This window comes from Herminiimonas arsenitoxidans (assembly GCF_900130075.1).
Taxonomy (GTDB): domain Bacteria; phylum Pseudomonadota; class Gammaproteobacteria; order Burkholderiales; family Burkholderiaceae_D; genus Oxalicibacterium; species Oxalicibacterium arsenitoxidans.
On record NZ_LT671418.1, the window covers coordinates 749,729 to 1,211,101 of the forward strand.

424 protein-coding genes, 12 tRNA genes, 5 pseudogenes and 1 riboswitch (2 of these 442 only partly in view) are annotated in these 461,373 nt (G+C 50.9%); of the genes and pseudogenes, 164 read left to right on the forward strand and 277 right to left on the reverse strand.

Annotated elements, in window-relative coordinates:
* From BQ6873_RS03505 to BQ6873_RS03520, 4 genes are all read left to right on the forward strand, one after another.
* Positions 1–174, forward strand: the 3' portion of a protein-coding gene (locus BQ6873_RS03505; RefSeq protein ID WP_076591414.1) for an NAD-dependent epimerase/dehydratase family protein. It extends 486 nt beyond the left edge of the window; only the last 174 of its 660 coding nucleotides appear in the window; its start codon lies off the left edge, out of view; the stop codon is at positions 172–174.
* Positions 175–264: 90 nt separating this feature from the next.
* On the forward strand, positions 265–1,191 hold the full coding sequence (locus BQ6873_RS03510; protein ID WP_076591415.1) for an ABC transporter ATP-binding protein: 927 nt from the start codon (positions 265–267) through the stop codon (positions 1,189–1,191).
* A gap of 10 nt (positions 1,192–1,201) precedes the next feature.
* The gene (locus tag BQ6873_RS03515; protein WP_076591416.1) at positions 1,202–1,963 is read left to right on the forward strand and encodes an ABC transporter permease; all 762 of its coding nucleotides are present in this window, start codon (positions 1,202–1,204) and stop codon (positions 1,961–1,963) included.
* 116 nt (positions 1,964–2,079) lie between these two features.
* Entirely contained in the window at positions 2,080–2,487 is a 408-nt protein-coding gene (locus BQ6873_RS03520) for a lysozyme inhibitor LprI family protein (protein WP_076593917.1), read from the forward strand.
* Between the two features lie 28 nt (positions 2,488–2,515).
* Here the strand turns inward: BQ6873_RS03520 and BQ6873_RS03525 are convergent, their stop codons facing one another.
* The 7 genes from BQ6873_RS03525 to BQ6873_RS03555 form a co-directional block, all read right to left on the reverse strand.
* Entirely contained in the window at positions 2,516–2,950 is a 435-nt protein-coding gene (locus tag BQ6873_RS03525; protein ID WP_076591417.1) for a YybH family protein, read from the reverse strand.
* A gap of 99 nt (positions 2,951–3,049) precedes the next feature.
* Positions 3,050–3,649, reverse strand: coding sequence for an adenylyl-sulfate kinase (gene cysC, locus BQ6873_RS03530; RefSeq protein WP_076591418.1), 600 nt, complete (start codon positions 3,647–3,649; stop codon positions 3,050–3,052).
* Complete coding sequence (locus tag BQ6873_RS03535; protein ID WP_231949217.1) at positions 3,642–5,753, reverse strand: tetratricopeptide repeat-containing sulfotransferase family protein; 2,112 nt, start codon at positions 5,751–5,753, stop codon at positions 3,642–3,644. The genes cysC and BQ6873_RS03535 overlap by 8 nt, the downstream gene beginning before the upstream one ends.
* The gene (locus tag BQ6873_RS03540) at positions 5,753–8,566 is read right to left on the reverse strand and encodes an autotransporter outer membrane beta-barrel domain-containing protein (RefSeq protein ID WP_231949221.1); all 2,814 of its coding nucleotides are present in this window, start codon (positions 8,564–8,566) and stop codon (positions 5,753–5,755) included. Before BQ6873_RS03540 ends, BQ6873_RS03535 begins: the two co-directional genes overlap by 1 nt.
* A gap of 24 nt (positions 8,567–8,590) precedes the next feature.
* Positions 8,591–12,268: an autotransporter outer membrane beta-barrel domain-containing protein gene (locus BQ6873_RS18210; RefSeq protein WP_231949244.1), complete on the reverse strand. Its 3,678-nt coding sequence runs from the start codon at positions 12,266–12,268 to the stop codon at positions 8,591–8,593.
* 75 nt (positions 12,269–12,343) lie between these two features.
* A complete protein-coding gene (locus BQ6873_RS03550) occupies positions 12,344–14,035 on the reverse strand; it encodes a ShlB/FhaC/HecB family hemolysin secretion/activation protein (protein WP_076591419.1) in 1,692 nt (563 codons plus the stop codon).
* 64 nt (positions 14,036–14,099) lie between these two features.
* Entirely contained in the window at positions 14,100–21,020 is a 6,921-nt protein-coding gene (locus BQ6873_RS03555; RefSeq protein ID WP_076591420.1) for a GLUG motif-containing protein, read from the reverse strand.
* Between the two features lie 195 nt (positions 21,021–21,215).
* On the opposite strand from BQ6873_RS03555, the gene BQ6873_RS03560 reads away from it, so the two are divergent.
* The 3 genes from BQ6873_RS03560 to BQ6873_RS03570 all read left to right on the forward strand — a co-directional run bounded on the left by BQ6873_RS03560 (position 21,216) and on the right by BQ6873_RS03570 (position 24,256).
* Complete coding sequence (locus BQ6873_RS03560) at positions 21,216–21,911, forward strand: response regulator transcription factor (RefSeq protein WP_076591421.1); 696 nt, start codon at positions 21,216–21,218, stop codon at positions 21,909–21,911.
* Between the two features lie 64 nt (positions 21,912–21,975).
* Positions 21,976–23,901, forward strand: a complete 1,926-nt coding sequence (locus BQ6873_RS03565) for a sensor histidine kinase (protein WP_076591422.1) — start codon at positions 21,976–21,978, stop codon at positions 23,899–23,901.
* A gap of 40 nt (positions 23,902–23,941) precedes the next feature.
* Positions 23,942–24,256 (forward strand): GNAT family N-acetyltransferase, encoded by a 315-nt coding sequence (locus BQ6873_RS03570; protein ID WP_076593921.1) that lies wholly within the window; start codon positions 23,942–23,944, stop codon positions 24,254–24,256.
* Positions 24,257–24,303: 47 nt separating this feature from the next.
* On the opposite strand, the gene BQ6873_RS03575 is transcribed toward BQ6873_RS03570, so the two are convergent.
* The 4 genes from BQ6873_RS03575 to BQ6873_RS03590 all read right to left on the reverse strand — a co-directional run bounded on the left by BQ6873_RS03575 (position 24,304) and on the right by BQ6873_RS03590 (position 28,042).
* Positions 24,304–25,359 (reverse strand): alkene reductase, encoded by a 1,056-nt coding sequence (locus BQ6873_RS03575; protein ID WP_076591423.1) that lies wholly within the window; start codon positions 25,357–25,359, stop codon positions 24,304–24,306.
* Between the two features lie 28 nt (positions 25,360–25,387).
* Positions 25,388–26,560, reverse strand: coding sequence for an MFS transporter (locus BQ6873_RS03580; protein WP_076591424.1), 1,173 nt, complete (start codon positions 26,558–26,560; stop codon positions 25,388–25,390).
* Between the two features lie 24 nt (positions 26,561–26,584).
* Positions 26,585–26,881 (reverse strand): ArsR/SmtB family transcription factor, encoded by a 297-nt coding sequence (locus tag BQ6873_RS03585; protein WP_076591425.1) that lies wholly within the window; start codon positions 26,879–26,881, stop codon positions 26,585–26,587.
* Positions 26,882–27,100: 219 nt separating this feature from the next.
* Positions 27,101–28,042: a LysR substrate-binding domain-containing protein gene (locus BQ6873_RS03590; protein ID WP_407928076.1), complete on the reverse strand. Its 942-nt coding sequence runs from the start codon at positions 28,040–28,042 to the stop codon at positions 27,101–27,103.
* Between the two features lie 106 nt (positions 28,043–28,148).
* Here BQ6873_RS03590 and BQ6873_RS03595 point away from each other — a divergent pair, with 106 nt between their 5' ends.
* Positions 28,149–29,468, forward strand: a complete 1,320-nt coding sequence (locus tag BQ6873_RS03595; protein ID WP_076593922.1) for a D-serine ammonia-lyase — start codon at positions 28,149–28,151, stop codon at positions 29,466–29,468.
* A gap of 51 nt (positions 29,469–29,519) precedes the next feature.
* On the opposite strand, the gene BQ6873_RS03600 is transcribed toward BQ6873_RS03595, so the two are convergent.
* On the reverse strand, positions 29,520–29,765 hold the full coding sequence (locus BQ6873_RS03600) for a hypothetical protein (protein ID WP_076591427.1): 246 nt from the start codon (positions 29,763–29,765) through the stop codon (positions 29,520–29,522).
* A gap of 56 nt (positions 29,766–29,821) precedes the next feature.
* Between BQ6873_RS03600 and BQ6873_RS03605 the strand changes: the two genes are divergently transcribed.
* The 4 genes from BQ6873_RS03605 to BQ6873_RS03620 all read left to right on the forward strand — a co-directional run bounded on the left by BQ6873_RS03605 (position 29,822) and on the right by BQ6873_RS03620 (position 33,974).
* Complete coding sequence (locus BQ6873_RS03605) at positions 29,822–32,248, forward strand: ATP-binding protein (protein ID WP_076591428.1); 2,427 nt, start codon at positions 29,822–29,824, stop codon at positions 32,246–32,248.
* A 64-nt stretch (positions 32,249–32,312) separates the two neighbouring features.
* A complete protein-coding gene (locus BQ6873_RS03610) occupies positions 32,313–33,032 on the forward strand; it encodes a methyl-accepting chemotaxis protein (protein ID WP_076591429.1) in 720 nt (239 codons plus the stop codon).
* Between the two features lie 6 nt (positions 33,033–33,038).
* Entirely contained in the window at positions 33,039–33,590 is a 552-nt protein-coding gene (locus BQ6873_RS03615) for a chemotaxis protein CheX (RefSeq protein WP_076591430.1), read from the forward strand.
* A gap of 18 nt (positions 33,591–33,608) precedes the next feature.
* Positions 33,609–33,974, forward strand: coding sequence for a response regulator (locus BQ6873_RS03620; RefSeq protein ID WP_076591431.1), 366 nt, complete (start codon positions 33,609–33,611; stop codon positions 33,972–33,974).
* A 133-nt stretch (positions 33,975–34,107) separates the two neighbouring features.
* Here the strand turns inward: BQ6873_RS03620 and gltS are convergent, their stop codons facing one another.
* Positions 34,108–35,319, reverse strand: coding sequence for a sodium/glutamate symporter (gene gltS, locus BQ6873_RS03625; protein ID WP_076591432.1), 1,212 nt, complete (start codon positions 35,317–35,319; stop codon positions 34,108–34,110).
* Positions 35,320–35,478: 159 nt separating this feature from the next.
* Positions 35,479–36,375: a LysR substrate-binding domain-containing protein gene (locus BQ6873_RS03630; RefSeq protein WP_076591433.1), complete on the reverse strand. Its 897-nt coding sequence runs from the start codon at positions 36,373–36,375 to the stop codon at positions 35,479–35,481.
* Positions 36,376–36,512: 137 nt separating this feature from the next.
* Here BQ6873_RS03630 and BQ6873_RS03635 point away from each other — a divergent pair, with 137 nt between their 5' ends.
* From BQ6873_RS03635 to BQ6873_RS03680, 10 genes are all read left to right on the forward strand, one after another.
* Complete coding sequence (locus tag BQ6873_RS03635; RefSeq protein ID WP_076591434.1) at positions 36,513–37,727, forward strand: YbfB/YjiJ family MFS transporter; 1,215 nt, start codon at positions 36,513–36,515, stop codon at positions 37,725–37,727.
* A 1-nt stretch (position 37,728) separates the two neighbouring features.
* A complete protein-coding gene (locus BQ6873_RS03640; RefSeq protein WP_076591435.1) occupies positions 37,729–38,328 on the forward strand; it encodes a glutathione S-transferase N-terminal domain-containing protein in 600 nt (199 codons plus the stop codon).
* Between the two features lie 144 nt (positions 38,329–38,472).
* Positions 38,473–38,808 carry an ArsR/SmtB family transcription factor gene (locus tag BQ6873_RS03645; RefSeq protein WP_076591436.1) on the forward strand — a complete coding sequence of 112 codons (336 nt, stop codon included), beginning with the start codon at positions 38,473–38,475 and terminating at the stop codon, positions 38,806–38,808.
* Between the two features lie 62 nt (positions 38,809–38,870).
* Positions 38,871–39,941, forward strand: coding sequence for an ACR3 family arsenite efflux transporter (gene arsB, locus BQ6873_RS03650; protein WP_076593923.1), 1,071 nt, complete (start codon positions 38,871–38,873; stop codon positions 39,939–39,941).
* Between the two features lie 42 nt (positions 39,942–39,983).
* Positions 39,984–40,415: an arsenate reductase (glutaredoxin) gene (gene arsC / locus BQ6873_RS03655; RefSeq protein ID WP_076591437.1), complete on the forward strand. Its 432-nt coding sequence runs from the start codon at positions 39,984–39,986 to the stop codon at positions 40,413–40,415.
* Entirely contained in the window at positions 40,381–41,118 is a 738-nt protein-coding gene (gene arsH / locus BQ6873_RS03660) for an arsenical resistance protein ArsH (RefSeq protein ID WP_157889112.1), read from the forward strand. The genes arsC (BQ6873_RS03655) and arsH (BQ6873_RS03660) overlap by 35 nt, the downstream gene beginning before the upstream one ends.
* A 124-nt stretch (positions 41,119–41,242) precedes the next feature.
* The gene (locus BQ6873_RS03665; RefSeq protein ID WP_157889113.1) at positions 41,243–41,953 is read left to right on the forward strand and encodes a phosphatase PAP2 family protein; all 711 of its coding nucleotides are present in this window, start codon (positions 41,243–41,245) and stop codon (positions 41,951–41,953) included.
* A 107-nt stretch (positions 41,954–42,060) separates the two neighbouring features.
* A complete protein-coding gene (locus BQ6873_RS03670) occupies positions 42,061–42,723 on the forward strand; it encodes a response regulator transcription factor (protein ID WP_076591439.1) in 663 nt (220 codons plus the stop codon).
* Positions 42,720–44,117: an ATP-binding protein gene (locus BQ6873_RS03675; RefSeq protein ID WP_076591440.1), complete on the forward strand. Its 1,398-nt coding sequence runs from the start codon at positions 42,720–42,722 to the stop codon at positions 44,115–44,117. Before BQ6873_RS03670 ends, BQ6873_RS03675 begins: the two co-directional genes overlap by 4 nt.
* On the forward strand, positions 44,095–45,570 hold the full coding sequence (locus BQ6873_RS03680) for an ArnT family glycosyltransferase (RefSeq protein WP_076591441.1): 1,476 nt from the start codon (positions 44,095–44,097) through the stop codon (positions 45,568–45,570). The genes BQ6873_RS03675 and BQ6873_RS03680 overlap by 23 nt, the downstream gene beginning before the upstream one ends.
* Positions 45,571–45,582: 12 nt before the next feature.
* On the opposite strand, the gene BQ6873_RS03685 is transcribed toward BQ6873_RS03680, so the two are convergent.
* Together BQ6873_RS03685 and BQ6873_RS03690 are read right to left on the reverse strand one after the other, a co-directional pair.
* On the reverse strand, positions 45,583–46,218 hold the full coding sequence (locus tag BQ6873_RS03685; protein WP_076591442.1) for a 2OG-Fe(II) oxygenase: 636 nt from the start codon (positions 46,216–46,218) through the stop codon (positions 45,583–45,585).
* Positions 46,219–46,298: 80 nt separating this feature from the next.
* Positions 46,299–46,961 (reverse strand): helix-turn-helix transcriptional regulator, encoded by a 663-nt coding sequence (locus BQ6873_RS03690; RefSeq protein ID WP_076591443.1) that lies wholly within the window; start codon positions 46,959–46,961, stop codon positions 46,299–46,301.
* 68 nt (positions 46,962–47,029) lie between these two features.
* Between BQ6873_RS03690 and BQ6873_RS03695 the strand changes: the two genes are divergently transcribed.
* Positions 47,030–48,454, forward strand: coding sequence for an MFS transporter (locus BQ6873_RS03695; RefSeq protein ID WP_076591444.1), 1,425 nt, complete (start codon positions 47,030–47,032; stop codon positions 48,452–48,454).
* A 55-nt stretch (positions 48,455–48,509) separates the two neighbouring features.
* Here BQ6873_RS03695 and BQ6873_RS03700 read toward each other — a convergent pair whose 3' ends face one another.
* Entirely contained in the window at positions 48,510–49,655 is a 1,146-nt protein-coding gene (locus tag BQ6873_RS03700) for an alpha-hydroxy acid oxidase (RefSeq protein WP_076591445.1), read from the reverse strand.
* A 374-nt stretch (positions 49,656–50,029) separates the two neighbouring features.
* Here BQ6873_RS03700 and BQ6873_RS03705 point away from each other — a divergent pair, with 374 nt between their 5' ends.
* A complete protein-coding gene (locus BQ6873_RS03705) occupies positions 50,030–51,211 on the forward strand; it encodes an HPP family protein (protein ID WP_076591446.1) in 1,182 nt (393 codons plus the stop codon).
* Positions 51,212–51,240: 29 nt separating this feature from the next.
* The gene (locus tag BQ6873_RS03710; RefSeq protein ID WP_076591447.1) at positions 51,241–51,711 is read left to right on the forward strand and encodes a PAS domain-containing protein; all 471 of its coding nucleotides are present in this window, start codon (positions 51,241–51,243) and stop codon (positions 51,709–51,711) included.
* A 74-nt stretch (positions 51,712–51,785) separates the two neighbouring features.
* On the opposite strand, the gene BQ6873_RS03715 is transcribed toward BQ6873_RS03710, so the two are convergent.
* The 6 genes from BQ6873_RS03715 to pcaC form a co-directional block, all read right to left on the reverse strand.
* Positions 51,786–53,525: a chloride channel protein gene (locus BQ6873_RS03715; protein ID WP_076591448.1), complete on the reverse strand. Its 1,740-nt coding sequence runs from the start codon at positions 53,523–53,525 to the stop codon at positions 51,786–51,788.
* 4 nt (positions 53,526–53,529) lie between these two features.
* Entirely contained in the window at positions 53,530–53,964 is a 435-nt protein-coding gene (locus BQ6873_RS03720; RefSeq protein ID WP_076591449.1) for a MarR family winged helix-turn-helix transcriptional regulator, read from the reverse strand.
* Positions 53,965–54,158: 194 nt separating this feature from the next.
* Positions 54,159–55,136, reverse strand: coding sequence for a tripartite tricarboxylate transporter substrate-binding protein (locus tag BQ6873_RS03725; protein ID WP_157889114.1), 978 nt, complete (start codon positions 55,134–55,136; stop codon positions 54,159–54,161).
* 30 nt (positions 55,137–55,166) lie between these two features.
* Complete coding sequence (locus BQ6873_RS03730) at positions 55,167–56,633, reverse strand: NAD-dependent succinate-semialdehyde dehydrogenase (RefSeq protein ID WP_076591451.1); 1,467 nt, start codon at positions 56,631–56,633, stop codon at positions 55,167–55,169.
* Positions 56,624–57,496, reverse strand: coding sequence for an NAD(P)-dependent oxidoreductase (locus BQ6873_RS03735; RefSeq protein WP_076591452.1), 873 nt, complete (start codon positions 57,494–57,496; stop codon positions 56,624–56,626). Before BQ6873_RS03735 ends, BQ6873_RS03730 begins: the two co-directional genes overlap by 10 nt.
* 14 nt (positions 57,497–57,510) lie before the next feature.
* Positions 57,511–57,909, reverse strand: coding sequence for a 4-carboxymuconolactone decarboxylase (pcaC, locus tag BQ6873_RS03740; protein ID WP_076591453.1), 399 nt, complete (start codon positions 57,907–57,909; stop codon positions 57,511–57,513).
* Between the two features lie 160 nt (positions 57,910–58,069).
* Here pcaC and BQ6873_RS03745 point away from each other — a divergent pair, with 160 nt between their 5' ends.
* Both BQ6873_RS03745 and BQ6873_RS03750 read left to right on the forward strand, forming a co-directional pair.
* Complete coding sequence (locus BQ6873_RS03745) at positions 58,070–58,735, forward strand: GntR family transcriptional regulator (RefSeq protein WP_076591454.1); 666 nt, start codon at positions 58,070–58,072, stop codon at positions 58,733–58,735.
* 91 nt (positions 58,736–58,826) lie between these two features.
* Positions 58,827–59,428: pseudogene (locus tag BQ6873_RS03750) on the forward strand (class I SAM-dependent methyltransferase).
* An 83-nt stretch (positions 59,429–59,511) separates the two neighbouring features.
* Here the strand turns inward: BQ6873_RS03750 and BQ6873_RS03755 are convergent.
* The 4 genes from BQ6873_RS03755 to BQ6873_RS03770 form a co-directional block, all read right to left on the reverse strand.
* Entirely contained in the window at positions 59,512–61,554 is a 2,043-nt protein-coding gene (locus BQ6873_RS03755; RefSeq protein WP_076591455.1) for a TonB-dependent receptor, read from the reverse strand.
* An 89-nt stretch (positions 61,555–61,643) separates the two neighbouring features.
* Positions 61,644–62,273, reverse strand: a complete 630-nt coding sequence (locus BQ6873_RS03760; RefSeq protein ID WP_076591456.1) for a hypothetical protein — start codon at positions 62,271–62,273, stop codon at positions 61,644–61,646.
* On the reverse strand, positions 62,215–63,039 hold the full coding sequence (locus tag BQ6873_RS03765) for a hypothetical protein (RefSeq protein WP_083664374.1): 825 nt from the start codon (positions 63,037–63,039) through the stop codon (positions 62,215–62,217). The genes BQ6873_RS03760 and BQ6873_RS03765 overlap by 59 nt, the downstream gene beginning before the upstream one ends.
* 363 nt (positions 63,040–63,402) lie before the next feature.
* Positions 63,403–63,843: a winged helix-turn-helix domain-containing protein gene (locus BQ6873_RS03770; protein WP_083664375.1), complete on the reverse strand. Its 441-nt coding sequence runs from the start codon at positions 63,841–63,843 to the stop codon at positions 63,403–63,405.
* A gap of 529 nt (positions 63,844–64,372) precedes the next feature.
* Between BQ6873_RS03770 and BQ6873_RS03775 the strand changes: the two genes are divergently transcribed.
* Complete coding sequence (locus BQ6873_RS03775; protein ID WP_083664376.1) at positions 64,373–65,542, forward strand: GGDEF domain-containing protein; 1,170 nt, start codon at positions 64,373–64,375, stop codon at positions 65,540–65,542.
* Between the two features lie 63 nt (positions 65,543–65,605).
* On the opposite strand, the gene BQ6873_RS03780 is transcribed toward BQ6873_RS03775, so the two are convergent.
* Positions 65,606–66,184: a restriction endonuclease gene (locus BQ6873_RS03780; protein WP_083664377.1), complete on the reverse strand. Its 579-nt coding sequence runs from the start codon at positions 66,182–66,184 to the stop codon at positions 65,606–65,608.
* A gap of 206 nt (positions 66,185–66,390) precedes the next feature.
* On the opposite strand from BQ6873_RS03780, the gene BQ6873_RS03785 reads away from it, so the two are divergent.
* The gene (locus tag BQ6873_RS03785) at positions 66,391–66,957 is read left to right on the forward strand and encodes a M15 family metallopeptidase (protein ID WP_076591458.1); all 567 of its coding nucleotides are present in this window, start codon (positions 66,391–66,393) and stop codon (positions 66,955–66,957) included.
* A 25-nt stretch (positions 66,958–66,982) separates the two neighbouring features.
* On the opposite strand, the gene BQ6873_RS03790 is transcribed toward BQ6873_RS03785, so the two are convergent.
* Positions 66,983–67,864 carry a LysR substrate-binding domain-containing protein gene (locus BQ6873_RS03790; RefSeq protein WP_076591459.1) on the reverse strand — a complete coding sequence of 294 codons (882 nt, stop codon included), beginning with the start codon at positions 67,862–67,864 and terminating at the stop codon, positions 66,983–66,985.
* Positions 67,865–68,026: 162 nt separating this feature from the next.
* Between BQ6873_RS03790 and BQ6873_RS03795 the strand changes: the two genes are divergently transcribed.
* Positions 68,027–68,926, forward strand: a complete 900-nt coding sequence (locus tag BQ6873_RS03795) for an NAD-dependent epimerase/dehydratase family protein (RefSeq protein WP_076591460.1) — start codon at positions 68,027–68,029, stop codon at positions 68,924–68,926.
* A 17-nt stretch (positions 68,927–68,943) separates the two neighbouring features.
* On the opposite strand, the gene BQ6873_RS03800 is transcribed toward BQ6873_RS03795, so the two are convergent.
* The gene (locus BQ6873_RS03800; protein WP_076593927.1) at positions 68,944–69,843 is read right to left on the reverse strand and encodes a LysR family transcriptional regulator; all 900 of its coding nucleotides are present in this window, start codon (positions 69,841–69,843) and stop codon (positions 68,944–68,946) included.
* Between the two features lie 129 nt (positions 69,844–69,972).
* On the opposite strand from BQ6873_RS03800, the gene BQ6873_RS03805 reads away from it, so the two are divergent.
* From BQ6873_RS03805 to BQ6873_RS03825, 5 genes are all read left to right on the forward strand, one after another.
* On the forward strand, positions 69,973–70,977 hold the full coding sequence (locus BQ6873_RS03805; RefSeq protein WP_076591461.1) for a zinc-binding alcohol dehydrogenase family protein: 1,005 nt from the start codon (positions 69,973–69,975) through the stop codon (positions 70,975–70,977).
* Positions 70,978–71,523: 546 nt separating this feature from the next.
* A complete protein-coding gene (locus BQ6873_RS03810; protein ID WP_076591462.1) occupies positions 71,524–72,126 on the forward strand; it encodes a hypothetical protein in 603 nt (200 codons plus the stop codon).
* A gap of 97 nt (positions 72,127–72,223) precedes the next feature.
* Positions 72,224–72,952 carry a histidine kinase gene (locus BQ6873_RS17980; RefSeq protein WP_076591463.1) on the forward strand — a complete coding sequence of 243 codons (729 nt, stop codon included), beginning with the start codon at positions 72,224–72,226 and terminating at the stop codon, positions 72,950–72,952.
* Positions 72,953–73,008: 56 nt separating this feature from the next.
* Positions 73,009–73,266, forward strand: coding sequence for a transposase (locus tag BQ6873_RS03820; protein WP_076591464.1), 258 nt, complete (start codon positions 73,009–73,011; stop codon positions 73,264–73,266).
* Positions 73,267–73,499: 233 nt separating this feature from the next.
* Complete coding sequence (locus tag BQ6873_RS03825; protein WP_231949248.1) at positions 73,500–74,627, forward strand: GlxA family transcriptional regulator; 1,128 nt, start codon at positions 73,500–73,502, stop codon at positions 74,625–74,627.
* A gap of 60 nt (positions 74,628–74,687) precedes the next feature.
* Here BQ6873_RS03825 and BQ6873_RS03830 read toward each other — a convergent pair whose 3' ends face one another.
* Positions 74,688–75,383 (reverse strand): DUF4197 domain-containing protein, encoded by a 696-nt coding sequence (locus BQ6873_RS03830; RefSeq protein ID WP_076591465.1) that lies wholly within the window; start codon positions 75,381–75,383, stop codon positions 74,688–74,690.
* Positions 75,384–75,428: 45 nt separating this feature from the next.
* The gene (locus tag BQ6873_RS03835; protein ID WP_407928006.1) at positions 75,429–76,304 is read right to left on the reverse strand and encodes a DNA ligase; all 876 of its coding nucleotides are present in this window, start codon (positions 76,302–76,304) and stop codon (positions 75,429–75,431) included.
* Between the two features lie 266 nt (positions 76,305–76,570).
* Here BQ6873_RS03835 and BQ6873_RS03840 point away from each other — a divergent pair, with 266 nt between their 5' ends.
* Positions 76,571–77,365 carry an SDR family NAD(P)-dependent oxidoreductase gene (locus BQ6873_RS03840; RefSeq protein WP_076591466.1) on the forward strand — a complete coding sequence of 265 codons (795 nt, stop codon included), beginning with the start codon at positions 76,571–76,573 and terminating at the stop codon, positions 77,363–77,365.
* A gap of 82 nt (positions 77,366–77,447) precedes the next feature.
* Here the strand turns inward: BQ6873_RS03840 and BQ6873_RS03845 are convergent, their stop codons facing one another.
* From BQ6873_RS03845 to BQ6873_RS03860, 4 genes are all read right to left on the reverse strand, one after another.
* Positions 77,448–78,893 carry an efflux transporter outer membrane subunit gene (locus BQ6873_RS03845; RefSeq protein WP_076593930.1) on the reverse strand — a complete coding sequence of 482 codons (1,446 nt, stop codon included), beginning with the start codon at positions 78,891–78,893 and terminating at the stop codon, positions 77,448–77,450.
* Positions 78,894–78,895: 2 nt separating this feature from the next.
* Complete coding sequence (locus BQ6873_RS03850; RefSeq protein WP_076591467.1) at positions 78,896–82,114, reverse strand: efflux RND transporter permease subunit; 3,219 nt, start codon at positions 82,112–82,114, stop codon at positions 78,896–78,898.
* Between the two features lie 55 nt (positions 82,115–82,169).
* Entirely contained in the window at positions 82,170–83,396 is a 1,227-nt protein-coding gene (locus tag BQ6873_RS03855) for an efflux RND transporter periplasmic adaptor subunit (RefSeq protein WP_076591468.1), read from the reverse strand.
* A gap of 221 nt (positions 83,397–83,617) precedes the next feature.
* Complete coding sequence (locus BQ6873_RS03860; protein ID WP_076591469.1) at positions 83,618–83,800, reverse strand: hypothetical protein; 183 nt, start codon at positions 83,798–83,800, stop codon at positions 83,618–83,620.
* Between the two features lie 294 nt (positions 83,801–84,094).
* Here BQ6873_RS03860 and BQ6873_RS03865 point away from each other — a divergent pair, with 294 nt between their 5' ends.
* Entirely contained in the window at positions 84,095–84,637 is a 543-nt protein-coding gene (locus BQ6873_RS03865; protein WP_231949261.1) for a TetR/AcrR family transcriptional regulator, read from the forward strand.
* Positions 84,638–84,684: 47 nt separating this feature from the next.
* On the opposite strand, the gene BQ6873_RS03870 is transcribed toward BQ6873_RS03865, so the two are convergent.
* Both BQ6873_RS03870 and BQ6873_RS03875 read right to left on the reverse strand, forming a co-directional pair.
* The gene (locus BQ6873_RS03870) at positions 84,685–85,290 is read right to left on the reverse strand and encodes a DUF924 family protein (RefSeq protein WP_076591470.1); all 606 of its coding nucleotides are present in this window, start codon (positions 85,288–85,290) and stop codon (positions 84,685–84,687) included.
* Between the two features lie 70 nt (positions 85,291–85,360).
* A complete protein-coding gene (locus BQ6873_RS03875; RefSeq protein ID WP_076591471.1) occupies positions 85,361–85,549 on the reverse strand; it encodes a YjfB family protein in 189 nt (62 codons plus the stop codon).
* 157 nt (positions 85,550–85,706) lie between these two features.
* Here BQ6873_RS03875 and cls point away from each other — a divergent pair, with 157 nt between their 5' ends.
* Positions 85,707–87,083, forward strand: coding sequence for a cardiolipin synthase (cls, locus tag BQ6873_RS03880; RefSeq protein ID WP_076591472.1), 1,377 nt, complete (start codon positions 85,707–85,709; stop codon positions 87,081–87,083).
* Positions 87,084–87,255: 172 nt separating this feature from the next.
* Here cls and mqo read toward each other — a convergent pair whose 3' ends face one another.
* Positions 87,256–88,890, reverse strand: a complete 1,635-nt coding sequence (gene mqo / locus BQ6873_RS03885) for a malate dehydrogenase (quinone) (RefSeq protein WP_076591473.1) — start codon at positions 88,888–88,890, stop codon at positions 87,256–87,258.
* Between the two features lie 491 nt (positions 88,891–89,381).
* On the opposite strand from mqo, the gene BQ6873_RS03890 reads away from it, so the two are divergent.
* The 3 genes and pseudogenes from BQ6873_RS03890 to BQ6873_RS17985 all read left to right on the forward strand — a co-directional run.
* Positions 89,382–90,602 carry a DUF2252 domain-containing protein gene (locus BQ6873_RS03890; RefSeq protein ID WP_076591474.1) on the forward strand — a complete coding sequence of 407 codons (1,221 nt, stop codon included), beginning with the start codon at positions 89,382–89,384 and terminating at the stop codon, positions 90,600–90,602.
* A 17-nt stretch (positions 90,603–90,619) separates the two neighbouring features.
* On the forward strand, positions 90,620–91,366 hold the full coding sequence (locus tag BQ6873_RS03895) for an MgtC/SapB family protein (protein ID WP_076591475.1): 747 nt from the start codon (positions 90,620–90,622) through the stop codon (positions 91,364–91,366).
* Positions 91,339–91,470: pseudogene (locus tag BQ6873_RS17985) on the forward strand (helix-turn-helix domain-containing protein); the annotation flags it as partial. The gene BQ6873_RS03895 and the pseudogene BQ6873_RS17985, both read left to right, overlap by 28 nt.
* 64 nt (positions 91,471–91,534) lie before the next feature.
* Here the strand turns inward: BQ6873_RS17985 and BQ6873_RS03905 are convergent.
* Together BQ6873_RS03905 and katG are read right to left on the reverse strand one after the other, a co-directional pair.
* On the reverse strand, positions 91,535–91,894 hold the full coding sequence (locus tag BQ6873_RS03905; RefSeq protein ID WP_076591477.1) for a glyoxalase superfamily protein: 360 nt from the start codon (positions 91,892–91,894) through the stop codon (positions 91,535–91,537).
* A 131-nt stretch (positions 91,895–92,025) separates the two neighbouring features.
* Complete coding sequence (gene katG / locus BQ6873_RS03910) at positions 92,026–94,200, reverse strand: catalase/peroxidase HPI (RefSeq protein WP_076591478.1); 2,175 nt, start codon at positions 94,198–94,200, stop codon at positions 92,026–92,028.
* Positions 94,201–94,801: 601 nt separating this feature from the next.
* Here katG and BQ6873_RS03915 point away from each other — a divergent pair.
* Positions 94,802–96,352 carry a sensor domain-containing diguanylate cyclase gene (locus BQ6873_RS03915; RefSeq protein WP_231949265.1) on the forward strand — a complete coding sequence of 517 codons (1,551 nt, stop codon included), beginning with the start codon at positions 94,802–94,804 and terminating at the stop codon, positions 96,350–96,352.
* Positions 96,353–96,452: 100 nt separating this feature from the next.
* On the opposite strand, the gene BQ6873_RS03920 is transcribed toward BQ6873_RS03915, so the two are convergent.
* From BQ6873_RS03920 to BQ6873_RS03940, 5 genes are all read right to left on the reverse strand, one after another.
* The gene (locus tag BQ6873_RS03920; protein WP_076591479.1) at positions 96,453–97,154 is read right to left on the reverse strand and encodes an ABC transporter ATP-binding protein; all 702 of its coding nucleotides are present in this window, start codon (positions 97,152–97,154) and stop codon (positions 96,453–96,455) included.
* A complete protein-coding gene (locus tag BQ6873_RS03925) occupies positions 97,151–97,918 on the reverse strand; it encodes an ABC transporter ATP-binding protein (protein WP_076591480.1) in 768 nt (255 codons plus the stop codon). The genes BQ6873_RS03920 and BQ6873_RS03925 overlap by 4 nt, the downstream gene beginning before the upstream one ends.
* A complete protein-coding gene (locus BQ6873_RS03930; RefSeq protein ID WP_076591481.1) occupies positions 97,915–99,189 on the reverse strand; it encodes a branched-chain amino acid ABC transporter permease in 1,275 nt (424 codons plus the stop codon). Before BQ6873_RS03930 ends, BQ6873_RS03925 begins: the two co-directional genes overlap by 4 nt.
* Entirely contained in the window at positions 99,186–100,133 is a 948-nt protein-coding gene (locus tag BQ6873_RS03935) for a branched-chain amino acid ABC transporter permease (protein ID WP_076591482.1), read from the reverse strand. The genes BQ6873_RS03930 and BQ6873_RS03935 overlap by 4 nt, the downstream gene beginning before the upstream one ends.
* A 97-nt stretch (positions 100,134–100,230) precedes the next feature.
* Positions 100,231–101,466, reverse strand: a complete 1,236-nt coding sequence (locus BQ6873_RS03940) for a branched-chain amino acid ABC transporter substrate-binding protein (protein ID WP_076591483.1) — start codon at positions 101,464–101,466, stop codon at positions 100,231–100,233.
* A gap of 230 nt (positions 101,467–101,696) precedes the next feature.
* On the opposite strand from BQ6873_RS03940, the gene BQ6873_RS03945 reads away from it, so the two are divergent.
* Genes BQ6873_RS03945 through BQ6873_RS03965 form a run of 5 tightly spaced genes read left to right on the forward strand, consistent with a single transcriptional unit; the run spans position 101,697 to position 105,354 of the window.
* Positions 101,697–103,211, forward strand: a complete 1,515-nt coding sequence (locus tag BQ6873_RS03945) for a protein adenylyltransferase SelO (RefSeq protein WP_076591484.1) — start codon at positions 101,697–101,699, stop codon at positions 103,209–103,211.
* Positions 103,208–103,615 (forward strand): peptide-methionine (R)-S-oxide reductase MsrB, encoded by a 408-nt coding sequence (gene msrB / locus BQ6873_RS03950; RefSeq protein WP_076591485.1) that lies wholly within the window; start codon positions 103,208–103,210, stop codon positions 103,613–103,615. Before BQ6873_RS03945 ends, msrB begins: the two co-directional genes overlap by 4 nt.
* 12 nt (positions 103,616–103,627) lie before the next feature.
* Complete coding sequence (locus tag BQ6873_RS03955) at positions 103,628–104,248, forward strand: septation protein A (protein WP_076591486.1); 621 nt, start codon at positions 103,628–103,630, stop codon at positions 104,246–104,248.
* Complete coding sequence (locus tag BQ6873_RS03960) at positions 104,245–104,514, forward strand: BolA family protein (protein ID WP_076591487.1); 270 nt, start codon at positions 104,245–104,247, stop codon at positions 104,512–104,514. Before BQ6873_RS03955 ends, BQ6873_RS03960 begins: the two co-directional genes overlap by 4 nt.
* Positions 104,515–104,574: 60 nt before the next feature.
* Positions 104,575–105,354: a peptidylprolyl isomerase gene (locus BQ6873_RS03965; RefSeq protein WP_076591488.1), complete on the forward strand. Its 780-nt coding sequence runs from the start codon at positions 104,575–104,577 to the stop codon at positions 105,352–105,354.
* 730 nt (positions 105,355–106,084) lie between these two features.
* Here BQ6873_RS03965 and purL read toward each other — a convergent pair.
* The 3 genes from purL to BQ6873_RS03985 all read right to left on the reverse strand — a co-directional run bounded on the left by purL (position 106,085) and on the right by BQ6873_RS03985 (position 112,004).
* Positions 106,085–110,095, reverse strand: a complete 4,011-nt coding sequence (gene purL, locus BQ6873_RS03975) for a phosphoribosylformylglycinamidine synthase (RefSeq protein WP_076591489.1) — start codon at positions 110,093–110,095, stop codon at positions 106,085–106,087.
* Between the two features lie 197 nt (positions 110,096–110,292).
* Positions 110,293–110,706: a DoxX family protein gene (locus tag BQ6873_RS03980; RefSeq protein ID WP_197685170.1), complete on the reverse strand. Its 414-nt coding sequence runs from the start codon at positions 110,704–110,706 to the stop codon at positions 110,293–110,295.
* 122 nt (positions 110,707–110,828) lie between these two features.
* Positions 110,829–112,004 (reverse strand): AI-2E family transporter, encoded by a 1,176-nt coding sequence (locus BQ6873_RS03985; protein ID WP_083664381.1) that lies wholly within the window; start codon positions 112,002–112,004, stop codon positions 110,829–110,831.
* Between the two features lie 246 nt (positions 112,005–112,250).
* On the opposite strand from BQ6873_RS03985, the gene BQ6873_RS17990 reads away from it, so the two are divergent.
* The 3 genes from BQ6873_RS17990 to BQ6873_RS03995 all read left to right on the forward strand — a co-directional run bounded on the left by BQ6873_RS17990 (position 112,251) and on the right by BQ6873_RS03995 (position 115,544).
* Positions 112,251–112,400, forward strand: a complete 150-nt coding sequence (locus BQ6873_RS17990) for a lmo0937 family membrane protein (RefSeq protein WP_112992551.1) — start codon at positions 112,251–112,253, stop codon at positions 112,398–112,400.
* Between the two features lie 287 nt (positions 112,401–112,687).
* Entirely contained in the window at positions 112,688–113,932 is a 1,245-nt protein-coding gene (locus tag BQ6873_RS03990) for a D-amino acid dehydrogenase (RefSeq protein WP_076591491.1), read from the forward strand.
* Positions 113,933–114,014: 82 nt separating this feature from the next.
* Positions 114,015–115,544 carry a bifunctional ADP-dependent NAD(P)H-hydrate dehydratase/NAD(P)H-hydrate epimerase gene (locus BQ6873_RS03995; RefSeq protein ID WP_076591492.1) on the forward strand — a complete coding sequence of 510 codons (1,530 nt, stop codon included), beginning with the start codon at positions 114,015–114,017 and terminating at the stop codon, positions 115,542–115,544.
* Here the strand turns inward: BQ6873_RS03995 and BQ6873_RS04000 are convergent.
* Positions 115,541–116,224, reverse strand: coding sequence for an ABC transporter ATP-binding protein (locus BQ6873_RS04000; RefSeq protein WP_076591493.1), 684 nt, complete (start codon positions 116,222–116,224; stop codon positions 115,541–115,543). The two genes, BQ6873_RS03995 and BQ6873_RS04000, sit on opposite strands and share 4 nt — an antisense overlap.
* On the opposite strand from BQ6873_RS04000, the gene BQ6873_RS04005 reads away from it, so the two are divergent.
* A complete protein-coding gene (locus BQ6873_RS04005; protein WP_076591494.1) occupies positions 116,223–116,873 on the forward strand; it encodes an arylesterase in 651 nt (216 codons plus the stop codon). The genes BQ6873_RS04000 and BQ6873_RS04005 overlap by 2 nt on opposite strands.
* A gap of 4 nt (positions 116,874–116,877) precedes the next feature.
* Positions 116,878–117,948 carry a tRNA 2-selenouridine(34) synthase MnmH gene (mnmH, locus tag BQ6873_RS04010; RefSeq protein WP_076591495.1) on the forward strand — a complete coding sequence of 357 codons (1,071 nt, stop codon included), beginning with the start codon at positions 116,878–116,880 and terminating at the stop codon, positions 117,946–117,948.
* Between the two features lie 84 nt (positions 117,949–118,032).
* Here mnmH and BQ6873_RS04015 read toward each other — a convergent pair whose 3' ends face one another.
* The 9 genes from BQ6873_RS04015 to BQ6873_RS04055 all read right to left on the reverse strand — a co-directional run bounded on the left by BQ6873_RS04015 (position 118,033) and on the right by BQ6873_RS04055 (position 127,026).
* Positions 118,033–119,946, reverse strand: a complete 1,914-nt coding sequence (locus tag BQ6873_RS04015) for a SurA N-terminal domain-containing protein (RefSeq protein WP_076591496.1) — start codon at positions 119,944–119,946, stop codon at positions 118,033–118,035.
* Between the two features lie 81 nt (positions 119,947–120,027).
* A tRNA-Asp gene (locus BQ6873_RS04020) sits at positions 120,028–120,104 on the reverse strand.
* A gap of 36 nt (positions 120,105–120,140) precedes the next feature.
* Positions 120,141–120,216, reverse strand: a tRNA-Val gene (locus BQ6873_RS04025).
* A gap of 86 nt (positions 120,217–120,302) precedes the next feature.
* Complete coding sequence (locus BQ6873_RS04030) at positions 120,303–120,575, reverse strand: HU family DNA-binding protein (protein ID WP_076591497.1); 273 nt, start codon at positions 120,573–120,575, stop codon at positions 120,303–120,305.
* A 248-nt stretch (positions 120,576–120,823) separates the two neighbouring features.
* Positions 120,824–123,238 (reverse strand): endopeptidase La, encoded by a 2,415-nt coding sequence (gene lon / locus BQ6873_RS04035; protein WP_076591498.1) that lies wholly within the window; start codon positions 123,236–123,238, stop codon positions 120,824–120,826.
* A gap of 236 nt (positions 123,239–123,474) precedes the next feature.
* On the reverse strand, positions 123,475–124,746 hold the full coding sequence (clpX, locus tag BQ6873_RS04040; protein WP_076591499.1) for an ATP-dependent Clp protease ATP-binding subunit ClpX: 1,272 nt from the start codon (positions 124,744–124,746) through the stop codon (positions 123,475–123,477).
* Between the two features lie 157 nt (positions 124,747–124,903).
* Positions 124,904–125,533: an ATP-dependent Clp endopeptidase proteolytic subunit ClpP gene (gene clpP / locus BQ6873_RS04045; protein WP_076591500.1), complete on the reverse strand. Its 630-nt coding sequence runs from the start codon at positions 125,531–125,533 to the stop codon at positions 124,904–124,906.
* A gap of 27 nt (positions 125,534–125,560) precedes the next feature.
* Entirely contained in the window at positions 125,561–126,910 is a 1,350-nt protein-coding gene (gene tig, locus BQ6873_RS04050; protein WP_076591501.1) for a trigger factor, read from the reverse strand.
* A gap of 29 nt (positions 126,911–126,939) precedes the next feature.
* A tRNA-Leu gene (locus tag BQ6873_RS04055) sits at positions 126,940–127,026 on the reverse strand.
* A gap of 391 nt (positions 127,027–127,417) precedes the next feature.
* Here BQ6873_RS04055 and hpnC point away from each other — a divergent pair.
* The 3 genes from hpnC (at position 127,418) to hpnE (ending at position 130,547) form a co-directional block, all read left to right on the forward strand.
* On the forward strand, positions 127,418–128,236 hold the full coding sequence (hpnC, locus tag BQ6873_RS04060) for a squalene synthase HpnC (RefSeq protein WP_076591502.1): 819 nt from the start codon (positions 127,418–127,420) through the stop codon (positions 128,234–128,236).
* A 152-nt stretch (positions 128,237–128,388) separates the two neighbouring features.
* Positions 128,389–129,222 carry a presqualene diphosphate synthase HpnD gene (gene hpnD, locus BQ6873_RS04065; protein WP_076591503.1) on the forward strand — a complete coding sequence of 278 codons (834 nt, stop codon included), beginning with the start codon at positions 128,389–128,391 and terminating at the stop codon, positions 129,220–129,222.
* A complete protein-coding gene (gene hpnE, locus BQ6873_RS04070; protein ID WP_076591504.1) occupies positions 129,222–130,547 on the forward strand; it encodes a hydroxysqualene dehydroxylase HpnE in 1,326 nt (441 codons plus the stop codon). Before hpnD ends, hpnE begins: the two co-directional genes overlap by 1 nt.
* A 20-nt stretch (positions 130,548–130,567) precedes the next feature.
* On the opposite strand, the gene radA is transcribed toward hpnE, so the two are convergent.
* Together radA and alr are read right to left on the reverse strand one after the other, a co-directional pair.
* The gene (gene radA / locus BQ6873_RS04075; RefSeq protein WP_076591505.1) at positions 130,568–131,938 is read right to left on the reverse strand and encodes a DNA repair protein RadA; all 1,371 of its coding nucleotides are present in this window, start codon (positions 131,936–131,938) and stop codon (positions 130,568–130,570) included.
* 20 nt (positions 131,939–131,958) lie between these two features.
* A complete protein-coding gene (alr, locus tag BQ6873_RS04080) occupies positions 131,959–133,038 on the reverse strand; it encodes an alanine racemase (protein WP_076591506.1) in 1,080 nt (359 codons plus the stop codon).
* A 157-nt stretch (positions 133,039–133,195) separates the two neighbouring features.
* On the opposite strand from alr, the gene lplT reads away from it, so the two are divergent.
* Complete coding sequence (gene lplT, locus BQ6873_RS04085) at positions 133,196–134,458, forward strand: lysophospholipid transporter LplT (protein WP_076591507.1); 1,263 nt, start codon at positions 133,196–133,198, stop codon at positions 134,456–134,458.
* A gap of 11 nt (positions 134,459–134,469) precedes the next feature.
* Here the strand turns inward: lplT and BQ6873_RS04090 are convergent, their stop codons facing one another.
* The 4 genes from BQ6873_RS04090 to tsaB are packed head-to-tail and all read right to left on the reverse strand — an operon-like array spanning position 134,470 to position 137,486.
* Complete coding sequence (locus BQ6873_RS04090) at positions 134,470–135,450, reverse strand: DUF1853 family protein (RefSeq protein ID WP_076591508.1); 981 nt, start codon at positions 135,448–135,450, stop codon at positions 134,470–134,472.
* On the reverse strand, positions 135,428–136,294 hold the full coding sequence (locus BQ6873_RS04095) for a uracil-DNA glycosylase (RefSeq protein ID WP_076591509.1): 867 nt from the start codon (positions 136,292–136,294) through the stop codon (positions 135,428–135,430). Before BQ6873_RS04095 ends, BQ6873_RS04090 begins: the two co-directional genes overlap by 23 nt.
* Positions 136,291–136,791 (reverse strand): ribosomal protein S18-alanine N-acetyltransferase, encoded by a 501-nt coding sequence (rimI, locus tag BQ6873_RS04100; protein ID WP_076591510.1) that lies wholly within the window; start codon positions 136,789–136,791, stop codon positions 136,291–136,293. Before rimI ends, BQ6873_RS04095 begins: the two co-directional genes overlap by 4 nt.
* The gene (tsaB, locus tag BQ6873_RS04105; RefSeq protein ID WP_076591511.1) at positions 136,788–137,486 is read right to left on the reverse strand and encodes a tRNA (adenosine(37)-N6)-threonylcarbamoyltransferase complex dimerization subunit type 1 TsaB; all 699 of its coding nucleotides are present in this window, start codon (positions 137,484–137,486) and stop codon (positions 136,788–136,790) included. The genes rimI and tsaB overlap by 4 nt, the downstream gene beginning before the upstream one ends.
* Before the next feature lie 122 nt (positions 137,487–137,608).
* On the opposite strand from tsaB, the gene BQ6873_RS04110 reads away from it, so the two are divergent.
* Positions 137,609–138,031: a thioredoxin family protein gene (locus BQ6873_RS04110; RefSeq protein ID WP_076591512.1), complete on the forward strand. Its 423-nt coding sequence runs from the start codon at positions 137,609–137,611 to the stop codon at positions 138,029–138,031.
* Positions 138,032–138,144: 113 nt separating this feature from the next.
* On the opposite strand, the gene BQ6873_RS04115 is transcribed toward BQ6873_RS04110, so the two are convergent.
* From BQ6873_RS04115 to BQ6873_RS04180, 14 genes are all read right to left on the reverse strand, one after another.
* Entirely contained in the window at positions 138,145–138,348 is a 204-nt protein-coding gene (locus BQ6873_RS04115; protein ID WP_009665193.1) for a cold-shock protein, read from the reverse strand.
* 272 nt (positions 138,349–138,620) lie between these two features.
* Positions 138,621–139,322 (reverse strand): hypothetical protein, encoded by a 702-nt coding sequence (locus BQ6873_RS04120; RefSeq protein ID WP_076591513.1) that lies wholly within the window; start codon positions 139,320–139,322, stop codon positions 138,621–138,623.
* Positions 139,323–139,362: 40 nt separating this feature from the next.
* Positions 139,363–140,460 (reverse strand): cell division protein ZapE, encoded by a 1,098-nt coding sequence (gene zapE / locus BQ6873_RS04125; RefSeq protein ID WP_076591514.1) that lies wholly within the window; start codon positions 140,458–140,460, stop codon positions 139,363–139,365.
* Positions 140,461–140,568: 108 nt separating this feature from the next.
* Positions 140,569–140,973, reverse strand: coding sequence for a hypothetical protein (locus tag BQ6873_RS04130; protein WP_076591515.1), 405 nt, complete (start codon positions 140,971–140,973; stop codon positions 140,569–140,571).
* 8 nt (positions 140,974–140,981) lie between these two features.
* Positions 140,982–142,409 (reverse strand): dihydrolipoyl dehydrogenase, encoded by a 1,428-nt coding sequence (gene lpdA, locus BQ6873_RS04135; protein WP_076591516.1) that lies wholly within the window; start codon positions 142,407–142,409, stop codon positions 140,982–140,984.
* Between the two features lie 88 nt (positions 142,410–142,497).
* Positions 142,498–143,751, reverse strand: a complete 1,254-nt coding sequence (odhB, locus tag BQ6873_RS04140) for a 2-oxoglutarate dehydrogenase complex dihydrolipoyllysine-residue succinyltransferase (RefSeq protein ID WP_076591517.1) — start codon at positions 143,749–143,751, stop codon at positions 142,498–142,500.
* A gap of 62 nt (positions 143,752–143,813) precedes the next feature.
* Entirely contained in the window at positions 143,814–146,672 is a 2,859-nt protein-coding gene (locus BQ6873_RS04145; RefSeq protein WP_076591518.1) for a 2-oxoglutarate dehydrogenase E1 component, read from the reverse strand.
* A 211-nt stretch (positions 146,673–146,883) separates the two neighbouring features.
* On the reverse strand, positions 146,884–148,194 hold the full coding sequence (gene gltA, locus BQ6873_RS04150) for a citrate synthase (RefSeq protein ID WP_076591519.1): 1,311 nt from the start codon (positions 148,192–148,194) through the stop codon (positions 146,884–146,886).
* A gap of 77 nt (positions 148,195–148,271) precedes the next feature.
* A complete protein-coding gene (locus BQ6873_RS04155; RefSeq protein ID WP_076591520.1) occupies positions 148,272–148,541 on the reverse strand; it encodes a succinate dehydrogenase assembly factor 2 in 270 nt (89 codons plus the stop codon).
* 101 nt (positions 148,542–148,642) lie between these two features.
* Complete coding sequence (locus BQ6873_RS04160; protein ID WP_076591521.1) at positions 148,643–149,353, reverse strand: succinate dehydrogenase iron-sulfur subunit; 711 nt, start codon at positions 149,351–149,353, stop codon at positions 148,643–148,645.
* An 11-nt stretch (positions 149,354–149,364) separates the two neighbouring features.
* The gene (gene sdhA / locus BQ6873_RS04165; RefSeq protein ID WP_076591522.1) at positions 149,365–151,143 is read right to left on the reverse strand and encodes a succinate dehydrogenase flavoprotein subunit; all 1,779 of its coding nucleotides are present in this window, start codon (positions 151,141–151,143) and stop codon (positions 149,365–149,367) included.
* Position 151,144: 1 nt separating this feature from the next.
* Positions 151,145–151,510 (reverse strand): succinate dehydrogenase, hydrophobic membrane anchor protein, encoded by a 366-nt coding sequence (gene sdhD, locus BQ6873_RS04170; RefSeq protein WP_076591523.1) that lies wholly within the window; start codon positions 151,508–151,510, stop codon positions 151,145–151,147.
* Positions 151,510–151,920 carry a succinate dehydrogenase, cytochrome b556 subunit gene (sdhC, locus tag BQ6873_RS04175; protein WP_076591524.1) on the reverse strand — a complete coding sequence of 137 codons (411 nt, stop codon included), beginning with the start codon at positions 151,918–151,920 and terminating at the stop codon, positions 151,510–151,512. The genes sdhD and sdhC overlap by 1 nt, the downstream gene beginning before the upstream one ends.
* Positions 151,921–152,087: 167 nt before the next feature.
* The gene (locus BQ6873_RS04180) at positions 152,088–152,876 is read right to left on the reverse strand and encodes a GntR family transcriptional regulator (protein WP_076591525.1); all 789 of its coding nucleotides are present in this window, start codon (positions 152,874–152,876) and stop codon (positions 152,088–152,090) included.
* Positions 152,877–153,159: 283 nt separating this feature from the next.
* Here BQ6873_RS04180 and BQ6873_RS04185 point away from each other — a divergent pair, with 283 nt between their 5' ends.
* The 5 genes from BQ6873_RS04185 (at position 153,160) to BQ6873_RS04205 (ending at position 160,009) form a co-directional block, all read left to right on the forward strand.
* Positions 153,160–154,149 (forward strand): malate dehydrogenase, encoded by a 990-nt coding sequence (locus BQ6873_RS04185; protein WP_076591526.1) that lies wholly within the window; start codon positions 153,160–153,162, stop codon positions 154,147–154,149.
* Between the two features lie 88 nt (positions 154,150–154,237).
* Positions 154,238–155,209: an HpcH/HpaI aldolase/citrate lyase family protein gene (locus tag BQ6873_RS04190; protein WP_076591527.1), complete on the forward strand. Its 972-nt coding sequence runs from the start codon at positions 154,238–154,240 to the stop codon at positions 155,207–155,209.
* 58 nt (positions 155,210–155,267) lie between these two features.
* On the forward strand, positions 155,268–155,762 hold the full coding sequence (locus tag BQ6873_RS04195; protein WP_076591528.1) for a hypothetical protein: 495 nt from the start codon (positions 155,268–155,270) through the stop codon (positions 155,760–155,762).
* Positions 155,763–155,851: 89 nt separating this feature from the next.
* The gene (acnA, locus tag BQ6873_RS04200; RefSeq protein ID WP_076591529.1) at positions 155,852–158,575 is read left to right on the forward strand and encodes an aconitate hydratase AcnA; all 2,724 of its coding nucleotides are present in this window, start codon (positions 155,852–155,854) and stop codon (positions 158,573–158,575) included.
* 183 nt (positions 158,576–158,758) lie between these two features.
* Positions 158,759–160,009 carry a DUF2863 family protein gene (locus BQ6873_RS04205; protein WP_076591530.1) on the forward strand — a complete coding sequence of 417 codons (1,251 nt, stop codon included), beginning with the start codon at positions 158,759–158,761 and terminating at the stop codon, positions 160,007–160,009.
* 28 nt (positions 160,010–160,037) lie between these two features.
* On the opposite strand, the gene BQ6873_RS04210 is transcribed toward BQ6873_RS04205, so the two are convergent.
* The 4 genes from BQ6873_RS04210 to modA all read right to left on the reverse strand — a co-directional run bounded on the left by BQ6873_RS04210 (position 160,038) and on the right by modA (position 163,244).
* Entirely contained in the window at positions 160,038–160,502 is a 465-nt protein-coding gene (locus BQ6873_RS04210; protein ID WP_076591531.1) for a CYTH domain-containing protein, read from the reverse strand.
* Positions 160,499–161,632, reverse strand: coding sequence for a M14 family metallopeptidase (locus BQ6873_RS04215; RefSeq protein WP_076591532.1), 1,134 nt, complete (start codon positions 161,630–161,632; stop codon positions 160,499–160,501). The genes BQ6873_RS04210 and BQ6873_RS04215 overlap by 4 nt, the downstream gene beginning before the upstream one ends.
* A gap of 325 nt (positions 161,633–161,957) precedes the next feature.
* Positions 161,958–162,422, reverse strand: coding sequence for a nitrate reductase associated protein (locus tag BQ6873_RS04220; protein WP_076591533.1), 465 nt, complete (start codon positions 162,420–162,422; stop codon positions 161,958–161,960).
* 96 nt (positions 162,423–162,518) lie between these two features.
* Positions 162,519–163,244, reverse strand: coding sequence for a molybdate ABC transporter substrate-binding protein (modA, locus tag BQ6873_RS04225; RefSeq protein WP_083664382.1), 726 nt, complete (start codon positions 163,242–163,244; stop codon positions 162,519–162,521).
* Between the two features lie 651 nt (positions 163,245–163,895).
* Between modA and BQ6873_RS04230 the strand changes: the two genes are divergently transcribed.
* Positions 163,896–165,593 carry a methyl-accepting chemotaxis protein gene (locus BQ6873_RS04230; RefSeq protein ID WP_076593934.1) on the forward strand — a complete coding sequence of 566 codons (1,698 nt, stop codon included), beginning with the start codon at positions 163,896–163,898 and terminating at the stop codon, positions 165,591–165,593.
* Positions 165,594–165,634: 41 nt separating this feature from the next.
* On the opposite strand, the gene BQ6873_RS04235 is transcribed toward BQ6873_RS04230, so the two are convergent.
* The 14 genes from BQ6873_RS04235 to BQ6873_RS04300 form a co-directional block, all read right to left on the reverse strand.
* Entirely contained in the window at positions 165,635–166,471 is an 837-nt protein-coding gene (locus tag BQ6873_RS04235) for a TlpA disulfide reductase family protein (RefSeq protein ID WP_076591535.1), read from the reverse strand.
* A 211-nt stretch (positions 166,472–166,682) separates the two neighbouring features.
* Positions 166,683–166,759, reverse strand: a tRNA-Pro gene (locus BQ6873_RS04240).
* Positions 166,760–166,836: 77 nt separating this feature from the next.
* Positions 166,837–167,223 (reverse strand): MerR family transcriptional regulator, encoded by a 387-nt coding sequence (locus tag BQ6873_RS04245; RefSeq protein WP_076591536.1) that lies wholly within the window; start codon positions 167,221–167,223, stop codon positions 166,837–166,839.
* Between the two features lie 5 nt (positions 167,224–167,228).
* The gene (locus BQ6873_RS04250; protein ID WP_456237242.1) at positions 167,229–167,582 is read right to left on the reverse strand and encodes an integration host factor subunit alpha; all 354 of its coding nucleotides are present in this window, start codon (positions 167,580–167,582) and stop codon (positions 167,229–167,231) included.
* A gap of 79 nt (positions 167,583–167,661) precedes the next feature.
* The gene (gene pheT, locus BQ6873_RS04255) at positions 167,662–170,091 is read right to left on the reverse strand and encodes a phenylalanine--tRNA ligase subunit beta (protein ID WP_076591538.1); all 2,430 of its coding nucleotides are present in this window, start codon (positions 170,089–170,091) and stop codon (positions 167,662–167,664) included.
* An 88-nt stretch (positions 170,092–170,179) separates the two neighbouring features.
* Positions 170,180–171,196, reverse strand: coding sequence for a phenylalanine--tRNA ligase subunit alpha (pheS, locus tag BQ6873_RS04260; protein WP_076591539.1), 1,017 nt, complete (start codon positions 171,194–171,196; stop codon positions 170,180–170,182).
* Between the two features lie 142 nt (positions 171,197–171,338).
* Positions 171,339–171,698 carry a 50S ribosomal protein L20 gene (gene rplT, locus BQ6873_RS04265; RefSeq protein ID WP_011871280.1) on the reverse strand — a complete coding sequence of 120 codons (360 nt, stop codon included), beginning with the start codon at positions 171,696–171,698 and terminating at the stop codon, positions 171,339–171,341.
* A gap of 26 nt (positions 171,699–171,724) precedes the next feature.
* Entirely contained in the window at positions 171,725–171,922 is a 198-nt protein-coding gene (gene rpmI / locus BQ6873_RS04270) for a 50S ribosomal protein L35 (protein ID WP_076591540.1), read from the reverse strand.
* Between the two features lie 161 nt (positions 171,923–172,083).
* A complete protein-coding gene (gene infC / locus BQ6873_RS04275) occupies positions 172,084–172,605 on the reverse strand; it encodes a translation initiation factor IF-3 (RefSeq protein ID WP_076591541.1) in 522 nt (173 codons plus the stop codon).
* 59 nt (positions 172,606–172,664) lie between these two features.
* Positions 172,665–174,572 (reverse strand): threonine--tRNA ligase, encoded by a 1,908-nt coding sequence (gene thrS / locus BQ6873_RS04280; protein ID WP_076591542.1) that lies wholly within the window; start codon positions 174,570–174,572, stop codon positions 172,665–172,667.
* Positions 174,573–174,793: 221 nt separating this feature from the next.
* Positions 174,794–174,870, reverse strand: a tRNA-Val gene (locus BQ6873_RS04285).
* A 107-nt stretch (positions 174,871–174,977) separates the two neighbouring features.
* Complete coding sequence (locus BQ6873_RS04290) at positions 174,978–177,263, reverse strand: RelA/SpoT family protein (protein ID WP_076591543.1); 2,286 nt, start codon at positions 177,261–177,263, stop codon at positions 174,978–174,980.
* 7 nt (positions 177,264–177,270) lie between these two features.
* Positions 177,271–177,621, reverse strand: coding sequence for a RidA family protein (locus BQ6873_RS04295; protein WP_076591544.1), 351 nt, complete (start codon positions 177,619–177,621; stop codon positions 177,271–177,273).
* A gap of 33 nt (positions 177,622–177,654) precedes the next feature.
* On the reverse strand, positions 177,655–178,521 hold the full coding sequence (locus tag BQ6873_RS04300; protein WP_076591545.1) for an alpha/beta fold hydrolase: 867 nt from the start codon (positions 178,519–178,521) through the stop codon (positions 177,655–177,657).
* 99 nt (positions 178,522–178,620) lie between these two features.
* On the opposite strand from BQ6873_RS04300, the gene BQ6873_RS04305 reads away from it, so the two are divergent.
* Positions 178,621–179,415 carry a 3-hydroxybutyrate dehydrogenase gene (locus BQ6873_RS04305; RefSeq protein ID WP_076591546.1) on the forward strand — a complete coding sequence of 265 codons (795 nt, stop codon included), beginning with the start codon at positions 178,621–178,623 and terminating at the stop codon, positions 179,413–179,415.
* 33 nt (positions 179,416–179,448) lie between these two features.
* On the opposite strand, the gene BQ6873_RS04310 is transcribed toward BQ6873_RS04305, so the two are convergent.
* A complete protein-coding gene (locus BQ6873_RS04310; protein ID WP_076591547.1) occupies positions 179,449–180,102 on the reverse strand; it encodes a CoA transferase subunit B in 654 nt (217 codons plus the stop codon).
* Between the two features lie 22 nt (positions 180,103–180,124).
* Positions 180,125–180,823 carry a CoA transferase subunit A gene (locus tag BQ6873_RS04315; protein WP_076591548.1) on the reverse strand — a complete coding sequence of 233 codons (699 nt, stop codon included), beginning with the start codon at positions 180,821–180,823 and terminating at the stop codon, positions 180,125–180,127.
* A 122-nt stretch (positions 180,824–180,945) separates the two neighbouring features.
* On the opposite strand from BQ6873_RS04315, the gene BQ6873_RS04320 reads away from it, so the two are divergent.
* The 3 genes from BQ6873_RS04320 (at position 180,946) to BQ6873_RS04330 (ending at position 182,414) form a co-directional block, all read left to right on the forward strand.
* A complete protein-coding gene (locus BQ6873_RS04320) occupies positions 180,946–181,512 on the forward strand; it encodes a LuxR C-terminal-related transcriptional regulator (protein ID WP_076593935.1) in 567 nt (188 codons plus the stop codon).
* Positions 181,513–181,660: 148 nt separating this feature from the next.
* Positions 181,661–181,981 carry a hypothetical protein gene (locus BQ6873_RS04325; protein WP_076591549.1) on the forward strand — a complete coding sequence of 107 codons (321 nt, stop codon included), beginning with the start codon at positions 181,661–181,663 and terminating at the stop codon, positions 181,979–181,981.
* A gap of 28 nt (positions 181,982–182,009) precedes the next feature.
* The gene (locus BQ6873_RS04330; protein ID WP_076591550.1) at positions 182,010–182,414 is read left to right on the forward strand and encodes a DUF1801 domain-containing protein; all 405 of its coding nucleotides are present in this window, start codon (positions 182,010–182,012) and stop codon (positions 182,412–182,414) included.
* 62 nt (positions 182,415–182,476) lie between these two features.
* Here BQ6873_RS04330 and BQ6873_RS04335 read toward each other — a convergent pair whose 3' ends face one another.
* Complete coding sequence (locus BQ6873_RS04335; protein WP_076591551.1) at positions 182,477–183,253, reverse strand: SDR family oxidoreductase; 777 nt, start codon at positions 183,251–183,253, stop codon at positions 182,477–182,479.
* Positions 183,254–183,413: 160 nt separating this feature from the next.
* Here BQ6873_RS04335 and BQ6873_RS04340 point away from each other — a divergent pair, with 160 nt between their 5' ends.
* On the forward strand, positions 183,414–185,102 hold the full coding sequence (locus BQ6873_RS04340) for an electron transfer flavoprotein-ubiquinone oxidoreductase (RefSeq protein WP_076591552.1): 1,689 nt from the start codon (positions 183,414–183,416) through the stop codon (positions 185,100–185,102).
* 68 nt (positions 185,103–185,170) lie between these two features.
* On the opposite strand, the gene BQ6873_RS04345 is transcribed toward BQ6873_RS04340, so the two are convergent.
* The 21 genes from BQ6873_RS04345 to rpsO form a co-directional block, all read right to left on the reverse strand.
* Positions 185,171–185,725: an NUDIX domain-containing protein gene (locus tag BQ6873_RS04345; RefSeq protein ID WP_076591553.1), complete on the reverse strand. Its 555-nt coding sequence runs from the start codon at positions 185,723–185,725 to the stop codon at positions 185,171–185,173.
* Positions 185,726–185,785: 60 nt separating this feature from the next.
* The gene (locus BQ6873_RS04350) at positions 185,786–186,091 is read right to left on the reverse strand and encodes a DUF2818 family protein (protein ID WP_076591554.1); all 306 of its coding nucleotides are present in this window, start codon (positions 186,089–186,091) and stop codon (positions 185,786–185,788) included.
* 21 nt (positions 186,092–186,112) lie between these two features.
* Positions 186,113–187,597: an NADH-quinone oxidoreductase subunit NuoN gene (nuoN, locus tag BQ6873_RS04355; RefSeq protein WP_076591555.1), complete on the reverse strand. Its 1,485-nt coding sequence runs from the start codon at positions 187,595–187,597 to the stop codon at positions 186,113–186,115.
* 45 nt (positions 187,598–187,642) lie between these two features.
* Complete coding sequence (locus BQ6873_RS04360; protein WP_076591556.1) at positions 187,643–189,133, reverse strand: NADH-quinone oxidoreductase subunit M; 1,491 nt, start codon at positions 189,131–189,133, stop codon at positions 187,643–187,645.
* Between the two features lie 27 nt (positions 189,134–189,160).
* Positions 189,161–191,269 (reverse strand): NADH-quinone oxidoreductase subunit L, encoded by a 2,109-nt coding sequence (gene nuoL, locus BQ6873_RS04365; RefSeq protein ID WP_076591557.1) that lies wholly within the window; start codon positions 191,267–191,269, stop codon positions 189,161–189,163.
* Between the two features lie 27 nt (positions 191,270–191,296).
* Positions 191,297–191,605 carry an NADH-quinone oxidoreductase subunit NuoK gene (nuoK, locus tag BQ6873_RS04370; RefSeq protein WP_076591558.1) on the reverse strand — a complete coding sequence of 103 codons (309 nt, stop codon included), beginning with the start codon at positions 191,603–191,605 and terminating at the stop codon, positions 191,297–191,299.
* Positions 191,606–191,615: 10 nt separating this feature from the next.
* Positions 191,616–192,263: an NADH-quinone oxidoreductase subunit J gene (locus tag BQ6873_RS04375; RefSeq protein ID WP_076591559.1), complete on the reverse strand. Its 648-nt coding sequence runs from the start codon at positions 192,261–192,263 to the stop codon at positions 191,616–191,618.
* A 56-nt stretch (positions 192,264–192,319) separates the two neighbouring features.
* On the reverse strand, positions 192,320–192,808 hold the full coding sequence (nuoI, locus tag BQ6873_RS04380) for an NADH-quinone oxidoreductase subunit NuoI (protein ID WP_076591560.1): 489 nt from the start codon (positions 192,806–192,808) through the stop codon (positions 192,320–192,322).
* Between the two features lie 32 nt (positions 192,809–192,840).
* Positions 192,841–193,914: an NADH-quinone oxidoreductase subunit NuoH gene (gene nuoH / locus BQ6873_RS04385; protein ID WP_076591561.1), complete on the reverse strand. Its 1,074-nt coding sequence runs from the start codon at positions 193,912–193,914 to the stop codon at positions 192,841–192,843.
* Complete coding sequence (nuoG, locus tag BQ6873_RS04390) at positions 193,914–196,253, reverse strand: NADH-quinone oxidoreductase subunit NuoG (RefSeq protein ID WP_076591562.1); 2,340 nt, start codon at positions 196,251–196,253, stop codon at positions 193,914–193,916. Before nuoG ends, nuoH begins: the two co-directional genes overlap by 1 nt.
* A 62-nt stretch (positions 196,254–196,315) precedes the next feature.
* Positions 196,316–197,611 carry an NADH-quinone oxidoreductase subunit NuoF gene (nuoF, locus tag BQ6873_RS04395; RefSeq protein ID WP_076591563.1) on the reverse strand — a complete coding sequence of 432 codons (1,296 nt, stop codon included), beginning with the start codon at positions 197,609–197,611 and terminating at the stop codon, positions 196,316–196,318.
* Complete coding sequence (gene nuoE / locus BQ6873_RS04400; protein ID WP_076591564.1) at positions 197,608–198,087, reverse strand: NADH-quinone oxidoreductase subunit NuoE; 480 nt, start codon at positions 198,085–198,087, stop codon at positions 197,608–197,610. Before nuoE ends, nuoF begins: the two co-directional genes overlap by 4 nt.
* Positions 198,088–198,114: 27 nt before the next feature.
* Entirely contained in the window at positions 198,115–199,368 is a 1,254-nt protein-coding gene (locus BQ6873_RS04405; protein WP_076591565.1) for an NADH-quinone oxidoreductase subunit D, read from the reverse strand.
* Positions 199,368–199,964, reverse strand: a complete 597-nt coding sequence (locus tag BQ6873_RS04410) for an NADH-quinone oxidoreductase subunit C (RefSeq protein WP_076591566.1) — start codon at positions 199,962–199,964, stop codon at positions 199,368–199,370. The genes BQ6873_RS04405 and BQ6873_RS04410 overlap by 1 nt, the downstream gene beginning before the upstream one ends.
* Before the next feature lie 13 nt (positions 199,965–199,977).
* Complete coding sequence (locus tag BQ6873_RS04415; protein WP_012079319.1) at positions 199,978–200,454, reverse strand: NuoB/complex I 20 kDa subunit family protein; 477 nt, start codon at positions 200,452–200,454, stop codon at positions 199,978–199,980.
* Between the two features lie 3 nt (positions 200,455–200,457).
* Entirely contained in the window at positions 200,458–200,817 is a 360-nt protein-coding gene (locus tag BQ6873_RS04420; RefSeq protein WP_076591567.1) for an NADH-quinone oxidoreductase subunit A, read from the reverse strand.
* A 117-nt stretch (positions 200,818–200,934) separates the two neighbouring features.
* Positions 200,935–201,019 (reverse strand) — tRNA-Leu (locus BQ6873_RS04425).
* Positions 201,020–201,104: 85 nt separating this feature from the next.
* Entirely contained in the window at positions 201,105–201,491 is a 387-nt protein-coding gene (secG, locus tag BQ6873_RS04430) for a preprotein translocase subunit SecG (RefSeq protein ID WP_076591568.1), read from the reverse strand.
* Between the two features lie 43 nt (positions 201,492–201,534).
* Entirely contained in the window at positions 201,535–202,287 is a 753-nt protein-coding gene (gene tpiA, locus BQ6873_RS04435) for a triose-phosphate isomerase (protein WP_076591569.1), read from the reverse strand.
* A 143-nt stretch (positions 202,288–202,430) separates the two neighbouring features.
* On the reverse strand, positions 202,431–204,563 hold the full coding sequence (gene pnp / locus BQ6873_RS04440; RefSeq protein ID WP_076591570.1) for a polyribonucleotide nucleotidyltransferase: 2,133 nt from the start codon (positions 204,561–204,563) through the stop codon (positions 202,431–202,433).
* Between the two features lie 200 nt (positions 204,564–204,763).
* Positions 204,764–205,033, reverse strand: a complete 270-nt coding sequence (gene rpsO, locus BQ6873_RS04445) for a 30S ribosomal protein S15 (protein ID WP_076591571.1) — start codon at positions 205,031–205,033, stop codon at positions 204,764–204,766.
* A gap of 151 nt (positions 205,034–205,184) precedes the next feature.
* Between rpsO and bamE the strand changes: the two genes are divergently transcribed.
* Positions 205,185–205,694: an outer membrane protein assembly factor BamE domain-containing protein gene (gene bamE / locus BQ6873_RS04450; protein WP_076591572.1), complete on the forward strand. Its 510-nt coding sequence runs from the start codon at positions 205,185–205,187 to the stop codon at positions 205,692–205,694.
* Positions 205,695–205,857: 163 nt separating this feature from the next.
* On the opposite strand, the gene oxlT is transcribed toward bamE, so the two are convergent.
* The 4 genes from oxlT to BQ6873_RS04470 all read right to left on the reverse strand — a co-directional run bounded on the left by oxlT (position 205,858) and on the right by BQ6873_RS04470 (position 209,901).
* Positions 205,858–207,171 carry an oxalate/formate MFS antiporter gene (gene oxlT / locus BQ6873_RS04455; protein ID WP_076591573.1) on the reverse strand — a complete coding sequence of 438 codons (1,314 nt, stop codon included), beginning with the start codon at positions 207,169–207,171 and terminating at the stop codon, positions 205,858–205,860.
* Positions 207,172–207,408: 237 nt separating this feature from the next.
* Positions 207,409–207,726, reverse strand: a complete 318-nt coding sequence (locus tag BQ6873_RS04460) for a hypothetical protein (RefSeq protein WP_076591574.1) — start codon at positions 207,724–207,726, stop codon at positions 207,409–207,411.
* Positions 207,727–207,990: 264 nt separating this feature from the next.
* Positions 207,991–209,334 carry an NADP-specific glutamate dehydrogenase gene (gene gdhA / locus BQ6873_RS04465; RefSeq protein ID WP_076591575.1) on the reverse strand — a complete coding sequence of 448 codons (1,344 nt, stop codon included), beginning with the start codon at positions 209,332–209,334 and terminating at the stop codon, positions 207,991–207,993.
* Between the two features lie 490 nt (positions 209,335–209,824).
* A tRNA-Arg gene (locus BQ6873_RS04470) sits at positions 209,825–209,901 on the reverse strand.
* A gap of 306 nt (positions 209,902–210,207) precedes the next feature.
* On the opposite strand from BQ6873_RS04470, the gene BQ6873_RS04475 reads away from it, so the two are divergent.
* The 22 genes from BQ6873_RS04475 to BQ6873_RS04580 all read left to right on the forward strand — a co-directional run bounded on the left by BQ6873_RS04475 (position 210,208) and on the right by BQ6873_RS04580 (position 233,907).
* The gene (locus BQ6873_RS04475) at positions 210,208–211,761 is read left to right on the forward strand and encodes a PAS domain-containing sensor histidine kinase (protein WP_231949277.1); all 1,554 of its coding nucleotides are present in this window, start codon (positions 210,208–210,210) and stop codon (positions 211,759–211,761) included.
* A gap of 106 nt (positions 211,762–211,867) precedes the next feature.
* Complete coding sequence (locus BQ6873_RS04480) at positions 211,868–212,515, forward strand: response regulator (RefSeq protein ID WP_076591576.1); 648 nt, start codon at positions 211,868–211,870, stop codon at positions 212,513–212,515.
* A gap of 225 nt (positions 212,516–212,740) precedes the next feature.
* The gene (locus BQ6873_RS04485) at positions 212,741–214,324 is read left to right on the forward strand and encodes a GGDEF domain-containing protein (RefSeq protein WP_076591577.1); all 1,584 of its coding nucleotides are present in this window, start codon (positions 212,741–212,743) and stop codon (positions 214,322–214,324) included.
* Positions 214,325–214,400: 76 nt separating this feature from the next.
* On the forward strand, positions 214,401–216,113 hold the full coding sequence (locus BQ6873_RS04490) for an O-linked N-acetylglucosamine transferase, SPINDLY family protein (RefSeq protein WP_076591578.1): 1,713 nt from the start codon (positions 214,401–214,403) through the stop codon (positions 216,111–216,113).
* A gap of 13 nt (positions 216,114–216,126) precedes the next feature.
* On the forward strand, positions 216,127–216,801 hold the full coding sequence (locus BQ6873_RS04495; protein ID WP_076591579.1) for an acetyltransferase: 675 nt from the start codon (positions 216,127–216,129) through the stop codon (positions 216,799–216,801).
* A gap of 20 nt (positions 216,802–216,821) precedes the next feature.
* The gene (locus BQ6873_RS04500) at positions 216,822–218,450 is read left to right on the forward strand and encodes a class I adenylate-forming enzyme family protein (protein WP_076591580.1); all 1,629 of its coding nucleotides are present in this window, start codon (positions 216,822–216,824) and stop codon (positions 218,448–218,450) included.
* 15 nt (positions 218,451–218,465) lie between these two features.
* Complete coding sequence (locus BQ6873_RS04505; RefSeq protein WP_076591581.1) at positions 218,466–219,662, forward strand: Gfo/Idh/MocA family protein; 1,197 nt, start codon at positions 218,466–218,468, stop codon at positions 219,660–219,662.
* Positions 219,662–219,916, forward strand: a complete 255-nt coding sequence (locus tag BQ6873_RS04510; RefSeq protein WP_076591582.1) for an acyl carrier protein — start codon at positions 219,662–219,664, stop codon at positions 219,914–219,916. The genes BQ6873_RS04505 and BQ6873_RS04510 overlap by 1 nt, the downstream gene beginning before the upstream one ends.
* A gap of 17 nt (positions 219,917–219,933) precedes the next feature.
* A complete protein-coding gene (locus BQ6873_RS04515) occupies positions 219,934–221,055 on the forward strand; it encodes an FkbM family methyltransferase (protein ID WP_076591583.1) in 1,122 nt (373 codons plus the stop codon).
* A gap of 13 nt (positions 221,056–221,068) precedes the next feature.
* Positions 221,069–221,809 (forward strand): class I SAM-dependent methyltransferase, encoded by a 741-nt coding sequence (locus tag BQ6873_RS04520; protein WP_076591584.1) that lies wholly within the window; start codon positions 221,069–221,071, stop codon positions 221,807–221,809.
* Positions 221,810–221,837: 28 nt separating this feature from the next.
* Positions 221,838–222,878: a fatty acid desaturase gene (locus BQ6873_RS04525; protein WP_076591585.1), complete on the forward strand. Its 1,041-nt coding sequence runs from the start codon at positions 221,838–221,840 to the stop codon at positions 222,876–222,878.
* A complete protein-coding gene (locus BQ6873_RS04530; RefSeq protein ID WP_076591586.1) occupies positions 222,875–223,999 on the forward strand; it encodes a class I SAM-dependent methyltransferase in 1,125 nt (374 codons plus the stop codon). The genes BQ6873_RS04525 and BQ6873_RS04530 overlap by 4 nt, the downstream gene beginning before the upstream one ends.
* Before the next feature lie 48 nt (positions 224,000–224,047).
* On the forward strand, positions 224,048–225,157 hold the full coding sequence (locus BQ6873_RS04535) for a DegT/DnrJ/EryC1/StrS family aminotransferase (protein ID WP_076591587.1): 1,110 nt from the start codon (positions 224,048–224,050) through the stop codon (positions 225,155–225,157).
* A gap of 121 nt (positions 225,158–225,278) precedes the next feature.
* Positions 225,279–226,397, forward strand: coding sequence for a tetratricopeptide repeat protein (locus tag BQ6873_RS04540; RefSeq protein ID WP_076591588.1), 1,119 nt, complete (start codon positions 225,279–225,281; stop codon positions 226,395–226,397).
* A 441-nt stretch (positions 226,398–226,838) separates the two neighbouring features.
* Complete coding sequence (locus tag BQ6873_RS04545) at positions 226,839–228,257, forward strand: flagellin N-terminal helical domain-containing protein (protein ID WP_076591589.1); 1,419 nt, start codon at positions 226,839–226,841, stop codon at positions 228,255–228,257.
* An 80-nt stretch (positions 228,258–228,337) separates the two neighbouring features.
* Positions 228,338–228,715 (forward strand): flagellar protein FlaG, encoded by a 378-nt coding sequence (locus tag BQ6873_RS04550; RefSeq protein ID WP_076591590.1) that lies wholly within the window; start codon positions 228,338–228,340, stop codon positions 228,713–228,715.
* A 96-nt stretch (positions 228,716–228,811) separates the two neighbouring features.
* A complete protein-coding gene (fliD, locus tag BQ6873_RS04555; RefSeq protein ID WP_076591591.1) occupies positions 228,812–230,833 on the forward strand; it encodes a flagellar filament capping protein FliD in 2,022 nt (673 codons plus the stop codon).
* Positions 230,834–230,850: 17 nt separating this feature from the next.
* Positions 230,851–231,339 carry a flagellar export chaperone FliS gene (fliS, locus tag BQ6873_RS04560; RefSeq protein WP_076591592.1) on the forward strand — a complete coding sequence of 163 codons (489 nt, stop codon included), beginning with the start codon at positions 230,851–230,853 and terminating at the stop codon, positions 231,337–231,339.
* 3 nt (positions 231,340–231,342) lie between these two features.
* Complete coding sequence (locus BQ6873_RS04565) at positions 231,343–231,681, forward strand: flagellar protein FliT (protein ID WP_083664385.1); 339 nt, start codon at positions 231,343–231,345, stop codon at positions 231,679–231,681.
* Positions 231,682–231,726: 45 nt separating this feature from the next.
* The gene (gene fliK, locus BQ6873_RS04570; protein ID WP_231949278.1) at positions 231,727–232,815 is read left to right on the forward strand and encodes a flagellar hook-length control protein FliK; all 1,089 of its coding nucleotides are present in this window, start codon (positions 231,727–231,729) and stop codon (positions 232,813–232,815) included.
* Entirely contained in the window at positions 232,808–233,095 is a 288-nt protein-coding gene (locus BQ6873_RS04575) for an EscU/YscU/HrcU family type III secretion system export apparatus switch protein (RefSeq protein ID WP_076591594.1), read from the forward strand. The genes fliK and BQ6873_RS04575 overlap by 8 nt, the downstream gene beginning before the upstream one ends.
* A 53-nt stretch (positions 233,096–233,148) precedes the next feature.
* The gene (locus BQ6873_RS04580) at positions 233,149–233,907 is read left to right on the forward strand and encodes a flagellar brake protein (RefSeq protein ID WP_076591595.1); all 759 of its coding nucleotides are present in this window, start codon (positions 233,149–233,151) and stop codon (positions 233,905–233,907) included.
* Between the two features lie 83 nt (positions 233,908–233,990).
* On the opposite strand, the gene fliE is transcribed toward BQ6873_RS04580, so the two are convergent.
* The gene (gene fliE / locus BQ6873_RS04585; RefSeq protein WP_076591596.1) at positions 233,991–234,344 is read right to left on the reverse strand and encodes a flagellar hook-basal body complex protein FliE; all 354 of its coding nucleotides are present in this window, start codon (positions 234,342–234,344) and stop codon (positions 233,991–233,993) included.
* Positions 234,345–234,610: 266 nt separating this feature from the next.
* On the opposite strand from fliE, the gene fliF reads away from it, so the two are divergent.
* From fliF to fliR, 13 genes are all read left to right on the forward strand, one after another.
* Complete coding sequence (gene fliF, locus BQ6873_RS04590) at positions 234,611–236,344, forward strand: flagellar basal-body MS-ring/collar protein FliF (protein WP_083664386.1); 1,734 nt, start codon at positions 234,611–234,613, stop codon at positions 236,342–236,344.
* Positions 236,337–237,332, forward strand: coding sequence for a flagellar motor switch protein FliG (gene fliG / locus BQ6873_RS04595; RefSeq protein WP_076591597.1), 996 nt, complete (start codon positions 236,337–236,339; stop codon positions 237,330–237,332). The genes fliF and fliG overlap by 8 nt, the downstream gene beginning before the upstream one ends.
* Positions 237,325–238,026, forward strand: coding sequence for a flagellar assembly protein FliH (fliH, locus tag BQ6873_RS04600; RefSeq protein WP_076591598.1), 702 nt, complete (start codon positions 237,325–237,327; stop codon positions 238,024–238,026). Before fliG ends, fliH begins: the two co-directional genes overlap by 8 nt.
* On the forward strand, positions 238,026–239,429 hold the full coding sequence (gene fliI, locus BQ6873_RS04605) for a flagellar protein export ATPase FliI (RefSeq protein WP_076591599.1): 1,404 nt from the start codon (positions 238,026–238,028) through the stop codon (positions 239,427–239,429). Before fliH ends, fliI begins: the two co-directional genes overlap by 1 nt.
* A 35-nt stretch (positions 239,430–239,464) precedes the next feature.
* Positions 239,465–239,905, forward strand: coding sequence for a flagellar export protein FliJ (gene fliJ, locus BQ6873_RS04610; RefSeq protein ID WP_076591600.1), 441 nt, complete (start codon positions 239,465–239,467; stop codon positions 239,903–239,905).
* Between the two features lie 23 nt (positions 239,906–239,928).
* Positions 239,929–241,116: a flagellar hook-length control protein FliK gene (locus BQ6873_RS04615; RefSeq protein WP_076591601.1), complete on the forward strand. Its 1,188-nt coding sequence runs from the start codon at positions 239,929–239,931 to the stop codon at positions 241,114–241,116.
* A gap of 352 nt (positions 241,117–241,468) precedes the next feature.
* Entirely contained in the window at positions 241,469–241,981 is a 513-nt protein-coding gene (gene fliL, locus BQ6873_RS04620; RefSeq protein WP_076591602.1) for a flagellar basal body-associated protein FliL, read from the forward strand.
* A 4-nt stretch (positions 241,982–241,985) separates the two neighbouring features.
* On the forward strand, positions 241,986–242,984 hold the full coding sequence (fliM, locus tag BQ6873_RS04625; RefSeq protein WP_076591603.1) for a flagellar motor switch protein FliM: 999 nt from the start codon (positions 241,986–241,988) through the stop codon (positions 242,982–242,984).
* Positions 242,977–243,396, forward strand: a complete 420-nt coding sequence (gene fliN / locus BQ6873_RS04630) for a flagellar motor switch protein FliN (protein WP_012079289.1) — start codon at positions 242,977–242,979, stop codon at positions 243,394–243,396. Before fliM ends, fliN begins: the two co-directional genes overlap by 8 nt.
* Positions 243,393–243,833, forward strand: coding sequence for a flagellar biosynthetic protein FliO (fliO, locus tag BQ6873_RS04635; RefSeq protein WP_083664387.1), 441 nt, complete (start codon positions 243,393–243,395; stop codon positions 243,831–243,833). The genes fliN and fliO overlap by 4 nt, the downstream gene beginning before the upstream one ends.
* Complete coding sequence (fliP, locus tag BQ6873_RS04640) at positions 243,823–244,575, forward strand: flagellar type III secretion system pore protein FliP (protein ID WP_076591604.1); 753 nt, start codon at positions 243,823–243,825, stop codon at positions 244,573–244,575. The genes fliO and fliP overlap by 11 nt, the downstream gene beginning before the upstream one ends.
* Before the next feature lie 7 nt (positions 244,576–244,582).
* The gene (gene fliQ / locus BQ6873_RS04645) at positions 244,583–244,852 is read left to right on the forward strand and encodes a flagellar biosynthesis protein FliQ (protein WP_076591605.1); all 270 of its coding nucleotides are present in this window, start codon (positions 244,583–244,585) and stop codon (positions 244,850–244,852) included.
* Positions 244,853–244,895: 43 nt separating this feature from the next.
* Positions 244,896–245,687: a flagellar biosynthetic protein FliR gene (fliR, locus tag BQ6873_RS04650; RefSeq protein ID WP_076591606.1), complete on the forward strand. Its 792-nt coding sequence runs from the start codon at positions 244,896–244,898 to the stop codon at positions 245,685–245,687.
* Positions 245,688–245,740: 53 nt separating this feature from the next.
* Here the strand turns inward: fliR and flgL are convergent, their stop codons facing one another.
* From flgL to flgB, 11 genes are all read right to left on the reverse strand, one after another.
* Positions 245,741–246,958, reverse strand: coding sequence for a flagellar hook-associated protein FlgL (gene flgL / locus BQ6873_RS04655; protein ID WP_076591607.1), 1,218 nt, complete (start codon positions 246,956–246,958; stop codon positions 245,741–245,743).
* 12 nt (positions 246,959–246,970) lie between these two features.
* Positions 246,971–248,911 carry a flagellar hook-associated protein FlgK gene (gene flgK, locus BQ6873_RS04660; protein ID WP_083664388.1) on the reverse strand — a complete coding sequence of 647 codons (1,941 nt, stop codon included), beginning with the start codon at positions 248,909–248,911 and terminating at the stop codon, positions 246,971–246,973.
* A 111-nt stretch (positions 248,912–249,022) separates the two neighbouring features.
* Positions 249,023–249,970, reverse strand: a complete 948-nt coding sequence (gene flgJ, locus BQ6873_RS04665) for a flagellar assembly peptidoglycan hydrolase FlgJ (protein WP_076591609.1) — start codon at positions 249,968–249,970, stop codon at positions 249,023–249,025.
* A 7-nt stretch (positions 249,971–249,977) separates the two neighbouring features.
* Entirely contained in the window at positions 249,978–251,048 is a 1,071-nt protein-coding gene (locus BQ6873_RS04670; protein WP_231949422.1) for a flagellar basal body P-ring protein FlgI, read from the reverse strand.
* Positions 251,049–251,128: 80 nt separating this feature from the next.
* A complete protein-coding gene (locus BQ6873_RS04675) occupies positions 251,129–251,800 on the reverse strand; it encodes a flagellar basal body L-ring protein FlgH (protein WP_076591610.1) in 672 nt (223 codons plus the stop codon).
* Between the two features lie 26 nt (positions 251,801–251,826).
* A complete protein-coding gene (gene flgG, locus BQ6873_RS04680) occupies positions 251,827–252,609 on the reverse strand; it encodes a flagellar basal-body rod protein FlgG (protein ID WP_076591611.1) in 783 nt (260 codons plus the stop codon).
* A 69-nt stretch (positions 252,610–252,678) separates the two neighbouring features.
* Positions 252,679–253,419, reverse strand: coding sequence for a flagellar basal-body rod protein FlgF (gene flgF / locus BQ6873_RS04685; protein WP_076591612.1), 741 nt, complete (start codon positions 253,417–253,419; stop codon positions 252,679–252,681).
* 92 nt (positions 253,420–253,511) lie between these two features.
* Complete coding sequence (gene flgE / locus BQ6873_RS04690; protein ID WP_076591613.1) at positions 253,512–254,765, reverse strand: flagellar hook protein FlgE; 1,254 nt, start codon at positions 254,763–254,765, stop codon at positions 253,512–253,514.
* A gap of 30 nt (positions 254,766–254,795) precedes the next feature.
* Complete coding sequence (gene flgD, locus BQ6873_RS04695; RefSeq protein WP_076591614.1) at positions 254,796–255,473, reverse strand: flagellar hook assembly protein FlgD; 678 nt, start codon at positions 255,471–255,473, stop codon at positions 254,796–254,798.
* Between the two features lie 18 nt (positions 255,474–255,491).
* Positions 255,492–255,899, reverse strand: coding sequence for a flagellar basal body rod protein FlgC (gene flgC / locus BQ6873_RS04700; protein ID WP_076591615.1), 408 nt, complete (start codon positions 255,897–255,899; stop codon positions 255,492–255,494).
* Between the two features lie 2 nt (positions 255,900–255,901).
* On the reverse strand, positions 255,902–256,321 hold the full coding sequence (gene flgB, locus BQ6873_RS04705) for a flagellar basal body rod protein FlgB (RefSeq protein ID WP_076591616.1): 420 nt from the start codon (positions 256,319–256,321) through the stop codon (positions 255,902–255,904).
* A 187-nt stretch (positions 256,322–256,508) separates the two neighbouring features.
* Between flgB and flgA the strand changes: the two genes are divergently transcribed.
* The 3 genes from flgA to BQ6873_RS04720 are packed head-to-tail and all read left to right on the forward strand — an operon-like array spanning position 256,509 to position 258,127.
* A complete protein-coding gene (gene flgA, locus BQ6873_RS04710; protein WP_076591617.1) occupies positions 256,509–257,225 on the forward strand; it encodes a flagellar basal body P-ring formation chaperone FlgA in 717 nt (238 codons plus the stop codon).
* 57 nt (positions 257,226–257,282) lie between these two features.
* A complete protein-coding gene (gene flgM, locus BQ6873_RS04715) occupies positions 257,283–257,642 on the forward strand; it encodes a flagellar biosynthesis anti-sigma factor FlgM (RefSeq protein WP_231949279.1) in 360 nt (119 codons plus the stop codon).
* A gap of 5 nt (positions 257,643–257,647) precedes the next feature.
* Positions 257,648–258,127: a flagella synthesis protein FlgN gene (locus BQ6873_RS04720; RefSeq protein ID WP_076591618.1), complete on the forward strand. Its 480-nt coding sequence runs from the start codon at positions 257,648–257,650 to the stop codon at positions 258,125–258,127.
* A 126-nt stretch (positions 258,128–258,253) separates the two neighbouring features.
* Here the strand turns inward: BQ6873_RS04720 and BQ6873_RS04725 are convergent, their stop codons facing one another.
* Positions 258,254–258,577, reverse strand: coding sequence for a hypothetical protein (locus BQ6873_RS04725; RefSeq protein WP_076591619.1), 324 nt, complete (start codon positions 258,575–258,577; stop codon positions 258,254–258,256).
* 170 nt (positions 258,578–258,747) lie between these two features.
* Here BQ6873_RS04725 and ompR point away from each other — a divergent pair, with 170 nt between their 5' ends.
* Together ompR and BQ6873_RS04735 are read left to right on the forward strand one after the other, a co-directional pair.
* Positions 258,748–259,515 (forward strand): osmolarity response regulator transcription factor OmpR, encoded by a 768-nt coding sequence (ompR, locus tag BQ6873_RS04730; RefSeq protein ID WP_076591620.1) that lies wholly within the window; start codon positions 258,748–258,750, stop codon positions 259,513–259,515.
* A gap of 30 nt (positions 259,516–259,545) precedes the next feature.
* Entirely contained in the window at positions 259,546–260,913 is a 1,368-nt protein-coding gene (locus BQ6873_RS04735) for a sensor histidine kinase (protein ID WP_076591621.1), read from the forward strand.
* A 107-nt stretch (positions 260,914–261,020) separates the two neighbouring features.
* Here the strand turns inward: BQ6873_RS04735 and BQ6873_RS04740 are convergent, their stop codons facing one another.
* The 3 genes from BQ6873_RS04740 to ispD all read right to left on the reverse strand — a co-directional run bounded on the left by BQ6873_RS04740 (position 261,021) and on the right by ispD (position 262,762).
* A complete protein-coding gene (locus BQ6873_RS04740; protein ID WP_076591622.1) occupies positions 261,021–261,320 on the reverse strand; it encodes a hypothetical protein in 300 nt (99 codons plus the stop codon).
* Positions 261,321–261,581: 261 nt separating this feature from the next.
* Entirely contained in the window at positions 261,582–262,070 is a 489-nt protein-coding gene (ispF, locus tag BQ6873_RS04745) for a 2-C-methyl-D-erythritol 2,4-cyclodiphosphate synthase (RefSeq protein ID WP_076591623.1), read from the reverse strand.
* Positions 262,067–262,762 (reverse strand): 2-C-methyl-D-erythritol 4-phosphate cytidylyltransferase, encoded by a 696-nt coding sequence (gene ispD / locus BQ6873_RS04750; protein WP_076591624.1) that lies wholly within the window; start codon positions 262,760–262,762, stop codon positions 262,067–262,069. The genes ispF and ispD overlap by 4 nt, the downstream gene beginning before the upstream one ends.
* A 201-nt stretch (positions 262,763–262,963) precedes the next feature.
* Between ispD and mfd the strand changes: the two genes are divergently transcribed.
* The 4 genes from mfd to BQ6873_RS04770 all read left to right on the forward strand — a co-directional run bounded on the left by mfd (position 262,964) and on the right by BQ6873_RS04770 (position 268,747).
* Positions 262,964–266,407, forward strand: coding sequence for a transcription-repair coupling factor (gene mfd, locus BQ6873_RS04755; protein ID WP_076591625.1), 3,444 nt, complete (start codon positions 262,964–262,966; stop codon positions 266,405–266,407).
* A 24-nt stretch (positions 266,408–266,431) separates the two neighbouring features.
* Positions 266,432–267,277, forward strand: coding sequence for a phosphoserine phosphatase SerB (gene serB / locus BQ6873_RS04760; RefSeq protein ID WP_076591626.1), 846 nt, complete (start codon positions 266,432–266,434; stop codon positions 267,275–267,277).
* A gap of 223 nt (positions 267,278–267,500) precedes the next feature.
* Complete coding sequence (locus tag BQ6873_RS04765) at positions 267,501–268,256, forward strand: hypothetical protein (protein WP_076591627.1); 756 nt, start codon at positions 267,501–267,503, stop codon at positions 268,254–268,256.
* Positions 268,257–268,387: 131 nt separating this feature from the next.
* Positions 268,388–268,747 (forward strand): DUF4870 family protein, encoded by a 360-nt coding sequence (locus tag BQ6873_RS04770; RefSeq protein WP_076591628.1) that lies wholly within the window; start codon positions 268,388–268,390, stop codon positions 268,745–268,747.
* Positions 268,748–268,824: 77 nt separating this feature from the next.
* Here BQ6873_RS04770 and BQ6873_RS04775 read toward each other — a convergent pair whose 3' ends face one another.
* From BQ6873_RS04775 to BQ6873_RS04820, 10 genes are all read right to left on the reverse strand, one after another.
* On the reverse strand, positions 268,825–269,823 hold the full coding sequence (locus BQ6873_RS04775) for an ABC transporter ATP-binding protein (RefSeq protein ID WP_076591629.1): 999 nt from the start codon (positions 269,821–269,823) through the stop codon (positions 268,825–268,827).
* Entirely contained in the window at positions 269,820–270,881 is a 1,062-nt protein-coding gene (locus BQ6873_RS04780; protein ID WP_076591630.1) for an ABC transporter ATP-binding protein, read from the reverse strand. The genes BQ6873_RS04775 and BQ6873_RS04780 overlap by 4 nt, the downstream gene beginning before the upstream one ends.
* Positions 270,878–271,774, reverse strand: coding sequence for an ABC transporter permease (locus BQ6873_RS04785; RefSeq protein WP_076591631.1), 897 nt, complete (start codon positions 271,772–271,774; stop codon positions 270,878–270,880). The genes BQ6873_RS04780 and BQ6873_RS04785 overlap by 4 nt, the downstream gene beginning before the upstream one ends.
* Positions 271,775–271,776: 2 nt before the next feature.
* Entirely contained in the window at positions 271,777–272,727 is a 951-nt protein-coding gene (locus tag BQ6873_RS04790) for an ABC transporter permease (protein WP_076591632.1), read from the reverse strand.
* 75 nt (positions 272,728–272,802) lie between these two features.
* Positions 272,803–274,410, reverse strand: coding sequence for an ABC transporter substrate-binding protein (locus tag BQ6873_RS04795; protein ID WP_157889204.1), 1,608 nt, complete (start codon positions 274,408–274,410; stop codon positions 272,803–272,805).
* A gap of 445 nt (positions 274,411–274,855) precedes the next feature.
* Complete coding sequence (locus BQ6873_RS04800) at positions 274,856–276,028, reverse strand: cystathionine beta-lyase (RefSeq protein WP_076591633.1); 1,173 nt, start codon at positions 276,026–276,028, stop codon at positions 274,856–274,858.
* A gap of 21 nt (positions 276,029–276,049) precedes the next feature.
* Positions 276,050–276,532: a hypothetical protein gene (locus BQ6873_RS04805; protein WP_231949280.1), complete on the reverse strand. Its 483-nt coding sequence runs from the start codon at positions 276,530–276,532 to the stop codon at positions 276,050–276,052.
* The gene (rimO, locus tag BQ6873_RS04810) at positions 276,532–277,893 is read right to left on the reverse strand and encodes a 30S ribosomal protein S12 methylthiotransferase RimO (RefSeq protein WP_076591634.1); all 1,362 of its coding nucleotides are present in this window, start codon (positions 277,891–277,893) and stop codon (positions 276,532–276,534) included. Before rimO ends, BQ6873_RS04805 begins: the two co-directional genes overlap by 1 nt.
* A 101-nt stretch (positions 277,894–277,994) precedes the next feature.
* On the reverse strand, positions 277,995–278,567 hold the full coding sequence (gene phaR / locus BQ6873_RS04815) for a polyhydroxyalkanoate synthesis repressor PhaR (protein ID WP_076591635.1): 573 nt from the start codon (positions 278,565–278,567) through the stop codon (positions 277,995–277,997).
* Between the two features lie 178 nt (positions 278,568–278,745).
* Entirely contained in the window at positions 278,746–280,374 is a 1,629-nt protein-coding gene (locus BQ6873_RS04820; RefSeq protein WP_076591636.1) for a PHA/PHB synthase family protein, read from the reverse strand.
* A 57-nt stretch (positions 280,375–280,431) separates the two neighbouring features.
* Here BQ6873_RS04820 and BQ6873_RS04825 point away from each other — a divergent pair, with 57 nt between their 5' ends.
* Positions 280,432–280,668 carry a hypothetical protein gene (locus BQ6873_RS04825; RefSeq protein WP_076591637.1) on the forward strand — a complete coding sequence of 79 codons (237 nt, stop codon included), beginning with the start codon at positions 280,432–280,434 and terminating at the stop codon, positions 280,666–280,668.
* Positions 280,669–280,690: 22 nt separating this feature from the next.
* Here BQ6873_RS04825 and pgeF read toward each other — a convergent pair whose 3' ends face one another.
* Together pgeF and BQ6873_RS04835 are read right to left on the reverse strand one after the other, a co-directional pair.
* A complete protein-coding gene (pgeF, locus tag BQ6873_RS04830) occupies positions 280,691–281,443 on the reverse strand; it encodes a peptidoglycan editing factor PgeF (protein WP_076591638.1) in 753 nt (250 codons plus the stop codon).
* A gap of 45 nt (positions 281,444–281,488) precedes the next feature.
* The gene (locus tag BQ6873_RS04835; protein ID WP_231949281.1) at positions 281,489–282,469 is read right to left on the reverse strand and encodes an RluA family pseudouridine synthase; all 981 of its coding nucleotides are present in this window, start codon (positions 282,467–282,469) and stop codon (positions 281,489–281,491) included.
* 92 nt (positions 282,470–282,561) lie between these two features.
* On the opposite strand from BQ6873_RS04835, the gene BQ6873_RS04840 reads away from it, so the two are divergent.
* Positions 282,562–283,359: an outer membrane protein assembly factor BamD gene (locus tag BQ6873_RS04840; protein ID WP_076591640.1), complete on the forward strand. Its 798-nt coding sequence runs from the start codon at positions 282,562–282,564 to the stop codon at positions 283,357–283,359.
* An 82-nt stretch (positions 283,360–283,441) separates the two neighbouring features.
* Here BQ6873_RS04840 and BQ6873_RS04845 read toward each other — a convergent pair whose 3' ends face one another.
* The 7 genes from BQ6873_RS04845 to yaaA form a co-directional block, all read right to left on the reverse strand.
* Positions 283,442–291,832, reverse strand: coding sequence for a beta strand repeat-containing protein (locus tag BQ6873_RS04845; protein ID WP_076593944.1), 8,391 nt, complete (start codon positions 291,830–291,832; stop codon positions 283,442–283,444).
* Between the two features lie 52 nt (positions 291,833–291,884).
* Positions 291,885–293,642: a peptidase domain-containing ABC transporter gene (locus BQ6873_RS04850; protein WP_076591641.1), complete on the reverse strand. Its 1,758-nt coding sequence runs from the start codon at positions 293,640–293,642 to the stop codon at positions 291,885–291,887.
* A gap of 17 nt (positions 293,643–293,659) precedes the next feature.
* A complete protein-coding gene (locus BQ6873_RS04855) occupies positions 293,660–295,324 on the reverse strand; it encodes a biopolymer transporter ExbB (protein ID WP_076591642.1) in 1,665 nt (554 codons plus the stop codon).
* A 64-nt stretch (positions 295,325–295,388) separates the two neighbouring features.
* Positions 295,389–296,762, reverse strand: a complete 1,374-nt coding sequence (locus BQ6873_RS04860) for an HlyD family type I secretion periplasmic adaptor subunit (protein ID WP_076591643.1) — start codon at positions 296,760–296,762, stop codon at positions 295,389–295,391.
* Entirely contained in the window at positions 296,759–297,538 is a 780-nt protein-coding gene (locus tag BQ6873_RS04865; RefSeq protein WP_076591644.1) for an OmpA family protein, read from the reverse strand. The genes BQ6873_RS04860 and BQ6873_RS04865 overlap by 4 nt, the downstream gene beginning before the upstream one ends.
* A gap of 21 nt (positions 297,539–297,559) precedes the next feature.
* Positions 297,560–299,215 carry a TolC family protein gene (locus tag BQ6873_RS04870; RefSeq protein ID WP_076593945.1) on the reverse strand — a complete coding sequence of 552 codons (1,656 nt, stop codon included), beginning with the start codon at positions 299,213–299,215 and terminating at the stop codon, positions 297,560–297,562.
* A 489-nt stretch (positions 299,216–299,704) separates the two neighbouring features.
* Positions 299,705–300,481: a peroxide stress protein YaaA gene (yaaA, locus tag BQ6873_RS04875; RefSeq protein ID WP_076591645.1), complete on the reverse strand. Its 777-nt coding sequence runs from the start codon at positions 300,479–300,481 to the stop codon at positions 299,705–299,707.
* A gap of 30 nt (positions 300,482–300,511) precedes the next feature.
* Between yaaA and BQ6873_RS04880 the strand changes: the two genes are divergently transcribed.
* Both BQ6873_RS04880 and BQ6873_RS04885 read left to right on the forward strand, forming a co-directional pair.
* Positions 300,512–300,973: a putative toxin-antitoxin system toxin component, PIN family gene (locus BQ6873_RS04880; RefSeq protein ID WP_076591646.1), complete on the forward strand. Its 462-nt coding sequence runs from the start codon at positions 300,512–300,514 to the stop codon at positions 300,971–300,973.
* 27 nt (positions 300,974–301,000) lie between these two features.
* Complete coding sequence (locus tag BQ6873_RS04885; RefSeq protein ID WP_076591647.1) at positions 301,001–302,197, forward strand: pyridoxal phosphate-dependent aminotransferase; 1,197 nt, start codon at positions 301,001–301,003, stop codon at positions 302,195–302,197.
* Between the two features lie 37 nt (positions 302,198–302,234).
* On the opposite strand, the gene BQ6873_RS04890 is transcribed toward BQ6873_RS04885, so the two are convergent.
* The 16 genes from BQ6873_RS04890 to BQ6873_RS04965 all read right to left on the reverse strand — a co-directional run bounded on the left by BQ6873_RS04890 (position 302,235) and on the right by BQ6873_RS04965 (position 320,071).
* A complete protein-coding gene (locus BQ6873_RS04890; protein ID WP_157889118.1) occupies positions 302,235–303,392 on the reverse strand; it encodes a tetratricopeptide repeat protein in 1,158 nt (385 codons plus the stop codon).
* Positions 303,389–304,282, reverse strand: a complete 894-nt coding sequence (locus tag BQ6873_RS04895; protein ID WP_076591649.1) for an ExeA family protein — start codon at positions 304,280–304,282, stop codon at positions 303,389–303,391. Before BQ6873_RS04895 ends, BQ6873_RS04890 begins: the two co-directional genes overlap by 4 nt.
* Positions 304,283–304,291: 9 nt before the next feature.
* Positions 304,292–306,049, reverse strand: coding sequence for a pilus (MSHA type) biogenesis protein MshL (mshL, locus tag BQ6873_RS04900; protein WP_076591650.1), 1,758 nt, complete (start codon positions 306,047–306,049; stop codon positions 304,292–304,294).
* 14 nt (positions 306,050–306,063) lie between these two features.
* On the reverse strand, positions 306,064–306,435 hold the full coding sequence (locus BQ6873_RS04905) for an MSHA biogenesis protein MshK (RefSeq protein WP_231949282.1): 372 nt from the start codon (positions 306,433–306,435) through the stop codon (positions 306,064–306,066).
* On the reverse strand, positions 306,420–307,124 hold the full coding sequence (locus tag BQ6873_RS04910; protein WP_076591652.1) for an MSHA biogenesis protein MshJ: 705 nt from the start codon (positions 307,122–307,124) through the stop codon (positions 306,420–306,422). Before BQ6873_RS04910 ends, BQ6873_RS04905 begins: the two co-directional genes overlap by 16 nt.
* The gene (locus tag BQ6873_RS04915) at positions 307,121–307,849 is read right to left on the reverse strand and encodes a PilN domain-containing protein (RefSeq protein WP_157889119.1); all 729 of its coding nucleotides are present in this window, start codon (positions 307,847–307,849) and stop codon (positions 307,121–307,123) included. Before BQ6873_RS04915 ends, BQ6873_RS04910 begins: the two co-directional genes overlap by 4 nt.
* A complete protein-coding gene (locus BQ6873_RS04920) occupies positions 307,846–308,796 on the reverse strand; it encodes a type IV pilus biogenesis protein PilM (RefSeq protein ID WP_076591653.1) in 951 nt (316 codons plus the stop codon). Before BQ6873_RS04920 ends, BQ6873_RS04915 begins: the two co-directional genes overlap by 4 nt.
* Positions 308,797–308,942: 146 nt before the next feature.
* Complete coding sequence (locus tag BQ6873_RS04925; RefSeq protein ID WP_157889120.1) at positions 308,943–313,187, reverse strand: DUF6701 domain-containing protein; 4,245 nt, start codon at positions 313,185–313,187, stop codon at positions 308,943–308,945.
* A 62-nt stretch (positions 313,188–313,249) separates the two neighbouring features.
* Positions 313,250–313,714 carry an agglutinin biogenesis protein MshP gene (locus BQ6873_RS04930; protein WP_231949283.1) on the reverse strand — a complete coding sequence of 155 codons (465 nt, stop codon included), beginning with the start codon at positions 313,712–313,714 and terminating at the stop codon, positions 313,250–313,252.
* A complete protein-coding gene (locus BQ6873_RS04935) occupies positions 313,711–314,598 on the reverse strand; it encodes a prepilin-type N-terminal cleavage/methylation domain-containing protein (RefSeq protein ID WP_076591655.1) in 888 nt (295 codons plus the stop codon). The genes BQ6873_RS04930 and BQ6873_RS04935 overlap by 4 nt, the downstream gene beginning before the upstream one ends.
* Positions 314,595–315,155, reverse strand: a complete 561-nt coding sequence (locus BQ6873_RS04940; RefSeq protein WP_076591656.1) for a PilV family protein — start codon at positions 315,153–315,155, stop codon at positions 314,595–314,597. Before BQ6873_RS04940 ends, BQ6873_RS04935 begins: the two co-directional genes overlap by 4 nt.
* Positions 315,145–315,660, reverse strand: coding sequence for a prepilin-type N-terminal cleavage/methylation domain-containing protein (locus BQ6873_RS04945; RefSeq protein ID WP_076591657.1), 516 nt, complete (start codon positions 315,658–315,660; stop codon positions 315,145–315,147). Before BQ6873_RS04945 ends, BQ6873_RS04940 begins: the two co-directional genes overlap by 11 nt.
* A 71-nt stretch (positions 315,661–315,731) precedes the next feature.
* Positions 315,732–316,178, reverse strand: a complete 447-nt coding sequence (locus tag BQ6873_RS18320) for a type II secretion system protein (protein WP_076591658.1) — start codon at positions 316,176–316,178, stop codon at positions 315,732–315,734.
* Between the two features lie 35 nt (positions 316,179–316,213).
* A complete protein-coding gene (locus BQ6873_RS04955) occupies positions 316,214–316,768 on the reverse strand; it encodes a type II secretion system protein (protein WP_076591659.1) in 555 nt (184 codons plus the stop codon).
* Complete coding sequence (locus BQ6873_RS04960) at positions 316,768–317,997, reverse strand: type II secretion system F family protein (protein ID WP_076591660.1); 1,230 nt, start codon at positions 317,995–317,997, stop codon at positions 316,768–316,770. The genes BQ6873_RS04955 and BQ6873_RS04960 overlap by 1 nt, the downstream gene beginning before the upstream one ends.
* 370 nt (positions 317,998–318,367) lie before the next feature.
* The gene (locus BQ6873_RS04965) at positions 318,368–320,071 is read right to left on the reverse strand and encodes a GspE/PulE family protein (protein WP_076591661.1); all 1,704 of its coding nucleotides are present in this window, start codon (positions 320,069–320,071) and stop codon (positions 318,368–318,370) included.
* Between the two features lie 242 nt (positions 320,072–320,313).
* Here BQ6873_RS04965 and BQ6873_RS04970 point away from each other — a divergent pair, with 242 nt between their 5' ends.
* The 3 genes from BQ6873_RS04970 (at position 320,314) to BQ6873_RS04980 (ending at position 322,627) form a co-directional block, all read left to right on the forward strand.
* Positions 320,314–321,093, forward strand: coding sequence for an oxepin-CoA hydrolase, alternative type (locus BQ6873_RS04970; RefSeq protein ID WP_076591662.1), 780 nt, complete (start codon positions 320,314–320,316; stop codon positions 321,091–321,093).
* On the forward strand, positions 321,090–321,797 hold the full coding sequence (locus tag BQ6873_RS04975; protein ID WP_076591663.1) for a histidine phosphatase family protein: 708 nt from the start codon (positions 321,090–321,092) through the stop codon (positions 321,795–321,797). The genes BQ6873_RS04970 and BQ6873_RS04975 overlap by 4 nt, the downstream gene beginning before the upstream one ends.
* Positions 321,798–321,934: 137 nt before the next feature.
* Positions 321,935–322,627, forward strand: coding sequence for a glutathione binding-like protein (locus tag BQ6873_RS04980; protein WP_076591664.1), 693 nt, complete (start codon positions 321,935–321,937; stop codon positions 322,625–322,627).
* A gap of 64 nt (positions 322,628–322,691) precedes the next feature.
* Here the strand turns inward: BQ6873_RS04980 and BQ6873_RS04985 are convergent, their stop codons facing one another.
* From BQ6873_RS04985 to BQ6873_RS05000, 4 genes are all read right to left on the reverse strand, one after another.
* A complete protein-coding gene (locus BQ6873_RS04985) occupies positions 322,692–323,147 on the reverse strand; it encodes a MaoC family dehydratase (RefSeq protein ID WP_076591665.1) in 456 nt (151 codons plus the stop codon).
* A gap of 292 nt (positions 323,148–323,439) precedes the next feature.
* A complete protein-coding gene (locus BQ6873_RS04990; protein WP_076591666.1) occupies positions 323,440–323,853 on the reverse strand; it encodes a DUF1178 family protein in 414 nt (137 codons plus the stop codon).
* Positions 323,854–323,858: 5 nt separating this feature from the next.
* Positions 323,859–323,945: transfer RNA gene (locus BQ6873_RS04995), tRNA-Leu, on the reverse strand.
* Between the two features lie 66 nt (positions 323,946–324,011).
* Positions 324,012–324,085 (reverse strand) — tRNA-Cys (locus BQ6873_RS05000).
* Between the two features lie 360 nt (positions 324,086–324,445).
* Between BQ6873_RS05000 and BQ6873_RS05005 the strand changes: the two genes are divergently transcribed.
* The 11 genes from BQ6873_RS05005 to BQ6873_RS05055 all read left to right on the forward strand — a co-directional run bounded on the left by BQ6873_RS05005 (position 324,446) and on the right by BQ6873_RS05055 (position 334,221).
* Complete coding sequence (locus BQ6873_RS05005; protein ID WP_076591667.1) at positions 324,446–325,168, forward strand: response regulator; 723 nt, start codon at positions 324,446–324,448, stop codon at positions 325,166–325,168.
* The gene (locus tag BQ6873_RS05010; protein ID WP_076591668.1) at positions 325,153–326,304 is read left to right on the forward strand and encodes an ATP-binding protein; all 1,152 of its coding nucleotides are present in this window, start codon (positions 325,153–325,155) and stop codon (positions 326,302–326,304) included. The genes BQ6873_RS05005 and BQ6873_RS05010 overlap by 16 nt, the downstream gene beginning before the upstream one ends.
* Before the next feature lie 183 nt (positions 326,305–326,487).
* Complete coding sequence (locus tag BQ6873_RS05015; RefSeq protein WP_076591669.1) at positions 326,488–327,846, forward strand: efflux transporter outer membrane subunit; 1,359 nt, start codon at positions 326,488–326,490, stop codon at positions 327,844–327,846.
* Complete coding sequence (locus tag BQ6873_RS05020) at positions 327,843–328,967, forward strand: ABC transporter permease (RefSeq protein WP_076591670.1); 1,125 nt, start codon at positions 327,843–327,845, stop codon at positions 328,965–328,967. Before BQ6873_RS05015 ends, BQ6873_RS05020 begins: the two co-directional genes overlap by 4 nt.
* A 3-nt stretch (positions 328,968–328,970) precedes the next feature.
* Positions 328,971–329,720 (forward strand): ABC transporter ATP-binding protein, encoded by a 750-nt coding sequence (locus BQ6873_RS05025; protein ID WP_076591671.1) that lies wholly within the window; start codon positions 328,971–328,973, stop codon positions 329,718–329,720.
* Positions 329,717–330,625: an HlyD family secretion protein gene (locus BQ6873_RS05030; RefSeq protein WP_076591672.1), complete on the forward strand. Its 909-nt coding sequence runs from the start codon at positions 329,717–329,719 to the stop codon at positions 330,623–330,625. The genes BQ6873_RS05025 and BQ6873_RS05030 overlap by 4 nt, the downstream gene beginning before the upstream one ends.
* Positions 330,626–330,674: 49 nt before the next feature.
* Positions 330,675–331,343 carry an MtnX-like HAD-IB family phosphatase gene (locus tag BQ6873_RS05035; RefSeq protein ID WP_076593948.1) on the forward strand — a complete coding sequence of 223 codons (669 nt, stop codon included), beginning with the start codon at positions 330,675–330,677 and terminating at the stop codon, positions 331,341–331,343.
* The gene (locus BQ6873_RS05040; RefSeq protein ID WP_076591673.1) at positions 331,340–332,212 is read left to right on the forward strand and encodes an alpha/beta hydrolase; all 873 of its coding nucleotides are present in this window, start codon (positions 331,340–331,342) and stop codon (positions 332,210–332,212) included. The genes BQ6873_RS05035 and BQ6873_RS05040 overlap by 4 nt, the downstream gene beginning before the upstream one ends.
* Positions 332,209–332,583 carry an EamA family transporter gene (locus tag BQ6873_RS05045; protein WP_157889122.1) on the forward strand — a complete coding sequence of 125 codons (375 nt, stop codon included), beginning with the start codon at positions 332,209–332,211 and terminating at the stop codon, positions 332,581–332,583. The genes BQ6873_RS05040 and BQ6873_RS05045 overlap by 4 nt, the downstream gene beginning before the upstream one ends.
* Positions 332,580–332,993, forward strand: coding sequence for a DMT family transporter (locus BQ6873_RS05050; protein WP_076591674.1), 414 nt, complete (start codon positions 332,580–332,582; stop codon positions 332,991–332,993). The genes BQ6873_RS05045 and BQ6873_RS05050 overlap by 4 nt, the downstream gene beginning before the upstream one ends.
* Positions 332,980–334,221 (forward strand): DegT/DnrJ/EryC1/StrS family aminotransferase, encoded by a 1,242-nt coding sequence (locus BQ6873_RS05055; RefSeq protein ID WP_076591675.1) that lies wholly within the window; start codon positions 332,980–332,982, stop codon positions 334,219–334,221. Before BQ6873_RS05050 ends, BQ6873_RS05055 begins: the two co-directional genes overlap by 14 nt.
* Here BQ6873_RS05055 and BQ6873_RS05060 read toward each other — a convergent pair whose 3' ends face one another.
* The 30 genes from BQ6873_RS05060 to BQ6873_RS05205 form a co-directional block, all read right to left on the reverse strand.
* Positions 334,222–335,109, reverse strand: coding sequence for an arginase family protein (locus BQ6873_RS05060; protein WP_076591676.1), 888 nt, complete (start codon positions 335,107–335,109; stop codon positions 334,222–334,224).
* The gene (locus BQ6873_RS05065) at positions 335,102–336,166 is read right to left on the reverse strand and encodes a GNAT family N-acetyltransferase (protein WP_076593950.1); all 1,065 of its coding nucleotides are present in this window, start codon (positions 336,164–336,166) and stop codon (positions 335,102–335,104) included. Before BQ6873_RS05065 ends, BQ6873_RS05060 begins: the two co-directional genes overlap by 8 nt.
* 13 nt (positions 336,167–336,179) lie before the next feature.
* Complete coding sequence (locus BQ6873_RS05070) at positions 336,180–337,547, reverse strand: aspartate aminotransferase family protein (RefSeq protein WP_076591677.1); 1,368 nt, start codon at positions 337,545–337,547, stop codon at positions 336,180–336,182.
* Between the two features lie 366 nt (positions 337,548–337,913).
* Positions 337,914–337,989, reverse strand: a tRNA-Gly gene (locus BQ6873_RS05075).
* 93 nt (positions 337,990–338,082) lie between these two features.
* Positions 338,083–338,158: transfer RNA gene (locus BQ6873_RS05080), tRNA-Gly, on the reverse strand.
* Between the two features lie 61 nt (positions 338,159–338,219).
* Entirely contained in the window at positions 338,220–338,807 is a 588-nt protein-coding gene (gene pgsA / locus BQ6873_RS05085) for a CDP-diacylglycerol--glycerol-3-phosphate 3-phosphatidyltransferase (RefSeq protein ID WP_076591678.1), read from the reverse strand.
* Between the two features lie 58 nt (positions 338,808–338,865).
* On the reverse strand, positions 338,866–340,722 hold the full coding sequence (uvrC, locus tag BQ6873_RS05090; protein ID WP_076591679.1) for an excinuclease ABC subunit UvrC: 1,857 nt from the start codon (positions 340,720–340,722) through the stop codon (positions 338,866–338,868).
* A 24-nt stretch (positions 340,723–340,746) separates the two neighbouring features.
* The gene (nagZ, locus tag BQ6873_RS05095) at positions 340,747–341,820 is read right to left on the reverse strand and encodes a beta-N-acetylhexosaminidase (RefSeq protein ID WP_076591680.1); all 1,074 of its coding nucleotides are present in this window, start codon (positions 341,818–341,820) and stop codon (positions 340,747–340,749) included.
* Complete coding sequence (acpS, locus tag BQ6873_RS05100) at positions 341,817–342,209, reverse strand: holo-ACP synthase (protein WP_076591681.1); 393 nt, start codon at positions 342,207–342,209, stop codon at positions 341,817–341,819. The genes nagZ and acpS overlap by 4 nt, the downstream gene beginning before the upstream one ends.
* Positions 342,206–342,973 (reverse strand): pyridoxine 5'-phosphate synthase, encoded by a 768-nt coding sequence (gene pdxJ, locus BQ6873_RS05105; RefSeq protein WP_076591682.1) that lies wholly within the window; start codon positions 342,971–342,973, stop codon positions 342,206–342,208. Before pdxJ ends, acpS begins: the two co-directional genes overlap by 4 nt.
* Before the next feature lie 13 nt (positions 342,974–342,986).
* Positions 342,987–343,853: a DNA repair protein RecO gene (recO, locus tag BQ6873_RS05110; protein ID WP_076591683.1), complete on the reverse strand. Its 867-nt coding sequence runs from the start codon at positions 343,851–343,853 to the stop codon at positions 342,987–342,989.
* A gap of 276 nt (positions 343,854–344,129) precedes the next feature.
* Positions 344,130–345,032, reverse strand: coding sequence for a GTPase Era (gene era / locus BQ6873_RS05115; protein ID WP_076591684.1), 903 nt, complete (start codon positions 345,030–345,032; stop codon positions 344,130–344,132).
* Positions 345,029–346,003, reverse strand: coding sequence for a ribonuclease III (rnc, locus tag BQ6873_RS05120; protein WP_076591685.1), 975 nt, complete (start codon positions 346,001–346,003; stop codon positions 345,029–345,031). The genes era and rnc overlap by 4 nt, the downstream gene beginning before the upstream one ends.
* Before the next feature lie 20 nt (positions 346,004–346,023).
* Positions 346,024–346,413, reverse strand: coding sequence for a DUF4845 domain-containing protein (locus tag BQ6873_RS05125; RefSeq protein ID WP_076591686.1), 390 nt, complete (start codon positions 346,411–346,413; stop codon positions 346,024–346,026).
* Between the two features lie 20 nt (positions 346,414–346,433).
* Positions 346,434–347,357 carry a signal peptidase I gene (lepB, locus tag BQ6873_RS05130; RefSeq protein ID WP_076591687.1) on the reverse strand — a complete coding sequence of 308 codons (924 nt, stop codon included), beginning with the start codon at positions 347,355–347,357 and terminating at the stop codon, positions 346,434–346,436.
* Positions 347,354–349,147, reverse strand: coding sequence for a translation elongation factor 4 (gene lepA / locus BQ6873_RS05135; RefSeq protein WP_076591688.1), 1,794 nt, complete (start codon positions 349,145–349,147; stop codon positions 347,354–347,356). Before lepA ends, lepB begins: the two co-directional genes overlap by 4 nt.
* Before the next feature lie 196 nt (positions 349,148–349,343).
* Positions 349,344–349,616, reverse strand: a complete 273-nt coding sequence (locus BQ6873_RS05140) for a glutaredoxin family protein (protein ID WP_331712978.1) — start codon at positions 349,614–349,616, stop codon at positions 349,344–349,346.
* A 51-nt stretch (positions 349,617–349,667) separates the two neighbouring features.
* Positions 349,668–351,155 carry a DegQ family serine endoprotease gene (locus BQ6873_RS05145; protein WP_407928079.1) on the reverse strand — a complete coding sequence of 496 codons (1,488 nt, stop codon included), beginning with the start codon at positions 351,153–351,155 and terminating at the stop codon, positions 349,668–349,670.
* A 25-nt stretch (positions 351,156–351,180) separates the two neighbouring features.
* On the reverse strand, positions 351,181–352,191 hold the full coding sequence (locus tag BQ6873_RS05150) for a MucB/RseB C-terminal domain-containing protein (protein WP_076591689.1): 1,011 nt from the start codon (positions 352,189–352,191) through the stop codon (positions 351,181–351,183).
* Positions 352,192–352,196: 5 nt separating this feature from the next.
* Positions 352,197–352,739: a sigma-E factor negative regulatory protein gene (locus BQ6873_RS05155; protein WP_076591690.1), complete on the reverse strand. Its 543-nt coding sequence runs from the start codon at positions 352,737–352,739 to the stop codon at positions 352,197–352,199.
* Positions 352,740–352,805: 66 nt separating this feature from the next.
* Positions 352,806–353,408: an RNA polymerase sigma factor RpoE gene (gene rpoE, locus BQ6873_RS05160; RefSeq protein ID WP_076591691.1), complete on the reverse strand. Its 603-nt coding sequence runs from the start codon at positions 353,406–353,408 to the stop codon at positions 352,806–352,808.
* Between the two features lie 83 nt (positions 353,409–353,491).
* Positions 353,492–353,986 (reverse strand): protein YgfX, encoded by a 495-nt coding sequence (locus BQ6873_RS05165; RefSeq protein WP_076591692.1) that lies wholly within the window; start codon positions 353,984–353,986, stop codon positions 353,492–353,494.
* A gap of 53 nt (positions 353,987–354,039) precedes the next feature.
* Positions 354,040–355,281 carry a beta-ketoacyl-ACP synthase II gene (gene fabF, locus BQ6873_RS05170; RefSeq protein WP_076591693.1) on the reverse strand — a complete coding sequence of 414 codons (1,242 nt, stop codon included), beginning with the start codon at positions 355,279–355,281 and terminating at the stop codon, positions 354,040–354,042.
* 29 nt (positions 355,282–355,310) lie between these two features.
* The gene (gene acpP, locus BQ6873_RS05175; protein ID WP_011871492.1) at positions 355,311–355,553 is read right to left on the reverse strand and encodes an acyl carrier protein; all 243 of its coding nucleotides are present in this window, start codon (positions 355,551–355,553) and stop codon (positions 355,311–355,313) included.
* Between the two features lie 126 nt (positions 355,554–355,679).
* Positions 355,680–356,423 (reverse strand): 3-oxoacyl-ACP reductase FabG, encoded by a 744-nt coding sequence (gene fabG / locus BQ6873_RS05180; RefSeq protein ID WP_076591694.1) that lies wholly within the window; start codon positions 356,421–356,423, stop codon positions 355,680–355,682.
* Entirely contained in the window at positions 356,423–357,355 is a 933-nt protein-coding gene (gene fabD, locus BQ6873_RS05185; protein WP_076591695.1) for an ACP S-malonyltransferase, read from the reverse strand. Before fabD ends, fabG begins: the two co-directional genes overlap by 1 nt.
* Positions 357,356–357,406: 51 nt before the next feature.
* Complete coding sequence (locus BQ6873_RS05190; protein WP_076591696.1) at positions 357,407–358,393, reverse strand: beta-ketoacyl-ACP synthase III; 987 nt, start codon at positions 358,391–358,393, stop codon at positions 357,407–357,409.
* Between the two features lie 13 nt (positions 358,394–358,406).
* Positions 358,407–359,483: a phosphate acyltransferase PlsX gene (gene plsX / locus BQ6873_RS05195; RefSeq protein WP_076591697.1), complete on the reverse strand. Its 1,077-nt coding sequence runs from the start codon at positions 359,481–359,483 to the stop codon at positions 358,407–358,409.
* A 147-nt stretch (positions 359,484–359,630) separates the two neighbouring features.
* Positions 359,631–359,813: a 50S ribosomal protein L32 gene (gene rpmF, locus BQ6873_RS05200; protein WP_011871497.1), complete on the reverse strand. Its 183-nt coding sequence runs from the start codon at positions 359,811–359,813 to the stop codon at positions 359,631–359,633.
* A 124-nt stretch (positions 359,814–359,937) separates the two neighbouring features.
* Positions 359,938–360,435: a YceD family protein gene (locus BQ6873_RS05205; RefSeq protein ID WP_076591698.1), complete on the reverse strand. Its 498-nt coding sequence runs from the start codon at positions 360,433–360,435 to the stop codon at positions 359,938–359,940.
* A 106-nt stretch (positions 360,436–360,541) separates the two neighbouring features.
* On the opposite strand from BQ6873_RS05205, the gene BQ6873_RS05210 reads away from it, so the two are divergent.
* Positions 360,542–361,156, forward strand: coding sequence for a Maf-like protein (locus BQ6873_RS05210; protein WP_076591699.1), 615 nt, complete (start codon positions 360,542–360,544; stop codon positions 361,154–361,156).
* 65 nt (positions 361,157–361,221) lie between these two features.
* A complete protein-coding gene (locus tag BQ6873_RS05215) occupies positions 361,222–361,977 on the forward strand; it encodes an SAM-dependent methyltransferase (protein ID WP_076591700.1) in 756 nt (251 codons plus the stop codon).
* Between the two features lie 269 nt (positions 361,978–362,246).
* Here the strand turns inward: BQ6873_RS05215 and BQ6873_RS05220 are convergent, their stop codons facing one another.
* The 4 genes from BQ6873_RS05220 to BQ6873_RS05235 form a co-directional block, all read right to left on the reverse strand.
* Positions 362,247–363,251, reverse strand: a complete 1,005-nt coding sequence (locus tag BQ6873_RS05220) for a S49 family peptidase (protein WP_076591701.1) — start codon at positions 363,249–363,251, stop codon at positions 362,247–362,249.
* Positions 363,252–363,278: 27 nt separating this feature from the next.
* On the reverse strand, positions 363,279–363,653 hold the full coding sequence (locus BQ6873_RS05225) for a Rieske (2Fe-2S) protein (protein ID WP_076591702.1): 375 nt from the start codon (positions 363,651–363,653) through the stop codon (positions 363,279–363,281).
* Between the two features lie 5 nt (positions 363,654–363,658).
* Complete coding sequence (locus tag BQ6873_RS05230; RefSeq protein ID WP_076591703.1) at positions 363,659–364,318, reverse strand: HAD-IIIA family hydrolase; 660 nt, start codon at positions 364,316–364,318, stop codon at positions 363,659–363,661.
* Between the two features lie 84 nt (positions 364,319–364,402).
* The gene (locus BQ6873_RS05235; protein WP_076591704.1) at positions 364,403–365,422 is read right to left on the reverse strand and encodes an RluA family pseudouridine synthase; all 1,020 of its coding nucleotides are present in this window, start codon (positions 365,420–365,422) and stop codon (positions 364,403–364,405) included.
* Between the two features lie 706 nt (positions 365,423–366,128).
* On the opposite strand from BQ6873_RS05235, the gene BQ6873_RS05240 reads away from it, so the two are divergent.
* Positions 366,129–369,011, forward strand: a complete 2,883-nt coding sequence (locus tag BQ6873_RS05240; RefSeq protein WP_076591705.1) for an Rne/Rng family ribonuclease — start codon at positions 366,129–366,131, stop codon at positions 369,009–369,011.
* Between the two features lie 137 nt (positions 369,012–369,148).
* Here BQ6873_RS05240 and BQ6873_RS05245 read toward each other — a convergent pair whose 3' ends face one another.
* From BQ6873_RS05245 to BQ6873_RS05260, 4 genes are all read right to left on the reverse strand, one after another.
* Complete coding sequence (locus BQ6873_RS05245; RefSeq protein ID WP_076591706.1) at positions 369,149–369,652, reverse strand: 6,7-dimethyl-8-ribityllumazine synthase; 504 nt, start codon at positions 369,650–369,652, stop codon at positions 369,149–369,151.
* A gap of 77 nt (positions 369,653–369,729) precedes the next feature.
* Positions 369,730–369,904, reverse strand: a riboswitch (FMN riboswitch).
* Positions 369,905–370,016: 112 nt separating this feature from the next.
* Entirely contained in the window at positions 370,017–371,486 is a 1,470-nt protein-coding gene (gene rmuC / locus BQ6873_RS05250; RefSeq protein WP_173830581.1) for a DNA recombination protein RmuC, read from the reverse strand.
* A gap of 56 nt (positions 371,487–371,542) precedes the next feature.
* The gene (locus BQ6873_RS05255; RefSeq protein ID WP_157889124.1) at positions 371,543–371,956 is read right to left on the reverse strand and encodes a group II truncated hemoglobin; all 414 of its coding nucleotides are present in this window, start codon (positions 371,954–371,956) and stop codon (positions 371,543–371,545) included.
* 43 nt (positions 371,957–371,999) lie between these two features.
* Positions 372,000–374,501 carry an ABC transporter permease gene (locus BQ6873_RS05260; protein ID WP_076591707.1) on the reverse strand — a complete coding sequence of 834 codons (2,502 nt, stop codon included), beginning with the start codon at positions 374,499–374,501 and terminating at the stop codon, positions 372,000–372,002.
* A gap of 298 nt (positions 374,502–374,799) precedes the next feature.
* Between BQ6873_RS05260 and BQ6873_RS05265 the strand changes: the two genes are divergently transcribed.
* Positions 374,800–375,087 carry a hypothetical protein gene (locus BQ6873_RS05265; RefSeq protein ID WP_076591708.1) on the forward strand — a complete coding sequence of 96 codons (288 nt, stop codon included), beginning with the start codon at positions 374,800–374,802 and terminating at the stop codon, positions 375,085–375,087.
* An 82-nt stretch (positions 375,088–375,169) separates the two neighbouring features.
* Here the strand turns inward: BQ6873_RS05265 and BQ6873_RS05270 are convergent, their stop codons facing one another.
* From BQ6873_RS05270 to BQ6873_RS05285, 3 genes are all read right to left on the reverse strand, one after another.
* The gene (locus BQ6873_RS05270) at positions 375,170–377,833 is read right to left on the reverse strand and encodes an autotransporter outer membrane beta-barrel domain-containing protein (protein WP_231949284.1); all 2,664 of its coding nucleotides are present in this window, start codon (positions 377,831–377,833) and stop codon (positions 375,170–375,172) included.
* A 184-nt stretch (positions 377,834–378,017) separates the two neighbouring features.
* Positions 378,018–378,704 carry an RES family NAD+ phosphorylase gene (locus tag BQ6873_RS05280; RefSeq protein WP_076591711.1) on the reverse strand — a complete coding sequence of 229 codons (687 nt, stop codon included), beginning with the start codon at positions 378,702–378,704 and terminating at the stop codon, positions 378,018–378,020.
* A complete protein-coding gene (locus BQ6873_RS05285) occupies positions 378,704–379,141 on the reverse strand; it encodes an antitoxin Xre-like helix-turn-helix domain-containing protein (protein WP_076591712.1) in 438 nt (145 codons plus the stop codon). Before BQ6873_RS05285 ends, BQ6873_RS05280 begins: the two co-directional genes overlap by 1 nt.
* Before the next feature lie 255 nt (positions 379,142–379,396).
* Here BQ6873_RS05285 and BQ6873_RS05290 point away from each other — a divergent pair, with 255 nt between their 5' ends.
* The 3 genes from BQ6873_RS05290 to BQ6873_RS05300 all read left to right on the forward strand — a co-directional run bounded on the left by BQ6873_RS05290 (position 379,397) and on the right by BQ6873_RS05300 (position 382,859).
* Positions 379,397–379,783 (forward strand): helix-turn-helix domain-containing protein, encoded by a 387-nt coding sequence (locus BQ6873_RS05290; protein ID WP_076591713.1) that lies wholly within the window; start codon positions 379,397–379,399, stop codon positions 379,781–379,783.
* Positions 379,784–380,239: 456 nt separating this feature from the next.
* A complete protein-coding gene (locus tag BQ6873_RS05295; protein WP_076591714.1) occupies positions 380,240–380,776 on the forward strand; it encodes a hypothetical protein in 537 nt (178 codons plus the stop codon).
* 397 nt (positions 380,777–381,173) lie between these two features.
* Complete coding sequence (locus BQ6873_RS05300; protein ID WP_231949285.1) at positions 381,174–382,859, forward strand: methyl-accepting chemotaxis protein; 1,686 nt, start codon at positions 381,174–381,176, stop codon at positions 382,857–382,859.
* A 137-nt stretch (positions 382,860–382,996) separates the two neighbouring features.
* On the opposite strand, the gene BQ6873_RS18460 is transcribed toward BQ6873_RS05300, so the two are convergent.
* Together BQ6873_RS18460 and BQ6873_RS18465 are read right to left on the reverse strand one after the other, a co-directional pair.
* Positions 382,997–383,506, reverse strand: a complete 510-nt coding sequence (locus BQ6873_RS18460; RefSeq protein WP_456237243.1) for a helix-turn-helix domain-containing protein — start codon at positions 383,504–383,506, stop codon at positions 382,997–382,999.
* A 12-nt stretch (positions 383,507–383,518) separates the two neighbouring features.
* A pseudogene (locus BQ6873_RS18465) lies at positions 383,519–383,848 on the reverse strand (AraC family ligand binding domain-containing protein); the annotation flags it as partial.
* Positions 383,849–383,950: 102 nt separating this feature from the next.
* Here BQ6873_RS18465 and BQ6873_RS05310 point away from each other — a divergent pair.
* Together BQ6873_RS05310 and BQ6873_RS05315 are read left to right on the forward strand one after the other, a co-directional pair.
* A complete protein-coding gene (locus tag BQ6873_RS05310; RefSeq protein ID WP_076591717.1) occupies positions 383,951–384,367 on the forward strand; it encodes a hypothetical protein in 417 nt (138 codons plus the stop codon).
* 61 nt (positions 384,368–384,428) lie between these two features.
* A complete protein-coding gene (locus BQ6873_RS05315; RefSeq protein ID WP_076591718.1) occupies positions 384,429–384,737 on the forward strand; it encodes a hypothetical protein in 309 nt (102 codons plus the stop codon).
* Between the two features lie 98 nt (positions 384,738–384,835).
* Here the strand turns inward: BQ6873_RS05315 and BQ6873_RS05320 are convergent.
* The 6 genes from BQ6873_RS05320 to BQ6873_RS05345 all read right to left on the reverse strand — a co-directional run bounded on the left by BQ6873_RS05320 (position 384,836) and on the right by BQ6873_RS05345 (position 389,739).
* Positions 384,836–384,925: transfer RNA gene (locus tag BQ6873_RS05320), tRNA-Ser, on the reverse strand.
* 150 nt (positions 384,926–385,075) lie between these two features.
* Complete coding sequence (hemW, locus tag BQ6873_RS05325) at positions 385,076–386,320, reverse strand: radical SAM family heme chaperone HemW (protein ID WP_076591719.1); 1,245 nt, start codon at positions 386,318–386,320, stop codon at positions 385,076–385,078.
* Positions 386,317–386,901 (reverse strand): RdgB/HAM1 family non-canonical purine NTP pyrophosphatase, encoded by a 585-nt coding sequence (gene rdgB / locus BQ6873_RS05330; protein WP_076591720.1) that lies wholly within the window; start codon positions 386,899–386,901, stop codon positions 386,317–386,319. The genes hemW and rdgB overlap by 4 nt, the downstream gene beginning before the upstream one ends.
* Positions 386,902–387,029: 128 nt before the next feature.
* Complete coding sequence (gene rph, locus BQ6873_RS05335) at positions 387,030–387,764, reverse strand: ribonuclease PH (protein ID WP_076591721.1); 735 nt, start codon at positions 387,762–387,764, stop codon at positions 387,030–387,032.
* 6 nt (positions 387,765–387,770) lie between these two features.
* Positions 387,771–388,700 (reverse strand): PP2C family protein-serine/threonine phosphatase, encoded by a 930-nt coding sequence (locus tag BQ6873_RS05340; RefSeq protein WP_076591722.1) that lies wholly within the window; start codon positions 388,698–388,700, stop codon positions 387,771–387,773.
* A gap of 31 nt (positions 388,701–388,731) precedes the next feature.
* Positions 388,732–389,739 carry a serine/threonine protein kinase gene (locus tag BQ6873_RS05345; protein WP_076591723.1) on the reverse strand — a complete coding sequence of 336 codons (1,008 nt, stop codon included), beginning with the start codon at positions 389,737–389,739 and terminating at the stop codon, positions 388,732–388,734.
* 178 nt (positions 389,740–389,917) lie between these two features.
* On the opposite strand from BQ6873_RS05345, the gene BQ6873_RS05350 reads away from it, so the two are divergent.
* The 4 genes from BQ6873_RS05350 to BQ6873_RS05365 all read left to right on the forward strand — a co-directional run bounded on the left by BQ6873_RS05350 (position 389,918) and on the right by BQ6873_RS05365 (position 394,087).
* Entirely contained in the window at positions 389,918–390,820 is a 903-nt protein-coding gene (locus BQ6873_RS05350) for a YicC/YloC family endoribonuclease (protein WP_076591724.1), read from the forward strand.
* 75 nt (positions 390,821–390,895) lie between these two features.
* Positions 390,896–391,540, forward strand: coding sequence for a guanylate kinase (gene gmk, locus BQ6873_RS05355; RefSeq protein WP_076591725.1), 645 nt, complete (start codon positions 390,896–390,898; stop codon positions 391,538–391,540).
* A 22-nt stretch (positions 391,541–391,562) separates the two neighbouring features.
* Positions 391,563–391,766 (forward strand): DNA-directed RNA polymerase subunit omega, encoded by a 204-nt coding sequence (rpoZ, locus tag BQ6873_RS05360; RefSeq protein WP_076591726.1) that lies wholly within the window; start codon positions 391,563–391,565, stop codon positions 391,764–391,766.
* A 44-nt stretch (positions 391,767–391,810) separates the two neighbouring features.
* Positions 391,811–394,087, forward strand: a complete 2,277-nt coding sequence (locus BQ6873_RS05365) for a RelA/SpoT family protein (RefSeq protein WP_076591727.1) — start codon at positions 391,811–391,813, stop codon at positions 394,085–394,087.
* A gap of 33 nt (positions 394,088–394,120) precedes the next feature.
* Here BQ6873_RS05365 and greB read toward each other — a convergent pair whose 3' ends face one another.
* The 4 genes from greB to metE all read right to left on the reverse strand — a co-directional run bounded on the left by greB (position 394,121) and on the right by metE (position 399,940).
* Positions 394,121–394,675 carry a transcription elongation factor GreB gene (gene greB / locus BQ6873_RS05370; protein WP_076591728.1) on the reverse strand — a complete coding sequence of 185 codons (555 nt, stop codon included), beginning with the start codon at positions 394,673–394,675 and terminating at the stop codon, positions 394,121–394,123.
* A 192-nt stretch (positions 394,676–394,867) separates the two neighbouring features.
* The gene (locus BQ6873_RS05375; RefSeq protein ID WP_076591729.1) at positions 394,868–396,145 is read right to left on the reverse strand and encodes an EAL and HDOD domain-containing protein; all 1,278 of its coding nucleotides are present in this window, start codon (positions 396,143–396,145) and stop codon (positions 394,868–394,870) included.
* Positions 396,146–396,516: 371 nt separating this feature from the next.
* Entirely contained in the window at positions 396,517–397,434 is a 918-nt protein-coding gene (locus BQ6873_RS05380; protein WP_076591730.1) for a 23S rRNA (adenine(2030)-N(6))-methyltransferase RlmJ, read from the reverse strand.
* 217 nt (positions 397,435–397,651) lie between these two features.
* Positions 397,652–399,940: a 5-methyltetrahydropteroyltriglutamate--homocysteine S-methyltransferase gene (metE, locus tag BQ6873_RS05385; protein ID WP_076591731.1), complete on the reverse strand. Its 2,289-nt coding sequence runs from the start codon at positions 399,938–399,940 to the stop codon at positions 397,652–397,654.
* Between the two features lie 100 nt (positions 399,941–400,040).
* Between metE and BQ6873_RS05390 the strand changes: the two genes are divergently transcribed.
* The 4 genes from BQ6873_RS05390 to putA all read left to right on the forward strand — a co-directional run bounded on the left by BQ6873_RS05390 (position 400,041) and on the right by putA (position 406,173).
* Positions 400,041–400,961 carry a LysR family transcriptional regulator gene (locus tag BQ6873_RS05390; protein WP_076591732.1) on the forward strand — a complete coding sequence of 307 codons (921 nt, stop codon included), beginning with the start codon at positions 400,041–400,043 and terminating at the stop codon, positions 400,959–400,961.
* A 92-nt stretch (positions 400,962–401,053) separates the two neighbouring features.
* Complete coding sequence (locus BQ6873_RS05395) at positions 401,054–401,818, forward strand: YoaK family protein (RefSeq protein ID WP_076591733.1); 765 nt, start codon at positions 401,054–401,056, stop codon at positions 401,816–401,818.
* A gap of 136 nt (positions 401,819–401,954) precedes the next feature.
* Complete coding sequence (locus BQ6873_RS05400) at positions 401,955–402,401, forward strand: SRPBCC family protein (protein ID WP_076591734.1); 447 nt, start codon at positions 401,955–401,957, stop codon at positions 402,399–402,401.
* A gap of 97 nt (positions 402,402–402,498) precedes the next feature.
* A complete protein-coding gene (gene putA / locus BQ6873_RS05405; protein WP_083664530.1) occupies positions 402,499–406,173 on the forward strand; it encodes a trifunctional transcriptional regulator/proline dehydrogenase/L-glutamate gamma-semialdehyde dehydrogenase in 3,675 nt (1,224 codons plus the stop codon).
* Between the two features lie 120 nt (positions 406,174–406,293).
* Here the strand turns inward: putA and clpB are convergent, their stop codons facing one another.
* The 8 genes from clpB to BQ6873_RS05445 all read right to left on the reverse strand — a co-directional run bounded on the left by clpB (position 406,294) and on the right by BQ6873_RS05445 (position 415,812).
* Positions 406,294–408,873, reverse strand: coding sequence for an ATP-dependent chaperone ClpB (gene clpB / locus BQ6873_RS05410; RefSeq protein WP_076591736.1), 2,580 nt, complete (start codon positions 408,871–408,873; stop codon positions 406,294–406,296).
* Between the two features lie 173 nt (positions 408,874–409,046).
* Positions 409,047–409,421 (reverse strand): fluoride efflux transporter CrcB, encoded by a 375-nt coding sequence (gene crcB / locus BQ6873_RS05415; RefSeq protein WP_076591737.1) that lies wholly within the window; start codon positions 409,419–409,421, stop codon positions 409,047–409,049.
* Complete coding sequence (moaE, locus tag BQ6873_RS05420) at positions 409,418–409,897, reverse strand: molybdopterin synthase catalytic subunit MoaE (protein WP_076591738.1); 480 nt, start codon at positions 409,895–409,897, stop codon at positions 409,418–409,420. Before moaE ends, crcB begins: the two co-directional genes overlap by 4 nt.
* A 15-nt stretch (positions 409,898–409,912) precedes the next feature.
* Positions 409,913–410,170: a molybdopterin converting factor subunit 1 gene (gene moaD, locus BQ6873_RS05425; protein WP_076591739.1), complete on the reverse strand. Its 258-nt coding sequence runs from the start codon at positions 410,168–410,170 to the stop codon at positions 409,913–409,915.
* A gap of 8 nt (positions 410,171–410,178) precedes the next feature.
* Positions 410,179–411,420 carry a molybdopterin molybdotransferase MoeA gene (locus BQ6873_RS05430; RefSeq protein WP_076591740.1) on the reverse strand — a complete coding sequence of 414 codons (1,242 nt, stop codon included), beginning with the start codon at positions 411,418–411,420 and terminating at the stop codon, positions 410,179–410,181.
* Between the two features lie 105 nt (positions 411,421–411,525).
* Positions 411,526–412,986 (reverse strand): threonine synthase, encoded by a 1,461-nt coding sequence (gene thrC / locus BQ6873_RS05435; RefSeq protein ID WP_076591741.1) that lies wholly within the window; start codon positions 412,984–412,986, stop codon positions 411,526–411,528.
* A gap of 213 nt (positions 412,987–413,199) precedes the next feature.
* Positions 413,200–414,510, reverse strand: coding sequence for a homoserine dehydrogenase (locus BQ6873_RS05440; RefSeq protein ID WP_076591742.1), 1,311 nt, complete (start codon positions 414,508–414,510; stop codon positions 413,200–413,202).
* 78 nt (positions 414,511–414,588) lie between these two features.
* The gene (locus BQ6873_RS05445) at positions 414,589–415,812 is read right to left on the reverse strand and encodes a pyridoxal phosphate-dependent aminotransferase (RefSeq protein WP_076591743.1); all 1,224 of its coding nucleotides are present in this window, start codon (positions 415,810–415,812) and stop codon (positions 414,589–414,591) included.
* Positions 415,813–415,854: 42 nt separating this feature from the next.
* Here BQ6873_RS05445 and BQ6873_RS17995 point away from each other — a divergent pair, with 42 nt between their 5' ends.
* The 4 genes from BQ6873_RS17995 (at position 415,855) to BQ6873_RS05460 (ending at position 419,091) form a co-directional block, all read left to right on the forward strand.
* Positions 415,855–416,088 carry a hypothetical protein gene (locus BQ6873_RS17995; protein WP_157889126.1) on the forward strand — a complete coding sequence of 78 codons (234 nt, stop codon included), beginning with the start codon at positions 415,855–415,857 and terminating at the stop codon, positions 416,086–416,088.
* The gene (locus BQ6873_RS05450; protein ID WP_076591744.1) at positions 416,075–416,449 is read left to right on the forward strand and encodes an Mth938-like domain-containing protein; all 375 of its coding nucleotides are present in this window, start codon (positions 416,075–416,077) and stop codon (positions 416,447–416,449) included. Before BQ6873_RS17995 ends, BQ6873_RS05450 begins: the two co-directional genes overlap by 14 nt.
* 271 nt (positions 416,450–416,720) lie before the next feature.
* On the forward strand, positions 416,721–417,215 hold the full coding sequence (locus BQ6873_RS05455) for a peroxiredoxin (protein ID WP_173830582.1): 495 nt from the start codon (positions 416,721–416,723) through the stop codon (positions 417,213–417,215).
* A 214-nt stretch (positions 417,216–417,429) separates the two neighbouring features.
* Positions 417,430–419,091, forward strand: a complete 1,662-nt coding sequence (locus BQ6873_RS05460) for a PhoH family protein (RefSeq protein ID WP_173830583.1) — start codon at positions 417,430–417,432, stop codon at positions 419,089–419,091.
* Positions 419,092–419,165: 74 nt separating this feature from the next.
* Here BQ6873_RS05460 and BQ6873_RS05465 read toward each other — a convergent pair whose 3' ends face one another.
* Positions 419,166–420,173 carry an inorganic phosphate transporter gene (locus BQ6873_RS05465; protein ID WP_076591745.1) on the reverse strand — a complete coding sequence of 336 codons (1,008 nt, stop codon included), beginning with the start codon at positions 420,171–420,173 and terminating at the stop codon, positions 419,166–419,168.
* On the opposite strand from BQ6873_RS05465, the gene BQ6873_RS18220 reads away from it, so the two are divergent.
* Positions 420,090–420,269 (forward strand): hypothetical protein, encoded by a 180-nt coding sequence (locus BQ6873_RS18220; RefSeq protein ID WP_231949460.1) that lies wholly within the window; start codon positions 420,090–420,092, stop codon positions 420,267–420,269. The genes BQ6873_RS05465 and BQ6873_RS18220 overlap by 84 nt on opposite strands.
* A gap of 32 nt (positions 420,270–420,301) precedes the next feature.
* Here BQ6873_RS18220 and BQ6873_RS05470 read toward each other — a convergent pair whose 3' ends face one another.
* The 6 genes from BQ6873_RS05470 to rpsF all read right to left on the reverse strand — a co-directional run bounded on the left by BQ6873_RS05470 (position 420,302) and on the right by rpsF (position 423,989).
* Complete coding sequence (locus BQ6873_RS05470; RefSeq protein ID WP_076591746.1) at positions 420,302–420,928, reverse strand: DUF47 domain-containing protein; 627 nt, start codon at positions 420,926–420,928, stop codon at positions 420,302–420,304.
* A 100-nt stretch (positions 420,929–421,028) separates the two neighbouring features.
* Positions 421,029–422,414 (reverse strand): replicative DNA helicase, encoded by a 1,386-nt coding sequence (locus BQ6873_RS05475; RefSeq protein WP_076591747.1) that lies wholly within the window; start codon positions 422,412–422,414, stop codon positions 421,029–421,031.
* 110 nt (positions 422,415–422,524) lie between these two features.
* The gene (gene rplI, locus BQ6873_RS05480) at positions 422,525–422,977 is read right to left on the reverse strand and encodes a 50S ribosomal protein L9 (protein WP_076591748.1); all 453 of its coding nucleotides are present in this window, start codon (positions 422,975–422,977) and stop codon (positions 422,525–422,527) included.
* Between the two features lie 25 nt (positions 422,978–423,002).
* Positions 423,003–423,287, reverse strand: a complete 285-nt coding sequence (rpsR, locus tag BQ6873_RS05485; RefSeq protein WP_076591749.1) for a 30S ribosomal protein S18 — start codon at positions 423,285–423,287, stop codon at positions 423,003–423,005.
* 15 nt (positions 423,288–423,302) lie between these two features.
* A complete protein-coding gene (gene priB, locus BQ6873_RS05490; RefSeq protein ID WP_076591750.1) occupies positions 423,303–423,596 on the reverse strand; it encodes a primosomal replication protein N in 294 nt (97 codons plus the stop codon).
* 24 nt (positions 423,597–423,620) lie between these two features.
* Positions 423,621–423,989, reverse strand: a complete 369-nt coding sequence (gene rpsF, locus BQ6873_RS05495; RefSeq protein ID WP_076591751.1) for a 30S ribosomal protein S6 — start codon at positions 423,987–423,989, stop codon at positions 423,621–423,623.
* Positions 423,990–424,262: 273 nt separating this feature from the next.
* Between rpsF and lexA the strand changes: the two genes are divergently transcribed.
* Positions 424,263–424,925: a transcriptional repressor LexA gene (lexA, locus tag BQ6873_RS05500; RefSeq protein WP_076591752.1), complete on the forward strand. Its 663-nt coding sequence runs from the start codon at positions 424,263–424,265 to the stop codon at positions 424,923–424,925.
* Between the two features lie 28 nt (positions 424,926–424,953).
* Here the strand turns inward: lexA and BQ6873_RS05505 are convergent, their stop codons facing one another.
* Entirely contained in the window at positions 424,954–425,718 is a 765-nt protein-coding gene (locus BQ6873_RS05505; protein WP_076591753.1) for an RNA methyltransferase, read from the reverse strand.
* A 131-nt stretch (positions 425,719–425,849) separates the two neighbouring features.
* On the opposite strand from BQ6873_RS05505, the gene BQ6873_RS05510 reads away from it, so the two are divergent.
* Entirely contained in the window at positions 425,850–426,644 is a 795-nt protein-coding gene (locus tag BQ6873_RS05510; RefSeq protein ID WP_076591754.1) for an inositol monophosphatase family protein, read from the forward strand.
* A gap of 81 nt (positions 426,645–426,725) precedes the next feature.
* Here the strand turns inward: BQ6873_RS05510 and BQ6873_RS05515 are convergent, their stop codons facing one another.
* Positions 426,726–427,127 (reverse strand): winged helix-turn-helix transcriptional regulator, encoded by a 402-nt coding sequence (locus tag BQ6873_RS05515; RefSeq protein ID WP_231949286.1) that lies wholly within the window; start codon positions 427,125–427,127, stop codon positions 426,726–426,728.
* A 105-nt stretch (positions 427,128–427,232) separates the two neighbouring features.
* On the opposite strand from BQ6873_RS05515, the gene BQ6873_RS05520 reads away from it, so the two are divergent.
* From BQ6873_RS05520 to BQ6873_RS05535, 4 genes are all read left to right on the forward strand, one after another.
* Positions 427,233–427,550: a DMT family transporter gene (locus BQ6873_RS05520; RefSeq protein WP_076591756.1), complete on the forward strand. Its 318-nt coding sequence runs from the start codon at positions 427,233–427,235 to the stop codon at positions 427,548–427,550.
* Positions 427,551–427,794: 244 nt separating this feature from the next.
* On the forward strand, positions 427,795–429,138 hold the full coding sequence (locus tag BQ6873_RS05525) for a DEAD/DEAH box helicase (RefSeq protein ID WP_076591757.1): 1,344 nt from the start codon (positions 427,795–427,797) through the stop codon (positions 429,136–429,138).
* Positions 429,139–429,321: 183 nt separating this feature from the next.
* The gene (gene mutS, locus BQ6873_RS05530; RefSeq protein ID WP_076591758.1) at positions 429,322–431,991 is read left to right on the forward strand and encodes a DNA mismatch repair protein MutS; all 2,670 of its coding nucleotides are present in this window, start codon (positions 429,322–429,324) and stop codon (positions 431,989–431,991) included.
* Positions 431,988–432,932 (forward strand): hypothetical protein, encoded by a 945-nt coding sequence (locus BQ6873_RS05535; RefSeq protein ID WP_076591759.1) that lies wholly within the window; start codon positions 431,988–431,990, stop codon positions 432,930–432,932. Before mutS ends, BQ6873_RS05535 begins: the two co-directional genes overlap by 4 nt.
* A gap of 142 nt (positions 432,933–433,074) precedes the next feature.
* Here the strand turns inward: BQ6873_RS05535 and BQ6873_RS05540 are convergent, their stop codons facing one another.
* A complete protein-coding gene (locus BQ6873_RS05540; RefSeq protein WP_076591760.1) occupies positions 433,075–433,620 on the reverse strand; it encodes an FKBP-type peptidyl-prolyl cis-trans isomerase in 546 nt (181 codons plus the stop codon).
* 104 nt (positions 433,621–433,724) lie between these two features.
* Between BQ6873_RS05540 and BQ6873_RS05545 the strand changes: the two genes are divergently transcribed.
* Positions 433,725–434,846 (forward strand): cupin domain-containing protein, encoded by a 1,122-nt coding sequence (locus BQ6873_RS05545; protein ID WP_076591761.1) that lies wholly within the window; start codon positions 433,725–433,727, stop codon positions 434,844–434,846.
* Positions 434,847–435,133: 287 nt separating this feature from the next.
* Complete coding sequence (locus BQ6873_RS18225; RefSeq protein WP_076591762.1) at positions 435,134–435,364, forward strand: hypothetical protein; 231 nt, start codon at positions 435,134–435,136, stop codon at positions 435,362–435,364.
* An 80-nt stretch (positions 435,365–435,444) separates the two neighbouring features.
* Here BQ6873_RS18225 and BQ6873_RS05555 read toward each other — a convergent pair whose 3' ends face one another.
* The 12 genes from BQ6873_RS05555 to BQ6873_RS05610 all read right to left on the reverse strand — a co-directional run bounded on the left by BQ6873_RS05555 (position 435,445) and on the right by BQ6873_RS05610 (position 446,098).
* The gene (locus BQ6873_RS05555) at positions 435,445–436,224 is read right to left on the reverse strand and encodes an MBL fold metallo-hydrolase (protein WP_076593957.1); all 780 of its coding nucleotides are present in this window, start codon (positions 436,222–436,224) and stop codon (positions 435,445–435,447) included.
* Between the two features lie 30 nt (positions 436,225–436,254).
* Positions 436,255–437,382 carry an outer membrane protein assembly factor BamC gene (gene bamC / locus BQ6873_RS05560; RefSeq protein ID WP_331712979.1) on the reverse strand — a complete coding sequence of 376 codons (1,128 nt, stop codon included), beginning with the start codon at positions 437,380–437,382 and terminating at the stop codon, positions 436,255–436,257.
* Between the two features lie 116 nt (positions 437,383–437,498).
* A complete protein-coding gene (dapA, locus tag BQ6873_RS05565) occupies positions 437,499–438,377 on the reverse strand; it encodes a 4-hydroxy-tetrahydrodipicolinate synthase (RefSeq protein ID WP_076591764.1) in 879 nt (292 codons plus the stop codon).
* Positions 438,378–438,463: 86 nt separating this feature from the next.
* Positions 438,464–439,048 (reverse strand): class I SAM-dependent methyltransferase, encoded by a 585-nt coding sequence (locus BQ6873_RS05570; protein WP_083664397.1) that lies wholly within the window; start codon positions 439,046–439,048, stop codon positions 438,464–438,466.
* A complete protein-coding gene (locus BQ6873_RS05575) occupies positions 439,048–440,253 on the reverse strand; it encodes a tryptophan--tRNA ligase (RefSeq protein ID WP_076591765.1) in 1,206 nt (401 codons plus the stop codon). The genes BQ6873_RS05570 and BQ6873_RS05575 overlap by 1 nt, the downstream gene beginning before the upstream one ends.
* Before the next feature lie 6 nt (positions 440,254–440,259).
* Positions 440,260–440,916, reverse strand: coding sequence for a site-2 protease family protein (locus BQ6873_RS05580; protein ID WP_076591766.1), 657 nt, complete (start codon positions 440,914–440,916; stop codon positions 440,260–440,262).
* A 142-nt stretch (positions 440,917–441,058) separates the two neighbouring features.
* On the reverse strand, positions 441,059–441,682 hold the full coding sequence (locus BQ6873_RS05585; RefSeq protein ID WP_076591767.1) for an L-threonylcarbamoyladenylate synthase: 624 nt from the start codon (positions 441,680–441,682) through the stop codon (positions 441,059–441,061).
* Between the two features lie 59 nt (positions 441,683–441,741).
* The gene (htpX, locus tag BQ6873_RS05590; RefSeq protein WP_076591768.1) at positions 441,742–442,620 is read right to left on the reverse strand and encodes a protease HtpX; all 879 of its coding nucleotides are present in this window, start codon (positions 442,618–442,620) and stop codon (positions 441,742–441,744) included.
* Between the two features lie 96 nt (positions 442,621–442,716).
* Positions 442,717–443,553, reverse strand: coding sequence for a 3',5'-nucleoside bisphosphate phosphatase (locus BQ6873_RS05595; RefSeq protein ID WP_076591769.1), 837 nt, complete (start codon positions 443,551–443,553; stop codon positions 442,717–442,719).
* Between the two features lie 93 nt (positions 443,554–443,646).
* Positions 443,647–444,519 carry an alpha/beta fold hydrolase gene (locus BQ6873_RS05600; RefSeq protein ID WP_076591770.1) on the reverse strand — a complete coding sequence of 291 codons (873 nt, stop codon included), beginning with the start codon at positions 444,517–444,519 and terminating at the stop codon, positions 443,647–443,649.
* Between the two features lie 243 nt (positions 444,520–444,762).
* On the reverse strand, positions 444,763–445,068 hold the full coding sequence (locus BQ6873_RS05605; protein WP_076591771.1) for a hypothetical protein: 306 nt from the start codon (positions 445,066–445,068) through the stop codon (positions 444,763–444,765).
* 196 nt (positions 445,069–445,264) lie between these two features.
* A complete protein-coding gene (locus BQ6873_RS05610) occupies positions 445,265–446,098 on the reverse strand; it encodes a ferritin-like domain-containing protein (protein WP_076591772.1) in 834 nt (277 codons plus the stop codon).
* Positions 446,099–446,339: 241 nt separating this feature from the next.
* On the opposite strand from BQ6873_RS05610, the gene BQ6873_RS05615 reads away from it, so the two are divergent.
* Both BQ6873_RS05615 and hslO read left to right on the forward strand, forming a co-directional pair.
* The gene (locus BQ6873_RS05615) at positions 446,340–446,864 is read left to right on the forward strand and encodes a gamma carbonic anhydrase family protein (RefSeq protein WP_076593959.1); all 525 of its coding nucleotides are present in this window, start codon (positions 446,340–446,342) and stop codon (positions 446,862–446,864) included.
* A gap of 2 nt (positions 446,865–446,866) precedes the next feature.
* Complete coding sequence (hslO, locus tag BQ6873_RS05620; protein WP_076591773.1) at positions 446,867–447,793, forward strand: Hsp33 family molecular chaperone HslO; 927 nt, start codon at positions 446,867–446,869, stop codon at positions 447,791–447,793.
* Between the two features lie 48 nt (positions 447,794–447,841).
* On the opposite strand, the gene ftsB is transcribed toward hslO, so the two are convergent.
* From ftsB to BQ6873_RS05640, 4 genes and pseudogenes are all read right to left on the reverse strand, one after another.
* Positions 447,842–448,174: a cell division protein FtsB gene (gene ftsB / locus BQ6873_RS05625; RefSeq protein WP_076591774.1), complete on the reverse strand. Its 333-nt coding sequence runs from the start codon at positions 448,172–448,174 to the stop codon at positions 447,842–447,844.
* Between the two features lie 56 nt (positions 448,175–448,230).
* Positions 448,231–449,514, reverse strand: a complete 1,284-nt coding sequence (eno, locus tag BQ6873_RS05630) for a phosphopyruvate hydratase (RefSeq protein ID WP_076591775.1) — start codon at positions 449,512–449,514, stop codon at positions 448,231–448,233.
* Between the two features lie 78 nt (positions 449,515–449,592).
* On the reverse strand, positions 449,593–451,251 hold the full coding sequence (locus BQ6873_RS05635) for a CTP synthase (RefSeq protein WP_076591776.1): 1,659 nt from the start codon (positions 451,249–451,251) through the stop codon (positions 449,593–449,595).
* 230 nt (positions 451,252–451,481) lie between these two features.
* A pseudogene (locus BQ6873_RS05640) lies at positions 451,482–453,110 on the reverse strand (DNA internalization-related competence protein ComEC/Rec2); the annotation flags it as partial.
* Positions 453,111–453,298: 188 nt separating this feature from the next.
* Between BQ6873_RS05640 and BQ6873_RS05645 the strand changes: the two are divergent.
* Positions 453,299–453,622 (forward strand): hypothetical protein, encoded by a 324-nt coding sequence (locus tag BQ6873_RS05645; protein WP_231949287.1) that lies wholly within the window; start codon positions 453,299–453,301, stop codon positions 453,620–453,622.
* Positions 453,623–453,733: 111 nt separating this feature from the next.
* Here BQ6873_RS05645 and BQ6873_RS18005 read toward each other — a convergent pair whose 3' ends face one another.
* From BQ6873_RS18005 to BQ6873_RS05685, 10 genes and pseudogenes are all read right to left on the reverse strand, one after another.
* Positions 453,734–453,859 carry a YHYH domain-containing protein gene (locus BQ6873_RS18005; protein WP_157889129.1) on the reverse strand — a complete coding sequence of 42 codons (126 nt, stop codon included), beginning with the start codon at positions 453,857–453,859 and terminating at the stop codon, positions 453,734–453,736.
* 100 nt (positions 453,860–453,959) lie between these two features.
* Positions 453,960–455,012, reverse strand: coding sequence for a DMT family transporter (locus BQ6873_RS05650; RefSeq protein WP_076593960.1), 1,053 nt, complete (start codon positions 455,010–455,012; stop codon positions 453,960–453,962).
* Positions 455,013–455,044: 32 nt separating this feature from the next.
* Positions 455,045–455,500, reverse strand: a complete 456-nt coding sequence (locus BQ6873_RS05655) for a chromate resistance protein ChrB domain-containing protein (RefSeq protein ID WP_076591779.1) — start codon at positions 455,498–455,500, stop codon at positions 455,045–455,047.
* A gap of 13 nt (positions 455,501–455,513) precedes the next feature.
* Positions 455,514–456,104 (reverse strand): superoxide dismutase, encoded by a 591-nt coding sequence (locus BQ6873_RS05660; RefSeq protein WP_076591780.1) that lies wholly within the window; start codon positions 456,102–456,104, stop codon positions 455,514–455,516.
* A gap of 31 nt (positions 456,105–456,135) precedes the next feature.
* On the reverse strand, positions 456,136–457,509 hold the full coding sequence (gene chrA, locus BQ6873_RS05665; protein ID WP_157889130.1) for a chromate efflux transporter: 1,374 nt from the start codon (positions 457,507–457,509) through the stop codon (positions 456,136–456,138).
* A complete protein-coding gene (locus BQ6873_RS05670) occupies positions 457,506–458,438 on the reverse strand; it encodes a chromate resistance protein ChrB domain-containing protein (protein WP_076591781.1) in 933 nt (310 codons plus the stop codon). The genes chrA and BQ6873_RS05670 overlap by 4 nt, the downstream gene beginning before the upstream one ends.
* Positions 458,439–458,565: 127 nt before the next feature.
* Positions 458,566–458,934, reverse strand: a pseudogene (locus BQ6873_RS18230) (IS21 family transposase); the annotation flags it as partial.
* Between the two features lie 139 nt (positions 458,935–459,073).
* Positions 459,074–459,763: an arsenical resistance protein ArsH gene (gene arsH / locus BQ6873_RS05675; protein ID WP_407928080.1), complete on the reverse strand. Its 690-nt coding sequence runs from the start codon at positions 459,761–459,763 to the stop codon at positions 459,074–459,076.
* 13 nt (positions 459,764–459,776) lie between these two features.
* Positions 459,777–460,208, reverse strand: a complete 432-nt coding sequence (arsC, locus tag BQ6873_RS05680; RefSeq protein ID WP_157889131.1) for an arsenate reductase (glutaredoxin) — start codon at positions 460,206–460,208, stop codon at positions 459,777–459,779.
* Positions 460,209–460,236: 28 nt separating this feature from the next.
* Positions 460,237–461,373: the 3' portion of an MFS transporter gene (locus BQ6873_RS05685; RefSeq protein ID WP_076591784.1), read on the reverse strand. It continues 54 nt past the right edge of the window; the window shows 1,137 of its 1,191 coding nt (coding positions 55–1,191); the start codon falls outside the window, past its right edge; the stop codon is at positions 460,237–460,239.

Sequence of the window (461,373 nt, forward strand, 5' to 3'; positions counted from 1 at the left end):
AGGTCTTATCGTCTGCTTTACGCCTTATCAGCACCACTATTCCCGATTCTTCGCGCCATATTCCCCACGCAGATCACCACTACCGAAGCCTTGGGCAAGGCCATGCTGGCTGTCGCCAGGCATGGCGCTGATAAACATGTACTGGAAAGCAAGGATATCGCTACGCTGCGATAATGCGTATCTGCAGTATTTCTGCATACTAAAAAACTGACAGTCACTCGCAAGCTACGCGAGTTGGCATCATCCATCTATTACGGAGGCAGTTTGCAATCGATTATTTCCGTCAAGGGCCTGACCAAGCAATATGCGTCAGGCTTTCAGGCGCTCAAAGGCATCGATCTCGATATCCGTCGCGGCGAAATTTTCGCCCTGCTCGGACCGAACGGTGCGGGCAAAACCACATTGATCAGCATCATCTGTGGCATCGTCAATCCGAGTGAAGGTACTGTACTGGCCGATGGTCACAATATCGTGACCGACTATCGCGCTGCACGTACCAAGATCGGGCTGGTACCACAAGAGCTATCGACCGACGCATTTGAAACGGTATGGGCCACAGTCAATTTCAGTCGCGGCATATTCGGCAAGCCGAAAGATCATGCGTACGTCGAAAAAATCTTGCGCTCTCTTTCGCTGTGGGAAAAGAAGGATTCCAAGATCTTTGCCTTGTCCGGCGGTATGAAACGACGCGTGATGATCGCCAAGGCACTCTCGCACGAGCCACAGATACTCTTCCTCGATGAACCGACTGCCGGCGTCGATGTGGAACTGCGTCGCGATATGTGGGAAATGGTGCGCGGCCTGCGTGAGAGCGGCGTGACTATCATCTTGACTACACACTATATTGAAGAAGCCGAAGAGATGGCCGACCGTATCGGCGTCATTCGCAAAGGCGAACTGATTTTGGTCGAAGACAAGGCAGCCTTGATGGCCAAGCTGGGCAAGAAGCAATTACGCCTGCATTTGCAACATCCTTTGCAAATCATCCCTGCCGAGCTTTCTCATTTACAACTCGAACTTTCAACAGATGGTAACGAGCTGACCTATACCTTCGATGCCCAAAGCGAGCAAACCGGCATCGCCGAACTCTTGAAAAAACTGAGTGAACACAATATCGACTTCAAGGATTTGCAATCGAGTCAAAGCTCACTGGAAGAGATTTTTGTCAGCCTAGTGCACAGCAAAGATTGAGAAGATAACTATGAACATATACGCAATCCGCGCTATTTATAAATTCGAACTGGCGCGTACCTGGCGCACACTGATGCAAAGCATTGCATCGCCGGTTATTTCCACCTCGCTCTACTTCGTCGTGTTTGGTGCAGCCATCGGTTCACGCATGGTCGAGGTCAACGGTGTCAGCTATGGCGCCTTCATCGTGCCCGGCTTGATCATGATGGCGTTGATGACAGAGAGTATTTCGAATGCGTCCTTCGGCATCTTCATGCCGAAATACGCCGGCACGATCTACGAGATACTCTCCGCACCGGTGTCTTATGTGGAAATCGTGATCGGCTATGTAGGTGCAGCCGCGACCAAATCCATTATTCTCGGCGTCTTGATACTGGCAACGGCACGGCTCTTCGTCACGTTTGAAATTGCACATCCGTTGTGGATGCTGACTTTTCTGATTCTGACGGCAGTCACCTTCAGCCTGTTTGGTTTCATCATCGGCATCTGGGCGACTGGCTTCGAGAAGCTGCAAATCATTCCTATGCTGATCGTGACTCCACTGGCTTTCCTTGGTGGCAGCTTTTATTCGATCAGCATGTTGCCAGCAGTATGGCAAAAGATCGCACTGGCAAATCCAGTCGTGTATCTGATCAGCGGCTTCCGCTGGAGCTTTTATGGCGTCTCTGACGTCAGCGTTCTCGTCAGTATCGTCATGACCTTGGTCTTCCTGAGCGCATGTCTGGTCGCCGTCTGGTACATCTTCAAGACTGGATATCGACTGAAAACCTAGATAGGCGTCTAGCAGACAGTTTATTGACGTTAATCAAAATATGAAGCAAGCTGCTGCCGTATGCTGCTAGTCTTGCTGAAGACGCATGTGCTTATTAATTTTTTGACAGGGATATGATGAATAAAATCACACTGGCTTTTTTGACCTTGCTTCCGATCAGCGCTTTTGCACAACAGGTTGATCTCTGTCTGTCCAAAGGGTCGCCGCAGGAAATGAATAGCTGCGCAAAAGAAGAATACAAAAAGGCGCACGACAAGCTGGATGTCACCTACAAAGCCTTGCTGAAACAAATCCCAAATCAGGATCAGGAAGGCATTCCTTACGTAGCGACTAAAAAGCAATTACGCGTCGCGCAAAAGGAATGGACTGCTTTTGTTGAACAAGATTGCAAGACCATCAGCATCTATAACAAAGGCAGCATCATGAAGGACATTGAGTTCTTCAGCTGCATGCGTTTGCATACGGAACAGCGCACGTCCGATCTGGAGCGCTTCCTCAGCCGTCGAAGCAAAGCCAAATCCTAAGCACTGCATAAGTACGAATTTGAACGAATTAACGTTCGTTCAAATTCGCGCGCATGCTGCCATACGGATCGTCGATGATGTAACGCCACGATCCATCTTCCTGCTTGCGCAATACCTCTAGCGTATCAACGCTGGCATGCACCAACTTCCCTTCCGCATCTTTCCACGACAGATTCGCCTTCATGCGATTGGTCGCAAGCGTACCGTCGCCACTGATTGTGGACTTGATGAAATCGATAGCGAACGTGGGTTTCAAGGCGATCAACGATGCATTGTTTTGACGGATCGCATCCAGTCCTGTCATCGTCCTGCCTGATTTTGAAAACAGAACCGCAGTTGGCTCATACAAAGCGACCGATATTTCTATATCGCCTGATTCCAGCGCGGCAACCAGAATGCGACTGCAATCGTCCGGTAGTCGTGCACGCTCGCTCAGTTGTATCTCGATGTCTTTACTAGCCATGATCGCTCTCGGAATAATTGTCTTCAGACATCTGAAGGAAGACTGAATGTCTATCCGAATCAATTTTGCCACGAATGATGGCGATAGACGCTATTCGAATCAAGCGTTACGTGTCAGCGGCAAGTTCGCAAGTACATAGAAGATTAGTTTTTCGGTGCTTACAGCCAACGTCTCACTGGCGCTGTTGACGACGCATTCTGCCTGTTCCGGCGCTTCATACGGCGCGCTGATGCCGGTGAATTCCTGTATCTGCCCTGCTCGTGCTTCCTTGTAGAGACCTTTGGGATCGCGCGTTTCGCAAGTAGCAAGATCAGCTGCGACATGAATTTCATGGAAAGTCTGACGACAACACGCACGGGCACGCGCACGATCTGCGCGATATGGTGAGATGAAAGCTGCGATACAAATCAGACCCGCATCAGCAAACAAGGAAGCAACTTCACCCACACGCCGGATATTTTCCGTTCTACCTTCGTGACTAAAGCCAAGGTTGGCATTCAAGCCTCTGCGTACATTGTCGCCATCAAGCACATAACAGGAATAACCGAGCTTGGTCAGCGCATGTTCAAGATTCATAGCCAGACTGGACTTGCCTGCGCCAGACAAGCCGGTCAGCCATAGCACCGCACCTGCATGACCGTAATGCGCCTGGCGGTCTGCTGCGGTAAGCGTATGCGCGACTGTCGTGAGTTTATTCACTGTGTTCTATTTTCAATGCTGCCAATAATGGCGCAAGGTGAGCGGCATTTCTTTTCCAGCGCCCCTTTGATGTTTTATAGATAGGTTGGCGCACTTGATTAACGCTGGCAGTACGAACCACACGACGGGTTTTGTGAAAGTCTAGACATGCTTCATCCCACGGCATGCCGACAAAATCAATCAAGCGCTTGGCCTCACCTTCCAGATCATCTACTACTGCTTCGTAATCCACTTCTATGAATCTATCGTCTGGCAGCACCTGACGCCAGTGATCCATCAGCGCTTGATACGCAAGATGGAATTGCCCCAATTCCGTCTGGTCGTAACTGAACAACTGTTCACCCGTGAAGTGTTTGCTGTAGCACGACAGACAAGTATCAACTGGATCACGTCGGCAATGGATAATGCGTGCACCCGGCAAGATCAGCGGGATCAAACCGGCATAAAAGAAATTGGACGGCATCTTGTCGACCAGACGCTTTTTGCCGTTTGCCAGCTGTGTAATGTGCGCCAGATAATCGTGGCCGATCTGCGCCAAAACATCTGATGACGGATTCGCGACGCTTTCCGGAAAAGTACCTGCTTTCTCAATCGCCAAACGCAAAGCACTCAACTCGCCCGCACCATGTATATGCGGATGTGAAGCAAGTATTTGCTCGACCAAAGTCGTACCAGAACGTGGCATGCCGATAATAAATACTGGCAATTCAGATGACACATCTACGCCAGTGTGCTGAGCCAGCAAATCTGCATTAAAGGTAGCCGCAATGCGCTCCATCCATAGCTTTGTGACGGCAGCGTCGTAATTGAACGTGGACCGCTTCAAACGATTGCCTGCATCCAGATGATAAAAGGCTCGCGCCGAATTGCGCGTATCGAGATATGCCTTGCCGAGCGCAAAATGCACAGCCATACGATCCATCAGGGACAGACTATCGGCTTGTACTAACGACGCTTCCATCGTTGCAATATCCGGGTCGTTGGATAGATATATTTTGGTATCGTTGCGATTGGTCATGACGCGTATTGAGCCTGGGAACGCGAGCAAGGTCTGATCGAAAGCAGCAATCGCATCTTCCACACGACCGCTTTCCATGAACAGCGAAGCACGACTAACCAATGCCTCTTCCTTAACCGAACCCGGCAACACCGCAGCCTGATCAAATGCTGCCAGTGCTTCCTCATGTAGACCCAATGCCTGCAATACCAGTCCCAATGTGTTGTGCGCATTAGCGTTATCGGGAGCCAGCGCCAATGCTTGCCGTGCACAGATCAGCGCATCCTCATTGCGCTCCATCTTTTTCAAAAGCTGTGCGCGCGCCGTTAATGCGGCTACGTGCTGCGGTGCGAATGCGATCAAGGCATCCAGCGAGCGAAATGCCTCGGCATGACGCAAACGTGTAGTTTCCACATCAGCCAGATTCAGATAGGCATCGACCAGTTGCGGGTTGATCTCTATCGCTTGGCGTGCGGCAGCAGCAGCCTGATCGAACTGTCCCTGACTATTCAGTAAAAAAGCCATATTGCTATGTGCTTCAGCATAGTTAGGCTTGAGCTCCAGTGCTTTTTTATAGTGCTCTTCGGCGCGTTCCAGACGGTTTAAGCGTCGATAGGTATTTGCCAGATTGTTGTGTGCGGTGGCTTCGTCCGGTGTCAGATTGACGACGCGCTGCAAGCATTCGAGACTGGCATCTAGCTTGCCGCTTTCCTGCAGAATGATACCCAGGTTATTCCATGCATCGACCAGATTAGGATTGAGTTTGATCGCCTGTTGTGCGGCCTGCTCCGCTTCTGCCAGCAGACCTTTTTGACGACAAATTTCGGCAAAGTTGCTGAAATAAACCGCCGGAGCAGTTTGTGCCGTGCAAGCCTGACGCAGATGGCTAACAGCCATATCCAGATGACCGTAGGCATGTGCAATCAGTCCCAGCAAATGCATGGCATCGGTCTGATAAGGCCATGCCAACAACACGTATTGGCATAGTTTTTCTGCCTCAGCAGCCTGCCCGTCATTCCAATGCGCATAGGCACGATTCAAGGCTTCTGGAATACTCAACTGCGAAGTATGAGGAAAGTTTTTCCCGAAGCCGGTCATCGAAGGCATCAAAATCTCCAGCGCGCGATCAGACTGCCCGTCTGAGAGGTATAAGCGCCGCCGGACTCCAGCGTGTAGTTGGTCGATAACGTCAAATTGTCATTGCGCAGCAGCGTCAGCCCCAAAGACAACACAGCAGTATCCGAAACTGGCTTTGCTCCTGTGGTCACGAAGGTCGTCGCACCAGAAGTATCGGCCGCGAAGTTGGCAACCGATTGCAAACGCGTGTCGCTGTATTCATGTCGCCAAACTAGTTGCACCGTCGGCTTCAGCAAACCGTATGAGGTTTTGTATGTGCGCTCCAGCTTGGCACCCAGATCACTTTTCAGCGAATGCGTATCCGTGCCATCGACACGCAAAGCCGCGCCGTTGCCACCGGTCTCCGTATAGCCATCCATGCGCAAGCTACTGTATGTGAGGCCCGCAAGCGGCGTGACGATCATATCGTTCACATTGAACGGATAACCCGCCTGTACCGCAGCGATGTACTGCATGCCCTTATAGCTGCTGTTGGCAATGCCATTGAAACCGGCAAAGTTAATCGCACGATGTGCATTTACATCGTTGCGCATCGCGCCAATAGACATGTTTAGATACCACGGCTTGCTTGTGTAACCGGCGTAAGCGGTCAAACCGTAGAAATCGACCTTGGCATAACTGCCAGTGTTATTGCCATCGTTAGATAGCGACGTGGTGGCATAACTAAACAGACCGCCAACGCGCCATTGATCGTTTAGCGCTGTGTCTACGCCGAGCAGCAAGCCGCTGTAGCTGGCGTGATAACCGGAGATGCCATCGCGTCCCTTGTCCGATGCGCGACCGCCAAAGGCTTGCCCCCAAGCCGCACTCTCGCTGCTGCCATCACCACTGGATAAACCACTGCCACCAGTTGGCGCGGATGCAGTGTTGTTCAAGTGATCGAATGCGATGGCGCTGACTTGGCGAGAAACCGTTGTAGATGAACCTGCAACGCCGGCAGCCATCGCCGACGGATCCAATTGCGAACCTGCACGATTGGCATCCTCTGGTGTATCAAGCGCCGCACCTGCATTAAACAAATTCATCAAGCCAGCATCAGTTCCGGTGTACTTGAACAAACCTTCTAGTGATGATCGTGCATTTGCATTGTTGGCTGGATTGATGACTTCACCGTCCAGCGTCAGTAGCAAACCAAGATTACTGCCATCGACAATAGTGCTGCCGGTGATATTTCCTCTGTAACCGTCTGCCTGATATTGCAATGTGCTTTCGTTGTAATTGCTACCGGCATTAGCAGCTTGAATAACCAGATAGCGCTGGCCGTTGGCGAATCGATAGCTGCCGTTCTTTTTCAAATCCACGCTTGAGCCGGCATCAATGACGGCAGCACCGGAAACAATCAGCCGCCCGTAACCGCTGTCGCTGATAGCGCCATTGGCAATCGCATTGCTGCCCACACCAATATTCAATGTTGCCGCCGCGCTTTGCTGGTAATTGCCAGTAATGTTGATCTGATTATTGAGTTGCAACACACCGGCCGAATTGATGACCTTATTGGTACCAACATTAATGTTGTCATTCAACAGCAGATTGCCCCCGCCAAATACCCAATTGGAGTGTGTATTGCTAATCAGACCGATGGCGCCATTGAGGCCGGTTAATGTACCGAAAACAGAACCCGTACCGCCGGAGATAGTTTGCGCTCGCGTTGAATTGTTGATGATGTTGCCGGCTATCGTTCCAGAATTGATGAGCGTCGTGATAGTCGCATTGCTGTCGATAACAATCGCATTGATCGCACTGATCATGCCGCTGTTATTCAAAGTCCCTATCGTTCCCTTTACATTATGGATGGCAGTGATGCCGTTCGTATAGGCACCACCATTCACACTGGTAACAGCAGTGCTTAGATCGGTGATGGTACCGGCATTGTTCAGTGTGGTGATGATGTTCTGGTTGATCAAGCCACCGCTGATCGTCCCATCGATACGATTATTCAGCGTCGTGATTTTCCCTCCATCATCGTTATATACACCAGCAACGCCACCATCGATCAAGCCGCTATTATTCAGTTCTGTGATGACCGCAGTACTCGATGCCCTATAGTTGTAGACGCCGTTGAATTGACCGTAAATGGTTCCGCCGCTATTGTTGTTGATGACATTAATCGTCCGATGATTATCGATACCATTACTATAGTAGCTGGTCGCACCCAGACTACTCGTCCCGCCACTAATAAGACCGCTATTGCTTATTGTTCCTATAGTGCGCGAGTTATAGATGGCTGCATTTAGGCTCCCGCCAGAAATGACAGCGCCGCTGTTATTGATCAGGGTATTGATGGTTCCTTCGTTATAGATGCCATTGAAGCCATTCGCGATGGTGCCTATTGTTCCACTGTTCGTCAGCGTTCTAACAAGGCTAGAACTGGAATAAATGCCGATACCATGCGTGCTGCCGTTAATGGAACCACTGCTGGTATTGTTTATTTCTTCTATCGCATTTCCATCGACATAGACACCGAACCAGCTTCCGCTGAGTTGCCCGCTATTGCTCAAGGTTCCAAGCGATGAGCCTCCGGCAATCACGCCTGTACTTCCGCCACTAATGGCAACGCCGGGATTAATCGCCAGATCACCGCCAGACCATGTGTACGTCCCCGAGATCGAACCCGTAATCGGCGCATCCGCTTGCGCTGACGGCGCTGCCATCATGGACAAGGCGGCCGTGACGGCAAGACTTAATGGTTTCAGTTTCCATACGCCGGCAAACGTACGATGTCGCGCACGTTTCTTATCTGGCAAAAATTGACTGGTGCAATCGCGGAGAATGATTTGACTCATATATAACCTTGCTGAACTCGCGCCTTAGAAACGCCAACGCGCCATCAAGCTACCTGTCTGAGAGGTGTAACCACCACCTGATTCCAACGTGTAGTTAGTCGACAGCGTCAAATTTTCATTGCGCAGCAATATCAGACCCAAAGACAACACGCCGGTATTGGCGACAGGCTTGGCTCCTGCGGTCACGAAGGTCGTCGCACCAGATGTATCTGCCGCGAAATTGGCGACCGATTGCATGCGCGTATCGCTGTATTCATGACGCCACAGCAATTGCGCTGTCGGTTTCAACAAGCCGTACGAGGTCTTGTAATTGCGTTCCAACTTGACACCCAGATCGCTTTTTACTGAGTGCGTATCGGAGCTACCTACCTGCAAAGCGGCACCGTTGCCACCGGTTTCGGTATAACCGTTTTGCTTCAGAGTGCTATAGGTCAAGCCAGCCAATGGCGTCAGCACCAGGCCAGGCAATACATGATCAAAGTTGAGTGGATAACCGGCTTGTGCTGCGGCGATGTAGTGCATGCCGTTGTAACTGCTATTGGCAATGCCATTGAAACCGCCAAAGTTCACTACACGATGTGCATTCACATCGCTGCGCATCGCGCCGACCGACATGTTGACGTACCACGGCTCGCCGGTATAACCGGCATACGCCGTCACACCATACGAATTGACGCGCGAGTAACTACCAGCGTTGTCGCCGTCGCTGGATACCGATGTGCTTGCATAGTTGAACAAGCCACCAGCACGCCATTGATTGTTCAGCTCTGTATCTGCACCAAGCAGCAAACCGCTGTAACTGGCGTGATAGCCGGAAACACCATCACGCGCATCAGCCGATGCACGACCACCAAAGGCTTGTCCCCAGAAAGCGTTATTGCTCATGCCGTCACCACCAGACAAGCCGCTGCCACCTTGTTGCGGTGCAGACGAACCACTGTCCAGACGATTGAATGCGATGGTGTTGACTTGTTGCGACACTGCCGTAGATGCACCGGCGACACCCGCTTTGCCGGAAGTTGGACTCAGTTGCGAACCGGCACGATTACCTTCTTCTGTTGAGCCGACAGCAGCAACTGCATTGAACAGATTCATCAAACCGGCATCGGTACCGGTGTAATTAAAGAGACCGTTGAGCGTCGATTGCGCATTGCTGTTGGTCGCCTGATTGACTGTCCCGCCATCCAGTGTCAACACCAGATCCAGATTGCTACCATCCACAACGCTACTGCCGCTCACTGTGCCATTGAAGCCGGTCGCTCCATAGCGCAAGGTACTTTCGTTGTAGTTGGTGCCAGCACTATCTGCCTGCACGACCAGATAGCGTTGACCATTGGCAAAACCGTAGCTGGTAACTTTTTTCAGCATCACGCTGGAACCGGCATCGATGATGGCATTGCCGGAGACAATCAGACGACCGTAACCGAGGTCACTGCTGACGCCATTTGTTACGGCTCCGCCTGCCACACCTATGTTCAGTGTTGCAGCAGCATCCTGACGATAATCGCCTGTGATGTGGATTTGATTATTGACCTGCAGTACGCCGCCTATATTGGCGACGATATTGCCGTCGACATCGATGTTGTCATTGAGAAGTTGATTGCCGGATCCGAATACGACATTCCCGTTCTGATTGTTGATCTGACCGATATCTGCCACACCTTTTCCACCGCTGGAGCCAGTCAGCAAGCCGAAGGTCGAACCGCTGCCACCGTTGATGTAAAGATCTTGTGTAGAGAAATTACTGATGGTGCCGGCTATGGTGCCGCTATTGGTGAGGATGCCCAGCGTGCTGCTGCTATCGAGATAAATTGCATCGACCGGCGATGTGATCAAACCACTATTGTTCAGCGTTCCTATATTGCCTTCGTTATATAAAGCATAGGCAGTTGTACTCGTGCTGGAGCCGGCGATCGTGCCTTTGTTGTCCAGGCTAATGATGGAACCGTTGGAATTATTGGAAATGCCATTTTGTATGACGCCGCCGATTTTATTATTCAGGGCAGAGATCAAACTACTGTTGCTGATGGCAGCTTGATTGTCGCCAATGATGGTACCGCTATTGTTCAATACCCCTATCGCCCCCCCGGACGTATTCATGATGCCGTTTGCAACGCCGTGAATCAGACCATTGTTTGTCAGTGTCGTGATCGTGCCTATATTGCCTATCCCTACCGCACCTTCCAAGGTGCCACTGCCGTTGTTGTTGATTGTAGTGATGGTGCCAGCATTGACAATGGCAGCGATATCGCTGCTGATCGTGCCGCTGTTGTTGAGCGTACCGATACTGCTGTTGAAGGCGTTACTGATACCTGCTACGTTACCGCTACTACTCGTACCCCTGATCGTGCCACTATTAGTTAAGGTCCCTATCATTCCTGTGTATGTGGTTGCAGTGGTGCCGCTTCCTATCGTACCGCCATTGCTGATTCCTGTAGCACCGTGGATATCGCCACTATTGCTCACTGTTCCAATCAGACCGGCATTAAAGATGCCATCCGCCCATGTGCTAGCAATGACGCCGCCTACCGTATTGTTCAGGGTCGTGATTTCGCTACCAGTGTTGTTGTAGATGGCAGCGCTGAACTCGCTACTGATGGTGCCACTATTGGTCAGGGTACTGATGGTGCCGTCATAGTTAGCAATGCCGGAACCTCCCGCGCCAGCGATAGTGCCGCTATTGGTCAAATTGCCGATGTGTCCGCTGCGACTGACCATGCTTGTGCCAGAGCCGACAATGCCTCCATTTATCAAGCCAATCAGACCGCTGATGGTGCCTTGATTATTCAAGGTATTGATCGTGCCAATATTAAAGACACTGTCTATCGTGCCGCTGGCTTTGTTTTCCAATACGGTAGTCGTGCCACCATTAGTCAGTGCCATTCCATAAGACGCGGAACTATTAATCACACCGCTGTTTTCCAGCTTGCTGATAGTGCCGTCGTTTATGAAATCAGTGATCGTGCCATTGTTTGCATTTTCCAGACTACTGATAATACCGCTTGATTGATTGTGGAAGCTTCCGATGACGCCTTGATTATTCAAGGTATTGATCGTCCCGATATTCAAGACACTATCTATCGTGCCACTGGCATTGTTTTCCAGTACGGTAATCGTGCCGCCATTAGTCAGTGCCATTCCAGAAGGCGTAGAACTATTGATCACACCGCTGTTTTCCAGCTTGCTGATAGTGCCGTCGTTTATGAAATCAGTGATCGTGCCATTGTTTGTATTTTCCAGGCTACTGATAGCGCCGCCTGACTCATTGAGGAAGCTTCCGATGTTGCCGTCATTGAGTATGCCGCCAGCAATACCATTGATAATGCCGTCATTGCTGAATACATTAATCGTAGCGCTAAAATTGGCAATGCCATAGTAAGTACCGCCCAGAATATTGCCATTGTTATGCAAGCGATTTATGTCGTTGGTGGTGGTGATGCCGCCATCTGCTCCATTGATCGTTCCATTATTCGTCAATATTCCCAGCACACCGCCGCCGTCACCAAACACGGCGGTATCGCCTGCATCAGAGAATAATGAAACTCCAGCATTGACAGTAAAGTCGCCATCACTCCAATGCTGTGTCGCGTTTGTATTGGTAGAAATAACAGTCTGTCCCAGCGTCACAGTCGGTGCCATTGCTGTCAGTGCTGTGGCTATCGCCAAACTGAGTGCTGTCCGTTGCGGTTGATTCATTTTCATTTTCTTATCCCTGATTTTGTGAGTAGTGCGCGTCGTCTCTCTCAATGCCGACGTCAAATAGTTTTTATATTTTTCTTAAAATCCGATGCTGGCTTGTACCCACAATGTCGGCGTATGCACAGCCGATTGCGGTATGGAAATCGGATCTTCATTACTGGTGCGCCAGGCGAGAGACGCCTTGATCTGGACATTGGAGAACAACGCATTCAAACCGATACCTGCGCCAGCCAATGCGCGCGTGTTCGGTGCTGCGGGTCCAAAAGGTGTGTGATTTATTTTTACTGAGCCGGTGTCGTAGAACAATGTGCCTTGCAAGGCCGCGTTGAAGTTATGACGAAGTTCAACAGTAGCCAACACGCCTTCATCACCTATGCCTTCACCTTGTGGATAAGCACGCACACCGGTGGCACCGCCCAATGCGAATTTTTCGGAAGAATCCAGGTTCTTGCTTGCCTCCTGGCCATACACCGTGACATACAAGGTGTTGCTATCGTTCAGTCGTTGTAGTCGTGCAAGGTTGTAAGACACGCGCGCATAACTGCCATTAGTTTTGGCCGATGCCTTATCGATGATCAGTGCGGATGGTGACTTGATATCCAATTGACCGAATACTGCTGACAAACTCATGCTGTTGATGCCGCCACCAGCGAAAGCATCTTGTCGCGTGCCGTAGAGTCCAGCCGTCATCAACTTCGCACTCTTGTCGGTTGTTGTCAGCGTCGCATCGACGCTATCGCTCAGTTTCTTTTGTTCCCAACTCAAGGTGCCGTTCAGATTCGCGAGTTGACTACGGATGAATGGGTAAGCTGCAAAGACGCTGGTGCTGCTGGCTGTGCCATGTGCATTCAATGATTTGAATTCCTTGCCGAGCTCATAGCGCGTTTCAAAATACGCTGCGCCTATACGCAAGCCGTCGCTGCCAACCGGCAACTGATAAGCGACACGTCCGTAGTTCAGCCCATCACCGCTAGTCAATACATTGGCCGTCAATACGTCACCGATCTTGAGCGGGCTGTTGACGTTGAGCGTGCCGCTCAGACGATACTCACCGACATAACGATTGCCGTAGTTATCGAAATCCACGCTACCGTTATATGCCGCGCCCTGTTCTAACTGCACGACCAGATCCGATGTGCCGACACTGGCACCCGGCTGCAAGGTTGCGCGTGCATTGCTGACGCCAGGCGTGTCGTTCAACAACAGCAAACCTCTATCGATACGATCAGAACGTATCGTTTCGCCATCGGGCACCTGATTCAGATACGCCGCCGCACGTTCATCCGAAAGTCGCGATTGGTTTTTCAGTTGATGCGCAGAGATGCGCCCTTCAACGATGGCTATCGTGACGGTGCCATTTTTGATTTCCTGTGCAGGTAAATAGGCACGTGCAACGGGATAACCCTGTTCGCGGTAATACGCCGTGATACGCGCTGTGGCAGCGTTCAAATCTTTCAAGGTGCGCGAACTACCTTCCAGATCAGCCACCAGCGACTGCAGCGTTGCGGTCGGAATCACTGTGTTGCCACTGATCAGAATCGTCTTGACGTCAAAGCTTGTTTCATCCCCGACTGCTGCACTCAATGCACGTTCTTCCACCTCGACAGAAGGACCTGCCTTGGGAGCGGTCAGTTCTGGCTGTTGCTGCAATTCACGGAGGATCTGCCCGGCATTAGGTGGTGTTTGCGCAGAACTGGTGACGCTATGCAGCAGCGTTAATGTCAGTGCACACAAGAGCGGTGATTTATTGCAACGAGCAGAGAACGTCATAAGGTCGGGCTAACTGAAAAATGAAATAAATGAGAAAGAAAAATTTCCTGGCAATCTGTGTTTACTAACAGCCCGCGCCGCTCGGCATTTGCATGCCGCAGCCAGTGAAGTTCAGACGTGGCGTAATTTGCGACGCATCAGCGGCTTGCTTGCCCTTTTCCTGCGCAGCCATCAGAGCAAGCTGCATCTCCTTGCTCTTGTCGGATTTATCGAGACCGCTGCTGACAGCATTGATCGCAGAGTTATAAGCAGATTCCAATGTGGAGCCACCTAACGCCGCGCTACTTTGACTGACAGGATTGATGACGAGCGCACCATTAACGAAAGTCATCGTGTAATTGCTACTACTCAATCCATTTGCCGTGATCGTGTAATTGCCGATGCCAGTCGCACCCTGCGCCGTGCCGCCGTAATTAAGGGAACCGAACAGATCGGCTATCGTTTCGCCATTGACGAAGCCAGCAATCGTGCTGCCGTTACCACCGCCATAAGCAATACCGTCATAGAACTTGTTGGCGGAATTGGCCGTAACGATCAGCGATGCCGGTGTGATATTTGCTGAGGTACTAGCAACATTGGAGATCAGGTTGTAGTTACCCGCATCGGTGCCACTCAGAATGATGTTGTTGACGTCGACAGTCTTGTTGTTGCCAACGTTCTTGTCGTTGAAGCTCGCATTACCAGTAAAGTTCAATACATCACCGGTAATACGATCATCGTTGTACGTGACCGATGCATTCGTCAGACCGTTATAAATCTTGTCGATGCCGTTAGCTGTGACGTTCAGATCTGCTTTATTGATCGTGCTGCTGGTGTTATCGACATAGCTGATGTTGTAGTTGCCAGTCATGTCAGCGCCACCAGCATCTTCAATGGTTACTCCACTGGCGCGTACGGTTTTGCCAGAGCCGGCATTCTTGTCGAGGAACGTCTGACTTCCGTTAGCACTCACCGAGTCACCCACGCCGGCCAGCGTATCCGCTATGCCGCTACCGCTTGCATTCAGCGTACCGTCATAGGTTTTGACTACCTGTTGCGCGGTGACGATCAGGTCAGCTTTATTGATCGTGCTGCTGGTGTTATCGACATAGCTGATGTTGTAGTTGCCAGTCATGTCAGCGCCACCAACATCTTCGATGGTTACTCCGTTGGCACGTACCGCCTTGTTGTCACCAGCGTTCTTGTCGAGGAAAGTCTGGCTGCCCGTCGAGGCGACCGTGTCGCCCAGGCCAGCCAGCGTGCCGGCAATGCCGTTGCCGGCGGCATTCAATGTGCCGTCATAGGTTTTGCTCGTCTGCTGTGCGGTAACAGTCAGGTCGGCCTTGCTGATTGTGCTAGCGACATCATCGACATACGTGATGTTGTAGTTGGCGCTGACGTTGGTACCGCCCGCGTCCTTGATCGTGACTGCTGCGGCGCTAACGGTTTTGTTGTCGCCAGCATTCTTGTCGAGATAGGATTGACTGCCACCCGTCAGAATAGATTCGCCAGCTGCAGCGCCTGCTAATGCACCAACGACGGCATTGCCTGCGCTCGTCGTGCCGTCATAGACCTTAGTAGTTTGCTGCGCAGTGACCGTCAAATCTGCTTTGCTGATCGTCAGGCTGGCATCTGCATAGCTGATGTCGTAACCCTGCTGGCCGGAATACAGTCCTGACTGTGTCAGTGTGCTGTTTGCCGTGCTGTAGCTACCGACGTTCTTCGAGTCGCTGGTATAGATCAGGCCGCCATCCAGCACCGCTCCGTTGACATCGGTGGTGTAGCCGCTTGAGGTGTTGGTCGAGCCGTCGTAGGTCTTGCCGCTTGCATCGCCAGTGACCGTGACCGCTGTGAGGAAGGAACGTAACAACGGTCCGCTCTGTCCTTCATAGATGCGCCAGATCGTGCCAGTGCCGCCAGTTGCGTCTATATCCCAACCTGCGTTGGCAAAGGTCGCTTTCTGACTCGCAAGCGTATTATTAATAGCGCTGATTCCGTTGGCACCGCTGCTTCCGCCACCGAAGTCGCCGACGGCTATCCCGTTACCAGATGTTTGAGAGTTCCACAGTGCGTTGTAAATACTCCAACCGTTATAACCGGCCACCCCACCAAGAATTCCAGCAAGACCACGCACTTTGCCAGTGGCATATACATAGCTGATCGTGCCTGCACTGTTATAACCAACGATCCCACCTGCGTAACCGTTCTGCTGCGCCGTGACGTCGCCTGTTGCATAGGCATTGGTAACAGAACCATAATCGCTGATACTACCTATCAGGCCACCCGCATTACCGCTTTGCCCGCCGATTACATCGCCCGTCGCATAGGCGTTGCTGACAACACCCAGACTGTGGTGATCACCGATCAAGCCGCCGGCATTACCGCTTGCCTGCCCCGTCACGTCGCCGATTGCGTAAACACGTTCTATCGTACCCAGCGTGTTGTAGCCGATCAAACCGCCCGCATTGTAGCCAGTCACTACACCAGTCGCATAAGCGTCGCGGATATTGCCGCTGTTTGTTCCTACAAGACCGCCAGCGTTGGTATCGCCGGTAACGACACCCTTCGCATAAACGGAATTAAGATCACCAAAGACGTTCTCCCCGATCAAGCCGCCTGCAACACGACCGGTAACGTTGCCGATCGCATTGGCATTACTGATGGTTGCCCCGTTGTTGTAACCGATCAAACCACCGGCATTACCATCTTGTGGTCCGCTCACGTTGCCGCTTGCATAGACATCATTGATCGTACCGGAGTTATAGCCGACCAAACCACCTGCATGACCGTCCGACACACCGCTGCTGTTACTGACGGTACTGCCGTTTACATCGCCAGTGGCATAGGAGCCGGAGATATTTCCCCCGGCTTCGCCGACCAGTCCGCCGACTATGTAACCTTTAACATCACCGGTAGCATAGGACGTATTGATAGATGAAAAACTTTTGCCAACCAATCCGCCCGTGTAATACCCCGTCACTGCGCCTTCGGCATGGGAACCAGTGATACTTGCAGAGCTCTGACCCACAAGGCCGCCCGCAAAGCCTTCACGCTGACCAGTCACCACACCGGTGGCGTAGGAGTTGCTGATATTTCCATCGCTCTGGCCCACCAGCCCGCCGGTATAACCGGTCTGATCCAACATCGTGTCATTACCGATTACTGTACCGGTCGCATGGGAGCCAGTAATCGTGCTGGAACTGTAGCCAACGAGGCCACCTGCGTAATATCCTGTCACGGTACCAGTACCGCTCGTATAAGAATCGGTGATTTGTCCAGAACTGCTCCCGACCAAACCGCCAGCGTAGTAACCGGTCACATTACCGGTTGCATACGAGCCCGTGATGCGTCGACTATTCTTGCCAATCAAGCCACCGGCATAGTCGTGAATATCATCGCCACCAGTGACGTTACCTTTGGCGTATGAATCTGTAATGAGACCTGAGTTATTACCGATCAAACCACCGGCATACTGCGATGCCTGTCCATTCACATCACCTGTTGCGTACGATCTTGTGATATCGCCGCCATTCAAACCGATCAGGCCGCCAACATAACCACCGAATACAACATCCTGCAACCCGGTTACGTTTCCACTTGCATGCGAGTCTGTGATGTTGGCATTGTTGCTGCCTACCAGACCGCCGGCGTAAGCACCCGCAACCCTACCCGTTGCATAGGCATTGCTGATGTCGCCCCAGTTCTCTCCGACCAGACCACCTGCGTAATAACCGTTTGCCTTTCCTGCTGCGTGGACATTGGTGAGCGTGCCTTCGTTGTAGCCAATCAGACCACCGGCTGAACCCACGTCAAAATCGGCATTGACGTCGCCGCTTGCGTAAGCGTTCTCGATCGTGCTGCCGCTGCTGTTGTAGCCGACCAGACCGCCGACATTTTGGCCGTTAAGAGTATCGGTACCCATGACATTGCCCGTTGCATAGGCATTGCTGATGTTGCCCCTGTTTTCACCGACCAGACCGCCTGCATTGCCGCTATCGCCCCGCACATTGCCCGAAGCGGACACAGTGTCGAGGACGCCACCGTTGTTGTAGCCGATCAACCCGCCGACGTCGTAGTTGCCGAGGACGGTAGCGCCCGCATGGACATTGTCTACCGTGCCGCCATTCAGACTGCCGGCCAGGCCGCCGACATAGTCGTGACCGGAGATACTGCCACCGACCAGACTGACGTCGCGAATCGCGCTGCCAATGACGGAACGAAACAAACCGACATAATCCATTGTCGGCATATTGATCGTCAGATTGCTGATGACGTGATTCTGCCCATCGAAGGAACCAGTGAACTCCCAGCCGTAAAGGTTACCGACAGGAGCGAAGCCTTGCGTACTCCACATGCCGCTCGCATTGCTGCCGTTGGTTGCACTCGCATCGATATCATTCGCCAGCGTGTAATTGGCCGTTACATTCAGTCCCATCAACTGCAACTGATGCGCGTTTTTTATCGAAGTCGAATACTCGCTATACAAAAATGGGCGTGTTGATCCTTCAAACATGACCCATGTCTGGCCACTGCTGTCAGTTGCTACCCACGCACCGCCGAATACCTGATTCCACGTGCCAAGATTGGCATAGCTGGAGCGACTGTAGGCACTGCTGCCCGAGATCATGGTGGCATTGACCGAAGAACCACTGGCAATACCACCCGCGGCGCTGGATTGAGCAGTTGTTACGCCATCCCAGTAACTGTTGACGACTGCGCCGCTGCGAGCGTTATAACCAATCAGTCCTCCAGAAAGCGTATCGCCTGTCACCTTGCCTGTCGCATAGGCATGGTCGATGACCCCTTCGTTATAACCAACCAATCCGCCGTTATACATAAAGCCTGTGACTTTTCCGGTTGAATATGCATTGGAAATACTGCTTCCAGCAGCGTTATTTCCGACCAGACCACCGACAGTGCCGTTGGAAGTGGCCGTCACATTACCTGTTGCATACACATTGCTCACCGCGCCACGGTTGCTGCCTACCAGGCCACCAACATACAGCGTCCCGGTAACGGCACCGGTGGCATAGGAATTTTTAATATTGCCCTCATTGGATCCTGCCAATCCACCTACATCGATCGAAGTATTTCCATTCGGAAGATCGCTGCCCTTCACCGCACCGGTGGCATAGGAGTTACTGATACTCACACCATTATTGAGAGAACCAACCAGTCCACCCACGCTTGAATGCCCGCTCACGAGGAGTGTCGAATACGTATTGGAGATCGTACTGTTCAACACCACGCCAACCAGCGCACCAACGGAATCCTTTCCTTTAACGCTCCCGTCGACGAGGCCTACATTACGAATGGTTGCGCCCACGGCGGAGCCAAACAAGCCGACGCTACTTTGGGTCGATTGGTTGATGGTCAGGTTACGAATGACATGCCCCAGACCGTCAAAAACACCGCCGAAAGTTCCAATCGGGTTGAAACCACCAATCCAGTCTCTGGCAATGAATGCATCAATATCGCTGCCAAGAACATAATTGCCCGTCAGATTGCCGTTGATGCCTTGCAGGTCGGTGCCGGTCCCGCTGCCAGCATTCCCTAGATCCGTGATGACCTGGTATTGGACCGTATTGCCGTCGCTACCGAGTTTTGTGCTGAAGTTGTTGCCCGCCTTCAGGTTGATCGGTGCATTGACGTTGTAGTTGGCGGTATTGCCCGCATTGACTGCGCCTTGTCCATACGCCAGCGCCAGCTTGCCGTTGGCGCTCTGCGCGGTAATGCTTTGATTGATATTGATGTTGCGTTCGGCGTTGAGCGTCAGTGTCGTTGCTGCATTCCACGTCACGGCATCGTTGACGTTGATGTCGCCGTTGCCACCCGCCGTACCCATCGTCGCAGTTTGAATTTCAAAGTCAGTGTTGTTCAACGTAGCAGACACATCGGCGCCGGTCATGTCGCCACCGCTAGCCGCAATCGTGAAGTCGTTGGGATCGATCAGCCATTTGCCGGTCTTGCCATTGGCGGCCTTCGTCGTGACCTTGGTACCTGTCGCAACCTTGACGTGAGCTGCTGATGTTTCGACAAAGCCGCCGTCGCCACCGGTCGGTGCAGACGCATCCAACGTGCCGCCGACGTTAACCGTGCCGACTTCCATATCGCCCATCAGCATGATGCGACCGTTGCGATTCTCTACCGTCTTCGCTTCGATGATGCCGGTGTTGTTCACAACGGCAGTCGTCAGATTATTCAGCGCCTTGGCCGACATCAAGACTTGTCCGCCATTCGCCTGTATCAGTTGCTTGTTCTCGGCCAGCGCATTCAATGCGCCATGATCTATGCTGTAGCCGAGCAGGCTACCGTTGTTGATATTGAGCGTGACCTTGTTACCGGCGGCCAGCAATGCAGTACCCAGACGTGCATTGATATTGCCTTCATTGCGTACCGTACCGGCGATCAGCGCGACATAGCCGCCATCTGCGGCATTGATCGTTCCTTTATTGATCACACTGCCATTGGCATTGCCGTCCAGCGCAAAGACCATGCGTCCTGCTGCCAGATCCGCATTGCTCATGCTCAGCGTAGACGCAACAAGACCACCGACATTCACCTGCGCACCGGCACCGAACAAGACGCCATTCGGATTCAGGATGAAGACTTGTCCATTTGCCGTCAGGCTGCCGAGCAAAGTACTGGGGCTGGAGCCGGTGATGCGGTTCAGTGCAATCGCAGCAGAGTTGGGTTGATTGAAGATCAGCGCTTCATTCGCAGCCGTCGATAAACCGACCCAGTCAATCGCGATGTTCTGCGTATGCTGATTGATGGTGGTGGTATTGCCGACCGTATTGACGTTACCGTTACCGAGAGTAACTGTCGCATCGGCCGCGCTGGCAGCATAGGCAAATGGTGTGAACAATGCTCCACCTGACAATACCAGTGCACTGACACTTAACTTGCGCGCGCCGATTGCCTTACCGTGTGCTTTCGCATTTTCTGCAACGGCAATCCAGGCATTGGCTAACTGGCTCCAGACTAGTCGGTAGATATGGTTCATTTTGCTATTCCCTGTCAACGGCCGGAGCATGCTTCGGCAACAAAATCCAAAGCGTTACGCCGCCCTTCCTCGCCAAGCCACGTGCGCTTTTATGGTATTTTTAAGTGCCATGACTATATGTAGAGCGGCTGTTCTTGTATGTAGAACAAATGTGCTACACGGAACGTTTACAGTCCGGCGTACAATGGCTGACCCATGAATTCCCCTACCACTACTCAGGAATCACTCCCCATCCACGTCGTCATCGTCGAGGACGACCCAAGCTTTCGTGAAGCATTAAGCAAAGTTGTGCTGTCGGCACCGGATATGCAACTGGTTGGTATGGCAGGTACCCGAGCAGAAGGATTGGCTTTGTTGCAAGGTCCGCCTGCGGATGTATTACTGGTCGATTTAGGTTTGCCGGATGGTTCGGGGATAGATGTGATTCAGGCCGCTGTAGTGCAGTGGCCGAGTTGCAGCATCATGGTCAGCACCAATTTTGGCGATGAGACGCACGTGATGCGTTCGATTGAATCTGGTGCTGCGGGCTATCTGCTAAAAGATAGCTCACAAGCCAAAATGATCGACGAGATTCGCAGCATCGCCAATGGCGGCAGCCCGATCAGTCCTATCATTGCGCGTCAGATTCTGGCGCGTTTTCGGCCCAATGCTGCAAGCAGCACAAGTAGCCCGCCACAGGCTGAGGACCTTGCGACCTTGCTGTCTGCACGCGAAAAAGAAGTCCTGGATTTCATCAGCAAAGGTTTTACGGCACAAGAAATTGCCAAGCTGATGCAGCTATCTCATTTCACAGTCCGTACGTTCGTGCGACGTATTTACAGCAAGCTCAAAGTCACCTCTAAAGCAGAAGCACTCTATGAGGCCAGGACACAGGGCTTGTTGTCGGATTAGCAGAGCCTACCGTCATGCCGTACCCATCATTGCCTCTGCTATTAGCGATAGGACAGTCTGAACAATGAACCGACGCTCGGCATTGCTCTCAGCACTTTTGCTGATATTTTCAGTGGTCTTGCTTGCGCTGGTCGGTGCATTTTCGATGGGTGGTTATGGCAAATCAGATGCCGATCTAAAGCTGCAACAAGCACAATGGCAAGTCACCGATGCTACCGGTTTCAGCCCGCTCACTCCTTCCAGTATCGATAGCCAGACTCTGCCGTCAAACTGGCAAATGGTTACCTTGCCTTTTGCGCCACCAATCGCCCTGTTGAAGCAAGCCAATGGCGCCCGTGCATCAGTCGGCAGCCGAACGACTTGGTTCAGATTGCAGCTTCCGAATATCGCGACCAATAAACAAACATTGGCCCTATATGCCAGCCGCGTGCGAACCGACGGCACCATTGCCGTGTATGTAAATGGTCATCTAGTACATAGAGCACAGCAGAACGGCCCCTTGTGGAATAGCAGCCGCACACCGCTGTGGGTGGAACTGAATCGATCTGACGACAACGTACCTCTACACGAAATTTTGATCCGACTAGAACATACGGCGCATACCCAAGTCGCCCTATCGTCGCTGTGGGTCGGTCCGACCGAATCTCTCTATGCGCGTTACCACTTGCGCTTATGGTTGCAACAGGAATTGCCGGCGATGCTCAGTACTGCATTCATGGCCGTTGGCATATTCGCGCTATTTGTCTGGATGCGGCGACGTCATGAAATCGGCTATCTGCTGTTCTTCAACCTCGCTGCTACAGGCTTTCTGCGCGGCCTGCATTTTTATACGGACCTGCCGATCGCCAACGACTGGTTCGCCTGGTTGACGGTCAACGCCCTGTTCTGGCTGGTTACTGCAGTGCATTTCTTCCTGCGCCAGTTGCATGGTCGTCCGCTCATCTGGCTGACGCGTGCGCTGGTCACTACAACCATACTGATAGGCGTACTCACGCTGCCGGTGCTAGCCGTCTTGCCTAATACGCCCAAGGTCACGCCATTGATCTATCTGGTCGCAGCGGTGATGGGAGCTACCGCTGGCCTGGTAGGCGGCATCAACGCCTGGCGTGTTTCAACTGAAGGACGGTTGGTGGCGGTTGGCATTCTCGTTTGCACCTTGTTCGGTGTGGATGACTGGCTGTTGCAAAACAATTTCATCAGTCCGGAAGGTTGGTATCTGGGTGCTTATACCAATGCGGTCTGCTTCAGCGTGTTCGGCATATTGATGTATCGACGCTATATCAATGCGATTGGTGAAGTAGAACAGGCCAATGCGAATCTGGCACAACGCCTGCAAGCCCGAGAAGCCGAACTGGAGCTGAGTCATCAGCGCTTGCGTGAAGCAGAATTCCGACGGACGATCAGCGACGAGCGCCAACGTCTGATGCAGGACATGCACGACGGTTTAGGTTCATCGCTGATCAGTGCAATTCGATCAGTTGAACAAGGTGATGTCAGCGATTTGAATATCTCGCAAATTCTCAAGGACTGTCTGGATGATTTGAAGCTGACCATAGACTCAATGGAGCCGGTCGAAGCTGACTTGCTGCTATTGCTGGCGACGTTACGCTTCCGCCTGGAGCCTCGGCTGGAAAATACCGGCATTACGTTGCAGTGGGAAGTACAAGAATTACCAACATTGACATGGCTTGATCCTACCAGCGCGCTACACATTCTTCGTATCGTGCAAGAAAGTATCGCCAACATCTTGCGTCATACCAGCGCGAATGAAATTCGGGTTGGCACTGCAATAGATGCCAACGGCGTAACGGTCAGCATAGAAGACAACGGCCAAGGCTTTGATATTGAAAAAGCGCTCCGCAGCGCCGCAGGACGTGGTTTGCATAATCAGCGACGACGCGCGAGTGCAGTTGACGGTACGGTTGCCTGGCAATCTGGCGCGAGCGGAACACGATTTGTTCTATGGCTACCGCTGGAACGTACTGCATAAACCCGAGATGCGGTCCAAGCAATTGATTTATCCTGACGCCATGAAGCACGCCTCCGAATCTGAAGAAACGCCCCTCCAACGCTACGAATGGATAGATGATGGCCGTCTGATCGGCTTCATCGACTATTACGTATTCGATCAGGTATGCATGGTCATGCACACGGAAGTAGTACCGGCGCTTGCCGGTCAGGGATTTGGCTCGCTGCTGGCGAATCAGGCTATGGAATATGTGCGCAGTCAGGGCAAACGCATCGTGCCTGTGTGCGGCTTTCTCGTGCATTACTTACGCAAGCATCCACAACACCACGAGTTGGTGACAATAGAAAGCCGACGCATTTTCGGCATCGGCTTGTAGGAAAACTGCGCATCCAACTCGCTATCAGTGGATGCGCATCAAAACAATCATGCCAGCGCTGGATAATCCGTATAGCCTTGCGCACCACCACCGTAGAAAGTTTCTGCGTTCGGTGGATTCAAATCCGCATTCTTTTGCAAGCGCGCCGGCAAATCGGGATTGGCTATAAAGACGCGACCGAATGCTGCCGCGTCAGCTTCACCTGCCTGCAGTGCCTTCTCAGCGGATTCTTTCGACAAGCCATCGTTGACGATATACACACCGTGGAACAGTTTTTTCAACTGCGGACCAAGACGATCATCACCAAGCACCTCGCGTACGCAGACGAATGCGATACCACGACGATCCAGCTCCTTCATCACATAGCCAAAAGTGGCGAGTGGATTACTGTCACTGATTGAATGCGATGCGCCACGTGGCGACAAGTGCAAGCCGACGCGATCTTTACCCCAGACGTCAACACATGCGTCTACAACTTCCAATAACAGGCGTGCACGATTCTCAATCGAACCACCATACACATCCGTACGCTTGTTCGTGCTGTCTTGCAAAAACTGATCGAGCAAGTAGCCGTTCGCACCGTGCACTTCGACACCATCAAAGCCGGCAAGTTTTGCATTCTCGGCACCCTTGCGATAGGCAGCAACTACACCAGGAATTTCTGTCAGATCCAGCGCACGCGGCACGACATATTCCTTTTTGGGACGTACCAGACTGACATGTCCTTCTGCAGCGATTGCACTTGGCGCAACCGGTAATTCACCATTCAGATAAACCGGATCAGAGATACGGCCTACATGCCAGAGTTGCAGATAAATGCGTCCACCTGCCTTGTGCACGGCGTCGGTTACCAGCTTCCAACCTTCTACCTGCCCTTCCGACCAGATGCCTGGCGAATCTGGATAGCCGACACCTTGCGGCGTGACCGAGGTGGCTTCACTAAGAATCATGCCGGCCGACGCACGCTGTGCGTAGTAATCGGCCATCAGTGCATTTGGTACACGGCCTGCGCTGGAACGCAGACGCGTCAAAGGCGCCATGATCACGCGGTTAGGAAGAGTGATGTCGCCAACTTTAATCGGGGTAAATAAATGATTCGTCATGATGTTCTTTCCAGAAAAATTGTTTAAATCAAGCGACGGCAGCGGCACATGCCGGCACTTCGTCGCGAGCAAGGCGCAGTGATACGCGCATTGCCAAAACTGCCGTCAGCGCGAGTGCTCCTGCTGCCAACGGTACTGCTTGCAATCCAAGACCGGCGCTGATGACAGAGCCGCCGACCCATGCACCAAGTGCATTACCTAAATTAAATGCGCCGATATTCAATGTCGCTGCCAGGTTAGGTGCAGCCTTGCCGAATATCATGACGTTGACCTGCAAGCCTGGAACCGCAGCGAAGGAGACCATCGCCCACAGGAAGAGATTGATTTCCACCGGAATCAAACTTGGGCTGGTCCAGCGCACGATGGAACTGACCACTGCCAACACGATGAAAATTCCCGTCAACGCAGTACCCAAGCTCCAGTCAGCCAAACGACCGCCGATGTAATTACCGACCGTCAAACCAAGGCCGATCAAAAACAAGGTCCAGGTAATGCCTTGTGGCGACAGATGTGTCACGTCTTCCAGCAAAGGAGCAACGTAAGTAAACAAGGCGAAGGTCGCGGCAGAGAACAGCATCGTAGTTGACAGCGCTGCCCACAAACCGGCATTACGCAACTGACCAATTTCTGCACGCAGATCTGTTTTTTCTTCATCGTGCCCGCTCGGCATCACACGCCACAAACCAATCAGCGACAACACGCCAAGAACAGCGACGACCCAGAATGGCATCTGCCAACCGGCGACTTGACCAAGTGCGGTACCCAGCGGCACACCAAGCACGTTCGCCAAGGTCAAACCGGTGAACATCAATGCAACTGCTGATGCTTTTTTATTCTCTGGCACCAGACTCGCAGCAACCACAGAACCGATACCAAAAAATGCGCCATGGCATAAGGCCGTGATGATGCGCGCCACCATCAGGAAGTTGTAATCAGTCGCCACTGCACACAAGACGTTGCCGACGATGAAAATTCCCATCAATAACAACAAGGCACGCTTGCGCGGCAAGGAAGCCGTTGCTACCGCCATGATCGGCGCACCTATGGCAACGCCCAGCGCATAACCGCTGATCAGCCAGCCAGCGCTCGGAATTGATACCGACAAACTGCGCGCCACATCAGGCAGCAAGCCCATGATCACGAATTCGGTGGTGCCTATGGCAAAAGCGCTTAGCGCCAATATAAGTAAAGCTAAAGGCATACAGTCTTTCTTTGAATAAGGGTTTTACAGATCGCCGTGTATCGAATCGAGAAAGGCTTGAATCGTGGCTTCGTTACGTTTGAAGAAAACCCATTGACCGATGCGTCTAGGCACGATGAGTTCCGCCGCTTGCAAAGTCGCCAAGTGAGCGGAAATAGTTGACTGCGACAAACCACTACGCTTGTCGATCATGCCGCAGCACACGCCGAAATCCAGCGGATGTTCCTGCTCGGCAAAATACTCTCCAGGCGACTTCAGCCAGTTCAGAATCTGCCTGCGTACCGGATTGGCCAGCGCCTTGTGGATCGCGTCTATGTCCATGGGGTTATCCTTTTTGTTAGCTTTTCGTCAAAAGACGAAATAAATATCGTCTTTCTTGAAATTTAATATCGTCATTATACGATATATAAAAAATGTGTGCAGGACACGTCATTTCTTGGTGTTTACAGAGGGGAAATTGAAGAGATACGCCAGTTGGCACTGGGCCATTCGAAATACAAAATTGCAGTTAATCGCCTAATTTAAATGTCAACTAAGCATTTATATCAATAACAATTGTCGACGCTCATCGCTGAACCGATGACATTCCTCTTTTAACCACAGAGAAAACACTGCTGTACGACGATCATCTGCGCGCTGGATCAACAACATATAGTGCGCCGGGGACGGTACCAAACGATCGAACACCTTCACCAGCCGGCCACTTTTGATTTCGTCGAGTACCAGCGCAGTACGCGCCATGGCGACGCCTTGGTGATTGAGTGCCGCACCTATGACCAAACTCGCCAGATTGAACTGTATTCCACCCAACTCAGCTAACCAATCAGGACGTTCCGCCTCCATCCATGTACGCCATTCAATGAACTCGGGCGCCCCACTCCATGGCGTTGCATCATGCAGCAGAGTCACGCCTTGCAGCGACTGCCCGGCGGCAAATGCCGGATGTTCCGAGAGAAATTTTGGTGTTGCTACCGGCATCAGATATTCATCAAGTATCCGCTCTGCTTGCAGATTGCCGTATTGCCCGGGATCGAAGCGTATCGCTACGTCGATATCATCGGCCTGCATCGCATGCAGATCCAGAGTCTGGAATTCTGCTTTCAGCCGCACTGCAATTGCCGGGTGCAGATGCTGAAAATCGCTTAGACGCGGCATCAACCATTGCAGTGCAAAAGACGGCAAACAGTTGACTTGCAAGGGAGCCTCCGCTGGCTCCAAACGTCTGAGCGTTTGTTCTATATCAAGAAAAATCCGGCTCGCACATTCAAACAGCGCCTGTCCCTTATCGGTAAGAATCAGACTGCGATGCCGGCGCACAAATAGCGGATAACCGAGATTTTCCTCAAGATGTCGGATCTGCTGGCTGACGGCACTCTGGGTAAGATTAAGCGCTTGTGCGGCCTTGGTGAAATTAAGCAGACGCGCTGCCACTTCAAAGCAGCGCAGGTTCGCAAGTATCGATGGATGAAGTTGCATTCGAATTAGTATAGCTAATGCTATAAGTAGGAAATATCATTTTTCAGAATAGGCTTATAGCCTTAGGATCATCACCTAACCCTATAAATCATTGCTCGTACAATTGCCTTCCATGAATTCTATACTGAAAAGTTTTCCATCCAATCTATTAGCACAGCTACAGTCACGCACACCCTTGCTGTGGCTTAATCCTGGCTTGGGCAGTTCGCTTCCCAAGGATGCTCCCGGCATTGCCGATGTGGCCGAAGCCGAAGCACGACTCGCGCGCTGTGCCGGGCTAATGGCAACACTTTTCCCGGAATTGAAGGCTAGCGCTGGCCGGATCGAATCTGAATTAATCGCCACGCCGCAATTACAGCAAACGATGAGCAGCGATCCAGAATGCGCTGGCAGCTGGTTCATCAAAGCCGACCATGCGCTACCTATCGCCGGCTCCATCAAGGCACGCGGTGGATTCCACGAAATATTGGCTTTGGCAGAATCGATTGCCATCGATCATGGCCTCCTTCTTCCTGATGGCGATCGTCTGCAACTTGCATCCGAAGCGGCACGCACTTTATTTGCTCGCTATACCGTCACGGTTGGTAGCACGGGCAATCTGGGACTGAGCATAGGCGTGATGGCAGCAGCATTGGGTTTCAAAGCTGTCGTCCACATGTCCACCGATGCCAAAGCGTGGAAAAAAGATCGTCTGCGCCTGCGTGGCGTCGAGGTTGTCGAACACGATGGCGATTACGCAGCAGCGGTAGCCGCTGGACGAGCGCAATCGCAGGCCGATCCGTATGGTTACTTTGTCGATGACGAGCATTCGTTGATGCTGTTTCTTGGTTATGCCGCTGCTGCGCGACATTTCGCTGTGCAACTGAAGGCAGCAGGACGCACTGTCGATGCGACTCACCCGCTCTTCGTCTACATACCTTGTGGTGTTGGTGGCGCGCCCGGTGGCATTACTTTCGGACTCAAAGCATTGTTCGGCGAGCATGTGCATTGCTTCTTCGCAGAGCCAGTCGCATCACCTTGCATGCTGGTGCAATTGGCATCTCAACAAAACACGCCGCTTTCGGTTTATGACATAGGCTTGGACAACATTACGGAAGCTGATGGCTTGGCTGTCGGTCAGGCATCACCTCTTGTTAGTCCTTTAATGGCTGTGCAGTTATCTGGCGTCTTCACAGTAAGTGACCGGCAGTTGTACACGCAACTGCTACAAGTACTGCGCACAGAAGATATCGCGCTTGAGCCTTCGGCTGCAGCTGGTGTGTGTGGACCTGACTGGCTCACGAACAGTGACCCTGGTCGCACCTACTTGCGTCACCATGACTTGGAACATCATCTGAACGATGCAACTCATGTCATCTGGACGACCGGCGGTTCGCTGGTTCCTCCGGAAGAACACCGTCGTTTTCTATCCATAGCTGCACAGTACGGATAACAAAACATCTATCTTCTTAAAGATACTGCTCGCGCCTTTAGTCCGTGGCCTTTAGTCCGTGTTGAGCGTTCGGATCAAGTGAACGCTCAACACCTGAAAAAGAACAACGCAGCTATCAACTTCCCCTCCTGCTCTCGCTAAAAATTCGGGCGCGCCTTCGTCCTTATCCTCATTTCCAAGCAAAGCAATTGCGTTTAAAGCATTTTCCCGACAGCTTCTTGTCATGAACTTGTCATGCTCCAGTGCAACAATTCCGTCCAGCAACTGAAAGTCCGCATCGCCTGTCGAGGTCGCCATTACCCGAGCGTGCTACCTGAGGCTCTTGCTCTTTACATCTAATGGGAATTCCTGCCATGACTATTCGCCTACGCATCACCCTCCTCGTCATCTTCACCTTCATTGCCATTTCGCTGATTGGTGGCTATGCCGTATTCCAGTCGCGCGGTAGCGCGGTGGAAGTAAGGACGGTGACCGAAGGCGTCGTACCCAGCACACTCGCGTCGTCCGATCTGGTTGCGCAACTTAAAGAAGTGCAGTTATCGGCTATGGCCATCGTGTCGGAGCCGGATGAACAAATCGCGATACAAAACAACGAAAAATTAACCGGCAAGAAAGCCATACTGGAAAAAGCACTCGATCTGCAATTGGCGCAAGTCGATAGTCCAACGCAACGCGGCCTGGTCGAACAGGCGAAGGAAAGTCTGGTCAATTACTTCGATGCCATCGACAGCACGATGAAGCTCAAGCTGGCTGGCAAGGATGAAATCGCTAAAGCTTCCCTGTTCGGTAATGTGGTGCAGTTCCAGCAAGAACTGGAACAAATCATCGACACACTCAGAATCGAAAAAAATCGCAGTAAAGACGTCGCGATTGCCGCATTGAATGAAAATCTGGCGACCACCACTACTGCAATTACTGTCGTCACCATCTTCGCCGTCATCTTCCTTACTATCATCGGCTTCCTGCTGTATCGCCAGATCACCGGCCCTATCAGCCGCATGCAAAAAATGATGAGCGAAATCGCAGCGAGTCAGGACTTTACACGCCGCGTGCCTATCGCGCGCATGGATGAAGTTGGCCATTCGATCAAAGCCTTTAACGGCATGCTGGAAAAAATTCAGGAAGCATCTGCACTGGTGCGTCAAAAAACCGCAGACATCCAGACCATGCTGCAAAACATCCCGCAAGGTATCTTGACCATCGTCGATGGCAACAAGATCCATCCGGAGTATTCGGCTTATCTGGAAACTGTCTTCGAAACCAAAGACATCGTCGGCCGAGACATCATGGACTTCGTCTTCGCCGATACCAATCTTGGCGCAGACACCTTGGCGCAGATGGAAGCAATCGGCGGTGCTTGCATAGGTGAAGACTTGATGAACTTCGAGTTCAACCAGCATTTGATGGTGGGCGAAATCGAAAAACGCATGACCGATGGCCGTGTCAAAATTCTCGATCTGAGCTGGTCACCTATCGTTGATGAAAACGACATGATCGTCCGTCTGATGCTGTGCGTACGCGATGTGACTGAACTGCGCCAACTCGCAGCAGAAGCCAACGAACAAAAACGTGAACTCGAAATCATTGGTGAAATCCTCGCCGTCAGCCAGGATAAATTCCACGAATTCATCACCAGTTCGATCAAGTTTATCGATGAAAACGAACACGTGATCCGCCACAACAACGAAGCCAGCGCCTTTGCCGTCGCCAAGCTGTTCCGCAATATGCACACCATCAAGGGCAATGGCCGCACATACGGCTTGTTGCATCTGGCCGATATCGTGCATGAAGCCGAACAGCATTACGAAGAATTGCGCGATCCGAATAGCGGCCGTGCGTGGGATCAAGCGCTGCTGCTGGATGAGCTGGCCGGCGTCCGCGCTGCAGTCGAGCGTTATGCACGCATCAATGAAGTCAGCCTGAGCCGTCAAGGTCCGGGCCGCGGTGGCAAGGTCGATAGCCATTTGATGATAGACAAGAAGCATATTCAAGAAAGCCTGCACAGACTGGAAACCGTCAATACCGCCAACCTGCATGAACTGGTCGCAGTACGCAATGCTGTGCGTCGTACTCTGCGCCTGCTTGGCACCGAGCGCATCGATGAAACGCTGGCAGGCGTCATCGAATCGATGCCGGCTCTGGCACAAGAACTGGGCAAAAAAGCACCGACAATCAGCATCAAGGATGGCGGCTACGTCATCCATAACCAGATTAGCGGTTTGCTCAAAAATGTCTTCATGCACCTGATCCGCAACGCGATGGATCACGGCCTGGAAACACCGGAAGTACGCGTTGCGCAAGGCAAGCCGGAAGCCGGCAAGATCAGCCTGCACATGCGCCAGGTAGATCAAATGCTGCAAATTTCATTGCGCGACGACGGTCGTGGCTTGGCGTTGAATCGCATACGCAAGATAGCCGCTGAAAAAGGCCTCAGCGATGTACCGGAACAATTAGACGATCTGGCTGCAGCGCGCTTGATCCTGCAAGCTGGCTTCTCCACTGCTGAAAAAATCACCGATGTTTCCGGCCGAGGTGTTGGCATGGATGCGGTGCTGGCTTTTGTCAGTCGCGAGAATGGCAACATCGATATCCGCTTTGACGACAATGCCGTGGGTGCGGATTTCCGCCAGTTCAGCATCATCGTTTCACTGCCGGCAGCGTTTGCCGTTAAAGCCGATGCAGCCGACGACGATCTGTTGCAGGAACTGTTGCAGACGCCATTGTCGGAACACGGCAGCGTACCGCCTAATTCCGGTGATACCGATAGTCAGGTTGCCTGAGCGTGCCAGCACTCGATAAAGACACATCGCATTTGAACAACTGAACAGAGAATCGATTTTCATCATGCTCAACTCCATTATTTTTTTCGCACTCGGTCTGCTGTGTTGCGGCATCGTCCAGCAATGGCGCATCAAAAAACTGAGACAGCGTCTGTCCGGCATGGTTGATATTGCACAAGCACAGGCGCTGGAACAGGATTTGCAAAACGTGATGCAGGATATGCAGCAAAAGATGGAGCAGCATCAGGAATTACTGGAGCAGGAAAAACTGTTGAATCAGGATCAGCTCTCGCAATTGCAGGAAGAACATGCGCAATTGATCCAAAGCCTGTCGGACCGCAATGCCGACAGCAATGCAGTCGCCGTAGAAAACTGCGAACGTGCCGCCGATACCATCACGCGTCTGATGGGCTTGATCAAAACCTTCGAACGCTGGCATGACGATATGGGCATGCTGATCAAGCACAACCGCGAAATGCGCGTGAAGAACGATGAGTTCGCACTGATCGTCAATCAAGTCATCATCGTCGCTCTCAACGCTTCCATTGAAGCAGCGCGCGCCGGCGAACACGGTCGCGGCTTTGCCGTGGTCGCTTCCGAAGTACGCTCACTGGCACAGCGTGCAGAGAAATTATCCAAGAGCTACCGCAGCAACCTGCATGAGAACGATTTGATCACCACCACGACATTTCAGGATCTGCAGGCTGGCGGCAAGATGATCATCAGTGCCGTCATCGGTCTGAATCTGGCCAACGACAAAACCAAAGAAGCGCTCACCACATAAAGCATCATGATCAGCACACAAGCACAAGACGGTTTTGACCATTTACTCATACGCTCGCTGAAAGCCAGCCTGCCCGGCTCGATAGAAAACTGCGACATCGGCATCACCAGCGACGTGACAGGAATCGAAGGCCAGGAATCCGTCGTTCTCACCGTTTCTTCCTATTTGTTCCGCTTGATGGTGATGATCCATTTCAAGGCAGATGCCACAACCATGGAATACATGGCACGCATGAATGGCATGCAAGTAGAAGAAATGAATCAACAATCCTTCCACGATGCACTTGCGGAATACGGCAATCTTTGCTGCGGCATTCTGAATCGTGAACTGGGTGCATTCTTCCCGCACATAGGCATGTCCACACCCAACTTCATCGATGGGCAGTGCATGAGCTACATACAAATGCTCAATTGCAGCCACGTTCAGCATTTTGTAGTTGGCGTCGATGGCGCAGCACTCTTCCACGTCAGTCTGTGCGTCAGTGCGTATGCCGATCTGGATTTTGAAGTGACAGAAGATGAAGAAAACGCCAATACCGGCGAGCTTGAATTATTTTAATTAAACGAAAAGAAAAACATGGCACAAATACTGGTAGTCGACGATTCCGCCACAGTCCGCAATGAAGTGGGCGATTTTTTGAAGAAGAACGATCTGGATGTCATCCTCGCCGTGGATGGTCGCGATGGCTTGGCCAAGCTGAAGAGTGATAGCAGCATCAAGCTCGTGATCTCCGACGTGAATATGCCGAATATGGATGGCCTCACGATGGCAGAAAAAATCCGTAGTGAACTCGGTAACTCGAGCGTCAACATCATCATGCTGACTACCGAGAATTCACCATTGATGAAAGAACGCGGCAAGGCTGCCGGCATCAAGGGTTGGATCGTTAAACCGTTCAAAGGTGATGCAGTCTTGGCGACGTTCAAGAAATTGGTCGCCTGATAGCGCCCTGCTTCCAGACACTGCAATCTCTCCTTCAGCCTGCGTCAATACCAGCATTTGACGCAGTGCTTCAAAAAAAGACGCCATTGCTGGCGTCCATGTTCAAGCTCACAACATTATTCCTACAGCACTGTCAGTTATAAATCGGCAGTGCCAGGAATAATTTAATGACGAGCGCATTCGCGATGTCGATAAAGAATGCGCTGACCATAGGCACCACCAGGAAAGCCACGTGCGACGGTCCGAAGCGCCCTGTCACCGCCTGCATGTTGGCAATCGCCGTCGGCGTTGCACCCAAGCCAAAACCACAATGCCCAGCGGCCAGCACTGCCGCATCGTAATTCGAGCCCATCACGCGGAACGTCACAAAGGCGGCATACGCTGCCATTGCCACTGCCTGTACTGTCAGGATCAGCAAGACCGGCAAAGCCAGCGTCGCCAGATCCCACAAACGCAAACTCATCAGCGCCATCGCCAGAAACAGCGACAAGCTGACGTTACCCAACACTTGAATCGCGCGCTCAAAAATCTTATATCCAACCAGCAGCGACAAACCATTACTCAGCAAGACGCCGACAAACAGTACACAAACAAAAGTCGGCAGTTCAAACGCAGTGCCGTTCAATTGATTCGCAATCGTGGTACCAGCAGAAAGACTTACTGCAATCAAGGCAAGTGCTTCTATGAAGGCCTGCGGTGTAATCAGCTGCACTGCTTTCGGTTGTTCAAAGCTCTGCTGCACCTCATCATCGCTTGCTTGTGTGTCTGCAGTTGCTTGCAACTTGAAGCGTTTTACCAAGAAACCTGCCACCGGCCCACCAACCAGCCCGCCCAACACCAGACCGAAGGTAGCGCAAGCGATGGCGATTTCGGTCGCTGCTGCCAGGCCATGTCGTTCCGCAAATACCTTGCCCCAGGCTGCTCCGGTACCGTGACCACCAGAAAGCGAAATGGATGCACCCAGCAAACCGATCAAGGGATCGAGTCCCATGATTTTTGCCATGCTGATGCCGATGATATTTTGCGCGACCAGCAATCCCAGCACCACTGCCAGGAACAAGGCTAGCGTGCGACCGCCGGCTTTCAAGCTGGCGAGATTCGCATTCAGACCAATAGTGGCAAAGAAAGCCAGCATGAGCGGCCCTTGCAAGCCGCCATCGAACTGCACTTGTACGTTTGAGAAGCCACGCAGCGCAAATAGCAGCAAGGCGACCAATAGGCCGCCGACTACCGGCTCGGGAATACTGTAGGTTTTGAGAAAGGAAGAAGACGAGACCAACTTGCGTCCCAATAACAACACCAGCGATGCAGCCACCAGCGTTTCCAGAATGTCGAAACTAATCATTTACTCCCTTTCGGTTCTTTGACCCTAGATCAGAAAATACCAGATAACAATGTCTTGGAGAAGACAAAGACTGGGCATTCAAGCGCTGATCATTAAATTGTTCAAGGGAATGCGACACTGGTGATTTTCAAAAATTGCTCATGCTGATAACGCGCACCTTCAAGCAACTGCAATTGCTCCTTCAGCCGGCATCGGCGTTACCGACAAGCGCAGCGCTTCGGAGAACGAAGTCAGCGCTGGCGTCCATGTATTCGTTTCCGCCGCGACAAAATAGGTATTCACTTCACCCAGTCTAGCCGACAATGCCAGACTGTAAATCGGGAAACGATGTTGATGCGCATCAAAGACCACCTTCGGTATAAGCGCATAACCCATCCCCGCACCAACGCAGCCAAGAATCGCATCCAGCGACCCAAAGTCCACCATGCGCGACGAGTACACGCCGCTATCTGATAACAAGACATCGACCCGCTGACGATAACTGCAACCCTGTCCAAAAACGAGAAAAGTGGATGAAGCCAATTCTTCGGCTGATGGCATGACAGTCAGCGGTGTCGCTGAAACCAGCACCAACTCTTCCTTGTAAGCCTTGAATTGATAGAGGCGTGGATTCTCCAGCTTGCCTGCGATGAACACGCAATCGAAGCGCCCTTCGTTCAAACCGGCAACCAGATCGGCCGTTGGGCCAGTTGTGAGCTTTAGATCGACTTCAGGAAAAGCAGAGTGGAAATGCGTGAGTAATGGCGGAAGTCTGAGCGCCGTCGTAGTTTCCATCGCCCCAACACGCAAACTGCCGCTGATATGTCCGCCTTTGAACAAGGCTATCGCTTCGTCATGCGCCTGAATAATCCGTTCAGCATAGGTCATCATCGTAAAGCCGGCAGAAGTCAGACGCACACGCCCACCGCGATCGATCAGTTGCACACCGACTTCATCTTCCATTTTCTTGATATGTGCCGTCACATTGGATTGCACCGTGTGATGGCGCTCGGCCGCCGCGACAAAGCTACCGGTTTCGGCAACGGCTATGAACAGGCGTAATGACTTCAAATCCATAAGAGCACCTTGATATCAACATCTCTAAATGTGATACAGCTTATCACTACTAATCGTTTGTAGTGTTCAGCATGTATCACTATGATCCTATTAACAGGATCGCTATTTCGCCTGCCCTATTACTCGATGGAACACACATGGCCACACGTACCGACCTACCCGCTATCGCCGTTGGCATGAGTGCAACTTTGGCTGCAGTCGGTTTGGCACGGCTCGCGTACACGCCACTCTTGCCGGCTGTCATCCATCACGGCTGGTTCTTGAGTTCACAAGCCGTTTACCTCGGCGCCGCCAATTTACTTGGGTATCTGCTTGGCTCGCTGATGGCGTATCGCTTATCCGAACGCTTTGAGGCACGTGGACTGTTAGGCATGGCCTTCCTTAGTGTCGTACTGAGTTTTATCTTATGCTCGCTGCCGGGCCCATTTGTCTGGTTTTTCTTCTGGCGTTTTGTGTCAGGCGCCGCCGGCGGCATCTTGATGGTGGTCGGCCCATCGCTGGCATTGATGGCCGCTTCCACTGGACGAAAAACGACTGTTGCCTCCTTCGTCTTCACCGGCATAGGCATGGGCGCAATACTCTCTGCGACGGTAGTACCACTGCTACTCAGCATCAGCTTGACGGGTGCCTGGTTGGCACTCGGCGCCATCACCCTGCTTGCGGGCCTTGCCTGCGATTGGGGCTTGCGTCGCATCCGTGTGCAGCAAGCGGAAACACCAGCACAGCAAACAGTAGATTCATCACCTGTGCAAGCAGTCAGCATCGCCGCACTCATCGTCGTGGTCGCTTACGGCTTCGACGCTGCCGGCTTCATACCGCACACCGCTTTCTGGGTTGATTTTCTGGATAGAGAAAAATCTCTGGGAACAAGCGCGGCCTCATTCCAATGGCTGTTGTTCGGAATAGGTGCAATTGCCGGTCCAATGGTTGCCGGTTTTCTTGGGAATCGTTTCGGTTGGCATCGCAGTTTGGCACTGGGATTCTTTATCAAGGCAGCAGCAATTGCCATTCCCTTACTGTCGATCTCATTCTTCTGGCGCTCGGCATCTTCACTCATCGTCGGCACCATGGTGACCGGATTGGTAGCACTGACATCCGGGCGCGTCATGGAGCTGGTCGGGCCGAAAGCATACAAACGTGTCTGGGGCATGGGCGCAGCATCCTTCTCCAGCGCGCAGGCTTTGTCTGGTTACGGCATGTCTGCCCTCTATGGCGTGCTCGGCACCTACGTACCACTCTTCGCCATCGGTAGCATCTTGCTCGCAAGCGGTGGCCTGCTCATTATGCTCACACCAAAAGCACACACTTCCCCTGCGGCAGCCGCGCTGGCTTTATCTAAAAAAGGAAATTGATATGCAACTCTTCCTCAATCGCACTTCACCTTACGCTCGCGTCGCGCGTATCGTCGCATTGGAAAAAGGACTGGAATCAAATCTGTTATTACTCTGGAGCGATCCGTGGGCAGACGAAGCAGATTTACTGCAGCGCAATCCTGTCGGACGCGTCCCAATTTTGATAACTGACCACGGTCAGAGCATTGCAGAATCATTGCTGATTGCGTTGTACCTGGACCAAGCGTCAGACATCAATAAGCTGATCCCAGAAAATGATCTGGCGCAAACACTGCATATCGTCGGACTCGGACAAGGTTTGATGGATGCATCTTTCTCGACCATGATCATGCGCAAGCATCATGGCAATGAGATTGATGCCAGCGTTCTTGGTCAACGCCGCCAGCGCGCCATTGAGCGCACGCTATTGTCATTGAATGAAACCTACAGCGCATTGCCTACGGATCGATTGACGCTGGCGGAAATCGTCGTGGCAGTCGCACTGGACTATGTCGCATTTCGATTGCCGCAAGTTGCATGGCAGCAGAAGTACGCGGCCTTAGTCGATCTGCACGAACAGATGAAAACGCGCGAGAGCTTTTCGCAAACGGTATTTGCATAAGCCAAGCTGATCGAGCAATGGCAGCAAAAATTTTCTCCACTTTGCTGCCCTCCAAATATCTAGCCAAACAATCATCAAAATACTGTTTGGTTTGTTTTTTCATTATATTTCAATTATTATTGAAATATTGAATTAAGGAGCCACATGGATACCAAAGACACCATTGCAGCACTCGCCGCACTCGCTCAGGAATCGCGTCTCGCCGTATTTCGCTTGCTGGTTCAGCTTGGCCCAGAAGGCATGGCAGCCACCAAAATTGGGGAACAGTTGGGCATTGCGCCCTCGTCCATGTCCTTTCACCTCAAGGAGCTGGTGCATGCAAACCTCATCGCGTCACGGCATGAAGGTCGCTTTGTCATTTACTCGGCCAACTTCAGCACGATGAATGCACTGATTGGCTTTCTGACGGAGAACTGCTGCGGTGGCAATGTGTGCTCGCCGGTTGTCGCTTGCTGTCCGTCTGAAGACGTGCGCTCTTGATTTAACTCCGACTATTCTCTGCCAATATCAACAATGCTTACGCTATACAAGGTGTGATGAAAATGTCTGTTCAATGTGAAGTCACCGGCAAACATGCAGCAAATGCACCTATGAGTGTTTTTGAACGCTATCTCACGCTCTGGGTGGGCTTGTGCATCATCGCCGGCATCGTTCTTGGTCAGATATTTCCAGTTGCGATACAAACCATAGGTTCACTGGAAATTGCGAAGGTCAATCTGCCTGTCGGCTTGTTGATTTGGGTAATGATCATCCCGATGCTGATCAAGATAGATTTCTCTGCATGGAATCAGATAAAGGGACACGTACGTGGCATAGGTGTGACCTTGTTTATCAACTGGGCCGTCAAACCATTCTCGATGGCCTTTCTTGCATGGCTGTTTATTCGTCACTGGTTCGCGCCGTATTTACCAGCCGATCAACTGGATTCGTATGTGGCTGGTCTTATTCTGCTGGCTGCCGCGCCATGCACGGCGATGGTTTTCGTATGGAGTCGCCTGACCGGTGGCGATCCCTACTTCACACTATCGCAAGTTGCGATGAACGATCTCATCATGGTGTTTGCATTCGCCCCCTTGGTAGCTTTGCTACTAGGCGTATCTAGCATTACCGTGCCGTGGGCCACGCTCGCCACATCCGTGCTGCTCTACATTGTTGTGCCTGTGGTGATCGCGCAAGTCTGGCGCAAGCTTTTATTAAAGCGCGGACAGGCCAGCTTCGATCAGGCGATGGAGCGCATACAACCTTGGTCTATTTCCGCCTTGCTGCTTACCTTGGTCTTATTGTTTTCCTTCCAGGGCAATACGATTATCGAACAACCGTTCGTGATCGCATTACTGGCTGTGCCTATCTTGATACAGGTATTTTTCAATTCGGCATTGGCTTATTGGCTGAATAGAGTTGTTGGTGAAAAGCACTCGATTGCCTGCCCATCCGCATTGATAGGCGCATCCAATTTCTTTGAACTGGCCGTAGCGGCAGCAATCAGCCTGTTCGGTTTTAAATCAGGTGCAGCACTTGCCACCGTTGTCGGTGTGTTGATTGAAGTGCCTGTCATGTTACTCATCGTCAGCATCGTCAATCGCAGCAAAGGCTGGTACGAAGCCAAAAGCTGAGTCACATCGATCACCTTAAAAAAACATCACGGAAGCACATATATGAACGCCACGATTTATCACAACCCTGATTGCGGCACATCACGCAATACCCTGGCGCTCATACGCCATGTCGGAATCGAACCTGAAGTCATTGAATATTTAAAACAGCCGCCATCACTGCAAACACTGAGCGCATTGATTGCAGATGCCGGCCTGTCGGTCCGCGCAGCGATCCGACAAAAAGGCACGCCTTATCTTGAACTGGGTCTGGATGATCCTGCGATCACTGACGCGCAACTGCTGGAAGCCATGATTGCCCATCCCATTTTGATTAATCGTCCATTTGTAGTGACGCCGTTAGGCACAAGATTGTGCCGACCATCCGAGTTGGTGCTGGATATCCTGCCACCATCGCCTAAAGCATCGTTCACGAAAGAAGATGGCGAGCTTGTCATCAATGCGGAGGGACAACGTGTCACTCAAAGCAACTGATTTACCAAATATCGTTCCTGAACATTTTCAGGTTCCGACCCGAGAAAGTTTTGCGTCTATCGAAAAGTCATCTCACGCACCAAGATTTTTGCTGTTATACGGCTCCTTACGCGAAACATCCTATAGTCGGATGCTGACCATGGACGCAGCCCGTCTGCTTGAAGCGATGGGCGGCGAAGTTGAAATCTTTGATCCTCGCGGTTTGCCTCTGCCAGACAGCGAACCGGAGACGCATCCAAAAGTGCAAGAGTTGAGAGATTTGGTGCAATGGGCAGAAGGCATGGTGTGGACCTCACCCGAACGACACGGTGCCATGACAGGCATCATGAAAGCACAGATAGACTGGATTCCATTAGCGATAGGAGCGGTACGTCCGACACAAGGAAAAACCCTCGCGCTGATGCAAGTATCCGGCGGCTCGCAGTCATTCAATGCACTCAATCAGATGCGCGTACTTGGCCGCTGGATGCGCATGATCACCATCCCCAACCAGTCTTCTGTCGCCAAGGCATTTCTTGAGTTTGATGAGCACGGACGCATGAAGCCATCGGCTTATTACGAACGCGTTGTCGATGTCATGGAAGAGCTTTACAAATTCACTCTGCTAACGCGCGATGTCTCATCGTATCTGGTTGATCGTTACAGTGAGCGCAAAGAAAGTGCCGACGAATTAAGTAAACGAGTTAATCAAAAAGCAATTTAGGAAGTGGCAGACCTTCGATCACATGCCTACATATATTTTCAATATTATTAATTTCTTTTAAGACATTCTTAAGTTTCATCTCCTAATATGCATCCCATAGCTGATCAAACTACGGGATGCATGCGTGAATCAAACCGATGAAATTACAGTATTAGAGCCTTACACAGACCTTCGCTCCCACGAGCGCCAACTAACGTTTTTCGGCAAAACATATCTAGCTAAAAACGTTACGATCCTGTTGGGCATTGCCTTTCCGCTCTTTCTTTTTCTTGCTCTGGCTATCGATATCAAGCATGGCGTCGCTTACGCGCTTGATACATCGTTCCTACTGACGCTGCATTCCTATGCGACGCCCTTGCTGGATCTTCTGGCACTCAAAATATCAGCGTTTGTGACCTTATTCAGCTTGCTTGTGCTGGCTTTTCTGGCGTTCCGTCGCCAGTGGCGTATAGCCTTTTTCTGGCTGCTGGCTGTCGGTGGCTCTGCCATTTTGAATTCGCTCGCCAAACACCTTTTTGAACGCGTCAGACCTGCCCTGTGGACACTGGTTGCGCCGGAAAGCACATTCAGCTTTCCCAGTGGCCATGCAATGCAGGCAATGACGATTGCTCTCACCCTCATTATTTTGCTGCGCGCCAGCCGTTACATTCGTGGCGTTGTCATTGCCAGCGCTGGATTTGTCTTGCTCGTCGGTTTATGCCGCATGTATCTGGGCTTGCATTACCCGTCGGATATCGTCGCTAGTTACCTGCTGTCAATAACATGGGTAAGTATTCTCATTACGTTTTTTAGTGAGCGCTACTACACGCCACTTGCTGGTTTATCCAAGCGTTAAACCTTACTGCCATGCAACTTAACCCGCTCTTAACGGGACCGTTAGTACCCTCCACGAATGACGGCACATCATGTGCAGGGTCAGGTGTGGACGAAAGGGAGTGCGGTATGCGCGTATTGCTTATTGAAGATGATTCAATGATCGGTGAAAGCCTGGAAGAAGGCTTGCGTAAAGAACGTTATGCAGTGGATTGGGCGCGGGATGGCAATACAGCCGACCTTGCGCTGCGCAGCCATGAATACGACATTATCCTGCTCGATCTTGGCTTACCCAAAAAAGATGGCATTACCGTGCTGGATGAATATCGCCGCAGAAAAGGTGATGCAGCGGTACTCATCATCTCCGCGCGTGATGCAACAGCAGCGCGCATACAAGGACTCGATGCTGGAGCCGATGATTACCTGATCAAGCCATTTGATTTGGATGAGTTATTTGCCCGTATGCGCGCACTTCTACGCCGTCGTTCCGGGCGCAGCAATCCTGAAATGGCTTACGGCGAATTAACCATCAATCCTGCTACACGTGAAATCACTTTCAAGGGCTTGCCCCTGCACTTGTCTTCGCGCGAATTTACCGTGCTCCTTGCCTTGCTCGATCAACCCGGCCGCATCATGTCGAGAGCGCAACTGGAAGAACGACTGTATGGCTGGAACGAGGAAATCGGCAGTAATGCAGTTGAAGTTTATGTGCATGGATTGCGCAAAAAACTTGGTCCCGACTTCATCCAAAACGTGCGCGGCATAGGATACAAGGTCGGTATCGCGGCATGATGACAATACGTCGTCAGCTTCTCATCTATCTGTTTGGCGGCATGATCTCAGCCACGCTGTTGGCAGGTTTTGCCACCTACATTCAGGTGCGATCCGAGATGGGCGAGATGTTCGATTATCAAATCAAGCAAATTGCGATTGCACTGCCAGCTGAGTTATCGAACGGTCACCAATTGCCAGATGAAAGCGATTTAGATGATGAAATCGTGATGCAGATATGGGATGGAGACGGCCAGCTCGTATTTACATCCTCACCGATGATACAGCTGCAGAAGGTCAAAGGTTTTGGCTTTAACTACACGTCCTTCAAAGACAAGAAATGGCGTATATACAGCGAACTTGACCAAGGTCGCACAATTCAGATTTCGCAACCTGTAGCCATCCGCAATCGCATGGCTGTATCAATGGCATTGCGCTCGCTAATACCGTTTGTCATTCTCATTCCTATACTGGCACTCCTTATCTGGATAGTCGTTGGACGCGGTCTTGCCCCTATGCAGCGCCTGGCAAAATCCATCAGTCAACGCTCGCCAGATGCGCTCGATCCATTACCGGATGAAAGCTATCCACCAGAGCTGCGTCCGATGTTCATCGCATTGAACGGCCTGTTAACAAGAGTGGATCAAGCCCGCTCGGCACAGCGCGCGTTTGTCTCGGATGCTGCGCACGAATTGCGTACACCTTTGGCAGCATTGAAGCTGCAATTGCAATTGGTTGAACGTGAAAACACCGATCGCACATTGGAACCAGGTTTCGCCAAATTGCATGAACGCATCAATCGGGCTACGCACTTGGTGCAACAATTATTGACACTGGCAAGACAAGAACGACAGATGCCAGAGCGCACTTACAAGCATATCGATTTGCGCGAATTGGTTGCTCGTGTTGTGTCTGATCACATGCCGCAAGCTGAACACAAAGGCGTTGATCTCGGCGTAGTCACACAGGATGACGACAATGGAAGTCCAATCACGATCGTGGGCGACGAAGACAACTTGCGCATACTGCTGGGCAATCTTGTTGACAATGCCGTGCGCTACACACCTGTCAACGGTCGTGTTGATGTCAGTGCATCCATGACTGGCGGCACCGCATTGCTGCGTGTTGCAGACAATGGTGCTGGCATTCCCGTCGAGGATCACAACCGCGTATTCGATCGCTTCTATCGTCGTGAAGGAACGGGGCAATCAGGTAGCGGACTTGGTCTTTTTATCGTAAAAACCATCGCCGCCCAACATCACGCCACAATCAAACTGGGTACCGCACAAAGCATAGGTGGCTTGCTCGTTACTGTCTGCTTCCAACCCGCACCAACAACAAATTCTCCATCTCGTGAAAGCGCTTCTGCTTCCACTCTTCTTCGAGACACCAATGAGTCACCTAGCATTTCCTGAATTAAGACCGTTTACAGCATCCGTCGGTAACAACGCGCGACCTGCAATCACGCGTACACCGCATCGTTATCTGCGGTGGTTGCTCGGCGCAGCTATCCTGTTGCTGATCTATCGCATAGGGCTCATGGCTTTACTGCCATTGGCCGACACCACTGAAGCGCGCTATGGCGAAATTGCCAGACAAGCCGTCGCCAACGGTTTTTGGCTGATGCCGCACATCGATCCGAACACGCCCTTCTTTGCCAAACCACCGCTATCGACATGGGCCAGTGCCGTCTCGATGATACTTTTCGGCGTCAATGAATTTGCCGCACGCTTGCCGGCCTTGCTGGCATCGCTGATCGCACTGTGGGTAGCAATGTCATTCGCCAAAGAACTGCAAATACGTCAACGTTGGCTGGTCGCACCGGTGCTCGCGACATCACCGTTATTCTTTCTGTGTGCCGGTGCCGTCATGACGGATGCGCTGCAGATGGTCTTGATTGTCGCTGCGCTGTATTTTGCATGGCGCGCATTGGATGCTGCTGACAAAGGTCATCCTGAACGCCACTGGCGCATCGCATTCTGGGTCATGATAGGTCTTGGCGCACTGTGCAAAGGTCTCGCAACATGGGCCTTGATCGGCTTGCCCCTGATTGCTTACGCAGTGACAGAACGACGCCCTTTGCAAATGTTCAAGCAAGTCTTCGATTGGGGCGGCGTTGCGATTGCTGCGTGCATTTTTATGCCTTGGTATATCGCGGCTGAATATTACAATCCCGGTTTCTTGAATTACTTCATCATTGGTGAGCACTTCGCGCGTTTTTTGGTACCGGGCTGGAAAGGTGATCACTACGGCATCGCACAACATCAACCTATCGGCGCTATCTGGATTTTCTGGACGCTGGGCATCTTGCCGTGGATAGGCGTGTTTGTAATGGAACTGCTACGTCTGTTTTCCAAACAACGTAAACAGACAAAACCGATAGAGCGTTTCTTGTGGTGCGCTACCTTGGCACCGCTGATTTTCTTTACTTTCAGCCGCAATATCATCTGGACCTACGGGCTAACTGCAGCATTGCCGTTTAGCGTACTCGCTGCGCGTTGGTTGGAGAAAGCTTCAGCCACGATGCAGAGACGCGCCAGCATAGGCGTCATGGCCATTGCGTGCCTCTACGTTCTAAGTGGACCATACGTACAAGAAAAAGTCGCAGCCAATTCAGATCGCGATCTTATAGCCGCCTTTAATCGCATTGCCGAACCCGGCACAGAACTAGCCTATCGCATGCATCCGGCATATTCATCCGACTACTATTCAAGAGGCAATTTGGAATACGATCCAAATGCCGCACTGGCAAATAATCCAGAGAAAGAATTGGTCGTGATTGATAGCAGCGACATCCAGAAGGATGGGATCAAAGCTGATCATGTGCTGTATGTTGGGAAATTTCACGCTTTGATACGCCCCGAATAAACAGGTAAGGCTCTATCCAGGTCTACGTCGAAACCATCCTGCAAGCGATAAGCGATCTCGCGTTGCTGGCAATACTTCATGCAGCATATCGGCCGATAGAAACAATACGAGGCGACTGCCTGAAGGCGAAATATCTTCGGTAGATTTTCCTTCCGGATGCAGACGTAGTGCGCCGCCCTCTTCCAGCAACCACTCATGGTTGAGATAAATCACGACCGAGATCGTGCGGCAGTCGTCGTCGCGAAAACGATCCAGATGTTTTAAGTAAGAAGCACCGGGTGAGTAAAAGGCGAAATGACTTTCGTACTCTTCCAATCCCAGATAGAGCGTGCGATTCAAGGCGACGCGTAGTTCTTCCATGATCTGCAAATACCGATCACACGCGATCGACTGCCCGGCTTTGAGCCAGACAATTTGATCGCCACGTATCTCTGGCCGTACTGCTTGCACATCGCCACGACCTACGCCAGCCAGTTTCAACGCGCCACTGCCCATCAATGCCTGGCACTCTGCAGCCAAAGCCAGCGTCAACTCTTCCGATAAAAAGAGATTCTGCTGCGACCAACCTTGCTCGCTTAAATCGTCACCAATATTCAGCCGCAGCGCGTCGCTGAAATGTTCGGGATGAGCGGAGAATGCTGTAAGCATCGTTTTGAGTCTTTTCTAAAAAACGTGCTTTTAAATACATCACCGCTAGTCATTACCCATGACGCAGCAATCACAAAGTACTACTCTCCGCTGGCAACGATGCGATAAACGCATCGCCCTGCATCGGCCAGCAAATGCTGCTCGCGTGTCACGGTAGCATCCTTTCCCACAACCTCTTGGAACAATTTCAGCTCGGAGCGACAAAAGCCCTGACATGTTCGCGCTGCGGCACAAATAGGACAATGATCCTCGATCAGCAGCCAATCCTTGCCATCGCGCTCAACACGCGCCATATAGCCTTCTTCCGTGCGTACTGCGGCCAATCGTTTCAATCGCTCTTGCACCGTTTTGCCGGTACAGCTTTGTATGTACACCGTGCGGGTTTCTGACTCACGCTGGGTAATCAAGCGCTCCAATCCTTCTTCACCAAACAGTTGCCGCACGCTGCCTATCAATTGCACCGTCAACTGCGCATGCGTATCGGGAAAGCGTGCATTACCTGCATCAGTCAGCACCCAGCTCTGACGTGGGCGCCCGACACCAGACGCAGCTTCCTGACGACCTGCTATCAAGCCCGCAGTCATCAGCTTCTGCACCTGCTGCCGCGCAGCTTCAGCGGTCATGTCCAATGCACGCGCCAGATCGGCAGTCGAGGTTGGCCCCTTTGTCTTGATAAAGAAGAGGATGCGATCTGCAGTTTGTGTGGAATCCATATTTTCCAAGTAATTACTTGCATAATTCATTGCGTCAGCCTATTATCCAAGACAATGATTGGATAATAGGCCGTCGTGGCCATCATGTCGAGGAAATAATGAGTAACAACCATATCCCACCTGCCACTTGGGGCGCTCTGTTGCGTGGGCAAAACGGCTTGCGCGCACTGGCACTGACGGGCGGCGTCGCACTGCATGCCATCAATGTACATATCGTCACGACCGTTTTACCCTCCGTCGTCCGAGAAATCGGTGGACTGGATTGGTATGCATGGAACACCACCCTGTTTATGGTGGCCTCCATCATAGGTGCGGCTTTTTCGGTGCGCCTGCTGGCGGCGCTCGGGCCACGTTCGTCTTATCTGTCAGCCTTGCTGATATTTACCGTTGGCTCCGCCGTCTGCGCCATGGCCAGTTCGATGCCCATGATGCTGGCTGGACGCAGCATTCAAGGTTTGGGTGGTGGCTTTTTGGCAGCGCTCAGTTATGGTTTGATACGTGTCGTGTTTGAACCACCTCTGTGGCCACGCGCGATTGCACTGGTATCCGGTATGTGGGGCATCTCCACCTTATGCGGACCGGCAGTCGGCGGTTTGTTCGCAGAAGCAGGTCATTGGCGCTGGGCGTTCTGGACTTTGCTGCCGATTGCCCTCGCCCAAGCCTCGCTTGTCGCAGTACAGTTGCGCCCGGAAAATCTGGCAACGGTGCCACGCGCTAAAACTGCACCGCCCGTACCGCTACAACAAATCGCTTTACTCACCGTGTCAGTCTTGGCTATCGCTGCGGGCAGTCTGTCGCCAGTGCTGTTATGGCAAACCGTGGGAGTGGGCATAGGCTTGCTGCTTGGTGCCGCGACGATATACTGCGAACGCCGAGCCAGCGTACACATGTTGCCGACGCGCGGCACCGAACTCAGCACGCCGCTGGGCGCGGTGTATGCCAGTGTTGCCTTGCTGCTGATAGGGATCATGACGGAAATTTTCGTCCCCTACTTCCTGCAAACCTTGCATGGTCACGCGCCATTGACTGCGGGTTACCTGACTGCTGCGATGGCTGCCGGTTGGAGCGTAGGTTCGTTGCTGTCGTCTGGGCATAACAATGCAGGCGCGGCACGCATGTTACGGACCGGACCGACCTTGTGCACGATCAGCTTGATAGCACTGGCCATCCTGATTCCATTTGATCTGGGCTTGCATGTACATCTGCGTACAACGCTGTGCGCAATTGCACTGGCTGGTGTCGGTGCCGGCGTCGGCATAGGTTGGCCGCATCTGGTGACACGCGTGTTGACACTGGCGCCGCATGGTGAAGAGTCCACTGCTTCTGCTGCAGTAACCACTGTGCAGCTTTACGGTATGGCAGTCGGTGCGGCGATTGCCGGGTTGGTGGTGAATGCTGCCGGCATAACTTCACCGGGCGGTGTCGCCGGCGCGCAGTCGGCAGCTGTATGGCTGTTTGCCAGTTTTGCTTTAGCACCAGCTTTGGCAGCATTACTTGCACGCCGTATCACTACACACAATTAATAAAGCGGTGTTGCCTGACTAGGCAACACCGCTTCAAATGCAGAACAAACAAAGATTAGTAAGTGCCTGGGATCAGGATGTTTTTGTCGACTCGCTTCACGTCCGTCAGGCCGCAAAACGCCATCGTCAAATCAAGTTCGTTTTCAATAATCTCCAGGCATCTGGTGACGCCTTCTTCGCCCATCGCACCCAAGCCGTACAAAAACGAGCGACCGATGTAGACGCCTTTCGCGCCTAAAGCGATCGCCTTGATCACGTCTTGGCCGGAACGTATGCCGCCATCCATTTGTACTTCAATTTGATCACCGACTGCATCGACAATGCTAGGCAGCGCAGCAATGCTGGACAAAGCGCCATCCAATTGACGACCACCGTGATTGGAAACTATCAGCGCATCCGCACCGCTCTCCACCGCGAGTCGCGCATCTTCTGCATCCATGATGCCTTTGATGATCAGCTTGCCGCCCCAGCGCTGCTTGATCCATTCCACGTCTTTCCATGACAGCGCCAGATCAAATTGCTGCGATGTCCATGCCGACAACGACGACATATCCGATACATCGCTGGCATGACCGACGATATTGCCAAAGCTGCGACGTTTGGTGCCCAGCATGCCCATGCACCAGCGCGGCTTGGTCATCATGTTCAGGATGTTGGCAATGGTCAGCTTCGGTGGTGCAGACAAACCATTTTTCAAATCCTTGTGGCGTTGGCCCAGTATCTGCAAATCCAGCGTCAAAACCAGCGCAGCGCAATTTGCTGCTTTCGCTCTATCGATCAAGCGTTCGATGAATGCACGATCCTTCATCACATACAGCTGAAACCAGAACGGCTTGCTGGTATGCGCTGCGATATCTTCGATAGAGCAAATACTCATCGTTGATAAAGTAAATGGAACGCCAAATTTTTCAGCGGCTTTGGCTGCCAGAATCTCACCGTCGGCATGCTGCATACCGGTCAAGCCAGTTGGAGCAATCGCAACCGGCATACGTACTTCTTGCCCGACCATCGTGGTTTTGAGCGTGCGATTTTCCATATTCACGGCAACACGCTGGCGAAACTTCATCTTCGCAAAATCGCTGCTATTGGCGCGATAAGTCGATTCCGTCCACGAGCCGGAATCGGCGTAATCGTAGAACATGCGGGGAACGCGCTTCTGCGCCAGTACGCGCAAATCTTCGATATTGGTGATGACCGCCATGAATAAGTCTCCTTTTTAAACGATCAATTCAGATTGATTCGCTGGATGTGTGCATCAGATTCGTGATTTTTCCACATGGCATTCTATTTCCTCCTTGTCTGCTTTGAGTTGAATGTTTTTAACCGATACGCCTACATTTGGCTCAAGCGGCTTTCCCATACCTGATTTTGATCCTTAAGAACATAAGAGCGCTCTTGAGAAAGCCGTCAAATATATGTTGCGTTTGATATGCAACATATTTAAACTTCTCCCCTTGAAACGCCTGTTTCGTATTAAATAGGCATGCACAATCAATTCACCGCAACTTTATAAAACAGCGCCAGCCAAGCGCCCTGTGATGTAATGCCGGATCAAGTATTTTTGCTAGGAGCAGTATGGTTCAATCGGCATGGAAGTCGCTACTTCATTTGTTCCCTACTCCAGGCACAGTCGATCGCTTTGAAAAAATGCGCGCCTGCGCTGGCGCATTGTTTGGCATCGTTCTGACCGGTCTTTGCACTTATTTCATATTGGGCAAGGACATACACGCAGCCTGGCTGATCGCGCCTATGGGCGCATCATCAGTCTTACTGTTCGCCGTTCCTGCCAGTCCTTTGGCGCAACCATGGTCCATCATGGGCGGCAATTTCTTCGCGGCCTTGATCGGCGTTACCTGTGCCAAACTGATAGACGAACCAATATTGGCCGCCGGCCTTGCCGCCTCGCTTGCAATCGCCGCCATGTTTGCCTTCCGCTGCATTCATCCGCCTAGCGGTGCGGTTGCCCTGACCGCCGTATTGGGCGGACCGGCAGTACATGCGATGGGATACAGCTTCGTACTGATGCCGGTCCTTCTTAATTCTCTGTTGCTCTTGTTGACTGCCTTGTTCTACAACAATGCAACCGGTCGCCGTTATCCGCATCGCCCCTTGCCCGACAACAGTAATAAGCACAAGACCTCGGACGTCGCTCCAACCGAACGCATAGGCATCGCACCGCAAGATCTGGATGCAGTGCTGACGCGTTACAACCAGGTGCTCGATATCAGTCGTGACGATCTCGAAGCCATCATGCTGCAGACAGAAATGCAGGCATACCGTCGACGCTTGGGTGAAACGCTCTGCTCCAGCATCATGTCGAAAGACGTCGTGACGGTTGAGTTCGGCACCGAACTTGGTGCAGCATGGACACTGCTCAAGGAACATGATCTGACCGCGCTACCTGTCATCGACAGAGGCCGACATGTCATCGGCATTATCACCAAGGCCGACTTCCTGAAGCATGCCGAGATCGAACCACATGAAGGCCTGGCTGAGCGATTAACGCATTTGATCCGTCCTTCACAACTGACGCATACCGAGAAGCATGAAGTCGTTGGCCAAATCATGACCACAGAGGTCTACACCGCCAATGCAGATCAATCCATTCTTGATTTGGTGCCTCTGATGTCCGATGCTGAATTGCATCAAATGCCCGTGATCGATGCACGTGGTCGTCTGGTTGGCATGATCTCGCAAACCGACATGATAGCTGCGCTGTACGAGCACAGCCTTGCAAGTGAATACGTAAATCGCTAATTTGATTCAGCCGTAACCAGGAGAAAAGAATGCAAACCACGAATGACGCTATCAATTTGGCCCTGTCCAAAGCCATCGTAGATCAAGCCCCGGATGCCATCATCTTCGCTGATCCTAGCGGCAAGATCATAATTTGGAATAGCGGCGCAGAAAGAATCTTCGGCCACAAGGCGGCAGACGTCATGGGCGGCCCGCTGGATATCATCATCCCGGAACAACTGTCGCAGGGTCATCACAACGGCTTTAACCATGCGATGTCTTCCGGCGAGATGAAGTATGCCGACAAGGTACTGACTACGCGCTCCATGCACAAAGATGGCACTCGCATCTACGTCGATATGAGTTTCGGTTTTGTGCGTGATGAAGCAGGAAAAATTTTAGGTGCACTTGCTATTGCCAGAGACATCACCGAACGTCAGGCCAATGACAGAGCACAGCGTCTGCGCATCGCTGAACTGGAAAAAGCACTGCAGGAAAAATCTGGAACAGATGGCAAATAAGTTTTAGCGTCATCATAAAAACGGCAACCAGGCTATCAACCTTGTTGCCGTTTTTTGTTATTCAGCAAGAGACATCAAGCCTTGAACAGACGTTCCCTCACATGTTCTTCATGGAAGGCTGTATGCGACGGTTTGAGCAAATCGCTACGACTGATAACTCCTATCAATCGCTTCGACTCCTTATCTGCCAGCACCGGCAATCTCTCGACATGCTGGATCGCCATGCGCCGTCCTACGACCTGACAAGTTTCTGTCGGCAAGGCAAATTTCAACGGTACATTTTCAAACAAGACAGCAAGTGAGTGATCCTTGCTGTGCGCAGCAACCAGCGTCAGCAGCAATTCCCTGTCGAGCATGCCCAGCAATGCGCCCTGTTCATTCACAACCGGGAAGCTGCGATGCTTCTGATCCAGGTCAAAGTATTGCTGTGCGACCTCACGCAGAGTAAGGTTTGCGGCAATGCTGATCACTTCAGTTGACATCACTTCACTGACAAAAGCACGCTCTTGCGGATCAACACTGTATTCGCGATAGATATGCAAACCTCTACGCGCGATTTTCTCTGTCATGATCGAGCGTCGCATCACCAGCACGGTGAAGCCGTATGACACACCAGTCGCCAGCAACAAAGGCAGCAAGGCATTGAAGTCACCAGTCAAACCCAAGGCAAAGATCGCTGCAGTCAGCGGTGCACCCAACACGCCAGCCAACACTGCAGCCATGCACACCAACGGCCACAAAGTCGGATCGCTGCCTGGCACCAGATTCGCAATCACTGCACCCAAGCCCGCGCCCAACATTAGCAAAGGTGCCAGCACGCCACCAGATGTACCCGAACCGAGCGCGACCACCCAGATGATCATCTTGACCAGTAACAGAGACAAAGCGACTGATAACACAATATGATTGTTTAACAGATCAGAGATCACGTCATAGCCGACACCCAGCGCACGTGGCTGAAAGTAGCCGCCTATGCCGACTACTAATCCACCTATCGCCGGCCACCACATCCAATGCACTGGTAACTTGCCGAACAAGTCTTCGACGCGATACAAAGCCAGCGACATGGTTGCGGACAACATGCCACTCAGCAAACCCGCCACGATGCAAATCCCGAATGCGGTCAAGCCAACAGGTGCTGTATGAATCGGGAACAAAGGTCCGGAATCCAACAACAAGGGACGACAGAAAGCCGCCACTGCACAGGCCAGTATCACCGGCAACAAACTACGTGGTCGCCATTCAAACAAGAGCAATTCAACCGCCAACAAAACCGCGGCAACCGGCGTGCCGAACACAGCTGTCATACCGGCTGTAGCGCCCGCCACCAGCAAGGTTTTTCTTTCAGCCGCACTGATGGAAAAGTTTTGTGCGATCAGCGAACCGATGGCACCGCCCGTCATGATGATGGGACCTTCCGCACCGAAAGGACCGCCACTGCCGATCACGATGCCTGAGGTCAAAGGCTTGAGCACTGCGACCTTGGGGGACATCTGACTTTTACGAAACAGTATCGCTTCTATCGCTTCCGGGATGCCGTGACCACGCACTTTATCGGAGCCATAGCGTGCGATCAAACCCGCAATCAAACCACCGATCACCGGCAGCGCTATCACCCACACACCCAGTGTATTTGTCGCAGGCGAGCGATCCTCGAACGAGAATGTCTGGAAGAAGAAAAGATTGGTGAAGAAGTGTATCGAGTTAAGTAATACATAAGCAGCAACCGTACTGATCGCACCGATCACAATCGCGATGGCACACAGTAAGAGAACTCGTTTATCCGGAGAAAAATCACGTTGATGAGCACGCATGATCTTAAGCTGCGCCTTCACTGTCGTTGAAAGCGGAAATGCGCGCCACCTTGAACACATTGGATAAAGAGCGCAATTCATTGCGATGCAACTCAGCCAGGTGACGCAATTGCTTCTCGCCAACAGCCGTCAGTCGCACACACACCTGTCTCCTGTCCTCCACACCTGATGAGCGCGTCACAAGACCAGCTTTTTCACAGCGCGATATCAAGGCCACCGCGCCATGATGCTGAATCTGCAAGCGCTCTGCCAACTGCCCTATCGTCGCCCAGTCTTGTCCAGGAAAACCTTTGATGTGCAGCAACACAAGGTAATGCAGCGGCGTCAGGCCCGCACTCTGCGCAGCATCTTCACTGAACTTGAGAAAGCGGCGCAATTGATAACGAAATTCAGAAAGAGCTTCGTACTCAGCTTGTTCAAGGGATGCAGAATCCGACATGAAATGCGTCCAATACCAAAAGATCGAAAACACAAATCATATCATATTGTGATGTATTTCCTAAAATGGCCCAGACACTCCTGCTCTCGTCACAACAAACCCGCCACATGAATACCAGAATGTAAAAAACCCGACTATTGAGCCGGGTTTTATTGTCCGCCGATGCTTTATGAAAATTCACATGAACATCGAACTTACTCTGCCTTCGCGCCTGCTGCCTTGATGACTGGGTCCCATCGTTTAATTTCAGCCGCCGTGTGCTGACGCAAAGCTTCAGGCTTAAGCCGATCGCCCTGAGGAATGACGATACCCATTTCAGTGAAGCGCTTGATTAAATTGGGATCATTGAACGCATCGCGTATCGCCTTGTTCAGGCGCTCAACGACGGCAGGCGGCGTACCTTTAGGCGCATAAACGCCATGCCACACCGCAAGCTCAAAACCTGGCAGTCCTGACTCGTTGAATGTAGGAACTTCCGGCATGGTCGAAATACGCTCTTTCGTCGCCATTGCATAGGCTTTCAACATGCCCGACTTGATATAGGAACCTGTAGCGATCGGCTGGTCGCAGATCAAATCCACGTTGCCAGCGATCAGATCCTGCAAGGCTGGGCCTGTGCCGCGATAAGGAACCATCGTTACCGTTGTGCTGGCGGTCTGATTGAACAGCATGGCGCAAAGATGGGACGTGGCTCCTATACCTGCATGCGAGAACTTGACCTCTCCCGGCTTGCTCTTCATGTACTTGATCAGTTCAGTCACGGTGGTGGGCGCAAAGCTCTTGTTGCGCACCAGGATCATGGGTACATCACCGACCAGCGCAATCGGCTCCAGATCCTTGTTCACATCGAAAGGCAGTTTGCTGTACAAGGCGGGAGCCGTGGCGATACCCATGTTGTGCAGCAAGACGGTATAGCCGTCATTGGGCGCGCGTACTACCTTGCCGGTTCCTATGGTGCCACCAGCACCTCCTGCGCTATCCACGATTACCGGCTGCCCGAGGCTATGTGCCATGGATGCTGCAAGTATGCGTGCCAACGCATCGGTGGACCCGCCTGCCGCGTAGGGAACAATAATAGTGATAGGTTTAGTCGGAAATGCCATTGCCGTCGAAGCGATCACCAGCGTCGCGGCAAGAATAATTTTTTTCAGATTGCGCATTGTTGTCTCCAATATGTTTTAACAGCTCATGCCTTGGCTCTTCTAGGCACTCCTTATTGAGCCAAAGCACACAAACTTCAGTTCGGTGTACTCCTCCAATCCATGATGCGACCCCTCTCGCCCCAGACCTGATTGCTTGACGCCGCCAAACGGCACGACCTCACTGGAAATCAGCCCGGTGTTCACACCTACCATTCCTGACTCGATGGCTTCTGCAACACGAAAGCAACGCGTCACGTCTTGCGAGAAAAAGTAGCTGGCCAGTCCAAATTCCGTCGAATTGGCAAGTTCTATAACTTCTTGCTCTGTATCGAATCGGACTAGCGGTGCAACGGGGCCGAAGGTCTCCTCATGCATGCACAGCATTTGCTGTGTCACGTCCAAAAGCACCGTAGGCTCCATGAAGTAGCCGGCTCCTTCGATGGACTTGCCGCCTATGGCCACATGCGCTCCCTGCTCTACTGCATCGGCGATGTGCGACAAGGCTTTGCGCCGGGCTGCTTCATTGATCAATGGACCTTGCGTGACGCCTTCCATCAGACCGTAGCCAGACTTCAGCCCCTGCACACGCGCAACCAGCTTCGCGGCAAACGCGTCATAGACACCCGCTTGTATATACAAGCGATTGGCACAAACACAGGTTTGCCCGGCATTGCGAAATTTGGAGGTCATGGCAGCTTCGACGGCAGCATCAAGATCGGCATCATCAAAAACGATGAAGGGAGCATTTCCACCCAGCTCCAATCCCAGCTTCTTGATCGTCGGAGCACATTGCGCCATCAACAATTGACCGACACGCGTGGAGCCGGTAAAGCTGAGCATGCGGACTACTGACGACTCAGTTAGCACGCCACCAATTTCAGCAGCATCTCCAACTACGACGTTCAGCACGCCAGCTGGAATACCGGCCTCGTGAGCAAGTTCCACCAGCATGAGGGCGGTTAGCGGTGTCAGTTCGGATGGCTTGATGACCATCGTGCAGCCTGCCGCCAGCGCAGGTGCGGCCTTGCGCGTGACCATCGCCGCCGGGAAGTTCCATGGCGTAATGGCAGCACACACACCGACAGCTTCCCGCGTCACCATGTTCCGCTTGTCTTGCGACGTGGAGGGTATGGTTTCGCCGTAGATGCGCTTGGCTTCTTCCGCGAAGAACTTGACGAAGCTGGCGGCGTAGCCAACTTCGCCCAATGCTTCGGCAAGAGGTTTGCCTTGTTCCAGCACCATGGTGTGAGCGATGGCCGGCGCATGCGCTTCGATCAGATCGAACCAGCGCTCCAGCAGTTTGCTGCGCTCTGCTGCCGTCCGTGCTTTCCAGGAAGGCAGTGCCACACGCGCAGCCTCAATAGCTTCGACAGTGTGTGCGGCGGAGGCCATAGGCACGCGTGCCACCAACTCTCCTGTAGCAGGATTGTTCACAGCGATGATCCGACCGTCGCTATGGGACAAGGGACTGCCATTGATGACACCCCACCCGTACTTCTCGGACAGTGAAACAAGATTCAAGCGCATGATGACTTGCCAACGAACTTGTAGAGTTCGGTGTGATCTGCCTTGGGTCCCAAGGTCTGCGAAGCGTCGGCTGTCATGGCATTTACCTTCTGCGCCAAGTCCATCGGTAGTTGCATGGACTTGCCCAGCGCTGCTGCAATACCAACGTCCTTGGATTGCAAGGCCAGCGAGAACCCCGAGTTGAAGGCGTCATTCAGCATGAACTGATGCGCCTTGTTTTCGGTGGTGTTGTTCTTGCCAGTCGAAGCGTTGATGACATCAACAATGGTGTTCGCATCGATGCCGAATGCTGCACCAACGTGAATGGCTTCAGCGGTAGCGATCAGCGCTGCTGCAGACACGTAGTTGTTGAGCGCCTTCAAAGCATGGCCGGAGCCAACCGGACCGACATAAGTAATGGCTTTGCCCATCACTTCGAGTATCGGTTTTTGCTGTTCGAAAACAGCCGGGTCGCCACCTACCATGATGGCCAGCGTGCCATTGACGGCTTTCTTCACACCGCCGGAGACGGGTGCGTCGATCAGCGCAATGCCCCGCTCTTGCAAAGAAGCTGCCAACACTCTCGTTTTGATCGGATCAGCCGAGCTCATCTCGATGATGCAGCTGCCCGCTTTTAAATGCGGTGCCAGATCGCTCACCACCGCATCGACGATGTCGGAGTTCGGCAACATGGTGATAAGCACATCGCAATCCGCGAACGATGCATTGTTGTTGGCGACCACGGTACCTGAGTGTGAGGCAGCGAAATTTACTTCGACATCGTGGTTTGCATCTTTCACCACGAGTTGGTGGCCTGCTGCGTGCAGCAGATGGGCCATGGGCGTACCCATCATCCCCAGGCCAATAATTGCAATGCGACTCATGTTCGGCCCCTTGCTCAAATGTCCATCTCTTTAAACACTTCCGATGCGACACGGAAGGAGTCGATGGCTGCCGGCACACCACAGTAGATGGCTGCTTGCAGGAATACTTCCTTCACTTCGTCCTTGGTCAAACCGTTGTTGATGGCGCCGCGTACATGCAGCTTGAGTTCATGTGGACGATTGAGTGCTGTGATCATCGCGAGATTGAGGAAAGAACGAGTCTTGCGATCCAGCCCTGGGCGGTTCCACACATCGCCCCAGCAGTATTGGGTGACCAACTCTTGCATATCGATGTTGAAATCGGTTGCGTTCTTGATCGAAGTATCGACGTACGCGGCACCCAGCACCTCACGGCGGGTAGCCAAACCTTTATCGAAAAGTTCTTGGTTCTTTGGTGCGTATGGACGTGTCATGTAAGGCTCCTTGATTGAAATATGAGAATGAATGTTCGCTGCTACGTTTTGGAATATATCAGATTGTCTGACAATAATACATAATATTATCTACAATTAATCAAACGACTATCTGTTTGTGGGATAATGTTTCCCTGTAAGAATCTAGTGGGATTGCCTAATGAATCAGATGCTGCGTGTTCCGCGCGAAGAGACTTCCCTGCGTGAGAGAGCCACACAAACCCTGCGCAAAGCCATACTTGATGGGCACTTCGCCCCTGGGCAAAAGCTCTCCGAGCGGGAGCTTTGTGAAGACTTGGATGTAAGTCGCTCGTGTGTACGCGAGGCGCTGCAACACCTTCAGGCCGAAGGCTTGATCACCATTATTCCGCACCGTGGCCCAGAGGTCACCACCATCTCCGCGCAGGAAGTACGCGACATCTACGAGGTACGTGCCAATCTCGAAAGCCTTGCGGGTCGAAATTTTGCAAACAATGCCTCACCTGAACAGATCCAGGCATTGAGGGCGAAGTTGACGGAGTTGGCGGAACCGGATGTTGCGGAAGACAGATCAACCATGTTGACTGTGAAGAATCAGTTCTACGACATTCTTATCGAGGGCTGCGGCAATCTGGTAGCAGGTCAAATGCTCCAGCAACTCAATAATCGCGTGACGGTGCTAAGACGTATTTCCATGTCGCAGCCTGGCCGCTTCGCAAACACGCTTAAAGAGCTTGATGCCATCGTCACTGCCATTGAAAATCGCGATGGCGATACGGCAGCACGTCTGTGTGCCGAACACGTACAAAAGGCCGTGGACAATGTGCTGCGTAGCATGCAGGCGTGAATTATCGAAGCGACGAAAATTTAAGCAATCGCATTTCAAATTAAGCACCGTCGATTAATGCAATGTCCGCGTTCGATCCATAAAGGACACCATGGATAGCAAGACACTGACCGCCTACGATTTAGATGCAGCGTCTTACGCAGACGACTGGCTTGCGCAACCAGCACCTGAAGATATGTATGCGTTGCTTCAGCAGTACTTCTCGCAAGGTCCTACTGCGGATATTGGTTGTGGTGCTGGGAGAGATACTTCCTGGTTGAATAAGCACGGTTATCCTGCCATCGGATATGACGCTTCTTCTGGTTTATTGAACGAAGCACGCCAACGTTATCCCGACCTTACTTTTGCTTCCGCAACCCTGCCCGGCCTGAATGAGCTGGGCACTCAACAGTATCAAAATGTACGTGCGAAACAGTCATCATGCATCTAGAGCCGCAAGATATACCGGCAGCGACAAAACGTTTGCTCGACATATTGAAAATCGGCGGCATCTTGTACCTTAGCTGGCGTGTCACTCAGGGCACTACACAACGCGACAAACACGAACGTCTGTATGCCGCTTTCGATGAAGCATTGGTGTTAGATGCATGCGAAGGCCAAGACATTTTATTCAATCGTAAAGAGACTAGCTTGTCGTCGGCAAAGACTGTACAGCGCTTAATCGTAAAGAAAATAAAGCGCTGCTCGCTTTAAATTCAAGCATGAGAGTCTGCTTCTGGCCGAAAGGAATACTCAGCTTTCGACCAAAAGCAAATTAACGATGCAAGACTATTTACTTAGAAACGCACGCGCATGCCAGCGTATGCCGAGCGTCCCGGTTGCGGGAAACCGTAGGCAGTTGCGTAGTCACGATCAAACAAATTGTCTATGCCAACGTACAATTGCGTCTTCTTGTCGATGTCATAGCTCATACGTGTGTTAACTAGGACATACGAAGGCAATTCCGCAGAGCGCAGCGTACCGGTACGTGAATAGTAAGTCTGGTCAGTTACATACAGCAAGCTACCAAACCACGACAGCTTATCAGTCAGCGGTTGCCATGCATCCAGCGTCAGGCGATGACGCGGCAGGTATTGCAATGTGCGCGACTCTGCATTCACCAGATTCTTCGCGCTCAGGTAGGTATAACCTGCGCTGATTGTGCCCTTGCCAATTGCTGTGCGCGCCAATACTTCCAGACCGGTGTTACGGAAACGATCCTGATTCTGCTGAATACTGTTGCTGTCCGGCTGGATGAAATTACGGATCGCAGAATTGAATACTGTTGCATCTACCGTGGTCTGCGTACCCGCTTTCCAGACCACACCGATTTCAGCCGTGGTCGATTCTTCCATCTTCAGATTAGGATTGCCACGCGAGCTCTCATACAACTGCGTCAGGCTCGGCGCACGCGCCTTGCGTGACAGACCACCTTTGAGACGCCAAGCCGGATCGACGTCTATATAGCCACTCAAAGCAGCAATCGGAGCCGACTGATCACTGCCACCATCGTCACGACGCTGGCTTACCCAGCCTGCGCCAGCAGTGATGCCGCTGATGTCGTTAATCTTGTAGGCGGCCTCAGCACTGAAGGTATCAACATGAGTCTGCTGACTGAAATTGAGCGCACGGATGTTGAAGGTACCGGCACCACCACCGCCACCTCCGCCGCCCCCACCACCTCCCCCGCCACCGCCGCCACCAGCGGCGACGTCACGGATGCGGCCGTTTTCGCCATAGCTGTCGCGGCGAGTATCTACAGCAGCACTCAGCGTCAGGCGATCGGTCGCCAGATGTTCGACTTGCAGGTGATAACCGAGACTGCGGCTGTCTGATGTTTTATCAAAGCCACCACTAATCCGGTTGCTTTGCAAAAGCGCATAGTTGGAACCATCGAAACGACGTTCATCCTGACGCAACTGGCTCGCATAAATCCAGCCACGCAAACGGGTGCGATCAGTAATTGCCCAATCAGCGGAAAGCTGTGCTGACAGTTGTGAAATATTGTCGTAGCGCTCGTAACGCGGCACTTGCGCAAAGGCGTCAGTGCTTGGATAGATGCCCGGTGGTTTGCCCTGGCTACCATCGCCGGCATTGATGCCCAGACCTATTTTCAAATCGCGATTGACCTGATAGCCGAAGTTACCGGTGACGGTCATGCTATCCAGATCGCTGTTGCGACGTTTGCCACGTGGCTGCTCGGCAGTACCGGCGTAATCGGTGGACAAGCGGGTATCGCCATGTTCCTGATGATCGGCGGAGATGAACCAGTCCAGCGCACCAGCCTGGCCACCAACACTGGCGCTGACTGCGCGCGATGCATTGGTGCCAAAACGTGCATCAACATTCGCCGTCGTGTGATCTGCGTTACCGCGACGCGTAATGACGTTGATCACGCCAGCAGTGCCACCTTCACCATAGAGTACGGATGAAGTCGCACTGCGCACCACGATTTCATCGATTTGCGTCACAGGTATTAATGCAGGATTGAACTGGCCATCGGCATTCGAGTTAACCGGTATGCCGTTCACCAGCAATTTAATCTGACGTGTGCGTTGTCCGCGCATGTCGATGCGTGGCGAACCTTCACCGCCGGTGCGGATATTCAAGCCAGGTATCTGTGCCAGTGCTTCGTCCAGCGTACGTGCACCGCGACGCTCGATATCCTCGGCACTGATGCGCCAGACGGTAGTGGATTTTTCAGCGACGTCAGCTTGCTGGCTACCGGCAACTTCAATCTGGCCCAGTGTGTATGCTTCGTTATCGGCAAATGCCTGCGTGCCGAAGGCGCAACTAGCTAACCCTGCTATCAACAAGGAATGGCGTGCGGGTTTCTTCATAATGACTTTCTGGTTATAGCTGGTTGAATATAACGATAAATAAATACCAGCTCTGAAAAGGCTGGTACCGGAACTACTGGAAAAACAGGTTAATGACGACGCTTGCGGCTGCTACCCAAATAAAGCAGCAATCCCAGGAAGGCACCCACAGCACCGAACAGCGCATGGGTAGAAAGCGGATAGCCGATACCGTTGATGAGTGAACCGAACGCTATCTGGCCGGCACTCATGCTGTTGAAAATATTACGTGTCAATGGCGCGATCATATGTGTCAGGGCACCAACGACAGGCAGCCAGATGAAATAAGGCAGTAAGGAGCGTATGCGTGCATCAGGACGGAAAACCAGTGCATCGACGATGCAGCCCTGCAGGAAGTAAGTCAGCATCTGCGCAGATTTTCCATCCAGCCCGATGCCACCCGCATAAATACAAGCGGTGGTTGCGGCACCAAGGCCGACCACCATGCCCGCTGCTCCGCGGTTGGAAAGCAAACGTGCCAGTATCAACAGCGTAAACCATTCCATGCCGTGATAGCCAGGCATGCGCAGTGGAATACGGAACGATTGATGCAGCACCGCCGCCAGTGCACCAACGCCCAGCAAAAGTATCAGTTCAAGTGCGAGCGGATATTTATCAGCCTGCTCGCGGGTACCCGGCCAGCTAAAAGCGCTTGACGTAGTTTTTGGAAGCTGCACGCCATCCGTTGAAATCGTTTTCATCTGCTTTCTCCACTAATAAAGTTGCTTGCCCCTGCAAGAAAACCGCGCGCGGCCATTCACCCAGATCGATGCGATCCTCTGCGGCGATCACTACCTCAGGTCCCTGCTTGCTTTGTACGGTCACACCCGTTGCCTGCTCAAGTGCACCTGCCGTCCATAGTTCGCAAGACAGACCGCGCAGTTGCTTGAGCCAGAGGAAGCGACCATCACATCCACTTGCATTCAGTCCCACCGCCGCGAGCGCACCTATCACGCCGCCATGCGTTCCAGTCAGCCCGGCCATGTCTATCTCATATCCGACGATCAGCTTGCGTGCGTCGGCTTGCTCCAGCACCTGCTCCTTGGCTGCACGTCCGAACTGCTGGACGACCTCAGGCAAATCCTTGCGCTGTACCAGCACGGTGCCGGCATCCGAACCTTCTGCGCTTTCTTCCAGCAGGTAGCGACAGGTGTAATCAAAGACCGTTTGACGATCGACTATCGATTGCAGAACCAGACAGGCCGAGCTGTTGTGCGAGGTATAAGGAATGCGCGGATCAACCAGCAACTGATGACGCGTGATGGCCTTGACCTCGGCGATGCCAGCCTCTGCCATGCGCAGGGCCAACTGCCGCGCGAGAAAACCGGTGCCGCGCGATGTCAGGTTGTCGGTGTCATCGATGGCCAGCAGCCAATCGTTCTCATGCGGCGGCGACCAGCGTTTGCCTATCGCATCCAGCGCGCGCCAATGCGCTTCATTGATCGGGTCTGCGCCGTATGCTTTCATCTTTGGTTTACCTGAAAAAGTCGATATGGTACATAACGACATATCGATTGCGCAATACCCAAACGAAAATAACGCTACGTAACTGTTGTCTATACGCAATAGCGTGCGCGGAAAATCTCTACGCAATTGGTGGTGGCGACGGACTAAAAGCGATGCTGTAGCGACTTATTGCCGCGGCCGGCCAAACTGGGAACAGCTATGCCGATCAACAGAGGGCTGAGTTTTGGAAAGACGAGTTCATCTTGAGAATCACGAGAGCGCTGAACAAAGGCAATCGTCTGTTCAGCGGATTCTGTGTTGAGTATGGTGGGATATGAGCGATACAGCTGTCAGGTGGAATAGCGCGCTTTGCACTGCGCAAAGTTAATCTTTTTCCGCTTCTGCCATCGAAGCCAGTTGCACCAATCGCGCCAGCTCTATCGATGCAGCCGTGTTAATACGCGCCTCCAAAGCTGAATAGGTAGAAAGTATGTCGTCCCCGAGTTCAGTAAGACGAGCCCCTCCCCCTCCTTTTCCGCCTTTGACTGTTGCAACGACTGGTTTGCCAAATCCCTGATTCAAGGATTCAATAACGAGCCATGCATTTTTATATTGCATACCAAGGGCACGCGCCGCTGCGGATATCGAATTCAACTCAGAGATTTTTCTAAGGAGCTCAATTTTTCCTGGGCCGATAGAAATTGAATTACCTATAAAAATACCGGGGCGAATAATCGCAACTTCGTCCCTACGCTTACGACCAGGCTTTGCATCCGATACATCAGCGATGTCTGATTTGTTTGCCTGCTTTAGCTTGGATTGCATTTTTTAATATGAGGTTTTCAGAGCGTCCATTGTATTTGCACTTGATTAGGAATGGAAATGACTATCGGCCTATGGAAACAACTTTTAACCTAGCGCTGACATCCACTTTCGACTCAAAGCGGATATTCGAAATAATTTAAGTGACCTCTTCAGATTGCAAATTTATCATCACATCTTTAATATATCCGCACTCCATAATCATGGCCCTGCTGTTGGCCGGTTGCAGATATTCCAGAGCTGTCACACACAGAAGTTACCGAAAGTCTGGTTAAGTCAAATCTGCGCTCAGCCCAAGCTTCTTCAGCACGAAAGCGCCGCGGCCAGCCACTGATGGCGAGTCATCTTCGGCGAAGCGGCGAACTAAAACGAGGACTGGAATTCCGGGCATATTCATTTCCCTGGGTAAAAATTTAAAGGTTCCCGCGAGGCTGCGGTGGAAGTGTTCGCTCCCGATGACATGCTTCCCGACTATTTATGCAAGCTGTCCAGGGGGCTGCGTTTCAGACGCTTATTTTTGAGAGTACAGCTAGTGCAAAAAATCGACGTCTTTTCCCTGTTTGTCGCCATGACACTCAACTTATCCATCATGGCAGTGGCGCTGCCTTATTTCATGGGCCGGGTGAATCGTGCCGCGCGGTACGCGCAAACCGGGGTCGTGCTGCAAACAGCTGGCTGGATTTGCCTGTTTTCGTCGAGCACCTTCGAACGAGGTGGATGGGCCGACCATCTGCTATCGACTCTCGCGATGGGCTGTGTTTCGAGTGGCATGGTGTTCAACGCCATGGCTTTTCAAATATGGTGCGGCCGCAAGGTAAGCGTGCGCGCACCGATCGCCATTGCCGTATTAATGACTGTCGGCTACAGCATCGGTTTTTCCGATTATCCGTTCCGGGTGGGGTGGGCCAACGCCCTACTGGCCTTGCAGATCGCCACGGTAGTGGTTGAGCTATGTCGGCCGCCGCAGGTGGCAGTCGGACGCTGGCGCTGGCTCTTGGCCATTTGTCTCACCATACAAATGATAGTGTTGGCCTGCCGGGCCGTGCTTGGTGCGTTTTACACCGCCGAGTTCCCGAATTTCTTTGGACCGTATCTGGTCAACCAAGTGTTTGCATTGTCGTCGAATTCGATGATGGTGATGTCGGTGGTGGCCATCCTCCTGGCTCACCGCGACGAAGCGGCCCGCGAACTGGAACGGCTGGCCATGCTGGACGGCCTGACTGGTGCATTGAATCGTCGCGCCTGGCTGCTACAGTCCGGCATCGACCTCGCTAGCAGCGTGCGTTACCGGCAGCCCATTGGCCTGTTGATGCTTGATCTCGACTATTTTAAGCAAATCAACGACACGCACGGCCATGCCGTTGGCGACCACGCACTCCAACTTTTCGTGACCGGATTACGAGCAGTCAGCCGCGCCGGTGACGTGTTCTGCCGTTATGGCGGTGAGGAATTCTGTGTCCTGCTCAAATGCGCCGACTTTGCCTCGGTGATGGCGTACGATCAACGCATGCGCCAGTGGCTGGCAGAGCACTCCCCCCAAGAGTTGGGATTCAAGCTTTCTTATAGCGCCGGCATTGCCATGCGCGTGCACGAGGGCGACACCATCGACACCATGCTACAACGAGCCGACGTAGCCCTGTACGAAGCTAAGTCGCAAGGACGTGGCTGCACGCTTGCCAGCTCGATGCGGCTCAGCGCCTAAGTCGTCCACCTGTGCTATCCCTAACAGCATAGCGAGACAGGTGATATATACCCAAAGGCGCGGTCAGCCCTTGCTCTTCTCTATCTTCATTTTGCGCAGCAGCTTGGCCAAACCTGCGCCATGCACCAGACGCATCTTGTTCTCTACCGCAAACTGCATCGCATTCTGGGTGAAATCGCCAGCAGTGATATAGAAGCAATCGTGCGCGGCCTTGGCTTCTTTCGCTTTGCACAAATCACGCAAAGGCTCGACGCCGGTACTTGCTGCCTTCCAGCGTTTGCAACTCACAAGCGCAGTACGTCCCTCGCTCGTGATGGAGAAATCAGCTTCTGGCAAATCGATGCGCTTGACGACAAAGCCATCTTTTTCCAAAGCCTTTTCGATCTCCACCGAAAAATCGCGCCATGACATCGCACGTACAGCAGTCAATATTTCTGCCACACGTGCATTACTCGGCTTACCCCACTGGCGCCACAAAGCCATCATGCTCACGATCAGGAAAGGCATACCGGCAAACACGCCATAACCCACGTACTTGGGCGGCATAATGGCCACTGCAATCAAGGCAATTGCAAGCGCTATCGCAGCACTAACCCACCACGGCGAGCGCAGCAGCAAGGCAAAGATCGAATTTTGAGCCATTTTGAATTTCACACGTCACCTCATAGTTTTCTTTGGCACGCATAATAACGCAGTTCGATTGTGCGACCGAGATTCGCTCCTTCGTTACACAAGACAATCTTGTTGATACATCATCTTCGAATCTCTCTGGCCAACTAACAGGAGCATGAACAGAAACCGGTTCCGATGTAAGCTTGAGCCTTGCTTAAGCTGATCGGTACCCTTGCATGAAAAATGACATTGCTCCCCTCACCTACAAAGACCGTATTCACCAGGAACTGGACAAACTCGGCATCTCGTTGGAATTGATTGCGCAGAAGCAATTGCCTTTTTATGCAGAAGCGGAGGAGCTGACCATCGCCGAGACAGATGCCGATGGCCGCGAATACCAGATGACGCCAGCCACCGCGCAGGCGTGGGCCGCGATGAAGCAAGCTGCTGCGCAAGATGGTGTCGTACTGGAAGTGGTTTCTGCTTTTCGCTCCATTGAACGTCAGATAGCGATCATTCAATACAAGCTGGATCGCTACATGCCAATGGAAAAAATCCTGACGCTGAGCGCGCCACCCGGCTATAGCGAACATCACACCGGCCGCGCCATTGATATCAATACACCGGGCTGTATGGCGACCGAAGAAGAGTTTCAGGATACTGAAGCATTCCGCTGGTTAAGCACCCATGCGAATCGCTTCGGCTTTACCTTGTCTTACCCACGCGATAACACGTTGGGTTTCATTTACGAACCTTGGCATTGGTGTTTTCAGCCGTCTGAAACAAATACACAAACTGAATAAATCAATTCCGCTCGCATCCATATCTCTACATCTTCTGCTGCAAAAACTCCAGGAAGCAACTGATGCGTCGTGAGAGCTGCGTATTGCGGTAGTAGACCGCGTGGATGGGACGACGATAACCGGTATAGGCGTTTTCCAGCACGCGCACCAAACGACCGGCAGCAATATCTTCTTTCGTCATGAAGTCAGACAGGCAAACGATGCCTTGTCCGGCCACAGCCAACGCACGCAAGGTCTCACCGCTGGACGCAAACATCACAGGACTGACAGTAAAAGTTTCACCGCCCTCATGTCGTAACGGCCAGGTATTACCCAGTTCGTATTGCAGGAAGCCCAAGGTTTGATGCGCAGCCAGATCTTCCGGTTTCTGTGGCACACCGTGTTGCTTAAGATAAGCAGGACTGGCCAGAATCGCCATCGCACTTGGGCGCAATGGGCGGGCATGCAACGTGGAGTCAGCTAACTCACCGACACGGATAGCAATATCGGTACGATGCTCCAATAGATCGGCGATCTGATCATTGCTCGTCAGCTCCAGCGTGATCTCCGGATACAAGGTGCGGAACTCGCCTACATGCGGCACTATCGCATGCAGAATAAATGGCGATGCCGCATCGATACGCAAACGCCCGCTCGGCCTTTGGCGACGCACGCGTATGGATTCCTCCGCCTCATCCATCGCGGCCAGGATGGTCCTCGCCTGTTTCAGCAATAGCTGACCTTCATCAGTCAGCTCCATTCGGCGCGTGGTGCGCGTCAGCAAGGTGGTCGCCAGTTTTTCTTCCAAACGTGACAAAGCACGGCTCACTGCCGACGTGGTTTGCCCCAGATGCTGAGCCGCAGCGCCCAAAGTGCCGCTGTCGATGACAGCGACAAAGGTCTTCAAATCGTCTGAATTAATGTCCATTGTTGAATTTAAAGCAAATATTATTTGATAGTACAGCTATTTTTCTCAACAATAAATGCCTGCATAGTGTGGTCATCTGCTTTCAAGCACATGTTTGAAACCGTATCGGAACATCATCAACTTGCGGTGAATGCAGCAGTCAACCAATAAAAAGGACACATCATGAAGATATTCGTTACAGGCGCAGCAGGCTATATCGGCGGTTCAGTCGCAGCACGTTTGCTGAAGGAAGGTCATACAGTGCGCGGTCTGGTACGCAAGCAGGACCAAGCAGATCGCATCAAACAACTCGGCATAGAACCAGTCATCGGCACCTTGGAAGATGCTGAACTCCTGGCGCGTGAAGCCAAGCAAGCCGATGCAGTCATCAATGCCGCCAGCTCCGATCATCGCGCCTCGGTGGAAGCGATGCTGGATGCGCTGGCCGGCTCCGGCAAAGCGTTTATTCATACCAGTGGCTCCAGCGTGGTCGGCGACGATGCACGCGGCGAATGGAAGTCAGACAAGGTCTATGCGGAAGACACACCAGTTACCGTCGTACCAGAAAAAGCAGCCCGTGCCTCGCTAGACAAACTGATCCGTGATGCAGCACAACGCGGCGTACGTTCCGTCATTCTGTGCAATACGATGATCTACGGCACCGGCCTCGGCGCCAGTGCGAACAGCGTGCAGATCCCGCCACTGGTCGCACAAGCGCAGAAGAGCGGCATCGCACGTTACGTCGGACAAGGCGTCAACGTCTGGTCCAACGTCCATATCAAGGATGTGGTCGAGCTGTATCTGCTCGCATTGAAAAACGCACCAGCCGGTTCATTCTATTTTGTAGAAAACGGCGAAGCATCGTATGCCGACATCGTCACTGCCATCGCCAAACGTTTGAATCTGGGCGCGCCGCAATCATGGCCAGTGGACGAAGCCATCAAAGAATGGGGTTTCGGTCATGCTGTGTATTCCTTCGGCTCCAACAGCCGCGTCACCGCTGATTTGGCGCGCAAGGAATTGGGTTGGAAGCCGACGCATACTTCGGTCTTCGACTGGATCACAAACGATATGAAGGTTTAAGCAAAGCAGCTTGCAGGCTAATCCTTCAATTGCTCCAAGCGCTGACGTAAAAAATCACGCAAGCTGACCACGGCAGGCGACAGCATCAGACGATGCGCGCATACCAGGTTCAGCGGAGCAAGCTCGCCCTGATAGTCGACCAACGCGGCTATCAGGCGACCTTTCTTTAAATCCTGGCTAATATCCAGTCGCGATTTATACGCCAATCCATTCCCCGCAATCGCCCAACGCCGCACCAGATCGCCATCGTCGCTGACTCTATCGCCGTGCACGGTCACTGCCTCCATCTTCTTGTTGCGATGAAAAGACCAGCGTTCATGTACCGTTTCTCCCAACACAAAACGCAAACAGTTATGCGCCTGCAGGTCAGCGAGTTTTTTCGGAGCTGCATGCTTCTTGAAATAATTCGGCGACGCACACAAGACACGACGATTGTCCGGTGCCAACGGCAAAGCCACCATGCCGGAATCTTCCGGTTCGCCATAACGTATTGCTACATCGATAGTCTGTCGGTACAGATCCGCCAAGCGATCACTGATGCGTATGCGGAATCGAATGCCGGGATGCAATGTCTGAAATTCATCCAGCCACGGCAACATCACATTGCGCCCCAGATCCGATGGGATAGATAAATTCAAATCACCACTAATCGATTGCGTATCACGCGCCACGCTAGCTGCGCCCTCTTCCAATGCCAGCAGCACCTCGCGTGCATGCACCAGATAACGTTCGCCATCTGTCGTCAGACGCAGGCTACGTGTCGAGCGCACAAACAGGCGCGCACCCAATGCCGTCTCCAAACGTTTGAGCGCAGCACTCGCAGCAGCAGGTGCCATATCCAATTCACGCGCGGCAGCAGACAAGCCGCCGCAATCGGCGGCGCGGACAAACAACATCAAATCCTCGATACGCGGTATTTTCATTTTATTTTTGAAAGTGATAGTTGATTCAACGTATTTTCAATAAAGAGAATATAGCGGAAACTGCACGCATAGTGCTGACAAGTCAGAAGTCGCCAGCCAACCATTTCAAAAAGGAAGATTCAAATGAAAGCCATCGCATACAAAAAGGCATTGCCGATCAGCGACGACAACGCACTGCTCGACGTTACGTTGCCAGATCCAATCGCAACGGGACGCGACCTGCTGATTGAAGTCAAAGCGATTTCAGTTAATCCCGTCGACGTCAAAGTACGCAGCAGCGCCAACCCACCGGACGGTGAATACAAAGTCATTGGCTGGGATGCCGCCGGTGTCGTGCGTGCAGTCGGCGATGGCGTCACCTTGTTCAAACCGGGTGATCGCGTTTTTTATGCAGGTTCGCTGACGCGTCCCGGCACCAATAGTGAATTGCATCTGGTCGATGAACGCATCGTCGGCCGCATGCCGGGATCGCACACTTTTGCAAAAGCTGCGGCATTGCCATTGACGTCCATCACTGCATGGGAATTGCTGTTCGACCGTCTTGGCATCACACCGCAATCAACGGGTGCGCTGCTCGTCATCGGTGCTGCTGGCGGCGTTGGTTCTATCCTCGTCCAACTGGCGCGCAAGTTAACCGGCCTCACCGTTATTGGGACCGCATCACGTCCGGAAACTGAACAATGGGTACGCAACCTGGGCGCGCATCACGTTATCGACCACTCCCAACCTTTATCGAAAGAGCTGAAAAAAATCGGCATCGATAACGTGCAATATGTCGCCAGCTTGAACCAGACCGATCAGCATTTTGCCGAGATCGTTGAGTCGATTGCGCCTCAAGGAAAATTTGCATTGATCGATGATCCGGCATCACTCGACGTCGTGAAGTTGAAGCGCAAGAGCATATCCTTGCATTGGGAATTCATGTTCACCCGCTCCATGTTCGCGACACCCGACATGCGAAAGCAGCACGACTTGCTGAATGAAATCGCCCGCCTGATAGACGCCGGTACAATCAAGACCACGATCGCGGAAAACTTCGGCACCATCAACGCTGCAAACTTGCGTCGTGCACATACGCTTTTGGAAAGCAATACCTCTAAAGGAAAAATCGTACTCGAAGGATTCTGAAGAAATTTTAAGAAATGAAAAAAGATCCGCATCGATCTTCGTCTTCATAAAAAGATAGAACGATCTGTCTTTTTCGAGCGATTTTAAAGTATCAAAAAAACAAGCATCCGCTAGCTACGGATGCTTTTTTTACGCCATTTACGCACGTATTTTTCGCTAAATAATTCATCAATAAAATCTAAATTTTCTTTCGAAAATTTCTTCTTTTTTTACTCTGAAAAATTCTATTTCTACTTATCGAACTGCCTATTGATATAGCAGTCTGTACACAAGAGAAATATTCGCATCATCCTCCTTTTCTTCAATAAAAAAGCTGCCAAAAACCGCCATGCATGGCTGTCTGAAGTAGACAAGGTTTTGTCGTAAAGAAAAAAGTTGCGCGACCTATTATCAATCCAATCCAAATGAAACCAGACAAGCGCTGGCGCAAATGGATTAACCCGACTGACAGATATCGGAATCACTTTTTTGATGATCTCTGTCAGCCGGGACCATACGAACGAGACATCAAGGTACTGACACCCACCATATTCAGGAGAATCAAAAATGAAACGTCACATCATTGCAGTAGCCATTACATCAATGTTCGCTGTCGCAGCATTTGCTGGTGGTAATGGCCCACCTCCTCCATCACACATGCCAACGACAACAGCTGGTGTAAGTGCCGTTTCAACTGGCGGCAATGGCGGCGGCGGCGGTAGCGCAACCTCAGGAAATGTCACTGGCGGCGCAACCAACGGGGGCAATGCCAGCGGTGGCAATGCCTTTCAAATCAACAACGGTGGTCCAGCAAACACAGGCGGCAACTTTACGGCCACAGGCAGTACCAATTCAACCGGCGGTGCAACCGCAGCCAACACCAGTAGCAACGCAAGCGGTAGCGGCGGCGGCAGTTGGGGTCATAAAGGTAGTGGCGCTAAATCGGGACCAGCAGGCACGACGCAGGGCCTCAACGGTAATTCTGTGGCCGTAGGCGGACAAACAAATGCCTCCACCGGTGATGCCAGCTCAGGCAGCAATAACGGCAACTACGCTGGCGATGGAAAATCGGTAACGATAGGTGGCGATACCAAGAGCGGTGCAGCATTCGGCGGCAATGGCGGCGCTGGCGGCAACTCTGGTGCTGCTGCATTTTCGCTTTCCCATTAGTCGTTACGCAACCGACTACTGCTAAGGCAATCCGAAAGACAGGGGGAGAGCAATCTCTCTCCCTGAATTTCAAGAAACATAATGTGATGGAGTCGCCATGAAAAGCAAAATTCTAGGTGTGCTGGCAGCCTCAATGTTCTTCGCCTTGCCAGCGTGGTCGGGAAACATGCATAACGGCTCCGGTTCCGGTTCATCTTCATCGTCCTCCGCAACAGGTGGCGCAGGTGGCGCAGGTGGTTCAGCAACCGGCGGTTCAGCCACTGGTGGCTCTGCAACAGGTGGTTCTGGCGGCGCATCGAATGTAAACGTTTCAGTGAATTCAGGTTCTGGTAGCGGCGCATCACCAGCCGCAGTCGGACCAGTAGGTGCTCCCGGCAGCAGTGCCAACAATACGATGGCTACAGTCGATTACGGTGGCAGCTATACCGTCAAAAACGTACCTAGCACGATTGCACCAGCATTGACGACCACACTTTCCGACACTTGCATGGGATCAGTATCGGCTGGTATATCAGCCGTTGGCTGGGGTCTGTCAGGTGGTACGACTATGGTTGATGAAGCGTGCGTACGTCGTCTTGATTCACGTGAATTCCGTGCGATGGGATTAAATGATGTAGCACTCGCACTGCTATGCCAAAGCCCTGCCAATCGCAAAGCTGTTGAAGCAACTGGACGCACTTGTCCAGGCACGCAACCAGCTCAAGCAAAAGCTCCGGAACAAGGTGTAACAACCTATTCAGTCAACTCGCCACAATCGTCCGATGAATATACCGATCCTATCGTTCGCAGACGTATGGGACTGCCTGATTTATCAGCAACAAAATGAGATCTACTTTTCCGACGGTGTTGATGCGATAGAGAAAAGAAAGCAAAGGTCATGCGATGAAGAAAGCAATAACCAGCGATCAAATCGCAGCAGCCTTGAAACAAGAGGAATTGGGCATGCCATTGAAAGATGTGATTCGACAAGCAGGTGTATCCGAACACACTTTTCTTGACTGGAAGAAACGTTATAGCGTCATGCCCGGCTTCCCTCATGATTTGAAATGTCTGCAAGAAGAGAACATCAAGTTGAAACAAATCGTCGCTGAACTTGCTTTGGAAAATGCGCGTTTGAGAGACAAATTAAAAGAAAAATGACCATCCGAAATAACAGTTTAATGACAGTGTCATGAAAATTTAAAGGCACTGTCATCAAGCTTTTGAAAATGCAGAAATTAAATATTTTCTTTAAGCACATTTTAAGTTTGTAGTCGCAGCATCAGTATTAGACAGCGCCGATATTTTCTTTGAAACAATATGTTTCCCTGAAGAAATGAGCGCTCGATCAGCAAGCGATGGTAATAAAAATAGCAGCTTGATTGGAGATAAAAATGGAACGGATGTCCTTCAAAATGCCGGCTCTGACCGACAACAAAAGATCCATCAAACATGTAGGCATTATTGTTTTCGAAGGGGTGATATTGGCGGACGTTATCGGCGCAGCAGATGTATTCGGCGTTGGTGACAAATTGATCTCTTCCGTCTTTGCTGGCGAGACAGGTTATGCAATCTCCTTGTTATCGCTGTACGGCGGCATCGTACGATCTTCTGCCTCTGTCGAGATCATGACCTTGCCATTAACCTCCCATGATCCACAGTCATTTGATACCTTGCTGATCGCGAGTGGAACAGGCAATTTCAATGCATATCTCGAACCAGGCTTGATCGAATGGCTGCAAAAAGCGAAAAATAAAGTTCGCCGCATAGGCGCGATATGCACAGGCGTATTTGTCATGGCAGCCGCTGGCTTGCTTGACAATCGTCGTGCCACTACACATTGGGCTCTACAGGACAAGTTGATACACGAATTCCCGCAGATCAAGGTAGAACGAGAAGCGATGATGACGGAAGACGATGGGATTTTTACCGCTAGTGATGTCGGCATGGCTTCAGACATGGCACTCAGTTTTCTCGAAAACGACCTTGGTGTCAGCGTTGCCAAACGCGTCGCAGACAGTCTGGTTGTTTGTCAGCGTCGCCGCGACAACCCAACGGCAGTTCGTCCAGTGCGCTTAACTGAAACCTGCAAGAACAATAAAATCCAGCAAGCATCACGCTGGTTTATTGATCACATGGCAGAGCCGATCAACATCATTAACGCAGCTAATTTTGTATCGATGAGCGAGCGGAATTTTCAGCGTCAGTTCAAACGAGAGACTGGATGGACGCCACATGAATTTTTGTTACACCTCAGACTAGAGGCTGTACGACAGCAATTGACCGAAACGGATTTACCAGTCGATAAAATTGCTCGGCGCTGTGGTTTTTTAAATGGCGAACACGTATCAAAATTATTCCGAAAACATCTCTCGATTTCTCCTTGCGAATACCGCAGAAACGAAAGATCTGTACAAAAACAATTACTCTCTACGACACCACCGCAAGAACATCAATATGATGTCAGCCATCATCCTTGCGAATCGCCACAGCCAACAGCATCGTGTTCAATAAGATATTGAACTGCTGCCTGCCGTGACGTTTCTGGTACTGCTCAAACTAATTGAGTAATGATAAACGCGTTATTTCAACGCGCCGAATACCTTGCCCAGAATTGCGCTACCGGAACCAACAGGATCAGCACGAATGGCTTTTTCTTCCTCGGCGATCATTGTGTACAAGCCATCCAGTGCGCGCTTGGTTACGTAACCTTCTACGGTCGTTTCATCTTTCGATACCAAGCCGCTAGAACCAGCCTTACCCATCACAGCGTTGTACTGCGCTGAGAGGCCGTTCTTATCAGTGATCTTCTTCACCACAGGCAGGAATTGCTCGTTCAATGGCGTCGCTGTTTTTTGGCGGAAGAAATCAGTAACTGCGGTATCGCCGCCAGTCAAAATATTTTTAGCATCGGTGACCGACATCGACTTGACTGCATTCAGCAATAAAGGCTTGGCCAGAGAGACTGCAGATTCTGCGGCGTGATTCATCGATACCGTCAGCTCATCCACTTTCTTACCTTGCCCTGTCATGCGCAGGATAGGCATCGCTTTTTCCATCACGCTAGGCACGCCAATTTTTACTTTTGGATTATTCAGAAAACCGTTCTCTACACCCAGTTTGGACACAGCAACTGTGGCACCTTTTTCCAGTGCCGCCTTCACGCCGCTGGATGCATCCGTGTTACTGAGATCACTCAAGGACAAGGCAAAAGCAGCGGAAGCGATCAAGCCCAACGAGACTGTTAGAGCCGTTTTAGAGAAATGATGAATAGACATGGTGCCTCCTCAATAAATAACGATGAATGGAATAATGCACTCTTTTTATTTCAACGACGTGTTGTTTACTGCATTTAAATCATCACGACTACGCACAAAGCTGGCAAAACGTGGAATGCCACTGTCATTCAAACCTCGGTAACGATACGTCACCAAACTACCAATGGGCGGTGGCGCCTCTCTTTGCGCATCGCTCAATCCGGTACCCAGTTTAAAACGTTGTCCTGTTGCTGTCTCTACCAATAATGCACCAAGCCGTCCTTGATGCTTACCTTTTCCCGGCACATAGGCAATAACTTTGGCTTCTGCATCTTCATGCAATTTAACTTTGAGTAAATCATCATTACGTTCAGCACGATACAGCGAAGAGCCACGGTGCAGCATTAATCCTTCTCCTCCCTCCTTCGTCGTCACTTTCAACAACTGCTGCAAAGCACGATGGTCGCTTACCTTGAATTGCTTGACAGCCTGCACCCATGGCAAAGCCAATTTGTTCACCGTGGATTGCAATACAGGCAAACGTTGATCGAAGCTTCCTGCATGTGCAGGTAGATCAAACACCATGAAACGCATTCTGCGCCAGGCAGCATCATCAGGCACTTGACGACGTGCGGTAGAAACCGCCTCAGAGAATTTGCCGCGCCCTGCCCACAACTCGCCGTCTAATGGCATCTTCGGCCAGCCTGCAATAAACCATGCGGGTGGATGAATAAGCTCACCACCACGCGTCAGCAATTTCTCGCCATCCCAATAAGCGCGTATGCCATCGTATTTTTCGCTCACCCAGTAATCGTTCAAATCAACGCCGGGATGATAGGCGTTCGCCAGCATGACGGGAGCGGGATTACTTTGTCCCTGCGCCGATGAGAACGAGGCAAGGAAGACGAAGGCAAGCGCACATACAGCGATGCGCAATATCACCTTCTTTATATGAAAGGAGTCATTTATAGAGTTACTGTAGGAAAAGGCCATTGTGCGTTTGGAAGAAAACATCGTTAAGAAGAGATCACTCTGCATGATCGATATTTACTTAATATTATCGCAACAATCGTTCCTTGGACATTTCGCTGGCATCTCATCCCATTTTGAAGATAGAGGTAACATGAAGCAGCCTAGGCAATAGCCACGAACACCCATCATTAATTAGCTCACAGACCTTTCATATCTTCAACGAAGGATTCAATACCATGAACATCGATCTCTCCGGAAAAACTGCCATCGTCACCGGCTCCACGGCCGGCATCGGTTACGCCATCGCCAAAGGTTTGGCGCAAGCCGGTGCTGAAGTCACCGTCAATGGTCGTACCGCAGCAGCTGTTCAACGTGCTGTCGCTCAATTGAAGGCTGAAGTACCAGAAGCAGAAATTCTGGGGATCGCGGCCGATGTCGGCACCGCAGATGGCTGCGCGATTCTGGTCGAGGCACAACCGGCTACCGATATCTTGGTCAACAATGTCGGCATCTATGGCCCACAGGATTTCTTCGATATTCCGGATGAGGAATGGTCACGTTTCTTCGAAGTGAATGTGATGTCAGGCGTGCGCCTATCCCGCGCTTATCTTCCCGGCATGGTGCAACATCAATGGGGACGTGTGATCTTCCTGTCTTCAGAATCAGCGTTGAACATTCCAGCAGACATGATTCATTATGGCTTCACCAAGACATCGAATCTATCGATCTCGCGCGGCTTGGCCAAACGCGTCGCCGGCACCGGCGTGACCGTCAACGCGATACTGCCCGGCCCTACTTTGTCGGATGGCGTGGAAGCGATGCTGAAAACAGAACAGCTTGCCAGTGGAAAAACGATGGAAGAAACCGCGGCCGCATTCGTGATGAAGCACAGACCTAGCTCCATCATCCAGCGCGCAGCAACCGTGGAAGAAGTGGCAAATCTGGTTGTCTACACCGCATCCATGCAAGCGTCCGCCACAACAGGCGCCGCACTCAGAGTTGATGGTGGCGTAGTCGATACATTGGCTTGATTTAATACTTGAACCAATAAAAATGCCACGCCGACTGGAACTATGCGTTCCAATCGGCGTGGCAACAATGCGACTTTCTGACTTACTGCTTGGCTGCTAGAGCCACACCTTCTTTAGCTGGTATCGGATCCCAACCACCGCCCAGCGCACGTATCAATCCAACCGATGCAACTGCACGCTGACCTGTGCTGCGTATCTTCGAACGTTGTGATGACAAGCTGGAACGCTGCGCATCAATCACTTCGAAATAACTGGCCGAACCATAGCGATAACGTGAGTCAGCCAGACGCGTTGCGAGCTGTGCCGATTTGACCGCTTGATCTTCAAATTGAATCTGTCTATCCAGCGTGCGCAATGCACTCAGGTTATCTTCAACATCCTGAAAACCGACCAATACTTGCTGTCTATAGTTGGCAACCAGTGCTTCGTAATTGGCATCCGCACGTTCCAGATTCGAGCGATTACGGCCACCATCGAACAGCGGCATGCTCAACATGGTGCCGACCACAGGTCCCAACATCCAGCTACGGCTGGACCATTTGAACAAATCGCGTAACTCATTCGATTCGTAACCAGCAGATCCTGTCAGCAACAGTTTCGGAAAGAATGCCGCCTTCGCTGCACCTATACGTGCACTGGATGCAGCCAGTTGACGCTGTGCCTGTGCAATATCAGGACGACGCTCCAGCAGATCGGATGGCAAGCCAGCCGGCACATTGACGATAGGTGCGGCCAATGGTGCCACTGCCAAAGTGAATTCGGCCGGAGCCTTGCCGAGCAAAATCGCCAGCGCGTGATCACGTTGCGCACGTTGACGCTTCACGCCTTCCAACTCGGCGCTGGTGGTTGCCCATTCCGTCTTGGCCTGCGCGACATCCAGCTCACTGGTATCACCGGCATCGAATCTGCGCTGCGTCAGATCCAATGCTTCCTGCCGCAAAGCGACCGTTTTCTGCAATACATCCAACTCGGAATCCAGCGAACGTATCGTGAAGTATTGCTGCGCCACGTCGGACTGCAAAGCCAGCAAGACCGAGCGATACGCCGCTTCCTGCCCTTGTGCATCCAGTCTGGCTGCACGACTCGCGTCGGACAAGCGACCAAACAGATCAACTTCATAAGAGAAGCTCAAAGGTGCGCTGTACTGCGTAGAGATCGATTGGCTGTTGCCGGTACGTGTAGGGCCGACACCAACATCCACTTGCACGCCGCGATCAGCATTAACGACGCCCGCAGCAGCACGTGCATCTTTCACACGCGCCAGAGCCATCGCCAGATTCAAGTTCGCGTTGCTGGCTTCCACAATCAGGGCACTCAAATTGTCATCGCCAAACACTACCCACCATTCGCCTCTGTCTTTGCTATCGGCCGGCATAGCCAGCTTCCATGCGCCATCCAGTGCTTCTGCCTGTTCACGATATTGCGTAGGCAAATCCAGTTTCAGTTGCTCTGGTGGTTTGGCCGTCGAGCAACCGGCCAACACCAGCGCAGCTACCAGCGTGGTCAGGGATAAATTAAATTTCGTCATCATTACACCTCGTAATTGTGCGGAGTATCCGCTACGGCTACAGGATGCGGATGGGCGACATAGGCCTCACTTTCCGCTTCCTTCTTGCGCGTAAATTTCTTTTCCAGCGTGCGCAACAGCACATAGAAGATAGGCGTCAGGAACAGACCGAATGCCGTCACACCTATCATCCCGGAGAACACTGCCACACCCATCGCATGACGCATCTCGGCACCGGCACCAGACGACATAATCAGCGGTACCACACCGGCGATAAACGCAATCGATGTCATCAGGATAGGACGCAGACGCAAGCGAGCTGCTTCTATCGCTGCTGCATAGGTTTCACGTCCTTGATGCTCCAGCTCACGCGCAAATTCGACAATCAAAATCGCGTTCTTACAGGCTAGCCCCACCAGCACAATCAAACTGATTTGCGTGAAGATGTTGTTGTCACCACCAGTCAACCAGACACCGAAGATGGCAGACAACAAGCCCATAGGTACGATCAGCAAGACCGCCAATGGCAGAGCCAAACTTTCGTATTGCGCAGCCAGCACGAAGAACACCAAGAGCATCGCCAATGGCAGGATCACGAACAGCGTATCACCGGCGATCTTGTCCTGGTAAGTGATCTCTGTCCATTCGTAGCTGATGCCGCGTGGCAGGGTTTCTGCCAGCAAACGCTCCACTACTGCCTGTGCCTGACCGGTACTGTAACCAGGAGCCGGACCGCCATTGACGTCAGCTGCCGGGAAACCGTTGTAGCGGATGAATTGATCAGGGCCATAGCTCTGCGTCATTTTCAAGACCGATGACAGCGGCACCATTTCGCCATTCTTGTTACGCGCTTTCAATAAACCGATATCTTCAGCATGCGCACGGAAAGGTGCATCTGCCTGTACTCGCACTTGGAAGGTACGACCGAATTTATTGAAGTCATTCACGTACAAGGAACCCAGGTAAATCTGCAAGGCATCGAATACCGATGGCACCGACAGGCCGAGTTGCTGCGCACGGGTACGATCAAGATTCGCATACAGTTGCGGCACATTGATCTGATAGCTGGAGAACATACCGGCCAGTTCTGGTGCTTGATAAGCTTTCGCGAGGAAGGCCTTCAATGCATCATTCAATGCTTCTTTACCCAAAGCGCCGCGATCCTGGATTTGCAGCTTGAAGCCGCCGATGGTACCCAGACCCTGCACCGGTGGTGGCGGGAACATCGCAATGTATGCACCTTTGATGCCGGACATTTGCTGGTTCAGCTTTTGTGCAATCGCCGGACCACTCAAGTCTTTGCTCTTGCGTTCTTCAAACGGTTTGAGCGTGACAAACACGATGCCTGAACTTGGGCTGTTGACGAAACCATTGATCGACAAGCCAGGGAAAGCCACTGCCGATTCAACGCCCGGTGTCTTCATACTGATCTCGGACATTTGACGGATCACTTCTTCGGTACGATCCAGCGAAGCTGCATCCGGCAATTGCGCAAAACCAACCAGATACTGCTTGTCCTGGCCCGGAATGAAGCCGGCCGGTACATGATGGAAGAGGAACATGGTCGCGCCGATCAGCACTGCGTACACTGCCAGTGCAGCCGATTTCCGTTTCAGGATGCCGGTCACGCCACCGCCGTATTTTTCCGAACCGCGATGGAATACCTTGTTGAAGCGCACGAAGAACCAGCCGAACAGGCGGTCAATCGCCAACTGGAATTTGTCTTTAGGTGCGCCATGGCTCTTCAATAACAAGGCAGCCAAAGCCGGAGACAAAGTCAGCGAGTTGAAGGCCGAGATCACGGTCGAAATCGCAATCGTCAAGGCAAACTGTTTGAAGAACTGACCAGTCAAACCGCTGACGAAAGCCAATGGCACAAACACTGCCGACAAGGTCAACGCAATCGCCACAATCGGCCCCGACACTTCACGCATCGCCTTATACGTTGCTTCACGTGCCGTCAGGCCGTCTTCAATATTCCGCTCGACGTTTTCCACCACCACGATCGCATCATCGACCACGATACCGATCGCCAGCACCAGCCCGAACAGACTGAGCGCATTGATCGAAAAACCGAGGCCCATCATCACTGCAAAAGTACCGATCACCGATACCGGCACCGCCAGCAATGGAATGATGGAAGCGCGCCAGGTTTGCAGGAAGATAATCACGACAATCACAACCAGCAGGATGGCTTCCAGCAAGGTATGCACCACCGCTTCAATCGACGCACGCACAAACTGGGTCGGATCGTAAACGATGCTGTAATCGACGCCTTCCGGCATATCCTTTTTCAGCTCGATCATGGTCTTGCGCACATTATTCGAAATATCGAGTGCGTTTGAACCAGGCGACTGGAAAATAGGAATCGCGACGGCCGACTTATTATTCAACAGTGAACGCAAGGCATATTCGCTGGCGCCGAGTTCGACACGGGCAACATCACGCAAACGCGTAACGACGCCATCCGGCGAAGTACGGATCACGATATCGCGGAATTCATCTTCGGTCGTCAGACGACCTTGTGCATTGACGGAGATTTGATAATCGACACCGGGTACCGATGGCGATGCGCCGATCACACCAGCCGCAACATTGACGTTTTGCTGGCGGATCGCATCGACTACATCATTCGCTGACAAGCCACGCTCTGCCACCTTGCGTGGATCAAGCCAGACACGCATTGAGTAATCGCCGGAACCGAACAATTGCACCGCACCGATACCAGGCAAACGAGCCAAACGATCTTTCACGTTCAACACTGCATAGTTACGCAGGTAAGCCATGTCGTATCTGTCATTAGGCGATACCAGATGGACCACCATCGTCAAGTCAGGCGAGCTCTTGGTTGTGGTTACGCCGAGTCGCTGCACGACATCCGGCAAACGCGGCAAGGCCTGGTTGACACGGTTCTGCACCAGTTGCTGCGCCTGATCCGGCGACACGCCCAGTTTGAAAGTAACGGTCAGGGTCATCAGGCCGTCGGAAGTTGCCTGCGACTGCATGTACAACATGCCTTCGACGCCGTTGATCTGTTCTTCAATCGGGGTGGAAACGGTTTCCGCGATGGTTTGCGGATTGGCACCAGGGAAGTTGGCCTTGACCACGACCGATGGCGGCACGACTTCAGGATATTCGGAAATCGGCAGGTTCAGCATCGAGATCAAACCACCGATCAGGATGATGGCCGATAAAACGCCGGCAAAGATGGGGCGATCGATAAAAAATCGAGAGATATTCATTTCAGTTTTTCTTCTTAAATGTGGGGAGCGGAGTCAGCTACTGTCGGGTTCCGATTTAGTTGACTGCGCTGGAAGCTGCCTGCCCTGCCGGCTTCACTGTATTTGCACTGGCCACACGTGCATCCATCTTCACGACTTCCGGTGTAACGGTGTCATTCGGGCGTATGCGTTGCAAGCCGTTGACGACGATGCGCTCATCCTTTTGCAAGCCGCTACGCACGATGCGCAAACCGTCAACGATAGGACCCAGGCTGACCGGACGATAGATCACCTTATTATCGGCACCGACTACCATCACGTATTTCTTGTCCTGATCGGTACCGACTGCCTTGTCGTCAATCAACAAGGCATTCTTCGCGTTTGCATCACCGGTGCGTACCCGTGCATACATGCCTGGTGTCAACGTGCCATCTTCGTTATTGAATACAGCGCGTACACGTATCGTGCCGGAACCGGTATCGAGACGGTTATCGAAAGACTTCACATTGCCGTTGCGCGGATAACCTTCTTCACTGGTCAAGCCGATGGAGACCGGAATCTTGTTGACACCACTATTACCAACCGTGCCATTACCGGCGTAACGAATATAAGTAGGTTCATCGATTTCGAAATTGACATAGACCGGCGATACAGAAACGACGGTAGTCAGCGTCGGTGCAGTCGGGCCAGTCGCAACCAGGTTGCCCACCGTAATTTCTGCACGCGAGACGCGACCAGCTACCGGTGCGGTGATTTCGGTGTATTGCAGGTTCAGGCGTGCAGTCTGTACGGCAGCATCGGCGGCTTTCAGATTGGCATCGGCTTCCTGGTAGGCGTTTTCACGCGTATCCAATTCACGCTGTGCCACCGCACGTTCTTCCAGCAAGCGTTTGGTACGATCCAATTCTGTTTTGGATAAAGCCAAACGTGCAGCGGCACCGGCACGCGCTGCTTCGGCACGCGCAAGTTCGGCTTTATAAGGACGTGGATCGATGGTGAACAGCAAAGCGCCCTTCTTCACCAATTGCCCTTCCTGAAAATGCACGACATCTATCGTGCCGGAAACCCGTGGGCGAATTTCAACACGCTCAACGGCTTCGACGCGACCGGAAAAATCATCCCACTCTGTTACTGAGCGTTCCAACACATTGGCGACTGTTACGCCAACCGCTGCAGGCGCTGCAACTGGCGGTTTTTCTGCGCGACCAGTCAGAGAAATTGTCGCCGCGCCGGCGATGATGAGGATGCCCGCGGCAATCGCGATGGTACTGCGGGAAAAACGTGGTGTAGTTGATACTTTCATTTTCATTCCCTGAAATGTGATCTGCAAAAAGATGATCTGTAAGAAATAATGCTTGCCACTAATTGGCTAATGTTTGAACCGATACATGCGTAAGCATCAACATCGCGATGCAGCTCCCCCGCGGCGAGATGTTTTCAGCGCAGTTATAAAATCGACAAAAAATGCGGATTGCCAGCCAGCATCCGCATTTAGTGGCATCATGTCGGTCTTGTGCATGACTGTTAGCGCTTTGCCGCTACCGATTGCCCAAAGTTACCAAGCGATACCGTCGCACCAGCCAGCACGCCACCACCTGTCAAGGCACTGTCGTAAATCATGTCTTGCAGCGCGTCGTTATGCATCGCAGCAGACAATGCGAAGGTACTGGCAGCAATAATGGTGATTTGATAGAGACGGTTTTTCATTTGGCACACTCGCTTTTGATTACACAGACAAAAAATATTGATAGATAGAAACTGAGACAAAAACCAAAACGGCGTTTTGCCTAAAGCAACGCAATAAAAATATTTCCGATTCATGTCACTTTTATATTTCATAGCGATCGCTATGAAAGTATGATGTGACTGTATATTGCTTGTCTTGAGCTGTCAAGGTGTTTACTATCGATCGCTATGGAAATGGAAAACAAATCCGAAAAGCCGCGCAAAAAAACCGGCCGCCCCCTCTCTTTTGATAGGGAAACGGCTCTGGAGCGCGCAATGTTGGTATTTTGGCGTTATGGCTACGAAGCCGCATCGCTGAGCGAACTGACATCTGCCATGGGCATTACACCGCCCAGCCTGTACGCTGCATTCGGCGACAAGGAACAATTGTTTCTTGAAGCGGTAGAGCGTTATTCAACGAAAAGCTGCGATGCCCTGCAATGCCTGTTTGATGAGGCGCCAACCGCACGCGACGCCATCGAGCGCTTATTGCAAAGCAGTGCCATCGACAATACCTGCCCTAGCCATCCGCCCGGCTGCCTGGTTGTCACGTCCACCACCAATTGCTCCGCCTCGGCCGAACACGTGCAAAGCGCAATGACAGAGCGCCGCGATAACGTGGAAGTCATGATCAAGACCAGAATCGAGCAAGGTATGGCTAAAGGCGAATTGCCACCCGGCACCGATGCCAGCGCCCTCGCCAGTTTTTACGCCACGGTGATACAGGGAATGTCGACGCAAGCCAGAGATACCGGCGATCGAGATAAATTGCTCGCGATTGCTTCTGCCGCAATGCGCGCCTGGCCTGTCACCAAGTAGTACAACGGACTGTTAGTCCCGTCGTTTAGAAATCCATCGAAGACGAACTAGAAAGAAGAGCCTGCCGTTTGCAAAAACGCACGCTCTTCTTCTGTCGTTTCACGTCCCAGAATCGCATTCCGATGCGGAAAGCGACCAAAACGCGCAACGATATCGCGATGCCGAATCGCAAATTGCACAAAGCCGGCAAAGGTTTTTTCTTCTGCAGTCGGTACATCACGCAGCAATTGCTCATATAAAGCTACCGAGCGTTCTTGATGCGCAATGTTCTCGGAGTGTTCGAGCGGAAGATAAAGAAAAACGCGTTCGATAGGTCGCAACGCCTGATCGAAGCCATGATCAAGTCCAATCAGGCTCCATTGCAAAGCCAGAGGATCGAATGCAAAAGAAGTCGACAAGCCGCGATACATATTGCGAGGGAATTGATCTGTCAGCAGAATCAGCGCAAGCAAACCACGTGGCGTCGCTGCCCATATATCCAACTCACCATTCGCTGCTGCCAAAGTAGATTCTTGAAAGCGATCGCTGATCGTCTGATCAACCGCCGTATCCTTGGACCACCAAAGCTTGCTTTGTTGTGCGGCCGCTTTGGCATCGTCCTGGTCCGTGCCAAACCAGAACTCAAGTATCGACGTTATCGTTTCTACCGACATACCTGCTCTCCTTGTTCCAAAAATCGTGTCGCTATAGTCGCATAGCTTCTACCGATCTGGAAGTCGGTGATCAGGCTTTGGTATTGATGTTTTGACCTATATTCGCAGGCAGATTCACTTTCGGGATCGCATCGATCAAGGTCGTTGCCATCGCACTCTGGATATCCATCGCCTTTTTGAATACTGTCAGAGACACGTCACTATTCGTGCGCTGCTGCGCCATGCTGGTCGCCAAACTTGCAATATTGCTTACGTCCATATTCGCCTCAAATCAATACGCCGGGAATGACGCTTCTCTTATTCTTATCGGCAGATATTCCGAATTCTTTACAAATATCACTTTGTCATATTTTGGCGTCATACTAGCTTGACTATATTTTCGCCTTGTCGGCTCCCATACAGAGAATGCAATAGTGATGCACATTCGATTCCTTATTCGACCAGCTCTGATCGCGCTGTGCCTCTCGCTCACGGCTTGCGCCTCGCTGCCTGATGTACGCTATTTAAAAACATCATTGACACCGCAAGACTCCATCACGATACAAACCAGCCAAGGCAATCTATCCAAACAAAAATCAGAATCCTTGCTGGCAAAACGCTTGCGTAGCGACAATGTCAAATTGCCTGAATTGGCAGCGCTGGAAGAAGCCGCGACCGGCAGTCCACTCATCGCAGGCAATAAACTCACGCTGCTGAATGACGGCCCAGAAACAATGGCAGCCATGCTTGCTGCCATCAAAAATGCTAAAAATCACATCAATCTGGAAACCTATATTTTCAATCAAGATGCCTTGGGCAAGGAGTTCGCGGAACTACTGATGCAGAAGCAGCGCGAAGGTGTACAGGTCAACATTATTTATGACAGCATAGGCTCCATCGGCACACCACCAGAATTTTTCCAGCAACTGCGCGACAGTGGAATCAACTTACTCGAATTCAATCCAGTCAATCCATTCAAGCAGCTCTTCTCCTGGCATTTGAATAATCGCGATCATCGCAAGATTCTAGTCGTCGATGGCGTGATTGCATTCACCGGCGGCATTAATATCACCAGCGATTACTCATCCAAATCACTATTTCGTTCACGTAAAAAAGACAATGTCGATCTAGGTTGGCGTGATACGCATATACAAGTAGAAGGACCCGCAGTCGCGTCGTTCCAATGGCTATTCATGCAAACATGGGTAAGTCATAAGCCAGATAATCTCGCTGAACGGAATTACTTCCCGCCGTTAAAACCCATGGGCAAAAAAATCGTGCGCGTCATCGCCAGCGTACCCGACGGTGATTACGCAGTGTACAAAGCCTATGTGCTCGCGATGCAGGAAGCAAAAGTATCCATACACGTTACCAATGCTTACTTCGTTCCGGATGTGCAATTGATACAAGCGCTTACCGATGCAGCCAAGCGTGGTGTCGATGTGAAGATGGTATTTCCCGGCATCTCTGACGCGGGACTGGTTATGCATGCGGGACGTTCGTTTTATACCGAGTTGCTTGCTAGCGGCGTACGCATATTTGAACTACAAGCATCGGTACTGCACGCAAAGACTGCCGTCATCGATGGTTATTGGTCAACCGTTGGTTCCACCAATCTCGATATGCGCAGCTTCTTGCACAATAACGAAGTCAATCTGATTACACTGGATAAGAGTTTTGGCGATGTAATGGAAAGTGCATTCAACGAAGATTTGAGTAACTCAGTAGAAATCACTGCTGAACAATGGGCGCAACGTCCGTTCTCGGATCGCATGCGCGAGTGGATGGCGCGACGTTTGGAATATTGGTTATAGAAGTGTCGTCATCAAGTTCGCTTCGACAACGTCAAATCATTCCAAGTAAGTTCACATCGATTACCTCAAAAAAAATCCTACTCATTTTCATGAGTAGGATTTTTTTATAACGATTGCTCAATCTTGAGTGCCAACTATACGACTCGAGGCTCAAGTATCGAACAAGTAAACATCACAGTGCCAGATCAGCAGGCTCATTCTTAGGTTGTCGCGCAGGTGCAGCCTGTGGAACCACCGTGCGATCAATTGCAGGAGGCGGTGTCAACTGGAGAATCTGGCTGGTATATACCCATTCCTGATAAACCTTATCAGGGCTGTCGTTGAGCTTGGTGCCGTAGCTCGGAACAATCTGGCGTATCTTGCTCTGCCAAGCAGGTGTCGCGACCTTATCCTTGAACACTTTTTCAAGCACGTTCAGCATGATAGGAGCTGCAGTCGATGCACCAGGAGAAGCACCCAGCAAACCTGCGATGCTGCCATCCTTGGAACTAACAACCTCGGTGCCCAATTTCAGCTCGCCGCCCTTTTTCTCATCGCGTTTGATGATCTGTACGCGCTGACCGGCTTGCCACAAACGCCAATCTTCTTTTTTCGCATTCGGGAAATATTCCTGCAATGCTTTCAGACGATCGTCGTCAGACAACATCAGTTGACCAGCCAGGTATTCAACCAGTGGATACTGCTCAACACCAACTCGCACCATAGGCCAAACGTTGTGCGTAGTCGCGCTCGTGAACAGATCCAGATACGAACCTTCCTTCAGGAACTTGGTAGAGAACGTTGCAAATGGTCCAAATAAAATAACGCGCTTGCCATCCAGTACACGCGTATCCAGATGCGGAACCGACATCGGAGGAGCACCGACTGATGCCTTGCCATACGCTTTGGCTAAATGGCGTTCAGCAATAGCTGGGTTATCGGTAACGAGGAAGGAGCCACCAACAGGGAATGCACCATATTCATTGGCTTCAGGAATGCCTGACTTTTGCAGCAAGTGCAAAGCACCGCCGCCAGCACCGATGAACACGAACTTGGCATCAGTTTGTGTCTTCGTGCCATCCTTCAGATTCTTGTAAGCAATACGCCATGTGCCATCCGCATTACGCGTGATGTCTTGCACTTCGCTGGAAAGCTTCAGGGAGAAATTCGGTTTCGTTTGAAGCGTGCCGACGAACTGGCGTGTGATCTCGCCAAAGTTCACGTCCGTGCCGATAGGTGTCCATGTAGCAGCGATCTTTTGATTCGCTGGACGTCCTTCCATCATGAGCGGAACCCACTTCTTGATTTGCTCAGGATCTTCAGAGTACTGCATGCCTCTGAATAAAGGGCTGGCTTGCAACGCTTCGTAGCGTTTCTTCAAATATTTGGTGTTCTCGTCACCCCACACAAAACTCATGTGCGGCGTTGAATTGATGAAGGAGCGAGGATTTTTCAAGATACCGTTCTTGACTTGCCATGCCCAGAATTGGCGTGAAATCTGGAACGCTTCGTTGATTTCGATAGCCTTGGCAATCTCGACCTTGCCGTCTTTGTTTTCCGGCGTGTAGTTCAGTTCGGCTAAAGCTGAGTGACCGGTACCTGCATTATTCCAACCGTTCGAGCTTTCCTTGGCAACACCATCAAGTCGCTCGACCATTTCCATGGACCAGGTTGGCTCCAACTCATTGAGCCAAATACCCAAGGTTGCACTCATGATGCCGCCGCCGATGAGCATGACATCTACTTTTTTGACTTCTGCTGCATGCACAGGCATGACAACCAGAGACAAAGCAAAAGCCAATAAGGCAAGGTAGTTTTTTTTAAACATTATTTAATCCACGTTCATTAAAAATGACATCCATTTTTCATGCTCGCTATGTAACGGTGTACGTGGCATAGAAAACATGAGGACATAGTCTGATCATCAGAGTACTGATGCAGCAAGTCACAGGAGCACCACGAGAGTCAAATGCGACCAAATCGTGATCAATTAGGCAATCAATTTCCGAGTGGAAACTCGTCTTAATATAGACGTGCATAATTTTACTACCACTTCAACTTTTGCTGAAGGATCAACAAAGTTTTCGCTGAAAACCGCTAGCCTGCGAACAGTCACGCCATCCGGCAATTAACATCCGCAGCCCTAAGTCCAGGTCAAACGAAGACTCATCGAAGCTTCACCTCAGGTATCGCCAAAATATTACTCAGCCCCATTTAATTGCTCTTTAGGTGAGTCAAAGTCTGATAACTTAGAGCCAAGCCGGAAAGATTTGATTTCACGTTTGATTCGTATTTTTACAATCCGATCAAGGAAGTCGCATGAAAGTCGTCAATCGCATACGCAAGGCAAATCAAGGGCGTGATCCGGAACGACTCGCGATGAAGTACGCCGCGATGCGTACTGACGCATTCGTATTTTTGCGTGGAACTTGCCACTTGTTCTATGACCGACTACCTAAGAGCGGGATGTTTAAATCGTCACCTTTGGTCTGGTGTTGCGGCGATTTGCATATCGAGAATTTAGGTAGCTACAAAGGTGATAACAGACTCGCTTATTTCGATATCAATGATTTCGATGAAGCCGTACTCGCTCCAATACCGTGGGAACTATCTCGACTGATAGTCAGCATACTCGTCGGCGTTCCCTTACTTGGTTTGTCAAATACGGATGCAAATATCCTTGCCCAAGAATTTATAACTGCCTACGTCGATGCACTCGCCACAGGCAAAGCCAGATGGGTAGAAAGAGAAACTTCTTCCGGCTTAGTTCGTGAGCTGCTAGAGCAAGTACGCCTACGCTCACGACTCGACTTCCTGAACAAGAGAACACAAAATAAAAAAGGCCAACGCCATTTTCGCGTCGATGGAAAAAAACTATTACCGATTTCAGATATAGAGCGACATCAGATCCATCGCTTTATGCAAAGCTTCGCGCGAACGCAAGATAAGCCGGAGTTTTACAAGGTCATTGATATCGCACGTCGCGTTGCTGGAACAGGGAGCCTTGGTGTTGCGCGTTATGCGATTTTGGTGGAAGGAAAAGGTTCGCCTAATCAAAACTATTTGCTCGACTTGAAGCAAGCCCTACCCTCATCTATCGCAAAGCATTTAGAGCATCTTCAGCCCAAATGGAAAAGTCATGCAGAGCGTGTCGTCACGTTACAGAAAAGAATGCAGGCAGTTTCCATCGCCTTCTTGCACGCAGTTGAAATTCAAGACCAGCCCTATGTCTTGCGCGCTTTACAGCCAACGGAAGATCGCGTCCCGCTCACAGGCCAAGAACATCACATCGATCATTTAATCGGTGTTGTCAAAGTGATGGGGGAATGCGTAGCATGGGCACAATTACGTAGTTCGGGACGTGAAGGTTCAGCGATCGCTGACACGCTCATTGATTTTTCAGGACGGAAAAAATGGCGTAATAATTTGCTTTCCATTTGCCATGAACTCGCAGATCAAGTCCAAGATGACTGGCGTACATATTGCGAAGCATACGATGCCGGCTTGTTTGGCCCTGGTGAAGATTCTTTAAAACGGTAGTGCTAACCAACTCACTTATGTCTTCATTCGATCACGCTTTTTCCGTGTACTGGTCAGGGCCCATCCTGGATGCCAGCATTCACCTTTGCTTTACGTTATTAGCGGCCTTGATACTGGGAGCATTAGTAGGCTACGAACGTTTTTATCATGGCCATGCGGCAGGTATGCGCACCTATGGTGTGGTTTGCATGGCATCAGCAGCGTTGGTTGCTGTTCTTGGGCACCCGGATGTCTGGTTTGGTGCGCGTTCTACGCTGATCGCAGCACCTGATCCTACGCATGTGATTCAGGGCATAGTGACCGGCATTGGATTCCTGGGCGCGGGCGTGATCGTACATGAGCAATATTCAACACACGGACTCACCACGGCAGCCTCCATTTGGGCATCTTCGGCAATCGGGATTTTAGTGGGACTTGAACTCTACCCTGCCGCCATCGGTCTTTCATTACTGTCTAGTGCCTGCATGGCTTACGGCAGCAAGTTTGAAAATCTATTACCTTCGCAAGAGGGAATTGCTGTTGTCTTGGAGTTCAATCATGACGAAGTTCCTGATACAGATGTGCTGTATCAATTCGCTAAATCGCACGGATATGTGATTGCCCAACAATCACTGTCTGTAATCCAAAGTGATCATAAAATTGAATGGCGTTTTATTGCCACTATGGTCAGCCACACGCGTGGAGAAGCGATTACTCAGTTGACCCAGCAACTGAAAGAAATCAAAAATCTTACGGGATTCCAGCTCACTCACGCACGAAACTAAAGCAAGTATCACTAAGGGAGATATCCAATCGACTGGGTATCTCTCGCAATACCATCAGACGCTATCTGCGTCGCTACATCATCGAACCAGCCTATCTTGATCGCTGGATCTTATATGAGTGCATTGTTCTTAATCGAACTTGAGACGAGTAGCGCTTCAAGCGTTTTCTCAAACCTGCTGACAAAAGCGTAGATGATTACCAAACGGATCGGCAATATCCATCATGCGGCCCCAAGGTAAATCTTGTACGCCAGGTTTTGCATACTTGTAATCCTTGTTTAAAAGTTCCGTGTGCAAGGTATTAATATCATCAATAGGAATGAAAATCGCGGAGCCTGGCGTTGCATCGCCATGATGTTCGCTCAGATGCAAAATCAAATCCGAGCGCTTTATTTGCAGATATAAAGGGAAGTTATCCCCAAAGTGATGTTCCCAATCAGTTGTGAAGCCGAGAAAATCGAGATAAAACTCTTTCGCTTTGGCTTCGTCAAAGATGCGAATGATGGGAATGGCGGAGGATATTTGCATGGCAGTTCATCAGGATTATACGAATGGCGATTATGGCTGATTTTTAATTGCGTACAAATTAAAAAGCGATGCACCCATGACAGATGCACCGCTTTCATTTTTTCAACTCAGTCTAACTAGTCAAGATACCGTTACGCCAAGTCGAATCTATCCGCGTTCATCACTTTGACCCAGGCTGTGATGAAGTCATTGACGAATTTTTCCTTCGCATCAGATTCGGCATACACCTCAGCCACAGAACGCAACACAGAGTTGGAACCAAAGACCAGGTCCACCCGCGTGCCCGTCCACTTGACATCGCCGCTCTTGCGATCGCGACCTTCAAACACCTCAGCATCAGTCGCCAGCGGCTTCCACTGCGTGCCCATATCGAGCAAGTTGACGAAGAAGTCGTTGTTCAACACGCCCGGCGTCTTGGTGAACACGCCATGCTTGACGCCGCCAACGTTGATGTTGATCGTGCGCAAGCCACCGATCAGCACCGTCAGTTCGGGCGCAGTTAAATTCAGCAACTGTGCCTTGTCTATCAACGATACTTCGGTCGGCACAGCATACTTCTTGCCGACGTAATTACGGAAACCGTCAACCCGTGGTTCAAGCACGTCGAAGGAATCCACATCGGTCTGATCCTGCCGCGCATCGTTACGCCCCGGTGTGAATGGCACCGTCACGCTCACGCCTGCAGCCTTGGCTGACTGCTCTACCCCGGCGCTGCCTGCCAGCACGATCAGATCGGCCAATGAAATCTTCTTGCCGCCTGCAGCCGACTTGTTGAAGTCAGCCTGTATGCCCTCAAGCGTCTTGAGTACCTTGGCCAGTTGTGCAGGTTGGTTGACTTCCCAATCCTTCATCGGTGCCAGACGAATACGCGCGCCGTTGGCACCACCACGTTTATCCGAGCCACGGAAAGTCGAGGCCGAAGCCCACGCTGTACCAACCAGCTCACTTACCGACAAACCCGAGGTCAGCAACTTGGCCTTGAGCGCAGCTACGTCAGCGGCATCCACCAGCTTGTAATCCACTGCTGGAATCGGATCTTGCCAGATCAACTCTTCCTTCGGTACCTCAGGACCAAGATAGCGTGCACGCGGACCCATATCGCGATGCGTCAACTTGAACCAGGCACGCGCAAAGGCTTCGGCAAAAGCTTGAGGGTCTTCAAAAAAGCGGCGGGAAATCTTGCCGAATTCGGGATCAAAACGCAGCGTCAAATCGGTGGTCAGCATCGTCGGCTTGTGGAACTTACCCTTGATGTGCGCGTCCGGGATAATGTCTTCGGCATCCTTGGCCACCCACTGCTTCGCACCAGCGGGCGACTTGGTAATTTCCCATTCATACTTGAACAGATTTTCAAAAAAGTTATTGCTCCACAGCGCCGGCGTCTTGGTCCAGGTCACTTCCAGACCGCTAGAAACGGTGTCCTTGCCATGTCCCTGGCCGAAGTTGCTGATCCAGCCCAGACCTTGCGCTTCTATCGATGCGCCCTCAGGCTCAGGCCCCTTGTGCGACTCGGGCGCTGCGCCGTGGGATTTACCAAAGGTGTGGCCACCAGCAATCAGGGCAACGATTTCCTCATCGTCCATCGCCATGCGGCCAAAAGTGGCACGAATGTCCTTGGCCGCAGCCATATAGTCACCACTGGCGTTCGGGCCTTCCGGGTTCACATAAATCAGACCCATATGCGTCGCAGCCAGGTTCTCATCCAGCTCGCGGTCGCCGTGGAAACGTTTGTCCGTGCCCAACCATGTGGTTTCAGCACCCCAGTTCACATCTGTATCTGGTTCCCACACATCCGCGCGCCCACCAGCAAAACCAAAAGTGCGGAAACCCATAGATTCCAGCGCCACATTGCCAGTCAGAACCAGCAAGTCAGCCCAGGAAATTTTCTGACCGTACTTTTGCTTGATCGGCCACAGCAGGCGGCGCGACTTATCGATGTTCACGTTGTCGGGCCAGGAATTGAGCGGCGCAAAGCGCTGCTGACCGCGCCCACCGCCACCGCGTCCGTCCATGGTGCGGTATGTGCCTGTTGCATGCCAGGCCATGCGTATGAACTGCGGGCCATAGTGGCCGAAGTCGGCTGGCCACCAATCCTGACTGTCCGTCATCAATTTGATCAGATCAGCCTTCAGTGCCTTGTAGTCGAGCTTCTTGAATTCTTCGGCGTAATTGAACTGTTCACCCAGTGGATTAGACTTGTTGGAATGCTGGTGCAGCAAGTCAACACGCAACTGGTTAGGCCACCAGTCTTTATTGGTCGTACCACCACCGGCGGCATGGAATGGGCACTTGGCTTCGGTTGACATGACGGAGTCTCCTTTGAGTTATCACGGTTCAAAATGAACCGCTAAGAATTGATGAAAAAAGAATGAACCGCTACAAACCACTGCTCGATATCCCGCTCAATGAGCTTGCGCCAAAGCGGCCAGGACTTCCAGCCAAAACGACGATGACGACTGAAACAGAGAACGGGACAATACAGACTCCTGAATAGTGACGACCTGCAAAGTTTATGCAAAAACTATTAGAAATAGAATTTTGTTGTTTAACTATATCTAATAGACAGTGACTATCCCAAGCTACCTGTAACTTAACCCAGAGTAAGAGTCGAGTGATGGAATTTTCGTTGTCGGCAACAGCAATACCGGATGCGCTGACAAACGGGACAACTCGGATCGCTTATCGTCCATGTCACTTCCTTCTTGGTTAAGAATCGATGAGTGCAGTGTAAGGAGAAAGACAATTAATGGAAAATTGATTGATTTTATGGAATCGATAGTTTTTATGATTCTAACGACATGTATTTGGTACTCCGCTATACACAACACATCTTGCTCCAAGAGTGAGTGGAGAAGGAGGCAAAACTCGGTACGCTATAATTCACCGGTTTTCCCTCCGGTACGCGATTTGACCAAGCAACCCTCTCCCACAAGCCCTGTAGCAAAGAAGCACTCGCTCAAACGCGCTGCGCTTGCATTTGGCATCCTGGTGACATTTTTCTTTGTCGCGTTCATGGTGTGGAATAGCTGGAATGCGCGTGTCACGGTGCTGCGGCAGGCAGAGACATCCACCACCAACATGACGCGCGCATTGGCACAGAACGCCAACGACATCATAGGCAGTGTCGATAATGTGATCGTCGGTCTGGTCGAAATTCTGGAAACAGAAAAACTGGATGCGCCTCATCTCGAACGCATACATCAATTCATGCAACAGCGCGTATCAGAAATCCCCCTCTTACACGGGCTCTTTGTCTATGACGAAACAGGGCGATGGGTGGTCAATTCGCAGCAGGAGCTGATGAAGCACTTGAATAACGCGGATCGCGAATACTTCATCTATCACCGCAACTCCAGCGATCGCGGCCCGCACATCGGCCCACCTGTACGCAGCCGTTCAACCGGCGACTGGATAGTCACCATTTCACGCAGATTAAATCACCCCGACGGCAGCTTTGCCGGCGTCATGTTGGCAACCGTCGAAATGGCTTATTTCAGATCTTTTTATGAGAGTTTTGATATTGGGAATTCAGGTGCGATCGTACTATTAAGTGACACCGGTACCTTACTCGTACGTAATCCATTCAATGAAGAAATCATCGGTAAAGACTTCTCAAAAGGCCCGCTTTATCAGGAGTATCTGTCCAACGGACAGCCTTCAGGGAGCGCGATGCTTGTAGCCAAAGTCGACAATATCGAACGTTTGTACAGCTATCGTCATCTCGACGCCTATCCCCTTATTATTTCGGCCGCCTTATCGAAAAAAGAAATTCTTGCCAACTGGCGGCATCAAACCATGCGATTGGCAGCAGGCGCCAGTTTGGTGATTGCTTTACTCTGGTTCCTGGGATTGCGTCTGGCACGTCAGATCGCCATAGAAGAACAAACCCAAACTGAACTGGGAAAAGCAAAAGAAGATCTGGAAAGAAAAAATGAAGAGCTCGCCGCATTGGCGCTACAAGATGGCTTGACTGGCCTGGCAAACCGCCGTCGATTCGACGTGGCACTAGAGGCAGAATATGCACGTGCCATGCGCAACGCAGAACCGCTTGCGCTGATCATTCTTGATGTCGATCGCTTCAAACAGTACAACGACACTTACGGCCATTTGCAAGGTGATGAATGCCTGAAAAAAATTGCGCAGGCATTGATGTCCATACCTGCACGTCCTGGCGATCTGGTTGCACGCTACGGTGGTGAAGAATTTGCAGTATTACTCCCCGCCACCAGTGCCCACGGCGCAGTCTCGGTCGCAGAACGGATACGCTGCGCAGTCCTTGATCTAGGACTCACGCATACATCTAACGCAGGCGGCATCGTCAGTATCAGTGCCGGCGCTGCAGCCATCACGCCCCTACGCAACAGTACCCCTCAGGATTTGATACGTATCGCAGACAAGGCGCTGTATGTGGCCAAGGCAGAAGGCCGCAATCGCGTGTCGTTGAGTGAGACGACATAAGCCTTTGAGCGCTTAAACCACGTTTACCGCTGCATAGAAAATTGGCCTCGTGCCTGATGGCTATCATGCAAGGGCAAGTTAGCTATGCCTTATACGCCGTTCAGACTCCCAACCATTCCTGTCTGATTGCGGCATCTGCCTGCAAGGCTTGCGGCGTTCCCTCAAACACGATTTTTCCGTGTCCCATCACATAGACGCGTTGCGAGATTTCCAGCGCAATCGCGAGCTTCTGTTCTATCAGCAAAACCGATACGCCGCGCTTCACCAGTTCTTTCAAGAATTCAGCAACCAAGGCCACCATTTGCGGTGCCAAGCCTTCGGTTGGTTCGTCAATCATGATCAAATCGGGATCACCCATCAGCGTGCGGCACAAGGCTAGCATTTGCTGCTCGCCGCCAGAGAGCACGCCAGCTTGCACATGCTGACGTTCCTTCAAGCGCGGAAACAGTTGGTACATATCGTCTGTCGTCCAGCGCGATTGCGTGCCCTTCTTTTCACCAAGCAAAAGGTTTTGCGCAACCGTCAGCGTTGGAAAGATATCGCGGCTTTCCGCCACATAGCCCAAACCCTTGTGTGCAATTTGGAAGGTTTTCAGGCCAAGGATTTTTTCACCTTTAAAGCGTATCGAGCCCGTCGCGGCTACCAAACCCATCGCCGCTTTTACCGTAGTGGAACGCCCTACGCCGTTGCGTCCCAGCAGACTGACTATCTCGCCCTGATTGATGACAAGATCAACGCCATGCAGCACATGACTCTTGTCGTAAAAGGCATTCAGATTTTTGATTTCCAGCAGCGCGCTCATAGTGCACCTGCCGTTGTGATCGTGTTGCCCAGATAGGCTTCCTGTACCAATGCGTTATTGCGAATATTGCCCGGCGTATCGCAGGCAATGATTTCACCATATACCAGCACCGCAATCTGATCTGCCAGGCCAAACACCACATCCATATCGTGCTCGACCATCAACAAGGTTTTGCCTACTGTTACCTTGTGTATCAACTCGACTGCCGCATCAGATTCAGAACGACTCATACCCGCAGTTGGTTCATCCAGCAAAATCACATTCGCCCCACCGGCGATCGTGATACCGATTTCCAGTGCGCGCTGTTCTGCATACGTTAGTAAATCAGCTTCGACATGACGACGCGCCTGCAAACCGATTTCTTCCAGCACATGCTCCGTGCGTTCGTTCGCATCTTTCAAACCATTCAGTCTTTGCCAGAATGAATAGCGATAACCAAGTGACCACAGTACAGCGCAACGCAGGTTTTCATACACACTCAGGCGATGGAAGATATTCGTGATCTGGAAGCTGCGCGACAAGCCGAGTCGATTAATTTCATAAGGCTTGCGTCTGACGATGCTTGAACCATTCAACAAGATATCGCCGCCAGTAACTGGAAAACGGCCAGAGATCAAATTGAACAAGGTCGATTTACCCGCGCCATTCGGCCCTATCAAAGCGAAGCGTTGACCTTGCGGCAACTGCAAATTGACGCCGCGTATGATTTCCGCCTTGCCAAAGCTCTTGTGTACATCTATCAGTTCAAGTGCAAAGCTGCTCATGATTGCACCTGCTGCATATTTTCAATTTCAAGATGGACTGCGCTCCACGTACTTCGCAATTTCCCACGCACACGCAACCATGCTGAGAAACCAATAACGATCAATGCAACAGCCCACAGCCAGCCGCGCATTCCTTCCGCATCGATCATCAAGCCAAAAAAATTCACCACGCTACCGTGTGCTGCGTCCATGGTCAGGTGATACAGCATCTCGACCATCAGCACGAAACCGCATGTAATCAATAACCAGACCAGCGCTGCGATCGCAAGCTGCGGCAGCAAGGGTTGAAATTGCCCATACTTCACCAAACGCACCATTTGCATGATCACGCCCGCAATTCCTCCAGGCGCAAACATCACGATCAAAACGAAGAAGACACCCAGATAAAGCTGCCATGCACTCGTGTAATTGGACAGCACTACAGTCAAAAACACGCCAACTATCGTGCCCAGAATAGGACCGAAGAAGAAACCGATACCACCGATGAAAGTGAATAGAAGAATGAGGCCGGAACGCAAAGCGCTCACATTCTCGGCACTGACGATTTCAAAATTGATCACCGTCAAACCACCAGAGATACCGGCAAAGAATGCCGACAGCATGAGCGTCATATAACGCACCCATTGCGGATCGTAACCAACAAATTCCGCACGTTCAGGATTGTCGCGTACTGCATTCATCATGCGACCCAGCGGCGTTTGCGTGTATGCAAACATCGCTACCGTACTGATAAACAACCAGAATGCGATCAGGTAATAGACCTCTATCTGCGGGCCGTAAGTGATACCGAAGAAAGGTTGACCTATCACGCGATTCGTGAAAATTCCACCCTCACCGCCGAAGAAGCCAGGAAACATCAGTGAACAGGCGAAAACCAGCTCCACGATACCCAGCGTAATCATGGCAAAGGTAGTGCCTGATTTTTTCGTCGTGACGTAACCGAACAGTGCACCAAAGAAAAGTCCGGCAATCCCGCCGACCAAAGGAATCAGCGTGATCGGAATAGACAAGCTGCCTGCCGTCGCCAGATTGATCGCATGGATAGCGCAAAACGCGCCCAATCCTGAATACACCGCATGGCCAAAGGACAGCATGCCGCCCTGCCCCAACAGCATGTTGTACGACAAGGCAAAAATAATGAAAGTGCCCATCTGGCACAACACCGATAGCGATGCGCCTTTGCTGAAGACTAAGGGTGCAATCAACAGGATGAGTGCGAAACCGCCCCAGACTATCCAACGGCTGATATTGAAAGATGTACGCACGCTCAAGATTCCCGCGTACCCAACAAGCCCTTAGGCCTGAAGATCAAAATAAGCACTAACAAGAGATACGGCAAGATAGGTGCAATCTGCGAAATCGTCAGCTTCATCACGCTATAGCCGAATGTCGTTTCATTCACGTTCACACCGAGCGGCGCCAACACATTCAGCAACGAGTAATCCAGCGCAACGGCAAACGTTTGCAACACGCCTATCAACAGTGAAGCCAACAATGCGCCGCCCAGCGAACCCATGCCACCCACGACGACGACAACGAAGATGATGCTGCCAACGGCATGTGCCATATTCGGCTCGGTCACGAAGGCATTGCCGCCTATCACACCAGCCAAACCCGCCAATGCGCAACCACCGGCAAATACCCACATAAATACACGCGGTACGTTATGACCAAGCGCCTCGACCATCTGCGGATGCGTTAATGCCGCCTGTATCACTAAGCCTATGCGGGTACGCGTCAAGGTAATGTAGATCGCCAGCAGCATCAGGATGGCAATCAGCATCATGAAGGCGCGATAAATCGGGAAGGTGGTGGTGTACAGCGTGAAGAGCGAACCTTGCAGTTCTGCCGGTATCTCGTAAGGCACGGCGACACGGCCCCAGATCAGTTGCACTACTTCGACGATCACATACGACAAACCGAAAGTGAACAGCAACTCGGGAATCTGCCCGTACTTATGGATGGTGCGCAAGCCGTAACGCTCGACCAGTGCACCGAGCAAACCAACCGCCAGCGGTGCCAGCACCAACGCCGGCCAGAAACCCGTGACCGTACTAATGCTATAGGCGAAGTACGCACCTATCATGTAGAAGCTGGCATGCGCGAAATTCAGTACGCCCATCATACTGAAGATAAGCGTCAGCCCAGATGAGAGCATGAACAACAGCAATCCGTAGCTCAAACCGTTCAGCAATGAGATCAGCGTAAATTCCACAACTCTGCTCTCTCCTGTTCGATCACGGATGGACGAGATCGATTTGTCGTTGATATTCTGGAAGGAAAGATGTCCTGCGGTGCAGACATCACGTTAATTAGCGTGGCCGTTTCATCTGACACGATGTCGGCTGTGCCGCCACATAAGCATCGATCTTTTGATCGGTGCGCCAGCCATAACCGGTATTTTCCTGATCGAACTTCACATCGGTTTTGTTCTGCTTCACCCAGGTTGCAATATACAAGGGTTGTTGCGCCTGATGATCGGATTTGCGCATCTCCACATCGCCGTTCAAGCTTTTTACTTTCATGCCTTCCATCGCCAACGCCACTTTCAATGGATCGGTCGAGCCGGCCTCCTTGAATGCCTTGCCCAGCATGGCCATCACTGTATAGGACGCCATCGCGTAATAATCATCGTTATATTTCTTCTTGAAATTCTCGATGATGTCCTTGCCCGCATAGCTCTCGTTATTCAAGTTCCAGTAAGCCACGTACTTGACGCGATCCAGTCCGGCTGCACCCATGGCAGTCGGCACACCGGTCGTCGCAGCGTAGAAGGTATAGAAATTGGCTTTCAGATCCGCATCCCGCGCAGCCTTGATCAGCAAAGCCAGATCGGCGCCCCAGTTGGCGGTAATGATCGTATCTGCGCCAGAAGCCTTCATCTTCGCCACATATGGTGAGAAATCCTTTACCTGCCCGATAGGATGCAGATCGTCACCGACAATTTGCACATCCGGTCGCTTGCGAGCCATATAAGCGCGAGTTGAACGCGAGACTTCCTGACCCAGTGCGTAATTCTGTCCGATGACGTAAATCTTCTTGATCTTCGGATCTTTGGCGATGAAGGTGGTCAGCGACTCCATCTTCATTTCCGAGTTCGCATCGAAGCGAAAATGCCAAAAGCTGCATTTACTGTTTGTCAGCGCGGGATCACCAGCCGAATGATTCAGGAACAGTACTTCCTTGCCCGGATTGCGCTCATTGTGTTTATTCACCGCATCGATCAGCGCCAGTGCGACACCAGAACCATTACCTTGCGTAATGTAGCGATAGCCCTGATCGATTGCAGACTTCAACTGAATCAGTGATTCCTGCGGACTACCCTTGTTATCGAAGCCAACCACCTCAACTGTATTACTTCCGCCCCATTGTTTTTCATTCGATAGCTCTGCCAGCATCTGGAAGCTACGCAACAGATTTTGACCGACAGGCGCAAATGGTCCTGAGAGTGGATCGATGAAAGCAATCCGAACATTTTCCGCCAGCGCGTGGGAAGCAGAAAATGAGAAGGCAGCGGTCAGGAGAAGAGAAGAAACGCGAATAGTCATTGATTACATGCCATTTGTACAAGAGTGATGGTTTTATACCATAAACATGGGATATTTGATTTGCCCAAGGGCAAGGGCTTGGCAATTTGCTCCCAGATACATCTCATTCTCTCTTCTCTGTCAAAATACGCGTTTTACGCTCGCAGCTATATGCGCAGCAGACAAGCACATACGCACTCCATGCCGATCGACAATACGCGATTGATCACGCAGATGCTCAAGGAATTTAGATGAATGCCCCAAAACCGCCGTACCCCACCGATCACATGAGCAGCATGGACAATTTACCGATAGGTAATTCATTTGCAGCCTTGCCACCGGCGCATTACACCGCATTGATGCCTACGCCTTTACCGAATCCGTATCTGGTATGCGCCAGCGCATCGACTGCGGCATTGATAGGGCTGGATTTTTCCGAAGTCGACACTGAGGCCTTTATTGAGACCTTCACTGGCAATCGGATCTTAGATAATTCAAAACCATTGTCGGCCGTCTATTCGGGCCATCAATTCGGCGTCTGGGCTGGCCAACTGGGCGATGGTCGCGCCATTTTGCTCGGCGATGTTCCTGCACCCAATGTTTATCCATCCGGCAGGCTTGAATTGCAATTGAAAGGTGCGGGATTGACGCCTTACTCGCGCATGGGCGATGGCCGCGCAGTATTGCGCTCGTCGATACGCGAATTCCTCTGTTCGGAAGCGATGGCAGCACTGGGCATCCCCACCACGCGTGCGCTCTGCGTCACCGGCTCGGATCAAATCGTCATGCGTGAACAACGTGAAACCGCTGCCGTCGCCACCCGCGTGGCACAAAGCTTCGTGCGTTTCGGCTCCTTCGAACATTGGTTCTACAACGAAAAACACGACGAATTAAAGACGCTGGCCGATTATGTCATCGATAATTTTTACCCAGAATTTCGTAGCAGCGACAATCCATACAAAGCCTTGCTGACCGAGGTAACGCTACGCACTGCACAGATGATCGCGCACTGGCAAGCCGTCGGCTTTATGCATGGCGTGATGAATACCGACAATATGTCTATCCTCGGCCTGACGCTGGATTACGGCCCGTTCGGCTTCATGGAAGCATTCAATGCCACGCACATTTGCAATCACACTGATCAACAAGGTCGTTACTCATATGCACGCCAACCGCAAATCGGCGAATGGAATTGCTACGCATTAGGCCAAGCCTTGCTGCCGTTGATAGGCGACGTGGATGAAACGCAAGCTGCCCTCAGAATTTACAAGCCGGCGTTCGCAGAAAAATTTGAAGAACTCATGCGTGCAAAACTCGGTCTGAAGACCAAGCAATCTGATGACAGAAAGCTGTTCGACGGATTATTTGGCATCTTGCAAGAAAGTCATGTCGACTTCACGACTTTCTTCCGTCAACTAGGCAATGTACAAATCGCAGACAGCGAAACGCAAGAGCCTTTACGCGATCTATTTATTGACCGCGCCGCCTACGATGCCTGGGCGCTACAATACGGCGCACGCTTGCAGCAGGAAAACAGCATAGACAGCGAGCGCAAGCTTGCAATGGATGCGGTCAACCCAAAATACATCTTGCGCAACTACCTCGCACAAGTCGCGATCGAAAAAGCGCAGAATAAAGACTTCTCTGAAGTACAAAAACTACTGCAAGTGCTGGAAAAACCGTTTGACGAACAGCCGGAAAACGAGAAATATGCCGCCTTACCGCCCGACTGGGCCAACGATCTGGAAGTGAGTTGTTCATCATGATAGACAAAGTAATCAAAACCGACGCCGAATGGCGCGCCATGCTGGATGACGAAGAATATGACGTCACACGTCATGCTGCGACCGAAGCCCCCTTCACCGGACGCTATTGGGATCATCATGAATTCGGCATCTATACCTGCGTCTGCTGCAATACGCCGCTGTTCGCATCCGACACCAAATTCGATTCCGGCTGCGGCTGGCCCAGCTATTTCAAGGCGCTGAACCCGGCCAACGTCAAAGAAAAAATTGACCGCGCCTATGGCATGATCCGCACAGAAGTCATCTGCAATGTATGCGATGCACATCTGGGTCACGTCTTCAATGACGGCCCGCCACCAACCGGCCTGCGTTACTGCATCAATTCTGCATCGTTACGCTTCGATCCAGCTCCCGATTTGAAATAAGGCTATGTTGAAATGAAATTCCTGTTCGATCTATTCCCCGTCATTCTCTTCTTCGGCGTCTTTAAATGGGGCGAAGGTAATACCGAAGCAGCGCAAGCCTTCGGCCAGCAATATCTGTCGGGCGTGGTTTCCGATGGTCTGGTGACTGCAACGCAAGCACCTATCCTGCTGGCAACTGCCATCGCCATCATTGCGACCGTCTTCCAGATCGGCTACCTGATGGCAAGAGGTAGAAAAATCGACAAGACCTTGTGGCTCTCACTCGCCATCATCGTCGTCTTCGGTAGCGCCACGATTTACTTCCACAATGAAACCTTTATCAAATGGAAGCCAACCGTTCTTTACTGGTGCTTTGCTGCGGCCCTCTTGTTCAGCCAGATTTTCCTCAAGAAAAACCTGATTCGCTCCATGATGGAGAAGCAAATGTCCTTGCCGGAAGGCATCTGGCATCGCGTTAATTTGTCCTGGGTTGCCTTTTTTATCACGATGGGCTTGATTAATCTGTATGTCGCCTTCAACTTCTCTACCGCAACTTGGGTAAATTTCAAGTTGTTCGGTGGCATGGGATTGATGATTGCTTTCATCGTTGTACAAAGCCTGCTCTTGTCTAAACACGTGAAAGAACCGCAATGAGTACAAGGATGGACACCATTCGAGCAAGGTTGATGGAAACTTTTACGCCACTGGAATGTCAACTGGAGGACGAATCCGCATTGCATGCTGGTCATGCAGGCGCGGCCTCTGGTGGTGGGCATTTCCGGCTGCGTATTATTTCCACGCAATTTGAAAAGCAGAGCCGTATAAATCGCCATCGGCTGGTGTATGATTGTCTCGATGACATGATGCACAAAGAAATACATGCATTAGCCATTACTGCTTTAGCGCCATCCGAAGTCTGACGCGCGCCAAAAATTAATAGCTGTCACTCTCTAATAAAATAACTTCCATTAGGAAAATATATGACCTTAAAACCTGCTCATTTGCTGGCCGCTTTAATCGTATCAGCAGCATTGCCTGCGATGGCACAAAACCTGGCAGTCGTGAATGGCAAACCTATCCCGTCGTCCCGTGCAGATGTCATGATCAAGCAAATGACCTCACAAGGTCAGCAAGATTCGCCTGAACTGCGCGCGATGGTCAAGGATGAACTGATCAACCGTGAAATCCTGGTGCAAGAAGCCGATAAATTGGGGTTGAACGCACAAGCCGATGTCAAAAACCAGATCGAAATCGCACGTCAATCGATCCTGATCCGCGCACTGGTGACCGACTATCTGAAAAAGAATCCAGTCAAGGATGCCGACATCAAGGCTGAATATGACCGTTTCAAAGCACAAGCTGGCGACAAGGAATACCACGCTCGTCACATTTTGGTTGAAAAAGAAGATGAAGCAAAAGCGATCATCGCTAAGCTGAAAGCCGGCGCCAAATTTGAAGATCTGGCCAAGCAATCGTCAAAAGATCCTGGTTCCGCAGCAAATGGCGGCGATCTGGATTGGGCTTCCCCAGCTTCTTTCGTGAAACCGTTCTCGGACGCGATGATTGGACTGCAAAAAGGTCAATTGCTGGAAACCCCAGTTAAAACCCAATTCGGTTACCACGTCATCAAACTCGACGATGTACGCACAGCAAAAGTACCAACATTGGAAGAAGTAAAACCGCAAATCGCTGAATCGCTGCAACAGAAAAAACTGCAAGCATTCCAGCAACAATTGCGTGCTAAAGCGAAGATTCAGTAATCTTCCTTGGGTATGAAAAAAAGCGCTCTTCGGGGCGCTTTTTTATTGCTTGATGTGTTTTAGTTTATTGGCATTGATGCTGTTCTTTCTTCGATCATACTTGCTATGCCGGGGGTAGCCCGGCGGCTACTCACTTTTCTTGCTTCGCCAAGAAAAGTAAGCAAAAGAAGGCGACCGCGAAGCCGCTGCCCCTTCGGGGTTCCCGTCTGTACAGGGCAAAAAATGGGAAGCGAACGAAACTCGCTACGCTCAGACAACGTTCACTTCTTGATCCATTTTCTGTCCTGCACAAACGGCAGCGTCAGAGCGGGTTATTTCCACCGCTTCTTTGAGTCACTTACTCAGTTTGAAGCGACAAAGCTGTTGCTGTTGTCGCTGTTTTTGAAGTTCCGCATGTGACGTTGCCAAGGCAAGCAGTCGTCAGGCGGATAAAGGGCGCAAACATGTTTGAGCGCAGCGAGTTGGTTTGCGACCCCGACTGATGATTGCTTGTCTTGGGCACCCGCTTTAGCGGGCAACGGCTTTTGCGTCGCCTTCTTTTGCTTACTTTTCTTGGCGAAGCAAGAAAAGTAAGCGGCTGCCGGGCCGCCCCCGGCAACCCAAGCATCCTCGAAGAGAGGACAACATCAGCAATAACCAAAACCCAAACAAAAAAATGCCGCCCAGTCAAAAACTGAACGGCATTTTCAAAGTATCTGCACCTCAGTGCAAACCACACAAAACTACTCTATCAACCAATCCACTTACGCGCATTACGGAACATACGCATCCATGGTGAATCCTCGCCCCAAGCCTCAGGATGCCAGCTCTGCTGCACGCTGCGGAACACACGTTCTGCATGCGGCATCAACACGGTAAAGCGGCCATCCGGCGTGGTCACCGAAGTGATGCCTTGCGGTGAACCGTTAGGATTGTATGGATAGGTTTCTGTCGCACGCCCCTTGTTGTCAACAAAGCGCATAGCTACCAACGCTTCATCGATATTGCCAGTCAGCGAGAAGTCCGCATAACCTTCACCGTGTGCAATCGCAATCGCGCTTTGTGTACCCGCCATGCCATTAAAGAAGATAGATGGGGAATCCGCCACTTCGACCATAGAGAAGCGCGCCTGGAACTGTTCAGCCTTGTTACGTGTGAACTTAGGCCATGCTTGTGCGCCAGGAATAATCGATTTCAGATTACTCATCATCTGACAGCCGTTACAGATACCTAATGCGAAAGTATCCTGACGGCTGAAGAAGGTCGCGAATTGCTCAGCCAACTGGATATTGAACAGAATCGTTTTAGCCCAGCCTTCACCCGCACCCAGCACGTCACCATAAGAGAAGCCACCGACAGCGATCACGCCTTTGAAATCGCTCAGATGTGCACGACCAGTAATCAAGTCGCTCATGTGTACGTCAACTGCGGTAAAGCCCGATTTGTGCATCACATACGCTGTTTCGATATGCGAGTTGACGCCCTGCTCACGCAGTATTGCCACTTTAGGACGCACGCCGGTCGCAATATATGGTGCTGCGATATCTTCCTGCGGATCGAAAACCAATTTAGGCGTAATGCCTGGATCGAGCTTGTCGAGAATACGATCGTATTCTGCATCAGCACAATCAGGGTTGTCGCGCAGGCGCGCGATACGCCAGCTGGTTTCGCTCCAGAAACGATGCAGATCAATACGCGACTGGCTGTAGATAGCCTTGGCGTCGCGTGTGAACTCGATCATGTCATTGCCGTTTGGCTTACCGATGATATGACTGCACGCACCCAGATTGTATTCACGCAGCACGTTCATCACGTCCGATTTCTGCTCTGCACGTACCTGAATCACAGCACCCAGCTCTTCGCTGAACAAGGCGCGCAAAGTCAGATCGTTGCGACGCTCGGCCACTTGCGTCGCCCAGTTTTTCGCATCGCCGCCATCGCTGGCGTGTTCACCTTCCAGCGTCAGGATATCCAGATTGACCGACAAACCACTGTGACCGGCAAAAGCCATTTCGCACAAGGTGGTGAACAGACCACCATCAGAACGATCATGGTAGGCCAGCAGTTTGTCTTCCTTGTTCAGGCGCTGGATCGCGTTGAAGAAACCTTTCAGATCTTCTGCGCTATCAACGTCTGGCGTCTCATTACCGATTTGCTGCATGACTTGTGCAAAGCACGATGCACCCAAACGATTCTTGCCACGTCCCAGATCGATTGCGATCAAAACGGTGTCGCCGGCATCAGTACGCAATTGCGGCGTCAACGATTTACGTACGTCATACACTGGTGAAAACGCAGACACGATCAGCGACACTGGAGAGATAACAGCTTTATCTTCGCCCTCATCTTTCCATGTGGTGCGCATAGACAGCGAATCTTTACCGACTGGAATGCTGATACCCAAGGCTGGACACAACTCCATGCCAACTGCTTTGACGGTATCGAACAAAGCAGCATCCTGTCCTGGCTGACCGCATGCGGCCATCCAGTTGGCGGAGAGTTTGATATCGGAGATATCGGCAATCGGCGCTCCCGCAATATTGGTTAGCGCTTCGCCCACGGCCATGCGACCGGACGCAGCAGCGTTGATGACAGCCAGCGGTGTACGCTCACCCATCGCCATCGCTTCACCCAGATAACCTTCAAAGCTCATCGTGGTAACAGCGCAATCGGCGACCGGTACTTGCCATGGACCGACCATTTGATCGCGCACAGTCGTGCCGCCAACAGTACGATCACCAATCGTGATCAGGAAGGATTTATCTGCAACTGTAGGCAGACGCAAAACGCGTATCGATGCTTCCAGCAAATCGATACCGGTGACATCTATCGCAGGAAAATCCTGCTGCACGTGCTGCACGTCACGATGCATTTTTGGCGGTTTGCCCAGCAATACGTCCATCGGCATATCGACTGGATTATTGCCGTTTTCAGGATCGATCACTTTCAGTTGACGCTCTTCCGTCGCTGTGCCGACCACTGCGAACAAGCAGCGCTCGCGCTCACACAGATAAGTGAACTGCGGCAGGCTTTCCGGTGCAATCGCCAAGACATAACGCTCTTGCGATTCGTTACTCCAGATTTCCTTAGGAGCCATGCCGCTCTCTTCCAGCGGGACTTTACGCAAATCGAAAATCGCGCCGCGTTTGGCGTCGTTGGTGATTTCCGGGAAGGCATTCGATAAGCCACCAGCACCTACGTCATGGATCGACAAAATCGGATTGGCGTCTTGCATAGCCCAACAAGCATTGATGACTTCTTGCGCACGACGTTCCATCTCTGGATTACCGCGTTGTACCGAATCGAAATCCAGATCAGCAGTATTGGTACCGGTCGCCATTGACGACGCAGCGCTACCGCCCATGCCGATGCGCATGCCTGGACCGCCAAGTTGAATTAGCAAACTACCGACTGGCAAATCATGTTTTTTCGTATGGTTGGCGGCGATGCTACCGATGCCGCCGGCGATCATGATCGGCTTGTGATAACCGTTGACCGAGCCCGCTACGTTTTGTTCGTAGGTACGGAAGTAACCACCGAGATTCGGACGACCGAATTCGTTATTGAAGGCTGCCGCACCGATAGGACCTTCGACCATGATTTCCAATGGCGACGCGATACGGTCTGGCTTGCCATAAGCTTGCGATGACGCAGCGCCTGCGGCCGATGTAGTTACATCGTGATCGTTTTCCCATGCCTGCACTGCATCCGGCAGCATCAGGTTGGAAACAGTGAAACCGCTCAAGCCTGCTTTAGGCTTGGCGCCGCGACCTGTTGCACCTTCGTCGCGGATTTCACCGCCCGCACCTGTCGATGCACCCGGGAATGGCGAGATGGCAGTCGGATGATTGTGCGTCTCAACTTTCATCAAGATATGCGTCAACTCTTCCGACGTTTCGTATACGTTGCCGCTTGCTGCGCCACGTGGATAGAAACGTGTAACCGTTGCGCCTTCGATGACGGACGAGTTATCGCTATACGCCACCACGGTGCCGCGCGGCGCCAGTTGATGCGTATTCTTGATCATTGCGAACAGGGATTTATCCTGCTTCACGCCGTCGATCGTCCAATCAGCATTGAAGATTTTATGACGGCAATGTTCGCTATTGGCTTGCGCGAACATCATCAATTCAACGTCAGTCGGATTACGCTTGGCAGTGGTAAACGCTGCCAACAGATAATCGATTTCATCGTCAGACAATGCCAGACCGAGCTCAGTATTGGCGTTGACCAATGCGTCTTTGCCGCCTTTGATCAAATCAATGAAGGCCAAAGGTTTTGCATCCAGCTCACCGAACAAACCAGCCGCCTCATCCGCGCTGCGCAATACCATTTCGGTCATGCGATCATGCAGCAAGGCTTGCACTGCTGCGATGCTGTCATCCGACAGTTTTTTCGCGCCGCCGAGCAAGCCTGATTTCAGGTGCACGACATAAACAATACCGCGCTCGATACGGTGAATATCGGCCATCCCGCAGTTATGTGCGATATCGGTCGCCTTGCTGGCCCAAGGTGAAATCGTGCCGAAACGTGGGATAACGACAAACTCATCGCCTTCCAGCTTCGCTGTGAACGGTTCGCCATAGGTCAGCAGAGCATCCAGACGTTTGATGTCATCCGGCGAAAGCTGCGCAGCGGAATCAACAAAATGCAGGAAACGTCCAGTGACGCCGACTATGGCGTGATCGACTTGTTGCAGTTGGGTTAAGAGGCGTTCGGTACGAAAAGCAGACAGGGCGTTGGAACCTGGCAAAATCAGCATGGCGAGAAGGTAGTTGATGCGAAAAAACGGACAGATACGGCCGCCATCCCGCGAGTTAAATCAGAAAGCATGATTATACCGCGACACGCTCCCCAGACTGCCGAAACCGAAGCCAAACATTGGGTAAAAATGCAATAAAGGGCCACATTCGCATGTAGCCCTTCATCTTGTACCAGCAATGAGCTGTTATCTATCTGTTAATTCCATCTGCCGGAACGACCACCTATGCTGAAGCGCCCTGCTCCCAGGCACACCAGTGCCAGCGCGGTAATCAGGTACATGCCTTGCAATTCCAACGCCCAGCCACCTTGGTCATTCAAGGTTAAAAACTGCTTGGTATGAACCAAAAAGATGGCAAAAACCATATTGCCAGCAATGATCAGCGCCGCCACACGCGACCAGATACCAACGATCAATAGGATAGGCGCGACCACTTCACCCAAATACACCAGATAACCAATTGCCGCTGGCAAGCCTGCACTGGTCGCCACACTGATGACAAATGCAGGTCCTGCAATAAGTTTTGAAATACCGTGCAGCAGTATCAGTCCACCCAACACCAAGCGCAAAAGTAACTTTCCAAGATCGTCAGTATTCTGCATGTTGCTCATCCTTGTTTAGGTTGATGATAGGTAGAATGATGAGACGTCTCACCATCCTGCCGGGCATATTGCTATGAATATAATACGCCTGCATTTGAGCAATGTGGCAAGTCATTCAGACAACAATGCAGCTATTCACCCAGCAATTCTGCAACCGCTTGCAAACCATCGATATGCTCGGATATCACCTTGATGATGACGATGATGGGAATGCCAAGCAACATGCCCCATACGCCCCAGAGCCACGCCCAAAACAACAGAGAAACGAATACCGCAGCAGCATTCATCTTGGCGATACGCCCTGTCATCCATGTCGTCACGAAGGTACCAACAATTGTTGCAATCGCCAGCGTCGCGCCGCCAACTGCCAGGACAGATGAAAACGTCCCAAACTGCATGAATGCTGTTACCCCAGTCGCAGCCACAATCAACAGCGGCCCGAAATAAGGAATGATGTGCAGAAAGCCTGCCGCAACCGCCCATGCACCCGCATTTTCCAGACCGATCCAGCGCAAAGCGATCCATACCAGCAAGCCGAACAAAACATTGGTCACCAACAGCATGAACATATAGTTCTGAATCGACTTATTGATCGCATCCAGAATATGCACTGTGATCTTGCGGGACGATAAGGAACGGCCACTGATTTTCACTAGCTTTCGTCGGAAGGTATCGCCTGACAGCAAAAAGAAAAACACCAGAAACACCACCATCACCGTTTGACTCAAGAATCCAACCGCGCCCATCGATCCGGCCCATAACCACTGGCTCAGATTAAAAACCGATTGCTCAGTCGCCGAACTCTTGATCACAGGCCGTACACCGGCGGCTTGATTGGTTGCCTTTTCAATTTCCGTTGCTGCTGCCTGCATTTGTTGAATTGTGCTGGTCTGCCCTTTCTGTAAATTTTTCAGTGAGCGTGACAATTTTTGCGTCGCTGTCGGCAAGCTGACCAGTATCGAATTGAACTCATCGCGCAAATTATTTGCCGTTAATAATGCACTGCACAGAATCGCAACAATCACCAGTGACGTTCCCAGCAAACGCGGGATGCGTATGCGCTCCAGCCAGACAACCAATGGGTTCAACGTATACGCAATAAAAATACCGAATAACAGCGGGATAAAAAAGGCATGCGCAACAGAAAGTGCGAAGACAAACGCCACGATCGCAATAATCGTCAGCGCCACACCGCGCGAATTAACGGGCAGATGAATGACTGTCGTCGTACCGGTCTGATTAACTGGTATGCCAGCAACGACATCAGTGCTCTGTGACGCCACCGGATCTATATTTTTATCAGTCATTTTGTGTTTGGGGGAATGGCGCAATGAATAAAGCGCGCCCTTAAAAATTGAAGAGAAGAATGAAAAAGATTGTCCCACATGCATTTCAATCACGCACCGCAATTTCTATGTATGAAGACGCATCATTGCCCTATGTACGATAACGTACGGACAACAAGTTGCTCATCGTTTACCTTACAAAGGAAGGTGAATATCTGCATGCATAAGTGCAGGCACATTTATGAACCTAATCAAAAAGGAGATCTCATGCTCTATACCATTGCTGTTGTACTCGTTATCCTGTGGCTGGTCGGTTTGGTCAGCTCCTATACGATAGGCGGTTTCATCCATATTCTGCTGGTCATCGCTATCGTGATCGTATTACTGCGCATCATCAGCGGCCGCAAGCCTTTGTGACGACTTAGGCGCCCCCTTCAGATCGTGTCACATCTATTGATCTGAGGCATTTATCCGAAAAAGCCGTGCCAGTTTGGCGCGGCTTTTTTATTGTCCGATGACATCGTCACTCTCTGTTTTTATGCAAGCAAGCGTCCGAATCCTCATATAGCTTGTGTCAAACCACAGATAAATCCCGCTTTACAACCATTTTCCAACGTTTTTTCAAAAATTTGCATTGCTACTGCTGGTGTCTATATGTATCCGCTTGGTAACATGATGGGCTAATTCTGGGAAGGATAGAAGTAATGCAAGTAGCGGTTATCGGTGCAGGTGTCATTGGGGTAAGTACCGCCTATTTTTTGGCTGAAGCAGGACACGAAGTTGTCGTCATAGAACGCCACAACAATGTGGCAGAAGAAGCCAGCTTTGGCGATTCCGGCATTCTGGCTCCCAGCAGCATCGCACCGTGGGCAGCGCCTGGTGTTCCGCGCTCCCTTCTCTCCTATCTACTGAAAGCAGAGTCGCCATTAGCGCTCAATCAGATGTGGAAGCCTTCCATGCTGCGCTGGATGCGCCGTTGGTTGAAAGAATCCAATCTGGAGCGCTATCGCATCAATCGTGAACGCATGCAACGCATCGCGTTTTACAGCCGCGACCTCATGCAGCAACTGCGTGAACAGCACCAACTGGATTACGAACAAACTCCCGGCTATCTGCAATTGTTTCGTTCTGAGCAGGATTTGCGACTTGCACAAACCGCATTCGACTTCCTCACTGAATTCAACATCCCGCACAATGCACTCACTGCGGCCAATGCACATGCGCTAGAACCTGGACTCAATCCCAATACACCGCTTGCCGGCGGTTTGTATTTGCCAGAGGACGAATCCGGTAATTGCCCGCTCTTTACGCGCCAGATTCGCGCTCTTGCGCAAGCCATGGGTGTGGAGTTTCACTTCGGCAGCAAGGTCAATACAATCCAGCAATCCGAGCGCGGCGTAGTCATGCAGATCGATGACCGCAGCTTTAGCGCAGATAGTGTCGTCCTCGCGACTGGCACAGACAGTGCAAAGCTACTCGCACCGCTAGGATTGCATCTCCCGCTTTGTGCTGTAAAAAGTTATTCCGCCACGACGACTATCCGCAATTTTGAATCCGCACCGGTCGCAGCCGTCATGGATGAAACCTACAAGGTCGCCATCACGCGCATGGGCAAGCGCATCCGTGTCGCAGGCACAGCCGAATTGGGATCATCGACACAAGAGTTGCGTCAGTCCGCATTAAACACCTTGCTGAAAGTTGGATACGACTGGTTCCCCGATGCCTGCAATTACAACACGGCGGCATTCTGGTCAGGTACCAGCCTGATGTTGCCGGATGGCCCACCAGTCATCGGTGCCACCTCGGTCAGAAACGTATTCGTCAATATCGGCCACGGCTCTACGGGCTGGGCGATGGCAGCAGGATCAGGCAAAGTGTTGGCCGATATCATCTCTGATCGCACACCCGATATCGATATCGATGGCTTAACGCCTTTACGCTATCGGTAATTAATACGGATGTAATTGGTCTAAAATCAAATGCGCCAGCGATCGCCGATGCCATCGCACTCATTTGATTGCAGATCCGAACATGACCGACATCCATACGCTTTACACCGTTGCCGACATTCGCAAGATAGAACAAGCGGCGCTCGCGACACTTCCCTCTTACACCTTGATGCAACGCGCCGGCAAAGCGGCCGCAGAATTTGCCTACACGCTGCAACAAGAGCGTGACAAGGCAGGTCGCATTCTGGTTTTGGCTGGCCCTGGCAATAATGGTGGCGATGCGCTTGAGGCTGCCAGCCAACTAGCAAATGCCGGTTTAAATGTCTCTATTTTTCTCGCAGCTAATGCCGAGAATCTCCCTGCCGATGCACAACAAGCATTGAAGCGCGCCAAAAGTGGCAAAGCAACATTTCTTGAAACCGTCGATACTGCTGCACTGAACACGACTGATTGGGCGTTGGTCATTGATGGTCTATTCGGCATCGGCCTCACACGTGCAATCACAAACGATACGCATGATTTAATCGCTGCCATCAATACTTTATCCTGCCAGATACTCGCACTGGATGTGCCTAGCGGATTAAACGCAGACACCGGTGCCATCGTCGGCGAAGATGCCGGCATCGCGATTCAAGCAACGCATACCATCACTTTTATCGGCAACAAACCTGGCTTGCACACATGCGAAGGACGCGATCATGCTGGTGAAGTCAGCGTAGTCGATCTGGATATTGCAGAGGATTTGTTCCTGCCATCGCGCATGCAATTAAGTCGTACCGAATTGTTCTGCGCAACACTCCGCCCCAGACGACACAATTCCAATAAAGGCAGTTACGGCGACGTCAGCATACTCGGCGGCGCACATGGCATGGTCGGTGCAGCCGTACTCGCCGCGCGCTCTGCCACCAAATGTGGCGCCGGACGTGTGTTTATCGCCAGCCTGGCGGAATCAATTACTTATGACAACCAGCAAGCCGAGCTGATGTGCCGCTTGGCAGGCAATATGGATTACGAGAGCACGACAACAGTCGCCGGCCCCGGATTAGGAACATCGCGACCAGCACACGATTGTCTTACCAGAGCAATCCTTGCCAATACACCTCTCGTACTGGATGCCGACGCCTTGAATCTCATCGCGGTCGAATCCGGCTTGCGACAAAAGCTACTGTTACGTCACGCATCTACAATCTTGACGCCGCATCCACTGGAAGCCGCGCGTCTGCTTGGTATCACAACGCAACAGGTACAAGCAGACCGCCTTGCTGCAGCACGCACTCTGGCTGCGACATTCCACGCGACAACAATATTAAAGGGTTCTGGCACGGTGATCGCGACACCTGATGGCGACATCGTCATCAACACCACGGGCAATCCAGCATTGGCAACGGCAGGTTCTGGCGATGTATTGGCAGGCTTATGCGGCGCTTTGCTCGCGCAGAATTATCCGGCGTGGGAAGCTGCCGTGGCCGCAGTATGGCTGCATGGCAAAGCAGCGGATGAGTTAGTGGAAAACGGAGTCGGGCCGATAGGCCTTACCGCTAGCGAGCTGATTCCTGAAATTCGCTCTATCTTGAATCGTCTGGTTTATGCAAAACCAGCGCAGATAAATTAGACCAGACGTCCGGCCGCAATCGTGATCGTTCGTTTGCACAAAGCGGCAATCGAGGGATCATGTGTCACCAACACCAGTGTCGATGCGCGCTCGCGATTCAATTCGAACATCAACTGAATCACCGACGCGCCTGTTGCAGCATCCAGACTGCCGGTAGGCTCATCGGCAAACAGTAGTGGTGGTTCGCTCACAAATGCACGCGCTAGTGCTACACGTTGCTGCTCGCCGCCGGACAGATATTTTGGATAATGCTTCAAACGGCTGGCCAGGCCAACACGTGCCAGCATGGCCTCAGCCTTTTCCTTCGCCTTGTTATCACCACGCAACTCCAGCGGCAACATGACGTTCTCTACCGCATTCAAATGTCCCAGCAATTGAAAAGATTGAAAGACAAAACCTAGCCTGGATTTACGTAATCCGGCACGACCATCCTCATCCAATGCGAAGATATCGGTGCCATCCAGTTTGACTGTCCCCTCTGAGGGCGCATCCAGTCCGGCCAGCAAACCAAGCAAAGTAGACTTGCCCGAACCGGACGCACCAACGATAGCAAGCGTGTCGCCCGCTTGCACGGTAAAATCAACAGCTTGCAGAATGGTCAGTTCGCCAGTCGCATCGGCCACACGTTTAGTCAGGTTGAGCGCTTCGATTGCAGGATACAAAGTAGAGGATTCAGACATGCCGATTGATTTCAAGTTTTCGTATCAGGTGGGAAAAGTATTGCGAGCTATTGCATTGATTGCACTCGCATCGTTCACAATGAGCGCTTATTCTGCATCAAAAACCATACTCGTGCTCGGTGACAGCTTATCCGCAGAATATGGCCTGCAACGTGGCGAAGGCTGGGTCAATCTGCTGCAGGAAAAACTGGCCGCAGAAAAAATCAGCGCATCCATTATCAATGCCAGCATCAGTGGTGAAACAACCAGTGGCGGCAAGACACGCTTGCAAACATTACTCGATAAATATCAACCTGCTATCGTCGTGATTGAGCTTGGCGCCAACGACGCATTACGCGGTTTATCGCTCATTTCGACCCAGTTGAATTTACGCGGCATGGTAACAGAGGCCAAGAATGCAAAAGCCAAAGTTCTGTTGGTCGGCATGCAGATACCGCCTAACTACGGCACCGATTACACACGACAATTCGCCGACCTGTTTCCTAAAATTGCCAAAGATACAAAATCTGCACTCGTGCCTTTCATGCTGAAAGATGTCGCCGACAAACCAGCACTCTTCCAGGCCGATCGCATGCATCCCGCAGCAGAAGCACATCCCATCATACTCAACAATATCTGGCCGCAACTGAAGCCATTGCTCACAAAGTGAATACATGAAGAAGTACCCCGCCCTGCTCCCTTTTGCTGAATTATTGCCGACGCTGGAGCAGTTCGATGCCGTCATTGATGTCCGCAGTCCCAGCGAATTCGCACTGGATCATATTCCTGGCGCGATCAATTGTCCGGTGCTGGATGATGAAGAGCGTCATCGCGTCGGTACGATGTATAGGCAAATCGGTTCTTTTGAAGCAAAGAAAATTGGTGCCGCGCTGATTGCACACAACATTGCTAGGCATATCGAAACGCAATTCAGAGACAAACCACAAGACTGGAAGCCTCTGATTTACTGCTGGCGCGGCGGCAATCGCAGCGGTGCCATGGCACTCATACTGGCACGCATTGGCTGGCCAGCAGTGCAGCTAGACGGTGGCTACAAGGAATATCGTCGTTATGTGAATACCGAATTGGCAGAACTGCCATCGCGCTTCACGTTTCAGGTTATTTGCGGCCCGACCGGTAGTGGTAAAAGTCGTTTGTTGCAAACACTAGCTCGCAACGGCGCTCAAGTGCTTGATCTGGAAAAACTGGCATCGCATCGCGGCTCCGTACTCGGCAATTTACCAAGTGAAGCACAACCATCGCAGAAGAAATTCGAAAGTGACATCTGGCAAACATTGCGCCAATTCGATCCTCAGCAAGTCATCTACATAGAATCAGAAAGCAAAAAAGTCGGCGATCTGCGCGTCCCCGATGCCTTGATAGAGAGCATGCGCAAATCCAAGTGTATTGCTCTCAACCTAAGTCACGACAATAGAATCAAGTTACTCATGCAGGATTACTCACATTTCCTCAATGATCCAACCCTGCTGAATACGCAACTTGCCTGCCTGGTACAACTCCACGGTCGTGAAAAGATCGCACTATGGCAAGCAATGGCTTCCAATCAAGAGATGGAAAAACTGGTCGGCGAATTACTACGTGATCACTATGACCCTGCATACAGTCGATCAATCGAGAGAAATTTTGTGCATGTGAAGGACGCACAGCAAATCAATCTATCGGGATTATCTGACGCCGAGTTCAATACTGCAGCAGAACAAATCAGCTTACTGGCACCAACATAATCTTCTGATCACGGGTACAACGCATAATAAAAAAGCCGCTTTTCAGCGGCTTTTTTATTGAATGCACCTCAGTGCATAAAGTCTTTATTCCACAGTATCTGTCTTGGCGACAGCTGGCTTAAGAATTTTCACTTTGGCTTTTTGTTTCAAGACATCGATATATGCCTGCATCTCTTCCTGAGCCAACGCTGCAGTGATTTGCTGCTTCTCGGCTTGACGCTTGGCATCATCGACCTTCGTCGGTTGTACCACACGCACGATGCGCAATACACCGTAACCTTGATTCGGCACTTCAACGCCAACATACGCAGGCAACTTACTGGTGTCCGCTTTCATCACTGCCAGGAACAAAGCTGGATTCACGCCTTGGCTTTTCGCACGCGATACTGTTTGCGTTGCCGAGAAACCAGTCGCATCATCCTTCGCTTTCAACTCAGCCAATTTCGTTTCGCCCGCTTTTTTAGCCAGAGCAGTAGCTTCAACCTGAATGACGCGATCACGTACTTGCGCCTTCACTTCTTCGAAAGGACGCTTGCTTGCAGGCTTGTACTCAATTACACGACCAGCGATCAGCGTATTTGGCGCAACTTCCACTGCTTCCGTATTGCGTTTATTTTTCAACGAATCTTCGGAGAACAATGCAGCCAGGAATTTCTGATTATTGAACGGTGCAGTCGGTGCAATAGCAGGATTCGGTTGGCGCGACAGATTGTTAGCTGTTTCAATTTTCAGCTTCAGTTTGTCAGCCACTGTTTTCAGGCTATCAGCTTGTTCGTAAACCGTATTGTTGAAAACATCTGCGGTTTCCGCATATTTCTTGGTGACTAATTGTTTTCTGATTTCATTGGCGATTTCGCCTTTGACTTCATCCAGAGATTTGGTCGATGCCGGTTTGATCGCCGTTACTTTGATGATGTGGAAACCGTAATCCGATGGCACCAGATCGCTCAACTCGCCCTGCTTCAATTTGAAAGCAGCATCTTCAAATGGTTTGACCATCATGCCTTTGCTAAAAAAGCCGAGATCGCCACCACGTTCTGCAGAACCTGGATCGTTCGAATTCTCTTTCGCCAGCTTGGCAAATTCAGATGGATTCTTGCGTAGTGTTTCCAGCAATTTCTCTGCTTTGGCTTTCGCTGCGGCTTTATCTGCATCAGATGCATCTTTATTCACGGCAACCAGAATATGGCTGGCACGACGCTGCTCATCCACGCCATAGTGTTTTGCGTTTTGCTCGTAGTACGACTTGATGTCCGCATCGCTCACATTGATTTGCGAAGCAAGCGCATCAGCCGTCAGCACTACGTATTCCGCCTTCACTTCTTCTGGCACGGAAAACTCATTGCTCTTGTCGTAATACGCTTTGAGCATGTCGTCCGTCACCTTGACTTGTGAAGCATAGTCAGGTGCCTTGAATGTCAGGTATTGCACTTCGCGCTCTTGCTCGCCCAGCTCAGACAAACGCTTGGCCAGTGAGTCCGGCGCAAAAGCTGTTGCTTGAATCGCCGCATTGACTTGCTGCATGGTCAAGTCATGACGCAAATTGCTTTCATACATTGTTGGCGTCATGCCTTGCGCTGCCAACAGTGTTTTGTATCGTTCTATATCAAACTTGCCATCGGCTGTGGTCAAGCCCATGCCCATAATGGTTTGTTGCAAGGTTTGATCCGAGACGGATAATTTTTCACGCTTGGCTTCGGCTGCCAACACACGTTGTGCAATCAGATTTTCCAAAACTTCTTGTTTCGCTTCTGGCGTATCGAACATCTTCGGATCGAATTGCTCGCCAAACATTTGGCGGAAACGCTCCATCTGGTCGCGTTGCGCCGCATCCCATTCTGGTTGCGTAATCGGCTGACCATCAACTTTTGCAACGGTCGTGGAAGAGTCGCCCATACTGGTGTAGCTCTCCAATCCGAACAATGCGAACGAAGGGAAAATTACCAGCAGCAGCAGAAACTGCATCAGACGTTGGTGGGTGCGAATGAAATCAAACATGGCTAACCAATCACAGACAAAGCGCGATCAATACGTCGCATATATGAAAAAAGGCGAACTCTCGTTCGCCTTTTTGGTTTTTGGCGGAGTGGACGGGACTCGAACCCGCGACCCCCGGCGTGACAGGCCGGTATTCTAACCAGCTGAACTACCACTCCTAAACTACTTGATGTTTATTTTGCGAGTTTGACTGATGGTGGGTGCTGACGGGGTCGAACCGCCGACCTACGCCTTGTAAGGGCGCCGCTCTACCAACTGAGCTAAGCACCCAAATCTTTGCTTAACCAGACAAACATACAGCGTTGTCACCACGCCGCAAAAGAAATTATTTTACAGCATGTTGAATCAATTTGCTACTAGTTAACCGCGTCTTTCAAAGCTTTGCCTGGTTTAAATTTAGGCACTTTAGCTGCTTTGATTTTGATGGCTTCGCCAGTACGTGGGTTACGACCCGTACGTGCTGCACGTTTGCCTACGGAAAATGTACCGAAACCAACCAAGGTAACAGTGCCATTTTTTTTCAATGTGGTTTTGACTGCACCGATCACAGCGTCAAGCGCGCGTGCTGCCGCAGCTTTGGAAATATCAGCGGAACCAGCAATGTGGTCAATCAATTCGGTTTTATTCACTTACGTCCCCTCACAAAGGTTTAATACCGCATCTCGTTCTTACGAAAAAGTAGTAAGACGACGATGCGGACGCAGAAAAATCTGCAGGAAGTATTAAACAAGCCGCAAAGCCTTGTGTCAAGCGCTTTGCAAAGCTTTTCCCTCTGAAAATTAACATTTTTTTCTGTTTTAGATTCTCAACATTCATGCATACGATATTTTTACGCGAAAAAAAAGCGCTCCGAAGAGCGCTTTTTAAATGCTGACAATCAATGCTTCATGACACTGGGATCAGTTGGTTCAGCAGGTTTGGCAACAGCAGTATCAACCACTGCAACTTCCTCATCCGTCAACGGTACTGGTGCGCGTTCCAATGCAATTTCAAGCACCTTGTCGATCCAGCGCACTGGAACGATTTCAAGCTTGTTCTTCACATTGTCTGGAATCTCTGCGAGATCCTTCACGTTTTGTTCAGGTATCAAAACAGTCTTGATACCACCGCGATGCGCCGCTAACAGTTTCTCTTTCAAGCCACCGATAGGCAATACTTCGCCACGCAAGGTAATCTCGCCCGTCATCGCAACATCAGCACGCACAGGAATACCTGTGAACACCGACACCATCGCCAAGGTCATCGCTACACCAGCCGATGGACCATCCTTAGGCGTTGCCCCTTCAGGTACGTGAATATGGATATCGCTCTTTTCGAAGATGTCGGCTTTGATACCAAGTTTCTTCGCGCGGCTACGCACAACTGTGCGCGCTGCTTCGATCGATTCCTTCATCACGTCGCCCAAGGTACCGGTACGAATGATGCCGCCCTTACCTGGCATCGCCATCGATTCGATCGTCAGCAAATCACCACCGACTTCGGTCCATGCCAAACCGACGACCTGACCGATTTGGTTTTCTTTTTCGGCAACGCCGAAATCGAATTGACGTACGCCAAGGAATTTATCAAGGTTCTTGGTTGAGATCGTGACTTTTTTGTCCTGTTTTTTGAGCAGCAACATTTTCACGACCTTACGGCAGATCTTCGAAATTTCTCGTTCCAGCGAACGTACACCGGCTTCACGCGTGTAGTAACGAATGATGTCGCGTATCGCGGATTCGGCCACACTGATCTCGTCTTCTTTCAGACCATTGTTCTTGATCTGCTTAGGCAACAAATAGCGTTGTGCGATGCTGGTTTTTTCATCTTCGGTGTAACCCGACAGACGAATAACTTCCATACGATCGAGCAAGGCTGGCGGAATGTTGTACGAGTTCGAAGTCGCAACAAACATCACATCCGACAAATCAAAATCGACTTCAACGTAGTGATCCGAGAACGTGTGGTTTTGCTCAGGATCGAGTACCTCGAGCAAAGCCGACGACGGATCGCCACGGAAATCCATACCAAGTTTGTCGATCTCATCCAGCAGGAACAACGGATTACGTACGCCGGTTTTCGCCAGGCTTTGCAAAATCTTGCCAGGCATAGAACCGATGTAAGTACGACGATGGCCGCGAATCTCGGCTTCATCACGTACACCACCCAAAGCCATACGTACGAACTTGCGGTTCGTTGCACGTGCAATCGATTGGCCGAGCGAGGTTTTACCCACGCCTGGAGGTCCGACGAAGCACAGGATAGGCGCTTTCAGTTTGTCGACGCGTTGTTGCACGGCGAGGTATTCCAGAATGCGTTCTTTCACCTTGTCGAGACCGTAGTGATCGTCTTCCAATACTTTTTCAGCATTGGCCAGATCGTTATTCACTTTCGATTTTTTCTTCCAAGGCAAACCAAGCAAGGTGTCAATGTAGTTGCGCACAACCGTTGCTTCAGCCGACATTGGCGACATCAGTTTGAGTTTCTTCAACTCATTCTGAGCCTTGGCCAATGCTTCCTTAGGCATTTTGGCAGCAATGATTTTCTTCTCGAGATCTTCGAGATCAGCGCCCTCTTCACCTTCGCCCAATTCTTTTTGAATCGCTTTGACCTGCTCGTTCAAATAGTATTCGCGTTGCGATTTTTCCATCTGGCGCTTCACACGACCACGGATGCGCTTCTCGACTTGCAGAATGTCGAGCTCGCCTTCCAGTTGGCCGAGCAGATGCTCATAGCGTTTCGCTACGTTGAAGATTTCGAGGATGACTTGCTTCTGCTCAAGTTTGAGCGGCAAGTGCGCAGCGATGGTGTCAGCCAAACGGCCGGCATCATCGATGCCTGCCAGCGAAGTCAGTATCTCTGGCGGGATTTTTTTGTTCAGTTTTACGTATTGATCGAACTGTTGAACGATCGCGCGACGCATCGCTTCCACTTCGGACTCATCGCCCGCTTCGGATTCAATCGGCGTGAGATCAGCAACGAAATGCGTATCCAGCTCACTGATGTGATGAATACGTGCACGTTGCGCGCCTTCGACCAACACCTTTACGGTGCCGTCTGGCAGCTTCAACATTTGCAGAATATTGGCGACGCAGCCGATTTCATAAATATCGTCGGCTGACGGCTCGTCTTTGGCAGCAGCTTTTTGCGCGGCAAGCATGATGCTCTTGCCTTGCTCCATTGCGGCTTCGAGCGCCTTGATTGATTTAGGACGACCGACGAACAGAGGAATTACCATGTGCGGGAAGACAACAACATCACGCAACGGTAACAGCGGCAGTTGGGTTTGTTCAGTGGAAATAGTAGTCGTCATGGCGAGCCTTATCTATAAACGTGTTAATGATGTTGGCGCTAACGGCCAAAACACAAGCCCGGACAGCAACAAAAATCATCCAGAAAAATAAAAAAGCCACCCGCGAAGTTGTCTTCGAAGTGGCTTTACTATGGAAGCCTGAATGATCCCTGCTGGTTTTAATTGTACTGCGTTTTAATTGAAAAACGGGCTAAAAAAGCCCGTTTTTGGTAATTTCTGCCTGTTTTTACAAAACTTTACTGTTTTGCTCCAGATACTTTAGGTTGCTCATGATAGATCAGCAATGGCTTCGCGCCATTTGTGATCGTTCCTTCATCAATGACAACCTTGGCAACATTTTGCTCATTCGGCAATTCGAACATGACGTCCAGCAATGCATGTTCGAGTATCGAACGCAAACCACGTGCACCGGTTTTGCGTGCAATTGCCTTCTTCGCAATTGCCTGCAAAGCAGCAGGACGGATTTCCAGTTCTGCGCCTTCCATTTGCAATAATTTGGAATATTGCTTGATCAGCGCATTCTTTGGTTCGAGCAAGATCTGAATTAATGCTTCTTCATCCAGTTCACGCAATGTTGCCACTACTGGCAGACGGCCGACCAATTCAGGAATCAAACCGAATTTGATCAAATCTTCAGGTTCGGTATCCAGCATGACCTGGCTGGCAGTACGTTCTTCACGGCTCTTCACGCTAGCCGAGAAACCGATACCACTCTTCTCCGAACGCTCGGAAATGATCTTCGCCAAGCCATCAAATGCACCACCGCAGATGAACATGATGTTGGTTGTATCGATTTGCACGAAATCCTGATTCGGATGCTTGCGACCACCTTGTGGCGGCACTGAAGCCATCGTACCTTCGATCAACTTCAGCAAGGCTTGCTGCACGCCTTCACCGGATACGTCACGTGTGATCGATGGATTGTCTGACTTGCGTGAGATCTTGTCGATCTCATCGATATAGACGATACCTTTTTGCGCACGTTCGACTTCGTAATTACAGTTCTGCAAAAGCTTCTGGATGATGTTTTCCACATCTTCACCAACGTAACCAGCTTCAGTCAGCGTCGTTGCATCGGCGATGACGAACGGTACGTCCAGAGTGCGTGCCAGTGTCTGCGCCAGCAAGGTCTTGCCGGAACCAGTAGGACCGACTAACAAGATATTGCTCTTGGCCAGTTCTACATCGTCCTTCTTACCGAGATGCTTCAGTCGTTTGTAGTGATTGTAGACAGCGACCGACAAAATGCGTTTGGCGGCGTTCTGCCCGATCACATATTGATCCAGCAATTCACATAACTCTTGTGGTGTTGGCAGATCCGTACGCGGACCGGCAACGCTTTCTACACTCGATGCTTCATCGCGGATGATGTCGTTACATAAATCGATACATTCATCGCAAATAAACACGGATGGCCCAGCAATGAGCTTTTTCACCTCGTGCTGGCTCTTGCCGCAGAACGAGCAGTAGAGCAATTTTTCGCCGGTTGAGGATTTTTTCTCTGACATGGTGCGCGTTATCTATGGTTGGATAGTGATTGATATTACCTGCGAATTACAAATTCGTCACGCCATGCAAAAAAGTTAGTGTGAAATGGCCTGCGCCACAAAACAAAACGCCCGAACGTTGATGCGCCCGGGCGTCACTTATTACATAGCCAACGAATCAAGCGCGCGTTGTCAAAACTTTATCGATCATGCCGTACTCAACAGCAGCATCGGCCGACATGAAATTGTCGCGATCAGTATCTTTACTGATTTCGTCTATCGTTTTGCCGGTTCTTTCAGCAAGAATACCGTTCAATCTTTCACGCAGATACAAGATTTCGCGTGCCTGGATTTCGATATCCGAAGCTTGGCCTTGCGCACCGCCCAAAGGCTGATGAATCATGATACGCGAGTTAGGCAAGGAGAAACGCTTACCTTTCTCACCAGCTGCCAACAGGAAAGCACCCATCGACGCAGCCAAGCCAGTGCACAAAGTCGAAACATTCGGCTTGATGAACTGCATCGTGTCATAAATCGCCATGCCGGCCGAAACCGAGCCGCCTGGCGAGTTAATGTACAAGGAAATATCCTTGTCCGGATTTTCGCTTTCCAGGAACAGCAACTGCGCAACAACCAGATTGGCCGATTGATCATTCACCGGGCCAACCAGGAAAATGATGCGTTCTTTCAGCAAACGCGAATAAATATCGTATGCGCGTTCACCGCGACCGCTCTGTTCGACCACCATTGGAACCATACCGAGCATATCGGTATCAAGAGCAGAAGTACGAGTCATGCTTGTGGTCATGTGCTTTCCTTATGAGCGCACAAGTGCTTAAGCTTGTGCGTTGTTACCCATCAATTCATCGAACGCAACCGGTTTCTCGGTTACTTTCGCTTTACCCAGCACGTAGTTGACGACGTTTTCTTCCAATACAAGGGCTTCAACTTCGGCCAAACGGCTACGGTCGCTGAAATAATACTTCAGAACTTGTTGTGGGTCTTCGTAGCTCTGCGCGAATTCTTCAACTTGCGCTTTAACTTGTTCTGGTTTTGCTTGCAGATCGTTCGCTTTCACGACTTCTGCCAAGATCAAACCAAGACGCACGCGACGCTCTGCTTGCTCGGTGAACAATTCAGGTGGGAATGGCAAGTCGCTGACTTTCATACCGCGCTGAGTCATATCTTGACGCGTCATTTCCATCAAACGCTCTACGTCTTGATCGATCAGAGTCTTAGGAACGTCCAACTCGCTGTTCTTGATCAGTGCATCCATGACGCTGTCTTTGGTCTTGGCCTTGATACGGCTGCTGACTTCGCGCTGCAGATTAACTTTGATATCTTCACGCATTTTTTGCAGGTCGCCGTCTGGGATGCCCAGCGATTTTGCAAATTCAGCATCGACTTCTGGCAGATGCGCCCATTCGATTTGCTTCAATGTGATCGTGAATTCAGCTGTTTTGCCAGCAACATCTTTGCCGTGGTAATCAGCTGGGAATGCCAACGGGAAGGTTTTCGATTCGCCAACTTTCAAGCCGATAGTGCCTGCTTCAAATTCAGCCAACATGCGGCCTTCGCCCAATACGAAAGCGTAGTCTTCAGCTTTACCGCCTTGGAATTCAACGCCGTCGATGGTGCCGACGAAGTCGATAGTGACGCGGTCACCGTTTTTAGCTGTCAGATCGGAACCGCCATCGCCGTGCGCGCTTTGCTCGCCTTTGACGTGGTAGTGCACGCGTTGCTTGCGCAGGATGTCGATGGTTTTATCGATTTCTGCATCGCTGACGTCAACCGTAGTTTTTTCCACTTCGGCTGCCGACAAGTCACCCACTTTAACTTCTGGGTAAACTTCAAACGTTGCATTGAAAACCATGGTGCCATCTGTAGCAGCATCGTCAGTTTTCGGTTCGATTTTTGGAAAACCGGCAACGCGCAGATTGTTTTCGCTAGCAGCTTCGTTGAATGCACGACCTACTTTGTCGTTCAATACTTCGTTTTCGACTTGATAGCCGTACTGTTGCGCGACCATTTTCATCGGCACTTTACCAGTACGGAAGCCAGGCGCCTTGACCGTACGAGCACGGACTTTCAGGCGTTTTTCAACTTCCGCTTGTACATCAGCCATAGGCACGGTGATCGTGATACGGCGTTCAAGTTTGTCCAGAGTTTCGACTGCAGTTGCCATGTGAATCGTCCAAAAAATAAAAAATTCTGTGGTGCGAGGAGGGGGACTCGAACCCCCACACCATTGCTGGCGTCAGGACCTAAACCTGGTGCGTCTACCAATTTCGCCATCCTCGCGGGAATGTGCACTAAGTGCGCAAATACAAAAGCAAAAGGCGACCACGAAGTGAAAATTAGGGTCGCCCTGCACTGCCTTTTGTATCGGCTGTTCAACTTCAACCCGGGATTTTACTGGATTTTACGAAGCCTGCGCTGATTTTTGACACTTTGCCCACTCTGGCCGATTAAACGCTTGCTCTGAGAGGGATATTTAACTCGCATTTAAGCAATAGATTGAGGCTATAGCGAGCAGCAAAGTGGCTAATCAATAAGCTAGAAACCCGCGCTGATTTAGCAGAGACGCATCTATTTTCAATTACTATGCAGGCTAACCGTCAGCATTCAGCAAAGAAACTTTTATTCTTTGCTAATTAGGCTTCATTTACCGATTACGCGTCTCAAAGCACTCATGTCTGTCGATCATTACGAAAATTTCCCTGTTGCATCCATACTCCTGCCAGCCAAGTTGCGTCCGGCAGTAGAAGTCATTTATGCGTTTGCCCGTAGCGCAGATGATCTGGCCGACGAAGGCGATGCCACGCCGGAGGAAAGATTAGCTGCGCTGGCAGAATACGAAAACGGCCTGGATCAAATCGAGGCAAGAGAAACACCCGATATGGCTCTGTTCAGAGCATTGGCTCAAGTCGTGACAGAGTATCAATTGTCTTTGCAACCATTCCGTGACCTGCTGTCTGCATTCAAGCAAGACATCGTCACCACGCGCTACGCAAATTTTGATGACCTGCTGGATTACTGCCGCCGCTCTGCCAATCCGGTCGGTACCTTGATGCTGCATTTATATAGCGCGGCCAATGCGGAAAATCTGCGTGACTCAGACGCCATCTGCTCTGCGCTTCAACTCATCAATTTTTGGCAGGATGTCGCAATCGATTGGAAGAAAGAACGTATTTATCTGCCGCTGGAAGATATGCAGACGTTCAACATTGCTGAAAAACAAATTGCCAGCCAAGACGTAGACGCTGCATGGCGCAAGCTGATGCAATTTGAAGTGGCACGTGCTCGCGCCATGCTGTTGTCTGGCGCACCACTGGCAATGCGCTTGCCCGGGCGCATAGGCTGGGAGCTACGCCTGGTTGTACAAGGAGGATTGCGCATACTGGAGCGCATAGAAGCATCAGATTACGATATGTTCCACCATCGCCCGAAACTAGGAAAAAGCGATTGGCTGGTTCTTTTGGGACGTGCAATCCGCATGAAGGCGCAATAATTCGTCAAGCCTAATTTGCAATCCCAGCGTTCAAACGTGCTTCGCCCAACAATTTATTCGAAATCGCCAGACATTATTTGTTCCGATTGCCTTAGTCGGCTAGCATAGCGGCTTCATTCAGCGTCTAGCGCCCTACTCGCATCTACCTATTTATGTCTCCCGACGAATACTGCCAACAAAAAACCGCACAAAGCGGTTCCAGCTTTTATTACAGCTTTCTGTTCCTGACGCCGGATCGCCGTCGCGCCATTACCGCGCTGTACGCGTTTTGCCGCGAAGTCGATGACACCGTTGATGAATGTACTGATGTCTCAATTGCACGCACCAAATTGATTTGGTGGCGCAAGGAAGTCGCCACGATGACATCTGGCACACCTACACATCCAGTGACTAAAGCACTGCAACCGCATCTGAGCGTATACGACCTCGAGATCGAACATCTGATTGCCATTATTGATGGAATGGAGATGGATCTCGACCAGAATCGTTATCTCGACTTTATTGGCCTGCAAAAATATTGCTGGCACGTTGCCAGTGTGGTCGGTATTTTATCCGCCAAGATTTTTGGTGTGACGAATCCGCAAACATTGCAATATGCTGAAAAGCTGGGACTGGCGTTTCAGCTAACGAACATCATCCGCGACGTCGGCGAAGATGCGCGCAAAGGCCGTATCTATCTACCAGTCAACGAGCTACAGCAATTCAATGTCACCGCGGCCGACATCCTGAACGCACGTCATAGCGACAACTTCGAAAAGCTCATGCAATTTCAAGCTGCACGCGCACAAAAATTGTATGACGAAGCCTTCGCCTTATTACCTAAAGAAGATCGACGCGCACAGCGCCCTGGTCTGATCATGGCGGCCATCTATCGCGCGGTACTGAACGAAGTCGAACGTGATGGCTTTCATGTATTGAACCAGCGTATTTCTCTCACACCTATCCGCAAGTTGTGGCTGGCGTGGATTACCTATGTACGCGGTTAATGACTGAAGCAAAAAAAATTGCTGTTATCGGCGCTGGCTGGGCAGGTTGCTCAGCGGCGGTTGAACTGGCAATTGCCGGACACGCAGTAACACTATTCGAATCATCACGTACCTTGGGCGGCCGCGCGCGCGCCGTCGAGATTCAAGGCAAGTTGCTAGACAACGGGCAGCACATCCTGCTCGGCGCTTATACCGAAACGCTGCGTCTGTTAAAAACCATAGGTGTGGCAGCAAACGACGCACTGCTACGCCTGCCACTGCAAATGCGCTATCCATCCGGCTGTGACGGCATGGACTTTGTGGCACCGCGCCTACCGGCTCCTTTTCATCTGTTTGCCGCATTGTTGCGTACTACCGGCTTGAGCGGCGCAGACAAGATGGCGCTCGCACGTTTTTCCACTACCGCACGCTGGATGGATTGGCGCTTGCATACCGATTGCAGCGTAAGCGAATTGCTGGAGCGTTTCGACCAAACCGAGCGTCTGATCAAGTTGATGTGGCAACCGCTCTGCATAGCGGCACTCAATACACCGCCGGAACGCGCGTCTGCGCAAGTATTTCTGAATGTATTGCGAGATAGCCTCGGTGCTGCGCGTACCGCGTCCGATATGCTGATCCCGCGCACAAACCTGACATCCTTGCTGCCGCAACAAGCCGCTGCTTTTATTGAGCAAAAGAAAGGTTTCGTCAAAGCAGGAGCTAGCGTACAAAAAATAACTGCCAGTGATCAACAGTGGCTGCTCACGCTGAAAAACGAAGAATCGACTAAAGAATTATTTGACGGCGTCGTCATAGCAACGCAGGCGACGACAGCAGCGGCATTATTGACTGGATCGGAAGCAGAAGTCCCAGCGTTCGACTACGAACCGATCACTACCTGCTATTTGCAATATCCGGTAGGAACGCGACTCACCGCACCTTTCTATGCATTGACGGACGATGCGACTCAAGGAGTTTGGGGGCAATTTGTATTTGATCGCGGACAACTAGATGCAAGCCAGGATGGCTTGCTTGCGGTGGTAGTCAGCGTATCAACAGCAGCGACTGAGTTGGGGCAGGAAGCATTGTCTGCAGCGATTGCAGCACAACTGGCCAGCTCGCTACAAATGCCACAATTGGCGCAGCCGCAATGGAGCAAGGTCATTTCAGAAAAACGCGCAACGTTTTCCTGTACGCCGGGCTTGCAACGTCCGGAAGAAAAAACCGTATTCCCTCATCTCGTTCTCGCCGGCGATTATCTGGCCAGCGATTATCCGGCGACGCTGGAATCTGCAGTACGCAGCGGTGTTAAAGCCGCTACCTTACTGAAACAGCATTTCGCTTGATTCTATAAATCAGCCGCAACCTATTCGTGTTCGCGCACACGGTTCAAGGCTTCATCAATGCGTTCCACACCGATGACGGTCAAGCCTTCAATTTTTTGCTTGGGCATATTCGATTTTGGAATCAATGCGAGAGAAAATCCCAGCTTGGCCGCTTCACGCAAACGCTCCTGACCACGCGGCGCAGGACGAATCTCGCCAGCCAGACCGACCTCACCAAACACCACCAAACCACGCGGCAAAGGCCGGCTACGCATCGATGAATGTATCGCCAGCAAAACTGCCAGATCGGCTGCCGGCTCTGTAATTTTTACACCGCCCACTGCATTGATGAAAACATCTTGATCAAACGCTGCGATACCTGCGTGACGATGCAGGACTGCCAGCAGCATTGCCAAACGATTTTGTTCTAGACCAACAGAAAGACGTCGCGCATTCGGCAAGTGCGAGGTATCGACCAAGGCCTGTATCTCTACCAATAATGGACGCGTACCTTCTTGCGTCACCATCACGCAAGCACCAGGCACAGGATTGTCATGTTGCGAGAGGAAAAGTGCCGAAGGGTTGGAGACACCTTTCAAGCCTTTTTCCGTCATCGCGAAAACGCCTAATTCATTAACTGCGCCAAAACGATTCTTGATCGCACGCACCAGGCGGAAGCTGGAGTGTGTATCGCCTTCAAAATACAGCACCGTATCGACAATATGTTCTAGCACGCGCGGCCCTGCCAACGCGCCCTCTTTCGTCACGTGTCCAACCATGATGATGGTCACACCTGTTTGCTTGGCGATGCGCGTCAATTGCGCAGCACATTCACGCACCTGTGCAACAGAACCCGGTGCTGAACTCAGTGCATCGGAGTACACGGTTTGAATGGAGTCGATTACCGCCACATCCGGCTTGTGCTCAGCCAGCGTGTTCAGAATTTTTTCCAGCTGGATCTCAGCCTGCAACTTCAGATCCTTGGCATCGACAGCCAGACGTTTCGCGCGCAATGCGATCTGCGCACCAGACTCTTCGCCGCTGACATATAAAACTTTCTTGATGCGTGAAAGATTGGCCAAGGCTTGCAACAGCAAGGTCGATTTACCAATGCCAGGATCGCCGCCTATCAGCACCACGCCGCCGGCGACTAATCCACCACCCAGCACGCGATCGAATTCCTCAATACCGGTACCAAAACGCGGCACGTCTATCGCTTCGATGTCCGCCAGACTCAACACCGGCGCAGTTTGCGCCAGACCTTGATGCTGCGTAGAAAAACGATTCGAGCCTGATTCAATGACGGTTTCGACCAGCGTATTCCAGGTGCCGCAGGCTGGGCATTGTCCGCCCCATTTGTTGGTAACGCCGCCACATTCGCTGCAGGTGTAATTGGTTTTGGCTTTTGCCATCTGGATGGATTTCTATTCTTTTAGTTGAGTTCAACGATTTGTACGCGTGGTGCAATCGCGCACATCAATTCATAACCGACTGTGCCTGCCGCATTCGCCACGTCATCGATAGGCAAGCCATTTCCCCACAAGGTGACCTTGCTACCGACACGTGCAGTAGCTATCGAAGTGAGATCGACGGTAATCATATCCATCGAAACACGTCCGACAAGTTGTGTCTTCACGCCATCGACAACAACCGGTGTACCTGTCGGCGCCTGTCTTGGATAACCATCGGCATAACCGCAAGCCACCACGCCTATCGTCATCGGCTTGTCTGCAACAAAAGCACTGCCATAGCCAACCGCATCGCCAGCAACGATATGCTGTATGCCGATAATTTCACTGTTCAAGGTCATGGCCGGCAGCAAACCGAAGTCCTGTGCTGTTGCGTCGCCGGGAGTTCCACCATAAAGCATGATGCCGGGACGGACCCAATCCGCAGCACATTCCGGATGCATCAAATCTGCTGCTGAATTGGACAAACATCTTTCGCCTGGCAAACCTTCCGTCGCCGCATAAAAACGTCGCAGTTGTTCGCCCAAGCTCAACCCTGCATTGTTCGGATCTTCCGCATTGGCGAAATGTGTGACGAAAGAGATATCGCGCACAGCAGGTATTGCGCGCAAGCGCTCATAAGCAGCGCGGTAGTGTTGCGGTGTAAAACCCAGGCGATTCATACCGCTGTTCATCTTGAGATAAACATCAATTTTTGTCGTTAGCTTGGCTTTTTCCAACATAACTAACTGCTCAGCACAATGCACAACCGTATCCAGCTGGTAATCAGAGATGGTTATCAGATCGGAGGGGCCAAAAAAACCTTCCAGCAACAAAATGCGTTTGCGCCAACCAAGTTGTCGCAACTTTGCCGCACCATCCAATTCGATCAAACCTAATCCATCCGCATCGGCAAAACCGCGTATGCTACGTTCCAAACCATGGCCATAAGCATTCGCCTTGACGACGGCCCATACTTTGGAACGTGGCGCACACTTTTTCGCACGTTCCAAATTGGTTCGCAAAGCGTTAATATCAATGGTGGCAACAAGCGGTCTAGGCATACGGGAATGTGAAAAAAGTTAAATCGTGACATTCGGTTAAGTCGAATGTCTTTATTTTACCGGACGTGTTGCGCTACTGATGTGCAATTCATTCGGAGGCCCATAGTTTCATGGTATAAAGTCAGCCAGAGACAATAGTAAAAATAGATTAATGCGAATGAATCGCGGTTTTTATACCATCATGGCGGCGCAGTTTTTTTCTTCGCTCGCCGACAACGCCCTCCTAATAGCGGCCATAGCCTTATTAACGGTAATGAAGTCACCCGAATGGATGACTCCATTACTAAAGCTATTCTTTGTCCTGTCTTATGTATTACTTGCCGCTTTTGTCGGCGCTTTTGCAGACGCATTGCCCAAAGGGCGCGTCATGTTCATCACCAACCTGATCAAGATCTTCGGTTGCGGCATGATGTTCTTCGATGTACATCCCCTATTCGCTTATGCTGTGGTCGGTTTTGGTGCTGCTGCTTACTCGCCAGCCAAATACGGAATTTTGACCGAGTTATTACCAGCTGAAAAACTGGTTGCAGCCAATGGCTGGATTGAAGGCCTCACCGTTTCCTCGATTATTCTGGGTACCGTGATGGGTGGCGCGTTGATCAACCCTCAGCTCGCCGCCAAATTACTTGCCTTTGACTTCCCCATCATCAATTTCGGCATCGATACACCAGCAGAAGCCGCTCTGTGCATCATTACAGTTTCTTATCTACTTGCAGCACTCTTTAATCTCCGTATCCCTGATACCGGCGCCCGCTACCCTCATCAAGAACGCAATCCGATCAAGTTAATTGGTGATTTTGCCAATTGCTTCACCACTTTGTGGAAAGACAGGCTCGGACAAATCTCGCTCGCGGTCACCACTTTGTTCTGGGGTGCTGGTGCAACATTGCAATTCATCGTGTTGAAATGGGCGGAACAATCCCTGAACATGCCTCTAGACAAGGCAGCCATTCTGCAAGGCATTGTTGCCGTTGGCGTCGCAGTCGGTGCGATTGCAGCGGCCCGTTTTGTTCCGTTAAAGAAATCGCTATCTGTCATGCCGCTCGGCGTCATCATGGGATTGGTCGTCATCGTCATGACGATGGTGCATAACGTTTGGCTGGCGTATCCGCTGCTGGTGCTGGTAGGCGCGCTATCTGGTTATTTTGTCGTGCCTATGAATGCCTTGTTGCAGCATCGCGGTCACGTGTTGATGAGTGCGGGACACTCCATCGCAGTACAGAATTTCAATGAGAATCTGTCAGTGCTGACTATGCTCTTGCTTTACGCACTGATGGTCAAACTGAATCTGAATATCAATATCGTCATCGTTCTGTTCGGCATGTCCGTCTCCGGCATCATGCTCCTGATCATGCGCAGACACGCAGCCAATCAACGTGAGCACGACTCCTTGTCGCTCATAGGCGAACCCAAACACTAATCTAGCAATTTCTAGGTAAGCGGATGAACCAGTTTTATCCGCTGCCCAGCGCGAGTGCGCCAATCGATGGGCACGATAAATCCGCGGCTTGTTTCAATCGCACTCTCGCCCTCCACCTCCAGTAGAACAACCAATACTGGCATCGTGTCATCGACAAAGTGCTTGGCCAGCAAATCCTGCAAAGCCTGTTTGTCCATTGTTTGGTTCGGTGCCAATTTTGCCGGAGCCAACCAATGCAAACGCGGCAAAACTGCATAGCGCTCCGCTTGCACGCGTTCCATCTCATTCAACGCACACCAGAATCCGCGGCAATGCTCGCTGTGAGTCCCGAATGCAATCGCATCAGCCTCATCAGCGCTGTGATAAAACAACCATCCTTTTACCAAAGCTTGTGCCTGGCTTACAGGAGTTGGAAGATGTACTTGTGCTGCCGGATGTTGCGATAGCAAGAGCTGGCGATCCAGTATCTTGTGCATTTTTGCACCCAGCGTATCTGCCAGATTAGGACCGACAAAATAATCAGCATCTTCACCAGCACCGCTGGATTCCAGCAGATAAAACTTGGTGGCAAATTCCCAATGCAAAAGTTGACCCTCTATCCGCAATAGAAAATCGAATTCACCTATCGTGCTGTTCTTCCCCGCTCTGACCTGAACTCCATGCGCCGCAAGTATGCCGCGATACTCGAAGTAGAAAGCCATCAGCTTTTCTGCATAACGCCCCAAACGCGTAAAAGCCTGTACGTCCAAGTAGCGATGCAGAGCGTCAGGCTGCTGATCAAGTGTCAGCAACCAATCAGCGATATCGTCCGGCAAGCTGCCTTCCAACGTGGCGATCTTGCCCTGCCATTGTGGTGCTAGCGGGTCGAGCAGATCAGGTGCATCCAGCAACCATGCCAGTGCGCGCACATGTATATCGTTGAGATGGCCCCAACGCTGGTGAAATTGGTGTTGGAAAGAATCGGCCAACTTAGCCGTTTTCCCTGGCGGTATAAGTTTGCATAGCCAGGCACAAATCCGCCCAGGCCTTGCTCTTGTCTTTGAGGCTACGCAATAAATAAGCCGGATGATAAGTTACGACAACAGGTATCTCGTCGTAACGATGCACTGTGCCGCGCAACTTGCTGACTGGCGTTGCCGGATCCAGCTTCAGCAAGGACAGAGCTGCCGTCTTGCCAAGCGCAACAATCACGGTTGGATTGATCAAGGCGATTTGTCGTTGCAGATATGGCATGCAAGCATCGACTTCTTCGGCTGTAGGTGGGCGATCGCGTTTGTTCGCATCGGTCGGTCGGCATTTCACGATATTGGCGATATAGGCATTCTCGCCACGCTTCAAGCCCATTGAGATGAACATATTGTCGAGCAATTTTCCGGCAGGACCGACGAAGGGCTCGCCTTGAAAATCCTCATTCCGGCCTGGGCCTTCTCCGACAAATAACCATTTTGCTTTTTGGTCACCGATGCCGAATACAGTTTGCGTACGCCCTTTGCATAGACCGCATTCCGTGCAATTGCTAACAACCTCTTTCAACTGCTCCCAACCCATATTGGCGACATCACTAGCGGGTTTCACCACTGCACTGACGGCTGCAGTCATAGGTACAGTTGCAGGCGCGGCCGGAGTCTCATCGCCCCAGGCCGATAGCGTCGGCTCGGCAGCACGTTGCTGCGGCACTGGAGCGGCAACTGGCACAGAAATTTCTACCGTCTCCGCACTTGCCATCAACAGTACAGGCTCATGCTCGAGTGTTTGCAATACAGCCGCACGTTGCGACCAAACTGGCCCCAATCCCATTTCATGCAGGAATGCCGTACGACGATCTTGATTGCTCATAGGGCTAACTTCATGACTAGCGCATCTTCACGCTGATTATTGGGCGCAGGATAATAACCCTTGCGAACGCCGATACGGGTAAACCCATAGCGTTGATAAATTTTTTCTGCGCGCGTATTCGACGGACGAACTTCCAGCAAGATCGCTTCCAGCTTTCTCTCCATCGCAACTGCTTTCGCCTTATTTAACAGCAAAAGCCCTATGCCTTTTCCATGCAGATCACGATGCACTGTAATGTTCAACAGATGCGCCTCATCGAACGAAGGCATCAATAAAAAATAGCCATTCAATGCGCCGGAACCATCGCGCAATATCCATGTTTCGTATCCACTATTAATGGAATCAAGAAAATTCCCGCGCGTCCATGGAAATGGATAAACATCGTTTTCAATCGCCAGTACATCACTGATATCAGTCGGCTGCATGCGATAAAAATAGAGCTTGAGCGCAGATGAACCAGATTCAAAATGAGGAATAGGACTTTGCACAGAACTCATGCAGCCTCCTTTGCAGCCTTTTCCAGACGTTCGCTCGTTGTCAGCGCTACCTTGTTGCGCAGATACAGCGGCTCTGCCGCGCTGGCAGATACGCCCAGTCCTTGAGCAAATGCAGCTGCACCCAATGTTGCAATCTGCACTGCATGCGGCAACATATCTTTCAAGCTATTCGCAAAAAATGAACGCGCAGCGAAATCTGCAGCATAAGCCTGCAAGCCATTACCGCATGCGATGGCCTCTCCCTGCGGCAATACATCAACTGCAGCAGACAAAGTCGGCGGAATGACGATCTGCCACTCGGCAACAAAGCGATACTGCGCCCAATACACTTCTCCCATGCGTGCGTCCAAAACAGCAAGCACATCGGATGCGCCGGTTTGTTCGCGACAAGCTTGTGCCAGTGCCAGCAATGTAACCGTCGGCAGTAATGGCTTGTCTGCGCCATACGCCAAACCTTGCGCAATACCACAAGCAGTACGCACACCGGTGAATGAACCAGGTCCTGCACCGAAAGCAATCGCATCACAATCGCTCAATGCAATGCTGGCATCCGCCAGCAAAGCCTGCACCATAGGCAAGATACTTTGCGAATGCGTAGTGACACCGGCGGCCTCTCTGCTCGTCGTTATGCCATTGCACAACAAGGCAGCCGATGCCAGCTCAGAGGATGTTTCGATAGCGAGAATAGTAGACATAGCGGTATTTTACCGTGTGCATAGCAGTAGGTGCTGAGAACAAATACAACTCTACGCAGGCATTATTCATTTCATAAAAGGACGGTCGCTCTAGTAGCGGCAGAAACCGGTAAAATACCGCCATGCCAAGCATCACACTAGAACCGGAAAACCAGCAGCAGTTAGCGCAGCGCATGAAAGACGACGTATGGGTCGTGGCATGTCTGTGCGCGGCTTGGTGCGACGTCTGCACAAACTATCGCCCAGGATTTGACGAACTGGCGTCACAACACCCTGACAAGCTCTTCGTCTGGATTGATATCGAGGATCGCGCCGACCTCGTGGGCGACTTCGATGTAGAGAACTTTCCTACGCTGTTAATTCAGCGTGGTGACGATGTCGTCTTTTATGGCACGACGATGCCCGACCATCGCATTGCGCATCGCCTCGTCACTTCTCACGCAGAGAAAAGCGCATCTGAACGCAAGACACAAACTCAAAGCAGCGCTGAATATAAAGAGTGGCAGTTGGAACGCAATCTACGACAAGCATTGACACAAGCTTGAGTGCGACTCAATTGGCTTAACCTCGCCAACGCTACAAACATTTAGCTTCAACAAATTTTTAGACAAAAAAAATCCCCAGCGAACCGGGGATTTTTTATTTCGCTAGATTCAGCTTAGATAGGCTGAATGTTCGAAGCTTGCTTGCCTTTAGGGCCAGCAGTCACTTCAAAAGAAACGCGTTGGTTCTCTTGCAGTGATTTGAAGCCGCTCGACTGAATTGCCGAGAAGTGAGCGAACAAATCTTCGCCGCCTTCGTCAGGTGTAATAAAGCCGAAGCCCTTCGAATCATTGAACCATTTTACGATACCAGTTGCCATTGCAATTCCTAATTTCAGTTAAGTTGGGCAGTTGCCCGTTAGATCGTTTCAACCAAGACAGGAATGACAGACTAATACTGCACTACTAACTCGAATCTCAACGATGCTTGATTATACCGGATAAAAGAGAAAAGAGTTGAATTTTGATAATCTCTTAATATTGCTTTGAGACATCACCCCATTCACTTCTTGTCCGTCCATTTAAACCCTGTAATTCATTTGTTCTCATGCCATTTGCACAAGCATTATGAATTACACAAACATTGCCAAATTTATTGCTTGTTCGCCTGTTCGCGTGCTTTTTCAGCTTTCTTTGCTGCAACTTCTTTTTGACGCGCTTCTGATTCCCGCACTTTTGCCTCATACCGTTCAACATTTTCGGCACGCTTCTTGGCATCGGCTTGCTCATTTTCCCGCAACAACTTTTGCCGCTCAGCATAATCGGCATTCTTTTTAGCGTAATTCTCAGCGCGTACTTTGCGTTGCGCGTCTTTCGTCAAATCATTAGCTTCCGTAGACTTGCCACTCGCAGCATCTGTCTTGTTCTGCGTGCTTGCTGTTGCCCTGCCTTCGCTTTGTGCAGCCTTTTCTGCCAAACGGCGATCACTCTCTGCAACCTTGGCATGGCGTGTATATGCGTTTGCTTCGATTTCAATTGGCTTGATCACGGCCAAATCAGCGCGTTTTTGTTCCTTAACCTTGGCCAAACAGGAATTCGTAAAAAACTCCTTGTAACATGCACGTTGACCCGCAGCAAAACGCGACTCAATAAACGAGCGCGCTTTTGTCACATCGGCTAATGCACTGCTTGCTGCCGTTGATGATTGAATCGAATTGGCAGGATAACGTTCAGTCAAGGCACTCACTGAGTACGACTGTGAGTCAGCCTCAACTGTCGTAGTTGATTGCGCAAAGACTGGCTGACTCGACAACAGAATCGAGCCGACGATGAATATGTTCAATACCTGTTTCATATACTGTGCATCCACATTAACTAAACCCTAGCTATACAACTTACAAAATTGAATTGCCCTCATGGCGACGCTCGGCTTCCATGTATTCGGATGATTGCATCTCGATCAAGCGCGAAACGGTACGTTGAAATTCAGCAATCTGAGCACCATCAGTATACAACTCCTCCATCGGCACCTCGGCCGATATCAGTAACTTAATCTTGTGGTCATACAATACGTCCACCAACCAGATAAAGCGCCGTACTGCCGAAGACATACCTGCTGACATAACCGGGACATCAGATAAAAAAAGCGTATGGAAACGGCTGGCCAGTTCAAGATAATCATTTTGCGAGCGTGGCCCACCACACAGCGTCGCGAAGTCAAACCATATTACACCGCCGGCGCGTCGCAAGGCCTGGATATCACGCCCTTCAATTCTCAGATGCGGATTTTCATCGACAGTTTCAGCGATGCGCGCAAACGCAACACGCATTGCTTCACTCGACTTTTCATTCAGCGGCCAGTAATAGGCATCAACCTGCTCCAATGCACGCTTGCGATAATCATTGCCACTATCGACATTAACGATATCGAGTTTTTCTTTCAGTAATTCGATGGTCGGCAACATGCGATCTCTATGCAATCCATCTGGGTACAAGGTGTCTGGATGAAAATTCGAGGTGATGATGAAAGACACACCGTTTTCAAACAGTGCCTTGAACAGATTGTAGAGAATCATCGCATCAGCGATATCGATGACGTGGAACTCATCGAAACAAATCAGGCGATACTTCTTGGCAATCCGCTTCGCCACCTCATCCAGCGGATTGGCTATCATCTTTAGCTCATCCAGCTCACGATGGACGCTGCGCATGAATTCATGGAAGTGCACACGCGTCTTGCGTACCAGTGGCACCACCGAATAAAAACTATCCATCAGGAAGGATTTGCCGCGGCCGACACCGCCCCACATATAGATGCCGCGTGGAATTTCCGGTGGTCGCAAAAAACGTAAAAAGGCATTGGCGCGCTGCGCCTTGTACTCTACCCATTCGTCGTATGCTTGCTGCAAACGATTGACGGCATTGAGCTGCGATTCATCGGCAATGAATCCACGTTGCGACAAAGCCTGATCATAAAATTCGCGAACATTCATTCGGTGAAAATCCAATTCATTTTTATGGTCCTGCCCAATTTTTATGGACTCTCAAGATAAAAATGGGCGAGTCATTGCTCGCCCAAGTATGTCAACAGCACTACGTGCTTACTGCGGATTCATGTTTACCACAACACGTGCCGGGTAACCACCGCCACCCGACGTAATCGGAAGACTGAGGCCCAAACCAAGTCCCACAGCACCACTACCACCGCCGAGACCAAGACCAACTCTGGAACCAGTTGGTTGCCCGCCAGACGGAGGTAATCTCAGCTCCGATGTTCTGTAGCCATATTTATTACAGATAATACGCAGTTCGCCATTACTACGTCCAACTTGCACAGAAGCCGGCGTGACCACATTCCAGCTGGATGCATTGGTCGTCACCACGCAATTAGCGCCACCGAACTCCTGCCCGTTACTTGCAGTCGTAATTAACACGCGACCATCTCCAGAACCTGTTGATGCACAGGCACTCAAGAGTAAAGGTAATAGCAAACCTGCGTACCGCATCTACACTCCTAGAAATTCAGCGCTCGACCGTCCACTGCCAGCGCTGCTTCTTTTACTGCTTCCGACAAAGAAGGATGAGCATGACAGATCCGTGCAATATCTTCAGACGATGCACGGAACTCCATTGCGACCACAGCTTCTGAAATCAGTTCCGAAGCCATAGGGCCTATGATGTGTACGCCAAGGATTTCATCGGTTTTTTCATCAGCAAGAAACTTCACGAAACCAGTCGTATCACCCAATGCGCGCGCACGACCATTTGCCAGGAACGGGAAAGAACCAGCTTTATAAGCAATGTTTTCCGCCTTGAGCTGCTGCTCTGTTTTTCCAACCCATGCGATTTCCGGTGAGGTATAAATCACCCAAGGAATGGTGTTGAAATTAACATGACCATGCTGACCGGCGATACGTTCTGCGACGGCAACGCCCTCTTCTTCAGCTTTGTGTGCCAGCATAGGACCACGTACCACATCGCCTACAGCCCATACATTTGGCAAACTTGTTTTGCAATCACCATCAACTGCGATAAAGCCACGTTCATCGAGTTTCAAACCAACGGCTTCCGCGTTCAGACCTATCGTATTCGGAATGCGGCCTATCGATATGATTAGCTTGTCGAAGACTGCTTTTTGCGCAGCGCCTTTATCATCAACATAGTTGACGGTTACATCGTTCTTGCCAGCAGTAATCGCACCGATTTTGACGCTCAGATTGATAGCAAGGCCTTGCTTAGTAAATTGCTTCAGCGCTTCTTTGGCAACTTGTCCATCGACTGCACCGAGGAAGGCTGGTAACGCTTCGAGCACCGTCACTTCAGAACCAAGGCGACGCCATACGCTGCCCATTTCCAGACCAATCACGCCCGCACCGATCACACCAAGACGCTTAGGTACATCCGTCATTGCGAGCGCACCCGTATTCGACAAGATCAGCTTTTCATCAAAGGCAGCGCCTGGCAATTGGCGTGGATTTGACCCCGTCGCGACGATGACATGCTTGGCAAAAATGTTTTCTTCTGTCGCGCCGGCGATCTTGATTTCATGACCACCATCGATCGCTTTTACAAACGAGCCACGGCCATGGAAGAAAGTCACTTTGTTCTTTTTGAGTAAGTACAGGATGCCGTCATTATTTTGTTTAACGACTGTGTCCTTGCGCGACACCATCTTTTTCAGATTCAGCGACAGACCTTTTACTTCTATCCCGTGATCAGCAAACGCATGCGCTGCATGGTCGTAGTTTTCCGACGATTGCAGCAATGCTTTCGATGGAATGCAACCAACGTTGGTGCACGTTCCACCAGGTGCAGGGCCACCTTTTTCATTTTTCCATTCGTCAATACAGGCAGCAGTAAATCCCAATTGCGCCGCGCGTATCGCTGCAACATAGCCGCCAGGGCCACCACCGATCACCACCACATCAAAATTCTTCGACATATCTTTATCCCGCTAAATTATCCACTTAGAAAAAAAGACACGCAGGCAGCAAAATGGTTGCGCCTTTGTGTCTTTTATTTACCCGGCTTTAGAGATCCAGCAACAGGCGCGCAGGATCTTCCAATGCCTCTTTCATCGCGACGAGACCCAATACAGCCTCACGTCCGTCGATGATGCGGTGATCGTAGGACATCGCCAGATAATTCATTGGACGAATCACGATTTGACCGTTCTCAACAACAGCACGTTCCTTGGTCGCATGGATGCCCAGGATCGCGGATTGTGGTGGATTGATAATCGGTGTCGACAACATCGAACCAAAGATACCGCCGTTCGAAATGGAGAAGGTACCACCGGTCAAATCATCCAGTGTCAGCTTGCCTTCTTTGGCCTTGTTACCAAATTCGCCAATTTTCTTTTCGATTTCAGCGATCGACATTTGATCGACATCACGCAGGATAGGTACAACCAAACCACGCGGCGAACCGACTGCGATACCGATATCGAAATAGCCGTGGTAGACGATATCGTTGCCATCAACCGATGCATTGATGATTGGATATTTTTTCAACGCAGCAACAGCAGCCTTAACGAAGAAGGACATGAAGCCGAGTTTGACGCCATGTTCTTTTTCAAACTTGTCTTTGTACTTGGTACGCAGATCGATCACAGGCTGCATATTGACTTCGTTGAAAGTCGTCAAGATGGCATTGCTTGCTTGTGATTGCAACAAACGTTCTGCGATACGAGCACGCAAACGGCTCATAGGCACGCGCTCTTCCGGACGATTCGCAAGCGAAGCAAGGGATGGCGCTGGCGTAGCAACTTGTTGCAACGCAGGTTTGGCGGCAGCCACTGGTGCTGGTGCTGGCTTTTTCTCCAGTTGATTGATGACATCACCTTTTGTGACGCGACCATCTTTACCCGTGCCGGCGACATCGCCTGCTGCCAGATTGTTTTCTGACAGCATTTTTGCAGCTGCCGGCATTGCAATACCGCTAGCAGCATTCGATGATGCTGGTGCACTTGCAGGTGCTGACGCGACCGATGCAGCTGGTGCTGCAGCGGCGGCTGCAGGTGCAGGAATAACCACCGCAGACAGATCCGTATCGATCAGCGCGATGACCTCGCCAGCAACGACTGTACTGTTATCGTCGCGCACGATTTGTGTAATCACACCGGCGGCAGGCGCAGGTAGTTCCAACACGACTTTATCGGTCTCGATATCGATCAGGTTTTCGTCGCGAGCGACGGTCTCACCTACTTTTTTATGCCATTGCAGCAGCGTTGCTTCTGCAACAGATTCCGACAGTTGCGGAACTTTTACTTCAAGAATTGCCATTTTTAACTCTCCGTTTCGGGTTGTTCATACGACATCCCAGCTTCTGGGATGTCGCAGGGTCTTTATTTGGTTTGTACAAAACCTTTTAATTTGGCAAATGCAGCATCAATCAGTGCCTTTTGCTGTGCGTAATGCTTGTCGTAGTAACCCACGGCAGGCGATGCGCTGGCTGGACGGCCGGCATAGGCAAGTTTCTGTCCGTCTGCCATATTTTCCAGAATATTGTGTTGGATCTGGAACCATGCACCTTGGTTCTGCGGTTCATCCTGAGTCCACACCAATTCATTGAAATTCGGGAATTTTTTGAGCTCAGCCGCAAACGCTTTATGTGGGAACGGATAAAGCTGTTCGACACGAATAATGGCAACATCGTTCTGTCCGCGTTCTTTGCGAGCAGCGACCAGATCGTAATAAACGCGACCTGAACAAGCGATGACGCGTTTCACTTTCTTCGCATCGATCTTCTCATCCACTTCACCGATCACGGTCTGGAACGAACCTTTGGCAAGTTCGCTCAACGGCGATCCGGCATCCTTGTTACGCAACAGCGATTTTGGCGTCAAAATCACCAACGGTTTGCGGAACAGACGAATCATCTGACGGCGCAACAGATGGAAGATTTGTGCCGAGGTAGTCGGTTGCACTACTTGCATATTGTTGTCTGCGCACAGTTGCAAGAAGCGTTCAGGACGTGCGGAGGAGTGCTCCGGTCCCTGACCTTCGTAACCGTGTGGCAGCATCATGACCAAACCTGATGCACGGCCCCACTTCACTTCACCGGAACTGATGAACTGATCGATAACGACTTGCGCGCCGTTGACGAAATCGCCAAATTGCGCTTCCCAGATAACCAGCGTATTCGGCTCAGCTGTGGAGTAACCGTATTCATAAGCCAATACTGCTTCTTCCGACAAAACGGAATCGATAACACGGAACCAAGCTTGCTGATCCGAAACGTTTTGCAAAGGCACATAGGTGCCTGCATCCCAACGTTCACGATTTTGATCATGCAGTACTGCATGACGATGGACGAATGTACCGCGGCCAGAATCCTGACCAGTCAGACGCACGGCATAACCGGAACTGACCAATGATGCGTAGGCTAAATGCTCGCCCATGCCCCAATCCAGATTGATTTCGCCACGGCCCATGCTTGCGCGGTCAGCCAGTACTTTTTCAACCAGTGGATGAACCTTGAAGTTTTCCGGCAAGGTGGTGATGCGTTCAGCCAAACGCTTCAACTCTGTCATCGGTACCGCAGTATCAGCGGCATCGGTCCATTTGCGATTCAGGAACGGCATCCAATCGACTGCGTATTTGCTCTTGAAATTCGAAATAACAGGATCGATCGTATGCTTACCAGCATCCATTGCATCGCGGTATTCCGCGACCATTGCATCGCCTTCATCCGCAGCGATCGTTCCCTGTGTCACCAATTTGTCGGCGTACAGTTTGCGTGTGCCTGGATGTGCTGCAATTTTCTTGTACATCAATGGCTGCGTCAGCGCTGGCGTATCTTGCTCGTTGTGACCAAGTTTGCGATAGCAAACGATGTCGACCACGATATCCTTGCGGAATTCAAGACGGTAATCCAGTGCGATCTGCGCTGCGAAAACAACGGCTTCAGGATCATCACCATTGACGTGGATCACAGGTGCTTCAATCATCTTCGAAACGTCGGTGCAATACAGCGTCGAACGCGAGTCACGTGGATCGGACGTAGTAAAACCGATTTGGTTGTTGATGATGATGTGGACGGTGCCGCCGGTGCCGTAGCCGCGAGTCTGCGCCAGATTCAGCGTTTCCATGATCACGCCTTGACCAGCAAATGCTGCATCGCCGTGGATCAGGATAGGCAAAACTTGTTGCGACGGATCGTTCTGGCCACGGCGTTCGATACGTGCGCGCACGGAGCCTTCCACCACTGGATTAACGATTTCCAGATGTGAAGGGTTAAAAGCCAGCGACAGGTGGATAGGACCGCCTGGTGTGCTGATATCGGATGAGAAACCTTGATGGTACTTAACGTCGCCGGATGGCAGATCGTCACCATGACGGCCTTCGAATTCAGCGAATAATTCCTGCGGCATTTTGCCGAGGGTGTTGACCAATACGTTCAAGCGTCCGCGATGCGCCATACCGATCACGATTTCCTGCACGCCTTTTTCGCCGCCACGTTGTATCGTTTCATCAAGCGCAGCGATGAAGCTCTCGCTCCCTTCCAGCGAAAAACGTTTTTGTCCAACGTATCTGGTATGCAGATAACGTTCCAGACCCTCAGCTGCCGTCAGGCGCTCAAGGATGTGCTTTTTCTTTTCGCTGGAAAAAGTTGGTGTCGAGCGTACCGACTCAAACCGTTCCTGCAGCCAAAGCTTTTGCGCAGGATCGCTGATGTACATAAACTCCGGTCCGATCGAACGGCAGTATGTATCGCGCAATGCGTTCAGCAAATCTCGCAGCGAGGAAGTTTCTGTACCGAAATGGGTATTACTGATGTTGAACACGATATCCATGTCCGCATCGGTAAAGCCGTAAAAACTAGGCTCCAATTGCGGGATCGATGGACGCTCTTGACGTTGCAATGGATCAAGATTGGCCCAGTTGTTACCCAACACGCGGTAAGCAGCGATCAGTTGTGTAACAGCGACGCGTTTGCGTCCCATTTCAACATCTTCGGATGCGGTAACTGTGCGTATCGGGCCATTCTTGGCGCGTTCGGCGAAAGATGCGATGACAGACGCATGCGCGACGTCAGGCTTGGTCGAACCATCGACAGCAGGCACATGCTGCATGGCGTCGAAGTACGCGCGCCAGTTGTCTGGTACGGAGCCGGGATTGTCGAGATATGCTTCGTACAGTTCTTCAACGTACGGTGCATTCCCTCCAAACAAATAAGAGTTGGATAAAGATTGTTGCATCATCTTGCTCACCTTTCTTCGCGTTTCGCGAGATTAGCGGGTTAATTTAACCTTCCGCGGCACGGCCTGACCGGTTAGCGGATTGCACATCAAGTTGTGGGGAAGGACGTTTTAATCTATAGCTGCTGAAATCTAATAATCTGAAACGAGAATAACATAAAACAAATCGGTAAAAAGTGAATCTCATGATCCACTTTTTACCTTACTAACCAATTTACGGACGCTTCGCTATATCCGAGACGTCACGCTGTTTTTCACCGATGAACAATTGACGTGGACGGCCAATTTTTTGTTCCGGATCTGAAATCATTTCGTTCCATTGAGCAACCCAACCCACGGTACGCGCCATCGCGAAGATACCGGTGAACAGGGATACAGGAATGCCTAATGCTGATTGCACAATACCCGAGTAGAAATCGACGTTCGGGTACAGCTTACGCGACACAAAGTATTCGTCTTCCAACGCCACTTTTTCCAGTGCCATAGCCAGTTTGAACAATGGATCATCATGCAGACCCAATTCTTCCAACACTTCGTGGCAAGTTTCACGCATCAGTTTGGCACGTGGATCGAAGTTTTTGTAAACGCGGTGCCCGAAGCCCATCAGCTTGACGCCGGAGTTCTTGTCTTTCACTTTTGCCAAGAATTCCGGGATGTTGTCGACTGAACCGATTTCTTTCAACATGTTCAGTGCGGCTTCGTTTGCACCACCGTGCGCAGGGCCCCAGAGACAAGCGATACCAGCAGCGATACAGGCGAATGGATTCGCACCGCTAGAGCCGGAAAGACGCACTGTCGAAGTCGATGCATTTTGCTCGTGATCTGCATGCAAGATCAGGATACGATCCAGCGCACGTACCAGCACGTCGCTGATTTTGTATTCTTCGCTTGGTGTCGAGAACATCATGTGCATGAAGTTCGCGCTATACGACAAGTCATTGCGTGGATACACGAATGGCTGGCCGACCGAATATTTGTAAGACATCGCAACCAGCGTTGGCATCTTCGCGATCAAACGAATCGCGGACACTTCACGGTGATGCGGGTCATTGATGTCCAGCGAATCATGATAGAACGAGGACAACGCACCAACCGTACCAACCAGTACCGACATAGGATGCGCATCACGACGGAAGCCGCGGAAGAAGAATTGCATTTGCTCATGCAACATCGTGTGCTTGGTCACGGTGTTGACGAAGGTTTTCTTCTGCTCTACGTTCGGCAACTCGCCTTTAAGCAACAGGTAGCAAGTTTCAAGGAAGTCGCACTTCACTGCCAATTGTTCAATCGGATAACCGCGATACAGCAATTCGCCTTTGTCGCCATCAATGTAAGTGATCGTTGAATCACACGATGCAGTCGACATAAAGCCTGGGTCATACGTGAATTTTCCGCTGGCACCGTAGAGTTTGCGAATATCGATTACGTCAGGGCCTATTGTTCCCTTGTAAATCGGCAACTCCACTGATGGCGAACCGTCAGAAAACGACAGTGTGGCTTTGATGTCAGATTGGGAGTGGGGCATGGCTCTTCCTTCTAATAACGAGGGGGTGAGTCGATTTATGAATAAATCGCAAAATAAAATCGGTATTGCAGTGCGCTTTAAATTGCACGCAATCTGCTTAACAGCGCACGAACTTGAGGTGTATCTACTTCACCATCCGGTTCATTGCGTGCCAATAGCAAATTCAGTAAATCGTTGTCTGGCAACTCCATCAATATCGAAAAGGCTTCGACCTCTTCATCCGTCAGCGTTTCCTCATGCTTATCCAGGAAGCGCGTCAGCAGCAAATCATTTTCCAGCAGACCGCGACGACCACGCCATCTCAGGCGCGCACGTTTTACTGGATCAGCTTGATGGGTTATGGACATGGACTCTTATTCAACCTGTTTAACGCTTTTCCACGTCATTGCTTCTTGCGAAAGAAACGCACAACGACAAAATCGTCATGCGTTTCGTCAATAACCCGGCACTATACAGCGCGACGGACCATCAATTCCTTGATTTTTCCGATTGCGCGTGTCGGGTTCAAACCTTTAGGACAAACGTCCACACAATTCATAATTGTATGACATCTGAACAATCTGTATGGATCTTCCAAATTATCCAGTCGATCGCTGGTCGCATGATCCCTGCTGTCGGCAATGAAACGATAGGCCTGCAACAAACCGGCCGGGCCGACAAATTTATCAGGATTCCACCAGAACGACGGGCAGGAAGTCGAGCAACAAGCACACAGGATACACTCATACAAGCCATCGAGTTCTTCGCGCTCTGCAGGGGTCTGCAAACGCTCTTTCTCAGGCGGGATTGTATCGTTAATCAGGTAAGGCTTGATCGAGTCGTACTGTTTAAAGAATTGCGTCATGTCCACGATCAGATCGCGGATCACCGGCAAGCCTGGCAATGGGCGCAAAACGATAGGCTCACTCAACTCATTCAAGTTGGTCGTACATGCCAAACCGTTCTTGCCGTTAATGTTCATCGCATCTGAGCCGCACACACCTTCGCGGCAGGAACGACGCAATGCCAGCGAGTCATCAACGTCGGCCTTGATACGCTGCAAAGCGTCCAACAGCATCTTGTCATGATCTTGCAACTCAACCGTCACGTCCTGCATGTACGGTTTTGCATCCTTGTCAGGATCATAGCGGTAAATCTGAAGTCTGAGAGTCCGTGCCATGTTCTGACCTTTTAGAAAGTACGTGGTTTAGGCTTGAAGGTGTCAACTGTCAGCGGCTTGGTCACCACTGGCTTGTAATCAAGTCGGTTGCCTTCGGAGTAAAACAGCGAATGTTTCATCCAGTTTTCATCATCGCGTTTTTCAAAATCACGATGTGCATGTGCACCGCGCGATTCTTTGCGGGCCGCAGCTGAGGTGATGGTCGCCTTGGCTGTTTCGATCAGATTGTCCAGCTCCAGTGCTTCGATACGCGCGGTATTGAAAACACGGGACTTGTCCTTGAACGACACATGCTTGCGACGCTCATCCAATTCCATGATTTTCTTGTAGCCGGTTTGCAGCAATTCGTCCGTACGGAACACGCCACAATAACGTTGCATGGTCGAGCGGATATCGTTAGCGACATCCTGCACGCGCTCGCCGCCAGTGCTGTTTTCCAGATGTGACAAACGCGACAACGCGAGGTCGGCTGCATCGGCTGGCAATGGTTTGTGTTCGCGGCCTTTCAGATTGCTCTGAACAATATGATTACCTGCTGCACGGCCAAACACCAACAGATCAAGCAATGAGTTAGTACCCAAACGATTCGCGCCGTGTACTGACACGCAGGCACACTCGCCAATCGCGTACAAGCCATTCACAACGTGATTCGGATTGCCATTCTTCGGCTCAACAACTTGACCGTGAATATTGGTTGGAATGCCGCCCATTTGGTAATGGATAGTCGGCACGACTGGAATCGGTTCGCGCGTCGCATCGACGTTCGCAAATTTGTGTGCGATTTCCAGAATCGATGGCAAACGTTTTTGTATGGTTTCTGCGCCGATGTGACGCAAATCCAGCATCACGTGATCTTTAAGAGGACCACAACCGCGGCCTTCTTTGATCTCTTGATCCATGGAGCGTGAAACGAAATCGCGTGGTGCCAGATCTTTCAGCGTAGGCGCGTAACGCTCCATGAAGCGTTCGCCCTGGCTATTCACCAAAATACCGCCCTCACCGCGCACGCCTTCTGTAATCAGCACACCCGCACCAGCTACGCCGGTCGGGTGGAACTGCCAGAATTCCATGTCTTCCAGCGGCAGGCCAGCACGTGCCGCCATGCCCATACCGTCACCGGTATTGATAAAGGCATTGGTCGATGCAGCCCAGATACGCCCTGCACCACCTGTAGCAAACAATGTGGTTTTGGCTTCCAGCATCATTACTTCGCCGGTTTCCATTTCCAGCGCAACCACACCGATCACGTCGCCTTCGGCGTCGCGCATCAAGTCGATCGCCATCCATTCCACGAAGAAGTGGGTACGGGCGCGAACGTTACGTTGGTAGAGTGTATGTAGCAAAGCATGACCGGTACGATCCGCCGCAGCGCAAGCACGTTGCACCGGCTTTTCACCGAAGTTCGCAGTGTGACCGCCGAATGGACGCTGATAAATCGTGCCGTCGGAATTACGGTCAAAAGGCATACCGAAATGTTCCAGTTCGTAGACGACTTTCGGCGCTTCGCGGCACATGAACTCGATCGCGTCCTGATCACCGAGGTAATCCGAACCTTTGACCGTATCGAACATGTGCCAATACCAATTGTCTTCCGCCATATTGCCGAGCGAAGCACCGATACCACCTTGAGCAGCAACGGTATGCGAACGCGTTGGGAATACTTTCGACAATACCGCGACGTTCAAGCCTGCTTCTGCAAGCTGTAGCGATGCGCGCATGCCGGAACCGCCGGCACCGACGATGATGGCGTCAAAATGGCGTGAGGGAATGCTGCTTTTAATTGCTGCCACGTTACGCTCTCCAGAGAATCTGCGCCGTCCATCCGGCACAAGCGACCAGCCACAAGATCGTGGCAACCTGCAATACGAGGCGTATAGAAACCGGTTTGATGTAATCCATCCAGATATCACGCATACCAACCCACGCGTGATAGAACAAGGAAAGGAAGGTCACAAACGAAAACATCTTGAACCATTGCTGAGCGAACAAGCCAGCCCAACCTTCGTAACTGAAATCAGTCGCGGTCAAGAAAGCAATCAACAGAACCAGCGTATAAGACGCCATCACAATCGCGGTAACGCGTTGTGCCAGCCAGTCTTTTAAACCGTAGTGGGCACCGACGACCAGTCTATGTGGTCCGATATTGTCATTCGCCATCAGAATGCTCCAAACAATTTAAGTGCGACGAGTGCGGTCAAAGGCAGGCTGAATGCGAAGACGATCACAGCCGATTTTTTTGCCGTGTTTTTATCCAGGCCGACATGCACATCCATCAATAAATGACGAATGCCCGCACAGAAATGGTGCAGATAAGCCCATGCCAACGCAAGGATAATCAGCTTGACGAACCAGTGAGAGGCTATGCCTTTGAAATGCTCAAAAGAGGTTTCGGACAACAAACTTTTATCGAGCAAAAGCAAAATGAATGGCAGCAACACAAACATCAAGGCGCCACTGACGCGGTGCAATATCGACAAAATCCCTGCTAAGGGCAAACGATAATGACCAAGGTCAGTAATGTTGATGTTACGAAACTGCTTCTTGCTTGTTTTGAGTGAATCAGACATGGCATGACTTTCCCAAACGAGATGAACCGCTGATTTTCACCGATTTTGGTGCACCACACCAATACATATTATTTGTCATAACGTGCACCAACATAATGTATTACTCATACGTACTGATCTACCTATTTAATAATTAACCGAATAAAAATGCATATTGCGATGCACGCTTAATTCAACTCATTGCGATAATGATAATTATTGGTCACATAAAAGGAGCGACGCACCTCTACCGGCTTATCACCATAACTAAATGAAATCCGCGTCACACTAAGTAAAGGTGTGTTAACCGGCAACTGCAATAAATCCGCAGCAACTTGATCGGCAACCACAGCCTTGATATTTTCGACCGCTCGTATCATTTGCGTACCGAATTCGGTCTCCAGCAAGGCGTACATAGGCCCTTTGTATTGCAAGACGCGCTCAACCGATAAACCTTTGAAAATCGATCCCGGCAACCAAAGCTCTTCTAAAATTGTTGGCGCACCATCGAATGTCTGCATGCGCTTGAGGAAAACAACCGAATCCCCTGCCTTGATATCAAGTTGGCGCGCAATATCCGCAGGCGCGCGCAGGCGTCTGGCATCAATAATGGTGTTGTCGGGATAAAGTGGCTCGCCAACGTCTGGCTTCAGGCGCAAGAAACGGAACTGCGCACGCGCTTCATGATGCGTTGCGACAAATGTGCCCTTCCCTTGTCGCCGCACAACGAGATTTTCCGCGGAAAGCTCATCAATGGCTTTGCGTACTGTGCCTTGGCTAACCTTGAAGCGCGTCGCCAAGTCCATTTCGCTCGGGATCAGCTCACCAGGACGCCACTCACCAGATTGCAGGCTACGCAGTATCAATGCCTTGATTTGTTGATAAAGCGGACTGAAGGTCGGAGAAGAACTCGCCGTCCCGCCAGCAGCAGGGCTGGCAGCATTTTTATTCGGCAAGGAAGTAGGTGCTGAACTCATAGTGTGGATTTCACCACAAAACCACCTTTGCCGTCTAGCAAAAGATGGAAATTAACATGTCTTATATAAGACATAAGATATATATTGACAGCCAAATCACAGAAGCCTAAACTCGCGATCAACACAGCCCAACCTCTTTTCGCCATTCGGATCGAGGTCAATTATTGACTAATGCATTTTAATAACCGCGCTGACTTCTCAGGTATACAACTGTATCATTGCGCCACGCGGAATATTTTCCAAATACCTGACCTTAACTTCATCATTACCTTGGAGATTCAACATGGCTAAAGCCCCAATGCGTGTCGCCGTTACCGGCGCCGCCGGCCAGATCGGCTATTCCCTTCTGTTCCGCATCGCTAACGGCGATTTGCTTGGTAAAGACCAGCCTGTCATTTTGCAATTGCTGGAAATCGCCGATGAAAAAGCACAAAAAGCGCTGAAAGGCGTCATCATGGAAATCGACGATTGCGCGTTTCCATTGCTGGCTGGCGTAACGGCACACAGCGATCCAATGACAGCGTTCAAGGATATCGACGTTGCATTGCTGGTAGGCGCACGTCCACGCGGCCCAGGCATGGAACGCAAAGATCTGCTGGAAGCGAATGCACAAATCTTCACGGTACAAGGCAAAGCGCTGGATGCAGTCGCATCGCGTAACGTCAAAGTACTGGTGGTCGGCAACCCAGCCAACACCAACGCATACATTGCGATGAAATCGGCACCTAACCTGCCAGCGAAAAACTTCACCGCCATGCTGCGTCTGGATCACAACCGTGCCTTGTCGCAAATCGCGGCAAAAACCGGCAAGCCAGTTACCGCAATTGAAAAATTGACTGTCTGGGGCAATCACTCGCCAACCATGTATCCGGATTATCGCTTCGCAACGATCGATGGCAAATCGGTTAAAGATGCGATCAACGACGAAGTCTGGAACAAAGACGTATTCCTGCCTACAGTCGGCAAACGCGGCGCAGCCATCATCGATGCACGCGGTGTATCTTCCGCAGCATCCGCTGCCAACGCTGCCATCGATCACGTCCGTGATTGGGTACTCGGTACCAACGGCAAATGGGTCACCATGGGTATTCCATCGGACGGCTCCTACGGCATTCCGAAAGACACCATCTTCGGCTTCCCTGTCACTGTTGAAAACGGCGAATACAAAATCGTTCAAGGCCTGGAAATCGATGCATTCTCGCAAGAGCGCATCAACCTGACCTTGAAAGAATTGATGGAAGAACGCGAAGGTGTGAAACATCTCTTAGGCTGATGTTCACAGCGATGGACAAGTGATCGCAGGATCGCTTGTCCATTTTTCTCGTAGCAAGTCTGACCATTACGTCATTAACGCACCACACATGCATCCTTCAGAAGTCCTCTTTCAAGGCAAATGTCCGCCGGTTTCTATCCCGGTATGTGATCACTATGCCGGTTCCGAAAAATTGATGCGCAAATCCCTGGCGCTACAAAAGGAACTAGGTCCAGTCTTCGACATTACATTTGATTGTGAAGATGGCGCAGCACATGGCAATGAAGCCGCCCATGCGCATTTGCTCGGCACACTCGTTGCCGGCGAAGAAAATCTATACGGCCGAATCGGTGCTCGTGTACACGACGTCACCAGCGAATTCTTCGAGCAGGATATCGAAATTATTCTGCAACACGCAGCGCAACGACTGGCCTATCTAGTCGTGCCTAAAGTCGATAGTGTTGCCGATGTAGAAAACGCGATTACGCTCATCAATCATCATGCGAAGAAACAAGGCCGCGACAACTTACCCGTCCACGTCTTGATAGAAACGCATGGCGCACTCGCCGACTCATCTGCCATTGCCGCTTTACCGCAAGTTGAGTGCTTGTCCTTCGGCGTGATGGATTTTGTTTCTGCTCACTACGGTGCCATTCCCGGTAATGCCATGCGCACTCCGGGACAATTCACGCATCCACTATTGGTGCGTGCCAAGCTGGAAATCGCAGCCGCCTGCCATGCTCATGGCAAAACACCGTCGCACAATGTCACGACCGAAATCAACGACACCTCCGTCGTTGCAAGCGACGCGCATCGCGCCGCCGCTGAATTTGGCTATACACGGATGTGGAGCATCCATCCGAACCAGATCAAACCGATTTTGAAATCATTTGCACCACGACTATCCGAAGTGAACGAGGCGGCAGAAATACTGTCGCAAGCACAAGCCGTTCAATGGGGCCCGATACAACACAATGGAAAGCTGCACGATCGCGCCAGCTACCGTTATTACTGGACGATATTGCAGCGTGCGCAGGCCAGCGGAATACCGCTGCCTGAATCCGCACACACTATTTTATGAATACAGCTTCCTCTGCAGAAAAATTACTGCAGTTGAATCAATTACTGGAGATTCCGGCATGAAAAAAATACTCTGCGCATTTCTGATGATCGGCATGTCGTCGGCAATCGCTCCGGCTTTTGCACAATCAAGCGCCGCAAGCTCAAGCACGACCACCAAAAAACCAGTTAAAAAAGCAGTCAAGAAAGCTGCTGTCGTTGCAGCACCTGCTGCTGCCGCTGTTGCCGATGATGATAATCAGGAAGATCTCGGCGAAGCCAATATCGAAGGCTCTGCCGTTACTAACTTCAGCTGCGAGCTTGGTAACAAGGTCACCATCTACACCAACGATAACGACGACAAACACATCGCCATCCGCTGGAAAGACAAAGTCCATCGTTTAGGCCGCATCGGTACCAGCACCGGTGCCAACCGTTTTGAAAATCGTAAAGCAGGTCTGGTATGGATCAACATTCCATCCAAAGCCATGCTGCTCGACTCAAAGAAAGGCCAGCAATTGGCCAATGAATGCAGAAATCCAGAACAAGCAAAAGCACAAGCTGCAAAAGGTTGAATAGTTACAGCGATGCCGCAAGCCGCCGCCGAAATCTGACGGCATCGTGCATTAAATTTCGTATCGGTTATTAGTATTAAGGAGAAATCATGTCGCGCAATACATTGAATACACTCAAGGAATTCAATATTTCAGGTTCCAAAAAAGGCGAGTTCTACTCCTTGCCTGCGCTGGGCAAAAAACTCGGCGTGAACGTTTCCCGTTTGCCGGTTTCCATCCGTATTGTGCTGGAATCAGTACTGCGCAATTGCGACGGTAAAAAAGTTACCGAAGAACACATCAAGCAATTGGCCAACTGGTCGCCAAATGCAACTCGCACCGATGAAATTCCTTTCGTCGTTGCACGCGTCGTGCTTCAGGATTTCACCGGTGTGCCATTGCTCGCCGATCTGGCTGCCATGCGCAACGTCGCCAGCAAATTGGGCAAGGATCCAAAAGGCATCGAACCGTTAGTGCCAGTAGATCTGGTCGTCGATCACTCGATTCAAATCGATCACTTCCGTCAAAAGAATGCGCTCGATCTGAACATGAAACTGGAATTCCAGCGCAACAATGAGCGCTATCAGTTCATGAAATGGGGCATGCAGGCATTTGACACCTTTGGTGTTGTGCCACCAGGCTTCGGCATCGTACATCAAGTCAATCTGGAATACTTGGCACGCGGCGTACACAAGAAAGACAACGTTTACTACCCAGACACACTGGTCGGTACTGATTCGCACACCACCATGATCAACGGCATCGGCGTAGTCGGCTGGGGCGTCGGTGGTATTGAAGCGGAAGCTGGCATGCTGGGCCAACCAGTTTATTTCCTGACACCTGACGTTGTCGGCGTGAACTTGACTGGTCAGTTGCGTGAAGGCGTGACCGCAACCGATCTGGTTCTGACCATTACCGAATTGCTGCGCAAAGAAAAAGTCGTCGGCAAATTCGTCGAATTCTTCGGCGAAGGTACAGAATCGCTGTCGTTGACCGACCGCGCTACCATCGCCAACATGGCACCGGAATACGGCGCAACCATGGGTTTCTTCCCAGTTGACGATGCAACCATTGATTACTTCAAAGGTACAGGCCGTACCAAAGCTGAAATCGACGCGTTCGAGTCCTACTTCAAAGCACAAAACCTGTACGGCGTACCAAAATCCGGCGAGATCGATTACACCCACGTCGTCGCACTGGACCTCGGTTCGGTTGCACCATCATTGGCTGGCCCTAAGCGTCCGCAAGATCGTATCGAAATCGGTCACGTCAAACAAAACTTCGCAGACTTGTTTGCCAAACCAACTTCGGAAAACGGCTTTAACAAGAAAGCCGAAGATCTGGATGCTGTCTACACCAACAGCGACGGCGTTAAAGTCAAAAACGGTGATGTGCTGATCGCAGCCATCACCTCCTGCACCAACACCTCCAACCCAAGCGTCTTGCTGACTGCTGGCTTGCTGGCGAAAAAAGCAGTCGAAGCAGGCTTGAAAGTATCGCCACACATCAAGACCTCGCTTGCGCCTGGCTCACGTGTCGTAACGGAATACCTGCAAGCTGCTGGCTTGCTGCCGTACCTGGAAAAACTCGGCTTCGGCGTCACCGCTTACGGTTGCACAACCTGTATCGGCAATGCCGGCGACCTGACACCAGCGATGAACGAAGCGATTGTGCAGCATGACATCGTGGCGTCTGCCGTATTGTCTGGTAACCGTAACTTTGAAGCGCGTATTCACCCGAACATTCGCTCCAACTTCCTCGCCTCGCCACCGTTGGTTGTCGCTTACGCGATCGCCGGCAACATGACACGTGATCTGATGACCGAACCAGTCGGCCGCGGCAAAGGTGCTGATGGCAAGATGCGTGACGTTTATCTGGGTGACATCTGGCCAACCAGTCAGGAAGTGTCGAAGCTGATGAAGTTTGCGATGAATGCGAAAGTCTTCAAAGACAATTACGCACAAGTCAAAACTGCACCAGGCAAGCTGTGGGAAGGCATCAAGGGCGTTGCAGAAGGTCAAGTCTACGACTGGCCAACATCGACCTACATCGCTGAACCACCGTTCTTCAACGACTTCACGATGGAACCAAAAGCTGCTGCAACCAGCATCACTGCTGCACGCGCACTCGGCGTATTTGGCGACTCGATCACCACCGATCACATCTCGCCTGCTGGTTCGATCAAGGACACCAGCCCAGCTGGTAAATACCTGAGCGAAAAAGGCGTGATGAAAGCCGATTTCAACTCCTACGGCTCACGTCGTGGCAATCACGAAATCATGATGCGCGGCACCTTCGCCAACGTGCGTATCAAGAACTTGATGATTCCAGTCAAACCAGACGGTTCGCGTGTTGAAGGCGGCATCACTCTGCATCAGCCTAGCGGTGAAGAAATGTCGATTTACGATGCAGCAATGCGTTACGTCAATGACGGTACGCCTACCATGGTCTTCGCTGGCGAAGAGTACGGCACAGGTTCGTCGCGTGACTGGGCAGCCAAAGGTACGCAACTGTTGGGTGTTAAAGCTGTGATCGCACGTTCATACGAACGTATCCATCGCTCCAACTTGGTCGGTATGGGCGTATTGCCATTGCAATTCCTCGGTAACGACAGCGTCACCACGCTTGGCATCACAGGCAAAGAAACCTTCGACCTGAAAGGTCTCGAAGGCAATCTGCGTCCACAGCAAGAAGTGACGCTGGTGATCCATCGCGCCAATGGCGAAGCGCAAGAAGTAAAAGTACTGTTGCGCATCGATACACCTATCGAAGTCGATTACTACAAGCACGGCGGCATTCTGCCATTCGTTCTTCGTCAGTTGCTGGCTGCATAAGTTGACTTTATTCCATGCGCTTCCTGCGCATGAAATGCAAAAAGCCGCATGAATTATTCATGCGGCTTTTTTAATGTGTGGACGATATCTACACGCATCATGCTCAAAGTCGCATGCAAGCACTTGGTGCCGGTGTAATCCACTACAATACAAGTTCATCTTCCTTCTGCAGATTATTCATTCATGCGTCGTCCGTCCAAAAATACTAGCCAGAAACTGTCTGCCGACAGCCAACGATTGGCAACGCTCGCCCAAGCCATCATTCAAGCGGCAAGCCGCCTGGAAGAACGTAACTGGGAGCGGCAATTGGATACATTGCTGCGCAAGCTGTTAAAGAATGATCATCAAGACACCATCGATGCTGCACTCGATCATTTATTCAAACAGGAATCTGCTGCCTACGATGCCTTGATGGAATGCGCGGAAGCCGCCAGCGAATCCTGTCAGATCGAACAAGATGGCGTACTTTATGATGCATTGCTGATTGCGATGCCGATATTGGCGTGGACACGCTTTTCCATTGCCTCCGGCGCGATACCGACAGACGTGACGACGACCTTGTCCGCACATTTGCACGCACACATGCTGGCAACGGAGACCAAAATGGTCATGGCATCTGCCCTATTTTCTATTGATCAATTGCCACGCAACCATGCAGAAACCTTCGCCTTCACACACCGCATGGCGCAAGCTGCATTAAAAGGTGCGGCACTGAAGCAACCTACACAAGCACCCGAAACAGCGCCCTTCCTCGCCGATACACGCTATCTGCTGGCCGTTGTCACTGCCGTCGCAGGCGAACCGCTATTCCGCTGGCAGGCATCAGCCAATCTGGCAGAACGCGATGAAGCATTGGCGCAATGGAATGCGCAAGCGATGCCGAATATCGCACGCTTGCTGCCAGGCTGCGGTATTGAATTATTACTGCCAGAAGCCTACTTCGTTGCCTGTCGCGAAGGCGACAAGCAAATCCGGCCAGCATCAATACGTGCGGCCGTGCATTACCTGACGCATACGTTGAACGTAGAGCCTAGTGCATTGCAGGCAATTATCGGCAGCTTTGGCGAAGAATCTACAGACGGCCGCGTCGATGAATATCGTATCGGCTTTACGCTGGAAAAAGATACTGATGTGGTTTACGGCATTGTATGGCCGCTGTATGGCGAGGAAGATGATGCAGAGCTGCAGTATCGCAGCGTTGAAACATCAACCGATCCGGTGATCTCTGCCGACATCGAACGCAAGTCGCCAATTGAAGAAATTCTCGCCCTACTTGAAGAATGCGGCATCGTGAATGTCAAACGCCACACCGAATGCTTTGCAATGGAGTTCTGCGACGATTGCGGCTCACCGCTCTACGCTGATATGAATGCAGAATTGGTCCATGCAGAAATGCCGGAAGGCGCACCCGCAGGATCAACCCATCTGCACTAAGATTCGCGCGCCATCTATTAAGCCAGATTTACCAAGCGGTAAATGGGTGGCGCAATAAATTGGCATTGAAATAGCGCGGGTCGTCCGTCACTTCTTCGGCGACCCAATCAGGCTTACTGAAGACCTGCCCTTCACTCTCCAGCTCGATCTCGGCCACAACCAAACCTTGGTTATCGCCAAAGAATTCATCTACTTCCCACACCAGACCATCGTGAACAATACGTGTACGCGTTTTTTCGATCAACGGTCGTTCACACAAGCCATTCAGTAACTCATCGGCCTCATTGATGGGAATCGGATATTCCCATTCGCCGCGCGTGATACCGACCATGCGCCCCTTGATCGTCAAGGTCGCCGAAGCATCTTCGATGCGCACACGTACGATACGATCGCGATCTGACGACAGATACCCTTGGCGTATTGCAACCGCCTGCCCCAATTTTTTCCAGTCCGTACCGCGCACCAGAAATTTTCGTTCTATCTCGACGCTCATCTTGCACCACGCTCAAGATGATGCAGAATCGGCGACAGCATTTCTTTACCCAGATTCGCACTGCGCGCACCATTCCAGCCGACTTTCGGCTCTGGCAAGCGTGCGTTGTCCTTGAATGGCATCTCTAGCGTCAAGGAAACGCATTTGAATGTATGGCCTATGTATTTGGAGGCCAGCTTCAACATGTCTGCACGATACTTCCCTGCGCTATATCCAACCTCGGTTTGAAAGTCTTCGCTGGCACGCAAGAATTGCTCGATGAAATTTTCCTGCTCGCTGGCTTGCTGTGGCGAAAAGCCTTCCAGCATTTCACTACCGGCCACGAAGACATAAGGTAAACCTTCATCACCGTGTATATCGAGAAACAAATCACAACCAATTTCATGAATTTTATTTTTTACGTGAAAGACTTCCGGGCTGCTTTCCAGCGTGGGCGTCATCCACTCGCGATTCAGATTGGCACCTGCTGCATTGGTGCGCAAATTTCCATGTATCGCACCGTCCGGATTCATGTTCGGAACGATATAGAACACGGCATGTTTCAATAGTTTTTGCGCAAGCGGATTAGCTTGATCCAGCAAAGCATCCACCATCCCCTCCGCAAACCATTCCGCCATGGTTTCGCCTGGATGTTGGCGCGCGATGACCCAGATTTTTTTCGATGCTGATGGATCGCCGATTACCAACACATTCATATCGCGACCTTCAACCGTACTACCCAAATCCTCCAGGTGTACCAGTGCAGACATTTGCGCGCGAGCCAGTAAATCCAGATGGCGTTCCCATGGATATGGCTCGAAGTAAGCGTAATACACGCTGTCGAATTGCGGCGTATGCGCAATCGTCATCACCTTGCCATCGAATGCCGTCGCAACACGAAACCAATTTTTACGATCGTAACTGGCAACGGCTTGATAATTTTTCCAGCCATCCGGATAAGTTGCTTCACCAGCATTCAGGAAACGCAATGTACAGCGTTCTCCACGCGCGCCTTGCAGACGGAAATAAAACCATTGCGCAATATCCGCATTGGAATCCTTCCGCAAATTAAGCTCGATAGATTGTGCCGAATCAGCGCGCAGCACATCAATTGCGCCGGCATCGAAATGGGAACTGATTTTGATAGTCATCACTTATTTCCGAATGGTTGGCTTGATCATGGCCAACAGGATATCGTAAAGCCGTTGATTGTTGCTGCGGTATTGGATTTTTTGAAGAAGTTGAGAAGCCGAATATATGACTCAACTAGGTAATGCGGAAAATTGGTGCCGGTATATTTTCGAACCGCCGGCTCCGGTAATTGCAACGAATGTTATAGCGCATAGACAGATATGGATATCGGACACGTCTGATTATCACGTAGGACAAGTGGTAGCGGAACGTTCATATCGGCAATACATGCATTGCAATAATTTTTCTCGTGAAATATAAGGACTGTATCCCGCCAAACAAACTTCAGACCAGACCAAACTCTTTCATCGCCGGCATGAGGTTGGCATTCTTGTGTCCAGAGCGCGTTAGCTTGATCAATGCGAATCGCTGCAGATCACTCAAAGAGCGCCACTGCGCTAGTGTAGGTAACGGCAGAGCAAGCTCCGTAAGGCTGACAATCACTGGCGGTGGGATCATCTGCGTATTTTTCCAGGCAGGCGATGCATCAATTTCTACAGATTCAATTGCTGCATCCGGATTATCAGCATGCGGTGCCAGCATCGCGGTCAAACACTCACGATAGACGCGCTGCTCTACTTCAGATGAACATGGCAGGGTCACCAGTAACTCGCGCTCGTCACGACTCAATGTAATCCATGCAGTGAGAGAAATTCTAATGCCACACGCATCCAGATTGAAACGCATGACCATAGGAATACGGCGCAATGGATAGCGTCCATCTTGTTCGAAGTCAAAAAGCCCCTGCATGATTAAACGATGCCGCCAATAACAAATGTCTCTGCTCGACTGACTACATCTTGAGTCGTACTGTTCTTCATTCTTTTCTTCTAAAACCGTTATGTTTCATCGCTCGTTAAAGCCATGTCTTTTCAAAATCTCCTGCCCTGCCGATGACAGAACAAAATGTACAAAGCGCTTTCCTTCTTCAGATTGCGAAGCTGCTGCAATCCCGTAAGCACTGCGCACATTCAAGTCATCCGGTATCTGCACCACATTCAGTTCCGGCAAGGTGTGCTTCGTTACAAGAGCATTGGTGCGATACATGATATAGACATCGGCTTTATCGTCTTCAAAAGCAGTAATGTAAGGCAGCTTCTCGCCAGCTACCGGCATGCTTGCGCCAGATAATTTCAAAACCTTGGCATTGAGTGTTTGATAAAACCCTGACTGCTGTTTATCTGCATTCCGAAAAAACTGCCAAGTGTAATCACCCATAGGATCACTTAACGGCGTAGAAGTCGCCACACGCACCGTCGGATTCGCCAGCAATGCCAACAGATTATCTTCACGCACATCCAACTGCGGCCGCGCAAGCACACACAAGTCGTTATGCGTAAATACCGTTGATGCCGCCAGCAGCTTTTTCTGTGCAAGCGCTTCAGTATGATCAGTCGATGCCGAAGCGAATACATCCACTTTGGCACCCGCTTCTATCTCTTGCCTCAACTTCCCCGACGGACCGTACTCCGCCGTAAAGGCAGTACCACCTTGCGCCTGATAAGCAACGATGATTTCATCCATCGCAGTGCGCAAACTACCGGCGGCTAACAGTAATGGTGGATTGATCATCAATGAGGTTTCTGCCTGCCCTATAAAGGAATGAGTTGAATCACCATGATCATTACTGTTGTGAACATTTTGGCAAATATTTTCATCAAAACAGAGAGTGCATGGCCAACTTGCCTGCCATAGTACGCATCATTTCAAACATCTCCAATATGCGTATCTTTGCATATAGGCAGCCTCGGCATCCCTGAGATAAGCGCACTGTCAGGAATCTTCGATATATCGCTAACCAGCGTCAAAAAATCCGTAACTCTTTGATTTAATTGATCTGCGTACAGGGATTCGAACACGCCACATCACCTTGCACCCGATGGATCAGAGCGTCTCAATAGAGAAAAATTTTGACTGAGTTCTAGCTTGTGAAAATTAGATGTTTCCATTTTCACACCACATCGCAGTGAATTTTAGAGTTATAAAATTCCTGTTCCTGCTTGCTTCTAATGCACTTCGGCATAAGCTCGGCGTAAGTTAGTGTGAGTAGTATCAAGTTGCATAAAACAAGAATTACACGTCTGCCACAAGAAGAAGCTAGGAATGTCGTCCTCACCTAAAAAGCCTCCGTGGCATTGAAACTTGTCGTTTTTTAAGTCCAATCTGCATCCTGCCAAGCAAAAAAATGAAGGCGAGACAGATCATTTGCGTGGAGACCGCGATATGTTCAGGAATAAAAACAAAAGTTTTCCCCGATGGCTAACACGGGCTGCGACGCTGTTAACAGCAGTCGCTGCGGGAGTCGGATTAGCGCTCGGCACCTGGCAATTAACTGACAGCACATTGGCATTACCTTGGCTGCTGTTGATAACCGCATTGGTCAGCGCCGGCTTGCTCGATGTGCTGCATCATCGCGGCGGTGGCAAGAGCCTGGACTTTGTTAACAAGGTAGGCAGCGAAATTGATCACATCATGATCGGTGCTGCCGAGACTTCTTTTTTCGTCGATTCAATCAAGAACAAAATTGCGCAAGATGTACAGGCAGCTAATGGCATCGTTGCCGGCTCAGAACAAAATGCCAGCACCACTGAACAAATTGCCGCCAATGCTGAGCGTGCATCACAAGTTGCTGCCGAAGTACGCACCGAAAGCGTCGCTGGCCGTGCTGAAGTCAATCTGGGACTAGAACAAATCAGTAAGGCGCGCGATGATGCACAAGCAGCATCAGAAATGATGCGCGTACTACAAGACAAATCGCGCCGCATTCATGGCATCACTGAAGTCATCAGCGAAATTGCTGCTCGCACCAATCTGCTGGCACTCAATGCTGCCATCGAAGCGGCTCGTGCCGGAGAACATGGCCGAGGTTTTGCCGTGGTTGCTGGCGAAGTGCGACAACTGGCGCAGCGAACCAAGGAGGCAACCGATGATATCGGCTCCATGGTAAGCGCCATCAATGTCGAGGCAGAACGAGCCACTGCCGGCATGCATGCACTCAGTAGCAAGGTGATGGAAGCTTCGCAGAACGTAGAACGGGTACATGGATTTCTTGGCAATATCGAGCGTGCCGCTAGCAGCTCCGAAGAAGAGATACAACAAATTGCACAAGCCTCGCGTGAACATGTAGAAACCACTCATAGAATTGCAGCAGCCATTCTGAAAATCCGCGACGGCATGCTGGCGACAGATACAGAATTGCCGCGCGTTGCGGCATCAGCGATGGCCTTGTCGGAACGTGCCGAAGTAGTTTACGACGCAATCGCCGAAAGCGGAGCAGCTACCCAGCACGATCAGATCCGTCTCGTTGCAAGCGAGGCAGCACGTCAAATTGGAACGATGTTTGAACAAGCCATCGCTAACGGACGTATCACTCGCGAAGCGTTGTTTGACCGTCAGTATCGGCCATTAGTGAATACGTCACCGCCCAAGCACACGACTCAATTCGACGCTTTCACAGATCGTGTTTTACCGGAGATACAAGAACCAATACTGAATGCGATGCCGCAACTGGCTTATGCCGGGGCCGTCGATGACAACGGTTACTTCCCTACCCATAACCGGAAATTTTCCAAGCCACTGACCGGCGACTACGATGTCGATCTGGTGAATAACCGCACCAAACGCATCTTCACCGATCGCACCGGCAAGCGCTGCGGCTCGAATACCAAACCGTTCTTATTGCAGACTTATAAGCGCGATACCGGCGAAGTCATGCACGATTTATCCGTGCCTATTTATGTGTATGGAAAACACTGGGGTGGCTTTCGCATCGGCTACCGTTCCAGTTCGGTAGAGCTTGCGCAGCCAGCAGCAGTTGTGACGATTGCATCACCGTCAGCAGTCAGAGCACCGTTGCGAGTTGCAGATCGTGCGGAGGTTAAGCAGCCACAAGTTGCTCGCATTTCCGCGAGAAGATCCTGATCGGGGCTAACTGATTGATTCGATCAATGCGCTATTAGAAATCATGGACTCTCCTTAGGGAGATAGGACTGGGGATTTATTTTCTGCAGCTTCTCCAGCAAGCTTGCATCGGATACTTCTCCAATGCGAGAGTCCATTAAGTTACCGCTTGCATCAAAAAAATACGTCGAAGGCATCCCTTTAACTCCAAATTCCTTTCCGGCGACACCCGATGTATCCATGAGTACATTTCGTATCATTAGATGATTTGATGCCAAGAACTGCTCCACTTGCAACTTCGACTCACCCTGATTAATAAACACAAAATTAATGCCAGGATTCTGTTGCTGTGCCTTCTCAAGAACTGGCATCTCTCTCTGACAAGGCGGACACCAAGTTGCCCAAAAATTGATGACCGTAGGCTGGCCCTTAAACTTTGCCAGATAAACCTCATCGCCAGTCATTGAATTAAGTTTCAAGTCAGGAATAGGAAGTGCATCCTTTGCCAGCATTGCCAAGGCGACAGTCCCAGCTATCCACACTAAGCTAGAACCGAACATCACGAGGAGTAGCGGCTTCCTTAAATAAACTTTCCTTTTAATCAGTAGAAGTGCATACAGCCATGCAGCTATAACACCCGCCTGTGCGTTCCAACCGCCATCTCGTATATCAAGAATATCTAATGGGCTGGAAAAATAAGCTGCTCTGTATTGAATAACAAATGCGATACGAGCCACCAATACCGCGACAACGAGAATTTTGAAAAAATGATTCTCGATAGTCTTTTCAGTGCCCTTATCCACAAGCTTCGCAATAAGGTTGCCGATGAAGACTGCTACGGCAATCAAAATAAGTGAATACGGAATCGCGAGCGGGCCGATTTGTAAAGATGATGTCATCGATTGCCATCCTGTCTAATGAACTGAGAAAAACGTTGTATCAAGCCGGAAGATGAGAACGCTACTCACGCTAGACTCGACGGATGGATGCAACACCCAGCCTTCCTGTGAGTGTTACTGTGGAGTGCGCCTAAGATCGCAGCAAGGCTTGTTAGATCCTCAAAAACAAAAAGGCCAATCAGTTGATTGGCCTTTTTGTTTTTAATTTTATTGGTCGGGACGGAGTGATTCGAACACTCGACCCCTTGCACCCCATGCAAGTACGCTACCAGGCTGCGCTACGCCCCGACAAGCGAAAAATTATACCAGAGCAGGAATGTATTTTCGTCATGCATCAGCGTGAAATTCTTGCACTAACGCAGTACTTATTTCAGCAGCGCCAAAATCTCGATCAGTTCATTGCGAATAGCTGATAACTGACCGGAGTCGACTGTTGCAGCAGGTGGAGCATCATCGTCCAAGTGCGCATCCAGAATACGGCTATCCAGCTTATTACGCGCGCCGCTGATAGTGAAACCTTGTTCGTACAGCAGTTCACGAATACGACGAATCAGCAGTACTTCATGATGCTGGTAGTAGCGGCGGTTACCGCGACGCTTCACTGGTTTCAACTGCGTAAATTCCTGCTCCCAATAACGCAGGACGTGCGGCTTCACGCCACACAATTCGCTGACTTCACCAATGGTGAAATAACGTTTTGCGGGAATCGGTGGCAATGCAACCAATTCTGGTTTCTGGATCCGTTCGTTCATTTAATTCAGGCTGTATGCGCGAGCGGTTTTTGGCTGGAATCCTCTACCATGCCTTTGAGCTTCTGGCTCGCATGAAAGGTGACGACGCGACGCGCCGTGATTGGAATTTCTTCCCCGGTCTTTGGATTACGTCCCGGACGCTGCGGTTTGTCACGCAACTGGAAATTGCCGAATCCGGACAATTTGACCGCTTCGCCACGTTCCAGTGCGTTACGAATTTCATCGAAAAACGTCTCGACCATATCTTTGGCTTCGCGCTTGTTCAAGCCAACTTGCTCAAACAGCAACTCAGCCAACTCAGCCTTGGTCAAGGTTGGCAAGTCTTTTTCAGCTTGCGAACGCACCTGCGCCTCCAACATCGCGCGGTTGAGATCGGCAGCTAATACTGATTGGAGTTCGGCTGAATTCACGTCGTTCATATTATTATTCCCTGCCTCTTTATGCACGCAATTTAGCCCCATGCTTTGTACTAGCGGCGGCAACAAATGCAGCCATTGCGGCATCGACCAAATCATCTTGCAGGGTTAATTGAGTATCTTGTAAGGTGAAGCGGAAAGCAAGGCTTTTTTCATCCGACTCCAATCCCTTTCCACGATATTCATCAAATAAAACAACCACTTGCAGAATATGACAAACTGGATTAGCTTGCTTTTCAGCAACAAAGCTATCCATCAAATCCTGCATGGAGACTGTTTGTTTGACGACCAAAGCCAGATCCCGTGTTACTGCCGGGAACTTGGAAATCTCTTTGTAAGAAGGTACGTCTACTCGCTGCAAGGCATCTGCATCAACCTCGAACAAAACAGGTGCCAGCGGCAGATCGTACTTTTGCTGCCAACGTGGATGCAATTCACCGATAAAGCCGACTACTTTGCCTTCGAGCAAAACGTTAGCAGAGCGTCCTGGATGCAATGCTGGATGCTCTACTTTGGTAAAGCTCAGCTTCTTCGGTGCAAACAATGCTTCCAGATCAGCTTTGACATCGAAGTAATCGACATTGCGTGATGCTTGTCCCCATTGCTCTTCAGCAATCGAACCATAGGCCATCGCAGCCACGCGTTTAGGCTGATCGTAACCAGCGACCGATAATGGCCCGTCTTGTTTTTCATTGTTGCGCAGATACACAGCGCCAATTTCAAACAAGCGAATACGGCTGACTTTACGATTCAGGTTGTAGCGCACATTCGCGATCAAGCTACCGATCATCGATGAACGCATAACGCTCATCTGACTAGCGATCGGATTCAACAATTTGATCGGATTGGTATTGCCGGCAAAATCGGCTTCCCACGTTTGTTCGACAAAGCTGAAGTTAACTACTTCCTGGTAATCCGCATCGGCCAACTGGCGACGGACAGTAAACAAGGAACGTGTATTCTCTGGGCGAATACGCATTGCGCTCGCAGCGACTGGTGGCAAGGCTGGAATATTCTCAAAACCATAGACGCGCGCAATCTCTTCAATCAGATCTTCTTCAATCTCGATATCGAAGCGATACGACGGTGGCGTGACAGAAAACACACCATCTTTTTGCGTGAACGACAAACCAAGTCGCGTAAAGATATCTGCAATCAGTTCATCTGTCAGCGGTACACCGATGACTTTGACGGCGCGTGCAGTACGCACACTGACAGGCTCGCGCTTAGGCAAGTTGACGATGTGATCGTCGATAGGACCAACAGCGGTTTGATCTTTCTGGCCGCAAATTTCAACGATTAATGCAGTGATGCGCTCCATGTGCTCAACCGTCGTAGCGAAATCAACGCCACGCTCAAAACGATGCGCTGCATCGGTAGAGAAGTTAAAACGACGTCCACGACCTTGAATAGCATTTGGATACCAGAATGCTGCTTCAAGGTAGATATCTTGCGTATCAAGCGATACGGCGCTTGCGTCGCCGCCCATGATGCCGGCCAGCGATTCGATTTCTTTCTCGTCAGCGATCACGCCTATCCACTCATCGACTGCAACGGTATTGCCGTTCAACAGTTTCAGCGATTCACCGGCTTTGCCCCAACGAATATCCAAACCGCCGTGGATCTTGCTCAGATCGAACACATGCGTAGGACGACCGAGTTCCAGCATCACGTAATTGGAAATATCAACCAGCGCCGAGATCGGACGTTGACCACTACGTTCCAGACGTTGCTTCATCCAGTCTGGTGTTTGTGCTTTAGCGTTCAAGCCACGAATGATACGACCGGAAAAACGACCACATAAATCAGGGGCAGAAACCGTCACTGGCAATACATCAGTAATCGTTGCAGGAACGGTCTGATAGGTCGGCGCTTTCAATGGCGTACCAGTCAACGCGGATACTTCACGCGCGACACCCAATACCGACAGACAATCTGCCTTGTTCGGGGTCAGCTTGATCGTGAACTTCAAATCGTTCAGTTGATAGTAATCACGGAAATTTTGACCGATCGGTGCATCAGCTGGCAAATCCATCAAGCCGCCCTGCTCGTCCGACAATTTCAATTCTTTTGCCGAACACAACATGCCTTGCGATTCCACACCGCGCAATGCACCGACTTTGATTTCGAACGGTTTGCCGTCTTCACCTGGCGGCAAGATTGCACCTGCCATTGCACAGACAACCTTCATGCCGACGCGCACATTCGGCGCACCACACACGATGTTGAGCATGGTGCCGGTACCAGCATTGACTTGACACACGTTCAAACGATCAGCGTTTGGATGTTTGGCGACTTCCAACACTTCTGCCACCACCACATTCGAGAATGGTGGCGCGACCGGCTCAACCTCTTCGACCTCGAGGCCAGACATCGTCAACAAGTGTGCCAATTCGTCCGAAGTCATGTTCGGATCGACCATCGTACGGAGCCAGCTTTCGGAAAATTGCATGATTAAAACCTTTTGCCACAGACGTCACAAAAATACAGAAAGAATCAGAGCAGGCGCTCAATGAGCGCGCTCCGGCTTGTCACTGCTTTTAGTTGAATTGTTTGAGAAACCGCAAATCGCCTTCGTAGAACAGGCGCAGATCGTTGATGCCATAACGCAGCATCGTCAAGCGTTCCAGACCGGAGCCGAACGCGAAGCCGATGTATTGTTCTGGATCGATACCCATATTGCGCAGCACGGTCGGATGCACTTGACCAGCGCCTGAGACTTCCAGCCAGCGACCTTTCAATGGACCGCTACCGAAAGCAATATCAATCTCGGCCGACGGTTCCGTGAACGGGAAATACGATGGGCGGAAACGCACTTGCAAATCGTCGGTTTCAAAGAAGGCTTTGACGAAATTAAGGTAGACACCTTTCAAGTCGGCGAAGCTGATGTTTTCATCGATCCACAAACCTTCGACCTGATGGAACATAGGCGAGTGCGTCGCATCGCTATCGACACGATAAGTACGACCAGGCGCTATCACACGGATCGGCGGTTTGTTCATGCGCGCATAACGCACTTGCATCGGACTGGTGTGCGTACGCAACAGCAAAGGCTTGCCTTGCGTATCGTTGCCGTCGATGTAGAAAGTGTCTTGCATCGAACGCGCTGGATGATTCTCCGGGCTGTTCAATGCGGTGAAATTAGTCCAGTCGTTTTCAATTTCCGGGCCGTCGGCAACATCAAAGCCTATCGAACCGAAAATTTCTTCGACGCGCTGCCATGTGCGCATTACTGGGTGTATGCCGCCGGTACCGCGACCGCGGCCTGGCAGTGTAATGTCGATCGCCTCTGCGTTCAGACGCGCTTCCATCTGTGCATTCGATAATGCATCACGACGTGCGGTCAGTGCAGCTTCGATTTTTTCTTTGGCGGAATTAATGACAGCGCCCTGTGCTTTGCGCTCATCCGGCGCAAGCTTGCCCAGGCTCTTCATTTGTTCGGTGATCTGTCCCGTTTTACCGAGGTACTTCGCTTTCGCGTTTTCCAGCGCGGCGGCATCATCTGCGACGGCGAAATCGGTCTGGGCTTGAATGACAAGTTGTTCTAGGGGATTCATGCGGTATGTTTTCGTCCTTAACAAGGAAGCCGAAAAAGAAGCCCAAAAGGCTGTGCAAAAATAAAAACGGGACATAGGTATAAACCCTGCCCCGCTCTCGGATATTGCTGCACTGTCCGAAGACAGTGCATACGATCACAACTTAAGCAGCGATGGTAGTTTTCACCTGATTCACGATTGCCGCGAATGCTGGCTTGTCCATCACAGCCATATCGGCCAGGACTTTACGGTCCAGTTCGATGGATGCGCGTTTCAGACCGTTCATGAACACGCTGTATGTCAGACCATGTTCACGCGATGCTGCATTGATACGGGTGATCCACAATGCGCGGAAAACACGTTTCTTGTTACGACGATCACGGTATGCATATTGACCAGCGCGCATAACTGCTTGCTTGGCAATACGGTAAACCTTGCTGCGACGACCACGATAGCCTTTAGCTTGATCGAGGACTTTTTTATGACGGGCCCGTGCTGTGACCCCACGTTTTACTCTAGGCATGATTGCTCCTGATTAATTGAGTGAGGTTAAGCGTTCGGCATCATTGCACGAACGGAATTCATGTTGGTGTCATGAACACCTACAGAGCCGCGCAATTGACGTTTGTTTTTGGTAGTTTTCTTGGTCAGAATGTGACGTTTGAAAGCTTGACCGCGTTTAACGGTTCCACCTGGACGTACACGAAAGCGCTTTTTGGCGCTGCTTTTCGTTTTCATTTTAGGCATGACACTATCTGTCCTTTGGGGACAGCTCCATTTTTAACATGATTGCAGGTGGCAGCAATTTCGCTACACTTGGATGCCTACTCTCACTTGTTATGCAGTGGAATCAAGTCCACTGCTATTTTGTGTAAGCCGTCCGTTACCAGACGACTTCCACGAAATTCTTACTTCTTCTTCTTAGGCGACAGAACCATAATCATCTGACGGCCTTCCATCTTAGGAAACTGCTCAACTTGGCCGTATGGCTCCAAGTCAGCTTTCAAGCGTTCCAACATGCGGAAGCCGATGTCCTGATGAGCCATCTCACGACCGCGGAAACGCAGTGTGATCTTGGTTTTATCGCCGTCTTCCAGGAATTTGATCAGATTGCGCAGCTTGATGTTGTAATCACCATCATCGGTACCAGGCCGGAATTTGACTTCCTTAACCAGAATGATCTTCTGCTTCAGCTTGGCTTCGTGCGCCTTCTTTTGTTCCTGGTATTTGAACTTGCCGTAATCCATCAGGCGTGCGACCGGTGGTTGCGCAGTTGGCGCAATCTCTACCAGATCGACGTTAGCCTCTTCCGCCAAACGGAAGGCTTCTGCCAGAGTAACGATACCGAGTGCCTCGTTTTCGACACCACTCAAACGCAATTCAGGCGCTGTAATTTCACCGTTGATCCGATGCGACTTGTCAGTAGCTATTGCAATTTCCTTTTAAAATCAAATAATTAAGCCGTGCTCTTGCGCTATGGGTTGCCCCGTTAGGCTTTGGCTTCAGTCTCATTATTGAGACGTTCCACCAACAAATCGACAGGCATTACACCCAGATCGACATTACCTCGCGCTCGCACGGCCACTGTACCTGCGTCCCGTTCTTTATCGCCAATAACAATGATGTACGGCAGCTTCTGAACGGAATGCTCGCGTATTTTATAGGTTATTTTCTCATTACGCAAATCAAGGTGAACTCTAAACCCTTGTTTTTTCAGGTTTTGTGCAACAGCCTGTGCATATTCAGCCTGTGCGTCAGAGATGTTCAGCACGGCAATTTGCACCGGAGCCAACCATAATGGCAACGCACCAGCGTAGTGCTCGATCAAAATACCGATGAAACGCTCAAGCGAACCAACGATGGCTCGGTGCAACATGATCGGTGTTTTACGGGTGTTATCAACAGCAACATATTCCGCACCCAGACGACCCGGCATCGATGGATCGATCTGCACCGTACCGACTTGCCATGCACGTCCGAGACTGTCTTTCAGGTGGTATTCAATTTTCGGACCGTAGAATGCACCCTCGCCCGGCAATTCGGTCCAGCTCACGCCACAGGCACGCAGCGCGGAACGCAGCGATTCCTCAGCGATATCCCAGCTTTCCTCGGTGCCGATGCGACTCTCCGGACGCAAAGCCAGCTTGACGTCGATATTTTCAAAACCAAAGGCAGCGTACACGGCCATAGCCTGCGCATGGAAAGCCGTTACTTCTTCAGCAATTTGTTCTTCTGTACAGAAAATGTGGCCGTCATCCTGCGTAAAGCCACGCACGCGCATCATGCCGTGCAAGGCGCCGGATGGCTCGTTGCGATGGCACTGGCCGAATTCGCCGTAACGCAGAGGCAAATCGCGATAACTACGCATATCGCTATTGTAAATTTGTACATGGCCTGGGCAGTTCATCGGCTTGAGCGCGTATGAACGGTTTTCCGACTCGGTCACGAACATGTTTTCGCGATAGTTATCCCAGTGGCCGGTTTTTTCCCACAAGCCGCGATCCAGGATTTGCGGTGCTTTGACTTCCTGATAATCGTTGTCTTGGTAGACCTTGCGCATGTATTGCTCGACCTGTTGCCAGATCGACCAGCCTTTTGGATGCCAAAAGATCAAGCCTGGCGCTTCTTCCTGGAAGTGGAAGAAATCCAGCTGTTTACCCAGTTTGCGGTGATCGCGCTTCTCGGCTTCTTCCAGCATGTGCAGATAAGCTTCCTGCTCTTCTTTCTTTGCCCATGCGGTACCGTAGATACGCTGCAGCATTTCATTTTTGGAATCACCACGCCAGTAGGCACCGGCCAGCTTCATCAGCTTGAATACTTTGAGCTTGCCGGTCGACGGCACATGCGGTCCGCGGCACAAGTCGGTGAACTTGCCTTCGGTGTAGAGCGAGACTTCCTGGTCTGCCGGGATCGATTCGATAATTTCAGCTTTATAAGCCTCGCCTATCGATTTGAAATAGGCGACAGCTTCGTCGCGCGGCATGACTTTACGGGTAACTGGCTCGTCTTTTTTCGCCAGTTCGGTCATTTTCTTTTCGATCGCGACTAAATCGTCCGGCGTGAACGGACGCTTGTACGAAAAATCGTAATAGAAGCCGTTGTCGATCACCGGGCCAATAGTGACTTGCGCGTCCGGGAACAACTCCTTGACTGCGTAGGCTAGCAAGTGAGCAGTCGAATGGCGGATTACATCGAGGCCGTCAGCATCTTTATCGGTAATGATAGCCAGATCACTATCCTGCTCGATCAGATACGAGGTATCCACGACATTGCCGTTGACCTTGCCGGCAAGTGCAGCTTTGGCAAGACCGGTACCGATATTGGCAGCAACTTGTGCCACGGTGACAGGCGTATCGAATTCGCGTTGCGAACCATCGGGAAGGCGGACTGTAATCATTTTGCGCTCCGTTTCAGCGGGGACCTGCATGCTGACGCTAGATTGAAATTGAACAACAAAAAATGCGGACGAAAAAAAACGCGGGCTAGCCGCGCTTTTTCAAATAGTAATGACGAAAAAGAACCCGACTTAGCGTCGCTCAGAAACCGATGTGGTTGTCGTTCGCGGTGTCATAACCGGGTTTGCCTTTCTCGCTCTTACAGGTTTTACCAATTTTTCGTTGGTAGGCACGATTGGACTCGAACCAACGACCCCTACCATGTCAAGGTAGTGCTCTAACCAGCTGAGCTACGCGCCTAAAGAAGCGAAATTATAGCGACAAATTATCTACTTAGCTAGTGCTTGTGTGAACTAACTGCAAAAAAATCAAAGCGCGACAATTCTTCGCATTGAAATTCATGCAAATCAATGCCGCTTCGCTTCCAATACACCATTGACTTCGCGGATGACAGCCAGCGCTTTCAGCAATTGTGCGGTCGAACCGATTTCTGCCGTAAAGGCCATACGCGCCTGGCCTTTGACGCTTTGCGTGCTGACGCCAATGACATTGATTTTCTCGCGCAAGAAAATATCCGAGATATCGCGCAGCAATCCCTGGCGATCACCGGCCAATACAAAAATATCTACCGGATAAACCGTCGACGATTGCGGACCGCCCCATGCCGTTTGAATCACACGTTCTGGTGCCTTGTGTCGCATCTCGACAAAGTTCTTGCAGTTGGCACGATGAATCGACACACCCTTGCCGCGCGTTATGAAACCAACAATGTCATCCGGCGGTGCTGGTTTGCAGCATTTCGCCAATTGCGTCATCAAGCCATCAGTACCAACTACCAGCACACCTGATTTGGCACCATGCACAACGCTGGATGCGCGGCTCTTGCGTGGAATGACGGTATCTTCCAGCTCAGCCAGCTTGGCAGCGCTGGCACTATCGCCATGCAATGCCTGTTCAACTGTACGCAGGCTGAATTCATCTTTACCAACGGCGAGGAATAAATCGTCGAGCTTGGAAAAGCCCAGCTTATGTGCAAGCTCTTCCAGATTAACGGCGGTTTTGCCCTCACGTTGCAAGGTTTTTTCAATCAAGGCACGGCCACTGGACAATGTCTCTTGCTGATCGATGGCATTGAACCATGCACGTACCTTGGCGCGTGTACGCGCACTCGCTGCATAACCTGGCGCCAACCAATCGCGTGAAGGACCGACTGTACCTGTAACAGTGCTGACGCCTTTGGCCGTGATGATGTCTACCGTTTGACCGTTCTTTAAAACAGTATTGAGCGGCACCAACGCACCATCGACACGCGCACCACGACAACGATGCCCAACATCGCTGTGCAAGTGATATGCAAAATCAATCGGCGTTGCACCGTTCGGCAATTCGATCACGCGCGCCTGTGGTGTCAACACATAGATACGATCATCCAGTGTCGCCGACTTGAGTTTTTCCACCCAATCACGATGTACGTCTTCTTGTCCGACGACGGTATCAACGACCTCACTTTTCCACGCCAGTAGTTGGCGCAGCCAGGCAATCTTCTCGTCATATTTTTGACCGGAGAAATTCGAGCCGCCAGCTTCTTTATAACGCCAATGTGCAGCGACGCCGTATTCAGCGAAGTCATGCATATCGTTGGTGCGTACCTGCACTTCCAGCGGACGACCATCTTCCGCGATAACGATGGTGTGCAGCGATTGGTAGCCGTTGGCTTTTGGACGTGAGATGTAATCGTCAAACTCTTCCGGAATCGGTGCCCAGATGTTGTGAATAATCCCCAGCACGGTGTAGCAGGTTTTCACATCCTCAACGATTACGCGGAATGCACGCACATCATAGAGATCCGAGAACTCAATGTCCTTGCCGCGTAACTTGCTCCAGATACTGAAGATATGTTTAGGGCGACCAAAGACTTCTGCCTTGATCCCTGCGGCGGCCATTTCTGCTTTTAAGCGTTTGATCGCGCTCTCGACGAAGGCTTCACGCTCAACGCGTTTTTCTTCCAGCTGCGATGCAATGCGTTTGTAGGCTTCCGGCTGCAGGAAGCGGAAAGACAAATCTTCCAGTTCCCACTTCAGTTGCCACACGCCGAGTCGATTCGCCAATGGCGCGTAGAGATCAAAAGTCTCACGTGCGTATTGTTGCGAGCGTTCATTCTGTAACTTGTTATCGGCAAAATAGCGCAAGGTCGTCACACGCGTACCAAGGCGCACCAGCACGACACGCATATCGGAAGCCATCGCCAGCAACATCTTGCGCACTACTTCCAATTGAGCTGCGGCTTCCTGTGCCGCATTCTTGCCACGCGCAGCCTCATGTTGCACGAAAGTCGTCTCATGCAAGCGCATCAGCTGACGCACACCAGCGACCAAATCGCACACATCCTTGCCGAATCGCTCTTCTATTTTTTCAGCGGCAACCGGATCTATCGTCGCTAGCTCGAACAACAGTGCGGCGATACGCGTATCGGCATCTGTTTCCAATTGGGAAAGAACGGTGGCAACGCCTTGTGCGAATTCAAAAGCATCTTGCCCGCTTTCAAAGGCATCCTGCCCGGCAGACACTTTCTTGCCGGAATAAAGCGGCTTCACGAAAGCGAGCGCATCCATCACGCGGGCACTATCGTGTTCTGTTAAACCAGAGCGGAGAAGTTCATGCACATCGCTCTGTGCTGATGCTATGGAAACCATGTAGAACCTAGGAAGTTGCTGCAACCACTATTATTTCAACCAAACGTTTCGGATCAGGGAACCGCACTGCCACTGTTGCACGCGGCGGCGTATGGCCTTCAGGCACCCATTCATTCCACGCATCATTCATGCCATCGAAATCTTTAACGTCAGCAATATATATCTGACAGGACAAAATACGTGTCTTATCGCTACCTGCTTCTGCCAGCAAACGATCGATATGCCCCAGCACTTCGCGCGTTTGGCCTTGGATATTCTGGGCCGTGTCTTCTGCTATCTGTCCTGCTAAGTATACAGTGCCATTGTGTATAGCCACTTCAGACAAGGTATCGCCGATATGCAAGCGTGTAATGTTCATCATGTATCCAATATAAAAACCAAGTTGAAAATATCAACCCAGCAAAAATTTCTTTGCGAGCGAAATTTGCTCTGCATGTAAAAAAGTCGGCGCATGACCGACCCCAACCAACTCAATAGAGCTCGCTTTCGGACCACGTCGTGACATCTCTTGTACAGTCTGGTTCGACAGTAAATCTGACTCTACGCCATGCACCACCAAGATTGGACAGGTAATCGCATCATAGGCAGCCCACAGACGTTGCTCATCCGATTGCACACTTTGCGGTGTTGCTGCCTTGAATGGCACAGCAATACCCGGATCGTAGCCAAACACCCATTGCCCTTCGGCATTTTGATGCATGACATCTGCGGCCAGCTTGCGCCATTGATCATCGCTATGCGGGCCGAATGATAACGAGATTGCACGCACGTAATTCCATGCTTCATCGAAAGTTGCAAAACGCACATCCTGACCGACATATTCTGCGATGCGCGCCAAGGCTTCTGCATTCATCGAAGGACCGATGTCATTGAGTATCAATTTACGTATCGGATTTCCCGGCAGCGACGCAAGTCCCATACCAATGATGCCGCCCAAAGATGTACCAAACCAGTGCACGGACTCCACATTCAAGCGCGCAATCAAGGTCACCATATCGCTCACGTACTGTGGCACTTGGTAATACATCGGATCACGCAAACGTCCTGAGCGTCCGCGTCCCACCACGTCCGGACAAATCACGCGATAGTCATTTGCAAGCTCCTTGGCCAGCACATCAAAATCATCCGATACACGCGTCAGTCCATGCACACAAATCAATGTATTCGGATTGCGACTATCGCCCCACTCCTTGTATGCCATCTGATGCAGACCTGAAGGAGAAAGACATTGCACTTCTTTGATTTGAACTTGAGTCATGAAGGTCGCCAGTAGATGATGACCACATTTTTCGTGGTCTTACGCGTAGAATCTTACCAAAGATCGCATCATCGAAACTTTCAGACTGAAAGGCATCTCATGCAGAACACGACTCTTCACGGTAAAACGGCGCTGGTAACCGGCTCAACTTCCGGCATAGGTTTAGGAATTGCACGTGCGCTGGCACAGCAAGGCGCGCAGATTGTTTTGAATGGTTTCGGCGATGCGCATGAGATCAAGGCACTGCAAGCTGCGCTGACAAAAGAATACGGCGTCAAATCCACACATCATCCTGCCGACATGTCGAAACCGGCAGAGATCGCGGCGATGATGACGTTTGCCGCAGAACAATTCGGCAGCGTCGACATTCTGGTCAATAACGCAGGCATACAACACACAGAGACGATAGAAGATTTTCCCATAGAAAAATGGGACGCCATCATTGCCATCAATCTCTCTTCCACCTTCCACACCACTCGTCTCGCGCTACCAACCATGAAGGCCAAGAATTGGGGCCGCATCATCAATATTGCATCGGTGCATGGCTTGGTTGGATCCGTACAAAAATCCGCCTACGTTGCAGCGAAACACGGTGTCGTCGGCTTGACTAAAGTGACAGCATTGGAAATGGCGCATACAGGCGTAACCTGCAATGCCATTTGTCCGGGTTGGGTATTGACACCGCTAGTGCAAAAACAAGTCGATGCACGCGCTGCAAGAGATGGTTTGTCGAATGAAGATGCGAAAAAGAACTTGGTCTCCGAGAAGCAACCGTCTGGAGAATTTGTCACGCCGGAACAACTAGGAGCGCTAGCCGTGTTTCTCTGCAGTGATGCCGCTAATCAAGTGCGCGGTGCGGCGTGGAATATGGATGGTGGGTGGACGGCACAATAATCCGTCATCCACCCGTGCCTTGTATCAATCCGATTAATGCAAGGCACTGACATCCAAGGGCACACCGGTACCTGCGCGGATTTCATCGATAGTGACGCCAGTCGCCAACTCAACCAGTTTCAATCCATTCGGTGTTATATCCATCACGCCCAAATCGGTAATGATACGGTCAACCACGGCAACACCAGTTAAAGGCAAGGTACATTGCGGCAGTATCTTGTGTGACACCGAACCATCCTTGCCGCGCGCCACATGTTCCATCAAGACCACGATGCGCTTCACACCGGCGACCAGATCCATTGCACCGCCCATGCCTTTGACCATCTTACCTGGGATCATCCAGTTCGCCAGATCGCCTTGCGCCGAAACCTGCATCGCTCCCAGCAATGCGATATCGATCTTGCCACCGCGGATCATGCCAAAGGAATCAGCCGAACTGAAATAGGACGAACCCGGCAATGAAGTAACCGTTTGCTTGCCTGCGTTAATTAAATCGGGATCAAGTTCATCCTCGGTCGGGAACGGGCCGATGCCGAGCAAGCCATTCTCCGATTGCAGCCAGACATGGATATCATCCGGTACATAATTCGCCACCAGAGTCGGCAAGCCGATGCCGAGGTTGACGTAAGCACCATCCTGCAATTCCTGTGCGGCACGCGCCGCCATTTCTTCCCGGGTCCAGGCCATGAGAGTCTCCGCTTCGGATTGATTAGTTTGCGCGCAAGGTACGTTGCTCTATCCGCTTTTGCGGATGTGCATTCAGTACGATGCGATGGATAAAAATACCGGGTGTATGTACGTGGTCCGGATCTATCTCGCCGATCTCCACCAGCTTTTCCACTTCGACCACAGTGATCTTGCCGGCCATCGCCACATTCGGATTGAAATTGCGCGCGGTGCGACGATAGACGAGGTTACCGGCCTTATCCGCCATATAGGCTTTAACGATGGAAACATCGGCAACCAGCGCGCGCTCCATCACATATTGCTCGCCGTCAAATTCACGCACATCCTTGCCTTCGGCGACCACGGTACCGACACCGGTTTTCGTGAAAAAGGCAGGGATCCCGGCACCGCCGGCGCGCAACTTTTCGGCCAGCGTGCCCTGTGGCGTAAACTCCAGCTCCAGTTCACCGGCCAGATATTGGCGCTCGAATTCCTTGTTTTCGCCTACATAGGAGGCAATCATTTTCTTGATCTGGCGTGTTTGCAGCAATTGACCGAGGCCGGCATCGTCCACCCCGGCATTATTCGAAATAGCGGTCAGGTTTTGCACGCCTGAGTCGCGCAAGGCGGCGATCAGGGCTTCCGGGATACCGCACAAGCCGAAGCCGCCGACAGCGATGGTTTGCCCGTCGCGTACGATATCTGCGAGGGCGCTGGCTGCATCAGGATAAACTTTGTTCATAGGCACCCTTCTTTGTGTAGAGTAAACCGCAACGGGACAACAAAAGTGCATCTGCCAGCATACGGCGGCACTGTCATAGTCACAATACCGTAGAACTACGAGGAATGAAGGCTGAATCCGGCATGAATGAACCCGCAGACATCGATTATGAAAGCATATTCCGGCATGCGCCTATCGGCATGTGCATATCGCAGCATCGCGTCATGCATGACTGCAATCATGCGCTGACGGCGATGTTTGGCTATGAGCTTGGTGCGCTGACAGGACTCTCATTCGCGCTGCTGTACCCCAGCTATGCTGAATTTGAACGGACCGGCGCCCGCATTGTTCCCATCATGAATACCAAGGGTTGTTACTCGGACGAACGCATCATGAAGCGCGCAGACGGGCAATTATTCTGGTGCCATGTGAGCGGACGGGCACTACACAGCAAAGACCCGCATGCAGCCGGCATCTGGACTTTTGAAGACTTGAGTGAGAAACGTCCGGTCACGGCCGAACTGACGCCCCGCGAGCGCGAAATTGCCGCACTGCTGGTAGACGGCAAAACCAGCAAACTGATCGCCAAGCAAATCGGCCTCAGCCCACGCACGGTGGAAATGCACCGGGCCAAGCTGATGCGGAAATTCACCGCAACCACATCCAGTGAATTGGTGAATCGCTTGCTCGGCGTGGCGCGTCAAATATAAAATCAAACGCTTGTAAACATCATCCTTTTGCCATTAGTCCTTGTATCCTATCCTTCTCCTCTGACCATAGACCGGAGCCGCTATGCACACGAACCCTAGCTCTTTGCACCTTGTTGTGATCTTCGCCCTCGCTTTTCCCCTCCTGGCCATGGCACAACAAAAAGCTTGCCTGATGGAAGGCAGTTTCACAGTCGCAGGCGAAAAAACAGAGATCAAGGATTGTTTGCAAAACAATGGCATCCCACATGGACAATTCGTCGAAACCTGCAATAGCCTGTCGCAGGCAACGGCAGCATTCGGCGGACCACCTGCCAAGACGACCTATATGGCAGCTTGTCCGGCCCAGGCACAAGGCGTTTGCGTGGGATTCTTTGGACAGCCTTTAAGCAGTCATTATTACAAGCGCGACCCCAAGACTTTAGCCTCTACCAAGTCGGGATGTCAGGCACAAGGCGGGAAGTGGCAATAAGCGGCTGGACCTCACTGAGCGCACCATCATGAAACCGTTCGCACATCACCAGGTCCAGGCCAAATTTGACGCATATCCGGCCAAAGCACGTCGGCGCTTGCTGGCCCTGCGTGAACTGGTTTTTCAGACGGCGGAAAATACGGACGGAGTCGGCCAACTGGAAGAGTCGCTGAAATGGGGCGAGCCGGCCTACGTCGGTAAAAACAAGGCGGGCACGACGATACGTATGGACTGGAAAGAAAAGGATCCACTGAACTACGCAATGTACTTTCATTGCCAGACCAGTTTGATTGAAATGTTCCGGACCATGTTTCCGCAGGACTTCACATTCCAGGGTAACCGTGCCCTGATCCTCAAACTGGAAGACGAGCCGCCGCAAGATGCACTGGCTATCTGTATAGCCGCAGCCCTGACCTACCATTTGAAAAAATGAAACAAGAGCTGATTCCCACCTGTAGCCAATCAGCCACCAGATGGAAATCTTCTACATGGAAGTTACTGCACGCTCATGCCATCGTCGGCAGTCATGATGGAGCCATTGATAAAGTGCGATTCCTCGGCCGCCAGTAACAGCAACAAACCATCCAGATCCTCAGGTTTTCCTATGCGTTTGCGTGGCAACATTTCCAGCACTTGCTGTCCTTGCTCACTCTGGAAATATTCGGAATTTATTTCAGTGCCGATATAGCCGGGACAGATGGCATTGACGTTAATACCGAATTTGCCCCACTCCAGCGCCATCGCCTTGGTCATGTGCACCACAGCAGCTTTGCTCATGCAGTACAGGCCCAGTTCAGGCACAACACGCAGACCAGCGACCGATCCGATGTTGATGATGCGATGCTGTTTTTTCGCATCACCCTTGTAACGCGTGATCATGCGTTTAGCCACTTCTTGTGCCACAAAAAATGCGCCGCGTTGATTGGTATCCATCATGTACGCGTAATCTTCCGGCGTCACATCCACCAGACGTTGACTGCTCGAAACACCTGAATTATTGACCAGAATATCGATCGCACCAGCTTCGGTTTCAGCATGTGCAATGGCGGATTTGATGCTCGCGTAATCGGTCACATCCAAACTGATGACATGTGCAGCACCACCTTCTGCCTCAATCTCGGCACGCAACTCCTTGAGCCTATCTACCCGGCGAGCTGCCAGAATGACTTGTGCACCAGCCATAGCGAGCACTTTTGCAAACCGCGCACCCAGCCCACTGGAAGCACCTGTGACGAGAGCCACTTTGCCCTCAAAATTGACTTCTATGCCCACAGAACTCTCCCGTTTATTAACGTACTGCAAATAAAAAGCATGGCTTACGCGTTATGATTACACGAAAGCGCAGGAATGCGCGTTTTACGCTTCGTATTGCCGCTAAAACAAGGGACAATATCAAATCTTGCGTGAAGATCATTTTGACTGCTTTAAAACAATGACCAATACCCCTACTTCCAATTCCAGCCTGCTTGAACAATACGGCCCGCGCGAAGCGATGGAATACGACGTCGTGATCGTCGGCGGTGGCCCTGCAGGCCTGTCCGCGGCGATCCGCCTCAAGCAACTCGCTGCAGAAAAAAATCAGGAAGTCTCCGTCTGTATTCTAGAAAAAGGCGGTGAACTAGGCGCGCACATCCTGTCCGGTGCCGTCATGGACCCACAAGCCATTACCGAACTATTCCCGAATTGGAAAGAACTAGGCGCACCGTTAAACACTGCCGTCAGCGAAGACCGCTTCCTGTTTCTGACCGAGAAGAAAGCTTACAAGACACCGAATTTCCTGTTACCTGGCTGTTTCCAGAATCACGGCAACTATGTCGTCTCACTGGCCAATGTCGTTCGTTGGTTGGGCCAACAAGCCGAAGCCTTAGGTGTAGAAATATTCCCCGGCTTCCCTGCGGCTGAAATCCTGTACAACGATGACGGCTCCGTCAAAGGTGTCGCAACCGGCAATATGGGCGTCGATAGAGCTGGCCAGCCAACTGCAGCATTCCAGCTAGGGATGGAATTGCACGCCAAATACACATTATTTGCCGAAGGCTCACGCGGTAATCTTGGTAAGCAATTGTTAGAGAAATTCAACCTCAACGAAGGCAAGTCGCCGCAAACCTATGCCATCGGCATCAAGGAATTGTGGGAAATCGATCCAGCCTTGCATCAACCCGGCTTGGTTATCCATACCGCCGGTTGGCCGCTGACTAGTGATACCTATGGCGGGTCCTTCCTGTATCACCTGGAAAACAATCAAGTCGCGGTTGGCTATGTTGTCGGCTTGGCCTATGACAATCCTTACCTGTCGCCATTTGAAGAATTCCAGCGTTACAAGACGCATCCTGAGATCAGCCGCTTCTTTATCGGTGGCAAGCGTATCTCCTACGGCGCTCGCGCCATTACAGCTGGCGGCTTGCAAGCCTTACCAAAGCTGGTGTTTGCCGGTGGTGCTTTGACCGGCTGCGATGCCGGCTTCCTGAATGCGAGCCGTATTAAAGGCAGCCATGCGGCCATGAAGAGCGGCATGATGGCTGCTGATGCCGCTTTCACTGCGTTGAATGAAGGCCGTCAAGCAGATGAATTGAGCGACTATCCGATTGCCTTCAAACAATCGTGGCTGCATGAAGAATTACATGTCGCCCGTAACTTCAAACCATGGATGAGCAAAGGTCTCTATACCGGCTCATTGATGGTTGGTATCGATCAAATCCTATTTCGCGGCAAGGCTCCGTGGACCTTGCGCACTACGCATGCTGATCACACGTATCTGCGACCAGCTTCCGAGTTCCAGCCTATTGTGTATCCGAAGCCGGATAACAAACTGACCTTTGATCGCTTGTCATCGGTGTTCATCTCGAATACCAATCATAGCGAAGACCAGCCTATCCATTTGACGCTCAAAGATCCCAACGTACCAGTGCAAGTCAATCTGGCCGAGTACGCAGGTCCGGAAGCGCGCTATTGCCCGGCTGGCGTCTATGAGTTCGTCAAAAGCGATGCGGGTGAAGATAAGTTGCAGATCAATGCGCAAAACTGTGTGCATTGCAAAACCTGCGATATCAAGGATCCGACACAGAATATTGTGTGGGTTACGCCTGAAGGTGGCGGTGGGCCGAATTATCCAAATATGTAGAAAACAAAAAAGCCGCTATGCGGCTTTTTTTACAATCAATTGCTTGAGCAGAAGATTCAAGCTTCCGTTCAAAGTTTCCATTCCCCGCTGATTATTTTCTCCAGCCAAAATGCGCCGATTACCGTTTTCACGTCAGTGATCTTGCCTTCCCTGATCCAGGTTGGCAATTCATCGGCAGCCACTTTAAAAGTGTCCAAGAATTCTTCATCATCCAACTTGCGTTCACCAGCAGTCAAACCGCGTGCGAGATAAAGATCCAAATGCTCATCCGCATAGGCAATTGCATTATGTATGGTGCAAACGAATTGCCAGTCTGTTGCGGTATAACCGGTTTCTTCCAATAACTCGCGTTTGGCACAAGCCAGCGGCTCTTCGCCTGCATCGATTTTACCTGCTGGGAATTCAATGAATACGCGATCAATCGGATAACGGAATTGGCGCTCCATCAGCACGGATCCATCTTCGAACAAAGGCAGGATCACTACTGCGCCTGGATGCTTGATGTATTCGCGCGTCGTGGGCTGACCATTTGGCAAACGCACCGTATCGCGCTGAACTTTCAAGAAATGGCCATCGTACGCCAGCGTACTGTCGATGCGAATTTCTTTGAGGTGATTATCCATATTCCAGCTCCGATGACCTACTTGGCAGAAATGGTAAAGCCGAATGGCCTAAAGTTTTGATCAGTGATGACGCTTGCGCATATAGCGCATGACGAATCCTGGATAGGCCAGCACGATAAACAGACAACCCGTTACCGCAAAAAATTCCCAGCCTTGTGGGAAAACACTACCGATACGCGACTCCAACGCACGTGCGATGAGCCCGACTGCAAAATACAAAAGGAATAATTCGATCAAGCGCAGCCACACCGGCTTGATCTTCAGAGACAAGGGAATAACGGCGAATAAGCGTTCATTGAAGAATGGAAGGTTGGCGCTGAACAGCGCCAACAGAATCACAAACCAACTTACCAGAGAGACATCCACTCGTCAGTAGCTAATCATCGATCAAGACGCAAGCGTCTTGACGATTGCTGCAGCACATGCGGTCATCAGTGGACCTGGTACCAGGCCCAACGCCAACAATGCACCACCGTTGATACTCAAGGCCACACTCATGTCCTTGCTGACAACGATCTTGGAATTATCCAGCGGCTCATCAAAGTACATGACTTTAACAACGCGCAGATAGTAGTAAGCACCGATCAGCGAGAACAACACGGCTACGATAGCCAGCCAGATTTGACCTGTGCTCAATACAGCTTGCAACACGGATAGTTTTGCGTAGAAGCCGACAACTGGTGGCACACCAGCCAGCGAGAACATCAACATCAAAGTAACCAGTGCAAACCATGGGCTGCGTTGATTCAAGCCTTTGAAATCGTCGATATTTTCAGCTTCGAAACCGGCACGCGACAACAACATGATGACGCCGAAGATACCGAGGGTCGTCAACACATAGGTGATCGAGTAGAACATCGCTGCGCTGTAACCATTGGTGGTCGAGCCATCGGCACCAACAACCACACCGGACAACAGACCGAGCAGGATAAAGCCCATTTGCGAAATCGTCGAATACGCCAGCATGCGCTTGATATTCGTCTGCACGATAGCAGTAATGTTACCGATAGCCATGGACAGCACAGCCAGGATAGTCAGCATTTGCTGCCAATCAACTGCCAGTGCCGGCAAGCCTTCGACCAGCAAACGAATCGTGATTGCAAACGCGGCCAGTTTAGGTGCACCGCCCAGCAACAACGTCACGGATGTTGGCGCACCTTGATAGACGTCCGGTACCCACATGTGGAATGGAACGACACCCAATTTGAACGCCAGGCCGGAGACCAAGAATACCAGACCGAAAATCAGGATAGGTTTGTTCACTGTGCCTGCTGCCGTTGCTTTTGCAACTTCGGTCAGGTCGAGCGAACCAGTCGCACCGTACAACATCGAAATACCGTACAACAGGAAACCGGAAGCCAAAGCACCCAGGATGAAATATTTCATCGCAGCTTCAGTCGATACTGCGTGATCACGACGCATAGCAACCAGTGCATACAGCGACAAGGACATCAATTCCAGACCAAGGTAAATGATCAGGAAGTTGTTGGCCGAAATCATGACCATCTGACCCAGCAAGGAGAACAGCGCGAGGATGTAGAACTCACCACCCAGACGACCATTGACCATGTCACGATCCAGGCCATATTGACGCGAGTAAACCAGTGTCAAGCCAACTGCCACATACGAGCAGATTTTCAACAAGTTCGACATCGGATCCGACACGAACATATTGTTGAAGGTATAGACCGTCGCACCTGTGCTGAAGTCGCACCAGCTCAGTACACCGCACACCAGCAATGCAATAATCGACAGCACATAAGTGATGTGGCGTTTCGCGTCCGACAGAAACAGATCAATCAGCAGAATTGCGACGATCGCAATTGCCAGGAATATTTCAGGAAGGACGGGTATCAGATTCAAATTATTCATTTTGTCGCAGTTAGTGTGCGTTCAGTTGCGCGGTCGCGGCGTTCATTAATTCAATTTCGAAATCGAAACATGCTTGAGCAAGTCGGTAACGGAAGTTTGCATCGCATCAGTGAATGGTGCTGGATACAAGCCCATCGCGAGAACAGCGATAGCAAGCAAACCAAGCATCAGGAATTCACGCTTGTTGATGTCTTTGAGTTCAGCTACATGATGATTGGCAACAGCACCAAAGATCACGCGCTTGGCCAGCCACAGCGAATAAGCTGCGCCCAGAATCAAAGCCGTTGCTGCCAGCAAGCCTATCCAGAAATTGAATTTGACTGCACCCAAAATCACCATGAACTCACCGACGAAACCAGAGGTTGCTGGCAAGCCTGCATTACCCATGGAGAACAATACGAAGAATGCAGCGAACTTAGGCATGGTGTTCACTACGCCGCCGTAGTCAGCGATGTTACGAGTATGCATACGGTCGTACAACACACCGATACACAAGAACATTGCGCCAGATACGAAGCCGTGCGAAATCATTTGCACGATACCGCCCTGCACTGCCATGTCGTTAAACATGAAGAAGCCGAGTGTAACGAAGCCCATGTGCGCAATCGATGAATACGCAACCAGCTTTTTCATATCGGTTTGTACCAGTGCAACCAGACCGATATAGATAACGGCGATCAGCGACAAGGTAATCATGAAGCCCGACAGATAGTGACTTGCATCTGGCGTGATCGGCAACGAAAAACGCAGGAAGCCGTAAGCACCAAGTTTCAACATGATCGCAGCCAGTACCACGGAACCACCAGTAGGCGCTTCAACGTGGGCATCCGGCAACCATGTATGTACAGGCCACATCGGTACCTTGACGGCAAACGCCATCAGGAACGCCAGGAAGATCAGGATCTGTGCATCCATCGGCAATGGCAATGCGTGCCAAGCCAAGATGTCGAAGCTGTGGCCGGACTTGAAGTACAAGTACAACAAGGCAACCAGCATCAACAACGAACCGAAGAATGTATAGAGGAAGAACTTGATCGATGCATAAACACGGTTTGCACCGCCCCATACACCGATGATGATGAACATCGGAATCAGTGTCGATTCAAAGAACACATAGAACAGCAAACCATCCAGTGCGCAGAACACACCAATCATCAAGCCGGACAGGATCAGGAACGCGCCCATGTACTGTGCAACGCGCTTCTCAATCACTTCCCATGCTGCGATCACAACGAAGATCGTGATGAAGGAAGTCAATATGACGAACCACATCGACAGACCATCAATACCCAGCGAGTAATTGATATTGAAAATATCGATCCACTTCAGCTTTTCGACGAACTGCATACCGTGCGCAGCATTGTCGAATTGCGACACCAATGGCAAGGTGACGAGGAAACTGGCGATCGCGCCAAACAGCGATACGACACGCACAGCGTTAGGATTCGCGTCACGGCCGAAAGCCAGAACGAAGATACCGAACGCGATTGGTAGCCAGATCGCGAGACTTAAGAGAGGAAATGTTGACTGCATCATGATTTTTATTTGCTTTACTTCGCTAACTTATTTGGCGAACGATGGGAATGGCAAGAAATAAATCAGGAAACCCAGCACGCCGAGAATCATGACAAATGCGTAGTGATAAATGTAACCGGTCTGCAAGGTACGAACGATGCGTGAAAACCATCCGACAACCTTTGCACTACCGTTCACAATCAAGCCATCAATCAGTGTCTTATCGCCGACTTTGGACAAACCGCCACCCAACAAACGTGCGCCACCTGCCCAGAAAAAGTCGTTGAACTTATCCATGTAGTACTTGTTATCCAGCAGCGTATGCAATGCATGGAAGTGTTTGAAGAACCATGCAGGTACACGTGGATTGATCATGTAGCAATAGTACGCAGACACTACACCACCCAATGCCAACCAGAACGGCAAGGTCGTCAAACCATGAATTGCCATCGCTGTTGCGCCGTGGAAGTGTTCTTTCAACTCAGCCATTGCACCGTGCGATTCGCTCACGCTAATAACGCCGTTGAAGAAATCGCCATGCAACATAGGTTGAATTGCAAAGTAACCAATCAACACGGATGGAATTGCCAACAGTATCAATGGCAGCGTCACGACCCATGGGGATTCGTGCGGTTTTTGACCTGGTGCCAGACCATGGTGTTCATCATGCCCATGATCGTCGTCTGCATGATGCGCATCGTGTGCATGATCATCATGTGCAGCAGCTTTTGCGTGAGCATCAGCATGTGCATGGTCATCATGGTGCGCATGTTCCTTGCCGAAACGTTCTTCACCGTGGAATACCAGGAAGTACATACGGAAAGAATAGAACGCCGTAACAAATACGCCTGCCAGCACTGCAAAGTTGGCAAAACCTGCGCCCGTAATGTGGGTCGCATGCACTGCTTCAATGATGCTGTCTTTTGAGTAAAAGCCGGAGAAGAACGGTGTACCGATCAACGCCAATGAACCCAGCAGAGACGTAATCCAGGTAATTTTCATGTACTTGCGCAGACCACCCATGTTGCGGATGTCTTGGTCATGATGCATACCGATAATGACCGAACCTGCTGCAAGGAATAACAATGCCTTGAAGAATGCGTGTGTCATCAAATGGAACACGGCAACCGAGTACGCAGAGGCACCGAGTGCAACCGTCATGTAACCAAGCTGCGACAGCGTCGAGTAAGCAACCACGCGCTTGATATCGTTCTGGATAATACCCAGGAAACCCATGAACAAGGCCGTAATCGAACCGATGATCAGGATGAACGACAGAGCCGTATCCGACAATTCAAACAGCGGCGACATGCGTGCCACCATGAAAATACCTGCGGTAACCATCGTTGCAGCATGGATCAGCGCGGAAATCGGTGTAGGACCTTCCATCGAATCCGGCAACCAGACGTGCAGCGGAAATTGAGCCGATTTACCCATCGCGCCGATAAACAGGCAGATACAGGCAACGGTCAACAACATCCAGTCAGTACCAGGCAAGGTCAAGGTTGCCAGTTGTTCTTTCTTGGCAAAGACTTCTGCGTAGTCCATCGAACCTGCGTAAGCCAGCAACAAGCCAATACCGAGAATAAAGCCGAAGTCACCAACACGATTCACCAGGAAGGCTTTCATGTTCGCGAAAATCGCAGTCGGTTTGGTGTACCAGAAACCAATCAACAGATACGAGACCAGGCCCACAGCTTCCCAACCGAAGAACAGTTGCAGGAAGTTATTACTCATGACGAGCATCAACATCGCAAACGTGAACAAGGAAATGTAGGAGAAGAAGCGGTTATAGCCTTCGTCTTCTTCCATGTAGCCGATCGTGTAGATGTGCACCATCAAGGAGACGAATGTCACCACGCACATCATCATCGCAGTCAAGCTATCAACCAGGAAGCCGACTTCAAGCTTGATGCCTGCGACCGTCATCCATGTATAAAGATTGCCATTGAAAGTCGCGCCATCCAGAACCAGCGATAGCGTATGCAATGACAAGATGAATGCAATCAAGACGCCAAGTATCGTCACGGTATGCGACGTCTTGCGACCGATCAAGTTACCAAAAAATTTAGTACCAAACAAACCAGCAATCATAGAACCGGCAAGTGGTGCCAGCGGTACGATTAGAAGGAGGTTAGGGTTAAGTTGCCCCGCCATGATGAACCTTATCGTTATTGATTGGGATTAGCCTTTGAGGCTGTCGAGATCTTCCACATTGATGGTATCCAGAGTACGGAACATGGAAACCAAAATGGCAAGACCAATCGCAGCTTCAGCAGCAGCCACCGTCAAGATGAAGAAAACAAAAATTTGACCGGCTGCATCACCCAGGAAATAGGAGAAAGCGACGAAATTCATATTCACCGCCAACAGCATCAATTCGATAGCCATCAACAAGATGATGATGTTTTTACGATTCAGAAAAATACCGACAATCGAAATCGCGAACAGAATCGCGCCGAGTATCAGGTAATGTACGAGCGATAACTCCACAACACTCCCCTTATTTTTGTTCTGCTGCAGGAGCAGCTGCTGGTTGACCATCGCCATTGTCGCGAGTCGAATCTGCCTTCATTTTCACGATACGCAGGCGATCGCCAGACTTAACCTTAACGGCATCGCCAGGAGCGAAATATTTCGTATCTTTACGCTTGCGCATAGTCAATGCCACTGCAGCCACAATCGCGACCAGCAACAGCAACGCTGCGATTTCAAACGCGTACAGATATTGGGTATAGATCAACTTACCGAGTTCTTTGGTATTGCCGATCATGGCCGATGCGTCCGGCACTTGTGTATGCGCTCTCCAGAAGCCGCGGAACAATACAGCGGCCATTTCCAGAACAATGACAACACCAATCGTGGCAGCTAATGGCAAGTAGCCCCAGAAGCCTTCACGCACTTTGGTGAGCTTGATATCAACCATCATCACAACAAACAGGAACAGCACCATGACCGCGCCGACATACACCAGGATCAGTACGATCGAGAGGAATTCAGCTTTGAGCAACATCCACAATGCAGCTGCAGAGCAAAACGACAGCACCAGAAACAAGGCTGCGTGAACCGGATTGGAATCGGTGATGACGCGTATGGCAGCGAGTACAAGAATCGCTGAGAACACGTAAAACAAGACAGTTGTAAATTCCATAATCAACCAAAAAGTCAGCAAAAGGTCAGCGGAATGCCGCTGCCAGTACTAATAAATCAACGATAGGCCGCGTCGGCGGTGCGTGCTGCTGCGATTTCTGGTTCGTAGCGATCGCCTACTGCCAGCAACATTTCCTTGGTGTAGTACAAGTCGCCGCGTTTTTCGCCGTGATATTCCAGAATATGTGTTTCCACAATCGAATCGACCGGGCAGGATTCTTCGCAGAAACCGCAAAAAATACATTTGGTCAGATCGATGTCGTAACGAGTAGTACGACGCGAGCCGTCTTCACGTTGATCAGACTCAATGGTGATCGCCATTGCCGGGCAAACTGCTTCGCACAGCTTGCAAGCGATACAACGCTCTTCCCCATTAGGATAACGACGCAGTGCATGCAGACCACGGAAACGTGGCGATTGCGGTGTCTTCTCTTCCGGGAACTGCACGGTAATCTTGCGTGCAAACATGTAGCGACCTGTCAACGCCAGCCCTTTGAAGAGCTCGCGCAGCATCAAGCTGCCGAAAAAATCTTTAATTGCTTCCATCTTGGCTTCCCTCTTTGCTCAGCCTTGCTGCATTAATTCCAGATATTCCACGGGGTTTTCATCCAGATCGCGACGATCAACAGATAAACCAAAGTCAGTGGGATAAACACTTTCCAGCCCAAACGCATGATTTGATCGTAGCGATAGCGTGGGAACGATGCGCGGAACCAGATAAACAGAGTCACAACGAACAATGTCTTCGCACCGAGCCAGATCCAGCCTGGCACCCATGTGAATGGAGCCATATCGATCGGTGACGACCAGCCGCCCAGGAACATCAGCGTTGCCATGATCGAGATCAACCACATGTTGGCGTACTCGGCCAGGAAGAACATCGCGAACGACATACCCGAGTATTCAACCATGTGACCGGCAACGATTTCCGATTCGCCCTCAACCACGTCAAACGGATGGCGATTCAATTCAGCCGTACCCGAGATGATGTAGATGAAGAACATAGGCAACAGTGGCAACCAGTTCCATGAGAGGAAGGTCAAGCCCATCTCTGCAAAGCGACCGGTGGTTTGTGTCATCACGATTTCGGTCAGGTTCAAGCTACCGGAAACCATCAACACCACAACCAATACGAAGCCCATCGCGATTTCATACGAAATCATTTGTGCCGATGCACGCATCGCACCGAGGAACGCATACTTCGAGTTCGATGCCCAACCAGCGATGATCACGCCGTAGACTTCGAGCGAAGTAATCGCCATCACGAACAGCAAACCTGCATTGACGTTAGCCAATACTGTTTCTGGTCCAAATGGAATCACAGCCCATGCAGCCAATGCCGGCATGATGGTCATGATCGGAGCGATCACAAACAATGCCTTGTTGGATTTCGATGGAACAACGATTTCCTTGAGCAAAAGCTTGAGGCCGTCAGCGATAGGCTGCAACAAACCTGCAGGACCAACACGGTTAGGTCCAAGGCGGATATGCATCCAGCCGATAACCTTACGTTCCCACAAAGTCAGATAAGCAACTGCACCCATCAGCGGTGCAACAACCACAACGATTTTTACTAAAGTCCAAACCAGCGGCCAATAATATCCAAGCAATGATTGACCCATCGCGTGGATGGATGCAAACAATTGATCCATTACGCTTTCTCCACGCTGATAGAACCGAACATTGCGCCCAAGCCAGCTGTGGACTGATGTCCTGCCGCTACGCGCACCACATTAACTGGCAACTTGGCATCAACCGCAGCAACCAATACTGCACTGCCCTCACCTTGCGTTACCTTGACTTGATCACCGGCAGCGACACCCAACTTGCTGGCCAGATCTGACGACAACCATGCTTTCGGTGCTGCGCCATCATTGGTTTGTTGCAGCGGCAAGGAACGACGAACGATTGCATCAGTTGCATAAATCGATACATCAGCAACACGCTCCAGTTGCAAACCAGCTGCGGCAACTTCTGCCTGTGGAGCTGCCTTGCCCAGATTGTTCAAACGCGGTTGCAGATTTGCATCAGCAGGTGCGTTGGCACCGAGGATTTCGTTGCGAATTGCTTCTGAAGTGTCGTAGTCGAAACCGCTGAGTTCCAGCAGATTACCCAGAACGCGCAATACCTTCCATGCCGGACGTGTATCGCCCAAAGGCTTGACGGTACCGTTGAAACTTTGTGCACGGCCTTCAGCATTGACGAAAGTACCGGAAGTTTCGGAAAACGGCGCGATAGGCAACAAGACATCGGCAAAATCATTACCGTGCTTGTAAGGCGACATCACGACAACCATCTCAGCTTTGTTCAATGCATTACGTGCAGCTTGTGGATTGAAGCTGTCGAGCTCTGGCTCTGCATTCAACAATACATACGCTTTACGTGGCTGCGCAAATGCTTGCGCTGCATTGGCACCGTTAGCACCAGGAACTGCATTGACCAGATAGCCGCCAACGCTGTTGGCTGCTTCAGTCAGGAAACCAAACTTGGCCTCTGTGTTTTGTGCAATCCATTGTGCGGCAGCGTGCAATTTCGCTGCTTGTGGGTGTTGCAATACTGCATTACCCAACAACACAGCTTTAGGCTCGCCAGACAACAGGCTCGCAGCAATTTGTTTTGCTTCGGCAGATGCCTGGATCGCTTCGAAACCGGCTGGTGCTGCAATACCTTTAGCTTGCGCTACGGCGGCAACAACTTCGCTCAAAGCAGCCAACCAATCCGAAGGAGCCTTGATCATCTTGTTAGCAATCGGCATCAACAGATCGTCGTCGCTTGCGTGCAAGATGCTGACGCTTGCGCCCTGCTTCACTGCCTGACGCAGACGTGCTGCCAGCAATGGGTGATCTTTACGCAGGAAAGAACCGATAACGAATGCACGTTTCAATGCGCCGAATTCTGCGATCGACATACCGAGCCATGGCGTAACGGAAGCATCCAGCGAGAAGTCCGATTGACGCAGACGGAAATCGATGTTTTCGGAACCAATGCCACGCACCAGCTTCTGCAACAGCGACAGTTCTTCCAGTGTCGAATACGGAGTTGCCAAAGCAGCGATGGAATCAGCACCATGTTCGTGCTTGATGTTACGCAGGCCGTGAGCCACGTATTCCAAGGCAGTCTGCCAATCTGTTTCTTGCCATTTACCGTCTTGCTTGATCATTGGGCTGGTCAGACGGTCTTCGCTATTCAAGCCTTCATAGGCGAAGCGATCTTTGTCTGAAATCCAGCACTCATTGACGTCGTCGTTTTCCATCGGCAGCACGCGCATGACTTTACCTGCCTTGACCTGAACAACCAGGTTTGCACCCAAGCTATCGTGCGGGCTAACCGATTTGCGGCGTGACAATTCCCAGGTACGGGCGCTGTAGCGGAATGGCTTCGATGTCAGTGCGCCAACCGGGCACAGATCGATCATGTTGCCGGACAACTCGGAGTCAACTGTCTTGCCAACGAAGGAAGTGATTTCTGCATGCTCACCACGACCCAGCATACCGAATTCCATCACGCCGGCGACTTCTTGACCAAAGCGAACACAGCGCGTGCAGTGGATGCAACGGCTCATCTCTTTCATCGAGATCAGCGGGCCGACATCTTTCGGTGCAACGACACGTTTTTCTTCTTCGTAACGCGATGTGGACTCACCGTAACCGACTGCCAGATCTTGCAATTGGCATTCGCCACCTTGATCACAGATTGGGCAATCAAGTGGGTGGTTAATCAGCAGGAATTCCATCACACCTTTTTGCGCTTTGACGGCCTTCTCACTGTTGGAGCGGACGATCATGCCTTGCGCAACTGGCGTCGCACAGGCTGGCAATGGCTTAGGTGCTTTTTCAACCTCTACCAGGCACATACGGCAGTTCGCCGCGATGGACAATTTTTTGTGGTAACAAAAGTGTGGGATGTAAGTGCCAAGCTTATTGGCAGCGTCCATCACCATGCTACCTGCTTCCACTTCGACTTTTTTACCGTCTATTTCGATTTCAACCATGGCTTTGCTTTTGTTGACTTCAGTGTTCTCACTAGGTTTATAAAACTAAACGAAGTGATCGGCTAAATGTAAGCGGGCACCAAGCAATGTTTATGCTCAATGTGATATTCAAACTCTTCACGGAACTGCTGAATCATTGCACGTACAGGCATCGCAGCTGCATCGCCGAGTGCGCAAATCGTACGGCCCTGAATGTTGTCAGCGACCGAGTTCAGCATGTCCAGATCTTCCGGACGACCTTGACCGTTCTCGATACGATGCACCATGCGATACAACCAGCCTGTGCCCTCACGGCACGGCGTACACTGACCGCAAGATTCTTCAAAATAGAAATAAGACAGTCGTAACAGTGCTTTCACCATGCAACGTGTTTCATCCATCACGATGACAGCGCCTGAGCCCAGCATCGAGCCTGCCTTGGCGACCGAATCGTAATCCATATCCGTCGCCATCATCAGATCGCCCTTGACGACCGGAACGGACGAACCACCAGGAATAACTGCTTTGAGTTTTTTGCCACCGCGTACGCCACCGGCGAGTTTCAACAACTCGGCAAATGGGGTACCCAGAGGGATTTCGTAATTGCCTGGACGTTCCACGTCACCAGACACCGAAAAAATCTTGGTGCCACCGTTATTCGGTTTACCAAGTGCGGCATACGCTTCAGCGCCCACCTGGAAGATGAACGGTACTGCAGCAAATGTTTCAGTGTTGTTGATCGTGGTTGGCTTGCCGTACAGACCATAGCTGGCTGGGAACGGCGGCTTGAAGCGCGGCTGGCCTTTTTTGCCTTCCAGCGACTCCAGCAACGCGGTTTCTTCGCCGCAGATATACGCACCAAAACCATGGAATGCATGCAACTGGAAGCTGTACTCAGTACCCAGGATGCGATCACCAAGGAAACCTGCTGCACGAGCTTGTTCCAGTGCTTCTTCGAAACGATCGTATTCGGCAAAAATCTCGCCGTGAATATAGTTATAACCAACGCTGACACCCATTGCATAGGCAGCAATGGTCATACCCTCAATGACAGCGTGCGGGTTGTAACGCAGAATGTCGCGATCCTTGAATGTGCCTGGTTCGCCCTCATCCGAATTACAAACCAGATACTTTTGGCCTGCGTAATTCTTGGGCATGAAGCTCCACTTCAAGCCGCTAGGGAAACCTGCACCACCGCGACCGCGCAATGTCGATGCTTTGACTTCAGCAATGACTTGCTCAGGCGTCATGCCTTCGCTCAGGATGCGCTTCAGCGACGCGTAACCACCACGTTTAACGTATTCTTCCAGACCCCAGTTATCACCGGTGAGGCCGGCGAAAATCAATGGCTTGATATGACGATTATGCAGACTGGTCATTTCTTCAATTCCTCTACCAGAGCGTCGATTTTTTCATCCGACATAAAGCTGCACATACGTTTGTTATTGACCAGCATGACAGGCGCATCACCGCAAGCGCCCATGCATTCGCCTTCTACCAGCGTGAACAGGTCATCGTCCGTGGTTTCACGATAATCGATACCGAGCTTTTGTTTCAGATAATGCGCAGCCTTCTCGCCGCCAGACAATTGGCATGGCAAGTTAGTACACACCGAGATCTTGAACTTGCCGACCGGCTTGGTGTTGTACATGTTGTAGAAGGTCGCAACCTCTTGCACCGCGATCGCAGGCATACCCAGATAGTCAGCAACATCTTGCATGACTTCAGGTGGCAGCCACCGTGTTTCATCCTGAGCAATCTGCAGTGCGGCCATAACCGCAGACTGCTTTTGATCTGAAGGAAACTTGGCAACCTCGCGGTCGATTCTTTTATACGTTTGCTCTGATAACAGCATGTCTATGCCTCAATTATTGATCCGCGATTAGCGGTCAATTTCACCAAACACAATATCTTGCGTGCCGATGATGGTTACTGCATCGGCAATCATGTGGCCCTTGGCCATTTCATCCAAACCTTGCAGATGCGGGAAGCCTGGTGCGCGAATCTTCATACGATATGGCTTGTTCGCGCCATCAGAAATCAGATAAACGCCGAACTCGCCTTTCGGATGTTCCACTGCTGCATACGCTTCACTTGCTGGCACGTGGAAGCCTTCAGTGAACAATTTGAAATGATGAATCAAATCTTCCATGTTCGACTTCATACCTACCCGTGATGGCGGTGCAACCTTGTGGTTGTTCGTCATGACAGGACCGGCATTATTACGCAGCCACTCAACGCATTGCTTGATGATGCGATTCGATTGACGCATTTCTTCAACGCGCACCAAATAACGATCGTAGCAATCGCCATTAGTACCAACCGGAATATCGAAGTCCATCAAGTCATACACTTCGTATGGCTGTTTCTTACGCAAATCCCACTCAATACCAGAGCCGCGCAGCATCGCACCAGTAAAGCCCATAGCCATCGCACGTTCAGGCGACACTACACCGATACCAACCAGACGTTGCTTCCAAATACGGTTATCGGTCAGCAGAGTCTCGTATTCATCGACATAAGTCGGGAAACGATTGGTGAAGTCTTCGATGAAATCAAGCAAGGAACCTTGACGATTTTCGTTCAGTTGACTGATCGCTTTTGCATTGCGGATGATCGATGCCTTGTGTTGCGGCATTGCATCCGGCAGATCGCGATAAACGCCACCTGGACGATAGTAAGCAGCATGCATACGTGCGCCTGACACTGCTTCGTAGCAGTCCATCAAGTCTTCACGTTCACGGAATGCGTACAAGAACACGCCCATTGCACCAACGTCCAACGCATGTGCGCCGAGCCACATCAGGTGATTCAGGATACGGGTAATCTCATCGAACATCACGCGGATGTACTGTGCACGCAAAGGCACTTCGATGTTTAGCATCTTTTCGATAGCCATCACATACGCGTGCTCGTTACACATCATCGAGACGTAATCGAGGCGATCCATGTAAGGCACGGATTGCAGATAGGTTTTTTGTTCAGCCAGCTTTTCTGTCGCGCGATGCAACAGACCGATATGCGGATCAGCACGCTGAATAACTTCGCCGTCGAGCTCCAGAACCAGGCGCAACACACCATGCGCCGCAGGATGCTGAGGACCAAAGTTGAGGGTGTAATTCTTAATCTCAGCCATTATTTCGCCCCGTATTGTTCTTCACGAATCACGCGCGGCACATTCTCGCGCGGCTCTATCGTTACGGGTTGATAAATCACGCGTTTTTGTTCCGGATCGTAGCGCATTTCAACATAGCCAGAGACAGGGAAATCCTTGCGGAATGGATGACCGATAAAACCATAGTCAGTCAGGATGCGGCGCAAATCGTTATGACCTTCGAACAAGATGCCAAAGAAGTCGAACGCTTCACGCTCGTACCAGTTGGCAGCAGGCCAGATATCAGTCATCGATGCAACCACTGGCATTTCGTCGTCTGCTGCGAACACACGCACACGCACACGCCAGTTATGTTTAATCGACAGCAAGTGTGAAACCACTGCGAAGCGCAGACCTTCCCACGCATCATCACCGTACGTTGAGTAATCAACGCCACACAAGTCAATCATTTCTTCAAAGCGCAGATCAGCATGATCACGCAATACACGCATTGCCGACGCATAATCATGCGACTTCACAACAATGGTAATTTCGCCCAATGCCAACGTCAGGCTTTGAAGTTGCTCACCCAGCGCGTTGCGCAGAGCGGCTTCAAGAAGTTCGAGTTTGATCGTCATTTAAAAACCAGCCTTAGCGAGCAATCGTATTGGTACGACGGATCTTGTTTTGCAACTGCATGATCCCGTACAACAGCGCTTCGGCAGTTGGAGGACAACCAGGAACATATACATCGACTGGAACGATACGATCACAGCCGCGCACAACAGAATACGAATAATGGTAATAACCGCCACCGTTGGCACAAGAACCCATCGAGATAACCCAACGTGGCTCAGCCATCTGGTCATACACCTTGCGTAACGCAGGTGCCATCTTGTTGCACAAGGTACCTGCCACGATCATCACGTCGGATTGACGTGGGGATGGGCGGAACACAACACCAAAACGATCCAGATCGTAACGCGATGCGCCAGCGTGCATCATTTCAACTGCGCAGCATGCCAAACCAAACGTCATTGGCCACATAGAGCCTGTGCGCGTCCAGTTGATCAGCTTGTCAGCTGTAGTAGTAACGAAACCTTCGTTCAATACGCCTTCAATTGCCATGACTTACTCCCAATCCAGCGCGCCTTTTTTCCATTCGAACACCAGACCGACAGTCAGCACTCCAAGGAAAATCATCATTGACCAAAATCCCAGCATCCCGACTTCGCGCATCGCCACGGCCCAAGGCACAAGGAACGCAACTTCAAGATCGAACAGGATGAACAGAATCGCGACGAGATAGTAACGCACGTCAAACTTCATGCGCGCATCTTCAAACGCCTCGAAACCACATTCATACGGGGAAAGTTTTTGTGCATCTGGCTTGTGCGGCCCTAACACACGACCCAACACCTGTGGCACAACACCAACACCGATGCCGACCAGAATAAAAAGCAAAACGGGGAAATAGTTTTCGAGGTTCACGATTAGCGCAGTATGTTGAACGATTAATTGACTTGCAAAATAATCCGTTAAATCAAACGACAGTTTTGTCGATAAAAAGCCAGCTTAGGAATCCCCCTTGCTGGCTTAGAATTTCGTTGGTGCCGACGGCGAGACTCGAACTCGCACAGCTTTCGCCACTACCCCCTCAAGATAGCGTGTCTACCAATTTCACCACGTCGGCCAAGACTCATATTCTAACCTGCTTTGACACATTTATTCAATGAGCAATTGCAATAGAACAAGAACAAAAAGCGAATAAAACGCTCTTATTTTGGAATCTGATTTGATTGCTCAGATCCGGATGGCACAACAGGTGTTACTGGAGCCGCAGTTGGTGCAACTGGAGCTGTCGCTTCTGCGCCTGGAACAGCAGAAACCGGCAGATTTTCCATCACACCAGCACTTGGAGTTGCCGGTTTATTTCCAATGAACGCCAGACCCAATGTTGCAGCAAAAAAGATGACTGCAGCAACACCAGTAAATTTAGACAAGAAGTTGGACGAACCAGTCGCACCAAACAAACTACCGGACGCGCCAGAACCGAAGGACGCACCCATATCAGCACCTTTACCGTGCTGCAATAATACGAGGCCAATAATCGTCAACGCCGACAACACTTGAACAACGACGATGATGGTATGCAAACTATTCATTTAAATTCCAGTTTTAGTAATTCGTAATAAAGCTGATTGCGACTTACGCCGCACGGATGATCGCGAGAAAATCCACTGCCTTCAATGCTGCTCCGCCAATCAAGCCGCCGTCGATATCTGACATGGCAAGCAATTCCTTGGCATTTTCCGGCTTCATACTGCCGCCGTATAAAATTCTGACTTCCTCTGCTGCAACTGCATTTTTCGCACGCAGTTGCTTGCGTAGCATCGCATGTACTTCTTGCGCCATTTCCGGCGTTGCGGTCTTGCCTGTACCAATCGCCCAAACCGGCTCGTATGCTACAACAATCTTTGCCAGATCGCTTGCAGCGATTGACGATAACACCGCATTCAGTTGCGCGCCGACGACAGCATCGGTCTGCCCTGCTTCGCGCTGCGCCAATGTTTCGCCAACGCAAACAATAGGAGTCAAACCTGCGATCAAAGCGCGCGCCGTTTTTTGCGCGACCAATTCATCCGACTCAGCAAAATATGCACGGCGCTCAGAATGACCAACAATCACATAGCGGCAAGCAAATTCCGACAACATGCCGGTTGAAACTTCCCCGGTGTACGCGCCTGCTTCATGCGTAGACACGTCCTGCGCGCCAAGCGCAACAGGCGTATTGAACAACAATGATTGGCACTGAGCGAGATACGGAGCCGGAACGCACACTGCAACATCGCATGATGCACCAGCACGACCCAGTTCGCTCTTGATCTCGGTCAGTAATTGAGTATTGGCAGCTAAGCTGCCATTCATTTTCCAATTACCTGCGACGAGTTTGCGGCGCATATAAAACCTATGATTTTAATAACCCGCTATTCTAGCTCTTTGCAGTCAACACGGTCAAACTAAGACCCCATTTCCCCAATGAAAAACCGCCCACGGCTTACGCAGTGGGCGGTTTTTATACATCCAACAAAACGGGCAGTTGATTACTCTTGCGCTGCCGGCTCTGGATTTTCTTCTGCAACAGCTGCCTTCATCGACAATTTCAAGCGGCCACGGTCGTCTGTTTCCAGAACTTTAACGCGTACTTGCTGACCTTCTGACAAGTAATCAGCAACTGCATTGACGCGCTCATTAGCGATTTGACTAATGTGCAACAAACCGTCTTTACCTGGCATCACTTGAACGATTGCACCGAAATCCAACAGTTTCAATACGGTACCTTCGTAGATCTTGCCAACTTCAACCGAAGCGGTCAGTTCTTCGATACGACGCTTAGCTTCTTGACCAGCAGCTGCATCAACGGATGCAATTGTGACCACGCCTTCGTCACTGATATCGATTTGCGTACCGGTTTCTTCGGTCAATGCACGAATAACTGCGCCGCCCTTACCGATCACGTCACGGATTTTTTCCGGATTGATCTTGATGGTGATCAAACGTGGTGCGAAGTCAGACAATTCGCCAGTCGTGCCACTTGGCACTGCTTTTTCCATTTCACCGAGGATATGGATACGGCCTTCTTTAGCTTGCGCCAAAGCGACTTGCATAATTTCCTTGGTGATACCTTGGATTTTGATGTCCATTTGCAACGCGGTAATACCGTTTGCTGTACCAGCCACTTTGAAATCCATATCGCCGAGGTGATCTTCGTCGCCGAGGATGTCGCTCAAGACTGCAAACTTGCCGCCGTCCTTGATCAAGCCCATTGCGATACCAGCCACGTGTGCTTGCATAGGAACGCCAGCATCGATCAATGCCAGGCAGCCACCGCAGACCGAAGCCATCGACGACGAACCATTGGATTCGGTGATTTCCGAAACCAGACGAACCGAGTAGCTGAAATCTTCTGGTGCTGGCAAAGCAGCAACCAATGCGCGCTTAGCCAAACGGCCGTGACCGATTTCGCGACGCTTAGGTGTACCGACACGACCGGTTTCACCAGTTGCGAACGGAGGCATGTTGTAGTGCAACATGAAGCGATCCGAGTACTCACCCATCAATGCGTCGATCTTTTGTTCGTCGCGTGCAGTACCCAGGGTTGCGATAACCAGTGCTTGCGTTTCGCCACGTGTGAACAATGCAGAACCGTGAGTGCGCGGCAATACGCCAGTACGGATTGTGATTGGACGAACGGTACGTGTATCGCGACCATCGATACGTGGCTCACCATCAAGGATTTGCGAACGAACGATTTTTGCTTCCAAATCAAACAGGATGTTGCCAACTTCGGATGAATCCGGAGCAACGCCGCCGACCGAGATAGCTTCTGCAGCGACTTCAGCATTCACTTCTGCAAACGCATCTTTCAACTTGGCAGTACGTGCCTGCTTGTCTTTGGTTTGGTAAGCAGCGCGCAATTTCGCTTCTGCAAAGTGCGCTACGCGTGCGATCAAGGCTTCGTTCTTTGCTGGAGGCGCCCATTGCACTTCTGGCTTGCCACCATCACGCACCAAGTCGTGAATCGCATCGATAACTGCTTTCATTTGATCGTGGCCGAACACAACCGCGCCCAACATCACTTCTTCGGACAATTGTTGCGCTTCCGACTCAACCATCAACACTGCAGTTTCGGTACCGGCAACAACCAGATCCATTTGCGATGTTTTCAGTTGCGATGATGTCGGATTCAATACGTATTGACCATCGATGTAACCAACGCGAGCTGCACCCAATGGGCCTGCGAATGGAATACCGGAAACCGACAATGCCGCCGATGCGCCGATCATTGCAGCGATGTCTGGATCAATCTCAGGATTAACCGACATCACGTGAATGATGATCTGCACTTCGTTCAAATAACCTTCTGGGAACAACGGACGGATCGGACGATCGATCAGACGCGATGTCAGTGTTTCTTTTTCGGAAGGACGGCCTTCACGTTTGAAAAAGCCACCTGGAATACGACCGGCAGCGTAGGTTTTTTCTACATAATCAACAGTCAATGGGAAGAAGTCTTGACCTGGCTTGGCATCTTTTTTTGCCACAACAGTAGCCAGCACAACAGTGTCTTCAATCGAGACAAGTACAGCACCGGAAGCTTGACGGGCGATTTCGCCGGTTTCAAGCGTGACCGTATGTTGGCCATACTGGAAGGTTTTAGTGACTTTATTAAACACGGTGTTCCTTTCTAATTTTACCGACAGATTTTCAGGCGCTGTCGTTCACCTCACCACAAACGATGGTTCAAAATGAACGATCGTTTTTATTGCTGACTTCTTTACAAACAAGTACAAACCACCAAAAGACAAAATGCCCGCATCAGAGAACTGACGCAGGCATTTTTATCTATGAAAGCCGGATAAAATAGCGCAACGAATTACTTGCGCAGACCGAGCTTTACAATCAGATCGCGGTAACGAGTAGCGTCTTTACCTTTGAGGTACGACAACAGGCTCTTACGACGATTAACCATCATGATCAAACCACGACGGGAATGATGATCTTTGGAGTGTGCTTTGAAATGGCCGTTGAGTTCGTTGATACGAGCTGTCAGCAATGCAACTTGCACTTCTGGGGAGCCGGTATCGTTTTGACCGCGGGCGTTATCAGCAACAATAGCTGCTTTGCTTGCTTTTTCGAGAGACATGAGACTTACCTTTCACATGCGATGCATAGAGTCTTGACCCCATACACCGTGAACAACGATTAAATAAACTGGTCGAATTAACCAGCCCCGCAGTATAGCGGAAAGACCTAGGCGATTCAAACACTTAGCGTATTTATTTGAAGGAAACAGCATGAAATATAGTCAAAAAGCAATATTAGGCGGATTACTCCTCATGCTGAGCGCCTGTGCTGTGCTGATGCCGCCGCCAATCAGCGTCGGTGAGCCTGAAGCTTCGATTGTCGCCAAACTGGGGCGACCAAGCGCACGGATTGAAGAGCGTAACGGGTATTTGCTCGAATACACACGCAACCCTTGGGGGCAAGCCACAGATATGGCTCGCTTTGATCGCAACGGAAATCTGGTTTCCTATGAGCAAGTCTTAACTGTAGAGAAATTTGCAACCATCAAACCAGGTATCGCAACCAAGGAAGATGTTCTCCGTACTGTCGGACACCCTTCCGAAACCTCTTACCTATCCCGCCTTCAGCTTGAAGTATGGAGCTATCCGTACAAGGAAGCTGGTGTTTGGAACTCCGTTATGCACGTCCATTTCGACAACAACGGCATCGTCAAAATGATGCAAAACGGCCAGGATTTGCGCTTCGAACGTGACGGCATGTTTGGCTCCGGCCGCCTGTAAGTACCAAGCAAACTCACGCTGTCGATACACCAAAGAAAAAAGGCTGATGCTTATGGCATCAGCCTTTTTATTATTCTCTATTTAAAGAGAGTAATCTTCTACAAAGCGACAACTCAAATAGTGAGTTGCCCGACATTGTCACGACATGCTTTCCGCATGCACTTTAAGCAGTAACGCGTTCGTCTGCGACTTCTGCTGCAGCGGCAACTTCTTTTGCCTGCATGCGTTTGCGCATAGGGCTCAAGATCAATTTAGCTGACAGACCCGAGAAGATCGTGATGATTGCTGCCACCACGAATACGCGGCTCCAGCCACCACCAACTGCCAACACCGATGCCAATGGCACCAGCAAAGCAGCCGTACCTTTAGCGGTGTACAAGGTACCGGAGTTACCAGCGGCATATTTGCTACCGAAGATATCTGCGCAGATTGCTGGGAAGATCGAGAAAATTTCACCCCAGAACAAGAAGATCAAGGCAGCGAAGAACATGAATGCGTACATGTTGTGGCCCCAGGTCATCAAGCCCAGCAATGCCAAGCCTTCGCCGATGAAGACGATGAACATGGTGTTTTCACGACCGATTTTATCGGAGATGAAACCGCACAGTGGACGTGTAATACCGTTTGCAACGTTGTCGATAGACAAGGTCATGGTCAGCAATGGCAAGGTGACGCCGAACAATGTCACTGGCAAGGAAGCAAGACCGTAATCAGTTGCGATCGGGCCGAGCTGTGCTGTTGCCATCAAGCCGCCGGAAGCAACCAGAACGAACATCATGTACAGAACCCAGAACACAGGCGATTTGAGCATTTGCTTGGTGGTGTAATCAACCTTGGTTGCGGAACCAGCTTTTGCCAATGCAGCTTTAGGAGCAACTGGTTTGATCAGCAACAGCGACAAGATGAAAATACTGACGCCTTGGATGATGCCGAAGGTGAAGAATGTTTGTTGGTAGCCCGAAGTTTGGATCATGTTCGCAATTGGAATCACGGTGATCGCAGCGCCTGCACCGAAACCAGCTGCAGTCAAACCAGCAGCCAAACCACGACGATCCGGGAACAGTTTCAAAGCATTACCAACACAGGTACCATAAACGCAACCGGCACCAACGCCGGAAACAACTGCAGCGAAATACAGCATAGGCAGAGTATCAGCGTAGCTGTTGAGTACCCAACCCAGGCCGGCACAAACAGCACCGACAGCAACGACAGGACGTGGGCCGAATTTATCAACCAGATAACCCTCGATAGGAACCAACCAAGTTTCTGTCACGATGAAAATCGAAAACGCGAGTTGAATCGCTGCTTTACCCCAGTGATGCGCATTGTCGATAGGCGTGACGAACAGTGTCCAGCCATATTGCAAGTTAGCCATAAAAGCCATACACGCAATACCAATGATCAGTTGCATCCAGCGGTTTTTGTAACCTTTTGCGCCCTGCAAATTAGACGCGCTTATTGTTTGATTGTTGCTCATTAACTACCTCTCAAGAAGTCATAAACGTTGAAACAGAGTCGATTAGCCACTACGGGCCGACTAGCTTGTTTCGAAATTGATTGTTTGACTGCAGGCATCCGAATAGGGAAACGTAAGGTTTCCGATGTAGGTCAAGACCATCCGACGATCTATGACTTATTCGCGTGATTGATGACGTTGACCAACATGGCCAGATGTGTGCAGATGACAAGCACACGCCATTACGTCAAATGCCTGCTAAACGAGAGGTGGTGCGCGGGAGCGGTATGGTAGCGAGGCTACCGAGAGGAATTGCTCGAAGGTGACTTCAAGCTGTGCCACGACCAACTGCGGCACATACGGCGTGATGGATAACGACGAAGCGCCGTCATCAAATTCATCTAATGCGAGATGCTTGGAAAGGTTGCCATCAGCAGAATCGCCCTCTTCCAGCGTGCACTGATGATCGAAAGCCGTCTGTTGTACAAATGTCAGCGCACCGGCAAACGCAACGTGCTGCGAAAAGAGCAGCAAGAAGGCAAACCAGATATAGACAATTGAAGAACGGGATTTCATTTGTAGCAATGATCCTGACGGTTGCACTTGAACAAACAGCGCACGGGATCAATTGAGATAATTTGTTGCATCAGTGCACTGATTATAAATCCAATTAGAATTTCTCGTCCGGCAGTTATTCAATCGCCGACTGACAGATATTCCAAAGACAGATAATGGCACAATTTTGAGTACCCTTTTAGCCTTCCTTGATAAGGGATAATACGTACGAAAAAAAAACGCTCCCAGTGAGGGAGCGTTCAGAATAGTGCTTTATAGAAACTATTAGTACACGCCTTGCGCCAGCATCGCGTCAGCCAACTTAACGAAACCGGCGATGTTTGCGCCGTCGACATAGTTGACCGATCCATCAGCACGCTTACCGTAGTGCGCACAATTGAGATGGATCTCTTTCATGATGCTATGCAAGCGCTCATCCACTTCTGCGTGATGCCATGACAAACGCAAAGCATTCTGCGACATTTCCAGACCTGAGGTCGCGACACCACCTGCATTACTCGCTTTGCCCGGTGCGTAGAGTGTTCCCGCCTTCAGGAAAACATCAACCGCGTCCAGCGTGGATGGCATGTTGGCGCCTTCCGCAACGCAGATAACACCGTTTTTAACCAGCGTCTCTGCATCCTTGCCATCCAATTCATTTTGCGTTGCGCAAGGCAATGCAATCTGTACCGGGATATGCCACGGTCTTTTGCCCGGCTCATATTGCAGTTTGAATTCCTTGGCGAAGTCCTCTATGCGACCACGCTGGACATTCTTCAAGTTCATCAGTGCTGCCAGTTTCTCTTCGTTGAAACCGTCTTTGTCATACACAGTACCGTTGGAGTCGGACATCGCCACAACTTTGGCATTCAGCTCCATCGCTTTTTCAACTGCGTATTGCGCTACGTTGCCGGAACCGGAAACAGAGACTGTCATGCCATCGAAGGATTTGCCGTTACGACGCAACATTTCTTCCGCGAAGTAAACCGTACCGTAACCAGTCGCTTCAGGGCGCATCAAACTACCGCCATAGGCCAAGCTTTTACCAGTGAAAACAGCCGACGTATCGTTCGACAACTTCTTCATCATGCCAGCCATATAGCCAACCTCGCGCGCACCGACACCGATGTCGCCGGCAGGGATATCTGTATCCGAACCCAGATGACGGTACAGCTCAAACATCAAAGCCTGGCAGAAGCGCATCACTTCACCATCGCTTTTGCCTTTAGGATCGAAGTCGGAACCGCCTTTGCCGCCGCCCATAGGCAAAGTCGTTAATGCATTTTTGAACGTTTGTTCGAAGGCGAGGAATTTCAAAATCGACAGATTGACTGACGGATGGAAACGCATACCTCCTTTAAATGGGCCTATCGACGAGCTGTGCTGAATACGGAAAGCGCGATTGATTTGCACTTGACCGCGATCATCTACCCAGGACACACGAAATTGAATGACGCGTTCAGCTTCTACCAAGCGTTCCAACAAACCTTCTTTTGCATACTTCGGATTGTTTTGAATAAAGGGCCACAAGCTAAGCATGACTTCTTTAACTGCTTGCTGGAATTCTGGTTGATGCGGGTCGCGCTTGGCGACCATGGCAAGGAAGCCATCCACATTGGCGTGAGTCAAAATTTCTCCTAATAAAATGGGGGCGTACGCCTTCGATCTGATTTCACTATCGAATCACAATCTGTGTTTAGCGTTATTTACTGCTTGAAGGGACGAGCTGAATCTGCGCTTTTTGCACAGAGCGCACTATTTTAGTGCAATTTGACAAGTTTCGTCGACAAAAAATGAGGTGCGACACACATAAATACATGAAAAATATCAATGCTAGGCCACTGGCATTTTCAACGGCATCTTGTTTCTTGATGAACAGATTAGTGAAAGTGCTTTCTTTAAGCAGCTCGGCCTCGAACTCAAACACATTATGTGAATGCAACGATCAACACACAAAGAACAAAAAATGTTGAGTACAGACGTTTTGAATAAAACGAATGTTTGGCTTTGCGTGATGACGATAAGAAGAGGGATAACAAAAAAGACCTGATGCGATTTTCTGTAAAACAGAAAAGCAGAATAGAAAAAAGGGCCCATCTTGCGATGGACCCTTTATATCTGGTGCGGCTGGCAGGAATCGAACCCACGACCCCTTGGTTCGTAGCCAAGTACTCTATCCAGCTGAGCTACAGCCGCGAAAGAAAAAATTATAGCATGAGTAGAATTCATTTTGGAAGCCTCTCGTGAAGATTTTTATCAACTTTCTTTCAACGATCAGAATGTTCTGCAAATTTCGGCAGCAAGAAATCACGAAAACGATGCGAGATACACATCCTTCATCAACAAGTTCTTATATATAAAGCACGCATCGTTTCACACATCGTCGCACTCAAGACAAACTTGCAGCCCTCTTATTACTTGCAAGCATGTTGGCGAAAAAACTTATGCTAAAGTCGGCAAAGTGATTTTTATCGCCAAATACAGTAGCTTGCCGGAGCCAATATGGTCGCCAATCGCCAATACCAAGCCCGTCGTCCCAAAAGCGAAAAAAACATTGAAGAAAAAGGAAACATCATTAACACGATGCACGCCGAGTGGTTACCAACGATCCTGCAAGGGTCGTTCAGCGAAATCTACGTATTGAACTGTAATACCTTACGCTTTGAATATGCCAATCCCACCGCTTTAAACAATCTGCAATACAGTCAGGATGAATTGGCGCAAATGTCGCCGACCTGCGTCGCCAAGAACGTGACGCCAGCGGTCTACTCGCAATTTATCCAAGGCTTGCAAGATGGTAGCAAAACCTCTGTTGCGATCAACACGCTGCATACGCGCAAGGACGGCACGCACTATCCGATTGAATTCCAGCTGTTCTATTTAGCATCCGATACCGCACCGACCATCATTGCCATCGGCAACGATGTCAGCTCGCGCGACAAATCGGATAAGGCTTTACGCGCAAGTGAATCTCGTCTCAGTGCGATGGTATCCAATACCCCGGGACTAGTTTATCAATTCCTGTTGTGTGACGATGGAAAGTTTTCCTTCCCCTATGTAAGCGATGGTTGCGAAGCGCTATTGGGAATTACATCGGAAGAATTACATGAGTCGCCATCTCTATTCGTTGATCTGATTCTTCCTGAAGACAGATCCTCTTATCGCGAGACGATGCGTATCTCTACCTCAGAAATGAGCAACTGGAACTGGGAAGGCCGTATCTGGGTAGAAAAATGGAAAGACATCAAGTGGATCAATCTTCGCGCGACACCACGCGCACTCGATGAGCATAACGTGCAGTGGGAAGGCATCATGACCAACATCACTGCCAGCAAACTGGAACAGGAAGAAATCATCCGTTCACGCGCGCAATTGGCAGAGTTGTCAGCCCACGTCGATACCGTCAAGGAAAAAGAGCGCACGCGCATCGCACGCGAAATCCATGACGACTTGGGCGGCAATCTGACTGCCATCAAAATGGCACTTGCTCTATTAACACGCCGCCTGCCCGTCAAAACACCAGAACTCACAGAGAAAGCTGCCTACGTTGAGTCGCTGGTCGATCGCACTATAGAAACCGTACACCGCATCGCCGGCGATCTGCGCCCAGGGATTCTCGATTTCGGTTTGGTAGCTGCGCTTGAATGGCAAGCCGGTGAGTTCGAGAAGCAATTGGGCATTCCCTGTGAATTTCTGTCCAACAAAGCTGAAATCGATTTGAGCCTGGATCAGGCGACAGCCCTATTCCGTATTTTTCAGGAAGCACTGACCAATATTGCAAAACACGCAAAAGCAAGTCAGGTCAATGTACAACTGGTGCACACACATCTTTACGTCAGATTAGAGATTACAGATAACGGACGTGGCATCAAGGTCGCAGATCGTACAAAACCAAAGTCATTTGGCATCCGCGGCATGGTAGAACGATCCGTCGCCATGGGTGGCAGTTTGTCTGTCAGCACAGCACCTAAAGGTGGCACAGTCGTTGCTATCAATGTCCCGTTGCCCCATACCTTGCCGTCTGACCGCATTCAGACGAATAATATTGGACATTAAACGACATAATTTGGTCATATAGCGCTATGCTCGTCCAAAATTTGTCACATTCGGACGAATCGCCAACCAATATCTGGCGACACGCAGATTCTATAAAAACAGAACAATGACAACGAAGAACGTAATCAAAGTCCTTATTGCTGATGATCATGCGATCGTACGCGAAGGGCTGAAGCAAATTCTGGCAGACACCAAAGACATCATCGTGGCCGGTCACGCTGAAAACGGGATAGAAGCAATCAAGTTATCGCGCGAAGGCGCATGCAACGTACTGCTACTGGATATTTCGATGCCAGACCGCAGTGGCATCGAGGTGCTGAAGCAGGTCAAGAAAGAGTCTCCGAAGATCGCCGTTCTCATGCTGTCCATGCATCGTGAAGATCAATACGCCATCCGCTCGCTCAAAGCTGGCGCCTCCGGTTATCTAAATAAGCAAAGTGCACCGGCTGAACTGGTCAACGCCATTCGTCAGGTTGCCACCGGACGCAAGTACATCAGTGCAGCCTTGGCGCAAGAACTGGCCAACCAAATCAGCGACGATCACGAAACGCCGCTGCACGAAACCCTGTCCGATCGCGAATACCAAACCCTGACCATGATTGCTTCCGGCAAAACTGTCAGCGACATCGCTAACGAATTGGTCTTGTCCGTCAAAACGATCAGCATGTATCGCTCGCGCTTATTGCAAAAAATGAAACTACGCCATAACGCCGAACTGACCCATTACGCGATCAAAAATCATCTGGTCGAATAAACATCAAAGCTTCGGCCTTGGAGCTTCACCTGCAACAATGTCTTATCTAATCAACAAGATATCAACTCCTCGGCAGCTTCTCTTTTTAGCGCAGGTCTAGATAAAGCGGCAAAGTGACAATCATTTGCCCGCCTAATCCCATCATCAAACTTGTCTGCATAGTTATATTATTCAGAGATAAGCCGACTTCCGGCCGATCAACGATAAAGAAACGTGCGTGCCTTCATGCAAGACAAGCGAGACAACCCGTCACAAAACCCTGCAGAGATCGCACGCGAAGCTTTCCGTCAACTAGCCGTCCGCAGAATTGCCCCAACGCCCGATGCCTACCGTGCGATCTATGATGAGATCGCCGGCTACGCCATGGAGCCAACCGCAGAAGAAGTTCTCGCCGAGTTTGCCACCACCTTGCTCAATGCACCGGATGGTGTCGCCATCATCGGCAAGACCTTGCAGGAAGCAGCGACCACACCTTACTGGCCGGATTACAGCAAAGGCCTGACCCAATTGGTCAAGCATTACCAAACCCAGCTATCCGCGCAAAGCAGCACCAATACCAGCACAGCACCGACTGTCGTCAACACGACGATGTCATTGATAGACGATCCGCAACCGCTCATGTTGCGCGACTTGCTGACGCGCACACTCTCGCTCGCAGTTGCCTCCTTGCTACAAGGTGCACCTGCGCTAGCGGAAGAAGCCGAAGCCTTGGGCCGGTCGATCAAGGATGCTCAAACAGAATCCGCACTCAACGAGGTTTCAGCGCGCCTGAAACAACTGTGCTTCAAGATTGAATTGCAAAGCGGTGACATGGCAGAACAGCAGGAACTGTTGCTCCGTGTATTTAGATTGCTACTGGAAAATATCAGCAATCTGCTCGAACAAGACTCATGGATGCAAGGACAAATCGAAGCCGTCCGCAATCTGATTTCAGCACCTATTAATGACGTTGCACTCAACGAAGTCATGCGCAGTCTGAAAGAAGTGATCTACAAACAAGGGACTCTTAAACACAGTCTCGTCGATGCAAAAACTTCCGTCAAAAATATGGTCAATACATTTATCGATCGCCTTGCAGACATCGCCAATACCACTGGCAACTACCATCAGCAGATTGACCGTTACTCAAAAGAGATTACGCAGACTGCCGATATCACCAAGCTCAACAAGATACTCGACGAAGTGAAGCGCGAGACGCGCATCGCACAAACCGAGGCGCTACGTTCGCGCGACATCATCATCGCCGCACGCAAAGATGTCGAAGACGCCGAAGCACGCATCCATAATCTGGAGCTGCAACTGGAACAAATGAGTGAGCTGGTACGCGAAGATCAACTGACCGGCAGCCTCAATCGTCGTGGTCTGGATGATGTGCTTGAACGCGAAATGGCACGCGCCGATAGACGCGCATCGCCACTTTGCATCGCCATGCTCGATCTGGACGATTTCAAGAAAATCAATGACAAGTACGGCCACACTGCTGGCGATGAAGCATTAATCCACTTGGTGCGTGTTATCAAGGAGACACTGCGCTCCATGGATATGATTGCCCGCTTTGGCGGCGAAGAGTTCTTGATCGTGCTGCCAGATACATCAATGGAAGAAGCCATTCAAACCATCACACGCCTGCAGAGAGAGCTCACCAAGCAGATATTCATGCACAACCACACGCGTCTGCTCATGACATTCAGCGCCGGCGTCGCCTTGCGCAACGAAAAAGAAGATCAGCCATCGATGATCAAACGTGCGGATGCCGCTTTGTATAAAGCGAAAAAAGCTGGGAAAAACCGGGTCATCGCAGCAAATTGATGCGACTTTCTTGTTGCACAACGACAGAACTTAATGATATGTACACGTAATTCATCGTTTTTTGAGATGGAACATTATGCAAGAATCAGAACAATTGAAAGAGCAAGCTTCGGATATCGAGCTTGACTTACAAGCTGCGATCAACTTCCATCAAAATGGCAATCTTGAAAAGGCTAGCATTCGCTATCGACAAATACTAAAGCAAGAGCCAAACCATGTAACAGCGTCGCATCTCCTCGGCGTTCTTGCCTATCAAATTGGCAAACACGAACTCGCGATCAATTTGATTAGCAAGGCGATTACACTCAAACCGGACAATCCCGATTTTTACTGCAATCTGGGTACTGCCTATCAAGGATTGCAGCAGACTGAAGATGCCATAGCCTGCTATCGCAATGCTTTGCTGATTAATCCCGCCTATGCGCTCGCACACAACAATCTTGGTTCTGCGTTAAAAGAGCAAGGTCGAATTGATGAAGCAATCGTATGCTTTCAACAAGCACTTTCGCTACAACCTGATTTTGTCCTGGCGCAAAACAACTTATCGACAGCACAAGGAAACGACAACCAGAATGTACGTCCACCACTATCGGGGCCAGAACAGTTTTATGCAGAAGCCTTGCGATTTGCAGCACAGTTCGAAGTGCCCCTGAAAGCCTATTGGCCAGCGCACACCAACACACCAGATCCTAAAAAACGGATCAAGCTAGGCTATGTATCCGGCGATTTTCGCAATCATGCGGTAGCCTATTTCATCCAGCCTATTTTTGTTAACCACGATCACGCCCATTTTGAAGTTTTTTGCTACTCGAATTCTCACATCCACGATGACATCACTGAACAACTCAAGAAATCGGCCGATCACTGGATAGTCTGCAAAGATCTATCGGAAGATCAACTTGCTGCGCAAATCCTGCAAGACGGGATCGACGTACTAGTCGACCTGTCTGGCCACACTGCACATAATCGCCTGTTAACATTCGCACGCAAACCTGCGCCGGTACAAGTAACATCCGTCGGCATTCCTGCATCCACCGGCTTACAAGCCATCGATTATCGCCTCACCGACATTGACATGGATCCGCCCGGCATGACCGAGGCCTGGCATACCGAAACGCTAGTACGTTTGTCGACCGCAGCAACTTATCAGCCGCCGACTGACAGTCCAGAAGTATCACCATTACCGGCCTTGAGCTCCCCCGTCTTTACCCTAGCCTGCTTAAATAACCTTGCCAAAATCAGTAAGAGAACAATTCGGCTCTGGTCTCGTATCCTACATGCGCTCCCCTCTGCACGCCTGATACTTGGCAATGCCCGCAACGAACAAACACGTCAACAATTATTCGATCAATTTTCTCAGCAGGGGATTGCCGCCGAACGCATCATACTGAAACCCAACATGCCGCTGCGCGATTATCTGGCACTGCACGGTGAAATCGATCTTGCACTCGACCCCTTCCCTTACAATGGTGGCACAACGTCCAACCATTCATTATGGATGGGTGTCCCAGTCATTACACTTGCGGGTAATTCGTCAATTTCGCGCGTCGGTGTTGCGATCATGTCGCGCATCGGACTCACAGAATGCATCGCTACAGATGAGGAGGATTACCTACGGCTAGTTGTAGAGTACGCCAACGATCTGCCACGTCTTTCTGCATTACGCTCAATCTGCCGTACGATGGTTGCAACAGGATCTGGTTCTGGTCCGAAGGAGTTCACATTGGCAGTTGAAAACGCCTATCGAACAATGTGGCGTACATGGTGCGCATCTCAAGAATCAGCGTAATGAGCGAAAAGACATGAAGACCATCATTTATGGAAATGGCGCGATGGCCAAGGTACTGTATTCCTACGCGCGCCACAGCATGGATATCTGCGGTTTTACCGTTGACGACATCTGTATTGCCGAAGGAACGAACAATTTCCTCGGATTGCCATTGGTACCGTTCAGTCTGGTAGAAAAAAAATGGAATACCTCATCGCATAATATGATCCTCGCGATCGGTTACACAGATTTGAATGCACTACGCGAACGAAAATATATCGAAGCACAACAAAAGGGATACAGTTTTACGCGCTTTATCCATTCATCGGTCATTCAACACGATGGAGTGACAATAGGTGAAAACTGCATTTTGCTGGACCACGTCTCTGTGCATCCGGGTTGCCGAATTGATGTCGGCACGTTTATCTCAAGCAACGTCAATATTGGTCACGACTGCATTATCGAAAATAACAACTGGATCAATTCCGGTGTAGCCATTGCTGGTGGCTGCACAATCGGTGCCGGCAGTTTTTTCGGCGTCAATGCATCTGTTGGACATAACGTAAAAGTCGGGGCACGCAACTTCATTGCAGCCAACACCTTAATCAATCGTTCAACCAAAGATGAGCAGGTTTACTTATCTGAGCCAGGCCTGTTGTTCAAACTAAAAAGCAAGGCCTTTCTTAAGTTCAGTCAGTTGATGAAATAGCGAAAGAAATAACAAAAATAATGAAACTCGCAAATCATACTCCGAGCATCCCTCAAGCAAACTATACGCTCGCCACACTTTTCCTCGCCTGCTCGCAACGCGAGGCAGAAAAAATTGCGGTCATCTGCCAAGATAAAAAAATAACGTACCACGCGCTCGCATCATTGGTCTGCCGCTGGTCGCAGGCAATGTCTCAAAGAGGCGTCAACCGTGGTGATCATATAGGCGTATTACTGCCGAACAGCATCGAGTTCGTTGCACTGATACTGGTTGCCGCAGACCTCGGTGCCGTTCTGGTACCACTAAATACATCGCTGACTGCTGCTGCCATACGCAAAGCGTTCAATGCCACGGACGTCAAACATGTCGTCTCGACTACTACTTTGCTGGAAGAGTTGTCGCGCGACGACTTCCCAGAAGTAAGCGGATTATGGCTGGCGATTGATGAGGCAGTGGACGATATTGCATTACCCAACATTGAATATCTCTCAACGTTACTGAGCACAGCCCATCATGAGGCGGCATTGCTTAACTGGGGACAAACCGATGATGCCCTCATCTTGACGATGACATCTGGCTCTACCGGCGACCCAAAACCCATCATCCTCACACAACGTACCAAGTTGAATCGCGTAGCTGCGGCAATAGCGCTGTACAACATCCACGCGACCGATATCACTCTTGCAGCCACCCCCCTCTACCATTCGTTAGCAGAAAGACTTGTGCTTATTCCACTACTGACCGGCGGCACGTCAGTATTAATGGACAAATTCTCTGCAACAGAATGGATAAAACACATCGAGGCACAAACCGTTACTTTCACAATCGCTGTTTCATCTCAACTCAAACAAATCGTTGATTACCTGCCAAACGTTGCGCCGACTGCCATGCGCAGCCTGCGTTGCGTCGTTTCGTCTTCTGCGCTATTGGAGTCAGAATTAAAAGAAAAGCTGCTTGCCAAATTAGATTGCGATTTTCACGAATGCTACGGCACGTCCGAAATCGCCATCGCATCTAATCTGGACGGCAGCGCTGCACGAACCAAATTAAATTCCGTAGGCATCAGCGCACCTGGCGTGGACATTATGATCATCGATGCCCATGACCATGTCGTAGCAGCCGGCCAGCCAGGTGAAATTGTATGTAAAACGACGATGCTGTTCGGCGGTTATTACAAGCGGCAGGAACTAACTCAGGCAGCAATGTGGGGGGAGTATTTTCGCACCGGCGACATCGGCACACTGGATGCAGACGGTTTTCTGCATTTTCTCGGCCGAAAAAAAGACATCATCGTGACTGGTGGTATCAACGTCTATCCTGCCGATATCGAGGCGGCACTTACCGAGCATCCTGCGGTACTGGAAGCGGCTGCATTCGCCTATCCAGATGCCAATCTTGGAGAAGTTGTTGCCGTTGCCATTGTTCCGAAAGATGCCATCCGCTTCGATACCGATGGCGAATTGCGAAAACTCCGATTTCATTGCGCCGCACAGTTGGCAGATTTCCAGCAACCTCGAAAATTTTTCATTATCGAGACATTACCGCGCAACAGTATGGGGAAACTGATGAAGTTTCAGTTGACAAACAGATTTAGCAACACAGCAAGCGATGTCGCAATTCACATCGAAACAAAGGCAACAACCTCCTGATCGACCTGAACAACTATGCAGACTCAAATACAAACCAAGCTACCACTACAACTCGGTTTCATAGGCGGATCACTCAATGCAGCGGTCGGCTATTCGCATTTTATCTCCAGCACGATGGATGGCAAATGGCAACTTGTCGCAGGCTGCTTCAGCAAGAGTCCAGAATCAAACACGAAGACGGCGGAAGTCTACGGCGTAAGTACTGACCGTGTTTATAGTAGTCTGGCCGATATGCTACTGCATGAAAAAGACCGTCTGGATGCTATCGTTGTCTTGACCCCTACACCAGACCATTTTGACAACGTCAGCGCCTGTCTAACCGCTGGTATTCCCGTGATCTGCGAAAAATCGCTATCCGTCTGCAGCGATGATGCACAAAAGCTGATTGCGCTACGAGACAAGGTCAAAGGCTTTCTTGCCGTCACCTACAACTACTCCGGCTATCCAATGCTGCGCGAACTGGCACTACGGATTCGCAAGGGGAAGCTTGGCAAGATCCTACACTTCCAAGCCGAAATGCCGCAGGAAGGTTTCATCCGACTGGACGCACACGGCAACAGGCCTCAGCCTCAACCGTGGCGATTGTCCGACGGTGACATCCCAACGCTTTATCTTGACCTCGCAGTCCATCTCCACCAAATCATGCATTACCTCACCGACGAAAAACCGATCGAATTGGTAGCTGACCAGAATAGCTACGGCTGGTTTTTCGGCGTAATTGATAACGCCAATTGTCTTGTACGCTATAGCAACGAGATACAGGGCCAACTCTGGTTCAGCAAATCTGCGTTAGGCCACCGCAACGGCTTGCGTATCCGTATCTATGGTGATCGCGGTTCAGCCGAGTGGTATCAGGCCAATCCCGAAGAACTAGTGCTATCGCATATCGATGGCCGTCGGGAAATTCTGGATCGCTCTGGCCAGGTCGAAATAAGTAACCAGTCACGCTACAACCGTTTCAAGGCTGGTCATCCGGCCGGCTTCATCGAGGCATTCGCTAATTTATACAGTGATATCGCGGTGAGCTTACGGCATTTCCAACAGAACGGTGAATGGAAGTCGGACGAAGTATTTAGTGCGGAACTAGCACTGGAAGGCATGTTCTTTTTAGAAGCCATGGTGACGTCGTCGCACAGCCGGAGTTGGCAGACCGTCCAGTCTGCCAAGCTGCAGAATGACGACACAGAACATACATTTTTGAGGGCGATTTGATGCAAAACGACATACAGCTCTATGTTCTGGCACTACTGCAAAAGAAATCCCGGCTACCGAAGGATTTTGACGATGCCAGCGATTTCATCTCAACTGGGATCATCGATTCAATCGCTATCATCAAATTCATATTGGCACTGGAAGAAAAGTTCGATATAGAGATTACCGACAGCGATCTTGAGTCCGAACAATTTCGTTCAGTACAAGGATTAGCCATGATGATCAGCAAAAAAACCGGAACTACTCACTCATGATTACTCATTCAATAAGCATGATCGAGAGCACTGCATTCGGCCCCCTTCTCGGCAACCTTGCGTCCGCAAGCGACATGCTCAACGAAGCCGAACTCTTCCTGTCACCAGCCTATCGTGGCCCACGTTTTCTGCTTGGTCGAAATGAACATAGCGCTGCATTGCTTCACACCGCCGGCATCGACTCCCTGATTGATGGCATCGTCGACGATCATGCCGACGGCACCACTTGGCAAGGAAAACCTGTGCTTGCCGGTGAAAACGTCCCAACCGATGCGATGATCGTTAATTGTTCAATGTCGATCGCGCCGGTATCGGCTTCACGCCGATTGCGCGCATTGCGCTTCAAGAGCAGTCTTAATTATGCGGATCTGATGGCGGCCCGGCCAGACCTGATACCGGCCCCTGCATTCGTCACGGAAATGCGGGCAAATCTAGTCGAGCATACATCTCGCTGGAACGCTCTATATGCTCAATTGAAAGACGAAGAGTCTAAAACCATCTTCACCGATGTGCTACGCTTTCGCTTGACCGCCGATCCGCTATATATGGCGTCATATTCCATACGTTTTTCCGATCAATACTTTGAAGATTTTCTGCCTCTACAGAATGCTATATTCGTCGATGCTGGCGGCTTCAATGGTGATACAACAGAGGAATTCTGCAAACGATATCCAGATTATCGCGAAGTCATCTTGTTTGAGCCATCCGCCACCAACATGGCAGATGCCAAACTCAGATTGGCCGAACACCGCGATATACGATTCATCGAACAAGGTATTTCCGATGCCCCCGGCACACTATGGTTCAACTCGGATGCCGGCTCCGCGAGCGCGGTGAGTACCGAGGGTGCATGTCGTATCGACGTCACCACACTCGACATCGCACTCAGTGATGCCGTCACGTTCATCAAAATGGATCTCGAAGGTTGGGAAATGAAAGCACTGGCTGGTGCAGAACAACATATTCGCAACGATTATCCGACGCTGGCGATTTCGGTTTACCACAGCACCTCTGACTTCTGGCGTATCCCTGAATATATCGCCAGCATTCGGCAAGACTATGACATTTACCTGCGTCATTACACGGAAGGCTGGTCAGAAACCGTGATGTTCTTTATCCCCAAAACCACAGCCGATTGACTCGAAAGTTCCCATGACCGAATTCACACAACAACACGGCGTACGCGAAATTCGCCCCAAGATATTGTTTCAACAGATCGAAGAACGAAATCCAGATCGCAATGTAATGTTCAACGTCAGCATTCCGAGTAGCGCCATCGGCGGCATGACCTTGCTGGAGAGTTCGATTCTGGTTAGCTTGGCATCACTGACATCCGCCAGTATTTTTTTTGAATTCGGCACTTACATGGGGGCAACTAGCGTCCTGCTGGCAGCCAATTCGGCACCACACGCCAGGATCACGACGGTCGATCTCCCCCCGGCCAGTATCGACACTGCCAAACCAGACAGCGACGAAGTTACATTAATTCTGCAAAATGATATCGAAAACGATAACTACCTGCGTCGCACATTTGCTGAAAAGGGCGCGTTTTACATCGACCGCGCCGACGCAGAAACGCAGAACAAGATTAAGCGTATTTACCACGACAGTCGCAGCCTCGATCCACAGGCACAAGACTTGGCAGGTCGCTTCGATTTCATTTTTATCGATGGTGGCCACGACTACGACACGGTCGCCATCGATACCACGAATGCGCTAAAAATGGCAAAACCGGATGCAGTCATCATCTGGCACGATTACCGCTCAAAAATCCATGGAGACGTGACCCGTTTTGTCGATCACTTCAGTCAGGAAATCCCACTGATTCATGTGCAAAACACCATGCTGGCTTTCATGCTCAAAGGAAAATTCCGCAACCTGCTGCCGAATTGAACAACAGGCCACAAGAACGACCACGCATATGGAAATTTCCACAGAAAATCTGGAACCACAACGCATCGACTGGTATCGCACGCCAATCGACGCACAAGCACTCGGCCTCCTGACCAAGCGCAGCGACCGACAAGGCTGGCTGCATATAGGCGGCCATCTCCTGCTGCTCACCTGCACGGGCACCATAGCCTACCTTACCTATCTGCATCAGCTTTACTTGACTGCATTGGTAATGCTACTGATCCATGGCACCTGCTATTCATTCTTGGGATGGGCCGGTGCCGGTCATGAACTGGTGCACCGTACTGTATTCAAGAACAAGGCATGCAATGAATTTTTTCTATTTCTGTTTGCCTTTTTGAGCTGGAATAATCCGATCTATTTTCGTGCCAGTCACATTCGCCACCATCAAAAAACTGTATTCACTGCTCACGATAGCGAAGTAAGATTGCCGCAGACACTCCGTTATACAGACTGGATCTGGTCACTAACCTTTGATGTGCCAGCAGCGTACCGTGCGTTGCGCATCGTCATCGAAAACAGTATGGGAATCATCAAGGGGCAATGGAGCTCGCGCCTGTTTACGGAAACTATGGGTGCAGAACGACGTCAGATCGCCATCTGGGCGCGTGCCGTGCTGCTCGGACATATAGCTTTAGCCGCAGCTTTTGTTCTGAGCGGACATTGGCCACTTCTGCTAATCATCACATTTGCCCCCTTCATCGCCGATTGGTTAAACAAGGTGCTAGCCTTGGCTCAGCATTTCGGCATGCAACCGAACGTTTGCGATTACCGCGACAACAGTCGTACTGTGCTGCTGCACCCTGCACTGGCATTTTTATACTGGCAAATGAACTATCACATAGAACATCACATGTATCCGGGCGTGCCGTTCTTTCAACTGAAAAATTTACGGCGCCAGTTGGAGTACGATCTGCCGATTGCCTCTAACGGGATTCTGCCATTGCTAGTGGAAATGGCATTGATCAAAAAGCGGCAAGCGCAGTCAGATGCTCTTACCCAGTCTACTGCCCAAACCGATAACCTTATCCAAAAAGGAAGGCCATGAATCAGCTACAAACCGGCCCTACAGGTAAACCAATCCTGATCTTCCCCGCCAGCATGCCGCGCTCGCTCGACTATCTCGAAAAATGTAAACGTGATGGCCAAGCAGTAATCGGCTCATCATCGCTAGCCTACGATGTCTCAAAAGAAAAGTATCCGGCATGGGCTTACCTACCATACGTCAATGACCCGACCTTTAACGACGCGCTGCAAACCTTGATTGCAGAACGCAACATCGGTGGAATCTATACCCCAAATCCAGTAGTCTGGAATTATTTGAACAAGGTATTGAAAAAAATTAGTCTCGATATCCGACTGGTCAACACATGGCCAATGAATGACGAGTTGAGCGGCTATCGCACCGCAATTTCCCGTGCTGCTTATGTGCTCGATAACCCGCTGTCATTAGCGTCCATGCATACGCCCAAACCTGCGCTGAGCAAGCTGCAAATTGCCTCTCTGTTCCGTCACGGCAATGTCATTCCAGGGATGTGCGACGATGCAAAAATCAATGCCTTGTACGAGATCGCCCGCAATAGTTGCAGCGGCGACGTTGTCGAAATCGGCAGCGCCTTCGGCAAATCCGCATTCATACTAGCGCGCCTGTCACAATGTTACGGTATCGGCAAGGTCTTATGTATCGATCCCTGGAAAAGTGATTTCGTGATACAGAACGACAATGGAGGCTTAGTCGATAATTGCATCGACCAATATGATTATGATGAAGCGCTGCGAGTGTTCGAAATGAATCTGTTGCCATACAGTGTCAACGACATCAATTATTTGCGCATGCCATCAAGCGAAGCGGCGCAGTATTACAAGTCGCAACGCAACGTGCAAAGCGAGTCGTTCGGCAACACCGAATATACGGGCCGGATCGCACTGCTACACATCGACGGCAACCACAGTTATGAAGCTGCCCAAGCCGACGTGGAAGCTTGGTGCACGCACGTATTACGCGGCGGCTGGATCATCATTGACGATTACATCTGGCCGTACGGCGATGGACCACAACGCGTAGGCGATGAATTTCTCCGGCAGCATCAAGCAAAAATTGTCGTATCCTTCGTAATGGGCAGTGCGCTATTCATTCAGCTGTCGGCACCACTACAGATAACAGAGTAATAGATCGCCAAAAAACATTTCAATCGTAGTCCTTTCCAAGTGCGCCCGATGAACAAAAAAAAATTACATGTCACCGAACCTTATCTGCCGCCACTGGAAGAATTTATTCCCTATCTGGAACAAATCTGGGAGAGCAAATGGTTGACCAATAATGGTCAATTTCATCAGGAGCTGGAACAGGCCTTATGCGATTACCTCGGCGTCAAACATCTCGCCCTTTTTTCCAACGGCACGCTGGCCTTGGTTACGGCACTACAGGCATTGCGCATAGGCGGCGAAGTCATCACAACGCCTTACAGTTTTGTGGCTACCACACACGCACTAAATTGGAACGGCATTAAACCGGTATTCGTCGATATTGATCCACTCACTTTCAACATAGATCCCAGTAAAATTGAAGCAGCCATAACACCTCAGACCACCGCGATCCTACCGGTACACGTCTATGGCAACCCATGTGCAACCGACGAAATTCAGGTAATCGCCGACAAATATGGATTGAAAGTCATCTATGACGCTGCGCATGCGTTTGGCACCCGCCATGAAGGCCAGTCGATACTTGGTGCTGGTGATCTATCCGTATTGAGTTTTCACGCGACAAAAGTTTTTAACACGTTTGAAGGTGGCGCCATCATTTGTCCAGATGCCAAAACCAAGCAACGCATCGATCACTTGAAAAATTTCGGCTTTGCCGATGAAGTCACGGTAGTTGCACCCGGCATTAATGCGAAGATGAATGAAATGCAAGCTGCGTTCGGATTGCTACAGCTAAAGCATATGGATAAAGTCTTTACCGAACGCCGGCGCATCGACCAAACATACCGCAGCACACTGCAAGGAATAAAGGGCTTGCATCTGCCACAAATTCCACCGCAAGTTGATCGTAACTATGCATACTTCCCCGTGCTAATCGACAACGATTTCCCGTTCGGACGTGATGCGCTGTACGACAAACTGCGTGCCCAAAATATCTTTGCGCGACGTTATTTTTATCCACTAATCAGCGAATTTCAGCCTTATCGCAACCTACCGTCAGCCTGCAAAGACAATCTGCCGGTTGCAACGCAACTGGCGCAACAAGTCCTGTGCCTGCCAATTTACCCAAATTTAAGCCACGCTGAGCAGATGTCTATCATTAACGCGCTTAAATCAGCCTGAGACTGGCTCCCGAAGAAATAACGTCTTTATACCCTCCTCCTCGCTCTACCGGACGAGAGCGAGATTCCTTATTCTGTGAAATCAATAAGCATCTCCGTGCTCACTTGCACCAGAAACGGCAATGAAAAAACATAGATCAAAAGACTTATCGTCTTCCACCACGCACAACACCATCAGCGATTTGATGAAATTAGCGCTCAAGCAACAGCAATCCACTCGCCTCGCTGATTCGGAAAAAAATTATAGGAAAATACTGGCATTGTCGCCGACCCATGCAGGCGCACTACGTCAACTCGGAATCCTCTTGCGCGCATCCGGTAGATCGCTGGAAGCATTGGAACCACTAAGCACTGCACAGGCAATACAACCCGACGACTCGCAGACTCATCTAGCATTGGGCAATGCCTTCCACGATCTGGGGCGCTTGCAAGAAGCCGCCGCCTGCTACACCAAGGCTATTGAGATCAATCCGCAGTTCGCAGAAGCACATCACAATCTCGGCCACACCCTCAACCTGCAAGGATTGCAGCAAGATGCGGCAATTTGTTATCGCCAAGCGCTGGCACTCAATGTCGATTACGTCGATGCTTATCTCAATCTAGGCGGCATCTACAAAGAGCTAGAACAATTTACTGAAGCAGAAGACTGTTATCGCCAAATATTAAAACGTCAACCAAAGTCGGCCGAAGCGCATTACAACTTGGGCTGTACGTTTCAAGCACAAAATCATTTCGACCCGGCCATTACAGAATATCGACAAGCGATTAATCTGAAAAACGACCATCTCGATGCGCGCCTCAATCTCGGCACGACGCTATTTGCGCAGGGACACTACGATAATGCGATTGATTGTTATCGTGCATTATTGGCAATTGCCCCATCACATGCATCGGCATATTCCAATATGGGCTTGGCTCTCCAGGCACAAACCAAGCTCGGCGAAGCAGAATCCTGTTATCGCACAGCACTCAAGCTGGATCCGGCACGGGCAGATGTTTTTTGCAACCTTGGAGTGGTGCTAAATCTGATGGATCGTACAGCGGATGCATTACTCTGCTACCAAGAAGCAATTCAGCTACGAGATGATTACGCGCTGGCTTACAACAACATGGGGCTTACACTGATCAACCAAGGGCAACCAGAAGCGGCAATTGCCAGTTATCGGCGCGCGCTCGAGATCACCCCTGACTACGCCGAAGCGCACAGCAACCTGCTAATGACTTTGTTATATATGGAGTAAAGCTACGCCTAGCATAGTTGAGCGTTTATTTTTAGATAACAATCTATTCCACCGCAGTTGCACCTCCTCTGGATGCCACTTGTTTACTTATCGCATGTGGCTTAAGACATTTATTTATATCGCTCTCGAACATTTATTTAAAAAAATCTTCCATCAAAATTCGTAAAATTGCATGCATAACTGAGGAGCACATACACTTTCAAAAAACTTGAGGGTTAATTAAAAAAATATTTCCTTAAAGAATTTTCTAGTTAAGTCGAAGAACAAGTTGTCTGGCGCATGTTGAGACGGGACCGGAAAAAATTAAGTTATTTATTAAACTTTTTCCAGTAGCGTCCGATAAAGGTAGTAACAACGACGGAAATACCTCCATAAAAAGGGATTCAGCCGAAGTTGCAGCACTTACGTCAGAATTCATCGACCTTTAACTGGAGAAATAATATGGCAGCAGTAATCAACACCAATGTCTCGTCGCTGAATGCGCAACGCAATCTGACGACATCCCAATCCTCCCTGGCAACTTCGCTGCAACGTTTGTCGTCTGGTCTGCGTATCAATAGCGCAAAAGACGATGCTGCAGGCTTGGCAATTTCCGATCGTATGACCAGCCAGATCAATGGTTTGAACCAGGCTGCACGTAACGCCAACGACGGCATTTCGCTGGCACAAACGGCTGAAGGTGCACTCGGTCAGGCAACGGATTTGCTGCAACGTATCCGCACATTGGCAGTACAGTCTGCAAATGCTTCCAACAGCGCAAGTGATCGCGGCGCATTGCAAAATGAAGTAACACAATTGGTTGGCGAATATGACCGTCTTGCTACACAAACCCAGTTCAATGGCCAAAACGTGCTGGATGGCTCGTTTGCTAATGCAAATTTCCAAATCGGCGCCAATGCCAACCAAACCATCGGCGTACAAATCGGTGACTCGCGCTCCAGCGCAGTCGGCAACAAAACAGCTGCTGCAAGTATATTTGCCCCTACCACCGTGGCTAGTACGGGCCTGACAATCAATGGTCAAAGTGTCGCCACTACTGGCACAACATCTAAAGCAAAAGTTGATGCAATCAATGCACAATCAGGAATAACTGGCGTCACCGCATCGCAATCTGGCAACTTTAGCATCGGCGCGGCCATCACTGGCACCACAGCAATTGCAGCTGGCGACATCACCATCAATGGTGTCCAGCTTGGTGCGGTTAGTGGCGGAGCAAATGCATCAGCACAAGCGACTAATGTTGCAGCTGCCATCAATGCAAAAACTGGCTCGACCGGCGTCACTGCTACTATTGGCGATGGCTCAAACGGCGGCGCGGCTAACGCTATCATCCTCAGCAATACTACGGGTGCGGCAATTTCGGTCGGTCTTGGTAGCACAGCAACTGCCGCTGCCGCTGGCCTGACTGCTGGCACCACTGCTGCAGGCGAGAACGGCAAAATCACTCTGTCGACTGACTTGAACGGTAGTATCGCTATCGGTGGGACCGCTGCGGCAGCTGGAAGTATAGGTTTCGCGACGGGCACGATCACCACCGACACAAATCTGTTGAGCTCGATCTCGATCTCCACTGATACTGGTGCACAAAATGCATTGCTGGTAGTCGATGCAGCCCTGTCGGCCGTCAGCAGCACTCGTGCGCAACTTGGTGCAGTACAAAATCGCTTTACCTCAGTAGTAGCATCGCTAGGCACCACCAGCGAAAATTTGAACGCAGCTCGCAGCCGTATTCTGGATGCTGACTTCGCTTCGGAAACAGCTAACCTGACACGCGGTCAGATCTTGCAACAAGCTGGTACAGCCATGCTGGCACAAGCGAACTCACTGCCTAACGGTGTGCTCGCCCTGCTCCGCGGCTAATCAAAAGCAGCTAGCGTAGTAAAAAATGAATCCCCGGCTGCATTTCAGTAGCCGGGGATTCGTTACAACAGGAGTGAATCATGGATATCGGGCAAATCGGTAGCACTGCGAAAGCAAGCATACGAATCGATAATCAATCAGCGCCGATCGCTGGCTCAGTGACCGCCCCGGTCAAAGCTACATCAGCACCAGTACTTACATCCAGCGCCGTACAACAGCCAGATGCCGCCCTCGCAGAAAGCCAGGTTGGACCAGCACTAGAAAGCATCAACAAAGCACTACAAGCCTTATCTTCCAATCTGGAATTTACCGTTGACTCCGACAGTAATCGGACCGTCGTCAAAGTTGTAGATCAACAGACGAAAGAAGTCATACGTCAGATGCCGTCGCTGGAAGCACTCGAGATTTCCAAGGCATTAGATAAATTGCAAGGTTTGTTGGTTAAGCAAAAAGCATAAATTGCATCAAACAGACGGGTAAATTGCCCTCTAACCTCGGGCTTACCCTAGTCTGCCTTCCTTTATATTATGGTTTTTCTCTAGCAGGAGAAGCAAATGGCCGTCTCATCTATCGGCGTTGGCTCCGGTCTACCCCTCGACACTTTATTGACCAATATCATGACGGCTGAAAGTCAGCCTCTGACATTGATGGCGCAAAAAGAAGCAAGCTATCAAGCCAAGTTATCGGCTTATGGCATCCTCAATAGCGCACTCAGCGCTTTTCAGACGGCTATGGCCAATCTGGGGAAAAGTTCAACCTTCGAAAATTTGCAGACCTCGATCGCAGACAAAACGATTTTCAATGCGACTGCAGGCAGCAAAGCCGCATCCGGCACCTATCAAGTCAATGTCACTCAACTGGCCCAGGCGCAAAGTATTTCCACTGCAGGACAGACCAGCAAAACTGCTCTGATTGGCGGCGGTGGCACTACTACTTTGACTTTCCAGTTCGGCACCATCGCTGGTGGCACACTAACCGATGGTAAGTATACCGGCTCCACTTTTACGCAAGATGCGAATCAAGCAACCGGCACTGTCACTCTCAAAGATGGTGACAATTCTTTGCAAGGGATACGCGATGCGGTCAATGCTGCCAACATTGGCATTACTGCAACACTCGTTTCCGACGGTAGCTCCACACCTGATCATCTGATATTTACATCCAATAAGACTGGTGAAGCTTCGAGTATGAAAATCGAGGTAGATGGTGATCCTGCTCTACAAAATTTACTGGCTTACGATCCGGCCGGCACACAAACACTGAAACAAACCAGTGCGGCACAGAATGCACAATTGACGGTGAACGGTTTCCTCGTCAATAGCGCAACCAATGAAGTCAAGGAAGCGATTCAAGGTGTTACCTTGAACGTCGCCAAGATAGGCAGCAGTTCGATGACTATCGCAAAAGATACGGCAGCAGTAGAAAGCAGCGTCAGCAATTTTGTTAAAACGTATAACGATTTGAATGCGACCTTGAAAAGACTGACCGGCTATGACCCGACTACGAAAACAGGCGGATTGCTAGTAGGTGACTCCACCGCGCGTACTATTCAAGATCAAATCCGCAACACGTTATCAGCCTCATTGGACGGATTAAGTAATAGCAGTATGTCGCTAGCACAAATCGGTGTCACCTTTCAAAGAGATGGTACGCTCGCAGTCGACTCAGCAAAACTGAGTAAAGCGATGAGCACCAACTACGATGATATTGCTGGCTTGTTTGCGACCGTAGGCAAGGCAACCGATAGTTTGATCAATTTCAGCAGTTCCACATCGACTACCAAAGCAGGTAGCTACGACATAACAGTCAGCAAACTGGCTACTCGCGCCAATCTAACAGGCGACGTTAACCTCAACGCAAGCAGCACCGTCATCGCACCAAACACAAAATTGAGTGTCAAGATCGACGGCGTCGAGTCCAAGATCAATTTGACAGAGGGAACGTACACGGCGAAAGAACTCGCTGCAATGGTGCAATCTGCTATCAACGGTGCCTCCGAGATATCTAAAGCTGGTGCCAAAGTGACTGCAACCATCGACAGTAACGGATTTCTTAATTTACAGTCCGAGCGCTACGGCTCCGCCTCCAACATCCTTATTACTTCGGACTCGGGAACGCCAGCGTCGACTTTGTTGGGTACGGTATTAACTGGTACCGACGGCGAAGACGTCGAAGGCACCATCGGCGGTATTGCCGCGACTGGCTCCGGCCAAATATTAAGTGCCGGCAAGGATTCAGACGCTTATGGACTCAAGTTGGAAATCGTGGGCGGCACCTTAGGTAGTCGTGGCAGGATTGATTTCTCGCAAGGTTATGCCGATCGCTTGAACAAGCTGACTGATAACTTTATCGGCACCAATGGATTGATTACAGGAAATACCGCCAGCCTTAACAGCAGTATCAAACGCGTTACAGATGATGCAGATGCGTTCAAAATTCGATTAACTGCCATTGAGGCACGCTATCGCAAGGAGTTCTCAGCATTGGATGCTCTCGTTGCAAGTATGCAGGCAACTCAGACCTACCTAACTCAGCAACTTGCATCAATTGCTGCAAATAACTACACCGGCAAATAAAATTCCAGGAGATACGGATGTTTGGATCAATGCAAAACGGAGCGAGTGCCTATGCCAAAGTTGGCATGGAAACCGGCGTGATAGCAGCCAATCCGCACAAGCTCATCATCATGTTGTTTGAAGGCGCACAAATCGCGCTCAACAACGCGCTACAGCAAATGCAGGCAGGGAATATTGCAGGAAAAGGCCAGGCCATTTCCAAGGCAATCATGATTATTGAAAACGGTCTGCGTGCCAGTCTGGACAAATCCGTCGGTGGCGAAATCGCGATCAATCTCGATGCGCTTTACGAATACATGAGCAGCCGTTTATTACTGGCAAACCGGAATAATCAGCCTGAGATCATTCAAGAAGTACAAACCCTTCTGAATGACATCAAAAGCGCATGGGAAGCTATTGCACCAAATTCCGCAACATCAACACCTGTAACAGAGTTAGCTGGGCAAATACAATCGTCTTCGTACGATGCTCTCGCACCTAACATGCCTCGCTTAATGAAAGCCTGATCGATGATGAACGAACAAGAAATCATTTGTCTTTACGAAAACGTTGCAACGATTACCGATCAGATGCTGGCAGCTGCACGCCTTGGCGATTGGGAAGAATTGACTGCACTGGAACAGCGTTGTGCGGCACAAGTCAGTATCCTGAAAGCTGGCGAACCGCCAGTGCCGTTAACAGGTGCAGAGCGTGAGCGCAAAGTTGCGATCATCAAAAAAATTCTGGCTGATGATAAAGAAATCCGCAACATCACAGAACCGTGGATGGCCAAGCTTTCGATGCTCATCAATAGTACCGGGACTGAACGTAAGCTCAGTCACGCCTATGGTGCCAATCACTCGAGATAATAGATGCTGCCACGGGCCGACATAACAGGAACCCGGCCCGTAATCTTGATCGAGGCAACCACGCCGTCAACGGCGTTGGGACAAGCCAAACAGGAAACACTAGACCGGCTCATCCAGCTCACGCTTGGTAAAGAATACCAGGCGCAAGTTTTGTCGCGTCTGGCAGATGGTACCTTCCTGGTTAAAGTGGACAATGCGCCAGCCAATATGGCGCTGCCTCCCGGCACCAAGCCGGGCGACATCCTGGATCTCACCTTGCTGGCGATTCAGCCACGTCCTACTTTTTTGCTGGGCAAACCAGACGCTAGTGCTACAACATCTCTCAGCAATGCCGGCCGCTTGATCGGTAATATGCTGCAACTGGCTGAACAAGGTGCGATGCCGACTGCTGTCGTTGGCAAAACACCGCTCGTCGCCACACCCGGCGCAACTCCACAACAGATCGCTACCGCCTTGCATAGCGCCATTGCCTTCAGCGGACTTTTTTACGAATCGCATGTTGCACAGTGGGCCGTCGGCGCGCGTCCAATAGCCGATTTATTGCGTGAGCCACAAGCCAAACGCGTCAGTAATACACCAGCAGGAACTGCGCAGCCAGCACCGGCAGACGCAGAAATTGGCAAAAACGACTTGAATCGTTTGATGAGCAACATACGCGAATGGGTCGGTGCAGAACGTCTACCGGATAAATTGCAGGCAACGCAAGCGCGCAATCCTGCTCTGCAGGACAGTGCCGATCCCATCGTCGGCAAACAACAAGAATTGTCCGGAATAGAAAGCGTCAAGCTCATCAGCCTGCAGCTCGACACACTGGAACAACGCCGCGTGATGTGGCAAGGCGAGCTTTTTCCTGGTCAGCCGCTGGAATGGGAAATTGAGGAAGACGCGCCAGAAAAAAACAAAGATCAAGCCGAGACAGAACCAGTCTGGAACAGCACAGTACGCTTTTCCCTGCCTACGCTGGGTTCAGTATCGGCGACCATCCGCCTGATCGGCGATCGCGTTCAGGTACAGGTCAATACCGCTAATCCGGACACAGCAACAGCATTACGTACACACGGCGATTCACTAGCCGAGGCATTGGGTGCCGCTGGCTCAACGCTGGAATCCTTGTTGGTAAAACAGGATGGATAAAGCCACGCCACCAGCCAAAGCCGTTGCAATCGCCTATCAGAGTGGCGATTCAGCACCGCGCGTCGTCGCCAAAGGGCGAGGCGCCATTGCAGAACAGATTATCGAGCGCGCCAAAGAACATGGCGTAGCAATTCATGAATCGAAAGAGTTGGTGGCACTATTATTGCAAGTTGAGCTGGATGATCACATCCCGCCTGCCCTGTACCGAGCGGTAGCTGAACTTCTGGCGTGGTTATATCGCGTCGAAGCCGCCCAACAGAGCGGCGGCAATGTATCATAGCCAGCTGTAATTTTTGCTACCAATGAATTACACCCAGTTTTGAAGAAATAATAATGACACTTGTTAGCGATCACGATAATGATGCATTGAACCCTTATCGGGTTAATTCCCGTCGGGAAGTAATCGCTTTGCTGCGCAGCATAGGTGAACGCAATCAGCTCGTCAGAATGGTCATTAATCACGGCGTGGATACGATTGTGACATCCATCCTCAAGATTGATGAAGCCAACAACACCGTTTTGCTTGACTGTGCCCCAACGGCCATCATGAATCAGCGCGTTCTCGATAGCAAAAAGTTATCGTTCGAAACCGTGTTGGAAAACATCCGCATTCTTTTCACCTCGCCCGCAGCCGAAAGCTGCATATACGAGAACCTGCCCGCCTTCATTATTCCCTTGCCGGAAAGTGTCATTCGCCTGCAACGGCGGGAGTTCTATCGCGTCCCGACTCCGCTCACGACGCCGGTATCGTGCACCATTCCAGTCACAGTGGATGGAGTCACTACCGAGGTTGTCACCACACTGCACAATATCAGCGGTGGCGGCATATCGATCGTCGATGAAAAGAAGTTGCTCGATGCGACTCAAGGCCTCACCTACAAGAATTGCAAGATCGATTTGCCCGGCAGCGGCATTATCACCGTCACTCTGCAAGTACGTAATTTGCTGGAATTGACTCTGACCAACGGCAAGAGCATCAATCGGATTGGATGCGAATTCACCAATCCATCCAACGGCACGCTAGCGGTCGTACAAAAGTACATTACCAAGATTGAAAGAGAACAGAACGCGAAGGCAACCGGACTCGGTTGATATAAAGCGGAAGTAGATCGAAGGTAAAACGAGGAAGTTACGATGCCGCGCAAGGCGGCATGTATATGGGCACTACAACGGTGTCACACCTGCATGTTCATGATTTCCTGATACGACGATACCAGCTTGTTACGCACCTGTACCGTTGCCTGAAATGAAATACTCGCCTTCTGCATCGATATCATCACGTCCGACAGATTGACACTGTCATCACCTGTAGAAAATTTCTGCCCCAGCTTGTCTGCACTGTTTTGTGCACTGGCGACGTTATCCAGCGACGCCTTCAGCGCTTGCGAAAAATCGACACGCGTCGCCGATTTTTCCGTCTGCGCCACCCCAGCCAAGGGATTAACGTCAGGCTGAGCGCGCGCTGCGGCAGCTTTAAGCTGCTTAACCATAGCGTCTATCGCGCTTGAATCAATTCCACCAACTTTCATCATTCTCTCCATCTAGTTGCTTGCGGGCACTATACTTGCCTAAACTGAGTGACTCGGGTGCCTCGCACAGGTGTGTTCAAACTACCTCGACAAGTTATCACGCTGTCTAATTTGAATCGCTCTGATAAGCCATAGAAACATTGCTCTATTCCAAAGATTGAAATTTCGAGCAAGCCCGACAATTCAAGCTACGGAAAAGCTTCGATAGCGAGAACAGCAATGAACAACACACTCACATTTGACGATAGCCAAGCAGGAGCACAATCATGGCAGTAGTCGTAGCAGGCGAAGGCGGCCTTCCTCAAAACGTCCCCGCGGACGGCGCTACCAATATGTCCAGCAACTTCCTCAATTTGGCGAAGTCGCCAAATGGGCGCAAAGTCATATTGATGCTGGGTGCAGCCGCAGTCATTGCGGTCATGATTGCCTTGGTACTCTGGAGCCAGAAGCCGGAATATCGTGTGCTGTTCTCCAACTTCTCCGACCGTGACGGCGGTGCCATCATGGCTTCGCTGCAAGCGGCCAATGTGCCGTACAAATTCGCAGAAGGCGGCGGCGCGATTCTGGTGCCGGCCGATAAAGTGCATGAAATTCGCCTGAAACTGGCCGCCGAAGGTTTGCCTAAAGGTGGCGGTGTCGGCTTCGAGTTGATGGAAAATCAAAAACTCGGCGTTTCTCAATTCCTCGAACAAGTGAATTTCCAGCGTGCGCTGGAAGGCGAGCTGGCTCGCTCCATTCAATCCGTAGGCGCAGTGCAGGCTGCACGTGTGCATCTCGCTTTACCTAAGGCATCCGTCTTCGTACGCGATCAGCAAAAACCAACTGCATCCGTCTTGCTGAATCTGCGCCAAGGCCGTGCACTCGATCAGCAACAAGTCAGCGCCATCGTGCATCTGGTTGCCAGCAGCGTTCCCGAGCTGTCGCCGAAGAATGTCACCATCGTCGATCAGTCAGGCAATCTGCTGTCCGAAAACAACAAACCGGCCGGTGCCAACACACTGGACCCATCGCAGCTCAAATATGTACAAGAGCTGCAACAAAGCATTACCAAGCGCATCGAATCCATCATCACGCCTATCGTTGGCCAAAACAATATTCGTGCTGAAGCAACTGCCGATGTCGACTTCTCGACTAGCGAACAAGCTGCCGAAATTTACAAGCCGAACCAAGTAGCGAACAGCGCAACCGTACGCAGTTTGCAAACAAGCGAATCGAGCAATGGCGGTGCCAATGCAACAGGTGTTCCAGGTGCATTGACTAACCAACCTGCACCAGCCGCTACCGCGCCACTAGATACAACGCCGCCACCTGCTGCGCCAGGCACACCTGCAGCAGTAGCTGGTGCACCAGGAGCGCCAGGCGCAGCGGCTGCCACTGCGGCCGCAGCTGCAGCGACACCAACGCAAAAAGACACGACCACCAATTTCGAAGTGGATAAAACTGTCCGCTACGTTCAACAACCTATGGGCGGTCTTAAACGCTTGTCCGTTGCGGTCGTCGTCAACTACAAACGCGTTGTAGCAAAAGATGGCAAAGTTACCGTACAGCCTTTGACAGAAATCGAAAAAACACAGATCACCGATCTGGTGAAAGAAGCCATGGGCTACAACAAGGATCGTGGTGACACGCTCAACGTTGTCAACAGCCCATTTGCCGGTGTAGACAAGGAAGAAATTGCCAAACCGCCACTCTGGGAACGTCCAGAAGTCATCGATATGGCACTACAGGCTGCCAAGTATCTGGCTATCGGCATTGCACTCCTGATTCTCTACTTCAAAATGTTGAAGCCTATGCTCAACAAGTTGAATCCACCACCGCCACTGGCGTTGATGGATGAGAGCGGCGAGCCAATACAAAAGATTCACCTTGAAGAGCCAGAAGTTGGACCGATGGGTGTGCAGAATACGTATCAACAAAATCTGGAAGCCGCCAAAGAGCTCGCCAGAAAAGATCCTAAAGTCGTCGCAAACATAGTTAAAGCGTGGGTGGGAAATGATTGATAACGGCATACACAAAGGCGCCATTCTGATGCTCGCACTCGGTGCAGATGAAGCGGCCGAAGTCATGAAGTATCTAGGCCCAAGAGAAGTGCAAAAGCTCGGAGCAGCCATGTCCACGATGAAAGCAATCCAGAGCGAAGAACTGGTTGCCGTACTCAGTGAATTCAGAGGCGAGACGGAGAAAAATACTTCGCTCGGACTGGATTCCGATGACTATATCCGTGACGTATTGACCAAGGCACTGGGCGACGACAAAGCTGCTTCCCTGCTCAACCGGATTCTCGGTGCACGTGACGCCAGCGGTATTGAAAGTCTGAAATGGATGGACGGCCAATCGGTCGCCGATCTGATTCGCAATGAACATCCACAAATCATTGCCACCATCCTGGTCCATCTCGAACGCGATCAAGCTTGCGAAGTACTGGAACGTTTTACCGAACGTCTGCGCAACGATGTTGTGTTGCGTATCGCCACGCTGGACGGCGTACAACCAGCCGCCTTGCGCGAACTCAATGAAGTGCTGACCAAACTCCTCACAGGTAACGAAAATCTGAAGAAAAAACCAATGGGCGGCATACGCGCAGCGGCAGAGATACTCAACTTCTTCAGCGGCGAAAACGAAATATCAGTCATGGCCAATCTGAAAAGCTACGACAACGATATGGCACAGAAGATCATGGACGAAATGTTCGTCTTCGATAACATCATGGATATCGAAGATCGCGGTATTCAATTACTGTTGCGTGAAGTTCAGTCCGAAGCGCTCATCATTGCGCTCAAAGGTGCAACGCCAGATTTGCGCGAAAAATTCTTCAAGAATATGTCGCAGCGTGCCGGCGAGATGATGCGCGAAGATCTCGAATCGAAAGGCCCTGTACGCCTGTCCGAGGTCGAAGCAAATCAAAAAGAAATTCTGCAAATCGTCCGTCGTCTGGCCGACGAAGGTCAACTGACTCTGGGCGGCAAAGCGGAAGATGCCTATGTCTAATGTCATTCCAAAAGAACGTCAATCAGCGTATCAGCGCTGGGAAATGACGTCTTTCAACGAAGAACCGGCCAGCACAAGCACTGCTGCCACACCTGTGATCGATAGTGCCAGCATCGCGGCTGCCAATGCAGCAGCGGCAGCGCACACGGCCAACATTGCGGCGATGGAAGAACAAATCGCCAGCATCCGTGCGGAAGCGCATACCGAAGGCTATGCAGCCGGCATGGAAGAAGGTCGTGCCGCAGGTTTGGCTGAAGGACGTGCACAGGCCGAGCAAGAAAGACTCAGCCTGCTGCAGATTGCCGATACCTTCGGTACCGAAATAGCACAAGCCAATGAATTGATCGCCAGCGATATGCTGGATCTGTCACTCGATCTGGCCAAGGCTATGCTGAAAACAGCATTGAACGTACGTCCCGAACTGATCATCCCACTGGTACGCGAAGCGATACATTACTTACCGACTTTGCAGCAGCCGGCCCTACTCCATCTGCATCCGGACGATGCGGCGATCGTCGCCACCCATCTGGGTGATGAATTGAGTACAGCCAGCTGGCGCGTAGTCGAAGATCCACACATGGATAGAGGCAGCTGCCGCGTAGAAACCGTCACCAACCAGATTGACGCCACCACGTCGACCCGCTGGCAGCGCATCGCCGCTGCGCTCGGCAAAGAATCCGACTGGCTGAACTAATGAGTCCTGACCATCCCAACAGCGGTCGCTGGCAAGCCTATTTGCGCGACTGTCGCATGCTGCTGGATATCGCCGAACCCATGCAGGTATCAGGCCGCATTACACGTGTCGCCGGCTTGGTCATGGAAGCGGTTGGCTTGAAACTCGCGGTCGGCAGCGCTTGTACAGTGCCGCTGGCCAACGGAGCGCGTATCGAAGCGGAAGTCGTCGGTTTTGAAAACGACCGCCTGTTCCTGATGCCGCAGAGCGATGTCGAAGGCATCGTGCCCGGCACACGCGTGTTCCCAGTTGAAGTTGTGCAATCCTTGCCGCGTCCTGGTGCTGTCACGCATCCGCGTCGTCGCCCTAGCGATCGCGGCCGCCATTTGCCAGTTGGGATAGAACTGCTCGGTCGCGTACTGGACGGCGCAGGTCGCCCGCTCGACAATCTAGGCCCACTCAATGCCGTCCACGCCGCACCGCTGAACGTACGTGCGGCCAACCCTTTATCACGCGCACCGATTACCGATGTACTCGATGTCGGCGTACGCGCCATCAACAGCATGCTGACCGTCGGCCGCGGCCAACGTATGGGCTTGTTCGCCGGCTCCGGCGTCGGTAAGAGCGTCTTGCTCGGCATGATGGCGCGCTACACTACCGCTGATGTGATCGTGGTGGGACTGATCGGCGAACGGGGTCGCGAAGTCAAGGAATTCATCGAACAGATTCTTGGTGCCGAAGGTCTGGGGCGCTCTGTCGTCGTCGCTGCGCCTGCCGATACGCCACCCTTGATGCGCTTGCAAGGTGCTGCTTATGCCACCGCTATCGCCGAACATTTCCGCGATGAAGGCAAAGACGTACTACTGATTATGGATTCGCTCACCCGCTATGCTATGGCACAACGTGAAATCGCGCTGGCTATCGGTGAGCCACCTGCGACCAAAGGTTATCCACCATCGGTCTTCGCCAAACTGCCAGCTTTGGTAGAGCGTGCCGGTAACGGTAAAGAAGGTGGCGGCTCGATCACGGCTTTTTACACCGTGCTGACCGAGGGCGACGATCAACAAGATCCTATCGCTGATGCAGCACGTGCGATTCTGGACGGTCATATCGTGCTGAATCGCTCCTTGGCAGAAGCCGGCCACTATCCGGCTATCGATATCGAACAATCGATCAGCCGTGCGATGCACAACATCACCACGCCAGAACATCAGAAGCAAACGCGCAAGTTGAAACAGCTCACTTCACGCTATCAACGCAATCGTGACTTGATCAGCGTAGGCGCTTATAGTGCAGGTTCCGACCCTGTGCTGGATGAAGCAATCGCCTTGAACACAAGAATGGAGTCATTTTTGCAACAGGATATTACCGAACGCTGCGGCATAAACGAGAGCTTGGGGCAACTTGCCTCTCTATTCGACTGATGGGCACTTCGTTCTCAAAAATATAATCAAGAAAAATGGCTACATCTTCTGCATTAGACACACTGATCGAATTGGCGACCAAGGAAACCGACGAGGCCGCCAAACGTCTTGGGAAATGCATGAAGGCCGCCGAAGAAACCGAACAAAAACTGGCTTTGCTGCAGCAATATCGCGACGATTACGCAGCGCGTTTTCAGCAAAACCTGACCACCGGTTTGACGGCGATGGGTTATCGCAATTACCAGCTTTTTCTGGACAAGCTGGAACAGGCGATCACCAGTCAGCAATTAGTGGTCCGCGACGCACATATTCGTGTTGATCGCGAACGAGCAGCCTGGCAAGCCAGTGAACGCAAGCGCATGTCCTACGGCACGCTAGCCAATCGGGCTTTGAAAGCGAAGCAGTTGCAAGAAAATAAACGCGACCAAAAACAGACAGATGAACACGCTGCAAGAGCTTTGCAGTACAAAAGATAAACGATCAAGAAGGCGGCACAACGATGAACACCTCAGCAGTCAACAGCCCTCTCAGCGTATTGCAGGCACCAGCTCCCGGCAATAAACAAGACGCCAGCTCAACCTCTGATGCGGGCACGTTCAATCAAATGCTGTCGCGTGAAATCGCAGGTCGCAACAATTCCGGCAACAGCGCCAACGAAGCCAGCAAGAACGCGCCTAAAGATAGTGCCAATAACGGCGACAAAACCAAGACCAAGAGCGACGCCAATACCGCAGCAACGCCTACCGAAGCAGCCAAAACAACGGACGCTGACAAAGCCGCGCCCGTAGCCGATGGCAAAACGGATGAAACCGATACCGAGCCAACCACCGTTTCGGCTGAATTGCTCGCCTTTGTCGCAGCCCTGACACAAGCCAATACCGCAACTGCCGTCACACCAGCAGCGACTGCTGAGACCGATGCCTCAGTCAAACTCGGCAAAGGTACTGGCCTTACAACTGACACTGTCGCCGACATCACGCTAGGCGCTGCTACAACAGGAGCAGCCAGTACCAGCGAAAAAGATGCAATAGGCAAAAAATCTGATTTCGTTTCTGCACTCGATAAAGCGACTAATGCAGCCAGCGATGGCAAACCTGCGCCAGCAGCAACTAAAACCGATCTTGAAGTAGCCGCTGCCGTTGTACAAACCGCTAAGGCCATCGAACCAGCCACCGTATCCAATCCGCAAAATGTCGCTGCACTCACAACTGCAGCATTGCAGCAGATGAACGAAGCACAAGGCCCACAATCCAACAAACTCGCGCCACAAGTCGGCACGCCGGACTGGAATCAGGCCTTGGGTCAAAAAGTAGTGTGGATGGTGCAAGGCGTGCAGCAAAGCGCAACGCTGACATTGAATCCGCCTGATCTGGGACCGATGCAAGTCACGTTACATGTCTCCAACAACCAGGCCACTGCCAACTTCACCGCACATCAGCCTGAAGTCCGCCATGCGCTGGAAGCCGCCATGCCGCGTCTGCGCGAGATGTTGAACGACGCTGGTATTCAATTGGGTCAATCCAACGTCAGCGCCGGTTCGCCTAATCAGCAAGGCGCTTTCAGTGAACAGCGCCAAGGCGGTCCGCGTCAGTCGAATCAAGCCGACAATGCCGTAGATCCGGCACTGCATGTCAGCCACATCCCCGTCTCCACCGCTGGTACCGGGATCGTCGATACATTTGCCTGAAGAAGGACGGATGGCAGTTGCAACAGAAAATTGCCATCCTGTTACTTGCCATCCAGCCTGATCACGTCTCTGAACGGCAACGTATGTGCCGCCTTCATTAAAATTCGCATTGTTTTCGCACACTGCAGATGTTTGCTGCAATTAATAATGGTTTAATACGCCTTGAGCATCGCTTTCGTCTCTGCCAAATGGCAGAACGGAACCCCGCTAGAAGATTCGACCTCAGGCCTTGATGGCGCGAATACGTCGATATGCGTCGTGTTCCCCTCTCTTTTCAATGCATCCTGTGTGTCGTTTTTTTTTAATAATGGCATGTAAGTAAAAGAACTCATGTCGTACTTGAGGAAAACAGATGGCAACAGCAGCACCAAAGGCAGGCGCAAAAGGTAGCGCCGATACAGCAACTGGGAAACCGAAATCCCGCCTATTGATCATTTTGATTGTGCTTGTGCTCGCACTGGGTGCTGGTGGCGCAGGTGCATGGTACTTCCTTGGTCACAAAGCGGAGTCGCATGCGCCGAAAGCGGCTGATGCCGTCGATCTGAGCAAGCCACCAGTATTTTTGCCGATGGAAGCATTCACGGTGAACTTGCAAGGCGAGAACGGTGAGCAATTCCTGCAAACCAGCTTCACGCTACAAGTGCCAAATCAGGCACAACTGGATTTGATCAAGCTTTACATGCCGCACGTACGCAGCCGCTTGCTGCTTTTGTTGTCGGGCAAAAAAGCTTCCGAGATTCTGAGCGTCGAAGGCAAGAACAAGCTTTCTGAAGAAATCATTGCTGTCTTTAAACAGCCATTTACGCCACAAGGCCAAACAGTGAACGTTACCAACGTTTTATTTACCTCATTCGTCGTTCAATAAGATCATGGCCGATAATTTCCTCTCTCAAGAAGAAGTTGATGCCCTGCTCAAGGGCGTCAATGGCGATCAGGATGAGACCGGTAAGCCGGAAGATGCGACGGGCGTACGCCCCTACAATCTGGCAACGCAAGAGCGTATCGTCCGTGGTCGGATGCCTACGCTGGAAATTATCAATGAACGCTTTTCGCGTCTGTTGCGCATAGGTCTGTTCAACTTCCTGCACCGTAGTGCGGAAGTATCGATCGGTCCGGTACGCGTCTCCAAGTACAGCGAATTCATCCGCAATCTGGTGGTGCCAACCAATCTGAATCTGATCCACATGAAGCCGCTGCGCGGTACCGGCCTGATCGTGCTCGATCCGAATCTGGTATTCCTGCTGGTCGATAATCTGTTCGGTGGCGATGGCCGCTTCCACACTCGTGTAGAAGGTCGCGACTTTACGCAGACAGAACAACGCATCATTCAACGCATACTCGGTATTATTTTCGAAACCTACGCCAAATCGTGGGAACCGGTTTATCCGGTCGAATTCGAATACATCCGTTCCGAGATGAATACCCAGTTCGCCAATATTGCGACGCCAAATGAAGTCGTCGTGGCAACTACGTTCACGATCGAACTCGGTCCGGTCAGCGGCGATATGCACTTCTGCACACCATACGCGATGATCGAACCGATCCGCGATCTGCTGACCAGCAGCATGCAGGGTGAAACGCTGGAAATGGATAAGCGCTGGATACGTTTGATGACACAACAAATCCAGACCGCAGAAGTAGAAATTCTGGCGAATATGGGCTCGGCCAAAGTCACGCTGGGCGATATCTTGAATATGCAAAAAGGCGACATCATCCCTATCGCCGTGCCAGACACAATTACCGCTGAAGTTGATAGCGTGCCGGTGATGGAATGCTCGTATGGGAAGCTGAACGGACAATACGCATTGCGCGTAGAAAAACTGATCTATAGCGCAAACGATTCAACGCAAGGAGAAGATCATGGCTGATGAAAACGAACCGCAAACCACAGTAGAGGACGATTGGGGTGCAGCGATGGCGGAACAAGAGCAGACCGAAGCGGCTGCGATAGACGCCAAACCTGCATCGGCTACCGTATTCAAGGATTTCGCCGGTGGCGACTTGAAGACAGGTACGCACAACGATATCGACTTCATTCTCGATATTCCAGTGCAATTGACGGTTGAACTTGGTCGCACCAAGATCGCCATCAAGAATCTGCTGCAATTGGCACAAGGCTCGGTCGTCGAACTCGACGGTTTAGCTGGTGAGCCTATGGATGTATTGGTCAATGGCTGTCTGATCGCACAAGGTGAAGTTGTCGTCGTCAATGACAAATTCGGTATTCGCCTGACCGACATCATCACACCTGCGGAACGTATTCGAAAACTGAACAGATGATTTGCATTCGTCCTGCCTTACTCGCATCAGGGCTGCTCGCTTCGAGCTTGCTCACGGCCAGCGTCCACGCAGCCACCGCTTCCGCCAAGACCGCTGTTCCGTCGACTGCCGGCAATCTATTGCAGGTATCGCTAGGGCTGGTCGTTGTACTAGGCTTGATGGCAGCCGCAGCATGGTTGTTGCGTCGCCTTAACGCAGGCAAAGGCGTCAACAACGCCAACATCAAGATTATCGGTGGCGTCAGCGTCGGCAGTCGTGAACGCGTCATCGTGGTTGAAGTAGCAGACCAATGGATAGTCGTCGGCGTCGCGCCAGGTCGCGTCAATTCTCTGGCAACCATGCCTAAGCAAGAAACCACGATCGCAACTGAAGCACCGCCTTCGAGAAACTTCTCGACCTGGCTTGCGCAAACAATTGAAAAACGCAATGGCCAATAAATTTTATCCATTAGTACGCCGCGGCTTGCCGCTGCTATTGCTGGCCTTACCTATCGCCGCGATGGCGCAAGGTCTGCCTGCATTCACCAGCACACCGGCAGCCGGTGGCGGCCAGAACTATTCACTCAGCCTGCAAACCTTACTGCTGCTGACTGGACTCTCTTTCCTACCGGCAGCATTACTGATGATGACCAGCTTCACGCGCATCATCATCGTGCTGTCGTTGTTGCGTCAGGCACTCGGTACGCAAAGCTCACCGCCAAATCAAGTCATCATCGGCCTCTCTCTTTTCTTGACTCTGTTTGTCATGAGCCCGGTGCTCGACAAGATTTACGTCGACGCATATCAGCCCTTCTCGCAAAACAAGATTCAAATGACGGAAGCCTTGGACAAGGCTGTTGCGCCGCTGAAAACTTTCATGCTCAAGCAAACACGTGAATCCGATCTGGCACTGTACGTCAAATTATCCAAAGGCCCTGACTTGCAGGGACCGGAAGATATTCCATTGCGTATATTGGTACCGGCCTTCGTGACCAGCGAATTAAAAACTGCATTCCAGATCAGCTTTGCGATTTTCATTCCCTTCCTGATTATCGACATGGTGGTCGCCAGCGTCTTGATGTCGATGGGGATGATGATGGTATCGCCCGCCATTGTGGCGTTGCCATTCAAGTTGATGCTGTTTGTTCTAGTCGATGGCTGGCAATTGCTGATCGGCTCGCTCGCGCAAAGTTTCTACTGAGGACGCTATGACTCCCGAAACCGTCATGACCATGGGCCGTCACGCAATTGAAGTCACGTTGATGGTGGCCGCGCCAATGTTGCTGGTCGCACTCGGCATCGGTCTGGTCGTCAGTATCTTCCAGGCCGCCACACAAATTAATGAAACCACCCTCTCCTTCATCCCGAAACTGGTCGGCATTTTTGTCGCACTCGTCGTAGCAGGGCCATGGATGCTGACAGTACTACTCGACTACATGCGCGAAATGTTTACCAACATTCCTTTGTTCGTCAGCTAGTGTCACACGCAAGCACCTCTGCCTATACCTCCAGCAGATCGGCATGATCAATCTCACCAGCGCAGAACTGAACACCTGGATTGCCGCCTTCCTGTGGCCGCTCACGCGGATCATGGGCTTGGTTACGGTCGCGCCTCTGTTCGGTAATGTGAGTGTGCCGGCACGCGTCAAAATCGGGCTGGGCATCATGCTTGCCATCATCATTGCACCCACAGTGCCAGCCATGCCGGCGATGGACCCATTCTCGCCAACCGGATTGTTGATACTGATGCAGCAATTGATCATCGGCCTGGCGATGGGCTTTGCCATGCGTATTGCTTTTGCCGGTGTTGAAATGGCTGGTGAAATTACCGGCATGACCATGGGCCTGGGCTTCGCCAGTTTTTTCGATCCGCAAACACGTGCGCGCTCATCAGCGATCAGTCAATTTCTCGCTTTGCTGACACTCATGATTTATCTTGCGACCAATTTGCATTTGGTCTTGCTGAGTACATTGGCACAGAGTTTTGAGTTACTGCCTATTACCAGCAGCTTTATATCGCCTGGAGGCATGCTGCAAGTAGTCCACTGGGGCGGCCGTATCTTCAGCGCGGGGGTGCAACTGTCCTTGCCTATCGTCGCAGCCTTGCTGATTACGAATATCGCGCTCGGCATCTTGACGCGTGCAGCGCCTCAATTGAATATTTTTGGTATCGGCTTCCCGATCACGATCGGCGTCGGCTTCATCATGATAGGCATAGTGCTGCCTTATCTGATGAATCCGATTATCAATTTACTGCAGGAAGGAATTGATGCGATGGGGAGAATTACTGTGGCGCTAACACCGCTTAACTAAGCAGTGAAGATAGAGTCGGCTTGTCTTTGCAATTGCGCAGACAAGCCTGCTTATCAATTCATCATATTGAACAAAGACAGACCAGCAATTTTCATGAATGTTTGACGTGCTGCTTCCAGCGTAAATTGCTGTTGCGTAAATTGTGAGTAGGCCTCAACCGGATCTACACCTACCAAGTCGTTCAAAGTCTTCGTGTACTGAATTTTTAAGTCAGAGCCTGCACTATCAAGATTGTCGATTTCTTTTAAGCGCGTGCCAATTGTAGTGCGCACGGTGGAAATATTCTCACGCGCATTTTCGATATTGGTATTCGCTGTCGCCAAACCATTCGCCAATTTAGTCTGCCCAGCGGGGCCAACCGCAGATGTAGACAGTACTCCGATCAAATCTGTGATCGTAGTAAAAACACTTTGAGTCGTACTTGGTTTCACGCTAAACGTGTCGCCATCAGCCGGACTACCCTTGATATCGAACTGCATGCCGCCGAATGTAATTGCCTGGCCGCTCACATAAGGTTGCGGTGTCGCAGGTATGGCAGGTGGTGGTGTTTCAGTTACCAGATAAGTCGTTGCACCTGTTGTTGCATCAACAGCAAACGTGACGCCATAGTTATGACCAGTCAACTGAGCAAGATCAGTAACCGATCCGGTGCTGACAATACCGGTCCCGGTATTGCTTGTACTCGCAGCGGTAACGAAACGTCCATTACCCGTAACACCGCCCTCAAAAACTGCAGAACCAGAGTCGCCCGATGACAATTGACGCGCAGTACCAACCTGCAACATGCGCTGTCCCTGATCGCCATTATAGTTAGCGCCTGTAGCTGACTGAGTAAAAGGTTGGGTCGAGGTTTGATAGCCAGCAAAAATATAATTGCCGTTACTATCACGTGTATTCGCCAAGCCCATCAGTTCGTCAAAATTACTACGTAATTGAGTAAGGTACGTTTGACGATCTTGATCAGTCAATGCACCACTACCTGCAGAAACAACTACATCTTTGACTGATTGCAATAAGGAGTTAATGCTTTGCAGAACACTTTCCTCTTCTGACAAAGCACTTTTCGCATTTGAACGATTAACGGCGAGCTGATCGTTCATTGCCATGGCTTGATTCACGCCCAATGCCGCTGCAGCTGCAACAGGATCATCGGATGGTGTCAGAACACGACGGTTGGTCGAGATCTGCTGCTGCGTCTTGAGCATGGCAGCCTGCATGTCACCGATCTTGCCCGAGCCCATTTCAAAAATTGTATTCGTGCTAATGCGCATGATCTGTAATCCTTATCGGCCTAATGAAATCAACACATTGAACATATCGCTGACTGCCTGCATCACTTTACCGGACGCCTGATAAGCCTGTTGATAGCGCAACAAATTGGTTGCCTCTTCATCGAGATTGACGCCCGACTCCGATTGCTGCGCCGTCTGCATCTGCTTAAGCAATGCACCTTCGGCAGCACTATTGGTTTCCAGTTCGCGTGTTTTATTGCCGACCAAACTTACGAGCTGACTGTAAGCGGTGTTGTAATTGGCGGTGCCGCCCTGCAAGACATTCTTGGTCTGGAGCTGCCCCAATGCCAGCATATTGCGGTTATCACCATCGCCGTTTGAATTGCTGCTGATAGTGAAAGTATCGCCATTGGCTGGTGCGCCGGTCATCGTGATCTCAGCGCCACCGAACGAGATGCTGGAACCTGCTGTGTAAGTGACTGGCGTACCAGCAGGGAATGTCGTTGGAACACCATTTGTCGTTACTGTCACAGGCATACCGGCCGGGAAACCACTCAAGGTTCCAGTCGCAGCATCAAACGTCAAGGTCACTGCCGGCGTAACCGTCGCTCCGGTAAAACTTGAATTGATCGTGCCTGCGCTGATCGCGCCAGTGCCTGTATTCGTCGTTGGTGCGTTAGTACGAATCGGCGTCGCTGCGGCAATTTCTTTCACATCCTTGATCAATACACTCAGACCAGATGCACCATTGATCGTCGGTCTGATAACGAACTCATCACCGGCAGCCATTGCGCCAGCGCCTTGTGCGAAAGTCACGCCATCAATTGCCGTTGTAGGAAAAGCCGCATTCGAATACATCGATGCGTTATCCGACAGACGCGTCACGTTATAGTTGGTGCCATCGTAGGTCAAACGATAATCACTCGTCGTCAGAGCACCTACGTCGCTGATACTGGCACTAATATTCGCATTACCGGTATTTTTGTTACTGGCATTCACAACAGGCGGAGCCATGCTGAAAAAATCGCCGCCCAAATTGCCGTTTTGATCTTGTCCCAGCTTATGTTGCGCATTGAAGGTTGCCGCCAATCCAAGCGCAATACGTCCCAGTGAATTCTGTATCACATCCAAGGTCTTGCTGCGATATTCAAACAAGCCACCCAGATTACCGCCGACTAATGCACTTTCCGGCAAGATCACCGTCTTACCGTTTGTGACATAACCAACTTCGGTACGGCCAGGATCGGTCGGCGATGTAACGGCAGTCAGTTCATACGCGGATGTCCCCACCACGATAGGTTGACCATTACCGATGAAGACGTTGTAACTGCCATCTTGTTTAACCACCGACACCTTGCTTTGCTTCGCCAATTCACCGACCAAAAGATCACGTTGATCGAGCAAATCATTTGGTGGTTGACCGGTGCCGTTCTGTGCCTTGGCGATCGCGTCATTTAATTGCGCAATCTGCTTGGCGTAAGCATTGATATCGGTGATGGCACCGCTGATTGAATCATTCACGCCATCACGCATACCGCGGAATTGCGCATCCATACTTTGAAAGCGTGCAGTCAGTGCTTCCGCTCCCGACAACATGGCCTGACGTGATGACGCAGTACCTGGATTGGCAACCAGATCCGCAACACCCTTGAAGAAATCTGCAATGACCGGTGTCAATCCGACATCCGAATCGGCCATCATATTGTTGACCTTGCTGATCTGCGCGTAATACGTATCCAGCTGGCTTTTGCTGGATTGCGCGCCGATTATTTGCGCGCCGAGGAAATCGTTATAGATGCGTTTAACGGTTTCTACGTTGGTACCGTTGCCGATATAACCGCCACCGATATTCTGACCGCCCAGCGATGCCTGAATTACCAACTGCCGGCTATAGCCTGGCGTCGCCTGGTTGGCAATATTGTGTCCTGTCGTAGCAATTCCAGCCTGGGCTGCGGCAAGTCCACTTTGAGCAATGCTGAGAAGATTAGACATAATTTATTTATTAACTCTATGTTGGTATGTACGGCACATCGGTGAAAAACTTGAGCCGAAGATCATGTTGTTAATGCAAGAAAGTTATATTTCTTGCAAATATAAGACTGATTAAGCGGACAAATTACGATTGATCAGGTTTGTCAGTTTAGTGGCGTAATTCGGGTCAGTTGCATAACCTGCACGCTGCAAACCTTGCGCAAAGCCATTCACGTCACTAGCGTTCGCCAATACTTTTTCGTAACGCGGATTACTGCGTAACAGCTTCGCGTAATCGCGGAATGAATCAGCGTAGGAATCATAAGCACGGAATTTCTCAACACGTTTTTGCGCGACGCCATCTACATACTCGGTGGTCACCGCATCCACAGTTTTGCCTTTCCAGTTGGCGCCTGCCTTGATACCAAACAGATTGTTGCTGCTACTGCCATCGGCAGTCTTGATAACGCGTTTGCCCCAACCGCTTTCCAACGCGGCCTGTCCCAGCATGAATTTGGCTGGAATGCCTGTAGTAAGACTGGCCTCTTCCGCGTGTGCGCTCAATTTGTCCTGGAAGGCCTGTACGTGAGCAGGTTTGGCAGAAGCTGAAGTAACGCTACCGCCTGATTGCAAAGCGTGAGCGGCATTCGAACGCTGTGCGGCAAGCGCATTGCGCTCCGCCATCGAACGCATGATTTCCGTTCTCAAACTTGCCGATGGGTCAGCTAGATCCTTCGCCGCATCGGCACCATCAGGTGCGACTGCGGAATTCATCTGATTGCTAGACAATTGACGGATCAACACATCTGCCAGGCCAATGCCGCGGCTGGCCAGATTCTGGCTCAATTGCTGATCCAGCATCGACGTGTACATCTTGGTTTGCTGATTGTCCAGAATACCGTCTTGCGGTGTCGCTTCGCGCATGCTCTTCATGATCATGTTCATGAAGAGTGCTTCGAATTGCTTGGCAGCCGCCTTCAGTGAATCAGGCGAATTCTGCCGCGCAGATTGCTTCAGTGATTCGAGGCCCTTGGCATCGATCGCGAGGCTGCTGTTCGAATTGTCGGCAGGCGTAATCATAGTGAGCTTAAATAATTTCCAGTTCTGCGCGCAGTGAACCTGCTGCTTTCATCGCTTGCAAAATCGCCAGCAAATCTTGCGGCGTTGCACCTATCGAATTCAATGCCTTGACCACATCAGCCAAGGACGCTGAATTTTTCAAAAGTATGACTTTGCCCGGATCTTTGTTGATCTCGATTTGCGATTGCTGCGCAACTACAGTTTGTCCACCGGAGAATGGTGCAGGCTGACTGATAATCGGCTGTGTATTGATTGTGACGGACAGATTGCCGTGCGATACCGCACAGGTATCCAGTGTCACAGCTTGATTCATCACGACGGAACCTGTACGTGCATTCAAAATTACTTTTGCGCTTACTTGTGCCGGTGTGACATTGATGCTTTCCAATGCACCCAGAAAGGACACGCGTTCGTCATTGCTCATTGGTGCACGCACACGAATGACGCGGCCATCTTGTGCTGCGGCTGTTTCCGGACCAAAACGCTTGTTCACTGCATCAACCACGCGGCTGGCAGTAGAAAAATCGCTATCCTTCAACTCCAGAAAAATCAGATCGCCCTGCCCCAACGACGTTACCACTGCACGCTCAACTGTAGCGCCGGCAGAAATACGACCAACGCTCAAATGGTTGATCTGTGCCTTGCTACCGTTAGCAGCCGCACCTGCGCCACCAACGACGACGTTACCTTGCGCCATACCGTAGATCTGACCATCAGCACCTTTGAGCGGCGTCATCAGCAAGGTACCGCCGCGCAAGCTTTTGGCATTACCCATGGAAGACACGGTGATATCCAGCGTTTGTCCAGGTTGTGCGAATGCAGGCAGCGATGTCGTCACCATTACGGCAGCGACGTTTTTCAACTGCATATTGATACCTTGCGGCAGGTTGACACCCATCTGCTGCATCATGCTGATGATGCTTTGAATCGTAAACGGCGTTTGCGTCGTTTGATCGCCGCTACCATCCAGACCGACAACCAAACCGTAACCGATCAATTGATTCTGACGAACGCCTTGCACGCTGGCGAGATCCTTCAGACGTTCAGCCTGCGATGCAAACGGCATCAACAGACACATTGAACATGCAATGATTTGCAGCGATTTTTTCAGCGATATAACAGATACGGTATTCATGGAAAGTCCTATCAGCATCGGCATTAAAAAGGCACGACACTCAAGAAAAAGCGGGCCATCATGGACATCACTTCGGCACCGTCAATACGACTATTGGTACGATATTCGATGCGCGCATCGGCAACTCTAGTCGACGAAACAATATTGCCGGAACCCACGAAAATAGGGTCAACCACACCAGAGAAACGAATAAATTCAGCTCCCTTATCCAGCGAGACTTGCTTCTCACCAGCGACCACCAGATTGCCATTCGACAGTACATCGATGACGGTAACGGTGATGGTACTCACAAAATTATTACTGGAAGTAACGGCACCCTTCTCTGCAAATTGCGCAGCCGACGATGCACTCGCGTTCAGATTCTGAGTCACACCACCAAACAAACCAAACAGGCTGGGTGCCGCTGCATTCACGCTACCGGATTTGCTGCCGGAGCTACCCGCAAGTTTGCCTGCAGAGCTATTTTCGTTAATCGTGATCGTAATCGTGTCGCCTATCAGACGCGCACGCTTATCTTCAAAAATTGGGCGGTAGGAAGCCGATTGAAAAATTGCACCGTTTGCCGCTGGCTTAATGGCGCTGGCAGACTGTGGTCGCGCCGACAATGGTGTCTGCACTATTGTTTCTGGCATGCCGCCGCAACCGCCGAGAAAGACGATAGCGACCAGCATCAGATTAAGTAACTTGCTCTTCATTACAACTCCTCTACGCTCCAGACTGCTTAGATCTGTGTCAAGCGTTGCAGCATTTGATCCGACGTCGTAATCGCCTTGCTGTTGATCTCGTAAGCACGTTGTGTCTGGATCATATTGACCATTTCTTCAACAACGTTCACGTTCGATGTTTCTACATAATTCTGTTGCACGAAACCGGCGCCATTGGTGCCTGGATTGTTCGTAGTTGGATTGCCGGATGCGGTGGTTTCCACATATAGGTTTTCGCCCTTGCTCTCCAGACCAGCCGAATTGATGAAGGTCGCCAGTTGCAGCGTACCGACCTGAGTCTGCGCTGTGGTACCTGGCACAGTGACGCTCACGATACCGTCGCGGCTGACTGAAATCGCAGTGGCATTCGCAGGAATGATGATCGCAGGCTGAATCGGGAAACCGCTGGACGTCACCATCTGTCCCTGGTTATCACTCTGGAAGGAGCCATCACGCGTATAAGCGGTGGTGCCATCCGGCATCATCACCTGGAAGAAACCATCGCCCAGAATCGCCAGATCCTTGCTATTGCTGGTCAGTTGCAAATTGCCTTGCGTATGAATGCGCTCAGTTGCAACAGGACGCACACCGGTACCGATTTGCAAACCGGATGGCAGTTGTGTCTGCTGCGACGATGCCGCACCTGGTTGACGCAAGTTTTGATACAACAAGTCCTCGAATACAGCGCGCGTGCGCTTGAAGCCTGTAGTACTGACGTTGGCCAAGTTATTGGAGATAACGTCCATCTGCGTTTGTTGCGCATCCAGACCTGTTTTGGCTATCCATAGTGAACGTATCATTTTCTTCTCCAGTATTTCGGCAAACTACTTACGGACTCAGCATCCATCTTCATTTTGCCTGTACTCGCATTAACTCAAAGCGAGAAATTCAGTGGCTTTGGCAGCGTTACTCTCCGCATGCTTCAGCATATTCATGTTTAATTCAAACTGTCGCGCCAGGCTGATCATGTTGACCATGGCATCCACCACGTTGACATTGCTGCCTTCAACCGCACCGCTGATCACACCTACAGTGGCATCGACATCTGCCGGCTGGCCATCTTTGGTCACGAACAAGCCATCCGTACCGCGCACGAGATTGGCCTCGTCCGGATTAACCAATTTGAGACGAGCAATTTCAATCGTTGCACCCGGCGTCGTGCCGGAGTCAACGGAAGAAATCGTGCCATCCTTGGCAAATGAAATTTTCACGTTAGGTGGAATCGTGATCGGTCCACCATCCGCCAACACATTCAATCCGCCTTCAGTCTGCAAGACGCCGTTTTCATTCAGCTTCAAGCTGCCGCCGCGCGTATAACCTTCGGTACCGTCAGCGCGCTCAACAGCAAGCCAGCCTTTTCCCTGCACAGCAAGATCCAGCGTGCGGCCCGTCTGTTGAATCGGACCAGCACGGAAATCCGTGCCTACCGTAGAGTCAACGACAAAGGTGCGTGTCGGCAAACCATTGCTCACAACAGGCACGGCACGGAAAGTGTCGAGCTGGGCGCGGAAACCTGCTGTCGAGACGTTAGCCAGATTGTGTGAAGTCGTGGCCTGCTGCTCCAGAATCTGCTTGGCACCCGACATCGCGGTATAAATCAGCCTATCCATTTCATTCCTCCTGTGATCGTGCGTGTTCGTATGACAAGAAGACAAACACGCCGATCATTGGTCACCTTCATTAATGCAAATCGCTTAATGCATTAACGCAAATTCACCAAAGTCTGCATGATCTGATCCTGCGTCTTGATGGTTTGTGCATTGGCCTGGTAATAGCGCTGTGCAGTAATCATGTTGACCAGCTCTGCTGTCAAATCGACGTTCGATTCTTCAATTCGCGCCGATTGCACCGCACCCAGACCGCTACTACCAGGAGTACTGGTCAATGGCACACCGGATTCAGCTGTTTCCACCCATTGATTGTCGCCAATGTTTTGCAAGCCATTTGGATTGGCAAAACTGGACAGAATGACTTGACCCAACACGTTTACCTGGCCATTGGTGTAACGCCCGACGATGGAGCCGTCATTGGCAACATCAAAGCCGGTTAAGGTGCCTGCCGGATAACCATCTGGAAGCTGCTTATTAATGCCAAAGGTTTGAGCAAATTGCTGTGTACCTTTGTAATCGATAGCGATCTGGAAAGGCGTCGCTGCACCTGTAGTCACAGCCATGTCTGCAACTAATGGACTTGGCGTAGTGCCTACCAAGACGCCACCTGTACCGAAATCCATAGTTCCCAGTGGTATTGGTGGATTGGTTGCATCGGTCGGCAAGTTGTAGCCGATAGGTACGCCGTCATTGGTTGCAAATACGCTCCATTCGCCACCAGCGGTCTTGACATAGAAGGTACGTAGCACATGCGCGTTACCCAAACTGTCATACACAGATGCCGAAGTGGAATCGCTGAAGGTAGCCGGATCATCTGGATTAAAATTGAGCGGGTCCAATGCATCCTTGCGCGAATCCAGCGTCAGCTTGAGTTCGTACTTGGTCGTTGCTTTCGGAGCCAGATCAGCCTTGTTGATGATCAATTCAGTCGGTGCACCCGATTGAATCACACCGTTTGCATCGGCCATATAACCGGTCAGGCGCGCACCGGATGCGCTCTGGATATAACCTTCCTTCGTCAATTCAAACTGGCCGTTACGTGCATAGCTAATCGTGCCGCCGCTGCTCATACGGAAAAAACCGTCGCCATTGATAGCCATATCCAGCGGATTGTTCGACGCAGTGATATTGCCTTGGCTGAATAATTGCGCCACGCGTGCGATCTGGGTGCCGATACCGATCTGCGCTGCACCGGAACCAGACAATGTGCTGGCGTAGATGTCTGAAAACTGAACTTGCGATTGCTTGAAACCTACGGTGCCGGAGTTGGCAACGTTATTACCGATAGCTTCAAGACTTTTGCTTGCGGCATTCAATCCGCTCAAACCTTGTTGGAAACTACTCATTCTATTTCTCCTGGTTGATGTGCCGCTGCATTAAAGAATTTGACGTATATCTGAGAGATTCAATGCACCCAAACCAGGTACATTGATCTGCACACCGGTGGACGAAGTCGAGACAGTCGTGACTATGCCGAATTGCAGTGGATTGACCTTCACAGCCGTACCACCAAGGCTGGCAGTGACTTCAAATGTGTAATTGCCGTCTGGCGCTTTAGTGCCATCGGCCATACTGCCGTCCCACAACAGCGGCACCGTGCCGGCTGTTTGCTTGCCGAGATCGATAGTCTGGACGACCTTGCCTGTAGAGTCCTTGACTGTCACTGTTGCCGTATCCACAGCTTGCGGGAATTCAACACCCATCAAACCTTTGCTTTCTGTCAGGCTAATAGCCGATCCCGGAGCGAGCACACCGTGACCAATCATGTTCGCTGCTTGCAACGATTGGCTGGTCTGGTAACTACCCATCAAAGATTCCAACGTGCCATTCAACTTATCGATACCGGTGACGGTCGACAATTGCGCCAACTGGCTGGTGACTTGTGCGTTATCCAGTGGATTCAGCGGATCCTGATTTTTCATCTGCGTTACCAACAAGGTCAGAAAGCGATCCTGCGCTTCTTCTGCCGTACTTTTTTTGCTGGCGCTGGCACCATTCATCTGGTCCAGCAATGCTTGCGGCAGAACGGTGGTATTACTGTTGACTGCGGTCATGATGAGTCCTTATTGTTTTTACTGACCGAGCGTCAGCGTTTTAAGTAGCATCGTCTTCGCCGTGTTCATGGTTTCGACGTTGGTCTGATAGGAGCGTGAAGCGGAGATCATATTGACCATCTCTTCCACCACGTTGACGTTCGGCATCGCGACGTGGCCGGTTTCATCCGCATTCGGATGTTTCGGATCGAAGACCATCTTTAATGGAGAAGCATCTTCGACCACACGATTGACTTTGACGCCAGTTGAAGTAGCACCACCCTTCATTGGCAGCGATTGAAACTCCACCTGTTTCGCGCGATACGTCTTGCCGTTTGCACTGGTCGTGCTTTCCGCATTGGCGATATTGCTCGATACCACATTGAGGCGCTGACTTTGCGCACTCATGGCCGAACCGGCGACGTTGAAAATATTAAATAGCGACATGGTTATTGTCCTTGGATGGCGGTAAGCATTCCCTTGATCTTCGACGAGACAAGTGTCAGGCCGACCTCGTAGCGCATGGCGTTATCAGTAAACTGATTACGCTGCACATCCATATCCACGGTATTGCCGTCGACATTGCCCTGCTGCGTATTGCTGTACAGTAGCGGCGCACCACCCAAGGTTGGCAACACCTTAGATGACAAATGCGTCGTCGATGTTTTAGCCAATTCATTCGGCGATGCCGCCGCGCCAGTACTGCGTGCTAGCGCGCCTTGCAAGGCCTTGTTAAAATCGATGTCACGCGCCTTGAAGTTAGGCGTGTCCGCATTCGCAATATTCGATGCCAGCAATTGTTGGCGTTGCGCACGCAAACTCAGTGCCGTCTCCTGAAAGCGCATCAAGTCATCAAGTTTTCCGATCATTACGACCTCCGAAGTGTGCATTCAAGGATTGGCTACCTTGCACTGATAATGGATTTGTATAGCGTCGATCATACGGAGCACCCCTACGCTTCGATCAAACGATAAGAAGACAAAAATCCATGCTATTCCCGGCTTTACCTGCGCTCGAAATCAGTACCATGATCGAGCAATCACTACATTGGCCGCCATGAAACACTCTTTCCACATCGCTATCGCCGCTCTCTCCGCCTTGCTTTCATTGCCTACGCAACTAGCATTGGCACAGACCGCCGCTGAGCCGCGTCAGGATCTGGCTGTGCTGAAACAGACGGCTGAACAGTTCTTACGTACACAGGCAACCGGATTGCCTGGCGAAGTACAGGTAACGGTCGGGGCGATCGATCCCCGCATGAAGTTGCCGGCTTGCACTGTGCCGGAAGGATTTTTGCCGCCAGCCAGCAAGGCTTGGGGGAAAACGACGGTAGGCATACGTTGTAACGCGCCATCGGCGTGGACTATTTACGTTTCAGCGCAGGTGCGGGTACATGGTGAATACATCGCCGCCGCCGCACCATTAGCGCAAGGACAAACCATCACCCAGGGCGATATCGCCAAGGTCAAGGGCGACCTGACTAATTTGCCGTCCGGCGTCATTACTGACGCATCGCTGGCAATCGGCCGTACCGCAGCCACCACCATTTCATTAGGCTCACCGTTGCGCCAGGACGCTTTACGCAATCAGCAGGCGATACAGCAAGGTCAGGCAGTACGCGTCGTTTTTAATGGTGACGGCTTCAGCGTATCCAGCGAAGCACGCGCCTTGAACAATGCAAACGAAGGGCAATTGACACAAGTACGCACACCGGCAGGCCAGGTTGTGAGCGGAATTGCGAAGTTGGGCGGGATAGTAGAGTTAACGTATTAGCAACATAAATTAATACACAATGTTTTACGTTTCACCTATTTAGGACTAAAGTTTGCCGTGATTACGCCGATAGACCAAGCAGAGATAGGCGTTTTGCCGCAAACCAAACGGGGTGATGTCGTGAAAATTAATGACGCAAGTAAGAAAATCGCAGGAGTAGGCGTTGCAGCAACGCAAACTCGTGCTGGGAAGGCGCCGGAGAAAGCTGATACTGGCGCGGCCTCTTCCAATGTAACGTTGTCGACACAGGTGCAGGCACTGACAAGTCAAGTTTCCAGTGCCAGCGTATTTGATGCTAAAAAAGTTGATGAGATCAAGGCAGCGATTGCCGGTGGTCAATTCCAGGTGAATGCAGAACGCGTTGCCGACGGATTGATGGATACGGTAAAAGACCTGATCTCCGCACGTAAAGGTTAATAAACATGGATTCGTTCGGTACCAGCCCTGCAGATAGTTTGAGTGAAGAACACAAAGCCGTTCGTGCTCTGACGCAATTATTGAAGCTGGAACAAGAGCACCTGATTGCCGCTGATATCGATGGCATCTCTGCTCTGACCGAAGCGAAAGCCAAAGCAGCCGCGCACATGACTGAGCTGGCAACAGGTCGCCACAAAGCCTTGGCTGCAGCAGGTTTCGAAGCAAAAGAATCCAGCATGAAGACTTGGTTGGAAAGCTCCGGCGCCTCGGCAACCACGAGCAAATCCTGGCATGAACTCATAGAGTTGGCTGAAGAGGCCAAAGAACTCAATCGCGTCAACGGGACGCTGATCAACAAACAAATGGTGCGCAATCAAAACGTACTCAACATTTTGCAGCACGGCAACGTGCAAGGCAGCAGCGTCTACGGCCCTAACGGCCAAACCGCAAACAAAACCGTCAGCCGCCATATCGTAACTGGTTAAAGCGCACACTCGCTCGCAGGTCTATCTCTAGAAAAGCGCGCCAGAAGTTTTAAAAGAAAAAGCCACCAAACATCTTGGTGGCTTTTTCTTTTTGCGGAATCAGAATCCCGTACAGGCAAATACTACCTATCGACGCGGCGCATAAATATCGCGTCCGGCTTCATCGATCTGGCGACGCAAGGCACGTCGCTCATCTGCAGACAAACGTCCATCCCGGCGCGACTGGTCCTGCTGTCTTTCCATATTGCGGTTGTTATCGTAATTGCGCTCGGCTTGCTGACGACGTCCATCATCGCCACCGCGATTCTGCTCGCCTCTATTGCGATCGTTTTGCACGTAGGAACCGAATGTATTGCTTTGAAAACGCGACTGTGCAAAAACCGCCGTCGTACCAGCAAACGTACTGACCAGCAGCAATACCAATCCCATTCTTTTCAATGTTATATTCATCATCATCTTCCGCAGCACTTTTGGATGCCTGGCAAATATTTATTAACCATGCACAAAGTTTATGCTGCTTTGCCTCAAGCCCTAAGTTCATTTCCGTAAAGGTTGTAACACTTTGTAATGCCTACACTCCTCGCTATGTCGAGAAGTCTTTCTGACGTTACCATAGCAAAATGAATACGACAAATCCACCCAGCAAGGACACGGCCCACTCCACCAATTCTCACCAGACAAAAATTCTGGTAGTAGATGACGATCTGCGTTTGCGCGATCTGCTGCGCCGCTATCTCGCCGAGCAGGGATTCAATGTAGTCACCGCAGAGAATGCGCAAGCCATGAATAAGCTCTGGCTGCGTGAACGCTACGATTTACTGGTACTCGACCTGATGTTACCGGGAGAAGACGGCCTGTCGATCTGCCGACGTCTGCGAGGTGCCGGCGACAAAACACCTATCATCATGCTCACAGCCAAAGGCGAAGATGTCGATCGCATCGTCGGCCTGGAAATGGGCGCCGACGATTATCTCGCCAAACCTTTTAATCCACGCGAATTAGTTGCGCGCATCAGCGCCGTCTTGCGCCGTGTCGCCCCAGACGAAATCCCTGGCGCACCATCCGAGACACCGCAATCCTTTACCTTCGGCGAGTTCGTGCTCGATCTAGGCACACGCACGCTGAAGAAAAATGATGAAACCATACCGCTGACTACCGGCGAATTTTCTGTGTTGAAAGTCTTTGCACGTCATGCACGTCAACCTCTTTCTCGTGAAAAATTGATGGAACTGGCGCGTGGCCGCGAATATGAAGTATTCGATCGTAGCCTGGATGTGCAAATTTCGCGCCTGCGCAAACTGATAGAACCTGACCCTTCCACGCCGCTGTATATTCAAACCGTGTGGGGTCTCGGCTATGTCTTCATTCCAGAAGGCAAGCCGCGCTAAGGTAGCGCTGGCCGACTGAAAACGCAAAGGATGCCCACCACATCAAATCGCCTGAACTGGATTAAAAGCGGCCTGTTCTGGCGCACTTTTTTCCTGCTCGCTTTTGTGATCGCAGCCAGTATGGCTGCGTGGGTTGCCAGCTATCGCGTCGTTGAACAAACCCCACGCGCCAATCAAATTGCAGCACAAGTGATCTCTGTCGTCACCATCACGCGCGCTGCGCTGACTCACTCCGCACCTGATTTACGCCGCGAACTCCTGTTCGATCTATCAAGCAACGAAGGCATCCGCGTGTATCCGCTGGAGGATACCGATCGCGTCGAGCCACCTACCAATAACAGTTTGATGCGCACCATCCAGGAACATGTGCGTGCCGGTCTGGGGCAAGACACGCGTTTTGCACGTACAGTCAACGATGTTGCCGGATTCTGGGTCAGCTTCACGATCTCCGATGACGAATACTGGCTGATGCTGGATCGTGATCGAATCGAAGGCAGCTCCGGCGCGCAATGGGTCGGCTGGGGTGCAGCAACGCTATTGTTATCGTTGATCGGCGCGATGATTATTTCTGGCTTGATCAATCAACCGCTGGCACGCCTGACCGCCGCCACACGTGCCATCGCCAATGGACAGCGTCCACCGCCATTACCGGAACGCGGCCCGACAGAAATTCGCGAAGCCAATCACAGCTTCAATCAAATGGTGGACGATCTCAACCGCGTGGAATCTGATCGCACCGTTGTACTCGCCGGCATCTCGCATGATCTGCGTACGCCACTCGCACGCATGCAACTGGAAGTAGAATTGGCGCGATTGCCAGATGCGGCACGCGAAGGCATGCAGTCCGATCTGGAGCAGATGGATGCCATCATCGGCCAGTTCCTCGACTATGCAAAGCCGGCCGACAGCACACATTTCCAACCCGTTGATATGACAGCGCTGATCACCAGCACTGCGCATGAAGCAGCGCGTTTGACTGACGTACGTATCACCAGCAAGATCGACGACAACATCACCGTGCTCGGCAATGCCATTGACATCAAACGTGTCGTTAGCAATCTGATTGAGAATGCGCGGCGCTATGGCAAAGCGGATGGCACTGATTTTGTAGAAATCGATCTATCCTGCCATGTGGAAGGCGACAAAGTCATTGTTGAAGTTGCCGATCATGGCGCTGGTGTACCGGAAGCGGAAATCGACAGATTGCTGCGTCCCTTCACACGGATGGATAGCGCACGCGGACAAGCAAATGGTGCAGGACTGGGCTTGGCGATCGTCGATCGTATCGTCAAGAGACACGGTGGAAAATTACAACTCTCGAATCGGAATGGCGGTGGTCTGGCCATACAAATCGTGCTGCACAATGCGAAAAAACGATACGGTCATTTCGCTACATAGAAGCATCACACTATCGCAGCAGGCAAAATAAAACGCACATGCTCTTCAAGAGGATGTGCGTTTTATTTTAGATTCACGTTCCTGCAATCAGAACGCTGAATTTAAATTCAGACTCTTTCGTCTTTTACTTCGGTAATCACACCTTCGATGATGATGTCATTGCGCGATTGCTGATAAGCGCGCTCAGCGGTAAAGCGAGCCTTCGCTGCTTTACGTTTTTTGAACAGCAAAACTGGAATCAGCAACCAGCTCAGCAACAAGACCGTTACGACGACAAGCAATCCTGCCGCCAGGACTAAGCCCAACACCAGCCACGCGATCAGACGCGAGAAAAATCCGCCAGATTGATGACGGCGGAATAGTTGTTGCCAGTTTTGAGCCTGTTGGCTGAAAAAGAAAGATGCCATAGTTGTAATCACTCCTGTCTCTTTAGTATACGCCAAATAGGCGCAACCGATTGTTTCCCGACTTATCCTGCTATGCCCATGCTGGGCATGCCTGCATACAGTCCGTTTTCAAGTAGATAGCGATTCTTCTTGAAAATTCAATACATAATCACTTTTATTCGAGAAATTCGCTGCAAGAAGGTCAAAAATACAGCGAATGCTGAAAAAATTATCCTTTTTGCATGACCTGGATGCGCTACGCGCGCAACAGACATAACATTTTTATACGGTTCGATAAATCAAGGCGACAGCTTCGGCAGCGATACCTTCTTCGCGCCCCAGATAGCCGAGTTTCTCATTCGTCTTCGCTTTGATATTGACTTGATTAATCGCCACACCCAAGTCTTCTGCGATATTCGCCACCATGCCTGGAATATGCGGCGCCATTTTCGGCTTTTGCGCAATGATGGTCGCATCCACATTACCGATGCTGAAACCAGCCGCTGCCACGCGCTTGACCGCTTCACGCAACAAGACGCGTGAATCTGCGCCAGCAAACTCAACCGCCGTATCCGGAAAATGTCGTCCGATATCACCCAATGCTGCTGCGCCAAACAGGGCGTCAGTAATCGCATGCAGCAACACATCCGCATCCGAATGCCCCAGCAAACCCGTCGTATGCGGAATCGTCACGCCACCTATGATCAGCTTGCGACCTTCAACCAGTGCGTGGCAGTCGTAACCTTGTCCGACGCGAAATGGAACACTCATACAAATCCTTTTAAATAAAGTTCGGCAAGCGCCACATCATGCGGCAGCGTCACCTTGAAATTACGTGCATCGCCTTCGACCAGCTTGGGCTGCAAACCCAGTGCCTCGATTGCGCTTGCTTCATCCGTCACTGCCACCGCCTGCTCCAGCGCGCGACGTAGCAAGCCGTAGCGAAACATTTGCGGCGTCTGCGCTGCCCACAGGCGATCACGCGCGACTGTTTGATCGACACGCCCTTTTTCGCCAGCGCGCTTCAACGTATCGACCACAGGCACGGCCAACAAACCGCCTACTTCGTCGTCTCGCAGGATATTGATCAGTTTATCGATCAGCGTGATGCTCAGTCCAGGACGAGCCGCATCATGCACCAGCACCCAATCTTCATCATCAACCATCTCGCGCATCGCATGTAAGCCGTTCAATACCGACTGATGCCGTGTTGCACCGCCAACGCGCAATACCGTGACGTAGGAACTGTCGTGCAAGGCCGCCATCGTCGCATCGATATAACCATCCTCGGCACTTGCCACGACAAAGGTATGCGCAATCGAATCTGCACTGGAAAACGTATCCAGCACATGCCGCAGCATAGGTTTGCCGGCAATCGGCACATATTGTTTTGGAATCTTTTCGCCCATGCGTGCGCCAACACCGGCGGCAGGGATCAAGGCGAAATAGCGAGGTAAATTCATGTTGTCGTGGTGGGAAAATGCGTAGCTGCGTGCATGGGTGCGCTCTATTGTAGGGAAATTGTTATCCGAATACGCACGCGCCCGACGTAAAGAAGGGCTTGGTTTATAATCGCATCATAATTTTTCACTGTCAAATGAAGTGCGTATAGGCAAGTTGCAGGCACTTTGTGACCACCCTGACATTTTCAATGTCGCTATTTGATGTCATTCGACCTAAAAAAATCTCTCCCCAAGCCCGGTTCGCGTTTCGTTCTGCCTCCTGTTCATGGTTCAGCGGATGCTTATGTGCTGGCGCAAGCCGCCGCAGAACTGAAATCGCAAAAGCGTATGTTGACGGTCGTCGTGGCGAACGCCAGTGATGCACAACGCCTGCTAGCTGAAATCCCCTGGTTCGGTAAAGAACAGAACAATCTACGCTGTCACCTGCTACCGGATTGGGAGACGTTGCCCTACGATGCCTTCTCACCGCATCAAGATCTCGTCTCCGAGCGTCTGGCGACCTTGTACGAGGTTTTAAACGGGCAATGCGATGTCTTGATCGTGCCGGCCACCACTGCGTTGGTGCGCATGGCACCGCCCGCCTTCCTCGCGTCCTACACCTTCTTCTTCAAACAAGGCGAAACGCTGGATGAAGCGAAGCTGAAAGCGCAGTTGCAGCTCGCCGGCTACAGCCCAGTCAAGCAAGTGATGTCGCCTGGCGAATATTCGGTGCGCGGCGGCTTGATCGATATCTTCCCTATGGGCTCCGTCTTGCCGTATCGCATCGATTTGTTTGGCGACACGATAGATACGATACGCACTTTCGACGCGGACTCGCAACGCTCGCTGTATCCAGTCAAGGAAGTACGCCTGCTGCCGGCACGCGAATTTCCTATGGACGAAGAAGCGCGCACCGCATTTCGCGGTCGTTGGCGCGAGCTGTTCGAAGGCGATCCTAGCCGCTCGGTGATTTACAAAGACATAGGCAGCGGCATCGCATCCGCCGGTATTGAATACTATCTGCCGCTGTTCTTTGAAGAAACCAACACGCTATTTGACTATCTGCCAACAGATACGACCTTCGCACTCATAGGCGATATAGAAGCAGCGATCAAACGTTTCTGGGACGATACGCAATCTCGTTATCGTTTCCTCAAATCGGATCGCGAGCGCCCTATCCTCGCGCCGGAACAAATTTTCCTCAGCGACGAAAATTTCTTCACGCTGGCAAAACCTTACGGTCGCTGGATACTGCAAAACGAAGACGTCGCCTCCGAACTATCTGCGCCGCTACCGAATATCGCCGTCAATCGTCGTGCCGACGATCCATTGGTCAATCTACGCTCGTATCTGCTGCAAACTGATAAGCGTGTATTGATCTGTGCAGAAACCAACGGTAGACGCGAAACGCTGCAGCAATATTTCAACGAATACGATCTGTCGCTCGCACCTGCAGAGAGCTTTGCCGATTTCAGTACCGCATCCGCCAAGCTGATGCTCGGCGTTGCTCCTATGCATGCCGGTTTCGAACTTGGCCATGCATTGGGTGGCTTCGCCTTTATTACTGAAACCGAGTTGTACGCCGGCTCTGGCCGTCGCGTCGGCAGCAAAAAGCAGGAAGGCGCGACCCAAGTCGAGTCGATGGTGCGCGATCTGTCCGAACTCAAAATCGGCGATCCTGTGGTGCACGTCAATCACGGTATAGGCCGCTACATGGGCCTTATCAGCATGGATCTCGGTGAAGGCGAAACCGAATTCCTACATCTAGAATACGCCAAGGACACCAAGCTCTACGTGCCTGTATCGCAGTTGCACGTGATCTCACGTTATTCCGGCGCATCACCGGAAGATGCGCCCTTGCATGCACTCGGTTCTGGCCAGTGGGAAAAAGCCAAGCGCCGTGCCGCTGAAAAAATCCGCGACACTGCTGCCGAACTTTTGAATCTGTACGCCCGCCGCGCACTGCGCGAAGGCCACAGCTTTGAATATTCGGCACACGATTACGAAGCCTTTGCAGAAAGCTTTGGCTTCGAAGAAACCGCCGATCAAGCCGCTGCGATCAATGCCGTCATCAAGGACATGACCAGCGGCAAGCCTATGGACAGACTGATCTGCGGCGACGTCGGCTTCGGCAAAACAGAAGTCGCCTTGCGCGCCGCATTCGTTGCTGTACTCGGTGGCAAACAGGTTGCGATTCTGGCGCCAACAACTCTGCTCGCAGAACAGCATGCGCAAACCTTTGCCGATCGCTTCGCCGACTGGCCGGTACGTATCGCAGAACTGTCTCGCTTCCGCACTGCGAAGGAAGTCACGCAAGCAATCAAGGGCATGGCCGACGGCACACTGGATATCGTCATCGGCACGCATAAACTGCTGTCAGCCGATATCAAGTTCTCGCGACTCGGCCTCGTCATCATTGATGAAGAACATCGTTTTGGCGTACGACAAAAAGAAGCGCTGAAAGCATTGCGCGCCGAGGTCGATGTACTGACGCTCACTGCGACACCTATCCCACGCACATTGGGCATGGCACTGGAAGGCTTGCGCGATTTTTCCATCATCGCCACCGCGCCGCAGAAACGTCTAGCCATCAAGACTTTCGTCCGCAGTGAAAACGATTCCGTCATACGCGAAGCCTGCCTGCGTGAATTGAAGCGCGGCGGACAGGTTTACTTCTTGCACAATGAAGTGGAAACCATCCAGAACCGCAAAGCGATGCTGGAAGAGTTGATGCCGGAAGCACGCATAGGCGTGGCGCACGGCCAGTTGCACGAGCGCGATCTGGAGCGTGTCATGCGCGACTTTGTGGCGCAACGCTTCAACATCCTGCTGTGTACGACGATTATCGAAACCGGCATTGACGTCCCGACAGCCAACACCATCATCATGCACAGAGCCGACAAATTCGGTCTGGCACAATTGCATCAATTACGTGGTCGCGTCGGTCGTTCGCATCATCAGGCTTACGCTTATTTGCTGGTACACGATGTACAAGGTTTGACCAAACTGGCGCAACGTCGACTCGATGCGATTCAGCAGATGGAAGAACTGGGCAGTGGCTTCTACCTCGCGATGCACGATCTGGAAATCCGTGGTGCCGGCGAAGTGTTGGGTGACAATCAATCCGGCGAAATGAGCGAGATCGGCTTCCAGCTTTATTCAGATATGTTGAATGAAGCAGTGCGCTCGCTGAAAAGCGGCAAGGAACCTGACCTCGCAGCACCGCTCTCGACCACAACCGAAATCAATCTGCACGTGCCCGCCTTGTTGCCTAGCACCTATTGCGGCGATGTACATGAGCGCCTGTCTATCTATAAGCGTCTGGCCAATTGCAAAACGCAGGAAGCCGTCACTGATCTGCAGGAAGAATTAATCGATCGTTTTGGGAAATTGCCTGATCCAGCACAAGCGCTGGTGGAAACGCATAGATTGCGGGTAGCTGCTGTGCCGGTTGGCATCATCAAGATTGACGCGCACGCAGAATCTGCCACACTGCAATTTGAGCCGAATCCACCGATCGATGCGATGCGCATCATTGAGCTGATTCAAAAGAATCGTCATATCAAATTGAACGGCCAGGATAAATTACGCATCACGGCCAATATGCCTGATCTGGCGGCACGCGTGCTGCAGATCAAGAACACGATACGCGCACTACTCGCATAAGAACTTAACTGAATTGATAAACTCATGAATCTGATCTTGCAAGGACTTAACACCCAACGCCATATCGTCGAACAAATCGCCGGTCTTGCCCGTCCACGCTCGATTATCGCCATCAATGAGCATGCCTACCGCTGCACCGATATCAGTTACAACGATGAAGTGAAGTCGCAAATCGATATCGCCGCCTGGGCTGCCAAACTGGACTACGCGTTCATCGAACGCAGCCGCACATTGTCGGACTTCAAGCTGGTCGCGATGGATATGGATTCGACGCTGATCACGATTGAATGCATAGATGAAATCGCCGACATGCAAGGCTTGAAGCCGCAAGTTGCAGAAATCACGGAAGCCGCCATGCGCGGCGAACTGGAATTCAAGGAAAGCCTGACCCGTCGTGTCGCCCTGCTCAAAGGTCTCGATGCCAGCGCGCTACAACGTGTCTACGATGAACGTCTGGGGCTGTCACCAGGCGCAGAAAGAATGCTGACGGCAATACAGGCTGCAGGTATGAAAACCTTGCTGGTATCCGGCGGCTTTACCTTCTTTACAGACATGATGAAACAGCGCCTCAACCTCGACTACACCCATTCCAACCAGTTGGAAATCATTGACGGCAAACTGACCGGCCGCGTCATCGGCGACATCGTTGACGGCGAGGAAAAGAAGCTGACTGTGGAGCGCGTCTGCAAAGAACTAGGAATCTCACCAAAACAAGCGATAGTCATGGGTGATGGTGCCAATGATTTGCGGATGATGAGTATTGCCGGATTGTCCGTCGCATTCCGTGCCAAACCAGTGGTGCGAGCACAAGCGGATATCGCCTTGAATTTTGTCGGTCTGGATGGCGTGTTGAATCTGTTGCCTAACTAATTAGGCATTAGCGGCTGACGGCAGGACATGTAGCTCGTTTGCCCAACGTGCGCCTAAAACCTGCTTACTGATAAAAAATACTCGCCCGGTGCCGAGTTTATTGCTTTCCCTGCCAAATTTCCTTTATGCTCTAAACAATCTTAAGTAAAAAAGATCATCGTAGTTCAGGTTATTGATGTTTTTGAGAAGTCCCTCTCATTGAAAATCATTTGCTTCGACCATCATGATGAATACCTTTGGACCTCGGCAGGTTGAAACATCCAGCTGGCAGCGCTGGATCAAGGAAGCCGTACATTTTTCCGGCAAGCATCTGGCACTCAATGTGTGTCTAGTGCTTGCGACGATAGGCTTGTTCGGATCGTTCCCGCCCTTGGTTCTGATCATCGTTTCGCCGGTTCTGGTCGGTGTCTTCGTACTGGTCGCATACAGCGCCGACACCAAGCAACCCGTTCTGCAAATTCTAAAATCCTCACCCGCTGGACTTCTACGTATTCTGCTGTGCTCGGCCGCTACGGTTCTGATCATGGCGCTCGTCATTTCCGCCACTGTACTTCTCATCAAAGGATCTGTCGTTGCGCCGGAATCCACCGTTCCCTATATCGCGCAATCCTATGACGTCAGTGACTTCATGGGTGGCTCCAAGGCATTGTTCACTATCGGAATCTGGCTGCTTGCGATCCTGCCGTGGTTCGCAATCCCACTTTTCGTGTGCACCAGTCTGTCTTTGAGGATGTGCCTGGATAATACCTTCGTCGCATTTAATCAAAACAAATTCGTCGTGGTCGTCGTATTTCTATGTGTGCTCGTTCTGATGGGCGGTGCACTATTCCACGGTCTGACCGTTGTGCCGCTCTACCCTGTCTTGGGTGGACTCTTGTACGCATCTTATCGCCACATTTTTCTCGGTCTGCCGCCAGCTGAACCGCAAAAAGAAAAAATCAAGGTGCCACTGTTTGCTCGCTTCATGCAATCAAAGTGAAACCTTGTATGCTCTTCTGATACGATCATCACCATCTGATTGTGCATTGAAGCAGCAAGGGAAAATCATGCTGCAAGGAACTCTGCCGGACAATTGATATCCTAATTACATACTCACAAGAAAATATCATCATGGACCAGCAACTCGTTTTAGACACCTCAACACAATCCGCCAAGAACCTCGCATGGTGGCTATACATCGCGCATGCAGCCAGCTTGCTGTTTTCGCTGGGTGCGTTTTCTTTCATTCCACTGATACTCAACTACGTCAAACGCGAAGATTCTGCCAATACCTTCGTCTACAGCCATCACGGCTGGCAGATTCGTTCGTTCTGGTGGTATCTGGTGTGGATGACGCTGGGCGGCGTATTGTTTCTGACCTTTGTCGGCATTCCTGCCGCATTTTTGATCTGGGGCATCGCTTGGCTGTGGAAGCTGTATCGTCTGATCAAGGGCATCGTCGATTTGAACGATAACAAACCCATGCCTTAGGCTTGTTCAGCTTGACCTCATAAAAAAAGCATCCGTATGGATGCTTTTTTCTTTGTGCGACACAACCTTCCTACTGCTTAAGCAGACGCTAACGCCGCCTCTTCCACTACCAATGGAATCACAGGATTCCAGCAAGCCAGACGCTCGCCGCCCAGGGTAATCACCGCTGGTCGTTCACTCAAGCACCGCTCTTGCACATTGCTGCAACGAGGGGCGAAACTACAACCCGGTGGCAAGGCCGATAAATCCGGTGGCGAACCCGGCACGGCCAGCAAAGGCTTGCCGCGATTCTCGGTGCCTACAGTCGAAGCGAGCAAACCGGCAGTGTATGGATGACGTGGCGTGTGCACGATGCCGCTGACGGTATTTTCTTCCACGATGCGTCCGCCATACATGACAGCAATACGATCCGCTACTTCAACTGCTGCGCCAATATCATGAGTGACGAAGATGACCGACATGCCCGTTTCTTTTTGCAGCTCACGCAGCAAGAGCAAAATCTGAATCTGCACCGTCGCATCCAGCGCCGTCGTCGGTTCATCCGCCAGCAATAGTTTAGGTTTGCATGCCAGTGCCAAAGCGATCATCGCGCGCTGACGCATACCACCTGATAGCTCATGTGGATACGCATCGTAACGACGTCGCGCCTGTGGAATTTGCACGCGCTCCAGCATTTGCAGCGCACGTTGCATCGCAGTCTTGTGATCGACTGCTTCATGCGCACGTATTGCTTCGGTAATTTGCTGACCGATGGTGTAGACAGGATCAAAAGCCAACCCCGGCTCCTGAAACACCATAGACGTCGTGCCACCACGATATGCCTCCAGATCGCGCCCTTTTAATGCCAGCACATCTGCGCCATCCACTTCTATGCTGCCGCTGATGCGCGTGGTGCGTTGTGGATGCAGACGCAGCAAAGTGCGCAAGGTGACGCTCTTGCCGGAACCGGATTCGCCCAACAAACCCAGGACTTCTCCAGCCTGCAATTCAAAGCTGACTTTATCCAGCGCATTCGCACGACGATTGCCATGGAATTCCACACTCAGATCACGTACCGAGACCAAAGGCTTGCTCATGCCGCCACCTCCATCAAGGTTTGCGTATGGCCAGATTGCGGATCATTCATGTGGCAGGCAACGGTATGTCCGACATTGCCTTCAGCCGCCATCAATGCCGGCACCTGCGCTGCACATACGGCTTCCGCATGCGGACAACGCTCACGAAAACGACAGCCGCTCGGTGGATTGATAGGATTCGGCGGATCGCCGCTGAGTGGCGAATGCTGGGTACGATTGGCTGGATCCATGGACGGCACTGCGGACAACAAGGCGCGTGTGTATGGATGTCTGGAATTGCCGTAAATATTTTCTACCGGTCCCATCTCCACCACCTGCCCCATATACATCACCATTACTTCATCACTGATGTAATGCACTACATGCAGATCGTGCGAAATGAAAAGATAGGTCAGATCATGCTCAGCCTTGAGTTCCTGCAACAAGTTCAAGACTTGCGCCTGCACCGACTTATCCAGCGCTGCAACAGCTTCATCGAGTATCACCAAGCGCGGCTCGAAAGCCAATGCACGTGCAATATTGACGCGCTGACGTTGGCCGCCCGACAGTTCATGCGGATAGCGTGTCGCAAATTGCTCAGGCTTTAAGCCAACTCGCGCCAACAGTGCATGTGCACGCGCCATTGCATCCGCTTTCGATACGCCATGTGCCTGCGGACCGTAAGCTACTGTTTCGCTAATCGTCAGACGCGGATTGAGTGAAGCAAATGAATCCTGAAATACCATCTGCAAATTACGGCGGAATTCCTTGAATTCGATACCACCGAATTCAGCTACGCCTTCGCCATCAAAAATCATGCTGCCGCTATCCGGCGTTACCAGACGTGCGATCAAACGCGCAGTCGTCGACTTGCCGCAACCGGATTCACCGACTATGCCCAGCGTCTTGCCCTTGGCGACCGAGAAGCTGACGCCATCGACGGCATGCACAAATTTGCGTTCGCGCTGGAACATGTCACCACGCACGGGGAAATATTTCTTGAGATCCTTGATCATCAACAAAGGCTGTGCAGGACCGCCTTTATCTGTTGAAGCCAGGTTTACAGTTTCTTGTTTCATCGGCGGATATCCATAGCAGAGCGCACACCATCGGCGAGTAAGTTAAAGCCGATAGACGTGATGAAAATCAGCAAGCCGGGCAAAGCCGCGACCCACGGATTGCGAAAGATGGCCGAACGCAAGGTGTTGAGCATCAAACCCCATTCAGGCTCTGGCGGCTTGACACCCAGGCCGAGGAAGGACAAACCGGCTGCGAGAATCATGCTGACGCTGAGCAAGCCGGTCGCGTAGACGAATACTGGTCCGAGCACATTGCCGAGCACATGCACACGGATAATGGAAAATGCGCTGGCACCACTCATGCGCGCTGCTTCGATGTAATCCAGCTTGCGCACTTGCGTGGTCACGCTTTCGGCCACACGCACCACTTGCGGCACGAAGACCAACGTCAAGGCCAAAATACTGTTCGTCATGCCAGGACCCAACGCGCCCGAGATCGCCACCGCCAACAACACTGATGGGAAGGCATAGAACACATCCAGCACGCGCATGATGATCATATTCAAACGACCACCAACATAACCAGCCAGCAAACCGATAGAAGTACCAATACCAAAAGCGGCCAGCACCGGTGTCACGCCCATCAACAAGGACAAGCGTCCGCCGTACATCAGGCGACTCAGCATGTCGCGACCAAGCTCATCGGTACCCAGCCAATAACCCTCACTACCGATAGGTAGCAAACGTTTGATCATGCTGCCCTTGTACGGGTCCATCGGCGCCAGCCAAGGTGCGAATACCGCCGCACAAACAATCAGCAAGACCACCAATGCAGCAGTCATGGCAACCGGATCGCGCATCAACTGACGCAATACGACCGTCCAGTAACCACGCGCCGGTGCCGGCATTACCGACACTGCAGCTTGCGTTCCAAATTTTAAAGATAAGGCCATAGTCAACGTCCCATACGTGGATCAAGCAACGGTTGCAGGATATCGACGATCAAATTCAAGCCAACGAAGAACATGCACAGCACGAGTATCGTGCCTTGCAGCAGCGGCATATCGCGCTGAAAGATCGCAGTGTTGAGTAGGAAGCCGGTGCCAGGCCATGCGAATACGGTTTCCACCAGTATCGAGCCACCCATCAGATAACCAATCTGCAAACCTGCAACGGCCAGCACGGTTGGTGCAGTGTTCTTCGCGATATGGCGGAAGATGGCGCGATTGTTCAAGCCACGTGCACGCAAGGCAATCACGAACTCCTGCTCCAGCATGTCAGCCACCAAGGCACGCACAGTGCGCGTAATGATGCCCATAGGGATCACTGCCAGCGTAATCGCAGGAAGTATCAAATGACGTATATGTGCGTAATCCCACAGCCATTCGGATGAGCCGCCCGGCCCGGCACCCATCGCCGGAAACCAACCCAGCCAGATGGAGAAAATAATAGTGAGCACCAAGCCCAGCCAGTAGTGCGGCACACTCACGCCTATGACGGACAAAAAGGTAGCGATGCGATCGATCCAGCCGCCATGCCAGTAACCGGCCAGCGCACCCAGCACACAACCGAACAGCACGCCGATAAAACCAGCCACGCCAGCCAGCAACAAGGTATTACTCACGGCGCTCATGACTTCAGTCACGACTTCACGACCGGAAGCAATCGAGGTCCCTAGATCGCCTTGCACTGCGCGCAGCAGCCACATGCCGTATTGCACCGGCACAGGTTTATCCAGACCGTAAGCACTCTTCAGTGCAGCGATGACATCGGCAGGTGCATCGGCAGGCGCAATTGCATTCAGCGGATCGCCAGGTGCCAGATACACCAGCATGAAAGACAGTAGCGTGACGCTCAACGCAATCGGTATTGCATACAGCAGACGCTTCAGAATGTAGGAAAACATGGACAACTTTCAGTAGTACAGAAGATGGGCGTATGAAGGGCGAAGCGCAGACCGCGCCTCGCCCCGAACGCTGTGTTACATACGGATCGTGGTCAGATCCTGGAACCAGTGTTGAGCCTGGATAAAGCCCTTCACTTTTGGCGAAATCATGTGTGGATTGACGTCATGTACGACCCACAACATCAAGGCGTCATCGACCATCGCTTGATGCACTTGTGCCAGCAATTTGTCCTGCACTTTGGTATCGAAAGTTGTACGGATCTGATCCAGTTCTGCATCCACTTTTGGATTCGACCAACCACCCCAGTTCACACCATTCGGTGCGACATAACGACTATCGGCAAAGCGGGTCAATGCATAGAAAGGATCGGCAGTCACATAACCAAGGTTGATGGCAGTGATGCCTTTGCTTGCATTGATATCGCCCTTGGCGCCACTACGCCAGTGCAGGTAGAGAGTTTCCAGTTCCACGACTTCAAACTGAACCTGGATACCGATTTCCGCCAGACTTTGCTGTATGTATTCATTCATAGGCAGCGACAACATCTGACCGGTACCACCTTGTGCGATCACGATCTTCGCTTTCAAAGGTTTGCTTGGGCTGTAACCGGCTTGCGCCATCAATGCACGTGCAGCGGCAAGGTCGTACTTGATTTTGAAAGTCGGTTTACCGAACCATGGGCTGGTCGGATCAAGCTGACCGTAGGCTGGAACTGCCAGACCATTCATCAAGGCCACGATACCGCTGCGATCAACCGCCAGATTGGCTGCTTTACGTACGCGGATATCAGTCCATGGCGAACCAGGCTGGGTGCTGAAGTGGTAAGGCCAAACGTGCGGTGTGACGTTGGTGACCAGCTTGAAGCCCGAGCTTTTCAATTGCGGCAAAACGTCAGGTGGTGGCGTTTCGATGATATCGACCTGACCGTTCATCAAGGCATTCGCACGAGTCAATGCATCAGGGATAGGCAACAAGATGATGCGATCGGTTTGCGCCAGACGCGATTTATCCCAGTAGTTCGGATTTTTCACGAGTTCAGCACGTTCACGCGGCACCAACTTATCCAGCTTGAATGGACCTGTACCGGATGCTTGCGAAGCAAACTTGTTCCAGTCCTTGCCGACTTTTTCCCACTGTGCAGGGCTGGAAATCAGGAACCATGGCAATTGATAAGGGAACAGTGCATCGACATCTTTGGTTGTGATTTCAACCGCGTAATCGTTGACCTTGCGATACGACACGATGGAAGGAATACGCGGACGTACTTGCGCACTTTGCTTGGCATCGAACTGTGGCGATTTGTCGTTCAATACCTTGTCCAGATTCCACACTACGGCATCAGCCTTGAAGTCGGAACCGTCATGGAATTTCACGCCTTTACGCAGCGTGAACATCCATTTCTTTTGATCCTTGGGATCAACCTTCCATTCAGTTGCAAGACCCGGAATCAACTTGCCCGGACGCGTGCCGATATTCGCTTCCCACGCGATCAACGGATCGTAAATCGTGTGACCTGTAAATTGATAAGCACCAGCACCACGATCCGGCTGGCCTGTAGTCAGCGGAATATCCGCCATCGAGATCCCGTAGCGTGCTACTGTTTCGGCATGTACCTCCGAATGCAGTGCCAGCGCGACAGGTACCACCATCAACCATCGTGCAATCCATTTATCCAACGACATAACAATCTCCCAGTAAATAAGCCACCAAAACAATGTGACATGCCAGAGATAAGCACGTGGCATGCCAACCCTTGCATTCATGGAAGATTCCTCTCTGACAAGAGGCGTGTATCTCTTACTTCACTTAGCAATTTCCGTACGCGGCACTTCCCTCTTCTGAGCCCAAGTTCGCGCAATCATGATGCGCATATTCACGTGAGCACTGTTTTGGGACAGGCTTTTTGCCCAATCTTGGGTAACTAGGTGATGTAGCAGAATATGTGTTCAAACATGCAAAAACAGCATGTGAAACTGAGGGAGCATTGATGATTTGAATAAGGATGGGAAAACGAACTCAGAAATAAAAAAGCACCCTGTCCAAGGGTGCCGTCTTTTCATTTGATATTTATTTAATCAGAAAGCACATCATTTCCGGGCCAGCCGGAATCCAGTGCATTCCTGTGTTTTATGCCTTCAGCGCACCAAAAGCTTGTTCTATATCCGCCATCAAATCCTGTGGATCTTCCAGACCGATATTCAAGCGCACCAACTGCCCCTGATGCGGCCAGTTCTTGCGCATGTGCTGCATGCGATACGGCACAGCAAGGCTATGCACACCGCCCCAGCTAAAACCGATCTTGAACAATTTCAAACTATCGACAAAGCGATCTGTCTGCGCTTCCGTATATTGCGGATCGAACAAGACGGAAAACAATCCGCCTGCACCGCTGAAGTCGCGCTGCCAGAGTTCGTGTCCAGGACATTCCGGCAAGGCTGGATGCAGCACAGTCGCGATCTCTGGCCGTGTCTGCAACCATGCAGCGACCTTGCGTGCGGCAGCATCATGCGCATCGAAACGCAACTTCATCGTCGGCAAGCTGCGCAACACCAGATACACATCATCCGCTGCAACACCAAAACCCAGACGCATATGCGCATTCTCCAAGCGCTGATTCAAGGCCTTGTCTTGTGTAATCACTGCGCCCATGAGAACGTCAGAACCACCGGACTGATATTTGGTTAAGGCTTGCATCACGATATCAACACCGAGATCGAAGGCACGCAGTGCGATGCCGGCCGACCAGGTATTGTCGAGCGCAACCAGCACGCCTTGGGCATGCGCTGCCTTGCAGATCGCAGGCAGATCAGGCACTTCCATCGATACCGAACCTGGTGCTTCGGTCCAGATCAATTTGGTATTCGGCTGTATCAGATCGGCGATACCACTGCCTATCAATGGATCGTAATAACGCGCAGTAATACCAAAATCGCTCGTAAGCCAATTGGCCAAATCACGATTCGGGTTGTAGACATTATCGGGAATCAGTACATCGTCACCGCTTTTAAGAAAAGCGAAATCGACCAATGCAATAGCAGCCAGACCACTAGGCGCAAGCACGCAGTGTTTACCGTCTTCGATGGCAGCTAAACGTGCTTCCAGCGTGAAGGTAGTCGGCGTACCGTGCAAGCCGTAGGTATAAGCATTCTTGTCCTGCCAGTTGCGTGAGCGCATGCTGGCCACGTCCTTGAACAAGACAGTCGAAGCGTGATGAATTGCTTGAGGGAGTGCGGAGAAACCATCGGGAGCACGATAGTCATTGTGGATCAATGCCGTTTGTAACGATGTGCGATCAGTCACGCGCGCTCTCCAATGAAATGATTACTTGCTGTTGGTGCTCGTCGCCACTTTTTTAACAGCACGTGCTGGTGCCGCCGATTGCTTAAGCGCAATCGCTTTTAATGAAAATGGCTTGGTAATCGAACCGTCGGCAGATGTCCACAGACCAGCTACGGCATCACCGTCAATCTTGCCATCCCATTGACCGGAAATATTGGTGCCGTTTTCCGACTCTTCCAGCAACAACTGATCGCCTTCGACTTCACCAGCCAGCAAAATTTTATTCGAATTACCGAAGATGAAATATTCGCCTTCTATGCCTTCTTCAATATCAGCTTTAGGACGAAGATTCACTTGTACCTGCACATCACCCACGACACCACGAAAAGAAACCGGTTTGAGGAACAGTGTTGAAGTAGGTGCGCTGACGACAGGTGCTGGCGTCAATGGCTCTATTTCCGCAAATGCGTTAGTAGCCGCGCATCCAAACAATGCAATCAAAGACGTGATCAATATTTTTTTCATTATGCTTCCGCCCATAAATCATGTGCATCGGCTGCCGTGATTTTTACATCGACGAACTCACCGACCTTCAATTTCAAATGCGGCTCATACGGTGGTTTAACGTAGACCACGCCGTCGATTTCTGGTGCGTCGGCACCGGAACGGGCAACACCGCCATTGCGATTGACTTCATCCAGCAACACGCGCATGGTTTTGCCGACTTTTGCCTGCAAACGTTTTTTCGAGATTTCTTCCTGCAGCAACATGACGCGGCCACGACGTTCTTCGCGCACTTCTTCCGGCACTGCGTTCGGCAAATCATTAGCCGTTGCACCTTCGACTGGCGAATAGGCAAAGCAACCAAGGCGGTCGATTTGCGCTTCTTTCAGGAAGTCGAGCAGGTATTCAAATTCAGCATCGGTCTCGCCAGGGAAACCGGCGATAAAGGTCGAGCGTATCGTCAAGTCTGGGCACATCTCGCGCCAAGCCTGTATGCGTTCGATATTCTTTTCACCACTGGCTGGACGCTTCATGCGCTTCAATACATCTGGATGCGCGTGCTGCAGCGGCACGTCCAGATACGGCAGGATTTTTCCTTCAGCCATCATAGGAATGATCGCGTCTACGTGCGGATATGGATAAACGTAATGCAGACGTACCCACGCACCGTATTGCTTGGCCAAATCGCCCAAGGCATCAACCAGTTGCGTCATGTGCGTCTTGACCGGCTTGCCGTTCCAGAAACCCATGCGGAATTTAACATCGACGCCATAAGCGCTGGTGTCTTGTGAAATCACCAATAATTCTTTGACGCCAGCCTTGAACAGATTTTCCGCCTCCATCATCACATCTGCGATCGGGCGCGATACCAGATCGCCGCGCATCGATGGAATGATGCAGAAACTGCAACGATGGTTACAGCCTTCAGAAATTTTCAGATAGGCAAAATGCTTAGGTGTCAGCTTGATACCTTGCGCCGGCACCAGATCGATGAACGGTGCGTGCGGCTTAGGCATGTGCTTATGCACGGCATCCATCACCTCGCCCAGCGCATGCGGGCCAGTGACGGCCAACACTTTCGGGTGGACTTTTAGAATGATGTCATCGCCATCAGCGTCTTTTTTCGCGCCCAGGCAACCGGTCACGATGACCTTGCCGTTTTCATTCAATGCTTCGCCTATCGCATCCAGCGACTCTTGCACGGCGGCATCAATGAAGCCGCACGTGTTGACGATGACCAGATCGGCGCCATCGTAAGACTTGGCAGTGTCATAACCCTCAGCGCGCAGCTGAGTAAGGATTTGTTCTGAATCGACCAGAGCTTTCGGGCATCCGAGGGAAACGAAGCCGATTTTGGGTGTTGCTTGAAGAGCGTTGGTCATGGCTGAGGCGGGCAAAAAGCTGGCTGTGTAAACGAAGCCGCTATTGTACCCTTTTGGCTGGCACGCTCGCCACTTGACGTAGCGCGTGCAGCCAGATGCGCTTACTTGTTGTTTTTATCGCTAGGTGGTGGGGCTGGTGGAGCGAAAGGGAAAGCGCCGAACATGTTTTTCGACTGCGTCTGCATTTGCTCTTGCATTTGCACAAACAAACTTTTGCTCTGCTCGATGTAATTGCTCATCATGCCTTGCATGATCGGGCCTTGCACGTTCATGAATTGCGCCCACATTTCAGGGCTAAACGGCTTGCCTTCGTATAGATCTTTCGAGTTTTCCGTCAATTTATTCTGGATATCGATGAAAGCCTGGATATTCTTTTCCAGGTAAGAACCCATCATGCCCTGCATCGCGTGACCGTAATAACGAATGATTTGCGACAAGGCAGCGCTGGAAAACATAGGCGAACCATTCGCTTCTTCTTCCAGAATGATTTGCAACAAAATACTGCGCGTCAAATCTTCATCGGTCTTGGCATCGAGCACGGAAAACTGCTCGCTATCCAGCACCAACTGTTTGACATCGGCAAGCGTGATGTACGAACTTGTTTGCGTGTCGTACAGACGGCGGTTCGGATACTTCTTGATCAAACGCTCGGAGATTTTTTTTGTACTCGTCATCTGTCATCCCAACTTGTTGCGTTACAACGCATTTATATTCAATCGGCTAAAAAGCAAACGAAGTCACCCTCGTGAAACCATTATAGTGCGAAAAAACAAAGGTTTACGCAACATTACGCCAGACCTTGACCCACCTCAAGATGAGGCCAAACTGCTGCCCCGCCTCTGCGACGACGATTTACGTCGCTTTTGCCTTCACGTAGCGACCGGGAGCAGGTTCGATTGGTTTGAATTTCGTATTGCCTAATTTACGTGGTGCCTTCACACGTTCGCCAGAATGAGTGGCCAAAAAATCTGACCATGCTGGCCACCAGCTACCTGCAACTTCTCTCGCACTGGCTAACCAGGAGAGCGGGTCAAGTACTTGCTGATCATCGTTGATCCAGTATTGGCGTCTGCTTTTCGTCGGTGGATTGATAACCCCAGCAATATGCCCAGCGGCTCCCAGTATGAAACGATTCTGCTGAGGTTTTTTGCGATTAAGTATCTTGGTCGATTCATACGCACTGGTCCACGGCACGATGTGATCATCACGCGATCCATAGATAAAGCTGGGCGCATCGATTTTTCCAAAATCTATTTTTTTACCGGCCAGCATGAATTCGCCGAATTTCTTCAAATTGTTTTCCAGATAGGTATTGCGCAAATACCAGCAATACATGGGACCCGGCAGATTGGTACTATCGGCATTCCAGTACAGCATGTCGAACGGCGCAGGGTTCTCACCCTTCAGATAATTCGATGCGACATAATTCCAAATCAGTTCATTCGAACGCAAGCTGGCGAAGGCGGCATTGAAGTCCAGTCCTTTCATCAAGCCGCCATGCCCGATCGACTCTTCGGTTTCCTTGACCTTGGCCTCATCGATAAACACATCAATGATGCCGGTGTCGGAAAAATCCAGGAAAGTCGTCAGCAAGGTCAAGCTGGCTGCCGGTTTTTCGCCGCGCGCGCATGACAAGGCAAGCGCGTTCGTCAGCAGAGTACCGCCGACGCAAAAGCCCAGCACATTGATTTTTTCCTGATTGGAAATGGCTTTGGTGACATTCATCGCCTGAATCACACCATTCTCGACGTAGTCATTCCACGTTGCATGCGCTATCGACGCATCGGCATTGCGCCACGACACCAGAAAAACGGTATGTCCTTGTTCAACCGCATAGCGCACGAAGGAATTATGCGGCTGCAGATCAAGAATGTAATATTTGTTGATGCAAGGCGGCACCACCAGCAGCGGCCGCTCGTACACGGTAGCCGTCAGCGGTTTGTATTGCAGCAACTGAAACAATTCGTTTTCAAAGACGACTGCACCTTCAGTAATCGCCACATTACGACCAACTTCAAAAGCGGTTTCATCGCTCTGTGAAATCCGCCCTTTTTGCATATCGGCAAAAAGATGCTTCAAGCCATTGGTCAGACTTTCGCCTTTAGTCTCAACAATCTTTTGCTGCGCTTCCGGATTGGAAAATAGAAAATTGGCCGGCGACATCGCATTCACCATTTGCTCTACAGCAAAGCGAATTTTCTGCTTGGCTTTCGGCGGCACTTCCATCGCATCCGCCATCGCCGTCAAGAATTTGGCATTCAGCAAATATGCAGCAGCATTAAACGCATGCAAGGTGCTCGACTGCCAAGCCGCATTGGAAAAACGCTTGTCAGCAACAGGCGGCACTTGCGCCGTCAACATCTGCTGCCACAAAGTGGTCAGCTGTTGCGTATAGTCGCGCTGCATTTCTGCAGCAAGTGCGGGATCTATGCCCATGCTTTGCGCGTGCGCGGAGGACTGAGACGATTCGGACTTATTCATGCTTGCAGTTCTCTTTTCGAGTATCTTTGCGGTTTGAATTTCACTTCAGGCATTTTTATGTACATTGTTGCCATCGCGTGGATCTACGTCGTATTCATGATGGCGATCACCGAAGTATCGGTAGTCGCGGGCATCATGACCTTCCTTTTATACGGCGTATTGCCTGTCTCGATTATTGTATACGTGATGGGGACAGGACAACGCAAGCGTAAGCGCCAAGCGCAAGAAATACTGCACCGTGCAGAAATGCAAAAAAGTGAGAGTTCAGCGTCAGAGCACAAACCAGAAGCTTGATCGACTGGCGATTATAGAGTCGTTATCGCAACCAGATCAGCGCGGCCATGCGGCCAGTCACGCCGTCGCGGCGATAAGAGTAAAAACGGTGCGGATCGCTGACTGTGCAGAAGTTGCCGCCAGACGTTTTCGTGACGCCAACATTCGCCAGCGTCTGCCGCGCCAGCATATAGATATCGGCAAGATATTTACCAGGACGGCCGTCAATCGCTACAAATGCCTGGCGGGCAGCGGGATCTTTCGCCACAAACGTTTCCAGCACTTCCTCACCTACTTCAAACTGTGTCGGGCCAATCGCCGGGCCTAACCATGCATATAGAGTTTCTGCGCCGGCTGCACGCATCTGCGCAACGGTATTTTGCAGAATTCCGCCGGCTAAACCACGCCAACCCGCATGTGCTGCACCGACAACCCGACCGGCTGTATCCGCGAACAGAACCGGCAGACAATCTGCCGTCATGATTGCGCAAACCAAACCAGCTTGCGTAGTAAAACTGGCATCGGCTTCCGGTGCGCCGGAGACCTGAGCAGCATCAACAACGTTAGTGCCGTGCACCTGCGTCAACCACACTGGCTCCGCCGGCAACTGACGGCGAATCTGTGCACGATTGTGTTGCACGTTATCGATAGCATCGCCGACGTGCACGCCCAAATTCAAACCGCCACCACCACACCCATCGTCATACGGTGCAGGACTGATACCGCAAGGACGCGTGGTCGCCAAGGCACCGACTGCCGGCAATGAAATGCCCCATTGGGGAAGAATCAATTCCATGATCAGTACATTGTTGAATGTGAACAGGAAAACATCAAAACCAGCTTAATAGGTCTTGATGCCAGCGCGCGTAATGAGATCAGCAAAATCCTGCGGCGCTTCCGCCGACCATTCCGCAGCTTCACCGGAGACTGGATGTATCAAGCCCAAACGACGTGCATGCAAAGCTTGACGTGGAAATACTGGCACCAGATGCTGCTTGCCATACAAGCCATCGCCAACCAGTGCAAAACCGATAGATTGCATGTGCACACGGATTTGATGCGTGCGGCCTGTTTCCAATTTGCATAACATCAAACTGACTGGGCGGCCCTCCAGCATACCGGTTGCCAAACGTTCGAAATGCGTCACGGCAGGCTTCGCCGTTAGATTTTCAGAAACAGCCATCTTGATGCGATCACGCGCATGACGGCCGATAGAAGCATCTATGCGCCCGGAAGCATTCGGCGTGCCCCATACCATGGCCAGATATTCACGCTTGACCGTGCGCGCCTGCAGTTGGCGAACTAAATCAGTATGCGCAATCAGCGTTTTAGCCACGACCATCAAGCCACTGGTGTCTTTATCCAGCCTGTGCACGATACCAGCGCGTGGCACACCGGCAATTGATGGCAAATAATGCAACAAACCATTCAACAAGGTGCCAGACCAGTTACCAGCGGCAGGATGCACGACCAGACCAGATGGTTTATTAAGAACCAGAATCTCTGCATCTTCGTGCACAATGGCCAAATCCATTGCTTCCGGCTTGAAAGCTTCATCTTCAGGTGCTGGCTGAGGGAGAATGATGACTTTTTCATCACCGTAGACCGTCATTTTCGCGCGGGCAACTTCGCCATCCACGCTGACATGGCCGGCATCTATCCATTGTTGCAAACGACTACGGGAATATTGTGGAACCAGCGTGGAAAGGACCTTGTCCAAACGGACGCCACAGACTTCAGGGCTTAAATTCAGTTCAATCGGAGGCATATCCAGCGACAGGTCGTCGCCATCATCCACACCCTCCAAATGACTGTCGGGCATGGTTTTATTCAAAATCGGTGTTTCGGTTGGTATCACTACAAGTCCCATCGGCTATAATCATTCATTGTCTAGCGGCATCCTCGCGAAATCTCATGCAAAAACAAATGCTAAAAATTACCATCGTCGCTCTCGCCTTCCTACTCTCGGCATGTAGCCTCACACCTGAGAAATTCGACGAGACCAAAAACTGGTCTCCGTCCAAATTATACTCGGAGGCACGTGAAGAGATGAATGTAGGTGACTACACCAAAGCCATCTCCCATTTCGAGAAACTCGAATCACGCTATCCGTTCGGCACCTACGCCCAGCAAGCGCAGATGGAAATCGCCTACGCTTACTACCGTCAGAGTGATCAACCACAAGCACTGGCTGCCGTTGAACGCTTTATCAAACTGCATCCTGATCACCCAAATGTAGACTACATGTACTACTTGCGTGGTCTGATCAACTTCAACGACAAAGTCAGCATCTTTGATTTCGTGTCACGCCAGGATGCAACTGAACGCGATCCGAAAGCGGCACGCGAAGCATTTGACTCATTCAAGAAATTAGTTGAGCGCTTCCCTGACAGCAAGTACGCACCTGATGCAACAGCGCGTCTGGCATATCTGGTTAACTCAATGGCGCAATACGATGTACACGTTGCGAATTACTACTACCGTCGCGGTGCATACATCGCCGCAGCCAATCGTGCACAAGCAGCCGTCAAGAATTACCCAGGTGCACCTGCAGTTGAAGGCGCCTTGTACGTGATGATTAAATCGTACGATGCCTTGAACCTGCCGCAATTACGCGACGATACCGAACGTGTAATGAAGACCAACTTCCCGAACAGCGTCTACTTCAGCGGTGGACCGAAGAATGACTCGCCTTGGTGGAAACTCTGGTAATCAGTCAAGCCCATTAAAAAAGCCTCGCATTGCGAGGCTTTTTTAATGGTAGTCACAAAAGAAATTAATCCTAACTAGCAGCCTAAACGTATTGCAAATGCAAACGTGCAATTTCACCGCCGGTTTGATTCACATCACCCACAGCATAAAAAGATGTGTAATCAACGCCATTCCTGACATTCTCACCAGCGAATGAAACCGTTTCACCTGCTGACAATTTAATCGTGAGCAAGTGATAACCATTAGTGAGGCCTGTGATTTCGGCAATCACAGCACCAGTGACCGTCAAATTGGTATTGATACCCGTAGTTAAATCCAAGGTTTCTATACTTGTCACTTTATTAGAAAGACTGGACAGGTTAAGCGATGAGCCTAATCCTGTAATCTTCAATGTGTCATTGCCTGCACCACCAGCAATACTATCGATATTACTGTTTATACTGACACCATTGGCCTGCACGATAAAGGTATCGTTGCCATTGCCACCTATAAGTGTATTGTGACCGCCAGCAATACCATCTAGCGTATCGTCGCCGTCACCGCCGTCCAGTAAATTGGTCGTAGCTGCTCCCAGTGCGGTCAAAGTATTATTGAAAGCATTTCCATACAAGTTACTCGTAACACCAGAAGTTGCGCTACCAACTAAATTATCAATTCGGGTATAGGTGTCACCTGCAGCAAAACCTGTGTTCGCACCAGCCGTCAAAAGATTTGCAGTCAAATTTGTTGTTGCAAATTGATAGCTGACGGTATCGTAACCGTGATTCGTGTTAACGTCAGCAGTCCCTCCGCCATGAAAAAGACTCGCGAGATTACCTGCAAAAAACGTGTCGTTGCCTGTAGTACCAGTCACGTTCCTAATATTTGCATAGGTGTCCCCTTGAGCATATCCATCTGTCCCAGTCATATGAAAAAGATCGACAGTAACCGCTACCCCATTGCCAGCGTAGCTAACTGTGTTATTTCCTGCACCGCCATCAAAATGATTGGCAGCAGAACTCGATATGAAAGTATCATTCCCTCCACCACCCGTCACATCTTGAATATTGATGTAGGCGTCAAGATTTGCATCACTGCCACTACCTTTTCCTGCCTCAACACTGCCCACCGTCGTATCAGACAAGTTAATAATCAAATCACCAGTGACGTTTGTATAAATCACTTTATTGTGGGAACTTGCGTTTGAGGCACCTCCATCAAATCGATTGATTTGGGAGTTGGCATAGAAGGTATCGTCGAAACTACTACCAACAAGATTCTGGATGCCCGACAACACGTCACCTTCTGCGTCACCACCGCGGCCTTTACCCGCTGCCAGGCTACCCAAAGGGTTCAATGCATCAACCGTCACAGACGACAAATTAATAATCACGCCTGCGGTGGAATCAACATAGTTGGCTGTGTTCGATGTAGCGGCTGCGGTAGTCGCATCCGTACCGACGTAACCTAACCCGATTAGTTGATCGGCACCTGCACCGCCGATCAGAACGGAACCACCTACAGCTAAACCAGTTAATTTGTCGGCAAAAGCTGTCCCGGTAAGATTTTGAATATTGATGAAGGTATCACCAGTAGCATCACCCGTTGAACCAACTGCCGTGTTCAGATCCGCGACCACTCCAGCAGTTGAGCCTGCATAGCTGACTGTATTATTTCCGGCACCACCATTGAAAATATTGGTATCAGCACTGGCTACGAACAAATCATTGCCGTTGCCGCCGGTGACGTTTTGAATGCCGGTATAAGTATCGCCCTCAGCATCGCCGCCCTTGCCGCTGCGTGCCGCGACACCACCGACAGATGCTCCGGACAGATTGACTGTCACCGCTGCCGTTGCACCCGCGTAGCTCGCGGTATTGTTCAAGCCGTAACCGGTCAGGGCATCGGCACCTGCACCACCGGTCAGTATCGAATTACCACCTGCCGCACCGCCCAGTGTATCGTTGCCTGCCGTACCAATCAGATTCTGGATGTTGTAGAAGAGGTAGCCATTCTGGAACGCGCTGCTACCGGCCATATTCTTGATATCAATGTTAACCGGACCGGCCAGCGATTGATAACTGACGGTATTGACACCGCTACCACCATCAAACCTATTAGTAATTGCACTGGCATTGAAGGTATCATTGCCGGAACCGCCTGCCACGTCCTGGATATTGGCATAGGTATCGCCTGCTGCACCACCTGCACCACTGCCGGCCGTAACACTCGTACCGTTCAGCGTCGCTGTAGCACTGGCGAGATTGATTAATACATCCGCAGTTACAGCTTCGTAGCTGACGCGGTTATGCGAACCCGCATCGATCACGCCACCATCAAATTTATTGGCAGCAGCCCCGGTCGCTGCACTCGCATAGAAAATATCGTCAAAGCTACTACCAACCACATTCTGTATATTGGTATAGGTATCACCGATAGCATAACTACCCGCCGCACCACCGCCTGCCATGGTCGCCAGGCCGCCACGTGTATCGCCGGCAAAATTGATGACGACGCCCACTACTGATGCCGCGTAATTCACTGTATTACTGCCTGTTCTGCCATCAAAGGAATTCGCCTCGACACCGGCGATGAAAGTATCGTTACCGGCACCTCCCGTCGCATCGTGTATTCCGATATACGTGTCCAGCCCGCTCTTGCCTACACTACCTTTACCACCCGCGACGGTGACTGCAGCGACAGTCACCGATGTTTGCGAGAGGTTAATAATGAGATTGGTAGCCGCACTAAATCCGCTATAACTGACACGATCATGTGTACCGCCATTACCATCAAAGGTGCCCACCAAGGTATTGTGCGCAAAGAACTCATCACCACCAAAGGTGCTGCCCGTAACGTTGCTGATGCTGGTATAAGTATCACCCTGTGCATCACCGCCCCGCCCAGTACCTTTGGCCAAAGAACCGCCACCGGCTGTCGGCGTCACTGCTGCAGTCGAAAGATTAACCGTGACCGCAGTACCCGATGACGCATAGCTAACCGTATCGCTACCAGCACTGCCACCATTAAATACATTTACTGCAGTACCACCGATAAAAATATCGTTGTATGCACTACCCGTGACATTCTGAATCGCAGCATAGGTATCGCCCGCTGCATGACTTGCACTTACCGTCGCGTTAGCACCCGTCATGCTGGCAACTGTGGTGCTGCCTATCGTGACACTAGCACCTGACAAGTTAACGATGACACCGGCACCGGAGCCACCGTAATGCACGGTGTTATTTATGCCACCACCACCATTAATGTTATTGGCTGCAGCGCTGGCAACTATGATGTCTGCACCGCTACCACCTGTGATGTCCTGGATATTGGCATAGGTATCACCCAATGCACCACCGTCACCGCTATTCGCAGCGATGGAAGTACTATTGACCGTTACCGCGGTGTCCGCAAGGTTGACGATAATCGCCGTGGTCGCAGCTTCATAGCTGACGCGGTTATGGGAATTCGCATCACTCACGCCACCGTCAAATTTATTAGCAGCAGCCCCGGTCGCTGCACTCGCATAAAACAGATCATCAAAATTACTACCGACCACATTTTGTATGTTGGTATAAGTGTCGCCGATAGCATAACTACCGGCTGCACCGCCACCTGTCATACTCGTCAGACTACCGCGCGTATCGCCGGCAAAATTAACGACAACACCGACATCCGAAGCCGCATAATTTACAGCGTTAATGCCAGCGCCTCCATCGAAGGCATTCGCAGCGCTGCCTGCGATAAAGGTATCGTTACCCGAACCACCAGTCGCATCATGAATACCGATATAAGTATCCAGATTAGCCTTGCCGACGCTCCCCTTACCGACAGCCACTCCAGCTATCGATTTATCAGATAAATTAATAGTCAGCGCCGACGTGAATCCGCTGTAATTGACCCGGTCATGCAAACCGCCGTTACCGTCGAAGGTACCTATCAAGGTGCCATTCGCAAAGAATTCGTCGCCACCTAATGCACTACCGATAGCGTTGCTGATACCGGTGTAAGTATCCCCTTGTGCATCACCGCCCCGGCCAGTTCCTGCTGCCAGCGATCCGCCACCAGCTGTCGGCGTCACCGCAGCGTTCGAGAGGTTGATGCTGACGACAGTAGTGGACGATGCATAGCTAACCGTATCACTACCGCCATTGCCTACGAAGGCATTCGCTGCAGCACCGCCGATGAAGGTGTCGTTGAACGCGCTACCGGTGACATTCTGGATCAAGGTGTAGGTATCACCTTCGGCATAACTGCCGATGCCACCACCAGTATTCGCCGCTAGGCCATTGACTGCCAGTGCTGACAGGTTGACGATCACTCCGCTGTTCGATGATGCATAGCTGACAGTATTCGTACCGGCACCGCCATTAAAATTATTCGCTGCCAGGCTCGCAATGAAAAGATCGTTGCCGTTACCGCCAGTCGCATCCTGAATGTTGACGTAGGTATCGCCCTGCGCATAACCGCCAGAGCCGGTCCCGGCCAATACACCTGAGGCCGGTTTGTCGGACAAATTGATGATCAGGTCGGCCGTGTCGCTCGCGTAACTGACACGGTTATGCAAGCCGCCACCACCATCGAAATTATTCACCGCGGCACTGGCGATGAAAGTGTCATTGCCCGCACCACCGGTGAGGTCTTGAATATTGGTATAGGTATCGCCTTGCGCATTTCCACCAAGACCTATCGCGCCCGCAGTCAACAGGTCTATCGTCAGGTCATCCGCATCAGCCGCATAGCTGACACGATTGTGCGTACCTCCACCACCATCGAAAGCATTCGCTGCTGCACTGGCGATGAAAGTATCATTGCCGGAACCACCTGTAATGTCCTGAATATTGGTATAGGTATCGCCTTGAGCATTGCCACCCAAGCCAATCGCACCAACGCTCAACAGATCAATCGTCAAGTTCGCTGTATCTGTCGCATAGCTGACCCGATTGTGCGATGTAGGCATACTGGCGCCGCCATCAAAATGATTAACAGCCCCATTGGCGATAAAAATATCATCGCTACTGCTGCCAATAACATTTTGAATCGATATGTATTGATCGCCTTGCGCATACCCTCTGCTACCGGTGCCGTTTATCAGATCGACCGTTACACCACTAGTAGAAGCCGCGTAACTGACCGTATTCACTCCCAGACCACCATTGAATACATTGACCGAATTACTGGCAACAAAGGTGTCGTCATAACTCGTACCGATCACATTCTGAATACCTTGGTAGCGATCACCCTCTGCATAACCACCAGTACCTATACGCGTATCAAGATTAACGGTAACGCCGCGGCCGTCGGTCGCTTTGGCATAACTGACAGTATCTATACCGCCATTACCTGCAAACGAATTCGCAGCACTGTTGGCAATGAATAAGTCATCTTTCGTACTACCGATGACATTTTGAATATTTGTATACGTATCGCCAACAGCGTATCCACCTGTCCCCGCAGCGGCAACCAAATCAACTGTCACACCAACATCCGACAACGCATAGCTAACCGTATTGATACCAAGCCCACCATCAAATGAATTAGCTACCGCATTGGCAATGAAAGTATCGTCGCCGCTACCGCCCGTTGCATCCTGGATATTGATCAATCTATCGCCGGCCGCCAGGCTACCTACACCTGAGCCCAGCCCATTAACCAAATCAACCGTCACGCCTACCGTATCGTTGGCATAGCTGACACGATTGTGCGTACCGCCACCGCCATCAAAGGTATTGGCATCTGCACTGGCGACAAAGGTATCGTCGAACGTACTGCCTATAACGTTTTGAATATTGATGAATTTGTCGCCCTGCGCAAAACCACCGCTAGTGCCCACGCCGTTTGCATGGAACAGATCGACTGTCACCGCACCGGTAGTCGACGCGCTGTAATCCACTGTGTTGGAACCGGCACCACCGTCAAATACATTCGCAGAATCATTCGCGACAAAGGTATCGTTGCCGCTACCGCCGATGACGTTTTCGATATTCGCCAGTCGGTCGCCATCAGCCAAGCTGCCGACACCAGAACCAAGTCCGGTTACCAGATTGACAGTTACACCGACGGTATCCGCTGCATAGCTGACAGTGTCTACACCGCCCAAACCATCAAAATTATCAGCACGATTGCTGGCGATAAATGTATCGGCATAAGCGGTACCTACGAATTTTTCTATATTGGTATAGCTATTGGAGTAAGTCGGCAGACCACCCGGATTCTGCGGACTTGCAGGCGCAGTTTCGATGCCACCTACATTACGCGATGCATCAACGATGACGCCTGACAGATAACGTTCATAACTAACCGTATCGTTACCGCCCGCACCGCCATCAAAGCTCAAGCTATCGGTATCAGCAACAAACTTATCGTCCTGAGAACTACCGATTACGTTCTGGATATTTTTATAAGTGTCGCCTGCGGCATTACCACCCGCACCCTGTCCTTTGTAAAAATCGACTTCAACACCGGCAGCTGAACCCGCATAGCTGACTGTGTTAATACCACCCATACCATCGAAATTATTGGCCTCTTGATTCGCAATGAACGTATCGTTGTAAGCACTGCCAATCACGTTCTGGATATTGATGTACTTATCACCCGTTGCATCATTACCGCTGCCCACACCGTTCAGCAAATCAACGGTTACACCTGACGTCGAGCTCGATGGTGAATTCGCATACGACACCGTATTCGAGCCACCTGCGCCACCATCAAAAATATTCGCAACGCTGCTAGCGATGAAAGTATCGCTATAGCTGCTGCCGACTACATTCTCAATATTGCTGAACGTCACGTTCTGCGCATAACCACCAGTGCCAGTGCCGGTATTCAGGTTGACGTTAACCGCCGCGTTCGACGCTGAAAAATCAATCGTATCGCTACCAGATAAACCGCCATCAACTCCCTTGGTTGTAGCGCCGACGACGAAGGTATCGTCATATTTGCTACCGATCACCTTCTGGATGTTACTCAAGGTATCCTGCCCGCCAAAACCATCCAGCGCATGGCCAGTATTCAAATCGACAAACACACCTGCAGTTGAGCTTGTATAACCAACAGTATTGATGACCGTATTGACGACTGTGTTGACATTAATAGTAACGAGATTCACGCCACCAACCAAAGTATCGTTGCCGGCACCGCCTTCGAAATAGGTATTGCCCTTGCCACCATATATCGTATCGTTACCGGTACCGCCGTAAAGGAAGTCATTGGCATTGCTGCCATATATCGTTGTTCCGGCATTGTCACCGGCATGCACAATGTGCGACAAACCTTGTGCTGGCAATACAAAGACACTTTCACCCGTCACAGGATTGGCATAAGACAGATCATTTGCCGTAGTCGCATCCTTGACCACAACTTGCTTGACGCTAGTCAGCGATTGCACACCATCGGCAGTAACAACCGATAACGAAAATGTCAGTTTGAAATCTTGATGAATCGGTGCGCCAGCATCTGGCGGTACAGTGTTGTACTGCAGCTCCAGCCCATAATTCTTGGTGTCTGGCGATATGGCAATTTGATACACACCGCCACCCAACGATGTCGCTCCCACAATGCTCATACCTGATGGCACACCCGATACCGTCAGCGACTGCACTTTGCCATCACCCGTAATTTGAACATCCAAAACTTTACTGAAGGTATCGGCCGGTATATTGCTGCCTGCCGCTGGTGCGATACCTGTCGCGTAAATCGTACGGACGTCATTACCTGCATTGATAATCTGCGGAGCGATCTGTGCAGCGTTGGATGTATTGGTTCCTGACAGCAAGCCACTACTGCCACCGCTACCGTACAGCACATCACCTATCTGCGTAGTACCAACCGTATTAACCAGATGAATAGCAATCGCCGGCTCATTTGGTCCGATCACAAACTCTTGCGGCGCCTTCCCCGGACGTTCCGGCAGAATTTCCGCAACTTGTTTGACCAAAGGCTGCTGCTGCGCAGCTTGTCCATCAAAATTGGATTTGAAGTTATTGACTGGTGTCGTGTTGGCTTGGACCACATTGGCCAATTGCACCATGGCCTTACTGATGGCGGACAACGCAGCATTGGCTGCCTGTGCTTGACTCGCTAAATCCTGCGCACCTTCGGTCTGACGATAAGCAGCATCCTCGGCGCCATTCCCTCGACCATCCGAGTTCACCGGTTCAGTACTGAGCACCAAAGGTTGATCGAGTTTTTGCAGTGGAATCTTGCCGACTTGATCCAGCATGTGGCTGGCACTATCTCGGCCGCTGCTGAAATCCACCATGACAGTTGCATCCATCGCACCGATGGCACCGCCTGCCAGCACCAACTTGGTGCCATCATTCAAATAAAGCACCATATCGACGTCGACGATATGGATTTTCGCGACATCGCTCTGCGAAATTTTCAGTTGAAAATTACCACTTTGATCCGGCGTGACGACTCTGATCGGCGCACCGTTCTTGTCCACGGTGGACTGATTCGTACCCGACTTGGAAGCAGGAGCAGTTGCCATCTGAATTTCCTTCATTGTGAAACCGGCATACTCTCCCGGCCCATCAAAGTAATTACTGCAATATTTGAGCCCGTGGCCCGTCAGCCACGATCTTGCCGTCATTAATGACGATAATGCGATCCATCTGGCGCAACAGCACTGGACTGTGTGTCGCCACAACCAATGTGCGATTCGCGGCAAACGCGACCAATCTTTCGATAATCTTGTTTTCTGTCACTTGATCGATACCGGTTGTCGGCTCATCCAGTAACAAGACGCTAGGCATGCCAGCTACCGCACGCGCCAGCGCAACCATTTGCCGCTGGCCGCCAGACAGATTGCCCGGCGCAGTGATCATCTGATCCAGACGTAACTGCCCGCCGCCCAACAAATCGTCCAGACAAGACACATGCAATACGGTCTGATAAATTCCCGTACTGATGGTGTTATCAACAAAGATATTGGAAGCCAACGTGCCATCGAATAAAAACGGATCCTGCGGCTTGTAGGCAATCGAACGCATGCGCACCGCTTCCGGATAAGCATTGACAGAAATACCATCCATCAATACCTGTCCATCATCAGCATGATGGACGCCTGCCAGGCAACGCAGCAATGTCGATTTGCCGGAACCTGAACGTCCGACCAAACCAACTTTTTCACCCGGATTGATCACGAATGAAATCTGCTTCAGCATCGCCGGCTCAGAAGGTTTGATACTGAAGCTCAGATTGGAAACTTGAATTTTTCCTTGTATCTGCTGGCGATCTACTTCATTCGTTGTCTTGGCGTTCGGTCCTTCGACAAACAACTCTTCAAAGGATGCCCTAGCCTGCTTGAACGCATCAATACGTCCCACTACCAACGCAACCGAAGACAACATCGATGCCGCGCGGCCAGCCAGCATTGATGATGCAATCAAGGCACCGACTGTCAGCGAATTAGCTTCCACCAGATACACGCCGACAACCATCGTTCCTATCGTGATCAAGGTATAACCGCTGGATGAAATCGTATAACCCACGGTCGACCAGAATCGACTTTTTGCCTGCGTCACGGCCGATTGCTCCGCATCTTTTGCAAATAAATCAATCACGCGTTTTTGCAGTGCTGATGTTTTAAGCGTTTCAATACCAAATACCAAACCGGCAAGCTTGTCGGTCTTGGCTGCGCCCACACCCATGCCTATACGTGCATAGTCATTTGCTGGAATCTTGCACAGCAACTGCGCGCCCACCAGCAATAGCCCACCAACCAGCACGACCCAAACAATAGAACCGCCGATCAAACCGATCGCCAGCAAATACAAAAGAAGAAATGGAAAATCGATAATGATCAGCATGTAATTCGATGACAGCAGATCACGCGCACCGGTGATATCACGATACTTGGCCAGCACGACACCAACCGGCCACGACACACGCGCTGCCAGCAATTTCTTGACGACCGCCTGGTCAAACTCGATATCGAACTTGCCTGCGAGCTGCTCAATATAAAACGTGCGGATCACGCGCAAAACGAATTCCAGCACGATGAACAACAACATACCCAGCGTCAACGCCCACAAGGTATCTGGAATGTGGTTACCAATCACCTTGTCGTACACAAGACGCGAATAAAGCGGCAACAACAAACCGAATATATTGATCAGAAATCCGGCAACCACGATCTCCACCAGTCGTTTGCCGTATGCACGCAGCAGCGTCACATACATCGGATCGCGGGTAATTCCTTCGAAAGTGTCGTGCAAAACACCGACGCCGACAGCGGCGGGAGCACCGGTGTCGGCTGACTGCGCGGCGGCAGTTGGAAGGTCGGGTATCTTGCTCATGACTGGATATTTCCTGCTTATTTGTTATCTGTACGCGTAGCGAGTTCGCGCATTGCTTCGCGCAGTTCGAGACGTAAATCCTTGATCATTGTTTGACGTCCATTACGCATCTCTTCGATGATGGTTTGCGACATCACGTTTTGGCGTACCAATGCTTCACTAATATTTGCCAGTGCTTGCGGGATCGCATCGAGACCTTTGATACGTTCGTTCTGCGTGGCCATGTGTTTGGCCAAATCAATCTGTAGCTGGCGCGCAGCCAAGGCATCACGCGTAATGTTGCTGGAGTTCTCACCAATGACCGTGCCAAGCTGACCGAGACGTGTCGCCACCGTCGAATGAATTTCTGCCTGATGCTGAATCGCATTCAACTCGTCGCCCATACGGATGGAAACCTGTGACAGCAAACCAGGCAATTGCGCAATGTGCTGTGCGGACTTCTCATGCACGCTGGCCAGATCGGCTTGTTGACTTTGCAGCGAAGACAAAGCTGATGACAGTGCAGTCTGCCCGCTTTGCATGGTGCCGACGATTTGCGGCAACACATCGAAGCTGCGCAGCGCGATATCGCCATTGACGCTTAAACGTTCGCTCAACAGTGACAAGCTTTGCGTAATGTCCTCTGTCGATGCCAGCTTCTGATTGATCATCTGACCAAGGTTGCGGATTTCTTCCAGCGTCTGCTGGCCGACTTCATGCATGCGTGGTCCGAATGAAACCAACTGCCGCATGTTCTTCGATTCATCGATGCTGTCCTGAAACAGTCGCGCCACCGTCGCAAGACGTTCATTCATTGCTTCCAGTTTCACACCTGCTTGCAAGGAAGCGTCTGAACTGTTGCGCGAAGTCAGTACCGATTCACGCTGCAAGACCATCAAGTCATGCAGGAATTCCGTGAGGAAAGATTCGGAAATACCTTGGCGTTGCGATGCGCCCGGGCCGGACATTTCATGCACAACGTGCTGCACCATATCGCTGATGCATTGACGCGCAGCAACCACCAGACGTTTACCCGCACCGCGCAAACAAACCAGCGTCAAGCCCAGTGTCAACGATCCGATCAAGCCGAACATCGATGCACTAAACGCCGTCCCCATACTGGCCAATGGCTTATTCAAATCGGCCACCAGATGCGCAAACGATGCATCCATGTCGCTACCTTGGCTGGCCTTGCCGAATCCATTAATCAGGTCTGCAGTACTGACCAAGGTTTCCAACAGACCGATAAACGTACCCAACAAACCCAGCGCAATCATGAAGCCAGTCAGATATTGCGGGAACTCCATCCGTGCCTCCAGATGGGTATGCAATTCGGCCAGCGAACGTTCGATAGTTTCCTGCTCGATACGCGTAGTCAAGCGCCCTTTGGTATTGGCCACACTGACCAGCACCTTGGCAATCTCCGTACCTTCGAATGTCGGATCCAATACCAAATCTTCCAGCGATTCACCAGCAGATGCGCGCGCATAGAATAATTTCAGCTTGTTGTATTCCCAATTGACCTTGTAGATGTCGTAAATGATCAGGGCAACACCAAATACCGCCACCCCGATGATGAACAAATTCAATACAGGATTGATATGAATCGCGTGAAGAACGAAGTCCTTGAAAAGGATGCCGCCCGCCAGCAAAACGAGGGAAGGAATCATCGCAAGAAGGTAGTATTTGCGTAGCGTTTTCATGGTGCGGAATATTCCGATCGGGTAATTGAAATTAACATTGCTGCTATCAGGATAATTTTCGTTCTCATCGTGGCTCGCGCAGAGCAGTCTGCGTGAAACGATTCAACGGTGACATCAGGTATTGCCATACTGTGCGACGGCCAACGACGATATCGGCAGTTGCCGTCATACCAGGCATGAGCGGTGTGCCGTTGTCAGCATTTTTAAGATGTTCCATGTCGCGGGTGACTTCGATCTTGACGCGATAGTGACGCTCGCCACGCTCTTCCGGCACCGTATCGGCGCTGATCTCGGTGACCACGCCTTGCATCGAACCGTAGACGCCATAGTCATACGCTGTCACTTTGACGCGCGCCGGTTTACCTATCGCCAATTCAGCACGGTCAGTTGGATTGACGTTGGCTTCAACCACAACCTTGTCATCGATCGGTGTCATTTCCAGTATCGGATCGCCCGGCTTGACGACACCACCTACCGTATTAACGAAGATGCGATTGACTACGCCATCCATAGGCGCTTTGACTTCCGAACGCAGTACACGATCATTGCGTGACTTCATCTCTTCCGACAAACGCGCAAGTTCAGTTTCTGCAGTCGTTAAATCGGCACGCGCTTCCGCACGAAAGCGCGACACACCATCCGCCACCTTGGCCTGCGCTTCAGAGATCGCAGCACGCAGACGCGGAATCATCGCGCTAGTCGCATTCAAGCGGCTGCGTACATCCTGTGCTTTCGACTGCGCCTGAATGTCTTCCAGTTGAGATGCCGCACTTTTGACATACATCGCATGCACCAATTGATATTGCTGTTGCGCGAGGTTGTATTCATCAGTCAAACTTTTTTGACGGCTAGTCGTTTCACTTAACTCAGCCTGACGTTGCGTGCTTTGTTCACGCAAGATATTCAATTCACCATTCAACTTCGACTGACGCGCTATGAACGCAGCCTGCTCACTTTGTACCGCTGCTGCATCCAGCGGTATATCGGCAGGCAAGCTTAACTGCGTTGCGCCATTCGCTTCCGCTGTCAGTCGCGCGACACGTGTACGCAAACCAAGTAGCTTGACTCTGCCTTCGCCTTGATCCGAGCTGGCGCGCACGTCTTTGATCGTGATCAGTATTTGATCCTTCCGTACCGCTGCGCCTTCGCGCACAGCTATCGTCGAGACAATGCCACCTTCCAGATGTTGAATGATTTGATTATGGTCAGAAGGAACAATGCGTCCCTGCCCACGCACAACCATATCGATAGGTGCGAAGTAGGCCCAAATCACCAACAAGAACAAAATAAGCAGCAGCCATAGCACGAACAGTTTTGGCCCTGGCATCTCGCGATGCATTTCCAAACCTCTATCCAGCAAAGGCACGGCCTTGCGCGTCGCAGTTTCTGCGCGCTGAAGGCTGGTCTTGATAAAGCTGGCTAGTCGAGGAAATTTCATTTTGCGGATGCGGAATATTGAATCACTACGGTGGAGTCGCTTTCCGCACTTTCATTGCCTGGCACAACACGACTGACGACACTGGTAGGCGCAACACCAAGATCGATCAGGTAATTGCGAACTGCGATCGTGCGGTAATAAGCACGACGACGGCCTTCGGTATAGGCAAGTGAACCAACTACACCGGTAATGACCAACTTGCCTTGGCGTGATTTGATCTTGTCAGTCCAGCCTTTGATATTGGCATCCAGCGTTTTGGTAGCGTCGTTGTTTAGCTCGACGCCATCTTTATCGAAACGCAATGTAATCGCATCGGTACGACCATCGATCTTGATCCCGGCCAAGGTATCGACTGCAGTCGAGGTGCGCGTCTTCTCAATCTGGATGGCATTCGTCGGCGCACCTTCGTCGCTACGCAAACTGCCGGCGGCTGATGTGCTTGTACTGTTCAGCTTCGCTTGTAGCAAAGCTACCTGCCCTTTTAATGCGGCGATTTCTTTTATCTGCTCCTGACTCTCCAGCTTAAAGCGCGCAACATCAGGATTTTTACCGTCATCGAGACGACTGATATTCGGTTGGTTCTTCGATGGCGTAGCAACCTGCTCCTGCAATTCCTTCTTTTCCATGAACTTCACGGCTTTGAATTGCGCAAGCTTCTGCGAGTAGTAGAACAGTGTCACCACAAAAACGACGACGACGAAAATCATCACCAACACGACATTGGATAACGCATCGACGAATCCGGGCCAGAAATTCTGTTCCTTTCCACCTTCCATCTTTCCCCCAAGGTTACGGCATTAAGGCTGCTGCATGCCTTCCACGAAGGAAGAGGCACGACCGGTATTACGCAAAATTTGATAGCTGATATCTGCCTGCAAAAACAGCAACTGCGCCAGATCAACACGCGATAGATACGCTTGTTGATACGCATCAAGTACGTCAAGCAATTGCTTGTTACCCGTCGTCAGCTGCTCGAGAAATACGTCAGCGACACCGGCATTGGTTTGATACGCCTGACGTGCAATGACTATTCGTTTTCTAACCGCATCGAGCGTGCGGTAATTGATCTCTATCTGTTCCTTGAGCTTGCGCTCGATATCGGATGCGGTATTCGACTTCTCGACAAACTTGCTGCCGATTTGCTTTTGATAGTAGTAGTCCGAACCGCCATTCAACAGATTCATGTTCATGACCAACATGTAGCGTCTGTCCGTGGTCAGTATGCCGCCACCGCCAGCGTTATCCGTTCTGGCTTGCGTAACTTCAACTGACAGGTTGGGTGAGAAACGTGAACGTGCCGATTTCAATTCCTCGTTCGCTGCTGCTGCGTCTTGCCGAGCAGCTCGCACTGCTGGATTGTTTTCATAGATAAGCGACAGAGCCTGCTTGGACGTCACCGGAACAATCGGCATCATCTTTGATGGAATGCCAAGTTGCTGTGAACGTACACCAGTCAATTGCACGAGCGTGATCATTGCGCTCTCCAGCACACCTTGCGCCTCGATCATGGCCGACTGTGCCGTCAACGCACGACCACGTACACGTTCGAAATCAACCTTGCTCGCACCACCGCCCTGCAGCCGCTTGTTCATGTAATCCTGCAAGGTATCCATGCGTTCGGCGTAACTGCGTGCGAACGTCAGCGCTACATAGCTACGCAGCAAATCGTAGTAGGCCTTGATCGTCTGGTAGTACAAGGCTTCACGCGCATCTTCTTTGCGGAAGTCTGCAGCATCGGCTAACGTCGCCTGCTTGCGATATTCAAAATAGGAACCCGGATTGAAAATCGGTTGGCGGATGATGACGCTGTTGTCCCAACGAATATGTGTATCGCTGGCCACTGCTCTACCAGTACTCAAATCTGTGTACGCACCAGGCGCTGAATACTCGCGACCACGCTGTCCACGTAAATCAATCGTCGGCCCCATTTGTCCCAACGCCGCTTTTTTGCCATACACCGCGCCCTCAGCTTGCGCACTCGCCGCGGCGTAGCTGTAACTGTTCTGCAATGTGCGCGCCAGAGCCTCTTCAAGCGACAGCATGTTTTGCAAACGCCCATCTCCTGCCCCCACAATATCTTCCGGCAAGGCGACTGATGCACTCGCAAATGCCTTGTCGGATTGACGCAGCAATTGAATGATTTCATCATCCTTCGCCAAATCCGTCGCCTGATTCTCTGAAGCTTTTGCAGCATTACCGTTATTACGCGACTTCACTGGCTTCGGCTCATCGGAAGGCAGTCGCAATGCAGGAGGTGCCGGCGCTACATCAGCGCTCGGTGTCGGAGTAAGGCGTTGTACGTCTTGAGAAAATGGTTGCTCGCGCGATGGGGAGCGGAATAGATTTGCATCATTCAACGCGGTTGAAAGTTGCAGCGGCTCTGCAAATACCAGTTGCGAACTAATGAAAAGTTGAAGACCGGTGAGCAATCTAAATTTGAATGTACTTGTCATCTCTAACAACTGGCCGATCAATTCCGCCAACCGGCGATTGTGCTGCAAAAAGGTGCATCCAATGCAATCTCATGCATGTTGCTCTAAATAAGTTCCAAATGTGACAAAAGGTAAAATCACTTCCTGCTCTTACAAGTAAGCATTATATGGGAACATGCCTGAGAGAATGCTTGCCGTACGATAAAGAAGTTGTAGGCGAACAACGATAAATTGCTCAGATTTGCTTAGATAAGCTATTGATTTAACAATTAAATTTGCAATACGTGATATATCGACAACTCGAATTTACAATTCAATATCACCAGCAAATCAAGTTAGCCTTGCAATGCAGCAAATAGAGAAGATAAAGCAGTCGCAGAACGCGAAGAAGGATTTAACAATTGCACGATTCAAAGAAATATTTGATGCAATTGCGCAATTTGCAGCCTTTTATTTCCTTGTAGAAATATTAATTTCCACAAGGAAATTTAATCAGCCTTTTTCTGAAAATCAGGCCGTTATTTTTCGTCTAAACATCCAGGTTTTTTCATCCGACAAGGCATGATCGAAGGCATAACCATCAACATTGAACGACTTTAGTGCATCAGGATTAACGATACCTTCTGTTGCCGCATAACGTGCCATCAAACCGCGCGCCCGTTTGGCATAGAAAGAAATCACCTTGTATTGCCCATTCTTCCAATCCTGAAAAACAGGCGTGATCACCGGCGCATTCAACAATTTGGGCTTCACAACCTTGAAGTACTCTTCCGATGCCAGATTGATCAAGGCCTCCGATTGATGTTCGGCCATACGCTGATTCAAGGTATGCGTGACGACATCGCCCCAGAATGCATATAAATCCTTGCCGACGGGATTAGCCAGTCGGGTCCCCATCTCCAGGCGATACGGCTGCATCAAATCAAGCGGTCGCAATACACCGTACAAGCCGGATAAAATGCGGATGTGCGATTGGGCATAAGCGAGATGTTGCGCGTTCAAGCTCGCAGCATCCAAGCCTTCATACACATCGCCATTAAATGCCAGCATCGCCTGCTTGGAATTTTTCAGCGTAAATTTAGGCGACCATTCCGCAAAACGATTAGCATTCAGGGTCGCGAGAGGATCGGATATGCGCATCAAACTGGCAATCTGATCCGGCGACGACTGTCGCAAGATGGCGATCAATTCTGCGGATCGCTTGATGAAATCAGGTTTACTGCTGATATCCGTATGGGCGGGCGTGTCGTAATCAAGGGTTTTGGCAGGCGATAAAACAATAAGCATTTCTACATCCGGGCAAGAATAATTTTGACAATGATACCGAAGCGCATCGTACTCGACACAAACGTCTGTCTGGATCTGTTTGTATTTCGTGATCCACGCTGGACGCTGCTGCATGACGCGCTGAGAAGCGGACAAGTGCAAGCCATCACACGTGACGATTGTCGCATGGAGTGGAGCATCGTTTTAAGCTATCCACATTTGAAGTTAGACGAAGCAGACCGCATGCGCGTCTCGGCAGAATTTGATACCTTGATACATTGCTATCCCATAGCTGAAGTCAATGCAGAGGCAGCCAAACTGCCTGTGTGCAAAGACAAGGATGACCAAAAATTCCTTGAACTATCCCGTGATGAAAAAGCGGATGTGCTGATCACAAAAGACAAGGCACTTCTGAAATGCGCCAGAAAAACGCGTCGTGACGGCTTGTTCGCTATCATGACACCGGAAGCATGGATGCTTGAAATGTCGGCAACACCTCAAGCAGTTGAATAACTTGTACCTTCACACAATCGACACCGCATGCCTACTCTCAACAATCCTGCAAACGATGTGTCCTTATTCGATACGCCATCGATAGCAAGCAAACTGCCGCAAGTAGGCACGACTATTTTTACTTTAATGTCAGCGCTCGCCGCAGAGAAGAAGGCTGTCAATCTAGGCCAAGGATTTCCGGATTTCGACTGCGATCCGGCATTGCTCGACGCAGTAACGCTTGCGATGAAAAACGGTTTCAATCAGTATCCACCCATGACGGGCGTACCAGCTCTGCGTGAAGCCATTGCACTGAAAATAGAATCGATCTACGGACATCGTTACAACCCGCAAAGCGAGATCACGATTACCGCAGGTGCCACACAAGCATTACTGACCAGCATCCTTTGCTGCGTCCGTACCGGCGATGAAGTCATCGTGATCGAACCCGCTTTCGACAGCTACTTGCCGGCCATCGCACTCGCTGGCGGCAAAGCCGTTTGCGTACAAATGGAAGTTGATGAAAGCGGCTATGCAGTGCCATGGGACAAAGTCGCAGCAGCCATCACTAACAAAACACGCCTGATTCTGATCAACTCGCCGCACAATCCTACCGGTTCCATATTGCGTGCAAGCGATTTGCAGAAGCTGGCAGATATCGTCCGCGGCACTGACATTTTATTGTTGTCAGATGAAGTTTACGAACACATGGTGTACGACGGCATGCAACATGAATCCGTATGCCGACACCCTGAACTGGCCGCACGCACCTTCGTCGTATCCAGCTTCGGAAAAACCTATCACGTCACAGGATGGAAAATCGGCTATGTCGCAGCGCCTGCTGAATTGATGAAAGAGTTCCACAAAGTTCATCAATTCAGTCTCTTCTCGGTCAATACGCCTATGCAGCACGCAATTGCAGCTTACATGGCAAATCCGCAGCCTTACCTGACCTTGCCGACGTTCTACCAACGCAAGCGTGATCTGTTCCGCGATGGTCTGGCAAACACGCGTTTCAAATTATTGCCGGCAGACGGCACCTATTTTCAATGTGTCGATTACCGCGCGATTTCAGATTTACCAGAGAATGATTTTGCACAATGGCTGACTGCCGAAATCGGCGTAGCAGCCATACCCGTATCTGCCTTCTATAACGAGCCTAAGAATTCCGGCATCGTACGTTTTTGTTTTGCGAAGAAGGAAGAAACACTGAAGACAGCACTAGAACGGCTGTCCAAAATATGAAGATGCACCTGCCTAACAACTAGGCAGGCACATAGAATCAGCGTGGCAGCTGTTTCAATTTCTGATCAACGAAGGCTTGCAACTCTGCGGATAAGGTTCCCGTTTCTCGCGCACGGGTAAATGCTTCTCTCGCTTCCGGCGTACGATTATCTGCCTGCAGTGAAATACCCAACCCCATCCACCACAAACCGTTTTGTGGCGCTCTGCGAACAGCAGATAGATATTGCTCAACGGCCTCCTTATGCCGCCCTTCACGCTGTAATACCGCTGCTAAAAATGCCAAGTACTCAGGACGATCGCCTGCGTAGGGCAAAGTACGTTGCAAGGTAGTGATCGCGAGTTGTTGATCACCTTTTTCCACCTGCAAGCGAGCAAGTATCATTGCAAAGCCGGCCTGTTTCGAATCGAGATTCAAGCCTTCTTGCGCACGTCTTGCCGCCTCGTCTTGCCGCTTATTACTTAATAACAAAGCAATCAATGTCTGGCGTGCTCCAGCATTTTGCGCATCGGCTTGCAAGGCCTGCTCCAATAGAACAATCGCTTCTGATACACGACCTTGCTGCACCAAACCGGTCGCCTTGCGGTAATCGTTTTCTGCACGTTGTTGTGGCGTCAGTTCCTTGACATGCTTGTCTAAAGTGAGCGGCGTTTCGGGCAATGCTGCTTTATTGGATGTAGACAATGAAGGGCTATCTGCTACAGATACATTTGAGCGTATATTTTCATCCGTTTGTTTTTTTGCCAGATTTGGCTTGACCGTAACTGGAGAAGCAATAACAGGTTTAACGCTCACCTTTTGGTCATCGTTCTTCTCGATCGATACATCAGCAGCTGCTTTATCCGTAACAACAGGAGCAATCGTGACCGGAACCACATCAATAACTGCAGGCACCGTAGGAGTTAGCGTCACAATGGCTTCTGGCATCGCTATAGGTGTTGACGATGTTGTCAAACCTGGAGCGATCTTCAATGACAATTGCGGCGCCATAACAGGCTTTACAAGCGATGCAGGCCACAACCACAAGCATATAAGCAAACCGATCAACAACACCGCCAATATCGCAGCTAGCAGCCAGGCTATATGCACTTTCTTTTCCTGTGGAGCCGCCCTAACCTGGCCCGACATACCACCAATCGCCACGCCATCGGCATGCCGCTGCTCCAAATCCTGCAACATCTGATTAATAATACTCATTGCAAATAAGCCCAAACCACACCCACCAGGGCGATCAAAAGTCCGCCAGCAAGCAAGAGTATCCATGGCCGCAAACTACTACGCGCGGCTTCCGTATCTTTTGCTGCGGCACGAATATGGGGTACATGCACTTGTTGTCGACCCTCACCAAAAGCCAGCATCAATGCTTTGTGCGCCAGAATATTTACTAAACGGGGAATACCGCTACTGGCTGTATGCAAGACACGAATCGCATCCTTCGTCAGCAAACGACTACCAGAAAAACCGGCGATCTTCAGACGATGCATGACATAAAAATCTACATCGTCTCTGGACAAAGGACTGAGGCGATAATGGAAAGTAATCCTTTGCGCCAACTGCCTAATCTCATCCTGCTGCAATTTGGCATCTAACTCAGGCTGACCGAACAAGACAATTTGCAGTAATTTGCGTTTTTCCGTTTCGAGATTGGTCAACAAGCGTAACGCCTCAAGACTTTCCAATGGCATCGCTTGTGCCTCGTCAAGACATAAAATCACACGTTTTCCATCGCGCGCCAACACGAGCAAACGGTAATTGATTGCCTTCAATAATTGATGCTGATCGACTTCTTTATCAAGCTCGATTTCCAACTCATCTGCCAACGCTAGCATCAAGCTACGCGGTTCAAGATAAGGATTCGGAATATAGGCAGTAACAAAACTATCGTCCAAGGTCGCCAAAAATTTACGACACAAGAGTGTTTTACCAGTGCCTACTTCGCCGGTAATTTTAATGAAACCTTCACCGTTTTTTGCTGCGATCAACAAGGTGTTCAACGCTTGCTGATAATTTGGGCAAGCGAAAAAATAACTTGTATCGGGTGTGATACCAAAAGGCAATTCACGCAAACCAAAATGATGCTTGTACATTGCGTGCCGTTACTCTTGCGCTCTGCCGCGTGGTGCCATTGTTTGAATACGATCTTGCGCATCCAGAATATCTCGCGACCAGCTACTTTCATTATGAATAATCGTTGGTTTCAACAAGATAACCAGCTCACGTTTTTGTGTCGCCTGATTTGTATTACGAAACAGATTACCCAACACTGGCACATCACCGGCACCTGGCAATTGGGAACGATCGGATGAGGTTCCTTGTCGCATCAAGCCACCCAGTGCAATGATGTTACCGTCTTGCGCACGAACCACACTATCAGTTTCTGATGTACTGCTTTTCGCCAGAGGCAAAGTCAATACGCCGCCACTGGTACCCAGATTGATGACTTTTTCCGACGTTTGCACATCACTGACTGACGGATGGATGTGTAAGATAATATTTCCTTGATCATCAATCTGCGGTGTCACATCAAGTACGACTCCTGAGAAAAATGGTTGCAAAGTCACGTTTGGTGTCGAGGTTGTTCCTGTTACGGATGTATTGATATTGCTACTGACGTTCGTCACGAAAAACTCATCCGTACCGACCTTGAGAACTGCCTTTTGATTATTCAATGTTGCAATGCGTGGGCTGGACAACACATGTACATTTCCTTGTGTTTCCAGGAATGAAATCAACCCTGCAAAATTTTTAGTCTGCAATGCGAGACCGAACATGCTACCCAGATTCGATACACCTGAGACCAAATCTTGTCCTGGTACGGCCTGCAATGCCCCTCCTGAATAGGTTCTTCCCGCCGAATCAATGCTGGATACGCCTGTGGCAAGCGAACCGTTAGTTTGCAATACCGTACCAGGGGTAACCGAACCACCAGAGATACGAGTGCTTCCCGTTCTGAAAACAGACCAGTTCACACCAGTTTGAAAACCATCATTCAATTCAACTTCAAGAATCTTTGCTTCCAGAATCACCTGACGATCAACTGACAACTGTGTCGCTTTGAGATACGCAGCAACGCTGCGCAATTCATCCGGCATCGCCTTGATCACAACGACCCCCGATTGCGGACTAATGACAACGCTGCGCCCATCTTTGCCACTGTCAACGATGGCATCCAGTGCAAGTTTCAACTCCGCCCAGAAATCGCTGGTAGAAGTTGTACTAATTCTGCTGCTTTCCAGTGCAGCGAGGTTAGTACCTGAATTATTGGCAGGCGCATTATTTTGCTGATTCGAGTTGTTCAGGTTGTTATTGTTATTATTGTTTTGTCCATTACCTTGCACACTGACCGAACCAGAAATCACACGTGTAGATGATGTACCTTTACGATTCCCAGTCAGATAGTTGACTTGAAAAACACTTGTTTGCATCGTCAGCGGTTTAATGATGATGCGAGATCCTTCAACCTTATAGTCGTAACCGTATAGTTCACGAATCGCATCCAGCGCCTCGAATAAGGTTACATCTTTCAGGTTGGCAGAGATCGTCCCGCTTACATTCGGATGAACCAACATGTTATAGCGCGTTCCAATCACGATCGAATTGAAGAACTGACTGGCCTGTACATTATTGAAGGCCAGGCTGAAACGCTCTTCAAGTGGCTGCCGTGCTTTCGGCATTTCGATATTAATTGGTGGCAAAAGTGCAGCGGAAACCGCATCTTGTTTTGCCGGCTGCACGCTTGCCTGAGCTGCTTTGCTCATTTCGGCATTCATCAGATCGTAGGTCTCCCGTTTGGATGTCGGTGCTGCACATCCAGCGACAGAAATAACCAATATTACTAATAGAAATTTACGCACGCTTACCTACCTCTTCACTTCCGGTTATCGGGATTTTTACGATTATGACCAGGCGTTAAGCGTTTCCCTATATTAGGGAATAGCTTTAACGTTTGAAATTCGCTGCCATTGCGCAACATCACTTCACTTTCAGTAATTTTTACCAAGGTCGCACCATTAAATTTCTCACCTAATTTAACGGTATGATCACTAATGATCGCAACCTTATGGGTTGGTGAAATGAATACCGACTGCAAAACAGGCCCACTACCAGCACCGGCCAACGCATCAGGCTGTGTCAAATTACTGGGCGGTCGCGTCGGATCTTGCAACTGTTGTGCCAAAGCAGGCAAACATACAAGGGCACCAAACAATACAATCAATGGCCGTTTCATAGATTGAGCCATTTCTTATCCAAGCTTAATGTGAATAACGTCAAGGTCAGCGTCGCACTCGGATACTCATCCACCACTAACTCTGCACTACCCCAGAATATTTGCCACGGCATACTTTCCAGAGACTTCATATAGTTCAGCATGTCCATGTAGTTGCCTTGGACTTTTAGTTCGACCGTATGCTTGTAGACCGTCTTCACGGCATCGGACTCTTCATCTACAGGCAATATCGATGCAATTTCAGTCGCTTTCTTTTCTTCCGCCTCGGCGACTTCATTCAACTTTTTTACGGGCAATGTTTTCAAAGACAGTAACAACAGCTTGTCATTTTTTTTCAGTACGCTTTCGAGCAAATCAGCCATCCGGTTCGGCGAAACCAGACCTTTTTGCATATCGCCCAAAGCATCGTTCATTTGCTGTGCACGCTGCTGCAATTCCTGCATACGCTCGCGGATGTCGCGATTTGGATCGTTTTCCTGCGCCTTTACTCTTTGTTGAATCTGATTTTGGATATCAGCGATCTGAGCCTGTTGCTCTTTGATTTGCTGCGACAACTTGCTCTGTTTTGCATACTGCGGATCAAGCAAAGCCGCATTAATCAATAGGACGAAAATCAGCACCGCGATTGCAAAAATGATTGCACGCTCGCGCAAGGTTAAGGCATCAATCCTCAATGCCAGTTTTTGCCATGATTGCTTCATTTTCCGCCCCCTGCAGCCTTACGCAATTGCTCCTGCAAGCTAAAAGCAGGCAAGGCTGTATTCGTCGCCTCCTCAACTGAATCTTTTTTCACCTTTACATTGGAAGAATGCAGATTGAAATTGATATAGGCAGCTGATATTGGCTGTTTCCCGCTTGAGTCCACCGATTTTTCGACTCTCGGCAACTCCATCTCCAGTGAGGAAAAAGATGCCCCTTGCATCACCGGCTCTGACTTCAGACGAGTTAAATAAATTGGTACTAGCTCAGGGCGCAAAGTACTGCCCTCTAGAGAAATTGCACTGCCCGCTCCATGGATTGTAAAACTGGTCAGCCATACACCATCGATAATCTGTCGTGCAAAAGCACGTAAATATTCTGCATAGCCATCGGTATTACCCAACTCCCCTTTTCGTAAAACATCCGACACTTGCTGTAAAGATCTCACCTGTGCTTCTGCTCGTTGCAATCGCGCCTCTAGACGCATGTCTTTTTCTTTTGGCACATAATCTGCCGTCACTTTCGCCAATTGGTTCTGCGCCAGTTGCAACTGCGCTGTTACCGATTTCTGTTCCGCCTGCAAGGACGATAATTGATAGGCCGTATAAACTGTCAATAAAATAGCCGCCAGCAAGATGGCACCCAATGCCTGCACCATCGTCAACGCAGAAAAATGCTTTTCCTGCTTAAGGAAAATTGGATTGAAGAGATTAATCTGTTGACTCATAGTGCAACCGTTTCATGCCGTAATGCTGCACCCAGCACCATGAAATAGCGTTGCTGCATTTCAAGCGCTCTCAACTCGGAGGCACTTCTAAAATCGAGTATGGCTTCAAGATTCAAGGTTTCAATCGGGATATACAAATTTTCAGCCAAGTACGGGACCAAACCTGACGCTTTTTCAGCCAATGGAGCCAGCATCATTTTGGACAAAGTTATAAAGTGATACTGCCGTTCGAAATGATCCAGCGAACGCTGTAGTTCCAGCGTTACACGCTCATAACAAGATTGTTTTTGCTCATCATCTTCTTGCATCAATTGCTCAGACGTGACATCGATACGTCTCGACAAATAAAGCTCACCTGCATAAGTCACTGTTAACAAGCCGCCTTCTGCATTAAACGACAATAATGCCAAGCCACGTCCCTCAGTCTCCAGCAAGGCAGCTATGTTGCGCTGTGCCATTTCTGGAATATCAATAATGCGCAACGACATTTTTGCATCGCTAAAGAGCGTCTGCCTTTGTTCTATTAATTGGTTACGCGCAGCAACCGCATACATTAGATGACTGCGATTTCCCGCGTTTTTATCCAGCGGTACATCAAGTACATCGATCGTTGCATCATCAATATGAAAATCCAGCATATCCTTCAAACGCCAGCGAATAGCCGTCTTCAACTCATCAGCAGGAACGTTGGGCGCCTCAACTGACAGTAGTTGATACTCGTTAGCCGCCATCAGATTGATACAGTGAAAACGCTCAGCGCGTAACTCCTTGCCCAACTTTTCCAACACGAGTGGAATCGTCGATCCAGCCAACGCAAAAAATGCCGCAAATTCCACCAAAGGCTTGGTAGAAGGCGAACGTTTTATGTGAGATACACTAATGCCATCTGGCTGTATACATACAACCATCCAGTCAGTGATTTTCCTTTTTTTGCCGAACCAATTCATACTGAAATTCTCGTCTAAAACCTGCGTGAACTTAGGGGATTAACCCATTGATGTCAATCAGTTTTCCGGTTCTTTACACCATAAAACAAAAGCCAAAACGATTAACAACGTATTTGTGAACTTTAGTTACTTATTTAGTTAAATCATCAGTAAATCTCGCGCAAGTAAACAACCGGGCCACTTTTAAACACGCCAAAGGTTGCTCGCGCACTTGGATCGTCGTCATACACAGTACCGCTCCATTTTCCCTGCAACCACGGCATGGTAGTCGGTGTCGCCGTACACAGCTCCGGATTGTCGATGCCAAGATCGACACAAAGATCTACGCTACCTTTGGCTGTTGGAGTCGTGATCGGCTTTTTCACGACAATAACTGATTGACCTCCAGCGAATGAAAGAGGTGAAACGATAAAATTATTGGACGGCATATTGCTCGTGTTAAGGCCGCCTTGAGGGTTTTGTACTTTGATGCTAGAGCTATCTACAACGGTGCAATTGTCATCCGTATTAGTCACAAAACCAACACCGTTTTTCCAGTACTCCACGCTCGCCTGCACCGACATACTCATCAATTCGGATCCATTGACGTTTGCCAGCCTAAGACGCCCAAAACGAATCGCAGTGGTATTCGACAGCCCACTATTCGCCACTACAGGTGTACCGTTGATAGAAGTGATCTTTACGCCATCCGAATCCGTGATAGTCGTTCTCAACGCAAAATTTTCATATGAACCATCAGTTCCTGCTGCTAAACGGTCAAAACTAAAAATTCCGCTCACTGCATAACCACCAGCAAGCCATTTATATTGATTTGATGGATTCGCTGCAGTTGCCCCCGTTGAAGCGGGAAAATCAGGTGTAAGTCTGTCGTTTAACGAAGCTATTACCGCACCCGAGTTGTCACCAGTAATTGAAAAAATCGAAATAGGAAGATAACCATCGGTATAACGTACTAGTTGGACGCCATTGGCACTCATAGCCTGAAGACCGATTTGTGCGCCTAGAGCCGGTTGTCCCATATATGTAAATTTATTGCTGCATGCGGCAGTCAATGTCGCCGTAACATCATAATGATCTGGCCTGAAACGTCCCTTGGGACCCATTTGCTGACTTGTAATCACACATCCATAACGGCCACTGCTCAATGTATTGCTATTGCTCCCCATCACACAATCCTGTGTTGTGCCGTGATCTACACCATTCACCACGCCGGTAACCTGATCAACACTGGTAAAAGCAGAATCAGTTACCGCCTTTTCATTAAATGTCAGTGATCCCACATCTTCATATTGAAAGGTTCCAATCGAGGTAGAACCAGTCGCAGCAGGAAAATCGCCATTCAATGGAACATCTGTAGAAGTCGGATTAGAGACAACGAGTGACTTATCCAGAAGCGGCGTCCCGGTATAACCCACAGTCACCCCAGGATCGGCATTAATCGCAAAATCACCGCCTGCAGCAAAATTGTCGACAGGGAAATTAAGTGCTGGCGTTGTCGATAATGCAAACTGCAAAGGTCGTATCGCAAAATTATCGCTGGAACAGGTAGATACGCCTGCAGCTGTTACACGCACTTTCGCATTTTTAGCGGCATACGGATAATTGAATGTCAGTGGTCTGCGCCCTCTGGTCGCCGCTGGTGTCGAAGAAAATGTGATATTTCCCAAACTCATCAGACCGGCATTCGTATCACTACAATTACCACTAGCTGCCGTCGGATCAACCAAGGAAACCGCTACTGTTCCGGTATAAGCAGTATTGATTGTCCCAGAGCTGACTGCCAGCACATCAAGAGAAACACTCGTTCCCGCCAATTTGGTATAGATCGGAGTGGCCAGTGCGGCACCAGTCTCCACTGTATCAAAACAAGCAGCAACAAAATTCACTACACAAGTCTCTGCTGTATCACTGAAACAGCGCGTTGCATTCGACGTAGTCGGTGTGGTCGATGTAGCGCCGATAGTGACATTGACAGTGCCACTTCTGGTTAATGTCGCTGTTGTTTGCCCACCTGTAAAAGTAAGCGAATTAGAAGACCAACTACCACTTGTAGTACTTAAGTTAACGCTGACCGTCCCTGCATATAAGGCTGTGCAATCTGCATCTGCGCACGCCTTGATCACGACAGCTCCTGAGCCACACGCTCTGCCCGGATGTTCAAGCCGAATATGATGCAGCGTTAATACTTTTTGCGTGATCGAGCATACTTGCAACGAATCGATCTCATGGATATTGGCATTACTGCCCGTTGCCCCTGTGTAAGAAAGACTCCAGTTGACAGGAACCGCGGCCTGACCAGGTTCAGCCTTGGCATCAAATACCGGCACGACAAAACCATAGCTGTTACCAGAACCTGTCGTATCCCGCTCAACCGAAGTCCACGCATGTACACCATCGCTATGGTCTACGATGATGCGGTACTTATGCCCTGGTGCCGCTGCTGCTGATCCTGCGTTATCAACCCCCACCGGCAAAGTACCTGTTCCTCGCAAATAGGAGTAACCCGTAAAACCGCTGCCCGAACCCCGAATAGCGACAGAATCCGGCATGAATCCTGGCGCATTTCCTCCTGATCGCCCTTCACTATTGCTTGAGTAATTACCGAATTCATCCAATGCAATACCGAGCCACCCGCCAGAAAAACCTTCATGCGTTACATCCCCACCTTGAGCGATCTGCTTAGGTGCATAACCAAGTGAGCCACCAAATGCGCCAGCAATAGGGGGTTGCGCAGCATCCGACAACACAATTCCCATGCCATCCGCACCGGAGCCACCATACGAATACTGCAGAAACTCGACAATAATCTTGTTACCCGCGCCAGGGAACAACCTTTGCAAGGTGGCATAAGTTGATACTTTTGTAGAGGCATTCGTCAACCTTAACCTGTTATTTGTAATCGCTGGATTACCGAATGTTCCACCTTCGTTACCAACAAACCAGTTATTGCCGGGCACTCCATTAGCTCGATCAAAAGTATCAACAAAACAAGATAAGCCACCTAGAGGTGTAATCGCCAACGATTGCACCGCCCCCAGATCCGCATTGGCATTCGCCGTAGCTTGCCGCGTGCCGGTAGCACCGACAACTGGTCGTAACTCATAATTCATCTCCATAGAGATGCCGGCATCATTCGATACTGGTTGCGAGGCGATATCTACCATCTCAGTCATGCTCGCAGGTGGTGACCATGTGCCAGCGCTAGTATACTCATGCACAGTCACCAACATGCTGTTCGCCTTGCTGGTTGTAACACTAGGGGCAACATGCGTTAATGCACTGATTGTTGCAGCTCCAGCCTCATCTGCAATTGGCGCCACGATATCTACGCCGCTAAATGAAGCAATACCGCCAACCACACCCACATGCGTACCGCCCGACAAAGTCCATGCGTAATTCGTTGGTTCGCTGGCAGTCGCAATTCGATAGTAGGTTCGTAATACGCTCGAACTAGTCCCGCTTCGCACTACCTCTCGCACCAATATCCATCCGCTTGGCGGGGTAGTAACAATCGCACTCGATCGCACAGCGATTGAGGCAATCATAATGTCGTCAAGCAAGGTTCCTGCAGGCTTGGGAATCGTCAAGACATTACCTCCAGCTGGACGCAGCGCCAGCAATGCCCCAGTACTTTCCGCGTTTGTATTCATCGTGGCAACGACAGGACCGATTGCTTGCGGTGTCAACGGTCCCGTATCGAACAGTCCGATGCCTGAATCATTGCTATTGGTAGTAGTCGAAAAAATACGACGGATCCACGTGATACCACCGCTAGTTGTCATGTTTAACGCACTTGGATCGTCAGCCATATGATTAGCAAACAATACCCATGCGCCATTAGTCATTGTAGTAAGCGCACCTGACTCAATAGTGAAGTCACTAGCTGAATTGGCAACAGCAACAGGAACGTCAAATGGCGTTAGTTGATCCACACCTCTATAAGAAGCACAGCGCCCAATAATGCTATTGCCTCCGGAATGAGTAATGGTCGGATCATTCAATGATGTATTCGCTGCAATCCGCCAAAACAAAGATGCCCTATGTCCGTTGCCACTCGAAGATGAGTAGAGCGTATTCCATCCACTTGAAATCGCGTGTGCGACATTGTCATGCGACTCAACCACACACAACAATAAATCACCAGTTTGATAACTAGGCAAGGATGGATTTATATTGCCAGACCCCGCATTGTCTGTTCCTCCTTGGCCTACATAGCTGATACCAGCACTCCCGACTTGCAGACCAGCGGAACTAGCAGCACGAAACACGACTTGTGCAGAAACCTCTGGAGCAAACCCCATCAGGAATATGACACAGCATACAAGCGAGAAGAAGCAACAAAGCAAATCTTTGCCGCAATTTATCTGCCCCTGTTTTTTATCGTATTTCATCACTTTTATTTTTTTAATAGCTAGATAAAATCTTCAGAAACACCCATCCCTATCAAGCGCAATCACAATCGCACCTGCACTACTCTTTGCACGTAATCGCTACTATTTGGTGCTGCATTGGGACATGTCCCACCCGCCGGTATATTGCATGCTGTCGCTTCAATGACAGCGCTATTGATATTGAGTCCCAAACCGTTATCCGGCGTACATACAACCGTTACAGTAAAACCGTTCAAGGATGTTCCTGCGGGCAGCGCGATATTATTGGCAACAGCAGCACCGCAATAAGCTGGTACTTGCATTCTTTGATATATCCCCCACTCGGCACCTGCACGCGCGGCTTGATAAGCACGCGTTCCTTGCACGTCCAGTCCAGAACTTTGATGCTGCACCGTAGAAATCGTGACCATTGCAACGCCCAATGCAGCCAACACAACCAAGAGAAAGATGGCGCTGACCAGACTGAATCCGCCGGCCTTGCACATACGAACACCACGTATGTCATATCCAGATCGTTGAAAAATCATGGCGTGTTATCCACATGAAGTTGATGAAACAAGGTGATGTTTCCGCTGCCCGCGCGTTGCGTAGTCAGCGTAATACCAACCAGCGCACTTCTTACATTGGCCAACGTCGTGTAATTAAATGCACAGGCCGTAATGCCGCTGGCCAGCAAACCTCTCGCAGCGCCAGCCACAGGTTCTGTATTCGGCTGATTTGCCTGAATGATGTAATTGGAATAACGCGTCAAGGTGCCAACAGCCGGATTGCAGGCGTAGGTTACTGGCGTACTGACTACCTGAAAACGATGGCCTGGCGAACGCATAATGACCGGCACCTGTTGCGCGAATGGATTCGCTGCCAATGTAATCGTACGTGTAGCTAGGTTGACGGCCGTAATCGCAGCCCGGTTATTACATGAACCGCCATTGCAGTAGGCATCGGCCGGTGCCTGTCCAAGGTTATAAATCACGATCTGATCACCAGCTTGAATCTGTTGCGATGCAGCTACCGGCAAAGGGCCTACCGTTCTGAAAGACGTATCTGCAGGATTCGAGAAATCGAGAATATCCCCGCCTGCCACCTCATCTTCTTCATCCAGATAACGACCACCGGTACGCGTCAACAATAATTCAAGGAAGGTCGTGCCACCTACCGTCGTCGTACGTATGCTATTCGGCAATGCCAAGCGCAAATCACGCGACATACGTCGCACCGCAGTATCCGCCTCATCCGCCAGTTCGGCGCGCGCAACCATATCGACATAACCTTGCACTGGACTGCGAAGGAAGACTGCAACCACTGCACCGACAATGCCAGTGATGACAATCACAATGACCATCTCTACCAGCGTAAATCCATCTTGCTTTCCGCAAGATGGCGATGAGAAATAGAAAGGTAGTTTTCTCATGGCATCAGATTCGGTGCATAACGAGTGCGATAGCCATCCAGCGTGATGGTCTCCGCACCGTAAGCCACACTCACCGTAATCAACAGCGAATCTGTGGCTGGGATGCCATTGAATGCCTGTTGTACGATCTTGATCGTCGCGGCATAGTTGGCAAGATTAGGAATGCCAATGGCATTTACATCCGCAATGGCAATGGGTTGCGCCACACCATACGCTGCAACATAATCATTCACGTTATCAAACGGACGCACATTCCCATTTTCCGGACCGACACCTTCCGGTACTGCACAGGCCGCTGCATTAGCTGCCGTTTCTGCATTCGGATCAGCAGGATCACAAAAAGTAAAACGCGCCAGCGACACTTCTTCTAGCAAAGCCTCAGCAATCGACAAGGCCTGCTTACGCAACTGTGGGTCTGCGCTATTTTTTGTTGTTACGTTCATGACTTGCAATATGCCTATCACGGCAATACTGACAATGACAATGAACATCACCAGTTCTATCAATGTGAAGCCCGAGCGTACCGCTCTGGAATGGAAACCGTTCTTAATGAACATAGCCGGTTTCCGGTTCTATCGTGATCGTGCTGTTCATGCCACCACCAGTCAGAGTGATGGTCAGCAATGCAAATGTGGAGGTAGGTTCCACATTGCCAATATTGAATGGGCGTCCCAATGCATTGAAAAAGAAACGCGGACTCGCCGGATTGGTCACAACATTAGCGGGCAAAGCCTCACACATCCATGTTGTACTGTTTGCACAAACGGCATTGGCTTTTTTAGTGGAAGGTGAATTGACAGGACTGGTACAGGCAGCATCGAAACAAAGTGCAATGCGGCCACTACTGAAATCGACAAAAACGGGGCGATTCTGTGCAATCGCAATTTTTTGTGCGTAACGCACAGTTGCTCGTGCTTTGTCACCAAAGGCACGCGTATCGAATGTGTCTTTATTAAAGAAACGCGGCAAAACATAGAGTGAAAGAATACCAATCAAAATCAAAACCAAAATAAGTTCGATCAGGGTAAAACCGGCATCGAACGAACAGGGTTCATCTCTCACAGCATCTCCGCGTCTACATAAAATAAATCCGCACCTGCTGTCAGGTACGGATTCAGTTCAAACATCAACGATTAGCAACCAGTTGTGACGCTACTAATCGTTGGAGAACCATTCAAGGCAGCAGGCTGTGCATAAGTTACCGCGCAGCTAGCCGGAGTAGGTGCACCGGTCAATGTAAATGATCCAGCAGTTCCACCAAATCCAGTCGATGTCAGTGCTAAACGAATGCCCGTCGCAGTGCTTGGATAGCCGTTAACCAAATCAACCGTCTGGCCTTCCATCGTAATGGTGCCAGTCGCAGCGTTCTGATTACTCACCAACGCCTGAGCATGTGCGATCGACGATGCAGATTGAACCGTGCCCAACATACCGTTAACAGCGGCAATCCTTGCATCCTTCGACATATCAGTAAAACGTGGAATTGCAGTTACAGCCAAGATACCCAGAATCACAATCACGACGACCAATTCGATCAGCGTGAAACCAGCTTGTTGTTTGGAAAAAGACTTCACTTTCATTTTGAAACTCCTTGAATAAAAAACTGCAAATTTGCTCAATCCCACGCATATGGAATGATCTGTTCCAGCACCACACCTTCAACTATTTTTCCAGAAACCGATCGCTCAGCCACTGGATAATTTTCTACTGCCAACACCAAACTCGTCTTGAAACGTAATTGAGGTAACACTGCATCTGCACTTTTTGAAGCCGCGCGATTATGCACGAAATACACCAAGCTACGTTCCTTCAAATCGAAATACCATTGCCCCGACACATCTCCATCCGGCACTTGATCAAAATATTCACCTGCATAATTGGCGGGCTTTTGCGCCAACCACTGCATAGGATTTTGTTTTACAAGCCCTTCTACTTCACCAAGCCGATTACTCGCGATCAACGAAGTAAAACGCAACTGCAAAGCACTTTGCAATATCCCTACCGTTTGCTCCGTGGCTGTTTTTTCCGCCATTCGCTGATAAAAAAGCACACGATTAAGCAGCACCGCCCCCAACACCGCAATAATGCAAGCAACAACCATCAACTCCAGCAAAGTAAAACCTGATTGCCCACCTTTATTTTTTTGCCTGAAGCCCAACGTATTCCGCATCAATGCCCCATCGCCGCTTTGCCCAAATCCCAGACTGGTAAGAACACACCCAAGGCCAGAACCAGCGTCATAATTCCCAAGCCCACAATCAAAATCGGTTCAATCTGTGCAGATAATGTTTTAAGCTCATAGTCAACTTCACGCTCATACATTTCTGCAATTTCATCCATTAAACTGTCCAATTCGCCAGACTCTTCGCCGACCGCAATCATTTGTACAACTACCGGCGTAAACACACCTGTAGTGACTGCTGTACGCAAAATACTTTCACCGCGTTCCACACCGTCACGCATTTGTTCGATGCGGCTGGAGATATAACTGTTATCCACCGTCTGAGCCATAACGTTCAAGCCCTGGACGATCGGCACACCGCTTTTGCTCGACAGTGCAAAGCTGCGTGCAAAACGTGCAAGCGTTCCCTTCAAGATGATTTTTCCAGCGATTGGAATACGCAGCTTCGTTTTATCCCATTGATACTTACCGCCCGGTGTAGCGGTATACATCTTGAAACTGATTACAACGCCCACGAGTATCGCCAATAGCAACGGCCAATACTGCACAGAAAAATTAGAAGTGCCGATCAAAATTTTCGTCATGAATGGCAGCTCTACCTTGAATCCGGCATAGACCTTGGCAAAGGTCGGAATAACGAACAGATTAATCACAACCATCGCTACCACCAATGCCGTCACCACGAAGGTCGGATAACGCAGTGCTGTCTTGATGCGTTGACGCATATCCCGATCGAACTCAAGATAATCAAACAAACGCAGAAACACTTCATCCAAACGACCAGTCATTTCCCCGACACGCACCATACTGGTATAAAAAGAAGTGAATACCTTGGGATGGCGACGCATTGCAGCGGATAGCTCACGCCCTGCGTCCAGCGATTCGCGTAAATCTTTAATCACAGATGCAAACGATTTGTTGATTGCTGATTCCTGCAAGCCAGCCAGACCACGCATGATAGGCACACCAGCCTTCAACAAGGTATATAGCTGTCTACTAAACAATTGCACATCCATCGGGCGTATTTTTGGCTCAAACAGCTTGCTCCACCAATTGTTCGCATCATTGCCACCAGGTTTTTCCGTTACAACGATTTCGATCGGTGTAATGCCAGTGCTAAAAAGTTGGTCGGCGATTCCTCCGCTATCCGGTCCCTCCAAAACACCTTGCAGCAACTCTCCACGAGCATTACGAGCTTTATATGCAAAAAATGGCACGCTATATTCCTTGAATGCAACTAGGCGCGAGAGTAAGGGAAAGCGATCTTTTCAACTAGAAAAAAAATTCCATTTAACAAAAATTAACAATAATTAGTGGAATGTGTTGGAACTTTGTGCACGTAAATTTCCACATGGAAACATGCCGTGTTTTTTATATGATTTTTAAACAAAATCACTACGCAGTTTTTTCGAGAAAATCGCAATAGTATCCAACTCAAGTGCTGCTTAACGCACTTAAATTGGAAGCCCAAATGGGGGCTGATAAAAGTAAAAGAAGGCCTGACAACACTTTTAATACTAGGTCGCCACAGAAAAAATTTCCATAAGGAAACTTTATAATGAAGGAACCGAAATTGCGTATTTAGTTTCAATCCTCAAACTGATTGGTAATCCTCATTGCTTCACTTACAGTCGTCTTGCCCGTGATAATCAACTCAACTGCATGATGTCGCAAAGTTCTTCCCGCCATTTGCTCTTGGGCAACTTTAATGAAGTGATTGGGGTCATGACTGTTGGCAGCATGCGCGACAGCACTGGTCATTTCCAGCATTTCATAAACACCGGTACGCCCGCGATAACCAGTGCCATTGCAATGCGAACAGCCACGTCCATGTTTGTAACTATGCGTATGGACAGCATCGCCCAACTCCGTTTGCAGCCATTCGCGCTCAGCCGGCAACAATACATAATCCGTCACACAGCTTTCACAAATAACACGCACAAGACGCTGCGCAATAACGACCTGCAATGAGGTCGCAACCATATACCTTGGCACACCCATATCAAGAAGACGAATCGGCGTAGTGATTGCATCATTCGTATGCAAAGTCGATAGCACCAAGTGGCCAGTAAGTGCTGCACGCATACCAATCTGTGCTGTTTCTTGATCGCGCATTTCACCGACGAGAACTACGTCCGGATCCTGCCGTAATGCGGAGCGCAGAACACGTGAGAAACTTAATTCAATTTTTTCATTGACCTGTACTTGATTCACACCCGGCAAACGATACTCAACCGGATCTTCCACCGTAATCAATTTACGCTCCGAAGTATTCAGCTCAGTTAAAGCCCCATACAGAGTCGTCGTTTTACCACTACCAGTAGGGCCGGTTACCAGCACTAAACCATTCGGGCGGCGGATGATCTTGCGCAAACGCGTCATCATTTCAACCGGCATACCGATTGAATCCAGCATCAGCGAGCCGCCACTCTGATTGAGCAAACGCATGACAACCGATTCGCCATATTGCGTTGGCATGGTTGAGATACGCACGTCGATATTCTGGTTGCGAACCTTGATAGCAAAACGCCCATCTTGCGGCAAACGTTTTTCCGAAATATCAAGCTCGGACATCAATTTCAGACGCAGTGCCAGTGAGGCGGCAATTTTAATATCTGCTTCGGTTTGCAAATGTAATACGCCATCGATACGGAAGCGTATCTGCAAACGCCCTTCCTGTGGTTCGATATGAATATCGGATGCGCGTACCTGTGTCGCATCATCGAACACCGATTGCAATAACTTGACAATAGGAGCTTCTTCCAGACCCGGCGTCATTCCTATCGCACCGAAATCAACGTGGCCTTCGCCCAAATCCTGCTCTAGCTCCCGTGCGAAATCGGTGATTTCTTCAGTGCGGCGGTAAATACGGTCAATCGCATGAAGTAACTCGCTCTCGTTAATGACAGCGAGTTCGATATCTCTTTTTACCGCACGGGAAATCTCATCGTAGGCAAATAGATCCGTAGGATCGGCCATGCCTATCAACAACGTCTTACGCCTATCTTCCAACACCATCGCACGGAAACGCCGCGCTTGCGTCTCTGGCAAGAGACGTACCGTCTCTGGAAGTACGTTGAAAAACTTGATATTGATGTAAGGAATATCCAACTGTTTGGCCAGCGCAGTCGATATCTGCTCTTCTGTCACCAAACCGTTTTCGACAAAAACGCGACCGAGCTTTCTCCCTGTACGCTTTTGTTCAGCGAGAGAAAATTGAAGCTGTTCCTCAGAAATCAGTTTCTGCTGAACCAGGATTTCACCTAAGCGAACCTTTTCGGGCCGTGCCATATCATCCTTTAAATTGAAAAATACGTGCGTATTCTATTCTGGAACAACACGTTTATTGTTTGATTTATCGTGAATTAACAAATTGATCGGCGTTAATGAAACACTTTATGACTTACCACTCAAGTTCATGCGTACGCGATACAGCACAAGGTGGGCTTAGCTCCTTTCGACTGTATGCACCTGTCAAATATAAAAGCTTGCTGTATATTCTTAGACAATTCCACCTACCCTAACGGCCCACCATGTCTGCAGAAATCCAAGCATCCCGCCACGAAGCGACCTTGATCTTGACTCTCTCCAATCCTGGTGCGAAGAATGCACTGCACCCGGATATGTTCGCCGCCGCTGTGGAAGCGCTGTCGACGGCGGAGCGCGATGATTCCATCCGCGCAGTGATTCTGACTGGCGCAGACAACTTCTTCTGTGCCGGCGGCAATCTCAATCATCTGCTGGAACATCGTGCCATGAGCAAGGTCGACCAAGGTGATGCAGTCGATAGCTTGCGTAGCTGGATAGATGCGATACGCGATTGTCCTAAACCTGTGATTGCTGCCATCGAAGGTGCCGCTGCCGGCGCGGGATTCTCTCTGGCTTTGGCTTGCGATTTGATCGTTGCCGGTAACTATGCAAAATTTGCCATGTCTTACGTCAGAGTGGGTTTAACTCCTGATGGCGGCGCATCCTGGTTCTTGACGCAGAGCCTGCCGCGCCAATTGGCGACCGAGATATTGATTGAAGGCAAAGCGATTCCGGCTCAACGTTTGTACGATCTGGGTCTGATCAACAAGATGGTTCCCGATGGCACGACACTGGATGTAGCACTGAAGTGGGCCGATGAATTGGCTGAGTTATCAAGCAATGCCGTCGAGCGTACCAAGTCATTGATACGCGATGCCAAAGATCATTCACTCTCCCAGCATTTCGAGCTGGAGAAATTCAACTTTGTTGAAAGCCTCAATCATCGTGATGCGCAAGAAGGTATCCACGCATTCCTGGAAAAAAGAAAACCACATTACAAATGACATTAGCGAAAAGAAGACGCGTCTATCTGATGCGTCACGGCAGCGTGACTTACTTCGATGACGAAGGGAAACCATACGCGCATGATGAAGTACCGCTGAACGAAAAAGGCCGCATGCAAACCAGCGAAGCAGGCAAAATCTTCGCGCAACAAGGCATACAATTCGACCGCGTCATCACTTCCAATCTACCGCGCACGGTGGAATCCGCTACACGTGTACTGGTAGAAACCGGCCAGCAAATCACGCTGGAACAATGGCAGGACTTGCAGGAAGTACGTGGTTGCCACTCACTGGAAGATATTGCCGACGACCATCTTGAGCATGCCTTTACCAGTGCCTTTACGTGCATGGCAGCGGAAGATAAAAAATTTCTGGAAGGCGAAAGCGTCGGTCAATTAATGGATCGCATCCACACAGCAATTGATCGCCTGCGCGCAGATCCTTCCTGGGATACTGTGTTGCTCGTCTTGCACGGCGGCGTCAATCGCGCCGTCTTGTCTTATGCGATTACCAATCAACGCCTGTTCCTCGGCAATATCGAACAGGCGCCTGGCTGCATCAATATTTTGGATGTGGGCGATCGCGCAGATGATTGGGTCATCCAAGCCATCAACTACGCACCACCACTGCCGCTACATACAGCATCACGCCTCACCACGATGGAAGAAGTATTGCTGCATTACCGCAGATCGCGTGGCCTGTAAGTAAGGCTACCGCAACCCTCCGCCATTTCTCGCGTGTAGAGCAAGGAATCCTGAATTTCTGCATAATCTCGCCCAAGATTCGGATTTATGCGCTCTGTCGCAAGTGCTTTGCAGCACGATTACTCACAGGAGAAAAAATGATAGACCTTTATTCCACCGCCACGCCCAACGGCCACAAAGTCCACATCATGCTGGAAGAATGCGGCCTGGCTTACAACATGCATCACATTGATATCGGCGCGGGCGATCAATTCACACCCGATTTCCTCGCCATCTCGCCGAACAACAAGATTCCGGCAATTATCGATAGCGACGGCCCTGACGGCAAACCTATGTCCTTGTTCGAGTCCGGTGCCATTCTGGTTTATCTCGCCAGCAAGGTTGGCAAATTTCTCGGTACTACTGATCGTGAAAAATTCACGACCTTGCAATGGCTGATGTTTCAAATGGGCGGCGTCGGTCCTATGCTCGGCCAAGCGCATCACTTCCGCATGTACGCACCGGAAAAAATCGACTACGCAGTCAATCGCTACACCAATGAAGCAAAGCGTTTGTACGGCGTCATCGAAAAGCGTCTAGCTGAAAGTAAATACCTCGCCGGCGATAACTACACCGTGGCCGATATCGCGACTTTCCCTTGGCTGCGCTCGTGGGAAAAACAGGGAATTGAATTGTCCGACTACCCTCACCTGCAAAACTGGTTCAACGAAATCAGCGCACGCCCGGCAGTAAAGAAAGGCGTCACGCTGTTTGCCGATTTGCGCAAACCTATCGCGGATGAAAAATCGAAGGAAATATTGTTTGGCGCAACGCAGTACGCGAAGCACTAATCAGAGAGTGAACCAGCGATTATTCCTGCAGCAATGTGAGGAATAGTCGCTCGTGTATTGAGATTTAGATGTAATGCCGCAGTATCAATTCGGCGACACAGACGGGCTTGTCACTGCCCTCGCATTCAACCGTCACTTGCCACACCATCTGCATTCCGCCTGTGACTTCTTCGACTGACTGCAACAGCATACGACCACGTACGCGATGATCAACCGGCACCGGAGCCGGAAAACGCACTCGATTCAAACCGTAATTCACCGCCAGTTTGCACGGCGGGAATGCAATTGATGCCTGCAACATAGTCGGCAATAAAGAGAGTGTCAGAAATCCGTGTGCAATCGGCGTACCGTAGGGCGACTCTTTGCGGCAACGTTCTGGATCGACGTGTATCCATTGGTGATCGCCACTAGCTTGCGCAAACAGATTGATGCGCTCCTGCTTGATCTCCAGCCAATCGGATACGGCCACTTCTTGTCCAACCAACTCTTTTAATTCAGCCAGCGATACAATTTGACGCATATCGTTTCCGATCGATTTATTGAAGTTAGAACTCATTTCACAAATAGCCGCGAGTGCGAACGCGGCTATTGGGGAGGTAATGCAAGACGTGTCGCGCAGCCAAGGGTGGTTCCCTTGGTAAGCGGCGCAACGCAGCAGTACGCCCCAATAGCCCGTTCCCTTCGGGTTCTTGTCAGAAACGGCGCTGGCCGCGTTGCGCTCCTTGCGCATAGCTCGCTATGCGACGCGTCGCACGCCTTGCCAGCACCGTTTCTGACAAGAACGCATCTCACGGATATTTGTGAAATGAGTTCTAATGTTTCAATACATCGGGAATAGGCAAAGTCATGACATCGACTCCCTCTTCTGCCAACGCAGAACGTTCGTCAGCCGTCGCAGTACCACGTATGCCGTGTTCCGGTACTTCCTTGTAATGAATGCGACGTGCTTCTTCGGCAAATTGATTGCCGACGTCTTCCGTATTGGCAATCACCTTGCGCGCAAAATCCATTAACTGATCTTGCTTACGTGCGCTGTCGTCGTTCACACGCGCAGTGGCACCGGACAAATTTAAACGAGGGGATGATGGTAAACGTTTGATCTCTTGATTGCCGCATAAAGGGCATTCAATCAAATGTTGGGAGGATTGTGTGAGGAAGTCATCTTCGGAGGAAAACCATCCCTCAAAGCGATGATCGTGTTCACAACAAAGGTTATAGACTTTCATGAGTTTGGTGCCCGGGGCCGGACTTGAACCGGCACGCCTATTAGAGCGAGGGATTTTAAGTCCCTTGTGTCTACCGATTTCACCACCCGGGCATAATCACGATTTTAAACCACGATTCTAGGACAAAATAAAAGCGCTCGCGGCGCTTTCAGAAAAATTGGAGGCGGGGGTCGGGATCGAACCGGCGTAAACGGCTTTGCAGGCCGCTGCATAACCACTTTGCTACCCCGCCATGGGGCCGTATTGTACCGCGCATACTATGTTGCCGCATGTGCATAACAAAACGAAAACGAAATCTCAAACCTTCAGCGAATAAAAAAGGAAGCTGACGAACGAGCTCCCTTTTGGAAATCCGAATCGGAAAGATTTTCCGGTAGCGCGTATTATGCCCTAGTATGCTGCAGCTTTGCAAGATGTACTGGCACGCAAATGCCTAGTAACGTTCCATGCACGGCATTAACGCGCCTGTCTCCGCAGTTACCATCCCCTGCTGATACAAAATCTGAGCGTCGGGAGCTACGCTGGTCATGTGATGACTCTTTGCATAGAATGCTGTTTTTTATCATCGCGACAGAATCGGAATTGTTTATCCATGAATAGAACGAATACGGCGACTACCCCGCTCGTACTGGTCGTCGAAGACGAAACCGAACTGTCCGACATCCTGCTGGCCTACCTGCAACGCGACAACTTGCGTACCTTGCATGCAGCGACCGGCCCAGATGCCTTGCGACTCTTCCGCGAACATCAACCTTCTATCGTACTGCTCGATATCCGCCTGCCTGGCAAAGATGGCGTAGATGTCTTGAAGGAAATTCGTCAGGAAAGTGATACGCCTGTCATCATGACAACAGCATTGGCAGACGATCTGGACAAAATGCTCAGTCTGCGATTGGGTGCCGACGACTATGTTGTCAAACCCTACAATCCGGCCGAAATCATAGAACGCGTGCGCGCCGTGCTACGTCGCACATTCCGTGCGCCAGAGCCGCGCAACGATGCTCCTCTGCGCATCGGCCAACTCGAAATCGACCAACAGGCTTACACCGCGCGCGCTTTCGATGAGCAGGAACGTCCTGTTGTGCTGCCACTGACACTGACTGAATTCCGCATTCTGGTCTGTCTTGCAAAACGCCCCAAGCGTTGCTTCTCACGCGCAGAACTGATCGAGGCATGCTTGCCGGAAAGCGATGCACTCGATCGCGTGATCGATTCCCATCTGAGCAAATTGCGGAAAAAATTGCAGGACGCAGGTTGCAACGATTTGATTGAAACCGTACGTGGCATCGGATACCGACTATGGCGCGATACCTAGACCGCATCTGGGTCCGCTTCGGACTCGGCATCGCGGCAACAGTGCTGGTCACCATGGTCGTCATGGGCGCGACCAGCTATGTGTATGGACAAGTGGAATTCGAGCGTTTTCGCGAAAGCCTTCCCGAACAAGTGCGAGTGGAATTCGATCTGCTCAATGCACGTGATCTGGATGACAGCCCGCGCGCGATGGAAATCTACCAGCAGTACTGGCTAGGTAATCGCTGGGATACAGATACCTTCGCGATTATCATCGATCTGCTGGTATGCCTACCATTTGGCTTGGTCGCCGGCTTATGGACTTCACGTATGGTCACGCAACCGGTGCAATCGATAGCCGAGGCTGCACGCCGGGTCGCTGTGGGTGATTTCAGTGTGCGCGCGCATGCCCGTAGTCAGGGTGGAGAAATGACCAGCCTGGTCAACGATTTCAATCACATGACCGATGCGCTGGAAACGCTGGAGCGCGAGCGCAAATCGACGATGGCAGCGATTTCGCACGAATTACGTACACCGTTGGCAGTGCTACAGGCCAGACTGCATGCGATATATGACGGCGTGATCCCGGCCGATCCGAAAGAGTTTTCGCGGCTGCTGGAACAAGTGCGTCATCTGACACGCCTGGTGAGCGATTTGCATACTCTTTCCGTGGCAGATGCGGGACGCTTGTCTTTGCATCGCAAAGAGCTTGATCTGGTCGCATTGGTACGTGATGTTCTCGCCAAATACGCCAGCCGCCTTGAAGCGCACGGCATGCAGGCCGAATTGACGATACAGGGCAAGATTCCGCTGATACAGGCGGACGAAGATCGCTTGCATCAGATGTTGAACAACCTGATTGAAAATGCACTGCAATACGCCCAGAGCGGTGGCTGGCTGGGTATCGATCTGCAATCCAAGGATAGCGATGTTGTCATTTCAGTCAGCGATGCGGGCGAAGGACTTTCGGCAGATATGCATGAACAGGTATTCCAGCGCTTTCACCGTCTGGATCCGTCGCGCAATCGCGCCACTGGCGGTAGCGGATTAGGTCTGTCGATAGTGCGTACATTAGTAGAATTGCAAGGTGGCCATGTTTCCATCGACAAGGCTGAACGTGGTGGCGTGCGTTTTGTCATTCAGTTGCCACGTAGCTAACTCGCGCCGCCCTCCCTATCTCCATCATTTCTCCACAATATCTGCATGGCGGCGCAATCTTGCGCGGCCAGAATCGGGTTTTCGGCAATAACGGGCTATTTCGCCTCTTGCCGCCCCTTTCAAGCGGATACCCATTTGCTGCGATTTCCTCTCTCCAGATTTGCTGTTTCATGCGTATCGCTCATGCTGGTGTCGGGCTGCGCGCAAGTGGACATGCCCAAGCTGCCCAACCTCCTGCCGTCACACTGGACGCAGACACCGGCCGTATCTGCTCCCAATAAAAATATCCCGCCTGTTGATCTGACTGGCTGGTGGAAGCGTTTCGGTGATGCCGAGTTAGATGCGCTGGTCGAACGTGCCTTGAGCTCGAATATGTCACTGCTGCAAGCCAAGCTCAGACTGCAAGCTGCACGTGCATTGGCAGGCAATGTCAGCAAAAGCTATTTGCCGCGCTTGGACTTTAGCTCGTATGGAACAGAAGATGCATCGGCAGTGGACTCTTATTATCAATTGAGTCTGGGCGCAGTCTGGAAACTAGGCTTGTTCGGCGCGCAAGAAGGTGCTGAGCGACAAGCTGGTGCCAGCGTAGAACGTGCTGCAGCGGCCGAGCAAGAAGCAAGAGTGGCATTGGTAGCTGAAGTCGTGCGCAATTATCTGGAACTACGTGCCGCACAACAACAAATCGCTACCGCAGAAGAACTGGTCACGTTAGACAAACGCACTCTGGAATTGACAGAAGTACGCATCACCAACCGCCTTGCCGGCCCCGAGCAACGCTTGCAGTTGCAAGCACGACTGGCGCGCACGCAAGCAGCACTCAGCCAGCCTAAACAGGCCGAAGCGCGCGCGTTATACGCATTGGCAGCATTGGTAGGACAAACCCAGCCGGACAGCAATTGGTCCCAGCCTCATCCATTACCGGCTTTACAGACAGTAGCCATTACACAAGTTCCAAGTGACCTGTTACGTAGTCGTCCCGACATGCGCATCGCTGAGGCAGAAGTATTGCAAGCGGTTGGCGAACTTGGCATTGCCAAATCCGCGCTGTATCCGCGTATCGCAATTGGTGCGTCCTATCTGTATTCCTACAATGTGACCCAGAACAGAAGAGTGACTGAGAGTGGCGTACCGACCATAGGACCGCTGATCGATCTCCCGTTATTTGACTGGGGACAACGTCAAACCATCGCAGCAGCACGCAAGCATGAAGTAGATGCGTCACTTGCAGGTTACCGACAAGTATTGCTGGACAGCGTTGCGCAGGTAGAAACCGGCATTGCATTGCTGACGCAAGCACAACAACGCGTGCAATATCTGCGCGATGCGCTTGCAGCAACGCAAACCATGGCAGATAAAGACCGCTCCTTGACGCGACTGGGATTATCCAGCGAATGGAACGGCCTCGAATACAAACAGAATGTGCTGCAGGCGAAGCAATCGCTGACTGCGGCTGAAACTGATTACGGCATTGCCTACGCCACCTTGTTCCGCGCTCTCGGTGGCGCGCCTATGCCACCAGCTGATAACGAGCCGCAATCATGATTCCACTGGCTCGCAAAACACTGCTGTACGAATGGTTCCGCTTCATGCCGGCCGTGATGGCCGTCGGCTTTGCCGGTGTTCTGCTCGCCGTACAGGCAGCGCTGGTGATGGGTATTTTCGGTAGCGCTGCGGTGTATGTCACCGCTTCTTCCGCTGATTTATGGGCTGGCTATCCAGGCACGCAAAGTGTCAATTTCGGCCGTCCGATAGGACAGGATGTAGAAATGCGCTTGCGTATGGATCCAGACGTGACCGCGGTAGAGCCATACATTTGGGTTGATGGCGACTGGCGCGGTAGTGCCGGTGCCAGCGGCGTCTCGGTTTATGTATCCGGTATAGACACACAGGGCAGCATGATGTTTTCGCGCATACTCTCGCCCGGTATGCGCCAGCTATTGCAAGAACCGGGCGCCGTCATCATCGATCGTGCCGAGCGTGATCAATTACGCGCTGGAGCTGATGACACTGCCTGGATCAATGGCCAGCGTGTCCATATTGTTGCAGCTCTCAATGGCTTGCGTGGCCTCGGTGGCGTCAACGTGATCACATCGTTGGATACCGCACGCATGCTGCAAACAGATGGCGCGCAAGGTCCTAGCTATTACGTCGCAAAGCTGCGCCGTGACGCGAAACCAGCAACGGTTGCAGCGCGCTTCGAACCTGATCCACGCTTTGGCCCGTTCTCGGTATGGACCGCACGCTCCTTTGCCAAACGTTCCCAACTGTACTGGCTGCTCGATACCGGTGCCGGTGTAGCAGTCCTGTTCATGGCCGCAATTGTGTTGCTGGTAGGTGCAGTCATCACCAGTCAGTCGCTACTCGGTGTGGTCGCATCTTCAGCACGTGAATACGCCATGCTGAATGCGCTCGGCGTCAGTCACCGTTCGCTCAGTCGTGTCGTCATCTCGCAATCCGGCTGGATAGGTGGAGCCGGATTGATCATCGCGACACTGGCTTCTGCTGCACTGCTGATGATCGCTGCCGCGTATGGCGTGCCCATCAACATGAGCATATCGGTCGCGCTCATTTGCATGGCCTTGGTTTTAATACTGGCGCTCGTTTCCGGCCTGTTTGCATTGCGCGGATTGATGCGTGCAGACCCTACCCTGTTGTTAAGGTAAATCATGCCGCTCGACATTAACAACTCTCCACCTAGTCTGGCCGCCGAGCGCGTCAGCAAGTCTTTTCTTTCCGGCTTGGTACGCATCCACGTTCTGCAACGGCTGTCCGTATCGATTTATCCAGGCGAGCTGACATTAATCTCCGGACCATCTGGTTGCGGCAAAAGCACTCTGCTATCGCTGCTCAGTGGACTGCAGGCACCAGATGAAGGCAGTGTGACAGCACTGGACGAAGAGCTGAGCAATATTAATCGGCATCAACTGGAACGCTTCCGTCTCAAGCACACAGGATTCGTGTTTCAAGGTTTCAATCTTTTCCCCGCTCTCACTGCTTGCGAACAGGTGCAATTGCCGCTTGGTTATATGGGCATGAACGACAACGACTCGCGCAAAAGTGCGATGGCGGCATTGGAAGAAGTCGGCATGTCGCATCGCGCCGATGAACGTCCGGCAAAACTGTCCGGCGGCGAACGTCAACGCGTTGCGATTGCACGCGCTATCGCCAAGCAACCGCAACTGTTATTTGCAGATGAACCGACCAGTTCTCTCGATGCCGACAATGGTCAGAACGTGATCGACATACTGCATCGCATCGCCCACACGCACCAAGCCACAGTGCTGTGCGTCAGCCATGATCCACGCCTGATCCGGCACGCTGACCGCGTACTGGAAATGGAAGATGGCGTAATTCGCAATGATTGGCGCCCTGAACGTAACCGGCCCACGTCACTTTATAAAGAAGGACAACAATGATGAATGCCCACCGGCATATTTGCAGCCTGCTGACACTGAGCGCCTGCATCGGCCTGACTGCCTGCTCCGATGACAAACCGGCCGCAGCACCCAAAGCTGCTGGAAACGATCATGCCTACGTTGCCATCGCACGCGGCAAGATTGAAGCACAAGGCGGCCTGGTTGCTATCCAACCTGCGCAAGATGGTCGTGTCGTACGTTTGCCAGTCAGCGAGGGACAACAAGTTGCGTCCGGTGCTGTGCTCGCAGAACTCGACAGTCGCAATGAACAAATCGAATTGAGTGAATCCGAAGCACGTCTGCGTCAGGCACAAGCACAGGCGCAAGCAGCGAACTTGCCATTGTCCGGTGCACGCGATCTGGCACAACGACTGCATCAGGCTGCCGAAGCCGGTGCCAGCGACGTACAACGTGCGGATGAAGCCAATCAACGCGTGCAACAGCTGCAAGCTGCTGCCACGATCTCCGGTAACGATGTCGCGATTGCACGTGAACGAGTAGAAGCTGCCAAGCAACGTCTTGCTGCACGCACTTTGCATGCGCCACAAGCTGGCACCATCATCATGCTCGACGCCACCATAGGCACACAAACTCTGGCACAAGGTGGCAAGCCGCTGATGACCTTGTTGCCAGCGCGCCCACCGCAAATCCGCGCCGAGTTGAATGAGAGTTTTGTATCGCAAGTCAAACCCGGCATGCATGCCGACATCAGCATCGAAGCCGACCCGCAACGCAAACCTTTGCGCGCACGTGTAGTACGCATCGGGCAGGTATTCGCTAATAGCCGTCTCAGCGACGATGGCAATCCACGCAGCAATTTACGTGTGGTCGATTGTGTACTGGCCTTCGACGAAGTGCCGGATGTACGTATCGGACAAAATGTGAGAGTGAGCTTCCATGAATAAGAACCTGAACTTCCGTCCTGTCACGGCATCCAGACAGACACCGTCCGAAATGTCGGAATGGGCAATTCAATGTGATTTCGACGGCACGATCAGTACCGTTGACGTAACTGATTCTCTGCTTAATCGCTTTGCCCGTGACGGCTACGAAGAATTGGAAGAAGCGTGGGTACGTGGTGAAATCGGCTCGCGTGTGTGTATGCAAAAACAAATCGCCTTGCTCGATATGAGCATGGACGACTTGCACGCGCATCTGGATCTGATTGAAATCGACCCAGCTTTCCCAGCCTTCGTACAAGCCGCATCGGCACGCGGACTGCCGCTGCAAATCGTCAGTGATGGCATGGACTATGTCATCACCTATGTATTAAAACGCCATGGCCTCGGCCATCTGCCGGTCCTGGCCAATCACTTGGTACAAACCGGACCACGTAGCTGGCAATTGCAATCACCACACGCCAGTGCAGCTTGCGGCCGTAACAGTGGCACCTGCAAATGCGCTCTACTGGAAACACAACGCGCCAAGCATCCGCGCGTACTTTTCATCGGCGATGGCACATCCGATTTCTGCGTATCTGGTCAAGCCGATTTCGTATTGGCCACCAGCCGCTTGCTCGAACATTGCCGCAAACACGATTACTCGCACGCCGCTTTCGCCGACTTTGATGAAGCTATTACTCTGCTGTCGCAGGTAGTCGCAAGAGAGGAAATGCAGGCATGACCGAACATGAATTTCTGTTCGAAGGTGGACGTACTGGTGTGCTGCTGATACACGGACTGACCGGCACACCAAATGAAATGCGCCTGCTCGGTAAAGGTCTGCATCGCGCTGGCCATACCGTGTATGGCATGCAACTAGCTGGCCATTGCGGTACTGCTGATGATTTAATTGCCACGAGCTGGCAGGATTGGTACGACAGCGTATGCGTTGCTGCCGATCATTTGCGCACACGCATGGGTGTGGATCGCATCTTCGTCATGGGTTTATCGATGGGTGCACTGCTGTCCTTGAAGCTCGCTGCCGATCAGCCAGAAAAAGTAGCTGGCGTAGGCGCATTGGCCACCATGTTCCAACATGATGGCTGGAGCATGCCGCGTTACACGCGCCTTAGTTTTCTGCTGCGTATTTTCAAAGCATTGCGCATAGGCCGTAATAGCAGCTTTACCGAACAACCACCGTATGGCATCAAGGATGCTGCCCTGCGCAAACGTATCGTGGCGCAGATGAATTCCGGCGATAGTGCGGAAGCCGGCTTGCCTGGCAATCCATGGTGGTCGGTAGCGGAACTGTATGGTTTAGCTGCGGAAGTACGCCGTCAACTGCCTGCAATCACCGCTCCCTGCCTGCTGGTTCACGCCACCGAGGACGATGTCGCGAGTTTGCAAAAGAACGCCCTACTGGTACAGAACAGCGTCCAAGGTCCAGTACAAACACTGTGGCTACAAGACAGCTATCACATGATTACCATCGACCGCGAACGTCGTTTAGTGATCGAAAAGGCCTGCGACTTCATCGCACAGACCTTGGGCGTGAACTCCTCGACAAACAAGCACGTCAACTCCACGTCATCCCATCTGGCCGCAGCATGATAGGTGAAACACTGCCGTGGCTGGCAATAGTCCTATGGGCAGCCAATGTAATAGTGGATAGTGCCGGCCAACTCGCATTCAAAGCGGCTGCCATCAATGATGCAGATGCAGAAGGTTTGGCACGCTGGTATCGGATGGCGCAGCAACCGTGGTTGTGGTTGGGCATAGGCTGCTACGTACTGGAATTCGTACTGTGGTTGGCTTTTCTGTCGCTGGTACCACTATCGCAAGGCGTGCTGATGGGATCGATCAATATCGTCGCCATTATGCTGGCTGGTCGCTGGCTGTTCCGTGAAAAGCTCACACGCTTACGCGTGATCGGTATTCTGCTGGTGTCCTTGGGCGTCGCGATTGTGGGATTGCCAGCATGAAGAAAAGTTTCTACATCATCGGCTTCATGGCCTTGCTCGCCTTCGACACCTTGGCGCAGCTAAGCTTCAAATACGCAGCCATTCACGCGCTACCATTGCAAGCCAATACAGAGTGGCTATTACGGGTATTCAGCATGCCGTGGATCTATGGTGCCTTTATCGGTTACATAGGCGCATTTTTTAGCTGGATGACGCTGCTGAAACACGCGCCTATCGGTCCGGCTTTTGCAGCCTCGCATCTGGAAATTCTCTCCGTCATGTTGCTGTCAGTCTGGCTATTTGACGAAAAAATCGGATGGCCGCAGATACTCGCTGCTATTCTGATCGTTGCCGGTGTCATCTGCCTCGCCTTCAGTGAAAACGAACTCCATCCCGAAGCCGCCAGCGGTGAGGAACATGCAGTTCGCTGAAAGTAAAAATAGCAGGTACGAGGTACCGCCGACCGCCGGCCTACCCTTGTACCTAAGCGATCTGCGGCCTGGCAGCGCCGATCTGGCAGCCGCCATCGCACAGTTCCTGAACGTAGAATATGCGCAACTGGAAAGCTCAGGCACTGCTGCACTGGTCATTGCTTTGCATGCACTGCACGACCTCGCGCCAACACGTCATGTCGTCATTGTCCCCGCCTACACTTGCCCACTAGTTGCATTGGCCGTCGCACAATGCGGCTTGAACTTACGCATTTGCGATCTACTGCCTGACAGCCTGAGCATGGACCCGATCATGTTGGCAAGCCTGTGCGATAAAAACACACTCGCCATCCTGCCCACGCATTTATGCGGAAGAATCAGCGTAGTCGCGCCCATACAAGCATGCGCACGCGCCTGTGGTGCATGGGTGATAGAAGATGCCGCGCAAGCACTGGGGGCGCATGTGAATGGCCACAGTGTTGGCACCGATAGTGACATCACCATTTTCAGTATGGCGGTCGGTAAGGGTTTAACTATCTACGAAGGCGGCATTCTGATCGCACGTGATGCGACAGCGCGCGCTGCCTGTGCCAAGGCCAGTGCACGTCTTGCGCCAGTGCGTCCTCTGGTCGAATGCCAGCGTTCAATGGAGCTGGCGGCCTATGCAGCGCTGTATCGTCCTTCACTGTTGCCACTGGCCTATGGCAAACCATTACGTCGTGCGCTACAAGTCAACGATTGGCTGGATGCCGCAGGCGATCGCTTCCCTGCTCGTACCGTATTGCATCGTCCTGGCAAATGGCGGCAGGCCGTGGGCGTACGTGCGCTAAAAAGATTAGCCGCATTTCAAACAAGCATCCGTGAACAAGCATTACGTCGTCTCCCGCAATTGCGTGCCATCGAGGGAGTCATGCCGTTTGAAGATGAAGAAGGCAGCGGCACATGGCCGGTGCTCAGCTTGCTCATGCCGGATCGCGCGCGTCGCGATGCGGTATTGCAGGCTTTATGGGGAATGGGATGCGGTGTGAGCCTGCCTTTTGTGCATGCTCTACCCGACTACACGAATTTGAATGAAGTAATACCGGCAGCCGCGCAAGAACAACATGCTTTGCCAAATGCACGCATGCTGGCTACACGCGTACTAACGATCAGCAATAGCCCATGGTTGGATGACGCAACATTTGCATCTATCTGCAGCACGCTGGCCCGTATCTGCAAACAAGCATAATTAATCCGTGCTCATCGCCTGCTGCAAACGCGTCACCAAACGCTGATTCAAAGCTTGTTGATCAAGCTGCCAAGCTTGTAGCGTAGCAGGAGGAATCGCCAAAGTTTGTTCATCACCCGCACTCAACCAACGCTTCCACGCACTGGCATGACGATATTCTGAAACGTCACCAGTGATATCGCTGGCGATCATTTGACCATCGAGCGTAGCGATCATGCGCATCAACTGCTCTTCCAGCAATTGCCCTTGATCCCAGTTGGTACGTACCACGTCCGGACTGAACGCATCTTTGTCGATGGATAGATACGTATCTTCTTTGTTCTCAGCCAGCATTGCACACACTGCATCTGTCAGCGTTGCTGCATTATCGAAGTTGTGAAAAGCACGGTTCAACCGCAAGAAACGCGACCAACTCGTATCTACACCAACGCTCCAATAACTGAGCTTGCCTGCCAGCAGCGGCGTCAGATAATTTTCCCACGCATGACCACTACCGATATCGGATGAAGTAATTCCAACTACATGCACATGACTGACTTGCGGCAGCATCGCCACACGTCGTACCCACGAGCCGCAATGCACACCAAACAGATAACGCATATTGTCTGGATGATTGTCGATCACCACCAAGCGTAGCGGACGTTGCCGCTTTTCTGCCAAGCGTTTTACCAAAGGCAAGCTGAGATGATGGAAATCGCCACTGCCCATCAACACAGGCCCATATTCCGCTGGCAACTGCGTATCCAAATAACGATCAAATGCATCCAATACGCTACGACGGCAACCAAAGCGCAAACGCTCCTGCCAATCCTGTAGCGGCACATGCAATGCGCCATCCGGCACACCGGTAGAACCATCGAGGTCCAGCACTATCGGCTGTTTATGCATGATGCTGCTCGCTCCATTGTCTATCGCTTTCAAAGCTGCCTACGAACCGTCGCGCCAATGCACGCAACACTCGATTACGCACATACACCGCATGCCGCGTATAGGTGAAAGACGCACCCAAGTCAGCCTTGACCTGCGGATCGGTCCAACCCGCTACGTAGTGCGTCAGCCCACGCTCCAAGGCGTACTCAAGATTCACGAACCAGCTAATGAAATACAAATTATTCTCGCGCGCTTGCGGATAACGCAAACCGATATATTTATCGATCAAGCGTCCATCGTGCTCAAAGCAAAGGTTGTAGCCTATCAGCTCGCCTGCGTGTCTATATTCGAAACTGATGCCGCCATTATTGCCATCGCGCAGCATAGCCGCAAAGAAATCGCGCGTGAGTAAATCAAAGTGTATTTCACTCTGCTTATACACATCCAGATACAAGGCGTAATAGATATCGACGACAGCATTGTCGTCAAAAAGTGGATTGCCTGTATGTACGCGATCTATCTGCAAACCATCACGCTTGCGTAATTTTCGGCGCAGGTTCTTGCGACGGCTGTTGGAGAGTCGTTCAAGATAAGCATCGATATTATCGAAATCGATCGTCACATAAGCCAGTGCCTGTCCCTCGACCAACACGAATCCCTGCTCCGCACACGCGAGCGAAAATTGTTCTGCACGTGTATTGGCATGCGCATCAAGTAAAGGAGATTGTTGCGGAATGTCTTTTACGATGACGAGACGATAATCGCGCCCCGGCACACGGCGCAAGCTGTCAGCGAAGCTCGCAGGCTCGGTATCCGGCAGCAAGGTGTATTCAGTGACGGTAGTACCGACAAACGCGGTACGCACGCGTAACCACGGCAGCCAGCGGCTGGCCCAAGGTAAGGCATGCACACGTCGCCGCAACGCATCGTCCGCTGTCGTCAATAAATCAAAAGACGCGACGAAGCCAAGTGTGCCGTGCAACAGTGAAAGAGGCGCAAACCCTTGCGGAGGATGCGCCTCAAACAGTGTGACCAGCGCATCCGGCTCGAGCTGATTCAGGCGTGTCGCCGACACGCCATCCTGCACATCAGGCACGCTTGGCGCGTGTCAGCAGTTGATCCAGCAAGACCATCGCTTCATCGATCTCGTCACGACTGATCATCAACGACGGTGCGAAGGTGATCACGTTTTTGTAGTAACCACCTACGTCCAGCACCAAGCCACGTTTCTGACCTTTGTACTCGAGTGTACCTTCCAGACCCATGTCGACCATCTTGTCGAGCAAGGCACGGTTAGGTGTAAAGCCGTCGTCCGTGCAAATCTCTGCGCGCAAAGCCAGACCCAAACCATCGACATCGCCGATTTCCTTGTGACGTTTTTGCAGATCACGCAAACCTTCGAGGAAGTACGCGCCGCTATCGCAGACTTGTTTTCCAAAGTCCACTTCGTGCGTCATCTTCAACACTTCCAGACCGATGGCAGTGCCCAGCGGATTGGATGCGAAAGTCGAGTGTGTCGAACCTGGAGGGAAGATCGTAGGATTGATCAACTCTTCGCGCGCCCACAGACCGCTCAGTGCATTCAAACCATTCGTCAACGCTTTGGCAAAAACCAATACGTCAGGTTGCACGCCAAAGTTTTCGATCGACCAGAGCTTACCGGTACGCCAGAAGCCCATCTGGATTTCATCGACCACCAGCAGCACGCCGTGATCGTCCAATACCTTCTTCATACCTTTGAAGTAGTTCGGTGGTGGGATAACGTAACCACCCGTGCCTTGAATCGGCTCAATGTAGAAAGCAGCGTATTCGCATTGATTAGCCTTTGGATCCCACACTGCGTGATATTCGTTTTCGAACTTGCGCGCAAATTCCTTGACCAGCGACTCACCGTATTCTTCAGCCGTCATGCCTTTAGGACGACGGAATGGATAAGGGAAAGGCAGGAAATGCGCACGGTCGCCGAAATGACCGTAGCGACGACGATAGCGGTAGCTGGAAGTAATGCTCGATGCGCCCAAGGTACGGCCGTGATAACCACCTTCGAAAGCGAACATCAGGCTCTTGCCATTGCTGGCATTACGCACAATTTTCAATGAGTCTTCAATCGCCTGCGCGCCACCGACGTTGAAATGTACGCGACCTTCACGGCCCCATTTTTTTTCTGCATCCTGAGCGATCCATTTTGCCAATTCAATCTTGGTTGGATGCAAGTACTGGCTGGCAATCTGTGGCAACACGTCGAGCTGCTTCTTCATCGCATCTTCAAGACGCTTGTTCTTGTAACCGAAGTTAACGGCCGAATACCACATCTGTAAATCAAGGTAACGCGTATCCTCAGCGTCGATCATATAGCTGCCTTCGCAGCCGGCGAAAATCTTAGGCGGGTTAACGTAATGGACGGTATCGCCGAAGGAACAGTATTTCGCTTCGTCAGCCAACAGGTTTGCGCTCATGCATACTCCAGATTGTGCGTTGAAAAGTCATTGCTAGCCCTTAGGCGCAAAGACGACTGGCGTCATTCTGGAATGGCAATCTTTCGCAACTGTCGAGGAATTGTGTGGAATTTGTGGAGGGAAAAGCTGGAAGACCAGAACATCTCACAAACATCATGACGATGACAGAATTGAAAGCTCATAAACAGCCCGCTGATGACAAAACGAAAATGCAACAGCATCCCATTTTGCATAGGCAAGACTGCATAACAGCGTATGCGTCATGCAAATAACAGCGGAAGAATATGAAAGTGAAGCGGAAATGAAAAAAGGAGCTATAAGCTCCTTTTTTAACACCTGATGTCTGCAAATTATTGCAGTTAAATCTGGAGCGGGAGAAGAGTCTCGAACTCTCGACCTCAACCTTGGCAAGGTTGCGCTCTACCAACTGAGCTACTCCCGCATGTACTTCTTACTACATCAAACCGTTTTGAATGATCATGTCGCACATCATTCAATAAAAAAGGAAGCTTGTTCAGCTCCCCTTTAAAATATTTGGAGCGGGAGAAGAGTCTCGAACTCTCGACCTCAACCTTGGCAAGGTTGCGCTCTACCAACTGAGCTACTCCCGCATCGACAGGTGCACATTATAGAGGAATGACTTTGCTTGTCAAGCACTCCACACAGCAAAACTTACAATAAATGCCCTGCACTTTCTTTAATCAGTGGCCATGCCTTGCGTAAATAATAAAACATTGACCACACCGTCAATACTGCTGCGACCCACAACAGAATATCGCCCCAGAATTTAAGGTTGATGCCCCAAATAGTGTCGTAATAAAGCAGCATCGGAATCGCTACCATTTGTGCAATCGTCTTGATCTTGCCGAGTGAACTAACAGCAACCGATTTCGATGCACCGATCTGCGCCATCCATTCGCGCAAAGCGGAAATCGTAATCTCGCGACCGATAATGATGAAGGCGATCACCGCATTCACCCGCTCAAGCTCGATCAACACAAGCAAGGCACCAGCGACCATCAGTTTGTCAGCTACCGGATCAAGGAAGGCACCGAAGGCAGAAGTCTGATTCCAGCGGCGTGCGAGAAAACCGTCTATCCAGTCTGTCAGCGCCGCGACGATGAAAATCAGCGTGGCCGCAAGACCCTGCGTTTTATTGAAGGAACCCAGCCATGCATCCGGGATATACAACACGCCGACCATCAATGGAATCAGCGCGACTCGTAGCCATGTAAGAAGAATAGGAATATTGAAGGGCATATCAAACTTTACGTTTCCATGAAGGGCGCAGGACAAGCATTGCCTGCGCACCCGTAATCTAATGCAATTGCTTGTAAATGTCTTCTGCCAATTGCCGAGAAATGCCTTCCACCGACGATAAATCCTCGATACTGGCATCCACCACACCACGCAAGCCACCAAAACGTGCCAATAGCTTCTGTCTACGCTTGGCACCTATACCTTCAATTTCCTCCAAACGCGAGGTCTGGCGTGCCTTGGCACGCTTGGCACGCATGCCGGTAATGGCAAAACGATGCGCTTCATCGCGTATCTGTGCAATCAGCATCAAAGCGCCCGATTCCTTGCCCAGTTCCTGCGCGGCACGACCATCGACGAAAACTAATGTTTCCAAGCCAACTTTACGGCCCTCGCCTTTAGATACGCCAACGATCAGACTGATATCCAGTCCAAGTTCGACAAATACCTGACGCGCTACTTCAACCTGCCCTTTGCCACCGTCGATCAAAACGACATCCGGCATCACGCCATCGCCATTGGCAACCTTCTCATAGCGACGCAACAAGACCTGACGCATCGCAGCGTAATCATCGCCCGGCGTGATGTCGTTGATATTGTAGCGACGGTATTCGCCATTCTGCATAGCATGATGATGGAACACGACGCACGATGCCTGCGTTGCTTCACCTTGTGTATGACTGATGTCGAAACACTCCACACGAAATGCTTCGATATCGGCTACGTCTATGCCCAAAGCATCAACCAGCATGCGAGTACGTGTTTGTTGCGAACCTTGCTCCGACAAAAGACGCGCGAGCGAAATTTCTGCGCCCTTGTGCGCCATCTCCAGCCACTGACGACGCTGCCCTTGTGGCTGGAACACCAGATTGATGCGATGACCGCATTGCTCCATCAACGCCAGCATCAATTCAGGCTCATCAAATTCCGTATTCAAAATCAGCGTGCTCGGAATGAATTTATCGATGTAATGCTGCGCAAGGAAAGCCTTCATCACTTCAGCCGCGATCGACTCTTCTGCATTCGTCAGCGCATTATCGACATGTGTTGGGAAGTAGGCGCGATCACCCAGATGCCTGCCGCCGCGCACCATCGCCAGGTTGACGCAGGCGCGACCACCCTGCACGATCACCGCGATGATGTCGATATCGGCATCGCCACCGGTTTCCATGCTTTGCTGATGTAGTACGCGCGACAAGGCATTGATCTGATTGCGTACAACTGCGGCTTGCTCGAACTTCAACTCTTCCGCATAGGCCAGCATTTTCGCCTGCAATACTTCCAACACTTCGCTCTGGCGACCACGCAAAAATTTGGCTGCATTCTCTACATCCAGCGCGTAGTCTTCCTTGCTAATGTAATTGACGCAAGGTCCGCTGCAACGATGAATCTGATGCAACAAACAAGGTCGCGTACGATTGGCAAAAACTGAATCTTCACAGGTACGCAGCAGGAAGACCTTTTGCAAAATCTGCATCGATTCCTTCACTGCCCAGCCGCTGGGGAAAGGACCGAAATACTGATTCTTCTTATCCACCGCGCCGCGGTAGTAAGCCATACGCGGGAATTCTTGCCCGGTAATTTTCAGGTAAGGATACGACTTGTCATCGCGAAACAAAATGTTGTATCGCGGCTGCAAAGTCTTGATCAGATTGTTTTCAAGCAGCAGCGCTTCTGCTTCGCTACGCGTAACCGTAGTCTCCAGGCGCGCGATGCGCTCTACCATCATCGCAGTGCGCGGGCTGGCCAGATTCTTCAGAAAGTAACTGGAGACGCGCTTCTTCAGATCACGTGCCTTGCCAACGTACAAGAGCTTGTCATCGGCATCGAAATAGCGATACACGCCAGGCAAATGCGGCAACTTCGCAACCGTTTCCAGCACGATTGCACGCGGATCTGGAGGCTCTATTTCAGACATTACACGCTCATCTAAATGTCAGGTTCAAGCAGCAGCGAGAGCTTGCGCAGCTTTCTTCGCAGCGATATAACGTGCGTCCTTCTGCAAGGCATCCCATGTCAATGCAGGTGATTGCGGCGTCAATGCGGCGATACGCGCAGCGGATTCTTGCATCGCCTTGTTATCTTTGACCTTCAAGTCATTCAATAACTGATCCGCCTTGTCTGGCGAATTGCAAATCAGCACCATGTCGCAACCTGCATTCAATGCAGCATGCGCACCATCAATCACCGTACCTGCAACGCTGGCGCCTTCCATGCTCAGATCGTCACTGAAGATCAAACCTTCAAAACCAAAATCCTTGCGCAACATGGTCAGCCACTTACGCGAAAAACCTGCAGGATGCTTATCCACTTTAGGATAAATCACATGCGCAGGCATCACACCGGCAAGACTTAAACCGAGCCAGTCATACGGCGCAGCATCTTCTGCCAGTATTTGCTCCAGCTCGCGCTCATCGACTGGAATCTCCAGATGCGAATCCGCTTTGACAAAACCGTGCCCTGGGAAGTGCTTGCCACAGTTCAACATACCCGCCAGCATCAAGCCATGATTCAAGCTCTTGGCCAGCATCGTCACAACGCGTGCGTCGCGATGGAAAGCACGATCGCCGATCACACCCGATTCGCCGTAATCCAAATCGAGTACAGGTGTGAATGACAAATCAACGCCACAGGCACGCAATTCTGCTGCGAGCACGTAACCAACATCGGTCGCTGCTTTAGTCGCAGCCAACACATCTTTATCCCACAAGGCACCTAACTTGCGCATTGCTGGCAGATGCGTAAAACCATCTGTCTTAAAACGTTGTACACGTCCGCCCTCATGATCAACTGCGATTACTATGCCTGGTCGTGCAGCATGGATGGCAGCCGTCAAAGCTGTCAATTGCGCGCGATCTGTGTAATTGCGCGCGAACAGAATCACACCACCGGTCAGTGGATGTTGGATGCGACGAATATCCTCTGCACTTAAAGTTGTACCCACTACGTCCAACATGACCGGGCCAAATTTTTCTGCCGAATTTGAAGCTGCTGAATTTAAAACTACTGCGCTCATTTTTTCTCCACAATTACAAAAGCGACCGCATACTCGACTTCATCCGTAATCGAAACCTGTGCGGTCAGTCCGTTTTCCTGCATGAATTCTTCCAGCTTGCCGCTAGTGACAACGATAGGTTTGCCACTAGGCGCATTCAATATCTGCGCAGCACGCCATGTCATCGGCATGTGTATGCCCAAACCTATCGCTTTGGAAAATGCTTCCTTCGCCGCAAAGCGCGTCGCTAGAAAACGCAAGCCGCGCGCCTCTACCTTGGCTTTGCGTCTATGGTATTTTTCCAGCTCTTCCTTGCCCAATATACGTTCGGCAAAACGATCACCATGCCGGCCCAGCGCCGCAGCTATGCGATCTATCTTGATAATATCGGTGCCTACGCCGTATATCATTTCTTCATTCCAGCCAGACGCGCAGCGATCATGATCGCCTTCATTTCGCGCACGGCATTTTGCCAACCGACAAATACGGCGTGCGCAACGATGGCATGGCCGATATTGAGTTCAGCGATATCCGGGATCGCGGCAATCGCCTGCACGTTGGTGTAATGCAAACCGTGACCGGCATTGACTTTTAAACCGCGCGCCATGCCTTCTGCTACACCACGCTGAACGCGCTGTAATTCAGCTTGCTGTTGCGTAGCATCGTGTGCGTCGGCATAACGTCCTGTATGCAATTCAATCACTGGTGCACCGGCTTCAGCTGCAGCTTGAATTTGCGCAGCATCGGCATCGATGAACAAACTTACGCGTATACCTTCAGCCTGTAATTGTTTGACCGCTGCGGAGACCACGTCAAAGTATTTAACGACATCCAGCCCACCTTCGGTCGTCACTTCTTCACGACGCTCAGGCACCAGACAAACATCTTGTGGCTTGATGCGGCAGGCGAAATCGACCATCTCGTTCGTCACCGCAGATTCCAGATTCATGCGCGTCAACAACTTCGGGCGTATCAACTCAACGTCAGCATCCTTGATGTGACGACGGTCTTCGCGCAAATGCAGCGTGATCGCATCAGCACCAGCCTCTTCTGCCAACAAGGCAGCTTGCAGCGGATCGGGATACACAGTACCGCGCGCATTACGCAAGGTCGCGACGTGATCGATGTTGATACCGAGGTCGATGATGGTTGAACTAGGTTGAAGAAAGCTCATGAATGTTATTCCGTTAAAGCTGCAGCAAATCGATCAATATTTGACGGGTATTCAGCGGTGCTCCGCTGAGATGATGCGCCAGCAAGAAGCGCATCAGGAATTTACTTTGCGTTTGCGTCAGCGCATCTGCGTAATCTTCGTTCTCCATATCCAGCAAAGTCTTGCCGGATACGCGCGGCCATACATCTGCAGGACGGGCCGGACGCGGCCCACGCTCAGGATCGACTACATAGATTTGTTCGAGGATGATGGCATTGCGAGTCATGGTGCAAGTACGCCAATCACTGGCAACACCCGTCTCCTTCAGCAAGGCACGCTCGAATTTGCGCAGCACGATAGGTGCCGGCTCGTCATGCGCCAGTTGATTCAGGGCGCTGACGTAATGATCAAACAAGGCTGGATGAGGATCATCACGCGCCAGTAATTTAACCAGTAATTCATTCAGGTAGAAACCGCACAGCAAGGCCGATTTTTCCAAAGGCAGCAAACCACCGACCCACTCCGCCGCAGTCAGCGTACGCACTTCAGCCTTGCCGCTCCAACCCACGGACAAAGGCTGAAAAGTCTGCAAGACACCGCGCAGTTTGGAATGTGGACGCTTGGCGCCTTTGGCAACCAGCGCAATACGGCCGTGATCGCGCGAGAATACATCGACGATCAGACTGGTTTCTTTATAGGGATAGCTGTGCAGCACAAAGCCGGGCTGATCGGCGATGCGTGTGTCTTTTTCGGGAGAGCGTACGCGGCGTGGCGCCGCTTTGGCTGTTGTTACAGGCTTGACAGGCAGTGATACGGAACCGACATCTTCTCCACGCACCGCCGTTTTTTCCTCGGAGGAAGAAGTTGTTTGTGTATTGATGTCGGCGATGAGTACGGCCATCTTTTAGAACTCATTTCATGAATATTCGCGAGTGCGAACGCGACTATTTGGGAGGTAGTGCAAGACGTGTCGCGCAGCCAAGGGTGGTCCCTTGGCAAGCGGCGCAACGCAGCAATACGCCCAAATAGTCCGTTCCCTCCGGGTTCTTAGCAAAAGAGGCGCTGGCCGCGTTGCGCTCCTTGCGCATAGTTCACTATGCGACGCGTCGCACGCCTTGCCAGCACCTCTTTTGCTAAGAACGCATCTCACGGATATTCATGAAATGAGTTCTAGATATTATTCGTATCCGTATGCGCGCAGGCCAGCTTCGTTATCGGCCCAGCCTGATTTGACCTTGACCCAGACTTCCAGATACACCGGGCCGCCGAACAGGCGTTCCATATCGAGTCGTGCTTGTGTGGAGATATCTTTCAGACGTTCGCCCTTGTTACCGATGACCATGGATTTGTGCGTATCACGCTCAACCAGAATCGCGGCAAAAACGCGGCGCAGATTACCCTCCACTTCAAATTTCTCGATCAACACGGTGCTGGTGTAAGGCAATTCGTCACCGACGAAACGGAATAATTTTTCGCGCACGATTTCTGCGGCAAGAAATTTTTCGCTGCGATCCGTAATGTCGTCTTCACCGAAAACCGGTGGGTTCTCCGGCAGATATTTTTTGATCTCGCCTTGCAGACCGTCGAGCTGAAAACGCAATTTAGCCGATACCGGCACGACTGCAGCGAAGTCATGCTTGGCAGCGATTTGCTGCGCAAACGGCAGCAACACTGCCTTGTCCTTGACGCGATCCGACTTGTTGATCACGAGTATGCAAGGCACGTTTTTCGGTATCAAATCCAACACTTGCTGATCTGCCTGACCGAAAGTACCTGCCTCGATCACGTAAAGAATCACGTCTGCCGCTGTGAGCGTATTCGTCACAGTACGGTTCAGCGTTTTATTCAGCGCATTCGAATGACGCGTCTGGAAACCAGGCGTGTCGACATACACAAACTGTGCGTCTTCAACAGTTTGTATGCCAGTGATGCGATGGCGCGTGGTTTGCGCCTTGCGCGATGTAATGCTGACCTTGGCGCCGATCAATTCATTCATCAACGTCGATTTTCCGACGTTAGGGCGACCGACGATCGCGATATAACCGCATCGAAAGTGAGACAGTGCGGTAGATTCAGTCATGCAATTTTGGAATGGGAAGTGGTAGAAGGTTTTGTTGCTACATCATCGGATGCGACATCAGCAGTTTTCACCGCATCATGCTCGGCGATCAGACTCTTTTGTCCATCAGGTATTTCGTTTTGTTCGGTGACCGCTTCAGTCGATGCTTGCGCGTCAGCCTTGGCAGTTTTTAATTCCGCTTTAGTAGGTGCTTTGGCAGCGGGTTTATCCGCTTCATCCAATTGCACTGTTGCGATACCAGCCAGTTTCAATTGTGCAGTACGCGGTTTGGCTTTACGGCTAGCGCCCGGCGTTTTCACGAAGGCAGCCAGCGCAGCTTCCAATGCCAGTTTGGCGGCAGCTTGTTCACCAGCGCGACGGCTACCGCCGGTGCCAAATACCTGGATATCCAGCTTAGGTACCAGGCATTCAATTTCAAATTCTTGATTGTGAGCTGCACCATGCGTAGCCACTACGTTGTACTGCGGCAGTGCAATCTTTTTGCCTTGCAGGTATTCCTGCAACAAGGTCTTGGCATCCTTGCCCAGGGTCTTCGGATCGACGCTATCCAGAATCGGAATGTAAAGCGCACGAATCACATCGCGTGCAGCATTAAAACCAGCATCGAGGAAGATGGCGCCAAACAAGGCTTCCAGCGTATCAGCCAAAATCGAAGGACGACGAAAACCGCCCGACTTCAACTCGCCCTCACCCAGACGCAAAAAATGCGACAGTTCAAGGCGCTGCGCAATTTCATACAAGGATTGCTGCTTGACCAGATTGGCGCGCAGACGCGACAAATCGCCTTCATCTATCTTGCTGTAACGATCGAACAGCAGCGAGGCGACTACGCAATTCAAAATGGAATCGCCAAGAAACTCTAGACGTTCGTTATGCACGCTGCCGTGGCTACGATGTGTCAAGGCCTGCTGCAATAAGACAGCATCCTTGAAAGTGTGGCCCAGCCGATTTTGCAATAACGTCACATCCATTTTTCTATCGCTTTATCACCTTAAGGTGCTGCTTTTTTCTGTACACGGTTACTGGTCGAGCCTGCGTAATCGATCAACAAACTGACCGGGCCAACCAGCGGAATCGTCTTTTGATATGCAAAGCTGATTTCTGCATCATCGCCATTCTTGGTGATGTCCAAATCCGTACCGCTGATCGCATCGATATAGCCGACTTCGGCTTGTCGATTAAACGCCGCACGCATCTCCGGGATCGAGCCGCCGCTTGTCTTCACGCTGGCTATGGCCTTCTTGATCGAAAAATACTCGGTAACAGTCGGCGTCACCTTGAGCGCCAATACGGCAATCGCACCAATCACAGCCAAAACCAGAATCAGGCTCACCAGCGTGATGCCCTGTTGATGACGACTACTATGCAACCGGTATGCCATGTATTCGCTCCCGACGAGAATTATTGAAAATTACCGATACGACCAAGGTTACTCGGGAAATTGTTCAAGTTCAGCCAAATAAAGAATGCTTTTCCGACAATGTTTTTATCTGGCACAAAACCCCAGTAACGACTATCCAGACTGTTATCTCGATTATCGCCCATCATGAAGTATTGTCCAGCCGGGACTTTACAAGTAAATCCTTCTACGTCGTAAGTACACAAATCCCGATTCGGGAAATCGTGCGGATTCGATACATAGGACGGCGCGCGCGGATTAGTCAAGATTTGGTGCGCTACACCATTCAGATCTTCACTCAGATGCTTGGAGTAACTTAGTGTCTCCTCATCCAGATAATCAGGCAATGGTTTGTAGGAAACTTCCTTGCCATTAATAATCAAACGCTTGTTCTTGTAGGTCACCGTATCGCCTGGAACGCCCACCACACGCTTGATGTAGTCCAGTGCCATGTTTTCCGGATATTTGAAAACCATGACATCGCCACGTTGCGGATTGCCAACTTCAATGATCTTTTTGTTAATAATTGGCAAACGAACACCATATTGGTATTTATTTACCAAGATCAAATCGCCGACTTGCAGGGTAGGCACCATCGAGGTCGATGGAATCTTGAATGGTTCGTACAGGAAAGAACGCAGCACAAATACCAGCAAGATCACCGGGAAAAAGCTGCCCGAATATTCAATCCAGGCCGGTTGACGCAACATGCTGGCTTCCAGCTCGGCGCGACCAGTATTGTCCGGTTTGATGCCATCGCCAGCCAATTTGGCATTGCGCGCATCAAATTCAGCCAAGACCGCATTCGCTTTGGCGCGACGCTGCTTTTTCAAATAAAACACGTCGAGGAACCAGACCACGCCGGTTCCTATCGTCAAGATGAAAAGAATCAGCGAAAAATTACCTAAGATGTCTTGCAGTGTCATTTATCGTCCACTTGTAGAATTGCCAGGAACGCTTCCTGTGGAATCTCAACCGAGCCCACTTGTTTCATGCGTTTTTTACCGGCTTTTTGTTTTTCCAGCAGCTTTTTCTTACGGCTGATATCGCCGCCATAACACTTTGCCAGCACGTTCTTGCGCAGTGCCTTGACGTTTTCACGCGAGATAATGTTGGCACCAATAGTGGCTTGGATAGCGACGTCGAACATTTGACGCGGAATCAATTCACGCATCTTGGACGCCACTTGACGGCCGCGATACTGACTGTTCGAGCGATGCACGATGATGGCGAGCGCATCGACTTTTTCGCTATTGATCAGCATGTCGACTTTGACCACATCAGAGGCACGATATTCCTTGAACTCGTAATCCATCGATGCGTAACCGCGCGAGGTCGATTTCAATTTATCAAAGAAGTCGAGCACGATTTCAGCCATCGGCATTTCGTACACCAGTTTTACCTGACGACCGTGATAGCTCATGTCCATCTGCACACCGCGCTTGGCGATACACAGCGTAATGACAGAACCGACATATTCCTGCGGCATGTACAGATTGACGGTGACGATAGGCTCGCGTATTTCTTCAATCTTCGAAGGCTCAGGCATCTTGGATGGGTTATCAACCTTGATCAGACTGCCATCGCCCATGATGACTTCATATACAACGGTCGGTGCCGTCGTGATGAGGTCCATGTCGAATTCGCGCTCAAGACGTTCCTGCACGATTTCCATGTGCAGCAAACCAAGAAAGCCGCAGCGGAAGCCGAAGCCCAGCGCTTGCGAGACTTCAGGCTCGTACATCAGCGCAGCATCATTGAGCTTCAATTTTTCCAGCGAGTCGCGCAGAGCGTCGTACTGATTCGCCTCGACCGGGAACAGGCCGGCGAACACTTGCGGTTGTACTTCCTTGAAGCCAGGCAAAGCTGCGGCGGCAGGACGACTGGCCAGCGTGACAGTATCGCCAACCTTGGCAGCCTTCAGCTCCTTGATACCAGCGATGATAAAGCCCACTTGTCCGGCAGACAGTGTCGGCAGCGATACCGAGCGCGGCGCAAAGACGCCGATGTTTTCGACCAGATTGACCGAACCGCTCGCCATCAGCAGAATTTTTTCTTTTGGTTTCAAAGTGCCGTTGATCACACGCACCAACATCACCACGCCGACGTAGTTATCGAACCATGAATCGACGATCAGCGCTTGCAGCGGCGCATCAGGATCACCTTTTGGCGGCGGCACTTTGGCAATCAGTGACTCAAGCACATCAGCCACACCAAAACCGGTTTTTGCCGAGCAATGCACAGCATCACCCGCATCAATTCCGATGACGTCTTCGATCTCGGCAATAGCGGCTGGCGGATCAGCATTCGGCAAGTCGATCTTGTTGAGTACAGGAACAACCTCAACACCCAAGTCCAGCGCCATATAGCAGTTAGCTACTGTCTGCGCTTCCACGCCCTGAGACGCATCGACTACTAGCAGCGCACCTTCGCAGGCGGACAGCGAGCGGCTGACTTCATAGCTGAAATCGACGTGACCCGGCGTATCGATCAGGTTCAGGTTGTACACCTTGCCGTCGCGCGCTTTGTACGACAGTGCTGCGGTCTGGGCTTTGATCGTGATGCCGCGCTCGCGCTCTAGATCCATAGAATCAAGAACTTGCGCCTCCATTTCGCGATCGGACAAGCCGCCGCACAATTGAATGATGCGATCGGCGAGCGTCGACTTACCGTGATCGATATGGGCGATGATGGAGAAATTGCGAATGTTGTTCATTAACCAAGTGACAATTACAAAAAAAGCGCTCAACGCTGGGATGTTTTCCCTAGGCGAGCGCCTTGTTACAGAGGGATGACGGCACCGGCATTTTACCGGATTTCAGAGGGGAAATCCCGGAAATTCCCCTAGCCTGCATTTGTAGCCAAAATATTAAGTGAAATAGCATTTCCCGGCCTGCACAACGGACTAGCGTTTAGGAGCCGGCAATAAATGCCCGCACAGCCGCCTCGTCCAAAAAATAGTGGCAAAGTCGCTGCGCAGCCGCGCCATCCTTGCTGGCCAGCAGCACCGGCACCAACTCATCATATTGCGCCACCAAAGCCTCATCAGCGTCCACATCAAGTACCGTGATAGCAAACTCATCAGAGATCGCCAGCGCCTGCAATGCAGTCAGCATGTCGTCGCACAAATGACAATAAGTACGCGAATAAAGAGTGAACTGAATCAAGATAACCTTCGCTGACAAAAGAAAAGGCTGCGCGCTTTTCAGCAGGCAGCCTTGTTCTGCGTTGTGACTTTATTGGGCCAGTGGTTTGACTATCACGAATTGTGAAGAGTCGCCGCGTCGCACCAACAACAATACTATTTTCTTCGTATCGAGCTTGGCGACCAAGCCATTGAATTGACGCGCATCTTTGATGTCGGTGTTATTCAATCGCAAAATGATGTCACCGGCACGCAAACCAGCGCGTGCAGAAGCACCGTCTGTTGATTCAACCAAGATCCCGCCATCAATTTTCAAATCCTTGACTTGTGCTGGCGTGAGATCACTAACAACCAAGCCTAGTGCATTCGGTGCTTGCTCAGCTTTTGGTTTCTTCTCATCTTTTTTCGCGACTTTCTCTGGTTCCAGCTCCGTGACCATCATGCTCAGATCACGCGTCGCGCCTTTGCGCCATACCGTCACGGTAGAACGCGTACCTGGTTTGGTACCACCAACCAAACGCGGCAAATCACTGGTGCGCTCAATGCCGACTCCGTTGAATTTCAGAATCACGTCCCCTGCTTCCACGCCGGCTTTTTCTGCAGGGCCGCCTGGCTCAACTCGTTGCACCAATGCACCTTGTGCGCGCGCAAGACCCAAGGATTCAGCAACGTCTTTTGTTACTTCACCGATCTGTACGCCGATACGACCACGCGTTACTTTACCGCTCGCACGCAATTGATCCGAAACACGCATAGCTTCATCGATAGGCACCGCAAATGAAATGCCCATATAGCCGCCGGAACGGCTGTAAATCTGTGAGTTGATACCGACAACTTCACCACGCATATTGATCAGTGGACCGCCGGAATTACCAGGATTAACCGCAACGTCGGTTTGAATCAAAGGCAAGTAATCACCAGTATCACGCGCCTTGGCCGAAACGATCCCGGCAGTTACCGAGTTCTCTAGTCCGAATGGTGATCCAATTGCAATCACCCACTCGCCGACGCGTATTTTGTTCGAATCACCCATGGCCAGACGCGGTAAATTATTACCTTCAATCTTGACCACAGCGACATCAGTACGCTTATCCGCGCCGATGATTTTCGCTTTGAATTCACGCTTGTCGGTCAAGGTGACATAGACCTCATCTGCGCCATCAACCACATGCGCATTCGTCATCACATAACCGTCAGGAGAAATAATGAAACCTGAGCCAACGCCACGCGGCACTTCTTCTTCCGCATCAGGAGCGGCCTTGCCACGTCCACGCGGTGCTGGTTGCTGCTGACGCGGAGGAACAGGTGCACCGAAGAAGCGGCGGAAAAATTCCTGCATCTCTTCATCGTCGGTAGCAGCATTACCTTGCTGACTCACTTTGGCTTTTTCAGTCGTACGAATATTCACGACTGCCGGACCGGTTTTTTCAACCAGATCGGCAAAGTCCGGCAAGTTCACGATGGCCGCTGTAGGTGCAGCCATCGCCGCTGGCGCCATTCCTGTCGCAATCGGAATGAAAAACACGCTCGCTACAGAGAGCAAGACAGTCGACAGTTTTTTCTGAGCAGGCATGATCATTTTCATAAGCGCACCGATATTTTAATTATTTAGGTTTGAACTCAATGGAATTCGAGACTTGCTTGATCGCAGTCGCCGGAACTTCCCCAACAACTGTCAACCAGTAATCGCCCTGACGCTTGCCGACGATATTCATCGCGCCTTGCTGCATAGAACCTTCTGTCCGGCTTTGTGTGCCTGACTCTATGAATACGGAGATCGCGGCCAGCCCATCAGAATAAACAATTTGCGACACTTCACGCTGCGTTGGCGCTGCATTATCCGTAGCAGGCGCAGTATCTGTAATCAAGCGCTTCATTTCACGTATTTTTTTGAAACCTGCCGGTATCTCTTTAACCGACCAGCCGGAGAGATTTGCATCACTCATCACAGCATTTTCTACGCGCCAACCATGCGTATTAGGGAAGCTAGGTTTTACACGACTAGGATCGATATGACCGATGGACAGTTGCGTAAAAGCGATCTGTTCAACGACTTCATTCTTTTCGTTCAGCGTTTGCGCTTTCAACAACAACCCGGTCGACTTCTCCGCCCATAGCTTGTAGCCATAGCGAAGATTGTCTTTAGGTTCCAGGATAATTGCCTGACAGTCGAAACCAGCGACACGGCCAGTCTCACCTTTTTTCAGGTTGTAGTGCTCAGCCAAATCGGTTGGATTCGCGCCCAAAATGGCTGGGAACACATCCTTCGTAATGCGTTTTTCTACACGTATCGATTTGTTTTCCGGCACATAGCAAGCAATCTCTTCATTGTTGCGTATGTATTCGCGCGGTTTACCGTCGAGGATTTCAAGTTTTTCCAGCTCGTTTTTGCCATTGAAAATATGCGTGATACGAGAAGTACGCACCTGGCTGCCTTGCTGATAAACAAAGGTGCCTGAGTAATTCAGCTTTTGAGCAGATGACTGAATTTTCTTCAGCAAAACTTGCGTATCGTGCTGTCCACTATTTGTGCCAACGTTTTCTGCATGGGCTGTAAACGCAATGACGCTAGAAAAAAGAACAACGAATCTGAGAAATCCTAATGTTTGCCGCATATCAGTTATTTGTCCGAATCAACAGCAAACGTAGCTGCGCGCGCATATTGTGCGCTGCTGTACACAGAAGGTGAAAAACGTTGATGTGCCAACAGATAGTCGTCGATGCGCGGATCGCGCAATACATCGCCGTCCTTGCTTGCAACCATAATTGTTTCTGGCGCAGCCGCTGCTGTGACAGCCGGAGCATTCGGCGTCATCATCTGTGGCACAGTCAGGAATGCGGCAACCGCGACCGCAGCCGCCATGCCAGGCATCGCGAAGCGTCTAATCGACACTTCCTTTGCCACGCTCACGCGCTTGTCTGCCGGCACCATGATGGTTGCTTCCGCATCCAAACGGGCAAACATCCGCGCAGTAAAATCAGCACTGAGTTGCGTATTCAAATCGTCGGAACGCAAAGCGTCGCCGATTTGATGATACAGATTCCACGTATCACGCCCATCTTGCTGACGCAGCGCAGCCAAAGCGATATCTGCATGTCCATCAGACAATTCGTTATCGGCAAAAGCAGATATTTGTTCTCGCGTCATATTCGTCGTATTCATCACTACCTCGAAAAAATTAAGGCTACCCCTATAACTTGCAGCAAAAAGCGCTTCTTTATTTATTTTTCACCAACGTTTATCGAGTGCCGTATCCAGCAACGGCCTTAATTTTTCAGAGATGGCTTCGCGCGCCCGGAATATCCGGCTGCGCACCGTGCCGATAGGGCAACCCATCGACTCAGCTATCTCGTCGTAACTCAATCCTTCGATCTCTCGCAACGTAATCGCCATACGTAACTCTTCAGGCAACTCTTCCATCGCAACATTCAAAGTCTGCGCGATTTGCTTTGTTGCCAACAACGATTCCGGTGTGTTGATATCTCTTAGGTGGTCTCCGTCGTCAAAAGTTTCTGCTTCTTCGACATCTGCTTCAGTTGATGTCGGCGCACGACGGCCTTGGGTGACCAAATAATTTTTTGCGGTGTTGATACCGATGCGATATAGCCAGGTATAAAACGCAGAATCGCCGCGAAACTGCGGCAAGGCACGATACGCTTTGATAAATGCTTCCTGTACAACATCTTCAGCCTCAGCCTGGTCGCGGACAAGCCGCGAGACCAGTCGCATCAGTTTCCGTTGGTACTTGATCACTAGCAGCTCGAAAGCTTTTTTGTCACCGCGTTGTACACGCTCGACAAGTAGCTGATCAATATCGCGTTCTGTCGTCAATCCATTCCCTTGTTATTTTGCAACACGCACGCGGTTCGCATTATTGACTAAGCGAAACTTGGTTTGGTTCAAAATTTTCAAAATTAATTCTCGTCGATATACCGATTATCGACATCTGCATGACGCATGACTATCCAGCGACACGCTACCAATAATGCCCTGAAACTTTCTTTTGTTACTGAGTCCGGCAAAATCACCACCGAGTGAATTTGCTGTTTTTCGTTTTGTAGACGTAAGAGTAACAAACTTGACCACAATGTGGAGTCTGCCAGCAAATACACTAGCTCGCCCTGCCCTACACCAACCGGATCATTCTTCTGCAAAACAACAAGCCGAATCTGCCCAGTGCCAGATATGTGCACCTCATATGCGCCTCTGCTCTTCAAGGTGCGCAAGAATACATAAGCCCCAACCACCACGCATACAGAGGCGACAACAGCTCTTGCTGCGCTAGAGATATCCCCAACGCCACCCAAAAGCACAATACCGGCAATAACGAATAAAGCGACACACATGCCACCTATCAGCCAAGATAATAATCTGGACTGATTGATAACGGTAGAAACCGCAATAGACATCTGGGGGAATAAGTAAAAAATCCGATTACCCTTACGGGATAATCGGATTTTGATCAGACTTTAGCAAAAATCAAGGTACCGTTCGTACCGCCAAAACCGAAGTTATTTTTCATGGCGTACTGAATCGGAATCTCGCGCGCCGTATTGGCACAGTAATCGAGATCGCATTCCGGATCCTGATTGATGATGTTAATCGTCGGCGGAGAAATCTGGTGATGTATAGCGAGAACGGTGAATACCGACTCAAGTCCACCAGCACCTCCAAGCAAATGCCCTGTCATCGATTTGGTCGAGTTGACAGTCAATTTCTTCGCATGCGCACCAAATGCAGCTTTCACTGCCTCTGTTTCGTTTTTATCGCCTAATGGCGTCGATGTGCCGTGTGCATTCAGATATTGCACTTGATCAGGAGCGATTTCCGCGCTCTTCAATGCGTTAGCCATACTGCGACGTGGACCGTCCATGTTTGGCGCAGTGATATGGTAGGCATCGCCACTCATACCAAAACCGACCAACTCAGCATAGATTTTCGCACCGCGTGCTTTCGCATGCTCGTACTCTTCCAGCACCATCACGCCAGCGCCTTCACCCAAGACAAAGCCATCGCGGTCTTTATCCCAAGGACGTGAAGCCGTTGCCGGATCATCGTTACGGGAAGACAACGCGCGCGCCGAGGCGAAACCGCCCAAGCCCAATGGCGAAATCGTGGACTCTGCACCACCGGCAATCATGACGTCTGCATCACCGTATTCGATCATGCGACCGGCAGCGCCGATCGAATGCAAACCAGTGGTACATGCCGTTACGATCGCCAAGTTCGGACCCTTCAGACCATAAATGATCGAAAGATGGCCGGAAATCATATTGATAATCGACGCAGGTACAAAGAATGGGCTGATACGACGCGGGCCGCGGTTAACCAGTTCGGCGTGTGTATCTTCGATCAGCGGCAAGCCACCGATACCCGAACCGACGATCACACCGATACGCTCAGCATTTTCTTCGGTCACAACCAAACCACTGTCGCGCATTGCCTGCATGCCAGCTGCCACGCCGTAATGGATAAAGGTATCCATGTGACGGGCTTCTTTACCGGGGATGTAATCCTCGATATTGAAGTTTTTTACTTCTCCAGCAAAATGCGTGCTGAAGGGCGTCGCATCAAACTTAGTGATGGTCGCAATTCCGGATTGCCCTGCAAGTACGGCACTCCATGCGTCCGCAACAGAGTTGCCAACGGGGGAAATACAACCAAGACCAGTGACGACGACACGACGTTTACTCGAGCGGCTCAAGCAATTCTCCTAGAGTCGTTCAAAACAACTTACGCTGCTTTTACGTGTGCCTTGGCGTAATCAATCGCCTGCTGCACTGTTGTGATTTTTTCTGCTTGTTCGTCAGGGATTTCCATTTCGAATTCGTCTTCGAGTGCCATCACCAATTCGACTGTGTCGAGGGAATCAGCACCCAGATCGTCAACGAACGACGATTCGATTTTGATGTCTGCTTCGGCGACGCCCAATTGTTCAGCGACGATTTTCTTAACGCGTTGTTCGATATCCGACATGTTTTAACTCCAATGGGTGGTTACAGAAAGTGCGCGCATTTTAGCAGGTTTGCGCACTGAAAATTCATTTTTAGCTTTTGTCATCAAGAAAGCTGAAACTTCGGCTAAAAGTGACTAATTACAAACTTAGTTCATGTACATACCGCCGTTGACATGCAACGTGGTACCAGTAATGTAACTCGCTTGAGGCGAAGCAAGGAAGCTAACCGCCGAAGCGATGTCTTCCGGCAAGCCCAAACGTCCTAACGGAACTTGTTGCAGCAAGGCAGCAATTTGCTGCTCGCTCAAGGTTTTGGTCATATCTGTATCAATAAAACCGGGAGCCACGCAATTAACAGTAATGTTGCGACTACCGATCTCACGAGCAAGAGCACGACTCATGCCAGCGACGCCCGCTTTTGCTGCAGCATAATTCATTTGACCTGCATTGCCGGACGAACCGACAACCGATGTAATGTTGATAATACGACCGGTTTTAGCCTTCATCATGCCGCGCAATACCGCACGGGACAAGCGCGCAACTGAAGTCAGATTCGTCGCAATGACGCTATCCCACTCCTCGTCCTTCATGCGCATCGCCAGTTGATCCTGGGTAATACCGGCATTATTGACGAGAATGCTGACTGCGCCAAATTCCTTCTGGATTTCATCGATCAGTGCAACCGAGCGTGCTGCGTCATTGACGTCCAGCACTACACCTTTGCCACCGCTACCCAAGTACTCGGAAATCGCACTGGCGCCGGATTCCGACGTCGCAGTGCCGATGACCTTGGCACCCAGCTTTGCCAGTTCTTGTGCAATTGCACGACCGATACCGCGCGAGGCGCCGGTTACCAGAGCTATTTGGCCTGTCAAATCAACTGTAGTCATTATTTCAAGAGCTCCAAAACAGCGTCCAACGACGCTTGATCAACAATCGCGTGACCGGTCAATTCACCGTTAATACGCTTGGTCAAACCTGCCAGCACTTTACCAGGGCCGCACTCCACGACATCCGTGACACCTTCTGCTGCCATTTTTTGCACAGATTCAACCCAGCGCACCGGATTGGCGGCCTGACGTACCAGCGCATCTTTGATGCCATTCACATCGCTGACAATCGCGACATCAACGTTATTGATCAATGGAATCTGCGGCGTATTGAAAGCAAGTGTTGCCATGTGTTCACGCAAACGATCCGATGCCGGCTTCAACAATGAAGAATGGAACGGCGCAGAAACAGGCAAGATCAAGGCACGTTTAGCACCTTTGGCTTTCGCTATTTCACAAGCACGCTCAATCGCAGCTTTATGGCCGGCAATCACGACTTGCGCTGGCGCATTGAAGTTAACTGCTTCGACGATATCGCCCTGAGCCGCTTCTACGCATACTGCGAGCACGTCTGCATCAGACAAGCCCAGAATAGCCGCCATACCGCCCTGACCGACAGGAACCGCTTCCTGCATGGCTTTGGCGCGAAAACGCACCAGCGGCACAGCGTCCTTGAATGGAATCACGCCTGCAGCAACCAACGCCGAATATTCACCCAGGCTATGACCTGCAACGAGTGCAGGAATCTTGCCGCCTGCAGCTATCCATGCGCGATACATCGCGACGGCGGCAGTCAGCATGACAGGTTGAGTATTGGTAGTCAGGTCCAGCTCTTCCTTCGGGCCTTCGGAAATTAATTTGGCGAGATCGAACTGCAATGCGTCTGATGCTTCAGCCAACGTTTGCTGCACAACTGCGTTGTCAGCGAAACCGTTGAGCATGCCGATCGCTTGCGACCCTTGCCCTGGAAAAACGAATGCGAATTTGCTCATGCTTGTTTTCTAGTTTTAATTAAAAAATGATTTGCATCCCTGTCTCGGGGATTACATCCGTGCCAGCACCGCGCCCCAAGTGAAGCCGCCGCCAACACCTTCCATCATGACATTCTGGCCTGGCTTGATACGACCATCGCGCACACCGACATCCAGCGCCAATGGAATCGATGCAGCAGATGTATTGCCATGCTGATCAACCGTCACAATCATCTTGTCCATGCTGAGACCGAGTTTTTTGGCCGTCCCCTGCATGATGCGGATATTGGCTTGGTGCGGCACGATCCAATCCACTTCGGATGCATCCATTTTCGCCAGTTGTAAGGCTTCGTTGGCAACTCTGTCCAGCAATCCGATCGCCAGCTTGAATACCGCCTGACCATCCATATACATAAAGGCGCTGCCTTCCAGCACGCCATTACTGATTCTTCCAGGTCCGCAGAGAATATCGCCATAGCTGCCGTTTGCATGCAAGCTGGTCGCCAGCACGCCAGGCTCCTCGGATGCACTCAAGACGACCGCACCGGAACCGTCGCCGAACAAGACGCAAGTCGTTCTATCCTTGAAATCGATGATGCGCGAAAATACCTCAGCACCGATCACCAGCACTTTTTTATGTGAGCCAGACTTGATGAACTTGTCAGCAGTCGACAACGCGTAGACAAAACCGCTGCACACCGCTTGCACATCGACAGCAGCACATTCATTCGTGATGCCCAACTTGCGTTGCACCACGCATGCAGTACTCGGAAAACCACCAAAAAAGTCAGGCGTCGAAGTCGCCAAAATAATCAGGTCGATATCATTCGGTGCCAATTGCGCCATATCCAGCGCACGTTTTGCCGCTTCAACCGCCAGGTCACTCGACTGCATATCCGCATCGGCGTAATGACGTGCAGCAATCCCGCTGCGAGAAACGATCCATTCGTCGGATGTTTCTATGCCATCACGAGCAAGACGCTCTATTAAATCCTGATTGGTGACACGTTGTGGCGGCAGATAACTGCCGGTACCGATAATTTTGCTATAGAGAGTCATGCGATTTTCTATTCTATTGTTCTGTTGTGGCACTAACCGAGTCTTCAGAAGACGAGGCCAAAGTTGATTGCGGCATGAGATCGGCAATTTTTGTCGAAATACGCGTCAGCACATCATATTTGGCAGCATCGAATGCGCGTTTTATGGCCCACTGATAACCGTAGGCATCAGCACCGCCATGGCTTTTGAATACCAAGCCGCGCAGACCCAGCAAACTGCCGCCATTGTAGCGAGAAGGATTCATTCGTTGTGAAATTGCTTTCAATGCACCGCGTGCAATCAAAGCACCCAACATGGTCAAAGGAGTACGCTTGAATTCGGTCGTCAGCACGCTTTTGACAAAGCGACCCAAGCCTTCCGATGCCTTCAAGGTGACATTGCCGACAAAGCCATCGCACACGACGATATCCGTCGTACCTTTAAAGATATCGTTGCCTTCGACATTGCCGTAGAAATTCAACGTCCCTTTTTCATGATCAGCACGCAGCAAGACAGCTGTCTGCTTGACGACGTCATTACCTTTGATATCTTCTTCGCCGACATTGAGCAAACCGACCGTTGGTCTTGGCTTGCCTTCCATCGCCGATACCAGCGCAGAACCCATCAATGCAAATTGATGCAAATGCTGCGGCTCGCAATCGACGTTGGCGCCGAGATCGAGCATATAGGTAGGACCGTCTTTTTGATTGGGGAGTATGCTGCAAATGGCCGGACGATTAACACCAGGGATCGTCTTGAGCACGTAACGCGAGATCGCCATCAAGGCACCCGTGTTACCGGCAGAGACGCATGCGTCCGCCTGCCCTTGCTTGACCAGATTGATGGCGACACGCATAGAAGAATCCTTCTTGCGGCGCAATGCAACTTCCAGAGGATCGTCCATAGTCACGACTTCGGTCGCGTTCACGATCGATAGACGTGGATGCCCACTTGCCTTGTGTTTTTTCAGTTCGGCCAAAAGCTGATCTTCCAGCCCGACTAAAATCAGCTCGGCATCTGGCTCGCTTTTGACAAACGAAATAGCAGCAGGAATGGTGACTGAGGGGCCGTGATCGCCACCCATACAGTCGATAGATATTTTAATTGTCATTGGATTGACTCAGGGCCTCACTCTAACCGCATTATGGGCCAGATTCAGCTTGATTCAAAATGACGGAATGTGCTGGATTAGCATATTAAAAAACGGCGCAAAGTCATGAACTTACCGCGCCGCTTTCTGTGCCTGAAAGACGAATGATTATTCGTCGTTTTTGGTTTTCAGGACTTTACGACCACGATAAAAGCCGTTAGGGCTGATATGGTGACGCATGTGTGTTTCACCGGTGGTTTGCTCAACGCTCAGTTGCGGAGCAACCAGGAAGTCGTGCGAACGGTGCATACCGCGTTTCGACGGTGTCTTTTTGTTTTGTTGAACAGCCATGATAACTCCTAAACCTTAAGTTCTAAAATTCTAACACATCCGTTTTGCAAACTCACGGCAAAACCGATAATCCTTACTACAAAATCTCAATATGCCCGCTTAAGGCCTCACAGCTGCAGCGAATCTATTGCTTCATACCTTTCAGCACATCAAAAGGCGATGGTTTTCTTGCATTCATCGCACTCTCAACTGCTGCATTGTCTGGACACACATCGTGCTTAGGCGCCAGAGGAATCGCTAACAAAGCCTCATCCTCAATCAGATCACTGACATTTAAAGTCTTTGAACCAACAATCACGTCTATGGTGTCGTCTGCCAGCAACGCGTCAATTTCATCAGCGTGCTCATCGTTTTTTGCAAGAATCAGCACTGATTCCGATGCAATATCGAGTTTCAGTGGCGTCATGCAACGCTGACACATCAAATGAATTGAGCCGGATACCGACATAATCAATTGCGGATGACCAAGTCCATCTGAACCACCCAACAAAGACCAATGCAGCGATGCAGGCATATTTACGGATTCTGCAGCAAGCCGCGGCAAATCAGCGATAGCAACGTCGCCTTCACGCTGCTCTCTAAGCCGACTGAACTCGAAGGCATCAATTACAAAAGCATTCATAGGCTAAGCCGAACCCGGAAAACCTGCGATAATAACAGGCTTTTCCTTTATTCGTCAAAGTGTTAGCGCACTTTTATTGAGCGGTCATTCAAATAAACATCAAATAATGCCTTCTCCATCCATCCAAGCACGATTAATACTGGGTTCAAGCTCGGTTTACCGCAAAGAATTGCTATCTCGACTACACCTGCCCTTCGAAGTCATGGTGCCGAATATCGATGAAACCGCTCTTCCTCACGAATCACCCGACACAACGGCATTACGACTGGCACAGCAAAAAGCAGCTGCCATCGCCACCCAAGCACCGAATTCTTTGATTATTGGGTCAGATCAAGTCGCCACGCTGGACGACGAGCAGATAGGCAAGCCAGGTACGCATGAAAATGCATTGAAACAACTGCAAAAAATGCGCGGTCGCAAAGTAGTCTTCCATACAGCACTCTGCCTGTTCGATGGCCGCGCCGGTATTTCATCACCACGCATTCAGCTGGAAAACATCCAAACCTTCGTCACCTTCCGTGATTTGCCGGATGCTGACCTCGATGCATATTTACGTATAGAGCAGCCATACGATTGCGCAGGCAGTGCAAAAAATGAAGGTTTAGGCATCACCATTATCGAAAAAATAGAAAGTAACGATCCGACTGCGCTCACTGGCTTACCGCTCATCGCTCTAACGACCATGCTGCGCCGTGCCAATATCGGCTTTTTCGGCAACTAGACAACTAATATAAGCAGCGTGCTTGATTAATCGCGCGCAACACATACCCTACTCAATACTCCAACATGCCCGGCATTCTCTATCTCATCCCCAATACATTAGGTCAGGCAGAAGTTAGTGCCACCGATCCGCTCGCACACATCATCCCGTTGGAAGTACAAACGACGACAGCCAAGCTCGATTACTTCATTGCGGAAAATGCCAAAACGACGCGCGCCTTTCTCAAGTTAATAGGTACGCACAACACACTGGCAAAGCCGATACAGGAAATACGCATTGCCGAGCTCAACGTCAACACCGACGCCAAAGCATTACCTGCGTTATTAGAGCCGCTGTTGTCTGGGCAAGATGCCGGCTTGATTTCAGAAGCCGGTGTACCGGCTGTAGCTGATCCTGGCGCAAATTTGGTGCGACTGGCACATGCGCACGGCATTCAGGTCAAACCTTTGGTTGGCCCGTCTTCACTACTGCTCGCTGTTATGGCCAGTGGCTTGAGTGGGCAAAATTTCGCCTTCAACGGTTACTTGCCTATCGATGCTGCAGCACGAGCGAAACGCATCAAGCAATTGGAAGATCGCTCCCGCGCTGAAAAACAAACGCAGTTTTTTATCGAGACGCCTTACCGCAATGCTGGACTGCTGGAAACATTAGCAACGACTTGCAATCCCAACACGCTTATTTGCATTGCGACCGATCTCACGCTGCCGTCCGAAGCGATCAAAACACAAACAGCCGCAAAATGGAAAGCGGATATTGCATCCGGGAAAACACCCGACTTCCACAAGAAGCCGACTGTATTTTTACTCTTGGCTGACGGCTGAATGTAAACGCAAAACGGCGATGTTTCATCGCCGTTTTGCCTGCCTCATAACGAGGCATTTGGAGAGGTCGGAGACCTTCAATTTTCCATCGTAGACGCGTCACCAAAATGCGAGCGGATGCTCCTTAGCAGTTGCAGACGTTGTTGCATTCACATCTTCAGATGCCGATAACGCACTTCCACTATAGCCAAGCACAAACGGATTACAAGCTCGGTTACATTCCTGCTCCGGAATTTTTTTCACATCGCTGACAATGTAGATGAAAAAAATTATTTCAAACTTGGAGCAAGCTGTTCCGTCATTGATTTGATTGCAGAAGCACCTGCTGCTGCGCCAAACTTCCGCAGTACACGATCGGATAAACCTTCGCGTTGCGTGTAATCAACGATGTTGGTGGACTTGAATTCTTCACGCGCCACACTCTCGACAGTACCGATACCATCTGCCAAGCCGAGCTCCACCGATTTTTCACCAGTCCAAACCAGACCAGAAAAGGTGTCCGGTGTTTCTTTCAAGCGCTTGCCGCGGCCTTTACGCACAACGTCGATGAATTGCTGATGGATTTCATTGAGCATGTCTTGCGCGTAGTGCTTTTGCGTTTCGGTTTGTGGGCTGAATGGATCCATGAATCCTTTGTTCACACCGGCAGTCAACAAGCGTCGCTCAACGCCCAATTTTTCCATCGTGCCAGTGAAACCAAAGCCATCCATCAACACGCCGATCGAACCAACGATACTCGCCTTGTTCACGTAAATACGATCAGCAGCAGCGGCGATGTAATAACCACCGGATGCGCAAATTTCAGTCACCACGACGTACAAAGGTTTTTGCGGATACTTCTTGCGCAGGCGCGTGATCTCATCGTTGATCATGCCAGCTTGCACTGGACTACCACCCGGACTATTGATTTGCAAAATCAGGCCGACAGAACCAGGATCTGCATACGCTTTAGTCAGCGCAGAAATAACCGTGTCGGCATCGCCGGCACCTTTTGCCTCTATCGTGCCGTCTATCTTGATCAAGGCGGTATGTGGCCCGACATTTTCCATGTCGCCAACGGCAGGACCAAAACTCATCCACAAGGCAAATCCAACCAAGGCCACTGTGACGAATTTGAAGAAAATACCCCAACGTCGACGCGCGCGCTGTTCCTTGAGCGTTGCGAATGCGAGTTTTTCCAGAACTTCGCGCTCCCAGCCATCTTTTTTAGGCGCAGGTGCTGCCGATGCTTGCCATGATTGAGGCTGATTCAATTCGTCGTTGTCGTTGCTCATGTTGTCGTGTGTTTTGTTCCGCGTTGCTTATGCGCGCGCGGGTCTTACGTATTCATCTGCCTGCCAGAATACCTGATTATCTTTTTCGATGATGACAATTGTACGCAAGCGGCGGCCACGGCATGGGCCGCCCTCGCAACGACCTGTTTCCGGCGCATAAATCGCACCATGTGTGGCGCAGATCAAATACCGCCCATCAGACTCGAAAAACTCGCCTTCATTCCAATCCAGTTCCATCGGAATATGCGCGCAACGATTCAGGTAACCGTAAGCAACACCGTTGTAGCGAATCACAAAACCGTTTGCATCCTCACCGCCTGCCGTCAGAGGAAAACGTATCCCCTTGCCGCTTTCTTCAAGAGCGGCAGAATCACAGACAGGAATCAGAATGGCATCAGTCAATGTGCTTATCCGTTTTCGTTCAGCCAGGTATGCAGCTCAGCTACAGACGTTGCTGCGTACAGGGGATTGAGCGCCTGCAATTCAGCAGGTGTATGCGCGCCATAGTGTACGGCGACGCCAGCCGCACCTGCGTTCTGCGCCAGCAACAAATCGTGCGTGGTATCACCCACCATCACGGTACGTTTCATGTCCTGCCCCAATTCACGCGTCAGTTCCTGCAACATCGCCGGATGCGGCTTGGAGAAGGTTTCATCGGCGCAACGCGTTGCATCAAATAATGACAACAACTTGGACACATCCAGCGCACGGTTCAGGCCGACACGGCTTTTACCAGTTGCAACCGCGAGGAAATAGCCTTGCTGCGACAAGTCTTCCAGCATCTCGCGCACACCCTTGAACAGCGTCAAGCCGCCATCCTGATTCAAATAATGGTAGCGGTAACGTTCCACCATGCGTGGATAGTATTTAGGATCAACACCGGGCAACGCAGCTTCCATTGCCTTTTGTAGACTCAGGCCAATGACATACGAAGCGGCTTTTTCATCCGGTATCGGTAAGCCGAGGTCTTTGGCTGCTGCTTGTATACAGTTGACGATAACTGCAGTGCTATCCATCAAGGTGCCATCCCAATCGAAAACGATGAGATCAAATTGCTTTCTTGCCATGTAACCTGACAGCGCGCTGCCAGCTCCTTTAACTATATAAATAGGTTATTGCTCAAATTCCACTTAGGGGCAATGAGCAATAAATCAATTAGGGGTCTTTTTCAAACTCTTGAGGAAGCGCTCGCATTCCGGCGGAAGCGGCGCATTCAATGTCACTGGCTTGCCAGTCTCAGGATGGATAAATGTAATTTGATGCGCATGCAGGAACATGCGTTTCAATGCGACACGCTCACCATCTGCTTTCTGCAAATCACGATTCAATGCGAAATCGCCATACTTGTCATCGCCCGCAATCGCAAAACCGCTAGATGCCAGATGCACGCGTATCTGATGGGTACGCCCGGTTTTTAGTTCCGCTTCCAATAAGGCGAACGGGCCGTAACGCTGGATCAGGTTGAAAATCGTATGTGACTCCATCCCATCCGCCTGCACGCGTACACGTCGCTCACCTTCCGGCGTGGAATACTTATGTAATGGCAATCTAATATGTTGGCGCGCATTCTTCCAATCGCCATGCACTAATACTAGATAACGCTTATCCGGCTCGCCGCCACGAATTTGTTCATGCAAATTTGTCAATGCCGAACGTTTCTTGGCCAAAACCAGAACGCCAGAGGTGTCACGATCAAGCCTGTGCACTAACTCAAGGAACTTTGCATCCGGTCTGGCCGCACGCAATTGTTCGATCACGCCATAACTGACGCCGGAACCACCATGCACTGCAACGCCGGCCGGCTTGTCGATGACAAGCAAGTGATTATCTTCAAGCAATATTTTGAATTCTGCACCAGGTGCCGTCGATGGCGCTTTTTCCGCAATGCGTATGGGTGGAATACGGACGATATCACCTTCGACTAAACGATAGGTTTGATCAATCCGCCCTTTATTAACGCGCACCTCTCCGGAGCGCAGCACACGGTAGATATGGCTTTTCGGTACGCCTTTACAAATACGTATCAAAAAATTATCAATCCGCTGCCCGGCTTCCTCATCAGTAATCGTGACAAGCTGCACTTGTGCCGGAACTTGAGAAGAGACCTGTGACGATCGGGAGGGTGATAGGGTTTGAGCCTCTTTCCCAGAAAATATCGCTAAGTCCTTCATTTTGAATATATAATCAATTCGCAATGGTTACCAAACCATTGCTGGTGTAAGAATAAAAAACACATTCTACACAGGGGCGTCTCCATCGGCCTCGCCAATTTGCAAATTCGATGGAAAAGATGTGTATGCACCGCCCCTGTGCGAGTCAAGGTTGCACCGTTGTTGTAATCGGATAACGCGCAAGGGTGTTGGTCAAGAATGTTTGGATTGTTAGGATAAGTCCGGCAAGCTCACTATATTTAATAGCAAGCTTGCTGGTTGATAAAGTTGAAACTGTTTGCCGATTCTGCCCATGCTTTGTATGGCTCAACCAATTTGCTCACCACTCGCGATTGTGTTCGTTGCGCTCGATCTATTCGATGCGCACGATGCGGATCAAGTGCGCATTCGGCAACCGCTTCACTTTATCCGCGCCCCGTTGTGACTACAGCGCGTTTGCGCTAAGTACCACACACCAAGGCAATTCCCTCCCCAAACGTTCCTGCCCCGCGTACATCCCTGTACTGTTGCTGTAGATGGCGCATGTCGCCATTGATGTCACATAGAAACACGCTGTTGACCACAGATTGCTGCGAATTTCCCCGATAGCCACGCTATCGCCGCTATTCGCTTCACGCAGGTCAACCGGCCGATTCGCTTGTGCATCAATGCTGATATGTAGCGCTACTGCATTAAAAAAACGGCCCTAGAGCCACGGAGCACTTACATGAAACGCATGTTATTTAACGCAACGCAGCAAGAAGAATTGCGTGTTGCCATTGTCAATGGGCAAAAACTCATAGACATCGATATCGAAACAACCGGACGCGAACAACGCAAGTCCAACATATATAAAGGCGTCATCACCCGTATCGAGCCTTCGCTCGAAGCTTGCTTTGTCAGCTACGGTGAAGATCGTCACGGTTTCCTGCCATTCAAGGAAGTCGCCCGCACCTACTTCAAGGAAGGCGTCGATGTCCGTAGCGCCTCCATTAAAGATGCGTTGCGCGAAGGCCAGGAAATCATGGTCCAGGTCGAAAAGGAAGAGCGCGGCAATAAAGGCGCTGCGCTGACATCCTTCATTTCGCTGGCTGGCCGCTATCTGGTCTTGATGCCTAACAACCCACGCGGTGGCGGTGTATCGCGTCGTGTCGAAGGTGAAGATCGCCAAGAACTGCGCGAAACGATGGACAAACTGGACTTGCCGCAAGGCATGTCGGTGATCGCTCGTACCGCTGGTATCGGCCGTAACGTTGACGAACTGCAATGGGATTTGAACTACCTGATGCAATTGTGGCGTGCGATCGAAGGCGCAGGCCAATCCGGCGGCGGCGCATTCCTGATTTATCAAGAATCCTCACTCGTCATCCGTGCCATCCGTGATTACTTCCAACCGGATATCGGCGAGATCCTGATCGACACCGACGACATCTACGAACAAGCTCAGCAATTCATGAGCCACGTGATGCCGGACATGGTCCATCGCGTCAAACGTTATAACGACGACGTACCGCTGTTTTCGCGCTTCCAGATCGAACATCAGATCGAAACCGCGTACTCACGTACCGTACCGTTGCCATCCGGCGGCGCGATCGTTATCGATCACACCGAAGCCTTGGTTTCCGTCGACGTCAACTCGGCACGCGCTACCCGCGGCAGCGATATCGAAACAACCGCATTCCATACCAACTGTGAAGCTGCTGAAGAAGTCGCTCGCCAATTGCGCTTGCGCGATTTGGGCGGCCTGATCGTCATCGATTTCATCGATATGGAAAACGCGAAGAACCAGCGCGAAGTCGAAACCCGTCTGAAAGACGCGTTGCACTTTGACCGCGCTCGCGTACAAATGGGCAAGATTTCACGCTTCGGCCTGATGGAATTGTCGCGTCAACGCCTGCGTCCATCCTTGTCCGAAGGCAGCCATGTAACCTGCCCACGTTGTAACGGCACCGGCCACATCCGCGATACAGAATCGTCCGCATTGCAAGTCCTGCGCATCATCCAGGAAGAAGCAATGAAGGAAAATTCAGCTTCTATCCACGTTCAAGCACCAGTCGACGTCGCAGCCTTCCTGCTGAACGAAAAACGCGGCGAAATCCTGAAGATCGAAACGCGTCATCGCGTCTCTGTCATCCTGATCCCAAACAAGCATCTGGAAACACCTCATTACAAACTGGAACGTATCAAACACGACGATCCACGTTTGGAAGAAACACAAGCCAGCTATGCAATGACTGAAGAAGCAGATACCGACATCAGCTACGGCAAGCGTCAGAAAGAAGAAAGCAAGCCACGTCAGGAAGCCATGGTCAAAGGCATTACGCCAGATCAACCTGCTCCTATCGTGGAACGCAAACCAGTTGAAGCAGCAAAAGTAGCGCCAGCTGAAGCAAAAGGTTTCTTCCAGAAACTCTTCGCCTTCCTGAGCGGTACGCCTGAACAGCCAAAAGTTGCTGCTCAACCTACAGCAGAAGAGAAACAGCAACGTAACCGCGAACGCGGCGAGCGCAATTCTGGTGGTCGTAACCAACGCAACCGCAGCCGCGGTGGTCGTGGTCGTGATCGTGAAGAACGCGACGAAACAGCCAAGCCAGCGCAAGCACCAGCAGCCGAAGCACAACAAACAGCGCGCCCTCCTCGCCCACCTCGTGAGCCGCGTGAACCACGTGAAGGCAATGAAGCTCGCCGTGAACGTCAGCCACGTGCTCCACGCGAAGAACGCAAGGAAGTCGTTGCAGAAGATCCTGTCTTGTTGCAAGGCGCAGCAATCGCTGCCAGCGTCGCTCCAACCCGTAATGCGGCTCCGGCCAGCGAAGCAGGCGAAGCGGTTGTGGTATTGGATGCAAACGGTATTCCAGTTCCAGCTGTAGAAGGCGAAGAACAACCGCGTCGTCGTCGTCGTCGTGGTGGTCGCAACCGTAATCGTCGTGATCGTGACAATACCGAAGCCGGTACTGAAAACGAAGGCAATGAAGATGGTGTAGACGCTTCGCAGGAACAATCCCTGCAAGATGAAGCGGATCAAACTTCACATACTCCGCATGTCAGCGCAACTGAAATGGCATCAAGCGTTGTTCACGCACCAGCACCAGTTGTTGCACAAGTGATCGAAACGCCAACTGCATTTGAAGCATCTGTGAGCGCATTGACTGCAGCCATTGCTGCACCATCCGTGCCGCAAGAAGTTAGCCGCCAACCTGAGCCTGTCGTTGCAGCTCCTGCACCGATTGCTGTTGCTGTACCGGAACCTGTTGCAGCACCTGTGGAAGCTGCACCAGCAGCAGTCATTGAAGCGGCACCGTCGATTCAAGAAACTGCTCCAGTGGTAGTAGCGACGCCGGAACCTGTTGCACAGCAAGCTCCTGTCGTCGTCGTTCCTGTCGTTGTAGCACCAGTCGTTGCTCCTGCAGCAGCGCCAGTTGCAAGCAAAGACTTGAACGAAGTTCTGCAAGCTGCCGGTTTGGTATTGGCTTCCACCAATCCAGAAAAACTGCGCGCAGCACAGGAAGAAGCTGCCAAGTTTGTAGCGCCAGCGCGTGTACCGCGTGAACGCAAACCACTGCCACCGCAATCGACGGAGCCATTGGTACAAATGGAAACAAAACGCTAAGACGCAAGCACATCCTGCATTGAAAAATCAGGATGTACAGTCGTTAAAAAAGGGAGCCTAGGCTCCCTTTTTTCTTTCCGTGCTGCGCACAATGCCGTTACTAGGTTGGCAAATGTGCACCGCAGAGATACAACGATTTATGCAGCAATACGTTCCTGCGTCAGTGCTTCAATTTTCTGCAAGCGAGCGATCGTGTCGGCGCAAGCATGTGCTGCTTCCTTGCCCTTGACCAGAAAGTGCTGATAAAAGAAGTTTTGATGCTCATCATGCGAATGGAAATGATGCGGCGTCAGCACGGCAGAAATCACAGGCACTTCTGTTTCCAGTTGTACTTGCATCAAGCCGCTGATGACTGCCTGCGACACGAACTCATGACGGTAGACACCACCATCAACTACCAAGCCGGTGCCAACTACGGCTGCATAACGACCACTCTTGGCCAGTAATTTGGCATGCAGTGGAATTTCGAATGCACCAGCAACTTCGAAGAAATCGATCACATCTTCGGAATAGCCACGCTCGGCCATTTCCGCGATGAATGCAATGCGGCATTGATCAACGATTTCTTTATGCCAGCTAGCTTGGATAAAGGCGATACGACGTACTGCTGATTTTGTTTTGATATCTATTGGGTGTTGCATGTGAAGCTCCTGTTTGCAAATTGAAAAACAGGGCGTACAGGAATGGCAAAGCGCACGTTACCGTGCGTGAAAAGTCATTCCGCTCTCTATCATCCGGACTATGACCGTCGGCCTCGGGATCACACCGAGTCTGCTGACCTTGTCGAAGACATCTGCAGAAAGCAGATGGAGAACTTCATCAAGCGCTCGCGGGCTATACGCCTAAACGTAATTACCGCCGGTGGGGAATCGCACCCCGCCCCGAGAACGTAAAGCTGATGAAATAAATGACTGAAAAACTTCAGCAATTCATTTCATCAGTAGTCGTGAATTTATCATGATTTAAAAAAAGCTGCTGACGACGGCCGAATTTGCTATTCCCTTGTTATTCTTTATCGTCCAACAGATCACCCAAAGGCAAATCAACGCCCAGGAGCTGCTGCGCGGCTTCGCTAGGCAGTGCCTCTACAGATTTCAATTTGCGCGTCATCTGGCGGCTTCTGGTCTCTGCCTGTTCGATATTCTTGGCTGCACGCTCCAGTGTCGCTTTGGTTGCAGCAAGTACATCACCGAATTTGCCGAATTCGGTTTTCACTGCGCCCAGCACTTGCCAGACTTCCGATGAGCGTTTTTCCAGTGCCAATGTACGGAAGCCCATTTGCAAGCTGTTCAACAATGCCGACAAAGTCGATGGTCCGGCAATGCTGACGCGATGTGTACGCTGCAGATCGTCCGCCAAACCAGGACGACGCATGACTTCCGCATACAAGCCTTCAGTCGGCAAGAACAGGATCGCAAAATCTGTTGTCAGTGGTGGCGACAAATATTTCTCTGCGATTTTTTTCGCTTCGAAACGTACTACCCGTTCCAATTCACGACCAGCCAAGGCCACGCCATCCGCATCGGCCTTATCGGCTGCTTCCGCCAGACGCTCGTATTGTTCTTTCGGAAATTTGGCATCGATAGGCATCCAGATCGGCGTCTGACCATCGTCGGTGCCCGGCAGCTTGATCGCAAATTCAACTCGCTCGCCAGTACCCGGAACTGTCTCGACATTCTTCGCATATTGATCTGGCGTTAACACTTGTTCCAGCAGCATCTCAAGCTGTACTTCGCCCCATGTGCCGCGTGTCTTGACGTTGGTCAGCACGCGTTTGAGGTCGCCGACACCGATGGCCAACTGCTGCATCTCACCCAGACCTTGGTGCACTTTCTCCAAGCGGTCAGAAACCAACTTGAACGATTCACCCAGTCTTTGTTCCAGCGTCGCATGCAATTTCTCATCGACGGTCTTGCGCATCTCTTCCAGACGCGCGCCATTATCGGTTTGCAGATCCTTGATCTTGGCTTCCAGCGTCGCGCGCACTTCAGCCATGCGCTGCGCATTGGATTCCGTCAGCGCAGTCAACGTCTGATTCAATGTATCGCCAAAATGCTTGAGCGCAGTCGCCTGCTCTTCACGTCCGGTTTGCGCTTGCAAAGTGATCGCCTGACGCATGGCCTCCAACTGCTGTGCATTCGCTTCATTCAACTTTGCCAGCTGCTGCGCAAACGAATCAATTTGATTATTCTGCATCGTTGCAACGCTGGTCAATTGCGTTGCCAAGGCCTGCTGAAACTGCGTAAAGTTGCTACCTAATTCCTGTCGTGTTGCTTGCGCAGTCGATTGCACCTGCTCGCGCAATTCGCGCTCAATACGTTCACTACCTTGCTGCTGATGACGTTGCAAGTCATTCTGCAGCTGCATCAATTGCGGCGCGATATCCGTACCGCGTGCGCGCAACAAGGCCACCACCTGCAAAATGATGATGACTGCGGCAACCAGCAGCAGAATAATGAAATGCAGTTGTGTCATGAATGAAGCCTTGTTCGAACAGAGTAATGAGTGAGAAACCGCAACAGCAGAAAAACTTAATCGCGGGTATTACGCATCCAGTCTGCAGTGTCGTAAAACGCCTGTTGCAAACGTGTTTGCAATGATGCGTCGATGCCGACATCTTCCATGGCTGCTTGCATGCAGCGCAACCATTGATCGCGCTCACTCGTTGCGATGGCATACGGCAAATGGCGCGCGCGCAAGCGCGGATGGCCGAAGCGTTCGACAAACATATCCGGACCGCCGGTCCAGCCAGAGAGAAACCAGTACAGCTTGTCGCGTGAGCCATCCAGCGTAGTCGGATGCATCGCGCGTATGCCGGCAAAGTCTGGTTCCAGATCCATCAAGTCATAAAATCGATCGACCAGCTCACGCACTTTGGCATCGCCGCCGATCAATTCATAAATGCTTGCTTGTTGAGTTTCTTGTTCAGTAGTCATAGCCTGCATGATACCGCATCGCTATACGGCACGGCAGGCCAGACAAGCAAAATCAAGCCTCGCGCAAGGTCTGTAATGGCGGCTGATTAAGTACATGACGCAACCCTACCCAACCGCCAATAAATGCGCATGCAGCACCGATGCCAAAACCTGCCAACCAGACAACAGGGCTGAATATCCATTCAAAGTCGAAGACAAAATGCGCCAGTCCCCAACCGACCGCCGTCGCACCTGTTGCCGCCAGCAAACCTGCCAAGCCACCAACCAGCGTGAACTCTATCCATTGCGATTGCGACAATTGCTTGCGCGTTGCACCCAAGGCTCGCAACAAGCCCGCCTCACGCGTACGCTCATCCTGCGAGCTGGCCAGCGCCGCATACAGAACCAGCATGCCGGATGCCAGCGTGAACATGAACAGGAATTCAACTGCTGTTACCACTTGATCAACCACATCCTGAATCTGCTTCACGACGCTGCCGATATCAACCACCGTCAAATTCGGGAAGTCGCGCGTCAGTTGATTTTCCAGACCTGTATTTGTTACCGGCAAATGGAAAGCCGTGATCCAGGTTTGTGGCATGTCCTTCATCGCAGCTGGATTGATGATCACGAAGAAATTCACTCGCATTGAGCCCCACTCCAGCTTGCGCAAACTGGTGATAGGCACATCGACGGTTTCACCAGCGATATCGAATTTCAAATGATCGCCCAGCTTCAAGTTCAGCGTCTTGGCGAGACCTTCTTCCACCGATGCTTCCGGCTTGCTGTTGTCATACCAGCGGCCAGCAGTAATTTCATTCTGCTCAGGAATATCCTTCATTGTCGACAGATTAAATTCTCTATCGACCAATCGCTTGGCGCGATCTTCGATAAAGCTTTCTCCCGTGATAGGTGTGCCATTGATCGCCAGCAAACGACCACGAATCATTGGGTACAAATGATTACCGACGATATTGTTTTGCTGCAGACGCGCTTCGATCTGCGCCTTCTGTTCCGGTTGAATATTGATAACAAAACGATTCGGTGCATCCGGCGGCGTAGCATTGCGCCATGCCGATACCAGATCACCGCGTATCACCGTCAACAACAACAAAGCCATCAAACCCAAAGCCAGCGCGACAACTTGCACAACAGTTGCACCAGGCCGACGCTGCAAAGCCGTCACGGCAAAGCGCCAGCTAGGATGATTGATCGCACCACGCAGCGACTGCAAAGACTTCAGTGCCAACCAGCTAATTACGGCAAATCCAGCCAATCCACCGAGAAAACCGGCTGCCGTCAGCAAACCCAGTTTCACATTACCAGCCTGCCACAACAGCAAGCCGATAAACGTCAACAAGCCCAAGGCATAAGTGGCTATCGTGATCGGCTGCGGCATATCCTGCTCGCGTCGAATAACGCGGTTATGCGGCACATTACGCAGTTGCAGTATCGGCGGCACGGCAAAGCCGATCAATAGGAGCAATCCCGTCACCACGCCTTGCAACGCAGGCAAGAACGATGCTGCCGGCAATTCATTCGTGACCAGCTTACCCAGCCATTCAATCAACACAAAATGCGCCGCGAATCCAATCGCCGCACCTATCGCACTGCCTATCACCCCCACGATCAAGAATTCGAGCAGATACAAACCAGTCACCTGATTCTGCGTCATGCCCAGGCAACGCAACATCGCGCACGCATCCACATGACGCAGCATGAAACGACGTGCTGCCATCGCGACGGCAACCGCTGCCAGCATGGCCGACAGCAAGCCTACCAGCGATAGAAATTGTTCGGCGCGTTCCAGCGTCGCGCGCATTTCCGGACGCCCCGATTCCAGCGATTCAGTACGGATACCTTTGAGGTTCTGCGTCTCGATCTGGTTTTGCACCAATTGATCGAAATCATTTACATCGCTAGGCTTGCCTGCGACCAGCAAGCGATAACTCACGCGCGATCCGTTTTGCACCAAATTCGTCGCGGCAAGATCGCTTTTCGCCAACATCACACGCGGGGCAAAATTCATGAAGCTCGCACCACGATCTGGCTCAAACGTGAGTACCTTGGCTATCGTGAAAACCTTGTCGCCCAGTTTCAATGGACTGCCGACTGCGATATTCAGACTTTCCAGAATGCCCGCATCAACCCATACCGTACCGGCAGCAGGAACCGCATTCGTCACCACGCCCTCGCCAATCGGCGCATCAGCAACCTTCACTTTGCCGCGCAAGGGGTAACCATCGCTTACCGCCTTGATGGACGCCAACTTGGATACTGCCTGCTCGCCCTCTCCGGCAATCGCCATACTGGGGAAAACGGTGGTATCTGCCAGTTGCAAGCCGCGCTTTTCTGCCTCGCCGCGCAAGGACGCAGCAATTGGCTCGTCCGCGCGAATAATCAGATCAGCACCGAGTAATTGATGTGCATCGCGATTTAAACCCGCGCGCATACGATCGACAAAGAAGCCAACCGAAGACAATGCAGCCACGGCAATAATCAGCGAAACCAGCAAGAAGCGAAGTTCACCCGCGCGCCAATCGCGCTGCGTCATACGAAGAGATTGCACAAACATGAAATCCAGCGCTTTCTGAAAAAGCCGTGTGCATCTGCCCTATTTGGCATAGCTATCCGGCAACAATGAAGACTCAAACATATAAGAACTCGAACTCAAGCAAGATAGACAGGCGAGTATTTCCGAGCAGCATAAGACTAACGTAAAAATGCCATTCAGGTGGCGCACTGCTCAAGCAAGGAATATTGGCGAAATGAAAGAGAAATTTTTGCCAGAAAAGTGAGTCGGTACTATATTAAAGACATCGTTGCGCTCGGCCTCTTCGCATGGTGCAAGGAAGATGGCAAAGGATCACCACATGACTCTGCTCAAAAATAAATTCGGCGTGCCGCAATACCCAGTTGATGATGCGCGCAGATTGTTTGTACTCGCTGCAGCAATTGATCTACTTGAACGCCCCACTCCGACCGCAATCGACGATCTGACCGGCATAGATAAAAGTACGATAGAGCAGCAAGTAGACAAGTTGCGTGAACAGTACGACATGACTATCCACAAATTCGGCGACATTTACCGCATCGAGTCATGGGGAGAAATATTGAACAGGAAAAATGTCACGAAAGCGATGAAGCAAGAAAGTGAATGAAGGGAATCAGTCATATCCTTTTCTTCATCGTAAATATTCAGTCTTTATTTGAAATCCTGGCCGGCTCCACTACCACGGCAGATCACCATGCATAGCGCAATCCTGCTGTGATGGTATGCGCCGTATCGCGTTTCGCCACCGTTGCATCGTAGCTAAGGTAGACGTGCATATTCGCAGCCTGTGCATACACAAGATTCACACCTAGCAACGCGGCATCACGCCAGCCTTGTGCGCCTTGAACAGTGAAGCGCTGGCCAGTCACATCACCAATAAATGCAGCCTGGAACTGTGGCGTGCGATCTTCAAACTCATGCAACCAACGCGCCTTTCCCTCCACTGTCAGCACACCGCGGCTGAGAGCGAAATCTTTCGTTAACGTCGCACCCAAACCAGAGCGCAAGCTTTGTGTTGTTGCACTCTCGCCATTCAAGCCAATTTCACCTGCGCCATTTTCCACAAAGCCGGGTTCACGTTGTCGAACGTAGCTCAGCGAAGCCAAAGGCTTCAATATCAAACCTGTAGATAAAGGCAGTTGATAACCGGTTTCGACATAGAGATTGATGTGCCGTCCCGTGTAATCTGCATTCGCCTGCGAGACGACATTATTAAAATTAATACTGCGATTGACGGTGTTTTTTTGCCAGCCAACACTGGCTATGCCATCCAGATAAAAACGATCATGTTGATAGCTGCTGTACAGACCGACTTGATAAGCATCCGTTTTCGCATGCGCATCATAGGCGGAGAAATTGCTGCGCATCTGCGAGACATCCACTCCCGCACCGAACAACCAGTCGCTGTTGATCCAGCGATCCATACCTGCAGCCAAACCATTGACGCCATAACTCGCGCTGGCCACAACATCGCTATCGACCTGACCGCTAGTGTAATAAGGTCGCGCCCACAAAGCCGAGTCACGTGCGGTATCCCGCGGCAAGCGGCCGGATAAACGTTGCGTCAGTGCACGCGCAAATATATCGCCTTGCCGCATGTTCAAACCTGCCAGCGTTGCATGCACATCGCCACCGCCCAAATTACTAAAAGCGCTTTGCGCCTGTGCAGCCGACATCGCAACCAGTTGATCGACCGTATTTGTCATGCCACCGGCCTTGGCGTTGGCATCTAGCGATGCCGCCAGTGCTTTGTCATTGTCTGTTGTGGCGATATCGGCAAAGCTGACGTCGTTACGCTTATAACCAATGAACACACCTTGATTGCCAGCACCATTGAATACCGTGGTATCAATAAAGGCAGATGGCGTATACACGCTAAAAGCGCCCGTCACGCAACTACCAGTGCACTTAATAATTTCTCGCTGAAATCCAGCATCGTAATTCCCTGCTTGGAAATTCGCGATTACTTGACCGCCCTGAAGATTCACTGTACTGCCAGAATTGACAATCAATTGACTGGCAGAAGTCGAAGAGACGTCCACCACCAGCGTGCCTGAACTTAGATTGGTGTAATTACCAGCAATCGTAATCGCACCTGTGCCATCGCCAGCGCCGGGATGTACAGTGCCGCCATTGGTCAAATTACCGGCAACAGTACCAAGGCCAGACAGCACACCTACAACCGTCCCTGTCCCCGCACCAGCGGCCGTACTTGCAACGGTTACACCAGCCAGATTCCCAGTGGTGAGAGTCCCTCCCGCACCGATATAAACAGGACTCGTCAGAACACTATCCAAACGCAATATGCCACTTTGAATCAACGTGTTATTGAAAGTAGCGTCAGTCTCCCAGGTCCAATCTGTACCACGCATAGTCAGGGTATTGAAATTACGAAATGCATTATCAACGGTACCCGTTCCTTCCAGATACACATTGCTATTGCCGCTGCCGCCATCAGCAGCCCCGACAATATGTGAACCGGTTTGCAGGATCAATACATTATTAAGGCTATTGCCGAGGATGATCGCGGTATCGTTATTAACGCCGCCGGCCCCTTTTAGAGTACCGGAATTAATTACTGTGTCGCTACCATTCAAACCACGAATGGCATAAGAGTTGACACTGGTAATACTGCCGTTATTAGTGATAGTCGAAGTAAAGGTCGAGCTCACCGTATTCATGAACACACCATCAGAACCATTACCCGAGACATTAATAGTTCCGCTACTGGTATTGGTGAAACTATTCGTATTGCCTTGCGCATATACAGCTGTTGATGAAGTACCCGACGTGGTAATCGCACCGCTATTAGTAATCGTGTTGTTGCCACCGACTACGTGAATAGCATCTGAACTACTGTTCAAAGTTGTGATCGTACCGGCGTTGTTAACCGTGTTGTTTGTCCCGCCGCCGCCCGCTGCGGAAGTTCCAATTGAGATGCCATAAATATTCGCCCCTGTCACACTGATCGTGCCAGTGCCGCTATTGGTAATCGTATTATTGTTAGTCAATGCTGAAATAGCCGCCTTCAGCCCACTGCCTGAACCCGCGATCGTAGTAAGAGCTCCGTTGTTGGTAACGCTGCTACTGCCAACAACTTGTATGCCCATTCGGGTAAAGGATATGGTGCCGGGATCAACCGTAACATTGACATTACTGCTGTTGGCTACCGCGATCACGCTGGGTGAAGTACCTGCAGATGGAGTGCAACTGACAGTGGCACCGGAAGTCGGCGCAGTATTGTCACAAGCCGCCCAGACATGGCTTGTGCTCAAACCAATCAAGCCTAATGCGATATACAGGGCGCGTCGGGAATAGTGCTGAGAATTGTTAGTTGCGGACTGGTGTCGCATGGCTAAAAATATCTTCAATATTTTCTCGCTAGCAAGAGTTAGAACCCAGATTTAAAACATGTACATCAGTATATGGAATTAACAATTCATTGACTAGATAGCATCAAAAAAACTACATCAATATGGCAAGAATGTTTAACAAATTCTTCACATGCAATGATGGCAAATCATCGCCGCCGCTACACTAAGAAACAATCGCGCGAACAGTCGGATGCGGCGTACCAGTCCATGCAAGTTCATACGCGATGCCGCGTCTTACATTACCCACCAGGGCTGGGCGGAAACAAGCGAGATTCGTTCCGCCTGCATGCCGCACGCTGGGATAAATAATGCCCAGTGAACCTTCTTCCAATAATTGCGCAGCCAGCTTTTGCGATGCGACGTAGCTATTCGGCGTCAGGCATTTTGCATAGCGACTGGCACCGCGCAAATCATGGAACTCATTATTGAAATCCGCCAGCAAGGTTTGATAACGCACGCTGTCGTCGAAGCGATCAATTTCGTAATACTCAACCGTTTTATGGAAGATGATTTCGTCCAAAGACGTTTCTATGTCGAAGCCGCAATACCAGGCGCCACGCTCATCGTTATTGAAACGGCTGCCTTCTGGGCGCGCATACGTAAACGCGGCATTGATCATGCGGAAATGTGGCACACCAAATACCAATTCATCTACACCGATACCAGCCGCACGACCATGCTCTGCAATCAAACGCTCATTGGTTGCGTTATCGAGTTCAAAAATATCCGCCAGATGTTTGGCATCTTCAGCCAATGGCACCAACACGGAATCTTCTTTATCAACAAAACGGGAAGGGATTAAACGACAAGTATCAAACTGGCGTAATTGCACCAGCGGCGGTACAGCCATTACAAACCTCCGCGCCGTGCGTCCAGCAATTTGCGGACAACTTGCATCGCGAGCAAACCACCGGCCTGCATATAAGCCAATGGCGACTGGCCGGCGAAAATAATATTCTTGTTCGGCAGACTGATCCATTCATCAGCCAACTTATCGCCGTACAGAATGTGGAGTGCCTTATAGATCCCAATCAGATAGGAAATGCGCGTGATGCGATCCACTTCCAGCACGCGATCCGGATTCTTTTTCCATTCATAGAATGCGCTGCTGGATAAACCGCCTAAAAGCTCGCGCGCATCCTCGTCGCGCAGCTTCCACGCATCGGCGAGCCGGAAGAATCCCTTCAATGCTGAACTGGACAAGCGCTCCCGTTCTGATTTCGCATTCAGGTCAACTAGTCCGGCTGGTTCGAATCGGCTTTTTGGATAAGCGTATGCGGCACTCATATATTTCTCCATTTATGGATATAATATACTCCACTTACGGAAAATCAAGTTTGATGCAACTTCCTCACCAATTGTGAGATCGATAAGGTATTAACTCACAATCGAATCGGCGCCTGCCGACAACGCCCTAAAAACCCAGACAAGAACCGCCTTATTCACACCAAGCGCGACCAACAATACGCGAATGGATAATATTATCGATACACAAATGGTTTCAACTTTGATCATGTTTATGCGCGTATGTATAGTCTTTCCATGACTATTGGAAACCGCCTTGATCAGGCAATGAATGCCGCAAGAATAAAATCGCAAAGCGAGCTGGCGCGTATTTCCGGCGTCCCGCAGGCGACAATCAGCCGAATTCTAAAAGGTGTCGGCGCCAAAGGACCAGAAACAGAAACCATCAAAAAGCTTGCAAGAGCATGCAAGGTGTCCTTTTCTTGGCTGAATGAAGGCGAAAATTTCGACGCTATCGAGAACATCACGCCGCATGAACCACAATCCAAAATCTATCCTGTCTTGGACAAACGCATAGCGCATGCCGTCAAGTTGATGCAGCAAATGCCCGAGTACAAATTGAACCAAGCGATCAAAATCATCGACACAATTGCTGAACCCGTACCAAAAAACGAATCTGATTAATCCATACATCGGTGGAAAAATTGGGCATTCGGCCTAATACAGCAGAACAACTCCTCTTCACCATCCCGTCAACGCACATCCCACAAGATGCCACGCAAAAAATATCTGGGCTGACCGAGCCGCTCAGATATTCAACGACTTCTGCGCACCTCCTACACATTCAATGTGTAAATGACATCGCCGCTCCATAAGCAAAAGACACAATATCTAACCATTCACGTATTGACAGTGCAATTCATTCTCATATAGCTTATGTATGTTGTTATTAACTCAAGTCTGCAATGTCACCGCAATACATGCAATCAAGAGATTTCATCTACCTAAATGAAGTTTTATAAAACCTGATCGGCATTGCGCAAACCCTCATCGCATTAATGGCAGCACCTCACTGACAGAAGGCACAGCATGAGAAGACAAATATCACCGTACTCCCCACGTCCAGGCAGCAAAGTCGCAATGGCCATCAGCGCAATGCTTAACGGCCCCATGACAGCACAAGAATTAGGCAAGGTCGTACAAAGAGCGAGCACAGCAGTCAATGCGCTATTACTACGTGCCTTAGCGCACTCCGCCATCATCAAGATAAAAGATAAAACCGGGCGCTTGTATTTCGCCTTACCTGGCACGCCGTTAGACGAACGCTTCGTAGCTGTTGGGAACAATGAAACTACTGCTTTTCAAAAGGTAGGTAATGGCAATGCCTTTACAGACGATCAGACATCCACCCTACCTTCACAGGGAAAAGCATTGATCTTGATCTCCTCCAACACGCACGCATTAGTTGGCGGATTTCGTGACACAGAAAACGAACACGCATGCAACGAGATGCATCATGAGACAGAGTCCAACTCCTCGTATTCAGCTCCCGTAATCGCAGGTTTGTTTTCCGATGGCGAGCTCACTATCGCAGTCAACGGCGAATGCCTTAGGCTCAATACTATGCAGCGCCAGCAACTCTATACATATCTGCACAAAATCAGATATCTGACATAAATACGGCAACAATAAGTAGCACCACATCCCTCTTCAAAAAAACGCTCGTGCGTTGCCGTTGGCATAAAACGCACGAGCCGTTCCTGACATATCACCACGATATCCCTCATATCTTTGCACGTGAGAAGTTTGTTAAATTTCTTATCAAGCACACATCTAAAATCGTTATCTTTGTTTCAATTAACCTTATTTATCGACAAAATCGTCGTAAATAAGCATCAAAAGGTTAAAAAATCTCATATTCATGGGAGCGTTTATTTTTATTTTGCATGGTAGCGTCACTAAAATTTCCGCAAAGCACCATATATTTTTGCCCTTTTGGATCACCTTTTTTAACAAACGCGTTCAGAACTAAAACCGCAATTCGACCTAGCACTTCAACGAAGTAATTTGGGAGATGACGATGTTTGCAAACATGAAGGTAGGGACCAAACTAAGCCTGGGATTTGGTATCACCGCACTACTCACACTGTTGATCGCCGTATTCTCCTTACTGCGCATCAACCAGATCGACGGCGTCATCGCCACCCAAAACGACATCCGCACACAACAGCTGGAACGTCTCTACACTGCACGCGAAGCACTCGGTCAAACCGGGCTTGCCGCACGTAACGCATATATCTTCACGGACAAAGCAGATGCGATGAAAGAGCTGGATATTCTGGATGAGCAAAAGGCCATTTATCTGGATGCCTTGAGCAAGATGACACCGCTGTTCAAAGGCAATGCTGATTTCGACAAAGTCAGCAAAGGTTTGCTAGCTATGGCCGAAGAACTCAAACGTCCACGCAAATTCCGTGAAGCGGAACAGATGGAAGAGTTCGGCAAATTTCTCGTCAACGAATGCAGCCCTTTACGCAGACAGATCGTCGCCGACATTGGTACTGTCGTTAAGTCCATGCAACAAGTTGTTGATGCAAAAAGTGAGGAAGCAAATCAGGCAGCACGACAATCCATCACCATCATTGTCGCGATCTCAGCTGTCGCTCTGCTCTTGAGCATTGGCCTTGGCATCCTTATCAGCCGCGCAATTACCCGTCCACTCAATCAAGCTGTCAAAGTCGCGCAGACTGTTGCCAGTGGCGATCTGACCAGCAAAATAGAAGTCAAATCCAAAGACGAAACCGGCCAATTGCTGCAGGCATTGAAAGAAATGAATCAAAGTCTGATCGGTATCGTCGATGAAGTGCGCAGCGGCACAGCAACGATGGCCACAGCCTCCAATCAGATCGCCAGCGGCAATATGGATCTTTCCTCACGCACCGAAGAACAAGCCAGCTCACTGGAAGAAACTGCTTCGTCGATGGAAGAGCTGACTTCGACCGTTAAACAAAATGCAGACAATGCACGTCAAGCCAACAGCCTGTCATTGTCTGCATCGGAAATCGCAGTCAAAGGTGGCCAAGTCGTTAGCGAGGTCGTCGTCACGATGAATGGCATCAATGACTCCGCCAAGAAAATTACTGACATCATCGGCGTCATCGACGGTATCGCCTTCCAGACCAATATCCTGGCATTGAATGCGGCGGTAGAAGCTGCACGAGCCGGAGAACAAGGCAGAGGTTTTGCAGTCGTCGCCAGCGAAGTACGCAACCTCGCTCAACGATCAGCTGCTGCAGCGAAAGAAATCAAAACGCTGATTGACGACTCAGTCGGCCGCGTCGATACCGGTAGCAAACTGGTAGTACAAGCCGGCTCCACCATGACAGAAGTCGTCGATAGCGTTAAACGCGTGACAGACATCATGGCCGAGATCATGGCTGCTAGCCAAGAACAAAGCGCCGGCATCGAACAAGTCAATCAGGCTATCGCGCAAATGGACCACGTCACGCAACAGAATGCCGCATTGGTAGAAGAAGCTGCCGCAGCCGCAGGTTCGCTCAAGGACCAAGCGGTCAAACTGGAGCAAACCGTCAGTGTCTTCAAAATCGATGGCACAACAACGCACGTGGAGCAGCAGGAAATAGTGACGCGCTCAACCCAGGTCAGACCAGCACTTGCCTCCAAACTATCGAGTATCAAGCGCGCCGTCTCGGCACCGCGTCACCTTGCTGTCGTCGCATCGGCAACCGGTATCGATTGAACACAATTCAAATCGGTTTCGGATTAACAAGAGCGGCCAGGGTCATTATCTGACTAGGTCGTACAAATAGCTTTAAAGCATTTCCCGCCCTGAGTAATCTCGGCGGGATTTTTTTTGATATGTATATAGACTAAGCCTCATTCTTTTTCAGCCAATCGAATGCTTGGCGCCTGAATAAATCCGATTGAGGCGTCATTACGCTCTGACAAATAACGTGCTGGCGGCTTCCCCACCGCCTTACGAAACATGGTGACAAATCCACTGGCACTTTCATATCCAAGATCCAGTGCAATTGCCTGAACACTTTCACCTTTTGATAATCGCTGCAGCGAGAGAATCACATGCAACTGCCGACGCCAGCGACCAAAACTCATGCCAATTTCTTGCAGTAGAAGGCGACTTAAGCTGCGATCACTCATGCCGATGCGAACCGCCCATTCAGCCACAGTCGCTTTGTCAGCGGGATCATCAATTAGCATTTCAGCCAACTTATGCAAACGACGATCGCGGGGCATAGGCAAATGCAGATTCTCAACCAGCGCAGTCGATAGCTGATCGAGCATCACCGTAGCTAATCGTCCCTCCGCACCATCAACAGGATATAGCTCAGGGAAGTTAGTTGCCGTCATCACCAGTTCTTTCAGCAAAGGAGACACTGACAAGGTACAACACCGCTCTGGGAGATTCGGCGCGGCTTCAGGCTCAACGAATAGGCAATAGCACTCGCAACCGCCAGAACCACGGGCAGCGTGCGGCAAGCCGCCAGGAATCCAAATGGCGCATTGCGGTGGAACGATCCACATCCCGTCATCAATTTCGCAAAGAATGACGCCGCGCACCGTATATAAAAGCTGTGCTTTGCGATGCTGATGCTTCGCATGCTCCCAGCCTGAAGAAACATCCGATGCCCTGATAGCCATAACTAAACGCGGCACACCATCGACATCAACTTGCGTCGATATTGAATCGCTTAGATTGATTAGCGGCATAAGAGCGTCGAATTGGCTGAATTGAACAATATTCTGGCTAAATTATGCAATGACGTCAATCTTCGTAATGAGTATCGTTACTACTCTTATAGGAGATTAACCATGACTTTAGATACCTCAAACTTTCCCTTGGTATGGATGTGCCGCTTGGCCGCCAGTACAAATCAAGACGCCGAGAACGCCTTCAAACAGCTCGACGAACTCTTAGCAAAACAACAGCCATTTGTTCTTTTAAGCCAAGATGAAGTCGATGAGAATCATGAGCACTCGCCTCAAGAACGAAAGCAAATCACGCTCTGGATGAAAAAGAATAAGAGCGAAATTCGAACATGGATTAAAGGCATGGTTCAAATTGAACCGAGTACAGTCAAAAGATTGGGTATGCGAGCCTTCGCCAAAACGTTTGCTAAATTCTGGGGTTACCCATTATTTGTCGTAGCTAGCAAGGCCGATGCGTTGCTGGCAGCAAGTTTACTTTTGCACGAGAAGCAGCTCACGCAAGATATTGAGGCGCAATAAGCCTAAAATTTCGTATGTATACTTGCTGATGTAGACGAATGATTTGAACGAGGAAGTTTGCATGCTACGAAATACAAATTGGAAAACTCTCGCTATAGCTGCCTTGACCTCCATCCTTTTTTCAGCCTGCGCTAGCGCTGGAACCACTTTCAATTGGGATCAGGCACGTAGCATTAAGGCTGGTATGACAGAAGAGGAAGTCATCGAAAAAATAGGGAAACCCTATGCGATCACAGCACAAGGTCAGCGGCAGGTCTGGCTGTACTCGCACGCGAATGCGTCCGGCGTGGCAAATTCTATTTCTTTGATTATGAAAAACGGGCGTGTCTTCGAAGCGCCACGCGTTCCCTATTCATTTAAAGTCGATTAGCGACTGAGTGCCGAATAGACGCGTTTATAAGCGAGAGTAGAGTCAGTTAAGACTGATTGCTAGCCAACCTTGGGCTCTTTAAACTGAGCACAGGCATTTGGCGGAAGCGGTGAGATTCGAACTCACGAACGGGATAAACCGTCGCCAGTTTTCAAGACTGGTGCCTTCAACCACTCGGCCACACTTCCTTTTCGGATATTGACGAATGAACACCATTCATCCGATTTACTAGCCAATCGCACGAGCGCGCAATCTATCGGTGATAGAGCCCATCAACTTCCAAGAGGTCGCATTATACCTAACTCAGACTAAATTGCCGAATACCTGACAATAAATTCTTAGTCGACTAAAAATAATTGCTGCAAATCATTCAAGAAACGCTGACCCAGCACGGTCGGCTTGATCGTTTTATGGTCGCGGTATAGCAAACCCTTTGCTTCTGCTTCATTTAGCGCGTGCTCTACAGCATTCAATGGCATGCCTGTGCGCTCGGCAAATCGATTAACGTCTACGCCATCAACCAGACGCATCGCGTTGAGCATGAATTCAAACCCCATCTCGTTGCGCGTGATTTCATTTTCTTCCTGGATCGGATTACCTAGTCGCATGTTCTCCATGTAACTCTTGGGCTGTTTGTAGCGCGCCTGTCGAATCACACGATGCGGAAAAGATAATTTGGTATGTGCGCCGGCACCTATGCCGAGGTAATCACCAAATTCCCAGTAATTGAGATTGTGGCGTGCCTGGCGCTTCGGCTGAGCATAAGCCGACACTTCGTAATGCTGATAACCGGCTGCACTGGTTTCTTGCTCAATCATGTCTTGCATATCCGCACTGGCATCGTCGTCGGGCACGACCGGCGGATATTTGGCGAAGACCGTGTTCGGTTCCATCGTCAGGTGATACAGCGACAAATGCGGCGGTGCGTAGGCGATTGCCGTCTGCACATCCTGTCGTGCTTCTTCCAGCGTTTGCGACGGCAAGGCGTACATCAAGTCGAGATTGAAGTTATCAAAGTTGCTGGCCGCAATATCCACCGCACGCTGCGCTTCGTCACCGTTATGGATGCGACCCAGCGCATCCAGATGGCGGGAATTGAAACTCTGTATGCCTATCGACAGACGATTGATACCGCTGGCACGATAAGACTTGAATTTCTCTGCTTCAAAAGTGCCCGGATTGGCTTCCATCGTGATTTCGACAGCGCCGTCCAGCGGCAGCAGTGTACGAATATCAGAGAGCAAGCGATCAAGCCCCTTGGCTGATAACAGGCTAGGCGTACCACCACCGATAAAAATCGTATAAATCTTGCGACCCCAGATCAGCGGCAATGCCATCTCGAGGTCGGCGCGCAAGGCTGATAAATACTCGTCTTCCGGGAAACCGCCAGTGGCTTCATGCGAATTGAAATCGCAGTAAGGACACTTCTTCACACACCATGGGAAATGCACGTACAGCGACAGCGGCGGCAATGCCGTCAAACTTAATGCGCCCGGCTTCAGGTAGGCGGTGGCAACACGTGCCGGCCCTGAGTGATCGAGCGTATCGGCGATGCTGTTGCTGATCGGTTTAATCGGGATCATCGCAATTTTTCTATCAGCGCACGCAAGGCTTGGCCGCGGTGCGACAGGCGATTTTTTTCTTCAGCAGTCAGTTCTGCTGCTGTCTTTTGTTGCTCAGGCAACCAGAAATAAGGATCGTAGCCAAAGCCGCCCTGCCCGCGTGGCTCTGCCAGCATTTCGCCATTCCAGCGACCTTCGGCAATTACCGGTTGTGGGTCATCAGCATGACGCACGAAGACTAGTACGCAATAGTAGTAAGCGGATTTATCCGCGTGCGCGGCGAGGTCGGCGATCAGTTTTTCATTATTACGCTGATCTGATTTGGGTTCGCCGGCATAGCGTGCCGAATACACACCCGGTGCACCGCCCAGTGCATTGACGCAGACGCCAGAGTCGTCGGCCAATGCCGGCTTGCCCGTCAGGCGTGCAGCGTGGCGCGCCTTGGCAATTGCGTTTTCGACGAAGGTGACGTGCGGCTCTTCCGCTTCAGGTACGTTGAATTCGCCCTGCGCATGCACATCGAAATTGATGGACGACAGTAAGGCACTGAATTCTTTCAATTTACCTGCATTATTGGAGGCGAGGATAAGGGTACGCGACATGGTGATCCGAAAATAAAAACGATAAAAAACCCGGCATCAAAAACAGCCGGGTTATTCGATGTAATGCACAGCAACCAGGCTGCATGGACATTTACATTAAAGCAACGACGTTCAGAGCAGGCTCTATTTTACGCAGCTATTGCCAATGCCTGTTTTTGCATCACGATCAGGTCGCTGATGCCGTCTTGCGCCAAATCCAGCAGTTTATCCATCGTGGCACGGTCAAAAGCAGCGCCTTCAGCGGTTCCCTGCACTTCAATGAAGTGGCCGGCATCGGTCATGACGATATTCATATCGGTATCGCAATCGGAGTCTTCGTCGTAATCGAGATCCAGCACCGGCTGGCCTTTATACACGCCAACCGAAATCGCTGCGACAAAGTGCTTGAGCGGGATCGCAGGAATAACGTTCTGCGCCACCAGTTTGCTGAAGGCATCGTAAGCAGCAACCATGGTGCCGGTAATCGCTGCTGTACGGGTGCCGCCATCAGCCTGGATGACGTCGCAATCCAGATGCAAAGTGCGTTCGCCAAAAGCCTGCAAGTCGAAAGCTGCGCGCAATGAGCGACCGATCAAACGCTGGATTTCCTGCGTACGACCGGATTGTTTGCCACGTGCGGCTTCGCGATCCATGCGGGTGTGGGTCGAACGCGGCAGCATGCCGTATTCAGCTGTCAACCAGCCCTGGCCTTTGCCCTTGAGGAAGCCGGGTACGCGGTCTTCGATGCTGGCGGTGCAGATGACTTTGGTATCGCCGCATTCGATCAGGACCGAACCTTCAGCATGCTTGGTGTAGTTACGGGTCAGTTTAATGGCGCGCAAGGCGTCAGCGGCGCGTCCGCTGGGACGATTTTCATACGACATGTGGCTTTAATTCCTGGAAGTGATACGTGATGATTTATCGATAGCGTTGCGGATTTCTTCAATCGCTTTTTCGATTTCTGAATCGTTATAGGTGTCTGCGTTTTCCAAATCCTGGTGCCGTGGCGCCTGAATCGTGGTGGTGACACTGCCTATAGGCAAAGTATGCGTAGTGATGGTGCTATTGCCCTGCAGATTTTCGCTGCTCTCCCACATCATTGCCAAAGCGGTGACATTATCGCCTGTTTTGCCGGCAATGCCAGTGGCAGTCGTGAGTAATTCCGGCACCGCACGCACGATAGTATTGTTATGCAGACGCTCCGTCAACTCATGGTCAGGCAATACCGACCACAAACCGTCTGAACACAGCAGCATGATATCGCCCGCTTGCAGGCTGGCGCGCCGCGAGATTTCCACAATCGGCATATTCGGTGCGCCAAGGCAGTTAAACAGCTTGTTGCGATCAGGATGCGTATCGCGTTCCGATGGATCGACCTTGCCTTGTGCAATCAGTGTTTCGATACGTGAGTGATCGCGTGTACGCGCCAGAATCTGACCGCTACGCATCCAGTACAAACGCGAATCGCCACAGTGCGCCCACATCGCACTATTGTGCTGAATCAAACAAGCAACGATGGTAGTACGCGGCGTTTCCGGCAAGTTGTTGATGGCACGATAACGATGTATCTCGCGGTGCGCGGCGAAGAAGCTATCTTCGAGAAAACGCTCTGGCTTTTTCACATACGGCGTGGCATTTTCCTGAAACAGGGAAGCAATCGTCTGCATCGCGATCTGCGCTGCCATCTCACCCATGATGTGCCCACCCATACCATCGGCTACCAGCAGCAGCAAAGCATCCCGCGTGAAGCTGTAGCCCATGCGGTCCTGGTTGTTCTTGCGACCACCAATATGGCTTTCTTGATAAACAGAGAATCGCATGGCTTCTTAGATAAAAATGGTAGGAATGAGCTTAGCGCGTGTGCTCTTGTATCGTTGTCGATGCGTGCGCCGACTTTTTGCTCATATTGCCGAATATGTTTTTGAGTTTGCGCGCGACTTGCTGCAATTTGGCATCGCCCTGCTTATCCTGTATCGGCTCACGCAAAGCTTTTTGCAAGGCAAATACACTTTGCGGACGCTCCAGCGGATCGATCATCAAACTCCAGCGTATCACCTTGATCAAATCGGAGGAATACACGCCTTCAAGCTTGCTGAAGTGGCCATCCATCTTGTCGTTGAGTTTGCGTTGATCAGCCGGTTGTGGTGGCGCACCGACCATACAGGCAAACATGGATGCACCTATGCTGTAGATATCAGTCCACGGACCAAGACTGCCGTTTTTGACGTACAGTTCAGGCGCAGCAAAACCCGGTGTGTACATCGGATACAGTTTAGGCAAATCCGATTGCAGTGTTTGGCGGGCCGCACCGAAATCCAGCAAGATAGGTGTACCATCCACGCGCAAATAAATATTCGCTGGTTTTAAATCCAGATGCAGTAATTTATTCGTATGAACTTCGCGCAAGCCGTTCATCACATGACTGAACATCTTGCGGATAAAGCGCTCGGATACCAGTGGCTTCTCGCCTTTGTCACGGCGGCGCAGAATGTGATCCTGCAGCGAGCGCCCAGACTCGTAGCCCATCACCATGTAGACGGTTTCATTGGCGCGGAAGAAATTGGTCACGCTCACCACATTCGGATGCGCGATACGCGCCAGTGCGCGACCTTCTTCAAAGAAGCATTTCAAACCAATGCGGAAGACTGGCAGATTTTCCGGGGAAATTGCCGGCACCAGCTCACCCGGCTGGCGCAGCGCCAACGAGCTAGGAAGGTATTCTTTAATGGCGACGGCATTGCCATCTTCGTCATAGGCCAGATAGACAATACTGAACCCGCCAGACGCAATCTTCTTTACAATGCGATATCCAGCGATTTCCAAGCCATCCGGCAACGGAGCATTGTTTTGCGCAGCCATGTCGTCCTATAAATAATGTCAAGAAACTTGGGTAATACAGCACGGCAAAAAGTGACGCGGCATATTGCTTAGCCTTTTTCCGGCTACCTGAATTCGGCAACCATGTTCGTTGTGGATTGTGTGGACAAATCGCCGCTTTGTAAAGAAAAACGAGGAACTCATTTTGACAATTTGCAGCATGACCGGCTACGCCGTCACCACCCATGAGACTAGCAGTGGCACCTTGACCATAGAGGTCAAAAGCGTCAACTCGCGCTTCCTTGATTTGCAATTTCGCATCAATGACGACTTGCGCGCATTGGAACCAGTGTTGCGTGAAGCCATCATGGCACGCGCCACCCGCGGCAAAGTTGAATGCCGTTTGAGCTTTGGCCGCAAGGTCGCAGTTGGTGCAACGCAGGCCTTGAATGCCACAGCGCTCGGTGCACTGGCAACCCTGCAAGCCGATATCCGTCAACACTTTGCCGATGCGACACCTTTGTCGGTCAATGAATTGCTGCGCTGGCCTGGCGTCATCGAAGAAGCAGAAATGAGCCAGGACACGCTGCAAGCCGATGTCACTGCAGCGATACAAACAACCATGAACGCTTTCGTAGAAAGCCGCGAACGTGAAGGCAATGCGCTGCAAACCATGCTGCTGTCGCGCGTCAGCGATCTGGAAGAAATCGTGCAGCGCATCACGCCACTAATCCCGCAAGTCGTCGCGCAGTTTCAGCAAAAAGCGACGGAGCGCATGCAGGAAGCACTCGGCCTCGCCGTCAAGAATGGCGAAAGCAATGGTCAACCGACCATCACACGCGAAGAAGCGCTGGATCGCATCCGTCAGGAAGTCACTTTGTATGGCATACGCGTCGATGTCGCAGAAGAATTGACACGTTTGGCTGCACATTTGAGCGAAACCCGCGCCATCCTGAAAAAAGGTGGCCAGGTCGGCAAACGCCTGGATTTCATGATGCAGGAACTCAATCGCGAAGCCAATACAGTAGGCTCCAAAGCTGCGGTCAAGGAATTATCCGATGCATCGATGGCAATGAAGTTGCTGATCGAGCAAATGCGCGAGCAAGTACAGAATCTGGAATAAATCCAGGATAAGCGGCGCTACAATCTTTTGCGCGACTTGCCACTTTAACTATTCATCCATTCATCAAGGACAACGATGTCTGAGCAACCTACTTCTTCCGGCAGCCTGTTTTTAGTCGTTGCGCCATCTGGCGCCGGTAAATCCAGCCTGGTCAACGCCCTGCTGCAACAGGAACCAAGCATTAAACTGTCGATTTCCTACACGACACGCCCACCACGCCCGGGCGAGCAGCATGGTCGCGAATACTTCTTTACCAGCCCGGAAGACTTTTTGGCACGGCGCCATACCGATGAATTCCTCGAGTCTGCAGAAGTATTTGGCAACTATTACGGTACTTCCCGCATACAAATTGCCGATCAAATGGCTGCTGGCACCGACGTTTTGCTGGAAATTGACTGGCAAGGTGCGCAGCAGGTGAAGAAGCAATTCCCGCATGCAGTAGGCATTTTTATCCTGCCACCGTCCATTGCCGCATTGGAAGAGCGCCTGAAAAAGCGCGGACAAGACGAAGACCACGTGATTACGCGCCGAATTCTCGCTGCCGGCGGCGAAATCGCCCACGCTTCGGAGTTCGAATATGTTATTATCAATCAAGAGTTTACAGTTGCTTTAGCCGAGTTAAGCGCGATCGTAAAAGCCACACGTTGTCGTTTTGCACAACAATCAACTCGGAACGCATCCCTGTTCGCCCAATTAGGCATTCATGCCAATTTAAGCTGATATCGTATTTTTAGGAGCACGTATGGCCCGCATTACCATTGAAGATTGCCTCAAACACATCCCTAATCGCTTTCAATTGACATTGTCCGCGACATATCGCGCACGTCAGTTGCTGCAAGGTCACACACCTAAGGTTGATGCTAAAGACAAACCAACCGTTATCGCCCTGCGTGAAATCGCAGCTGGCCATATCGGCATTGAAATGTTGAAAAAAGTCCCAAGCTAATAAACTCCTTCTGCTAACCGCGATGCGGCTGATAAGCTATCAGTATGAACCTGACACCTACAGATTCAACAGCATCCATCGCTTCAAATAACCGAGCGGTTTCCGATCGCTCGGCCAAAACTCAGCAGAAAAAACCAGCATCAACGACAACGCCCGCACCTGTTCCAGGTGTGGCGTCTGTTACGCAACTCACCACCAAGCTCGCTGAATACCTGACACCTTCTGAATTGAAGAAGGTCAAGGAAGCCTATCGCTTCTCGGATGAGGCGCATCTTGGTCAGATGCGCATGTCGGGTGAGCCGTATATCTCGCACCCTATCGCTGTCGCGGAAATCTGCGCCGATTGGAAGCTGGATGCACAAGCCATCATGGCAGCGCTGCTGCATGATGTAATGGAAGACCAGGACGTCAGAAAAGATGAGTTGATCGAACGCTTCGGCGCACCGGTCGCCAATATTGTCGATGGTCTTTCCAAGCTGGAAAAACTTGAATTTCAGAGCCAGGTCGAAGCGCAAGCGGAAAATTTCCGCAAGATGCTGTTGGCGATGGCACGCGATGTGCGCGTCATCCTCATCAAACTGGCCGACCGCCTGCACAATATGCGCACGCTTGGCTCGATGGCGCCAGTCAAGAAACGCCGTATCGCACGTGAAACGATGGAAGTCTATGTGCCGATTGCACATCGTCTCGGCCTGAATAATATTTATCGCGAATTACAGGATCTCGCCTTCTCGCATCTGTATCCGATGCGTTATAAAACGCTGGGTAAAGCAGTCAAGGCTGCGCGCGGCAATCGTCGCGAAGTTGTCAGCAAGATTCTGGAATCGGTTAACAATACGCTGGATGCCACCGGTATCACAGCGCAAGTCTACGGCCGTGAAAAAACACTGTACGGCATTTATACGAAGATGCTGCACAAACGTCTGTCGTTCTCGCAAGTGCTGGATATCTACGGCTTCCGTGTCGTAGTCGACAGCTTTGCGAATTGTTATGTTGCGCTTGGTACTTTGCACGCCTTGTTCAAACCGATGCCAGGCAAGTTCAAGGATTACATTGCGATCCCAAAACTGAACGGCTATCAATCACTGCACACCACGTTGATCGGCCCTTACGGTACGCCGATTGAATTCCAGATCCGTACACAAGACATGCATCGCGTGGCCGAATCCGGCGTGGCGGCGCACTGGCTGTACAAGGATGATGAAGGCAGTCTGTCCGATCTGCAGCAACGCACGCACGCATGGCTGCAATCCTTGCTCGATATCCAGAAACAGACTGGCGATTCCGCCGAATTTCTGGAACACGTCAAGGTAGATCTGTTTCCCGACTCGGTCTATGTATTCACACCGAAGTCGAAGATCATCGCTCTGCCACGTGGCGCGACTGCGCTCGATTTCGCTTACACAATTCACACCGACATCGGCGATCAAACGATTGCGGTCAAAATCAATCTGGAACAAGTACCGCTACGCACCGAACTGCGTAACGGCGATATCGTCGAAATCATCACCTCGCCTACTTCGCGCCCTAATCCAAACTGGTTAGGCTTTGTGCGTACCGGCAAGGCACGCTCGGCGATCCGTCATCATCTACGCACCATCAACGCAACTGAATCGATCGAACTCGGTCGCCGCTTGTTGGCGCAAGCATTAGTCACGCTGAATCTAAATCCTGAACTGCCAACGCCTGTAACAGAACGTCTTCTGAATGAATCGAGCGCCAAATCGCTGGATGATCTCTATGCAGATATCGGTGTCGGCAAACGGATGGCGGCATTGGTTGCGCGCCATATTCTCGGCATGGTCGAGAATGATCAACTAGTGCCACGGCCACAAGTTGATGCCAACGGTGAGGTCTTGCCAAATAAAATTGATCCTGTTGTGATCTATGGCAGCGAAGGTATCTCTGTTCAGTTGGCATCGTGTTGTCAGCCGATTCCGGGTGATGCCATCATCGGTCAGATGAAGCGCGATCAAGGCTTGACGATACACACGCACGATTGCGACGTAGCAAGAAGACAGCGCTCAAAAGAACCTGATCGCTGGATAGACGTAACCTGGGGCTCTGACATTGATCGCCGCTTCGATTGCAGTATCACGCTGCTGGCACGCAATGAAAAAGGTATCTTGGCACGCGTCGCTGCCGAGATCAGCGAATCCGATTCCAACATCACGCATGTGGGTATGGATGAAGATAAAGATCACATGATTACGTATCTGCATTTCACGGTGCAAGTCGAAGATCGCGTACATCTCGCCCGCCTCATGCGCAATCTGCGCGCCATCCCTGGCGTTACTCGCTTGTTGCGAGACAAGGGCTAATCCAGCTCCCGCAACGCAACAACAGCCGGCACATCAAACAGGTGCTGGGTAAGTCACTTCCAGAATAAGTAACTCATCCACACCGCCCGGCGTTTTCAAGGTGATGGTATCGCCTACCCTTGCCTTGGTCAGCGCGCGTGCAACTGGCGATATCCAGCTGATCTTTCCATTGAGTGGGTCCAGTTCATCGATGCCCAGTATCGTGACGGTATGCTCCTCACCCGCTTGCGTTTCGTACTTCACAGTCGCACCAAAGAAGATTTGATCGCTGCCGTGATGAATACTTGGGTCAACAATCTCGGCAAGATCCAGACGCTTGGTCAGGAAGCGAATTCTTCCATCAATCTGACGTAAACGCCGCTTGCCGTAAATGTAATCACCATTCTCGGAACGATCACCATTCGATGCCGCCCACGAAACGATTTGCACCACTTCAGGCCTGTCGACATCGATCAATTTCAGCAACTCGGTTTTCATCCGTAGATGACCTTGCGGTGTCATGTAATTCTTGGTGCCCGCAGGAATGGCTGGCGCACTATTCTCGCCATCATCGTCATCGTTTTCAGTAGTATTTGCTTGATTCGTCATAAGCCTATTTTAACGTCATGCAGCCATGAGATTCAGGTGATCCTGTTTATTTGAGACCACTCAAGTTGAGTATGTAAAAAATTTATAGGGATATACAAGCAAGAATGCAAGATGACTCACGCCAATGCGGCACGCCATCTTGCATAAGGGAATCACATTGAATCAGGCCAGATCTTAAGCCTGATAGTCACTTCACACACGGCTTGATACGTTATTGCTCCACTCGAATGCCGACAGCTGTAGCGCATACAGATCTTCGATCGACAATCCCAGTTTTTGCAATGTCGGGATCAGCAAGGCACCTGTCTTTTCTATCTGTTCGATATATTCGGCGAGCTTGAGCAAATCGCCATAGAAACCTTTGCGATACAGCAAGGCATCGCTGACCTCATCCACTACCGCAACCTGCTCCAGAATGTCATTCATGGATTGGCCAAACAAGGTATCCATCAAGGACATGATGCCGACGGTGAACGCGGTATCTGCCATGGCGCGATAATCAGGGCGGAGTTTTTCGGTAATCAGTTCCAGCAATTTGCCGCGGGTGGTCGCCAACTGCAAAAGAGGCGAAGTGAAGTGACTACCCTTGTTATGTTCCGCGTAAAGAATGATTTGCAACCAACGTTGCAATTGACGACGACCAAGTACTGTTAACGCCTGCCCCAAGGAATCGATACGCTGTGTAACACCTACGCCAGGCGTGTTGGCTAAACGCAGCAACGTCAGCACTAGCGACGCATCTTTCTTGATGTTGCACTCAATTTCAGACGTATCTGCATCGGCAACAACCAAGGTCATCAACTGCAAAATCGCCAATTGCGATGGTGCGAGCTTTTTACCCGAAAGAATAACGGGACGCGCAAAGTAATAACCTTGAAAATAATGGAAGCCCAGTTCCGTGCAGTCCTGGAATTGTTCGATTGTCTCGACTTTTTCCGCCAACAACATTTTCCCATCCAGACGGAAATGCTCAACCAAGCGCGCCAACTCGCTCTTTTCCATGCCGGTGATATCGATCTTGATGATTTTGACCAAAGGCAGTAATTGCTGCAGCGCGTCTGAGTGGGAAATGACATCGTCCAGCGCAAAAGTAAAGCCTTGATCGACCAGCTCCGATACGCGCTCAACCAGATCATGCGTGATCTCTACCGTCTCGAGAATTTCCAGCACTACTTTTTCACACGGCAGGAAATTAACGAAGTCGCACATGAGTACTGCGGCATCAACGTTGAAGAAACCTAACGAGTTACCGATCACGTTATCTATGCCCAGCTCGGAAGCATGCGCGATCACCGAAGCAGTTGCGGCCAGATCATCCACCACATTGGCAGGCCCGGATGAGGCGCGACGAAACAAGAGTTCGTAAGCGACCAGATTCTGATCGTTGTTCAATATGGGTTGTCTCGCGAGGAAGAACTCCTTCACACGAGGTTGATCATCAGGCAGGTGCTGATTGAGATTGGTGATCATCAAGATTGTTGTCTCTGCTTATTGAACAGAACGCATGGATCAACCCCATCGCGTCTTTGTTACACCTTGAAAAAACAACCGCTGCGCATAAGCACCGCGATGTTCACGTTCGATCCAACATGCGATGCATTTATACCGGCATCTTTATTTTTATTCTCTAGCCTGATCGTGCAATATGGATTTGCAAGGTACCGCAGAACTTGCCTCTTGAAATAAAAACACAGCTTATCCAGACGGAACTGATGCAAACCAATTTTGGCCCATTATTCCGTTAATATTTCTGACGCGCAAGTATTCCGCTCGTCATGCGATTATCGCCTGCTTAGCTGTGGTTTTTCAGTGCAAAATTTACAAGACGAACGTCTATTGATTTACACGCGTCGGGTTCCGGTGTAGGGCGCGACTGTTGTGCCCGACTCCAAGGTAAAGCCGGCTCCCGAATCGCCGCCCAAAGTCGACACCAGATACGGCATCAACTCACGCAGCATCGGCTCCAGCGTCCATGGCGGGTTATGTACAAACATCCCGCTGCTGTGCAGACCGAATCCATCTGGCGATGGCGTGGTGACAGACAAGGTGACATTGAGCCAGCCATTGGCGGTCAGACGTTTTAATTTATCCGGCATCTGGCGTGATTCCAGACGATTAAGCACTGGATACCAAACAGCGTATGTACCGGTTGCAAAACGCGTTAAAGCATCCGATACCGTCTGCACGACGCTACGGTAATCGCTCTTGTCTTCATACGGTGGATCAATCAGCACCAGTGCACGGCGCGATGGCGGCGGCAACAAGGCTCTCAGGCCGAGAAAGCCGTTGGCACGGTCGATCATGATGCGCTTGCCGCGCACTGTAGGACGTTTGCCCTGCTCTGCGGCATGTGCTTCCAGTTTGCGGAAATTGTCTGCAAGCAGCTTGCTATCAGCCGGATGCAGTTCAAACAGACGCAAGCGATCCTGTTCACGCATGACGCTATCTGCGCAATACGGCGAGCCAGGGTAATAGCGCATCTTGCCGCTCGGATTCAAGTCTCTGACGATTTGTACATATTCAGCCAGCGGCGCAGGTAAATCCTTGCGATCCCACAGCTTGGCGATACCTGTTGCGAATTCGGCATTTTTCGCTGCATAAGCACTATCGAGCGCGTACACGCCGGCACCGGAGTGAGTGTCGATATACATATACGGCGTGTCTTTTTGATTCATGTATTTAAGCAACTGAATCTGGACCAGATGCTTGAGTACATCGGCGTGATTGCCTGCGTGGAAGGCATGACGGTAACTCAACATAAGGGATGTCTATCTTGGCAAGAATGAGGGAAGGAAAATCGCGCGGCGAAGTCGGCGCAACTCGATAATGCGCCATTCTAACAATTACCGGCTTGAATACATACGATTACCGCGTATACGGCCAACCAGGCCTGACTAGGTAAAACACGCCGAACAATACAAAACGGGCACAGAGACTGCTCTCTGTGCCCGCTTCTGATGAGTAAAACAACCTTGTTTAAGCTGCTTGCTGCTGTGTCGCCACTTCCTCACGCAGAGTGCGCGCTGCCAGCACCATATTTTCCAATGCAGCAGTGGTTTCCGGCCAGCCACGGGTTTTCAGGCCGCAATCCGGATTGACCCACAAGCGTTGATCAGGAATCACGCCACGCGCCTTGCGCAGCAGACGCTGCATCTCAGCGACTTGCGGTACGCGCGGCGAATGGATGTCGTACACGCCAGGACCGATATCATTTGGATAAGCAAATTTACCGAAACCGTCGAGCAATTCCATATCCGAGCGCGAAGTTTCAATCGTGATCACATCGGCATCCATCGCAGCGATCCACGGCAGAATGTCGTTGAACTCCGAATAGCACATGTGCGTATGAATCTGCGTATCGTCCTGCACACCGGATGCGCTGATACGGAATGCCTTCACCGCCCAATCCAGGTAATGCGCCCAATCAGCAGCTTTCAACGGCAAACCTTCGCGGAACGCAGGCTCGTCGATCTGAATCATGCCGATGCCGGCTTTTTCCAGATCCACGACTTCATCACGCAAAGCCAACGCTATTTGCAAGGCAGTCTGATCACGCGGTTGATCATCACGCACAAAGGACCATTGCAACATCGTGACCGGACCGGTCAACATGCCCTTCATCGGCTTGCTGGTCAGGCTTTGTGCAAATTCGCTCCAGCCGACTGTCATCGCTTCTGGACGATAAACGTCACCATAGATGAATGGCGGTTTGACGCAACGTGAGCCATAGCTTTGTACCCAGCCGTTCGCGGTGAAGGCATAGCCCCACAACTGTTCGCCAAAGTACTCGACCATATCGTTACGTTCCGGCTCGCCGTGTACCAACACGTCCAGACCGATTTCTTCCTGCTTTTGCACGACCATGCGTACTTCATCGCGCATGCGGTTCAAGTAATCCAGATGCCCGATCTCACCGCGTTTGTATTGCGCACGCGCCTGACGGATATCAGCCGTTTGCGGGAAAGAACCGATATTGGTCGTCGGGAAAGCCGGCAAGTTGAAACGCGCTTGCTGCTTGACGATACGATCGGCAAACACATTGTTGCGATCCGCCGAAATACTATCGATCTGGCTCAAGCGTTTTTGCACCAAAGGATTGTGAATGCGTGGTGAGACTTTGCGTGCTGCGACGGCCAATGCAGCGGCCTTGAATTGCGCCTCGACTTCTTTCTCTTCACCATTCAATGCACGTTTGAGCGCAGTAATTTCCGACACTTTTTGCGTCGCAAATGCGAGCCAACCTTTGAGTTCTTCGTCCAGTTTATTTTCATTGGCCAGATCGACCGGCACGTGCAGCAACGAGCAGCTTGCACTAACCCACAAACGATCGCCGAGCGTTGCCTGCAAAGGCTGCAGCAATGCCAATGCGCTATCCAGATCAGCACGCCAAATATTACGACCATCCACGACGCCAGCCGACAGCACGCGGTATTGCGGCCAGTCTTTCAGAAACTCAGGCAATTGACCGGCACCACGTACCAGATCCAGATGCACGCCAGCTACCGGCAAGCTGCGCAGCAAAGCACTGTGTTCGCGCACTTGATCGAAGTAAGTTGCGAGCAGCAATTTAGGTGCTGCAGGTGACAATGTTTTGTAGGTCGGCTCAAACGCATCGCGCCATGCAGCATCCAGTTCCAAAGCCAAAATCGGTTCATCGATTTGCACCCATTCCACGCCTGCATCCTGCAAGCGCTTCAGTACTTTTTGATAACCTGCAACGACCTTAGGCAACAGATCAAGTTTGTTCGAGATACCGGATTTGATCTTGCCGAGATAGAGCAGGCTCAATGGGCCTACCAGCGTCACCTTGGTTTTATGACCGAGCGCAACGGCTTCTGCGTTTTCTTCAAACAGCCAGTCAACGCCACCGTCGAAACTAACGTCAGCTGTAAATTCCGGCACCAGATAGTGATAATTGGTATCGAACCATTTCGTCATTTCCATCGCAAAGTACTCAGGATTACCGCGCGCCAAGGTGAAGTAATCAGCCAGCGTCAGTTTTTTCGGATCGAATTTGAAGCGAGTCGGCACTGCGCCCAGTAAAGCCAGCGTATTCAAAATCTGGTCGTACCAGGCGAAATCGCCAACAGAAACGTAATCAAGACCGGCCTCTGCCTGGATGGCCCAATGACGTTGGCGCAGGGTTTTACCGGTTTCCTGCAATGCTGCGAGTTCAGTATCACCGCGCCAGAACGATTCGACTGCGAACTTCAGTTCGCGCTGTGCCCCGATGCGGGGAAAACCCAAGATATGCGCCTTTGCCATGCCCAACTCCAATGTAGATTTTTGAAGCTTGCCATGTTGCGCGCAGATGGACTATGATTCAAACGATAAATATTCAGATTCATCATGAGCGAAATTCATAATGCAATCCATACTTGAACTGCGACACCTGAAAACTCTGCTGGCTCTACGCGAGGCAGGCAACCTGCTGCGTGCAGCCGCTCTGCTCAATGTCACACAATCCGCTTTATCCCATCAAATCAAGCAGTTGGAAGACCATCACGGTACTCAGCTATTCGAGCGCAAATCGACGCCGGTACGTTTCACACCGGCCGGCGAGCGCTTATTGAAGCTGGCAGATACCGTCTTGCCGCAAGTTGCCGAAACCGAACGCGACTTGGTGCGTCTGGCACAAGGCGTTGCCGGTCAGTTGCGCATTGCGGTCGAATGCCATACCTGCTTTGACTGGCTGATGCCGGCGATGGATGTCTTCCGCGGCCGCTGGCCGGAAGTCGAGCTGGATATCGTCTCCGGTTTTCAAGCTGACCCAGTCGGCTTGCTGTACGAACATCGCGCCGATGTCGCCATCGTGGCCGAGATCGATCCCGATGAAAAAGTCGATTACCACGCACTATTCCGCTTCGAAATCGTCGCGTTGGTCGCACACGATCATCCGCTGGCAAACAAGGAATTTTTGGTAGCGGAAGATTTCATCGGCGACACGCTGATTACCTACCCTGTGCCGGACGATATGCTGGACGTCGTGCGTCAGGTATTGAAACCTGCTGGAGTAAAAGTTGAGCGCCGCACCACCGAGTTGACGGTCGCGATGTTGCAACTGGTCGCTAGCCGACGTGGCATTGCAACCTTGCCGGTGTGGGCTGCGCAGAATTATCTGAATCGGAATTACGTGCTGGCGAAACGGATTACAGCGGAAGGATTAACCGGACGCTTGTATGCAGCTTGTCTGCCTGAGACATCTGTCAAACCGTATCTGGCAGATTTTGTGACTACGACGCGTGAGAGTTGTTATTTGAATCTAGATAGCGTTGAATTGCTATGATCATCAAGTAACTGACATGCAATACACCCGCGATCCATTGAGCAACGCCAATCCGACATCTGAACGACAGTGTGATGGGAGTCAAGGACCACATGCAACCGCTGAACTTTCTCAGAGAATTATCAGGGAAAAATAGAACGCATCGCGCCAATCAACAACTCGGCGTAGCACTCGCGTTTGTTGCCGGAGCTGTCAATGCCGGCGGCTTTCTGGCGGTACATCAATACACATCGCACATGACAGGCTTCATGTCCGCAGTGTCCGACAATCTGATCGTCGGGAATGCAATATTGGTCATCGCAGGCATAGGATCAATGATCTCTTTTGTCAGCGGTGCAGCAGCGACTTCGATCATGGTCAACTGGGCACGGCACCGAAATTTGCACAGCACCTACGCCATCGTCCTCATTGCAGAAGCCGTACTTCTGCTGCTGTTCGGCCTGCTTGGTGCCAACCTCGATGCCTATCTCGACATCACGGTGCCCCTCACTGTGATCTTGCTCTGCTTCATTATGGGCCTGCAAAACGCCGTCATAACCAAGATGTCAGATGCCAACATACGCGCCACACACCTAACCGGCGTAGTCACCGATCTCGGTATCGAACTCGGAAAAATGCTGTACTGGAATCACAGACATGCCAGAAATGCAGAAGGCTATGTACGCGCACGACATGGAAAAGTGATCTTCTATAGCGCCCTTCTTACGATGTTTTTTATCGGTGGGATTCTGGGTGCAGTAGGCTTCAAATATATTGGTTACAGCACCGTGCTGCCGCTCGCGCTAGTTTTGTTTGTTATTGCGTTGATACCGCTCGTTGATGATGCAGTAGTTCGCTTTAGAGATTTGCGAACTTAGTACGGCATAAGCTTGCATAGTGCGGAAAACTGTAGCGCCGTCCACAGTAGATTAACTTTAAAAAATTATGTTAAAAACTTTGTTCCGCTAATATCTAATCCAAGTTAAATCAATATTTTTTAAAAGAGAATTGATTATGTCTACAGGTACCGTGCAACTACATCGTGTTCTCCGCGCGCCACCAGAGCGTGTGTATCGTGCATTTCTGAATGCCGATGCAATAGAAAAATGGCTACCGCCTTACGGTTTTACGTGCAAGGTCCACCACATGGAAGCCAAGGTCGGTGGAACTTTCAAAATGTCATTCTCTAATTTCAACACGGGTAACGGACATTCTTTCGGTGGCGAATATCTCGAGCTTGTTCCGCACGAGAAAATTCGCTACACCGATAAATTCGATGATCCAAACTTGCCCGGTGAAATACAGGTGACGGTGGTTTTAAGCAAAGTCTTGTGCGGAACCGAAATCAATATCGTGCAAGCAGGCATCCCTGAAGTGATCCCCGTCGAGATGTGCTATCTCGGCTGGCAGGAATCTTTAGCTCAACTCGCGACACTGGTCGAACCTGAGATTCCGGGTTAGCGATCACAGTAGCTTGGACTAAGTTTTTATCAGTCCAACATACACATGACTTGGATGTAAGATGGAGTCGGATGGCTCATTCAAACAGGGTGCGTCAATGTCTTCATTCATCGCTTCTACGCCATTTTCCACTTTCGCCGAAGAAATCGTCGGCACACCCTCACCATTGCGCGATGCAATCACCAACGCCTATCGTCGCGATGAAGTCACTGCAGTACAGGAATTGCTGGCGCAGATCAAAACCGATCCAGCCTTGCAAACCGCAACGCAGGCTTTGGCACAACGACTGGTAGCAACCGTACGTGCCAAACGCAGTCGCTCCTCCGGCGTCGATGCCTTGATGCATGAGTTCTCACTATCATCCGAAGAAGGCGTCGCGCTGATGTGTCTGGCCGAAGCGCTGCTGCGCATTCCCGATCATCAAACCGCCGATCGCTTGATCGCAGACAAGATCAGTCAAGGCGACTGGCAACGTCATCTGGGCGAGTCGCCATCGCTGTTCGTCAATGCAGCAACATGGGGCTTGCTCATCACGGGTAAATTGGTCAGTCATGCCAGCGAACATGGACTGAGCGCTGCTCTCACTCGCCTCATTAACAAAGGTGGTGAACCACTGATACGCAAAGGCATAGATCTCGCCATGCGCATGCTGGGCAATCAATTCGTCGCCGGACGCAATATAGAAGAAGCGCTAGACAACGGCCGCGAGCATGAAGAGCGTGGTTACCGCTACTCCTACGATATGTTGGGCGAAGCGGCGATGACGGCAGCGGATGCCGAGACCTACTATCTATCCTATGTCTCAGCGATACACGCGATAGGCCAGGCCAGCGATGGACGTGGCATCAGAAATGGCCCCGGCATCTCAGTCAAATTATCAGCCTTGCATCCACGCTATACACGTGCACAACGCACACGTGTAATGCAGGAACTGCTGCCACGCTTGAAAGAACTGGCGTTACTGGCAAAGCAATACGTTATCGGCATCAACATCGATGCAGAAGAAGCAGATCGTCTGGAACTGTCACTGGACTTGATGGAAGCACTCTCCTTCGATCCAGCATTAGCTGGTTTCGATGGCATAGGCTTCGTCGTGCAGGCATATCAAAAACGCTGTCCTTACATCATCGACTATCTTATCGATCTGGCTCATCGCAGTAATCGAAAATTCATGGTTCGCTTGGTCAAGGGAGCGTACTGGGACACAGAAATCAAGCGCGCGCAAGTTGATGGCTTATCCGGTTATCCCGTCTATACACGCAAGGTCTATACCGATCTTTCCTATCTTGTTTGTGCACAAAAACTGTTAGCAGCCAACGACGTCATTTATCCGCAATTCGCCACTCATAATGCGCTGACACTCGCCGCGATTTATCAGCAAGCGCAAGCGATGCAGGTGACAGATTATGAATTCCAATGTCTGCACGGCATGGGAGAAACTCTATACGACCAGATCGTAGGTAACGACAAATTAAATGTGCCTTGCCGAATTTACGCACCAGTCGGTTCACATGAAACGCTACTCGCCTATCTGGTACGCCGTCTATTGGAAAATGGTGCGAACTCATCCTTCGTTAATCAAATCGTCGATGACAAGATAAGCATTTCAGATTTACTACAAGACCCGGTCACGCTCGCGACAAAATTCGGCGGCCAGCCTCACCCTGCAATTGCCTTGCCTTCCGATTTATACGGTACGGAGAGATGCAATTCCAGCGGCATAGATTTGAGTGATGAACATGTATTGCGCGATCTCAGCAAGGCTTTAAACACTTACCGCAAGCAGCAATGGCATGCGCTGCCGCTGATCGGTCAACCTGTATCTGACTCGCGTAGCGATGTATGTAATCCTGCAGATCATGCTGATGTAGTCGGCACCGTAGTGCAAGCACGTAGCAACGATATAGAACAAGCTCTGAACTATGCAGTATCCGGTACCAGCGTGTGGCAAGCAAAGCCAGCGCAAGAACGCGCCAGCATATTGCTACGTGCAGCAGATTTATTTCAAAGCCATGCGACAGAATTGATTACGCTGGCAGTACGCGAAGCAGGCAAGACCTTGCCAAATGCCATAGGCGAATTGCGTGAAGCAATTGATTTTCTGCGCTATTACAGTATGCAGGCGATCGCATCTGAAACAGCGCCGCCACTCGGGCTGGTAGTGTGCATCAGTCCGTGGAATTTTCCTTTATCGATTTTCACAGGCCAAGTCAGTGCTGCTCTGGCAGCCGGCAATGTAGCACTGGCGAAACCAGCAGAACAAACACCATTAATTGCCTTCCGCGTTGTGCAGCTCTTGCATCAGGCAGGTGTGCCGGAAAACGCTCTACTGTTTCTGCCTGGTCGTGGCGAAACCATAGGTGCCCAACTGGTTGCCGATGCGCGCGTCGCCGCTGTCGTCTTTACCGGCTCTACACAAGTTGCACAAAGCATCAATCGCAAGTTGGTACAACGCAGCATCAATGAGGATAGAGACATTCCATTGATCGCAGAAACCGGCGGGCAAAATGCGATGATAGTCGACTCGTCGGCATTGTGTGAGCAAGTGGTGCGCGACGTCATTAGCTCTGCGTTCGACAGCGCCGGCCAGCGCTGCTCTGCCCTACGCGTGCTATGCCTGCAAACTGATATCGCAGAACAAACGCTACACATGCTGAATGGTGCAATTGAAGAATTGCAGATAGGCAGTCCGGATCGCCTTGCTACGGATATAGGCCCGGTGATCGATGCAGAGGCGCAAGAACATCTGCAGGCTTATATCAAGCAAGCAGCACACTTAGCGAAGCCGATCAGGCAACTACCATTACCGGCAACAACTGCATTCGGCACTTTCGTCGCGCCGTGCATTATTGAAATTGCCAGCATCACCGAACTGCAACGCGAAGTTTTTGGCCCAGTGCTGCATGTATTGCGCTATCGCCGCGACGACTTGCCGCAACTGATCAAAGATATCAATGCGACTGGCTTTGGACTCACGCTGGGTATACATACACGCATCGATGAAACCATAGACTACGTGGCGAACCAGGCACATGTCGGCAATATCTATGTGAACCGAAATATCGTCGGCGCCGTAGTCGGCGTACAGCCTTTCGGCGGCGAAGGCTTGTCCGGCACCGGTCCGAAAGCAGGTGGCCCGCTCTATCTGAAACGCCTGCAACAAGAAAACACCAGCGTTGCGGATATAGAAAAAATCGCCAAGGAAGATTTTCTTGAAACGCAGCAGATGCAAACTACGCTCGCAGACTTCCTGTTATGGAGCATGGCGCATAAACAACAAGAACTCAGTGAGTTGATCGCTGACTATACGCGCACCAGCCTATTCGGAAAGACCATGCAATTGCATGGTGTCACTGGCGAACTGAATACCATGCGCTTTAGCGCACGCGGTGTCGTCTTATGCGTCGCAGAAACAACACCAGCCTTGCTGAATCAATTAGCCGCTGCTTACGCGAGCGGCAATCAAGTCGTGTTATTGCAAAGCACTGCATTGCTCGTACCCACAGACTTCCCTGCGAGCTTGCGCGCCAGCATCACGATTATCGAATCTCAACACGAATGCAGAAAATTAAGACTAGCACTGCTGGAACGTGGACAACATCAAACCGATTTACGTACAGAGTTGGCTGCACGCGAAGGCGCCATCGTGGCTGTCGTGACAACATCTTTTCCGCATGCCATTCCACTGTGGCGCCTCGTCAATGAACGGGCACTTTGCGTCAATACGACGGCAGCGGGTGGTAATGCCAGCTTAATGACGATTAGCGCTTGAATCAGTCCGATTTGCATTAATGGAAAATACTGACCGTCAACCATGTGCATCCAACCTGAATCTTGAAAATAAAAAAGCCCGCCATGTAATAAACATGGCGGGCTTTTATTTACAGCCTTATTACTTATTGGTGAATATCAGCTCACCGTCTCTCACATCGACCGATATCACATCCTTAGGTCCAAACTTCCCTTCCAGGATAGCCTTGGACAAAGGATTTTCAATCCGCTGCTGAATCGCACGTTTCAAAGGACGTGCGCCATACACAGGATCGAAACCGGCTTCTGCGATTTTCTGCAACGCATCTTCCGATACATCCATAGACATATCCATGCGTGCCAAACGTTGCTCCAGTGTTGCCAGCTGGATCTTCGCAATCGAGCCGATGTTTTTCTCATCCAACGCGTGGAACACAACGATCTCATCGATACGGTTGATGAACTCTGGACGGAAATGACCTTGTACCTCTGCCATCACCGCCATCTTGATCAATGCAGGATCGCTACCTTCCATCGACTGTATCCTGTGCGAGCCAAGATTCGATGTCATCACGATCACCGTATTCTTGAAATCAACAGTGCGTCCTTGTCCATCCGTCATACGGCCATCGTCCAACACTTGCAGCAATACATTGAAGACGTCTGGATGTGCCTTCTCGATCTCATCAAGCAGGATCACACAGTACGGCTTGCGACGTACAGCTTCAGTCAGATAACCACCTTCTTCGTAACCGACGTAACCTGGAGGTGCACCGATCAAACGTGCGACCGAATGCTTCTCCATGAACTCGCTCATGTCGATACGAATCAGCGAATCTTCCGTGTCAAACATGAAGGATGCCAGCGCCTTGCACAGCTCGGTTTTACCAACACCAGTTGGGCCGAGGAACATGAAAGAGCCATACGGCCGATCAGGATCACCTAAACCTGCGCGTGAACGACGGATCGCATCCGAGACAGCGACAATCGCCTCGTGTTGTCCAACCACACGCTTGTGCAAAGCATCTTCCATCTGCAGCAGTTTTTCACGTTCGCCCGTCATCATGCGTGAGACCGGAATACCGGTTGCACGCGAGACGACTTCAGCGATTTCTTCCGCACCGACTTGAGTTCTAACCAACTTCGGTTTGCCTGCAGAGGCTTCGCCTTTCACTGCATTTTTCAGTTGTGCTTCCAACTGAGGCAAAGTGCCATACTGCAGCTCGGAGACGCGTTGCCAATCGCTCTTGCGCGTTGCATCTTCCATCTGCAAACGCACTTTTTCAATTTCTTCTCTGATGTGCTGACCACCTTGCGCCGCAGATTTCTCTGCCTTCCAGACCTCTTCCAGATCGGCATATTCGCGACCCAGGCGCTCTATCTCTTCCTCGATCAAGGCCAGACGTTTTTGCGAAGCTTCGTCTTTCTCTTTCTTGATGGCTTCGCGTTCGATCTTCAACTGGATGACGCGACGATCTAGCTTGTCCATCACTTCCGGTTTTGAATCGAGTTCTATCTTGATCTTGGACGCGGCTTCATCGATCAGATCGATGGCTTTATCAGGCAAGAAACGATCGGTAATGTAGCGATGTGACAGCTCTGCCGCTGCGACAATCGCAGGGTCCGTAATGTCTACACCGTGATGCACTTCGTATTTTTCTTGCAGACCGCGCAGGATCGCAATCGTCGCTTCTACAGTTGGTTCAGCAACGATAATTTTCTGGAAGCGACGTTCCAGCGCAGCATCTTTCTCGATGTATTTGCGATATTCGTCCAGGGTGGTTGCGCCTACGCAGTGCAACTCGCCGCGCGCCAAAGCAGGCTTGAGCATATTGCCGGCATCCATTGCACCTTCAGCCTTGCCGGCACCAACCAGCGTGTGCATCTCGTCGATGAAAACGATAGTCTGACCTTCGTCCTGCGCCAGTTCATTCAACACGGCTTTCAGACGCTCTTCGAATTCACCGCGATACTTGGCACCAGCCAGTAGCGATGCCATGTCGAGTGACAATACGCGTTTGCCTTTCAGACTTTCCGGCACTTCGCCATTGACGATACGTTGTGCCAAACCTTCGACGATGGCGGTTTTACCCACGCCTGGTTCGCCTATCAATACAGGATTGTTTTTGGAGCGACGTTGCAAGATCTGGATGGCGCGACGAATTTCATCGTCACGGCCGATCACTGGATCAAGCTTGCCGATACGCGCACGCTCGGTCAGATCGAGTGTGTATTTCTTCAAGGCTTCACGTTGACCTTCGCCTTCGGCTGAATCGACTTTCGCACCGCCACGTATGGTTTTGATTGCAGCTTCCAGCGCTTTGCGCGTCAAGCCGTTTTCACGTGCGATCTTGCCTGCTTCCGATTTATCTTCAGTCAGCGCCAGCAATAGCATTTCAGTGGCGATGAACTGATCGCCGTGCATCTGGGCTTCCTTGTCAGCCAGATTCAACAATGAGGTCAGTTCACGCCCAACCTGCACCTCACCGCCGTTGCCAGATACCTTAGGCAGGCGATCCAGCGCACTCTTCAGAGCGGTCACCATACCGTTGATATTCGCACCGGCGCGTTGCAGCAGCGAACGCGTGCTGCTGTCGTCCTGGCTTAACAGGGCGACCAACACGTGTACGGGTTCTATATATTGATTGTCGTTGCCGACTGCATGGCTTTGCGCATCAGCGAGCGCTTCCTGCAGCTTGGTTGTTAGTTTATCGAGACGCATTGCATACTCTCCCAGAGAAATTCATTCATGGAAAGAAAATTGGGCCAAGTAACCACTTTTCAAGCAGGGATTTTGGGTTAACTACATAAGCCCTATAACAGCTAGTGCAAATCAGGCAAATCTCGTCATCAGTTCGGCGAGCAGAAATCGTCGCCGTCTGGGTCAATAGTAGTCTATGCAGCGAGTGCGCGATAGGTGGCAAATCCGGCAATACAGAATGCGATGGAGCCTAACAAGTGAAGTGCTGTGTGCGCCAAGGCCCACATATAGTCGCCACGTTGCAGCAACAGGACTGCTTCGGCCGAGAAGGTGGAAAAGGTGGTCAAGCCGCCGAGAAAGCCTGTAATGGCGAATAAACGCCATTCTGGCGGCAGACTTGGATGACCAGTAAAGAATGCGACGGCCAGACCGACCAGATAGCCGCCAATCAGGTTGGCGGCCAGGGTTCCGATAGGCACATGGGTATTCATCATGTTGAACCAAAGGCCCAAACCCCAGCGCAACCATGCGCCAAGCGCCGCTCCTAAGCCAACGGCCAGCCAGCTCATTTTGTTTGACCTGCGTTATCTGTCGGCAGCTTCCATTTCGCCAACGCGGTATCGTCAGTAGTGCGGGCGTCTACCCAACGCGCACCTTGTGGCGTTTGTTCTTTTTTCCAGAACGGCGCATCGGTTTTCAGATAATCGATGATGAATTCGCAGGCAGAAAATGCTTCGCCGCGATGTGCTGATGTGACGGCAACTAAAACGATTTGTTCCAACGGCAGCAAGGGGCCGATACGATGAATGACTAGCGCATCAAAAATAGGCCAGCGCGCCTTGGCTTGCTCGACGATATTCTGCAAGGCTTTTTCGGTCATGCCAGGATAGTGCTCCAGCTCCATCTCAGCCACGCTGGAGCCGTCGTTCATATCGCGTACGGTACCGATAAAGGTCACGACTGCACCGACCTGCGGGCTGTTTGCACGCAAATCAGCTACTTCTTTACTGACATCAAAATCTTCGGTTTGAACGCGAATTGGCATCTGCTCTACTCCACCCTAGCCGCCGGTTACCGGAGGAAAAAAGGCCACTTCGCAGCCATCTTCTATCGGCGTATCTGCTTCTGTCATTTCCTGATTGTAGGCCATGCGCAGCGAACGTCCATCCGCCAGCACTTCTGCCCACACGCCGCCACGCTCGCGCAGGAAAGCACGCACATCACCCACTGTTTTTACATGAGCAGGCACTGTGACGGATTCTTGTGTCACCTTCAGCGCTTCACGCACGCTGGCAAAAAATCGAAGTTGAATATTCATCTAAGTAATCAGTACATCAAATCGCTGAATGAAATAAAGCGCACGGTATCGCCTGCGGCTATTGTCTTGCCCGGTGGATGATCGATCAAGCCGTCACCCCAGACTGTGGACGTCAATACACCGGAACTCTGGTTAGCGAATAAATCGAGGCCACCTTCTGCATTAATTTTGGCACGCAAGAATTCATTACGCTTGTCTGCCTTGTTCAAATTGAAATCGGCGCGCATTGCGTAGCCCTTGGGCGTTACATTTTCCACGCCTTGCAGGCGCAAGATAAACGGACGCACAAACAGCAGGAAAGTCACGAAGCTGGAAACAGGATTACCAGGCAAACCGAGGAAAAATGCCGTGCCGGATTTTTCCGTGCGATTGACTTCACCGAACGCCAGTGGCTTGCCCGGCTTGACCGCAATCTGCCACATATTCAAATGCCCTTCGGCTTCGACCGCAGGTTTGATGTGATCCTCTTCGCCGACAGATACGCCGCCCGAAGTGATGATCAAATCATTCTCGGCAGCGGCACGGCGCAAGGTATCGCGCGTCGCGGCTAGCGTATCGGGCACGATGCCGTAATCGCTGATCTCGCAACCGAGATTTTCCAGCAAGCCGCGCAAGGTGAATTTATTAGAGTTATAGATCGCGCCCGGCTTCAATACATCGCCCGGCATCGCGAGTTCGTCGCCGGTAAAGAATACTGCGACACGTAATTTGCGCACGACTGGCAATTGCGCCAATCCGACCGAAGCCGCCAAGCCCAACTCCTGTGCACGCAGACGCTGACCGACCGTCAATATTGTGCTGCCAGCGCGAATATCCTCACCCGCCCGACGTATCCATTCGCCGGATGCCGGTTTGTGTTTGACCGTTACCAGATCGCCGTCTGCATCCTTAGCTGCAACGCAGACTTCCTGCATCACGACGGCATCAGCGCCTTGCGGAATCATGGCGCCGGTAAAGATGCGTGCAGCACAACCCGCTTCCAGAGGCTTGCCTACATGGCCGGCTGGAATCCGCTGACTAACGCGCAATACAGCTTCGCCACTCACGCAATCAGCGGCACGTACTGCGTAACCATCCATAGACGTATTGTCGACAGGCGGGACGTTCAGTTGCGAATCCTGTGCGACCGCGAGTATCCGACCGTTCACTTCCAGCGTCGGCAGAATTTCTGTCTCGGTAATTTTTTTTGCGGAGGAAAGAAGGAAGCTAAGTGCTTCAGCAACACTCAACAACGGTTTGGGTTCAGTCATGCTTGGCTCGATAATGGGTCATGGAACGATTGTAAGCGGAAGCACGTCATCGTGCCCCGCTTGCCCCTATACGGCAGCTACGGCCTGGCCGCAGCCATCTTGTTATTACAAGCCGGTATGCTTTGCGATGAAGGCTTTCATTTTTTCTACATCAGCCGTCATCACTTCAAAGCGTTGCGGCAAGTCTTCGATATTTTCAAAACCGGCTGGACGATCAGCATCACGTCCCAGCGCTTCGCGTATGGTTTCGTTGAACTTGGCTGGCAATGCAGTTTCCAGCACGATCATAGTCACACCTGGAGTCAAATGCTCGCGCGCGACTTTGACGCCATCCGCTGTGTGCGTATCTATCATCAGGTCGTACTTGGCTTGCAAGTCGCGTATCGTCGCCACGCGGTCTGCATGCGTCGATTTGCCGGACACAAAACCGAACTTTGCAATGTTCTTGAACTCATCGCCGTCACTGCCCGGTTTGCCGGACAGATCAAAGCCACCGTGTGTTTCCACCTTCTGGAACAAGGCGCGTACACGGTCGCCATCGCGATTCAGCAAATCGTAGACGAAACGTTCGAAGTTGGATGCCTTGCTGATATCCATACTCGGACTGGTGGTGTGATAAGTCTCCGCCGATTTACGCACGCGATACACACCTGTGCGGAAGAACTCATCCAGCACGTCGTTTTCATTGGTAGCTGCGACCAGTTTGTCGATAGGCAAGCCCATCATGCGCGCGATATGACCGGCGCAGATATTGCCGAAATTGCCGGATGGGACGGTGAACGATACTTTCTGTTCATTGCTGGTGGTCGCGCTCAGGTAACCACGGAAGTAGTAAATCACTTGCGCCACGACACGCGCCCAGTTGATCGAATTCACGGTACCGATTTTTTGCTGCTGCTTGAAGGCGTGATCATTGGACACAGCCTTGACCATATCCTGGCAATCGTCGAACACGCCTTCTACTGCGATATTGAAAATATTCGGATCTTGCAGACTGAACATTTGCGCAGTCTGGAAGGCACTCATTTTCTTGTGCGGCGACAGCATGAAGACACGTATGCCCTTCTTGCCGCGCATTGCGTATTCCGCAGCGCTACCAGTATCACCGGAGGTCGCGCCGAAAATATTCAGTTCAGCGTGTTGCTTGGCCAGCGTGTACTCGAACAGATTGCCGAGTAATTGCATAGCCATATCTTTAAATGCCAGCGTTGGGCCATTCGACAGCGCTTGCAGCATCAACTTGGTGCCATCTTTTTCCTCGACCAAACGCAAGGGCGTGATACGCGCAGCTTCTTCTCCGCGGCGTACATTGCGATAAACATCGGCGGTGTAAGTCTTGTGCACCAGTGCATGCAAATCCGCTTCAGGGATATCGGTGGCGAATTTCTTCAATACTTCGAATGCCAGATCAGCATACGACAGCGTACGCCATGCATCGAGTTCCGCGTCGCTCACTTGCGGATAGCTCTCAGGCAGATACAAGCCACCATCAGGTGCCAAACCGCCGAGCAAAATTTCAGAAAAAGATTGTGCCGGCGCCAAGCCGCGGGTGGAAATGTATTGCATAGGAATAATTGAATTAGTTGGTGGCCGACTTGTTCAGGAAACAGGATGATTCAGGCACAGCGACGCGTTACATATAGAGCCGTATTATAGCTTCGCTGGCAGACTGAGCCGAACAAAACCGCGGCGGGAGGATAGTGAAGGCTTATTTCATGAAAATCAGCCAAAACGGTGAAGCACGGGCAAAACCGGCCTCACCGCTCGTGACAGCAAGATTTAGCTCAAATGTTCGAGGCGGATCTTGGTCACTTTGCCCAGCACCGTCGACAATGCTTCGATCTTCTTGATCGCTGCCTCAACGTTTTTCTCTTGGGTCTGATGCGTCAGCATGATGATATCGGTCTGCGTCTCGCCCAGAGCAGGCTCTTTCTGCAACATCGCATCGATCGAAATGGTCGATTCCGCCAGAATACTTGTTACTTTGGCCAATACGCCCACTTCATCTGCCACTGGCATACGCAGGTAGTAGCTGGTCGTCACTTCCGAAATCGGCAAGATGGGCGTGTCCGCCATCGAGTTCGGCTGGAACGCCAAATGCGGTACACGATGTGCCGGATCAGCATCAGCCAAACGTGCGATATCAACCAGATCGGCAATCACGGCCGATGCGGTTGGCTCCGCGCCTGCACCTTTACCGTAATACAAGGTTGCGCCCACGGCGTCACCCTGTACCAGCACGGCATTCATCGCGCCTTCTACATTCGCGATCAGACGCTTGGACGGGATCAGCGTCGGATGTACGCGCAACTCGATGCCTTGCGGCGTGCGCTTGGCAATACCCAGCAATTTGATGCGATAACCGAGTTGTTCTGCGTAACGAATATCGACAGCTTCCAGCTTGGTGATGCCTTCCACGTGCGCCTTGTCGAACTGTACCGGGATACCGAAGGCAATCGCTGCCATCAGTGTCGCCTTGTGCGCTGCGTCCACACCTTCAATATCAAAGGTTGGATCAGCCTCGGCGTAACCCAGGCGTTGTGCTTCTTTCAAAACGGTATCGAAATCCAGGCCCTTGTCACGCATTTCGGACAAGATGAAGTTGGTGGTGCCATTGATGATGCCGGCGATCCATTCGATGCGGTTGGCAGTCAGGCCTTCGCGCAATGCCTTGATGATAGGAATGCCGCCAGCCACTGCCGCTTCATACGCGACCATCACGCCCTTGTCTTGTGCTGCCTTGAAAATCTCATCACCGTGGATTGCCAGTAAAGCCTTGTTCGCTGTCACCACGTGCTTGCCGTTGGCAATCGCTTTCAGCACCAAGTCTTTGGCAATGCCGTAGCCGCCTATCAGCTCGACAACAATATCGATCTCTGGATTAGCAACAACCAAATTGCCATCGTTCACCACTGCACACTGATCGCCGACCAGCTCTTTGGCGCGTGCAACATCCAGATCAGCCACCATCACGATTTCAATTTCATGACCAGCGCGGCGGGAAATTTCTTCCTGGTTACGCTTCAGAACATTGAATGTACCCGCACCGACGGTGCCGATTCCTAACAAGCCAACTTTGATGGATTTCATAATCTTTGTATTAAATAAGGTCACATAAAAGACAACGTTCCCATGCTGGCGAACGCGGTGACGAAAATAGAAGCGGGATCAACCCAGCCGCTTGCGATAACCTTCGAGGAAGTGTGCAATACGTCCGATCGCAAGCGTCAGATCGTCAGAATTTGGCAAGAATACTACCCTGAAATGATCTGTCGTCGGGCAATTGAAGCCCGTACCTTGGACAATCAGCACGCTTTCTTCTGCCAGTAACTGATAGGCAAAATCCTGATCATCCTTGATCGGATACATCTTAGGATCAAGTTTAGGGAACATGTACAGCGCCGATTTTGGCTTGACGCAAGTCACACCAGGAATCTCGGTCAACAGCTTGTGCGCCAGATCGCGCTGTTTCAGCAAGCGTCCGCCAGGACCGACCAAATCGTTGATGCTTTGGTAACCGCCCAACGCGGTTTGAATTGCATACTGCCCCGGTGCGTTTGCGCACAAACGCATCGATGCCAGCATGTTCAAACCTTCGATGTAATCCTTGGCATGACGCTTCTCGCCCGAGACCACCATCCAGCCGGCACGATAGCCGCAGGAACGATAATTTTTCGACAAACCGTTGAACGTGATGAACAACAAATCGTCCGCCAATGAAGCGAGCGAAGTATGTACCTCGCCATCGTACAAAACCTTGTCGTAAATCTCGTCGGCAAAAACAATCAGTTGATGCTGGCGTGCGAGTTCCACGATCTGCTGCAGCAACTCAACCGGATACAAAGCGCCGGTAGGATTGTTTGGATTGATGACAACAATTGCCTTGGTATTCGAATTGATTTTTTTCTTGATATCTTCGATATCAGGGAACCAGCCTGCCTGCTCATCGCACACATAATGCACAGGCGTGCCGCCGGACAGACTGACCGCCGCCGTCCATAAAGGATAATCAGGTGATGGCACCAATACTTCATCGCCGGTATTGAGCAGCGCGTTCATGCTCATGACGATCAATTCCGATGCGCCGTTGCCGAGATAAATGTCGTCTATTGTGACGCCCGTGATGTTCTTTTGCTGCGTGTAATGCATGATCGCCTTGCGCGGCGCGAACATGCCTTTTGAATCGGTGTAACCCGATGCATTCGACATATTGCGTATCATGTCCTGCACGATTTCATCTGGCGCATCAAAACCAAAGACGGCAAGGTTGCCTATGTTCAGCTTGATGATCTTGTGACCGTCTTCTTCCATTTGCCGCGCTTTTTCCAGCACAGGGCCGCGAATATCGTAGCAAACATCATCCAGTTTTTTCGATTTTTGAATCGGTCGCACAGCTACTGTTCCTTGTGATTTTCAGAACTTGTTGAGGTTCTAATGGGAACGCATGTCCTTGAAAGCATCGACCAAACTTCGGTGATCGAAGGGCAAGCGCAAATGACGGTGGCATTGTTGCACCGCGAAAGAGATCCATTTTGCCGAAAGCGATCGATTTTATCAATCGATAAAGGCTGGTTTAAAGCTGAAAACGTTACAATAAGCGCTCTTTATCTTCCATTTATCGGAAATCCGCGCCCGCACTCCGATCACGACCATCATGAAGCTTCATAACACCGCCACCCAGCAATACCAGACTGTTACTGCCTATGATGAAAATGGCATTGAAATCAATTTAATCCCATTCGACTACAGCCTGGTTGTTCTACCGGAAATTGCGCCTGCAGCATGGCCTGTCGCCTCCTTCGATACATTGACGGCCGAGAATTTTGAACAGATCAACGCCATTGCTCCGGATGTTGTCATTCTCGGTACTGGCGCACGCCAACGCTTCGTCCATCCGCGCTTGACGGCATCGCTGACAGCACGCCGCATCGGCGTTGAGTGTATGGATAACCAAGCTGCATGCCGCACCTACAATATCTTGATGGCAGAGGGTCGCAAAGTTGCTCTGGCATTGATATTTGAAGCGTAACGCTTATCTGCCAGCACTTTCCATCGTGTTGCTGAACCAACACTAAAAATTATTGTCTTTTCAATAGTGCTCAATCAACAATGAGCGCTATGCAGCAAGACGGTGGAAATAAAAATACAAGTTTTCCATTTATTGCTTGAAGGATAAAAACTCGTCCCCATCTGTACGTTCGGCCGCATTGCACATGCGCACGCTGAATTGGTAACGAATCGATCGTAGATCACACCGCTGCGCCTGCAGCGCGACACTATCGGCAGAGAAAGTGAGATAAATGGATCAAGATATCCCCGTGGAAGAACGCCCTTCTGCACTCAACAAAATCGTTCCGGATTTTTCCGCTGCGATGACCGGCGATCAAACGTTTCAACTTGCTGATTACAAAGGTAAAAAAGTCGTTCTGTACTTTTATCCCAAGGACAATACGCCAGGCTGCACCACTGAAGGGATTCAATTCCGTGACTTGCATCCACAGTTTCAGCAAGCCAACACAGAAGTCTTCGGTATCAGCCGCGACAGCATCCGCTCGCATGAAGGCTTCAAGGCAAAACTGGCCTTGCCGTTCGAACTGATTTCTGACCCTGACGAAACGCTGTGCACCATGTTCAATGTCATGAAGATGAAAAATATGTATGGCAAGAAAGTACGCGGCGTAGAACGCTCAACTTTTATTATTGACGAGTCAGGTAAATTGGTGAAAGAATGGCGTGGAGTGAAAGTGCCTGGACACATCGATGAAGTACTGGAGTTTGTGAAGGCTCTTGCTTAGGTTTGCAGAACCCATTGAATTCAAAAGAATTTTTCTCGAAGAAAGCCGTTTGCGGATTAGGCCATGCGCCTTCCCAAACGGCTTTTTTACTTTTTAATTTGCATGCTTGTCTCTCATCCACTTTTTTCTCGGCTTTCCAACCCCGATTTTTCGTGTCTGCACTACCGTTAGTACCTGTTGTAAATGTTCTCAAACTTTCTAGATCGAGGTCCTGATGCCACTGCCCAAACTACCGACCAAGCCTGCCGCGTTGCTGTCACCGCAAGACTATCCCAAGGCTGATAAGGACAAGATTGTCAAATCGTTGACACTGATTGAACCGGTAGCACGCAAGACCCCCGAGCCGGCGCCAGCCATCGTCCGCGCGAAAATCGCCGACAAGACGCCATCCGAGAAACCACGCTCGTCCTCTGCACAAACCGTTGCGCTGGCACCCAAGTCTGGTGCACGCCGCCCAGTGGACAAGTCAGGCCCGACCAAATTATTCGTACTCGACACCAATGTCTTGATGCACGATCCGACTTCGCTGTTCCGCTTTGAGGAGCACGATGTTTATCTGCCGATGATGACATTGGAAGAACTGGACGACCACAAGAAAGGTATGTCCGAAGTTGCCCGTAGCGCACGTCAGGTTTCGCGTTCGCTGGATGCGCTGGTCAGCGGCATTGAAGAAAATGCCATTGATGACGGTATTCCATTGTCGAAGCTCGGCAACAAGGATGCCAAAGGCCGCCTGTTCTTCCAGACCAAGCTGCAAAACGTCACGCTGCCTGAAGGCCTGCCTATGGGCAAAGCCGACAACCAGATCCTTGGCGTGGTGCGCGCACTGGAAGCACAATATCCGGGCCGTTCCATCGTACTGGTGTCGAAAGACATCAATATGCGCATCAAGGCACGCGCCATGGGCTTGCCGGCGGAAGAGTATTTCAACGATCACGTATTGGAAGATACTGATCTGCTCTACTCCGGCATCATGCAGTTGCCTGATGACTTCTGGGTCAAGCATGCGAAAGGCATGGAGTCGTGGCAAGAAAACAAGCACGGCACCGGCTATACCTTCTACCGCTTGAGCGGCCCGGTCGTACCGTCGATGCTGGTCAATCAGTTCGTCTACATGGAACCGCAAAATGGCGAAGCGTCGTTCTACGGCCAGGTAAGACAAATCAACGGCAAGACCGCCGTCCTCCAAACGCTGCGTGATTATGCTCACAACAAAAACAGCGTATGGGGTGTCACTGCACGCAATCGCGAGCAGAACTTCGCACTGAATCTGTTGATGGATCCGGAATGTGATTTCGTCACACTGCTCGGTCAAGCCGGTACTGGTAAAACCTTGCTGGCACTTGCTGCTGGCCTGGCGCAGGTACTGGAAACCAAGCTCTATAGCGAAATCATCGTTACGCGCGTAACCGTTCCAGTCGGCGAAGACATTGGATTCCTGCCTGGTACAGAAGAAGAGAAGATGTCGCCGTGGATGGGCGCATTCGACGATAACCTTGAAGTGTTGAACAAGTCCGACAGCGATGCCGGTGAATGGGGTCGTGCCGCAACGCAAGACCTGATTCGTTCACGCATCAAGATCAAGTCGCTCAACTTCATGCGTGGCCGTACCTTCGTCAACAAGTTCCTGATCATCGATGAAGCGCAAAACTTGACGCCTAAGCAAATGAAAACCTTGGTCACCCGTGCAGGTCCGGGCACCAAGATCATCTGCCTCGGTAACATCGCGCAGATCGATACGCCTTACCTGACCGAAGGCTCCAGCGGTTTGACTTATGTGGTTGACCGCTTCAAAGGTTGGGGACACAGCGGTCACGTCACGCTGGCACGCGGCGAACGCTCACGTCTGGCAGATCACGCGAGCGAAGTGTTGTAACAACTCTGGTTCGCCAGAAACAAAAAAGCCTGCTGAATTCAGCAGGCTTTTTTTATTGCGGATGCATTACTGCATCACAAAATCATCGTCCCAACCCACCATGCAATTGCCGCCATAAACGCTGCAGCAGGAATGGTGAATATCCACGCCCAAACGATATTGCCGGCAACACCCCAACGCACAGCAGACATCTTGCGTGATGCGCCAACGCCGACAATCGCACCGGTAATGGTATGCGTGGTCGATACTGGCACACCCAAGGCAGTTGCCAGGAACAAGGTGATCGCACCACCGGTTTCAGCACAGAAACCGCCGACAGGCTTCAGCTTGGTGATTTTCTGTCCCATCGTTTTGACGATACGCCAGCCACCGAACAAAGTACCCAGACTGATCGCGGTGTAGCAGCTGATGATGACCCACCATGGCAGCGGATCGGCTGCGGTCGATACACCTGCAGCAATCAGCAACATCCAGATGATCCCCATGGTCTTCTGTGCATCGTTACCGCCGTGCCCCAAACTGTACATTGCGGCAGAAAACAGTTGCAGCCGTCTAAACCAACGATCTACATTGCGCGGCGTCGATCTGACGAACAACCACGATACCAACACCATCATCAAGGAACCGAACAGGAAACCGAGCAAAGGTGACAACACGATAAAGGCGATGATTTTAATCAAGCCGGAAGAAATCAATGCGTCGGTACCAGCCTTGGCCACTGCTGCGCCAACCAAACCACCGATCAATGCATGCGACGAAGACGACGGCAAGCCGAAATACCAGGTCACCACGTTCCAGACTATCGCACCAACCAATGCGCCGAATACGACGTAGTGATCAATCACAATAGGATCAATCGTACCCGTACCTATCGTCATCGCCACTTTGAGGTGGAAAACACCGATTGCGATAAAGTTGAAAAACGCCGCCATCATCACGGCGGTTTGCGGTTTCAATACGCCGGTTGATACCACCGTCGCAATTGCGTTTGCCGCGTCATGAAAGCCATTCATGAAATCGAATATCAAAGCCAATATGATCAAAAAGGCCAGGACATAAAGGCTCATGTGGAGAGTTTGCATGGATATTTATTCTTTGTTCAATCTGCGTATGTCACCGACAACTACATCAGCAACCGCGAAACTTACAAGACAGCCTTGCACGTCATCAAAAAATAACGGCAAGGCACACCAACGTTACGCTCAATGAATCAAGCGTTCTCGACGATGATGCCTTCGATGATATTGGCGACGTCTTCACAACGATCCGTGACAGTTTCCAGCAATTCGTAAATCGCCTTGAGCTTGATCAGATTGCGTACATCCGGTTCTTCGCGGAACAGCTTGGACATCGCAGCACGCATCACGTGATCGGCATCCGATTCCAGACGATCGATTTCCTGGCAAATAGCCAGAATCTCGCGCGAATTGTCCATGTTGTGCAACAGAGCGACTGCAGCTTTGACCTTTTCGGTACAAGCCAGGCACAACTCAGCCAAACGCTTGGCTTCAGGTGTAATCGCTTTAATGTCGTACAGAGAGATTGTTTGCGCCGCATCTTCGAGCAAATCGAGGATATCGTCCATGCGCGTGATCAGTTGATGGATGTCATCACGATCGAGCGGTGTAATAAAGGTTTTATGCAAAGCATCCAGCGTCGCATGCGTGACCTTGTCTGCCTGCTTCTCGATACCTTCGATCGCATGTACACGAATTTCCAGGTCGTCGAAATTGGTCATCAAGGCAACCATTTCCTTCGCGCCTTTGACGCAAAACTCGGCATGCTCGTTGAAGAGATCGAAAAACTTGCCTTCTTTCGGTAGAAGTCGTCCAAACATAATTACTCTCTTTGAATATGAAAATGTTGAAATACTGTGATTAGCTACAAAGACCAGTGGCCTTTGAAGAGAACTCTAAAATACGCAAACAATCACTACATCAATCCCCTTGATACAGGGCGGCCGAGCCGGTGTAGTTCTCAAATTTGGTGTATTGACCGAGGAAGGTCAGGCGTACGCTGCCGATTGGGCCGTTACGCTGCTTACCGATAATAATTTCCGCGGTACCTTTATCTGGCGAATCAGGGTTATACACTTCATCGCGATAAATAAACAAAATCACGTCGGCATCCTGCTCGATAGCGCCGGATTCACGCAGATCGGACATGACGGGACGTTTGTTCGGACGTTGCTCCAGCGAACGGTTCAACTGCGAGAGCGCAATCACCGGGCAATTCAATTCCTTGGCCAAACCTTTCAAGCTACGCGAGATTTCGGAAATTTCCGTCGCACGGTTTTCGCCTGAAGTATTGGCCGACATCAGTTGCAAGTAATCGATGATGATCAGACCCAGCTTGCCGCATTGACGCGACAGACGACGCGAACGTGCACGCAACTCAATCGAATTCAGCGCTGGTGTTTCATCGATGTACAACTGTGCATCGTTCATCTTTTGAATCGCATGCGTCAGACGTGGCCAATCTTCATCGGCCAGACGACCTGTACGTAAGCGATGTTGATCCAGACGACCAACCGAACCCAGCATACGCATTGCCAACTGTGTGCCGCCCATCTCCATCGAGAAGACCGCAACCGGCAAACCACTTTCGATCGCTACCGTTTCACCGATGTTGATCGAGAACGCGGTTTTACCCATCGAAGGACGACCAGCCACAATGATCAAATCGCCTGGCTGCAAGCCCGATGTCATACGATCCAGATCGGCAAAGCCGGTTGGCACACCAGTGATATCACTGGTGCTGTCGCGGTTATACAGCTCGTCGATACGTTCGACGACTTGCGTCAGCAAAGGCTGGATTTCCTGGAAACCTTGTGCGCCACGCGCGCCCTCTTCCGCAATCGCAAAGATCTTGGATTCGGCTTCATCCAGCATCTGCTTGACTTCCTTGCCTTGCGGATTGAATGCATTACCGGATATCTCATCCGAAACAGTAATCAGTTTGCGCAACACACCGCGGTCACGCACGATCTCGGCATAACGACGGATATTGGCGGCGGACGGCGTATTCTGCGCCAGTGCGTTCAGATAAGTCACGCCACCGACTTCTTCTGCCTTGCCGCTATTGGTCAAGGCCTCGAATACGGTGATCACGTCAGCCGGTCTGGAGTTATTGATCAGCTTGACGATGTGCTGAAAAATGATCCGGTGATCGTAGCGATAGAAATCTTCCTGATTGACGAAATCGGCAATACGATCCCACGCTGCGTTATCCAGCAACAAGCCGCCGAGGACGGATTGCTCAGCTTCTATCGAATGCGGGGGGACGCGAAGGGACTCTAATTGCGGATCGGCACGGGTGTTCATGGCGCGAATTATACCTGTTGCGAGCGGCGGCTTAAGAAAATGGGCAATAAAAAAGCCGGGAAAACCCGGCTTTTTCTAGGCAACGAGTGCCTGAGGTACTTTAATACAACTTAAGCGTGATCGCCGACTACGGTGATCGTCACTTCAACGACTACGTCTGTGTGCAATGCAACTGCAACAACGTGATCGCCAGCGACTTTCAACGGGCCTGTTGGCAAGCGAACTTGTGCTTTTTCAACTGCGAAACCTTGCTTGGTCAACGCTTCAGCGATATCAGCATTGGTAACGGAACCGAACAAACGGCCGTCAACACCCGATTTTTGCGTGATTTGAACGGATTGACCGCTCAATTTTTCGCCTTGTGCTTGCGAAGCTGCCAATTTTTCTGCAGCGATTTTTTCCAGCTCTGCGCGCTTGACTTCGAATTCAGCAACAGCAGCAGTCGTAGCACGACGAGCTTTGCGTTGTGGGATCAGGAAGTTACGTGCGTAGCCGTCTTTTACTTTAACGACTTCACCGAGGTTGCCGAGATTAACGACTTTTTCTAACAGAATGACTTGCATGTTTTTCTCCTATTTCAAGTCGTTATTACGCGTGGTGCAGATCGGTGTACGGCAACAACGCGAGGAAACGTGCGCGTTTGATTGCTGTATCGACTTGACGTTGATAGATTGCTTTGGTGCCGGTCAAGCGTGCTGGCATGATTTTGCCGTTTTCTTGAACGAAATCTTTCAGTGTGTCCACGTCTTTGTAGTCAACTTGTTCTACGTGTGCAGCTGTGAAGCGGCAGAATTTTTTACGCTTGAACAAAGGGTTTTGTTGTTTGCGTTTTTCTTTGAGTTTGCTTTTGTCGAATTTTTTACCGAATGCCATTTTGGGCTCCTGTATCTAAATGTGGGTCTCGAAATCTGTGAGATGGAAAACAAGGCTTTTGCTGTTACGGCTCTTACGTGCCAGAAAACCAGTGAACTGAAATGTCCCGCCTAATTCGGCTTGATTGAATCTGCCTGAAATTTCTCCCGCGGCAATCGCGGCAACTTCAAACTCGACCAATCGTGGAACACCTGCTTCTATCTGTTGCGAACTGTGCAGTAAAACTGCTGACACAATCGGGACACCTGCCGGGGTGTAGCGCAAAATTTCACGCTCGGCGATGGTGGCTACAAACTGAAGTTGATTCACTCTCCTGATACGTCGTTGCAATAATTAGGCAGCAGGTGCCTCGGCGCGATGGCTCTTGGCAGCATCTTCCTTCTGCACAGCCTTCATCATTGGCGATGGCGCTGTTTCAGCCTTCTTCATTTTCACTGTCAGATGACGCAGAACGGCATCGTTGAATTTGAAGCCGGTTTCGATTTCAGCCAGTGTTTCGCCGTCACATTCGATGTTCAGGCAGACGTAGTGGGCTTTAGCCAGTTTTTGGATCAGGTACGCCATTTGACGGCGGCCCCAGTCTTCCACGCGATGAACAACACCACCGCGTGCGGTGACGATGCCTTTGTAGCGTTCGATCATTGCAGGCACTTGCTCGCTTTGATCCGGATGGACGATAAATACGATTTCATAATGACGCATGTAAGCTCCTTTTGGACGGATTGAAGATTGCCCACCTCGGCGTCAAGACGAGTGTGGGAAGAGGAAAACCAGCAATCATACGCGTACGAGCTAGAAAACTCAACGCTTTCAAGCATTTATCGCAACCTTCCGTACCGAATGTGCAGTCATTTCACCCATATTTGAGCAAATCAGCTTGCATTTAGGCATGCACTGTATAAAAATACAGACTGTTTATATGAACAGTCCACGGCAACGTGCCTTCTCACGCGCCATTTCAAGCCAGGCTACGCAATGATCAAACTGACAGCACGCCAAGAGCAAATTCTGAATTTGATACGCGACGCGATCGAAAATACCGGTTTCCCGCCGACACGTGCAGAAATTGCAACAGAACTCGGCTTTCGCTCTGCCAATGCCGCAGAGGAACATTTACAAGCACTGGCACGCAAAGGCGCGATTGAAATTTCGCCCGGCACCTCACGCGGCATACGCTTACGCGATATGGGTAGCAATGGCGCGGAACGTTTCCCCGGCCGACAAATGGCCTTGCCACATCCAGCTTTGATGCAATTGAGTCTGCCGCTGGTCGGACGTGTAGCCGCCGGCTCACCGATTCTGGCGCAAGAGCATATCGAAGCGACCTACGACGTTGATCCCGCGCTGTTTTCGGCTAAACCTGACTTCCTGTTGAAAGTACGCGGCATGTCGATGCGCGATGCGGGAATTCTGGATGGCGACTTATTGGCGGTGAAAAAAATCGATGCTGCGAAAAATGGCCAGATCGTGGTTGCGCGCTTGGGTGATGATGTCACCGTCAAACGCTACAAGAAGTCCGGCTCCTTGATCGAGTTACTGCCGGAAAACCCGGATTTCGAACCGATACGTGTCGATCTGTCGCGCGATGAATTTGCGCTGGAAGGTTTGGCTGTAGGTTTGATGCGTAGCTGGAACTAACACCAGAACTGAAGAAAAAATACCGGATTTATCCGGTATTTTTTTGCTTCGCTAAAATCTGCTTCGCAATCCCGCGCAGGATATTCACTTCTTCCGTTTCCAATTGTGTACGGGCAAACAAACGCTTCAGGCGCGGCATCAACTTCTTCGGATTATTCGCATCCAGAAAATCGATCGCTACCAGCGCCTGCTCCAGATGCGCGTACATACCGTCGATCTGCGTCATGCTCGCAGCCTCGCCCTGAAAACCGATATCCGTCGCTGCACGCGCATCTCCCACCGTCGCCATGCGCGCCTCGTAAGCCAAGACCTGCACGGCTTGCGCCAGATTCAACGATGAATAATCCGGATTCGCTGGAATAGTAATCAAGACATTACACTTTTCAACAATCTCGTTCGGTAAGCCGAAGCGCTCATTGCCAAAAACCACTGCAGCACGCAAAGAAGTCTCTTCAACCAAGCGTGTCGCCAACACACGTGGCGAAATGATAGGCGGTGAAAATTCACGCAGGCGTGCCGTCACTGCCGCCGCATAGTTGCAATCTGTCAACGCTTCTTCAATCGAGCCGACTATGCGCGCCGAGGTCAAGATATCCTGTGCGCCACTGGCAAAAGCCACTGCTTCCTCCTGCATAGCAGCATCAGGAAAGCGCGGATTGACCAGTACCAACTCTGAAAAACCCATGTTTTTGATAGCGCGCGCCGCCGCTCCGATATTGCCGGGGCGACTGGTTTCCACCAGTACAAAACGCAGGCGATTGAAAAGAGGCGTGTCAGTTTGTGGCTGGTTCATTTAAAATAGCGGCATTGCGCGGTAGGAATCATGTCAGAAATGGCAACTCTATACCGCATCGCTCATTAATTTCAATTTAGGTGGATCCACTCGCCCTCAGGCGATGGGACCGCCATTTTAACGGAAACTCTATGCATCCCATGCTTAATACGGCGATCAAGGCTGCTCGCCGCGGCGCTGCCATCATCAATCGTGCATCCTTCGATCTCGACCGCGTCAAAGTCACGGAAAAAAATCCAAACGACTTTGTGACTGAAGTCGATCAAGCTGCCGAGCAAGCGATCATAGAGGTTCTGAAAACCGCTTACCCAGATCACGCCATCCTGGCGGAAGAATCCGGCGCCTCAGCCAATCTGCACGACGAAAACGACAACGTCTGGATCATCGATCCACTCGACGGTACCACCAACTTCATACACGGCTTTCCACAGTACTGCGTTTCTATCGCCCTGCAACAGCGCGGCCAAATCACGCAAGCAGTGGTCTATGACCCAACCCGCAATGACTTGTTCACCGCCACCAAAGGTGCAGGCGCATATCTGAACGAAAAGCGTATCCGCGTTACCAAGCGTGACAAGATTGCTGACGCATTGATCGGCACCGGCTTCCCTTATCGCACTACCGACAATCTTGATGAATACATGAAAATGTTCAAGATCATGACGCAAAGCTGCGCCGGTCTGCGCCGTCCAGGCTCTGCCGCTCTCGATCTGGCTTATGTTGCTTGCGGTCGCCTCGATGGCTTCTTCGAAAAAGGTTTGCAACCGTGGGATATCGCCGCAGGTGCCTTGCTGGTTACCGAAGCTGGCGGCATCGTCGGCACATTCAAAGGTGAAGCAGATTATTTGTACAAAGGCGATGTAATGGCCGGGAATCCAAAAGTGTTCTCGCAACAAGTGAACCTGCTGTCGGAATTTGCACGATAATGTGATGACGAACTTCCAGCAGACCAAGCTGGAAGTTCGTCGAAAGTACTCAGCAAGACAAACAAATCATTTCAACGCATCTCACCTCAATTTGTGCACGATGCGTCCGGTGATGTTCTCATCCTCGGCATCAAAATCTTCCCTTGCCTGCATCAGCTCAGGATAATGCTGATTCGTCCATCTATCCAATGCCACCAAGGTTGTGCTTAAGGACTTGCCCAAAGGGCTGAGTTCATATTCAACATGTGGTGAACTGGTTTCCAGATCGCATCGCGTCACCAAGCCATTACGCTCCAACTCTTTCAAGGTTTGCGTCAGCACTTTCTGCGAAATGCCTTCTATTCTGCGCAGCAATTCGCTATTGCGCATAGGCCCACCATCCAGCGCTGGAAAAATCAGCAATACCCATTTACTCGCAATCAGTTCCAGTACTTTTCTGGACGGGCATGCCGCACTGAAAACGTCGGATCGTACTGCTTCCATGTCAATTTTTTTTGTCGATTCCATGGTTACCAAAAAGTGCGTACTTGTTGCCGAGAAGGTGTCTGCATATTCTAAACATCTGTTCAATTCTTCGTGAGAAAAGCAATGGCGTGGATCTATCTGTTAATCGCAAGTGTAGTGGAAATCATGATGGCCATCGCATTGAAGTATGCGCACGGCTGGACCCGATTGGTGCCCAGCGTCATTGGCATTGCTGCCGCTGCTGCCAGCGTACTTTTCCTGACACTGGCGATGCGCAACTTGCCGGCCGGCACTGCTTATGCCATCTGGACCGGCACGGGCACTGTTGGCGTCGCCATACTCGGTATTTTTCTGTTTCAGGATGCCTTGTCGCCTTTGCGTCTGCTGTGCATAACATTGATCATCAGCGGCACGATAGGCCTGCGCGTGCTCGATGCGTGATGCTCTGCACTGCCAATGGTGAACACTGATGACATTTTGAACATACTTCTGCATCCCCACTGCCTTCATGAAAGCGCTCTCAGGCAGATTTAATCTGCACTGCAGCATTGCCCTGTTATACTCGCCGCACACGGCATACCTCCAGTCACCTTGCCGCTGTCTCGCGATTTCCGCACCCTAATCCCGTTTGCCTGCGACTGGCGCCCTTTGCGGCGACAGGCCGATAATTTTCTATTGAGTATTCATGTCTTTTTCTGACCTCGGCTTAGCCGAAGGAATTGTTCGCGCCGTTACCGAAAGCGGTTATACCAACCCGACCCCGATTCAAGCACAAGCCATCCCTGCTGTTTTGGCTGGCGGCGACTTGCTGGCTGGCGCACAAACCGGCACCGGCAAAACCGCAGGCTTCACGCTGCCAATTTTGCATCGCCTTGCTACCAGCGGCACCCCGCACGCATCAGCTTCTGCCCAACGCCCTATCCGCGCTCTGGTGTTGACACCAACCCGCGAACTGGCAGCACAAGTTGAAGAAAGCGTACGCACCTACGGCAAGTATTTGAATCTGAACTCCGCTGTTATCTTCGGTGGCGTCGGCATCAACCCACAAATCAAAATGCTCAAGCACGGCGTCGATATCCTGGTTGCTACACCAGGTCGCCTGCTGGATCACATGCAACAAGGTACCGTCAACCTGACCAAGGTTGAAATCCTGGTGCTGGACGAAGCCGACCGCATGCTCGACATGGGTTTCATCAAGGATATTCGTCGCGTCCTCGCAGTGTTGCCTAAGAACCGTCAAAACCTGCTGTTCTCCGCTACCTTCTCCAATGAGATTAAAGCGTTGGCAGATGGCTTGTTGAACTCCCCAGCCATGATCGAAGTAGCACGTCGCAATTCGACCGTTGAAGTGATCGAACAAAAAATTCATCCAGTTGACCGCGACAAAAAACATCCTATGCTCGCGCATCTGATCAAGACCAATAACTGGTCACAAGTGCTGGTCTTCACGCGTACAAAACACGGCGCAAACAAGTTGGTCGAACAACTTGAAAAAGACGGCATCAGCGGCATGGCGATTCATGGCAATAAGAGCCAGTCGGCACGCACACGTGCATTGAGCGAATTCAAGGACGGTAGTTTGCAAGTCTTGGTAGCAACCGATATCGCCGCACGCGGTATCGACATCGATCAATTGCCACACGTCGTGAACTACGATTTGCCTAACGTGCCAGAAGATTATGTACATCGCATCGGCCGTACCGGTCGTGCTGGTGCTACCGGCGAAGCAGTGTCACTGGTTTGCGTCGATGAACTGGACATGCTGAAAGATATCGAGAAGCTGATCAAGCGCAAGCTGCCATCGGAAGTGATTCCTGGCTTCGAGCCTGATCTGAACGCGAAACCACAACCGATACAACGTCGTAGCAACGATGTACAAGGTCGTCGCCCACAAGGTCAAGGACGCAATGCCCCGGCAAAATCCGGCAAAGCACCTGCACCAAAACCGAATGGTCCATCGCGTAGTTTTGGTGGCAATTCAACTGCACGTCCGGCAGCACCACACCGCTCAGGCGGCCGCGGCCGCTAAGTCCCAAGGGCTGCAATATTAAATGTTGCAGCCCCTGAGCAAAGACAGCATATCTATTGCATTGCGGTGCCAACAAAATCGATCTCGTCGAATACAATGTCATCTTTACTTTTGTCTTCTCGTGCTCAGTTGCAATAGCTGAACCAAGAAACAAAACGTGCTGAAGAAACTTTGGAATCAACTATGTCGTCGGTAACCGAAAAAACAAACATCCCTCTTCCGAACGAGAAGCACACACCCATGATGCAGCAGTATCTGCGCATCAAGGCTGAACATCCGACCACACTAGTGTTTTATCGGATGGGTGATTTCTACGAATTGTTTTTCGATGATGCGGAAAAAGCATCGCGCCTGCTTGGCATCACACTGACTCAACGCGGCGCATCTAACGGCAATCCGATCAAGATGGCGGGCGTGCCCTTCCACGCAGTGGATCAATACTTATCCAAGCTGGTCAAACTAGGTGAATCGATTGCGATCTGTGAACAGATCGGCGATCCGGCGACCAGCAAAGGTCCCGTCGAACGCAAAGTGATGCGCGTCATCACGCCAGGCACATTGACCGATTCAGATCTACTGCCTGAAAAATCCGAACAACCCTTGCTCGCGCTCTACAGCACGACGCAACGCAAGACTGTCACGATAGGCCTCGCCTGGCTGTCGATGGCAAGCGGCGCATTGAAATTGATGGAGTTTTCCACCGATGCGCAAAATGCAGAAGCACGTCTGAAGCATGAACTGGAACGCATAGCACCTGCCGAAATTTTATTGCCCGGCAGCGTCAACGATCTGTTCAATGAATTTGCTTACGCAAAAAACACCACCATCCCCGACTGGCACTTTGATATTGCGCATGGCACCAAAGCTTTGTACGAGCAACTCAATGTAGGTACATTGACCGGTTTCGGCGCAGAAAATCTAAGCGCTGCCATCGGTGCTGCCGGTGCGCTCTTGCGCTACGCGCAATCGACGCAAGGCAAAGGCTTGCAGCATGTACGTACGCTGACGGTTGAAACAGAAAATGAATTCATCGGTCTCGATGCCGCCACGCGACGTAATCTGGAACTGACAGAAACCATACGCGGTCAGGATGCCAATTCAGCGACGCTGTTCTCCTTGCTCGATCACTGCCGTACCGCGATGGGTTCGCGTCTATTACGTCACTGGCTGCACCACGCACGTCGCGATCAAGCAGTAGCCATGGCACGCCATGCCGCCATCAATGCATTGATGCGTGCAGACGCTTGTAGCGGTCTCGCCTCGACCTTAGCCTCGGTACCAGACGTGGAACGCATTACCACACGTATCGCGTTGTTATCGGCCCGTCCACGCGATCTGGCTGGCATGCGCGGCGGCTTGCAGCAATTACCTTCGCTACGTGCCTATGTATCCATGTGCAACAAGGATGCCGATGCACCTTTGTTGAAAACGATACACGATGCACTCGCCACACCGACCGATTGTCTCGATCTGGTTGAACGTGCGATCGCGATGGAGCCAGCCGCGATGGTGCGCGATGGCGGCGTGATTGCACGCGGCTTCGATGCCGAACTCGATGAGCTGCGTGGCCTGTCGGAAAACGCAGGGCAATTCCTCGTTGATCTGGAAACCCGCGAACGCGCACGTACCGGCATCAACAATCTGCGCGTTGAATACAACAAGGTGCATGGCTTCTATATCGAAGTCACCCACGGTCAAACTGATAAAGTGCCGGATGACTATCGTCGCCGCCAAACCTTGAAGAATGCTGAGCGCTACATCACACCGGAACTGAAGGCATTTGAAGATAAAGCTTTGTCGGCACAGGAACGCGCACTAACGCGTGAGAAATACCTGTATGAACAAGTGCTGCAACAAATGACGCAGCATATCGCCACCTTGCAAAACATCGCACACGCCCTGGCACAACTCGATACATTGGTTGCACTCGCCGAGCATGCAATGCGTCACAACTGGTGCGCACCGCAACTGGTGAGCGAACCAACGATTACCATCGAGCAAGGCCGTCATCCAGTTGTAGAGAATCACATCGAACGCTTCATCGCCAACGATTGCCTACTTTCCAGCGAGTGCAAATTGCTGTTGATTACCGGTCCTAACATGGGCGGTAAATCAACTTATATGCGACAAGTCGCATTGATTACGCTGCTGGCTTACGTCGGCAGCTTTGTGCCTGCCAGTCGCGCCGTGATCGGCCCTATCGATCGCATCTTTACGCGTATAGGCGCCGCTGATGATCTGGCCGGTGGTCGTTCTACCTTCATGGTGGAGATGACAGAATCGGCCGCCATCCTGAACGGTGCGACAGAAAACTCACTGGTGTTGATGGATGAAGTCGGACGCGGTACGTCAACCTTCGATGGCCTGGCATTGGCATGGGCAATTGCCAAGCACCTCATTGATACGACCAAAAGCTTCACTTTGTTCGCCACGCATTATTTCGAATTGACGCAATTGCCGGAGATTCATCCTACGGCCGCCAATGTTCATTTGTCGGCAGTGGAACATAAAGACAGTATTGTGTTCTTACATGCAGTACAGGCAGGCCCTGCCTCACAAAGCTACGGCTTGCAGGTGGCGCAACTGGCTGGCGTACCGCAGCCAGTCATTCGTGCCGCACGGAAACATCTTGCTTCTTTAGAGGCTAATTCGATGCAGGTTACGCCGCAGTTTGATTTATTCGCCAGCGCAGGTAATGCGTCAGCATCTGAAGAGATCATGTCTGCGCATCAGCAAGCATCCGCGATTGATGAAGCCGTTGCAGCGATCAATCCAGATGCACTGTCACCCCGTGAAGCATTGGATGCAATTTATCGCTTGAAGGAACTGAGTAATCAGCACACGTCAGAATGAAAAATTCTGTTTCACAATTACTGATTTGCCTTGCGCTCGCCTACCCGGCATTTGCGCATGCGACGGATGCGACGCCGTTCAGCTTCGGCGTCATTGCCAAGCCGGTTCAATCAGCTAATAGTGAAACGACTTTACGTGAGTCGATAGAAGAAAGCGATGCAGATAATCTGGCATTCGTCGTTGTAAGCGGCATCAAGGCCGAGAACGAAGCATGCAGTGATGCGCTGTACAAAGAACGTCGCTCATTGCTCGATAGCGCGAAAAATGGCGTCATCGTTTCGATTACCGGCAATGACTGGACACGCTGCGGCAATACGAAAAATCGCATCACAGCAACAGAGCACATGAACCGTATTCGCGATTTGTTTTTCACCGATGAATTTTCCTTCGGTGATAGCAAGCTTCCATTGGTTCGGCAATCGATGATGCCGCAATTCCGTTCTTACGGAGAAAACATGCGCTGGCGTATCGGTGACGTGATGTTTGCCACCATCAACCTGCCGGCAAACAATAATAATTATTTGAATGCCGCTGGTCGCAACAGCGAATTTGAAGACAGACAAACCGCCAACAGTGATTGGCTGAAACGCCTCTTCCTCACTGCAAAAATCAGCAAGGTCGATGGCATCGTCTTGTTCTGCGATGGCAATCCGCTGCTGAAGGCAGAACACTCATCGATGTTCTCATCCGGCAAGCGTGAAGGATTCGCCGATATCCGACGACAGATCCTGGCTTTCGGTGAAAAATTTCACGGCAAGATTTTGATCGTTCACAGCGATCAGAATTCTCGTCCAGTCACATCACCTAAAGGCATAGACTGGCACGGCAATGTAGGCGCACTACGCGTTGATCCGCCATGGCGCAAAATCGTAGTCAATCCGGCACTGCCTGAATTATTCGCGCTGGTGAATCCAATTACGACACAAACGACACGTCGATAACGATTGCAGATTGCATCGTTATTCAAATCAACATACATCGCAGCAATAAAAAAACGGATGCCTTTAAGCATCCGTTTTTATTTCCATCAAGTGGCACCCCGTTTTATTCCGGGCTGTACTCATTCACGACGAATAAATCGAATTAGTGAATTGGATGCGTGCGGAAGTGATCGCCCTCTTCGCCTTCATCATCTTCCGAACCATGATGATGACCATGTGCGCCATGTACGTGCTCATGAGCAATTTCTTCTTCAGTTGCTTCACGAACTTCCGTTACCTTCAAGGTAAAGCGCAAAGCCATGCCAGCCAATGGATGATTGCCGTCCAGCACGACCTTGTCATCAGCGATATCGGTCACGGTGAAAATCAGCGGTTGCTCATCTTCATCTTCCGTTTCTGGCGAACCTTCGAACTGCATGCCCACTTCCAGAGGTGTCGGCAAACGGCCGCGTGGCTCGATCTTGACCAGGTTAGGATCGTATTCGCCGAAAGCATCTTCAGGCTCGACTTGAATGGTGTTTTCAAAGCCAACTTCCTTGCCGTCCAGCGCTTCTTCAATCTTAGGCAACGTGTTTTCATAGCCGCCGTGCAAATACACCATAGGCTCACGGCCGTCTTCAATCAAATCGCCTTGCGCGTCTGACAATTTGTATTCCACGGTCACGACCGTATTTTTGGCAATCTTCATGATGATCCTTTCATTTAATATGGCCGCAATTATACTCGCGCACCTGCCAGATAGCACCGCTACTCTGCACTCCAGCCTAATACACCTACCTATATAATGACGCCATGAAAAAATTGACTCTTTTAGGCGGCCTGACCGCTGCAGAATTTCTCCGCGACTACTGGCATAAAAAACCATTATTGATACGCCAAGCTATTCCCGATTTCCAAGCATTGCTTTCACGCGACGAATTATTTGATCTGGTCAAACGCGATGACGTTGAATCGCGCTTGATTACACACGTCAAACGCCAGTGGAACATGGACAACGGCCCCTTCGAGCAGGTTCCTCCATTGACACAAAAAGATTGGACCTTGCTGGTACAAGGCGTCAACTTGGTCGACGAAAAAGTTGATGCCCTGATGCGCCAATTCGATTTCGTACCGGATGCACGCCTCGACGACTTGATGATCAGTTATGCAACCGAAACCGGCGGCGTCGGCGCGCATTTCGATTCGTATGACGTATTCCTGTTGCAGGCACATGGGCATAGACGCTGGCGCATAGGCGCACAAACAGATCTGACGCTGGTCGAAGACATGCCGCTGAAAATCCTGAAAAACTTCAAAGCGGAAGAGGAATTCATACTCGCGCCCGGCGACATGCTGTACCTGCCACCGCAGTACGCGCACGAAGGCGTGGCGATGGATGAATGCATGACTTATTCGATCGGCTTCCGCGCGCCGTCCTATCAAGAGTTGGGCGAAGCATTCCTGGAGTCGATGATCGACTCCATTGATTTGCCGGGCCGTTATGCTGACCCTGATTTGAAGCCATCCAAACATCGTGCCGAAATCAGCAGCGCGATGTTGTCACGCGTGACTGCGGAATTGAACAAGGTACGTTTTACTCAGGAAGATATTGCGCTCTTCCTCGGTGAATATTTATCCGAACCCAAGGCGCAAGTGTATTTCGACGCGCCAGAAGAAAATTTGACCAGAACGCGCTTTTTGCAGAACGCAAAGAAAAGCGGCATCAAACTTTCGCTCAAGACGCAGATGCTGCACCGCAGCAATTACATCTTCATAAATGGCACTTCGTTTGAGGTTGGCGAGGAGGATTTAACGATTCTGAAAGAATTGGCGAATGAAAGGCGTCTGAGCGGAACGATTATCGCTTCCGCCTCTGCGGACGTCGTTGACGCCTTCCATACATGGCACAAAGATGGCTGGCTAACTCTGGGATAACACCAAATAAACGAAATTACCCGGAGTTATTTCGCTCAGAAGATGAGGCGCGGCAAAATTTGAGCGCCAATTTTCATATTTTGTTACAACATTACACTTACCAAAATGTAAAAGTGTTGTGTCACAAGCAAAAAGAAGGACTATAATTATCGGTTAGGAAGGTTTCGTTTCATCGCACCGCAGCAATATGGTTCGAAATACATACGAAGCACCCTATAGAGCGATAATTACCGGTAATTATTCATCGCACATTAATATCAACCTAGATTCATTATTGAAAGATAATCATGACAAAATCCCTGCTGATCGCATCCCTGTTAGCTATCGCTTTGACAGCATGCAGCAAAAAAGAAGAAGCAGCACCTGCACCAGCACCAGCAGTTGAAGCTCCAGCAGCTCCAGCAGCAGCTCCAGAAGCTCCAGCAGCAGCTCCAGCAGCTGAAGCTCCAGCAGCACCAGCAACAGAAGCTCCTGCTGCTCCAGCAGCACCAGCAGCTGACGCTCCTGCAGCTAAGTAATCCATTTTTTGGATGAAAAAGCCGACCACTAGGTCGGCTTTTTTTATGTCTCTTTCAAATGCTACTGCCTCAGATATCCGTCAATGAGGTGCTACATCCAGCCAGTCGAAACCATCTTCCTGGCAAGCAATCCTGACCTCCACTTCATCAGATACCTCATGCGTCAATACCGCACGCGCAAGATCCGGCGTATTGTTTTTCAGACTGAGATGCGCGCCCACAATACGCTTTAGGCGAGACTTATCCAGAGCCGCCAATATTTCCCCTGCCATCTGATTGGATAAGTGGCCGTAAGCACCACCAATCCGCTGTTTCAGTGATGGCGGATAGGCTGAATCCATCAGCATCTGCTTGTCGTGATTACACTCTAGCATCAGTGCATCGCATCCACCCAAGGCTGTAATCACATGTGATGTTGCATGACCTGCATCGGTCAATACGCCCAATTTAGCCACGCCATTGCTTGCCACATACTGCACTGGTTCTCGCGCATCGTGCGGCACCGTGTAGGGCAACAACTGGAGATCACCGATCGTGAACGGTTCACTATCACGACAAAAATTAAGTGTTACGCCATCGCATTTATCATGCACGGCTTGATAGGTGCCGTAACTGAGCCAAACAGGGAGCTTATGACGTCGTGCGAACTTGAATACGCCGCCGACATGGTCTTGATGTTCGTGGGTGACGATTATTCCGGCAAGATCGCTTGGAACCATCTGCAGTCTTGCCAGACGCCGTTCGGTTTCCCGAATCCCGAAGCCGCAATCCAGCATGACCGTCGTACTTGTCGTGCTGGATTGGGTAGAAATGAGTAGAGCGTTTCCTTCACTGCCACTGCCGAGGCTGGCAAACTTCAAGCGCAAACCCCGTCAGTCGACATACACAAATTATTTCAACTGCTCATTCAGCAAAGCGAGGATGCGCTCGCCAGTTTTCGAGGTTTCCGGCTGACCGTCGTTATTCAGCACAGAAATCTGGCTGGAATCGGCAGCACCTTTGATGGAAACACGATAACGTGCAGCCGCTTTATCCTTCTCAGCCTTGCTTGAGCCAAAGGTAAAGAGATTCGCAAAGAAACCTTTTTTCTCGGTCACTTTGGAGTCATCACCCTGATCAACGTAACGAACGTAATACAGACCTTGTGTACGATCACGATCTTCTACCGTAAAGCCAACGCGATCCAGTGCCAAGCCAACACGACGCCATGCGCGCTCGAAACCTTCATCGACTTGAACGTAATTGCCGCTTGGTGCCTTGACCAATTTGGCGCGGGACGACTGCGCAACGACATTAGCGACTGCTGCCTTGGCACGTGTACCTTCCACACCCAAAGACACCATCATGCGCGACAGGAATTCTGCTTCCAGCTCTGGATCAGATGCACGTGCAGTCCAGACGGTGGTTTCTTTGTCTGTGCCGGTCAAGACCTCTTCAGCACCGCGATGACTAACATAGACCTCGGTGGTGCCATTAGGACCGCGTTCAAGACGGGTACGGAACTTGTCACGCTCGCCGGTCGAATACAGGGAGTCAAATACCTTGCCCAGTGTCGAACGCAGGAAATCCTGTGGAATTTTTGCGCGATTTTCGGCCCAATCGGTTTCCATCACACCCGATTGCGGCGAATCGAGATTAATCAGGAAACCATTGTCTTGCCAGAAATCCTTGATTTTCGGCCACAACACTTCAGGCGACTCATTGATGACCAACCAACGCTGCATGCCATCGCGCTCGATACGAATATCGGCCAGCGCTTTCGGTGCAACCGTTGCTGCTACTTCGGCAGGACGCGTGACTTGCTGCTGATTATAGGAAGATGCCGTCGCGGTACCGCGACTCGCATCCGGCAGACCAAAGCGATTTTCTCGCTGAAGCTGAGTCAGATCCGGAGGAATTTCCAGCGTAGGCGTCTTGGTCTTGCTCCCCTCGCTTTTGTAATCGATACGACCTGGTTCCAGCATCGAATTGATAGAGCTACATCCAGCCAGGCCGGAGAGCACGAGCACGTAAGCCATTCCACGTTTTGCGAAGCTGCATTGAGCCATGTAAGAAATCTTCCGAGTCATAATGTTGAATACTTTTTAAAAGCAGGTTCAGCCGTCGATATCAGAGGCACGTGCCAAATCGGGACTTATTGTAATACACCCGATTCACGCATTGCTGCGCGCACGACATCATGATATTCCGCGGCCAATGGCACGATAGGCAAACGCATACCGGTTGGGATCAAGCCTATTTCGGCCATCGCCCATTTCACTGGCACTGGGTTCGGCTCGACAAACAGCTTGTTATGCAGAGGGGAAACCTTGTTGTTGATTGCGACTGCTTCAGCCACGCGCTGGTTCATCGCAGCATCACACAATTGATGCATGGCGCGCGGTGCGATATTGGCGGTAACGGAAATATTGCCTTTAGCACCGCAGAACATCAATGCCATCGCGGTTGCATCGTCGCCTGAATACACCATGAAGTTCTTTGGCGCCAGACGCATCAGATCGATACCACGCGCGATATTGGCCGTCGCATCTTTCACACCGATCACGCCCGGGATTTGTGCCAGACGCAGTATCGTTTCGTTCGACATATCCGCCACGGTACGACCAGGCACATTGTAGAGAATCGCAGGCAGATCAACTGCTTCAACGATTTTCTTGAAGTGCTGATACATACCTTCTTGCGTCGGACGATTGTAATAAGGCACGACCAGCAAGGAAGCATCTGCTCCAACATCCTTTGCAAATTGAGTCAATTCAATCGCTTCGGAAGTCGAGTTACCGCCAGTACCGGCGATCACAGGAATGCGCTTGGCGGTATGTTCAACCGCGACGCGAATCAGTTCGCAATGTTCGTCAACCGAAACGGTCGGCGATTCACCAGTAGTACCGACGATCACGATGCCGTCCGTACCTTCGGCGATGTGCCAATCAATCAATTTACGCAAGCCCGGCAAATCGAGTGAGCCGTCAGCGTGCATGGGAGTAACGATTGCGACTATGCTGCCCTGAATCATAATAGTGTGTGAGCGAAAAAATTAGAGAGTATTAGATTGTAGCGGATCGCCCGCTTGTGTGGTGTTGTCTTGCCTAGAATAGAAGGTCAAATTAAGCGAAGATTCTCAGCCGCAAGGGGATTTTCAACCTTGATCAGGCAAATCCGCTGCACCATCGCCGGTTTTGGCTCTGCAATATAGCCATCTTCATAGGCGACGACTTGCAAGCTGTACTGACGGGCGACTTCCAGCAATTCGCCATGTTTCAGTAAAAAATCTGGATTGGAAGGCTTGCCAAATTGCTCATTTCCCAGCGCAAAGGTCTCGTAAATCAGCACACCGTCCGCAGCCAGACTGGCAACCATGAGCGCCCAGAGTGGGCGATGCAGATAATTGGTAACGACTATTCCGGCAAAACGTTGGCCTGCAAACGGCCATGTCTGAGTTGGATCGTCGGTTTCCAGATCCAACTGCAAGGTTTGGATATCTTTGCCGGCTGCCAGTGCCAATGCATCGGCATTACGATCAACCGCCAACACCGGATGCCCGTGTTGCGCCAGCAGTCGGCTATGACGCCCTGCACCGCAAGCCAAATCCATTACCTCGCCGGCAGGAATCAAGGGCGCAAAACGTGCCACCCAAGTCGATGGCTGATCCAGCGCATTATGCGCATTGGTACCTTGAGCCATCATCAGTTGTTGTAGCTCAAGCCCATCGCATCGCGGACTTCGCGCATGGTTTCCTGCGCCAGTGCACGTGCTTTGTCACGACCGTCTGCCACAATCGCACGTACCAATGACGGATCATCGATGTACTTTTGTGCACGTTCACGCATAGGTTCCTGCTCTTTCAGCACACCGTCGATCACTGGCTGTTTGCATTCGATGCAACCAATCCCGGCTGAAGTACAACCTTTGACAACCCATTCCTTAGTCGGCGCATCGGAATACACCAGATGCAGCTGCCATACAGGGCATTTTTCAGGATTCCCAGCATCAGTCCGACGCACGCGTGCCGGGTCAGTCGGCATCGTACGAATCTTCTTGGTCAGGCTTTCTTTGTCTTCACGCAAGGTAATCGAATTGCCATAGCTCTTGGACATTTTCTGTCCATCGAGTCCCGGCATACGTGATGCTTCCGTCAGGCGTACTTGTGGCTCGAGCAAAATCTGCTTGCGGGTGCCTGCCAGATAACCGAACAAGCGCTCGCGATCGGTTTCGCTGATGCTTTGCACGCTATCGAGCAAGGTTTTCGCCCAGCCCAAAGCTTCGGCATTGCCCTGCTCTTGATACGCAGCACGCAACTCCTTGTATTGCTTGCCTTGTTTGCTGCTCAATTTCTTCAATGTTTCGGCGACTTTTTCTTCAAAGCCTTTTTCCTTGCCGTACATATGATTAAAGCGACGCGCGATCTCGCGCATCATTTCGATGTGAGGGATTTGATCGGCGCCAACCGGCACCTGCGTCGCACGATAAATCAATACGTCTGCCGCTTGCAGCAAGGGATAACCGAGGAAACCATAAGTCGCAAGATCACGCTCCGACAATTTTTCCTGTTGATCTTTATAAGTCGGCACACGCTCCAACCAACCCAGTGGCGTGATCATGGACAGCAGCAGGTGCAACTCGGCATGCTCAGGAACCTGGGACTGGATGAATAAGCTGGACTTCATCGGATCGACACCGGCGGCCAACCAGTCAATCAACATTTCCCAAGTACTGCTTTCGATAAGACTAGGATCGTCGTAATGCGTCGTCAATGCATGCCAATCGGCGGCGAAGAAAAGGCAAGGAACTTCATTCTGTAATTTGACCCAGTTCTTCAGCGCACCATGATAGTGGCCAAGATGCAGCGCACCCGTCGGGCGCATACCGGAAACAACGCGATCGATAGACATAAAAACTCAGTTCAGTAAAAAAGTAAGAGGGGAAACAAGCAATTTCAAAAAGGTGGCAGCAATCGACATCACCGGCACCATCCAGAAGTGCAGCACTTTCAGGAATACCAGCGCCAACACGATGAAAAAGCCGTACGGTTCCAGCTGTGCGAATTTATACGCATATTTATGCGGCAGGATACTGGTCATGATGCGCCCACCGTCGAGCGGAGGAATCGGGAACAGATTGAAAGCAAAAATCACCAAGTTCGTCAAAATACCAGCCTGCGCCATGCGCATCAAGAACTCTTCATTTGCGCCGAAAACCTGCAAGAAGATTCCCATCAGCATCCACATCAGAGCCATCACCAGATTGGCCGCAGGTCCCGCCAGCGCTACAAATGCCATCTGTTTTTTCGGATTGCGCAAATTACCGAAGTTGACTGGCACCGGCTTCGCATAGCCAAACAGAAACGGGCTACCGGCGAAATACAGCGCGATAGGAATCAGCAAAGTACCAATAGGATCAATATGTTTGATCGGATTCAAGCTCATGCGACCTTGCGCATAAGCAGTAGTATCGCCAAAATATTTGGCCGCATACGCGTGTGCAGCCTCATGCAAGGTAATCGCAAATACGATAGGCAATGCATAAACGGCAAAAGTTTGAATAAGATCGTTCATCGGTAGGATTTTATCAGAGGGGATGCTGTCGTTTGTGACAACAGATAAAGCAATCGGATATGCGCACGCTCATTTGTATGAACGGCAGCATACAAGACACGGTTGACGACATCAGTCTCCAACCGTGATTGAATAGTTTGAATTACAGGCCGAATAGCGATGCATCGCCGCGCCCTTGACGCTGCAGCACAGGCTCACCGCTCGTCAAATCGATCACAGTCGTTGGCTCAAAACTGCAGGCGCCACCATCGATTACCAAATCCACCACCTTGTTCAGGCGATCGCGCACGTCTTCCGGATCAGTCAATGGTTCATCTTCACCCGGCAGGATCAACGTAGTACCAAGCAATGGCTGCGCCAACTCCTCCAACAATGCATGCACGATACGGTTTTCCGGTACGCGCAAACCTATGGTCTTGCGTGAAGGATGGCTTAGGCGACGCGGCACTTCCTTGGTCGCTTCCAGAATAAAGGTGTACGGTCCAGGCGTTGCCGATTTCAACAAGCGATATTGCTGATTATCGACTTTCGCATAAAGCGCAATCTCGCTCAAATCGCGGCATAACAAGGTCAGATGATGTTTGTCGTCGACATTACGTATCCGGCGCAAGCGCGCAACGGCATCCTTGTCATCGAGATGGCAGACCAAGGCATAACAGGAATCGGTAGGCAAAGCGACGATGCCGCCATCTCTGACGATTTGCACGGCTTGTGTGATCAAGCGCGCCTGCGGATTTTCCGGATGAATCAGAAAGAATTGGCTCATAAAAAATAAGGGCGGCGGCGATCTTCAGATCACCGCCGCCATACGTTCCCGATAAAGAATTATTGGATATTGCGCAACGCTGCAATACGGTCTTCAATCGGCGGATGGCTTGAGAACAAAGCAGCAAATCCAGGCTTGTCATTGATACCCAACGAAGCCAAACCTTCCGGCAAACTTGATGGCTCAATGCCACCAAGACGTGCCAGCGCTTTCATCATCGGCTGCGGGCTACCCAGTAATTTCGCAGCACCTGCATCAGCGCGGAACTCACGATGACGCGAGAACCATGCAACGATCACCGAAGCAGCAATACCAAACACGACCTGACAGACCATCACTGTAATGAAATAACCCATGCCCTGCCCGCCACTATTGTTGTTGCGCGACGAAAGCGCACGATCAACAAAGTAACCAACTACGCGCGACAGGAATACGACGAAAGTATTCACTACACCTTGCACCAAGGTCATCGTCACCATGTCGCCATTGGCAACGTGGGCGACTTCATGCGCCAATACAGCTTCGACTTCATCTTTCGTCATGCTTTGCAGCAGGCCGGTCGATACCGCAACCAGAGCGGAGTTTTTAAACGCACCAGTTGCAAATGCATTTGGCTCGCCGTCATAGACAGCCACTTCCGGCATTGCAATACCAGCGCGCTCCGACAGCTTGCGCACTGAATCGATCAGCCACAGTTCAGTGCTCGACGATGGCGCCGTAATGACACGTGCGCCAGTCGACCATTTAGCCATAGGCTTGCTGATCAGCAGCGAGATAAACGAGCCGGTAAAACCAACCACCAGCGAAAATGCCAGCAGCATCGGCAAATTCAAGCCGGCTTGTGTGATAAAGCGGTCCACGCCCAGGAGCGATAGCACCACAGACATCACCGCAATCACTGCAATATTCGTTGCAATGAAAAGGAAAATTCGTTTCATTCAATAGCCTCCAAAGGGGGTTAAGAGCGATTCCTAAATAAGGCCGCAATCAAAAATTTCAAGAGCGCAACATACTGATCAGAAATTGCTCAGCTATCACAAACGCCAATCATGCCAAATCGGACGCACACCGAGCGGTAATGCCGGAAGTGCACCCAAATCGACACGCGATTCGCCGGGACCGTGAAAATCGGAGCCGCGCGAAGCCAAGAAACCGTAGCTGTTCGCTATCTTGGCATAATAATCATATTGATCGACAGTATGGCTACCCGTCGTCACCTCGATTCCGACACCGCCGAAGCCTTTAAATTCATTAAATAAAGCATCAAATGCAAGATCGCTGAATTTATAGCGCCCCGGATGGGCAATCACTGCCACGCCACCTGCAGCACGTATCCACTCCACCGCATTTTGCAAACTTGCCCAGCGATGCGGCACAAAACCCGGTTTGCCTTCACCCAGGTAATTATCAAAGACATCATGCAGGTTGTCGCACAAACCCAGCTCGATAATGTAACGGGCAAAGTGCGTACGGGAAATCAAATCCGGATTATCGACAAACTTGAGCGCGCCTTCATACGCACCTGTAATTCCGATTTTTTCCAGTTGTTCGGCGATTTCGCGCGCGCGCGGTTCACGACCACCTCGGGTTGCTGCCAGCCCGTTAACCAACACATCATTCGTTTCATCGATTTGCAAACCGACGATGTGCACGGTTTGGCCGGACCATGTGATGGAAATCTCCACGCCAGGCACAAATGGCAAATCCAGTGCAGCAGCAGCGGCACGCGCCTCAGCAATGCCACCGATTTCATCGTGGTCTGTCATACCCCATACATCGACGCCATTCGCTTTGGCGCGAGCAGCCAGCGCCGTCGGCGTCAAGGTACCGTCAGAAAAATTAGAGTGGCAATGTAGGTCTACGTTTAGCATGCAAAATCAGTTATATAGCGCTAGAAGCAACGCATGGTTCGATTGTACGCGCGATAAGCACGATTTGCCCTAAAGCAAATGCGGGGCCAGCACTCAATCCAGAAATTGATCAATTGCCGCAGCCAACATTTCCGGCTGATCGTGCTGCAGCATGTGACCGGCGTTATCCACCATCAAGATGGTGGCATTCGGAATCGATGCAATACGCCGGTCTATTTCCGCGCGTGCTTTCTCTTTCGATCCCATACGCGTGAGCAACTCACTATTCTTCGCTTCTATCCACAAGACCGGTGCTGTGATCAGCTTCCAGCATGCCAGCACCTCTTCCACTCGATATAAATACGGATTGGACAAACGATGCGCCGGATCGGCTTGAATTTCCCATGCGCCGCTCTCGTTCGGTGCAGCCCAATGTGCGGACAAGAATGCAGCACGTTCATCACTCAAGCGCGGATTGGTCTTTTGCAAGCGTGCCGCGACCTCTTCCTGCGTCGCATAGCTACGCAAACTAGGTATGCCCTGCAATTCATCCAGCCATGTTGCAAAACGCGCAGGTGCATCTTCCGGCTGCGTGTTGGGCATACCGAAACCTTCGAGATTGACTAACTTCTTGATTCTATTAGCGCGTACACCTGCATAAACTCCAGCAACGTTTGCGCCCAGACTATGCCCAAGCAAATAGACAGGCTGCGCTGGCGAATAATGCTGCAAGATCGCATCCAGATCCCCCAGATAATCAGGGAACCAGTAATTCGTCCCTGCGTGATCGCTTAGGCCAAAACCGCGCCAATCAGGTGCAATCACGTGCCACTCACGCTGCAAGGCATCGACCAGAAACTGGAACGAAGCGGACATATCCATCCAGCCATGCAACATGAAGAGCATCGGCGCATCCTGATTGCCCCAATGTCGTATGTGATAACTCAAACCACGGATATTAATAAATTCGGAACGCGAAGACTTCATGCAAAGTGACCGATAAATACGGGATGTAAAAAATGGGGAAGACGCGACGCAAGACATCGCATATCTGTATCAGACGGTCATTTTACATTCCATCTAAACAATGCTCGGACGGCAACTCGCTATTTCTTCACTATGAGACAAACCAAAAACAAGAAAATTCCAGATTAAGGTTCGTACAATCAAGCTGTAAACAACAAAGCGCGCCGACGATCAACGATCATCGGCGCGCTGTAGGTAAGTAAATTACTTGCTAGTACCGTCTTTGGCAGCATCCTGCATTTTTACGCCGACTTCTTCAACCTTTTTGCCGGTTGCGTCAGTTAGGTTCGCAGCGCCTTGAGCGACATCAGCTTTAGCCTTGTCAACACCTTCACCAACCTTGGCAGCGGCTTCATCTACTTTTTGAGATGCTGCTGCGGCTGCAGCATCAATTTTCTGTCCAGCGGTTTCAGCCGTGCCAGCAACATCTTCTTTTTTCTGACAGGCGGCCAGACCTGCAATCAACAAACTCGCTACGAGTATGGTGCCGAGAGTTTTGCTTGAATTCATGATTTTCCCTTTTAAATTGAAGTTATATGAAAAAAATGCCTTAAGCCAATAATGCACTGCTAGCCTCGATTGCATTTTCCGCACATTGGATTGCCTAAACAGCAACCTTCCGATCTGACAATGAACTTCTAATCAAGTTTCCATCCATGCAGTAACAAAGTGCAACAACAACGAAAAAAACAGGTAAAACCGAAATCTAGGATAACTCACCCGCCAATGCCCTTAACTCCAACTCGCTAAATCCGGCTGCTCGTCTAGCCTCCAGATTGAACGGTCCGCGCAAAGTTGGTGCCTTGTAGTGTATAGCCAATTGAGCATAAGTTGTCACTGGATCAAGTTCACGCTCATCGCATAGCACTTTATACCAATGATTGCCGATTGCAACATGACCAATTTCATCACGCAAAATGATGTCCAGAATCTCTGCCGCAGCCTGATCACCGGCCTGCGCCAGCTTGGCACGCGTCGATGGCGTAGCGTCCAGCCCTCGCGCCTCCAACGTTCGTGGCACCAAGGCCATTCTGGCCAGAATATCACCACTGGTTTTATCCGCCATTTCCCACATACTGTTATGCGCAGGGAAATCACCATATTGATAACCCAAACTCTGCAAATGCCCTGCCAGCAAAGAAAAGTGCAAAGCCTCCTCGCCCGCCACCTTTAACCAATCGGCATAGTATGCAGACGGCATCCCGGCAAAGCGCCAGATAGCGTCCAGGGCCAGATTGATCGCATTGAACTCGATATGCGTGAGTGCATGGATCATTGCAGCACGCCCTTCCGTCGTACGCATGGAGCGATGCTTCACAAACTTGGGGGAAATCAATTCCGGCAAGGCAGGACGACCGGGTATGGCTTGCTGCGCTTGCAGACCATCATCGGTATTCAGGCTCAGCCTGCCTTCAGCCCACAATCTTGCCAATTCGATTACGCCATTTGCCTTGAGCCTTGCATCGGTCTCACATACCCAACGCAGGGACAAGGCACGTAATTCGGTGCTATCAGTTGGTACAGAATGAGGGATATTCATGTGAGTAACGTAAAATGCTGCCTTTGTAGTGAATCGTGCAGCCAAAGCGGTTGAATGGCTTGAATATTCGATTCGTTCGATATGCTGGGTCTTCCAATTCAAGAAGTTGGCCCCACATAAGTAAATTGATTTATTTGGCTGCTATTTGGCCCAATCATCAAGCACGATGAAAACTGCACGCAGTTTTTCTATTTATCAGGAAATTTGCCCGCAGCCGGCAACCACCCATTTTACTGACAACATGGCTATCTACCAATTAGGCGAACACGCTCCCAACATTGCTGCATCTGCCTACATCACCGATTCAGCAACCATCGTTGGTCGTGTCACCATCAAGGAAAATTCCAGCGTCTGGTTTCAAGTGACCGTGCGTGGTGACAATGAAGACATCACGATAGGCGAAAACTGCAATCTGCAAGAAGGTGCCGTGCTGCACGCCGACCCGGGCTTCCCTCTCACACTGGAAAACAATGTGAGCGTCGGCCATCAAGCGATGATACATGGTTGCACCGTAGGCGAAGGATCGCTGATCGGCATACAGGCCGTCATTTTGAACGGTGCAAAAATCGGTAAAAACTGTCTGGTCGGTGCCGGTGCGCTGGTCACCGAAGGTAAGGAATTCCCGGATAACTCACTGATACTCGGCACACCAGCAAAAGTTGCACGCACCTTGAGCGAAGCCGACGTCGCCAATCTGCATCGCATTGCCGCCAGCTACGTAGAACGCGGTCGCGACTTTAAAAATACATTGAAACGGATAGGATAAGCATGGCCGATACACTCCAAAAATTCATGTTCGAAGACACAGTAGTACGTGGCGAACTGGTCGACATCTCAGAAACATGGAAGCACGTACAAGCACGCCGCGAATACCCGAAAGCCGTGAAAACGATTCTGGGCGAAATGCTGTCAGCAGCAGCACTGCTCTCCGCCAACCTGAAATTCAATGGCGCGATCGTCATGCAAATTTACGGCGATGGTCCTTTGCGTTTGCTGGTCGTTGAATGCGACTCCGAGCTGAACATGCGCGCAACTGCCAAATTGGTCGACGGCGCTGTCATCAGTGACGAGGCTACCTTGCCAGAATTGGTCAATGCCAATGGCCAAGGCCGTTTTGTCATTACGCTTGATCCCAAGGAAAAATTGCCTGGGCAGCAAGCCTACCAAGGCATCGTGCCTTTGGATGGCGATACGGTTGCGACCGTGATCGAAAACTACATGCTGCGTTCAGAGCAACTCGACACCAGACTGTGGCTCGCCGCCGACGACAATGTATCGCGCGGCTTGCTGCTGCAGAAAATGCCACACGAAGGCGGCATCACAGCCACTGGTACCGGTGATTTGGGAACCTGGGATCGCTCAGTCATGCTCGCCTCCACTTTGCGCACGGAAGAATTGATTTCTACCGATATCGAAACCTTGATGCGCCGTTTGTTCTGGGAAGAAGATATTCGTATTTTCGATCCAAAACATCCACATTTCCTGTGTACTTGCACACGTGAAAAAGTTGGTTCGATGTTGAAGATGCTGGGTCAAGCAGAAGTGGATTCAGCGCTGGAAGAAATGGGGAAACTGGCGATTGATTGCGATTTTTGCGGTCAGCACTACGAGTTCGACCCGGTTGATTGCGCGCAAATCTTTGTGACAGAAGCTCCGGTCGAAGCCTTGATTCCGGCCAGCCCGATCAAGCACTAAGCAGTACAAAAACGATGCGTACGGAGATTTAAATCTCACGCGCATCGTTCAACGCTTTTCTTTGGGCTCTGGAACTGGTGGCGGGATAGAGACGAATGAGGATTTCTTGTTCGGATCCAGCACTTGAACAAAGACTTCATTTTCCTTGATCATGCCCAGCTCGTAACGGGCACGCTCTTCAACGGCGCCGGTACCTTCCTTCAAATCCTGCACTTCGGAATTAAGTTTGGCGTTACGCGCCTTTAATTCGTCATTCTTCTTTTGTGCCGCGATCACTTGCTGATCGAGATCCCATACGCGCAGCCAGCCGCCCTTCCCCAACCACAATGGGAACTGAATCAGCAATACCAGCGCTGCAAGGCAAAGAATGATGAGACGCATCGGACATGTACAAGAAAAATCCGGTCACACAGTGTTGCTGTATGACCGGAGATCGATTACTTCAAATTGTAGAATGCGCCGCGGCCTGGGTAGCTCGCGATATCGCCCAAATCTTCTTCAATGCGCAGCAATTGGTTGTACTTCGCCATACGATCCGAACGCGACATCGAGCCGGTTTTGATCTGCAGGGAGTTGGTACCAACCGCGATATCCGCAATTGTCGAATCTTCGGTTTCGCCCGAGCGATGTGAAATGACGGCTGTATAACCAGCGCGTTTTGCCATTTCGATTGCAGCGAAAGTTTCCGTCAAGGTGCCGATTTGATTGATCTTGATCAGGATCGAATTGGCGATTTCTTTCTGGATGCCTTCACGCAGGATTTTGGTGTTAGTAACAAACAGATCGTCGCCAACCAACTGGATTTTCTTGCCCAGTGAACGTGTCAGTGTGGCCCAACCTTCCCAATCGTTTTCGGCCATGCCGTCTTCGATCGAGATAATTGGGTATTTGTCACACCAGGTTCCCAGCAGATTGGTGAAGTCAGCGCTCGACAGAGCCATGCCTTCGCCTGCCAGATGGTATTTGCCATCTTTGTAGAATTCGCTGGCTGCACAATCCAGACCCAAGGCGATTTGTGTACCTGGCTCGTAGCCAGCTTGTTCAATCGCTTGCAGAATCAGTTTGATCGCTGCTTCGTGGTTTTCAACTGAAGGAGCAAAACCGCCTTCATCACCAACCGAAGTCGACAAACCTTTGTCATTGATGATTTTTTTCAGTGTGTGGAACACTTCTGCACCGTAGCGAATTGCTTCGCGGAAGCTAGGAGCGCCAACCGGAATGATCATGAATTCTTGCAGATCAAGGTTGTTGTTGGCGTGTGCACCACCGTTGATGACGTTCATCATCGGCACTGGCATTTGCATCGCGCCTGAACCACCGAAATAGCGATACAGTGGCAAGCCGGACTCTTCAGCAGCTGCTTTGGCAACCGCCATCGATACTGCCAGCGTAGCGTTCGCACCAAGGCGAGCCTTGTTGTCGGTACCGTCGAGGTCGATCAGAGTACGGTCGAGGAATGCTTGTTCATTCGCATCCAGACCCATGATCGCTTCAGAGATTTCTGTATTGATGTGTTCACATGCTTTCAACACACCTTTGCCGAAATAGCGGCTCTTGTCGCCATCACGCAATTCAATCGCTTCACGCGAACCGGTCGATGCGCCGGACGGTACAGAAGCACGTCCCATGACGCCGGATTCCAGCAATACGTCGCATTCGACGGTTGGATTGCCGCGCGAATCGATAATTTCGCGACCAATGATGTCAACAATTGCACTCATCTATTTCTCCTAATCACAAATTCTTTTTTAACGTTTGTATGAATCTGAAGCCGTCTTACCTGACACGATGCATCGGCATCATGCCACTTTCTTAGCCTGCCCAGCATGTTTATGCGCCAGTGCCGCCTTGATGAACGAGATGAACAATGGATGCCCATCACGTGGAGTTGACTTGAACTCTGGGTGATACTGCACGCCCACATACCAAGGGTGCGCATTGTCGCCGGCACGAGACAATTCCATGATTTCGCACAAGGACTCAGTCGGCGTACGTGCAGAAACGATCAAGCCTGCATCTTCAACACGACCAAGGTAATGGTTATTTGCTTCATAACGATGACGATGGCGCTCGGTCACTTCAGCGCCGTAGATTTCAGCAGCTAATGTACCTGGCTTGACTGCGCAAGTTTGCGCGCCCAAACGCATGGTGCCACCCAGATCAGAATTAGCATCGCGACGTTCAACCTTGCCGTCATGGTTTTGCCATTCATTGATCAGCGCAACGACTGGCTGCTCGGTATCCGGATCGAACTCGGTCGAGTTAGCCTTGGTCAGGCCAGCCATATTACGTGCGTACTCAATCAATGCGACTTGCATACCGAGGCAGATGCCGAGGTATGGAATCTTGCTTTCACGTGCGAAGCGAGCAGAAGCGATCTTGCCTTCTACACCGCGCTTGCCGAAACCGCCTGGCACCAGAATCGCATCGTATTTAGCGAGACATTCCGGACCTTTTTCCTCAATTTCTTCGGAATCCAGATATTCGATATTGACGCGGCTTTCGGTATGAATACCGGCGTGACGCAATGCTTCCGTCAACGATTTATACGATTCAGTCAGATCGACGTATTTGCCGACCATACCGATGGTGACGCTGTCTTTTGGATTTTCCAGTGCATGCACCAGCTTGGTCCAGATCGACAGATCGGCTGGCTTAGGCGACAAGGCAAGTTTTTCGCAAACGATGCGATCCAAACCTTGATCGAACAGCATTTGTGGAATCTTGTAGATCGTGTCTGCATCCCAGACCGAGATCACCGCATCTTCCTGTACATTCGAGAACAGGGAAATCTTGGCGCGCTCATCATCAGGAATCGGGCGATCGGCACGGCACAACAAAGCGTCTGGCGAAATACCGATTTCGCGCAGCTTTTGCACACTATGCTGAGTTGGCTTGGTTTTCAGTTCGCCGGCAGATACCAGATACGGCACCAGCGTCAGATGCACGAATGCTGCGGCATTACGGCCAGCACGCAAACTCAGCTGACGAGCAGCTTCGAGGAAAGGCAACGATTCGATATCACCAACAGTTCCGCCGATTTCTACCAAGGCAACGTCGAAACCTTCGGCGCCACGATAGATGTAATCCTGGATTTCATTGGTGATGTGCGGAATCACTTGCACGGTCTTGCCCAGATACTCACCGCGACGTTCCTTGCGGATCACGGATTCATAAATCTGGCCAGTCGTGAAGTTATTCACCTTGCGCATCTTGGCAGTGATGAAACGTTCATAGTGACCGAGGTCAAGATCCGTTTCAGCGCCATCTTCGGTAACGAAGACTTCGCCATGCTGGAATGGACTCATCGTGCCTGGATCAACGTTGATATACGGATCGAGCTTGAGAAGAGTGACTTTGAGGCCGCGCGATTCGAGAATCGCTGCGAGAGAGGCGGCGGCAATCCCTTTACCAAGGGAAGACACAACGCCGCCAGTGACGAATACAAACTTGGTCATTACAGAAGGTGCCGAATGGCACGTGCGGGAAATTCAAATTATACCTCAAACCCCCGCAGTTCTTTGAGGTTTTCAGAGGATTTTAAACAGGATTTTACGAATTATCCCTATTGATTAGCGTTGCACTCTTTTCCCAAATGTGCTGGCGCGCGCAGAATATAGCCTCTGCAGCAGCCCGATTCCGTTTTTCTTAAAAATACAAAAATCGCAATTTTTAAGCAAATCAGATATCAGCGGCCATACCAATAACGCGCATGCTCAGTTCTATACTCATGCACTTCTATCTTGGAGCCAAAGCGTAGTGTGACTGCGCCGGTTTCGTCATTGCGCAAGCGTGAGATGCCCAATGCACCGTAACGCTCATAGACTTCTTTTTTGGGATGACGATATCGATTTCGATAACCAACTTGAAACAAGGCCATCTGCGGCCCGACCGCGCGCAAGAATGGCTCCGTCGATGACGTACCGCTGCCGTGATGTGGTGCCAGCAGTACATTGGCACGCAACATCTCGGGCTGACCTTCTACCAATTCTGCTTCCTGCACGGCTTCGATATCGCCGGGTAGCAGGATCGCATGCTCGCCCATGGTGATTTTCAAAGTACAGCTACGTGCATTCGGCTTCCATTTCGTGCTGTCGTAACTACCTGTAGTCGGATGCAACATCTCAAAATTGGCGCCATCCCAATTCCACGACTGACCCGCTGCACAACGCTGATGCGCAGGCGCACTGCCAACGATGGGATGCTCCATAGGCAAGGAAGACGAAACCCATCCCACTTTAGTTTCCTTGAAGATAGATAAAGCACCGCCCGCATGATCCATATCACTGTGCGAGATCATCACACCATCCAGTTTATTAATCCCGCGTGCGCGCAGATACGGCAGGATCACGCGATTACCGCCATCCGACTCTGGCGAATAGAAAGGCCCGGTGTCGTAGAGGAAGCGATGCTTCTCCGTTTCGACCAAAAGCGCCATGCCCTGTCCCACATCGAATGCCGTCACCCACATTTCTCCTGCTCGTGGATGCGTTGGTGTATTCAATATCAGAGGCAGCCATGCGAACAATCCCAGATAACGCGCAGGCCATCCGCGCGGCGCCAGCATCCAGATCGTTCCTATCAAAGCCAGCACAAACATCCACCAACTTGGAATAGGCGTCGTCCACACCGCCATCGGGAACGCACTCATCCAGTTCAGCAACTGCGCCAGTTGCTCCACCAGGAAATGCGCAAACCCCAGACACCACGTCGAGAGCGGCGATGGCAACACGCTACCGACCAATGCCAACGGAGTAACGAAAAAGCTGATCAAGGGAATGGCAATCGCATTCGCCACTGGACTGATTAAGGAAGCCTGACCAAATAGCAAGATAGTCAGCGGCACCAAACCTATCGTCACCGCATACTGCGTCAGCGTTGCATTCTTCAAAGCGATACGCCAGCGTGGTTGCCCAGAATATTCCGGCGTATATGCACGACCGACGCTCACATACAGAATCACTGCTACTGCACCAAACGACAACCAGAATCCCGGCCCCAACACCGCCCATGGATCAAGCAGAACGACAACACCTAAGACCAGGCACAACACGTAGGAGACATTGGTAATACGTCCGTACCACAAGGCCAGTGCCACCACCGTCAACATGTATAAAGTACGCTGCGCCGGCACCCCCGATCCCGCCAGCAATACGTAAATTACCGCCGTGAGCGCACCTGCGACTGCGGCGGCTTTCTGCGCTGGCAATATCAAGGGCAATCTGGCAGAAGTAAAAAACGAACGACGCCACAAGGCAAAGATCAATCCGGCAAACAGCGCCGAAATCATGGTTATATGAAGTCCAGAAATCGAAATCTCAGGTCTATTAACACATCAATTTTTTTTGGTCTTAATTATCACTGATGGCTGTGAGTGTGCTTCACAGGATATGGTGTGTATACGGCACTCTTACACCTACAACATCCCATAAACATCGGATTGTCGCTGCCGCAAGCTCATGTAAGGATATGGATTACGTGCAATCGCTGACTAGAGAGAGAACCATGCTACATCCTGATAAGTTACCCATTTGGTTTATTGAAGAACCAGATCGCATCGTTGGGGCAGGCACATTCGTTTTCTTTATTGCGGCCTTATTAGCAATACTGTCTGCGTATGCCAAGATACTTCTTCTGGCCTCATCAGCAACTCTCTTCGCAACACAAAAATATCTGCCAACACACCTTTCTGAACTGAACTTGTCATGGCCGACATGGTTCATTGCTGAAAGCTGGATTGGCTACCTTTTCATTGGTGTACTTGCTGCTCTCGGCTTGTACACCATCAACTACGGACGTCAGATCAAAAGAATAATGGCAAGCTTTTGACCAGCAGCATCCCATAAACGTCGGGTTGCCTCTGCCGCAAGCTCATGTAACGATCGGACATTAAACAAAAACCGGCATAAAGCCGTTTTTTGTTTTCTATACTTTAGAAATTTAGTGACAATGATAACCGCCATTTTTTCGATCATTATGGCAGCCATTTTTATCCGTGCCACCTGAGTGAGCAAAGGCAAATGAAGTACCTGCAACTAGCAGCATTGCAATAATAATTTTTTTCATTCTGTCTCCTCTTATGTAGTTAATGCTCACGCAGCATACAACGTAATCATGGCATCGCTGCCAATAGTCTGATGAAATCATTCAGATACACACATCTGACCTAATGCTCATGTCTGTGATGAATATCAGGAAAATGGTCATGACTGTGCGTTAACTTCTCGTGTTCATGTGGATGGACATGGGGTTCTTTTCCATCCCATGGAAAATCATGTTCATGCTGGTGATGCTCATCATGATGATGTCCGTGCGCATGGGATAGAGGTAGATGTGTATGTTTGTGCCCGTGTGTTTCCGTCAAATGTAGCCAAATACCAGCTCCCATCAAGGCTGCGGCAATCCAAAATACAGTATTAGGCGTCTCACCCAAAATCAGTAGCGATACAACAGCTCCTACAAATGGCGCAGCAGAAAAATACGCACCTGTTCGAGCCGTCCCAAGATGTCGAAGTGAAAGGACAAACATCACCAAACTTAGGCCGTAACCACAAAAGCCTACAACGCCTGCACTAAAGATGACATGAGCATCAGGTACTGAATACCCCATTTCTAGTGCTATCGAAAAACTCACCGATCCAGCTACTAAGCCTTTAATGCCAGCTATTTGAACCGCGTCACTCGCTGATATTTTTCTGGTGAGATTATTGTCGATAGCCCAGCATAAACATGCCGCAACAATAGCAAGTGCACCCCAAGGAATTTCCAGTTTTGTATTCTGTCCCACCGATAGCAATACGCCCGCAATTACGATCAAGACCATGCCTGCAAAAATACGTCGATCAAAGTTTTCTTTGAAGACAAACCATGCCAACAAGGCTGTCAATACACCTTCAATATTCAATAATAGTGACGCTGACGATGCAGGAGTTAGCGTCAAGCCGATCATCAACAACACAGGACCAGCAACACCTCCTGTCAGGATAGCTCCGCCCAACCAAGGTAAATCACGCGTTGTTAAATGATCGCCTGACGTCTGTTTCCCTCTGGATGTGATGGAACGCAACGCATACCAAGTGAGCAAGCCAAGGCCACTGCCTAGATAAAGTAAGCCCGCAAGCATGACTGGCCCCATTTGGCCGACCAACAGTTTGGAAAAAGGCGTACTGGCACCAAATAGTGCTGCAGCCAGCAATGCGTAGATGACTCCTTTGTGCATTATGTTTCCTCTTAGTTGCTTGTTCCGCATCTTTACTTCATTGCAGGTGGCCATTGATGCGTTTCCAACTGACATTGTTGACACCATGTATATAGTGCCTCGTACATCACCATGCCATGCTTAAGCATTTCGTGGTCATCGGTAAAATTCCGTGACAAGCCTAATGACAGCGCATACAAACCAGCTGATTGTGGCGTGAGGCCAAGTCTGGATGTATCAGCACCACGCACAATCTCAGCAAGTTGCAGTAAAGCTGGGTCGTCCAACTTATATTTTTTCAGGATGGCATCGAAACTGCAAAATTCGCCATCATGCGTCAATTCCACACCTGGTACGTCATACGGGGTGGCACCTGTTTTTTCTGCCGTACGCATCACATCTTTCGCCGGCACATAGAGAAACTCGGGATTCTGATCCACAAAACGAGATATCAACCACGGGCAAGCAATGCGATCTATCTTTGGACGCTCACGTGTAATCCATTTCATGTTGATCTCCTTGTCAGGCTGATTTTTCCCAACGCTTCTCTACTTTTCTCCAGGCTATGTTTTTCATGAATGCATCGACGTAGGCGGCAGCTTTGGTCTCAAAATCAATGTGATATGCATGTCTATACATATCCAGCGCTAGTAGTGGTACACCGCCTGCTAAAGTGTGGCAATCGTCAGCCGTCCATTGATTGCTTAGCTTTCCATCTCGCGGTGATTTTTCGAGTAATACCCAGCCTGATCCTCCACCTAAAGCTTTGCCCATCGCTACAAATTCGGCTTGCCAACGCTCTACGCTACCGAAATCGCGTTCAATCGCACTACGTAATGACCCCTTAGGCAACAAACCATCTCCACCTAAAGAATCAAAATAAATCTCATGTAACAACATGGAGTTATACGCAGTCAGTTCATCACGTTTGAGTGCGTTTAGAACAGAGCCAGGAACATGATCGAAATCGACATTTCCCAGTTGTTCCTGTATCGCATTCAAGCGCTTGACTGTGCCGCCATAGTTATTGCCGTAATGACTTTGGATCAACGCTGCAGATAGCCCCGACAAGGCTGTCGTATCAAGAGAGAGCGGAAGTATTTCGTAGGACATTTTGTTCTCCAATCCAGCTCAACTGAATGAGTTAAATGTTGAAGACCGTTTTCAGAATTAATCCAATCACGGCACTCGCTGCAATGACATGCATAACGTTGCGTTTATAGCGAACCAAGGCTACCGCCGCGATAACTGACATGAGTGCGGCAATCCAGTCGAATGCACCTGAGAATCCTGCTGGCCACAGAACGTGATACGCGAAAAATGCTGCAAGGTTAAGAATCACACCGACCACTGCGGCAGTAATGCCACTTAACGGTGCTGTGAATTTCAAGTTGCCATGTGTGGACTCAACCAAAGGACCACCAGCCAAAATAAAGATAAATGATGGCAAGAAGGTGAACCATGTCACGAGCACAGCTGCGGTAGTACCAGCCAGGAACTGCAAATCAGGACCAAATACCGCTTGTACATAAGCACCGACAAAGCCTACAAAAGCGACCACCATGATGAGTGGGCCTGGATTGGCTTCACCCAAGGCCAAACCATCAATCATCTGTGTAGGTGTAAGCCAGTTGTAGTGCCCGATCGCACCTTGATAGATATATGGCAAAACCGCATACGCGCCGCCGAATGTCACCAAAGCAGCCTTGGTAAAGAACCATCCCATTTGCGTCAAGGTATGGTCCCAGCCGAAACGCAGTGTCAAGACCGCCATAGGCACGCACCACAACACAGCACCTACAGCCAGAATTTTCGTCAATCCAGACCAGCGGAATTGAGCATGTTCCGGTGTCGGCGTATCGTCATCAATCAGTGCTGGGCCGTATGACTTATTGGCTTGGCCGTGACCGCCACCGACTGTGAATTTGTCTGGAATGTAGCGGCCACCGAGATAGCCAATCAATGCGGCTGTTGCGACGATGACAGGGAACGGTACGTTCATCGCAAAGATAGCGACAAAGGATGCGGCGGCAATCGCCCACATTAAATTGTTTTTCAATGCACGTGAACCAATGCGATGAACCGCATGCACGACCACGGCCGTAATCGCTGGCTTGATACCGTAAAACAAACCGGCGATCAGCGGCACATGACCATAGGCGATATAAAGCCAGGACAAAGCAATCAAGAAAAACAATGACGGGAGTACGAACAGCACGCCAGCTGCGATGCCGCCTTTAGTACGGTGCATCAGCCATCCCATATAGGTGGCGAGTTGCTGGCCTTCCGGCCCCGGTAACAACATGCAGTAGTTCAACGCATGCAGAAAACGTCGTTCGCTAATCCAGCGTCTTTGTTCAACGAGTTCTCTGTGCAGCAGAGATATTTGCGCCGCAGGGCCACCGAAACCAATGAAACCTAGTTTGAACCACAACTTAAGTGCCAACCAAAATGGCACCTGATCAGGTCGTGTTTGCTCATCAGCATTCGCTATCGTAGTAGATGTGATGTCGCTCATGCTGAAATGTCCTGTTCGAAGGTGGTGAGCAGGCCATCGAAGATGCCTGAAGCAATTGCTAAAAGTTGATCGTCATCGGTAACGGTTGCACGTATGCCTGCCAGCGCACGTTCGATACCGCTAGCTTCCGGAGGTTGTATGCCTCCAGCGTCAATAAAGTGAACGATGCCGCCCAAGCGAGCGAGTGCAGAGGAATCAAGGCCAAAGCTGGCCAACAAGGTTTCAAACGTCACCTTGGCACCGACATGAGAAAACGTCGCGCCATCAAAGTCGAATCCCAGTGCATCAGCCGGGCAATCTGCCGGGGATGCCAGCCAGAGAATTTTCGCTTTAGGATCGATAAAGCGCCGAATCAGCCATGCACTGGCCAGCCTGTCCATCCAAGGACGAGCACGCGTTGCCCAAATACGGCCACGATAATCGGCAAGCGATAAGCGCTGGATTTCTCCCGTAATGGAATGTGGCTCATCCGGCGATATGGTGCGGATTGCCGCTGTTTCCAGTTCTAGTAATGAGGCCGCAGTTTGTTTTTGTGATTCGCTGGAAAAGAAATCGATGGCCGCTAACTGATCAAAGGTTTTACGTAGTTTGCGCACTTGTTTGAGAGTTTCCGTGGCCGTATCGTCGCTAAGCTTGGCGCGATATTGCGCAATGTCATCGGACAATGCGGCGAACTCTGTCGATCGATCAAACAAGGTAAGAAATGCATCGTTATCTGCACTCGTGTGGAGTAAGTATGTCGTGCCGCCATTCTTGTCGATATCGTCGGCAATCTCGGACAGAGTTGCTTTACAGCCACTTTGTTCTGGCAATAGATAAACACCATCGCGCAAGACAGCTGCGCCGGAGGCTTTAAGTGCCCGCCATGCCCTCATCCGCGCTGTAGCATTCTCTGTTGGCAAGGTCAGAATGAGTAGAATCCATTTCATTTTTAGTAGCTTTCTCTACAAATATGTAATTTACTCTACCACATTATTAAAATGTTTCAATGTGATTTACATATCGGCTACTAGGGGCTTGCCAAACCCCTCAATAAATACACTTCTGTTAAATGTTTGTTGATTTGCTCGCAGAGTTGACCCTCTCTAACTGATCCACCTTCCACTGTCTGGCGAAGGCTGCGACCCGGTCATAGGAGCCTTCATATCCCAACGCACACAAGTCGATGTGCATCTGTTTCAAAGTCCGTCGTTACTTGCGTGACTTCGTCGCCTCGGTCTTTAACCAGGCTGAAAGCTTGAACGCGTATTTATCGAGAGAAGTTGGAGAACGTCGATCAGCATAGGCTGGCTCGACAGTTTCAGCGCGTAGATAACGCCTGACGGTATTTCGAGAGATTCCCAGTCTTCTGGATATCCCCCTCAAAGGGACCTGGTCACGAAGGTGCCAGCGTCGAATTATTCCAAGTAAAGCCACGTCGATCACTCCATATCTCCTACTCACTTTGGTAAGTAGGATTGTGTTCTAAACGTGGGTCAGTTTTCGATGCAAATCAACATTGATGACTGCAAGGGCCTCACCTCATAGTCATCAACACATCATTTCCCTATGGGAAGTGGTTTTGCTAGATCGAGCGTTGATTAACGCGTTTGCTCAATTCCGCAGCGCTTTCTCTACGCTCGCTGTAACGGTTCACCAAAAAGGTGGAAACATCGCGAGTAAGCAAAGTAAACTTAAACAGCTCTTCCATTACATCTACGACGCGCTCGTAGTACGACGATGGTTTCATACGGCCATTGTCATCAAACTCAAGGTACGCCTTTGCTACCGACGATTGGTTTGGGATGGTAATCATGCGCATCCACCGCCCAAGTATACGCATCTGGTTGACGGCGTTGAACGACTGCGAGCCACCAGATACCTCCATTACTGCCAAAGTTTTACCTTGCGTTGGGCGCACCGCCCCAATCGATAAAGGAATCCAATCAATCTGAGCCTTCATAATGCCTGTCATTGCACCGTGACGCTCCGGTGAGGTCCAGACCATGCCTTCCGCCCATTCTGCCAAGCGCCTCAGTTCCTGAACCTTAGGATGTGTCTCTGGCTCAGTGTCTGGTAAAGGTAATCCTTGTGGATCAAAAATCTTTACATCGCCCCCCATGGCTTCCAGCAAACGAGCAGCCTCCATCGTTAGTAACCTACTATAAGATTTCTCGCGCAACGACCCGTATAGCAATAAAAATCTTGGCGCATGCGAAGCTTTTGGAACCTCTGAAAAATTTTCTTGAACGGGTATCCGAAAGTGCTCTGGCACGATATTGGGTAAGTTAGTTACTTTGTGTGACACGTTGTCCCTCCTCGTTTATAACAAGCTCACCGTCTTCTTTGGCAAAAGATGCTTTAGGCGGTGGAGGCAAAATGTCCAACACCGCTTCCGAGGGACGACAAAGTCTTACTCCCATAGGAGCAACAACGAATGGGCGATTAATCAGAATCGGCTCAATCATCATTGCATTCAATAGCTGCTCATCGCTTACTTCGGGATTATCAAGACCCAGTTGCTGATACGGCGTCCCATTTTTGCGGATAGCTTCTCTTACCGAAATACCGGCATCGGCAATCAATGCTTCTAGCTTTTGAAGTGACGGCGGATTTTCCAGATACTCGATAACCTCTGGCTCGATACCAAAGTGTCGAATGATCGCCAGCGTGTTGCGCGACGTGCCGCAATCAGGGTTGTGATAAATCGTAACTTTCATATTCAAAATTCCTTGATAAGGGTGAAACTTAGTTTTTGTTCATTGAAGTTGATGTGCAGGCAAATAACACTGATCCCAGAACGCCGACTGCAATCAAGACAAGTAACGTCCCTACATAGCCATCAGTAAACGCGTACAACAGGGATGCCGCAAACGGACCAGCCGCAATTGCAACCATGACGGGCGCTCCCATCGCTCCACTTACCGCACCATAGGCTTCTCGACCATATAGTTCTGCAGGCAATGTTCCTCGAACAATGGTCATGACCCCATTACTTATGCCGTACATTGCTGCAAAAACAGCGTAGATCGCTAGCCATTGATTGGGCGCAAATAGAAGGACTAGCGCCAAGGGCAACAGCCACATGGCGAGTACGCCGACCTTATATGAAGACATTTTCCTACCGACTGTCGTTTCCAATATCCGTCCTAAAACTTGCATAGGGCCGACCATAGCCCCTATCGCTGCTGCATACGAAGGTGATATCCCTCGACTTTGCAGAATCGACATCAGGTGCAAAGACATTGCCGAGAATACGAGTGCATTGAAGGTCACTGCCGCTGTCAATAAGTAGAAACTTCTTTCACGCAGCACTGCCGCCAAACTTGCTTTGCCCTTTTGCACACGGGAGGAAATATCCGCTGTAGCTATATGCTTCGGCAAGAGAGCATGAATCGGAAAACACATCAAAAGATTAAGTACGGCATAAATCAACCACGTTTCTCGCCAACCAAAATGATCTGACAATGCCTGCGTCAATGGCCAAAATACAGTACTTGCGAAGCCACCAAACAACGTTAACGCTGTAATAGCGCGTCGATATCCTGTTCCGAAGACTTGTGTCAACACTGCAAAAGACGATTGATACAGCGTGGCACTCATCGCAACGCCTATGCCCGCCCATACAAGATAGAGTCCCAAGACACTTTGAACGTTGGCGAGCAAGGCTAACATTGCCGCTGCTAACAACGTCCCAACACCCATCAAAAGCCGCCCACCGATTCTGTCAATGATGGCACCGGCTAATGTGGATAAGCAGCCGGATATTAATAACGCTATTGAATACGCACCAACCACAACCGATCTGGTTGTGTGAAGTTCAGTCTCCATCGGTTGCATGAGGACGCCATAGGCGTAGAACATAGACCCCCAACCGACAATCTG

What these genes read in the sequence shown, in the direction of transcription:
- BQ6873_RS04580 (WP_076591595.1), top strand. Translation starts at nt 233,149, where the DNA reads ATGACACTTGTTAGCGATCACGATAATGATGCATTGAACCCTTATCGG.
- BQ6873_RS05635 (WP_076591776.1), bottom strand. Translation starts at nt 451,251, where the DNA reads ATGACCAAGTTTGTATTCGTCACTGGCGGCGTTGTGTCTTCCCTTGGT.
- BQ6873_RS03770 (WP_083664375.1), bottom strand. Translation starts at nt 63,843, where the DNA reads ATGCAATCCAAGCTAAAGCAGGCAAACAAATCAGACATCGCTGATGTA.
- BQ6873_RS05570 (WP_083664397.1), bottom strand. Translation starts at nt 439,048, where the DNA reads ATGATGGCTCAAGGTACCAATGCGCATAATGCGCTGGATCAGCCATCG.
- fabD (WP_076591695.1), bottom strand. Translation starts at nt 357,355, where the DNA reads ATGAGCAAATTCGCATTCGTTTTTCCAGGGCAAGGGTCGCAAGCGATC.
- lplT (WP_076591507.1), top strand. Translation starts at nt 133,196, where the DNA reads ATGAATCGCGGTTTTTATACCATCATGGCGGCGCAGTTTTTTTCTTCG.
- BQ6873_RS04565 (WP_083664385.1), top strand. Translation starts at nt 231,343, where the DNA reads ATGATGAACGAACAAGAAATCATTTGTCTTTACGAAAACGTTGCAACG.
- BQ6873_RS05610 (WP_076591772.1), bottom strand. Translation starts at nt 446,098, where the DNA reads ATGAATATCCCTCATTCTGTACCAACTGATAGCACCGAATTACGTGCC.
- fliR (WP_076591606.1), top strand. Translation starts at nt 244,896, where the DNA reads ATGATCAATCTCACCAGCGCAGAACTGAACACCTGGATTGCCGCCTTC.
- BQ6873_RS03845 (WP_076593930.1), bottom strand. Translation starts at nt 78,893, where the DNA reads ATGACGAAATTTAATTTATCCCTGACCACGCTGGTAGCTGCGCTGGTG.
- BQ6873_RS05390 (WP_076591732.1), top strand. Translation starts at nt 400,041, where the DNA reads ATGCAATCCATACTTGAACTGCGACACCTGAAAACTCTGCTGGCTCTA.
- lepA (WP_076591688.1), bottom strand. Translation starts at nt 349,147, where the DNA reads ATGAACAACATTCGCAATTTCTCCATCATCGCCCATATCGATCACGGT.
- BQ6873_RS05510 (WP_076591754.1), top strand. Translation starts at nt 425,850, where the DNA reads ATGCATCCCATGCTTAATACGGCGATCAAGGCTGCTCGCCGCGGCGCT.
- BQ6873_RS04515 (WP_076591583.1), top strand. Translation starts at nt 219,934, where the DNA reads ATGATCGAGAGCACTGCATTCGGCCCCCTTCTCGGCAACCTTGCGTCC.
- BQ6873_RS03780 (WP_083664377.1), bottom strand. Translation starts at nt 66,184, where the DNA reads ATGGCTCAAAATTCGATCTTTGCCTTGCTGCTGCGCTCGCCGTGGTGG.
- BQ6873_RS05505 (WP_076591753.1), bottom strand. Translation starts at nt 425,718, where the DNA reads ATGAACCAGCCACAAACTGACACGCCTCTTTTCAATCGCCTGCGTTTT.
- sdhD (WP_076591523.1), bottom strand. Translation starts at nt 151,510, where the DNA reads ATGGCGAATGACAATATCGGACCACATAGACTGGTCGTCGGTGCCCAC.
- BQ6873_RS03600 (WP_076591427.1), bottom strand. Translation starts at nt 29,765, where the DNA reads ATGGCGACCTCGACAGGCGATGCGGACTTTCAGTTGCTGGACGGAATT.
- BQ6873_RS03555 (WP_076591420.1), bottom strand. Translation starts at nt 21,020, where the DNA reads ATGAACCATATCTACCGACTAGTCTGGAGCCAGTTAGCCAATGCCTGG.
- BQ6873_RS05545 (WP_076591761.1), top strand. Translation starts at nt 433,725, where the DNA reads ATGAAAAAATTGACTCTTTTAGGCGGCCTGACCGCTGCAGAATTTCTC.
- fliO (WP_083664387.1), top strand. Translation starts at nt 243,393, where the DNA reads ATGATTTGCATTCGTCCTGCCTTACTCGCATCAGGGCTGCTCGCTTCG.
- BQ6873_RS04490 (WP_076591578.1), top strand. Translation starts at nt 214,401, where the DNA reads ATGCAAGAATCAGAACAATTGAAAGAGCAAGCTTCGGATATCGAGCTT.
- BQ6873_RS05525 (WP_076591757.1), top strand. Translation starts at nt 427,795, where the DNA reads ATGTCTTTTTCTGACCTCGGCTTAGCCGAAGGAATTGTTCGCGCCGTT.
- BQ6873_RS03895 (WP_076591475.1), top strand. Translation starts at nt 90,620, where the DNA reads ATGTCTTCATTCGATCACGCTTTTTCCGTGTACTGGTCAGGGCCCATC.
- BQ6873_RS04360 (WP_076591556.1), bottom strand. Translation starts at nt 189,133, where the DNA reads ATGATGCAGTCAACATTTCCTCTCTTAAGTCTCGCGATCTGGCTACCA.
- BQ6873_RS03820 (WP_076591464.1), top strand. Translation starts at nt 73,009, where the DNA reads ATGAAGAAAGCAATAACCAGCGATCAAATCGCAGCAGCCTTGAAACAA.
- rplI (WP_076591748.1), bottom strand. Translation starts at nt 422,977, where the DNA reads ATGCAAGTCATTCTGTTAGAAAAAGTCGTTAATCTCGGCAACCTCGGT.
- moaE (WP_076591738.1), bottom strand. Translation starts at nt 409,897, where the DNA reads ATGCCAATTCGCGTTCAAACCGAAGATTTTGATGTCAGTAAAGAAGTA.
- BQ6873_RS04910 (WP_076591652.1), bottom strand. Translation starts at nt 307,124, where the DNA reads ATGAAGCAATCATGGCAAAAACTGGCATTGAGGATTGATGCCTTAACC.
- BQ6873_RS04880 (WP_076591646.1), top strand. Translation starts at nt 300,512, where the DNA reads ATGATACCGAAGCGCATCGTACTCGACACAAACGTCTGTCTGGATCTG.
- BQ6873_RS03995 (WP_076591492.1), top strand. Translation starts at nt 114,015, where the DNA reads ATGACCGACATCCATACGCTTTACACCGTTGCCGACATTCGCAAGATA.
- BQ6873_RS04955 (WP_076591659.1), bottom strand. Translation starts at nt 316,768, where the DNA reads ATGCGGAATACGTTGGGCTTCAGGCAAAAAAATAAAGGTGGGCAATCA.
- BQ6873_RS04615 (WP_076591601.1), top strand. Translation starts at nt 239,929, where the DNA reads ATGAACACCTCAGCAGTCAACAGCCCTCTCAGCGTATTGCAGGCACCA.
- BQ6873_RS04675 (WP_076591610.1), bottom strand. Translation starts at nt 251,800, where the DNA reads ATGAAGAGCAAGTTACTTAATCTGATGCTGGTCGCTATCGTCTTTCTC.
- BQ6873_RS04110 (WP_076591512.1), top strand. Translation starts at nt 137,609, where the DNA reads ATGCCAAGCATCACACTAGAACCGGAAAACCAGCAGCAGTTAGCGCAG.
- BQ6873_RS05040 (WP_076591673.1), top strand. Translation starts at nt 331,340, where the DNA reads ATGACCGAACATGAATTTCTGTTCGAAGGTGGACGTACTGGTGTGCTG.
- bamC (WP_331712979.1), bottom strand. Translation starts at nt 437,382, where the DNA reads ATGGCTTACGTGCTCGTGCTCTCCGGCCTGGCTGGATGTAGCTCTATC.
- BQ6873_RS03865 (WP_231949261.1), top strand. Translation starts at nt 84,095, where the DNA reads ATGTTGGTATTTTGGCGTTATGGCTACGAAGCCGCATCGCTGAGCGAA.
- BQ6873_RS04160 (WP_076591521.1), bottom strand. Translation starts at nt 149,353, where the DNA reads ATGGCACGGACTCTCAGACTTCAGATTTACCGCTATGATCCTGACAAG.
- arsC (WP_157889131.1), bottom strand. Translation starts at nt 460,208, where the DNA reads ATGAAAGTTACGATTTATCACAACCCTGATTGCGGCACGTCGCGCAAC.
- BQ6873_RS05210 (WP_076591699.1), top strand. Translation starts at nt 360,542, where the DNA reads ATGCCTTCTCCATCCATCCAAGCACGATTAATACTGGGTTCAAGCTCG.
- flgJ (WP_076591609.1), bottom strand. Translation starts at nt 249,970, where the DNA reads ATGATTACGCCTGCCGACAATTCGAACAGCAGCCTCGCGATCGATGCC.
- BQ6873_RS04235 (WP_076591535.1), bottom strand. Translation starts at nt 166,471, where the DNA reads ATGACATCATCTTTACAAATCGGCCCGCTCGCGATTCCGTATTCACTT.
- BQ6873_RS03635 (WP_076591434.1), top strand. Translation starts at nt 36,513, where the DNA reads ATGGCCACACGTACCGACCTACCCGCTATCGCCGTTGGCATGAGTGCA.
- greB (WP_076591728.1), bottom strand. Translation starts at nt 394,675, where the DNA reads ATGACGAATCAAGCAAATACTACTGAAAACGATGACGATGATGGCGAG.
- rnc (WP_076591685.1), bottom strand. Translation starts at nt 346,003, where the DNA reads ATGGATGTGACGTTATTGCAAAATCGGCTGGGCCACACTTTCAAGGAT.
- BQ6873_RS03850 (WP_076591467.1), bottom strand. Translation starts at nt 82,114, where the DNA reads ATGAATATCTCTCGATTTTTTATCGATCGCCCCATCTTTGCCGGCGTT.
- rpoZ (WP_076591726.1), top strand. Translation starts at nt 391,563, where the DNA reads ATGGCCCGCATTACCATTGAAGATTGCCTCAAACACATCCCTAATCGC.
- BQ6873_RS05295 (WP_076591714.1), top strand. Translation starts at nt 380,240, where the DNA reads ATGGCCATCAGCGCAATGCTTAACGGCCCCATGACAGCACAAGAATTA.
- BQ6873_RS03540 (WP_231949221.1), bottom strand. Translation starts at nt 8,566, where the DNA reads ATGAGTCAAATCATTCTCCGCGATTGCACCAGTCAATTTTTGCCAGAT.
- BQ6873_RS04120 (WP_076591513.1), bottom strand. Translation starts at nt 139,322, where the DNA reads ATGAAACAGGTATTGAACATATTCATCGTCGGCTCGATTCTGTTGTCG.
- BQ6873_RS04480 (WP_076591576.1), top strand. Translation starts at nt 211,868, where the DNA reads ATGACAACGAAGAACGTAATCAAAGTCCTTATTGCTGATGATCATGCG.
- BQ6873_RS04915 (WP_157889119.1), bottom strand. Translation starts at nt 307,849, where the DNA reads ATGAGTCAACAGATTAATCTCTTCAATCCAATTTTCCTTAAGCAGGAA.
- flgD (WP_076591614.1), bottom strand. Translation starts at nt 255,473, where the DNA reads ATGACCGCAGTCAACAGTAATACCACCGTTCTGCCGCAAGCATTGCTG.
- BQ6873_RS04320 (WP_076593935.1), top strand. Translation starts at nt 180,946, where the DNA reads ATGAATGAACCCGCAGACATCGATTATGAAAGCATATTCCGGCATGCG.
- hemW (WP_076591719.1), bottom strand. Translation starts at nt 386,320, where the DNA reads ATGATCCCGATTAAACCGATCAGCAACAGCATCGCCGATACGCTCGAT.
- BQ6873_RS03705 (WP_076591446.1), top strand. Translation starts at nt 50,030, where the DNA reads ATGGTTCAATCGGCATGGAAGTCGCTACTTCATTTGTTCCCTACTCCA.
- fliQ (WP_076591605.1), top strand. Translation starts at nt 244,583, where the DNA reads ATGACTCCCGAAACCGTCATGACCATGGGCCGTCACGCAATTGAAGTC.
- alr (WP_076591506.1), bottom strand. Translation starts at nt 133,038, where the DNA reads ATGCCTAGACCGCTTGTTGCCACCATTGATATTAACGCTTTGCGAACC.
- nuoI (WP_076591560.1), bottom strand. Translation starts at nt 192,808, where the DNA reads ATGGAAGCAATTAAAGATTTTTTCGGCAGCTTGATGCTGCGCGAGCTC.
- BQ6873_RS05650 (WP_076593960.1), bottom strand. Translation starts at nt 455,012, where the DNA reads ATGCACAAAGGAGTCATCTACGCATTGCTGGCTGCAGCACTATTTGGT.
- yaaA (WP_076591645.1), bottom strand. Translation starts at nt 300,481, where the DNA reads ATGCTTATTGTTTTATCGCCTGCCAAAACCCTTGATTACGACACGCCC.
- katG (WP_076591478.1), bottom strand. Translation starts at nt 94,200, where the DNA reads ATGTCAACCGAAGCCAAGTGCCCATTCCATGCCGCCGGTGGTGGTACG.
- ispD (WP_076591624.1), bottom strand. Translation starts at nt 262,762, where the DNA reads ATGAATTTACCTCGCTATTTCGCCTTGATCCCTGCCGCCGGTGTTGGC.
- crcB (WP_076591737.1), bottom strand. Translation starts at nt 409,421, where the DNA reads ATGAGCTGGCTGGCCGTTGGCTTAGGAGCGGCGCTTGGCGCATGGTTG.
- modA (WP_083664382.1), bottom strand. Translation starts at nt 163,244, where the DNA reads ATGATCAATCCACCATTACTGTTAGCCGCCGGTAGTTTGCGCACTGCG.
- clpB (WP_076591736.1), bottom strand. Translation starts at nt 408,873, where the DNA reads ATGCGTCTCGATAAACTAACAACCAAGCTGCAGGAAGCGCTCGCTGAT.
- BQ6873_RS05045 (WP_157889122.1), top strand. Translation starts at nt 332,209, where the DNA reads ATGATAGGTGAAACACTGCCGTGGCTGGCAATAGTCCTATGGGCAGCC.
- nuoE (WP_076591564.1), bottom strand. Translation starts at nt 198,087, where the DNA reads ATGCTGTTATCAGAGCAAACGTATAAAAGAATCGACCGCGAGGTTGCC.
- BQ6873_RS04920 (WP_076591653.1), bottom strand. Translation starts at nt 308,796, where the DNA reads ATGAATTGGTTCGGCAAAAAAAGGAAAATCACTGACTGGATGGTTGTA.
- BQ6873_RS18320 (WP_076591658.1), bottom strand. Translation starts at nt 316,178, where the DNA reads ATGAAAGTGAAGTCTTTTTCCAAACAACAAGCTGGTTTCACGCTGATC.
- BQ6873_RS05395 (WP_076591733.1), top strand. Translation starts at nt 401,054, where the DNA reads ATGCAACCGCTGAACTTTCTCAGAGAATTATCAGGGAAAAATAGAACG.
- BQ6873_RS05035 (WP_076593948.1), top strand. Translation starts at nt 330,675, where the DNA reads ATGTCGGAATGGGCAATTCAATGTGATTTCGACGGCACGATCAGTACC.
- BQ6873_RS05375 (WP_076591729.1), bottom strand. Translation starts at nt 396,145, where the DNA reads ATGATCACCAATCTCAATCAGCACCTGCCTGATGATCAACCTCGTGTG.
- lpdA (WP_076591516.1), bottom strand. Translation starts at nt 142,409, where the DNA reads ATGTCGAAGAATTTTGATGTGGTGGTGATCGGTGGTGGCCCTGGCGGC.
- BQ6873_RS03790 (WP_076591459.1), bottom strand. Translation starts at nt 67,864, where the DNA reads ATGGACATTAATTCAGACGATTTGAAGACCTTTGTCGCTGTCATCGAC.
- sdhC (WP_076591524.1), bottom strand. Translation starts at nt 151,920, where the DNA reads ATGTCTGATTCACTCAAAACAAGCAAGAAGCAGTTTCGTAACATCAAC.
- BQ6873_RS05585 (WP_076591767.1), bottom strand. Translation starts at nt 441,682, where the DNA reads ATGAGCCAATTCTTTCTGATTCATCCGGAAAATCCGCAGGCGCGCTTG.
- BQ6873_RS04520 (WP_076591584.1), top strand. Translation starts at nt 221,069, where the DNA reads ATGACCGAATTCACACAACAACACGGCGTACGCGAAATTCGCCCCAAG.
- BQ6873_RS05300 (WP_231949285.1), top strand. Translation starts at nt 381,174, where the DNA reads ATGACGATGTTTGCAAACATGAAGGTAGGGACCAAACTAAGCCTGGGA.
- uvrC (WP_076591679.1), bottom strand. Translation starts at nt 340,722, where the DNA reads ATGTCTGAAATAGAGCCTCCAGATCCGCGTGCAATCGTGCTGGAAACG.
- pheS (WP_076591539.1), bottom strand. Translation starts at nt 171,196, where the DNA reads ATGAATCCCCTAGAACAACTTGTCATTCAAGCCCAGACCGATTTCGCC.
- flgG (WP_076591611.1), bottom strand. Translation starts at nt 252,609, where the DNA reads ATGATACGTTCACTATGGATAGCCAAAACAGGTCTGGATGCGCAACAA.
- fliP (WP_076591604.1), top strand. Translation starts at nt 243,823, where the DNA reads ATGGCCAATAAATTTTATCCATTAGTACGCCGCGGCTTGCCGCTGCTA.
- mnmH (WP_076591495.1), top strand. Translation starts at nt 116,878, where the DNA reads ATGAAGAAGTACCCCGCCCTGCTCCCTTTTGCTGAATTATTGCCGACG.
- BQ6873_RS04495 (WP_076591579.1), top strand. Translation starts at nt 216,127, where the DNA reads ATGAAGACCATCATTTATGGAAATGGCGCGATGGCCAAGGTACTGTAT.
- BQ6873_RS03805 (WP_076591461.1), top strand. Translation starts at nt 69,973, where the DNA reads ATGAAAGCCATCGCATACAAAAAGGCATTGCCGATCAGCGACGACAAC.
- BQ6873_RS04540 (WP_076591588.1), top strand. Translation starts at nt 225,279, where the DNA reads ATGAAAAAACATAGATCAAAAGACTTATCGTCTTCCACCACGCACAAC.
- radA (WP_076591505.1), bottom strand. Translation starts at nt 131,938, where the DNA reads ATGGCAAAAGCCAAAACCAATTACACCTGCAGCGAATGTGGCGGCGTT.
- BQ6873_RS04905 (WP_231949282.1), bottom strand. Translation starts at nt 306,435, where the DNA reads ATGGCTCAATCTATGAAACGGCCATTGATTGTATTGTTTGGTGCCCTT.
- dapA (WP_076591764.1), bottom strand. Translation starts at nt 438,377, where the DNA reads ATGATTCAGGGCAGCATAGTCGCAATCGTTACTCCCATGCACGCTGAC.
- BQ6873_RS05155 (WP_076591690.1), bottom strand. Translation starts at nt 352,739, where the DNA reads ATGAATACGACGAATATGACGCGAGAACAAATATCTGCTTTTGCCGAT.
- thrS (WP_076591542.1), bottom strand. Translation starts at nt 174,572, where the DNA reads ATGATTACAGTCCGCCTTCCCGATGGTTCGCAACGCGAATTCGATACG.
- BQ6873_RS03955 (WP_076591486.1), top strand. Translation starts at nt 103,628, where the DNA reads ATGAAATTCCTGTTCGATCTATTCCCCGTCATTCTCTTCTTCGGCGTC.
- BQ6873_RS04205 (WP_076591530.1), top strand. Translation starts at nt 158,759, where the DNA reads ATGCGTCGTCCGTCCAAAAATACTAGCCAGAAACTGTCTGCCGACAGC.
- htpX (WP_076591768.1), bottom strand. Translation starts at nt 442,620, where the DNA reads ATGAAACGAATTTTCCTTTTCATTGCAACGAATATTGCAGTGATTGCG.
- BQ6873_RS04195 (WP_076591528.1), top strand. Translation starts at nt 155,268, where the DNA reads ATGAAAAAAATACTCTGCGCATTTCTGATGATCGGCATGTCGTCGGCA.
- BQ6873_RS05050 (WP_076591674.1), top strand. Translation starts at nt 332,580, where the DNA reads ATGAAGAAAAGTTTCTACATCATCGGCTTCATGGCCTTGCTCGCCTTC.
- BQ6873_RS04845 (WP_076593944.1), bottom strand. Translation starts at nt 291,832, where the DNA reads ATGGCAACTGCTCCTGCTTCCAAGTCGGGTACGAATCAGTCCACCGTG.
- BQ6873_RS04670 (WP_231949422.1), bottom strand. Translation starts at nt 251,048, where the DNA reads ATGTGTCTGTTGATGCCGTTTGCATCGCAGGCTGAACGTCTGAAGGAT.
- BQ6873_RS03905 (WP_076591477.1), bottom strand. Translation starts at nt 91,894, where the DNA reads ATGCAAATATCCTCCGCCATTCCCATCATTCGCATCTTTGACGAAGCC.
- arsH (WP_157889112.1), top strand. Translation starts at nt 40,381, where the DNA reads ATGCGGAGGGACAACGTGTCACTCAAAGCAACTGATTTACCAAATATC.
- BQ6873_RS03685 (WP_076591442.1), bottom strand. Translation starts at nt 46,218, where the DNA reads ATGCTTACAGCATTCTCCGCTCATCCCGAACATTTCAGCGACGCGCTG.
- BQ6873_RS05345 (WP_076591723.1), bottom strand. Translation starts at nt 389,739, where the DNA reads ATGGCTGCGCAAAACAATGCTCCGTTGCCGGATGGCTTGGAAATCGCT.
- serB (WP_076591626.1), top strand. Translation starts at nt 266,432, where the DNA reads ATGAATCTGATCTTGCAAGGACTTAACACCCAACGCCATATCGTCGAA.
- moaD (WP_076591739.1), bottom strand. Translation starts at nt 410,170, where the DNA reads ATGAATATTCAACTTCGATTTTTTGCCAGCGTGCGTGAAGCGCTGAAG.
- lepB (WP_076591687.1), bottom strand. Translation starts at nt 347,357, where the DNA reads ATGACACTGCAAGACATCTTAGGTAATTTTTCGCTGATTCTTTTCATC.
- BQ6873_RS04500 (WP_076591580.1), top strand. Translation starts at nt 216,822, where the DNA reads ATGAAACTCGCAAATCATACTCCGAGCATCCCTCAAGCAAACTATACG.
- BQ6873_RS04405 (WP_076591565.1), bottom strand. Translation starts at nt 199,368, where the DNA reads ATGGCTGAGATTAAGAATTACACCCTCAACTTTGGTCCTCAGCATCCT.
- BQ6873_RS05025 (WP_076591671.1), top strand. Translation starts at nt 328,971, where the DNA reads ATGCCGCTCGACATTAACAACTCTCCACCTAGTCTGGCCGCCGAGCGC.
- fliM (WP_076591603.1), top strand. Translation starts at nt 241,986, where the DNA reads ATGGCCGATAATTTCCTCTCTCAAGAAGAAGTTGATGCCCTGCTCAAG.
- BQ6873_RS04415 (WP_012079319.1), bottom strand. Translation starts at nt 200,454, where the DNA reads ATGGCAATTGAAGGCGTATTGAACGAAGGTTTCGTTACTACTACAGCT.
- BQ6873_RS04765 (WP_076591627.1), top strand. Translation starts at nt 267,501, where the DNA reads ATGATGAATACCTTTGGACCTCGGCAGGTTGAAACATCCAGCTGGCAG.
- acnA (WP_076591529.1), top strand. Translation starts at nt 155,852, where the DNA reads ATGTCGCGCAATACATTGAATACACTCAAGGAATTCAATATTTCAGGT.
- BQ6873_RS05465 (WP_076591745.1), bottom strand. Translation starts at nt 420,173, where the DNA reads ATGCAAACTCTCCACATGAGCCTTTATGTCCTGGCCTTTTTGATCATA.
- BQ6873_RS03615 (WP_076591430.1), top strand. Translation starts at nt 33,039, where the DNA reads ATGATCAGCACACAAGCACAAGACGGTTTTGACCATTTACTCATACGC.
- flgB (WP_076591616.1), bottom strand. Translation starts at nt 256,321, where the DNA reads ATGATCGGAAAACTTGATGACTTGATGCGCTTTCAGGAGACGGCACTG.
- BQ6873_RS04860 (WP_076591643.1), bottom strand. Translation starts at nt 296,762, where the DNA reads ATGAAATTTCCTCGACTAGCCAGCTTTATCAAGACCAGCCTTCAGCGC.
- BQ6873_RS05540 (WP_076591760.1), bottom strand. Translation starts at nt 433,620, where the DNA reads ATGAAGATTGCCAAAAATACGGTCGTGACCGTGGAATACAAATTGTCA.
- fliF (WP_083664386.1), top strand. Translation starts at nt 234,611, where the DNA reads ATGGCAGTAGTCGTAGCAGGCGAAGGCGGCCTTCCTCAAAACGTCCCC.
- BQ6873_RS04825 (WP_076591637.1), top strand. Translation starts at nt 280,432, where the DNA reads ATGTACATTGTTGCCATCGCGTGGATCTACGTCGTATTCATGATGGCG.
- tsaB (WP_076591511.1), bottom strand. Translation starts at nt 137,486, where the DNA reads ATGTCTACTATTCTCGCTATCGAAACATCCTCTGAGCTGGCATCGGCT.
- BQ6873_RS04180 (WP_076591525.1), bottom strand. Translation starts at nt 152,876, where the DNA reads ATGAGTTCAGCACCTACTTCCTTGCCGAATAAAAATGCTGCCAGCCCT.
- nuoF (WP_076591563.1), bottom strand. Translation starts at nt 197,611, where the DNA reads ATGACCAGTCTGCATAATCGTCATATCAAGCCATTGATTTTCGCCGGC.
- zapE (WP_076591514.1), bottom strand. Translation starts at nt 140,460, where the DNA reads ATGAATGTTCGCGAATTTTATGATCAGGCTTTGTCGCAACGTGGATTC.
- BQ6873_RS05150 (WP_076591689.1), bottom strand. Translation starts at nt 352,191, where the DNA reads ATGCGGCAAACATTAGGATTTCTCAGATTCGTTGTTCTTTTTTCTAGC.
- BQ6873_RS04475 (WP_231949277.1), top strand. Translation starts at nt 210,208, where the DNA reads ATGGTCGCCAATCGCCAATACCAAGCCCGTCGTCCCAAAAGCGAAAAA.
- BQ6873_RS05440 (WP_076591742.1), bottom strand. Translation starts at nt 414,510, where the DNA reads ATGAAATCCATCAAAGTTGGCTTGTTAGGAATCGGCACCGTCGGTGCG.
- BQ6873_RS03940 (WP_076591483.1), bottom strand. Translation starts at nt 101,466, where the DNA reads ATGACTATTCGCGTTTCTTCTCTTCTCCTGACCGCTGCCTTCTCATTT.
- BQ6873_RS04185 (WP_076591526.1), top strand. Translation starts at nt 153,160, where the DNA reads ATGGCTAAAGCCCCAATGCGTGTCGCCGTTACCGGCGCCGCCGGCCAG.
- BQ6873_RS04300 (WP_076591545.1), bottom strand. Translation starts at nt 178,521, where the DNA reads ATGACTCAAGTTCAAATCAAAGAAGTGCAATGTCTTTCTCCTTCAGGT.
- flgA (WP_076591617.1), top strand. Translation starts at nt 256,509, where the DNA reads ATGAAACACTCTTTCCACATCGCTATCGCCGCTCTCTCCGCCTTGCTT.
- cls (WP_076591472.1), top strand. Translation starts at nt 85,707, where the DNA reads ATGCACATTCGATTCCTTATTCGACCAGCTCTGATCGCGCTGTGCCTC.
- BQ6873_RS04145 (WP_076591518.1), bottom strand. Translation starts at nt 146,672, where the DNA reads ATGATGCAACAATCTTTATCCAACTCTTATTTGTTTGGAGGGAATGCA.
- BQ6873_RS03745 (WP_076591454.1), top strand. Translation starts at nt 58,070, where the DNA reads ATGAATCAGATGCTGCGTGTTCCGCGCGAAGAGACTTCCCTGCGTGAG.
- BQ6873_RS03735 (WP_076591452.1), bottom strand. Translation starts at nt 57,496, where the DNA reads ATGAGTCGCATTGCAATTATTGGCCTGGGGATGATGGGTACGCCCATG.
- msrB (WP_076591485.1), top strand. Translation starts at nt 103,208, where the DNA reads ATGATAGACAAAGTAATCAAAACCGACGCCGAATGGCGCGCCATGCTG.
- BQ6873_RS04575 (WP_076591594.1), top strand. Translation starts at nt 232,808, where the DNA reads ATGGATAAAGCCACGCCACCAGCCAAAGCCGTTGCAATCGCCTATCAG.
- BQ6873_RS05660 (WP_076591780.1), bottom strand. Translation starts at nt 456,104, where the DNA reads ATGTCCTACGAAATACTTCCGCTCTCTCTTGATACGACAGCCTTGTCG.
- BQ6873_RS04545 (WP_076591589.1), top strand. Translation starts at nt 226,839, where the DNA reads ATGGCAGCAGTAATCAACACCAATGTCTCGTCGCTGAATGCGCAACGC.
- BQ6873_RS03810 (WP_076591462.1), top strand. Translation starts at nt 71,524, where the DNA reads ATGAAACGTCACATCATTGCAGTAGCCATTACATCAATGTTCGCTGTC.
- BQ6873_RS03570 (WP_076593921.1), top strand. Translation starts at nt 23,942, where the DNA reads ATGAAGCACGCCTCCGAATCTGAAGAAACGCCCCTCCAACGCTACGAA.
- BQ6873_RS04510 (WP_076591582.1), top strand. Translation starts at nt 219,662, where the DNA reads ATGCAAAACGACATACAGCTCTATGTTCTGGCACTACTGCAAAAGAAA.
- BQ6873_RS04930 (WP_231949283.1), bottom strand. Translation starts at nt 313,714, where the DNA reads ATGATTTTTCAACGATCTGGATATGACATACGTGGTGTTCGTATGTGC.
- BQ6873_RS03830 (WP_076591465.1), bottom strand. Translation starts at nt 75,383, where the DNA reads ATGTCTATTCATCATTTCTCTAAAACGGCTCTAACAGTCTCGTTGGGC.
- BQ6873_RS03515 (WP_076591416.1), top strand. Translation starts at nt 1,202, where the DNA reads ATGAACATATACGCAATCCGCGCTATTTATAAATTCGAACTGGCGCGT.
- BQ6873_RS05270 (WP_231949284.1), bottom strand. Translation starts at nt 377,833, where the DNA reads ATGCGACACCAGTCCGCAACTAACAATTCTCAGCACTATTCCCGACGC.
- metE (WP_076591731.1), bottom strand. Translation starts at nt 399,940, where the DNA reads ATGGCAAAGGCGCATATCTTGGGTTTTCCCCGCATCGGGGCACAGCGC.
- BQ6873_RS03525 (WP_076591417.1), bottom strand. Translation starts at nt 2,950, where the DNA reads ATGGCTAGTAAAGACATCGAGATACAACTGAGCGAGCGTGCACGACTA.
- BQ6873_RS03965 (WP_076591488.1), top strand. Translation starts at nt 104,575, where the DNA reads ATGACCTTAAAACCTGCTCATTTGCTGGCCGCTTTAATCGTATCAGCA.
- BQ6873_RS04190 (WP_076591527.1), top strand. Translation starts at nt 154,238, where the DNA reads ATGCATCCTTCAGAAGTCCTCTTTCAAGGCAAATGTCCGCCGGTTTCT.
- ispF (WP_076591623.1), bottom strand. Translation starts at nt 262,070, where the DNA reads ATGAGTGTTCCATTTCGCGTCGGACAAGGTTACGACTGCCACGCACTG.
- BQ6873_RS04980 (WP_076591664.1), top strand. Translation starts at nt 321,935, where the DNA reads ATGATAGACCTTTATTCCACCGCCACGCCCAACGGCCACAAAGTCCAC.
- BQ6873_RS03925 (WP_076591480.1), bottom strand. Translation starts at nt 97,918, where the DNA reads ATGAGCAGCTTTGCACTTGAACTGATAGATGTACACAAGAGCTTTGGC.
- BQ6873_RS05310 (WP_076591717.1), top strand. Translation starts at nt 383,951, where the DNA reads ATGACTTTAGATACCTCAAACTTTCCCTTGGTATGGATGTGCCGCTTG.
- BQ6873_RS05240 (WP_076591705.1), top strand. Translation starts at nt 366,129, where the DNA reads ATGAAACGCATGTTATTTAACGCAACGCAGCAAGAAGAATTGCGTGTT.
- BQ6873_RS04820 (WP_076591636.1), bottom strand. Translation starts at nt 280,374, where the DNA reads ATGAATAAGTCCGAATCGTCTCAGTCCTCCGCGCACGCGCAAAGCATG.
- BQ6873_RS03765 (WP_083664374.1), bottom strand. Translation starts at nt 63,039, where the DNA reads ATGAAAGCATACGGCGCAGACCCGATCAATGAAGCGCATTGGCGCGCG.
- era (WP_076591684.1), bottom strand. Translation starts at nt 345,032, where the DNA reads ATGACTGAATCTACCGCACTGTCTCACTTTCGATGCGGTTATATCGCG.
- BQ6873_RS03760 (WP_076591456.1), bottom strand. Translation starts at nt 62,273, where the DNA reads ATGAAAACGATTTCAACGGATGGCGTGCAGCTTCCAAAAACTACGTCA.
- BQ6873_RS05230 (WP_076591703.1), bottom strand. Translation starts at nt 364,318, where the DNA reads ATGGCAAGAAAGCAATTTGATCTCATCGTTTTCGATTGGGATGGCACC.
- BQ6873_RS17995 (WP_157889126.1), top strand. Translation starts at nt 415,855, where the DNA reads ATGGGAACGCATGTCCTTGAAAGCATCGACCAAACTTCGGTGATCGAA.
- BQ6873_RS04550 (WP_076591590.1), top strand. Translation starts at nt 228,338, where the DNA reads ATGGATATCGGGCAAATCGGTAGCACTGCGAAAGCAAGCATACGAATC.
- fliS (WP_076591592.1), top strand. Translation starts at nt 230,851, where the DNA reads ATGTTTGGATCAATGCAAAACGGAGCGAGTGCCTATGCCAAAGTTGGC.
- BQ6873_RS03565 (WP_076591422.1), top strand. Translation starts at nt 21,976, where the DNA reads ATGAACCGACGCTCGGCATTGCTCTCAGCACTTTTGCTGATATTTTCA.
- BQ6873_RS03920 (WP_076591479.1), bottom strand. Translation starts at nt 97,154, where the DNA reads ATGAGCGCGCTGCTGGAAATCAAAAATCTGAATGCCTTTTACGACAAG.
- chrA (WP_157889130.1), bottom strand. Translation starts at nt 457,509, where the DNA reads ATGAGCGACATCACATCTACTACGATAGCGAATGCTGATGAGCAAACA.
- secG (WP_076591568.1), bottom strand. Translation starts at nt 201,491, where the DNA reads ATGAATAGTTTGCATACCATCATCGTCGTTGTTCAAGTGTTGTCGGCG.
- BQ6873_RS05145 (WP_407928079.1), bottom strand. Translation starts at nt 351,155, where the DNA reads ATGATCATGCCTGCTCAGAAAAAACTGTCGACTGTCTTGCTCTCTGTA.
- BQ6873_RS03960 (WP_076591487.1), top strand. Translation starts at nt 104,245, where the DNA reads ATGAGTACAAGGATGGACACCATTCGAGCAAGGTTGATGGAAACTTTT.
- mqo (WP_076591473.1), bottom strand. Translation starts at nt 88,890, where the DNA reads ATGTTTAAAAAAAACTACCTTGCCTTATTGGCTTTTGCTTTGTCTCTG.
- oxlT (WP_076591573.1), bottom strand. Translation starts at nt 207,171, where the DNA reads ATGAGCAACAATCAAACAATAAGCGCGTCTAATTTGCAGGGCGCAAAA.
- BQ6873_RS05260 (WP_076591707.1), bottom strand. Translation starts at nt 374,501, where the DNA reads ATGTTTGTGCAATCTCTTCGTATGACGCAGCGCGATTGGCGCGCGGGT.
- BQ6873_RS04870 (WP_076593945.1), bottom strand. Translation starts at nt 299,215, where the DNA reads ATGACAAGTACATTCAAATTTAGATTGCTCACCGGTCTTCAACTTTTC.
- gltS (WP_076591432.1), bottom strand. Translation starts at nt 35,319, where the DNA reads ATGATTAGTTTCGACATTCTGGAAACGCTGGTGGCTGCATCGCTGGTG.
- BQ6873_RS05450 (WP_076591744.1), top strand. Translation starts at nt 416,075, where the DNA reads ATGAAGCTTCATAACACCGCCACCCAGCAATACCAGACTGTTACTGCC.
- pcaC (WP_076591453.1), bottom strand. Translation starts at nt 57,909, where the DNA reads ATGACACGTCCATACGCACCAAAGAACCAAGAACTTTTCGATAAAGGT.
- BQ6873_RS04290 (WP_076591543.1), bottom strand. Translation starts at nt 177,263, where the DNA reads ATGGTTTCCATAGCATCAGCACAGAGCGATGTGCATGAACTTCTCCGC.
- BQ6873_RS04410 (WP_076591566.1), bottom strand. Translation starts at nt 199,964, where the DNA reads ATGACGATCAAACTCGAACTTCTTGAAGCCGCTCTGCGCAACGCGCTG.
- BQ6873_RS03860 (WP_076591469.1), bottom strand. Translation starts at nt 83,800, where the DNA reads ATGAAAAACCGTCTCTATCAAATCACCATTATTGCTGCCAGTACCTTC.
- BQ6873_RS03795 (WP_076591460.1), top strand. Translation starts at nt 68,027, where the DNA reads ATGAAGATATTCGTTACAGGCGCAGCAGGCTATATCGGCGGTTCAGTC.
- BQ6873_RS05455 (WP_173830582.1), top strand. Translation starts at nt 416,721, where the DNA reads ATGGATCAAGATATCCCCGTGGAAGAACGCCCTTCTGCACTCAACAAA.
- flgK (WP_083664388.1), bottom strand. Translation starts at nt 248,911, where the DNA reads ATGTCTAATCTTCTCAGCATTGCTCAAAGTGGACTTGCCGCAGCCCAG.
- BQ6873_RS05575 (WP_076591765.1), bottom strand. Translation starts at nt 440,253, where the DNA reads ATGTCTATCGATCGCGTTGTTTCCGGTATGCGCCCGACGGGTGCGCTG.
- clpP (WP_076591500.1), bottom strand. Translation starts at nt 125,533, where the DNA reads ATGACCACAAGCATGACTCGTACTTCTGCTCTTGATACCGATATGCTC.
- tig (WP_076591501.1), bottom strand. Translation starts at nt 126,910, where the DNA reads ATGGCAACTGCAGTCGAAACTCTGGACAAACTTGAACGCCGTATCACG.
- nuoL (WP_076591557.1), bottom strand. Translation starts at nt 191,269, where the DNA reads ATGGCGGGGCAACTTAACCCTAACCTCCTTCTAATCGTACCGCTGGCA.
- BQ6873_RS03785 (WP_076591458.1), top strand. Translation starts at nt 66,391, where the DNA reads ATGAAAAATGACATTGCTCCCCTCACCTACAAAGACCGTATTCACCAG.
- BQ6873_RS05475 (WP_076591747.1), bottom strand. Translation starts at nt 422,414, where the DNA reads ATGAACACCCGTGCCGATCCGCAATTAGAGTCCCTTCGCGTCCCCCCG.
- BQ6873_RS04245 (WP_076591536.1), bottom strand. Translation starts at nt 167,223, where the DNA reads ATGAACGAACGGATCCAGAAACCAGAATTGGTTGCATTGCCACCGATT.
- nagZ (WP_076591680.1), bottom strand. Translation starts at nt 341,820, where the DNA reads ATGAGCGCAGTAGTTTTAAATTCAGCAGCTTCAAATTCGGCAGAAAAA.
- BQ6873_RS03645 (WP_076591436.1), top strand. Translation starts at nt 38,473, where the DNA reads ATGGATACCAAAGACACCATTGCAGCACTCGCCGCACTCGCTCAGGAA.
- flgF (WP_076591612.1), bottom strand. Translation starts at nt 253,419, where the DNA reads ATGGATAGGCTGATTTATACCGCGATGTCGGGTGCCAAGCAGATTCTG.
- recO (WP_076591683.1), bottom strand. Translation starts at nt 343,853, where the DNA reads ATGGCCGTACTCATCGCCGACATCAATACACAAACAACTTCTTCCTCC.
- pdxJ (WP_076591682.1), bottom strand. Translation starts at nt 342,973, where the DNA reads ATGAGCTTTCTTCAACCTAGTTCAACCATCATCGACCTCGGTATCAAC.
- BQ6873_RS04720 (WP_076591618.1), top strand. Translation starts at nt 257,648, where the DNA reads ATGGATTCGTTCGGTACCAGCCCTGCAGATAGTTTGAGTGAAGAACAC.
- BQ6873_RS04990 (WP_076591666.1), bottom strand. Translation starts at nt 323,853, where the DNA reads ATGAAAGTCTATAACCTTTGTTGTGAACACGATCATCGCTTTGAGGGA.
- BQ6873_RS04890 (WP_157889118.1), bottom strand. Translation starts at nt 303,392, where the DNA reads ATGAGTATTATTAATCAGATGTTGCAGGATTTGGAGCAGCGGCATGCC.
- BQ6873_RS03720 (WP_076591449.1), bottom strand. Translation starts at nt 53,964, where the DNA reads ATGTCGGATTCTGCATCCCTTGAACAAGCTGAGTACGAAGCTCTTTCT.
- BQ6873_RS03605 (WP_076591428.1), top strand. Translation starts at nt 29,822, where the DNA reads ATGACTATTCGCCTACGCATCACCCTCCTCGTCATCTTCACCTTCATT.
- BQ6873_RS04295 (WP_076591544.1), bottom strand. Translation starts at nt 177,621, where the DNA reads ATGAACATTACACGCTTGCATATCGGCGATACCTTGTCTGAAGTGGCT.
- mutS (WP_076591758.1), top strand. Translation starts at nt 429,322, where the DNA reads ATGTCGTCGGTAACCGAAAAAACAAACATCCCTCTTCCGAACGAGAAG.
- BQ6873_RS03585 (WP_076591425.1), bottom strand. Translation starts at nt 26,881, where the DNA reads ATGGACATAGACGCGATCCACAAGGCGCTGGCCAATCCGGTACGCAGG.
- BQ6873_RS04330 (WP_076591550.1), top strand. Translation starts at nt 182,010, where the DNA reads ATGAAACCGTTCGCACATCACCAGGTCCAGGCCAAATTTGACGCATAT.
- fliI (WP_076591599.1), top strand. Translation starts at nt 238,026, where the DNA reads ATGAGTCCTGACCATCCCAACAGCGGTCGCTGGCAAGCCTATTTGCGC.
- BQ6873_RS04095 (WP_076591509.1), bottom strand. Translation starts at nt 136,294, where the DNA reads ATGAGCAATCAAGATCGTCGTACGGCATTCCTGCATGAAATGGGATTG.
- BQ6873_RS03535 (WP_231949217.1), bottom strand. Translation starts at nt 5,753, where the DNA reads ATGCCTTCGATGACCGGCTTCGGGAAAAACTTTCCTCATACTTCGCAG.
- nuoH (WP_076591561.1), bottom strand. Translation starts at nt 193,914, where the DNA reads ATGGATCAATTGTTTGCATCCATCCACGCGATGGGTCAATCATTGCTT.
- BQ6873_RS03680 (WP_076591441.1), top strand. Translation starts at nt 44,095, where the DNA reads ATGAGTCACCTAGCATTTCCTGAATTAAGACCGTTTACAGCATCCGTC.
- rpmI (WP_076591540.1), bottom strand. Translation starts at nt 171,922, where the DNA reads ATGCCTAAAATGAAAACGAAAAGCAGCGCCAAAAAGCGCTTTCGTGTA.
- BQ6873_RS03710 (WP_076591447.1), top strand. Translation starts at nt 51,241, where the DNA reads ATGCAAACCACGAATGACGCTATCAATTTGGCCCTGTCCAAAGCCATC.
- BQ6873_RS05055 (WP_076591675.1), top strand. Translation starts at nt 332,980, where the DNA reads ATGCAGTTCGCTGAAAGTAAAAATAGCAGGTACGAGGTACCGCCGACC.
- fliG (WP_076591597.1), top strand. Translation starts at nt 236,337, where the DNA reads ATGATTGATAACGGCATACACAAAGGCGCCATTCTGATGCTCGCACTC.
- mfd (WP_076591625.1), top strand. Translation starts at nt 262,964, where the DNA reads ATGTCATTCGACCTAAAAAAATCTCTCCCCAAGCCCGGTTCGCGTTTC.
- tpiA (WP_076591569.1), bottom strand. Translation starts at nt 202,287, where the DNA reads ATGCGCCGCAAACTCGTCGCAGGTAATTGGAAAATGAATGGCAGCTTA.
- BQ6873_RS05205 (WP_076591698.1), bottom strand. Translation starts at nt 360,435, where the DNA reads ATGAATGCTTTTGTAATTGATGCCTTCGAGTTCAGTCGGCTTAGAGAG.
- BQ6873_RS03985 (WP_083664381.1), bottom strand. Translation starts at nt 112,004, where the DNA reads ATGACTGATAAAAATATAGATCCGGTGGCGTCACAGAGCACTGATGTC.
- BQ6873_RS03695 (WP_076591444.1), top strand. Translation starts at nt 47,030, where the DNA reads ATGAGTAACAACCATATCCCACCTGCCACTTGGGGCGCTCTGTTGCGT.
- BQ6873_RS03870 (WP_076591470.1), bottom strand. Translation starts at nt 85,290, where the DNA reads ATGTCGGTAGAAACGATAACGTCGATACTTGAGTTCTGGTTTGGCACG.
- BQ6873_RS04940 (WP_076591656.1), bottom strand. Translation starts at nt 315,155, where the DNA reads ATGTTCATTAAGAACGGTTTCCATTCCAGAGCGGTACGCTCGGGCTTC.
- BQ6873_RS04000 (WP_076591493.1), bottom strand. Translation starts at nt 116,224, where the DNA reads ATGTCTGAATCCTCTACTTTGTATCCTGCAATCGAAGCGCTCAACCTG.
- BQ6873_RS05365 (WP_076591727.1), top strand. Translation starts at nt 391,811, where the DNA reads ATGAACCTGACACCTACAGATTCAACAGCATCCATCGCTTCAAATAAC.
- fliD (WP_076591591.1), top strand. Translation starts at nt 228,812, where the DNA reads ATGGCCGTCTCATCTATCGGCGTTGGCTCCGGTCTACCCCTCGACACT.
- BQ6873_RS04505 (WP_076591581.1), top strand. Translation starts at nt 218,466, where the DNA reads ATGCAGACTCAAATACAAACCAAGCTACCACTACAACTCGGTTTCATA.
- BQ6873_RS03840 (WP_076591466.1), top strand. Translation starts at nt 76,571, where the DNA reads ATGAACATCGATCTCTCCGGAAAAACTGCCATCGTCACCGGCTCCACG.
- BQ6873_RS04795 (WP_157889204.1), bottom strand. Translation starts at nt 274,410, where the DNA reads ATGTCGTTGGATAAATGGATTGCACGATGGTTGATGGTGGTACCTGTC.
- BQ6873_RS04460 (WP_076591574.1), bottom strand. Translation starts at nt 207,726, where the DNA reads ATGAAATCCCGTTCTTCAATTGTCTATATCTGGTTTGCCTTCTTGCTG.
- nuoG (WP_076591562.1), bottom strand. Translation starts at nt 196,253, where the DNA reads ATGGTTGAAATCGAAATAGACGGTAAAAAAGTCGAAGTGGAAGCAGGT.
- BQ6873_RS03755 (WP_076591455.1), bottom strand. Translation starts at nt 61,554, where the DNA reads ATGAAGAAACCCGCACGCCATTCCTTGTTGATAGCAGGGTTAGCTAGT.
- BQ6873_RS04015 (WP_076591496.1), bottom strand. Translation starts at nt 119,946, where the DNA reads ATGTTTGATTTCATTCGCACCCACCAACGTCTGATGCAGTTTCTGCTG.
- BQ6873_RS05265 (WP_076591708.1), top strand. Translation starts at nt 374,800, where the DNA reads ATGACTCTGCTCAAAAATAAATTCGGCGTGCCGCAATACCCAGTTGAT.
- BQ6873_RS18220 (WP_231949460.1), top strand. Translation starts at nt 420,090, where the DNA reads ATGAAAGCCATTCATGAAATCGAATATCAAAGCCAATATGATCAAAAA.
- BQ6873_RS04345 (WP_076591553.1), bottom strand. Translation starts at nt 185,725, where the DNA reads ATGGATAATCACCTCAAAGAAATTCGCATCGACAGTACGCTGGCGTAC.
- BQ6873_RS04005 (WP_076591494.1), top strand. Translation starts at nt 116,223, where the DNA reads ATGCCGATTGATTTCAAGTTTTCGTATCAGGTGGGAAAAGTATTGCGA.
- BQ6873_RS05280 (WP_076591711.1), bottom strand. Translation starts at nt 378,704, where the DNA reads ATGGCTGTACCGCCGCTGGTGCAATTACGCCAGTTTGATACTTGTCGT.
- BQ6873_RS04725 (WP_076591619.1), bottom strand. Translation starts at nt 258,577, where the DNA reads ATGAATATAACATTGAAAAGAATGGGATTGGTATTGCTGCTGGTCAGT.
- BQ6873_RS03730 (WP_076591451.1), bottom strand. Translation starts at nt 56,633, where the DNA reads ATGCGCTTGAATCTTGTTTCACTGTCCGAGAAGTACGGGTGGGGTGTC.
- BQ6873_RS04775 (WP_076591629.1), bottom strand. Translation starts at nt 269,823, where the DNA reads ATGAGCAAGCCTTTGGTCTCGGTACGTGATCTGAGTGTGGAATTCCAT.
- rpsO (WP_076591571.1), bottom strand. Translation starts at nt 205,033, where the DNA reads ATGTCTCTCGAAAAAGCAAGCAAAGCAGCTATTGTTGCTGATAACGCC.
- lon (WP_076591498.1), bottom strand. Translation starts at nt 123,238, where the DNA reads ATGACGACTACTATTTCCACTGAACAAACCCAACTGCCGCTGTTACCG.
- BQ6873_RS04485 (WP_076591577.1), top strand. Translation starts at nt 212,741, where the DNA reads ATGCAAGACAAGCGAGACAACCCGTCACAAAACCCTGCAGAGATCGCA.
- BQ6873_RS04375 (WP_076591559.1), bottom strand. Translation starts at nt 192,263, where the DNA reads ATGGAATTTACAACTGTCTTGTTTTACGTGTTCTCAGCGATTCTTGTA.
- BQ6873_RS04805 (WP_231949280.1), bottom strand. Translation starts at nt 276,532, where the DNA reads ATGAAAAAAATATTGATCACGTCTTTGATTGCATTGTTTGGATGCGCG.
- BQ6873_RS05220 (WP_076591701.1), bottom strand. Translation starts at nt 363,251, where the DNA reads ATGAGCAACGACAACGACGAATTGAATCAGCCTCAATCATGGCAAGCA.
- BQ6873_RS03715 (WP_076591448.1), bottom strand. Translation starts at nt 53,525, where the DNA reads ATGCGTGCTCATCAACGTGATTTTTCTCCGGATAAACGAGTTCTCTTA.
- hpnC (WP_076591502.1), top strand. Translation starts at nt 127,418, where the DNA reads ATGTCTGTCGATCATTACGAAAATTTCCCTGTTGCATCCATACTCCTG.
- hpnE (WP_076591504.1), top strand. Translation starts at nt 129,222, where the DNA reads ATGACTGAAGCAAAAAAAATTGCTGTTATCGGCGCTGGCTGGGCAGGT.
- BQ6873_RS03640 (WP_076591435.1), top strand. Translation starts at nt 37,729, where the DNA reads ATGCAACTCTTCCTCAATCGCACTTCACCTTACGCTCGCGTCGCGCGT.
- BQ6873_RS05010 (WP_076591668.1), top strand. Translation starts at nt 325,153, where the DNA reads ATGGCGCGATACCTAGACCGCATCTGGGTCCGCTTCGGACTCGGCATC.
- BQ6873_RS05460 (WP_173830583.1), top strand. Translation starts at nt 417,430, where the DNA reads ATGCCACTGCCCAAACTACCGACCAAGCCTGCCGCGTTGCTGTCACCG.
- BQ6873_RS04835 (WP_231949281.1), bottom strand. Translation starts at nt 282,469, where the DNA reads ATGCCCGACAGTCATTTGGAGGGTGTGGATGATGGCGACGACCTGTCG.
- acpS (WP_076591681.1), bottom strand. Translation starts at nt 342,209, where the DNA reads ATGATATACGGCGTAGGCACCGATATTATCAAGATAGATCGCATAGCT.
- BQ6873_RS05125 (WP_076591686.1), bottom strand. Translation starts at nt 346,413, where the DNA reads ATGGCATACCGGTTGCATAGTAGTCGTCATCAACAGGGCATCACGCTG.
- BQ6873_RS05215 (WP_076591700.1), top strand. Translation starts at nt 361,222, where the DNA reads ATGCCCGGCATTCTCTATCTCATCCCCAATACATTAGGTCAGGCAGAA.
- BQ6873_RS03550 (WP_076591419.1), bottom strand. Translation starts at nt 14,035, where the DNA reads ATGACGTTCTCTGCTCGTTGCAATAAATCACCGCTCTTGTGTGCACTG.
- BQ6873_RS05595 (WP_076591769.1), bottom strand. Translation starts at nt 443,553, where the DNA reads ATGCTAAACGTAGACCTACATTGCCACTCTAATTTTTCTGACGGTACC.
- BQ6873_RS05290 (WP_076591713.1), top strand. Translation starts at nt 379,397, where the DNA reads ATGACTATTGGAAACCGCCTTGATCAGGCAATGAATGCCGCAAGAATA.
- ftsB (WP_076591774.1), bottom strand. Translation starts at nt 448,174, where the DNA reads ATGCGTCTCATCATTCTTTGCCTTGCAGCGCTGGTATTGCTGATTCAG.
- BQ6873_RS05400 (WP_076591734.1), top strand. Translation starts at nt 401,955, where the DNA reads ATGTCTACAGGTACCGTGCAACTACATCGTGTTCTCCGCGCGCCACCA.
- clpX (WP_076591499.1), bottom strand. Translation starts at nt 124,746, where the DNA reads ATGTCAGAGAAAAAATCCTCAACCGGCGAAAAATTGCTCTACTGCTCG.
- BQ6873_RS05340 (WP_076591722.1), bottom strand. Translation starts at nt 388,700, where the DNA reads ATGCGATTCTCTGTTTATCAAGAAAGCCATATTGGTGGTCGCAAGAAC.
- phaR (WP_076591635.1), bottom strand. Translation starts at nt 278,567, where the DNA reads ATGACGAGTACAAAAAAAATCTCCGAGCGTTTGATCAAGAAGTATCCG.
- BQ6873_RS04325 (WP_076591549.1), top strand. Translation starts at nt 181,661, where the DNA reads ATGGCACAACAAAAAGCTTGCCTGATGGAAGGCAGTTTCACAGTCGCA.
- rph (WP_076591721.1), bottom strand. Translation starts at nt 387,764, where the DNA reads ATGTCGTATGAAAATCGTCCCAGCGGACGCGCCGCTGACGCCTTGCGC.
- BQ6873_RS05600 (WP_076591770.1), bottom strand. Translation starts at nt 444,519, where the DNA reads ATGAAGTCTTCGCGTTCCGAATTTATTAATATCCGTGGTTTGAGTTAT.
- BQ6873_RS04935 (WP_076591655.1), bottom strand. Translation starts at nt 314,598, where the DNA reads ATGAGAAAACTACCTTTCTATTTCTCATCGCCATCTTGCGGAAAGCAA.
- BQ6873_RS04785 (WP_076591631.1), bottom strand. Translation starts at nt 271,774, where the DNA reads ATGGCCTTATCTTTAAAATTTGGAACGCAAGCTGCAGTGTCGGTAATG.
- lexA (WP_076591752.1), top strand. Translation starts at nt 424,263, where the DNA reads ATGATCAAACTGACAGCACGCCAAGAGCAAATTCTGAATTTGATACGC.
- BQ6873_RS03980 (WP_197685170.1), bottom strand. Translation starts at nt 110,706, where the DNA reads ATGAGCAACATGCAGAATACTGACGATCTTGGAAAGTTACTTTTGCGC.
- eno (WP_076591775.1), bottom strand. Translation starts at nt 449,514, where the DNA reads ATGAGTGCAATTGTTGACATCATTGGTCGCGAAATTATCGATTCGCGC.
- BQ6873_RS04735 (WP_076591621.1), top strand. Translation starts at nt 259,546, where the DNA reads ATGCCCACCACATCAAATCGCCTGAACTGGATTAAAAGCGGCCTGTTC.
- fliE (WP_076591596.1), bottom strand. Translation starts at nt 234,344, where the DNA reads ATGAAAGTTGGTGGAATTGATTCAAGCGCGATAGACGCTATGGTTAAG.
- BQ6873_RS05380 (WP_076591730.1), bottom strand. Translation starts at nt 397,434, where the DNA reads ATGTTGAGTTACCGTCATGCCTTCCACGCAGGCAATCACGCCGATGTA.
- rplT (WP_011871280.1), bottom strand. Translation starts at nt 171,698, where the DNA reads ATGCCTAGAGTAAAACGTGGGGTCACAGCACGGGCCCGTCATAAAAAA.
- rpsF (WP_076591751.1), bottom strand. Translation starts at nt 423,989, where the DNA reads ATGCGTCATTATGAAATCGTATTTATCGTCCATCCGGATCAAAGCGAG.
- BQ6873_RS04220 (WP_076591533.1), bottom strand. Translation starts at nt 162,422, where the DNA reads ATGCAGGGGCTTTTTGACTTCGAACAAGATGGACGCTATCCATTGCGC.
- BQ6873_RS03700 (WP_076591445.1), bottom strand. Translation starts at nt 49,655, where the DNA reads ATGGCGGTCATCACCAATATCGAAGATTTGCGCGTACTGGCGCAGAAG.
- BQ6873_RS05060 (WP_076591676.1), bottom strand. Translation starts at nt 335,109, where the DNA reads ATGCATAAACAGCCGATAGTGCTGGACCTCGATGGTTCTACCGGTGTG.
- arsC (WP_076591437.1), top strand. Translation starts at nt 39,984, where the DNA reads ATGAACGCCACGATTTATCACAACCCTGATTGCGGCACATCACGCAAT.
- BQ6873_RS05030 (WP_076591672.1), top strand. Translation starts at nt 329,717, where the DNA reads ATGATGAATGCCCACCGGCATATTTGCAGCCTGCTGACACTGAGCGCC.
- BQ6873_RS04885 (WP_076591647.1), top strand. Translation starts at nt 301,001, where the DNA reads ATGCCTACTCTCAACAATCCTGCAAACGATGTGTCCTTATTCGATACG.
- BQ6873_RS05580 (WP_076591766.1), bottom strand. Translation starts at nt 440,916, where the DNA reads ATGAACGATCTTATTCAAACTTTTGCCGTTTATGCATTGCCTATCGTA.
- BQ6873_RS05005 (WP_076591667.1), top strand. Translation starts at nt 324,446, where the DNA reads ATGAATAGAACGAATACGGCGACTACCCCGCTCGTACTGGTCGTCGAA.
- BQ6873_RS18225 (WP_076591762.1), top strand. Translation starts at nt 435,134, where the DNA reads ATGACAAAATCCCTGCTGATCGCATCCCTGTTAGCTATCGCTTTGACA.
- BQ6873_RS05470 (WP_076591746.1), bottom strand. Translation starts at nt 420,928, where the DNA reads ATGTTTGGACGACTTCTACCGAAAGAAGGCAAGTTTTTCGATCTCTTC.
- BQ6873_RS04840 (WP_076591640.1), top strand. Translation starts at nt 282,562, where the DNA reads ATGCAAAAACAAATGCTAAAAATTACCATCGTCGCTCTCGCCTTCCTA.
- BQ6873_RS05615 (WP_076593959.1), top strand. Translation starts at nt 446,340, where the DNA reads ATGGCTATCTACCAATTAGGCGAACACGCTCCCAACATTGCTGCATCT.
- BQ6873_RS03670 (WP_076591439.1), top strand. Translation starts at nt 42,061, where the DNA reads ATGCGCGTATTGCTTATTGAAGATGATTCAATGATCGGTGAAAGCCTG.
- flgC (WP_076591615.1), bottom strand. Translation starts at nt 255,899, where the DNA reads ATGTCGCTATTTAATATTTTCAACGTCGCCGGTTCGGCCATGAGTGCG.
- pheT (WP_076591538.1), bottom strand. Translation starts at nt 170,091, where the DNA reads ATGCAATTTTCCGAAAGCTGGCTCCGTACGATGGTCGATCCGAACATG.
- BQ6873_RS04970 (WP_076591662.1), top strand. Translation starts at nt 320,314, where the DNA reads ATGTCTGCAGAAATCCAAGCATCCCGCCACGAAGCGACCTTGATCTTG.
- BQ6873_RS04210 (WP_076591531.1), bottom strand. Translation starts at nt 160,502, where the DNA reads ATGAGCGTCGAGATAGAACGAAAATTTCTGGTGCGCGGTACGGACTGG.
- putA (WP_083664530.1), top strand. Translation starts at nt 402,499, where the DNA reads ATGTCTTCATTCATCGCTTCTACGCCATTTTCCACTTTCGCCGAAGAA.
- BQ6873_RS05285 (WP_076591712.1), bottom strand. Translation starts at nt 379,141, where the DNA reads ATGAGTGCCGCATACGCTTATCCAAAAAGCCGATTCGAACCAGCCGGA.
- rpmF (WP_011871497.1), bottom strand. Translation starts at nt 359,813, where the DNA reads ATGGCTGTTCAACAAAACAAAAAGACACCGTCGAAACGCGGTATGCAC.
- ompR (WP_076591620.1), top strand. Translation starts at nt 258,748, where the DNA reads ATGAATACGACAAATCCACCCAGCAAGGACACGGCCCACTCCACCAAT.
- BQ6873_RS04770 (WP_076591628.1), top strand. Translation starts at nt 268,388, where the DNA reads ATGGACCAGCAACTCGTTTTAGACACCTCAACACAATCCGCCAAGAAC.
- BQ6873_RS04315 (WP_076591548.1), bottom strand. Translation starts at nt 180,823, where the DNA reads ATGAACAAAGTTTATCCTGATGCAGCCAGCGCCCTCGCAGATATCGTA.
- fabG (WP_076591694.1), bottom strand. Translation starts at nt 356,423, where the DNA reads ATGACTACAGTTGATTTGACAGGCCAAATAGCTCTGGTAACCGGCGCC.
- rpsR (WP_076591749.1), bottom strand. Translation starts at nt 423,287, where the DNA reads ATGGCATTCGGTAAAAAATTCGACAAAAGCAAACTCAAAGAAAAACGC.
- BQ6873_RS04925 (WP_157889120.1), bottom strand. Translation starts at nt 313,187, where the DNA reads ATGAAATACGATAAAAAACAGGGGCAGATAAATTGCGGCAAAGATTTG.
- BQ6873_RS05520 (WP_076591756.1), top strand. Translation starts at nt 427,233, where the DNA reads ATGGCGTGGATCTATCTGTTAATCGCAAGTGTAGTGGAAATCATGATG.
- fliL (WP_076591602.1), top strand. Translation starts at nt 241,469, where the DNA reads ATGGCAACAGCAGCACCAAAGGCAGGCGCAAAAGGTAGCGCCGATACA.
- BQ6873_RS05245 (WP_076591706.1), bottom strand. Translation starts at nt 369,652, where the DNA reads ATGCAACACCCAATAGATATCAAAACAAAATCAGCAGTACGTCGTATC.
- BQ6873_RS17990 (WP_112992551.1), top strand. Translation starts at nt 112,251, where the DNA reads ATGCTCTATACCATTGCTGTTGTACTCGTTATCCTGTGGCTGGTCGGT.
- arsB (WP_076593923.1), top strand. Translation starts at nt 38,871, where the DNA reads ATGTCTGTTCAATGTGAAGTCACCGGCAAACATGCAGCAAATGCACCT.
- BQ6873_RS04130 (WP_076591515.1), bottom strand. Translation starts at nt 140,973, where the DNA reads ATGCGGTACGCAGGTTTGCTATTACCTTTACTCTTGAGTGCCTGTGCA.
- BQ6873_RS17980 (WP_076591463.1), top strand. Translation starts at nt 72,224, where the DNA reads ATGAAAAGCAAAATTCTAGGTGTGCTGGCAGCCTCAATGTTCTTCGCC.
- bamE (WP_076591572.1), top strand. Translation starts at nt 205,185, where the DNA reads ATGAAATATAGTCAAAAAGCAATATTAGGCGGATTACTCCTCATGCTG.
- BQ6873_RS05430 (WP_076591740.1), bottom strand. Translation starts at nt 411,420, where the DNA reads ATGACTGAACCCAAACCGTTGTTGAGTGTTGCTGAAGCACTTAGCTTC.
- hpnD (WP_076591503.1), top strand. Translation starts at nt 128,389, where the DNA reads ATGTCTCCCGACGAATACTGCCAACAAAAAACCGCACAAAGCGGTTCC.
- BQ6873_RS04975 (WP_076591663.1), top strand. Translation starts at nt 321,090, where the DNA reads ATGACATTAGCGAAAAGAAGACGCGTCTATCTGATGCGTCACGGCAGC.
- BQ6873_RS05655 (WP_076591779.1), bottom strand. Translation starts at nt 455,500, where the DNA reads ATGAAATGGATTACACGTGAGCGTCCAAAGATAGATCGCATTGCTTGC.
- rimI (WP_076591510.1), bottom strand. Translation starts at nt 136,791, where the DNA reads ATGAGTTCTGTGCAAAGTCCTATTCCTCATTTTGAATCTGGTTCATCT.
- BQ6873_RS05255 (WP_157889124.1), bottom strand. Translation starts at nt 371,956, where the DNA reads ATGCAGGCTATGACTACTGAACAAGAAACTCAACAAGCAAGCATTTAT.
- rdgB (WP_076591720.1), bottom strand. Translation starts at nt 386,901, where the DNA reads ATGTCGCGTACCCTTATCCTCGCCTCCAATAATGCAGGTAAATTGAAA.
- BQ6873_RS03875 (WP_076591471.1), bottom strand. Translation starts at nt 85,549, where the DNA reads ATGGACGTAAGCAATATTGCAAGTTTGGCGACCAGCATGGCGCAGCAG.
- BQ6873_RS05070 (WP_076591677.1), bottom strand. Translation starts at nt 337,547, where the DNA reads ATGAGCGCAAACCTGTTGGCTGACGAAGCGAAATACTGTTCCTTCGGC.
- BQ6873_RS04305 (WP_076591546.1), top strand. Translation starts at nt 178,621, where the DNA reads ATGCAGAACACGACTCTTCACGGTAAAACGGCGCTGGTAACCGGCTCA.
- BQ6873_RS04310 (WP_076591547.1), bottom strand. Translation starts at nt 180,102, where the DNA reads ATGGCCTGGACCCGGGAAGAAATGGCGGCGCGTGCCGCACAGGAATTG.
- BQ6873_RS04250 (WP_456237242.1), bottom strand. Translation starts at nt 167,582, where the DNA reads ATGTTGGAGGCGCAGGTGCGTTCGCAAGCTGAAAAAGACTTGCCAACC.
- BQ6873_RS18005 (WP_157889129.1), bottom strand. Translation starts at nt 453,859, where the DNA reads ATGAAAAAAATTATTATTGCAATGCTGCTAGTTGCAGGTACTTCATTT.
- rimO (WP_076591634.1), bottom strand. Translation starts at nt 277,893, where the DNA reads ATGACCAACGCTCTTCAAGCAACACCCAAAATCGGCTTCGTTTCCCTC.
- BQ6873_RS04850 (WP_076591641.1), bottom strand. Translation starts at nt 293,642, where the DNA reads ATGAGCAAGATACCCGACCTTCCAACTGCCGCCGCGCAGTCAGCCGAC.
- gltA (WP_076591519.1), bottom strand. Translation starts at nt 148,194, where the DNA reads ATGCCCCACTCCCAATCTGACATCAAAGCCACACTGTCGTTTTCTGAC.
- BQ6873_RS04535 (WP_076591587.1), top strand. Translation starts at nt 224,048, where the DNA reads ATGAACAAAAAAAAATTACATGTCACCGAACCTTATCTGCCGCCACTG.
- BQ6873_RS05535 (WP_076591759.1), top strand. Translation starts at nt 431,988, where the DNA reads ATGAAAAATTCTGTTTCACAATTACTGATTTGCCTTGCGCTCGCCTAC.
- BQ6873_RS04780 (WP_076591630.1), bottom strand. Translation starts at nt 270,881, where the DNA reads ATGAAACAAGAAACTGTAAACCTGGCTTCAACAGATAAAGGCGGTCCT.
- BQ6873_RS03575 (WP_076591423.1), bottom strand. Translation starts at nt 25,359, where the DNA reads ATGACGAATCATTTATTTACCCCGATTAAAGTTGGCGACATCACTCTT.
- hslO (WP_076591773.1), top strand. Translation starts at nt 446,867, where the DNA reads ATGGCCGATACACTCCAAAAATTCATGTTCGAAGACACAGTAGTACGT.
- pgsA (WP_076591678.1), bottom strand. Translation starts at nt 338,807, where the DNA reads ATGCCCTTCAATATTCCTATTCTTCTTACATGGCTACGAGTCGCGCTG.
- BQ6873_RS05165 (WP_076591692.1), bottom strand. Translation starts at nt 353,986, where the DNA reads ATGTCTATTGCGGTTTCTACCGTTATCAATCAGTCCAGATTATTATCT.
- BQ6873_RS03825 (WP_231949248.1), top strand. Translation starts at nt 73,500, where the DNA reads ATGGAACGGATGTCCTTCAAAATGCCGGCTCTGACCGACAACAAAAGA.
- BQ6873_RS05645 (WP_231949287.1), top strand. Translation starts at nt 453,299, where the DNA reads ATGCTACATCCTGATAAGTTACCCATTTGGTTTATTGAAGAACCAGAT.
- BQ6873_RS04740 (WP_076591622.1), bottom strand. Translation starts at nt 261,320, where the DNA reads ATGGCATCTTTCTTTTTCAGCCAACAGGCTCAAAACTGGCAACAACTA.
- plsX (WP_076591697.1), bottom strand. Translation starts at nt 359,483, where the DNA reads ATGACAATTAAAATATCTATCGACTGTATGGGTGGCGATCACGGCCCC.
- BQ6873_RS03675 (WP_076591440.1), top strand. Translation starts at nt 42,720, where the DNA reads ATGATGACAATACGTCGTCAGCTTCTCATCTATCTGTTTGGCGGCATG.
- fliH (WP_076591598.1), top strand. Translation starts at nt 237,325, where the DNA reads ATGTCTAATGTCATTCCAAAAGAACGTCAATCAGCGTATCAGCGCTGG.
- BQ6873_RS04215 (WP_076591532.1), bottom strand. Translation starts at nt 161,632, where the DNA reads ATGACTATCAAAATCAGTTCCCATTTCGATGCCGGCGCAATTGATGTG.
- pgeF (WP_076591638.1), bottom strand. Translation starts at nt 281,443, where the DNA reads ATGGAATTGATTCTTCCCCAATGGGGCATTTCATTGCCGGCAGTCGGT.
- BQ6873_RS03855 (WP_076591468.1), bottom strand. Translation starts at nt 83,396, where the DNA reads ATGAAAGTATCAACTACACCACGTTTTTCCCGCAGTACCATCGCGATT.
- rmuC (WP_173830581.1), bottom strand. Translation starts at nt 371,486, where the DNA reads ATGACACAACTGCATTTCATTATTCTGCTGCTGGTTGCCGCAGTCATC.
- BQ6873_RS04895 (WP_076591649.1), bottom strand. Translation starts at nt 304,282, where the DNA reads ATGTACAAGCATCATTTTGGTTTGCGTGAATTGCCTTTTGGTATCACA.
- BQ6873_RS03560 (WP_076591421.1), top strand. Translation starts at nt 21,216, where the DNA reads ATGAATTCCCCTACCACTACTCAGGAATCACTCCCCATCCACGTCGTC.
- BQ6873_RS05020 (WP_076591670.1), top strand. Translation starts at nt 327,843, where the DNA reads ATGATTCCACTGGCTCGCAAAACACTGCTGTACGAATGGTTCCGCTTC.
- BQ6873_RS18210 (WP_231949244.1), bottom strand. Translation starts at nt 12,268, where the DNA reads ATGAAAATGAATCAACCGCAACGGACAGCACTCAGTTTGGCGATAGCC.
- BQ6873_RS05015 (WP_076591669.1), top strand. Translation starts at nt 326,488, where the DNA reads ATGCTGGTGTCGGGCTGCGCGCAAGTGGACATGCCCAAGCTGCCCAAC.
- BQ6873_RS03595 (WP_076593922.1), top strand. Translation starts at nt 28,149, where the DNA reads ATGAATTCTATACTGAAAAGTTTTCCATCCAATCTATTAGCACAGCTA.
- thrC (WP_076591741.1), bottom strand. Translation starts at nt 412,986, where the DNA reads ATGCAATACATTTCCACCCGCGGCTTGGCGCCGGCACAATCTTTTTCT.
- BQ6873_RS05515 (WP_231949286.1), bottom strand. Translation starts at nt 427,127, where the DNA reads ATGGAAGCAGTACGATCCGACGTTTTCAGTGCGGCATGCCCGTCCAGA.
- BQ6873_RS04155 (WP_076591520.1), bottom strand. Translation starts at nt 148,541, where the DNA reads ATGTCCATAACCCATCAAGCTGATCCAGTAAAACGTGCGCGCCTGAGA.
- fliJ (WP_076591600.1), top strand. Translation starts at nt 239,465, where the DNA reads ATGGCTACATCTTCTGCATTAGACACACTGATCGAATTGGCGACCAAG.
- BQ6873_RS03630 (WP_076591433.1), bottom strand. Translation starts at nt 36,375, where the DNA reads ATGGATTTGAAGTCATTACGCCTGTTCATAGCCGTTGCCGAAACCGGT.
- BQ6873_RS03620 (WP_076591431.1), top strand. Translation starts at nt 33,609, where the DNA reads ATGGCACAAATACTGGTAGTCGACGATTCCGCCACAGTCCGCAATGAA.
- gmk (WP_076591725.1), top strand. Translation starts at nt 390,896, where the DNA reads ATGTCTGAGCAACCTACTTCTTCCGGCAGCCTGTTTTTAGTCGTTGCG.
- BQ6873_RS05605 (WP_076591771.1), bottom strand. Translation starts at nt 445,068, where the DNA reads ATGAATTCAAGCAAAACTCTCGGCACCATACTCGTAGCGAGTTTGTTG.
- BQ6873_RS03890 (WP_076591474.1), top strand. Translation starts at nt 89,382, where the DNA reads ATGAAAGTCGTCAATCGCATACGCAAGGCAAATCAAGGGCGTGATCCG.
- BQ6873_RS05190 (WP_076591696.1), bottom strand. Translation starts at nt 358,393, where the DNA reads ATGACTCTCTATAGCAAAATTATCGGTACCGGCAGTTATCTGCCGCCA.
- BQ6873_RS03610 (WP_076591429.1), top strand. Translation starts at nt 32,313, where the DNA reads ATGCTCAACTCCATTATTTTTTTCGCACTCGGTCTGCTGTGTTGCGGC.
- flgE (WP_076591613.1), bottom strand. Translation starts at nt 254,765, where the DNA reads ATGAGTAGTTTCCAACAAGGTTTGAGCGGATTGAATGCCGCAAGCAAA.
- BQ6873_RS05315 (WP_076591718.1), top strand. Translation starts at nt 384,429, where the DNA reads ATGCTACGAAATACAAATTGGAAAACTCTCGCTATAGCTGCCTTGACC.
- BQ6873_RS03990 (WP_076591491.1), top strand. Translation starts at nt 112,688, where the DNA reads ATGCAAGTAGCGGTTATCGGTGCAGGTGTCATTGGGGTAAGTACCGCC.
- BQ6873_RS04530 (WP_076591586.1), top strand. Translation starts at nt 222,875, where the DNA reads ATGAATCAGCTACAAACCGGCCCTACAGGTAAACCAATCCTGATCTTC.
- BQ6873_RS03580 (WP_076591424.1), bottom strand. Translation starts at nt 26,560, where the DNA reads ATGCCTTTAGCTTTACTTATATTGGCGCTAAGCGCTTTTGCCATAGGC.
- fliN (WP_012079289.1), top strand. Translation starts at nt 242,977, where the DNA reads ATGGCTGATGAAAACGAACCGCAAACCACAGTAGAGGACGATTGGGGT.
- BQ6873_RS04525 (WP_076591585.1), top strand. Translation starts at nt 221,838, where the DNA reads ATGGAAATTTCCACAGAAAATCTGGAACCACAACGCATCGACTGGTAT.
- BQ6873_RS05350 (WP_076591724.1), top strand. Translation starts at nt 389,918, where the DNA reads ATGACCGGCTACGCCGTCACCACCCATGAGACTAGCAGTGGCACCTTG.
- BQ6873_RS04115 (WP_009665193.1), bottom strand. Translation starts at nt 138,348, where the DNA reads ATGGCAACTGGTATCGTAAAATGGTTCAATGATTCGAAGGGCTTCGGC.
- BQ6873_RS04230 (WP_076593934.1), top strand. Translation starts at nt 163,896, where the DNA reads ATGTTCAGGAATAAAAACAAAAGTTTTCCCCGATGGCTAACACGGGCT.
- BQ6873_RS04865 (WP_076591644.1), bottom strand. Translation starts at nt 297,538, where the DNA reads ATGGAAGGTGGAAAGGAACAGAATTTCTGGCCCGGATTCGTCGATGCG.
- BQ6873_RS04965 (WP_076591661.1), bottom strand. Translation starts at nt 320,071, where the DNA reads ATGGCACGGCCCGAAAAGGTTCGCTTAGGTGAAATCCTGGTTCAGCAG.
- BQ6873_RS05670 (WP_076591781.1), bottom strand. Translation starts at nt 458,438, where the DNA reads ATGAAATGGATTCTACTCATTCTGACCTTGCCAACAGAGAATGCTACA.
- BQ6873_RS04340 (WP_076591552.1), top strand. Translation starts at nt 183,414, where the DNA reads ATGACCAATACCCCTACTTCCAATTCCAGCCTGCTTGAACAATACGGC.
- BQ6873_RS03690 (WP_076591443.1), bottom strand. Translation starts at nt 46,961, where the DNA reads ATGAATTATGCAAGTAATTACTTGGAAAATATGGATTCCACACAAACT.
- BQ6873_RS04985 (WP_076591665.1), bottom strand. Translation starts at nt 323,147, where the DNA reads ATGCGTCAAATTGTATCGCTGGCTGAATTAAAAGAGTTGGTTGGACAA.
- BQ6873_RS04790 (WP_076591632.1), bottom strand. Translation starts at nt 272,727, where the DNA reads ATGTTTTCCTACATTCTGAAGCGTCTGCTGTATGCAATACCGATTGCG.
- BQ6873_RS04855 (WP_076591642.1), bottom strand. Translation starts at nt 295,324, where the DNA reads ATGAAAACGCTACGCAAATACTACCTTCTTGCGATGATTCCTTCCCTC.
- BQ6873_RS05235 (WP_076591704.1), bottom strand. Translation starts at nt 365,422, where the DNA reads ATGAAGGACTTAGCGATATTTTCTGGGAAAGAGGCTCAAACCCTATCA.
- odhB (WP_076591517.1), bottom strand. Translation starts at nt 143,751, where the DNA reads ATGGCAATTCTTGAAGTAAAAGTTCCGCAACTGTCGGAATCTGTTGCA.
- nuoN (WP_076591555.1), bottom strand. Translation starts at nt 187,597, where the DNA reads ATGAATAATTTGAATCTGATACCCGTCCTTCCTGAAATATTCCTGGCA.
- flgL (WP_076591607.1), bottom strand. Translation starts at nt 246,958, where the DNA reads ATGCGCATTAGCACGAATACAATTTTTGAAATGGGCTCGGGCAAGATC.
- BQ6873_RS03945 (WP_076591484.1), top strand. Translation starts at nt 101,697, where the DNA reads ATGAATGCCCCAAAACCGCCGTACCCCACCGATCACATGAGCAGCATG.
- purL (WP_076591489.1), bottom strand. Translation starts at nt 110,095, where the DNA reads ATGCTGATTTTGCCAGGTTCCAACGCCCTGTCTGCTTTTCGTACCGAA.
- acpP (WP_011871492.1), bottom strand. Translation starts at nt 355,553, where the DNA reads ATGTCGGATATCGAACAACGCGTTAAGAAAATCGTCGCTGAACAATTG.
- BQ6873_RS03520 (WP_076593917.1), top strand. Translation starts at nt 2,080, where the DNA reads ATGAATAAAATCACACTGGCTTTTTTGACCTTGCTTCCGATCAGCGCT.